This window comes from Pseudaminobacter salicylatoxidans (genome assembly GCF_003148475.1).
GTDB classification, from domain to species: Bacteria; Pseudomonadota; Alphaproteobacteria; order Rhizobiales; family Rhizobiaceae; genus Pseudaminobacter; species Pseudaminobacter salicylatoxidans.
In genome coordinates, this window is the sequence record NZ_QGGG01000002.1 from 127,903 (window position 1) to 473,048 (window position 345,146).

General features: G+C 62.1%; 318 protein-coding genes, 6 tRNA genes, 1 pseudogene and 1 CRISPR repeat array (1 of these 326 running past the window's edge). Of the genes and pseudogenes, 140 read left to right on the forward strand and 185 right to left on the reverse strand.

The window, feature by feature from the left end; genetic code table 11:
- Positions 1-285 carry the 5' portion of a DedA family protein gene (locus C7441_RS03255; RefSeq protein ID WP_019171132.1) on the reverse strand. It extends 246 nt beyond the left edge of the window, so 285 of the gene's 531 nt are visible here — the first part of the coding sequence; it begins with the start codon at positions 283-285; its stop codon lies off the left edge, out of view.
- 193 nt (positions 286-478) lie between these two features.
- On the opposite strand from C7441_RS03255, the gene C7441_RS03260 reads away from it, so the two are divergent.
- The 4 genes from C7441_RS03260 (at position 479) to C7441_RS03275 (ending at position 5,561) form a co-directional block, all read left to right on the forward strand.
- Positions 479-1,225, forward strand: a complete 747-nt coding sequence (locus C7441_RS03260; RefSeq protein WP_109611693.1) for a cytochrome c biogenesis CcdA family protein — start codon at positions 479-481, stop codon at positions 1,223-1,225.
- A gap of 152 nt (positions 1,226-1,377) precedes the next feature.
- A complete protein-coding gene (gene glmU / locus C7441_RS03265; protein ID WP_109611694.1) occupies positions 1,378-2,727 on the forward strand; it encodes a bifunctional UDP-N-acetylglucosamine diphosphorylase/glucosamine-1-phosphate N-acetyltransferase GlmU in 1,350 nt (449 codons plus the stop codon).
- Positions 2,728-2,893: 166 nt separating this feature from the next.
- Positions 2,894-4,717, forward strand: coding sequence for a glutamine--fructose-6-phosphate transaminase (isomerizing) (gene glmS, locus C7441_RS03270; RefSeq protein ID WP_109611695.1), 1,824 nt, complete (start codon positions 2,894-2,896; stop codon positions 4,715-4,717).
- Between the two features lie 82 nt (positions 4,718-4,799).
- Positions 4,800-5,561 carry a DUF502 domain-containing protein gene (locus tag C7441_RS03275; protein ID WP_109611696.1) on the forward strand — a complete coding sequence of 254 codons (762 nt, stop codon included), beginning with the start codon at positions 4,800-4,802 and terminating at the stop codon, positions 5,559-5,561.
- Here the strand turns inward: C7441_RS03275 and recG are convergent.
- The gene (gene recG / locus C7441_RS03280) at positions 5,513-7,621 is read right to left on the reverse strand and encodes an ATP-dependent DNA helicase RecG (RefSeq protein WP_109611697.1); all 2,109 of its coding nucleotides are present in this window, start codon (positions 7,619-7,621) and stop codon (positions 5,513-5,515) included. The genes C7441_RS03275 and recG overlap by 49 nt on opposite strands.
- Before the next feature lie 93 nt (positions 7,622-7,714).
- Between recG and C7441_RS03285 the strand changes: the two genes are divergently transcribed.
- Together C7441_RS03285 and mfd are read left to right on the forward strand one after the other, a co-directional pair.
- On the forward strand, positions 7,715-8,008 hold the full coding sequence (locus C7441_RS03285; protein ID WP_026060177.1) for an FAD assembly factor SdhE: 294 nt from the start codon (positions 7,715-7,717) through the stop codon (positions 8,006-8,008).
- Positions 8,005-11,505, forward strand: coding sequence for a transcription-repair coupling factor (mfd, locus tag C7441_RS03290; protein ID WP_109611698.1), 3,501 nt, complete (start codon positions 8,005-8,007; stop codon positions 11,503-11,505). Before C7441_RS03285 ends, mfd begins: the two co-directional genes overlap by 4 nt.
- Before the next feature lie 61 nt (positions 11,506-11,566).
- Here the strand turns inward: mfd and C7441_RS03295 are convergent, their stop codons facing one another.
- Together C7441_RS03295 and C7441_RS03300 are read right to left on the reverse strand one after the other, a co-directional pair.
- Positions 11,567-12,250, reverse strand: coding sequence for a DsbA family oxidoreductase (locus C7441_RS03295; RefSeq protein WP_109611699.1), 684 nt, complete (start codon positions 12,248-12,250; stop codon positions 11,567-11,569).
- Positions 12,251-12,269: 19 nt separating this feature from the next.
- The gene (locus tag C7441_RS03300) at positions 12,270-14,090 is read right to left on the reverse strand and encodes an extracellular solute-binding protein (protein WP_109611700.1); all 1,821 of its coding nucleotides are present in this window, start codon (positions 14,088-14,090) and stop codon (positions 12,270-12,272) included.
- A gap of 236 nt (positions 14,091-14,326) precedes the next feature.
- Here C7441_RS03300 and C7441_RS03305 point away from each other — a divergent pair, with 236 nt between their 5' ends.
- The gene (locus C7441_RS03305) at positions 14,327-14,947 is read left to right on the forward strand and encodes an invasion associated locus B family protein (RefSeq protein ID WP_019171124.1); all 621 of its coding nucleotides are present in this window, start codon (positions 14,327-14,329) and stop codon (positions 14,945-14,947) included.
- Between the two features lie 68 nt (positions 14,948-15,015).
- Here the strand turns inward: C7441_RS03305 and hspQ are convergent, their stop codons facing one another.
- On the reverse strand, positions 15,016-15,339 hold the full coding sequence (gene hspQ / locus C7441_RS03310; RefSeq protein ID WP_019171123.1) for a heat shock protein HspQ: 324 nt from the start codon (positions 15,337-15,339) through the stop codon (positions 15,016-15,018).
- Positions 15,340-15,538: 199 nt separating this feature from the next.
- On the opposite strand from hspQ, the gene C7441_RS03315 reads away from it, so the two are divergent.
- On the forward strand, positions 15,539-16,501 hold the full coding sequence (locus tag C7441_RS03315) for an AEC family transporter (protein WP_109611701.1): 963 nt from the start codon (positions 15,539-15,541) through the stop codon (positions 16,499-16,501).
- A gap of 4 nt (positions 16,502-16,505) precedes the next feature.
- Here C7441_RS03315 and C7441_RS03320 read toward each other — a convergent pair whose 3' ends face one another.
- Positions 16,506-17,732 (reverse strand): UbiH/UbiF family hydroxylase, encoded by a 1,227-nt coding sequence (locus tag C7441_RS03320; protein ID WP_109611702.1) that lies wholly within the window; start codon positions 17,730-17,732, stop codon positions 16,506-16,508.
- A 496-nt stretch (positions 17,733-18,228) separates the two neighbouring features.
- Here C7441_RS03320 and pcsA point away from each other — a divergent pair, with 496 nt between their 5' ends.
- The 6 genes from pcsA to C7441_RS03350 all read left to right on the forward strand — a co-directional run bounded on the left by pcsA (position 18,229) and on the right by C7441_RS03350 (position 24,748).
- Positions 18,229-18,966, forward strand: coding sequence for a phosphatidylcholine synthase (gene pcsA / locus C7441_RS03325; RefSeq protein WP_244916051.1), 738 nt, complete (start codon positions 18,229-18,231; stop codon positions 18,964-18,966).
- A gap of 3 nt (positions 18,967-18,969) precedes the next feature.
- Positions 18,970-19,947 (forward strand): quinone oxidoreductase family protein, encoded by a 978-nt coding sequence (locus C7441_RS03330; protein WP_109611704.1) that lies wholly within the window; start codon positions 18,970-18,972, stop codon positions 19,945-19,947.
- 100 nt (positions 19,948-20,047) lie between these two features.
- On the forward strand, positions 20,048-21,619 hold the full coding sequence (locus C7441_RS03335) for an ABC transporter ATP-binding protein (RefSeq protein ID WP_109611705.1): 1,572 nt from the start codon (positions 20,048-20,050) through the stop codon (positions 21,617-21,619).
- Positions 21,619-22,719, forward strand: coding sequence for an ABC transporter permease (locus tag C7441_RS03340; protein WP_019171115.1), 1,101 nt, complete (start codon positions 21,619-21,621; stop codon positions 22,717-22,719). The genes C7441_RS03335 and C7441_RS03340 overlap by 1 nt, the downstream gene beginning before the upstream one ends.
- Positions 22,706-23,626, forward strand: a complete 921-nt coding sequence (locus tag C7441_RS03345) for an ABC transporter permease (protein ID WP_210205604.1) — start codon at positions 22,706-22,708, stop codon at positions 23,624-23,626. Before C7441_RS03340 ends, C7441_RS03345 begins: the two co-directional genes overlap by 14 nt.
- A 51-nt stretch (positions 23,627-23,677) precedes the next feature.
- Entirely contained in the window at positions 23,678-24,748 is a 1,071-nt protein-coding gene (locus C7441_RS03350; RefSeq protein WP_019171113.1) for a BMP family ABC transporter substrate-binding protein, read from the forward strand.
- A 206-nt stretch (positions 24,749-24,954) separates the two neighbouring features.
- Here C7441_RS03350 and rimO read toward each other — a convergent pair whose 3' ends face one another.
- Positions 24,955-26,268 carry a 30S ribosomal protein S12 methylthiotransferase RimO gene (gene rimO / locus C7441_RS03355; RefSeq protein ID WP_109611707.1) on the reverse strand — a complete coding sequence of 438 codons (1,314 nt, stop codon included), beginning with the start codon at positions 26,266-26,268 and terminating at the stop codon, positions 24,955-24,957.
- 137 nt (positions 26,269-26,405) lie between these two features.
- Positions 26,406-27,089 (reverse strand): TerC family protein, encoded by a 684-nt coding sequence (locus C7441_RS03360; protein ID WP_109611907.1) that lies wholly within the window; start codon positions 27,087-27,089, stop codon positions 26,406-26,408.
- Between the two features lie 267 nt (positions 27,090-27,356).
- Here C7441_RS03360 and C7441_RS03365 point away from each other — a divergent pair.
- Both C7441_RS03365 and C7441_RS03370 read left to right on the forward strand, forming a co-directional pair.
- Positions 27,357-27,446: transfer RNA gene (locus tag C7441_RS03365), tRNA-Ser, on the forward strand.
- A 123-nt stretch (positions 27,447-27,569) separates the two neighbouring features.
- On the forward strand, positions 27,570-28,589 hold the full coding sequence (locus C7441_RS03370) for a helix-turn-helix domain-containing protein (RefSeq protein ID WP_109611708.1): 1,020 nt from the start codon (positions 27,570-27,572) through the stop codon (positions 28,587-28,589).
- 147 nt (positions 28,590-28,736) lie between these two features.
- Here the strand turns inward: C7441_RS03370 and C7441_RS23940 are convergent, their stop codons facing one another.
- Positions 28,737-28,889, reverse strand: a complete 153-nt coding sequence (locus C7441_RS23940; RefSeq protein ID WP_019171110.1) for a hypothetical protein — start codon at positions 28,887-28,889, stop codon at positions 28,737-28,739.
- A gap of 330 nt (positions 28,890-29,219) precedes the next feature.
- Here C7441_RS23940 and C7441_RS03375 point away from each other — a divergent pair, with 330 nt between their 5' ends.
- The 8 genes from C7441_RS03375 to C7441_RS03410 all read left to right on the forward strand — a co-directional run bounded on the left by C7441_RS03375 (position 29,220) and on the right by C7441_RS03410 (position 37,229).
- Positions 29,220-30,419 (forward strand): septal ring lytic transglycosylase RlpA family protein, encoded by a 1,200-nt coding sequence (locus C7441_RS03375; protein ID WP_109611709.1) that lies wholly within the window; start codon positions 29,220-29,222, stop codon positions 30,417-30,419.
- Between the two features lie 97 nt (positions 30,420-30,516).
- A complete protein-coding gene (locus C7441_RS03380; protein ID WP_109611710.1) occupies positions 30,517-31,680 on the forward strand; it encodes a D-alanyl-D-alanine carboxypeptidase family protein in 1,164 nt (387 codons plus the stop codon).
- 81 nt (positions 31,681-31,761) lie between these two features.
- Positions 31,762-32,430 (forward strand): dTMP kinase, encoded by a 669-nt coding sequence (gene tmk / locus C7441_RS03385; protein ID WP_019171106.1) that lies wholly within the window; start codon positions 31,762-31,764, stop codon positions 32,428-32,430.
- Positions 32,427-33,482, forward strand: coding sequence for a DNA polymerase III subunit delta' (locus tag C7441_RS03390; protein WP_109611711.1), 1,056 nt, complete (start codon positions 32,427-32,429; stop codon positions 33,480-33,482). Before tmk ends, C7441_RS03390 begins: the two co-directional genes overlap by 4 nt.
- Before the next feature lie 86 nt (positions 33,483-33,568).
- Positions 33,569-35,119, forward strand: coding sequence for a methionine--tRNA ligase (gene metG / locus C7441_RS03395; protein ID WP_109611908.1), 1,551 nt, complete (start codon positions 33,569-33,571; stop codon positions 35,117-35,119).
- A 6-nt stretch (positions 35,120-35,125) separates the two neighbouring features.
- Positions 35,126-35,920: a TatD family hydrolase gene (locus tag C7441_RS03400; RefSeq protein WP_109611712.1), complete on the forward strand. Its 795-nt coding sequence runs from the start codon at positions 35,126-35,128 to the stop codon at positions 35,918-35,920.
- A gap of 3 nt (positions 35,921-35,923) precedes the next feature.
- Positions 35,924-36,739, forward strand: a complete 816-nt coding sequence (locus C7441_RS03405) for an MBL fold metallo-hydrolase (RefSeq protein WP_109611713.1) — start codon at positions 35,924-35,926, stop codon at positions 36,737-36,739.
- 19 nt (positions 36,740-36,758) lie between these two features.
- Complete coding sequence (locus tag C7441_RS03410; protein ID WP_109611714.1) at positions 36,759-37,229, forward strand: YbaK/EbsC family protein; 471 nt, start codon at positions 36,759-36,761, stop codon at positions 37,227-37,229.
- A gap of 181 nt (positions 37,230-37,410) precedes the next feature.
- On the opposite strand, the gene C7441_RS03415 is transcribed toward C7441_RS03410, so the two are convergent.
- Complete coding sequence (locus C7441_RS03415; protein WP_170124999.1) at positions 37,411-38,277, reverse strand: helix-turn-helix domain-containing protein; 867 nt, start codon at positions 38,275-38,277, stop codon at positions 37,411-37,413.
- Between the two features lie 119 nt (positions 38,278-38,396).
- Between C7441_RS03415 and C7441_RS03420 the strand changes: the two genes are divergently transcribed.
- Entirely contained in the window at positions 38,397-39,341 is a 945-nt protein-coding gene (locus C7441_RS03420; protein WP_109611715.1) for a phytanoyl-CoA dioxygenase family protein, read from the forward strand.
- A gap of 44 nt (positions 39,342-39,385) precedes the next feature.
- Here C7441_RS03420 and C7441_RS03425 read toward each other — a convergent pair whose 3' ends face one another.
- The 5 genes from C7441_RS03425 to C7441_RS03445 all read right to left on the reverse strand — a co-directional run bounded on the left by C7441_RS03425 (position 39,386) and on the right by C7441_RS03445 (position 44,424).
- On the reverse strand, positions 39,386-40,075 hold the full coding sequence (locus C7441_RS03425) for a D-lyxose/D-mannose family sugar isomerase (RefSeq protein WP_109611716.1): 690 nt from the start codon (positions 40,073-40,075) through the stop codon (positions 39,386-39,388).
- A 29-nt stretch (positions 40,076-40,104) separates the two neighbouring features.
- Positions 40,105-41,220, reverse strand: coding sequence for an ABC transporter ATP-binding protein (locus C7441_RS03430; protein WP_109611717.1), 1,116 nt, complete (start codon positions 41,218-41,220; stop codon positions 40,105-40,107).
- 60 nt (positions 41,221-41,280) lie between these two features.
- Positions 41,281-42,162, reverse strand: coding sequence for a carbohydrate ABC transporter permease (locus C7441_RS03435; protein ID WP_109611718.1), 882 nt, complete (start codon positions 42,160-42,162; stop codon positions 41,281-41,283).
- A complete protein-coding gene (locus C7441_RS03440) occupies positions 42,162-43,040 on the reverse strand; it encodes a carbohydrate ABC transporter permease (protein ID WP_109611719.1) in 879 nt (292 codons plus the stop codon). Before C7441_RS03440 ends, C7441_RS03435 begins: the two co-directional genes overlap by 1 nt.
- 130 nt (positions 43,041-43,170) lie before the next feature.
- A complete protein-coding gene (locus tag C7441_RS03445; RefSeq protein WP_109611720.1) occupies positions 43,171-44,424 on the reverse strand; it encodes an ABC transporter substrate-binding protein in 1,254 nt (417 codons plus the stop codon).
- Positions 44,425-44,664: 240 nt separating this feature from the next.
- Between C7441_RS03445 and C7441_RS03450 the strand changes: the two genes are divergently transcribed.
- Positions 44,665-45,714 carry a LacI family transcriptional regulator gene (locus tag C7441_RS03450; RefSeq protein WP_109611910.1) on the forward strand — a complete coding sequence of 350 codons (1,050 nt, stop codon included), beginning with the start codon at positions 44,665-44,667 and terminating at the stop codon, positions 45,712-45,714.
- Positions 45,715-45,817: 103 nt separating this feature from the next.
- Positions 45,818-46,642: a nucleoside triphosphate pyrophosphohydrolase gene (gene mazG, locus C7441_RS03455; protein WP_109611721.1), complete on the forward strand. Its 825-nt coding sequence runs from the start codon at positions 45,818-45,820 to the stop codon at positions 46,640-46,642.
- A gap of 1 nt (position 46,643) precedes the next feature.
- On the opposite strand, the gene hflX is transcribed toward mazG, so the two are convergent.
- From hflX to dusB, 8 genes are all read right to left on the reverse strand, one after another.
- Positions 46,644-48,038, reverse strand: a complete 1,395-nt coding sequence (gene hflX, locus C7441_RS03460) for a GTPase HflX (protein ID WP_109611722.1) — start codon at positions 48,036-48,038, stop codon at positions 46,644-46,646.
- On the reverse strand, positions 48,039-48,287 hold the full coding sequence (gene hfq, locus C7441_RS03465; protein ID WP_019173463.1) for an RNA chaperone Hfq: 249 nt from the start codon (positions 48,285-48,287) through the stop codon (positions 48,039-48,041). It abuts the gene before it with no gap.
- A gap of 277 nt (positions 48,288-48,564) precedes the next feature.
- Positions 48,565-49,941, reverse strand: a complete 1,377-nt coding sequence (trkA, locus tag C7441_RS03470; protein WP_019173462.1) for a Trk system potassium transporter TrkA — start codon at positions 49,939-49,941, stop codon at positions 48,565-48,567.
- Between the two features lie 35 nt (positions 49,942-49,976).
- Positions 49,977-51,338: a nitrogen assimilation response regulator NtrX gene (gene ntrX, locus C7441_RS03475; RefSeq protein ID WP_019173461.1), complete on the reverse strand. Its 1,362-nt coding sequence runs from the start codon at positions 51,336-51,338 to the stop codon at positions 49,977-49,979.
- Complete coding sequence (locus C7441_RS03480) at positions 51,328-53,616, reverse strand: sensor histidine kinase NtrY-like (RefSeq protein WP_109611723.1); 2,289 nt, start codon at positions 53,614-53,616, stop codon at positions 51,328-51,330. Before C7441_RS03480 ends, ntrX begins: the two co-directional genes overlap by 11 nt.
- Before the next feature lie 117 nt (positions 53,617-53,733).
- A complete protein-coding gene (gene ntrC, locus C7441_RS03485) occupies positions 53,734-55,191 on the reverse strand; it encodes a nitrogen regulation protein NR(I) (RefSeq protein WP_109611724.1) in 1,458 nt (485 codons plus the stop codon).
- Positions 55,188-56,330 (reverse strand): two-component system sensor histidine kinase NtrB, encoded by a 1,143-nt coding sequence (locus C7441_RS03490; protein ID WP_170125000.1) that lies wholly within the window; start codon positions 56,328-56,330, stop codon positions 55,188-55,190. The genes ntrC and C7441_RS03490 overlap by 4 nt, the downstream gene beginning before the upstream one ends.
- Positions 56,327-57,337 carry a tRNA dihydrouridine synthase DusB gene (dusB, locus tag C7441_RS03495; RefSeq protein WP_109611725.1) on the reverse strand — a complete coding sequence of 337 codons (1,011 nt, stop codon included), beginning with the start codon at positions 57,335-57,337 and terminating at the stop codon, positions 56,327-56,329. The genes C7441_RS03490 and dusB overlap by 4 nt, the downstream gene beginning before the upstream one ends.
- 138 nt (positions 57,338-57,475) lie before the next feature.
- On the opposite strand from dusB, the gene C7441_RS03500 reads away from it, so the two are divergent.
- Complete coding sequence (locus C7441_RS03500) at positions 57,476-58,699, forward strand: bifunctional 2-C-methyl-D-erythritol 4-phosphate cytidylyltransferase/2-C-methyl-D-erythritol 2,4-cyclodiphosphate synthase (protein ID WP_109611726.1); 1,224 nt, start codon at positions 57,476-57,478, stop codon at positions 58,697-58,699.
- A complete protein-coding gene (locus C7441_RS03505) occupies positions 58,696-59,193 on the forward strand; it encodes a CinA family protein (RefSeq protein WP_109611727.1) in 498 nt (165 codons plus the stop codon). Before C7441_RS03500 ends, C7441_RS03505 begins: the two co-directional genes overlap by 4 nt.
- Here the strand turns inward: C7441_RS03505 and C7441_RS03510 are convergent.
- The 12 genes from C7441_RS03510 to C7441_RS03565 form a co-directional block, all read right to left on the reverse strand.
- Positions 59,181-59,642, reverse strand: coding sequence for a type II toxin-antitoxin system RatA family toxin (locus C7441_RS03510; RefSeq protein ID WP_109611728.1), 462 nt, complete (start codon positions 59,640-59,642; stop codon positions 59,181-59,183). The two genes, C7441_RS03505 and C7441_RS03510, sit on opposite strands and share 13 nt — an antisense overlap.
- Complete coding sequence (gene lipA / locus C7441_RS03515) at positions 59,642-60,619, reverse strand: lipoyl synthase (RefSeq protein ID WP_109611729.1); 978 nt, start codon at positions 60,617-60,619, stop codon at positions 59,642-59,644. The genes C7441_RS03510 and lipA overlap by 1 nt, the downstream gene beginning before the upstream one ends.
- Before the next feature lie 8 nt (positions 60,620-60,627).
- Entirely contained in the window at positions 60,628-60,912 is a 285-nt protein-coding gene (locus C7441_RS03520) for a GlsB/YeaQ/YmgE family stress response membrane protein (RefSeq protein WP_019173453.1), read from the reverse strand.
- Positions 60,913-60,991: 79 nt separating this feature from the next.
- The gene (gene lpdA / locus C7441_RS03525) at positions 60,992-62,437 is read right to left on the reverse strand and encodes a dihydrolipoyl dehydrogenase (protein WP_109611730.1); all 1,446 of its coding nucleotides are present in this window, start codon (positions 62,435-62,437) and stop codon (positions 60,992-60,994) included.
- Positions 62,438-62,452: 15 nt separating this feature from the next.
- Entirely contained in the window at positions 62,453-63,091 is a 639-nt protein-coding gene (locus C7441_RS03530; RefSeq protein WP_109611731.1) for an SGNH/GDSL hydrolase family protein, read from the reverse strand.
- Between the two features lie 9 nt (positions 63,092-63,100).
- A complete protein-coding gene (locus C7441_RS03535; RefSeq protein WP_109611732.1) occupies positions 63,101-64,441 on the reverse strand; it encodes a pyruvate dehydrogenase complex dihydrolipoamide acetyltransferase in 1,341 nt (446 codons plus the stop codon).
- A 14-nt stretch (positions 64,442-64,455) separates the two neighbouring features.
- Positions 64,456-65,859 (reverse strand): pyruvate dehydrogenase complex E1 component subunit beta, encoded by a 1,404-nt coding sequence (locus tag C7441_RS03540; protein ID WP_109611733.1) that lies wholly within the window; start codon positions 65,857-65,859, stop codon positions 64,456-64,458.
- 15 nt (positions 65,860-65,874) lie between these two features.
- Positions 65,875-66,918 (reverse strand): pyruvate dehydrogenase (acetyl-transferring) E1 component subunit alpha, encoded by a 1,044-nt coding sequence (gene pdhA / locus C7441_RS03545; RefSeq protein ID WP_026060656.1) that lies wholly within the window; start codon positions 66,916-66,918, stop codon positions 65,875-65,877.
- Between the two features lie 172 nt (positions 66,919-67,090).
- Positions 67,091-67,417, reverse strand: coding sequence for an FtsB family cell division protein (locus C7441_RS03550; RefSeq protein WP_019173447.1), 327 nt, complete (start codon positions 67,415-67,417; stop codon positions 67,091-67,093).
- Between the two features lie 173 nt (positions 67,418-67,590).
- Positions 67,591-68,865: a phosphopyruvate hydratase gene (eno, locus tag C7441_RS03555; RefSeq protein WP_109611734.1), complete on the reverse strand. Its 1,275-nt coding sequence runs from the start codon at positions 68,863-68,865 to the stop codon at positions 67,591-67,593.
- Between the two features lie 95 nt (positions 68,866-68,960).
- The gene (kdsA, locus tag C7441_RS03560; RefSeq protein WP_109611735.1) at positions 68,961-69,797 is read right to left on the reverse strand and encodes a 3-deoxy-8-phosphooctulonate synthase; all 837 of its coding nucleotides are present in this window, start codon (positions 69,795-69,797) and stop codon (positions 68,961-68,963) included.
- Positions 69,794-70,678, reverse strand: a complete 885-nt coding sequence (locus C7441_RS03565; protein WP_109611736.1) for a VOC family protein — start codon at positions 70,676-70,678, stop codon at positions 69,794-69,796. The genes kdsA and C7441_RS03565 overlap by 4 nt, the downstream gene beginning before the upstream one ends.
- A 203-nt stretch (positions 70,679-70,881) precedes the next feature.
- On the opposite strand from C7441_RS03565, the gene lexA reads away from it, so the two are divergent.
- Positions 70,882-71,601, forward strand: coding sequence for a transcriptional repressor LexA (gene lexA, locus C7441_RS03570; protein ID WP_109611737.1), 720 nt, complete (start codon positions 70,882-70,884; stop codon positions 71,599-71,601).
- Positions 71,602-71,634: 33 nt separating this feature from the next.
- On the opposite strand, the gene C7441_RS03575 is transcribed toward lexA, so the two are convergent.
- Positions 71,635-73,899 (reverse strand): ComEC/Rec2 family competence protein, encoded by a 2,265-nt coding sequence (locus C7441_RS03575; RefSeq protein ID WP_244916052.1) that lies wholly within the window; start codon positions 73,897-73,899, stop codon positions 71,635-71,637.
- A 345-nt stretch (positions 73,900-74,244) separates the two neighbouring features.
- Between C7441_RS03575 and gltX (C7441_RS03580) the strand changes: the two genes are divergently transcribed.
- The gene (gene gltX / locus C7441_RS03580) at positions 74,245-75,666 is read left to right on the forward strand and encodes a glutamate--tRNA ligase (protein WP_109611912.1); all 1,422 of its coding nucleotides are present in this window, start codon (positions 74,245-74,247) and stop codon (positions 75,664-75,666) included.
- A gap of 182 nt (positions 75,667-75,848) precedes the next feature.
- Positions 75,849-77,138, forward strand: a complete 1,290-nt coding sequence (gene gltA / locus C7441_RS03585; protein ID WP_019173441.1) for a citrate synthase — start codon at positions 75,849-75,851, stop codon at positions 77,136-77,138.
- 54 nt (positions 77,139-77,192) lie between these two features.
- Here gltA and lpxB read toward each other — a convergent pair whose 3' ends face one another.
- The 14 genes and pseudogenes from lpxB to C7441_RS03655 form a co-directional block, all read right to left on the reverse strand.
- Complete coding sequence (gene lpxB, locus C7441_RS03590) at positions 77,193-78,371, reverse strand: lipid-A-disaccharide synthase (protein ID WP_109611739.1); 1,179 nt, start codon at positions 78,369-78,371, stop codon at positions 77,193-77,195.
- Positions 78,368-79,270: an LpxI family protein gene (locus tag C7441_RS03595; RefSeq protein WP_109611740.1), complete on the reverse strand. Its 903-nt coding sequence runs from the start codon at positions 79,268-79,270 to the stop codon at positions 78,368-78,370. The genes lpxB and C7441_RS03595 overlap by 4 nt, the downstream gene beginning before the upstream one ends.
- Positions 79,245-80,078 carry an acyl-ACP--UDP-N-acetylglucosamine O-acyltransferase gene (gene lpxA / locus C7441_RS03600; RefSeq protein WP_109611741.1) on the reverse strand — a complete coding sequence of 278 codons (834 nt, stop codon included), beginning with the start codon at positions 80,076-80,078 and terminating at the stop codon, positions 79,245-79,247. The genes C7441_RS03595 and lpxA overlap by 26 nt, the downstream gene beginning before the upstream one ends.
- A gap of 13 nt (positions 80,079-80,091) precedes the next feature.
- Entirely contained in the window at positions 80,092-80,559 is a 468-nt protein-coding gene (fabZ, locus tag C7441_RS03605) for a 3-hydroxyacyl-ACP dehydratase FabZ (protein ID WP_019173437.1), read from the reverse strand.
- A 6-nt stretch (positions 80,560-80,565) separates the two neighbouring features.
- The gene (gene lpxD, locus C7441_RS03610) at positions 80,566-81,609 is read right to left on the reverse strand and encodes a UDP-3-O-(3-hydroxymyristoyl)glucosamine N-acyltransferase (RefSeq protein ID WP_026060655.1); all 1,044 of its coding nucleotides are present in this window, start codon (positions 81,607-81,609) and stop codon (positions 80,566-80,568) included.
- Between the two features lie 51 nt (positions 81,610-81,660).
- Positions 81,661-84,072, reverse strand: a complete 2,412-nt coding sequence (bamA, locus tag C7441_RS03615; protein ID WP_109611742.1) for an outer membrane protein assembly factor BamA — start codon at positions 84,070-84,072, stop codon at positions 81,661-81,663.
- A gap of 218 nt (positions 84,073-84,290) precedes the next feature.
- Entirely contained in the window at positions 84,291-85,430 is a 1,140-nt protein-coding gene (gene rseP, locus C7441_RS03620; RefSeq protein WP_170125011.1) for an RIP metalloprotease RseP, read from the reverse strand.
- Between the two features lie 97 nt (positions 85,431-85,527).
- Positions 85,528-86,343, reverse strand: a complete 816-nt coding sequence (locus C7441_RS03625; RefSeq protein ID WP_170125012.1) for a phosphatidate cytidylyltransferase — start codon at positions 86,341-86,343, stop codon at positions 85,528-85,530.
- Between the two features lie 5 nt (positions 86,344-86,348).
- A pseudogene (locus C7441_RS03630) lies at positions 86,349-87,107 on the reverse strand (isoprenyl transferase); the annotation flags it as partial.
- Between the two features lies 1 nt (position 87,108).
- Positions 87,109-87,669, reverse strand: a complete 561-nt coding sequence (frr, locus tag C7441_RS03635) for a ribosome recycling factor (protein ID WP_019173430.1) — start codon at positions 87,667-87,669, stop codon at positions 87,109-87,111.
- 46 nt (positions 87,670-87,715) lie between these two features.
- Positions 87,716-88,438, reverse strand: coding sequence for a UMP kinase (gene pyrH, locus C7441_RS03640; protein WP_109611746.1), 723 nt, complete (start codon positions 88,436-88,438; stop codon positions 87,716-87,718).
- 147 nt (positions 88,439-88,585) lie between these two features.
- Complete coding sequence (gene tsf / locus C7441_RS03645; protein WP_109611747.1) at positions 88,586-89,509, reverse strand: translation elongation factor Ts; 924 nt, start codon at positions 89,507-89,509, stop codon at positions 88,586-88,588.
- Positions 89,510-89,635: 126 nt separating this feature from the next.
- Entirely contained in the window at positions 89,636-90,418 is a 783-nt protein-coding gene (rpsB, locus tag C7441_RS03650) for a 30S ribosomal protein S2 (RefSeq protein WP_109611748.1), read from the reverse strand.
- Positions 90,419-90,579: 161 nt separating this feature from the next.
- Positions 90,580-91,410: a cell envelope integrity EipB family protein gene (locus tag C7441_RS03655; RefSeq protein WP_019173428.1), complete on the reverse strand. Its 831-nt coding sequence runs from the start codon at positions 91,408-91,410 to the stop codon at positions 90,580-90,582.
- Between the two features lie 136 nt (positions 91,411-91,546).
- Here C7441_RS03655 and C7441_RS03660 point away from each other — a divergent pair, with 136 nt between their 5' ends.
- From C7441_RS03660 to C7441_RS03670, 3 genes are read left to right on the forward strand one after another with little or no spacing between them, the layout of a single operon-like run.
- On the forward strand, positions 91,547-92,011 hold the full coding sequence (locus C7441_RS03660) for a RidA family protein (RefSeq protein WP_019173427.1): 465 nt from the start codon (positions 91,547-91,549) through the stop codon (positions 92,009-92,011).
- Between the two features lie 10 nt (positions 92,012-92,021).
- Positions 92,022-92,747, forward strand: a complete 726-nt coding sequence (locus C7441_RS03665) for a glycerophosphodiester phosphodiesterase (RefSeq protein ID WP_109611749.1) — start codon at positions 92,022-92,024, stop codon at positions 92,745-92,747.
- A gap of 52 nt (positions 92,748-92,799) precedes the next feature.
- The gene (locus C7441_RS03670) at positions 92,800-94,023 is read left to right on the forward strand and encodes a GNAT family N-acetyltransferase (RefSeq protein WP_109611750.1); all 1,224 of its coding nucleotides are present in this window, start codon (positions 92,800-92,802) and stop codon (positions 94,021-94,023) included.
- Between the two features lie 4 nt (positions 94,024-94,027).
- Here C7441_RS03670 and C7441_RS03675 read toward each other — a convergent pair whose 3' ends face one another.
- On the reverse strand, positions 94,028-94,363 hold the full coding sequence (locus C7441_RS03675; RefSeq protein ID WP_019173426.1) for a DMT family transporter: 336 nt from the start codon (positions 94,361-94,363) through the stop codon (positions 94,028-94,030).
- A 78-nt stretch (positions 94,364-94,441) separates the two neighbouring features.
- On the opposite strand from C7441_RS03675, the gene C7441_RS03680 reads away from it, so the two are divergent.
- Positions 94,442-94,867, forward strand: a complete 426-nt coding sequence (locus C7441_RS03680) for an HIT family protein (protein ID WP_019173425.1) — start codon at positions 94,442-94,444, stop codon at positions 94,865-94,867.
- 101 nt (positions 94,868-94,968) lie between these two features.
- Here the strand turns inward: C7441_RS03680 and clpA are convergent, their stop codons facing one another.
- The 3 genes from clpA to C7441_RS03695 form a co-directional block, all read right to left on the reverse strand.
- Positions 94,969-97,434 (reverse strand): ATP-dependent Clp protease ATP-binding subunit ClpA, encoded by a 2,466-nt coding sequence (gene clpA / locus C7441_RS03685; RefSeq protein WP_109611751.1) that lies wholly within the window; start codon positions 97,432-97,434, stop codon positions 94,969-94,971.
- 8 nt (positions 97,435-97,442) lie between these two features.
- Entirely contained in the window at positions 97,443-97,772 is a 330-nt protein-coding gene (gene clpS, locus C7441_RS03690; RefSeq protein WP_109611913.1) for an ATP-dependent Clp protease adapter ClpS, read from the reverse strand.
- A 269-nt stretch (positions 97,773-98,041) separates the two neighbouring features.
- Complete coding sequence (locus tag C7441_RS03695; RefSeq protein ID WP_109611752.1) at positions 98,042-98,371, reverse strand: phasin family protein; 330 nt, start codon at positions 98,369-98,371, stop codon at positions 98,042-98,044.
- Positions 98,372-98,634: 263 nt separating this feature from the next.
- On the opposite strand from C7441_RS03695, the gene C7441_RS03700 reads away from it, so the two are divergent.
- Positions 98,635-100,041 carry a D-alanyl-D-alanine carboxypeptidase gene (locus C7441_RS03700; protein ID WP_425326554.1) on the forward strand — a complete coding sequence of 469 codons (1,407 nt, stop codon included), beginning with the start codon at positions 98,635-98,637 and terminating at the stop codon, positions 100,039-100,041.
- Positions 100,042-100,088: 47 nt separating this feature from the next.
- On the opposite strand, the gene C7441_RS03705 is transcribed toward C7441_RS03700, so the two are convergent.
- From C7441_RS03705 to C7441_RS24475, 5 genes are all read right to left on the reverse strand, one after another.
- On the reverse strand, positions 100,089-100,784 hold the full coding sequence (locus tag C7441_RS03705; protein WP_019173419.1) for a DnaJ domain-containing protein: 696 nt from the start codon (positions 100,782-100,784) through the stop codon (positions 100,089-100,091).
- Positions 100,781-101,518 carry a hypothetical protein gene (locus C7441_RS03710; RefSeq protein ID WP_109611915.1) on the reverse strand — a complete coding sequence of 246 codons (738 nt, stop codon included), beginning with the start codon at positions 101,516-101,518 and terminating at the stop codon, positions 100,781-100,783. Before C7441_RS03710 ends, C7441_RS03705 begins: the two co-directional genes overlap by 4 nt.
- 60 nt (positions 101,519-101,578) lie before the next feature.
- Positions 101,579-102,016, reverse strand: coding sequence for a DUF1489 family protein (locus tag C7441_RS03715; protein ID WP_109611753.1), 438 nt, complete (start codon positions 102,014-102,016; stop codon positions 101,579-101,581).
- Between the two features lie 69 nt (positions 102,017-102,085).
- Entirely contained in the window at positions 102,086-103,486 is a 1,401-nt protein-coding gene (locus tag C7441_RS03720) for an L-serine ammonia-lyase (RefSeq protein WP_109611754.1), read from the reverse strand.
- A gap of 188 nt (positions 103,487-103,674) precedes the next feature.
- Positions 103,675-103,803 (reverse strand): hypothetical protein, encoded by a 129-nt coding sequence (locus C7441_RS24475; RefSeq protein WP_019173415.1) that lies wholly within the window; start codon positions 103,801-103,803, stop codon positions 103,675-103,677.
- On the opposite strand from C7441_RS24475, the gene C7441_RS23710 reads away from it, so the two are divergent.
- Together C7441_RS23710 and C7441_RS03725 are read left to right on the forward strand one after the other, a co-directional pair.
- The gene (locus tag C7441_RS23710; RefSeq protein ID WP_146201427.1) at positions 103,802-104,074 is read left to right on the forward strand and encodes a hypothetical protein; all 273 of its coding nucleotides are present in this window, start codon (positions 103,802-103,804) and stop codon (positions 104,072-104,074) included. The genes C7441_RS24475 and C7441_RS23710 overlap by 2 nt on opposite strands.
- Before the next feature lie 23 nt (positions 104,075-104,097).
- Positions 104,098-104,841, forward strand: coding sequence for a DUF599 domain-containing protein (locus C7441_RS03725; protein ID WP_109611916.1), 744 nt, complete (start codon positions 104,098-104,100; stop codon positions 104,839-104,841).
- On the opposite strand, the gene C7441_RS03730 is transcribed toward C7441_RS03725, so the two are convergent.
- From C7441_RS03730 to C7441_RS03745, 4 genes are all read right to left on the reverse strand, one after another.
- Positions 104,793-105,587 (reverse strand): YdcF family protein, encoded by a 795-nt coding sequence (locus C7441_RS03730; RefSeq protein WP_109611755.1) that lies wholly within the window; start codon positions 105,585-105,587, stop codon positions 104,793-104,795. The genes C7441_RS03725 and C7441_RS03730 overlap by 49 nt on opposite strands.
- Positions 105,588-105,619: 32 nt before the next feature.
- On the reverse strand, positions 105,620-107,101 hold the full coding sequence (gene gatA / locus C7441_RS03735) for an Asp-tRNA(Asn)/Glu-tRNA(Gln) amidotransferase subunit GatA (RefSeq protein WP_109611756.1): 1,482 nt from the start codon (positions 107,099-107,101) through the stop codon (positions 105,620-105,622).
- Positions 107,102-107,218: 117 nt separating this feature from the next.
- The gene (gene gatC / locus C7441_RS03740; RefSeq protein ID WP_019173411.1) at positions 107,219-107,506 is read right to left on the reverse strand and encodes an Asp-tRNA(Asn)/Glu-tRNA(Gln) amidotransferase subunit GatC; all 288 of its coding nucleotides are present in this window, start codon (positions 107,504-107,506) and stop codon (positions 107,219-107,221) included.
- Positions 107,507-107,607: 101 nt separating this feature from the next.
- A complete protein-coding gene (locus C7441_RS03745) occupies positions 107,608-108,312 on the reverse strand; it encodes a metal-dependent hydrolase (RefSeq protein WP_109611757.1) in 705 nt (234 codons plus the stop codon).
- Positions 108,313-108,390: 78 nt separating this feature from the next.
- Here C7441_RS03745 and ruvX point away from each other — a divergent pair, with 78 nt between their 5' ends.
- A complete protein-coding gene (ruvX, locus tag C7441_RS03750) occupies positions 108,391-108,876 on the forward strand; it encodes a Holliday junction resolvase RuvX (RefSeq protein ID WP_019173410.1) in 486 nt (161 codons plus the stop codon).
- Here the strand turns inward: ruvX and C7441_RS03755 are convergent.
- Entirely contained in the window at positions 108,843-109,154 is a 312-nt protein-coding gene (locus C7441_RS03755; RefSeq protein ID WP_109611917.1) for a DUF6105 family protein, read from the reverse strand. The two genes, ruvX and C7441_RS03755, sit on opposite strands and share 34 nt — an antisense overlap.
- Before the next feature lie 265 nt (positions 109,155-109,419).
- Here C7441_RS03755 and C7441_RS03760 point away from each other — a divergent pair, with 265 nt between their 5' ends.
- Entirely contained in the window at positions 109,420-110,355 is a 936-nt protein-coding gene (locus tag C7441_RS03760) for an AEC family transporter (RefSeq protein ID WP_109611758.1), read from the forward strand.
- Here the strand turns inward: C7441_RS03760 and C7441_RS03765 are convergent.
- Entirely contained in the window at positions 110,340-111,965 is a 1,626-nt protein-coding gene (locus C7441_RS03765; protein ID WP_109611759.1) for an acyl-CoA dehydrogenase family protein, read from the reverse strand. The genes C7441_RS03760 and C7441_RS03765 overlap by 16 nt on opposite strands.
- Before the next feature lie 168 nt (positions 111,966-112,133).
- Between C7441_RS03765 and C7441_RS03770 the strand changes: the two genes are divergently transcribed.
- The 10 genes from C7441_RS03770 to rpmG all read left to right on the forward strand — a co-directional run bounded on the left by C7441_RS03770 (position 112,134) and on the right by rpmG (position 124,273).
- Positions 112,134-113,099: an aspartate carbamoyltransferase catalytic subunit gene (locus C7441_RS03770; protein WP_109611760.1), complete on the forward strand. Its 966-nt coding sequence runs from the start codon at positions 112,134-112,136 to the stop codon at positions 113,097-113,099.
- Positions 113,096-114,382 (forward strand): dihydroorotase, encoded by a 1,287-nt coding sequence (locus tag C7441_RS03775; protein WP_109611761.1) that lies wholly within the window; start codon positions 113,096-113,098, stop codon positions 114,380-114,382. Before C7441_RS03770 ends, C7441_RS03775 begins: the two co-directional genes overlap by 4 nt.
- A 34-nt stretch (positions 114,383-114,416) precedes the next feature.
- On the forward strand, positions 114,417-115,028 hold the full coding sequence (gene plsY / locus C7441_RS03780) for a glycerol-3-phosphate 1-O-acyltransferase PlsY (protein ID WP_170125002.1): 612 nt from the start codon (positions 114,417-114,419) through the stop codon (positions 115,026-115,028).
- A complete protein-coding gene (gene dprA / locus C7441_RS03785; protein WP_109611763.1) occupies positions 115,025-116,158 on the forward strand; it encodes a DNA-processing protein DprA in 1,134 nt (377 codons plus the stop codon). Before plsY ends, dprA begins: the two co-directional genes overlap by 4 nt.
- 443 nt (positions 116,159-116,601) lie before the next feature.
- The gene (topA, locus tag C7441_RS03795; RefSeq protein ID WP_109611765.1) at positions 116,602-119,223 is read left to right on the forward strand and encodes a type I DNA topoisomerase; all 2,622 of its coding nucleotides are present in this window, start codon (positions 116,602-116,604) and stop codon (positions 119,221-119,223) included.
- A 6-nt stretch (positions 119,224-119,229) separates the two neighbouring features.
- Positions 119,230-121,551, forward strand: a complete 2,322-nt coding sequence (rnr, locus tag C7441_RS03800) for a ribonuclease R (protein ID WP_109611766.1) — start codon at positions 119,230-119,232, stop codon at positions 121,549-121,551.
- Positions 121,551-121,985 (forward strand): DUF983 domain-containing protein, encoded by a 435-nt coding sequence (locus tag C7441_RS03805; protein WP_019173402.1) that lies wholly within the window; start codon positions 121,551-121,553, stop codon positions 121,983-121,985. The genes rnr and C7441_RS03805 overlap by 1 nt, the downstream gene beginning before the upstream one ends.
- 72 nt (positions 121,986-122,057) lie before the next feature.
- Complete coding sequence (locus C7441_RS03810; RefSeq protein WP_019173401.1) at positions 122,058-122,798, forward strand: NUDIX hydrolase; 741 nt, start codon at positions 122,058-122,060, stop codon at positions 122,796-122,798.
- Between the two features lie 60 nt (positions 122,799-122,858).
- Positions 122,859-124,004 (forward strand): MFS transporter, encoded by a 1,146-nt coding sequence (locus tag C7441_RS03815; RefSeq protein WP_109611767.1) that lies wholly within the window; start codon positions 122,859-122,861, stop codon positions 124,002-124,004.
- A 101-nt stretch (positions 124,005-124,105) separates the two neighbouring features.
- Entirely contained in the window at positions 124,106-124,273 is a 168-nt protein-coding gene (rpmG, locus tag C7441_RS03820; RefSeq protein ID WP_019173400.1) for a 50S ribosomal protein L33, read from the forward strand.
- A 286-nt stretch (positions 124,274-124,559) separates the two neighbouring features.
- Here rpmG and thrS read toward each other — a convergent pair whose 3' ends face one another.
- From thrS to yidD, 3 genes are all read right to left on the reverse strand, one after another.
- Entirely contained in the window at positions 124,560-126,536 is a 1,977-nt protein-coding gene (thrS, locus tag C7441_RS03825) for a threonine--tRNA ligase (RefSeq protein ID WP_109611768.1), read from the reverse strand.
- A gap of 161 nt (positions 126,537-126,697) precedes the next feature.
- Positions 126,698-127,894 carry a serine hydrolase gene (locus C7441_RS03830; RefSeq protein ID WP_342353263.1) on the reverse strand — a complete coding sequence of 399 codons (1,197 nt, stop codon included), beginning with the start codon at positions 127,892-127,894 and terminating at the stop codon, positions 126,698-126,700.
- A gap of 171 nt (positions 127,895-128,065) precedes the next feature.
- Positions 128,066-128,431, reverse strand: a complete 366-nt coding sequence (gene yidD, locus C7441_RS03835) for a membrane protein insertion efficiency factor YidD (protein WP_109611769.1) — start codon at positions 128,429-128,431, stop codon at positions 128,066-128,068.
- A gap of 280 nt (positions 128,432-128,711) precedes the next feature.
- On the opposite strand from yidD, the gene C7441_RS03840 reads away from it, so the two are divergent.
- On the forward strand, positions 128,712-129,743 hold the full coding sequence (locus C7441_RS03840; protein WP_109611770.1) for an LLM class flavin-dependent oxidoreductase: 1,032 nt from the start codon (positions 128,712-128,714) through the stop codon (positions 129,741-129,743).
- 45 nt (positions 129,744-129,788) lie between these two features.
- On the opposite strand, the gene C7441_RS03845 is transcribed toward C7441_RS03840, so the two are convergent.
- Positions 129,789-130,229 carry an iron-sulfur cluster assembly scaffold protein gene (locus tag C7441_RS03845; RefSeq protein WP_109611771.1) on the reverse strand — a complete coding sequence of 147 codons (441 nt, stop codon included), beginning with the start codon at positions 130,227-130,229 and terminating at the stop codon, positions 129,789-129,791.
- A 229-nt stretch (positions 130,230-130,458) separates the two neighbouring features.
- Here C7441_RS03845 and folE point away from each other — a divergent pair, with 229 nt between their 5' ends.
- From folE to C7441_RS03860, 3 genes are all read left to right on the forward strand, one after another.
- Positions 130,459-131,094 carry a GTP cyclohydrolase I FolE gene (gene folE, locus C7441_RS03850; RefSeq protein WP_109611772.1) on the forward strand — a complete coding sequence of 212 codons (636 nt, stop codon included), beginning with the start codon at positions 130,459-130,461 and terminating at the stop codon, positions 131,092-131,094.
- Between the two features lie 46 nt (positions 131,095-131,140).
- Positions 131,141-131,599 carry a phosphoribosyl-AMP cyclohydrolase gene (gene hisI / locus C7441_RS03855; RefSeq protein ID WP_109611773.1) on the forward strand — a complete coding sequence of 153 codons (459 nt, stop codon included), beginning with the start codon at positions 131,141-131,143 and terminating at the stop codon, positions 131,597-131,599.
- A gap of 81 nt (positions 131,600-131,680) precedes the next feature.
- A complete protein-coding gene (locus C7441_RS03860; RefSeq protein WP_026060644.1) occupies positions 131,681-132,649 on the forward strand; it encodes a patatin-like phospholipase family protein in 969 nt (322 codons plus the stop codon).
- Between the two features lie 121 nt (positions 132,650-132,770).
- Here the strand turns inward: C7441_RS03860 and recJ are convergent, their stop codons facing one another.
- The 5 genes from recJ to C7441_RS03885 form a co-directional block, all read right to left on the reverse strand.
- Positions 132,771-134,561 (reverse strand): single-stranded-DNA-specific exonuclease RecJ, encoded by a 1,791-nt coding sequence (gene recJ / locus C7441_RS03865; protein WP_109611774.1) that lies wholly within the window; start codon positions 134,559-134,561, stop codon positions 132,771-132,773.
- Between the two features lie 97 nt (positions 134,562-134,658).
- Complete coding sequence (gene glpX / locus C7441_RS03870) at positions 134,659-135,639, reverse strand: class II fructose-bisphosphatase (RefSeq protein ID WP_109611775.1); 981 nt, start codon at positions 135,637-135,639, stop codon at positions 134,659-134,661.
- A 265-nt stretch (positions 135,640-135,904) separates the two neighbouring features.
- Positions 135,905-137,218, reverse strand: coding sequence for a homoserine dehydrogenase (locus C7441_RS03875; protein ID WP_109611776.1), 1,314 nt, complete (start codon positions 137,216-137,218; stop codon positions 135,905-135,907).
- Positions 137,219-137,260: 42 nt separating this feature from the next.
- Positions 137,261-138,478 carry an LL-diaminopimelate aminotransferase gene (locus tag C7441_RS03880; protein WP_109611777.1) on the reverse strand — a complete coding sequence of 406 codons (1,218 nt, stop codon included), beginning with the start codon at positions 138,476-138,478 and terminating at the stop codon, positions 137,261-137,263.
- Between the two features lie 63 nt (positions 138,479-138,541).
- Entirely contained in the window at positions 138,542-138,916 is a 375-nt protein-coding gene (locus C7441_RS03885) for a hypothetical protein (protein WP_109611778.1), read from the reverse strand.
- 105 nt (positions 138,917-139,021) lie between these two features.
- On the opposite strand from C7441_RS03885, the gene C7441_RS03890 reads away from it, so the two are divergent.
- The 7 genes from C7441_RS03890 to C7441_RS03920 all read left to right on the forward strand — a co-directional run bounded on the left by C7441_RS03890 (position 139,022) and on the right by C7441_RS03920 (position 146,593).
- On the forward strand, positions 139,022-140,872 hold the full coding sequence (locus C7441_RS03890; protein WP_109611779.1) for a PHA/PHB synthase family protein: 1,851 nt from the start codon (positions 139,022-139,024) through the stop codon (positions 140,870-140,872).
- Positions 140,873-141,330: 458 nt separating this feature from the next.
- Positions 141,331-142,422, forward strand: coding sequence for a YcbK family protein (locus C7441_RS03895; RefSeq protein WP_483407026.1), 1,092 nt, complete (start codon positions 141,331-141,333; stop codon positions 142,420-142,422).
- 424 nt (positions 142,423-142,846) lie between these two features.
- A tRNA-Glu gene (locus C7441_RS03900) sits at positions 142,847-142,921 on the forward strand.
- Between the two features lie 247 nt (positions 142,922-143,168).
- Positions 143,169-143,459 carry a hypothetical protein gene (locus C7441_RS03905; RefSeq protein ID WP_019173386.1) on the forward strand — a complete coding sequence of 97 codons (291 nt, stop codon included), beginning with the start codon at positions 143,169-143,171 and terminating at the stop codon, positions 143,457-143,459.
- Between the two features lie 394 nt (positions 143,460-143,853).
- Positions 143,854-145,110 carry a cytochrome P450 gene (locus C7441_RS03910; RefSeq protein ID WP_109611780.1) on the forward strand — a complete coding sequence of 419 codons (1,257 nt, stop codon included), beginning with the start codon at positions 143,854-143,856 and terminating at the stop codon, positions 145,108-145,110.
- Positions 145,111-145,184: 74 nt separating this feature from the next.
- Positions 145,185-145,817 (forward strand): type B chloramphenicol O-acetyltransferase, encoded by a 633-nt coding sequence (gene catB / locus C7441_RS03915; protein WP_019173384.1) that lies wholly within the window; start codon positions 145,185-145,187, stop codon positions 145,815-145,817.
- 119 nt (positions 145,818-145,936) lie between these two features.
- Positions 145,937-146,593, forward strand: a complete 657-nt coding sequence (locus C7441_RS03920) for a CatB-related O-acetyltransferase (RefSeq protein WP_019173383.1) — start codon at positions 145,937-145,939, stop codon at positions 146,591-146,593.
- Between the two features lie 4 nt (positions 146,594-146,597).
- On the opposite strand, the gene C7441_RS03925 is transcribed toward C7441_RS03920, so the two are convergent.
- The 5 genes from C7441_RS03925 to C7441_RS03945 all read right to left on the reverse strand — a co-directional run bounded on the left by C7441_RS03925 (position 146,598) and on the right by C7441_RS03945 (position 150,218).
- Positions 146,598-146,957: a cupin domain-containing protein gene (locus tag C7441_RS03925; protein ID WP_109611781.1), complete on the reverse strand. Its 360-nt coding sequence runs from the start codon at positions 146,955-146,957 to the stop codon at positions 146,598-146,600.
- 53 nt (positions 146,958-147,010) lie between these two features.
- Positions 147,011-148,294, reverse strand: a complete 1,284-nt coding sequence (locus tag C7441_RS03930) for an O-acetylhomoserine aminocarboxypropyltransferase (protein ID WP_109611920.1) — start codon at positions 148,292-148,294, stop codon at positions 147,011-147,013.
- A gap of 148 nt (positions 148,295-148,442) precedes the next feature.
- Complete coding sequence (locus tag C7441_RS03935) at positions 148,443-148,964, reverse strand: CoA-binding protein (RefSeq protein ID WP_109611782.1); 522 nt, start codon at positions 148,962-148,964, stop codon at positions 148,443-148,445.
- A complete protein-coding gene (locus tag C7441_RS03940; protein ID WP_109611783.1) occupies positions 148,961-149,395 on the reverse strand; it encodes a VOC family protein in 435 nt (144 codons plus the stop codon). The genes C7441_RS03935 and C7441_RS03940 overlap by 4 nt, the downstream gene beginning before the upstream one ends.
- A gap of 4 nt (positions 149,396-149,399) precedes the next feature.
- Positions 149,400-150,218: an enoyl-CoA hydratase gene (locus tag C7441_RS03945; protein WP_109611784.1), complete on the reverse strand. Its 819-nt coding sequence runs from the start codon at positions 150,216-150,218 to the stop codon at positions 149,400-149,402.
- Between the two features lie 164 nt (positions 150,219-150,382).
- Here C7441_RS03945 and C7441_RS03950 point away from each other — a divergent pair, with 164 nt between their 5' ends.
- From C7441_RS03950 to C7441_RS03980, 6 genes are all read left to right on the forward strand, one after another.
- Positions 150,383-150,829 carry a PaaI family thioesterase gene (locus C7441_RS03950; protein ID WP_019173377.1) on the forward strand — a complete coding sequence of 149 codons (447 nt, stop codon included), beginning with the start codon at positions 150,383-150,385 and terminating at the stop codon, positions 150,827-150,829.
- Positions 150,830-151,063: 234 nt separating this feature from the next.
- A complete protein-coding gene (gene rplM, locus C7441_RS03960; RefSeq protein ID WP_019173376.1) occupies positions 151,064-151,528 on the forward strand; it encodes a 50S ribosomal protein L13 in 465 nt (154 codons plus the stop codon).
- 2 nt (positions 151,529-151,530) lie between these two features.
- A complete protein-coding gene (rpsI, locus tag C7441_RS03965; protein WP_019173375.1) occupies positions 151,531-152,007 on the forward strand; it encodes a 30S ribosomal protein S9 in 477 nt (158 codons plus the stop codon).
- A 199-nt stretch (positions 152,008-152,206) separates the two neighbouring features.
- Positions 152,207-153,163: an agmatinase gene (gene speB / locus C7441_RS03970; protein ID WP_109611786.1), complete on the forward strand. Its 957-nt coding sequence runs from the start codon at positions 152,207-152,209 to the stop codon at positions 153,161-153,163.
- Positions 153,164-153,244: 81 nt separating this feature from the next.
- The gene (gene argC / locus C7441_RS03975; protein WP_109611787.1) at positions 153,245-154,177 is read left to right on the forward strand and encodes an N-acetyl-gamma-glutamyl-phosphate reductase; all 933 of its coding nucleotides are present in this window, start codon (positions 153,245-153,247) and stop codon (positions 154,175-154,177) included.
- Positions 154,174-155,016: an aminoglycoside phosphotransferase family protein gene (locus tag C7441_RS03980; RefSeq protein ID WP_109611788.1), complete on the forward strand. Its 843-nt coding sequence runs from the start codon at positions 154,174-154,176 to the stop codon at positions 155,014-155,016. The genes argC and C7441_RS03980 overlap by 4 nt, the downstream gene beginning before the upstream one ends.
- Before the next feature lie 3 nt (positions 155,017-155,019).
- Here C7441_RS03980 and C7441_RS03985 read toward each other — a convergent pair whose 3' ends face one another.
- On the reverse strand, positions 155,020-156,114 hold the full coding sequence (locus C7441_RS03985; RefSeq protein WP_109611789.1) for a COX15/CtaA family protein: 1,095 nt from the start codon (positions 156,112-156,114) through the stop codon (positions 155,020-155,022).
- A 150-nt stretch (positions 156,115-156,264) separates the two neighbouring features.
- Between C7441_RS03985 and C7441_RS03990 the strand changes: the two genes are divergently transcribed.
- Positions 156,265-156,483: a DUF2842 domain-containing protein gene (locus tag C7441_RS03990; protein ID WP_019173372.1), complete on the forward strand. Its 219-nt coding sequence runs from the start codon at positions 156,265-156,267 to the stop codon at positions 156,481-156,483.
- 6 nt (positions 156,484-156,489) lie between these two features.
- On the opposite strand, the gene C7441_RS03995 is transcribed toward C7441_RS03990, so the two are convergent.
- Complete coding sequence (locus C7441_RS03995; protein WP_109611790.1) at positions 156,490-157,542, reverse strand: polysaccharide deacetylase family protein; 1,053 nt, start codon at positions 157,540-157,542, stop codon at positions 156,490-156,492.
- 86 nt (positions 157,543-157,628) lie between these two features.
- Between C7441_RS03995 and C7441_RS04000 the strand changes: the two genes are divergently transcribed.
- The gene (locus C7441_RS04000; protein WP_109611791.1) at positions 157,629-158,837 is read left to right on the forward strand and encodes a GNAT family N-acetyltransferase; all 1,209 of its coding nucleotides are present in this window, start codon (positions 157,629-157,631) and stop codon (positions 158,835-158,837) included.
- A 4-nt stretch (positions 158,838-158,841) separates the two neighbouring features.
- Here the strand turns inward: C7441_RS04000 and C7441_RS04005 are convergent, their stop codons facing one another.
- The gene (locus C7441_RS04005) at positions 158,842-161,025 is read right to left on the reverse strand and encodes a GumC family protein (RefSeq protein WP_109611792.1); all 2,184 of its coding nucleotides are present in this window, start codon (positions 161,023-161,025) and stop codon (positions 158,842-158,844) included.
- A 223-nt stretch (positions 161,026-161,248) separates the two neighbouring features.
- On the opposite strand from C7441_RS04005, the gene C7441_RS04010 reads away from it, so the two are divergent.
- The 4 genes from C7441_RS04010 to C7441_RS04025 all read left to right on the forward strand — a co-directional run bounded on the left by C7441_RS04010 (position 161,249) and on the right by C7441_RS04025 (position 165,946).
- Positions 161,249-161,812 carry a polysaccharide biosynthesis/export family protein gene (locus C7441_RS04010; RefSeq protein ID WP_109611793.1) on the forward strand — a complete coding sequence of 188 codons (564 nt, stop codon included), beginning with the start codon at positions 161,249-161,251 and terminating at the stop codon, positions 161,810-161,812.
- A gap of 110 nt (positions 161,813-161,922) precedes the next feature.
- Positions 161,923-163,107, forward strand: coding sequence for a glycosyltransferase family 4 protein (locus C7441_RS04015; RefSeq protein ID WP_109611794.1), 1,185 nt, complete (start codon positions 161,923-161,925; stop codon positions 163,105-163,107).
- A 44-nt stretch (positions 163,108-163,151) separates the two neighbouring features.
- A complete protein-coding gene (locus C7441_RS04020) occupies positions 163,152-164,693 on the forward strand; it encodes an undecaprenyl-phosphate glucose phosphotransferase (protein ID WP_109611795.1) in 1,542 nt (513 codons plus the stop codon).
- Positions 164,690-165,946, forward strand: a complete 1,257-nt coding sequence (locus tag C7441_RS04025; protein ID WP_109611796.1) for an O-antigen ligase family protein — start codon at positions 164,690-164,692, stop codon at positions 165,944-165,946. Before C7441_RS04020 ends, C7441_RS04025 begins: the two co-directional genes overlap by 4 nt.
- 24 nt (positions 165,947-165,970) lie before the next feature.
- Here the strand turns inward: C7441_RS04025 and C7441_RS04030 are convergent.
- Together C7441_RS04030 and C7441_RS04035 are read right to left on the reverse strand one after the other, a co-directional pair.
- Positions 165,971-166,047: transfer RNA gene (locus tag C7441_RS04030), tRNA-Pro, on the reverse strand.
- A 153-nt stretch (positions 166,048-166,200) separates the two neighbouring features.
- Positions 166,201-166,650, reverse strand: a complete 450-nt coding sequence (locus C7441_RS04035; protein ID WP_019173365.1) for a YidB family protein — start codon at positions 166,648-166,650, stop codon at positions 166,201-166,203.
- 139 nt (positions 166,651-166,789) lie between these two features.
- Here C7441_RS04035 and C7441_RS04040 point away from each other — a divergent pair, with 139 nt between their 5' ends.
- The gene (locus C7441_RS04040) at positions 166,790-167,047 is read left to right on the forward strand and encodes a GlsB/YeaQ/YmgE family stress response membrane protein (protein ID WP_026060640.1); all 258 of its coding nucleotides are present in this window, start codon (positions 166,790-166,792) and stop codon (positions 167,045-167,047) included.
- Positions 167,048-167,175: 128 nt separating this feature from the next.
- Here C7441_RS04040 and C7441_RS04045 read toward each other — a convergent pair whose 3' ends face one another.
- From C7441_RS04045 to C7441_RS04060, 4 genes are all read right to left on the reverse strand, one after another.
- On the reverse strand, positions 167,176-167,667 hold the full coding sequence (locus tag C7441_RS04045; RefSeq protein WP_019173363.1) for an Lrp/AsnC family transcriptional regulator: 492 nt from the start codon (positions 167,665-167,667) through the stop codon (positions 167,176-167,178).
- Between the two features lie 109 nt (positions 167,668-167,776).
- A complete protein-coding gene (locus tag C7441_RS04050; RefSeq protein ID WP_019173362.1) occupies positions 167,777-168,397 on the reverse strand; it encodes a uracil-DNA glycosylase family protein in 621 nt (206 codons plus the stop codon).
- 4 nt (positions 168,398-168,401) lie between these two features.
- The gene (locus tag C7441_RS04055; RefSeq protein WP_109611797.1) at positions 168,402-169,013 is read right to left on the reverse strand and encodes a glutathione S-transferase; all 612 of its coding nucleotides are present in this window, start codon (positions 169,011-169,013) and stop codon (positions 168,402-168,404) included.
- 28 nt (positions 169,014-169,041) lie between these two features.
- The gene (locus C7441_RS04060; RefSeq protein ID WP_244916054.1) at positions 169,042-169,557 is read right to left on the reverse strand and encodes a thermonuclease family protein; all 516 of its coding nucleotides are present in this window, start codon (positions 169,555-169,557) and stop codon (positions 169,042-169,044) included.
- 182 nt (positions 169,558-169,739) lie between these two features.
- Here C7441_RS04060 and C7441_RS04065 point away from each other — a divergent pair, with 182 nt between their 5' ends.
- Positions 169,740-171,266, forward strand: coding sequence for a sensor histidine kinase (locus tag C7441_RS04065; protein WP_109611799.1), 1,527 nt, complete (start codon positions 169,740-169,742; stop codon positions 171,264-171,266).
- A 10-nt stretch (positions 171,267-171,276) separates the two neighbouring features.
- On the opposite strand, the gene C7441_RS04070 is transcribed toward C7441_RS04065, so the two are convergent.
- Positions 171,277-172,266: a nicotinate-nucleotide--dimethylbenzimidazole phosphoribosyltransferase gene (locus tag C7441_RS04070; RefSeq protein WP_109611800.1), complete on the reverse strand. Its 990-nt coding sequence runs from the start codon at positions 172,264-172,266 to the stop codon at positions 171,277-171,279.
- A 149-nt stretch (positions 172,267-172,415) separates the two neighbouring features.
- On the opposite strand from C7441_RS04070, the gene C7441_RS04075 reads away from it, so the two are divergent.
- Complete coding sequence (locus tag C7441_RS04075) at positions 172,416-172,646, forward strand: DUF1289 domain-containing protein (RefSeq protein ID WP_019173357.1); 231 nt, start codon at positions 172,416-172,418, stop codon at positions 172,644-172,646.
- Positions 172,647-172,651: 5 nt separating this feature from the next.
- Positions 172,652-173,359, forward strand: coding sequence for a retropepsin-like aspartic protease family protein (locus C7441_RS04080; protein WP_109611921.1), 708 nt, complete (start codon positions 172,652-172,654; stop codon positions 173,357-173,359).
- A 13-nt stretch (positions 173,360-173,372) separates the two neighbouring features.
- Here the strand turns inward: C7441_RS04080 and C7441_RS04085 are convergent, their stop codons facing one another.
- The 4 genes from C7441_RS04085 to dusA all read right to left on the reverse strand — a co-directional run bounded on the left by C7441_RS04085 (position 173,373) and on the right by dusA (position 175,835).
- Positions 173,373-173,981: an ATP-dependent Clp protease proteolytic subunit gene (locus C7441_RS04085; RefSeq protein WP_109611801.1), complete on the reverse strand. Its 609-nt coding sequence runs from the start codon at positions 173,979-173,981 to the stop codon at positions 173,373-173,375.
- 14 nt (positions 173,982-173,995) lie between these two features.
- On the reverse strand, positions 173,996-174,418 hold the full coding sequence (locus C7441_RS04090; protein WP_109611802.1) for an SRPBCC family protein: 423 nt from the start codon (positions 174,416-174,418) through the stop codon (positions 173,996-173,998).
- The gene (locus C7441_RS04095; protein ID WP_425326560.1) at positions 174,415-174,729 is read right to left on the reverse strand and encodes an ArsR/SmtB family transcription factor; all 315 of its coding nucleotides are present in this window, start codon (positions 174,727-174,729) and stop codon (positions 174,415-174,417) included. Before C7441_RS04095 ends, C7441_RS04090 begins: the two co-directional genes overlap by 4 nt.
- 113 nt (positions 174,730-174,842) lie before the next feature.
- On the reverse strand, positions 174,843-175,835 hold the full coding sequence (dusA, locus tag C7441_RS04100) for a tRNA dihydrouridine(20/20a) synthase DusA (RefSeq protein ID WP_425326555.1): 993 nt from the start codon (positions 175,833-175,835) through the stop codon (positions 174,843-174,845).
- A 409-nt stretch (positions 175,836-176,244) separates the two neighbouring features.
- Here dusA and C7441_RS04105 point away from each other — a divergent pair, with 409 nt between their 5' ends.
- Positions 176,245-176,529 carry a DUF982 domain-containing protein gene (locus C7441_RS04105; RefSeq protein WP_109611805.1) on the forward strand — a complete coding sequence of 95 codons (285 nt, stop codon included), beginning with the start codon at positions 176,245-176,247 and terminating at the stop codon, positions 176,527-176,529.
- Positions 176,530-176,885: 356 nt separating this feature from the next.
- On the opposite strand, the gene C7441_RS04110 is transcribed toward C7441_RS04105, so the two are convergent.
- The 5 genes from C7441_RS04110 to C7441_RS04130 form a co-directional block, all read right to left on the reverse strand.
- Positions 176,886-177,389 (reverse strand): DedA family protein, encoded by a 504-nt coding sequence (locus C7441_RS04110; protein WP_109611922.1) that lies wholly within the window; start codon positions 177,387-177,389, stop codon positions 176,886-176,888.
- A 48-nt stretch (positions 177,390-177,437) separates the two neighbouring features.
- Complete coding sequence (locus C7441_RS04115) at positions 177,438-177,767, reverse strand: hypothetical protein (RefSeq protein WP_019173348.1); 330 nt, start codon at positions 177,765-177,767, stop codon at positions 177,438-177,440.
- 274 nt (positions 177,768-178,041) lie between these two features.
- Positions 178,042-178,845, reverse strand: a complete 804-nt coding sequence (locus C7441_RS04120) for an FAD binding domain-containing protein (protein WP_109611806.1) — start codon at positions 178,843-178,845, stop codon at positions 178,042-178,044.
- Positions 178,846-178,857: 12 nt separating this feature from the next.
- Positions 178,858-181,209, reverse strand: a complete 2,352-nt coding sequence (locus C7441_RS04125) for a xanthine dehydrogenase family protein molybdopterin-binding subunit (RefSeq protein WP_109611807.1) — start codon at positions 181,207-181,209, stop codon at positions 178,858-178,860.
- Between the two features lie 110 nt (positions 181,210-181,319).
- Positions 181,320-181,829, reverse strand: coding sequence for a (2Fe-2S)-binding protein (locus tag C7441_RS04130; RefSeq protein ID WP_109611923.1), 510 nt, complete (start codon positions 181,827-181,829; stop codon positions 181,320-181,322).
- Positions 181,830-182,030: 201 nt separating this feature from the next.
- On the opposite strand from C7441_RS04130, the gene C7441_RS04135 reads away from it, so the two are divergent.
- Together C7441_RS04135 and C7441_RS04140 are read left to right on the forward strand one after the other, a co-directional pair.
- Positions 182,031-183,269 carry an FIST N-terminal domain-containing protein gene (locus C7441_RS04135; protein WP_244916056.1) on the forward strand — a complete coding sequence of 413 codons (1,239 nt, stop codon included), beginning with the start codon at positions 182,031-182,033 and terminating at the stop codon, positions 183,267-183,269.
- 13 nt (positions 183,270-183,282) lie between these two features.
- On the forward strand, positions 183,283-184,623 hold the full coding sequence (locus C7441_RS04140; RefSeq protein WP_109611809.1) for an ATP-binding response regulator: 1,341 nt from the start codon (positions 183,283-183,285) through the stop codon (positions 184,621-184,623).
- A 2-nt stretch (positions 184,624-184,625) separates the two neighbouring features.
- Positions 184,626-186,376: a CRISPR direct-repeat array (repeat unit 36 nt; unit sequence GTTGCGGCTGGACCGCGTTTTCTGAACTGCTAAGCT).
- Positions 186,377-186,486: 110 nt separating this feature from the next.
- Here the strand turns inward: C7441_RS04140 and C7441_RS04145 are convergent.
- Complete coding sequence (locus tag C7441_RS04145) at positions 186,487-187,170, reverse strand: response regulator (RefSeq protein ID WP_019173342.1); 684 nt, start codon at positions 187,168-187,170, stop codon at positions 186,487-186,489.
- 202 nt (positions 187,171-187,372) lie between these two features.
- On the opposite strand from C7441_RS04145, the gene maiA reads away from it, so the two are divergent.
- Positions 187,373-188,023: a maleylacetoacetate isomerase gene (gene maiA / locus C7441_RS04150; RefSeq protein ID WP_109611810.1), complete on the forward strand. Its 651-nt coding sequence runs from the start codon at positions 187,373-187,375 to the stop codon at positions 188,021-188,023.
- A 6-nt stretch (positions 188,024-188,029) separates the two neighbouring features.
- On the opposite strand, the gene C7441_RS04155 is transcribed toward maiA, so the two are convergent.
- The 3 genes from C7441_RS04155 to C7441_RS04165 all read right to left on the reverse strand — a co-directional run bounded on the left by C7441_RS04155 (position 188,030) and on the right by C7441_RS04165 (position 190,681).
- Positions 188,030-188,518 (reverse strand): MaoC family dehydratase, encoded by a 489-nt coding sequence (locus C7441_RS04155; RefSeq protein WP_425326556.1) that lies wholly within the window; start codon positions 188,516-188,518, stop codon positions 188,030-188,032.
- Positions 188,519-188,700: 182 nt separating this feature from the next.
- Complete coding sequence (locus C7441_RS04160) at positions 188,701-189,987, reverse strand: DUF445 domain-containing protein (RefSeq protein WP_109611811.1); 1,287 nt, start codon at positions 189,985-189,987, stop codon at positions 188,701-188,703.
- Positions 189,988-190,084: 97 nt separating this feature from the next.
- Positions 190,085-190,681 carry a GNAT family N-acetyltransferase gene (locus C7441_RS04165; protein WP_109611812.1) on the reverse strand — a complete coding sequence of 199 codons (597 nt, stop codon included), beginning with the start codon at positions 190,679-190,681 and terminating at the stop codon, positions 190,085-190,087.
- Between the two features lie 337 nt (positions 190,682-191,018).
- Between C7441_RS04165 and rirA the strand changes: the two genes are divergently transcribed.
- Entirely contained in the window at positions 191,019-191,483 is a 465-nt protein-coding gene (gene rirA / locus C7441_RS04170; protein WP_019173337.1) for an iron-responsive transcriptional regulator RirA, read from the forward strand.
- An 84-nt stretch (positions 191,484-191,567) separates the two neighbouring features.
- Here the strand turns inward: rirA and C7441_RS04175 are convergent, their stop codons facing one another.
- The 5 genes from C7441_RS04175 to hemP are packed head-to-tail and all read right to left on the reverse strand — an operon-like array spanning position 191,568 to position 195,686.
- A complete protein-coding gene (locus tag C7441_RS04175) occupies positions 191,568-192,359 on the reverse strand; it encodes a heme ABC transporter ATP-binding protein (RefSeq protein ID WP_109611813.1) in 792 nt (263 codons plus the stop codon).
- 14 nt (positions 192,360-192,373) lie between these two features.
- Entirely contained in the window at positions 192,374-193,477 is a 1,104-nt protein-coding gene (locus C7441_RS04180) for a FecCD family ABC transporter permease (protein ID WP_109611814.1), read from the reverse strand.
- A 7-nt stretch (positions 193,478-193,484) separates the two neighbouring features.
- Positions 193,485-194,387 (reverse strand): heme/hemin ABC transporter substrate-binding protein, encoded by a 903-nt coding sequence (locus C7441_RS04185; protein WP_109611815.1) that lies wholly within the window; start codon positions 194,385-194,387, stop codon positions 193,485-193,487.
- Positions 194,388-194,397: 10 nt separating this feature from the next.
- Entirely contained in the window at positions 194,398-195,450 is a 1,053-nt protein-coding gene (locus C7441_RS04190; protein ID WP_109611816.1) for a hemin-degrading factor, read from the reverse strand.
- A 26-nt stretch (positions 195,451-195,476) separates the two neighbouring features.
- Positions 195,477-195,686 (reverse strand): hemin uptake protein HemP, encoded by a 210-nt coding sequence (gene hemP, locus C7441_RS04195; RefSeq protein ID WP_109611817.1) that lies wholly within the window; start codon positions 195,684-195,686, stop codon positions 195,477-195,479.
- A gap of 230 nt (positions 195,687-195,916) precedes the next feature.
- Here hemP and C7441_RS04200 point away from each other — a divergent pair, with 230 nt between their 5' ends.
- The 3 genes from C7441_RS04200 (at position 195,917) to hmuQ (ending at position 199,107) form a co-directional block, all read left to right on the forward strand.
- The gene (locus tag C7441_RS04200) at positions 195,917-198,154 is read left to right on the forward strand and encodes a TonB-dependent hemoglobin/transferrin/lactoferrin family receptor (RefSeq protein ID WP_342353264.1); all 2,238 of its coding nucleotides are present in this window, start codon (positions 195,917-195,919) and stop codon (positions 198,152-198,154) included.
- 3 nt (positions 198,155-198,157) lie between these two features.
- A complete protein-coding gene (locus C7441_RS04205; protein ID WP_019173330.1) occupies positions 198,158-198,604 on the forward strand; it encodes a hypothetical protein in 447 nt (148 codons plus the stop codon).
- 188 nt (positions 198,605-198,792) lie between these two features.
- Positions 198,793-199,107, forward strand: a complete 315-nt coding sequence (hmuQ, locus tag C7441_RS04210; protein WP_019173329.1) for a heme-degrading protein HmuQ — start codon at positions 198,793-198,795, stop codon at positions 199,105-199,107.
- Positions 199,108-199,150: 43 nt separating this feature from the next.
- Here hmuQ and C7441_RS04215 read toward each other — a convergent pair whose 3' ends face one another.
- The 4 genes from C7441_RS04215 to C7441_RS04230 all read right to left on the reverse strand — a co-directional run bounded on the left by C7441_RS04215 (position 199,151) and on the right by C7441_RS04230 (position 202,502).
- Positions 199,151-200,053, reverse strand: a complete 903-nt coding sequence (locus tag C7441_RS04215; RefSeq protein WP_109611819.1) for a DMT family transporter — start codon at positions 200,051-200,053, stop codon at positions 199,151-199,153.
- Positions 200,054-200,246: 193 nt separating this feature from the next.
- Entirely contained in the window at positions 200,247-200,789 is a 543-nt protein-coding gene (fae, locus tag C7441_RS04220; RefSeq protein WP_109611820.1) for a formaldehyde-activating enzyme, read from the reverse strand.
- 84 nt (positions 200,790-200,873) lie between these two features.
- Positions 200,874-201,926, reverse strand: a complete 1,053-nt coding sequence (locus C7441_RS04225) for an aldo/keto reductase (protein ID WP_109611925.1) — start codon at positions 201,924-201,926, stop codon at positions 200,874-200,876.
- A gap of 87 nt (positions 201,927-202,013) precedes the next feature.
- Positions 202,014-202,502, reverse strand: coding sequence for a hypothetical protein (locus C7441_RS04230; protein ID WP_109611821.1), 489 nt, complete (start codon positions 202,500-202,502; stop codon positions 202,014-202,016).
- Positions 202,503-202,694: 192 nt separating this feature from the next.
- On the opposite strand from C7441_RS04230, the gene C7441_RS04235 reads away from it, so the two are divergent.
- The gene (locus C7441_RS04235; protein ID WP_109611822.1) at positions 202,695-203,744 is read left to right on the forward strand and encodes a DUF1176 domain-containing protein; all 1,050 of its coding nucleotides are present in this window, start codon (positions 202,695-202,697) and stop codon (positions 203,742-203,744) included.
- Between the two features lie 16 nt (positions 203,745-203,760).
- On the opposite strand, the gene C7441_RS04240 is transcribed toward C7441_RS04235, so the two are convergent.
- From C7441_RS04240 to C7441_RS04270, 7 genes are read right to left on the reverse strand one after another with little or no spacing between them, the layout of a single operon-like run.
- On the reverse strand, positions 203,761-204,657 hold the full coding sequence (locus C7441_RS04240; protein ID WP_109611823.1) for an alpha/beta hydrolase: 897 nt from the start codon (positions 204,655-204,657) through the stop codon (positions 203,761-203,763).
- A gap of 19 nt (positions 204,658-204,676) precedes the next feature.
- Positions 204,677-206,290, reverse strand: coding sequence for an NTP transferase domain-containing protein (locus C7441_RS04245; RefSeq protein WP_109611824.1), 1,614 nt, complete (start codon positions 206,288-206,290; stop codon positions 204,677-204,679).
- Positions 206,287-206,997, reverse strand: a complete 711-nt coding sequence (locus C7441_RS04250) for an XdhC family protein (protein ID WP_109611825.1) — start codon at positions 206,995-206,997, stop codon at positions 206,287-206,289. Before C7441_RS04250 ends, C7441_RS04245 begins: the two co-directional genes overlap by 4 nt.
- Positions 206,998-207,002: 5 nt before the next feature.
- Positions 207,003-207,341, reverse strand: coding sequence for an XdhC family protein (locus C7441_RS04255; protein ID WP_109611826.1), 339 nt, complete (start codon positions 207,339-207,341; stop codon positions 207,003-207,005).
- 32 nt (positions 207,342-207,373) lie between these two features.
- Positions 207,374-208,630, reverse strand: coding sequence for a vWA domain-containing protein (locus C7441_RS04260; protein ID WP_109611827.1), 1,257 nt, complete (start codon positions 208,628-208,630; stop codon positions 207,374-207,376).
- A gap of 14 nt (positions 208,631-208,644) precedes the next feature.
- Positions 208,645-209,571, reverse strand: a complete 927-nt coding sequence (locus C7441_RS04265) for an AAA family ATPase (RefSeq protein WP_109611828.1) — start codon at positions 209,569-209,571, stop codon at positions 208,645-208,647.
- A 16-nt stretch (positions 209,572-209,587) separates the two neighbouring features.
- Positions 209,588-210,088 (reverse strand): flavin reductase, encoded by a 501-nt coding sequence (locus C7441_RS04270; protein WP_109611829.1) that lies wholly within the window; start codon positions 210,086-210,088, stop codon positions 209,588-209,590.
- Between the two features lie 186 nt (positions 210,089-210,274).
- Between C7441_RS04270 and C7441_RS04275 the strand changes: the two genes are divergently transcribed.
- From C7441_RS04275 to C7441_RS04285, 3 genes are read left to right on the forward strand one after another with little or no spacing between them, the layout of a single operon-like run.
- Positions 210,275-211,345, forward strand: coding sequence for a branched-chain amino acid ABC transporter substrate-binding protein (locus tag C7441_RS04275; protein ID WP_170125004.1), 1,071 nt, complete (start codon positions 210,275-210,277; stop codon positions 211,343-211,345).
- The gene (locus tag C7441_RS04280) at positions 211,342-212,355 is read left to right on the forward strand and encodes a P1 family peptidase (RefSeq protein ID WP_109611830.1); all 1,014 of its coding nucleotides are present in this window, start codon (positions 211,342-211,344) and stop codon (positions 212,353-212,355) included. The genes C7441_RS04275 and C7441_RS04280 overlap by 4 nt, the downstream gene beginning before the upstream one ends.
- Before the next feature lie 59 nt (positions 212,356-212,414).
- Positions 212,415-213,143 (forward strand): DUF2259 domain-containing protein, encoded by a 729-nt coding sequence (locus C7441_RS04285; protein WP_109611831.1) that lies wholly within the window; start codon positions 212,415-212,417, stop codon positions 213,141-213,143.
- Between the two features lie 80 nt (positions 213,144-213,223).
- Here the strand turns inward: C7441_RS04285 and C7441_RS04290 are convergent, their stop codons facing one another.
- On the reverse strand, positions 213,224-213,457 hold the full coding sequence (locus C7441_RS04290) for a DUF2171 domain-containing protein (protein ID WP_019173313.1): 234 nt from the start codon (positions 213,455-213,457) through the stop codon (positions 213,224-213,226).
- A gap of 204 nt (positions 213,458-213,661) precedes the next feature.
- On the opposite strand from C7441_RS04290, the gene purB reads away from it, so the two are divergent.
- Positions 213,662-214,969, forward strand: a complete 1,308-nt coding sequence (gene purB / locus C7441_RS04295) for an adenylosuccinate lyase (protein ID WP_109611832.1) — start codon at positions 213,662-213,664, stop codon at positions 214,967-214,969.
- 94 nt (positions 214,970-215,063) lie between these two features.
- On the opposite strand, the gene C7441_RS04300 is transcribed toward purB, so the two are convergent.
- Positions 215,064-215,957, reverse strand: a complete 894-nt coding sequence (locus C7441_RS04300) for a VOC family protein (RefSeq protein ID WP_425326557.1) — start codon at positions 215,955-215,957, stop codon at positions 215,064-215,066.
- Positions 215,958-216,146: 189 nt separating this feature from the next.
- Here C7441_RS04300 and C7441_RS04305 point away from each other — a divergent pair, with 189 nt between their 5' ends.
- Positions 216,147-216,701 carry an RBBP9/YdeN family alpha/beta hydrolase gene (locus C7441_RS04305; RefSeq protein ID WP_109611833.1) on the forward strand — a complete coding sequence of 185 codons (555 nt, stop codon included), beginning with the start codon at positions 216,147-216,149 and terminating at the stop codon, positions 216,699-216,701.
- A 4-nt stretch (positions 216,702-216,705) separates the two neighbouring features.
- On the opposite strand, the gene C7441_RS04310 is transcribed toward C7441_RS04305, so the two are convergent.
- Positions 216,706-217,515, reverse strand: coding sequence for an HpcH/HpaI aldolase family protein (locus C7441_RS04310; protein WP_109611928.1), 810 nt, complete (start codon positions 217,513-217,515; stop codon positions 216,706-216,708).
- A gap of 106 nt (positions 217,516-217,621) precedes the next feature.
- Positions 217,622-217,942: a DUF1476 domain-containing protein gene (locus C7441_RS04315; protein WP_109611834.1), complete on the reverse strand. Its 321-nt coding sequence runs from the start codon at positions 217,940-217,942 to the stop codon at positions 217,622-217,624.
- Positions 217,943-218,212: 270 nt separating this feature from the next.
- Here C7441_RS04315 and purC point away from each other — a divergent pair, with 270 nt between their 5' ends.
- From purC to C7441_RS04350, 7 genes are all read left to right on the forward strand, one after another.
- On the forward strand, positions 218,213-218,980 hold the full coding sequence (gene purC / locus C7441_RS04320) for a phosphoribosylaminoimidazolesuccinocarboxamide synthase (protein ID WP_019173308.1): 768 nt from the start codon (positions 218,213-218,215) through the stop codon (positions 218,978-218,980).
- A 68-nt stretch (positions 218,981-219,048) separates the two neighbouring features.
- Positions 219,049-219,291 (forward strand): phosphoribosylformylglycinamidine synthase subunit PurS, encoded by a 243-nt coding sequence (gene purS / locus C7441_RS04325; protein WP_019173307.1) that lies wholly within the window; start codon positions 219,049-219,051, stop codon positions 219,289-219,291.
- Positions 219,292-219,310: 19 nt separating this feature from the next.
- Positions 219,311-219,565: a hypothetical protein gene (locus tag C7441_RS04330; protein WP_109611835.1), complete on the forward strand. Its 255-nt coding sequence runs from the start codon at positions 219,311-219,313 to the stop codon at positions 219,563-219,565.
- Complete coding sequence (gene purQ, locus C7441_RS04335; RefSeq protein ID WP_019173305.1) at positions 219,562-220,248, forward strand: phosphoribosylformylglycinamidine synthase subunit PurQ; 687 nt, start codon at positions 219,562-219,564, stop codon at positions 220,246-220,248. Before C7441_RS04330 ends, purQ begins: the two co-directional genes overlap by 4 nt.
- A gap of 61 nt (positions 220,249-220,309) precedes the next feature.
- Positions 220,310-220,720, forward strand: a complete 411-nt coding sequence (locus tag C7441_RS04340) for a hypothetical protein (RefSeq protein ID WP_109611836.1) — start codon at positions 220,310-220,312, stop codon at positions 220,718-220,720.
- 88 nt (positions 220,721-220,808) lie between these two features.
- A complete protein-coding gene (gene purL, locus C7441_RS04345) occupies positions 220,809-223,025 on the forward strand; it encodes a phosphoribosylformylglycinamidine synthase subunit PurL (protein ID WP_109611837.1) in 2,217 nt (738 codons plus the stop codon).
- A gap of 12 nt (positions 223,026-223,037) precedes the next feature.
- Positions 223,038-223,271, forward strand: coding sequence for a BolA/IbaG family iron-sulfur metabolism protein (locus C7441_RS04350; RefSeq protein ID WP_019173089.1), 234 nt, complete (start codon positions 223,038-223,040; stop codon positions 223,269-223,271).
- A 41-nt stretch (positions 223,272-223,312) separates the two neighbouring features.
- Here C7441_RS04350 and C7441_RS04355 read toward each other — a convergent pair whose 3' ends face one another.
- The gene (locus C7441_RS04355; RefSeq protein ID WP_244916057.1) at positions 223,313-224,101 is read right to left on the reverse strand and encodes a phosphodiester glycosidase family protein; all 789 of its coding nucleotides are present in this window, start codon (positions 224,099-224,101) and stop codon (positions 223,313-223,315) included.
- A 186-nt stretch (positions 224,102-224,287) separates the two neighbouring features.
- Between C7441_RS04355 and grxD the strand changes: the two genes are divergently transcribed.
- Positions 224,288-224,620, forward strand: coding sequence for a Grx4 family monothiol glutaredoxin (grxD, locus tag C7441_RS04360; RefSeq protein WP_019173091.1), 333 nt, complete (start codon positions 224,288-224,290; stop codon positions 224,618-224,620).
- A gap of 139 nt (positions 224,621-224,759) precedes the next feature.
- Positions 224,760-225,962, forward strand: a complete 1,203-nt coding sequence (locus C7441_RS04365) for a multidrug effflux MFS transporter (protein WP_109611929.1) — start codon at positions 224,760-224,762, stop codon at positions 225,960-225,962.
- Positions 225,963-225,993: 31 nt separating this feature from the next.
- Here the strand turns inward: C7441_RS04365 and ttcA are convergent, their stop codons facing one another.
- The 5 genes from ttcA to C7441_RS04390 all read right to left on the reverse strand — a co-directional run bounded on the left by ttcA (position 225,994) and on the right by C7441_RS04390 (position 229,744).
- Complete coding sequence (gene ttcA, locus C7441_RS04370; RefSeq protein ID WP_109611839.1) at positions 225,994-226,842, reverse strand: tRNA 2-thiocytidine(32) synthetase TtcA; 849 nt, start codon at positions 226,840-226,842, stop codon at positions 225,994-225,996.
- A gap of 120 nt (positions 226,843-226,962) precedes the next feature.
- Positions 226,963-227,580 (reverse strand): 30S ribosomal protein S4, encoded by a 618-nt coding sequence (gene rpsD / locus C7441_RS04375; RefSeq protein ID WP_019173093.1) that lies wholly within the window; start codon positions 227,578-227,580, stop codon positions 226,963-226,965.
- 259 nt (positions 227,581-227,839) lie between these two features.
- Complete coding sequence (locus tag C7441_RS04380; protein WP_026060582.1) at positions 227,840-228,028, reverse strand: DUF3008 family protein; 189 nt, start codon at positions 228,026-228,028, stop codon at positions 227,840-227,842.
- Between the two features lie 69 nt (positions 228,029-228,097).
- A complete protein-coding gene (gene murI, locus C7441_RS04385; RefSeq protein WP_109611840.1) occupies positions 228,098-228,886 on the reverse strand; it encodes a glutamate racemase in 789 nt (262 codons plus the stop codon).
- A 21-nt stretch (positions 228,887-228,907) separates the two neighbouring features.
- Complete coding sequence (locus tag C7441_RS04390; protein WP_109611841.1) at positions 228,908-229,744, reverse strand: RNA methyltransferase; 837 nt, start codon at positions 229,742-229,744, stop codon at positions 228,908-228,910.
- A gap of 183 nt (positions 229,745-229,927) precedes the next feature.
- Between C7441_RS04390 and C7441_RS04395 the strand changes: the two genes are divergently transcribed.
- Positions 229,928-231,142 (forward strand): NADP-dependent isocitrate dehydrogenase, encoded by a 1,215-nt coding sequence (locus C7441_RS04395; RefSeq protein WP_109611842.1) that lies wholly within the window; start codon positions 229,928-229,930, stop codon positions 231,140-231,142.
- Between the two features lie 106 nt (positions 231,143-231,248).
- On the opposite strand, the gene alaS is transcribed toward C7441_RS04395, so the two are convergent.
- Together alaS and recA are read right to left on the reverse strand one after the other, a co-directional pair.
- Complete coding sequence (alaS, locus tag C7441_RS04400; protein WP_109611930.1) at positions 231,249-233,912, reverse strand: alanine--tRNA ligase; 2,664 nt, start codon at positions 233,910-233,912, stop codon at positions 231,249-231,251.
- A gap of 183 nt (positions 233,913-234,095) precedes the next feature.
- Entirely contained in the window at positions 234,096-235,178 is a 1,083-nt protein-coding gene (gene recA / locus C7441_RS04405; protein WP_026060584.1) for a recombinase RecA, read from the reverse strand.
- A gap of 283 nt (positions 235,179-235,461) precedes the next feature.
- On the opposite strand from recA, the gene C7441_RS04410 reads away from it, so the two are divergent.
- Both C7441_RS04410 and C7441_RS04415 read left to right on the forward strand, forming a co-directional pair.
- The gene (locus tag C7441_RS04410) at positions 235,462-236,427 is read left to right on the forward strand and encodes a carbohydrate kinase family protein (RefSeq protein ID WP_109611931.1); all 966 of its coding nucleotides are present in this window, start codon (positions 235,462-235,464) and stop codon (positions 236,425-236,427) included.
- A complete protein-coding gene (locus C7441_RS04415) occupies positions 236,424-237,341 on the forward strand; it encodes a pseudouridine-5'-phosphate glycosidase (RefSeq protein ID WP_109611843.1) in 918 nt (305 codons plus the stop codon). Before C7441_RS04410 ends, C7441_RS04415 begins: the two co-directional genes overlap by 4 nt.
- Before the next feature lie 61 nt (positions 237,342-237,402).
- Here the strand turns inward: C7441_RS04415 and C7441_RS04420 are convergent, their stop codons facing one another.
- A complete protein-coding gene (locus tag C7441_RS04420; protein ID WP_109611844.1) occupies positions 237,403-237,726 on the reverse strand; it encodes a TfoX/Sxy family protein in 324 nt (107 codons plus the stop codon).
- Positions 237,727-237,836: 110 nt separating this feature from the next.
- On the opposite strand from C7441_RS04420, the gene C7441_RS04425 reads away from it, so the two are divergent.
- The gene (locus tag C7441_RS04425) at positions 237,837-238,334 is read left to right on the forward strand and encodes a GFA family protein (RefSeq protein ID WP_019173101.1); all 498 of its coding nucleotides are present in this window, start codon (positions 237,837-237,839) and stop codon (positions 238,332-238,334) included.
- A 15-nt stretch (positions 238,335-238,349) separates the two neighbouring features.
- Here the strand turns inward: C7441_RS04425 and sufA are convergent, their stop codons facing one another.
- The 7 genes from sufA to C7441_RS04460 all read right to left on the reverse strand — a co-directional run bounded on the left by sufA (position 238,350) and on the right by C7441_RS04460 (position 245,413).
- The gene (gene sufA, locus C7441_RS04430; RefSeq protein ID WP_019173102.1) at positions 238,350-238,736 is read right to left on the reverse strand and encodes a Fe-S cluster assembly scaffold SufA; all 387 of its coding nucleotides are present in this window, start codon (positions 238,734-238,736) and stop codon (positions 238,350-238,352) included.
- A 110-nt stretch (positions 238,737-238,846) separates the two neighbouring features.
- Positions 238,847-239,245, reverse strand: coding sequence for an SUF system Fe-S cluster assembly protein (locus tag C7441_RS04435; protein WP_109611845.1), 399 nt, complete (start codon positions 239,243-239,245; stop codon positions 238,847-238,849).
- A gap of 5 nt (positions 239,246-239,250) precedes the next feature.
- Entirely contained in the window at positions 239,251-240,495 is a 1,245-nt protein-coding gene (locus C7441_RS04440) for a cysteine desulfurase (protein ID WP_109611846.1), read from the reverse strand.
- 3 nt (positions 240,496-240,498) lie between these two features.
- Positions 240,499-241,770: a Fe-S cluster assembly protein SufD gene (gene sufD / locus C7441_RS04445; RefSeq protein ID WP_109611847.1), complete on the reverse strand. Its 1,272-nt coding sequence runs from the start codon at positions 241,768-241,770 to the stop codon at positions 240,499-240,501.
- 9 nt (positions 241,771-241,779) lie between these two features.
- Positions 241,780-242,535, reverse strand: coding sequence for a Fe-S cluster assembly ATPase SufC (gene sufC, locus C7441_RS04450; RefSeq protein WP_019173106.1), 756 nt, complete (start codon positions 242,533-242,535; stop codon positions 241,780-241,782).
- Between the two features lie 30 nt (positions 242,536-242,565).
- Entirely contained in the window at positions 242,566-244,077 is a 1,512-nt protein-coding gene (sufB, locus tag C7441_RS04455; RefSeq protein WP_109611848.1) for a Fe-S cluster assembly protein SufB, read from the reverse strand.
- A 172-nt stretch (positions 244,078-244,249) separates the two neighbouring features.
- The gene (locus C7441_RS04460; RefSeq protein ID WP_109611849.1) at positions 244,250-245,413 is read right to left on the reverse strand and encodes a cysteine desulfurase family protein; all 1,164 of its coding nucleotides are present in this window, start codon (positions 245,411-245,413) and stop codon (positions 244,250-244,252) included.
- A gap of 230 nt (positions 245,414-245,643) precedes the next feature.
- Between C7441_RS04460 and C7441_RS04465 the strand changes: the two genes are divergently transcribed.
- The 3 genes from C7441_RS04465 to tyrS all read left to right on the forward strand — a co-directional run bounded on the left by C7441_RS04465 (position 245,644) and on the right by tyrS (position 248,428).
- Positions 245,644-246,318 carry an alpha/beta hydrolase gene (locus C7441_RS04465; protein ID WP_019173110.1) on the forward strand — a complete coding sequence of 225 codons (675 nt, stop codon included), beginning with the start codon at positions 245,644-245,646 and terminating at the stop codon, positions 246,316-246,318.
- Between the two features lie 20 nt (positions 246,319-246,338).
- Positions 246,339-246,995: an FMN-binding negative transcriptional regulator gene (locus tag C7441_RS04470; protein ID WP_109611850.1), complete on the forward strand. Its 657-nt coding sequence runs from the start codon at positions 246,339-246,341 to the stop codon at positions 246,993-246,995.
- Positions 246,996-247,174: 179 nt separating this feature from the next.
- Positions 247,175-248,428, forward strand: coding sequence for a tyrosine--tRNA ligase (gene tyrS, locus C7441_RS04475; protein ID WP_109611851.1), 1,254 nt, complete (start codon positions 247,175-247,177; stop codon positions 248,426-248,428).
- A gap of 174 nt (positions 248,429-248,602) precedes the next feature.
- On the opposite strand, the gene C7441_RS04480 is transcribed toward tyrS, so the two are convergent.
- Positions 248,603-251,896, reverse strand: a complete 3,294-nt coding sequence (locus C7441_RS04480) for a YhdP family protein (RefSeq protein ID WP_483407025.1) — start codon at positions 251,894-251,896, stop codon at positions 248,603-248,605.
- Between the two features lie 210 nt (positions 251,897-252,106).
- Between C7441_RS04480 and C7441_RS04485 the strand changes: the two genes are divergently transcribed.
- On the forward strand, positions 252,107-252,574 hold the full coding sequence (locus tag C7441_RS04485) for a peroxiredoxin (RefSeq protein ID WP_109611852.1): 468 nt from the start codon (positions 252,107-252,109) through the stop codon (positions 252,572-252,574).
- A gap of 165 nt (positions 252,575-252,739) precedes the next feature.
- Positions 252,740-254,017, forward strand: a complete 1,278-nt coding sequence (locus tag C7441_RS04490) for a peptidoglycan DD-metalloendopeptidase family protein (protein WP_170125006.1) — start codon at positions 252,740-252,742, stop codon at positions 254,015-254,017.
- Between the two features lie 18 nt (positions 254,018-254,035).
- Here C7441_RS04490 and C7441_RS04495 read toward each other — a convergent pair whose 3' ends face one another.
- Positions 254,036-254,890, reverse strand: coding sequence for a D-amino-acid transaminase (locus tag C7441_RS04495; RefSeq protein ID WP_109611854.1), 855 nt, complete (start codon positions 254,888-254,890; stop codon positions 254,036-254,038).
- A gap of 354 nt (positions 254,891-255,244) precedes the next feature.
- A tRNA-Asp gene (locus C7441_RS04500) sits at positions 255,245-255,321 on the reverse strand.
- Positions 255,322-255,544: 223 nt separating this feature from the next.
- Between C7441_RS04500 and C7441_RS04505 the strand changes: the two genes are divergently transcribed.
- Positions 255,545-255,620, forward strand: a tRNA-Val gene (locus C7441_RS04505).
- 278 nt (positions 255,621-255,898) lie between these two features.
- On the forward strand, positions 255,899-256,165 hold the full coding sequence (locus C7441_RS04510; protein ID WP_109611855.1) for a glycine zipper domain-containing protein: 267 nt from the start codon (positions 255,899-255,901) through the stop codon (positions 256,163-256,165).
- A gap of 101 nt (positions 256,166-256,266) precedes the next feature.
- On the opposite strand, the gene C7441_RS04515 is transcribed toward C7441_RS04510, so the two are convergent.
- The 3 genes from C7441_RS04515 to clpX form a co-directional block, all read right to left on the reverse strand.
- Positions 256,267-256,539, reverse strand: a complete 273-nt coding sequence (locus C7441_RS04515; RefSeq protein WP_019173118.1) for an HU family DNA-binding protein — start codon at positions 256,537-256,539, stop codon at positions 256,267-256,269.
- A 188-nt stretch (positions 256,540-256,727) separates the two neighbouring features.
- Positions 256,728-259,142, reverse strand: a complete 2,415-nt coding sequence (gene lon / locus C7441_RS04520) for an endopeptidase La (RefSeq protein ID WP_109611856.1) — start codon at positions 259,140-259,142, stop codon at positions 256,728-256,730.
- Positions 259,143-259,433: 291 nt separating this feature from the next.
- Positions 259,434-260,705 (reverse strand): ATP-dependent Clp protease ATP-binding subunit ClpX, encoded by a 1,272-nt coding sequence (gene clpX, locus C7441_RS04525; protein WP_019173120.1) that lies wholly within the window; start codon positions 260,703-260,705, stop codon positions 259,434-259,436.
- On the opposite strand from clpX, the gene C7441_RS23945 reads away from it, so the two are divergent.
- Positions 260,689-260,904 (forward strand): hypothetical protein, encoded by a 216-nt coding sequence (locus C7441_RS23945; RefSeq protein WP_170125007.1) that lies wholly within the window; start codon positions 260,689-260,691, stop codon positions 260,902-260,904. The genes clpX and C7441_RS23945 overlap by 17 nt on opposite strands.
- 93 nt (positions 260,905-260,997) lie before the next feature.
- Here the strand turns inward: C7441_RS23945 and C7441_RS04530 are convergent, their stop codons facing one another.
- Together C7441_RS04530 and cckA are read right to left on the reverse strand one after the other, a co-directional pair.
- The gene (locus C7441_RS04530) at positions 260,998-261,639 is read right to left on the reverse strand and encodes an ATP-dependent Clp protease proteolytic subunit (protein WP_026060588.1); all 642 of its coding nucleotides are present in this window, start codon (positions 261,637-261,639) and stop codon (positions 260,998-261,000) included.
- 150 nt (positions 261,640-261,789) lie between these two features.
- Entirely contained in the window at positions 261,790-264,387 is a 2,598-nt protein-coding gene (gene cckA, locus C7441_RS04535; RefSeq protein WP_019173122.1) for a cell cycle histidine kinase CckA, read from the reverse strand.
- Positions 264,388-264,616: 229 nt separating this feature from the next.
- On the opposite strand from cckA, the gene C7441_RS04540 reads away from it, so the two are divergent.
- On the forward strand, positions 264,617-265,459 hold the full coding sequence (locus tag C7441_RS04540) for a flagellar biosynthetic protein FliO (RefSeq protein ID WP_109611857.1): 843 nt from the start codon (positions 264,617-264,619) through the stop codon (positions 265,457-265,459).
- Between the two features lie 150 nt (positions 265,460-265,609).
- On the opposite strand, the gene dksA is transcribed toward C7441_RS04540, so the two are convergent.
- A complete protein-coding gene (gene dksA, locus C7441_RS04545; RefSeq protein ID WP_019173124.1) occupies positions 265,610-266,026 on the reverse strand; it encodes an RNA polymerase-binding protein DksA in 417 nt (138 codons plus the stop codon).
- Positions 266,027-266,288: 262 nt separating this feature from the next.
- On the opposite strand from dksA, the gene C7441_RS04550 reads away from it, so the two are divergent.
- From C7441_RS04550 to C7441_RS04565, 4 genes are all read left to right on the forward strand, one after another.
- Positions 266,289-266,795 carry a SixA phosphatase family protein gene (locus tag C7441_RS04550; RefSeq protein ID WP_019173125.1) on the forward strand — a complete coding sequence of 169 codons (507 nt, stop codon included), beginning with the start codon at positions 266,289-266,291 and terminating at the stop codon, positions 266,793-266,795.
- An 84-nt stretch (positions 266,796-266,879) separates the two neighbouring features.
- Positions 266,880-268,358 carry a YcjX family GTP-binding protein gene (locus C7441_RS04555; protein ID WP_210205605.1) on the forward strand — a complete coding sequence of 493 codons (1,479 nt, stop codon included), beginning with the start codon at positions 266,880-266,882 and terminating at the stop codon, positions 268,356-268,358.
- Entirely contained in the window at positions 268,355-269,437 is a 1,083-nt protein-coding gene (locus C7441_RS04560; protein WP_109611859.1) for a YcjF family protein, read from the forward strand. Before C7441_RS04555 ends, C7441_RS04560 begins: the two co-directional genes overlap by 4 nt.
- Before the next feature lie 141 nt (positions 269,438-269,578).
- Positions 269,579-270,097: a hypothetical protein gene (locus C7441_RS04565; protein WP_425326561.1), complete on the forward strand. Its 519-nt coding sequence runs from the start codon at positions 269,579-269,581 to the stop codon at positions 270,095-270,097.
- Between the two features lie 46 nt (positions 270,098-270,143).
- On the opposite strand, the gene C7441_RS04570 is transcribed toward C7441_RS04565, so the two are convergent.
- Positions 270,144-270,536, reverse strand: a complete 393-nt coding sequence (locus C7441_RS04570) for a hypothetical protein (RefSeq protein WP_244916058.1) — start codon at positions 270,534-270,536, stop codon at positions 270,144-270,146.
- A 138-nt stretch (positions 270,537-270,674) separates the two neighbouring features.
- Here C7441_RS04570 and C7441_RS04575 point away from each other — a divergent pair, with 138 nt between their 5' ends.
- A complete protein-coding gene (locus C7441_RS04575) occupies positions 270,675-272,540 on the forward strand; it encodes a monovalent cation:proton antiporter-2 (CPA2) family protein (RefSeq protein ID WP_109611934.1) in 1,866 nt (621 codons plus the stop codon).
- Positions 272,537-273,085, forward strand: a complete 549-nt coding sequence (locus tag C7441_RS04580; RefSeq protein WP_109611861.1) for a DUF924 family protein — start codon at positions 272,537-272,539, stop codon at positions 273,083-273,085. Before C7441_RS04575 ends, C7441_RS04580 begins: the two co-directional genes overlap by 4 nt.
- A gap of 149 nt (positions 273,086-273,234) precedes the next feature.
- Here the strand turns inward: C7441_RS04580 and folK are convergent, their stop codons facing one another.
- Positions 273,235-273,750 carry a 2-amino-4-hydroxy-6-hydroxymethyldihydropteridine diphosphokinase gene (folK, locus tag C7441_RS04585; protein ID WP_019173132.1) on the reverse strand — a complete coding sequence of 172 codons (516 nt, stop codon included), beginning with the start codon at positions 273,748-273,750 and terminating at the stop codon, positions 273,235-273,237.
- Between the two features lie 37 nt (positions 273,751-273,787).
- Complete coding sequence (folP, locus tag C7441_RS04590) at positions 273,788-274,630, reverse strand: dihydropteroate synthase (protein WP_109611935.1); 843 nt, start codon at positions 274,628-274,630, stop codon at positions 273,788-273,790.
- A gap of 127 nt (positions 274,631-274,757) precedes the next feature.
- On the opposite strand from folP, the gene C7441_RS04595 reads away from it, so the two are divergent.
- A complete protein-coding gene (locus C7441_RS04595; protein WP_109611863.1) occupies positions 274,758-275,372 on the forward strand; it encodes a DUF922 domain-containing Zn-dependent protease in 615 nt (204 codons plus the stop codon).
- Between the two features lie 13 nt (positions 275,373-275,385).
- Here C7441_RS04595 and C7441_RS04600 read toward each other — a convergent pair whose 3' ends face one another.
- The 3 genes from C7441_RS04600 to C7441_RS04610 all read right to left on the reverse strand — a co-directional run bounded on the left by C7441_RS04600 (position 275,386) and on the right by C7441_RS04610 (position 277,294).
- Complete coding sequence (locus C7441_RS04600; protein ID WP_109611864.1) at positions 275,386-276,411, reverse strand: NAD(P)/FAD-dependent oxidoreductase; 1,026 nt, start codon at positions 276,409-276,411, stop codon at positions 275,386-275,388.
- Positions 276,412-276,489: 78 nt separating this feature from the next.
- Positions 276,490-276,810 (reverse strand): 2Fe-2S iron-sulfur cluster-binding protein, encoded by a 321-nt coding sequence (locus C7441_RS04605; protein WP_019173136.1) that lies wholly within the window; start codon positions 276,808-276,810, stop codon positions 276,490-276,492.
- A gap of 109 nt (positions 276,811-276,919) precedes the next feature.
- Positions 276,920-277,294: an Hpt domain-containing protein gene (locus C7441_RS04610; RefSeq protein WP_170125015.1), complete on the reverse strand. Its 375-nt coding sequence runs from the start codon at positions 277,292-277,294 to the stop codon at positions 276,920-276,922.
- A gap of 278 nt (positions 277,295-277,572) precedes the next feature.
- On the opposite strand from C7441_RS04610, the gene C7441_RS04615 reads away from it, so the two are divergent.
- Positions 277,573-283,983, forward strand: a complete 6,411-nt coding sequence (locus tag C7441_RS04615; protein WP_109611866.1) for a kinesin — start codon at positions 277,573-277,575, stop codon at positions 283,981-283,983.
- A gap of 163 nt (positions 283,984-284,146) precedes the next feature.
- On the opposite strand, the gene C7441_RS04620 is transcribed toward C7441_RS04615, so the two are convergent.
- The 4 genes from C7441_RS04620 to C7441_RS04635 all read right to left on the reverse strand — a co-directional run bounded on the left by C7441_RS04620 (position 284,147) and on the right by C7441_RS04635 (position 288,222).
- Positions 284,147-284,725 (reverse strand): ABC-type transport auxiliary lipoprotein family protein, encoded by a 579-nt coding sequence (locus C7441_RS04620; RefSeq protein ID WP_019173138.1) that lies wholly within the window; start codon positions 284,723-284,725, stop codon positions 284,147-284,149.
- A gap of 104 nt (positions 284,726-284,829) precedes the next feature.
- Positions 284,830-286,203, reverse strand: coding sequence for an MlaD family protein (locus tag C7441_RS04625; RefSeq protein ID WP_109611867.1), 1,374 nt, complete (start codon positions 286,201-286,203; stop codon positions 284,830-284,832).
- Positions 286,204-286,217: 14 nt separating this feature from the next.
- Positions 286,218-287,039 carry an ABC transporter ATP-binding protein gene (locus C7441_RS04630; protein WP_019173140.1) on the reverse strand — a complete coding sequence of 274 codons (822 nt, stop codon included), beginning with the start codon at positions 287,037-287,039 and terminating at the stop codon, positions 286,218-286,220.
- A gap of 7 nt (positions 287,040-287,046) precedes the next feature.
- Positions 287,047-288,222, reverse strand: a complete 1,176-nt coding sequence (locus C7441_RS04635) for an ABC transporter permease (RefSeq protein WP_109611868.1) — start codon at positions 288,220-288,222, stop codon at positions 287,047-287,049.
- Between the two features lie 78 nt (positions 288,223-288,300).
- Between C7441_RS04635 and dgcA the strand changes: the two genes are divergently transcribed.
- Entirely contained in the window at positions 288,301-289,284 is a 984-nt protein-coding gene (gene dgcA / locus C7441_RS04640; protein ID WP_109611869.1) for an N-acetyl-D-Glu racemase DgcA, read from the forward strand.
- Here the strand turns inward: dgcA and C7441_RS04645 are convergent.
- A complete protein-coding gene (locus tag C7441_RS04645) occupies positions 289,255-290,472 on the reverse strand; it encodes an MFS transporter (protein WP_109611936.1) in 1,218 nt (405 codons plus the stop codon). The genes dgcA and C7441_RS04645 overlap by 30 nt on opposite strands.
- A 346-nt stretch (positions 290,473-290,818) precedes the next feature.
- Here C7441_RS04645 and C7441_RS04650 point away from each other — a divergent pair, with 346 nt between their 5' ends.
- The 3 genes from C7441_RS04650 to C7441_RS04660 all read left to right on the forward strand — a co-directional run bounded on the left by C7441_RS04650 (position 290,819) and on the right by C7441_RS04660 (position 295,025).
- A complete protein-coding gene (locus C7441_RS04650; protein ID WP_109611870.1) occupies positions 290,819-291,598 on the forward strand; it encodes an SDR family oxidoreductase in 780 nt (259 codons plus the stop codon).
- A 167-nt stretch (positions 291,599-291,765) separates the two neighbouring features.
- Positions 291,766-294,093, forward strand: a complete 2,328-nt coding sequence (locus C7441_RS04655) for an NADP-dependent malic enzyme (protein ID WP_109611871.1) — start codon at positions 291,766-291,768, stop codon at positions 294,091-294,093.
- 119 nt (positions 294,094-294,212) lie between these two features.
- Positions 294,213-295,025 carry a hypothetical protein gene (locus tag C7441_RS04660; RefSeq protein WP_109611872.1) on the forward strand — a complete coding sequence of 271 codons (813 nt, stop codon included), beginning with the start codon at positions 294,213-294,215 and terminating at the stop codon, positions 295,023-295,025.
- On the opposite strand, the gene gltX (C7441_RS04665) is transcribed toward C7441_RS04660, so the two are convergent.
- From gltX (C7441_RS04665) to C7441_RS04700, 8 genes are all read right to left on the reverse strand, one after another.
- Positions 294,943-296,316, reverse strand: coding sequence for a glutamate--tRNA ligase (gene gltX / locus C7441_RS04665; protein WP_109611873.1), 1,374 nt, complete (start codon positions 296,314-296,316; stop codon positions 294,943-294,945). The genes C7441_RS04660 and gltX (C7441_RS04665) overlap by 83 nt on opposite strands.
- Positions 296,317-296,396: 80 nt before the next feature.
- Positions 296,397-298,199 carry an ABC transporter ATP-binding protein gene (locus tag C7441_RS04670; protein ID WP_109611874.1) on the reverse strand — a complete coding sequence of 601 codons (1,803 nt, stop codon included), beginning with the start codon at positions 298,197-298,199 and terminating at the stop codon, positions 296,397-296,399.
- Between the two features lie 476 nt (positions 298,200-298,675).
- Positions 298,676-299,089 (reverse strand): GNAT family N-acetyltransferase, encoded by a 414-nt coding sequence (locus tag C7441_RS04675; protein ID WP_019173149.1) that lies wholly within the window; start codon positions 299,087-299,089, stop codon positions 298,676-298,678.
- 27 nt (positions 299,090-299,116) lie between these two features.
- Complete coding sequence (locus C7441_RS04680; RefSeq protein ID WP_425326558.1) at positions 299,117-300,802, reverse strand: NAD+ synthase; 1,686 nt, start codon at positions 300,800-300,802, stop codon at positions 299,117-299,119.
- A 54-nt stretch (positions 300,803-300,856) separates the two neighbouring features.
- Positions 300,857-301,570 carry a DNA-3-methyladenine glycosylase I gene (locus C7441_RS04685; protein ID WP_109611938.1) on the reverse strand — a complete coding sequence of 238 codons (714 nt, stop codon included), beginning with the start codon at positions 301,568-301,570 and terminating at the stop codon, positions 300,857-300,859.
- Positions 301,571-301,648: 78 nt separating this feature from the next.
- Positions 301,649-302,008, reverse strand: a complete 360-nt coding sequence (locus C7441_RS04690; protein WP_109611875.1) for a diacylglycerol kinase — start codon at positions 302,006-302,008, stop codon at positions 301,649-301,651.
- Between the two features lie 156 nt (positions 302,009-302,164).
- Positions 302,165-302,962, reverse strand: coding sequence for a DODA-type extradiol aromatic ring-opening family dioxygenase (locus C7441_RS04695; protein ID WP_109611876.1), 798 nt, complete (start codon positions 302,960-302,962; stop codon positions 302,165-302,167).
- 104 nt (positions 302,963-303,066) lie between these two features.
- Positions 303,067-303,486: a GFA family protein gene (locus C7441_RS04700; protein ID WP_026060598.1), complete on the reverse strand. Its 420-nt coding sequence runs from the start codon at positions 303,484-303,486 to the stop codon at positions 303,067-303,069.
- A 324-nt stretch (positions 303,487-303,810) separates the two neighbouring features.
- Here C7441_RS04700 and C7441_RS04705 point away from each other — a divergent pair, with 324 nt between their 5' ends.
- Positions 303,811-304,881, forward strand: a complete 1,071-nt coding sequence (locus C7441_RS04705; RefSeq protein ID WP_109611877.1) for a GGDEF domain-containing protein — start codon at positions 303,811-303,813, stop codon at positions 304,879-304,881.
- An 86-nt stretch (positions 304,882-304,967) separates the two neighbouring features.
- Here C7441_RS04705 and C7441_RS04710 read toward each other — a convergent pair whose 3' ends face one another.
- The 4 genes from C7441_RS04710 to rpiA form a co-directional block, all read right to left on the reverse strand.
- Positions 304,968-306,341: a class II 3-deoxy-7-phosphoheptulonate synthase gene (locus C7441_RS04710; RefSeq protein ID WP_109611878.1), complete on the reverse strand. Its 1,374-nt coding sequence runs from the start codon at positions 306,339-306,341 to the stop codon at positions 304,968-304,970.
- A 137-nt stretch (positions 306,342-306,478) separates the two neighbouring features.
- Positions 306,479-307,870 (reverse strand): glutathione-disulfide reductase, encoded by a 1,392-nt coding sequence (gor, locus tag C7441_RS04715; RefSeq protein WP_109611879.1) that lies wholly within the window; start codon positions 307,868-307,870, stop codon positions 306,479-306,481.
- Positions 307,871-308,129: 259 nt separating this feature from the next.
- Entirely contained in the window at positions 308,130-308,687 is a 558-nt protein-coding gene (locus tag C7441_RS04720) for a DUF2059 domain-containing protein (RefSeq protein ID WP_019173158.1), read from the reverse strand.
- Between the two features lie 18 nt (positions 308,688-308,705).
- Complete coding sequence (rpiA, locus tag C7441_RS04725) at positions 308,706-309,404, reverse strand: ribose-5-phosphate isomerase RpiA (RefSeq protein WP_026060599.1); 699 nt, start codon at positions 309,402-309,404, stop codon at positions 308,706-308,708.
- 158 nt (positions 309,405-309,562) lie between these two features.
- Between rpiA and C7441_RS04730 the strand changes: the two genes are divergently transcribed.
- The 3 genes from C7441_RS04730 (at position 309,563) to C7441_RS04740 (ending at position 310,809) form a co-directional block, all read left to right on the forward strand.
- A complete protein-coding gene (locus C7441_RS04730) occupies positions 309,563-310,246 on the forward strand; it encodes an HAD family hydrolase (protein WP_109611880.1) in 684 nt (227 codons plus the stop codon).
- 66 nt (positions 310,247-310,312) lie between these two features.
- Positions 310,313-310,387, forward strand: a tRNA-Val gene (locus C7441_RS04735).
- Positions 310,388-310,527: 140 nt separating this feature from the next.
- Positions 310,528-310,809 carry a DUF2218 domain-containing protein gene (locus tag C7441_RS04740; protein ID WP_109611881.1) on the forward strand — a complete coding sequence of 94 codons (282 nt, stop codon included), beginning with the start codon at positions 310,528-310,530 and terminating at the stop codon, positions 310,807-310,809.
- Between the two features lie 43 nt (positions 310,810-310,852).
- Here C7441_RS04740 and C7441_RS04745 read toward each other — a convergent pair whose 3' ends face one another.
- Complete coding sequence (locus tag C7441_RS04745) at positions 310,853-312,775, reverse strand: L,D-transpeptidase family protein (protein WP_109611882.1); 1,923 nt, start codon at positions 312,773-312,775, stop codon at positions 310,853-310,855.
- Positions 312,776-313,116: 341 nt separating this feature from the next.
- Here C7441_RS04745 and C7441_RS04750 point away from each other — a divergent pair, with 341 nt between their 5' ends.
- Positions 313,117-313,569 (forward strand): MarR family winged helix-turn-helix transcriptional regulator, encoded by a 453-nt coding sequence (locus C7441_RS04750; protein WP_109611883.1) that lies wholly within the window; start codon positions 313,117-313,119, stop codon positions 313,567-313,569.
- 6 nt (positions 313,570-313,575) lie between these two features.
- Here the strand turns inward: C7441_RS04750 and C7441_RS04755 are convergent, their stop codons facing one another.
- Positions 313,576-314,187, reverse strand: a complete 612-nt coding sequence (locus tag C7441_RS04755; RefSeq protein ID WP_109611884.1) for a pyridoxamine 5'-phosphate oxidase family protein — start codon at positions 314,185-314,187, stop codon at positions 313,576-313,578.
- Positions 314,188-314,245: 58 nt separating this feature from the next.
- A complete protein-coding gene (locus C7441_RS04760) occupies positions 314,246-314,596 on the reverse strand; it encodes a gamma-butyrobetaine hydroxylase family protein (RefSeq protein WP_026060600.1) in 351 nt (116 codons plus the stop codon).
- Positions 314,597-314,803: 207 nt separating this feature from the next.
- On the opposite strand from C7441_RS04760, the gene moaA reads away from it, so the two are divergent.
- Positions 314,804-315,799 carry a GTP 3',8-cyclase MoaA gene (gene moaA / locus C7441_RS04765; RefSeq protein WP_109611885.1) on the forward strand — a complete coding sequence of 332 codons (996 nt, stop codon included), beginning with the start codon at positions 314,804-314,806 and terminating at the stop codon, positions 315,797-315,799.
- Positions 315,800-315,897: 98 nt separating this feature from the next.
- Here the strand turns inward: moaA and C7441_RS04770 are convergent, their stop codons facing one another.
- The 4 genes from C7441_RS04770 to C7441_RS04785 form a co-directional block, all read right to left on the reverse strand.
- Positions 315,898-316,662 (reverse strand): heme ABC transporter permease, encoded by a 765-nt coding sequence (locus C7441_RS04770; RefSeq protein WP_109611886.1) that lies wholly within the window; start codon positions 316,660-316,662, stop codon positions 315,898-315,900.
- A 72-nt stretch (positions 316,663-316,734) separates the two neighbouring features.
- On the reverse strand, positions 316,735-318,510 hold the full coding sequence (locus C7441_RS04775; RefSeq protein ID WP_026060602.1) for a glucan ABC transporter ATP-binding protein/ permease: 1,776 nt from the start codon (positions 318,508-318,510) through the stop codon (positions 316,735-316,737).
- Positions 318,511-318,755: 245 nt separating this feature from the next.
- Positions 318,756-327,308: a glycoside hydrolase family 94 protein gene (locus C7441_RS04780; protein WP_109611887.1), complete on the reverse strand. Its 8,553-nt coding sequence runs from the start codon at positions 327,306-327,308 to the stop codon at positions 318,756-318,758.
- A gap of 400 nt (positions 327,309-327,708) precedes the next feature.
- Positions 327,709-328,053 (reverse strand): RidA family protein, encoded by a 345-nt coding sequence (locus C7441_RS04785; protein WP_019173630.1) that lies wholly within the window; start codon positions 328,051-328,053, stop codon positions 327,709-327,711.
- 221 nt (positions 328,054-328,274) lie between these two features.
- On the opposite strand from C7441_RS04785, the gene aztA reads away from it, so the two are divergent.
- From aztA to C7441_RS04815, 6 genes are all read left to right on the forward strand, one after another.
- Positions 328,275-329,114 (forward strand): zinc ABC transporter ATP-binding protein AztA, encoded by an 840-nt coding sequence (aztA, locus tag C7441_RS04790; RefSeq protein WP_019173631.1) that lies wholly within the window; start codon positions 328,275-328,277, stop codon positions 329,112-329,114.
- A 9-nt stretch (positions 329,115-329,123) separates the two neighbouring features.
- Positions 329,124-329,990 carry a zinc ABC transporter permease AztB gene (aztB, locus tag C7441_RS04795; RefSeq protein ID WP_019173632.1) on the forward strand — a complete coding sequence of 289 codons (867 nt, stop codon included), beginning with the start codon at positions 329,124-329,126 and terminating at the stop codon, positions 329,988-329,990.
- A 25-nt stretch (positions 329,991-330,015) separates the two neighbouring features.
- Positions 330,016-330,951, forward strand: coding sequence for a zinc ABC transporter substrate-binding protein AztC (aztC, locus tag C7441_RS04800; RefSeq protein ID WP_109611888.1), 936 nt, complete (start codon positions 330,016-330,018; stop codon positions 330,949-330,951).
- Positions 330,952-331,142: 191 nt separating this feature from the next.
- A complete protein-coding gene (gene aztD, locus C7441_RS04805; protein WP_109611889.1) occupies positions 331,143-332,342 on the forward strand; it encodes a zinc metallochaperone AztD in 1,200 nt (399 codons plus the stop codon).
- A 175-nt stretch (positions 332,343-332,517) separates the two neighbouring features.
- Positions 332,518-334,590 carry a 3-hydroxyacyl-CoA dehydrogenase NAD-binding domain-containing protein gene (locus tag C7441_RS04810; RefSeq protein ID WP_109611890.1) on the forward strand — a complete coding sequence of 691 codons (2,073 nt, stop codon included), beginning with the start codon at positions 332,518-332,520 and terminating at the stop codon, positions 334,588-334,590.
- 213 nt (positions 334,591-334,803) lie between these two features.
- Entirely contained in the window at positions 334,804-335,145 is a 342-nt protein-coding gene (locus C7441_RS04815) for a protein tyrosine phosphatase family protein (protein WP_109611891.1), read from the forward strand.
- Between the two features lie 19 nt (positions 335,146-335,164).
- Here C7441_RS04815 and C7441_RS04820 read toward each other — a convergent pair whose 3' ends face one another.
- The gene (locus tag C7441_RS04820) at positions 335,165-335,632 is read right to left on the reverse strand and encodes an Lrp/AsnC family transcriptional regulator (protein WP_019173637.1); all 468 of its coding nucleotides are present in this window, start codon (positions 335,630-335,632) and stop codon (positions 335,165-335,167) included.
- Positions 335,633-335,768: 136 nt separating this feature from the next.
- Between C7441_RS04820 and hppD the strand changes: the two genes are divergently transcribed.
- Entirely contained in the window at positions 335,769-336,881 is a 1,113-nt protein-coding gene (gene hppD, locus C7441_RS04825; protein ID WP_109611892.1) for a 4-hydroxyphenylpyruvate dioxygenase, read from the forward strand.
- Between the two features lie 49 nt (positions 336,882-336,930).
- Here hppD and C7441_RS04830 read toward each other — a convergent pair whose 3' ends face one another.
- The 6 genes from C7441_RS04830 to C7441_RS04855 all read right to left on the reverse strand — a co-directional run bounded on the left by C7441_RS04830 (position 336,931) and on the right by C7441_RS04855 (position 343,296).
- Complete coding sequence (locus C7441_RS04830) at positions 336,931-337,467, reverse strand: DinB family protein (RefSeq protein WP_109611893.1); 537 nt, start codon at positions 337,465-337,467, stop codon at positions 336,931-336,933.
- Between the two features lie 15 nt (positions 337,468-337,482).
- Positions 337,483-338,499: a fumarylacetoacetate hydrolase family protein gene (locus tag C7441_RS04835; RefSeq protein WP_109611894.1), complete on the reverse strand. Its 1,017-nt coding sequence runs from the start codon at positions 338,497-338,499 to the stop codon at positions 337,483-337,485.
- Positions 338,500-338,510: 11 nt separating this feature from the next.
- Positions 338,511-339,380, reverse strand: a complete 870-nt coding sequence (locus C7441_RS04840) for an MBL fold metallo-hydrolase (protein WP_109611895.1) — start codon at positions 339,378-339,380, stop codon at positions 338,511-338,513.
- Positions 339,377-340,690, reverse strand: a complete 1,314-nt coding sequence (gene hmgA, locus C7441_RS04845) for a homogentisate 1,2-dioxygenase (protein WP_109611896.1) — start codon at positions 340,688-340,690, stop codon at positions 339,377-339,379. Before hmgA ends, C7441_RS04840 begins: the two co-directional genes overlap by 4 nt.
- Before the next feature lie 68 nt (positions 340,691-340,758).
- Positions 340,759-341,793, reverse strand: coding sequence for an L-threonine 3-dehydrogenase (gene tdh / locus C7441_RS04850; RefSeq protein WP_019173643.1), 1,035 nt, complete (start codon positions 341,791-341,793; stop codon positions 340,759-340,761).
- Positions 341,794-342,111: 318 nt separating this feature from the next.
- Positions 342,112-343,296: a glycine C-acetyltransferase gene (locus C7441_RS04855; protein ID WP_109611897.1), complete on the reverse strand. Its 1,185-nt coding sequence runs from the start codon at positions 343,294-343,296 to the stop codon at positions 342,112-342,114.
- A gap of 171 nt (positions 343,297-343,467) precedes the next feature.
- Between C7441_RS04855 and C7441_RS04860 the strand changes: the two genes are divergently transcribed.
- On the forward strand, positions 343,468-344,451 hold the full coding sequence (locus C7441_RS04860; RefSeq protein WP_109611898.1) for an isopenicillin N synthase family dioxygenase: 984 nt from the start codon (positions 343,468-343,470) through the stop codon (positions 344,449-344,451).
- 65 nt (positions 344,452-344,516) lie between these two features.
- Here C7441_RS04860 and C7441_RS04865 read toward each other — a convergent pair.
- Positions 344,517-345,146, reverse strand: a 630-nt coding sequence (locus C7441_RS04865; protein ID WP_280523556.1) for an acyl-CoA dehydrogenase family protein, incomplete at its 5' end; no start/stop codon positions are given.

Below are 345,146 nucleotides of genomic sequence, written 5' to 3' on the forward strand. Positions count from 1 at the left end.
CGTCGCCGAGTCCTTGAAATGAAAGCCGAAAAGATAGGACACCCAGTCGCCGACGATGGCGCCGAAGGCCGCTCCGAGCCATATCGGCCAGAATTCGATCTCGCTGGCACCGATCAGCGCGCCGATGCCGACAAGTATGCCCCATGCCGGCAGGATCAAAGATACCAGCGCCACGGACTCGGCGAATGCAAGAGCGAACACGATATATGGCGCCCACCCGGCATTATTCCGGGTAAACCCAATGATATTGTCGGCATATGCCTCAAGCTGGATGAAGGCGTCCATGAAATCCCTTTAACCGCTTGGGAAAGTCGCGTCGAGGCGAGCGCGTGTCCGTCGGCTGACGGCGACCTGTGTTTCAGGCTCGCGCCTTGAAGGATCCGGCGGTAGCGACAATCCGCCAACGTCTTCGTGATTGGAGCCTGTGGGGCTTGCTGGCTATAAGCTGCGTCAAGAACGACAAGCAGGATTTTCGGGCATGGCATTGGATGTTGGCTACCTTAGTGCGGTCGGGGCTGGGGCGTTGTCGTTCCTGTCGCCTTGCGTGCTGCCGCTGGTGCCTCCGTATCTGTGCTACATGGCCGGCGTCTCGGTCGAGGATTTCCGGGCGGATAGCAGCGCTGCCGTCAAGTCGGGCACGCGCAAGGTGCTGCTTCTGACCTCGCTCGCCTTCGTCCTCGGTTTTTCTACCGTTTTCGTCGCGCTTGGCGCGGGCGCCTCCACCATCGGCCGGTTGCTTCGGGTGTGGCAGGAGCCGCTGGCCATGGCGGCGGGCGTGCTCATCATCCTGATGGGACTCAACTTTCTCGGTGTCATCCGCATCCCGCTTCTGTCGCGCGAGGCGCGTTTCCAGGCGCAGGGCAAGCCTGCCAACATGCTTGCGGCCTATGCAATGGGCCTGGCCTTCGCCTTCGGCTGGACACCCTGCATCGGGCCTGTCCTGGGACCGATCCTGACGCTGGCCGGTGGGCGCGAAACGGTGGGCGAGGGGGCCCTGCTTCTGGCCGCCTATTCGCTGGGGTTGGGCATACCCTTCCTGCTGGCCGCGCTGTTCTCCAATGGGTTCATGCGTTTTCTCGGTCGTTTCCGCATGCATCTCGGACGTGTGGAAAAGGTGATTGGAGGTTTGCTGGTGGTGGCCGGCGTTCTCTTCCTTACCGGCGGCGTGCAGACAGCCTCTTACTGGCTGCTCGAAACCTTCCCGATACTCGGCAGGCTGGGTTGAGCAGGCCGTAAAACCAATCGTTACGGCGGGATTCTGCTTCATGACAGCGCTGTCGCAGAGCGTGATGGGGTTCGTATGGCAAAACCTCTTCGCATTCCGTGGCGTGGTGCTCTAGAACTGAGCCCGAATCGTCTTCTTTACCGGAAACCGTCATGACCGCACGATCCTGCCTGTCGATCATCCTTGCCGCCGGCGAAGGCACGCGCATGAAAAGCGCGCTGCCCAAGGTGCTGCACAAGATTGCCGGTCTGCCGATGGTGGCCCATGTGGTGCGCGCGGCACAAAGCGCCGGCAGCGGCGACCTGGCCATGGTGATCGGTTATGGCGCGGAACAGATGCGCGAGGCGGTTCCGGCCTTTGTGCCCGAAGCTGAAATCTTCGTGCAGGAGGAGCGGCTCGGCACCGCACACGCCGTGCTTTCAGCGCGGTCCGCCATCGCACGCGGTTACGACGATGTGCTGGTGATGTTCGGCGATACGCCGCTGATCGACCCCGCTGCGCTGGCGGATGCACGTGCACGTCTGGCCGCTGGCGCCGATGTGGTCGTTCTCGGCTTCCGCACGGAAAACCCGGCCGGTTACGGTCGCCTCGTCGAGAAGGACGGTGCGCTGGTCGCGATCCGCGAGGACAAGGACTGCACCGAAGAAGAACGCAGGATCACCTTCTGCAACAGCGGCCTGATGGCGATTGCCGGCGCCCGCGCGCTGTCGCTGCTCGATGCGGTGGGCAACGACAATGCCAAGGGCGAATATTATCTGACCGATATCGTTGAGATCGGCGGGGCCAGGGGCCTGAAAATCGTCGCCGCCGAAGCGAGTTTCGAAAACGCGCTGGGCATCAACAACCGCGCCGAACTCGCGGGGGCGGAAGCCATCTGGCAAAAGCGCAAGCGCCAGGAGATCATGCTTTCGGGCGTTACCATGATCGCGCCGGAAACCGTGTTCTTCTCCTACGATACAGAGGTCGATCCCGACGTGTTCATCGAGCCGAATGTCTATTTCGGTCCCGGAGTGAGCGTGGAAGGCGGCGCGACGATCCGTGCCTTCAGCCATATCGAGGGGGCCACCATCGGCCCGCGCGCCGAAGTGGGGCCATTCGCGCGGTTGCGACCGGGCGCCGATCTCGGGGAGAAGGCCAAGGTGGGCAATTTCTGCGAAGTGAAGAAGGCAACGGTCGAGGCGGGCGCCAAGATCAACCACCTGACCTATATCGGCGATGCCCGCGTCGGGGCCGGTGCGAATATCGGCGCGGGCACTATCACCTGCAACTATGACGGCTATTCGAAATTCTTCACCGACATCGGTGCGGGCGCTTTCATCGGTTCGAATTCGGCGCTGGTGGCCCCTCTCACCATAGGCGAGCGCGCATATGTCGCCTCGGGCAGCATCATCACGGAGAACGTGCCGGACGATTCTCTGGCCTTTGGCCGCGCACGTCAGAAGACCCTGCCGGAACGCGCGAAGCTGCTGCGCCAACGCCGTGCAGACGCAGCGAAAAAGTAACTTCGTAATTCCAGGCTTGCCGGCCGTGCCGAAAGCACAATCGGTATCGTCGATGCCGGTTTGGGCTGATATGAAGCGATACGGAATGTGACTTTCTCATATCGGCTGCAATCTCTAGATAGCCGATGGGGTAAATCTGGTTTTGGGAATCGGGGGATAGCCGATCATGTGCGGAATTGTTGCAATCGTTGGTCAGACAGCCGTCGCGCCGTTGATCGTCGATGCGCTGAAGAGGCTCGAATATCGCGGCTACGATTCCGCAGGCGTGGCCACTGTTGCGCAGGGAAAGCTCGCGCGCAGACGCGCCGAAGGCAAGCTCGTCAATCTTGAAAGCCGCCTTCAGGCCGAGCCGCTCGACGGCAATATCGGCATCGGTCACACCCGCTGGGCCACTCACGGCGTGCCCAACGAAACCAACGCGCACCCGCATTTCTCCAATGACGTTGCCGTGGTCCACAACGGCATCATCGAGAATTTCGCAGAGCTGCGCACCGAACTTGCCGCCGACGGCTACGAGTTCACCTCGCAGACCGACACCGAAGTGGTGGCACACCTTGTCTCGCGCGAGCTGGCGCGCGGTGCCGGCCCCGTCGCGGCCGCCCATGAAGCTTTGAAGCGGCTGGAGGGTGCGTTTGCACTTGCCATCATGTTCCGGGGCGACGAGGACCTGATCGTCGGCGCGCGCAACGGTCCGCCGCTGGCTGTTGGGCATGGGGAGGGCGAGATGTTCCTCGGCTCCGACGCCATCGCGCTTGCACCCTTCACCAACTCGATCACCTATCTGGAGGATGGCGACTGGGCGGTCGTACGCCGCGGCTCCTTCGAGATTTTCGACATCGAGGGCAAACCTGTTGCGCGCAAGCGCCAGCAGTCGCTCGGCACCAGCTTCATGGTCGACAAGGGCAACCGCCGGCATTTCATGGAAAAGGAAATCCATGAGCAGCCGGAAGTCATTTCCCACACGCTCGCACACTATGTGGACTTTACGGCCAGCACTTCGAGGCCGCTCGACCTACCTTTCGATTTTGCCAGGATTGATCGCTTGGCGCTGTCGGCTTGCGGTACGGCCTATCTCAGTGGTCTGGTCGGAAAATACTGGTTCGAGCGCATTGCCCGGCTGCCGGTGGACATCGATATCGCCTCCGAATTCCGCTATCGCGAAATGCCGATCTCGCAGAACAGCGCGGCGTTGTTCATTTCGCAATCGGGCGAGACCGCCGATACGCTGGCCTCGCTGCGCTACTGCCGCAAGGCAGGCGTGCCGATCGGAGCCATCGTCAATGTCCGCGAATCCACCATCGCCCGCGAGTCGGACGTCGTGCTGCCTACGCTTGCCGGCCCTGAGATCGGCGTGGCTTCGACCAAGGCCTTTACCTGCCAGCTTTCGGTCCTTGCTTCGCTTGCGGTGCGCGCCGGCGTGGCGCGCGGAACGATCTCGCCCGATGAGGAGAAGGCTCTGGTGCGTGCCCTTTCCGAAGCGCCGCGCTATGCCAACCAGGTGCTGAAGCTGGAAGAGCAGATCGAGAAGGTTTCGCGCGAACTGTCGCACTACCGCCACGTGCTCTATCTCGGTCGCGACACCAACTTCCCGCTCGCCATGGAAGGCGCGCTGAAGCTCAAGGAAATTTCCTATATCCATGCCGAAGGTTATGCGGCGGGCGAACTGAAGCATGGGCCGATCGCGCTGATCGACGAGAACATGCCGGTGATCGTGATCGCCCCGCACGACCGCATTTTCGAGAAAACCGTCTCGAACATGCAGGAAGTGGCCGCACGCGGCGGCAAGATCATCCTGATCACCGACCGGAAGGGCGCAGAGCAGGCTACCGTCGATACGATGGAGACGATCGTGCTGCCGGATGTTCCGGAGATCATTACGCCCATCGTCTACGCGCTGCCCATCCAGATGCTGGCCTATTTCACGGCCGTATTCATGGGCACCGACGTGGACCAGCCGCGCAACCTGGCCAAGTCGGTCACGGTGGAATAAATCACGCCGTCGAACTTCGCGGTTTAAAAGGTCATAATGCTTCTCTAATGTTGCGCTGCAAACAGCGCGCGGCGGGTGAGGCATGTCGGATCTTTTCAAAATCTCGGCGATGACACGGCTGAGGAATTATTTCCTCACCGGTTTCATCGTCTGCGCGCCTCTGGCCATCACCGCTTATATTGCCTGGTCGTTCATCGGCTGGGTCGATTCGTGGGTGAAGCCTTACATTCCCGCGACCTACAATCCCGACAACTACCTGTCGGTGAGGGTTCCGGGGTTCGGGCTGATCGTGGCGCTGGTGCTGATCACGCTGATCGGCTTCCTCACCGCCAACATCATCGGCCGCAGCATTATCTCGATAGGCGAGCGCGTGCTGGACCGCATGCCGCTGGTGCGCGGCATCTACCGCGCGCTCAAGCAGATTTTCGAAACGGTCCTCTCCAACAAGAACGAGATGTTCCGCACGGTTGGTCTTGTGGAATATCCGCGCAAGGGCGTCTGGTCGCTCGTTTTCGTGGCCGGCGAAAAACGCACGGAAATCAACGAAAAGCTCGATGAGGATGATGAAGACCCGCTGATGGCGGTCTTCATGCCCTGTACGCCGAACCCGACCACCGGCTTCCTGATGTATGTGCGCAAGTCGGAGATCGTCGTGCTCGACATGAGCATCGAGGACGGCGCCAAGCTCATCGTCTCCGCCGGTCTGGTGGCGCCCGAGATAAAATCGAAGATCAAAAGCGGTAAAATTGCTCCGGCCATCGAAACGATCGGCAACCCGACCATCGCTGAGGCCGGTCAACCGGCACGCAGCAAGCGCACGGCCTCGTCGCGCCCGAACAGGTAAAGCAGAACGCGGATTGCATCGCCACGCGGACCCTTCAGCTCCGGATCGCGGGTCAGCAGCAGTCGCGCATCGTCACGAGCGACCTCAAGGAGGTCGGCATGCGCGTCGATGCGCGCGACCTGAAAGCCGGGCGTGCCGGATTGCCGGGTGCCCAGAAGCTCGCCTTCGCCACGCAATTTCAGGTCCTCCTCGGCGATGCGGAAGCCGTCTTCGGTCTCGCGCATGACGGCAAGCCGGCGCTTTGCCGTTTCGCCGAGGGGATCCTTGTAGAGCAGAACGCAGCTCGAAGCCTTGGACCCGCGCCCGACACGCCCGCGCAATTGGTGAAGCTGCGCCAGCCCGAAACGCTCCGCATGTTCGATGACGATGATCGTCGCGTCCGGCACATCGACACCCACCTCGATGACGGTGGTGGCGACGAGGATGCGCGTTTCCCCATCCTTGAAGGCGCGCATGGCTTCATCCTTTTCCGCGCCCTTCATGCGGCCATGGACGAGGCCGATCCGGTCATCGAAAACAGGTTTCAGCGAAGCGAAACGTTCCTCCGCCGACATCAGTTCGACTTCCTCGGATTCCTCGACCAGAGGACAGATCCAGTAGACTTTCTGCCCGCTGGCCACGGCATCGCGCATGCGCCCGACCAGTTCGTCCAGCCGGTCGAAGGGCAGGCTGATCGTGCGGATCGGCTGCCGCCCGGCCGGCTTTTCGGTCAGCCGCGAGACGTCCATGTCGCCGAATGCCGTGAGCACCAGGGTGCGGGGAATGGGGGTTGCGGTCATCACCAGCATGTCGGGTGCATTGCCCTTCGCCGTGATGGCCAATCGCTGATGCACGCCAAAGCGGTGCTGCTCGTCGATCACGGCAAGCGCCAAATCCCTGAACCGCACCGTTTCCTGGAAGAGCGCGTGGGTGCCGACGACGATGTCGATCCCGCCGTTCTCCAGCCCAGCCAGGATGTCGGCCCGTTCGCGGCCTTTTTCGCGGCCGGTGAGCACCGCAATCCGCAGGCCGACCTGTTCCGCCAGCAGAGCAATGGACGCAAAATGCTGGCGGGCAAGGATTTCGGTCGGCGCCATAAGCGCCGCCTGGCCGCCGGCCTCGACCGCGCGCGCCATGGCCAGCAGAGCCACGACGGTCTTGCCTGAGCCGACATCGCCCTGCAACAAACGCGACATGCGCTCCGGCTTCTGCAAATCGGCGTCGATCTCGGCCAGCGCCTGTGTCTGCGAGCCGGTCAGGTCATAGGGCAGGGCGCGCTTGAGCGCGGCGATCAGCTTGCCGTCGCCGGTAAGCGGCCTGCCGGAGAGCTTGCGCACCGTTGCGCGCACCAGCGCCAGCGCAATTTGCCCGGCCAGGAACTCGTCATAGGCGAGCCTGCGCCATGCGGAACTGTCGGGCGATATATCGAGCGGATCGGCCGGATTGTGGATGCGGCTCAGCGCATCCTGAAAGGATGGAAATGCCTGGCGGCGCAGCACATCGGCGTCCTGCCATTCAGGCATTGCCGGCACGCGTTCCAACGCCTGCGAGATGGCGCGGCGCAGCGTCTTCGGTGACAGCCCGGCAGTAAGCGGATAGACCGGCTCCAGAAGCGGCAGGCTCTCCGCCTCGTCCGCGCGGGTGATGTGGTCCGGATGCACCATGCTGGGGCGGCCGTTGAACCATTCCATGCGGCCGCTGACGATGACCTTCTCACCGACCGGCAAGGAACGCTCCAGCCATGCGGCGTTGGCGTGAAAGAAGGTCAGCGCGATCTCGCCGGTATCGTCGAAGGCGTAGACGCGATAGGGAACGGACCTGTTGCCGCGCGGCGGCGGCTGGTGCCGATCGACCGTAACCTCGAGCGTCACGATGGCACCTCCCGGTGCCTGCGCGATCTCGGGACGATTGCGCCGGTCGATCACGGAATTCGGCAACGTGAAGATGAGATCGCCCGCCCGTGCAGGCCGGTCGCCAAGATCGGCAGGCACGACACGCGCGATCAATTCGGCAATCTTCGGCCCCACGCCGGCAAGCGAGGTGATGGGTACGAACAGCGGATCAAGCAGGGAAGGGCGCATGGCTGTCAGCTTATGCACCCCGCGACCATACGCAAGGCTGACAGGCCGCGTCATCCACGCTATATGCGCCGCAAAACAATCGGGATGCACAATATGACGGGCACGACGCGATCGAGCGAAGGACTGGACACGCGACGGCGCAAGCTGCTGTTCCGCTCCTGGCACCGTGGCATCCGCGAGATGGACCTGATTCTGGGCACTTTCGCGGACGCTCTGATCCACGACCTGACCGATGCGGAACTCGACGAATATGAACATCTGCTGGAGGTGCAGGACGCCGATCTCCTGGCATGGTTCACCGGCGATCGCCCAGTTCCTGATGCACACGACACCGCAATCTACCGCAAGATACTGGCACAGCGTCAGTCGATGAGCTTCAACATATGAGCCTTATCAGGAAAATCGGCCTGCCCAAGAACGGCACCGGCCAATTCATCGTGGACGGCGTGGCCGATGGCTACGAGGCTTTCGCGCTGGTGACGGCCGCGCTCGAAACCGCACCTGACGGCCCTCTCATCTTTGTCGCGCGTGACGGCCAGCGCCTGCCGGCCATCATCGACGCGCTCGCCTTTGCCGCGCCCGACCTGCCGGTGCTGGAGTTTCCGGCATGGGACTGCCTTCCCTATGACCGTGTTTCACCCGGTGCCGACGCCGCGGCCCGCCGCCTCGATGCGATGGCGGCCATGGCTTCGCTCGCCAGGCAGCCGCACCGCGCCGTCATCCTCACCACGGCAAACGCGCTGCTGCAGCGCATGCCGCCTGCCTCGGCCATCGAAGCACAGACATTTCATGCCCGGCCGGGCAACCAGATCGACATGAACGCGCTGATCTCGCGGCTGGAGAATTCCGGCTTCGACCGCGTCGCGACCGTACGCGAGGTGGGCGAATTCGCGGTGCGCGGCGGCATTCTCGACCTGTTCGCGCCCGGCGCGGACGAGGCGCTGCGGCTCGACTTCTTCGGCGACACGCTGGAATCGATCCGCGCTTTCGATGTCGCCACCCAGCGCACCACCGGCCAGCGCAACGCCCTGACGATGCAGGCCATGAGCGAGGTGGCGCTGAGCCCGGAAGCCATCAGCCGCTTCCGCCGCAAATATATCGAAGAGTTCGGAGCACCTTCGCGCGACGATGGGCTTTACGCGGCCGTCACGGAAGGGCGCCGCTTTGCCGGCATGGAGCACTGGCTGCCCTTCTACTACGAACGGCTGGAAACGATCTTCGATTATCTGCCCGACACGCCAGTCATATTCGACCATCTGGCGCGTGAAGCACTGGGCGAACGCCACACGCTGATCCTCGACTATTACGAAGCGCGCCGCCATCCGGCCACGTCCGGCGCGCTGAAGGAGGCGGTGCCTTACAAGCCGGTCCCGCCGGCTGAGATGTATCTTTCGCCGGACGATGTAGCGGCCGCCGTCGCCGACCGCATGGCGGTGGAATTCACGCCCTTCGACACGCCCGACACCAGCGGCCGCAAGCTGCTGCACGCCGGTTCCAGGCCCGCGCGCGGCTTCGAGCTGGAGCGGGCAGATCCGAACATCAACGTGTTCGAGGAGGTCGTGAAATATATTGGCGATTTGCGTGCAGCCAAGCGGCGCGTGGTGATTGCCGGCTGGACGGAAGGCTCGCTCGACCGCCTGACGCAGATTCTGACCGAGCATCATCTTGGCAATCTCAAGTCCGTGGCGACGCTGGCCGAGGTGGAGAAGCTCGGCGTCGGGCAGGCGGGCCTCGCCGTGCTCCCGCTGGAAGCCGGTTTCGAGACCGACGATCTCGTGGTCGTCGCCGAACAGGACATTCTGGGCGACCGCCTCGTGCGACGCTCCAAGAAGCGCAAGCGCGCTTCCGATTTCATCGCCGAAGCCGCGGCACTTTCCGCCGGCGACATCGTTGTCCATGCCGATCACGGCATCGGCCGTTTCGTGGGCCTGCGCACCATCGAGGCGGCCGGCGCGCCGCATGACTGCCTCGAAATCCATTATGCCGGCGATGACCGCCTGTTCCTGCCGGTCGAAAACATCGAGCTTTTGTCGCGCTACGGCTCCGACTCGGCCGAAGCCACGCTCGACAAGCTCGGCGGCGGGGCTTGGCAGGCGCGGAAGGCCAAGCTGAAGCGCCGCCTGCTCGACATGGCAGGCCAACTCATCAAGCTGGCAGCCGAGCGCCAGATGCGCAGCGCCCCCATCGTCAGCCCGCCGGATGGTGTTTATGGCGAGTTCGCAGCCCGTTTTCCCTATGAAGAAACGGATGACCAGCAGCGCGCCATCGATTCCGTCATGGACGATCTTTCGGCCGGAAAGCCGATGGATCGTCTTGTCTGCGGGGACGTTGGTTTCGGCAAGACCGAGGTAGCCTTGCGCGCCGCTTTCCTTGCGGCGATGGAGGGCTTTCAGGTGGCGGTCGTGGTGCCCACCACGCTGCTTGCCCGCCAGCATTTCAAGACCTTCGCGCAACGCTTCGCAGGACTGCCGGTGGTGGTGCGTCAGGCCTCGCGCATGGTCGGCCCAAAGGAACTCGCCGAAACCAAGAAGGCGATCGCCGAAGGCACGGTGGACATCGTGGTCGGCACCCATGCATTGCTGGGCTCCTCCATCACCTTCAAGAACCTTGGTCTGCTCATCATCGACGAGGAGCAGCATTTTGGCGTGAAGCACAAGGAGCGGCTGAAGGAGCTGAAGTCGGACGTACACGTGCTGACGCTCTCGGCGACGCCCATCCCTCGCACGCTGCAACTTGCGCTTACCGGCGTGCGCGAGCTTTCGCTCATCGCCACGCCGCCGGTCGATCGCATGACCGTACGCACCTTCATTTCGCCCTTCGATCCGCTGGTTATCCGCGAGACGCTTCTGCGCGAACGCTATCGCGGCGGCCAGAGTTTCTATGTCGTGCCGCGCATTTCCGACCTCGCGGACATACGGCAGTTCCTCGAAGAATCCGTGCCGGAGTTGAAGATAGCTACTGCCCACGGCCAGATGCCGGCGGGTGAGCTGGACGACATCATGAACGCCTTCTATGACGGCCAGTACGATGTGCTGCTGTCGACGACCATCGTCGAATCCGGTCTCGACATCCCGACCGCCAACACCATGATCGTGCATCGCGCCGATATGTTCGGTCTGGCGCAGCTCTACCAACTGCGCGGCCGCGTGGGGCGCTCCAAGCTGCGCGCCTATGCGCTGTTCACGCTGCCGGCCAACAAGAAGCTCACCGACACCGCCGACCGGCGGCTGAAGGTGATGCAGTCGCTCGACACGCTGGGCGCGGGCTTCCAGCTTGCCAGCCACGACCTCGATATTCGCGGCGCCGGCAACCTGCTTGGCGAGGAACAGTCGGGTCATATCAAGGAAGTCGGCTTCGAGCTCTATCAGCAAATGCTGGAGGAGGCGGTAGCCGAGATCAAGGGCGATGGCGAAGCGCTGGATGGCGGCTGGTCACCGCAGATCACCATCGGCACGGCGGTGATGATCCCGGAAGGCTATGTGCCGGATCTGCAACTCAGGCTCGCGCTCTATCGCCGACTGGCCGATCTGGATTCACCGGAGGAGATCGACGCCTTCGCCGCAGAACTCATCGACCGCTTCGGGCCGCTGCCGGAAGAGGTCCAGCACCTGCTCAAGATCGTCTTCATCAAGGCTCTCTGCCGCAAGGCCAATGTGGAAAAGCTCGACGCGGGGCCGAAGGGCGTGGTCATCCATTTCCGCAAGCGCGAATTTTCAAATCCGGCGGGGCTGGTGAAATTCATTGGCGAGCAGGGCTCCCTGGCCAAGATCAGGGCCGATCATTCGGTGGTGTTCATGCGCGACTGGCCGAGCGCCGAAAAGCGCCTCGCCGGCTCGGCCGTGGTGATGACTCAACTCGCACGGCTGGTCGAAAAGGCAGCTTGAGGGCAGGGGCTTCCCGCCTTGGAAACCCCATGTCCCCACTTTGTGGGAGGCAGGAGCCTCTCTATCGAGCCGTCTCCAGTTCGCCACGCGCCTTGGCGGCGGCAATCTGCCGGATGGCATCGGCCAGAGTGTCGGTGTCCTGTGCGCCCATCACGGCATATTTGCTCTCGAACAGGAAGCAGGGAACACCGGTGATGCCCATGCGCGAGGCGGTTGCGGCTTCGTCCAGCACCTCATCGCGGTCGGCGTCTGTGGCAAGCATCGCCTCCACCACCGGCGCATCGATGCCGGCCTCGCGCGCCGCCTCGATCAGCACCGCATGGTCGCCGATGTTTTTGCCTTCTTCGAAATAGAGCTGGAACAGACGGCGGGCGAGACGTCCCTGTACTTGCGCGCCATTGGCGGCAGCCCAGCGCAGGACGCGGTGGGCGTCCAGCGTGTTGGGTGAAACGGTGATGGCGTCGAAGTCGAAATCGATGCCTTCGGCCGCCCCCAAAGATTCGATGCGCGCATGGATTTCGTGCAGCTTCTCCACACTGCCGAACTTCGACAGCATATATTCCTTCCGGTCCCTGCCTTCCAACGGAATGGTCGGATCGAGCTGGAAGGGCCGCCAGTGTATTTCCACGTCCACCTCGGGCACCGCCGCGATCGCCCGATCGAGCCGCTTTTGCCCGATGAAGCACCACGGGCAAACTACATCGGACACCACGTCGATGTGGAGGGTTTGCACGGCCGTATCCATCGGAAATCCTTCCTGCCGGTCAGTCCGGCTTGTGCCACCAGGTAGGGAGTTGATACCCGAATATAGGTGTCTTGTCCGGGTGGGCGAGGTAATTCCAGTAGGAAACATACTGCCGGTTGTCATATTGCATGGGCACGATATAGGCGCCGGAGATGAGCAGCCGGTCGAGCGCACGCACGGCGGCGACGTAGGATTCCTTGTCCCGGGCGTTCAGCATCGCCTCGATCATGGCGTCGATAGCGGGGTCTGACGCGCCGGCGAGATTGAAGGAACCTTCGATATTGGCCGATTCCGACCCCCAGCGGAAGGTCAGCTCTATGCCCGGAGACAGCGTGCCGAGAAAGCCGGTGCTGCCGATCAATGCCTCGAAGTCGAAGCGCTGCTTGCGCATCTGTATCTGATCGGCTTCCAGCGCGCGGATGGTGACGGTGATGCCGAGTTTCGCAAGTGTGCGCTGGTAAAGTGCGGCAAGGCGCTCCTCGCTCTGCGACGCGGTCAGGATCTCGAAGCCGAAAGGCTGCCCCCGCGGGTCGAGCATCTTGCCGCTCTCGATCCGGTAGCCGGCCTTGTTGAACAGGTCGAGCGCGGCTTTCAGCGGTGCGCGGTCATGGCCTGAACCGTCAGTTTCGGCCGGTTTGTAGGTGCCGTCCATCACTTCCGGCATCACCTTGCCGGGAAAGGGTGCGAGCAGGTCGCGTTCCTTTGCGCTGGCGGGGCGGCCAAGCGCGGATAGCTCGGAGTTCTGCCAGTAGCTGGCGGTCCGCTTGAACTGGCCGTTGAACAGGTTCTTGTTGGCCCATTCGAAGTCATAGAGCATTGCCAGCGCCCGGCGCACGCGCACGTCCGAGAATTTTGGCAAGCGTGTGTTGAACAGGAAGCCGCTGACCACCGGCGGCAGGCCGCTTTCGAAAATTTCGTTCTTGACCTTGCCTTCGCGTACCGCCGGAAAATCGAGATTGCGCTCGCGCTTGACCGGATCGGCCTCCTCATAGACCGCGCACAGCCCTTTCTTGAACGCCTCGAACTGGGAATTGGCGTTGAGGAAATATTCGATCGTGATGCGATCGAAATTGTCGAAGCCGCGTTTGGAGGGCAGGTCCTTCGCCCAATAGTCCTTGTTGCGCTCGAAAACGATGCGCTGGCCCGGCACCACTTGCGCCACGCGATAGGGACCGCTGCCGATCAAAGGTTTCAGCGTGGTCTGATCGAAGGTTTCCTTATCGAAGCCATGCTTGGGGATGATCGGCGTCATCGCGATGATGAGCGGAAACTCCCGATCCGCAAGCTCGTTGAAGGTGAAGCGCACGCTGTGCTCGCCGGTTTTTTCGAGTCCGGCGATCTTCTTCATGCGATCGCTGTAAGGGGGCCGGCCTTTCTCCGTGTAGACGTCATAGGTGAACAACACGTCGTCGGCCGTGACAGGTTCGCCATCCGACCATTTCGCGTTGGGGTTGAGGTGGAATTCCGCCACGCGGCGGTCGGGCGTGATGTCGATTGATTCGGCGAGCAGGCCGTAAAGCGAAAATGGTTCGTCAGCACTGCGCTGCATCAGCGGTTCGAACACCAGATTGCCGTAGATGGTGTCGATCATCCCACGCGCGGTGGTGCGCAAGCTCTTGATGATGAACGGATTGAGGTTGTCGAAGCTGCCGACCACGCAATAGGTGACGCTGCCGCCCTTGGGAGCATCGGGATTTGCATAAGGGAAATTGCGAAATCCGTCCCGGAGCGCCGGTTCGCCCTGCATGGAGATCGCATGTTCGGGTTGCGCGTTCGCTGCGCCCACACCGCCCGACAGGATGGCCGCCCCCGTGCAGAGCGAAAGAAATATGCGGCGCATCAACAGCGCTCCTGACTTAACCATTTCATTTGATTCGACATTGATTCTAACATGACGGCACTATTGTGAGCTTGCTGGGGATGCATACTCATAATCAGCGCAAACGGGGCTGGATTCATGACGCAGAGCGGTGTAACACGCCGGCGAAAGTCATGCTGTTGCCTCAATTACCCAACAGGTAGCGGGGCGATGGTGCCGCAAGCCGGTCCCGGAATCATTTGAGAGGATTGAGATAGATGACGAGCTTGAAAACCGACACTGCCCGTCTTTCGGTCATGGCCGCAGGCGTGGTCGGCATGCTCGCCGCTGGTCTTGCGCCGGCTGCAGCGCAGCAACTTCCGCAGGGCTGGTTCAAGGCTTGCTCGAAGCAGGAAGACGTGGACATCTGCAATGTGCAGAACATCGCCACGGCAGCTTCCGGCCAGCTCGTTACCGGTATCAGCCTGATCGAACTCAAGGGCAAGATCAATCGCAAGGTCTTCCAGGTCACGGTGCCGAGCGGTCGCCTCGTGCCTCCCGGCATCGGTCTCCAGATCGACGGCGGCAAGGCCCAGAAGCTCGACTATGTGATCTGCTTCCCGGATCGTTGCGTTGCCGAAGCTCCGATGACCGATCAGCTCGTCTCGTCCTTCAAGAAGGGCTCGGAACTGACGCTGACCTCCGTCAACTTCCAGAACCAGCAAAACCCGGTCAAGGTTTCGCTGCAGGGTTTCACCGGCGCGTTTGACGGCCCGGCGCTGCAGCAGTCGGATCTGGAAGACCGCCAGAAGAAGCTGCAGGAGTTCGTGACCAAGAACAACGAGGACTTCGCCAAGAAGCTCAAGGAAGAGCAGGACAAGGCGAAGGCGGCGAACTGATCTCAGCGCCGATCTCATGAAAAAAGCGGGGTTCAGCCCCGCTTTTTATTTGCCTGCCTGCGGCGAAATCAGTGCCGCGCATGGTGCTTGAGCGCATAATCGCCATCAGCCGTGGTGTCGAACATTTCGCGCAGCTGCGGATGGCGTATCGGCTCGCCGGACTGGTCCGCGACCAGATTCTGTTCCGAGACATAGGCGATATATTCCGTCTCGTCGTTTTCGGCGAGCAGATGGTAAAAAGGCTGATCCCTGCGCGGCCGCACTTCGGGAGGGATGGCATCGTACCATTCCTCGGTATTGTTGAACTCCGGATCGACATCGAACACGACGCCTCTGAAAGGGAACAGGCGGTGACGTACCACCTGGCCGATTGCAAATTTCGCCGTCTTCATCTCAGTCACGTCTGCAAATCCTGCCCTGCCGCCAAAATCCAAGACTTCTCATGGTCTTGACCGGATGTTTGACGATCTGGAAGTCCCATACATAACGGCTATTTGGCGCAGTACGCTCTACAATTCAATCCCATCTCGCTTGACGCTTTCGGCGGCAACGCGTTAGCCCATGCCGCAATCTCGAAGTGCGGAAACCTCAATGTCGGATGTGTTCGGACTGGTCATGCCCTTTTTCGGGCTGATCCTCGTGGGCTGTATCGTCGCCCGCTTATATCGCCAGCCGCTGGAAGCGCTTGGCTGGATGAACACATTCATCGTCTATGTCGCCCTGCCGGCGCTGTTCTTTCAGCTTCTGGCCAGGACACCGGTGGAGAAACTCACGGAGTGGAGCTACATTTTCGGCTCCGTTTTTTCCACCTACGTCGTGTTTTCGCTGATGTTCGCCGGCTCTCTGCTGGCTGAGCGCGGCGCTATCGCCGAAGCGACGATCAAGGGACTGGCGGCCTCCTACGGCAATATCGGCTATATGGGCCCCGGATTGGCGCTGCTTGCCTTCGGCGAAGAAGCTGCCGTTCCGGTGGCTTTGATCTTCTGCTTTGAAAATATCGTCCACTTCGCGGTGGCGCCGATGATGATGGCGCTTTCGGGAGGCGAAAAAAGACCACCGCTGCAGCTTGCGTTCGGGGTTTTGAAGAAAATAGTCCTGCACCCGTTCATCATTGCCACTGCAGCCGGGGTGGCGGCGGCTTACGTCCAGCTCCGGCCACCGGTGCCGCTGGAGCGCTTGCTGGATTATCTGGCGCAGGCGGCGGCACCTTGCGCGCTGTTTGCCATGGGAGTGACGCTGGCATTGCGACCGTTGAGGCGGATGCCCAGGGAGATGGCGCCTTTGGCAGCCCTCAAGCTCGTGGTGCATCCGCTGCTTTGCTATTTCGTGCTGAGCTGGGTCGGGAATTTTTCCGACGTCTGGCTTTTTTCGGCCGTCCTGCTTGCTGCATTGCCCACCGCCACAAATGTCTTCGTGATTGCCCAGCAATATCACGTCTGGGTGGAGAGAGCCTCGGCAAGCATCCTCGTCACGACATGCCTTTCCGTGGGCACGGTGACGGGGTTGCTCTATATGATCAAATCCGGAATCTTGCCGGCAGACCTGTTTCCCTGAACAATCAATAGGTTCTTGCGCGGGGCTCAAGTCCTGCGCGGAGTGTGGCGCCGAGTGCGGCGAGCCCGCTGCCCGGCTTCAATCCTTCACGCATGAACAAGGCACGCAGGGGTGCGAAGCCGCCGAGAACGCTGAGTCCGGCGCTGCGTAGAATCTGAGCAGGCAACAGGTTCGACAGCAAGGATTGATTGAGCAGCCCGACCGCGCCCGTGCGGGCGAGGATATCCGGCCGGCGGCTCCTGTCATAGGCAGCCAGTGCGCATGCGCTGCCGGGATCGGAGCGATGCTGCGAGGCGATCTCCACCAGTTGCTGAATGTCGCGCACGCCCAGATTGAGTCCCTGCGCGCCAATTGGCGGGAAGACGTGAGCGGCCTCGCCCACGAGCGCGATGCGGTCCTTTGCAAAGCGGCGCGGCAAGGTGGCTGAAAGCGGATAGATTTGACGCCCCGGCTCCACGGTAACGCGGCCGAGCATCGACTGCATGCGTTCTTCGGCGCGTCGCGACAGCGCCGCGTCGTCCAGCGTCATCAATTCATCTGCGGTTTCCGGCCGGACGACCCATACGAGGCTGGAGCGGTCCCCCGGCAAAGGCACCTGCGTGAACGGCCCCGTTTCAGTGTGAAACTCTGTCGAAATGGAGCCGTGCGGCCGAGTGTGCGTGAAATTAAGCACCAGCGCCGACTGCGGATAGGGGTGCGTGTAGGTGGAAATGCCCGCGGCTTCCCGCGCGGGCGACAAGCGGCCGTCCGCGGCGATGGCAAGCGACGCCGACAGGGATTTGCCGTCGGGCAGGATGGCGCGCACGCGATCCGTTGACGGTTCCCATCGCTCCACGAAGGTTTCATGCCAGTCGATCCCCGGATGACCCGCCACGGCCCGCCAAAGAACGGCATTGAGGTGACGGTTGGGGATATTCAGCCCGAAGAAAGGCTCGCCGATCTCGCTGGCGTGGAATGTGACGACCGGACTGCGGATCAGCCTCCGGGTCGCATCCACGATGCGCATGCTGCGCAGTGCCGCAGCCTCGGATTCGAGCTCTCCCAGAATGCCGAGCGACTCCAAGAAATGGAGGGCAGGGGCCATCAATGCGGTGGTCCGGCGATCCGCGTCGTTGACGCCCGGACCTATGAGATGCACGGAAAACCCCGCATGTGCCGCCGCCAGCGCGGCGGTAAGCCCGGCAGGACCGGTTCCCGCAACTATGACATCGACAGTTCCAGCAGGCTCCATGGCAAACCCTCATCAGCAATCCAGCAGGCCGGGCGCGAAGCCAGGCACCTGAATCTTCATATAGGTCCGGGCCCTGCGGTTGATCAACGCGGCTTTTGCGCCCATTGCGGCCGGACTGACGCCGCCGCCGCCCATGCCCTGGCATCATGAATTTGTTCTGGATGACCAGTCCGCGCTGTTTACGCCGGGCGAAAAACAGGGAACAAAGCATTTTTCAACGTGGGTTGCCGATGCGATACCGCTTGTATGGATGCTTGGGCGTCTAGTAAGTTCAACCTGACCAGGGAAGAGGGACATTCCATGGCCGATGAGGGTAGGGCAGCAAGCAGGGATTTCACAACCGTCCATCGATCGACGATGACGAACCCCTTAGCGGCTTCCGGATCGCGCCGGAAATGGTGACAGCACGATCCGGCATGAGCAGGTCCGCCTGCGGCCGGCGCCGGAAATTCGCAGGCCGCTCGGCTAAAATCTGCAAACTGGACTGGCGAGGCCCGTGATACCCAAGCCCGTGAAACGCAAGAAAGTAACCTGGCCGCAAGCGAAGGCCTTTTCGGTCCATTTGCTGACCGCGTCCGGCTCCTTCCTCGCCTTCCTGTCACTCGTGGCGGCAAGCGAGCAGCGCTGGACGGCGATGTTCTGGTGGCTGGGGCTGGCGCTCTTTGTCGATGGCATCGACGGTCCGATCGCGCGCAAGCTCGAGGTCAAGGACGTGCTGCCGACATGGTCGGGCGAGTTGCTCGACAACATCATCGACTACGTCACCTACGTGCTGATACCGGCCTTCGCGCTCTACCAGCGCGGTTTCATGGGCGATGGCCTGTCGTTCCTGTCGGCGGCGCTCATCGTCGTTTCCAGCGCGATCTACTACGCTGACACCGGCATGAAGACGAAGGAGAACTTCTTCAAGGGGTTCCCGGTGGTGTGGAACATGATCGTGTTCACGCTGTTCGTCATACAACCGGGCGAACTCGTTTCCTTTGCTGTTGTCGTGATTGCGGCGATCATGACCTTCGTGCCGATGAGCTTCCTGCATCCGGTGCGTGTGAAGCGGTTGCGAGAGATAAACCTGTCCGTTTTCCTCGCATGGTGCGCCTTTGGAGCGATTGCGCTCGTACAGGCGATGGAAGCCCACGAATTGGTGAAGATCGGCATCGCCGTGACCGGCGTCTACCTCTTCTTCATCGGCGGCGTCATGCAAATCTTCCCCAATCTCGGCGCCAGAAAGGTTTGAGTCGTGTCAAAAGCCGTTCGCGTCCACACCCATGGCGGCCCTGAAGTCCTGACCTACGAGGATGTCGATCCCGGTCGACCGGGCGAAGGGCAGGTGCTGGTGCGTCACACCGCGATCGGCCTGAATTTCCTCGATACCTATTATCGTAGCGGCCTTTACCCCGCGCCGAACGGCCTGCCGATCGTGCCCGGCGGCGAAGCGGCCGGCGTGGTGCTCGAAACCGGGGCAGGCGTCGACTGGCTGCGGGAGGGGGACCGCGTCGCCTACGTGACGCCTTTCGGCGCTTACTGCCAGGAACGCGTGGTGGCAGCCGACAGGTTGGTCCGGATTCCCGCAAGCGTGAGCGATGAGCAGGCAGCGGCCATGATGCTGAAAGGCATGACCGCTGAATATCTGTTGCGCCGAACCTTCGAGGTGAAGCCCGGCCACACCGTCCTCTATCATGCCGCAGCGGGCGGGGTCGGCCTCATTCTGGGGCAATGGGCCAGACATCTGGGCGCGACCGTCATCGGCACGGCGGGTTCGGCGGAGAAGATTGCGTTGGCGACGGCGCATGGATTCGACCACGTCATCAACTATCGCCAGCAGGATTTCGTCGAGCGGGTCCGCGAAATCACTGGCGGCAAGCTGTGCGATGTCGTCTACGATTCGGTCGGCAAGGACACCTTCCCCGGTTCTCTCGATTGCCTGCGTCCGCGCGGCATGTTTGTGAGCTTTGGCCAGTCGTCGGGCCCGATCCCGCCATTCAACATGGCGCTTCTGTCGCAGAAGGGCTCGCTCTACGCTACGCGGCCGACCCTGTTCACCTATACGAGCAGGCGTGAAGACCTCGAAGCCTCGGCAAACGCGCTTTTCGACGTGGTTTCCAGAAGCGTCGTCACGGTCCAGATCAACCAGCGTTATCCCCTCGGCGAGGTCGCGCAGGCCCATCGCGATCTGGAAGGGCGCAAAACCACCGGAACGACCATTCTTATCCCCTGAAATTCTTGAAGCTCTTTCAAGCTGAAGCATGGTTTTGCGTTGTCAGAACGATATGCTTACGATAGTGGCGGGAACATAAAAACGCAGCAATGGGAAATCCGTGGCGACTCCTCCTGAGACGTCCGACGCCAACCTCCTCGAGGTTCGCGGGCTGACGAAAATCTTTGGCACGCTGAAGGCCTGCGACCATATCGACTTGACAATCGGTAAGGGAGAGATTCACGCGCTGCTCGGTGAGAACGGCGCGGGTAAATCCACGCTCGTTAAGATGCTGTTCGGCACGCTGGAGCCGAATGCCGGTGAAATCCTCTGGAACGGACAGCCGGTGCGGATTTCCAATCCGCACATTGCCCGCAAGCTGGGCATCGGCATGGTCTTCCAGCATTTTTCGCTCTTCGATGCACTGAGCGCAGCGGAAAACATTGCCCTTTCGCTGGACGACAAGACGCCGATCTCAACGATTGCGGCCAAGGCCAAGGCGTTGTCCTACTCCTACGGGCTGCCGCTCGATCCGCATTCGCTGGTCGGCGACCTGTCCGTGGGCGAGCGCCAGCGCATCGAGATCATCCGCTGCCTGCTGCAGGCGCCCGAGCTCATCATTCTCGACGAGCCCACGGCGGTTCTGACGCCGCAGGAAGCCGACAAGCTGTTCGAAACATTGGAACGGCTGCGGGCGGAGGGCAAGTCGATCCTCTACATTTCGCACCGGCTGGAAGAGGTTAAACGCATCTGCGACCGCGCCACCGTGCTGCGTCACGGCAAGGTCGTCGATCATTGCGATCCGCGCCAGGAAACCGCGGCATCGCTTGCGCGCATGATGGTCGGCAGCGAGGTGCAGGCCGTGGTTCGTCCGCCGGTCGAAGACGCGAACAACCAGGCGGCGCTGCTTGAGGTGCGTAAGCTGTCGCGGGCGCCTGCAACACCGTTCTCGATCCCGCTGCGCGACATCAGCCTGGATGTCAGGGCCGGCGAGATCATCGGCATTGCTGGCGTTGCCGGAAACGGGCAGGGTGAGTTTTTCGAGGCTGTTTCAGGCGAGGTCCAGCAGGCCGATGCCGGTTCGGTGCGCATTCGCGGCAAGGACGCAGGTCGCCTGTCCATCACCGGAAGGCGTCTCCTGGGCGCGGCTTTCGTGCCCGAAGAGCGGCTGGGTCATGGCGCGGCACCGCGCATGACATTGTCGGAAAACATGCTGCTGTCGCGGCATGCCACCGACAGGAAGGCATTTCTTGGTGTCGCGGGGGTGGTGCGCAAGCACGCCATATCGACGGCATCGCAACGCGTGATCGAGGAGATGGACGTTCGCAAGAGCGCACCCGATCCTGAGGCTGCCTCCCTTTCAGGCGGCAACCTGCAAAAATTCATCGTCGGGCGAGAGCTCGACCGGCGGCCGGCGGTCATGGTCATCAACCAGCCGACCTGGGGCGTGGATGCCGGTGCTGCAGCCCATATCCGTCAGGCCCTGATCGAGCTTGCCCGTAGCGGTTCCGCCGTCCTCGTCATCAGCCAGGACCTGGACGAACTGTTCGAAATTTCGGATGCGATAGCAGTCATGCACAATGGCATGCTGTCCCGGCCGATTCCGATCGCCGAGGCCACGCTGGAGAAGATCGGCCTGCTCATGGGCGGCGCCGAACCAGGCCATGTCGAACATTCCAGGGAGCCGGCCTGATGCGCATCGAACTCGTCAAGAGGCCGCAACGCTCGGCGCTTTTCAGCGCCTTGTCGCCGTTCATCGCGCTGGCGTTGACCCTCGTTGCAGGTGCGATCATGTTTTCGCTGCTGGGCAAGAATCCGCTCGATGCCTTGTATTATTACTTCATCGATCCGCTGCGCGAGGTCTGGTCGCTGCACGAACTGGCGGTGAAGGCCGCGCCGCTCATCCTCATCGCGATCGGGCTTTCGGTCTGCTTTCTGTCCAACAACTGGAATATCGGCGCCGAAGGCCAGTTCATCATGGGCGCTGTGGCGGGCTCGATCCTGCCGGTGATGTATCCCGATTTCCAGTCATGGGTCGTCCTGCCGCTGATGCTGATCATGGGCATGGCCGGCGGTGCGGCTTATGCGGCCGTGCCGGCATTGCTGAAGACGCGCTTCAACACCAATGAAATCCTGACCAGCCTCATGCTGGTCTATGTGGCGCAACTGTTCCTCGACTGGATGGTGCGCGGCCCCTGGCGCAACCCGCAGGGCATGAATTTCCCGGAAACGCGGAACTTCCATGAATATGCGATCCTGCCGGAAATCTGGGCGTCGTCGGGCAGGGCGCATTGGGGATTTATCTTCGCGCTCGTGGCAGCGGTGGCGGTGTGGTTCATGCTGTCGAAGACCCTGCGCGGTTACGAGGTCAAGGTGCTCGGGCAGAGCCCCAGGGCAGGGCGCTTCGCGGGCTTCTCCTCCGCGAAGATGGTGTTCTTCGCCTTCGTCGTTTCAGGCGCGCTTGCCGGGCTTGCCGGTATCTCCGAAGTCTCCGGCGCGATTGGCCAGTTGCGGCCGACAATCTCTCCCGGCTACGGCTTCACGGCGATCATCGTTGCCTTCCTCGGTCGGCTCAATCCACTCGGCATCGTCGCAGCCGGTCTGGTTCTGGCGCTCTCCTATCTCGGCGGTGAGGCGGCACAGATTTCCATCGGCGTCTCCGACAAGGTCGCGCGTGCCTTCCAGGGTCTGCTGCTGTTTTTCGTGCTCGGCGCCGACACGCTGATCCACTACCGCATTCGTTTTGTCGCGACCGGCTCGCGCAAGCTGGAGGCATCCCATGGGAATGCTTGAAGCCATTCTCATCACGATCGCCACGGCCGCGACACCGCTGCTGATCGCCGCAATCGGCGAACTGGTGGTCGAGCGCTCTGGCGTTCTCAACCTTGGCGTAGAGGGCATGATGGTGATGGGGGCCGTGACCGGCTTCGGTGTCGCGCTCATCAGCGGTTCGCCCTGGCTCGGTTTCCTTGCCGCGATATTGGTGGGTGCGCTGTTTTCGCTGCTTTTCGCATTCCTGACGCTGACGCTGGTGACCAATCAGGTCGCGACCGGCCTTGCGCTCACCCTGCTCGGCCTCGGTGTTTCGGGCATGCTCGGCGAGAGCTTCGTCGGCCTCCCCGGTGTGAAGCTCGGCAGCATCTACATTCCGGTGCTGACGGACCTGCCGCTGGTCGGCAAGTTCCTGTTCGGGCAGGATCCGATCTTCTACCTCTCGCTGCTGCTCACCGGGAGCGTTGGTTATTTTCTCTTCCGCACACGCGCGGGCCTTACGCTTCGTTCCGTCGGCGACAACCATGCTTCCGCCCACGCCCTCGGCATCAACGTCATTCTCATCCGCTATCTGGCGGTGATGTTCGGTGGTGCATGTGCGGGATTGGCCGGTGGCTATCTTTCCATCGTCTACACCCCGCAGTGGGTCGAGAACATGACGGCGGGCCGCGGTTGGATCGCGTTGGCGCTGGTTGTGTTCGCGTCCTGGCGGCCGTGGCGGGTCCTGGCTGGAGCTTATCTGTTCGGCGCCGTCACCATCGGCCAGCTCCACGCGCAGGCACTGGGCATAGGCGTGCCGTCGCAATTGCTTTCGTCGCTTCCCTATCTGGCGACAGTTGTCGTTCTTGTACTAATCTCGGGCAACCGGCGACTGACAATGGTAAACACACCGGCTTCACTGGGGCGGCCGTTTGTGCCAGATCGCTAAAACAAAAGACGGGATAAGGGCCCCCGGGCAACCATTGAGAGGATCAACTCCATGAAAAAAACCATTCTGTCGTTTGCCACGGCAGCCGCAGTGATGGCGTTCGGCACGCTGGCCGCCGAAGCCAAGGTCAAGGCCTGCTGGATCTATGTCGGCCCCATCGGCGACTTCGGCTACTCGTACCAGCACCACCAGGGCCTGCTGGAAGTGCAGAAGGAACTCGGCGATCAGGTCGAAACGGCCTATCTCGAAAGCGTTCCGGAAGGTGCCGACGCCGAGCGCGCCCTGGAGCGCTTCGCACGTTCGGGCTGCAACATCATCTTCGCGACCTCCTTCGGCTTCATGGATGCGACGAACAAGGTTGCCGGACGCTTCCCCGACGTGAAGTTCGAGCACGCTACCGGCTACAAGCGTGAGCACCCGAACGTCGCGACCTACAATTCGAAGTTCCATGAAGGGCGCTACGTGCAGGGCGTGATCGCTGCCAAGGTGTCGAAGACCGGCGTTGCCGGCTACATCGCCTCCTTCCCGATCCCGGAAGTCGTGCTGGGCATCAATGCTTTCATGCTTGGCGCGCAGTCGGTGAATCCGGACTTCAAGGTCAAGGTCGTGTGGGCCAACACCTGGTATGACGCCGGCAAGGAAGCCGACGCCGCCAAGGCGCTGATCGACCAGGGCGTCGACGTCATCACCCAGCACACCGATTCCACCGCGCCGATGCAGGTTGCCACCGAGCGCGGCGTGAAGGCCTTCGGCCAGGCCACCGACATGATCAAGTTCGGCCCGGAAACCCAGCTCACCGCAATCGTCGATGATTGGGGTCCGTACTACGTCAAGCGCGTCAAGGCCGTGATCGACGGCACCTGGCAGCAGCATGACGTCTGGGACGGCATGAAGGAAGGCAACGTCGTGATGGCGCCGTTCACCAACATGCCCGACGACGCCAAGAAGGCTGCCGAGGAAATCACCGCCAAGATCACGTCGGGCGAGTTCAACCCCTACACCGGCCCGATCTTCAAGCAGGACGGCAGCGAGTGGCTGAAGCCCGGCGAAGTGGCCGACAACGGCACGCTGCTCGGCCTCAACTTCTACGTCAAGGGCGTGGACGACAAGCTGCCGCAGTAAGCGCCGGCACGATTCCGAACAGGAAAGGGCGCCGCGAAGGCGCCCTTTTTCATGCCCGGATTGGCCCGGATTGGCCCGGATTGGAATGAGATGAGGGGTAGAGCATTTTTGCAGCCGGACGGAATCGTCTGGCGTCGCATACATGCGGCCAGGAAACCAAGCTGGGGCAGCGACGCGTTCGTCAGAACGTCCGCTGTTTCCGCGTCTTAGACCGCTATGCCGTAGAGGTCGTAAGCGTCGGTCTGCTCAATCTTGACGGTGACGATGTCGCCGGTACGCAGCGGGCGGCGCGACTGGATATGCACCGAGCCGTCGATTTCCGGTGCGTCATATTTCGTGCGACCCTTCGCCGACAGGCCATTGGCCTCGTCGACGATCACCTGCAGGCGCTTGCCGACCTTCTTCTGCTGCTGCGCGGCCGAAATCTTCTGCTGGCGCTGCATGAAGCGGTGCCAGCGCGCCTCCTTGATCTCCTCCGGCACCTGCTCCAGACCGAGGTCGTTGGAGCGCGCGCCACCGACCGGCTCGTATTTGAAGCAGCCCGCGCGGTCGATCTTCGCTTCGTCCAGCCAATCGAGAAGCATTTCGAAATCTTCCTCCGTCTCGCCGGGGAATCCGACGATGAAGGTTGAGCGGATGGCAAGGTCAGGACAGATCTCGCGCCAGCCGCGGATACGGTCGAGCGTCTTTTCGCCATGGGCGGGCCGGCGCATGTTCTTCAGCACCTGCGGCGAGGCGTGCTGGAAGGGGATGTCGAGATAGGGAAGTATCTTGCCTTCCGCCATCAAGGGGATCACATCGGCAACGTGCGGGTAGGGGTAGACATAATGCATGCGCACCCACACGCCGAGTTCGCCGAGCTCCTGCGCCAGATCGAGGAATTTGGCGCGCACCTCGCGTTCCTGGAACAGGCTGGTCTGGTACTTGATGTCCACGCCATAGGCGCTGGTATCCTGGGAAATGACAAGGATTTCCTTCACGCCGGCCTTGGCGAGTTTTTCCGCCTCGCGCAGCACGTCGCCCGCCGGGCGCGAGACGAGATCGCCGCGCAGGGCAGGGATGATGCAGAAGGTGCAGCGGTTGTTGCAGCCTTCGGAAATCTTGAGATAGGCATAGTGGCGCGGCGTGAGCTTGACGCCCTGCGGCGGCAGCAGATCGACAAACGGGTCATGCGCGGGCGGCGCCGCTTCATGCACGGCAGCCATGACGCTTTCATAGGCTTGCGGGCCGGTGATGGCGAGCACGTTGGGATGCTTTTCGCGGATCAGTTCCGGCGTCGCGCCCATACAGCCGGTTACGATGACCTTGCCGTTTTCCTTCATCGCTGTGCCGATGGCGTCCAGCGACTCGTCCCGGGCCGAATCCAGAAAGCCGCAAGTATTGACGACGACCAGATCTGCACCGTCATGCTTGCGGGCGATCTCATAGCCTTCGGCGCGGAGACGCGTGATGATCCGTTCGGAATCGACAAGGGCTTTCGGGCAGCCAAGGCTGACAAAACTGACGCGGGGCGCGGACATACTCAGGTTCCAAATTGAAATCGCCGGCGTCGTGCCGGCGATTGGTCTACCGATATTCGGCGATGGTTTCGCAGACTAATCCGAAACCGGTGCGGCGAATATCACAACTCCCACGTCCTTGAAAAGGCGCTGCAACACTATCTGTATGCAGCCGCTTCCCCGCCGAACCAGGGCTCCAGAAAGCCGAACTGCTCGGGAAACTCGGATACCGCGCCATCCAGCAGCATGTTGATTGCCACATAAAGGATGATGAGCAGGCCGACATAGGCGATCCAGCGGTGACGGTGGAGCAAACGTGCGATGAAGGAGGCCGCAAACCCCATCAAGGCGATGGAGAGGGCAAGTCCGATGATCAGGACGGTGGGGTGATCCATCGAGGCGCCCGCCACCGCCAGGACATTGTCCAGGGACATGGAAACGTCGGCAATCACGATTTGGGTGGCCGCCTGCATCAGCGTCTTGCGCGGTGCAGCGCCGTTCCGTTTCACATTTCCATCGGAAAGAATTTCCGTGGCTTCCTCTTCCTCGGCCTGGGTGACGCGCAGTTCGCGCCACATCTTCCAGCATACCCACAGCAGCAGCAGCCCGCCCGCTATGAGCAGCATGGGGCCGATTGCGAGAAGCCATTGCGTGATAAGGGCGAAGATGATGCGCAGCACGGTAGCCGCGCCGATGCCGATAAGGATTGCTTTCTTGCGTTGATCCGCCGGCAGGCCGGCTGCGGCAAGGCCGATAACGATTGCATTGTCTCCGGCCAGAACCAGATCGATGGCCACGACCTGAAGCAACGCTGCAAGACCTGCGGCTGTGAAAATTTCCATTGGCGGGTTGTCCCTGTTTTCCGGCTCTCCCTTGCGCAGGGCGTAACGCGCAATCTTGCCAAGCGTCAACTCTCAATGGCGATCGTGATCACAGCCGAACGTGTTTCGCGACCGGCGCGTTCCGCACATGACAATCGTCATGCTGTTGCTGCTGGCGAGTTGACGTGACAATCGCGCAGACGCTAGAAGCACGAAGCACCGCCTCGAGCATCTGCACGCGATTACCCGGAAAATCCCGGGAGGCCGCGACAGGAGTTCAACGTCCCCGGAGGGATGGCCGAGCGGTTTAAGGCACCGGTCTTGAAAACCGGCGTGGCAGCGATGTCACCGTGGGTTCGAATCCCACTCCCTCCGCCATCTTCTCAATTTAACGCTAGCTCATTCGCTGCTGTCGTCACCAACCTTCGAACATAAGATCCTTGCAGACAGGAGATTAGTATGCGCATAAATGCGCATACTAATCTCAATAGGGAGGCTTGAATGGCGATCAATCGACTAAAATATTTCCGGGTCACGAATGCCGAGACACAGACCCAAACAGCTACGGCGGTCGGCGTAACGCAACCAACGTATCAACGCTGGGAGACGGGAAAGACCGAGGTCCCCAAAAGTCATCTTGCCAAGTTAGCAAAGCATTTCAAGACCACCGAATTGGAATTGCTTGGTCGCCACCCGCCGAAAGAGGCGGCGTTCTATGACGATAAAGCTCTGCTGGATTTGCAATATTACGGTGAGTGTGCGGTGCATTTCGTCGGCGGAGGTGAGCCTTTAGTGCTTTCGATTTCAGAGGCAGCGCACGCCCAAGCATATCGTGAGTTGCAAAGCGATAAGCGATTCATCGTTATCAAGGACTTGGGCAACCGTACAGTGGCGATCCGACGCACGGCGATTTCCGAGTTTTATTTTTCCAGTGAAGCTTATGATACCTATGGGCCGGATCATAATGACTACAAACTGGCAACGCTCATCCAGATGCCTGACGCCCGCGACTGGGTCATCGTAGAGGCCATTCGAGATGAGGAGGCTGCCGGAGGCAACTACACGTCGCGTTTCGCTAAGGACGATGTTGAGCGCATCCGACGCCAGATCATGATTACGGACGAGCAGTTCGGTGAGTTGGTCGCCAACGGTTTCATTAAACCCGAGGACCTCGCAGTTGAAAGGGCCGCAAGGTCGGCGGAAACTGATGAAATTTTAGCCCTTACTCACACAGTAACGATCCAGCTCTCGACCGGCAGGCGGCGTGAAATCGCCCATCTCGACTGCAACCTTTTCGAATGTATCGAGCCTCTTATTGATATCCACCATCCTTATAGCGATGCCGACGAACCGAACATGATCCGGTTACCGTATGAGGGGTATCATCGCACCGCGTTCTTCAACCCGAATATGCTGGATTATATTTCGTTCCCGACCCACAAAATCGAAGAGGATGAAGTCGAGAGCTATGACGACGGGCTGATGGAGGGCGATAAAGCCAATAGTACCGATTCCATGTGACTAAGCCATTAAGGTCCAGGAGGGGGAAGGGACTCAATATGGAGGGAGGCTCGAGGACTAAGGGGAAGATATAGGGCACATCGCTATTGCGCTCCCTCCGCCATGTCCCGACCAATTCTCTGACGCCTTCCGCCCTGCCGTTTTGATTTATGGCTCCTCCGGCTCGCAGGGGTCTTGTCCCTTGAAGTCGCGAGACATGCAGCCGTATTTGTCGAACATCTTGCCGGTCGTGCTGACGGCCTTGCCCATTCCGCATCCGCCGAGCATCAGTAGCGCAAGAAAGAGTAGGGCCAGCCGCATTACGTATTCCGCCTGTTTCAGTTCGATGCGGATCGCAAGCTAGCGGAAAGAGATGGTGAGATCACGTCCCAATCATCGTTGCGGATTGAAGAACAAGGGCGGCAGCCGCCCGGCGGCAAACCGGTACGTTGGTCGGGACGCGCCCGTTAAAATAGAACAAATAAAGAACGAAGTACTTTTCCGCCTTTTTCTTGTCACAATCGGTTAACGCGGCGATAATCAATTCCCTTCTAAAAGGAGGTTTGGGGCGGAATGCGCGCGAATACTTCGAGCCGCATTCCAGGTTTGTATTGCGTAGCTTTTAGCCATCACCATGGGGACAATCCAGAAATGCTGATCCTGGCGCGCCGGCATGTTCGCGGCGCCTCCACCGTCGCGGTGTTTGCGTTGTCCATCGCCTTTCTGGCAGCCTGTGCCGCACCAACGCCAAAGGCGGGGAAGAAGCGGTCCAAGGAATATTTCGCGGAATCGGAATATGGCGTGAAGGCCAGCCCGCGCGTAAGCAACAAGCGCTCCAACCTGCCACGAGGCGGCGGCCGCGACCAACTCGGCCGCCCGTACAAGGTGCGCGGCAAGATGTATTACCCCAAGGAGCAGAAGGATTATGAGGTCGTTGGCCAGGCGTCCTGGTATGGCGATGCATTTCATGGTCGTTTGACCGCAAACGGCGAAATCTACGATCAGACGCACCTGACGGCGGCGCACCCGACCATGCCGCTGCCCAGTTATGCGCGTGTAACCAACGTCGAAACCGGCAGTTCGGTGATCGTGCGCGTCAACGATCGTGGTCCCTATTCGAATGGGCGGGTGATCGACCTGTCCAGACGCGCCGCCGAAATGCTGGACTACATGCATGGCGGCACCGCCAATGTGAAGGTCGAATATGTGGGTCGCGCGCCCCTGGATGGCCAGGACGACCAGTATCTTCTGGCATCCTACCGGCCCGGCAACCGCGCGCCCGATCCTTCCGACGGACTGCCCACAGGCGTGATGATCGCCATGAACGGCCCGATGCCGAGCGCGCGGCCGACACCCGCCTTCCCGTCGGCCGCTTCCGATGTCGTGCCCGTGCAAGCGCCTTTCGGCGAGGCGGTGGCATTCAACACCATCGTCCTGCCGGAGTTCGGCCCCATCGTACCGCCGCGGCCCGAAACCGTTCCGTTCCAATTGGCGAGCATGTCATATGCGGACGAGCGCGTGAGCAGCGCGGCAGACGCATTTGCCGCGATCGATCGCAGCCCTATGTCTGCCGCCGATATTGCGCTCTCCTGGAAACGTCTCAACCCGAATGCCGGTCCGGCCGAGCCTGCGACGGCCTATATTGCAGCAGGCACGTTCGAGACCGCCGCCAAAGCCGACAGCGTTGGGCGTTCGCTTGCCGATCTCGGGCGTGTTTCGCTGGAAAAGTCGGCCGTCGGCGGCGCGACGCTCTACACCGTGAACCTCTATCCCGACGGGCACGCCTCGCTCGACGACATGCTGCAGCATGCCTGGGCCGCCGGGGCACCGGATGCCATGACGGTGCGTTGATCCAGGGCATTCGTTGCAGGGCAAGCGACTTGATCCACCGGCGGTAAGCCTATTTTATTGAAGGGCAGGCAACCAACGAACCAACGGGCTGGGTCGCATGAAATTTCTTCGGCTGTCATCCTTCCTCGCGCTGGCGATAGCTGTCGCGCTGACAATGGCTGCGCCTGCTCAGGCTCAATTGTTCGAAACCAAGGCCAAGGAAGCCTTCATGATCGATGCCGATACCGGCTCGATTCTGTTTTCCAAGAATGCGGACGACCTTATTCCGCCGGCCTCCCTGGCCAAACTGATGACGATGGAAGTCATCTTCAACGCGATCAAGGCGGGGCGTTATACGCTCGACGACACGTTTGCCGTCAGCGAGAACGCATGGCGAAACGGCGGGGCGAAGTCGGGCGGCTCCACCATGTTCGCCGCTCTGAAATCGACCATCCGGCTGGAAGACCTCATTCAGGGCATTGCGGTGCAGTCGGCCAATGACGGCTGTATCATCGTTGCGGAAGGGATAGCCGGAACGGAAGAGAATTTCGCGCAATTGATGACGGAACGTGCACGCGAACTGGGACTTGCGAAGTCCGTTTTCAAGAATTCCACCGGGTTGCCGGCCGACGGTCAGGTCGTCACGGCGCGCGAACTGGTGGAGCTTTCGATGCATCTCTGGCGCGATTATCCGGAATTTTACAAATATTTCGCCGAAAAAGAGTTTACCTGGAACAAGATAACGCAGCGCAACCGCAATCCCTTGCTGGCCATGGACATCGGGGCCGATGGCCTGAAGACCGGTTACACTGAAGATTCAGGTTATGCGCTGGTGGGATCGGTCAGTCGCGACGGCCGCCGCATCTTCGCCGCGCTCAGCGGCCTGACGAGCGACCGCGAGCGTTCGGAGGAAGCACGCAAGCTGCTTGATTGGGGTATGCGCTCCTTCAGGAAGACGGAGCTGTTTGCCGATGGTGACGTGGTCGCGGATGCCGGCGTCTATGGCGGAGCAAAATCCACAGTGCCGCTGAAGGCTAGGGGACCCGTCTCCATCCTTGTGCCGATCACCAATCGCGATCGCCTCACGGCACGCGTCGTCTATGACGGTCCCATCATGGCGCCAGTGGAAGAGGGCACCCAGATCGGCACGCTGCGCGTCATGATCGGCGACACGCTGAGCCAGGAAACACCGCTCTATGCAGCCGCGAGCATTGGCAAGGGCACACTCCACCAGCGCGCGCTCGATGCGGTTGGCGAACTGCTCGTCGGCTGGATGCGTTGATTTCGTAAAAGTGGACGTTTCAGACAGCGCGGCTTATGACACTCCTGCCGGCACACCCGCCGGAAACGAGGAAAACTGGATTTGACGCGCGGGCTTTTCATTACGTTCGAAGGCGGCGAGGGCGCCGGGAAATCGACGCAGATCAAGCGTCTGGCCACCCGGCTGCGCGTAAAGGGCTACGGGCTTACCGTCACCCGCGAGCCCGGAGGCTCGGCCGGAGCGGAAGCGGTGCGGCACGTCATTCTTTCTGGAGCTGCCGAACCGTTCGGACCCAGGATGGAGGCGCTGCTGTTCGCAGCCGCGCGCTCGGATCATATCGAGCAGGTGATACGCCCGGCGATCGAGCGAGGCGACATCGTGCTGTGCGACCGCTTCGTGGATTCCTGGCGTGTTTACCAGGGCGGGGCAGGGATCGATCCCGCGTTCATGGGCGCGGTCGAACGCGTCTCGGTCAACGGCCTGATGCCCGACCTTACCCTGATTTTCGACATCGACCCGGCAGAAGGGCTGCACAGGGCAACCGCGCGCCGCGGCAATGACGTGGCTGATCGCTTCGAAAAGGAGACCCTCGCGATCCATCGGCAAAGGCGTGAAGCGTTTCTGGAGATCGCGCGCCGGGAACCCGAGCGGTGCGTGGTCATCGATGCGGCACAGGACGCGGTTACGGTCGAGAACGCGGTTACGGAGGCGGTTTTCACCGCAGTCGAGGAGCGCTTCGTAACCCCGCGAAACGAGGCGCAGGAGGCATGATGTTTGAACGCATGGCGCCGGAGCAGCACGATACGCTGGACGGCGTGCCGGAGCCTTCCGAAAATCCGCATCTGTTCGGTCATGCCGATATCGCGGATCTGATTGCCGCCGCCTACCGGACCGGCAAGCTGCCGCACGCCCTGCTCCTTGCGGGCCCGCAGGGGATCGGCAAGGCGACGCTGGCGTTTCACCTGGCCTATCACCTGCTCAGGAATCCAACGCCCGCGCAGGCACCTGAAAAACTCGCCACGCCAGATCCTTCATCCTCCCTGTTCCGGCAGATCGCCATGGGCGCGCATCCCGCGATCCTGCATCTGACCCGGCCGCAGAACGACAAGACCAAAACATTCAAGACCGTGCTGACCGTGGACGAGGTTCGCAAGGTCAATCGGTTTCTGTCGATGACATCGCACGACGGCGGCTATCGGGTTGTGATCGTCGATCCGGCGGACGACATGAACACCAATGCCGCCAATGCGTTACTGAAGAATCTTGAGGAACCGCCTGCAAAAACGCTCTTCGTCCTCATCACCCATTCGCCGGGCGCGCTTTTGCCAACGATCCGCTCTCGCTGCCAGACGATCCGGCTGTCGCCGCTCGATCAGGACGATCTCATGCAGGCCCTTGCGTACGCGGAGTCTTCGCCGCCGGACAATGGGGAGGCGCGCCACGCATTGGCGGCGCGGGCAGGGGGCAGCGCGCGCAATGCCATCATCCTCACGCAATATGGCGGGCTGGAGATCGCCGAGGCGCTTGACGGGATTCTGGCCGCTTCACGCCTGGACGTTGCCGGCGCCTACAAGCTGGCCGACGCCGTCGCGGGCAAGGACCGGTCGATCCAGTTCGACATTTTCAACCGCCGCGCTCTCGAACTTCTGTCCGACATGGCAAGTGCGGCGGCGCGGGCCTCGCAGCTTGAACATGCGAAAAGACTGTCGGACACTTGGCAGGACGCCTCGAAAGCTATATTCGAGACGGAAACCTATAATCTGGATCGCAAGCAACACGTTCTGACGATGATCGACCGCCTCCATGCCGTAATGCGAATGTGATGCTCCCCATCCGGGATGGCAAAGGCCGTCCCGATGCGTTATCTGACGCGACATCCTTCCATTTCGACATTTTTGACGGCGCTTCCATGTCACGCGAAAAATTCTACATCACCACCGCCATTGCCTACCCGAACGGCAAGCCGCATATCGGTCACGCCTATGAGCTGATCGCGACCGATGCGCTGGCGCGCTTTCAGCGTCTCGACGGCAAGGACGTGTTCTTCCTGACCGGAACCGACGAGCACGGCATCAAGATGCTGCAGACCGCGCGTAAGGAAGGCATCGCAGTGCGCGACCTGGCCGACCGTAATGCGGCGGAATTCCAGCGCATGGCCGAAGCGCTGAACGCTTCCAACGACGATTTCATCCGCACCTCCCAGCCACATCACTACGAATCCTCGCAGGCGATCTGGAAGGCGATGGCTGCAAAGGGTGACATCTACAAGGGCGGTTACGCCGGCTGGTATTCGGTGCGCGACGAAGCCTATTACGGCGAGGAAGAAACCGAAGTTCGCGTCGACGGCGTGCGCTACGGACCGCAGGGCACCCCTGTCGAATGGGTGGAAGAGGAGAGCTATTTCTTCCGGCTTTCCGACTATCAGGACCGTCTGCTTGCCTTTTACGAGCAGCATCCCAATTTCGTGGGACCGTCCGAGCGCCGCAATGAGGTGGTCAGCTTCGTCAGGTCCGGCCTCAAGGACCTGTCGATTTCCCGTACTACCTTCGATTGGGGCATTCCCGTTCCCGACGACGAAAAGCATGTGATGTATGTGTGGGTTGATGCCTTGACCAACTACATCACCGCCGCCGGCTACCCGGACACCGGTTCCCCACGCTGGCACTATTGGCCGGCGGACGTGCATGTCATCGGCAAGGACATTACCCGGTTCCACGCCATCTACTGGCCGGCCTTCCTGATGTCGGCCGGCATCGAACTGCCCAAGCGCGTGTTCAGCCACGGCTTCGTGTTCAACCGCGGCGAGAAGATGTCGAAGTCGGTCGGCAATGTCATCGATCCGTTCGCGCTGGTTTCGCATTACGGGCTTGATCAGGTTCGCTATTTCCTGCTGCGCGAAGTGCCGTTCGGCCAGGACGGCAACTACAGCCACGAGGCAATCGTCAACCGCACCAATGCCGACCTCGCCAACGATCTGGGCAATCTTGCCCAGCGCTCGCTGTCGATGATCGCGAAGAATGTGGGCGGCGTGGTTCCGGCGCGGGGCGAATTTGCCGACGCCGACAGGGCCATTCTGGACCAGGCCAGCGCAGCGCTCGCGACCGCGCGCAAGGCGATGTCGGAACAGGCGATCCATCAGGCGCTGGCTGCGATCTTCGCGGTGGTGGCCGAGGCAAACCGGTATTTCGCGGGACAGGAGCCCTGGGCGCTGAAGAAGACCGATCCGGCGCGCATGGAGACTGTGCTCTACACCACGGCCGAAACGGTGCGTCGCGTGGCGTTGCTGTGCCAGCCCTACATCCCGCAGTCGGCAGCCAAGCTGCTCGACCTGCTAGCGGTGCCCGAAGACGCGCGCGGATTCGACCGGGTGGCAGATGAGCACGCGCTTGTGCCGGGTGCCGCTCTGCCTGCGCCGGAGCCTGTCTTTCCGCGCTATGTCGAACCGGCGCCGGCGGCGTGAGGCGACATGCTGGTCGATAGCCACTGCCATCTCGATTTCCCGGACTTCGCCGAGGAGCGCGCCGACATCGTCGCGCGCGCCCTCGCTGCCGGGGTCGAGCGCATGGTCACCATCTCGACGCGGGTGAAGCAGTTTCCGACCATTCTGGAGATCGCGGAAACCTACGATCCCGTCTACTGCTCCGTCGGCACGCATCCGCACAATGCCGGCGAGGAAGGCGACGTCACTGCCGACCAACTGGTAAAGCTGGCCGAACACCCCAAGGTAGTGGCTATCGGCGAGGCCGGCCTCGACTATTTCTATGACAAGGCACCTCGGGATGCGCAGGCGCGGAGTTTTCGCGCCCATATCGATGCCGCGCGGCGCACCGGACTGCCGCTGGTGATCCATTCGCGCGACGCCGACGACGACATGGCCGCCATTCTGGAAGAAGAAAGCGGGAAGGGGGCCTTTCCCTTCATCCTGCACTGTTTCTCTTCGGGCCGCGCCCTCGCGGAAGCGGGTGTAAAGCTTGGCGGTTACGTTTCGTTTTCAGGCATTCTCACGTTCAAGAAGTCCGAGGAACTGCGCGAAATCGCGGCCGATCTGCCGCTCGACCGCCTTCTTGTGGAGACCGATTCACCCTACCTCGCACCGGTGCCGTTTCGAGGCAAGCGCAACGAACCGGCCTATGTCGCGCATACGGCAAAGGTGCTCGCCGAGACGCTGGGAATGAGCGGCGACGAGATTGCCCGGATCACCACCGACAATTTCTTCCGGCTGTTCAAGAAAATGCCACGCCCAACGCCACAAGGTAGCTGAGGCATGCCGGACCTGCTTCGCCTGACAATTCTCGGCTGCGGCTCCTCTCCGGGCACGCCAAGGATTACCGGCGATTGGGGCAATTGCGACCCGTCCAATCCGAAGAATCGGCGCATGCGCGCCGCGGCCATGGTGGAGCGTGTTTCCGCCAACGGCATCACGCGCGTGGTGATCGACACCGGACCGGATTTTCGCGACCAGATGTTGATGGCGGGCGTGAAGCGGATCGATGCCGTGCTCTACACGCATCCGCATGCCGACCACATCCACGGCATCGATGACCTGCGCGGCTATGTGCTGGAGCAGAAGCAACTCGTGGACATCCATGCTGACCAGCCGACGCTGGACCGGCTCCATGAGGCGTTCGGATATTGCTTCAAGACGCCGGTGGGCAGTTCCTATCCGCCGATCCTGCGCGCTCACGAGATCGAGCATTCAGACCCCGTGATCATAGAAGGAGAGGGGGGTGCCCTCACCTTCACGCCACTGCCGCAGATCCATGGCGACATCATTTCACTCGGCTTTCGTGTCGGGCCGCTCGCCTATTGCTCGGACGTCTCCCACTTCCCGCCGGCCACGGCCGAACTCATGCAGGACCTGGAATTTCTGGTGGTCGACGCCTTGCAATATCGGCCGCATCCAAGCCACCTTTCGCTTGGCGAAGCGCTGGAATGGATCGAGCAGCTGAAGCCCAAGCGCGCGGTGCTGACGCATATGCATGTGCCGCTGGACTATGCGACCGTCGCGGCCGAAACGCCGGACCATGTGGAGCCGGCATGGGATGGAATGGTTCTGGAAATTCCTTTGGAAACAATGTGAAATAGAAGGAAGCTTACACATGGCCGGAAGTATCGATCGCGTCACCGAAGCCGCTGCGGCAGCCGGGTTGGAGATCGAGATACGCCGCATGGGAGCTTCGACCCGAACCGCAGGGGAAGCTGCGGAACAATGCGGATGCACGGCGGCCCAGATCGTGAAATCGCTGATTTTCCAGGGCGAACACAGCGGAAAGCTCTATCTGTTCCTGGTTTCCGGACCCAACCAGCTCGATCTCGGTAAGGCCGGAGCGTTGGTGTCGGAGACGCTGAAGCGAGCCGACCCGCGCCACATCCGTGACGAAACCGGCTTTGCCATAGGCGGCGTTTCGCCGATCGGCCATCTGATCGAAATCCCGGCATTCGCGGATCAGACCTTGCTGGCCTTCGGCACGGTCTGGGCGGCAGCCGGCGCGCATGACGCCGTGTTCGCGGCCGAACCAAAGGCTTTGCTTGCGGCCGCGCAAGCCAGGGTGGCCGACCTCGCGGCCTGACCGGTGCCAATCATGGACTTGGCTTCAGGATCGGTGTAGTCGCCCCCATTCTATCGCATAAGTTCCATAATCTATCTTATGCGACTTTTTGATGCCGATGAAGAGGCTCCACCTCAAGCCCTGCTGGCAACGAAATCCATGAGACCGCCATGCGCGTCCGACAGACTTTCAACAGACTCGCTCAGCGCGCCTTCGGAAAGCTCTGACGATAACGGCGCGGCGTCATACCCTTCAGCGTCAGGAACTGGCGATTGAAGTTCGCGAGCGACGTGTAGCCCACGGCCTCGGCAATGTGTGCGATCGGCCGTGAACTGGCCGAAAGCATGGCGCAGGCCTCGCCGATCTTCAGGCGCATGATGTAGTCCGTTACCGAAAGCTGCGTATGGCGGCGGAACAGTCGATGCAGCCCGGACGGGCTGAGCGCCGCGACATCGGCAAGTTCGGCCAGAGACAAGCCCGAGGCATAATTCAGATGGATATGATCGAGTACGCGGTCGATGCGCGTGCGATCGCTGCCATCGGCCACCGGGACGCTTCTGGGGCTCGCAAGCGGTTCGGCGACGCTATCCTGTGCCAGTGCATTCAGCACTCGCATCAGGCTCACGAGTCGTTCGTCCGCCGGTTGCGTGAACAGGTCCTCTATGATCGGCCGAACATACTCGGCATGTTGTTTGGAGAACCTGAGTCCGGTGGATGCGCGTTCCACCATTGCCGATACGGGACGAAGCTCCACGAAGGTTTCGGCCATGCCGCGCACCCATTCGGGCAGAAACCACATGACGAGCGCCACATGCGGCCTTTCCGGATCGATCTTCTCTGTCGAGTTCCAGCTATGCGGCAGGTTCGGGCCGATCAGCACCAGATCGCCGTCGTCATAGCTGCCTATGTGATCGCCGATGAAGCGCTGCCCGCGCGAATTCAGCGTCAGCGTCAACTCCAGTTCGGGATGATGATGCCACTGGAACGGAATCTCGTCGTCGAGCCTGCGGTTGAGCATGGCCCAGGACGTGCCCGGTTGCGGCTGCAATTTCTCCAGAAAGGGTTTCATTCTGAATTTACCACCCAGAAAACGCCAGAACAGTATCAGAACCGGCTTTGCCAGTACAACTTCCCTGCCCTGCTCGAACTAGGATTCTCCCATCGCATTTCGTTTGAGCGGAGGAACCCATGGCACACGCTACCGACCTGAAGAAGGACGCCCACCCGACGTCGAGGAATGTCACGGTGCAACTCAAGGACATCAGGAAGAAGCTGCCGCTCCGTGTGCTCAGCGAAGACGATTGGCGGCACTGGATCACCAGGGGTTATGTGATCGTGCGCAACGCCGTGCCGCAGGAGAATGTCCAGCGGCTTATCGATCTTCTCTGGGAGTTCGATGAAAAGGACCCCAACGACCCGTCCACATGGTATGCCCCGCAGCGCCGGGACCATATGATGAAGGAGCTGAACGGCGCCGGCATGGTGGAAATCTACAATCACCAATATCTGTGGGATAATCGGCAGGTGCAGCGCGTCTACGACGCCTTTGTCGACATCTGGGACCGTGAAGATCTCTGGGTCGCGATCGATCGCGCCAATCTCAATCCGCCGAAGAAAGCGCCGGGCAACCCCAACGGGTTCATCCATTGGGACAGCGACACCTCGCTACGCCCTCTCCCCATCGGCGTTCAGGGCGTGCTTTCGCTGGTCAGGCAGGATGGCGACATAGGCGGCTTCCAGTGCATTCCCGAGCTGTTCGAGAATTTCGATGAATGGGTGAAAACCCAGCCCGCCGATCGCGATCCGCATCACCCCGATCTGAGCGGCCTGACGGTCACCAACATCGAGATGGAGCCGGGCGATCTCATGATCTTCAACACGCTTCTGGCCCATGGCGTGCGGCCGAACCACTCGAAGGATCGCGTGCGCATGGCGCAGTATATTTCGATGTTCCCTGCCGACGAGGACGATCTCGAAGAGCGCGAGGCGCGTATCCATTCATGGCGTGAGCGCGAGGCGCCGAAACGCGCCGCCTTTCCCGGCGATCCGCGCGACTGGGAAAAGAAGAATGCAAGAACGGCCGAACTGAATCCGCTCGGCCGCAAGCTGCTGGGGCTCGATAGCTGGCAATGAACTGAAAAAAGCAGGCTTGCTCCACGCAAGTCCGGCTGCGCTGGTCAGGCCTTGCCGTGGATGAAGCGGTCATAGTCCGAGACGAGGAGGTGGAGCGGCGCTTCATCCTCCTCGATCTGCGAAAAACGGCCGATCGGCTCGGCAAAGATGTTGTCGGTCAGGTCGTCATTCACGGTCGAAACCTCACCGATCAGCACGTCGCCCCCCTCGCCCCAGAACGCGTGCCAGACACCCGGCATCAACGTCACGCTCTCGCCGGGATCGAGCTTCAGCAAGCCGCCGGCGGGAAGCCTGCGGATGACGCCGTCGGTCGGCACGACAACCTCGCGATGGTGGTCGATCCCGCCCTCCTCGTCAGGCATGAACAACTCCAGCACCAGCTTGCCGCCGCCCCGATTGATGATGTCCTCCGCCTTCACGACGTGGCGATGCATCGGCGAAAGCTGGTTCTTGCGGGAAATCATGATCTTTTCGGCATAGAGCATGCCGCCGCCGCGCGAGAGGTCTTCGGCGCGGCCGTTGCGCACCGTGAAGAGAAACAGGCCAAGCTGGTCATATTTGCCCAGGCCGTAGTCGGTGATGTCCCAGCCGAGCCGTGCGTCCAAAATGCCGGCCGGCTGCCGATTCTTTAGCTCCTCCGGTGACCAATAGGCGAAGGGCGGCATCACATAGCCGAAGGAACGGATGAACGCGTCTCCCTCACGGATGATTTCGTTGACGCGGGAACGCTTCATGGCAGGGTCCTTATTGATTCCTTGGCGGCTCAGGCGATCCGCAGGCCGCTGGCCGGATCGAAAAAGACGGCCTTGTCGAGATTGAAGGCCAGTTTTGCGCGCTTGCCGGCGGCGACGTTGGCGTCGGCGCGCAGGCGGGCGGTCACATGCTTCTGGCCAAGGCGCGTGACAGCGAAAGTGTCGGAACCCGCGGGTTCAACCACTTCGATCAGACATTCGCTTTCGACGATGTCCCTGGCGTTGCGGTCGGCTCCGTCGCGATCCGTCAGCGCCTCCGGCCGAATGCCGAAGATCACTTCCTTGCCGTCATGCGCGGACAGGCCCGAAGGCGCATTCGGCACACCGAGAACGAGCGGCTCCTGATCCTCCCGATGCGTGGAGATCGTCACGCCCGAGCCATTCTGCGAAATCTTGACCGGAATGAGGTTCATGGCCGGTGAGCCCATGAAGTCGGCCACGAAGAGATTGGCGGGGTTGTTGTAGATTTCGGCAGGCGTGCCGGATTGCTGCAGCACGCCATCCTTCAGCACCGCGATCTTGGTGGCCAGGGTCATCGCCTCGATCTGGTCATGCGTGACATAGACGATGGTCGTGCCCATGCGCTGGTGCAGGCGCTTGATCTCTGTGCGCATGTCGACGCGCAGCTTGGCATCGAGGTTGGACAGCGGCTCGTCGAACAGGAAGACCTGCGGCTTGCGCACCAGCGCCCGGCCAATGGCGACGCGCTGCCGCTGGCCGCCGGAGAGCTGGCTCGGCTTGCGGTCGAGCAGATGGCCGATCTGCAGCATCTCGGCGACCGACGCGATCGCCTGCGCGCGCTCGGGCTTCGGCACGCCACGGATTTCCATGCCGAAGCCGATATTTCCGGCCACTGTCATGTTCGGATAGAGCGCATAGGACTGGAACACCATCGCAATATCGCGCTGCGAGGGATGCAGCCCGTCGATCACCCTGCCCCCGATGCTGATCGAGCCGCCGGTGATCGTCTCCAGGCCGGCAATGGAATTGAGCAGCGTGGATTTGCCGCATCCGGACGGTCCGACGAGCACAAGGAAACCGCCCTCCTCCACGTCGAGGTCTATGCCCTTCAACACCTTCACATTGCCGAAGGCTTTTTCGAGGTTGCGGATCTGCAGAAACGACATGCGATCTATCTCTTCAATCTCAGCATCGGTTTTTCCGAAAACCGGGTTTGGTCCGATGCCCTAGCCTTTCACCGCGCCGGCCATGAGCCCGCGCACGAAATAGCGACCCGACACGATGTAGACCACCAGTGTCGGCAGCGCCGCCAGGATCGCCCCAGCGAAATGGACATTGTATTCCTTCACTCCGCTCGACGACGAAACGAGGTTGTTCAGCGCCACCGTCATCGGCTGGGACTTGAAGTCGCCGAACGAGACGCCAAACAGGAAGTCGTTCCAGATATTGGTGAACTGCCAGATCACCGTCACAACGATGATCGGGCCGGAGGACGGCAGCAGGATGCGCCAGAATATCTGGAAGAAGCTGGCGCCATCGATTTGCGCGGCCTTCACCAATTCGGTCGGGAACGCCGCATAGTAGTTGCGGAAGAACAGCGTGGTGAAGCCGAGGCCATAGGCGACGTGGATCAGGATCAGCCCTCGCGTGGTGCCGGCAAGGCCCAGCATGCCCAGCACGCGCGCGGCAGGGATGAGCGCGATCTGGAACGGGATGAAGCAGGCCAGAAGCATCATGCCGAAGACGACGTTGTCTCCGCGAAAGCGCCACTTGGTCAGCACAAACCCATTCAACGCGCCGAGCAGCGTCGAAATCGCGACGGCGGGCACAGCCATCAGGATCGAGTTGACGAAGTAGGGTTTGAGGCCCGTCGCCTGCACGCCCACCTGAGCGGTCGACCAGGCGGTGAACCACGGCTCGAGTGTGAATTGCCTCGGCAGGGCGAGCATGTTGCCCTCGCGGATTTCGGCAAGCGGTTTCACCGAGTTCACCAGCATCACGTAGAGCGGCAGCAGATAGTAGATCGCAAACAGGATCAGCACGATATAGATCAGCCCGCGTACGAGCCGGTTCACCTGCGTTGCATTGTCGGAGGACGGCAGGCTCATTAGCGCGGCCCTCCCCGCAGTTCCGAATAGAGATACGGGATGATGATTGAGAAGATCATGATGAGCATGATCACTGCCGAGGAGGCGCCGATGCCCATCTGGTTGCGGGTGAAGGTATAGGAATACATGAAAGTTGCGGGCAGTTCGGTCGCCTGCCCCGGCCCGCCGCCGGTCAACGCCACCACGAGGTCGTAAGACTTGATGGCGAGATGCGCCAGCACCACGAAGGCCGACAGGAACACCGGCCGCATCAGCGGGATGATGATGCGGCGATAGATGGTCATGGTCGAGGCGCCGTCGATCTGCGCCGCCTTGATGATCTCGTTGTCCACACCGCGCAGGCCCGCCAGAAACATCGCCATGACAAAGCCCGACGACTGCCAGACGGCGGCCATGACCACCGTGTAGATCGCCAGGTTTCGATCCTTGATCCAGGTGAAGGAAAAGCTCTCCCAGCCCCACAGATGCATGGTGTTCTCAAGCCCTATTCCGGGATCGAGGAACCATTTCCATGCCGTGCCGGTGACGATGAAGGACAGCGCCATCGGGTAGAGATAGATCGGCCGCAGAAAACCTTCCGCCCTGATCTTCTGGTCGAGCAGGATGGCAACAAGCAGCCCGAACACTGAACAGATGACTATGTAGAGGATACCGAAAATGGCGAGGTTGGTCAGCGCACGCCACCAGTGCGGCAGTTTCCACAGCTTCACATAGTTCTCGAAGCCGACCAGTCCGTAGGACGGCAGCATCTTGGAATCCGTCACCGACAGATAGCCGGTATAGAGGATGAAGGCGTAGACGAAGAGCAGGATCATCGCGAAGCTCGGCGCGAGCACGAGCTTCGGCACGATCGACTGCAACTGGTTGCGTGTAAGCATGGTCCGTCACTCTGCAACCGTGGGCGCGGCGACGCCGGATTGCCTTGGAAAAACAGGAGCATCCGGACGGTCGCTCATGATGCCCGAAAGGTTGCCGGCGGCGCCCTTTGCTACCGCCGGCAGGTTAGCCTCACTGCGCGGCGGCAACCGCGGCGGCGAGTTCGGCCGGTGCCTCGTCGGTCGACAGGTCGCCGTTGAAGTGGCGCGTGATCACGTCATACATCGCGTTCTTGATGGATGCCGGCACGGCATGGCCATGCGCCATGGAACCGAACAGCGTGCCCTTCTCGTTGGCTTCGGCGAGATCCTTGATGCCCTTCTTGCCGCAATCGTCGAAATCGGTGTCCGGAACGTCCGTGCGGGCCGGAACCGAGCCCTTCACCACGTTGAAGGCCGACTGGAACTTCGGGTCCTCGATGGCCGAGGCCATCAGAAGTTGCGCTTTCTGCTTGTCCTCGCCGACCTTGAACATCATGAACTGGTCGGAGTTGAAGGTGACGGCGCCCTGCGTGCCGGGGAAGCGGATGCAGACGAAGTCCGTGCCCGGCTTCTGGCCGGCCTTGAGGAACTCGCCCTTGGCCCAGTCGCCCATCATCTGCGCGCCGGCCTTACCTTCGATGACCATGGCCGAAGCGAGGTTCCAGTCGCGGCCGGAGAAGTTGTCGTCGACGTAGGAGCGCAGCTTCTCCATGCGGCTGAAAGCTTCCTTCATCTTGTCGCCGCTGAGCGCCGCCGGATCGAGATCGATCATGGATTCCTTGTAGAAATCCGTGCCAAGCGACAGCACCACGGCGTCGAACAGGGTCGCGTCCTGCCAGGGCTGGCCGCCATGGGCGAGCGGCGTGATGCCGTTTGCCTTCATCTTGTCGAGCATGGCGACGAATTCATCCCAGTTCTGGGGTTCCTTGCCGCCGGCCGCGTCCATCGCCTTCTTGTTGATCCACACCCAGTTGGTGGAGTGGACGTTCACAGGTGCCGCGATCCACTTGCCATCGAATTTCGAGAAATTCTGCAGCGCGGTCGGGATCACCTTGTCCCAGCCTTCCGCATTGGCGACTTCGCCGAGATCGCCGACGACGCCCTGCTTGGCCCAGTCGGTGATGTCGAAGCCCAGCGCCTGCACCGCGGTAGGTGGATTACCGGCGGTGACGCGGGCGCGCAACGCCGTCATGGCCTGCTCGCCGCCACCACCGGCCACCGGCATGTCGGACCAGGTGACGCCCTTCGATTCAAGATCCTTTTTCAGCACGTCCAGTGCTGCGGCCTCACCGCCCGACGTCCACCAGTGCAACACCTCCACATTATCGGCGGCCCGGGCTGCCCCGGATGCAAAGGCGATAAGCGCCACGCTTGCGGCAAGCTTCGTGATTGTACGCAGTGACATGAAATCCTCCCAGATTGCATGGCGGCGATTGCGCCAGCTTTCAATTTATAACGATATAAATCAGGCAGGTGTCAAGCCATCTGCCGACGGACCAACCCAAACAGCCACAACCCGTTGAAAGACATCGCTTTAACTGAAATGAAGCGAATGTGGAGACGGCTATTGAACTTCACACGGCCAGATTTATAACGTTATAAATGCGCGGGATTCAGGCCGCGCTGTAGCTGCATGAGGCAATTGGTGGACGGAAACGACAGAAATGGCAGGCGCGAGACCGGCGACGAAACCGCGGCCAAGCCGACGCTGCGCACCATAGCCGAGATCACCGGGCTGGCTGTAACCACGGTTTCGCGCGCCTTGGGCGGAGCGCCGCAGATCGCGCTGGAGACCCGACGCAAGGTGCGACAGGTAGCCGAAGAAATCGGCTACCTGCCCGACCGCGCCGCGCAGAGACTGAGGACCGGACGAACGAATGTGGTCACGCTCGTGCTGGACCCGCATGAGGAGATATTGGGCTTCAGCACCTCGCTGATCCGCGGATTGACGGAGGCGTTGCGAGATACGTCATATCATCTTGTTATCACACCGCATTTTGCCAATGTCCCGAGCCTCGACCCTGTGCGTCACATCATGCGCAACAAGATGGCTGACGGCATCGTGTTCTCGCGAACCGAACCGTTCGACGAGCGGGTGAAACTGCTCATCGAGCATGATTTTCCGTTCATCTGCCATGGGCGAACGGAACTTGGCACACCCCATGCCTATGTCGATTTCGACAATTTCACCTTCGCCTATCAAGCGACGAAAAGGTTGATCGCCAGGGGAGCGAAGCGATTGGCAATCATCCTGCCGCCCCGACGTTTCACTTTTTTCCAGCACGTTCAATACGGCTTCATGAGCGCGGTGCGCGAAAGCGGCGTCGCGTTCGAGATCATCGAGGACGTGGACCTCGACAGCCCCGCGACCCAAATTCAAGCAAGCGTCTTCGCGCGCATGGGAGAGCCGAGCGCGCCTGACGGTTATGTCTGCGGCGGCGAGGTTTCCGCACTCGCGATCATGGCAGCGATCAGCGACCGCGGGCTAAGGCCGGGCGTGGATATCGGCATCGTCGCAAAGCAGACCTCAGGGCTTTTCAATCTGGTTCGTCCGCAGGTCGATACGATCTATGAGGATATCGCCGACGCTGGCCTGAACATGGGGCGCATGCTTCTCGCAGCGATTGGCGGACGAGATCCTGCGGACCTGCACATGCTGCAGGCACCGCAACTCAATTTCGTTGCGCCCGACTGATGCATGGGCTTTAACGGCGCGAATGGTCGGCGGATTGTGGACGACACCAAAACCTCGCAAGCCGTCAGTGTTTCTTACAGCATCTTCGGGTTAGCCTCAGTTCATGCAACCTTCCAAAGACATTTCGCGCCTCATCCAGATCATGGCCGCGCTGCGCGATCCCGCCAGCGGCTGCCCGTGGGACATAGAGCAGAATTTCGATTCGATCGTGCCTTATACGATCGAGGAAGCCTATGAGGTTGCCGATGCGATCTTGCGCGGCGATTTCGACGATCTGCGCCAGGAACTGGGCGACCTTCTATTGCAGGTCGTCTATCACGCGCAGATGGCCAAAGAGATCGGCGAGTTCGACTTCGGTGACGTGGTGGAGGCCGTAACCACCAAGATGATCCGCCGACATCCGCATGTATTCGGCGACGAGCAGGCGCGTGGCGCCGGCATGGCCAAGGGCATGTGGGAGGCGATCAAGGCCGAGGAAAAATCGGAGAAGCGCAGCGCCCGACTGGCACGCGGGCTCGATCCGGAGGACCACGGCAGCGGTTTCCTCGACGGCGTCCCGATCGCATTCCCTGCTCTCACCCGCGCCCTGAAACTGCAGGAAAAGGCGGCGCGCGTCGGCTTCGACTGGAAGGACGCCGGCCCGATCCTGGACAAGATCGAAGAAGAAATCGGCGAATTGCGCGAAGCGATGAGCAAGGGCGAGCGCGCGGCAGTCCAAGACGAGTTCGGCGACGTACTGTTTGCGCTGGTCAATTTTGGCCGGCACCTTGATCTCGACTCGGAAGCCGCCTTGACCGGCACGAACGAAAAGTTCCGCAGTCGCTTCCACCACGTCGAACGCGCGCTCAGGGAAAGCGGACGCAGCCTTGAGGAAGCGAGCCTCGATCAAATGGAAGAACTCTGGCAGCAGGCCAAGAAGGCCGAATAGCTCAGTCGCCGCTCTTGCGGCGCAGCCTTGTGGCGATCTCGTCGCATGTGGCGGCCGTCGCGGTTATTGAAAGGGTGACGCTGCCGTCCTCATTGTCCGACCGGCTCGTCACGTCGCCATTGCGATAGAGCCAGTCGATCTGACCGAACTGGTCGGGCGTCAGCTTCACGGTGATCGACCTGAGTTCGCCGGAAAGGCGTTCCTCGACCAGCGCGGTCAAGACCTCAATGCCCTCTCCGGTGACGGCGGAAACCGCAATCGGGGCGGACTTTTCACCCGCGCTCTCGTCCAGCAAACGTTCGCGGCTGGCTTCGTCGAGGCGATCGATCTTGTTCCAGACCTCCACGATCCGCTTGTCATCGGAAGGATCGACGCCAAGGTCCGTCAGGATACGCTCCACGTCTTCCGCCTGCGCGGCCGTATCAGGGTCCGAAATGTCACGCAGATGGATGATCAGATCCGCCTCCACCACCTCTTCCAGCGTGGCGCGGAAAGCGGCGATGAGATGCGTGGGCAGGTCGGAAATGAAGCCCACGGTATCGGACAGGATGATCGGCGTGCCGTGTGGCAGGCGCACCCGGCGGAGCGTCGGGTCGAGCGTCGCAAACAGCATGTTTTCAGCCAGCACCCCTGCCCCGGTCAGCCGGTTGAAAAGCGTTGACTTGCCGGCATTGGTATAGCCAACGATTGCGACGACGGGGAACGGCACCTTGCGCCGCTTTGCGCGATGCAGGTCGCGGGTGCGGCGTACCGTCTCCAGTTCGCGCTTCAGCTTGACGATCTTTTCCTGAAGCGCGCGCCGGTCCGCCTCGATCTGGGTTTCACCGGGACCACCGAGGAAACCCGCACCGCCGCGCTGGCGCTCCAGGTGGGTCCAGCTTCGCACCAGCCGGCCCTTCTGGTAGTTCAGATGCGCCAGATCGACCTGCAGCGTACCTTCCTTGGTACGCGCCCTTCGGCCAAAGATTTCAAGGATCAGCCCGGTACGATCCAACACCTTGGCGTTGGTTGCCTTTTCCAGGTTGCGCTGCTGGACGGGTGTCAGCGGATGGTCGACTATGACCAGTTCCGCATGCATATCCTTGACGGTTTCGGCGAGTTCGTCAACCTTGCCGCTCCCCAGCAACGTCGCCGGACGCGGATCGTTGACCACGACGATCGAGGTGCTGACGGGATCGAGATCGATCGCCCGCGTCAGCCCTACCGCCTCTTCCAGGCGCGCTTCGGACGACCGCGTCAGGCGCGGTCTATTCGAATCGTCCTCGCCGCGCGGCTGGCGTGTAAGCACCGGCACCACGACAACCGCAGTCGTCGGCTCCTCGTCGGGCCGACGATCTTCACCGGCTTGCCGCGATGAACGTCCGCCGTTCTTGCCCGCGTTCCTGTCCTGAGCCAATCAGGCGCCCTGGTTGTTTTCCTCGCCATCGAACATCTGAACCGGCTGGCTCGGCATGATCGTGGAGATGGCGTGCTTGTAGACAAGCTGGGAATGGCCGTCGCGACGCAGCAACACACAGAAATTGTCAAATGAAGTAACAACGCCAGTCAGTTTGACGCCGTTGATCAGAAAGATCGTCAGTGGGTTCTTGCTTTTACGAACCGAATTCAGGAAGAGATCCTGAAGATTTTGCGTACGTTCCGCCATTTTTCTTATCTTTCACCGACCCTCGTTGGCTCTGCTTGGCAACTGCGCCAAATTTGCTAGCGCATGTCAACCGCACAAATCCACTGTCTTGCCGCCGCACGACAAGCAGAACGAGTTGTTTACTAGCAGTTTCCATCCATGCGGTTATCAGGACAGGGTTTTTTCCGCAACGCCAAAAAGTCCGGCTGCGACAAAAGCATGAGCATGCGAGGCCAGAAACAGAACATAGCGTGCTGAAAATACGACAATTTCAGCTTTGCCAGCCGGGTTGGACCAATCAAAAGAACTCCAGGCTGACACGAAACATCTGTTCGACATGGCGCACGGCATCGGCCAACGCAAATATGACCACCCGATCCTTGGGTTTGATTCTTGATGCGCCGTTCGGCTGGATCACCTGCCCTTCGCGATAGATCGCGCCGATGCGCATGCCATCGGGCAGGTCCAGATCGCGCAGCGGCGCACCGACGAGCGGCGAGGTTTCCAGCGCTTCCGCCTCGATGATTTCGGCAGCGCCGCGCTGAACGCTATGGACGGCACGGATGCGCCCCCGGCGCACATGCTGCAGCACGCGCGAGATGGTGACCGATCCCGGATTCACATAGGCATCGATGTCGAGCGATTTGGTGAGATCCTGATAGGTCGGATTGTTGATCAGCGCCAGATTGGCCTTGCAGCCCAGCCGCTTGGCCATGACGCTGGACAGGATGTTGACCTGATCGTTGTTGGTGAGCGCAACCATCAGGTCGGCGTCCTGGATGTCCGCCTGGGCGAGCAGTTTCTGGTCCAGTGCGCTGCCATGCAGAACGACGGTGCGCCGCAACTGGTCCGCAACGGCGACGGCCCGTTCGCGCACGGTTTCGATGATCTTGGCCTTTGTCCGGCTCTGGCGCTGCTCGATCGTCTTTGCCACATAGAGGCCGACATTGCCGCCACCGGCAATCACGATGCGAGTCGCCTGTTCTTCTTCGTGGCCGAACAGTCCGAGCGTGCGCTGCACCTGTTCACGCGTCGTTACGACATAGGCCACGTCGCCAGGTTCGAGCTGATCACCGGAATGCGGAATGAAAAGCGTATCGCCGCGCGTAATGCCTACCACAGTCGACGGCAGGTCGGGAAACAGCTCCGAAAGCTGGGCGAGTGGCGTATGGACGACCGGACAGTCCTCGAGGCATTCGATGGCGACCATCGCGATCTTGTCTTCCGCGAAGCGCACCACATCGCTGGCGCCCGGCAGGGCGATGCGTCGCAGCACCATTTCGCCCACCTCCAACTCCGGGGAGATGATGACATCGATGGGAAGATGCTCGCGTGCGAACAGGTCCTGATAATGCGGCTGCAGATAAGACTGGGCTCGAATGCGCGCGATCTTCATCGGCACGTCGAACAGCGCGTGCGCGACCTCGCAGGCGACGATATTGACCTCGTCGTGAAGCGTGACCGCGATGATCATGTCGGCATTCTGCGCGCCGGCCGCCTCCAGCACCTCGGGATGCGATCCGTGGCCGACAAAGCCGCGCACATCCAGCGTATCACGCACGCCCTGAATCAACTCGGCCGACGTGTCGATGATGGAAACGTCGTTCTTTTCAGCGGCGAGACGTTCGGCAATGCCGAACCCCACCTGCCCCGCACCACAGATGATAACGCGCATCTACACTACCGACCGCTTATACGCGTGCAACAATCTCAAACTCCGAGGGACTTCAGTTTCCGGTGCAATGCCGACCGCTCCATACCAATGAATTCCGCCGTGCGCGAGATGTTGCCGCCAAATCGGTTGATCTGCGCAATGAGATATTCCTTCTCGAACATCTCCCGCGCCTCACGCAGCGGCAGCGCCATGATGTGCTGATCCGACTGGCTGGGCGTGCGCGGCATCACATCCCCGATCTCGGAAGGCAGCATATCGGCCGTGATCGGCGTGTCGACGCCATCGCCATGCGCAAGGATCATCAGGCGCTCGATATTGTTGCGAAGCTGGCGCACATTGCCCGGCCAGTTATGCGCCTGCAACACCGCCATCGCGTCGTCGGCGATGCGTCGCGGCTTGATGCCTGCCTGCCGTCCAACCTGCTTCATGAAGCCATCGACCAGATAGGGGATGTCTTCGCGCCGCTCCGCCAATCCGGGCACCGGCACGGGCACGACCGCGAGACGGTGATACAGGTCCTCACGGAATCGACCCTCGGCGATCATCGCTTCCAGATTCTGCGCGGTGGAGGAGATGATGCGCACGTCCACCTTGACGCGCTTGGTGCCCCCTACCCGTTCGAACTGCTGATCGACCAGAACGCGCAGGATCTTGCTTTGCGTCTCGCGCGGCATGTCGGCGACCTCGTCGAGATAAAGGATGCCGCGATGGGCCTCCTCCAACGCGCCGACCTTGCGCTCTCCACCATTGGACTCCGTGCCGAACAGCTCGATCTCCATGCGTTCGGGCGTGATGGAGGCCGCGTTCACCGAGACGAATGGCCCGCTTTTGCGGGCGGAAAGCGCATGGATGGCGCGCGCAACCTGCTCCTTTCCGGAGCCCGACGGGCCTGTAATCATGATGCGGCTGTTGGTCGGCGCCACACGTTCCACGGTCTGGCGCAAATGCGTCATGGCCGAAGACATGCCGATCAGGTCGAAGGTTTCGCCGCTGCGCATCTTCAGCTCCGAAACCTCCCGCTTGAGCTTGGAAGTTTCCAGCGCGCGCTCGGCAACCAGGATCAGGCGATCCGCCTTGAACGGCTTTTCGATGAAGTCATAGGCCCCGCGCCGGATTGCCGAAACCGCCGTTTCGATGTTGCCGTGACCGGAAATCATCACCACCGGCAAGCCGGGGTGGATGGTCTTGATCTCGTCGAGCAGGGCAAGGCCATCGAGCCGCGACCCCTGCAGCCAGATGTCCAGGAACACCAGCCTGGGAACCCGATCCGCGATGGCCGCCAGCGCGCTGTCGGCATCGTGGGCCGTGCGGGTTTCATGTCCTTCGTCACTCAGAATACCGGCGACGAGCTCTCGGATATCTTCTTCGTCATCGACGATGAGAATGTCAGACGCCATTACCGACCTTTACCGTTTTCTGTTCGCTTTCAATGCTTTCGCGCTCTTGCGGCGAGGCGGGAGCCTCGGCTGCGGCAGGAAGCAAAATGCTGATCATGGCCCCCCGTCCCCCATGGAAACCGGGCGGTGCATCATGAAGTTCCAGGCGGCCGCCATGGTCTTCCACGATCTTTTTGACGATCGCGAGGCCAAGCCCGGTGCCTTTTTCACGTGTGGTCATGTAAGGCTCGAGCAGCCGCTGCCTGTTCTCGCGCGGCAGGCCCTTGCCATTGTCCATCACGTCGACCCGGATCATCGCGCCTTCCCGGCGCGCCGTGATCCGGATGGCTCCCGCCTCGCCGTTCTCGCGCTCGGCGGCATCGATCGCCTCGGAGGCGTTCTTGATGATGTTGCCGAAAGCCTGTGACAGGAGGCGGTTGTCGAATGTACCCTTGAGCGGTTCGTTACCGAAATCCCGCTCGAAGGCGATATCGTGCCTGCTGACCTCTACCAGGAACGAAGCTTCGCGCAACGGTTCGCGCAGATCGATGCTCTTCATTTCCGGTTTGGGCATGCGGGCGAATGCCGAGAATTCATCGACCATGCGGCCGATATCCTCGACCTGCCGGATAATCGTATCCGTGCACTGGTCAAAGACCTCGCGGTCCTCAGTGATGACCTTGCCGTAACGCCGGCGGATACGCTCGGCCGAAAGCTGGATCGGGGTAAGCGGGTTCTTGATCTCATGCGCGATGCGCCGGGCCACGTCCGCCCAGGCCGAGGACCGCTGTGCCTGCATCAGATCGGTGATGTCGTCGATGGTCACGACGTAGGATTTTTCGTCGGTTTCGCCATCGCCTCCCTCGACCGTGACCTGCACATTGAAGGTGCGCTCCGCACCGGTACGATAAAAAGTCACCTGCTCGCGATGAACGCGCCGTTTCGAACTGCGTGCGATTTCGAAGACGCGGCCGACATGCGGCAGCAGCGTTGAAAGATTCTGGCCGACTGAATCGGCCGAAATCGCCAGCATGCTCTCGGCGGAACGGTTGACGATCGTGATGGTGCCGAACGGATCGACGCCGATGACGCCGGCGGTGACGCCCTCTAGCACCGCTTCGGAGAAGCGCCGCCGCTCGTCCACAAGGTCCTTGGCCGTAAGTATCTCGTCGCGTTGCGACTTCAATTGCAGCAACATCTTGTTGAACGTGTCGCCCAGCGAGGCGACGTCGCCATCCGATTGCCTGACCGGGACCGACACTTCGAGATTGCCGGTCGCGACCTCGTCGGCGGCACCGATCAGTTGCCGGATCGGCCGCACGAGACGATCCGCCACGGCGATGCCCGTCCAGATCGCCGAAAGGATAACGATCAGGGTCAGCGAAAGATATGGTAGCGCGATCGCCACCTGCGAGGTGCGGCGGTTGGCTTCCAGTCCGCGATATTCGTCGGCATTCGCGCGCACGATCTCGCGCGCCTTGATGACCTCGGGATCGACGAGGCGCATGGTGTAGAGATAGAGCCCATCGAGTTCACGCAGCTTGACGATGGCGCCCACAATGTTGCGCGTGCGCGGCTCTATCAACACCACCTTTCCCCCGGCAGCATCCGCCGCGGCCCCGGCAGGCGGTTCGGGCATGGCGAAATCCGACGGAGTCTGCGCGGTCATGACGAAAGAGCCGTCCGCATTGATGAGCGCGGCATGGGCCAGTGCGCGTCCGACCGCCTGCTGGCTCATGAAACTGCGAAAACCGGTTCTGTCGAGGTGATAGAGGCTGCGGGCATTATCCAGGTCATAGGCCATGGACAGCGTCGTGCCCTGAAGGTTGCGCGCGTTTTCCTGCACATAAGCGTCGGCGATCGACAGCGAGTAGTTGACGATGGTCTTGGTCCTGATCTCGAACCAGCGATCCAGCCCCACATTCAGCGTGATCGAGGCGATGACGGCAACCGCGATCGCGGGGATCGCGGCAACCAGCGCGAACATGGTGACGATGCGCACATGCAGCCGCGACGCTGCCTTGCCGATCCTTCGCGCAGTCAGGATGCGATGTCCCTCGCGCACGATGAGCGCGATGAGGAACAGGATGAAGGCGGCGTTGAAGCCGATGATGATCAGCGTCGTGGTTTCATTGGGCGTAAGCGGCGTCGCGCCGACGAGAACAGCGAAGGAGATGCCAGCCGTGAGCAACGCGCCCACAACGGCGATGATGCCCGGCAAGGCAAGCAGCCGCCGGCCCTCGGCGCGTGAATACGCCGGAAAGATCGCCCGCCTGGAATTGCTCGTCTGATTCGCCATTCAACCCTGCACTGGACCACGAATGTGTTGAACCTATGCAACGCATTGTGGCGATTATGCAACAAAAGTGGCGACGGGGAAAATCTTTGCGGTGGATAGCCGCGGTCCGTGAATCGTTCAGTTCTGCCTGGAACCTCTGTAGACGTTCACGCCAAGCTCGCGGATTTTCTTGCGCAGCGTATTGCGGTTGAGCCCCAGCAACTCCGCCGCCTTGATCTGATTGCCGCGCGTCGCAGTCATGGATGCAAGAACCAGCGGGAATTCCACTTCCTCGAGAATGCGCTGGTAGAGGCCCGGTGGCGGCAAATCGCCCGCAAATGACGCGAAATAGCGCTGCAGGTAAATCTCGACCGCTTGACCGATCGAAAGATTATCCGGAACAAGAGCGCCATTTTCAGGCGCGGGTTCCCGGCTGGTGTGCAACTCGGATTCTATGATCTCGGTCGAAATCTCATCCTGCGGATAGAGCGCTGCCAGGCGCCTCACCAGATTTTCAAGCTCGCGCACATTGCCAGGCCACGGATATCGCTTCATGAGTTCGAGACCGCCGGTGGATATGCGCTTGGTCTGCAAGCCCTCCGCCTCGCCCTGCTTGAAGAAATGGCGGACGAGATCGGGCACGTCCTCCGCGCGCTCGCGCAACGGCGGCAGCCGAAGCGGCACCACGTTCAGGCGATAGAACAAATCCTCACGGAACAGGCCTTGCCCGATGGCCGCGCGCAGATCCTTGTTCGTGGCGGCGACGATGCGCACATCCGTCTTGATCGGCGTTCGGCCGCCAACCGTCGTGTACTCGCCCTGCTGGAGAACGCGCAGCAGGCGGGTCTGCGCTTCCATGGGCATATCGCCGATCTCGTCGAGGAACAGGGTTCCGCCCTCGGCCTGCTCGAAGCGACCGCTGGAACGGCTCTGCGCCCCTGTGAAAGCGCCCTTCTCATGGCCGAAAAGTTCGGATTCGATCAGATCGCGCGGAATGGCCGCCATGTTGATCGCCACGAACGGACCGTTGCGGCGGCGGCCATATTCATGCAGCGCGCGTGCGACCAGTTCCTTGCCCGTGCCCGACTCGCCCGAGATCATCACCGTCAGGTCGGTCTGCATCATGCGCGCCAACATCCGGTAGATGTCCTGCATGGCGGCCGAGCGCCCGATCAACGGCATCGCCTCGGGCTGATCGTCATGACGCGCATCGAGGTTCGGCCGCTTCGGTTCCGACAACGCCCGATTGACGATATTGAGCAGTTCGGTGAGGTCGAAGGGTTTCGGCAGATATTCGTAGGCGCCGGTCTCGGAGGCGCGGATGGCGGTCATGAAGGTGTTTTGCGCACTCATGACGATGACCGGCAGCTCCGGCCGGGCCTTCTTGATGCGCGGCAGCATGTCGAAGGCGTTCTCGTCCGGCATCACCACGTCGGTGATCACCAGATCGCCCTCGCCCGCCGCCACCCAGCGCCACAGCGTCGCGGCATTGGAGGTGACGCGCACCTCGTGTCCCGAGCGCGAGAGCGCCTGATTGAGCACGGTGCGGATCGCCGCGTCGTCATCTGCCACCAGAATATTGCCGCGAACGGTCATGCCTTGCTTCCTTCGCTCTGCCCTTCGGCAACCAACGCCGTGTCTTTCCAGGCGGGCATCAGGACGCGGAACGTGGTTCCGCGCGGAGAGGAATCGCATTCGATCACACCGCCGTGCTCGCCAACGATCTTGGCCACCAGCGCAAGGCCAAGGCCCGAACCATTGGTCTTGGTGGTGATGAACGGATCAAAGAGGATCGGCAGAATGTCCTCGGACACGCCCGAGCCGTTGTCATGGACGCAAAACTCCAGCGGCAGCGACACGCGATCCTGCGAGCCCGGAACGGAAACGCGCATGCCCGGACTGAACGCGGTCGCCAGCGTGATCTCGCCATCCGCGCGTGAACCGATCGCCTCGGCGGCATTCTTCACCAGGTTGAGGAAGACCTGTATGAGTTGGTCGCGGTTGGCGAAGACCGGAGGAAGTGATGGATCGTAATCCTCCAATATGTTGATCCTGCTTGCAAACCCGTTCTTCGCGATGGCCTTCACGTGATCGAGAACGACATGGATGTTGACCGGATAACGCTCGATCGGCCGTTCGTCCGAAAAGACTTCCATGCGATCCACGAGCGAGACGATGCGGTCCGTTTCGTCGGTGATAAGGCGGGTCAGCGCGCGATCCTCGTCCGAGACGGCGGTTTCCAGAAGCTGGGCCGCGCCGCGGATGCCGGAAAGCGGGTTCTTGATCTCATGCGCCAGCATGGCGGCAAGCCCGGTCACCGAACGCGCCGCGCCGCGATGCGTCATCTGCCGGTCGATCTTGTCGGCCATGGAGCGCTCCTGGAACATCACCACGACGGAACCAGGTAGCTCCGGAACCGGCGCGACATAGATGTCGACGACCTTCTCCAACCCAAGCCGCGGCGATGAAATGTCGACGCGGTATTCATTCACCGGCGCAAGCCGTTCGCGAACCTGCTCGATCAGCGACAGGATAGGGCTGCCGAAGGGCACGAAACGCTCCAGCGTCGTGCGCGCCAGCGTTGCGGCGCTGGAGCGGAAAAAGTCCTCCGCGTCGGCATTGGCATAGGTGATGCGGTCGTCAGGCCCGACCATGACAACTGGCCGCCGGATCGTGTTCAACACGATCTGCGCGGCATCTGGCGCGGCGAGCGTCGAGGCATTATTCATGCTCATGCGGCTTCCCTCGCCTCGATGCCGGACGCCGCAAAAGCCTCCCGCAAGCCTCGGATCACCGCCGCCGGATCGAGCGAGGTCATCACCGTCTTGCGCAGTTCAGGAGATGTCCCGGCCGCATGGCGATCGAGATACCAGCCCAGATGCTTGCGCGCCTGCCTGAGCCCGCTTTCGACGCCGTAGAGCGACAGCATGTCCTCGTAATGGGCAGTCACATAGTCAGCCAGTTCCGTGGATGTGTTCGGGATGGTGGCAGCGACACCGGTGGCGATAGCTCCGGCGATCCAAGGCGCACCATAGCTTGCGCGGCCCACCATCACGGCATCCGCACCGGATTGCTCAAGGATTTCCGTTGCATCCGCGAGGCTGCTCACGTCGCCATTGGCGACGACCGGAATGGAGACCGCCGCCTTGACGCGGGCTATCGCGCGCCAGTCGGCCTTGCCCTGATAGAACTGGCAGCGCGTGCGGCCATGCACGGTCACCATCTTCACGCCGACCGCCTCGGCGCGGCGCGCCAGTTCGGGCGCGTTGAGGCAATCGTCGTCCCAGCCCAGCCGCATCTTCACTGTAACAGGAACATCTACCGCGCTGATGACGGCTTCGATCAAGGAAACCGCATGGTCGAGATTGCGCATCAGCGCCGAGCCGGAATAGCCGCCCGTCACCTTCTTGGCGGGACAGCCCATATTGATATCGATGATATCGGCGCCCTCGTCAGCCGCGATGCGTGCGGCCTCCGCCATGTGGAAGGCTTCCCGTCCCGCCAGTTGCACCACGTGGACAGGCAGGCCCGAATGGCGAATGCGACGTCCGGACTCCGAATGGCCCTTGGCCAGTTCGCCGCTCGCCACCATCTCGGAAACCACCAGCCCGGCACCGTGATCATAGGCGCGCTTGCGGAAGGCATCGTCCGTGATACCCGACATCGGAGCCAGAAAGACCCGGTTGCGGATTGTCACGCCGCCGATCTCAAGCGGTTTTGCGTGAGCCGTGGATTCTGGCATGCACGAATTCCAAGCAATTTCACTGGCTGCTTATTCAGTAGCCAAATTTGATTTATTGTGCAATGCGAAAGCGGCATGACAGGCTTGCGCAAGGGAAAACTCTCGCCTTTGGCGAAGGTTGCGACTAAGCCTCTGCGCATGGAAAAGAGCAGATCTGAATCATCGGGAAAACTGCCTGCGGCGGCGGTGATCGTGGCGGCCGGGCGCGGCGAGCGCGCAGGCCAGGTTGACGGACCCAAGCAATACCGGAAGGTTGCCGGGCGCGCGGTTCTTGCCCACACGGTCGAGACCTTCTTGCGGCATCGGGATATCGGAACCGTCGCGGTGGTTATCCATGCCGACGACGATGCACTGCTGAAACAAGCGCTTGGCTCGCTTGTCGAGCGTGTCACGGTGGTGCATGGCGGTGCCACGCGCCAGGAGTCGACCCGTTTGGGACTGCTTGCCCTGCAGGAAGAAAACCCCGGCGCCGTGCTGATCCATGATGGAGTCCGCCCCTTTGCCGATGCGGAACTGATCGACAGGGTTATTGCATCGATCGATGAAAATCACGGCGCCCTGCCCGCCTTGCCCGTTTCCGACACGCTGAAGCGTGAGGCGACGGATGGCACGATCTCGGCAACCGTGCCGCGCGCCGGCTTGCACGCGGCACAAACGCCACAGGGCTTTCCCTATGCGCCGATCCTCGCCGCCCACCAGGCAGCACACCGGCAGGGACACGGCGACTTTACCGACGATGCGGCGATTGCCGAATGGGCCGAGATGCCGGTGCGGATCGTGGCGGGCTCGCCGGACAATGTGAAACTTACCTGGGCAAGGGATATAGCCATGGCCGACCAGCGCCTGTCACCGTCTATCAACGCATTTCCAGATGTGCGCACCGGCAATGGCTATGACGTGCATAGCTTCGAGGCGGGCGATCATGTGACCCTGTGCGGCGTTGCCATTCCCCACACGAAGAAGCTTTCCGGCCATTCGGACGCCGATGTATGCCTGCATGCGCTGACCGATGCGCTGCTTGCAACCTGCGGAGCCGGCGACATCGGCACGCATTTCCCACCCTCCGATCCGCAATGGAAGGGGGCCGCCTCGCGCATATTCGTGGAATATGCGGTGAAGCTGGTGCGCTCGAAAGGCGGCCGCATTGCCAATGCGGACGTCACCCTGATCTGCGAAGCGCCGCGCATCGGCCCGCACCGCGAGGCGATGACGGCCGAATTGTCGGACATGCTTGGCATTGACGCCGGCCGCGTCTCGGTCAAGGCTACGACAAACGAGCGGCTCGGCTTTGTCGGGCGCGAGGAAGGCATTGCGGCAATCGTCACCGCAAGCGTGGTCTATCCGGGAGAGTTGCCTGAATGAGCGACGGCCTGCGTGAACTGGCTATTGATTTCCTCGAGGCGTGCACGCGTCACGGCATCATGGCTGCCACGGCCGAATCCTGCACCGGGGGCATGATCATCGCCGCCCTGACCGATATTCCCGGTTCGTCCTCGGCTGTCGATCGTGGCTTCATCACCTATTCCAACGAAGCCAAGATGGAGATGCTCGGCGTGTCAGAGGCGACACTTGCCGCCCACGGCGCGGTCTCTCGTGAAACCGCGCTGGAAATGGCCTCGGGCGCAATCGCCAATTCCCGCGCCAGCATTGCGCTCGCAGTTACCGGAATTGCCGGACCGGAAGGCGGGACCAGCGAAAAGCCTATCGGACTTGTCTGGTTCGGGCTGGCCCTGCGCGGCCAGCCGGCCGTCGCGGAAAAATGGGTTTTTCCCAACAATGGGCGGCACTTCATTCGCCGCGAAACCGTGCGGCATGCACTGAAAATCGGGCTCGCCGCAATCTCTCAGACGGTCTGAGCCGGCCCATAAACCTGAACCGCGCGTTTTTCGAAGGCTTCCACGAACATGCGGAAGGCGCGGTCGAACATCGCCCCCATCAACGCGCCGAGTACGCGGCTCTTGAATTCGTACTCGATGAAGAAATGGATGTCGGTGGCACCGTCGTCGCGCGCGTCGAAGCGCCAGATATTCGTCAGATATTTGAACGGCCCGTCGAGATATTTCACGTCAATCGTGGTCTCGTCCGGCTTCAGATGCACCTGGCTGGTGAAGGTCTCGCGGATGGCCTTGTAGCCGACCGTCATGTCGGCCACGAGCACGGTGCGACCATCGCGTTCCTTGCGCGAACGAACTGTAAGCGCTTCGCACAAGGGCAGGAATTGCGGATAGTCCTCGACATTTGCGACAAGCGCAAACATCTGTTCCGGGGCATGGGCGACCCGGCGTATGGTCTCGAATTTCGGCATCAGGCGGAAGCTTTGCCCGACTTTCGAAGCTGCTCCTCGCGCGCGGCCCTGAGCTTGGCGAAGTCATCGCCGGCGTGGTGCGACGAGCGCGTCAGCGGGCTGGATGCAACAAGCAGGAAGCCCTTGGTCATGCCGACCGTCTCGTAGGACTTGAATTCCTCCGGCGTGACGAACTTCTTCACGGCATGGTGCTTCCTGGTCGGCTGCAGATATTGGCCGATGGTCATGAAATCGACGTCGGCGCTGCGCAGGTCGTCCATAAGTTGCAGAACCTCGTTCCGCTCCTCGCCGAGACCAACCATGATGCCCGACTTCGTGAAGATCGACGGATCGAGTTCCTTCACCCGCTGCAGCAGGCGGATGGAATGGAAGTAACGCGCGCCCGGCCGCACCGTGAGATAGTTCGACGGCACGGTTTCGAGATTGTGATTGAAGACGTCGGGTCTTGCCGCGACCACGATCTCCAGCGCTCCGTCCTTGCGCAGGAAGTCAGGCGTCAGGATTTCGATTGTGGTGGCCGGGTTCAGCGCACGGATGGCCCGGATCGTGTTGGCGAAATGCTGCGCGCCGCCGTCGTCCAGATCGTCGCGGTCCACCGAGGTGATGACGACATGGGTGAGCCCCATCCTGGCCACCGCCTTGGCCACGCTTTCCGGCTCGCTCACATCAAGCGGCAGCGGTCGGCCGGTCGCCACGTTGCAGAAGGCACAGGCGCGCGTGCAGATCTCACCCATGATCATGAAGGTGGCGTGTTTCTTTTCCCAGCACTCGCCGATGTTGGGACAGCCGGCCTCTTCGCACACGGTCACCAGATTGTGCGAGCGCACGATCTCGCGCGTTTCGGCATAGCCCTTGGAAACCGGCGCCTTGACGCGAATCCAGTCGGGCTTGCGCAGCACCTCCTGATCCGGGCGATGCGCCTTTTCAGGATGCCGCACGCGAGGTGCATTGGAAACGAGATCGACTACAGTAACCATGTCCGTTCCTAGCGCGACCGTGCCGATTGTGCACGCCCGAATATCCAGAGAATGATGATTGCGCCTGCAATGGCGACCAGAAGGTTGCCGAAGAAACCGTGAAAACGGAGATCAAGCAAGCCCGCCAACGTGCCGCCGACAAAGGATCCCGCGATGCCGACAAGAATGTTGGTCAGAAAACCGTGATCACGGTTCATCGTCTTTTCGGCGACATAGCCCGCCAGAAAACCGATGACCAGCATGCCGAAAAAGCCGACACCCGGCATGCTCATGATTCCGTAGCCTTGATCCATCGTCGCCTCCGGCGATCCCGTTCATCAGCCCATATAAGCCAGCCGGCGCGGAAACAACAGCCCGCGCCGGCATTGCCCGTCATGCGTTCAGCGCGCGGCCATAAGCGTCGAGAACGCTTTCCTTCATCATCTCCGACAGCGTCGGATGCGGGAAGACCGAATGCATCAGCTCTTCCTCGGTGGTTTCGAGGTTCATCGCAACCACGAAGCCTTCGATCAGTTCGGTGACTTCGGCGCCGATCATATGCGCGCCGAGAAGCTGGCCGGTCTTCTTGTCGAAAATCGTCTTGATGAAACCCTGGTCCTCGCCGAGCGCGATGGCCTTGCCGTTTGCGCCGAACTGGAAGCGGCCGACGCGGATGTCGTAACCGGCTTCCCTGGCCTTGGCCTCGGTGAGCCCGACCGAAGCAACCTGTGGGTTGCAATAGGTGCACCCGGGGATTTTCAGCTTGTCGAGCGCGTGAACGCCCGGAAGATTGGCGATCTTCTCGATGCAGATAACGCCCTCATGTTCGGCCTTGTGGGCCAGCATGGGCGGGCCGGCGACGTCGCCGATGGCATAGAGGCCGGGAACATTGGTGCGGCCATAGCCATCGATGACGACGCAGCCGCGATCCGTCTTCACGCCGAGCGCCTCAAGGCCGAGATTTTCGATATTGCCCTGCACACCGACGGCCGAAATCATGCGGTCGGCGGTGATTTTCTCAACCTTGCCGTCCTTCATTTCGACATGGGCGGTAATGGAGTTCGCGCCCTTCTCGACCTTGGTCACCTTGGCTTCCAGCAGGATCTTCATGCCCTGCTTCTCGAATTGCTTTTTGGCGAAGGCCGAGACTTCGGCATCCTCGACCGGCATTACGGCGGGCATGACCTCGACCACGGTCACGTCCACGCCGAGCGTGCGGTAGAAGCTGGCAAACTCGATGCCGATGGCGCCCGAGCCCATGACGAGCAGCGACTTGGGCTTTTCTAGCGGCACCATGGCCTCGAAATAGGTCCAGATCAGCTTGCCGTCCGGCTCAATGCCGGGCAACGCGCGGGGGCGTGCGCCGGTGGCCAGGATGATGTGCTTGGCCGTATATGTGCCCTCGCCCTTGACGCTCTTGGGCAGCGGGTGCTGCGGCTCCATGGGCTTCTTCGAGGTTTTCGAGACGACGATCTCGCCTGGCTTGGAAAGCCTGGCCTCCCCCCAGATCACATCGACCTTGTTCTTCTTCATCAGGAAGCCGACACCGCCGTTCAGGCGCCCCGAAACGCCGCGCGAGCGATCGACAATGGCCTTGAGATCGGGGCTCACCGAACCCTCGATCTTCACGCCATATCTGTCGGCATGTTCGGCATAATGGAGGATTTCGGCCGAACGCAGCAGCGCCTTGGTGGGAATGCAACCCCAGTTCAGGCAGATGCCGCCCAGATGCTCGCGCTCGACGATCGCCGTCTTGAAGCCAAGCTGCGCCGAGCGCACGGCCGTGACATAACCGCCGGGACCCGAGCCGATGATGATGACGTCGTAATTTTCGGCCACAATCTTCTCCTGAAATCAGAGCGCGAGCATGACCCGCGCCAAGGGCGCGAGCGCTTCGCCAATTTTGCGCGTATTTTCCGCGTCGAGATGGACACCATCGAGCGGCGTTGTGACTGCAACCGAGCCGGCATCGAAGAAACCGCAACCGGTTTCGTCCGCCAACCCGGCATAAAGTTCCGCCAGCTTCTGCGAACCCTTGTCACCGCCCGCGAACATTTCCGCGAACTCGATGTTCCGGGTGCGCGTAAGCTGCGGCGGCGAGACGAGCAAAATCTCCGGCGCGGCAGCGTCGAGCGGATAGGCATGGCCGCGCACGATCTTCAACAGGCGCGCCATGCCTTGCCTGGCCGCGAATGGGTTGCCGTGGACCCATGGCTTCATGTCGTTGGAGCCGAGCAGGATGATTACCAGATCGAGCGGCGAGTGCGTGCCGAGCAAGGTCGGCAGCACGCGCGCGCCATTGCGATCTTCCCCCGCCGTGTGATCGTCGAAGGCGGTCGTGCGACCATTGAGGCCGTCAGCGATGACGCGAACGCCATCGCTGAGTTCCGCTTGCAACACGCTCGGCCACCTGTCCTCCAGCGCATGGCGCGAAGGACCCTCGGCGTTGTAGCCCCAGGTCAGCGAGTCGCCGTAGCAGAGGACGGTCTTCAAGCGCCGCTCCTAGACCAGCATGCCCATCGGGTTTTCGATGTAGCGCTTGAAGGCCGCCAGAAGCTCGGCTCCGAGCGCGCCGTCAACTGCGCGATGGTCAGTCGACAGCGTGACGGACATCACGTTGCCTATTCTGATCTCGCCATTCTTCACCACGGCCCGCTCCTCACCGGCTCCCACCGCCAGAATGGTCGCATGTGGAGGATTGATGACGGCGGCAAAGTCCTTGATGCCGAACATACCGAGGTTCGATACCGCCGTGGTGCCGCCCTGATATTCTTCCGGCTTGAGCTTGCGTTCACGCGCACGCGCGGCGAGGTCCTTCATCTCGTTGGAGATGGTGGAGAGGCTCTTTTCGTCGGCCTTGCGCACGATCGGGGTGATGAGGCCGCCCGGAATGGAGACGGCAACGCCCACATCCGAGTGCTTGTGCTGCACCATGGCGCTTTCGGTCCATGATACATTGGCGGTCGGCACGTCGCGCAAGGCAAGCGCCATCGCCTTGATGATCATGTCGTTGACCGACAGCTTGTAGGCCGGCACGTCGCCTTTGTCCGTCTTGCGGGTCGGCGCGGCCGCGTTGAGCTGCGTGCGCAGCGCCAGCAATGCGTCGATCTCGCAATCCAGCGTCAGGTAGAAATGCGGGATGGTGGACTTGGCCTCGACCAGGCGGCGGGCGATGGTCTTGCGCATCCCGTCATGCGGGATGAGCTCGTAGGAGCCTTCCTCGAACAGTTTCAACACCTGCTCGTCGGACATGGCCTTCGGCGCCGGCGCCGTGGCTGCTGGCGCGACAGACGGCGCTGCCTTTGCGCCGCCGCCTGCGATTGCCGTTTCCACATCCGCCTTCACCACGCGGCCACGAGGACCAGTGCCCTTAATGGCGGCAATATCGACGCCGGCATCCTTGGCAATGCGCCGCGCCAGCGGTGAGGCGAACATGCGTCCTTCCTGAGAGGCCGGCTTCCCATTCGCCACGACGGCCCGCGCAACTTGGGCGACCGGCGCAGGCTGCGGCTTGGCTTCCTCGACCTTTGCCGGGGCGGGCGCTGCGACCTCTGCCTTCGGCGCGTCGCCGCCAGCCTTGGCAGCCGCGCCGGCATCTTCGCCCTCGCCCGCCAGAATGGCGATCACGGCGTTGACCTTGACGCCCTCCGTACCGGCCGGGACGACCAGTTTGGCGACCGTGCCTTCATCGACGGCTTCGACTTCCATCGTTGCCTTGTCGGTCTCGATCTCGGCGATCACGTCACCGGGCGAAACCTGGTCGCCTTCCTTGACCAGCCACTTGGCGAGGTTGCCCTCTTCCATCGTGGGCGAAAGGGCGGGCATTGTTATGTTGATCGGCATATGCGCGCCCTCCCTCAGCCGCGATAGGTGACGGCTTTGACGGCCTCGACCACCTCGTCAACGCTCGGCAATGCGAGCTTCTCGAGATTGGCGGCGTAAGGCATCGGCACGTCCTTGCCGGCGATGGTGATGACCGGCGCATCCAGATGATCGAAAGCGCGCTGCGAAACCTGATTGGCGATATGGTCGCCGATCGAATTCTGCGGAAAGCCCTCTTCTACGACCACCAGCCGGTTGGTCTTCTTCACCGATTCAATGATCGTGTCGTAATCGAGTGGACGGATGGTGCGCAGGTCGATGATCTCGGCGTCGATGCCCATCTCGCGCAACTCGGCCTCGGCCTTCAGCACATAGGTCATGCCGATGCCGAAGGACACGATGGTGACGTCCTTGCCCTGCTTGTGGATACGCGCCTTACCGATCGGCAGCACGAAATCATCCAGCTTCGGCACATCGAAGGAATGGCTGTAGAGGATTTCGTTCTCGAGGAAGATCACCGGGTTGGGATCGCGGATCGCGGCCTTGAGCAGACCCTTGGCGTCGGCTGCCGTGTAAGGCATCACGACCTTGAGGCCGGGAATATGGCTGTACCAGGCCGCGTAGCACTGCGAATGCTGGGCGGCGACGCGGGCGGCCGCGCCGTTGGGGCCGCGGAACACGATCGGCGCACCCATCTGGCCGCCGGACATATACAGCGTCTTGGCGGCCGAATTGACGATCTGGTCGATCGCCTGCATGGCGAAGTTGAACGTCATGAATTCGACGATCGGCTTCAGCCCGGCCATCGCCGCGCCGACGCCGACGCCGGCAAAGCCGTGCTCGGTAATTGGCGTATCGACCACGCGGCGGGCGCCGAACTCCTGCAACAAGCCCTGCGTGATCTTGTAGGCGCCCTGATATTCGGCGACTTCCTCGCCCATGACGAAGACGTCCTCGTCGCGGCGCATCTCTTCGGCCATCGCGTCGCGCAGCGCCTCGCGAACCGTCATGGAGACCATTTCGGTACCGGCCGGAATGTCGGGATCGGCAGCGACTTCGACCTTGGGTGCGGCGGGAACCGCTGCGCCTTTGCCGGCCCCATCGACCTGGGCCGACGCAGGCGCCGGAATTTCGGGCTCATTCTTAGCTGCCGACGAGGCAGCGGGAGCCGCCTTGGCCACGTCTTCGGCGCTTTCGCCTTCTCCCAGCAGCACGGCGATCGGCGTGTTTACCTTGACGCCTTCGCTGCCGGCGGGAATCAGGATCTTTCCAAGCGTACCTTCGTCTACGGCTTCGACTTCCATGGTCGCCTTGTCGGTTTCGATTTCAGCGATCACGTCGCCGGGCGCGACCTTGTCACCTTCATTCTTGAGCCATTTGGCAAGGTTGCCCTCTTCCATGGTCGGCGAGAGCGCGGGCATGAGAATTTCGATCGGCATGTCTCTGCCCTCCCCTTACAGCAAGATGTCGGTGTAGAGCTCGGATACATCCGGCTCGGGATCGGTCTGCGCGAACTCCGCGGAATCGGCGACGATGTCGCGCACTTCCCTGTCGATGGCCTTGAGATCGTCCTCGCTCGCCCACTTCTTGTCCAGCAGACGCGCCTTCACCTGCTCGATCGGGTCGTGCTCGGAGCGCATCTTCTGCACTTCCTCCTTCGACCGGTACTTGGCCGGGTCGGACATCGAGTGGCCGCGATAGCGGTAGGTCAGCATCTCGAGGATGATCGGGCCCTTGCCCGAGCGGCACCATTCGGTGGCAAGGTCTCCGGCTGCCTTCACCGCGCGCACATCCATGCCATCGATCTGAATGCCCGGAATCTTGAACGATGACCCGCGCTGCGAAAAATCGGTCTCGGCCGACGAGCGCGTGACGGAGGTGCCCATGGCGTAGCGGTTGTTCTCGATGATGTAGATCACCGGCAGCTTCCACAGCGAGGCCATGTTGAAGCTTTCGTAGACCTGGCCCTGGTTGGCGGCACCATCGCCGAAATAGGTCAGGGTGACATTGTCGTTCCCGCGGTAGCGATTGGCGAATGCCAGGCCGGTGCCAAGCGACACCTGCGCGCCGACGATGCCGTGGCCACCATAGAAATTCTTCTCCTTGGAGAACATGTGCATGGAGCCGCCCTTGCCCTTGGAGTAGCCTCCACGGCGCCCGGTCAGCTCGGCCATCACACCACGCGGCGACATGTCCATCGCAAGCATATGACCATGATCACGATAGGCGGTGATCATCTGGTCACCTTCACGCAGCGACATCTGCATACCGGTGACGACGGCCTCCTGGCCGATATAGAGGTGACAGAAGCCACCGATGAACCCCATGCCGTAGAGCTGACCGGCCTTCTCTTCGAAGCGCCGAATCAACAGCATGTCGCGGTAGGCCTTGAGATCCTGGTCCTTGGTGAATTCCGCGGGCTTGGGCGCCATTGGCGCTGAACTGGGTTTACCGTCCGCTCTGGATTTCGCGGACGCCTTCCTGGCGGCAGAAGCCATGCAACACTCCCTGACAATGTCTCTTTCCGGACATTGGAAGGAGCGCACGCCCCTTCCGATTGAGAGTGAAGCTATCACGCTACGCAGCCTTTCGCCATGCGGAAAATGCATGGCAGGCATGCAGCTAAATGCCTGCAATCATTGATAATATTTACGATTAACCGGGCTCTGGTTAATTCGTCCAATCCGACGAGCGGATGATCGTAACCTCATCCGAATGAGACAGATTCAGCGCCTTGCGGGCCTGCTCGTCCAGCATATCCTTTTCCAAAGTACCGTCATGCAGAAGCTGAACACGCCGCTCAAGCTCGACGCGCTGCGATCTTATCGTATCAAGCTGCGCCTGCAAATCCGCCGCGCGCGCCTGAAGCTGGTACTTGGAATAGATGCCAAGCTCGCCGTGATAGGCATGGAAACCGAAATAGGAGAGAACCAGAATGGCAAGGCTCGGCACGATGAACCGGCCGGTGTTTCTCTCTCGATGCTGACGTGTCCACATGGCGCATTTCCCTTATAGGGATTGTTTTGCGCCATCATGCTTAATGTCCGGTTACGAGCGCTGGAATTCAGCAAACCGGAAAGCGCGATGCGTAAGCCTGCGCAAAGAAAACGCGGGCAGGTTTCCCCGCCCGCGTTTCAGATTTCGCCCTCAGATGATGAGTCGGCCTGCCGTCAGCCTTTCAGGATCGAGCGGCCGGCGTAACGCGCCTGCTTGCCCAGCTCTTCCTCGATGCGGATGAGTTGGTTGTACTTGGCGGTGCGGTCGGAGCGCGCCAGCGAGCCGGTCTTGATCTGCCCGCAATTGGTGGCGACAGCCAGATCGGCGATGGTGGAATCTTCCGTCTCGCCCGAACGATGGGACATGACGGCGGTGTAGGCTGCCTTGTGCGCGGTCTCGACCGCGTCAAGCGTCTCGGTCAGCGTGCCGATCTGGTTGACCTTGACCAGGATCGAATTGGCAACGCCCATGCGGATGCCGTCGCGCAGGCGCGCCGAATTGGTGACGAAGAGATCGTCGCCGACGAGCTGCGCCTTGCTGCCAACGAGGTCGGTCAGGATCTTCCAGCCATCCCAATCGTCCTCTGCCATGCCGTCCTCGATGGAAACGATCGGATAATCGGCCACCAGTTTGGCCAGATACCTGGCCTGGGTCTTGGGATCGCGGGTCTTCTTCTCGCCTTCATAGACGTAGGAACCGTCCTTGAAGAATTCGGTCGCGGCGCAATCCAACGCAATCGCAACATCCTCGCCGGGCTTGTAACCGGCCTTCTCGATCGACTGCATGACGAAGTCGAGCGCGGCCTGCGCGCTCTTCAGGTTCGGCGCGAAACCGCCCTCGTCGCCGACATTGGTGTTGTGCCCGGCATCCTTCAAACCCTTCTTCAGGGTGTGGAAGATTTCCGAACCCCAGCGAACCGCATCGCGCAGCGAGGGCGCGCCAAGCGGCATGATCATGAATTCCTGGAAATCGATCGGGTTGTCGGCATGGGCCCCGCCATTGATGATGTTCATCATCGGCACGGGCAGCACGCGGGCGTTGACGCCGCCCACATAACGATAGAGCGGCAGGTTGGAAGCCACTGCCGCAGCCTTGGCGACAGCAAGCGAAACGCCGAGGGTGGCATTGGCACCCAGCCGGCTCTTGTTGGCGGTGCCATCGAGGTCGATCATCGTCTGATCGATCTCGATCTGATGCTCCGCTTCCATGCCGCCGAGCGCCTCGAAAATCTCGCCATTGACCGCCTCGACCGCGCGCTCGACGCCCTTGCCCAGATAGCGCGGGCCGCCGTCGCGCAGTTCGACCGCTTCATGCGCGCCGGTGGAGGCGCCGGACGGAACCGCCGCGCGACCCATCGAGCCGTCTTCCAGAACCACGTCCACTTCCACGGTCGGATTGCCGCGGCTGTCGAGAATTTCGCGGCCGATGATTTCGATGATGGCGGTCATTGCAGTGTCCCTCGGATGACGGAAAAAGATCGTGCCCTCTTAGCGAAAGGCGATGAAAACGCAATGCGGAACGCTTGGCCGGCGGCAGCGCCGGCTCAACCCGACTTGGCGACGCGGTCGAGCGCGATCAGCTTTTCCAGAAGCGCAGGCATATCCTTCAGCGGCACCATGTTGGGGCCGTCCGACGACGTCGAATTGTCGGGATCCTCATGCGTTTCAATGAAGACGCCGGCTACCCCGACCGCAACCGCGGCGGATGCCAGGGTCTTCACGAAACGCCGCTCGCCACCCGACGAACCGCCCTGCCCGCCCGGCTGCTGCACCGAATGGGTTGCGTCGAAAATCACCGGCGCGCCCATGTCCGCCATGATCGGCAATGCGCGCATATCCGACACCAGCGTGTTGTAGCCGAAGGAGGCGCCGCGTTCGGTGACCAGCACATTTGCGTTGCCGGAGCCCGTGACCTTGCCGATCACATTTTTCATGTCCCAGGGAGCAAGAAACTGTCCCTTCTTCACGTTGACGATCTTGCCGGTCTTCGCCGCGGCCACAAGCAGGTCCGTCTGCCTGCTCATGAAAGCCGGGATTTGCAGCACATCGACCACTTCGCCGACGATCGCGCACTGCTCTTCGGTGTGGACATCGGTCAGAACCGGAATGCCGAATTCCTTGCGCAGATCGGCAAAGACAGGCAGCGCCGCCTCCAGGCCTGCACCTCGTGTCGCGCCCAGCGAGGTGCGGTTCGCCTTGTCGAAGCTCGACTTGTAGACAAGCCCGATGCCCAGCCTTGTCGTCAGCTCCTTCAGCGCGCCCGCCATATCGAAAGCGTGCTGGCGCGACTCGAGCTGGCAAGGGCCGGCGATCAGCGCCAGCGGCGCCCTGTTGTCGAAAACGACATTGCCGACAGTAACTGTCGAGTTCGGCGTGGTCATGAAAACTCCTCGAAAGCGAAAAATGCGCCCTGGCCCGGTGCGGGCGGCACAATCAGGCGTTGGCCGTGGCGGTGATAGTGGATGCCGGTGGCGGCAAGATGACGTTGAGCCTGCGTAAGATCGCGAAGGCCGAATATGACAGCGGCAAGCCGGAGAGCACCGCTCGCGGGAATATCCGGCCCGAATTCATTTGCGAAGGCATCCGGGCCGAGCAAGTCTATATTGGCATTGGGTAATTTTATCCGGATCTTGCTGCCGAAAACTTCCGACGGGGCATTCGTGACTGCCTCGAAGAAGCGCGCATGGCCGGCTGGGTCTGCCGCACTGGCCACCACAGCAGCAATGCGTTGCGCGCCATTGGAATGCGCCTGCAGGGCCGAACGGTCAACCTGCGGGACATTGGCGCGCTCGCAGGTGAAGAAAAACGCCTCCGGTTCGTCTGCCTCTGCTGCAAAAGCGAGCCGAAACGAGGCTTCATCCGCCTTGCCTGAAGCGTCAACAAACGGCCGCGAGAAATCCAGCCTGTCACCCGCAGAAATGCCCGCGCGAACAAAGGCTGCATGATCGTCATCGGCATTTTTCGTGGCGAAGACCGCTGCGGAAAAGCCTTCCTGCCCGTTGCGGGCCCGGAATTGCCTGTCACGCGCCACAAAGGCGTTTCCGGCCTTTACGGCCGCGTCCATCCTGTCGCGATCTCCGGCCGCCAGCGATTCCAAAAAGGTGTCGTCAGAAAAATAGACGCAGACATTCTCGGTTCCGAACGGATGGATGCCCGTGGGGGCCACCGTGAAGCCGAGTGCAGCAAGCCTCTCGCGCGCACCGCCAAGGCTGGCCGTGGGCATGACGAGATGATCGAGAGGACGTTGCGTAGCTGTGTTCATCTGCCCGCCATGTGCACCAAATTTCGTGCAGGTACAAGCGTGGGGCACTCTCTTGCCTGACCCGCCCCGGCCCGCGTCAACCGGCCGAAACTGCTTTCGTCTCCCTCAACAAATTCATTAATATTTAAACGGTTGCGGAACACAACTGGAACAGATAGTGTTTGTTCTGGGTTTGTTTTGGGGCCGATTCTGAGGGGCTGGCGATGCTGACGCGCAAACAACATGAATTGCTTCTCTTCATCCACGAGCGGTTGAAGGAAACCGGTATTCCCCCATCATTCGATGAGATGAAGGAAGCGCTGGACCTTGCCTCAAAATCCGGCATCCATCGCCTGATCACCGCACTGGAAGAGCGCGGTTTCATCCGCAGGTTGCCGAACCGCGCGCGCGCGCTGGAAGTACTGCGCCTGCCCGATTCGATCGCGCCCGGCCTTGCTCCGCAACGCGCCAGATTCTCGCCAAGCGTCATTGAAGGCAGCCTTGGGCGGCGCGCGCCCGAACCCGCCCGAGCTCCCATGGCCGGCAATGACGATGCAGCCAGTGCCGTCTCCATACCGGTCATGGGCCGCATCGCCGCAGGCGTGCCGATCGATGCAATACAGCACAGGACGCACTCCATCTCTGTGCCACCGGAAATGATCATGGGCGGTGAGCATTATGCGCTTGAGGTGAAGGGCGATTCGATGATCGAGGCCGGCATTTTCGATGGCGATACGGTCATCATCCGCAATGCCAACACCGCCAATCCGGGCGAGATCGTGGTGGCGCTGGTGGATGACGAGGAAGCAACGCTGAAGCGTTTCCGGCGCAAGGGTGCGTCCATTGCGCTCGAAGCGGCCAATCCCGCCTATGAGACCCGTATCTTTGGCCCGGACCGGGTCAAGGTTCAAGGCAGACTGGTCGGCCTTATCCGTCGCTACTAAGTGCCGGTTATCCCCCGGTTGCCGGCCGGCGCTTCAGTCGCCGGTCATATGTTTGGTAGTCGCTTGTTGCGATCTGGGTGTCCGGTATCGTGTTTGAACGTTCTTTTTAGCGAGCGACGGTTTTTGCTTGTAAGGCGGCTTGCCGCGCGCTTCGCGTGAAAACTGACGCTGCATATGCCAGGGCCGATAAGGCTCGCTCAGTGCGAAACGAATCTCGGCTTTTTGACCTTCCGGCGAAAGGTAGATTGCGGCACTTCCGAATTTCGCCAGTTCGCGTTTCGTGACGATCAGGGGCGGATCGGCCGCACAGACATTTTTGACCGTGGCATCGTCGACCACGATAAGGCTGGCATAGTCGCAGGCTTGGCGCGCGATGTTCCTGTTCATCGCATGAACAATGATCGCCCCGGAACCGTGCTCGGCAATGCATAGCCCGTCATGGCAATCGAAGCCGCCCGCGGAAGGTGTGCGGTTCCCCGCCTTCATGCTGTCTATCGGCCCAACGATTTTCTCCGTCCGCAGTGCACGCTTCCAGTCTTCGATTGTGAAGGTGTTCGGCCGCGGTCTGTTCACGGCCAGTTCTTCCCCACCGATGGCGACACCGACCAGCCTGCCATCTTCGGAGACAAGAACGTCGGGAGTGCGCACATCTGTGAGCGTGATGAGGCCGGCAAGGGCGAAGGGCACCGCCAGAATCCGCAACCATGTCGTCGTCATGGTGGCAACGACCAGCGCAATCGTAAGCAGGATAAGCGACTGCAATGAGATGAGACCGATGCCGTCGATCGGCGAACGTTCCGAAATCCACTGGGACACGGCGATCATGATGGTCAGGCCCTTGCCCATCACATAGAAGAACGGCGCATCGAGCCCCAGCGGCATGGCGAGCGAGCCCAGAACGCCGAAAGGCATCACAAGAAGGGAGACGCTCGGCATCACGGCGAGGTTCGCGATCAGGCTGAGCGGGGAAACACGCTGGAAGTGGTAGGCGCCGAAGGCAGTCGTCGCGAGGCCGGCGACCAGCGAGGTCATCAACAGCGCGCCGATCGCGCCGAGCCCCTTGTGCAGTATCGCCAAGGGCAGGGATCGGGTGCCTGCAGGCGGCGCGCGCTTGCGGGCGTGGCGACGCTGCGACCACATCGCATAGGCCGCGACCAGCGCAGCAGTCGCCGCAAACGACATCTGGAAGCTCGGCCCGACAACCTCATGCGGCGAGATCACGATAATGACGAGCGCCGAAATCGCCAGATTGCGCGTCGTCAGCGCGCCACGGTCGAACAGCAAGGCGGTCAGCATGATGGCCAGCATGAGAAAGCTTCGCTGCGCAGCCACCTCTCCCCCCGAAATGAAAAGATAGCCGGCAATCGCCAGCAAGGCCGCACCGGCTGCATATTTCTTGACCGGGTGACGGGAGGCAAACCCCGGAAACAGCGCAAGCATCACGCGCAACAGGCTCATCACGGTTCCAGCGACCAGCGCCATGTGCAGTCCTGAAATGGAGATGATGTGATAGATGCCGGTGCGCCGCATCGCTTCATTGATGTCTTCGGGAATTCCGGCGCGGATGCCCACCACAAGGGCAGCCGCGATTTCCCCTTCGGGTCCGCCGATATGCACTCGTATCCGGTCGGCGATAGCGTTGCGGAGGTTTTCCACGCCGTTGAAGAATTTCGTATTTGCCGACAGCGCCTCCGCTCCGGCCGATAATGTCGGCCCGGTCAGGAAGAAGCCGCTTGCGCCGATGCCATCGAAATAGCTCCTGAACGAAAAATCATAGCTTTCGGGTCGGACCGGCCCCGATGGCGGCATCAACCGCACCGCGCCCTCGATCTGGGACCCCACCATGAGCGCGGGCGGGATTTTCCGCGCCGAGACGCGTACGCGCTCTGGTGCGTAGCGCAGTTTGGGTTTCGCAGTCGCCACCACGTCGATCGTCAGCCGCACACGCCCATTGGCCATATGGTCGATTTCAACGACACGCCCGGTCAGTCTCGTGGAAATCTCGCCGCCGAGCATGGCAGTGCCCGCGCGCCAGGTCTCCACCTTGGCCACCAGCCCCCCAAGCAGGCACACCAACACGGCCGTTGCCATTAAGCGTGTCATCTGATGCCGCGCCGGCACCAGCCGCAGAAGCAGAGCTATCACCAGGGTTCCGCCAATCATCGGCTGGAAGGCCGGCTCATATGGAAATCCGTAATAAAGGACAGCGCCGAGACCGAGGAAGACCGGAACGAACAGGAAGGGCGTGCCGCGATCCAGTTCGAGCGCCAGCGCGGCTGTCACGGCGCGAGAAAACATGCGGCAGGCTCGGGCCATTTTTGGCAGAAGCACGCCGGCAATGATGTGAGGACGAAAAACCGACGGCGGACTGCGCGGGATTGCGTCGGGAACCGGCAGCGACTCAGGTCGGGCAGGCACGAGAGCGGCTTCGGGCGCGAAAAGCTCCCGCTCACTTACCTCGCCCGACGCCTGATCGCGCGTCATGCAAGCCCCCCTTTTTCGAGCCGGGTCGTCTCCCCAACCTCCGTCAGCGACAGGCCCAGCCCCTTGCGCCCTAGACGCTCTATGCTACATGAACGCTACCGAATTTCCATGCGCCGCCGCTTTGACAGCGCGAACCCGTTTCTTCCACCTGGAACCACCATGTCCGACAAAGTCGTAACCCGTTTCGCCCCCTCACCCACCGGTTTCCTGCACATTGGCGGCGCCCGCACCGCGCTGTTCAACTGGCTCTACGCCCGCCACACCGGCGGCGCGATGTTGCTGCGCATCGAGGACACCGACCGCGAGCGCTCGACGGAAGCCGCAACGGCCGCGATCCTCGACGGTCTCCGCTGGCTTGGCCTTACCTGGGAGGGCGAGCCAGTTTCGCAGTTCGAGCGTGCGCCGCGTCATCGCGAGGTCGCCGAGGAACTGGTGCGGATGGGCAAGGCCTATTATTGCTATGCCACGCCTGAGGAACTGAACGAGATGCGTGAGAAGGCGCGCGCCGAAGGCCGCCCGCCGCGCTACGATGGCCGCTGGCGTGACCGCGATGCGTCCGAGGCTCCGGCCGGCGTCAAGCCGGCCATCCGCATCAAGGCCCCGACCGAAGGTGAAACCGTGGTTCGCGACAGCGTGCAGGGCGAAGTCCGTTTTCCTAACAAGGATCTGGACGACTTCATCATCCTGCGCTCCGACGGCAATCCTACCTATATGCATGCCGTGGTGGTGGACGATCACGACATGGGCGTCACCCACATCATTCGCGGCGACGACCATCTGACCAACGCCGCGCGCCAGACCGTCATTTATAACGCGATGGGCTGGAACGTGCCGCAGATGGCGCATATTCCGCTGATCCATGGCGCCGACGGCGCCAAGCTCTCCAAGCGGCATGGTGCGCTCGGCGTCGAGGCCTATCGCGCCATGGGCTACCTGCCGGAGGCACTGCTCAACTATCTGGCGCGCTTGGGCTGGAGCCATGGCGACGATGAGGTGATGTCGGTCGAGGACATGATCCGCTGGTTCGACATCGTCGATGTCAACAAGGGCGCATCACGCTTCGACTTCCAGAAGCTGGAAGCGTTGAACGGCCTGTATATGCGCAAGATGGACGATGCCGAACTGTTCGACATCTTCATCGCCACCCTGCCCCATCTGGAAAACGGCGCCCCGATAATTGCCGGGCTGAACGAGAACACGAAAGCCCAGCTTCTTGCCGCGTTGCCGGGCCTCAAGGAGCGCGCCAAGACGTTGATCGAGCTTGCCGATGGTGCGGCCTTCCTGTTCGCCCGGCGCCCGCTGTCGCTCGACGAAAAGGCGGCATCGCTGGTCGGTGAAAAACCCCACACCGTGCTTTCGGGCGCATTCGATGCCCTCAAGAATGTGAATGATTGGTCGGCGGCCTCGACCGAAGCCGCAATCCGCGAATTTGCAATCCGCAGCGAGGTCAAGCTGGGGGCCGTGGCGCAGCCGCTGCGCGCGGCTTTGACGGGGCGCAGCACCTCGCCCGGTGTGTTCGACGTGCTCGCCGTTCTCGGTCGCGAAGAAAGCCTCGCGCGCATTTCCGATCAAATCGATTAACCTGTCGCGGCCCTCTCGATTGGCATTGCAACAAGCCTGCTGCGGTGCAACATAAGCCGATTGCAGAACTTGGCAGGCACCGGGAAATGCGTTAGCAAAAACCCGCATTTCGAATGCCGGATTTCTGGCATTGAAGCGTGGGGCCCGCCGTTTCGTGGGACAGAAAACAAAGGAAATTTGCAATGACCGATTCTACAGCCAAGCTGGAATTTGCTGGTAAAACCCACGAATTCAAAGTGCGAAGTGGCTCGGTCGGACCAGATGTCATCGACATCGGAGCGCTCTACAAGGACACGGGTGCTTTCACCTACGATCCTGGCTTCACCTCGACCGCAAGCTGTGAATCGGAGATCACCTATATCGACGGCGACGCTGGCGTTCTGCTTCATCGCGGCTATCCGATTGACCAGCTCGCCGAGCATGGCGACTTCCTGGAAGTCTGCTACCTGCTGCTCTATGGCGAGCTGCCGACCAAGGCGCAGAAGGAAGATTTCGACCAACGCGTCACGCGCCACACCATGGTGCACGAGCAGCTGCCGCGCTTCTTCTCCGGCTTCCGCCGCGACGCACACCCCATGGCGGTGATGTGCGGCGTCGTCGGCGCGCTCTCGGCCTTCTATCACGACTCGACCGACATTTCCGATCCGCATCAGCGCATGGTCGCTTCGATCCGCCTGATCGCCAAGATGCCGACCATCGCGGCGATGGCGTATAAATATTATATCGGCCAGCCGTTCGTGTACCCCAAGAACGAGTTGAACTTCGCCGCGAATTTCCTGCATATGTGCTTTGCGGTGCCGTGCGAAGACTACAAGGTCAATCCGGTTCTGGCGCGCGCCATGGAGCGCATCTTCATCCTGCACGCCGACCACGAGCAGAATGCCTCGACCTCGACCGTGCGTCTGGCCGGTTCGTCGGGCGCCAACCCGTTCGCCTGCATCGCCGCAGGCATCGCCTGCCTGTGGGGTCCCGCGCATGGCGGCGCCAATGAAGCTGCGCTGAACATGCTGGCTGAAATCGGCACTGTCGATCGCATCCCCGAATTCATCGCCCGCGCCAAGGACAAGAACGATCCGTTCCGCCTGATGGGCTTTGGCCACCGGGTCTACAAGAACTACGATCCGCGCGCCAAGATCATGCAGAAGACCACGCATGAGGTGCTGGGCGAACTCGGCATCAAGGACGATCCGCTGCTCGACGTTGCGATGGAACTGGAGAAGATCGCTCTTACCGACGAGTATTTCATCGAGAAGAAGCTCTATCCGAACATCGACTTCTATTCCGGCATCACCCTGAAGGCGCTGGGATTCCCAACCGCCATGTTCACCGTGCTGTTCGCCGTTGCGCGCACAGTCGGCTGGATCGCGCAGTGGAAGGAAATGATCGAGGATCCGCATCAGAAGATCGGCCGCCCGCGCCAGCTTTACACCGGCTATGCGGAACGCGACTACGTGCCGATCGCCAAGCGCTGATCGGAATTGCCTTCAACGAAAAAGCGCCCTTCGCGGGCGCTTTTTTTATGATGGTTATCTGGTCGAGGCTTTTTCCATTTCGGCAAGCACCGCCTCGGCGGCGATTTCGCCAGATGGCTGCGTGGTTGCCATGCGGCGCGCGACCTCCCCGAACCCTTCCCGCTGCCAGCCGCGATAATCGGTATCGGCAAACAGAGCCTCGATATGGCGCGCGAGGTTTTGCGGCCGTACATAGCGGTCATAGAATTCCGGGACGATCGGCCGGTCCGCGATCAGGTTCGGCAGCAGGGCCGACCAGACCGTCACCATTCCCTGCGCCATTCGCGCGATGGAATCGAGCTTGTAGCATGACACCATCGGCACGCGCGACAGCGCCAGTTCGAGCGACACCGTGCCGGATGCGATCAGGGCGGCATCCGCTTCGCCAAAAGCTTGCCACTTGCGGGCTGGCTCCAGTATGATCTCCGGCTTCTGGTCCCAACCGGCAATGCCTGCTTCTACGAGTTCGGCGATGTGCGGGACGGTCGGCAAAAGCAGCCGCAGGGCGTGGCCGCGCGCACGCAGGGCGGCAACCGTCTGTCCGAACGGCTCCAGCAACCGCCGGACCTCTCCCCGACGCGAACCCGGCAGCAGCAGCAGTGTCTTTTCACGGGCATCGGACAAATCGCGCGGCTGCGACTGAACAGCGGCCGCGGACAGGACGCCTGGATCCTGCGCCAGCCTGTGACCGACATAGGTGCCCGTGGGGCCACCCAGTCTTTCCAACTCCGCCGCCTCGAATGGCAGGATGCACAGCACCCTGTCGACATGCGGCCGCATGGCCTTCGCGCGGCTGGGCCGCCATGCCCAGACGCTGGGACAGACATAATGAACGATCGGGATGTCCGGGTTCAGCTTGCGCACCTTCGCCGTCACGCGCAGGGCGAAATCCGGACTATCGATGGTGACGAGGCAGTCGGGTTTTGCATCGGCAATGGCCCGCGCCGTTTCGCCAATTCGCCGGATCAGCCGCGGCAGATCCCGCACGATCGCGCTGATGCCCATCAGTGCGATTTCAGAACCGTCGAAAAGCGGGTTCAGCCCCAGCGCCTGCAAATGGCGACCGCCGACACCGACAAGCTCAACGTCGCGGCCCGTCTTGTGCCGCAAGGCACGAACCAGATCAGCACCCAGAAGGTCGCCGGATTCCTCTCCCGCCACGATTGCGATCTTCAGCGGCCTGGTCCCCGTCATTCATGCGTCCCGGCTGGCAGGCCGATCACGAAAATCCCGAGTTCGTCGGCGCGCTCGATCATCGGGCCGAAATCCAGGACCAGCGAACTGCCCGCTTCCACGCCAATCCCGGCAAGACCGGCTGCATAAGCGCCATCAATGGTCTTTGGCCCTATGGTCGGCAGATCCGTGCGCTTTTCCTGCCCCGGCTTGGAGCATTTCACCAGAACCCCTCTCCTCTTGCCTGCGAGGCGGCCATGGTCACGCATGTCGGCTACGCGCGCAAGCAGGCAATCGGTTCCTTCAATGCCCTCCAGCGCGATGACCCGGCCGCCTATCGAGACCGCACCTTGCCCGATATCCAGCCTGCCGATGGCAAGTGCCGCCTCCAGGGCGGCATCCAGATCACGTCGATCGCTTTTCAGCGGCGCGGTGCGGGTCATCAGCCCTTCCGGTGCAAGAATGTCCGGCACAACCTCATGCGCGCCGACCACCCTGAACCCGTAGTCTTCCAGCCCGCGCACCAGAACGCGCAGGAGCCCGTCATCACCGCGCGCGAGGGCGGATATGGCTTTCGGCAATATACGCAAAAGCGTGAAGCTCGGCCGGATGGCGCGCCAGTTTGGCCTGCGATCGACCCCGCCCGCCAACACGATATGCGTTACCTTGTGCCGGCGCATGACCGGCACGAGATCGGCGAAATTCTCCAGCGCCAGCACTTCGTGCTCGCAGGACGTGAGTACCGAATCGCGGTCGGCCTCATCTTCGATCAGCGCCACGAAAGGTGTGTGGCCAGCGGCCAGCAGCCGCTCCGCCACATTGATCGGCAGCTTTCCGCTTCCCGCCACGATGCCCACCCGGTCGCCGGGTGTGAGTTGGATCGGCAGTTTCTGGTCAGCCCTGGTCGTCGGCGTCGTCATCGACGGCACCTTTCAACGGGGGAACGGTATACAGACGCTTGCCGCGGTCCCTGATGAAATCGACCATCTCCATGGCGATGGGGGAGCCGGCAAACTCGCTCTGGGCGATTTCGATATTCTCGCTCACCGGGCGACTGCGGTCGAACAGCGTCTTGTATGCGCGACGAAGGATCAGCATGTCGCTTCTCGTCATGCCCGAGCGACGCAGGCCCACGACATTGAGGCCCCGCAGCTTGGCGCGGTTGCCCATCGCGAGCGTGAAAGGCAGCACATCGCCGATGACCATCGAGCCGCCGGCCAGAAAAGCGCCGCGGCCGACACGCACGAACTGATGCACCCCGGTCAGGCCACCGATGCCGACATTGTCGCCAAGCTCTACATGCCCGGCAAGCATGGCGCCGGCAGCCATCGTTATATTGTTGCCGAGCACGCAATCGTGGCCCACATGGGTGTAGGTCAGAAAGGTGCAGTTGCTGCCGATGGTCGTGGCGCCACGGGCATTGTCGGTGCCGACATGCATCGTGACATATTCACGGATCGTGCAGTTGTCGCCGATGGTCAGCGTGGTGCGGCCGCCCTTGTGGGCGTTGTTCTGCGGCGGTCCGCCCAGCGCAGCCTGCGGATGGATGCTGCAGCCCGAACCTATCGTGGTAGCGCCTGAAATAGCGACATGACTGACGAGACGCGTACCGTCGCCAATGCTTACCTCAGGCCCGACATGACAGAACGGCCCGACATGAACATTGGCGCCGAGCTGCGCTCCGTCTTCGACAACGGCGGACGGATGAATGAAAGTCTCTGTTTGCATAAAGTCTCGCTGATCAGGGCGTGGGCGGCGACATCATCGCCGAAATTTCGGCTTCCGCTGCCTTTGCGCCGTCAACCAGCGCTTCGCAAGCGAAACGCCAGATATTGCCCCGTTTTTTCAGCTTTTTCACATGGATGTGAAGTTGGTCGCCCGGAACGACAGGCCGCCTGAACTTGGCGTTATCGATCGTCATGAAATAGACGAGCGACGGCTTGTCGGTGGTCTGGCTCTTGATGCAGATGGCCCCCGCCGTTTGCGCCATGGCCTCGACGATGAGAACGCCCGGCATCACCGGCTGCTCGGGGAAATGCCCCTGGAAATGCGGCTCGTTGAAGGTGACGTTCTTGATACCGATTGCGGAATTGTCGGCATCGATGTCGATGATGCGATCGACCAGAAGCAGCGGATAACGATGCGGCAACAGCTTCAGCAGGCCGAGAATATCGATGGCTTCAAGCGTGGATGTGGCGGTGTCGGCCATACAGGATCACCCCTTCTTGGGCTTCGATGAAAGTTTGCGGATAGCGGCAACATCGCGCATGAATTCCATCATCGGCCGTGCAGGCAGACCCGCCCAGACTTCGCCGGCCGGAACGTCGTTCATGAAGCCGCTGGCCGCAGCCAGCCGGGCGCCGCTGCCGATGGTCAGGTGGTCGGCAAGGCCGACGCGGCCACCCATCATCACATAGTCGCCGATCGTGACGGAGCCCGAGATGCCGCATTGCCCCGCAATAACGCAGCCGCGCCCGATACGCACATTGTGCGCGATCTGGACAAGATTATCGATCTTGCTGCTTTCACCGATAATGGTATCGGCCATGGCGCCGCGATCCACGGTGGTGTTGGCGCCGATCTCGACGTTATCCTGGATGACCACGCGCCCGATCTGCGGGATGCGCTCGGGGCCGGTCGCGCCTGCGACAAAGCCAAATCCTTCACGCCCCACACTGGCGCCACTGTGGATGACCACCCTGTTTCCGATCAGGGCGCACTGCACATTGACATTGGGGCCGATGAAACAATCACGACCGATCTGGGTCGAAACCCCGACAACAGCGTTCGGCGCAATGATCGTACCGCTGCCGATGGCTACATTGGCGCCGATGACAGCGCCGGGCTCGACGATGACGTTGGCTTCCAGCTTTGCCGTGGGGTGAACATAAGCGGCCGGCGAGACGCCGGTTTCTCCGGTGATCGGCTGCGGCCTGGACGCCGTCGGAAACATGAGCCGCGCGACCTGCGCAAACGCCGCCTGCGGCTTCTGTGTGACCAGAATGGCAATCCCGGCAGGAACCAGACTTGTTATGTCGGGCGTGCACAGGACCGCCGCCGCGCGCAATCCATCGAGCAAACCGGCATTGCGCCTGCCCTCAACGAAGACAAGCGAATCGGAAGTGCCGTCTCTGGCCGGCGCGATAGTTGCCACACTCGCCTGCTCATGGCGCGAGTCGAGCAACTCCGCACCGGTGAGGTTCGCGATCTCAAGGGCCGTATAGCGGCGCGACGGCTCGAAGAACACCGGGTCGGACATGTACACCTTTTCCTTCCGGGCCGACACGGCCCGGAAGTTCCCGCTTCTATATCAGAAGCGGGTCGAAATGCCGAAGTTGAAATTCTGGACGACGTCGCCGTCCTTCTTGACGACCGGCACCGCGTAATCGATGCGGAGCGGGCCGAACGGAGACGCCCAGATCAGGCCGGCGCCAACGGAGGCACGCCATTCCATATCGGTGCCCGCGACGGTGAGGCCGGAAACCGGAGCGATCTTGTTTCCGTAAAGCGTAGCTGCGTCCGCAAACACCGCGCCGCGAAGACCGAAGCTCTCGGGAATGACCGGCAGCGGGAACTGCGCTTCAAGCGAGGCGTTGAAGTAGGTCGTGCCGCCCAGATGGTCGCCCGTATCCAAGTCATAAGGGCCGAACCCACCCCATTCGAAGCCACGGATCATGCGATCCGTACCTTGGAAGTGATCGAAGATGCGCAGGTTCTTTTCCGAACCATAGCCCTGAACATGGCCACCCCCGACAGTCGCCAGACCGACGATGTCATACTCTTCCGACAGCGTATGATAATAGTTGCCGCGACCGGTAACCTTCACGAACTTCGCGTCACCGCCCACACCAGCGACTTCCGTCGTCATCGTGGCGTAGATGCCCGAATGCGGGTTCTTCATGTCGTCGATCGTGTTGTACAGGATCGTTCCCGACACGGAGGACTTGGTCCACGGGCTTTCGTTCACGCCCTCGATGATACCCTGCGAGACGTCACATACAGGGATGGTAGAGCCTGGATTGTCGGGATCGGGCTTCTGATCAATCTGACCATCGCCATTCGCATCACAGCCGTCGCGGAATTTATACTTCTCCTGCGTGTAGTTATACGCCAGCTGCGTGGACAGCGCCTCGGTGATCGGCAGGCCAAACCTGACCGTGCCGCCGTTCAGCTCGCTCTCATATTTGTCGAAGGTGCGGGTCTGGCGATAGATATCGAAACCAGCCGCGATGCGACGACCCAGGAAGTATGGCTCCGTGAAGGAGAGCGAGAAGTCACGCGAACGCTTGCCGCCACCGGCCGAGAAGCGGATATACTGGCCGCGACCCAGGAAGTTGCGCTCGGTGATCGAGCCTTCGACAGACGGACCCGGCGTTTCACCGCCGGACGTGTAGCCCGCGCCGATCGAGAACTCACCCGTCGACTTTTCAACGACATCTACGACCAGAACGACCTGATCGGGTTCGCTACCCGGAGCGGTCGCAATCTGGACGCTCTCAAAGAAACCAAGGTTCTCGAGGCGCTTCTTCGCACGCTGGATCAGAACCTGATTGAAGGCATCGCCTTCGCTGACGTCGAACTCGCGACGAATGACGTAGTCGCGCGTGCGGTCGTTGCCGCGAATCTCGATGCGCTCGACATAGGCTTTGGCACCCTGGTCCACCGTATAGACCACGGAAATCGTGTGATTCTCGAAATTGCGGTCGCCACGCGGCGTAACCTGCGCAAAGGCATAGCCCTTACCCGCAACCTCTTCAGTCAGCGCAATGATCGAATCCTCGACATTCTTGGCGCTATAGACCGCACCCGGCTTGGTCTTGAGCTGGGATTGAAGTTCGGCCGTATTGACGTCCGGGATCGAGCTTTCCACCGAAACGTCGCCGAAGGTGTAGCGATCGCCCTCTTCGAGGGTGATGGTGACGGTGTAGGTGTTCGACGCCTCATCGAGTTCGCCGGAAGCGGAGATGATGCGGAAATCGGCATAGCCGCGGTTGTAGTAGAAGCGGCGCAGCGCTTCCTCATCCGCCCGCAGGCGCTGTTCGTCGTAAACGTCATCGCGCATCAGGAACGACAGGATCGTCGACTTCTTGGTTGAGATCACATCGGCCAGGCGACGCGAGCTGAACGCATTGTTGCCGACGAAATTGATCGCCGCGATCTTCGTACGCTCACCTTCATTGACCTCGAACACGACGTTGACGCGATTCTCGCCGAGATCCATCACACGCGCATTGACGTTGGCGTCGTTGCGGCCGATCCGGCGATAGGCTTCGCGAATCGCCTCGGCATCGGCTTCCATCGTGGCGTTGGAGAAGGTGCCGCGCGGCTTCAGCTGAACCATGCCGGAAAGCTGCGCGTCCTTGATCTTCTTGTTGCCCTGGAACAGGACCTGATTGACCACCTGCAGCTCGGAAACCTGCACGACCAGCGCCGATCCGGCCTGATTGATGCGCACATCCGAGAAAAGACCGGTGGCGAACAGGCGCTTCACCGCCTCGTCGATGTCGGCGTTGGAGAACGCTTTCCCCGGCTTGATGGCAACATAGTCGCGAATCGTCTGCGCATCGACGCGCTGGTTGCCACGCACCTGGATGCTGCTGACCACCGCAGCCGACGCGGCCGAAACGCTGGCGAACTGGACGGCCACAGCGCCCGGAACAACCAGTGATGCGGACAAGGCCGCCGCAGACACGGCGCTTAGGAAATTCGATGCTGCCTTCATCGGGCTATTGAACCTTTTCTCGTAGTCCCCACGGCGAGAAAACCGGGCGTGCGGCCAAATTTTCTCTACCGTATTAACCGGATTTTCCCTACACGCAAGGCTTCTGGTTAATTTGCATTTACTTCGCAGACACACGTGGCTTTCGCGTCACGCATATTGCCGCTGATGGTAAACGCCCCCTCAATAAGCCTCAGTACAGAGCAAATTTCTTCATAATTTCAGCACCCGAACAGGTCGTTCCAGAACACGAACCCCATGAAGCCCAATACGACCAGCATGCCGATTCGATAGAACGCTTCCATTGCCCGTTCGGATAACGGTCGCCGAATAACTGCCTCTATCCCATAGAAAAGCAAATGGCCACCGTCCAGTGGCGGAATGGGCAACAGGTTGAGAAATCCAATGCCCACCGAAAGCATCGCCACCAGTTGCACCAGCCATTCGAAACCGAGCTTGGCTGCCTTGCCCGCCATGTCGGCGATCTTGACGGGGCCTCCAAGCTGGCATTTGTCCTCGCGGCCGACGACGAAGCGCTTGAAGAACTGCCCCGTGCGCAGGATGATATTGCCGGTTTCGCGCACAGCTTCCGCAACCGCGCCGGCCGGCCCGTAGTGCACGACATGCGGCTGGCCGAGCTGTTCGTCATTGACCACGCCGATCACGCCAATCTTGATCTTGTTTCCGAGCGGGTCGGTCTGCTCCATCGCTTCGGGCGTCGCGGTCAGCGTCAGGTCCTTGCCATCGCGTTGAATGACGAAGGTGAGCTTGTCGCCGGCACGGCCCGAAACCAGTTGCTGGACATCCGAAAACGTCTCGACCTTTTCGCCATTGACGCTGACGAACCGGTCGCCCGGCTGGAAACCGGCCACCGCGGCCGGGCTGTCGGCACGCACCTCGGCCACCATAGGCTCGGACACGAAGCGGCCATAGACGGAAAACATCACCGCAAAGACTGCGATGGTCAGCAGGAAATTGAACAAGGGGCCGGCGAACACGGTCGCCGCGCGCTTCCACAATGCCTGGGTATGGAACGCAACCTTGCGCTCCTCCGCGGTAAGCTTTGCCGTCTCGGCTGGATCCGGTGTGCTGGTGGCATTCATGTCGCCAACGAACTTGACGTAGCCCCCAAGCGGGATCGCCGAAAGCTTCCAGCGCGTGCCGTGACGGTCATTAAAGCCGATGAGTTCCGGGCCGAAACCGATCGAGAACGCCTTCACGCCGATGCCGCACCAGCGGCCGACAAGATAATGCCCCATCTCGTGGACGAACACGACAACGGTCAGAACGAACAGGAACGGAATGATGGTGCCCACGAGCAGACTATCCGTGCCGAATATCGCAGGAAGTATCTGACCCAAGCTCATTCCCTCTCATATATTTTCGGCGATCCGCGCCAGTTTGGCATCAAAACCGGCAAATCCAAGGAGAAACGCCGTCTGCCTCCCGGTCGCCGTTCTAGAAGCTGAACAGTCCCGCCGCGGGATTGTCGGCCCCGCCGAAAAGCGCACCGATCACATACAGCGCCAGAGCGGCCACCACCAGTCCGTCCACCCGGTCCATGACACCGCCGTGCCCGGGAATCAGATGACTGGAATCCTTTACCCCATGCCGACGCTTGACCCAGGATTCAAAGAGGTCTCCCGCCTGCGACACAATCGACAGGAAAAGTGCGACAGGCACGATTTCGGCAAGCCCCGCAGCGCCCGACCAGGCAGCAACAGTACCGCCGGCGATCACGCCCCCCAGCGTTCCGCCGATTGCACCGCTCCATGTCTTTCCGGGAGAAATCGCTGGGGCCAGCTTCGGCCCACCGACCGCGCGGCCGACGAAATAAGCCAGAATGTCGGTCGCCCACACCGTCGCGAACAGAAACAGGATCGCAATCAGCCCGGCGGCGTCGGTGCCGCGCAGCAGCGCGAGCGAAATACCCGAAAGCCCGGCATAGATGACGCCGAGGGTGGTCCAGGTACCCTGCCCCCGGATCAGGCCTGTTACAGCCGAGATCACAACGACAGCGGCAAAAACCGCCCAGAGAACGCCGGCGGCCACGCCAGCCACCATTACCAGCATGGCCATGACGAGCAGGATGGTCGACAGCCACTGATAGGCGCCGTTGGAAACGGTGCGCGACATGGCGCACCATTCATAGAACATCGCAAGCGCGATGACGGCGGCCAGCAGGCGGAACGGCAAGCCGCCCAGCCAGGTCAAGGCAAGCATGACGACTGCAAGGACAATCGCCGAAATGACCCGCAACTGCAGATTGCTCAAGCCGCTCAAGACGCGACGCCCCGTGCAGCCAGCCCACCGAATCGCCGTTCGCGGGCGGCGAATTGGCCGATGGCCTCCGCAAGGTGATCCTGAGTAAAGTCAGGCCAGTAACAGGGCAGGAAAACCAGTTCGCTGTAGGCTGCCTGCCAAAGCAGGAAATTCGACAATCGTATTTCGCCGCTGGTGCGGATGACCAGATCCGGATCGGGAATGTCGGAGGTGTCGAGTGTCGTGGCAAATGCCTCGATATCGATCTCATCGGGAGAGATATTTCCGGCGACAGCCTGTTGCGCCAGCTTGCGCGCGGAGCGCACGATCTCGTCGCGCCCGCCATAATTGAAGGCGATGACCAGATTGATCGCGCTATTTCCCGCCGTCAGCGTTTCGGCTTCCTCAAGCAGTGCCGCTATGTCGGACTGAAGGTTGTCGCGGTCGCCGATGACCCGCACGCGCACGCCGTTCTGATGCAATTCGGCCAGATCGCGCCGAATGAACAGTTTCAGCAGCCCCATCAGGTCACTGACCTCGGATTTCGGCCGCGACCAGTTCTCGGAGGAGAAGGCATAGACCGTCAGCCAGCGGATGCCTTGATCAGCGGCGGCACGCACCGTCTTGCGCAGGGCTTCCACGCCGGCCTTGTGGCCTGCCAGACGAGGCAGGCCACGCGCTTTCGCCCAGCGGCCGTTCCCGTCCATTATGATCGCGACATGCGCGGGGGCTGTCATCATCCTCGCCTTCGAGTTGCCCGAACGAACCGGACGAGCCTCAAACCTGCATGATCTCCGCTTCCTTTCCGGAAAGCAGGCTGTCGATCGTGCTGATGGTGTCGTCCGTAAGCTTCTGCACCTTGTCGGACTGTACCCGCGACTCGTCTTCGCTGATGTCGCCGTCCTTCTGGGCTTTCTTAAGGTGGTCCATGCCGTCGCGACGTACATGGCGCGCGGCCACGCGGGCATTTTCCGCATAGGTGTGGGCGATCTTGACCAGTTCCTTGCGACGCTGCTCATTGAGTTCCGGAAGCGGAATGCGCAGGGTCATGCCGTCCACGATCGGATTGAAGCCGAGATTGGACTCGCGGATCGCGCGATCGACGGCGGCGACCATCGACTTGTCCCATACGTTGACGGAAATCATGCGCGGCTCCGGAACGGAAATCGTCGCGACCTGGGAGATGGGCATGGCCGAGCCATATGCCTGGACCTGAATCGGGTCGAGAAGGTTGCTGGACGCGCGACCGGTCCTCAGCGAAGCCAGGTCATGCTTGAAGGCATTGATCGCGCCTTCCATGCGCCGCTGAATGTCGTTGAAATCTGTACCGTTGCTCATCTTTTTGTTCTCCTTGACCTCAGGTCTTCAGGCCAGCCGTTACGGTTTACGTGTCGGAAACGACCGTACAGCGGCCGCCGCCCCTGAGAATCTCACCAAAACCGCCCTGTTCATGTATCGAATAGACGATTATCGGAATGTTGTTTTCACGCGCAAGCGCAATTGCTGCCGTATCCATGATCGAGAGGCCCTTGGCGATGACCTCAGCATGGGTGATATGCTCGAAACGGGTCGCCGTGGAGTCCTTCTTCGGATCGGCCGAATAGACGCCATCCACCTGCGTGCCCTTGAACAGCGCATCGGCGCCGATTTCGGCCGCACGCAGGGCGGCTGCCGAATCGGTGGTGAAGAAGGGATTGCCGGTGCCGCCGGCGAAGATCACGACCTTGCCCTCGTTCATATAGGCGGTTGCCTGACGCTGGGAAAAGCTTTCGCAAAGCTCCGGCATGGCGATGGCCGACAGCACCACCGCGTCGACGCCGAGCTTGACCAGCGAGGTGCGCAGCGCCAGCGAATTGATGACGGTGGCCAGCATGCCCATGTGATCGCCGGTAACACGATCCCCACCCTTCGAGGCCACGGCCACGCCGCGGAAAATGTTGCCGCCGCCGATGACTACGCCCACTTCCACGCCCAGCGCCCTCGCCTCGGCGATGTCGGACGCTATGCGATCCACCACCGACACGTCGATGCCGAAATGCTGGTCGCCCATCAGCGCCTCGCCCGACGCTTTCAACACAACACGCCGGTACAAGGGTTTGGCCGTCATATGATCCTCTTTATGGATATGTTTTTCAGCGCATCCGCGGCGCGGCGTCAAATCGCCCGCGCAAGTTGCCCCGACGCGCAGTTGCGCATACACGAAGGGCACCGCGTTGTCACGCGATGCCCTGTTCATTCATGAGGATGAAGAGGCTTACTTCTTCACAGTCGCCGCAACTTCGGCAGCGAAATCGCTCTCTTCCTTCTCGATGCCTTCGCCGAGGGCAAAGCGCACGAAGCCGGTGAGCTTGGCAGGGGCACCGATTTCCTTCTCGGCTTCCTTCAGCGCAGCCTCGACCGTCAGGTCAGGGTTCAGCACGAAGTTCTGCTTGAGAAGGACGACCTCCTCGTAGAACTTGCGCATGCGACCCTCGATCATCTTCTCGATGACGTTCTCCGGCTTGCCGGATTCGCGAGCCTGCTCGGAGAAGATCGCCTTCTCGCGCGCCACGACCGCCGGATCGATCTCCTCGGCCGTCAGCGCGAGCGGGCTGATTGCCGCGACATGCATGGCTACCTGGCGTGCGAAATTGTGGGCCGCATCGGCATTGCCGGTGGTCTCGATGGCGACCAGAACGCCCAGCTTGCCGAGATTGTCGGCAACGGCATTGTGCACATAGGTCGCAACCGCGCCGGACGAAACAGAAAGCTTCGCCGAGCGGCGGAAGCCCAGGTTCTCGCCGATGGTGCCGACGGCGTCCTTGATGGTTTCGGTGACCGACTTGTCCGAACCCGGATAGGCAGCCTCGGCGACAGCGGAGGTCTCGCCATTGCCGGCAAGCGCGACGGCTGCGACGTTGCGGACGATCTCCTGGAAGGCCTCGTTGCGGGCAACGAAATCGGTCTCGGAGTTGACCTCAACGACAACGGCCGACTTGGCTTCGCCGGCAACGCCGATCAGACCCTCGGCGGCGGTGCGGCCAGCCTTCTTGTCGGCCTTGGCAATGCCCTTGGCGCGCAGCCAGTCGACGGCGGCGTCCATGTCGCCATTGGTCTCCGCCAGCGCAGCCTTGCAATCCATCATGCCCGCGCCGGTCATGTCGCGGAGCTGTTTAACCTGTGCAGCTGAAATGCTCATTCTCTTGCCTCTTCTTTAGAAACGCGTGGGCGCACCACCGATCTTTCGATGATGCGCCTGACGCCAGCGCGACAAAGCGCGCCAAATCCGGGAAAATCGGGAGCCGGGATGCGGCTCCCGGCGCCATTACGCCTCGGGCGAGGTGCCTTCCGATGCCTCACCGAGAGCCGGCTCGGACGGGGCTTCGGCCGAAGCGCCGATGTCTACACCCAGCGCGCCCTGCTGGCGGGCAATGCCGTCGATGGCGGCGCGGGCGACCAGGTCGCAGTAGAGCTGGATGGCGCGGGCGGCGTCATCGTTGCCCGGGATCGGGAAGTCGACCTTGTCCGGATCGCAGTTGGAGTCGACGATGGCGACGACCGGGATGCCGAGGCGCTTGGCCTCGAGGATGGCGATCGCTTCCTTGTTGGTGTCGATCACGAACATCAGGTCGGGCGTCGAGCCCATGTCCTTGATACCGCCGAGGGCCTTGTCCAGCTTCTCGCGCTCACGCTCGAGGTTCAGGCGCTCCTTCTTGGTGAAGCCCTGGGCTTCGCCGGCGAGCAGTTCGTCGAGCTTGCGCAGGCGCTGGATCGAGTTCGAAATCGTCTTCCAGTTGGTCAGCATGCCGCCGAGCCAGCGGGAATTGACGTAGTACTGGGCCGAGCGCTGGGCGGCGTCAGCGACGATGTCCGAGGCCTGGCGCTTGGTTCCGACGAACAGCACGCGGCCGCCGCGGGCAACGGTGTCGGAAACCTGCTTGAGCGCCTGGGCGAGCAGCGGATACGTCTGCGACAGATCGATGATGTGGATGTTGTTGCGGGCGCCATAGATGTAAGGCGCCATCTTCGGGTTCCAGCGGTGGGTCTGGTGGCCGAAGTGAACACCAGCTTCCAGAAGCTGGCGCATGCTGAAATCAGGCAGTGCCATTCCTATTTTCCTTTCCGGTTAGCCTCCACGGACGTCCGGCATCTCGGATGATCCTCGATGCCACCGGAGGTTTCGGCCGGATTTCTCCCGGCAGACACCAAAGTCCGTGTGTGGAATGTGCGCGCATATAGCGGGCGAACCGCCGAATTGCAAGCGCGGGTCTACTTATCGCATTTCTGCTGCGCGGCTTGATCGAACAGCGAGAGATCGACAAGCTTGCCGGTCATGGAAAAATCGCCATAGTCCATGACCAGATCCCGCGTCAGGCCGTTTTCATGCAGCTTGAAGCTGATGCGATATTCCGGCAGTCCCTCGCCGTCACCCTTGCTCTCGTCGAAATAGGCGATGTCGACGGGCCAGTATTTGTCCTTGGCGAGGCTCTTGAGGGCCGGCAGTTCGGGATCGCTCTTGCCCGCTTCCGCCTTCTTGCCGACCACGACGGTGGTGGTCATGACCTTATCGGCATCCTCGGAACCGTCGAACAGACTGGTTTCGTAGAACGTCTCGCCGCTCCTGGCCTTGTCGATGAGCTCGACCAGATGCTGTGTCGGGAACTGCGAGGGTCCCAGTTCCAGCGTGTTCTTTTCCGGCTTTTCGATATCGACCTTGAGCCCATCCTTCTCGCGCGTGGCCGTGCCCTTCACCTCGCGTTCGAGATTCTGGTCGACGAAGGACTTGGTAACGAAATTGAAGGTCTTGCCTTCCGCGTCCTCGAAGGTCGTGGTCTGCTGGTCCGTCAGGCGCGTGTTGTCGCCGGTGTCGATCTGGGTGACAAAGCGGAACTTGACCGTATAACCCTCGCAGGCCGAACCGTTGAACTCATAGACCATGCGGCCGGCAAGTCCGGTAATGCCCGACTTGTCGGAAGCCTTGTCGAGGATCAGGTCGTAGACCGCGCGATGGGAGGCCAGCGGGGCCCCCGCGAAAGCCGGTACGGCGCTGAAAACGGACGACGAAAGAAGGGCAAGCAAGGCAAGGCGCGATGCGCGCATGAAGACGCTCCGGTGGCGCGACCGTGATTGGCCGCTGAACTGACAGGCACTTTAAAAAAAGTCGTGGCGGAAGCGAGGCAAAAATAGCAGTTTGCGCCCGACAACCGATTTCCATCACCAGAAATAAGGAAAGACGATGAGCGAAACAATTGAAAACCGGCTCGGCAAACTCGGCGTGACCCTGCCGGTCGCAGCCGCCCCCGCGGCCAACTACGTGCCCTACGCACAGAGCGGCAATCTCGTCTTCACCGCCGGTCAGTTGCCGCTGAAGGACGGCAAGCTCGTCGCCTCCGGCCTGCTGGGCCGCGACCTCGACACCGCGACCGGTCAGGAAGCCGCCAAATATTGCGCGGTGAACGTGCTGGCGCAGGTCAAGGCCGCGCTGGGCGACCTGGAGAGAATCAAGCGGCTGGTGAAGATCACCGTTTTCGTCGCCTCCTCGCCCGATTTCACCGAGCAGCATCTCGTCGCCAATGGCGCTTCCGATTTCCTGGTCGCGGCGCTCGGCGATGCCGGCAAGCATGCCCGTTCGGCCGTGGGCGTGGCGGTCCTGCCGCTCAATGCAGCGGTCGAGGTCGAAGCCATCGTCGAGTTTGCGTAAAGGCCGCATCATGACCGACCTTTCCTGGCTGGCGGCGCGGCCGATTGCGCATCGTGGCTATCACGACGTCAACAAGACAGTGTGGGAAAACACGCTGTCGGCCTTCGATCGGGCTATCGAAAGAGGCTACTCGATCGAGTGTGACGTGCATTTGTCATCCGATGGCATTCCGGTCGTCTTCCATGATGACGACCTGAAGCGTCTCACCGGCACGGAAGGGTATATCTGGCAGCGCACGGCAACCGAAATGGCGGCCGTGCGTATCGGCGGCACGGCCGACCATGCTCCCACCCTGCAGGAAACGCTGGGTCACGTGGCCGGTCGCGTGCCGCTGGTGATCGAACTGAAGGGTATTCCCGGCAAGGATGACGGGCTGGTGGAAAAGGTATGCACGCTGCTGCGCAACTATCGCGGGAAGGCCGCCATCATGTCCTTCGACCACTGGCTGATACGGCAATTCCCCGCCCATGCGGGCAACATTCCGACCGGACTGACCGCATATGGCACCAAGGACCACGAACTGGAGGCGCATTTCTCCATGCTGGCGCATGGCATTTCCTTCACCTCCTACAGCGTCTCCGACCTGCCAAACCATTTTGTCGGTTTCGTGCGCGAGAAGCTCAACATGCCGGTCATTACCTGGACCGTGCGCGACCAGACGGCGGTGGACCGGACTTTTGCCCATGCCGACCAGATGACCTTCGAAGGCTTCGAGCCGGCGCCAGCGGTTGCGTGATTGTGTTGCGCTGCCCTCTTGCACCCGCAACCGGGCAACGTATCTAAAGCCGATGGACACGAGACGCGACGGCACCGACACCCGAGCGGACGGCGACTTCGCCATCCGCGTCGTCGACAGCATGGGCGCATTCACCCGCGCCGAATGGGAGAGCCTGGCGGGAACTTCGCGAAACAATATCGGAATTCCATATAACCCATTCGTTTCATTTGATTTTCTGAATATACTCGAAGAGTCTGGTTGCGCGGTTCGCCGCTCAGGCTGGCTCGGTCAGCATCTGCGTCTCGAAGCACCGGACGGCACCTTGCTCGGCGCGGTTCCCTGTTATCTGAAATCCCACAGCCAGGGCGAATATGTGTTCGACCATGGTTGGGCCGATGCCTTCGAGCGCGCGGGCGGACGTTACTATCCGAAGCTGCAGGCTTCGGTGCCCTTCACCCCGGCGACAGGCCCACGCCTGCTGGCGCACAGGGACGCCGAACCGCAATCGATCAGGGCAGCGCTTGCCGCCGGACTGAAGCTGGCAACCGACAAGCTCGGCGTTTCATCCGCCCATGTCACCTTCGCCACGCAAGCCGACATGGCAGCGCTCAAGGGAGCGGGTTTTCTGGAACGCACGGACCAGCAATTCCACTTCTTCAACGAAGATTTTTCCAGCTACGACGATTTTCTCGCCACGCTCGCTTCACGCAAGCGCAAGGCGCTGAAGAAGGAGCGCCGCGAGGCGCTGGCGCACGGCATCGAGATCGACTGGCTGACGGGCAGCGATCTCACCGAACGCGTCTGGGACGATTTCTTCGCCTTCTACATGGATACCGGCAGCCGCAAATGGGGGCGCCCTTATCTCAACCGAACATTCTTCTCGCTGATCGGCGAACGGATGCGCGACGATATATTGCTGGTCATGGCCCGCCGTGATGGTCGCCATATCGCCGGCGCCATCAACTTCATCGGCTCGGAAACGCTCTACGGGCGCAACTGGGGCTGCCTCGAGGATCACCCATTCCTGCATTTCGAGGTCTGCTACCATCAAGCCATCGATTTCGCGATTGCCAATAAACTCAAAGTGGTAGAGGCGGGAGCTCAAGGCGAGCACAAGCTGGCGCGCGGCTATCGGCCCGTCACCACGCACTCGGCCCACTATATCGCCCATCCTGGCCTGAGAAACGCGGTAGCCGACTATCTCGAACGCGAACGCGACGAGGTGGAGCGGATCGGCGAGTATCTCGACGAGCACGGCCCGTTTCGCAAGAACCTGCGCGAGTCCGATTCCTGAGTGGTCAGTGCATCAATGTCTTTGAGAAGAGATTGATGATGCCCACGCCGACCACGATGAAGCCCATGCCGATCATCGCAGGCAGGTCGAGTGCCTGACGCAGCCAGGTCCAGCCGATAACCGTCACCAGAACGATGCCCGCCCCGCTCCAGATGGCATAGACAACGCCAACCGGCAGATTACGCAATGTCAGCGACAGGAAGAAGAAGGCCAGCGCATAGCCTATAACCGACACCAACGATGGTCCGAGACGGGTGAAACCATTCGTCTCCTTCAGCGCCGTCGTCGCAATGACCTCGAAAACGATTGCGACGATCAGATATGCGTAGTTCCAAAACATACCTAGCCTTGCCCCATTGATTGCGGGAAACCGCCGAACCGAATATGACGCGAACACCCGGATAAGGAGAGGCACGCCATGACATATGACGATACCAACGTGTTCGCGAAAATTCTGCGCGGCGAACTGCCCGCGCATAAGGTCTATGAGGACGAGACCGCAATCGCCTTCATGGACCTGATGCCGCAAAGCACGGGACATACGCTGGTTGTGCCCAAGACGCCATCCCGCAATCTTCTCGACGCCGATCCCGCGAGCCTTGGCCCCCTGATGGCCGTGGTGCAGAAGATCGCCCGAGCCGCAAAGCAGGCTTTCGAGGCCGACGGCGTGACCGTCTCACAGTTCAACGAGATTGCAGCCGGACAGACCGTCTTTCACCTGCATGTCCATATTCTGCCGCGCTTCGAAGGCGTACCGCTGAAACCTCACACGGGCCACATGGAAAAGCCGGAAATTCTGGCCGAACACGCCGAAAAGCTGCGCGCCGTGCTGGGCAAGGCGTAAAAAAACACTCCGTACCGTCACCGGCGCGAAGCATGTTCGAACGAATTCAGCACACGACATGAGGCCGGCGCGTGGACATCGCCCACGCGCCCGACGCGAAATCAGCCCTTTCGCGGAAGCTGCGGCACCAGGCTGCGCTTGGCGCCATCCTTGCCCTTGGGGCTGGATTTCGGCTTCTGCGCGGTGGTTTTCTTTGCAGCAGCTTTCTTTGCCGCCGGCTTCTTGGCAACCGGCTTACCCGGGTTTTCCTTCCTGGGCTTGACCGGAACCTCGTCGGCGATGGTGTCGAGCTTGAGGCCGGTTTCGCCGTCCTCCCCGGTCTCGACCGTCACGCGCACCGTGCCGCCCTTTTTCAGCTTGCCGAACAGCACCTCCTCGGCCAGCGGCTTCTTGATGTATTCCTGGATCACGCGGCCAAGCGGACGCGCGCCCATGCGCTCGTCATAGCCCTTGTCGGCCAGCCAGGCGATGGCCTCGGGCGACAGGTCGAAGGTCACGCCACGCTCGGAAAGCTGGGCTTCGAGTTGCATGACGAACTTCTGCACGACCTGATGCACCACCGGCACCGGCAGCGAGCCGAACGGGATGATGGCATCGAGACGGTTGCGGAACTCCGGCGAGAACAGACGGTTGATCGCATCCATATCGTCGCCTTCGCGCTTCGACGAACCGAAACCGATGGCCGGCTTGGCAAGATCGGCCGCGCCCGCATTGGTGGTCATGATCAGGATGACATTTCGGAAATCGATCTGCTTGCCGTTGTGATCGGTGAGCTTGCCGTGGTCCATCACCTGCAACAGGATGTTGAACAGGTCCGGATGCGCCTTCTCGACCTCGTCCAGCAGCAGCACGCAGTGCGGATGCTGGTCGACGCCGTCGGTCAGCAGGCCGCCCTGATCGAAGCCGACATAGCCGGGAGGCGCGCCGATCAACCGCGAAACGGTGTGGCGCTCCATATATTCCGACATATCGAAGCGGATCAGTTCCACGCCGAGCGATGCGGCAAGCTGCCTTGCCACTTCGGTCTTGCCGACGCCGGTCGGACCCGAGAACAGGTAGGAACCGATCGGCTTTTCCGGTTCACGCAGGCCCGCGCGCGCCAGCTTGATGGCTGAGGCAAGCGCGGTGATGGCCGTATCCTGGCCATAGACCACGCGGCGCAGTTCGGTTTCGAGATTGGCCAACACCTGCTCGTCGTCGGCCGAAACCGTCTTGGGCGGGATGCGCGCCATGGTGGCGACGGTCGCCTCGATCTCGCGAATACCGATGGTCTTCTTGCGCTTGCCTTCGGGCAGCAGCATCTGGGATGCGCCCGTCTCGTCGATCACGTCGATCGCCTTGTCGGGCAGCTTGCGGTCGCTGATGTAGCGCGCAGACAGTTCCACGGCCGCCTTGATGGCGTCGTTGGTGTATTTCACCCGGTGGAACTGCTCGTAATATGGCCGCAGGCCCTTCATGATCTCGATGGCGTCGTCAACGGTCGGCTCGTTCACGTCGATCTTCTGGAAGCGCCGCACCAGCGCGCGGTCCTTCTCGAAGAACTGGCGGAACTCCTTGTAGGTGGTCGAGCCGATGCAGCGAATTGCGCCTGAAGACAATGCGGGCTTCAGGAGGTTCGATGCATCCATCGCCCCGCCAGAAGTCGCGCCAGCGCCGATCACCGTATGGATCTCGTCGATGAACAGCACCGCGCCCGGATATTCTTCCAGTTCCTTGACGACCTGCTTCAGCCGCTCCTCGAAGTCGCCGCGATAGCGCGTACCGGCCAGCAGCGTGCCCATGTCAAGCGCGAAGATGGTGGCGTCGGCCAGAACGTCCGGCACGTCACCCTCGACGATGCGCTTGGCCAGGCCCTCGGCGATCGCCGTCTTGCCGACGCCGGGATCGCCGACATAGAGCGGGTTGTTCTTGGAGCGGCGGCACAGCACCTGGATGGTGCGGTTGATTTCCGAAGCGCGCCCGATCAGTGGGTCGATCTTGCCGGCGCGCGCCTTCTTGTTGAGATCGATGCAGTAGGCGCTCAGCGCATCCTGCTGCTTCTTCTTGCCGCTATCCTCCGAGGCGTCACCCGCCGATCCCGACTGGTCGTCCTCGGCGCCGCGTGGCGTACGGGACTCGCTGGCTCCGGGTCGCTTGGCGATGCCGTGGCTGATGTAGTTGACCGCGTCGTAGCGGGTCATCTGCTGTTCCTGCAGGAAGTAGGCGGCATGGCTCTCGCGCTCGGCGAAGATCGCCACGAGCACATTGGCCCCCGACACCTCGTCACGGCCGGATGACTGCACATGGATGACGGCGCGCTGGATCACGCGCTGGAATCCGGCGGTCGGCTTGGAATCCTCGTCGTAACCAGTGACCAGATTGTCCAGTTCGGTATCGATATAGGTGAGTACGGTATGTTTGAGTTCGTCGAGATCGACATTGCAGGCGCGCATGACTGCGGCCGCCTCCGCATCGTCGATCAGGGCGAGCAGGAGGTGTTCGAGCGTCGCATATTCGTGATGACGCTCATTGGCGAATGTAAGCGCCTGATGAAGCGCTTTTTCGAGGCCCTGGGAGAAAGCCGGCATTCAAAACCTCATTTCTTCTCCATCACGCATTGCAGCGGATGTTGATTTTGACGGGCAAAATCCATGACCTGGGACACCTTCGTCTCGGCCACTTCAAATGTGTAGACACCACACTCGCCGACGCCATGATTGTGGACATGCAACATGATACGCGTGGCAGTTTCGCGATCCTTCTGGAAAAATCGTTCCAAAATATGGATCACGAACTCCATAGGCGTGTAATCGTCGTTGAGGATCAGAACCCGATACAGGCTTGGCTTCTTGGTTTTGGGCTTTGTACGGGTGATGACTGCGGTGCCCCTCCCCGGAGCGTTGCCGCCATCCTGGCCGTTTTGCATTCGCGCCATTCTCGTGTTCACGGCGCCCCTGACCTTCGCCACCAGTTTCATGCCTTTCTCGGGTTCCTCGCCCGAAGCTCCAATGTAGGTACTCATTTATGGATTTTAAGCTCTTCTTTCCTGCTGACAATATGGTTGCTCGACCGAACCGTGTCGAGATTTGTCATTCTTGATCAGCAAACATTTCGGAACAGAAAAAACCCGGCTGCGCATTCGGCAGCCGGGTCTTGCGGAACGCGACGCGTTCCGATCGGTAAAGCTCTGAAAGATCAGCGCGCCTTGGCGACCGCTGCCTCGAACGGCTTGTACGCTTCCTTCGCGAGGTCGGCGTAAAGTTCGCTCAGCCTGGTCGCTTCGGCAACGAAGCTCTCATAGGCCTGCCTGGCATAGTCGGTCTGGATTTCCACGGCCTCCTCCAGCGAGCCCGAAGAAAGAACCTTCTCGAAGGTGGTGGAACCGGCCTCGAGCGACTTCTTCGTATAATCGGTGGTTTCGACGGCGATGGCCTGGGCGCTCTTGGAGATGGCCGCGAAGCTCTTCAGGCCATTGTCCACGAATTCCTTGCCGAATTTGCTGACTTCATCAAACGACTGCATCATTGCGCATTCCCTTTCGACTTGTCGTTGGCGGTTGGCGCATTTTTGTGCGTTGCAGTCAATTTATTGTGCAATGCACAAAAGTCAATGACTTTCGCTGAAACCGAAGCGCGGGCCCAAAACTAAATTCATTCTAAATTCCGGCCGAAAAGATGAACGAAGCGGTTACCATAAACGGATTGGTAACGCAGTCGCCCTTAGGGTGCACCGGTGTGAGGCAGGGACCTTTGCCGCCTCGGTGCAACAAAAATCCAAAGGGTGTAACAGTGCGTCAAGCGTTTGCCGGCAATGGCCTGAAGCAGACTTCATTCGCAAAATCTGCAATCGCCGTCATTCTCGCCCTGGCCATGAGCATGGTTGCGGCTGGCCAGGCAGCGGCGGCACCTAAGCGGTCCAGCTCCAAATATGCGGCCATCGTGATCGATGCCAGCACCGGCAAGACGCTGTTTTCCGCCAATTCGGAATCGCGTCGCTTTCCGGCATCTCTGACCAAGATGATGACACTCTACCTCACCTTCGAGGCGCTCTCGCGCGGCAAGATCACCAAGGAAACGCGCGTACCCTTCTCCGCGCACGCCTCGGCACAGCCGCCGACGAAAATCGGCGTGAAGGCGGGCAATTCCATCACGGTGGAAACTGCGATCTACGCCCTTGTCACAAAGTCGGCCAATGATGCCGCCACCGCGCTGGGCGAACTGCTTGCGGGCTCCGAGGAGCAATTCGCGCGCATGATGACGGCCAAGGCACGGAGCCTCGGCATGTCGGGCACGGTGTTCCGTAACGCCAACGGCCTGCCCAACAGCGGACAGTTCACCACCGCACGCGACATGGCCACGCTTGGCCTGGCGCTGCGCGAACACTATCCGCAATATTACGGCTATTTCTCCACCCGTTCCTTCACCTATGGCCGCCAGCGCATGCCCAACCACAACAGGCTGCTCGGCCGCGTAAAAGGCATGGACGGCATCAAGACCGGCTATACGAACGCATCCGGATTCAATCTGGTTTCGTCGGTGATCGACGGCAACCGTCGTATCGTGGCCGTCGTCATGGGCGGCGCAAGCGCAGCCAGCCGCGACAACCACATGGTCGAGTTGATCAAGAAGTATCTTCCGAAGGCATCGACGCGTGGCAAGCAGGCCCCGCTGGTTGCAAGCGCCACCAGCTCGCCGATCGGCGCCATCGCCAAGGTGCTGCTGCCCAAGCACGACGCCCCGACCCCGGACGTGCGTCCTGATGCCGATGTTGTGGTGGCCACCGATGACACGGCAGCACCGGCAAGGACGCCGGAAGCCGCCCCCGCCCCGGTTCTGCAGGCTTATGCCGATCCCTCGCCCGCAGCCACCATCCCGGCACCGCGTCCGGAAGCCCCTGTCGTTGCCGCCGCCCAGCAGATCGATCCGGTCAGCACGTCTTCTGTCGCAAGTTCCGGCTGGGTCGTGCAGATCGCCTCTTCGCCAAGCCGTGGCGAGGCAGAGGCGTTCCTCGAGAAAGTCGGCAAGGAAGCTTCGGGAATTCTCGCCAGGGCCTCCGGCTTCACCCAGCCCTTCCAGAAGGGCGGCGTGACCTATCACCGCGCGCGCTTTGGCGGCTTCGAATCGAAGGTGGCCGCCTGGGATGCCTGCGCGGCACTGAAGAAGAAGAAAATCTCCTGCTATGCCGTCCAGAACTGAGGCGATCAGGCAGGACAACGCTCCGGTTTGTTGCGTGTCGAAGGAGACTAGTCGTGATTGGTGAGCAAAACGTCCTTGGCTTCGTTGATCCGCGCCGCCAGGAAAGACGTGCCTCCGAGATCGGGGTGCAGGCGCTGCATCAGGCGGCGGTGCGCCTTGCGGATATCCGCCGCGGTGGCCCCCGCTTCAAGACCAAGGATCTTGTAGGCCTCCTCCTTAGTCATGGCGCCAGAAGCTGGCGAAGCACGATGCCGCTCGCCACGATCCGCATCCGCGTTTTCGCGCCAGACGGGAAACCGGCCATCAAGATAAGCCTCTAGAAGCTGGCAGCTTTCGGGGTCGCCATAGAGATCATCGTGAAGCTCCAGAAGATCGGACAGCGACATCGTACCCAACGATCGCTGCTCATGCCTGCCGGCGAGCACCACTCCCTCCAGCTTGCCGGTATCGTGGTCGAGTTCCATTTCCAGCGCTGCCGTACGCACCGTTGATCGCTTACCGGGCCGAGGACGGGAATCCCGGCGCATCGAGGCCGCTGAATACCAGGCGACCGCCGCCGAAATCAGCATGCCGCCCAGCCCCATGCGGCCGGCAACCAGCAGCCCCGCCCCGACGATACCGACAATGATCGGTCCGGTGATGGTCGCTGCCCGCGCAAGGCTGGCCGCATCGCTGCGCACGAACACTGTCGTGACCAGAGCCACGACAGCCAGGATCAGCAGAATACCGAGCAGAACGGTCATCGCCTTCCGCCACCTCGCAAATGCTCAATCATCAGGCGATCTTCCGCACGGCCGCGCGCCTCGAGCGCCTTGATGCCGCCGGCGGCGAACACCGCGACGGCCGACAGAAGTTTCGCCAGCGTTGCAGCCGCATCGCGATCGAACCGAAACCACGCTCCTTTCGACAGTCGCGCCATTTCCTTGAAGGCAAGTTCGGCGTGAGAATCGGTGCCCTCCTGAAACGCAAAGACAGGAACGCCATGCAGGCCGAGATTTCCGGCTTTCACCGCCAGCGCATCGACATCCTCTTCCATGGCGTCGCCGATATAGACGAGAGCGGCGATTTTCCCGCGCGCGGTTTCCTTCAAGGCATGGGAAAGCACCTTGCCGATCTGGGTCTGACCGCCCTGACATCGAATTGAGGTCATCAGCCGCTTCAACGAACCCGTATCGCTGACGAATTTTGAGGCCCGGCATTCCTCGAGGCCCCGGAAATAGACAAGCTGCACGTCCAGCGTTCCCACATTTCCCACGGCATCGAACATTTCGGCCTGCAACGCGCAGGCCAGATCCCATGTCGGTTGCCTGCTCATCGTCGCATCGAGCGCCAGAATTAGCCTGCCCGAGCCCGATCTGATTTCGGCAAGCGCTTTCGCGTCACGCAGGAAGTTGCCGATTTCCTGCGTGCTGGAACGCGGCCCTGCGGGAACCGACGGTGATGACGTGACCGGAGCGGGCGCCTTCTTCTCGTTCATGCCAGGAAAGATGTAGCGCTCCGTGCCGCGTTGCAAGCCCGGGAACGCTCTGCCCCCGCCTCAAAGCAGGCCGAGGTCCGCAAGCTCCTGCCTGAGCTTGGCAGGCATTTCGGCAAGACCCGCGCGGCCGGCCCCGAGATCGGCCGGCGCGTCTTCCGCCTTCAGGTAACGCCAGCCCTGGAATGCGCGACGAGGCTGCCAGTCTGTGCGAATGACCTTCGGGTCCAGCACCAGCTTGCAGCGCGAAATCCCCTGTTCATCAACGAAAGGCCGGATTTCCAGAAGCTGTTGGCGGCATTGCACATTGCCCTTGATGACCCAATAGAGTGAGCCGCCGTCAAGAAGCTCGGCACCGCGCGTCGGGGTCATGCGCGTCGTATGATACTGCTCGACCGGTTCGCCAGCACGCCGACGCTCATCGAGGCGAAAGGAAATCCATTCCTCCAGGTCTTCGACGCTGTCGCAGCCGACGCATAGCTTGATCAGATTGAGGGCCATTGCCGTGGTTTACCCCCGGCGCTCGCCACCGGCAAGCCGGTTGTCCACAGGAGCGCGCAGCACGCCGGCTCAGCACTCCACGACATTGACGGCGAGGCCGCCAAGGCTGGTCTCCTTGTAGCGCTCGTTCATGTCCATCCCGGTCTGGCGCATGGTTTCGATGGCGGCATCGAGCGGCACGAAATGCTTGCCGTCCCCCTTGATCGCCAGCGAGGCGGCCGTCACCGCCTTGACCGCTCCCAGCGCATTGCGCTCAATGCAGGGCACCTGTACCAGCCCGCCGACCGGATCGCAGGTCATACCCAGATGATGTTCAAGGGCGATCTCGGCCGCGTTTTCCACCTGTTCCGGCGTACCGCCCATGACGGCACACAGCCCGGCCGCGGCCATTGCCGAGGCCGATCCCACCTCGCCCTGGCAGCCAACCTCGGCGCCGGAGATCGAGGCATTGGTCTTGATGATGCCTCCGACCGCCGCCGCCGTCAGCAGGAAGTCGCGAATGCTGCCCTGATCCGCTTCCGGGTGGAAATGCAGCCAGTAGCGCAGCACGGCCGGCACCACGCCAGCAGCGCCGTTGGTAGGCGCCGTGACCACGCGTCCGCCCGCGGCGTTCTCCTCATTGACGGCCATGGCGTAGATCGACAGCCAGTCATTGGCGAGCAGCGGATTGGGACGGTTCTGCCGCCATTCCTCCTGCAGCTTCTCATGAAGCTGGCGGGCGCGGCGGCGCACCTTGAGGCCGCCGGGCATGATGCCCTCTTGCGAAAGCCCCCGGTCGATACAGCCCTTCATCGTCTCCCAGATCCGGTCGAGGCCTGCGTCCAACTCGTCGCGCGAGACGTGCTTCTCTTCGTTGACGCGCTTCATCTCGGCAATGGAAAGGCCGCTTTCGGCCGCCATGGAAAGCATTTCAACGGCGTTGCGGAACGGGTAAGGCACGGGCGTTCCGGTGGCCGGTTCGCTACGGGTCTTGAGGCGCTGCAGCTCTTCCTCGGAAACGACAAAGCCGCCGCCGATCGAATAATAGATGCGCTTCAGAAGCAGATGGTCGTCGGCGTCATAGGCATAGAACGCCATGCCGTTGGCGTGGCCGAGCAGCGGCGTCTTCTTGTCGAGCACGAGATCGGCCGAAGGATCGAAGCGATAGGACGGGTGGCCGGGAGGCGCAACCCGCTTTTCCGCCGCGATCCGATCGATGATCGCGTCGGACTGGTCGGGATCGACCGTCGTGGGAATCAAACCTGCCAGCCCCAGAATCACTGCGCGATCAGTTCCGTGGCCGACGCCCGTATAGGCAAGCGAGCCGTGCAGGCTCACCGCGACGCGGTCCACCTTCGCATTGGCCGGGCGCGGCCAATCGCTGCCCAGAAGCTCATCCAGGAAGCGCGCCGCCGCAGTCATCGGCCCCATTGTGTGCGAACTCGACGGCCCGATGCCGATCTTGAAAAGGTCGAATACTGACAGGAACACGGACAGGCGATCTCCAGAGACAGAATGCGAGGCTGACCTCAATATATGAATGATTGTGCGCTTTTGTCATGTAAAGCTTCGCGCTTCCCGACTTCGGTTGCTTTGCCTACGACATGCGCGAACCGCATAAACAAAAGAGACGCGGGAAGACCCGCGCCTCTTTCGAATTCAGCCGTGAACCTTGCGGATCATCCTGCGGCGATGACAGCGACCTTGTCTGCACCGCTCACAAGCCAGGCCAGAAGAATGATTCCGGCAACGCCAATCACTGCCTTGGCCGTCAGGCCCCAGCAGGACTTCTGAACGTGTTCGTCCATGATGTGCTTTTCTAATCCTTACAACCTGCGCGGCGGCTTGCTGCCGTTCTTTCTCGTCCGCGAATGCGCTGGATACGCCTTTGGCAGATCTTTCGCAACGGCAAAAGAAGGCCAAAGCATGGCAGCACCTGCATGGCAGCTATGCAGGTATCTTGTCGATTTCAATCAAATCAAAGACTTATTGTTGAAAGCCGGTAAAGGAATTGGAAAGCTGTGTGTCGGGATTGTGCCCGGCAACAACGCCGCGCCGCCGCGCTTGCCGGAAGGATAAGAGCGCGTGATATGCTGCTTTTCATGCTCGATTCCCTGCGCCTGACAATCGCCGATCTATCCGCCCTGGGCTTCTTTCTGGTGGCCTGGATAGTGCACAGCATGGCTGTCAGAGGTCGCTGGATACGCCGGGTATCGCTGACCACCGCGATGAACGTACAGCGCGAGGCCTGGATGCGCACGATGGCGCAGCGGGATCTGCGCATGATCGACACCAGCATCATGGTCGGCCTGCAGCAAGGGACCGCGTTTTTCGCCTCCAGTTCGCTGATCGCGGTCGGCGGGTGCTTTGCCCTGCTGGGCGCATCCGATCACGTGCTGACCGTGCTGGGGGACCTGCCGCTGTCAGGCCCGCCATCGCGCCCGCTATTCGAGATCAAGGTGCTGGGCCTCATCACGATCCTCGTCTTCGCCTTCTTCAAATTCGGCTGGTCCTACCGGCTGTTCAACTATTGCTCGATCCTCATCGGCGCAGTTCCGATGTTGCGAGAGGGGCTCCATAGCCCCGAGATGGAGGCAGCGGTGCATCGGGCCACGCGCATGAACGTGCTGGCCGGAAGGCACTTCAATGCCGGCCTGCAGGCAATATTCTTCTCGCTTGGCTATCTCGGATGGTTCGTTAACCCGAGCGTATTCGTGGCCACCACCATCATCCTGCTTGCGGTGCTGGTGCGGCGGCAATTCTTCTCTGCCGCGCGCATGGCCGTTCTGGAAACCGCTCAGGCTGGTCCGGGGAACGGGGAAGCGATCTTGCCGGAAAGCCAGTAGGCCACAAGCCCTATCCACTCGCGAATGCCCATCGTGGCGTTGTTCAGCGAATCCGCCGGATTGTCGCGGAAAAACCCGAATCCCTCGCGACCGGAAGTCCTATAGTCCACCGGCCACGGCAGGACCGCAAAATCCGCCTTGCGAAACAGCGCCATGGAACGCGGCATGTGGAAGGCCGAGGTGACGAGCAGCCACGTCTCGCCGGATTCCGGCGAGATCATCCGCCTAGTGAAAAGGGCGTTTTCAAAGGTGTTGCGCGATTCCGTCTCCAACACCAACCGGCTCCGGTCCACGCCAAGGGCGATCAAAAGACGCTCGGCCGTCACGGCATCGCTTTCACCATCGAGGATGAGTGAGCCGACGCCCCCGGAGATGACGACTTTGGCGTCGGGAAAACGACGGGCGAGGATCGCGGTCTCCACGAAGCGATCGCCCGCCCGGTTCAACTCATAGCCGCCACGGGCAAGGTTGATGGCGCCTTCGAGGCCTCCGCCCAGCACGACAATCCCGTCTACCTTCGTCAGTGCCTCCGGGCGTTGAAAGCGCTCTTCGAGCGGGTTGAGCAGCAACGCGCCAAACGAGGTCCACGCCGCGATCCCAAGGATGAGTAAACTGCCGAGGCAGCCTGTCAGCGCCAGACGCCGCCACCCGGCGAACAATGCCGCCACGCCGACCAGAAGCAGGATGATCGACAGGTTCAGGGGCTGGATGAAGAACCAGAAGACCTTGGAGGCGACAAAAAACATCCGCTACGTCACCGGATGGCGCGGAAAGCCGTTTACCACCACTTTTCCGGCTGGAAGCGGCCGGCGGCCTGCTCGATGACATGGGCCGTCTGGAACAGCGTTTCCTCATCGAAGGGGCGGCCGATAAGCTGGAGCCCGAGCGGCAGGCCGTTGGCATCCAGCCCGGCCGGAACGGCGATGCCCGGCAAACCGGCCATGTTCACCGTCACCGTGAAGACGTCGTTGAGATACATCTTCACCGGGTCGTTCGCCATATCCTCATCGGCAACGCCGAAGGCTGCGGACGGGGTGGCCGGCGTCAGGATGACGTCGATGCCGGCGGCGAACACGTCCTCGAAATCCTTCTTGATCAGCGTGCGCACCTTCTGCGCCTGCAGATAATAGGCATCGTAGTATCCGGCCGACAGCACATAGGTGCCGATCATGATGCGGCGCTTGACCTCGCGGCCGAAGCCGGCGGCGCGGGTGTTCTCGTACATCTCGATGATGTCCTTGCCCGGCACCCGCAGGCCGTAGCGGACGCCATCGTAGCGCGCGAGGTTGGACGAGGCTTCCGCCGGCGCGACGATGTAGTAGGCCGGCAGGGCGTATTTCGTATGCGGCAGCGAAATGTCGACGATCTCGGCACCGGCTTCCTTCAGCCAGGCAATACCCTTCTGCCACAGCGCCTCGATGTCTGCCGGCATGCCTTCGACGCGGTATTCCTTCGGAATGCCAATCTTCATGCCTTTCACGGAGCGGCCGATGGCAGCCTCATAGTCCGGCACCGGCAGGTCGACGGAGGTGGTGTCCCTGGCGTCGACCGAAGCCATGGACTTCAACATGATTGCGGCATCGCGCACGTCGCGCGAGATCGGTCCGGCCTGGTCGAGCGAGGAGGCGAAGGCCACCGTGCCCCAGCGCGAGACACGGCCATAGGTCGGCTTGATGCCGACCGTTCCGGTGAAGGCGGCCGGCTGGCGGATCGAGCCGCCTGTATCGGTCGCGGTGGCGCCGGCGCATAGCCAGGCCGAAACCGCAGCCGCCGAACCGCCGGAGGAGCCGCCGGGCACGAGCTGCTTGTTGGAGCCGCCCGCGCGCCAGGGGTTGATCACCGCGCCGTAGTAAGACGTCTCGTTGGAGGAGCCCATGGCGAACTCATCCATGTTGAGCTTGCCCAGCATGACAGCTCCGTCGGCCCACAGATTGGCGGTGACGGTCGATTCATAGCACGGCTCGAAGCCATCCAGCACGTGGCTGCAAGCCTGCGTGTGGACGCCTTCGGTGGCGAACAGGTCCTTGATGCCGAGCGGAATGCCTTCCAGCGCACCGCCCTCGCCTTTCACGAGTTTTTCGTCCGAGACCTTCGCCATGTCACGCGCCTTGTCGTGCGTGACGGCGATATAGGCGTTGAGGGAGCCATTGGCCGCGTCGATCGCGCCGAGATAGGCGTCGGTGAGTTCCGTCGCCTTGATCTCCCTGGCGCGAAGCTTCGTGCGGGCCTCGGAAATGGTCAGTCTGGTCAGGTCGCTCATCGTCATTCAGCCTGCAAATTCTTCTCGTAAATACCGATCTTTCCGATTCCGGAGCCGGGCTTCATCGGGCGAAACCGGCCCGCTTGCGCGCACCGGCCGCGATCCTCATGGCCCGCGCTATTCCACAACCTTCGGAACGAGGAAGAAATTCTCTTCCGTCGCCGGGGCATTGGCGACGATATCGGCCGCCTTGCTGCCATCGGTGACCAGATCTTCGCGCTTCTTCATCGCCATTGGCGTCACCGAGGTCATCGGCTCGACGCCGGAAACATCGACTTCGTTCAATTGCTCGACGAAGCCCAGAATGGCATTCAGTTCACCCGTCATACGCTCCGCATCCTCGTCGGTGACGGCGATGCGGGCAAGATGCGCGACGCGCTTTACGGTGGCTCTATCTACGGACATCGAAAAACTCTCCGGAAAACCGGGCTGACAATCGTGCTCGGGCTATAGCGGCGCCCGGCGCCATGCGCAACATTGATGTCCGCACGGAACCGGAACTGCGGCTAAATCTCTTTCGTCTCACCCACGGCAGGCACCACGACATCGACGCCGGAGCCTTCCATGCCCGCGACAAATTTTTCCGGCGTCTGGTCGAGCAGCGGGAATGTCTTGTAGTGGCAGGGGATGACGGTCTCGAAGTTGAAGTAGCGCCGGCAGGCGAGTGCCGCCACCGCCCCGCCCATGGTGAAGCGGTCGCCAACCGGCACGATGCCAATCTGCGGCTGATGCAACTCGTTGATCAGGGCCATGTCGGAGAAGATGTCCGTGTCGCCCATGTGATAGAGTGTGCGATCTTCCGGGAAATGCAGCACCAGCCCGGCAGGATTGCCCAGATAGGTGTTGCTGCCGTCATCATTTCCGTAGGAAGAGGAATGCAGCGCATTGACGAAGGTGGTGGTGAAGCCGCCGCAATCGACCGTGCCGCCATGATTGCCCGGATTGATCTTGTCGCCGCCCACGCCCTGCCCCACGAGATACATGCAGATCTCGAAATTGGCGACGAGTTGCGCCCCGGTCTTGCGCAGGATCGCGACGGCATCGCCGATATGGTCGTTATGGCCGTGGGTCAGCAGCACGTGGGTGACACCCTCGGCGGGACCTTCCCAACCCTTGTCCCACAGCGGGTTCTGGATGAAGGGGTCGATGAGTATCTTCGCCTTGCCCGTCTCGATGCGGAATGCCGATTGCCCGTACCAGGTGATTTTCATCGCTGCCGATTCCTCGATTTTGTTTCATTCAAAGGATAGAAGGCAACCATGCCAAGTCAAAAGGAAAGCCGCGCACCCTTGAACATCGTCGCGATCGAAGATTTGCCGCCGCGGCTTTCCGGCGGCAAGACGTTGGCCGGGCTCGACCTCGGCGACAAGACCATCGGCGTCGCCGTTTCGGATCGCAGCCTGTCTTTTGCCCACCCGCGCCCGGTCATCATCCGGAAAAAATTCACGCTCGACGCGGCAAGCCTGCTCGATCTGCTCGGCCAGGAAAACACGGGCGCCGTGGTGATCGGCCTGCCGGTCAACATGGACGGCAGCGAAGGTCCGCGCGCGCAGGCGTCGCGCGCCTTCGTGCGCAACATCGCGAGACTGACCGACCTGCCCTTCGCCTTCTGGGACGAGCGGCTATCGACGGTGGCTGCCGAGCGCAACCTGATCGAAATGGACATGTCGCGGGCCAAGCGCAAGACGAAGATCGATTCGGCCGCGGCCGCCTTCATCCTTCAGGGCGTGCTCGACCGGCTTCACGCGCTTGGCGGAGACGCGGGCTCGGTATAGCGGCGCCTGCGTGCGCCGATCCATGCGCCGATCTGCCTGCGGCGACGGAAGGCGAAGATCCCCGCCAGAATGAGCGAATCGAAAACGCAAGCCTTGGCGATCAGCATCGGAATGGTCGCCGGATCGATGCCCAGCATTTCACCGTAGAGCTGGAAGACGAGGTCGTGCAGCCGCCGCGACAGCATCACATAACCGAAATTGATGTCGTAGAAGGACAGGCCGAACCAGCCCCAGAAGAGCGCGAGCGGCGTGGCCCAGAGCGTCAGCACATAGCGCATCAGCATCTCCTTCGGAGCGGCATTGCGGCGCGCCGAATCGGCATCTGGCGCGCAGGCGGCGCACCTTCATCGCAAGTCCCCATCGTGTCGAAACGCTTCAGCATGGTTCTTCCGGCCGTTCGGTTCCGACACTGAGCCTTGCCGGCCCGAGCCGCAACGGAAACCATTTGTTAAGGTTAACAACGAAACCAGGCGCACTGTCTTTGAAAACAAATAGGCTCTATAGGCGGAATTCCACGTCCGGGATTTCCAGCGCTCACCGCCCATGCTCGCAGCCTTCGAAAGCATCCTGCCTATCTTCCTCCTGATCCTGAGCGGCAATCTGCTACGCAGGCTGCCGCTGATCGACCGGGGCGCGTGGCTGGGACTGGAGCAGATCGGCTATTGGTTCCTCTACCCGGCGCTTCTGTTCGTCACCATCTACAATGCCGACTTCACCGGGTTGGAACTCGACGCCATGATGCTGGCGCTGGCCGTCGCGCTGATCGCGATGGTGGCGATCACCTGCGGGACGTGGCCGCTGCTGAACCGAGCGGGGCTGGCGCGGCGAAGCGAATTCTCCTCGATCTTTCAAACCGCGGTGCGCTGGAACAGTTTTATGGCGCTGGCAATCGCGCAAAAGATATTCCCGCCGGCCGGAATGGCTGTCGTGGCGCTGGTGATGGCAGTCATCATCATACCGATCAATCTGGTTACCGTGGTTCTTGTGACCCGCTTTGCCGACCGCAGCACCAACTGGCGCAGGATTGGCCGCGATCTGGCGATCAATCCGATGATTCTTGGCTCGCTGGCAGCGATCCTGTTCCGCTGCCTGCCGTTCCAGCTCTACGGGCCGCTCAACCAGACGCTCGGACTGGTCGGCAACGCCGCGCTCGGCATGGGTCTGCTGGCCATCGGCGCGGGCTTGCGCGTCGGCGACCTTTGGCAGCCGCGTTTCGCGCTCGTCCTGCCTGTCATCCTCAAGCTGGTGCTGTTTCCGACGCTGCTCATCGGTGCGGCTATCGCCTTCGGCGTCACCGGCATCGAGCTTTCCTATCTGGCGCTGTGCGCAGCCGTGCCCACCGCCATGAACGGCTATCTGCTTGCACGCCAGCTCGGCGGCGATGCCGAACTCTACGCCGCCGTCACCACTGTCCAGACAGCCGTGTCGTTCCTGACCATACCTGCCGTTCTGTCGGTCGTGGCTCAGATCGTCGGGTAGAGCGTGTCGATGATCATGCGGGCATCATGGCGTGCATCGAGCATGCCATAGGTGCCGCGCCACTGACCTGCCAGCCGCGTCTCGATGAAGGCATCGGCTATGCGCCCTGCCCCCATGCGCTTCAGTTCTGCGGCAGCGGCCGAAAGCGCCAGTTGCTCGGTGAGTATGCGCGCGGAGCCCTCATCGGAAGATGCGACCTGCAAGGCGGCACGCAGTACGCTCGTCGTGCCGGGGCCACCCGCCCCGAGATCCTGCTCTAGGCCGGCAAGGACTTCGTCGAACAGGCCGGGTGCGCGGCCGAGAACGCGCAGCACGTCGAGCGCCATGACATTGCCCGAACCTTCCCAGATCGCATTGACGGGAGCCTCGCGGTAGTACCGCGCCAGCGCCGTTTCCTCGACATAGCCATTGCCGCCAAGGCACTCCATGGCCTCGTAAAGCAGTGCGGGCGCGATCTTGCTGACCCAGTATTTGACCACCGGCGTCATGACGCGGGCAAACGCCGCCTCTCCGCGACTGGTGGCAGCCTCGTCGAAGGAACGCGCCAGCCGGAACGACAGCGCGGTGGCCCCTGCGACATCCAGCGCCATATCGGCCAGAACCCGCTGCATCAGCGGCTGGTCCACGAGATAGCCACCGAACACCTGCCGATAGCGCGTGTGGTTGACTGCTTCGGCCAGCCCGGCGCGCATGATGCCCGAAGAGGCGATGGCGCAGTCGAGTCGCGTCAGCGTCACCATATCCATGATGGTCTTGACGCCCTGCCCCGGCTCCCCGACCATCTCGCCGATGGAGCTGACGAATTCCACCTCGGATGAGGCATTGGAGCGGTTGCCGAGCTTGTCCTTGAGGCGCTGGAAACGGAAGCCGTTACCAGTGCCGTCGCCGAGGATGCGCGGCACCAGAAAACACGAGAGCCCTTCACGCGCCTGCGCCAGCACCAGGAAGGCATCCGACATCGGCGCCGACATGAACCATTTGTGCCCGGTGAGGCGATAGAAGCCGCCGCCGGCGCGCTCGGCGCGCGTGGTGTTGGCGCGCACATCGGTGCCGCCCTGCTTTTCCGTCATGCCCATGCCGAGCGTCAGGCCGGTCTTTTCCACCGGCGGCTTCTGGCTCTGGTCGTATTTGCGCGCGGTGACGCGCGGCGCCCATTCGCGAAACAGCTTTGGGCTCGCCATCAGCGCCGCCAGCGAGGCGCTGGTCATGGTGATGGGGCACAGATGACCGGTTTCCAGTTGCGCGGTCAGATAAAAGCGGGCGGCACGCGCCTGATGGCGGCGTCCGCTCTCCTGCGCGCCATTCTCCCAGATCGAGGAATGCAGGCCACTGGCGATCGAGCGGCGCAACAGCGCATGATAGGCCGGATGATACTCGATGAGATCGAGCCGCCTGCCCTGCCGGTCGTGCGTGCGTAGTTTCGGCGTTTCGGTATTGGCCAGGCGGGCCAGATCCTGCGCCTCGGCACTGAGCACGAATCGGCCGATGCCATCCAGGTCCTTGCGCACCGGATCGGAAAAATCCTCGGCAAGCTGCACCAGCAGGGGGTCGCCCCGCCAGGCATTGCCGCCGGTCAAAGGCGGAGATTGGTTCGTTACCTCGTCGCTCACGCGAAATCCCTGGATTTTTCTTCGGCGCTTGATGCGAATCCGAAGGCGGCCAAACGCTTTATACTCCCGGCGATCCTTACCACACGATGAAAATCCCCCGAAATAAGCGGGCCGGCCGCTTCCGGCGCTTGCGGCCATCCGGCTGCGGGCCTATAGGACGGCTTTAAGATGACCGATGTTTCAGCCCTGCCGCTTTACCCCCACCGCCACTTGCTTGGCATACGCGACCTTTCCCCCATCGACGTAGAATTGCTTCTCGACCGCGCCGATGCCGCAGTGGCGGTTTCGCGCCAGAGCGAGAAGAAAAAGACGACATTGCGGGGACGGACACAGATCAACCTCTTCTACGAGGCCTCCACCCGCACGCAGTCTTCGTTCGAGCTTGCCGGCAAGCGGCTGGGAGCGGACGTCATGAACATGTCGGTCGCGAGCTCATCGGTGAAGAAGGGCGAAACGCTCATCGACACGGCGATGACGCTGAACGCCATGCATCCCGACATCCTCATCATCCGTCACGCCTCGGCGGGTGCGGCAGCCCTTCTGGCGCAGAAAGTCGGATGCTCCGTGGTCAATGCCGGCGATGGCGCGCATGAACATCCCACGCAGGCGCTGCTCGATGCGCTGACCATTCGACGCGAGAAAGGCAGGCTCGCCGGGCTGACCGTGGCGATCTGCGGCGACATCCTGCATTCCCGTGTTGCGCGCTCCAACATCCTGCTGCTCAACGCCATGGGCGCGCGGGTGCGTGCGGTAGCGCCTTCGACGCTGCTGCCGTCGGGCATCGCGCAGATGGGCGTGGAAGTCTTCCCGACCATGGCGGAAGGTCTGAAGGACGCCGACGTGGTGATGATGCTGCGCCTCCAGCGCGAACGCATGGAAGGCTCCTTCGTGCCCTCGATACGCGAGTATTTCCGCTATTTCGGCCTCGATGCCGAAAAGCTGAAGGCGGCGAAGCCCAACGCGCTGGTGATGCATCCCGGCCCGATGAATCGGGGCGTCGAGATCGCCTCAGAGATCGCGGATGGCCCGCAAAGCGTCATCCAGGAGCAGGTGGAGATGGGGGTGGCCGTGCGCATGGCCGTGATGGAGGCGCTGCTCGATCCGCGCCGTAACCAGGACGGAGGCCGGGCATGAGCGTCACCATCTTCCAGCAGGCCCGCATCGTCGATCCGTCGCGCGGCCTCGATGAGATCGGCAGCGTCATCGTCGACGGCAAAACCATTGTTGCGGCCGGTGCCGACGTACTCAACCAGGGCGCGCCGGAGGGTGCCGGGATTATCGACTGCGCCGGCAAGACCATCATTCCGGGACTGGTGGACAGCCGCGTCTTCATCGGCGAGCCGGGCGCCGAGCACCGCGAAACCATCGCATCCGCAAGCCAGGCGGCCGCCGCTGGCGGCGTCACGTCCATCGTCATGATGCCAGACACCAACCCGGTAATCGACGATGTCGCGCTGGTGGAATTCGTGCTGCGCACGGCGCGCGATACCGCAATCGTCAACGTATTCCCGGCCGCCGCCGTCACCAAGGGCCTGGAAGGCCGCGAGATGACCGAATTCGGCCTGCTGCGCGAGGCAGGCGCGGTCGCCTTCACCGATGGCCGCCACACCATCGCGAACGCGCTCACCATGCGCCGGGCGCTGACCTACGCGCGCGATTTCGGCGCCGTGGTCGCGCAGGAAACGCAAGACCCGCACCTGGCCGGATCGGGCGTGATGAACGAGGGACTTTATGCGAGCTGGCTCGGCCTTTCGGGCATCCCGCGCGAGGCCGAGGCGATCCCACTGGAACGCGACCTCATGCTGGCGCGGCTGACGCGCGGCCGCTACCACGCCGCCAAGATTTCCACCGGGCTATCGGCCGCCGCAGTCGCCCGCGCCAAGGCGGAAAATGCCAATGTCACGGCGGGCGTGTCGATCAACCACCTGTCGCTCAACGAAAACGACGTCGGCGAATACCGCACCTTCTTCAAGCTGTCGCCGCCGCTCCGCACCGAGGACGATCGTCAGGCGATGATTGCGGCGCTGCGCGACGGCACCATCGACATCGTCGTCTCCTCGCATGACCCGCAGGACGTCGACACCAAGCGCCTGCCCTTCTCCGACGCCGCCGATGGAGCTATCGGACTGGAGACATTGCTGGCTGTCGCGCTGCGGCTGCACCACAATGGCGAAATCCCGCTTCTGCGCCTGATCGAAGTGCTTTCGACCGCGCCGGCAAGACTGTTCGGTCTGCCCGGCGGCACTTTGAAGCCGGGTGCGAACGCCGACCTTGCCGTGGTCGATCTCGGCGAGCCCTGGATCGTTCAGGAGCAAACCATACGATCGCGTTCGAAAAACACCTGTTTCGAAGGCGCGCGCCTGCAAGGCAGGGTCTTGCAAACGATGGTTGCGGGCCGCACAGTGTTCGCGGCGTAGGCGGGGATCGGCAAACGGCCCCAGGGGGAACTGGATGACTTCGATGGCGTGGCAGCTTCCGCTGCCTATCCTCTTTGCGGCTTTGATTTTCGGCTATCTGCTCGGCTCCATCCCGTTCGGCTTGCTGATCACGCGCGCGGCCGGGCTGGGCGACGTGCGCAGTATCGGCTCGGGCAATATCGGCGCGACCAATGTGCTGCGTACCGGCAATAGGAAACTCGCGGCTCTCACCCTCCTGCTCGATGCCCTGAAGGGCACGGCCGCCGTGCTGCTGGCACGCCTCTATGCACCGGAAACCGCGCTGCTGGCCGGCTTCGGCGCGTTCCTCGGGCATCTTTTCCCGATCTGGCTCGGCTTCAAGGGAGGCAAGGGCGTGGCCACCTACCTTGGCGTGCTGATCGGCCTTGCCTGGCAGGGCGCGTTGGTGTTCGCCGTCGTCTGGCTGCTGATCGCCTATCTCACGCGCTATTCGTCACTGGCCGCACTGATTGCGGCGATTGGCGTGCCTGTCGCGCTTTACGTCCTCGGCCTTCGCGACATCGCCATCCTGTTTGCGATCATGAGCGTGATCGTCTTCATCAAGCATCACGCAAATATCTCCCGGCTGCTGGCCGGAACCGAATCGCGCATCGGAGCCAAGGGATGAACCTGACCGCCGGTCCCCGCCTCAGTGACCGGCAGCGTTTGAACTGGCTGCGGCTCATCCGCACCCCGAATGTCGGGCCTGCCAGTTTCCGCGATCTCGTCAATCGCTTCGGCTCTGCCGAAACCGCCATCGAGATGCTGCCGGAACTGATGATCTCCGGAGGCGCCAGACGCATTGCGCGGATTCCTTCCATGGCCGAAGCGAAAGCCGAAATGGAGGAAGCGCGCAGGCACGGTGCGCGTTTCGTCTGTATCGGCGAGCCGGATTACCCGCCGCTGTTGCGGCGCATGGACAATCCGCCGCCGCTGCTTGCAATGAAGGGGACCGGCGACGTGTTCGCCCTGCCCGCTGTGGCAATCGTCGGCGCCCGAAACGCGTCTCTCGCCGGCATCAAGATGGCGCGCATGCTTGCCGCTGAACTGGGCCGCGACGGTCATTGCGTTGTTTCGGGCCTCGCTCGCGGCATCGACACAGCCGCCCATCAGGGTAGCTTCGCCACGGGCACCGTCGGCGTGTTGGCCAGCGGTCTCGACCGGCCTTATCCGCCCGAGAATATCGGCTTGATTGACGAAATCACCGCGAATGGCGGCGCGATCGTCTCGGAAATGCCGTTCGGCTGGGAACCACGCGCCCAGGACTTTCCCCGTCGCAACCGCATCGTCGCGGGAATGACCCTCGGCCTGGTTGTGGTGGAAGCCGCCAAACGCTCTGGCTCGCTCATCAGCGCCCGTCTGGCCGGCGAGATGGGCAGGCTGGTGTTCGCCGTTCCGGGTTCTCCGCTCGACCCACGTGCGGCCGGCGCCAATGGGCTGCTGAAGGACGGGGCGATCCTCGTCACCGAAGCCGGCGACATCAGTGCCGCGCTTGCGCCGCTCACCGGCATGCCGCTTCCCCTTCCACCGGCATTTCAGGAACCACCGGATTTTTCGACCACGGCCCCACCCGGAGACGACGACCGGTATCTGGTGCTGGAAGCGCTCGGACCGGTTCCCGTCGGGATCGACGACATCATTCGCCACACCGGGCTTCATCCGGCTCAGGTTTTCATGATTCTGCTGGAACTCGATCTTGCCGGCCGGCTGGAGCGTCATTCAGGAGGCGCGGTGTCGCTTGTTCTCCTGGACACGTGACGGTCGCTCGCCGCGAATGATATCGCTTGCTTCGACATAGGCCATCTCGATGAGGTAAGGTAGCATGTCGCATCGCTCGGACTCGGCCATCGTCCGCAACTGCCCGAGCATGGATTGCATATAGTCGAGTGTATCGGTCCGTCTCGTTGTAAAGGACTGCCGCATCGGTACCTCCCTGTGTCCGGCGACATACCGGTAGACGAAAAATGTGGAACGCTGACTTTTACAACCCCTGATAAGTCAAACTATATGTAATAAACCTTAAATTGCAATCCGACTTAGGTAGTCGCGGAAAAGCTGCGTCTTACGACGCAAGGTCCGTTTTTGGCCGCGGCCCCTTGACCGAATGGAAAAGGGCAGCCATGTGACGAGCCAGTTGAAAGATTTATCCGTTGCGCGCCCCCGCTTTGTCTGGGTGCCGATCTTTGGAAACAAGAACTCACATGGACGTTGTCGTCGTCGAATCTCCGGCCAAGGCCAAAACGATCAACAAGTATCTCGGGCGGAACTACAAGGTTCTGGCTTCCTACGGCCATGTGCGCGACCTGCCGGCCAAGGACGGCTCGGTCAAGCCGGACGATGATTTCTCGATGTCCTGGGAAGTCGATGGCCCCTCATCCAAGCGGCTCACCGAAATCGCCAAGGCGGTGAAGGATGCCGACGGCCTGATCCTCGCCACCGACCCTGATCGCGAGGGGGAGGCCATTTCCTGGCACGTACTGGAAGTGCTGCGGCAGAAGCGCGCGCTGAAGGACAAGCCGGTCAAGCGCGTGGTCTTCAACGCCATCACCAAGCAGTCCGTGCTCGACGCCATGGCCAATCCGCGCGAGATCGACGCGCCGCTGGTGGACGCCTATCTGGCCCGCCGCGCGCTCGACTATCTCGTCGGCTTCACGCTCTCGCCGGTTCTGTGGCGCAAGCTGCCGGGCGCACGTTCGGCCGGCCGTGTCCAGTCGGTGGCGCTGCGTCTGGTCAGCGACCGCGAGGCCGAGATCGAGCGCTTCGTGCGCGAGGAATACTGGCAGATCGCCGCCCTTCTCGACACGCCGCGCGCCGACAGGTTCGAGGCGCGGCTGACAGCCTTCGAGGGCAAGAAGCTGCAGAAGCTCGACATTTCCTCGCAGGCGCAGGCCGAAGACATCAAGGCCATGCTGGAAGGCGCTGCGTTCAAGGCGCTTTCGGTGGAGGCCAAGCCGACCAAGCGCAATCCGGCGCCTCCCTTCACCACCTCCACACTGCAGCAGGCCGCCTCCTCGCGCCTCGGCTTTTCCGCCGTGCGCACCATGCAGATCGCCCAGCGCCTGTATGAGGGCATGGACATCGGCGGCGAGACCGCCGGCCTCATCACCTATATGCGAACCGACGGCGTGCAGATGGCGCCAGAGGCGATTACCGGCGCGCGCTCCGCAATCGCTAAGGAATTTGGCGAAAAATACCTGCCGGAAAAGCCGCGCTATTATTCGGTGAAGGCCAAGAACGCCCAGGAGGCCCACGAAGCCATCCGCCCGACCGATTTTTCGCGCACGCCTGCGGCGATGCGTCCCTATCTCGATGCCGACCAGGCACGCCTCTACGAGATGATCTGGAAGCGCGCCATCGCCAGCCAGATGCAGCCGGCCGAGATCGAGCGCACCACAGTCGAGATCGAGGCGATCAACGGCTTACGTAGCGCCGGCCTGCGCGCGGTGGGCTCCGTCATCCGCTTCGACGGCTTCATCGCCGCCTATACCGAGCAGAAGGACGAGGATTCACAGGACGAGGACGACAAGCGCCTGCCTGAAATCCGGGCAGACGAAGCGCTGGCGCGCGACAAGATCCTCGCTACCCAGCACTCGACCGAGCCGCCGCCGCGCTACTCGGAAGCCTCGCTCATCAAGAAGATGGAAGAGCTGGGCATCGGCCGTCCCTCCACTTACACGGCGATCCTGAAGACGCTGGAGGACCGCGACTACGTCACCATCGATAAGCGGCGCCTCATTCCGCAATCGAAGGGGCGGCTTTTGTCGGCCTTCCTCGAAAGCTTCTTCGAGAAATATGTCGAGTACGACTTCACCGCCGACCTTGAAGAGAAGCTCGATGAGATTTCCGACGGCAAGCTTGCCTGGAAGGACGTATTGCGCGACTTCTGGAAGGATTTTTCGGCGTCCGTCGACGACATCAAGGAACTGCGCGTCACCGACGTGCTCGATGCGCTCAACGAGGTTCTGGCGCCGCTCGTCTTCCCCGAACGCGAGGACGGTTCGAACCCGCGTATCTGCCCCAAATGCGGTTCCGGCAATCTGTCGCTGAAGCTCGGCAAATACGGCGCCTTCGTCGGTTGCTCGAACTATCCCGAATGCGGCTACACCCGCCAGCTCGGTGATGCCGCAAACGGCAATGGCGAGAATGGCGCCGGGCTGGAAGACGGTACGAAATCGCTCGGCAAGGACCCTTATACCAGCGAGGAGATCACGCTGCGCAGCGGCCGCTTCGGCCCCTATCTCCAGCGCGGCGAAGGCAAGGAAGCCAAGCGCTCGAGCCTGCCCAAGGGCTGGACGCCAGCCAGCATCGACCATGAGAAGGCGGTGGCGCTGCTTTCCCTGCCGCGCGATGTCGGCAAGCATCCGGAATCCGGCAAGATGATCTCGGCCGGACTCGGCCGCTACGGCCCGTTCGTGCTGCATGACGGCACCTATGCCAACCTTGAAAGCATCGAGGATGTATTCTCGATCGGCCTGAACCGCGCGGTCTCGCTGCTGGCGGAAAAGCAGTCCAAGGGCAGAGGTCGCAATGGTGGTACGCCGGCGGCGCTGAAGGAACTCGGCGAGCACCCGGACGGCGGCGCGATTACGGTGCGCGACGGCCGCTACGGCCCCTATGTCAATCACGGCAAGATCAACGCAACCCTGCCCAAGGGCAAGGACCCGGCCAGCGTCACGCTGGAAGAGGCGCTGGTTCTGATCGCTGAGAAGGAAGCCAAGGGCGGCGGCAAGAAACCTGCACGCGCCAAGGCCTCGTCGGCCAAAAAGCCGGCAGCCAAGAAGGCAACGGGCAAGAAGACCACGGCAAGGAAAAAAGAGGAATAAACTCCTTTGGCCAAAAAACCCTCCGGGCGAAAAGACGCCGGCAAGGATGCCGGCGCGCCCAAGGCCGCACGCCCCGGAGCCAGGTCGCGCGACTTCCTCCCGACGCGCGACGACATCTTGCGCTACATCACGGAAAATCCCGACAAGAGCGGCAAACGCGATCTTGCCAAGGCTTTCTCCATCAAGGGCGAAAACCGTGTCTGGCTAAAGGACATGCTGGCCCAGCTTCAGGACGAGGGCGTGCTGGAGAAGGATCGCAAGCGGCTCATTCGTCCTGGTGCCCTGCCCCCTGTCACCGTGCTCGACATTTTCGCGCGCGACCAGGATGGCAGCCTGCTGGCGCGGGCTTCCGACCAGCCGGAAGATGCATTGCCTATCGTCGTGTCGGTCAAGGTGTCGCGCAATGGTCCCACGCCCGGCATTGGCGACCGCGTGCTTGCCAAGACCTTTGCGACCCACGCCGAGACCGGGCCGGCCTATACCGCGCGCGTGATGAAGATATTCGAGAAGCGCAACGATGCGGTTCTCGGCGTCTTCCGCATCCTGCAGGACGGTACGTTCCGCATCGAACCCGTGGAGCGACGCCAGCCCGAACTGGTTGTGGAACAGGAATTCCGCAACGGCGCGGAAAATGGCGACCTGGTGGAAGTCCTCCCCCAGCGCGCGCCGCGTTACGGCCTGCCGCGCGCCAAGGTGCTCAATGTGGTCGGCTCGCTGGCCAGCGAAAAAGCGGTCTCCATGATCGCCATCCATGCGCATGACATTCCGCATGTCTTCCCTGCTGAAGTGATTGCCGACGCCGACGCGATCAAGCCTGCCACGATGGCCCATCGCGAGGATTGGCGCGACGTGCCACTGGTGACCATCGATCCGGCCGACGCCAAGGACTATGACGATGCGGTGTTTGCCGAACCCGACACCGACGAGCGCAACCCTGGCGGCATCGTCGCCATCGTGGCCATCGCCGACGTTGCGGCCTATGTGCGCTCGGGATCCGCGCTGGATCGCGAGGCGCTGAAGCGCGGCAACTCGGTCTATTTCCCCGATCGCGTCGTGCCGATGCTGCCCGAACGTATCTCCAACGACCTCTGTTCCCTGCGCGGCGGGGAGGACCGGCCCGCATTGGCCGTACGCATGACCTTCTCGGCCGACGGTCGAAAGATCCGGCACTCCTTCCACCGCATCATGATGCGCTCGGCCGCGCGTCTGGCCTACAGCCAGGCGCAGGCAGCCATCGACGGAGCGCCCGACGATGTTACGCGACCGATCCTCGACACGATCCTGAAGCCGCTCTGGGCGGGCTATGAGGTGCTGAAGCGTGGTCGCGACTCGCGCCAACCGCTGGAGCTCGACCTGCCGGAGCGCAAGATCCTGCTGAAGCCGGACGGCACGGTCGATCGCGTGATCGTGCCCGACAGGCTCGATGCGCACAAACTCATCGAGGAATTCATGATCCAGGCCAACGTCTCGGCCGCAGAGACGCTGGAAGCCAAGAAACAGGGCCTCGTCTACCGCACGCATGACGCGCCCTCGCTGGCCAAGCAGGAAGGCCTGCGCGAATTTCTGGCCACGCTCGGGCTTTCGCTGGCGCGCGGCGCGCAGATGAAGCCGTCGCAGTTCAACCAGATTCTCAGCCGCGTGAAGGGTGCGGAACATGAAGCGCTGGTCAACGAGGTGGTGCTGCGCACGCAGAGCCAGGCGATCTACTCGCCTGAAAATCTTGGCCATTTCGGCCTCAACCTGCGGCGCTATGCGCATTTCACCTCGCCGATCCGCCGCTATGCCGACCTGATCGTCCACCGCGCGCTGATCGGCGCGTTGAAGCTCGGGCCGGACGGCATCACGCGCGCCGAGGAAGAGCGGCTGGAAGATATTTCCGAACTGATTTCCGCCACCGAGCGCCGCGCCATGGCCGCCGAGCGCGATACGGTGGACCGGCTGATCGCCGGCTATCTCGCGGGCCGCCTCAACGACACTTTCGATGCGCGCGTTTCCGGTGTCACCAAGGCGGGGCTTTTTGTCCAATTGCCGCAGTTCGGCGCTGATGGTTTTATTCCGGTGTCATCCTTGGATGGCGATTACTATATCTATGACGAGACTGCCCGAGCGCTTTTTGGAGACCGTACAGGTAAAGGCTATCAGCTTGCAGATCGCGTCGAGGTGCGCCTCGTTGAAGTCGCACCCCTCGCAGGCGCCATGCGCTTCGAAATGCTGACGGACCCGAAACCCCTGCCCGGTTCCAAACGGTCGTTCCACAAAGCAAAAGCACAGAGGTCGCGGGTCCGCGCATCACAGCCGCGCGCATCGTCCCGCAACAGGAGACACTGATGGAAACACAGGTTTTTGGTGGCGACCAGCACGTCAAACGTCCGGCACGTCCACTTTGGACGGCGATGAAACGCGGCTTCATGGGTCGCTGCCCGCATTGCGGCGAAGGGAAACTGTTCGCTTCCTTCCTGAAGCCTGTTCACCATTGCGAACACTGCGGCGAGGAAATGTTCCATCACCGCGCCGATGACCTGCCGGCCTATCTGGTCGTGGTGGTGGTGGGCCACGTCATCGTGGGTGCGTTCATGGGTGTGGAAGCAACGAGCACGCTTTCCACCTGGCAGCATCTGGCGATCTGGGTGCCATTGACGATCATCATGGCGCTTGCCTTGCTGCGGCCGACCAAGGGCGCCGTGGTGGGGCTGCAATGGGCACTTTATATGCATGGCTTCGGCGGCGAAACCGAAGAGGTCGAGGCTCTTCCGGAAACATAAATCTCCGCTGGCGCAACATTCGGTTCGTTGGAACAATTCCGTCCGGCGCCAGATTGCCTTAAAGGAATTTACATGGACGGACTGACTAAAACGCAAGTGGACAAGGCTGATAGTCGCGATTTTGCGCTCGGCCCCGGACCCAAGCGGCCACGCGATGCCGCCACCCTCATCCTTCTCGACCGCAGGGGTGACGATTTTCTGGTGCTGATGGGCAGGCGCCATGCCAGCCATGCCTTCATGCCCGGCAAGTTCGTGTTCCCCGGCGGCCGCACCGACCCCGGCGACGGACGCGTGAAGGTGGCCGATTCGCTGGAGCCGCAGGAAGAGGCGAAGATGCTCGCCACGCTGGCGCGCCGCAGCCCGACCCGAGCCCGCGCCATCGCCCTTTGCGCCATCCGCGAGACATATGAGGAAGCAGGCCTGCTCATCGGCCGCAAGGCGCCCTTCACCACGTCCGGCGACGATTGGCAGGGTTTTGTGGAGCATGGCGTCGTGCCCTCGCTACGGCCCCTGCGCCTGATCGCTCGCGCCATTACGCCGCCCGGCCGGGTGCGCCGCTTCGACACGCGCTTCCTCGCGGCCTGGCGCAGCGATGTGGCCGTGGAATTGCCGGGAGGCGGACCCACAAACGAACTTCAGGAGCTTGTCTGGCTGCCGGTGCAGGAGGCTCAGCAGGCCGATATTCCCGCTATTACCAAGACGATACTGAACGAACTTCAAGAACGACTCGCGATCGACCCCGAGCTTCGACCGGGCGCGCAGGTGCCCTTCTATCGAATGGTACGCAACAGCTTCATCCGCGACGTTTTCTGACAATTTCAGGCCCACCGGCAGATGACAGGCACCCTTGATACGCCAGCCACGGAAATCCCCATGCGCTGGCTGTCCATTTCGGCGGCCATCGCTTCCATCAGTGTCGTAGGCATCGCCATCGGGCTGGGCATGCCACTGCTCAGCATCATTCTCGAAACGCGCGGCTATTCCGCCTCGATGATCGGTCTCAATACCGCGATAGCCGGCATTGCCTCGATTGCGGCCGCACCTTTGGCCACGCCGCTGGCGGTGCGATTCGGCGTGGTTTGGACCATGCTCTGCATGATCATGATCGGGGCGCTGGCCTTCGTGGGGTTTTATTTCGCGCCGGCCTTCTGGCTGTGGTTTCCGCTGCGCGTGATGCTTCACCTGGCCCTGACGGTGCTCTTCATCCTCTCCGAATTCTGGATCAGCACCTCGGCCCCGCCGCAGCGCCGCGGACTGGTATTGGGTATCTATGCCACCGTGCTCTCGCTTGGATTCGCTGCCGGGCCGTGGCTATTCTCTCAGATGGGAAGCTCCGGTTTCCTGCCATTCGGCACGGTGTTCATGCTCGTGGTGATCGCGGCCATACCGGTTGCGGCCGCCTACCGCGAAAGCCCCACGATCATCCCCGAGGGCGGTTCGAGCGGCTTCATCCGCTATATCTGGCTGGTTCCGACCGCGACGGCGGCGGTGCTCGTGTTCGGAGCGGTGGAAACCGGGGGCTTTGCGCTGTTTCCCGTGTTCGGCAACCGGATCGGTTATTCCGAAGGGGATGCCGCGTTGCTGCTGACCATGATCGGGCTCGGCAATGTCATCATGCAGATTCCGCTCGGCATGATCTCGGACCGCATCCGGGACCGCCGGCACCTGCTGCTGCTTTGCGCGGCAGTCGGCCTTGGCGGCATGATCCTCCTGCCCCACGTCCAGTCCAACTGGAACGTGATGGCGGGCTTACTGTTCCTGTGGGGCGGCGTGGTCGCCGCACTTTACACCGTCGGGCTGGCGCATCTGGGCTCGCGCCTTTCCGGCCACGAACTGGCCAACGCCAATGCCGCGTTCGTGCTGTGTTACGGATTCGGCATGATCCTCGGCCCGCAAGCGATTGGCATCGGCATGGATACGCTCGGCACCGACGGCTTCGCCTGGTCGATCGGGCTGTTTTTTGCCGCCTATATCGTTCTCGCCGGCAGCCGGCTCGTGCTCGGCAACCGTTCCTCTTGACTTTCAGCACATGTTCTTTATGTGTCGCGACAAGTTTTCCGCATCCGGGCTTTCAGCCGTGGTCAAGCGGCCCGAACACCTCAAATAGACGGACGAACATCATGGCCAAAGCCGCAAACATCAAGATCAAGCTTCTTTCGACCGCCGATACGGGCTTCTTTTATGTGACGAGCAAGAACAGCCGCACGAAGACCGAAAAGCTGTCGTTCCGCAAGTACGACCCGGTCGCCAAGAAGCACGTCGAATTCAAGGAAACGAAGATCAAGTAATCTTCCTTCCGTTTCGAGAACGCAGAACGCCGCCCTTTCGGGCGGCGTTTTGGTTGCTGACAAACCCCTGGCGTTAGCCGGGGGTTTTTGATTCACTGGGTCATGTTGAAGCGCCCCGCCCCTCGAACAGATGCCCCTTGAGATGGTGGGGTTTGGGGGGCTGATTCCCAAGGATCATCTTCTGCGCAAAACCAAAGCCTCTCAGCCGCATACGAAAAAACCCCGCCGAAATCGACGGGGTTTGTCAGCACTCTGAGACGGGGCCTTGGTGCCCCGCCTTTCTTTATCAGGCCGCTTGCAGTGCGCGGCGCAGATCAGGCGCGATTGCCTCATCCGCCAACGTCTGGACGGCCTCGCCAAGCGTCAGCGACTGCTGGTCACGCGAACCGAGCCGGCGGATATTGACGGTTTCTTCCTCAGCTTCGCGCTTGCCGCAGACGAGAATGACCGGAACCTTGGCCAGCGAATGTTCGCGAACCTTGTAGTTGATCTTCTCGTTGCGCAGATCGGCTTCGGCCGACAGACCGGCAGCCTTCAAGCGAGCGACGACCTTGCGGGCATAGTCGTCGGCGTCCGAAGTGATCGTCGCCACCACCACCTGCAGAGGTGCAAACCACAGCGGAAAATGGCCCGCGAAGTTCTCCATCAGGATACCGAGGAAGCGCTCCATCGAGCCGCAAACGGCACGGTGGATCATCACGGGTTGCTTCTTTTCCGAATCCGCACCGATGTAGAAGGCGCCAAAACGCTCTGGCAGGTTGAAGTCCACCTGCGTGGTGCCGCACTGCCATTCGCGACCGATAGCATCCTTCAGCGTGTATTCGAACTTCGGCCCGTAGAAAGCGCCCTCGCCCGGCAGAATTCCGGTCTTGATGTTGTTCGATTTCTGCTGGATCTGCTCCAGCACCTTCATCATCACGCTTTCGGCACGATCCCAAAGATCATCGGAACCGACGCGCTTGTCAGGCCGGGTGGACAACTTGATGGTGATCTCATCGAAGCCAAAATCCTTGTAGACCGACAGGATCAGATCGTTGATGCGTAGGCATTCGGCCGCCATCTGCTCGTCGGTACAGAAGACGTGCGCATCGTCCTGCGTAAAGCCGCGCACGCGCATCAACCCGTGCAGGGCGCCCGATGGCTCGTAGCGATGCACATTGCCGAATTCGGCGAGCTTTATCGGTAGATCACGGTAAGACTTCAGACCGTGCTTGAAGATCTGAACGTGCCCGGGGCAGTTCATGGGCTTCAGCGCAAAAACGCGATCGTCTTCGGTGTCGTCGCCCGCGACAGTCACCTTGAACATGTTGTCGCGATACCAGCCCCAGTGGCCCGAGGTCTCCCAAAGCGACTTGTCCAGAACCTGCGGCGCATTGACTTCCTGATAGCCATGTTCATCGAGGCGTCGGCGCATATAGTTCACCAGCGTCTGGAACATCTTCCAGCCCTTGGCGTGCCAGAACACGACACCTGGCCCTTCTTCCTGGAAATGGAACAGGTCCATCTCGCGTCCGAGGCGGCGGTGGTCGCGCTTTTCGGCCTCTTCCAGCATGTGGAGATACTGGTCGAGTTGAGCCTGGTCGGGCCAGGCGGTGCCGTAGATGCGCGTCAGCATCGGGTTGTTGGCATCGCCGCGCCAATAGGCGCCGGCCACCTTCATCAGCTTGAAGGCGTTGCCGATCTGGCCGGTGGAAGCCATATGCGGGCCACGGCAGAGGTCGAACCATTCGCCCTGCGAATAGATCCGGAGGTCCTGATCTTCCGGAATCGCGTCGATCAGTTCGACCTTGTAGGATTCGCCCTTGTCGCGGAACACCTGCTTGGCCTTCTCACGCGACCACACTTCCTTGGTGAAGGGTTTGTTGCGGGCGATGATCTCGCGCATCTTCTTCTCGATCACCGGAAGGTCGTCCGTCGTGAAAGGTTCGTTGCGCGCAAAGTCGTAATAGAAACCGTTCTCGATCACCGGACCGATGGTGACCTGGGTGCCCGGCCAAAGCTCCTGCACGGCCTCGGCCAGCACGTGGGCGGCATCGTGGCGGATAAGCTCCAGCGCGCGCGGGTCTTCACGGGTGATGATTTCGACCGCGCCGGATTTGCCGAGCGGGTCGGACAGATCGCGAACTTGACCGTCGATGCTGTAGGCAACCGCCTTCTTGGCGAGCGACTTGGAAATCGATTCGGCCAGACCGGAACCGGTCATCGCCGCTTCATATTCGCGGACGGAGCCATCAGGGAATGTAAGGGAAACGGAATTCAGCAAAACTCTTCTCCATATCCAGTCCCGCAAACGAGCGCGGGTGGTGTCATCATTGCCGGCTCTTGGAGCCAACACCGTCTGATAGGATTTGTAACGACCCTAGTAAAGGTAGCGTTTGGGCATCGGCAACGTTGAGGCTCTTTGAGCGCTCTCGATTCGACCGCTCAGGGATGAATGGCGAAGCAGTCGAATTTCTGGTGCTTCAGCACAGTGCAAGCTCTTCCGGCAGATCTTAAATCGCTAAAGCCGTCGAAACGGACGCGAAAAAGCGTGGCGTTGCCTTTCTTCGTCGGCTCGATCTGTCCCGCGGCGTCGCTGTTGATCGCGCGGACAAACTTTCCGGCTTTTCCAAGCAACTTCTGCGCCGTCGCATGGCTCGGCACCGCCGCAATCTGGATTTGCCAGCCGGATGGCTCAAGCGCCGCCAATCCTCCATCGCCCTGCTCTATGAGCGATTCATCGATGAGATCGGCCACATGGAGAGAGTTATCCGGCCTCCATGTGGGGACAGGCACATTCCTCGCCATCAAACGGCCACCCGCGCCCTGCGTGGAAAAACGTGTCAGCAGCGCCTCCATGCGGTCATCGCGCTTGCGCGCGGTCTTTCCACCGAGAACGACACCAATGAGGTGATGGTTGTTTCGTGCGTATGAGCTCACGATGTTGTAATCAGCGGCACTGGTAAATCCGGTCTTGATGCCGTCTACCCCATCGTGCCGATACATGAGGTTATTGTGACCCCTGAGCAGTTTGCCGCGAAAAACAAAGGATCGTTTGGAAAACAAGGCATACTCGACCGGGAAATCCCTTTGCAGCGCCAGACCGAGCAGCGCCATGTCGCGAGCGGTCGTTGATTGCTTCTTGCCGTCGGTCAATCCCGATGGGTTTGTGAAGACCGTATCTCGAAGGCCGAGCCGTTTCGCGCGCTGTGTCATCAGCCGCGCGAAGTCGGATTCCGACCCCGATATATGCTCGCCAATGGCCGCCGCAGCATCATTTGCTGAGATTACGATCATGCCGTTGACCGCCTCGCGCACGCTGATCGTGTTGCGCGGTTTGACCCAGAGTTTCATCGGTATTTTGATCGACGCGTTACGAGAAACGACAACCCGGTCATCCCATTTAAGCCGTCCTGCCTTGATCGCCTCGAATGTCAGGTAAAGCGTCATCATCTTGGCAAGCGACGCTGGCGGATGAATCCGCCCCGCCTTTTCTTCCCCAAGAAAGCGCCCGCTATTCGCGTCGAGAACCGCCCACGACACATCTGCAAATGCCGTATTCACGCCCATCAACATCATGCTGGAAGCAATCGAGATGAGACAAAATTTGCGAAGGCACCGCCCCACACCATGAACCAGCATAAAAGCTCCTTGAAACGAAACTCTCGTCGGCAGAAGAAATATCCTTCAGAAATATATCTGCCGGCGAACCACTTTGGCGGCCCACTATGATGTCGCCCCACTAACGAGATGTGAATGATTTCTTAAGAGTTCCGCACAGAGCGGGAGGGTCTCTGTTCGAGCCGTTCTGCCTTATGGATCGCGATGTTTGCCGATGTGCCAGTAGCGCCATGGCGTGTACCAGCGGTATCGCTTTTCAAGCCTATCCGGCACCCGGTCGATGCCATGCGTGCCCCAGGGGCCGCAACGCATCACCCGAAAAAGTCCCATCCAGCCGCCGGCCCAGAAACCATGCCGGGCAATCGCCTCGTAGGCATATTCCGAACAGGTCGGCATGTGACGACAGGAATTGCCGACGAAACCGGACAATGTGAGCTGATAAAGCCGCACCAGCGCCGTGCCGAGAACCCGACCCGGCGTCTTGCGCCAGGGGCCGGACCAGTTGCGGCCCTGTGCAGCCGGCCGGGCCCAATGTCGATGCGGATGTTCCAGGCTCAATGCTCCGGTTCCGAAAACCAATCCTTTCCGTAAATGTCGCTTCCGCACCGCGATTGCAACAACGCGCGGACGCCCGACGCTGGGCATTTGGGCGAACACTGGCGCATCGTCGTCAACCGCAGGTGAACAGTTCGTGCTCAGCGTGGCGAATGTGAAGCACCGGCAAAGCGGCTTATCTGATATGGCGAATTGATCGCCTCCGCCGTCGCCGGCGATTGGAGGCGGTTGCGAAAACGCCACCTGCCGGCCATCCTTCCGGCACTCACGACAGAGGAACATCATGTCGGACAAGATAGAATTCGGACTCGACACGTTCGGCGACGTGACGACAGGTGCCGACGGCCAGCCGTTGCCGCAGGCGCAGGTTATTCGCAATGTGGTGGACGAGGCCGTTCTGGCCGATCAGCTCGGCATCGATTTTATCGGCGTCGGCGAACACCATCGCAACGACTTCGCGGTCTCTACGCCGGAAACCGTTCTGGCGGCAATTGCCGCGCGCACCGAACGCATTCATCTCGGCTCTTCCGTGACGGTATTGAGCTCGGACGACCCGATTCGTGTGTTCCAGCGCTTCTCCACCGTGGATGCGCTGTCGAACGGACGCGCCGAAGTGATCCTCGGTCGCGGCTCGTTCACCGAATCCTTCCCGCTGTTCGGCTACCGGCTGAACGACTACGAGACACTTTTCTCCGAAAAGCTCGACCTGTTCGCGGCATTGGCGAAAGGCGGTCCGGTCACATGGCAAGGGTCGATCCGTCCCCCGCTCAACGAGCAGAACGTTTACCCACCGACCGAATCCGGAACGCTCAAAACCTGGATCGGTGTCGGCGGCAGCCCCGAATCCGTAATCCGCGCAGCGCGTTACGACCTACCATTGATGCTTGCCATCATCGGCGGCGATCCAAAGCGCTTCCGACCCTTCGTGGATCTCTACCATCGCGCACTCGACCAACTCGGCCAGGATACAAAATCGATAGGCGTGCACTCGCCCGGCTATGTCGCCGACACCGACGAGCAGGCACGCGAGGAACTATGGCCGAACTACAAGAAGATGCACGACCGCATCGGCGCCGAGCGCGGCTGGCCGCCGACCTCGCGCGCGACATTCGATTCGGAAGCCGATATGGGCTCGCTCTATGTCGGTTCGCCTGAAACGGTTGCCCGCAAGATCGCGTCAACGGTCAAGGCCCTCGGCATTTCGCGCTTCCAGATGAAATATTCGAACGGTCCGCTGCCGCATGAGAAGATGATGCGCTCCATCGAACTCTACGGCACAAAGGTACTGCCGATGGTGCGTGACCTCCTCGCCTGACCCGCGAATCGAAAACGCCGGCTCCAGTCGAGCCGGCGTTTTCTTCTATGCCACTTCGTGCTTTTTCTCGATCTGGCCGATGCAATCCACCACCGCGTCGAAGGTCAGCATCGTCGAGGCGTGGCGTGCCTTGTAGTCACGCACCGGTTCCAGATATTTCAGGTCGGCGAAGCGCCCATTGGGCGGCGGTCCGTTTTCCTTCAGCATCTTCAGCATGGTTTCACGTACCTGGCGCAACTCATCCGCGGTCGCGCCAACCACATTGGCGGCCATGATCGAGGACGAGGCCTGACCCAACGCGCATGCCTTGACGTCATGGGCGAAATCGATGACCACGCCGTGCTCCATCTTGAGATCGACCGTCACGGTCGAGCCGCAGAGCTTGGAGTGCGCGGTCGCGGTGGCATCGGGATGCTCAAGCCGGCCTATATGTGCAATATTTCCGGCGAAACCGAGAATTTTCGCATTGTAGACGTCATCGATCATGATTTTTCCAACCGCCGCCGTTTCTAAAACAGACTGTGCTGTTTCGGCACCTTTCATTCGCATTCCAAGCACTTATATAATGCTTGAGTTCCGGCAACGGCAAGGCAGCCGCCTTCCCCGCCGGAAGTTCCTCACGCCGCTTTCGGGCCGGAATCTCCGACATCCCGCAAAAGGCTGTGGTCCGTTCAACTCGTCCCTCCTTTGAGTGGGACTACGGGAGACACCTTTCATGGACGCCGTACTCAAGAAACCGATGCCCAAATCCGACTATCTGGACAAGCCGTCTACCAATCGGCCAGACCAGGCGGAAGTCGAATCCGCAGTGCGCACATTGCTGCGCTGGACGGGCGACGATCCGGATCGCGAAGGTTTGATCGACACGCCCAAGCGCGTTGCCAAAGCATTCCTCGAAATGTTCAATGGGTACGACATGTGCCCTGCCGAGGAGCTTGGCCGCACCTTTGAGGAAGTCGCCGGATATGACGACCTCGTGCTGGTGCGTGACATCCAGTTCCACTCGCATTGCGAGCATCACATGGTGCCGATCATCGGCACCGCCCATGTCGGCTATTTGCCGGAGGGCAAGGTCGTGGGTCTTTCAAAGATCGCCCGTGTGGTCGACATCTTCGCCCACCGCCTGCAGACGCAGGAAGCCATGACCGCGCAGATCGCCAACGTCATCCAGGACGTGCTCAATCCACGCGGCGTCGCCGTCATGATCGAGGCCGAGCATATGTGCATGGCAATGCGCGGCATCCGCAAGCAGGGCTCCACGACACTGACCTCGACCTTCACCGGCGTCTTCAAGGACAGCCCTGAGGAGCAGCTTCGCTTCCTCACCATGGTGCGGCACGGCAACAAATGAGCCGGCACGCTGAAATTGCCGGCTTCGCAGAAAAGAGGAGCCGGCAATGACCGCGCCCGAATTCGAAAAAGCCCCGAACGACAAGAAAGCGCTGGAGGATGGCACGGCCTTCACGCCGCGCTTCGATGCAAATGGCCTCGTCACCGCCGTCGTCACCGACGCGGGGGACGGCATACTGCTGATGGTCGCGCATATGAATGCCCAGGCGCTGGCGCTGACAATAGAAACCGGCATCGCGCATTACTGGTCACGCTCGCGCAACGCGCTGTGGAAAAAGGGGGAAACCTCGGGCAATTTCCAGCACGTCGTGGAGATGCGCACTGACTGCGATCAGGATGCCGTGTGGTTGCGCGTAAATGTATTGGGCCACGATGCAACCTGTCACACCGGCAGGCGTTCCTGCTTCTACCGGAAAGTGGAAAGGAGGGATGGCATCGTCACTTTGACCGGCGACGGTTCCGCGCCGCTTTTCGACGCGAAAAAGACATATCTCGACGCCACATAACAAGTCTCAGGCGTCAAAAACGGATTCATTCTTTCGATACGTCCTGCATCTATCCTCGACGCAGGACATGGGGAGATTGCGATGCTCGAATGGGCGTCATTGCGCAACAGACCTGATGTACGGGAAGTAGAGCGCCCCGCCACTCCCGATGCATTGCCCGATCCCAAATCCGCACGAAAATCCGGAATCGCACTGGCACTCGGCGGAGGCGCCGCGCGCGGCTGGGCCCATATCGGCGTCTTGCGGGCGCTGGAAGAGGCCGGTGTCGAGATCGACATGATCGCCGGCACCTCGATTGGCGCGCTGGTTGGCGGCTGCTATCTCGCCGGCAAGCTGGATGAACTGGAGGATTTCGCCCGCAGCCTCACCAAGCGGCGCATTTTCGGCCTGCTCGATTTCCGTCTCGGCGGCAGCGGCCTGCTCGGCGGCATGAAGCTGACTGCGCGGATGCAGGAGCATCTTTCCGGCCTGCGATTCGAAGACCTGCCCAAGCCCTTCGTCTGCGTAGCCGCCGAAATCCGCACCGGACATGAGATCTGGCTGTCGAGCGGTTCGCTGATCACGGCGATGCGCGCATCTTATGCGCTGCCCGGCGTGTTCGAACCGGTCGTAGCCAACAAGCGGGTGCTTGTGGACGGCGCTCTGGTCAATCCGGTTCCCGTTTCGGTGTGCCGCGCCTATGAGCAACGGCTGGTGGTGGCGGTGAACCTGCATTACGACCTGTTCGGCCGCGCCGCTGTCATCAAGCACAGCGCCGGCGAGCTTCTCGTCGAGAGCGACGTGCCCGCAGGTCATCATCCTCTCGGCGCGTTTTCGCGCGACAGCAGGCTGGGCATCACCGGCGTGATGGTCGAAGCCTTCAACATCATTCAGGATCGCATTTCACGCGCACGGCTTGCTGGTGATCCGCCGGACCTTTCGCTGCAACCGAAGCTCGGTCATATCGGCCTGTCGGAATTCCATCGCGCCGACGAAGCCATCCGGCTCGGCTATGAGGCGACACAGGCGCAGCTGGCTGAACTGAACCGCTTGCAGACCGTTCTTGCTTAGAGCAGCGGACGGTTCTGACGAACGCGGTTCCGCTGCCCCAGCTTGGCCGCATTTATGCGACGCCAGACGATTCCGTCTGGCTGCAAAATGCTCCAGCCGTTTTCACCGCATGATCATTCGATCAGGGCGCCGGCGCCGCGTCGATGATGCGGAATTGCACGCTCCTGTTGCCGTTCCAGTAATTGGATGACAGCGAACCGGCGACATGCACCGCACCACCCCGGCTCTTGAACAGGAAATCACCGAGTGCGGTATCCGCCGCCCGGAAGGCGATCGCCTGGATGCGGCCGCCGCCATCGGAGCGCAGATCGACACGTATATGTGACGTTCCGACCAGCCGCGCATCGAGGAGCCGGTGGCGCGGCAGCACGAAAACCGGAGCGACATGGCCGGCCCCGAACGGTCCGGCGCGCTCCAGCGTATCCAGCAGGTTGGTCGTGGCGCCATCGGCGGCAAGAGCGGCGTCGATCGGCAGGCTCTCTTCGCTTTGCAGGCGAAACACATCGGCGGCCGCCCGTTCCTCGAAAAAGGCGCGCAATGCGCCGAGCTTATCTCGCTCGACGGTGATGCCCGCCGCCATGGCGTGGCCGCCGCCCTTGACGATCAGCCCCTTGTCATGCGCCTCGCGCACCAGCCTGCCGAGATCGAAGCCCGGCACTGAACGGCCCGAGCCGGTGCCGACGCCGTTTCCATTGAAGGCAATGGCGAAGGCCGGACGCCGTGCATGTTCCTTCAGCCGCGAGGCGAGCAGGCCGACGATGCCGGGATGCCAGTCCGGGCTGGCGGTGACGATCACCGCAGGCCCCTGCCCGCCCAGCGTTTCGGCATCGGCCTCGGCGCGTGCCTCGGCGAGCATCTCCTGCTCCATAGCCTGCCGTTCCTGGTTCAGCCGGTCGAGCGTCTCGGCGATCTTGCCGGCCTCCACGGGATCGTCGGTCGCAAGCAGCCGGCTGCCGAGTGCGGCATCGCCGATGCGTCCGCCAGCATTGATGCGCGGGCCGATGAGGAAAGCGAGATGGAAAGCGTTGATCGGCTCGCCGATGCGCGAGACACGCGCCAGCGCCGCCAGCCCCGCGTTGCGCTGCTGGCGAATGGCGATCAACCCTTTGACCACAAAAGCACGGTTCACACCGGTCAGCGGGACCACGTCGCACACTGTCGCCAGCGCCACCAGATCGAGCATCGACAAAAGATCGACCGGTGGCTGGGCCGGGCGCTCCTTGCGCAAAAGCTTTGCGGTCTGCACCAGGGTCAGAAAAACGACGCCTGCGGCGCAAAGATGCCCCTGCCCCGACAGATCGTCCTCCCGATTGGGATTGACCACGGCAATGGCCGCCTCCGGCAGCGCCCCGCCGACCTGGTGGTGGTCGAGCACGACGACATCCGCACCCGCTTCACGCGCCGCCGCGATTGCGGCCGCACTGTTGGTCCCGCAATCAACCGTCACGATCAGACGCGCTCCGCGCGCCACCAGTTCGCGCATGGCATCCGGGTTCGGCCCATAGCCTTCGAAAATGCGATCCGGAATGTAGATTTCGGACTCGACGCCGTAATGGACCAGAAAGCGTTTCAGCAGCGCCGAGGACGCCGCCCCATCGACGTCATAATCGCCGAAAATAGCCACGCGCTCGCGGCGCAGGATGGCCGCAACGATACGCCCGGCAGCCTTCTCCATGTCGGTCAGCGTTTCCGGATTCGGCAAGAGATCCCGGATGGTCGGATCGAGAAAGCGCTCGGCGTCTTCCGCCCCCACACCGCGCCCGGCCAGCACGCGCGCGACGATATCCGGCACGCCATGCCCCTGCGCGATGGCGAGCGCGGTCATCTCCTGCCGTTCGTTCAGCCGATGCTCCCACGCGAGTCCGGTGGCCGAGCGCTTCACGTCCAGAAAAAAACGTTTCTCGGCCGTCATGCGCCGTTCAATCCCTCATCCATGAGTGCAGGATAAGGGATCGCCCGGCAAAGCCAAACAGGCTGCGGCATGGAAGACGTGGACAGTACAACGCGAATTACTGGAATTTCTCCAGATCCTGGTGCCGCGCCTTGATGGAACGCACGGTGCGCGACGAGGAGCGCAGCACGATCGTGTCGGTGGTGATCGAGCTGGAGCCGAACTTCACGCCCGACAGCATGTTGCCGTCGGTCACGCCGGTTGCGGCGAACAGCACGTCGCCGCGCGCCATTTCCTCGATGCGATAGACCTTGTTGGGGTCGGAAATGCCCATCTTGGCCGCGCGTGCAACCTTTTCGGGCGAGTCGAGCATCAGCCGGCCCTGCATCTGGCCGCCGATGCAGCGCAACGCAGCCGCAGCCAGCACACCTTCGGGTGCACCGCCCGTACCCATATAGATGTCGATGCCGGTTTCTTCCGGGTCGGTCGTGTGGATGACGCCAGCCACGTCACCGTCGCCGATCAGGCGGATGGCAGCACCGGTGCTGCGCACGGCCTCGATAAGCCTGGCGTGGCGCGGGCGGTCGAGAATACAGGCGGTGATCTCGCTCACCGGTACGCCCTTGGCCTTGGCCAGGTTATGGATATTCTCGACAGGCGAGGCATCGATATCGATGACGCCATCGGTATAGCCCGGACCGACCGCGATCTTGTCCATATAGACGTCCGGCGCAAACAGCAGGCTGCCCTTCTCGGCAATGGCGATGACGGCCAGCGCGTTGGGCAGATTCTTGGCGCAAATGGTGGTGCCTTCCAGCGGGTCGAGTGCGATATCGACCTCCGGTCCCTCACCCGCTCCGACCTCTTCGCCGATGTAGAGCATCGGCGCTTCGTCGCGTTCGCCTTCGCCGATCACCACCGTGCCCTTGATGGCAAGGCGGTTGAGTTCGGCGCGCATGGCATCGACTGCGACCTGATCGGCCGCCTTCTCGTCGCCGCGCCCGCGCAGGCGTGCGGCAGCGACGGCGGCGCGTTCGGTCACGCGCACGAGTTCCATGGTCAGGATACGGTCGAGGCCGGCTGCGTCATTCTTCGCCATAATTGAACATTCCCATGAAATCTGGTGGTTACGCCGCCCTTGGACGGCTCCTGCGAACCCTTGTGTCAAAGTGAGATGACAACAGCAAGACCCGCCGGTCGCACTTGTTGCAACCGGCCGAAACCTCAATCGATTAAGGTGTGGGAAGTGTTGCCGGGCGTTGCTCCAAACGCTGGCAGGCGCGGAGTGGCGCTGAAACGAAAAGCGGCGCGAACCGGCTTGGGTTCGCGCCACTGCGGATCGAAAAATCCTGTCTGGAAGCTGCTTACCCAGCCCGCTCGATGCGGATGACCTGCGGCTTGTCGATCAGGTGGCCGTCCTTGGTCACGCCTTCCACGGCCTTGCGCACTGCCGCTTCGGTCGTTTCATGGGTGACGAGGATGACGGTCTTGCTGCCGTCGCCCTCGGCATTGACGCCATGCTGAACGATCGATTCCAATGAAATCTCGTTGTCGGCCATCCGCTTGGCGACAGCGGCGAAAACGCCGACGCGGTCATGCACGGTAAGGCGAATGAAATAGCCCCCGGCATGACTGCGCATCTGCGCCTTCTTGTAGGGCTTCAGCTCCCTAGCCGGACGCCCGAACACCGGGCCGTGCTGGAAGCCCGGACGGCTCTTGGCGATGTCGGCAATGTCGCCGACAACGGCCGAAGCGGTGGCATTGCCGCCGGCGCCGGGGCCTGAAAGCAGAAGTTCGCCCAGAATGTCGGTCTCGACGGCCACGGCGTTGGTTACGCCATGCACCTGCGCGATCACGGACGAAGTCGGCACCATGGTCGGATGCACACGCTGCTCGATGCCCGTTTCAGTCTGCAAGGCGACGCCCAGCAGCTTGATGCGGTAGCCGAGTTCGCCCGCGGCGCGGATATCGGCCTGACTGATATTGCTGATGCCTTCCATATAGATGTTGTCGGCCGAAATCTTGCAACCGAAGGCAAGGCTGGTCAGGATCGACAGCTTGTGGGCCGTGTCATGGCCCTCGATGTCGAAGGTGGGGTCGGCTTCCGCGTAGCCCAGGTGCTGGGCATCCCTCAGGCAGTCATCGAACGACAAGCCCTCGGCTTCCATGCGGGTCAGGATGTAGTTGCAGGTGCCGTTGAGAATACCGAAAACGCGCGAGACATTATTGCCGGCCATGGCCTCGCGCATGGTCTTGATGATCGGGATACCACCGGCAACCGCTGCCTCGTAATTGAGCAGGACGCCCCTGCTCTCGGCGATTTCGGCAAGCGCCACACCGTGTTTGGACAGCAGTGCCTTGTTGGCGGTGACGACATGCCGGCCAGCCTCGAGCGCGGCTTTTACGCTCGCCAGCGCAGGTCCATCATCACCGCCGATCAGCTCGATGAAAACATCGATGTCGGCCGTCCTGGCCAGTTCGACCGGATCGTCGAACCACTGCGCGGCGGAGAGATCGACGCCCCGGTCGCGATTGCGGTCGCGCGCGGACGCTGCGGCAACGGTTATGGGCCGGCCGCACTGGCGGGTAAGCTCCGTCGCCTTCTCGGTCAGTACCCGCGCCACGGAGGCGCCGACTGTGCCGAGGCCGGCAATTCCAACACGCAAAGCTTCGGCCATGTCCCGCTACGCCCTCAAATCAATGTTTTCGTGAAAAGTCGTTCAGCGCCGCGCCGCCAGGGTCACGACATTGTCCGGCGACACGGCCTCGGAGGCGAGGAACCGCTTGATGTTGCGTGCTGCCTGCCGGATGCGATGCTCATTCTCGACCAATGCGATGCGCACGAAGTCGTCGCCATATTCGCCGAAGCCGATGCCGGGCGCGACGGCCAGGTCGGCCTTTTCGATCAGCAGTTTCGAGAACTCCAGCGAGCCGAGCTTCCGGAAAGGTTCGGGGATCGGGGCCCAGGCAAACATCGTCGCCGCCGGGGCCGGAACGTTCCAGCCGGCGCGGCCAAAGGCGTCCACCATCACGTCGCGGCGCTTGTGGTAGATGTCGCGCACTTCAGCAATATCCGAACCGTCGCCGTTGAGTGCTGCGGTCGCCGCCACCTGAATCGGCGTGAAGGCGCCGTAGTCGAGATAAGACTTCACCCGCGTCAGCGCAGCGATCAGCCGCTCATTGCCGACCGCAAACCCCATGCGCCAGCCGGGCATGGAGAAGGTCTTCGACATCGAGGTGAATTCGACCGCGACGTCCATGGCTCCCGGCACTTCCAGCACGGACGGCGGCGGATTGTCGTCGAAATAGATTTCCGAATAGGCGAGATCGGAAAGGATGATGATTTCGTGCTTCTTCGCGAAGGCGACCACATCCTTGTAGAAGTCGAGTGAGGCGACGAGCGCCGTCGGGTTCGACGGATAGTTGAGGATGAGCGCCAGCGGCTTGGGGATGGAATGGCGCATGCCCCGCTCCAGCGCGGGGATGAAATTGTCGTCCGGCTCGGCCGGCAGCGAGCGGATGACGCCGCCCGACATGATGAAGCCGAAGGCATGGATCGGATAGGTCGGGTTCGGGCACAGGATCACATCACCCGGTGCGGTGATGGCCTGCGCCATGTTGGCGAAGCCTTCCTTGGAGCCTAGCGTGGCAACGATTTGCGTGTCCGGATTGAGCTTCACGCCGAAGCGGCGCGCATAATAATTGGCCTGGGCGCGTCGCAGGCCGGGAATGCCGCGCGAGGACGAATAGCGATGCGTGCGCGGATCGCGCACCACTTCACACAGCTTGTCCACGATCGCCTTGGGCGTCGGCAGGTCGGGATTGCCCATGCCCAGATCGACAATGTCGGCGCCCCTGGCGCGGGCGGCGGCCTTCAGCCGATTTACCTGTTCGAAGACATAGGGCGGAAGGCGACGAACCTTGTGAAACTCTTCCATCTCAGTTCCAGCGATTGGGATCAGAGCCGCGATATATACCCATCCCGCAGCGCGGTCGAGGCATCATTTCCCTTCGATTTCCGAGAGGGTCTTCTGGGCGTGCGTCGCGGCAAGCTTCTTCAGCAATTCCTCGTCGCTCGGCACCGCTCCGCCTTCCGCCTCCTGCGAGGACTGCGCCGTCTTCAGTTCGGAAAGCTTTTCAGCCTTCTCCGCATCGCTGATCTGGCTGGCCGCCGACTGGGGCGGAATGTTGAGATTGGGAAAGGTTCCGGTGTTGCGGGCTTGCCCCGAAGAAAGCCCCGAGGGGCTGGAGGTGTCCACGATCTGTGTGTCGGTGCTGGTGCAGGCCGAAAGCTGGAACAGAGCCATTGCCACGGCCACGCCCGCGAGCGCCGACCGCACTGGGGAAAAAATGTCTCCGCCGGCAAGCTTCGTCATATTAATTCCTCTAAGGCTCTACTACACGACATTGATCTTGTTGGACCCGTTCCGACGTCTCATTATGTGTCTTATAGTAACGCCTGAGGAGGACAAGCGCGAACCATGTCGAAGGCAGCCGATTCGGGCAAGACAGATACCGAACAGACCTCCTCTGTCGAGCAGTATCTCGTCAAGGATCCGGAACGCTTCGCGCTCAATCTTGCCCGCATGGTCGAACAGGCCGGCAAGGCCGCTTCCGCGTGGGTGGAACCGCGCGAGAGGGGCGAGATACGCGACAGCGTTTCCGAGCCCATGGCCGACATGGTCAAGACGTTCTCCAAGCTCACCGAATACTGGTTGTCCGATCCCTCCCGGGCGCTGGAAGCCCAGACGCGACTGCTCTCAGCATATATGAACGTTTGGGCGAATGCGATCCAGCGCATGAGAACCGGCGAAGAAACCGCGCCGCCCCCGCTCTCGCCCGCCCCGGTGGAGCCCGAGAAGGGCGACAAGCGTTTCCAGGATCCCGAATGGGGCCGCAACGCCTTCTTCGATTTCCTGAAGCAAACCTATCTGGTCACCACCCGCTGGGCGAACGACCTGGTGGAGCAGGCCGAAGGGCTGGACGAGCACACGCGCCACAAGGCGAGCTTTTACGTCAAGCAGGTCTCCAACGCGATCTCGCCGTCGAATTTCATCCTCACCAACCCGGAACTGTTCCGCGAAACCGTCGCAAGCAACGGCGAAAATCTGGTGCGCGGCATGAAGATGCTCGCCGAGGACATTCAGGCAGGTCACGGCGACCTCAAGCTGCGTCAGGCGGATTCGTCGCAATTCGAAGTCGGTCGCAACATGGCAACGACGCCCGGCAAGGTGGTCGGCCGCAGCGATGTGGCCGAAATCATCCAGTACAGCCCCGCAACCGAAACCGTGCTGAAGCGGCCGCTGCTGATCTGCCCGCCCTGGATCAACAAGTTCTACATCCTCGACCTCAACCCGCAGAAATCCTTCATCCGCTGGGCAGTCGAGCAGGGCCACACGGTATTCGTCATCTCATGGATCAATCCCGATGAGCGGCACGGCTTGAAGGATTGGGAAGCCTATATCCGCGAGGGCCTGCAATATGGGCTCGACACGGTGCAGACCGCGACGGGCGAACGCGAGGTCAATGTCATCGGCTATTGCGTCGGCGGAACGCTGCTGGCGGCGGCTCTGGCGCTGCTGGCGCAGGAGGGCGACGACCGGATCAGGTCGGCCACCTTCTTCACCACACAGGTAGATTTTACTTTCGCCGGAGATCTCAAGGTCTTCGTTGACGAGGACCAGATTGCCGCACTCGAGCGCGCCATGCGCGGCAAGGGCTATTTGGAAGGCAACAAGATGGCCACCGCCTTCAACATGTTACGTTCCGGCGACCTGATCTGGCCTTATGTCGTGAACAATTATATGCGCGGCAAGGATCCCCTGCCCTTCGATCTGCTTTACTGGAATTCCGATTCCACGCGGATGACCGCCGCCAATCATTCCTTCTATCTGCGCAACTGTTATCTGCAGAACAATCTGTCGCAAGGGCGCATGGAATTGGCCGGCAGAACGGTCTCGCTGCACGACATAATGATTCCCGTCTACAACCTTGCTGCTCGCGAAGACCATATCGCACCGGCTCTTTCGGTGTTCCTTGGCTGCAAATATTTCGGCGGGCCGGTGGAGTTCGTGATGGCCGGGTCCGGTCATATCGCCGGCGTGGTGAACCCGCCCGCCCAAAACAAATACCAGTACTGGACCGGTGGCGAACCGACCGGCGATTTCACCGAATGGACCGCAAAAGCCGCGGAAAATATGGGCTCCTGGTGGCCGCACTGGCAAAACTGGATAACCCGGCAGGACGATACGCGGGTTGCGGCGCGAAAACCGGGCGAGCGCACGCCGATTCTCGACGATGCGCCAGGCACCTATGTCAGGGTGCGCGTGTAACACATTGTAATGTGCGGTGAATTGACCTTCACGCCAAACCGGGCGAAATGGTGGCGCGGCAACATGCTCTTGCCTTATTTGCGCCCTGGCACGGTTTTTGATCCGGGGCACGACAAATTCGTCAGGTTCTGATTCCGGCTGCGGAAACATAATCGATCGATTGATCCATTACCGCGGCCAGTGCAGATCGGCGCCGAAACGACAGGAAGGGGACGGGCTTGACAGCAGCAGGCATTCGCTTTGCAAAACGGGGGAGTCATGCCGTTCTGGCCGCCCTTGTCTCTGCGCTGCTCGCTTCCTGCACGTCCACCAGCGATCCGAACCTGGATTTCAATCTTCCCGCATACAACGCCTCGGCCAGCCAGCCGAATGTTGAAACCGCCGCGGCGCAAACCGATTCCGCGACGATGACCATCACCCAGAACGCCGAGGCCGGCAGCCCGGCTGTCGCCACGGTGATGGACGAGAACGATCGCGAACTGCCGGTGGCCGTCGCCTACCTGCCCACGTCCCGTCCTGCCGCGGGCGGAACGATTTCGCTGCAACAGGCGGTGGAAGCCGAAGCAGAGGCGGAACGTCTTGCAGCCGTCCCTGCACCAGCGGAAAAGCAGCAGGTGGAGGCTAAAACGGAAACCGTGGCGCAGGCGCCACTGCCTTCGGCACGTCCTGGCGAGAAGCCCGAGACCGCCGCGGCAAAGCCCGCCGCCGCACAGGCACCGCAAACGGCACAGGCGGAAACCTCCGCTGAAGGGGGTGATGCGGGCTCCGTGACCGCCGCGAACGAAACGGCAAAGACCGAAACCCCGAAGAAGAAGAGTTTCTTCGCGTCGCTGTTCGGTTCTTCGTCCTCCGCATCCTCAGCGACGTCCTCTTCCGATCGCGGCGCGCCTTCCCCGGCCGCCAAGCCGTTTGTCGCGACGAACGCCGCCGCCAAACCACTGATCGACACCAAAACATCCGCGACGCCGAAGCCTGATGCCAAACCGATCATCCAACTCGCTTCGGCCAACTCGCCGGCCAAACCGCTTGCGCTTGCTTCGGCCGGTGGCATGAGCGACCTGCCCGGTGTTCGGCAGAGCGAACTTTTTGAGATCAAACGCAAATCCGGCATCGATGACGACAGCGACGTCGATCTTCATGAGGAAGAGGACGGCGGTCCGATTCAAGTTGCCTCGGCCGCCGGTATGGCGCGACTGGCGCCCAACGGCTTGTTGCGACAAACCGAAAATGTAGACGTCGCCTGCCTGAAACCCTCACTGGTTCGGGTGCTCAAGAGCATCGAGCAGCATTATGGCAGCAAGATCGTCGTGACGTCGGGCTTTCGCGACCCGTCTCGCAATCGCCGTGCCCGCGGCGCCAAGAACTCGCTGCATATGTATTGTGCGGCTGCAGACGTACAGGTTCCCGGCGTAAGCAAGTGGGAACTGGCCAATTTTGTGCGCTCCATGCCCGGACGTGGCGGTGTCGGCACCTATTGCCATACCAACTCGGTGCATGTGGATGTAGGCCCCGAACGCGACTGGAACTGGCGCTGCAGCCGTCGCCGTTAGAGCACGATCCCGAACCGAAGGATCGGGTCGGTAAAAGCGGGAACCGATAAAAGGTCAGGCCCAAACGACTGGAGAGAGTCGGACACGACTCGAAAAACGTGATCAGCCTGGTGGCGTGATCGGCAGCATCACCTTTTCCGCAGGAACGTCGCAAGGCCACCCTGCCACGATTCGAAATTCGCGGACGTCGACAATATCGAATCGTTTCAAGCTGATCGCAGGGTTTCCGGTCGCGTAACGGCCCCTTCATGATGGTGCAGAATCAGATTCAGCGCGCATATTTTCCCATCCTCCCTGGTTCCTCGGCATCATTTCGACCCTATCAACAGGTTCCGTCGCTCGTTTACGAAAAAAGTTTGAAAAGACGCCGAAGACGGCTTGCCGACCACCAATTGCCTGACTATAAGGCCCTCATCTTCACCGCGCGCCCATCGTCTAGCGGTTAGGACGCCGCCCTTTCACGGCGGAAACAGGGGTTCGATTCCCCTTGGGCGTACCACATTTTCCTTGATATTGTTACGGGTTACAGCTTACGCAGACCGATGCGGAAGATACCGCTGCGGTACTTGGCCACCGGATCCATTTGCAGCCTGTACCAGGAAATCTGCGTGTAGCAGGCTTGCCGCATCGGAGCGAATAACGCGCGTTTCCGACGACAGCCCGTTCGGATTCTCGGCGTACCCGGTTGCAATGAGCCGTGTTTTGCGTGAGTATCTAGGTACTCAGATGTACGTGGGCTTCCACGAGTGAAGCAGTTCATCCGGCCTGAGCAATTGCAGAACGACGTGACGTCGTTTCTTTGCATGGGGGCAGGTATGTGGATCGCGTTGACCGATTTTGACGGCAAAGAAATCTATCTCAATACCACTCATCTTGTTTCGATTAGAGAACACGGCCGTGGAGCTATCGTTACCCACACGGTGGGCCAGACGGTGGTGAGCGAAAGCCCGCAGGCCATCCGCAAGGTGCTCGGGCTTACGCAGACAACGGCATTCTCGTCTGCTCTACATCGTTTCGGGATAGAAGGGCGCGCCTGACTATCAGGCAGCTTCCAGATCGTTCGCGTAGCCGCATATGAGCGGCTTGCGCGAACGCTTGGATTGAATCCGGGATCGCATGATCCCTGCCGCTGAAAGGTGACAGGGTACAGACATTCGCACCCGGCTTCGCAAGCCAGCGGATTGCGATATGGCCGTCGCGATAGCGCAGCTACGCGGCGACCTCCATCGCAACTGCTGATACACTGGGTCACACAGGGCATGGTTGGCGAACCGCCTTCCCCTGCCACCAGCGCCGGTTGACGCCACCGATCTTCATCTTGTTTAGACCGCAACCGCAGCACTGCATTGCCGGCTGGATCAAATGAAAGATGTTGGCGCGACAGGATAGGCACTGGAACAGGCTTGGCGAGCCGGGCTAAAGAGGGCTGCCATGACAAATATCGATGCCGCCCTCGCCTATCTCGACTACGACCCCTCATCGCGCCGTCTCCGGCTCGACCCGCATGAGCCGCGTTTCGTGCAGAACCCGTATGAGGCCTATGCGTGGCTGCACACCAATGCGCGCAGCTTCTTCTGGGAGGATTTCGGTTTCTGGTGCCTGGCGGGATATGACGATGTCAACCGCCTGCTGCGTGACCGCCGCTTCGGCCGTGAAAAGCCGGAAGGCGCTCCCGACGACCAGGGCTATACCGGCGACCGTTCGCATCTGACGGCCTTCGACGCGATCGAGGCCAATTCAATGCTGGAGCTGGAGCCGCCTGTCCACACGCGCCTGCGCACGCTGGTCAACCGCGCCTTCGTCTCGCGGCAGGTCGAACGGCTGCGTCCGCGTGTCGAAGCACTTGCCAACGAGCTGGTCGACAGGTTCGAAGCTGATGGCGGGACCGACCTGCTACCGAACTTCGCCGCTCCGCTACCGATCACCATCATCGCCGAGATGCTCGGCGTGCCGGTGGAGATGGGGCCGCAATTGCTGAGCTGGTCGCACGACATGGTCGCCATGTATATGCACGGCCGCACGCGAGAACTGGAAGACAGGGCCAACGCTTCGTCCCAGGCATTTTCCGACTTCCTGCGCTCCTATGTGGCCCAGCGGCGCAAGAACCCCGGTGACGATCTGCTGAGCCTGCTGATCTCGGCGCAGGAAGACGGACAGAAGCTGAGCGAGGATGAGCTGGTTTCCTCGGCGATCCTCCTGCTCAATGCCGGCCATGAGGCAACCGTGCACCAGACCGGCAATGCGGTTCGCACCATCCTCAAGCAGGGCGGAGACCCGCGTCGCTTCTTCACTTCGCCCGAAGCCACGGCCGCGACGGTGGAGGAATGCCTGCGTTACGACGCGCCGCTGCATATGTTCACCCGCTATGCTTATGGCGATCTTGAGGCTGCCGAAGGCGTCGCGTTGAAATCGGGCCAGCAGGTTGGCTTGCTGCTGGGGTGCGCCAATCGCGATCCGGCCGCCTTTGCGGCGCCGCACACGTTCCAGCCCGGTCGCGACGACCAGAAGAACGTCTCTTTCGGTGCCGGGATCCACTTCTGCATCGGCGCGCCGCTGGCGCGGCTGGAACTGCAGAGTTCGCTCAAGGTGCTGTTCGACAGGCTGCCACAGATCGCGCTCGCCGAAGAACCGCTCTATCGCGACACCTATCACTTCCACGGACTGGAACGGCTGAACGTCAAATTCTGACGAAGCCCTGCCGGTCCGCGGGCAATTCTTTCAGGCGCGTCGCCAATCGGCGCGCCTCGAACGGGCAGGCAAAAATGACCAACTATTTCGAAAGCCCATTTCGGGGCAAACTGCTTTCAGAGCAGGTGACGAACCCCAACATCATCGTTGGCCGCTACAGCTATTATTCCGGCTATTATCATGGCCATTCGTTCGACGACTGCGCCCGCTATCTGATGCCGGACCGCGACGATGTGGACAAGCTCATCATCGGCAGCTTCTGTTCCATCGGCACCGGGGCGGCTTTCATGATGGCCGGCAATCAGGGCCATCGCAACGACTGGATCTCAACCTTTCCGTTCTTCTTCATGCCGGAAGAGCCCGCCTTCGCCGATGCGATGAACGCCTATCAGCCGGCCGGCGACACGGTCGTTGGCAATGACGTGTGGATCGGCGCGGAAGCAATGATCATGCCGGGCATCCGCATCGGGCACGGCGCGATGATCGGCAGCCGTGCGCTGGTGACCAGGGACGTCGAGCCCTACACCGTCGTCGGCGGCAATCCAGCCCGGCCGATCCGCAAGCGCTTTCCCGAGGAAGACATCGCCATGCTGCTTGAAATGGCGTGGTGGGACTGGCCGATAGAACAGATCAAGGCTGCAATGCCGCTTCTTTGCAGCGGCGACATCAAGGCCCTGAACACGTTCTGGAAGGAAAAGCGGTCTTAACGCGGCCAGGCTACCACCCCGCCTGGAACGAGATGACCTCTCCCTGATACGTGCATGCCCCCGAAACTCTGCAACTTTCGGGGGCATGCTCCAAATTCGGAAAACCCAAAGCGCACGTCATGATCGAGCCCCACCAAGCCACGAAACACTGGTCGAAGGTAGAGTATCTGCACGAAACCGTCAGGAACCCGAACATCCACGTCCGCGGCACGCACAGTTACTACAGCAATGCCTGGTCTGGTTCGTTCGAGGAAAGCGTGGTCCGGTACCTCTACGGCGATGACTACAGTTTGAAAGCCTGGGAACCAGCCTGGCCGATCGATCAGCTTCACATAGGCGACTATGTCTGCATAGGCGCAGAAGCTGTGATCCTGCTGGGCGGCAACCACACCCACCGCACGGATTGGTTCAGCCTCTACCCTTTCCCGGAATTCATCCTCGAATCCTATGCCGGGAAAGGTGACACTATTATTGGCGATGGTGCCTGGATCGGCATGCGTGCGATGATCTTGCCCGGTGTCGCCATCGGCGAGGGTGCGATTGTCGCGTCAGGGGCCATCGTAACAAAGAACGTGACGCCTTACTCCGTCGTTGCGGGAAATCCGGCGGTGCCTGTAAAATTGCGCTTCCCTGCAACGACCGTAGAGAAGCTGCTTGCCCTCAAGGTCTATGATTGGCCGTCCTCAAAATTCGAGGCGCTGAAGCCGCTGCTTTGCGCGAGCGACATCGAGGCCCTGGAGCTTGCGTCCAGCCGATATGACGAGGGAAACGCCTGACCGGTCAAGCCCTGATCACATAATCCTTGCGCGTGGTCTTGATCACTTCCCAGCTACCCTTGAAGCCGGGGCGAATGACGAAACGGTCGCCGGCCTGCACCGTGCGCGCCTCCCCGCCATCCTCGGTAACGACCGAAACCCCGGAAAGAATGTGACAATACTCCCATTCGTCATATTCGATCCGCCATTTGCCGGGTGTAGATTCCCACACGCCGGCATAGAGCCCGCCTTCAGCCTCCTCGACGTTCCAGGTGCGGAATTGCGGATTGCCTGAGATCACCCGCCCCTCGGCTGGCGCTCCAATCTCCGGCTCGATGCCGGAAATATCGACGCTCTGAAATTTCTCGCTCACCAAATCCCCCATGCATTTGCAAGGCCGACCGAAAACTGCCGGGCGGCCACGCATTGTCGTGGCTATCAAGCCTTGGCCAGTGCTTGTTCCAGATCGGCGATGATGTCGGCGACGTCCTCGATACCGACCGACAGACGCACCACGTCCGGGCCGGCACCGGCCGCAGTCTTCTGCTCGTCGGAGAGCTGGCGGTGCGTGGTCGAGGCCGGGTGGATCACCAGCGACTTGGTATCGCCGATATTGGCCAGATGCGAGAACAACTCCAGCGATTCCACCAGTTTCACGCCGGCATCGTAGCCACCCTTCAGGCCGAAGGTGAAGACAGCGCCTGCGCCGAGCGGCGAATATTTCTGCTGCAGTTCGTGGTTCTTGTCGCCCGGCAGCCCCGGATAGGAAACCCACGCTACCTTGTCGTGCCCGGACAGCCATTCGGCCACCTTCAGCGCATTGTCGCTGTGGCGCTGCATGCGCAGCGGCAGCGTCTCCAGTCCGGTCAGGATCAGGAACGCGTTGAAGGGCGAGATAGCCGGACCGAAGTCGCGCAGGCCCAGCACGCGGGTGGCGATGGCGAAAGCGAAATTGCCGAAAGTCTCGTGCAGCACGATGCCGCCATATTCCGGGCGTGGCTGCGACAGCATCGGGTAGTTGCCCGACTTCGACCAGTCGAACGTGCCGCCATCGACAATGATGCCACCCATGGAATTGCCGTGACCGCCGATGAACTTGGTCATCGAATGGAGAACGACGTCGGCTCCATGCTCGATCGGCCGCAGCAGGTAGGGGCTGGCCATGGTGTTGTCGACGATCAGCGGCAGACCGTGCTTGCGGGCGATAGCCGCAATGCCCTCGATGTCCACGAACACGCCGCCGGGATTGGCCAGGCTCTCGATGAAGATGCCGCGTGTCTTGTCGTCGACCTGGTTCTCGAAAGTCGAAAGGTCGTCCGGATCGGCCCAGCGCACCTCCCAACCGAAATTCTTGAAGGCATGACCGAACTGATTGATCGAACCGCCGTAAAGCTTTCTGGACGCGATGAAATTCTCGCCGGGCTGCATGATGGTGTGGAACACCAGAAGCTGCGCGGCATGGCCCGAAGCGGTCGCAAGCGCGGCCGTGCCGCCCTCAAGTGCCGCCACGCGCTCCTCAAGCACCGCCTGCGTGGGGTTCATGATGCGCGTATAGATGTTGCCGAACGCCTTCAAACCGAACAGCGAAGCAGCGTGATCGACGTCATCGAACACATAGGCGGTGGTCTGGTAAATTGGCGTAGCGCGTGCGCCGGTAGCCGGGTCGGGCTTTGCGCCGGCGTGAACGGCAAGCGTGTTGAAACCTGGAGTGCGTTGGGACATCGTTTCCTCCGAAAAGCCCTGACTGGAAATTCTTGCCATTCTTGGCCGAGCCTCACCGGGAATGCAAAGAACAAAATGCTCCGGCACATGCAAACAGCAAGCCACCACCTGCTCATGCAGTACGGTTTGCGAAACTATTTTTCAAAATCTATTTCTGACGAACACCGAAGCTCTGGAAGCCGGAGCGCATGATCGGCTTCTTCGACGAAAGTACGCCGGAATTGACACCATTCCAGCCGATCTCGCCGGCAAGGCGTGCATATTCGATCTTCGGGCAGCGGTTCATCACGACCTTGATGCCGGCGGACTCGGCGCGCACTGCGGCTTCGTCATGCCGGACGGTGAGTTGCATCCACACCACTTTCGGCAGCGGCTCCAGCGCCAGCACCTCGTCCATGATGGCAGGCACGGCATCGGAGGTGCGGAAAATGTCCACCATGTCGATGGCGACGGGGATATCGGCCAGCCTTGCATAGGTCATCTGGCCAAGAATCTCCTTGCCGGCCTGTCCGGGATTGACCGGGATGACCGAAAACCCCTTTGCAAGCAGGTATTTCATGACCAAAAAGCTCGGCCTCACCTCATTGGCGGAGGCTCCGACCACGGCAATGGACTTCACCGAGTTCAATATGCCGGCAATGTAGGAATTTTCGTACGGGTCGTGGTTCATTCTGGAAGCGAAATTCTGCCGTCCGCACCGAGCGGGAAATCCGGGTTGTGGGCAACCTCCCAGAGATTGCCTTCCGTGTCGGCGAAATAGCCCTGCATACCGCCCCAAAAGGCGCGCGTCGCGGGCTTTACGATGCGTCCACCAGCTTTCTGAGCCACCTTGAGGATTTGCCCGACTTCAGCTTCGGAGCGCGTATTATAGGCAAGCGCGACCGATGGCGTACAATCGGCGGGAGGCGGCCGATTGTCGTTGCCTATGTCCGCGGCCAGTTCGTTGCGCGGCCACAGGGCAAGGATCATCCCACCCATCTGGAAAAAGGCGACGCCTTCCGTGATCTTCTCGTTTCGCTTGAGCCCCATGGCTTCATAGAAGCGAACCGCGCGCTGCAGATCGTCCACGGCCAGCGTGATAATGGAGATGCGTGGTTCCACGCGCCTATTCCCCCTTCCACTCCGGATGGCGTTTTTCGATGAACGCGCCGATTCCCTCCTCGGCGTCGCGCGCCATCATGTTTTCCACCATCACGCGCGATGCATATTCATACGCCTCGGTCAGCCCCATCTCGGCCTGCTCATAAAACGCTTCCTTGCCGATCTTGAGCGTCAAAGGTGATTTTGAAGCAATGGTTTGTGCATATTTGTTCACCACTTGCGCGAGATATTCGCGCGGCACGACGCGATTGACCAATCCGAATTCGCGCGCAGTCGGGGCGTCGATGGTTTCGCCAGTCAGCAGCATTTCCATGGCCTGCTTGCGCGAAACGTTGCGCGACAGCGCCACCATGGGGGTCGAGCAGAACAGCCCGATATTGACGCCGGGCGTGCAGAAGGCCGCCTCGCCCGACGCTATCGCGAGATCGCAACTCGCGACGAGCTGGCAGCCCGCGGCGGTCGCCAGCCCGTCCACCTCGGCGATCACCGGCTTGGGATGACGCACGATCGTCTGCATCAGATGCGCACAAGCCGCCATGGTCTGCTCGAAAAACGCCCTGCCCCGGTCGGCATCGGCGCGATGCGCGGTCATTTCCTTGAGATCATGGCCGGCGCAGAACACCTTGCCGCTGGCCGCCAGGACGATCACACGCACGTCCCTGTCGTCGCGGGCGCGCCCGAATTCCGATTCCAGTGCAGCCATCACCGCAAGCGACAGCGCATTCGCCGGCGGCTTGGAAAGCGTGATTCGCAATATGCCGTCCTGGAAACTGGTGGTTACCGGCCCCTCCGGCGCGTGCTTTATGGCGACGACTTCAGCCAATGATCTTCTCCGATTATTCAGTTCAGTGGAAAAACTACCACGCATCGGATTGAAGAACAGGGGGCAAACGGCTTTTATGGCGCGCAACATGCGCAAGTTTGCGTGCCACTGCCCACCACCCGTCGGTCCGGGCAGCCTTTCCGATCCGCCGACAGGAAGAATGCATGCCGATCCAGCCTAACCTTGCCCCACAGATGACCGCAGCCGAAGTCAATGACCTGCTCCGTTCGGTTTATCCGCAACTCAACGACGAATTCGCCTCCTATGAGGCTATCGATGTCTTTGCCGGCGGCTGCACCGTGCGCCTGAATGCACTGGACCGGCATTTGCGTCCCGGCGGGACCGTTTCCGGTCCCTCGCTGTTCACGTTGGCCGATATCGGTGGCTATGTCTGTGCGCTGACCCACGCCGGCCCGGACGCGCTTTCGGTCACCACCAACCTCAACATCAACTTCGTGCGCAAGGCCGAGGCGGGACCGATACTCGGGCATTGCCGCATCCTGAAGATGGGGAAGAAGCTGATGGTCTTCGATGTCGACATCGTCGCTGGCCGCGACCATCACACCATCGCCCACGCCACCGGCACCTATTCGATACCGCCCAAACGATAAGATCCGGAAACGGTAAAATAATACCACAAGCACAACATGCTGTTTTAAATGGGTTATTTGGAGTGCTCCTCCCATCGCCTAGCTTGACCGGCCAACTCTTCCCGCCTATAAGCCACACCTGACCAGCGGCTTTTCCGGGCCGCGGTTTTGTATTTGGCGGGCAGCACTTGCTTCCTGCTAAGCCAAGCAACAAGAAACGCCTTCTCCGGAAGGTCCCGAACGAAAGTTGGATCCATGAAAACCTTTTCGCAGAAGCCTGCGGACGTGGTGAAGAAGTGGGTGCTGATCGACGCCGAAGGTCTCGTCGTCGGCCGTCTCGCATCCATCGTCGCCAACCGCCTGCGCGGCAAGCACAAGCCCACCTTCACGCCCCATGTCGACGATGGCGACAACGTCATCATCATCAACGCGGAGAAGGTCGTGCTGACCGGCAAGAAGTACACCGACAAGATGTACTACTGGCACACCGGCCACCCCGGCGGCATCAAGGAGCGCACCGCTCGCCAGCTCATCGAAGGCCGCTTCCCGGAGCGTCTGCTTGAGAAGGCCGTGGAGCGCATGATCCCGCGTGGCCCGCTCGGCCGTCGCCAGATGAAGAATCTGCGCGTCTATGCCGGCTCCGAACATCCGCATGTCGCCCAGCAGCCCGAAGTCCTCGACGTCGGCGCGCTGAATGCCAAGAACAAGAAGGCTTCGTAATCATGGCTGAGCTCAACTCGCTCGCAGATCTCGGCACCGTTGCCACCGCAGCGGAGCCGGCCGCCCCGGTCCACGTCCAGAAGCTGGACAAGCAGGGCCGCGCCTACGCCACCGGCAAGCGCAAGGACGCTATTGCCCGCGTCTGGGTCAAGCCCGGCACCGGCAAGATCATCGTCAACGACAAGGAATTCGGGGCTTACTTCGCTCGTCCGGTTCTTCAGATGATCCTGAAGCAGCCGATCGTCGCGACCAACCGCGAAGGCCAGTTCGACATCGTCGCCACCGTTGTCGGCGGCGGTCTCTCCGGCCAGGCCGGTGCGGTCCGTCACGGCATCTCCAAGGCGCTGACCTATTATGAGCCGGCGCTGCGCGGCGTGCTCAAGAAAGGTGGCTTCCTGACCCGCGACAGCCGTACCGTCGAGCGTAAGAAGTACGGCCGGGCCAAGGCTCGCCGTTCGTTCCAGTTCTCGAAGCGCTAAGCCGCTCGACACTGCATCGACTACAGCATTCAAAGGTCGCCTCCGGGCGGCCTTTTTCGTATCCGCGAGAGGCGACCCGTCGCGCGCGGCATCCCGCAATGATATAGAGCCGGATCAAAGCTGCTTTCTCGAACCGGAGCGCGCAAATTCCGCGCCTCTTCACCACCTGCCGCCATCAGACACGCCTTAGGAAATCGCGATGCCTGCAAAATCGATCGACCATGCTTTCACTGCCAGCCGGAATACGGGGCGCTCGGCCGATCCGACCTATGCCGGGGCGCTTTCCTTCATGCGCCGGCGCTACACCAAGAATGTGAAGGGTGCCGATGTTGTCGTCTGGGGCATCCCCTTCGACGCCGCCGTCACCAACCGGCCGGGCGCGCGCTTCGGCCCGCAGGCCATCCGCCGCGCCTCGGCGATATTCGATTGCGATCCGCAATATCCGTTCCATCTCGACCTGTTCGACAATCTCGGCATGATCGACTACGGCGATTGCCTGCTGGACAGCGGCAACCACCAGAAGACCCCCGGCACTATCGAGCGCGAGGCAGCCAAAATCCTGAAAGCGGGCGCTTTCCTGCTGTCGCTGGGTGGCGACCATTTCGTCACCTGGCCGCTTCTGAAGGCGCATGCCGCCATTCACGGCCCGCTGGCCCTGGTGCAGTTCGACGCGCACCAGGACACCTGGGATGACGATGGCAAGCGAATCGACCACGGCTCCTTCGTGGCGCGCGCTGTGCGCGAGGGCATCATCGACCCCGATCGCTCGATCCAGATCGGCATCCGCACCCATGCGCCGGACGATTTCGGCATCAAGATCATCTACGGCCATGAGGTCGAGGAAATGCGCGCCTCCGACATTGCCTATGCGATTGCCGAGCGCACCGGCAGCAAGAAGACTTATGTGACCTTCGATATCGACTGTCTCGACCCTGCCTACGCGCCCGGCACGGGCACGCCGGTGGCGGGCGGCCCCTCCTCGGCCAAGATATTGTCGGTGCTGCGCCAGATGACACAGATCGACATTGTGGGCGCGGATGTCGTAGAGGTTGCACCGGCTTATGACCATGCCGATATTACGGCAATCGCCGGTGCTACCGTCGCGATGCACTATGTCGGATTGATCGCCGAACGGAAGGCGCGTGAAAGCGCCTGAGGCGAAGCCACCACAGCTGGCACCTGATTGCGGTTGGAGCCAATCAGGTCGCCGAAACGCTCTTTGTATGGACGACAGGACATGAAACCGAAAATCTTCATCGATGGCGAACACGGCACGACGGGCCTGCAGATCAGGGCGCTGCTCGCGGATCGCGGCGACCTGGAGATCATCTCGGTTCCTGCCGAACGACGCAAGGAAACCGCCGCGCGCGCCGAGTTCCTGAACAAGGCCGATGTCGCCATCCTCTGTCTGCCGGACGATGCGGCACGCGAAAGCGTCTCGCTCATCGAGAACGGCACCACACGCGTGATCGATGCATCCACCGCGCATCGCGTGGCCGAGGGCTGGACCTACGGCTTTCCCGAGATGGACAAGGCGCAGATGCTGGCAATTAAGACGGCGAAGCGTGTGGCCAACCCCGGCTGCTGGCCGCAAGGCCCCATCGCAACGCTGCGCCCGCTGGTGGCCGCCGGACTGATACCGGCCGATTTCCCGATCACGATCAACGGCATCTCCGGCTATTCTGGCGGCGGCCGGCAGATGATCGAGGATTATGAAGCGCAGGGCGAGAACGCGCCGGAATTCCTGCCTTACGGCCTCATGCTCAGGCACAAGCATGTCCCCGAACTGCGCGCCTATGCGAAGCTCGCGCACGATCCGATCATGCAGCCGGCCGTCGGCAATTTCGCGCAAGGCATGATCACGGTGGTGCCCTTGCAACTCGGTGCACTGCCCAAGGTGCCGACCGGCGCGGAACTGCATGCGGCAATCGCCGACCATTATGCCGGCCTGAATGGCGGCGTGGTCGAGGTCGCGCCGCTGGTCGACTTCGAGCGCAGCGCCGATATCCAGCCGGAAATCTACAACGGCACCAACAAGATGAAGCTCTATGTCAGTGCCAACGATGCCCGCGCCCAGGCGCTGCTGATCGCCGTCTATGACAATCTCGGCAAGGGGGCTTCCGGCGCCGCCGTGCAGAATCTGGACCTGATGCTCGGCCTTGGCCGATGAATGATGCACCGGCCTTCCCGGATCATTGGAAGGTCGGCGACCCCATCCTTGTGGCGGAAACCTTTTCGAGCCGCATCTGGAAGGTATGGCGGACTGACGGAACCCCCGCCATCGTCAAGGACCTCAAACCCTTCGACGATATCGAAGATGAGTTGCGCGGCGCGCACTACCTGGCGTGGCGTGCAGGCGAAGGTGCTGTCAGGCTGCTCGGCATCGACGGCACACGCATGCTGATTGAATATGCCGGCAAGCGGCATCTGGTCGATGATCTCAAAGAACATGGCGACGATACCGCCACCGAAATCGCCGCCGAGGTGACGGAGCGGCTTTTTTCATCCTCGGAGACCCCTGTCCCACCCGATTTGCAGCCACTGCGCGAGCGCTTCGCCAGCCTTTTCGACAAGGCCCGCGCGGATCGAAATGCCGGGATCCAAAGTCTCTATGTCGAGGCCGCCACGCGTGCGGAACGGCTGTTGAACAATCCGCGCAGCATTCGCCCGCTGCATGGCGATCTGCATCATGAAAACATCATGCAGGGCGAACGCGGCTGGCTGGTGATCGACCCGAAGGGCGTATGCGGCGATCCGGCTTTCGATGCCGCCAACATGCTTTACAATCCGCTCGACAGGGACGATCTCTGCCTCGATCCCCAGCGCATTGCGCATATGGCCGAGGTTTTCGCGAAAACCCTGAAGCAGGACCCGGCCGCCATCCTCGATCACGCCTTCGCCTATGGCTGCCTTTCGGCTGCATGGCATGCCGGCGACAACAATGCGAAAGACGAAGAGCGAGAGCTTGCGGTAGCCGCCGCGATATACGGCGTGCGCGCGCAAAGCTGAGTATCAGTTCCTGACGATCACTTCGGTCGGAAGCGGATAGGCGCCCTTGGTGGCGCGCCAGTGCGCGGTGGCAAAGATCAGCACGAACACGGCAAAGCCCTGATGCAGCAGCGCCCAATGCATATGCGCCTGCGTTAGCAGGGTCGCCACGCCGATACCTGCCTGCACCAGAACCAGACCGACCAGAACCCAGGCGCGGCGCGCATGGGTGGTGCCCGGCAGGGTCTGACGGGTCGCCAACGCATGCCAGATCGCCACCACCAGAACCGTGTAGGCGAACATGCGGTGGATGAACTGCACGGTCTTGGGGTTCTCGAACAGGTTGCGCCATGCCGGATCGATGACGAACAGGTCGCCCGGAATGATCGCGCCGTCCATCAGCGGCCATGTATTGTAGGTCAGGCCGGCATGCAGGCCCGCCACCAGCGCGCCGAGATAGATTTGCACCAGAACCAGAAACACCATGATGCCCGCAAAGCGTTGCACCGCGCGGCTGGCCGCGGCTTCCGTATAGGTCGCCAGCCCGCGCGCTATGTAGGCGACCGCTATGAGGATGACGCAAGCGAATGTGAGGTGCACCGCCAACCGGTACTGGCTGACGGAGACGCGCTCGGTAAGCCCCGAGGCCACCATCCACCAGCCCACGGCACCTTGCAGGCCACCCAGCACCAGAAGGCCGGCGAGGCGCGGCTTCAATCCGCGTTCCAGCCTTCCCGACAGCCAGAAGAAGACGAGCGGAATGGCGACAAGGAAGCCGACACCACGCGCCAGCAGACGATGAGCCCACTCCCACCAGAAGATGCCCTTGAACTCGTCCAGGGTCATATCCTTGTTGATCTGCTCGTACTGGGGAATCTGCTGGTATTTCTCGAACTCTTCCTGCCATTCGGTATGGTTGAGCGGAGGAATGACGCCATGGATCGGCTTCCATTCCGTGATCGACAGGCCCGAACCGGTCATGCGCGTGGCGCCGCCCACCATGATCAGCGCAAACAGCACCACCAGCACTACATAGAGCCAGTTGCGCACAAGTTTGCGGTTGTGCAATTCCCTGTCGCGAATGGCCAGTGGCGCATCCGGACTGATTATAGCGGTCATGGCAATCGTTCCCGACGTGTTCGAACCGCGGGATTGGTGGACCATTGGCGCGCCAGATACAAGGCTTTCGCCCGCGCGACACGCCGTCGCGCCGCGGTTTGCCTTGCGCGCGAGGCCGATTAAGCCTAGGACGACGCCGAAGGAAACGCCATGCCCATTCGCCTCAAAAAGCTCATCGGAACGGTTCTGCTGATCCTGTTGGTGATCGTCTACGCGCTGGTTGCGACCACTGTGGCCGTGGCGCGCCTCGGCGAATCCGGACCGGTGGTGCACCTGCTGTTCTTCCTGCTCACAGGCATCCTGTGGATACTGCCGGCCATGGCCATCATCAAGTGGCTGATCATCGAGCGCAAACCGAAGAACGGCTGAGCGCCTTCAGACCGTCACCAGCATCTTGCCGCGATTGGCCAGCGGCGTGGTGATGCCCGACAGCATGGTGCGCACATAGCCGATCTGCTGGTAGCGGCCATTGAGCGAAATACGTGGCAGCGCGTGAAGATGTCCTGCATGTTCAGGGCGCAGCACGCCATGGCGGGTCGTGACCGCTGAAATATAACCCGCCTCCTTCGCAAGCTTCACTTCTCTGGGCCCGACAGCGCGCGGATAACCGTAGGGATAAGCCATGTGGCGCGGGCGTACACCCAGCCTCTCCTCTATGATACGGCCTGCCTGCACGATCTCGCGGCCGGCGGTTTCCTCGTTCAACCTTCTCAGATGGTAGTGATGAACCGTATGCGCGCCGATTGTCACCAGCGGATGCGCTGCGGCCCTGGTGATCTCGTCCCAGTTCATCAACGTATCGCGATTGGGGGCGTATGGATCGACCCCGTTGGCCTGCGCCAGATTAATCAGGGCGGCATTGCAGCCTTCCTCCGGTATTGTCGCCGTCAGATGGTGCTCCAGCCACGCGCTTGCCCGCTGCCGCGCCCGCGGCGTCGAACAATCGAGCCTAATCGGGCCGCTCGCGGTCTCGACAACAACCCAGTCTCGCGCATTGACGATGTCTTCCACCACCTCCCACCACAGTGCGACCGAACCATCGGTCAGGCCGGGCGCGACATAGATGGTGATGGGCGCGTCGTGCTTCTCCAGTATGGGCAAGGCTTCGGTGAGGTTGTCCCGATAGGCGTCGTCGGCAGTGATCGTGGCGAACCGCCCCTGCCCCTGCCCGGTTCGTGCCAGCGCCTCGTCCAGCGTGACGAACGCATAGCCCTGCGTCTTCATGTCCGCGATCAGAGCATCGAGAAAAGCCGGCGCGATGCTGAGGTGACGGTTCATGCCGTCCGGCTTTTGCGGGCAGGCGGTGACGCGATGCAGCATCAGGATGGCACCGATGCCGCCCAGCAACGGCTGTGCCAGCCGGGCAAAGCCGGCATATCCGGCTCCTTTCAGCACCAGGCGGCGCAACATATCGTTGCTGTCGAACATTGATTCACCTTTTTCCCCTAGGCTTTGGCCAAGGGTTGCAGATCGCCATTGCCGAGAACACAGCAATAATCGCGAAGGATTGAGGTATGGTTGACGCCGAAGCGTCATTGGAAATACAGGAAGATCATCCTCCCGACGCCGTGAGCGCGGTGCGGTCCGTTGCCATCGATATTCTGCCGGCCAACGCCGATGCACTGGAACGCTACGAGCGGGCCTGTACCGAAGCGATATTCGCACCCGCGCAGAGTGCAATCTGGGTGCGCAACTGGATTTCCCACACGCATCCCGATGCGCTGATCGCATTCATGTCACGCGGCTCCGACATTGTTTTCGCGCTGGCGCTCGAGGTGGCGAAGTCGGGTCCGTTCCGCGTCGCCCGTCTCGTGGGTGGGAGCCATGCCAACGGCAATTTCGCTCCTTCCGTCCTGCCGCTATCCGTTTCACCGAGCCGGCAGGATATCGCGCGGCTCGTGCAATCGATCCGCGCGGCCCGGCCGGATATCGATATGCTGCTGCTGCAGCGGCTTGCGCCCGATCTCGACGGCAACCCCAATCCGCTGCTTGCACTGCCTCATGCGCCCAGCCCCAATATCGCCTTGGCGACAGATCTTCGGGGCGGTTTCGATGCCACCCTGGAGCGCATCGCAGCCCGTCGCAAACGCAAGCGGCACCGCTATCAGGCCCGGAAATTCGAGGCGGCGGGAGGTTTTCGCCGCATTGTCGCGGCGACCGAGGCCGAAACCCGCCGCCTGTTCGACGCCTTTCTGGAAATGAAGGAGCTGCGTTTCCGCAAGGCCGGGATGGCAAACGTCTTCGCCGACCCGGAACTCCGCGTGTTCTTCCATGCCCTGTTCGCCGAATCGTTGAAAAGCGCCCCTCCTCCCTTCTCGTTGGAAGCGCTGGAGGTCGCCGGCACGTTGCGCGCAATTACCGGGACCAGCCGCTGCGGCAAGCGCATGATCTGTGAATTCGGCGCCATCAGCGACGACGAACTCGCCAGCATGAGCCCGGGCGAATTCCTCTCCTTCAGGAATATCGAGGAAGCCGCGGCACAAGAATTCGATCTTTACGATTTCAGTGTCGGCGACGAGCCCTACAAACGGCTCTGGTGCAACATCGAAATCCGGCAGGTGGATGTCATCATGCCCCTGTCCGTCAAAGGGCATGCACTGGCAACCGTGCTACGCCTCTATGGCCGCTTGAAAACATGGGCCAAGGCCAATCCCACGATCTGGCGGCTGGCCAAGAAATTGCGCAAGCGCGCGGCCGGACACCCCGCTCCGGCCAACGATTGAGGGCCTATGCGACGCTGCGGCCAGGCACCGGCCTGGTCGGCAGGTCGGAGCCGATTGGCGTCACCAGGATAACGTCATGATAGCCACCGGCGCGCAGGTTTTCGGCAGCCGCAACCACCTCGTCTTCGGGCTCGAGAAGGCTTAAAAGCACCTCTGTCGCTTCCCCGACCAACCTGCGAATGTCGTCCGCGTCGCTCGGGCCGCATTCCACCACCACGATGTCATAGGCCCTGGCAAGCGATTCCAGGATGATAGGCAGACGGTCCGCAGCCCGCATGGCGCGAGCAGGATCAGCCGTCCCGACCGGCATGATGTGGCATTCCGAATAGTAATCCGTATGGATAACGTCGGTGAACTGCGCCTGCGCTGTCAGCAGATTGGTGATGCCTGGGTAGCGGGAACTGTCCAGCATCGGCTTCGACGCGGCACCGGACGCCGTGAGATCCATTAGCAGAACGCGCAGTCCGGAATCCGCGACCGCGCGCGCCACAAGCACGGCCGTGGCGGCGGCCTCGTCGCCCTCCGGCGAGACAAAGATCGCGCGGCTGGCGCCGCTGGCAATGAGCTTTTCGGCCGCATGCTCGACGCCGATCTCTCCCAATGTCTGGACCGGAACCTTTCCCGCTGGCGCGACCAGAGAAAGCGGCACGACCTCGACGGTCGGTTCCGTCTCAGTCCCGGAACCCCCGGTACCGGGTTCAGACATCATATCCGCCATATCGTCGTCTTGAGCCGTCTGCGCTGCCAAGGGCATTGCCACTTGAACTACCGGCTCGAACCGCGCGCCCGGCGCCGGGCGCATAGCGCGACCGGAAAACAGTTCGCGCAGCAGTGTGCCCACCGCCATCAACAGCAGCGAAGCCACGAACGCCGCGCCGACGATCGGTACCATTTTCGGGAAATAGGGCTCCGAGGGCACCACCGCGCGTGAGAAAACGCGCGCATCGGGGGGCAGATAGTTGCGGTCTTGCCGGGAAGCCGCCTCGCGGTAGCGCGTCATGTAGGTTTCCAGAAGCTGCCGCTGCGCGGCTGCCTCACGCTCCAACGCGCGCAACTCCACCTCCTGCTCACCGGCCCGCGCCGATTCGGCCTTGAGGCGATTGAGTTCAGCGGTGATCTGCGTTTCACGCAATTGCGCGGTCTTGGCCTGTGTTTCGACGCTGCGCAGGACGTTTTGCGCCTCGCGCCGAATCTGCACGTCCAAATCGGCAAGTTGCGAATTCAACGCCCTGATACGGGGATGATTGCCCAGCAAGGTCGTCGAAAGATCGGCAATATCGGCCTTGAGTTGCACCTGCCGCTCACGCAACCGCTGGATCAGTGGCGAGGAAAGGACTTCCGGCAACGCATCGATGGAACCGCCCTGCTGGAGCACCTTCCTCATGCTCTCGGCAGTCGCTTCGGACGAAGCACGCCCGGCGCGCACGCGCGACAGTTCGGAGGAAAGCTCCGCAAGCTGCTGCGTGGCAAGCACGGCATTGTTCTGGCCGATCAGCAGATCGGATTGCGAACGGAAATCGGCCACGCGGGCCTCGGCGTCCTTCACGCGCTTGTCCAGGTCGGCGATTTCTGGCTCCAGCCAGTCGGTCGCGTCCAAATTCGAAGCAAGCTTGGCTTCGCGGCTGGCAGCCAGATAAGTGTCAGCCATGGCGTTCGGCACCGCCGCCGCCAGTTTCGGGTCGGTCGAGGAAAACTCGATGACGATGACGCGCGACCGGTCGACGCGATAGACATTGAGCTTCTCGCGGAACGCCTTCAATACCCGCTCCTCGGCGGGGATCTCGCTCGGATCGGCCTTCAATCCGGTCATGACCAGAAAGCGTGAGATAGTGGACATTTCTGCGGAAGGGTCAAATTCCGGCAGCTTCGCCAGATCGAGCTGGCTGGCGACCTTCTTCAATATATCGGTCGACCCAATGACCTCGACCTGGCTGGCCACCCCCTCCTCGTCGAGAATCGGTCGATCGGAATCGGCCGGCGCGGGCCGCGTAAAGATGGATTCGCGCGTTTCGATCAGCAGCCGGGTTTCGGCGCGATAATGGCGCTCCGCCATCGATGCGAACATGAAGGCAAGGGCCGCAACCACAAGCGCAACAACAAGAATGCGCAGCCAGTTCCTCGCAAGCGAGGCAAACAGCTTGCCGAGATCGACATCTAGATCGCCGGCAGTTGATCGAACATCTGACATGCATCCTGCTCCCAGCCTTGGACAGCAGGCACAGTAAACACTTATGGTAACCCTGCGGTTAAGAGCGCACGGGCGGGTTGCTTTTCAGTAGCAGCCCCCCTCCGGCCACGAATCCCCCCACGCCACGCGCGCTTTACCAGGAATTAACCCTAACAGATAGATAAATCCGCCAACCATTCCGCCGGAACCATCCGGTGGATCAACCCAAGGTAGCCGCCCGGTCATGCGAAGCCCCCGTCCCCTCGTTCAGGCACTTCTTGCAGCCGTCCTGCTGGCGGGCTGTTCCAGCTACCGTCCGGCGCCGGCCGCTTTCCATGAAGTCCTCAATGAGCCCTACCGGCTCGGCGCCGGCGACCGCATCCGCGTGACGGTCTTCGAGCAGGAAGGCCTGACCAACGTCTACAGCATCGACCAGTCCGGCTATATCGCCTTCCCACTTATCGGTCCGGTGCCGGCGCGCGGCCACACCGCCCAGCAGATCGAATCGACCATCGCCGCCAAGTTGCGCAAGGGCTATCTGCGCAGCCCGGACGTCTCCGTCGAGGTGGATCGCTATCGCCCCATCTTCGTCATGGGTGAAGTCGGCGCGGCCGGACAATATTCCTACGTTCCCGGCCTCACGGCCCAGAAAGCCATCGCAATTGCGGGAGGCTTCACGCCCCGCGCCAATCAGGCCGATATAGATGTGACCCGCGATATTAACGGTAAGGTCATGACCGGCAGGGTATTGACGAGCGATCCGCTGCTTCCGGGAGATACGGTCTACGTGCGGGAGCGGTTGTTCTAAAAAATCATTTCCGAAACTGGGGGCGGATTTCGGAAGACCATGAAAAAGCGTGACAGGGCAGAAATTCCACAGCGAACGGCGACTGTGCCGATCATGCGGGCTCGTCGGCCGTGACCAAGAGACTGCGGATCGTTCATTGTTTTCGCTCTCCGGTCGGCGGAATCTTCCGCCACGTACGCGATCTCGCCGAAGCGCAGGCCAGCGCCGGACACTCGGTCGGGATTGTGTGCGATTCCACCACCGGTGGGGAATATGAGGAGCGCCTGTTCGCCGGCATGGCCAGCACGCTTGATCTCGGCGTCTGGCGCACGCCCATGCAGCGCCATGTCGGGCTTGGCGACACCGCAGCGGCCCTGCGCGCCTTCGGCATCATCAGGAAATTGCAACCGGATATATTGCATGGGCACGGCGCCAAGGGCGGCGTTTATGCCCGCTTGTTCGGTTCACTGTTGCGGGTATCAGGGTCTCGCGTAGCCCGCCTTTATTCACCGCATGGCGGCAGCCTGCATTACGATGAAACAACCACCACCGGCCGCGTTTTCTTCCGCATCGAACGGCTTCTGGAACGAATAACCGACCACATCCTGTTCGTGTCCGAATATGAGCGACGCACTTTCCGTCGCAAGATCGGCGATCCCACGGTTACCAACAGCCTGGTCTATAACGGCCTGCGCGAAACCGAATTCCAGCCGGTGTTCCACGCCGGCGGTGCCGCCGACTTCCTCTATATCGGCATGATGCGCGACCTGAAGGGGCCGGACCTTTTCATCGACGCGCTCGCCCGCGCCGAACAGCAGCTCGGCCGCACGACCACCGCCGTGATGGTGGGATCGGGCGACGACCTGCCACGCTATCGCGCGCAGGTGGAACGCCTGGGCCTTTCGGCGCGGGTGTGCTTTCTCGATCCAATGCCGGCGCGAAAAGCCTTTTCATTGGCACACTTTATAGTCGTTCCCTCACGTGCGGAGGCAATGCCCTATATCGTGCTCGAAGCGCTCGCCGCGGGCATGCCCATGGTCGCCACGGCGGTCGGAGGCATACCGGAAATATTCGGGGAAGGGTCGCCTGCACTGACCTTGCCGGATTCGGATGAGCTCGCCCGCAAGATGGCTGGCGCGCTTGCCGATCCCGAAGCCTATCGTGCCACGATGCCCGGCGCGGCCAGTTTGCGGGCGCGCTTCGGCGCCGACGTCATGGCCGGGAAGATCGAGAATATCTACTACAGCGCCCTGGGTTACACTCAGCCCGAAACGCCGGATGCTGCAAATCGAGCCATCGGCTCAAGGGTTTCTTAGCGCCTTGGCGATATTGATCCAGCGTAAGCTTACGGATCACGATCATGGAAGATACAGACCCGGCAAGGCGCTTTTCAGCGCAAGCCGTTCGCAAATTCGATAACGGCGCGGACGGTGGCAGCAGCCAGCCGACGCAGCTCAACAAGATCGCGCAGCAGGTTGCCGCGCAATATCGCCGCGATACGATGTCGCCGGTGATGGTCAGCGGCGTCATGCGCCTGATCGAATTCGTCCTGTTTTCCCTTTCGGGCCTTACGCTGCTTGCCGTCCTTGTCGGCTTCGGCCCGCATCTGTTCTGGCAATACACGCTCGCCATCGCCGGAACCTCGCTGTTGACGGTTCTCCTGTACGAGCTTGGCGACCTCTATCAGGTCCCCGCCCTGCTCAAGCCGCTTTCCAATTCGGCGCGGCTGCTGTTTCTCTGGGCCGGCGCATTCGCGCTGCTGGCGGTCGCCGGCTTCTTCCTCAAGATTTCGAGCGATTTTTCGCGCCTCATGTTCGGCACATGGTTTTCACTGGGCTTTGTGCTGGTCTTTACCTTGCGCCTTGTTACGGCGCAGCTCATCCGGCGCTGGGCGCGTAACGGCGCCATGGAACGCCGCGCCGTCATCGTCGGCGGCGGACAAGCAGCGGAAACGCTGATCCGCGCGCTCGAGCAACAGCCCTACAATGACATCCGCATCTGCGGCATCTTCGATGACCGCGACGACCGCCGCTCGCCACCCATCGTCGCCGGCTATCCCAAGCTGGGCAATATCAGCGAACTGATCGAATTCGCGCGCATCGCGCGTATCGACATGCTCATCGTTTCCCTGCCGGTAAGTGCGGAAAAACGAGTACTTTCGCTGTTGAAAAAGCTCTGGGTCCTTCCCGTGGACATTCGCCTGTCGGCCCATTCCACCCAGTTGCAGTTCCGGCCGCGCTCCTACTCCTATATCGGCTCCGTGCCGATGCTCGACATATTCGACAGGCCGATCAACGATTGGGATTCGGTCGCCAAACGCGCTTTCGACATCGTCTTCAGCCTGATCGGTATCATCGTCTTTTCACCGATCATGCTGGCGACCGCCATTGCCATAAAGCTCGACAGCAAAGGTCCGGTCCTGTTCAAACAGAAGCGGCACGGCTTCAACAACGAGGTTATCGAGGTCTACAAATTCCGGTCCATGTATGCCGACCAGTCGGACCCGACGGCAAAAAAGACGGTGACGAAAAACGACCCGCGCGTCACCCGCGTCGGACGCTTCATCCGCAAGACCTCCATCGACGAACTGCCCCAGTTCTTCAATTCGCTGCTTGGCAACCTGTCGCTCGTCGGACCTCGCCCGCACGCGATAGCGGCACAGTCGCACAACATGCTCTACAATGAAGTGGTGGACGGTTATTTCGCGCGCCATCGCGTAAAGCCCGGCGTTACCGGATGGGCGCAGATCAACGGCTGGCGCGGCGAGATGGATACCGACGAAAAAATCCGCAAGCGCACCGAATACGATCTCGATTATATCGAGAACTGGTCGCTGTGGTTTGACCTCAGGATACTGTTCCTGACGCCGATCCGCCTTCTCAACACGGAAAACGCCTATTGAACGCGCTGGCGCAGGAACTGCCGCGCGCGGCGGTGGAAGCCAGGCTGGTGGTGCTGATTTCCTCTGCCGCCGTAGGCCTGGGCGTCCTGCTTTCCGGTTTCGTCCTCAGGGAACCGGCCCCTTACGAACTTTATATGGCCGGGCTGATCGGGGTATGGGTGCTGTTCGGGCTGCGCATCTCGCGGGCCGTGGCACCTTTGCTCGTGCTTCTGGTGACGTTCAACATCGGCGGCATGATTTCCATGAGCCAGATGTCGAACCTGATGAACACGCCGCTCTATCTGGCGGTATCGCTGTTTCTGGCCTTTACGGCGGTGTTCTTCGCCTGCGTCACCGAAATGCGGCCGCAGCTTTACGGCATTATCTTCCAGGCCTGGGTGATTGCGGCCGTCTGTACGTCGATACTTGGCATGCTGGGATATTTTCACGCCGTTCCGGGCGCCGAGATGTTCACCAGATATGAGCGCGCGGCGGGCGCGTTCCAGGACCCCAATGTTTTCGGACCGTTTCTGGCGCTACCCGGCATCTGGCTGCTCTACCGTGTGCTGACGGGCAGCCCGCTGAAGATGCTGCTTTACGCGGTTCCCCTGCTGATCATCGTTGGCGGTATCTTCCTGTCCTTTTCGCGCGGCGCATGGGGCCTGTTCGGCGCCTCGGCGATCTTGCTGACGGCAGTTCTGTTCCTGCAAAGCACGAGCGGCATGTTCCGGCTGCGTATCGTGGTGATGAGCATCGCCGCCTTCCTGTTCCTTGCCCTGGCGTTTCTGATCGCCCTGCAAATCCCGGCTGTGGCGGATTTGTTCACGGTGCGTGCGCAACTGGTGCAGGAATATGACGGCGCCCGGCTGGGTCGATTCGCCCGCTACGGCATCGGCTTTGCCCTGGCGCTCGAAAAGCCGTTCGGGATCGGCCCGCTCGTGTTCGGCCAGATATATGGCGAAGACACCCACAATATCTGGCTGAAAACGCTGATGGACTATGGCTGGCTGGGTTTCGTCTCCTACCTGACGCTGATCTTGTGGACGCTCGCGGCCGGTTTTCGCATCCTGTTCCGAACCCGGCCGTGGCAGCCCTATCTGCTGTGCGCCTATGTGGTGCTCATCGGTCATATCGCGCTGGGCAGCGTGATCGATACCGACCACTGGCGGCATTTCTATCTGCTGCTCGGGCTGATCTGGGGCGCAATCGGGTTGGAATATCGCCATCAGCACGGGCTGCGCGCGCGCAGCGCGTCCCGTTTTCCCGGCTTCTGACTGACGGCAATCTCAAGGGAAAAATGGTCGGAGTGGCGGGATTCGAACCCACGACCCCTTGACCCCCAGTCAAGTGCGCTACCGGGCTGCGCTACACTCCGAACCGGGTGCTGTCTATCTGCTAATGCCTTCGCGGGTCAACCGAAATTCGCGCACTTTGCGAAAACATGCGTGAATTTCGAGACAACCCGCCGGCAGCGCCGTATTCCGGCGCCGCCGGGACACGCTTTCCATGTCCGGTCACGGAGATCCGCTCAGCGCTGGCTGCCCAGCAGCGAAGCGATCTGGTCGTTGCGAGGCACGTTGCCCCCCGGCGTCAGCTTGTCGACTATGCCGGGCAGCGCCACCGAAAGCTGGCGCAACAACTCGTCTTCGCTCATGCCGGCGCGTTCGGCGATTGCCTTGATCGTCTGCGGGCCGATGGCCTTGCCCAGATCGTCAGCGGCGATCGGCTCGTTCTGGCCTGTGCCTACCCACGAATCGGCAGCATTGCCGTGTCCCGCTTCCTTGAGCTTGTCCAACAGTCCGCCGAGGCCGCCGAGCAAACCGCCATCGTCCGGCTGCGGAGTGGTTCCAGCCTGTTGATCGGGTTGCGGTTGGCTGCTTCCGCCGCCCAGCATCTTGCCGACCAACAGCGCGCCGAGCGCGATCATGAGGGGTTTGGCGATGTTACCGCCTGGCACCGCGTCGTCAAAAAGTCCCATACGGACCTCCCAATTCGGAACTGCCCCCGCCTCTTGATTGTGGTGCGAGGCTACGCATTTTCAAGCCCGCCAACGCACAGTTGTATTTCCCCATCTCCTGTGGAACTCTTTCGTTGCAGTGACAAAGGAGAACATCGAGATGTCAATTATCGGTTGGATCATCCTTGGACTTGTCGCAGGCTTCATCGCCAGCAAAATCGTCAACAGCAGCGGTCAGGGCATGCTGATGGACATCGTCCTCGGCATCGTGGGCGCCATTGTGGGCGGCGTAATATTCAACTTCTTCGGCGCGGCGGGGGTAACGGGCTTCAATATTTACAGCCTCATTGTCTCCGTCATCGGAGCCATAGTCGTTCTGTGGCTCTATCACGCTCTTGCGGGTAGACGCGGGGCCTGATCCTGTCCGCCCGGACGCCGGGCATGGAGGGGAATTTTCGCGACGGGCCCCCGTCGCGGGAACGCAAGTCAGAGCATAGTGGCGAAAATATCCGGCCCTGCCAGCATGTGGCAGGGCCGGATAAGCGATCAGGCGGCGTTGGAATTCGATTCCTTGTCCAGCACCATGTAGTCGAGCGGCAACTCGGTCGTGTATTTGATCTGCTCCATGGCGAAGGACGACGACACGTCGCGGATTTCGATCTTGGCGATCAACCGCTTGTAGAAGGCGTCGTAAGCGGCGATGTCGGGCACCACCACGCGCAGCAGATAGTCCACGTCACCGCTCATGCGGTAGAACTCGATGACCTCGGGAAAATCCTGGATCACTTCCGAGAACCGTCGCAGCCATTCATGGCTGTGCGAATTGGTGCGGATCGCCACGAAGACCGTAACGCGCGTGTTAATCTTTCCCGGATCGAGGATGGCCACGCGCCGCTTGATGACGCCCTCTTCCTCCAGCTTCTGGATGCGGCGCCAGCAAGGTGTGGTCGAAAGGCCCACCTTCTTTGCGATGTCGGCCACTGCGAGGGTCGCGTCCTCCTGAAGAAGACGAAGAATTTTGCGATCGAGGCGGTCCATGGGGGCTCCGTGGAGAAAAATATTCTCCTATAATCACCTCAAGAACCCCCTTGCGCAAGAAAGGAATTCTCCGGCGCATGGCGAATGGCGCAACGGCATTGCGCCGAAATCAAGCTATGCGGTCGCGGATTTCCGATTTCAGCACCGGCAGCAATTCGGCTTCGAACCAGGGATTCTTTTTCAGCCAGGCCGTGTTGCGCCATGAAGGATGCGGCAGCGGAATGGTGCGCGGCTGGGCCGGGCGATCGAAAATGGCGCGCCAGTTGCGTACCGTCTCGCCAAGCGAAGCACCGCATGCCTCGCGCAGATGCCATTGTTGCGCGTAGAGCCCGATGGTCAGCACAAGGTCGATCTGCGGCATGAGCTCAATCAGCGGCTGACGCCACAGCGGTGCGCATTCGCGTCGCGGAGGCAGGTCGCCGCCCTTGGCATCCTGCCCCGGAAAGCAGAAACCCATTGGCACGATGGCGAACTTGGCCGCATCGTAGAATTCTTCGCGCGACACTCCAAGCCAATCGCGCAGCCTGTCGCCCGAGGCGTCATTGAAGGGAATGCCGGTGGCATGCACCTTGGTGCCCGGCGCCTGCCCCGCAATCAGGATGCGCGCCGTTGCGGACGACACCACCACGGGGCGGGGTTCATGCGGCATGGGGCGACCGCGCGGCGCTTCCACACACACGCGGCACGCGCGGATGCGTGTGGTCAGGCATTCGAGCTCGGTTGCCGTCATGATGTCATGCAGAAGCGCTCGGCCGGCTCGAAAGCGCCTCGTGCCAGCGCAGTACATTGGTCAGCTCCGGCGGCACCTGGATGCGCGCGGGCTTCATGAAGTCGAGGGCGCACAGGCCGGTGATGTCGGCGATGGAATAATCGTCACCGGCCGCGAATTCGCGATCTGCAAGCTCACGGTCGAGGATGGCCAGAAATTCGAGCACCTTGGGTTTGTTGGCTTCCCCCCAAGCCGGAATCTGCGGCACCTCCCACTCCTTCATCGCCGGATGGATGTGGCGGAAAGCCTGCGCCACGCCGAAGAAGAGGTTCTGCTCGATCCGCCGCTGCCACATCTCCACCATGGCCCTGTCGAGCGCACCGCGCCCGAACAAGGCCGGCTCAGGATGCAATTCCTCGAAATAACGGCAGATGGCGACGGTCTCGGTCAGGATTATGCCGTCGTCCAGTTCCAGCACGGGCAGGCGCTGTAGCGGGTTGCGCGAGGTCATCGGCTCGCCGCGATGCTCCATGCCGGCCATATCCACCGGCACCAGCGGCACTTCGATGCCCTTTTCCACGAGAAACACACGCACCCGGCGCGGGTTGGGCGCGCGCCCGCCATCGTACAACTTCACATCGCTCTCCCTTGTCGTTCGGATCGCACTATAGCGCGACGCCGGAAAAATCGAACAAATTCCATAGCCAGTCGAGGAAGCCTGCCGGGGCGGGCTCGTCCCGTATATTCCGGCTGGCGCGCCAGTCGCGCGGGCGCTCGAAAGTGCCGGCCCAAATGCCTGCTTGCCGCGCCTTGGCGGTGCGCTGCGCATCACCGTAGTCGCCATACGCCACCGCCCAGCCCTGCTCGACCATAGCCCGGTTGAGATCGAGCGTGCCGATCTTGCAGATGGCGAGAAGCCGGTCGTAGCGATCTCTTTTTCCGCCCTCGCAGGCGACCACCCTGCCCGCGATCAACTTCACCAGCGCCTCGCGCGCCTGCCGTCCGCAGCGATAGCTGCCGTCATCGGCCATGCAGGTCTGATTGTATTCAGGCGCGTCTATGCCCAGCAGACGGATACGCTGACCGTTCAGCGTGATCGTGTCGCCGTCATTTACGATCACCGATCCCGCTTCACGACGAACAGCGGCGCGGTCGACGCGACCGACCACCAATGCAAGCATGCCGAGAATTGCGACAGCGAGGCAAAGATCAAAAATGCCGCGCGGTCGGCGGCGCGACGCGCCGGAACGCTTTCGATACAAGCGGTAACGCCGCATTTGGCTCATATGGCGAACAAACTCTTAATCATTGCGACGTAGCTTGCAGCCACGAACTGGTTTCTCGCATAAATTGAATGTCGCCCATGGCGTTGCTTCGCTCGGACATTGCCGACAAGTTCATTGTGGATCGCACCAAGCGACACCGCAACAGCGATGTCGCGCGCGCCGTGCGCAAGACGCGAGACCGCCTCGCGCAGCGTCCCGGCACGCTGGCCTTCGATCGCGAACTGCTGCGCCTGCACGCTCATGCCATGACCGGCAGCGCCACCGCAATTCCACTGCTGGTGCTTGTCATCGCGATAGCCGGCCTGCTTGCCGGCATGCGCGGCGAAATCCTGCTTTGGGCGATCCTGACCACGACCTGCTATGCCGGGCTTGCCTTGATCGCGCACCGGGTAAGCAGGATGGAAATCGCCGCGCTCGACGCGCCGTCCATCAAGCGCGGGTTCCTGCTGGGGCACTTTCTCGCAGGCCTCGGCTGGGCCTACTTCGCGTCCATCGGCTGCGGTGACTGTCAAATCGACCAGTTTCCCATCATCAAGGCCATCGTTCTCTTGCTGGCGATGGCGGCAACCGCGCTCATTACCTCGTCGCTGCGCGGCGTTCTCATAGTCACCTTCACGCTGCCGGTGCTGGTTTACGGCTTCACGGTCGGAGGTTCGCTGGAGCCGGTCGACATTGCCATGGCCGCCCTGCTGACGTTGTCGCTGGTCTTTTTCGCCTATGTCGCAGGACGGCTCAACCGCTCCTCGCTGATGCTGCTTTCGTTCCGCTCCGAGAAGGACGGGTTGATCGCGGAACTGGAGACGGCAAAATCCATGTCGGACGAAGCCCGCCGCCGCGCCGAGGAAGCCAATCTGGCGAAATCACGGTTCCTTGCTTCGATGAGCCATGAACTGCGCACACCGCTAAACGCCATTCTCGGCTTTTCGGAGGTCATGACGAACGAGGTTCTGGGACCGATGCAGAACCAGACCTATCGCGACTATGCCCGCGACGTCCATGATTCGGGCCAGCATCTGCTCGACCTCATCAACGAAATCCTCGACCTGTCGCGCATCGAGGCTGGTCGCTACCAGCTCAATGAAGAGCCGGTGAACCTGCTCTATATCGTGGAAGAATGCTGCCATTTGATGGAGCTGAAGGCCCATAACAAGGACCTGCGCATCGTGCAGCAATTCGAGCCGGAGCTGCCGCGCCTTTATGCCGACGAGCGCGCCGTGCGCCAGATCACCCTCAACCTGCTGTCCAATGCGGTGAAATTCACCTCGACCGGCGGCGAAATTCTGGTGCGCGTCGGCTGGACGGCCGGCGGCGGCCAATATGTTTCGGTGAAGGACAACGGTCCAGGCATCCCGGCCGAGGAGATACCGGTGGTGCTTTCGGCCTTCGGTCAGGGCTCCATCGCCATCAAGAGCGCCGAACAGGGAACAGGGCTCGGCCTGCCGATCGTGCAGGGCCTGATCGCCATGCATGGCGGCGAGTTCCAGCTTCACTCCAGGTTGCGAGAGGGCACGGAGGCAATCGCTATTTTCCCGCTGTCGCGCGTCATGGAAGTGTTGCCCGCGCTGCCGACCAGAGCGGTCGCTGCTGGCGGGCGCCGTCGCTAGGCCTCGAAGGTTAGCGAAGCGCCGCCGCCATCCCCGAACTGCACAGGGCCGCGGCTTTCGCAAGCCCGGCCGCAAGGGCCGCCCCCGCGCCTTCGCCATGCGCCATGCCGAGATCGAGCAGAGGCGTCATGCCGAGCAGTTCAACGGCGCGACGATAGCCCGGCTCTGGCGAGAGTTGCGCAATAACGCAGTGGTCGAGTGCGCGCGGGTTCATCGCCTTCAGCACGGATGCAGCGGCAATTGCGGCAAAGCCATCAAGGATGACCGGTATTTTTTCCATGCGCGCAGCGACTATGGCGCCGGCAATGGCCGCGAATTCGCGCCCGCCAACCCGGCGCAGCACCTCCAGCGGGTCCCGCAGATGGCCGGCATGAAAAGACAGTGCGGCATCGACCACTCGCGCTTTCTGCGCGACCATCGCCGCATCCGCGCCGCAGCCCTGCCCCACCCAGCCTGTGCCCCCGCCGCCATATATGGCCGCCAGGATCGTCGCGGCAACGGTGGTGTTGCCGACGCCGAGATCGCCGATGCACAGAAGATCGGTGCCCGAAATCGCCTCCATGCCGAACGCCATCGTGGCCGCGCAACCGCGCTCGTCGAGCGCGGCGTCCTGCGTGATGTCCTCGGTGGGCAGATGCAGCGCAAGGTCGAACACCTTCAGGCCGACATCATAGGCAAGGCAGATCTGGTTGATCGCGGCGCCGCCCGCAGCGGTGAGTTCCACCGCGCGCGCCGTCGCCTCCATCGGTTGCGGCGAGATGCCGTGCCGCGCCACGCCGTGATTGCCGGCGAAGATCGCCACCAATGGCCGGTTGACGGCCGGAGGGCGTCCACTCCAGACGGCAAGCCACGCAGCCAGATCTTCGAGACGGCCAAGCGAGCCATGCGGTTTCTCGGCCTTCGCAAACTGCGCGCGCACGCCTTCGCCCGCCGCTTCGTCTCCAGCCGGCAGATGGCTCATGAGATTGCGAATATCATCGAAAGGCAGTGCGCTGGTCATGTCGTCAAAGTCCGGGGAATGGTCGTTGGCAGGGGCATAACCGCGATGGCGGCGTGGCACAATGGGCTAACTTGCAAGACAGACATTCTCATGGGACTTGCATCGAAATCGCGCCTGTCCCATCTGGAGAGAACCAACGGGAACGCTCCATGACGGCCATCGAATCGCCCTGCATCCTCGTCTGCTCGATCGACATGAAGACCGGCTACTGCTTCGGCTGCGGGCGCACCCGCGAGGAAATTTCCGGCTGGATCGGCATGACGCCCGAACACAGGCGCGAAATCATGGCCGAATTGCCGGCACGGCTTGAAACGGTGGAGCGGCGGCCTCGCCGCGAAACCCGGCGCGCACGCATGGCGCGCGAACGCGGGATGGCATGAACCGGATGGCAGGGCGTTGGATCTGGATCGTTCTTGCGGTTCTCGGCATCGGCTTCGTGTTGCTGGTGCTCAACGATATGAGCGGCGACCCCACCGGCATTTCGAGCGACCAGCTCAGCCGTGTTCTCTATCTCGGTATTTTCGGCGCGGTGATCGGCGCCGGCATTCTCAACGCCCGGCATCGTTTCAGCGATGTGTTGCGCAATCTGGGCCTCTGGCTGCTCGTGGCGCTGGTTCTGGTCGCCGGCTACCAGTATCGCTATGAGCTGCAGGATATTGCCAGCCGCGTCACCGCCGGCCTGATACCCGGCAGCCCCCTTTCGATAACCGACGCCGACGGCCGCACCACCGTGTCGCTCGACAAGCTGCCCAACGGCCATTTCGAAGCGCGCATCATGGTGGACGGCACGCCCGTGCGCGCCATGGTGGACACCGGCGCGACGACCACGGTGCTGTCGGCCGGGGACGCCGAACGCGCTGGCTTCGATGTCTCGACGCTCAACTTCACCATCCCCGTCTCGACCGCCAACGGCAACGCCAATGCCGCGCGCGTGGTGGCGCAGGAGATTTCGCTGGGCGCCATAACCCGCCGTAACATGCCGATTCTGGTCGCCGCACCCGGAATGCTGGGGCAAAGCCTGCTCGGCATGAATTTCATCGGCTCGCTGTCGGGTTTCGATATTCGCGGCGACCGGATGATTCTGCGGGATTGATCTCCCGTGGCATTCAGGCTGCCGTCAATTCCCGCCGCTCATAGATATGATCGACGATGCCCCAGGCGAGCGCCTCTTCCGCCGTCATGAAATAATCCCGGTCCAGCGTGCGCTCGACCTCGTCGAGGCTTCGTCCGCAATGCCTGGCATAGAGAGCATAGAGGCGCTTCTTGAGCCTGACGATGTCTTCGGCATGACGCTGGATGTCCGAAGCCTGCCCCTGGAATCCTCCGGAAGGTTGGTGAAGAACGATCGAAACATTGGGCAGCGCGATGCGCCGGCCGGCCGTGCCGGCCATGAGCAGAAAGGAGCCCATCGAGCCCGCGGTCCCCATGCACACGGTGGATACCGGGCATGTGATGTATTGCATCGTGTCGTATATCGCCAACCCGCTGCTGACCACCCCGCCCGGTGAGTTGATGTAGAGGGAGATCTCCTTTTTCGGATTGTCCGATTCCAGCGACAGAAGCTGCGCGCAAACAAGCGCCGACACACTGTCATCGATCGGGCCGTTGATGAAGATGATCCGCTCTCGCAACAGTCGCGAGAAGATATCGAAGGCGCGTTCGCCGCGGCTCGATTGTTCGATGACCATCGGCACCAGATTGCTCGTTCCGCTCATTTTCCCTCTCCCGCTCATGCCGCCATTTTCATCGTAGGGGTAACATTTGAATTGCAGGCCATGAGGCGTTGCCCCACGGCTTTCCTCACCAGCACCCGCGCCTCATGCACGATGCGCAGACGCGTGCCGCCGTCCGCCGTCGGCAGCACACGAAAGGAAACGGTAGTCTCCAGTCCGTCGCGGGCCGTGCCCTTGTCACGCCAGGAATAGCGGATCAGCCGTTGCGGCTCGATCTCGAGGACTTCGCATTCGACGCTGCCACCCTCGCCCGGCGCGCCATCAAGGGAAAACCGCGCCCCTTCTTCCGGTCGGATGTCGTTGGGCAGCAGCCACGCGGCGAGCAATTCCGGTACGGTCAGCGCGCGCCAGACTTTTTCGGGAGCGTCCGGCACTGTGCATTCGACAGTGATTTCGTCCTGCTGCGAGCGCTCGTTCATTGTTCCATCTCCTTCAGCACGGTTTTCAGGCGCTCCACACGTTCCGGCCAGAAATCGCGATAGCGCTGCATCCAGTTGGCCAGAGGCGCCAAACCTTCCGGCGTGATCCGATAGAACACGTTCCGCCCCTCACGCCGCTCGCTCACCAGCCCGGCCTTTCGCAAGGCAGCCAGATGCTGAGAAACCGCAGGCTGCGAAACATCGAACCCGGCCTTGAGGTCGCCCACGCTCATCTCACCGGCCGCCAGCCGTTCGAACACGGCCCGGCGGGTAGGGTCAGCAAGCGCGCGGAAAATTCTCTCTGTATCCATCATGCAGATAGATAAGCCAACACTTATCGATTCGACAAGAGAATTCCCATCTCAACGCAAAACGCCCGGATCGGACGACCGCGGGCGCAAATCTCAAACCTCTTCTCGGATTTTCAGGCGGCCTGCCCGGCACGCTCCAGTTCGACGGCGGCGAAGGCCTTGTGCAGAATTTCCGGTCCAGCTCCCACCCGTGTCGCATCGGTGGAAAGTATCTGGCGGAAACGACGCGCACCGGGTTGGCCGTGGAACAATCCGACCATATGGCGCGTGACATGGGCGAGCCTGCCGCCCTGCTCGATATGGCGCGCCGCATAGGCGGCCATGGTGTCGATCAATCCTTCGAAATCGATTTCGCGCGCGGGTTCACCATAAAGCGCCGCATCGGCCCCGGCCAGAATGCCCGGCGTATGATAGGCGGCGCGGCCGAGCATCACACCATTGACCTGGCCAAGATGCATCATTGACTCATCCAGTGTCTGAATTCCGCCGTTTATCCCAATGAATTGGCTCGGATTTCTCTCTTTCAGCCGATAAACCCGCCCATAGTCCAGCGGAGGAATATCGCGGTTTTCCTTGGGGCTCAGCCCGTCCAGCCAGGCCTTTCGCGCATGCACCCACAACGCATCGACGCCAGCGGCGAAAACCCGATCCGCAAGCGCATCCAATGCGACTTCCGGGTCCTGCTGATCGACACCGATGCGACACTTGACGGTGACCGGGATTTTCACAGCCAGCTTCATCGCAGTCACGCATTCGGCCACCAGTTCGGGCGTTTTCATGAGGCACGCACCGAAGGTGCCGGACTGCACGCGATCCGACGGACAGCCGACATTGAGGTTGATCTCGTCATAGCCGAACCCCTCGCCGATGCGGGCCGCTTCGGCGAGTTTCTGCGGATCGGAGCCGCCAAGCTGCAGCGCGACCGGATGTTCTTCCGGCGAAAAGCCAAGCAGCCGCTCCCGCGCGCCGTGGATCACCGCATCCGCCACGACCATTTCGGTATAAAGCAGCGCCTTGCGCGTAAGCTGGCGATGGAGGAACCGGCAGTGACGGTCCGTCCAGTCCATCATGGGCGCAATTGAGAGCTTATGATCCTGATATTCCATAATCTTTATAAAACCAACATGCTGGCTGCCAGCACTTGCACGTGAGGGTCAGCACCTGGCACGTGCTCCCGAACTCAAGATCGTTCAAGGTGGACCCTATACTATGTGACACCGTTGCGACCAAGTCCCGCACCGGCGTGATCGTTCGTCATGTTGACGCGGCCTCGACCTTCCGTCGAACCACGCGGCGGCGCGGGGCGGGTCCGCATGCGCAGGCAGCGCCGTTAGGCTGGACGGTAACAAGAAACGCGGAAGCCTGCGGACTGCCTAAGCTTCCGCCGCTCTTGAACGCCGCTGCCGTGATCGACCTCTCACAAAACTGCACGTCAAGGTCTTCATTTGTGACCGAACCGATCCCCGTATCGCCTCTTTTAGACGCTGGAAAGGGTGTTCACGAGAGGAATATCAGATGAAGCACGTCAAGTTCGATCAACCCATTTCGGTTTTTATCGGCTTCGGATCTTCACGGGAGATCGAGAGCATCATCGATGCCTACGACATTCTCATTGAATGGCACGGCATTCGTGATCTGGACCACTCTGGCGCTATCGAAGTTTGCCGCAAGGCACTCCATGGCGAGAGGACCGGCAAAGATGCCCGCGAGGCATTTCAGTGGTTTGCGTTCAACAAGGGAATCCTCGCCGAGGATGCATATAGCCATGCTGCTCAAGCTCTCCGCAGCAACGCCGCCTGACTGACGGCGGGCTGGCGAAAGGGACGTTCCGGTTACGGCGCGACACAACGATTGTGTTGCGCCGCAATACTTACGTCCAGTAATGTCACGGCCGGGGGGATGAACTGGCGAGGCGCGGCTTGCTGAAGAAAGTCCAACCACGATTTGAATGCATCGAAAACCTCGATGGCACCTGGAAGGTTTGGGACAACCTTTGCAACTGGCCAGCGTCTCTGGGCAGTCAATTCTTGATCAATCGTCCGAAATCGCGCGCCGAAACGGCCTGCGACATCCTCAACCGGATCTACACGCGAGATATGCAATACGAGCCGGGTCGCAGCGGAGAATAGCTGACCGGCAAAGGGTCACACCGACAGCTAGAAACGCAGGATCGTCCGGAAACTATCCACCGCCAGATAGGGCCCAAGCCCCCACACCAGCACCCATGCGACCGCGCCGATGGCGTTGGCCACCAGAAAATGCGGCCAGGGCATAGCGACGCTACCGGCAATCAAGCCATTGAGCTGGCGCAGGATGGCGACGAAGCGGGCGCCCATGACAATCCACATGCCCTTTCTTCGAAACAGCCGTTCAAGCTCGCCAAGCCGCTCTGGCGTCAACTTTACATAGCCGCCATAGCGCAACAGCAGCGGCCGTCCCCCAAAATGGCCGATGGCGTAGCCGGTGCTGTCGCCAAGCACCGCGCCTGCAAAAGCCGCCAGCAGGGCATGGACGAGATTGACATCGCCATGCGCGGCAATGGCCGAAACCGCCACCAGAAGGCTTTCGCCGGGCAGCGGCGCGCCGAGAGATTCAAAATAGATGATGACGAAGACCGCGAAGGCGCCATAGGCCGCGACATAGGGTTCGATCAGCGCGATACCGTCATGCATCCAGTGCATTGCGCTCACCTCCTCCGGGGCCTGCCGTCAATCCACGACAGGCTCGCCGCAGGGTTCGTAGAGAAGATTGATCCACCAGGAGCGGTTCACCAGCCCCTTCTGCCCCATGCGCTCGGAAAGCGTGTCGACGCCGACGCACCATTCGACCAAGCGCGGCGACAGGCCAAATTCCTCGGCCAGATAGGACGATGCCTCATCGATGCCTTCCGCGCAGTCGGCGGTTTTGCACAGATTGGCCTGTGTGGCGATATCAAGCAACGCTTCCTGGCCGACCGAAGCGACGCGATACCAAAGCACGAAGGCGGCCCCCACAAGCAGAGCCAGAATACCGGCCGCGATCTTTACGTAAATCTTCACTCGACCCTGCCTGTCCAGAAATGCCTTGCGGCTGAAAACTCGGCCAAGACTTAGAGCATGTTGCAGCCAGGTGGAATCACTTGATGTCGCACGCAACAAAATCAACCAGATAGATCATGATATCGTCCGAAAATCGCTTCACACTTTTCGGCATTATGATCTAGCCATTGGGCAGGGTTGAGTCAAAAGATGGGCAGTTCGCCCGCAGGCAATTCACGCAGACGGCAAAGGGGCCGACAAGCGGCCCCTTCCCCTCGCAGAAAAGTCCGGCCGCTCAACTCCGCGCGTTTGCGGCCGTCACCGCACGCCGGGCCATGACCAGCACCAGATTGGCGCGGTATTCGGCCGAAGCATGGATGTCGCTCATCAGATTGTCCGATGACACAGTCACGCCGTCGAGTGCGGAAGCGTCGAATTTCTTCGTCAGCGCCGCTTCGAGTTGCTTGGCCCGAAACACGCCGTCATCGCCCGCGCCGGTCACCGCGACACGCACACCTTCCTTGCCCTTGGCCACGAAGACGCCGGCAATGGCATAGCGCGAAGCGGGATTGCGGAACTTCTGATAGGCTGCCTTGGCCGGTGCGGTGAAGGCTACGGCGGTAACGATCTCGCCATCCTTCAAAGCTGTCTCGAACAGGCCCTTGAAGAACTTGTCCGCTGCGATCTGCCGCTTGTTGGTGACCACGACCGCATCGAGCGCCAGCAACGCGGACGGATAGTCGGCTGCCGGATCGTTATTGGCGATCGAACCGCCGATGGTGCCGCGGTAGCGCACCGCCGGGTCGCCGATCATGCCGGCAAGTTCGGTGATGGCGGGACAGACCTTCTTCAGCTTCTCGTCGTTGGCAACTTCGTAATGCGTCGTCCCCGCCGCAATCACCACGGACTTGCCGGAGACCTTGACGCCCTTGAGTTCGGCGATGTGGCCGAGGTCGACGAGGTCGGAAGGCGCCGCCAGCCGGGTCTTCATCGCCGGGATCAGCGTCATGCCGCCCGACAGGAATTTCGCGTCACCTGTCTTCGCAAGCTTTGCCGCATCGGCGAGCGAGGAAGCGCGATGGTAGTTGACCGAATACATGATCGTTCCTCCTCAGTGTTTCGCCGCCGAATGGATCGCCGCCCACACCTTTTGGGGTGTTGCCGGCATCGTCAGGTTTTCCGTGCCGATGGCGTCGGTGATGGCATTGATGACGGCGGGTGGCGAACCGATGGCGCCCGCCTCGCCGCAGCCCTTCATGCCAAGCGGATTGGAAGGCGACGGCGTGCTCGAGGTCGAAACCTTGAACGACGGCAGGTCGTCGGCGCGCGGCATTGTGTAGTCCATGAAGCTCGCGGTCAGAAGCTGGCCGCTGCCATCGTAATGCGCGCCCTCCAGCAGCGCCTGGCCGATGCCTTGCGCCAGACCGCCATGCACCTGGCCCTCGACGATCATCGGATTGATGATGTTGCCGAAATCATCCGCCGCCACGAACTGTACGACATCCGTGACCCCGGTGTCAGGATCGATCTCGACCTCGCAGATGTAGCAGCCTGCCGGGAAGGTGAAGTTGGCCGGGTCGTAAAAGGCGGTTTCCTTCAGCCCCGGCTCCATGCCCGCCGGCAGGTTGTGGGCGGTGTAAGCCGCCAGCGCCATCTGGAACCACGGCACATTCTTGTCGGTGCCGGCAACCTTCAGCGCCCCGTTCTCGATCACGATGTCGGCCTCGTCGGCCTCCATCAGATGCGCCGCGATCTTCTTGGCCTTGGCCTCCACCTTGTCGAGCGCCTTGACGATGGCGCTCATGCCGACGGCACCGGAGCGCGATCCGTAGGTGCCCATGCCCATCTGCACCTTGTCGGTGTCGCCATGGACGATGGAGATGGAATCGAGCGGCACGCCGAGGCGCCCCGCGACAAGCTGGGCGAAGGTGGTCTCGTGGCCCTGGCCATGGCTGTGTGAACCTGTCAGCACCTCGATGGTGCCGACCGCATTGACGCGCACCTCGGCCGATTCCCAAAGGCCCACGCCGGCGCCGAGCGAGCCGACGGCGGCCGAAGGCGCGATGCCGCAGGCTTCGATGTAACAGGAAAAGCCGATGCCCCGCAGCTTGCCCCGCTTTGCGGCCTCTGCCTTGCGCTTGGCAAAGCCGGCATAGTCGGCCGCCTTCATGGCCGCATCGAGGGAGGCCGCGAAGTCGCCCGCGTCATAGTTCATGATCACCGGCGTCTGGTGCGGAAAGGAGGTGATGAAGTTCTTGCGCCGCAGTTCGGCCGGTGAAACGCCGAACTGGCGCGCGGACACTTCCATCATGCGCTCCACCAGGAAGGCGGCCTCGGGACGCCCTGCCCCGCGATAGGCATCGACCGGCGCGGTATTGGTGTAGATTGCCTTCACATTTCCATGGATGGCCGGAATGTCGTACTGGCCCGACAGAAGCGTTGCATACAGATAGGTCGGCGTCGCCGATGAGAACAGCGACATGTAGGCGCCCAGATTGGCCATGGTCTCGACCTTGAAGCCGAGAATCTTGTGGTTCTGGTCGAAGGCCATCTCCGCATGGGTGACATGGTCGCGCCCATGCGCATCGCACAGGAAGCTTTCGGTGCGATCCGCCACCCATTTGACCGGAACGCCGGTCCGCTTCGAGGCCCATAGGCAGACAATCTCTTCGGGATAGATGTAGATCTTGGAGCCGAAGCCGCCGCCCACATCCGGCGCGATCACGCGCAGCTTGTTCTCCGGCGCGACATTGTAGAACGCGCTCATCACCAGGCGGGCGACATGCGGGTTCTGCGAGGTCGTCCAGCAAGTGTAGTGGTCTTCCGCCTTGTCGTAGTGGCCAAGCGCCGCGCGTGGCTCCATCGCGTTGGGAACGAGACGGTTGTTGATGACATCCATCTTGACCACATGGGCGGCGTTCCTGAAGGCAGCCTCGGTTTCCTTGACGTTGCCGATCTCCCAATCGAAGATCAGATTGCCTTCCGCCTCGGGGTGTATCTGCGGCGCGCCCTTGCGCACAGCCTCGGTCACGTCGGCGACCGACTTCAATTCCTTGTAGGTGATCTCGACGGCCTCGGCGGCGTCGCGCGCCTGCCCCTTGGTCTCCGCCACCACGATGACGACCGCGTCCCCGACATAGCGCACCTTGTCGACCGCCAGCGGCGACCATGCACCCATCTTCATCGGCGTGCCGTCCCTGGAATGGATCATCCAGCCGCAGATGAGATTGCCGATGCCGTCGGCTTTCAGCTCCTTGCCGGTCAGCACCGCGATGACGCCCGGCATGGCCTGCGCCGCCTTGACGTCGATCTTCCTGATCTGCGCATGCGCATGGGGGCTGCGCACGAAAGCTGCATGCTTCATGCCCGGCACCGCCATGTCGTCGACATAACGGCCCGCGCCGGTGATGAATCTCTTGTCTTCCTTGCGCGTCACCCGCGCCCCGATACCTTCAATGCCCATCAAAGTTCTCCTCCGGAACCCTAAAGCGAAGAGCGAAATATGAATAACGCCGGCTGCAAACCGATCCCTTTCGGATCGTCAGCGAGCCTTGTCGCCTGCGCCAGCCTGCCTCATGCCGCCTTCTTTGCCCTGGAAGCGGCCTTGCTCTTGCCCTTGGCCATCGTTTTTGAAGCCGCCAGCACCGCCTTGACGATGTTGTGGTAGCCCGTGCAGCGGCAGATATTGCCTTCCAGCTCGGCGCGCACGGTTGCCTCGTCCAGCCCTTCGGGATGGCGATTGATGATGTCCACCGAGGCCATGATCATGCCCGGCGTGCAGAAGCCGCATTGCAGGCCGTGGTGCTCGCGAAACGCCGCCTGCACAGGGTGCAGGTCCGCGCCGTCCGCCAGGCCCTCGATGGTGACGACGGTCGAGCCGGACGCCTGTGCGGCCAGCATGGTGCAGGATTTCACGGCCTTGCCATCCACATGCACGACGCAAGCGCCGCACTGCGACGTGTCGCAACCGACATGAGTGCCTGTCAGTCCCAGATGCTCGCGCAGGAAATGGACCAGCAACGTGCGGTCTTCGGCCACGCCACTCACGCGCCGGCCGTTCACAACCAACGATACTTCCGACATGAAACCTCCCTCGGTGCCCTCGCCGGCCCCGCCTGCCTGGCAACGGACGGCGCATGTCTCGCGTCGCAAGACGCCATAAAAGTATATTCCGAATTCCACACAAAGCGGGAGAATGCAGAGCGGCCCAAACGCCGTATATTGTACTTTCGGATACGCACCGCTCAGGCAGCCCATTGCCAAATGCAACTTTCGCAGACAACAATGGCTGCGGCGGCGCGCTCTCGACAGAGACGGACGGCGTCGACGGCGGGGTTGGGAGGAACTACGCTGGTCTGTGCACGGACACGCTATGCTTGCGGCCTGACGGCCCTGACCTGCGCTCGGCCCGGCGCGGACAGCCTTGCCCGTGAAATCGCTGCGGAAGCCGCCGCCATCGACGCGGAATTCGCACTCATCTTCTTTTCGCAATCGCTGATGAGCGCGCGGACGCTCTCGCTGGCATTGAAGCGCCACGCGCCGCATCTGCCCCATGCGGGCTGTTCGACCGCCGGCGAGATTACGCCCGATGGCCTCCAGGACGGCCATGTCGTGGCGATGCTGTTCCCGCGTGGCTGCTTCACGGCGCAGAGCGTGATGATCCGTAACCTCTCTTCCATCGGCATGGATGGGATAACTCAGGAAATCGCCGGTCTGCGGCGCACCCTCCATATGCGCACCGATGGCTTGCCGCGGTCGCGCAATGTCTTCGCGCTGTGCCTGATCGACGGTCTCTCCTATGCGGAAGAAGCGGTCACATCCGCGCTGCACTGGAGTCTCGACGACATACCGCTGATCGGCGGATCGGCCGGCGACGACCTGAAATTCGAAACCACGACGCTTATTTCGAACGGCGACGTCGATAGCGACTGCGCCGTCGTCATCCTGATCGCCACCAACATTCCCTTCCACGTCTTCAAGACGGAAAACTTCGTGCCGACCGGCAGTAAGCTGGTGGTAACGGCCTCGGACCCGGAGCGGCGCATCGTGCACGAATTCAACGCCGGGAGCGCGGCCGAGGAATTCGCCGCCGCGGTCGGCATCGTCAATGGAGCCATGACGCCGCTCAGCTTCGCCTCGCACCCGGTGGTGGTGAAAGTGGGCGGGGAATATTACTGCCGCTCGATCCAGAAGATGAATGACGACGGCTCGCTTTCCTTCTATTGCGCCATCGATGACGGGGTCGTACTCTCGATTGCGGAACCGACCGGCATGGTGGAATCGACTCGCTCGGCGTTGAAGGCCGTGGGCGAGGAACTCGGCGGCATCGATCTGGTTCTGGGCTTCGACTGCGTGCTGCGCCGGCTGGATGCCCGCAACCGTCAGGTGTTCCGCGACATTTCCGAGCTTTATCGGGCCAACCGCGTGATCGGGTTTGGAACCTATGGCGAGCAATATCGTTCCATGCACCTGAACCAGACCTTCACCGGCATCGCTTTTGGCCAGCGACATGCCGCGGAATGACAGCCAGCCCCAAATGTCCATCCGCGATATCGAAGACATCGAGAAACTGAAAAAGATCAACCAGGCGTTGATCTCGCGCGTCGAGCGCTCGATGGATCAGCAGCGCAATGCATTCTCGCTCTTCCAGACCGCGATCAATCTGGAAAACCGGGTGCGCACCCGCACCGAGGAACTGCGCTCCATCCTGCGACGGCTGGAACAGTCGAACATCGATCTGGTCGCGGCCAAGGAGAATGCCGAGCGCGCCAATCTTTCCAAGACGCGCTTTCTCGCCGCCGCCAGCCACGACATCCTGCAGCCGCTGAACGCCGCGCATCTTTCGGTTTCGGCGCTTTCCGAGGTGCAAACCTGCGACGAGGGCCGCAAGCTCGTGCGGCAGGTGGAACGCTCCCTCGAAACGATGGAAGACCTGCTGCGCACGCTGCTCGACATCTCCAAGCTCGACGCCGGCGTCGTGGAGCCCGAAATATCGGACGTTGCGCTCGAACCCCTGTTCATCTCGCTGAGATCGGATTTCCGGCCGCTCGCGGCACAAAAAGGCCTGAAACTGAAATTCCGCCCCTGCAACGTGGTGGTTCGTTCGGACCGGACCATGCTGCGCCGCATCCTTCAGAACATAATTTCCAATGCCATCCGTTACACACGCAGCGGCGGCGTTCTGGTCGGGGTGCGCCACCGCGCAGGCAAGATCAGGATCGAGGTGGCCGATACGGGGTGCGGCATCCCCGAAGAGCAGCGCGAGGCCATCTTCGAGGAATTCCACCGCGCACCGCAGGCAACGGAAGCCGACCTGGCGGGCGGCGGGCTGGGTCTCGGCCTCTCCATAGTGCGCCGCATGACCGAGACGCTGGGCCACCCTATCGCCCTTTCATCGAGGGTGGGTCGCGGTACGGTGTTCCACCTCGAGCTTCTGCCGACCGAAACGGTGTCGATCGAGCCGCGCCCGACAAGCATGGGGCCGGAATTGCCACGCGGCTACGGCCTGTTCGGAACGAGGGTGCTTCTGGTCGAAGACGACCCGGAAGTCCGTCAGGCCATGACCGCGCTTCTGGAGCGCTGGCAATGCTCGGTGCGTGCGGCCGCTTCGACGGCCGAAACCTTGCGTGCGCTCGGCGACACCGCCTGGGTGCCCGACATCGTGATTGCCGACCAGCATTTGCAAGGAGGCGATCACGGCAGCGTCACCATCTCGGAAGTCCGTTCCCATCTGCGACGCGACGTCCCCGCCCTGATCGTCACCGCCGACATGACCGACGAGGTCGCCCGAATTGCACAGAAGATTGGCGTGGAACTGATGCGCAAACCGCTAAAGCCCGCGGAACTGCGCGCATTGCTGGCACATCTGCTCGCCTGAACGTTGCGGCTGGACCGCGTTTTCTGAACTGCTAAGCTGGTTCTCCTCGACGAACTCCAGACCATAGCGTTGCGGCTGGACCGCGTTTTCTGAACTGCTAAGCTCGGGGTCATGCGCCAGATGAGACAGGTTTAGTTGCGGCTGGACCGCGTTTTCTGAACTGCTAAGCTGCAAGGCAAATCGGTTCGTTCGCTGGTTTTGTTGCGGCTGGACCGCGTTTTCTGAACTGCTAAGCTATCCTAGGTGACACTGGTGTCACTTCGGCTGTTGCGGCTGGACCGCGTTTTCTGAACTGCAAGCTGACACGAAGGAGACGGGCTCGACAGTTGCAGTTGCGGCTGGACCGCGTTTTCTGAACTGCTAAGCTTCGGTCGAGTTCATCAAGGCCGAAATCTCGTTGCGGCTGGACCGCGTTTTCTGAACTGCTAAGCTCAATCATCCCGGCGCGTGCAGCCACCGATCGTTGCGGCTGGACCGCGTTTTCTGAACTGCTAAGCTTGACGCGCGTGCAGCCCTCGCCGGAAATGCGTTGCGGCTGGACCGCGTTTTCTGAACTGCTAAGCTAGCCGCCGAAGTTGCCCGCCGCCTTCTGCTGTTGCGGCTGGACCGCGTTTTCTGAACTGCTAAGCTCGGTGGTTACCACGGCATTCGCAGCCCAGAGTTGCGGCTGGACCGCGTTTTCTGAACTGCTAAGCTCTCACCCAGCGGCAGGTAAAGGCGCTGTGTGGTTGCGGCTGGACCGCGTTTTCTGAACTGCTAAGCTCATCACCGCCGTTGAGGATGGACAGGAGGCGTTGCGGCTGGACCGCGTTTTCTGAACTGCTAAGCTGTTCTGGCTTGTCGTCGCGATCTGTGCGGTGTTGCGGCTGGACCGCGTTTTCTGAACTGCTAAGCTAGGTCGGCAGACTGCACGCCGAAGAAGGCAGTTGCGGCTGGACCGCGTTTTCTGAACTGCTAAGCTACGGAGAAGCCAAGAGCCATCGCGAAGCCAGTTGCGGCTGGACCGCGTTTTCTGAACTGCTAAGCTAACCACGTTGCGATATTCGAGATAATCATCGTTGCGGCTGGACCGCGTTTTCTGAACTGCTAAGCTGGGTGTGTTTGGATGCCCCTCGCAAAACTCGTTGCGGCTGGACCGCGTTTTCTGAACTGCTAAGCTATTGCAGGAAGGCATTGCCGACCTGCTGGCGTTGCGGCTGGACCGCGTTTTCTGAACTGCTAAGCTCCCTCCCAAAAGCAACCGCCAGCACGGTCAGTTGCGGCTGGACCGCGTTTTCTGAACTGCTAAGCTCTTGCCGATGATGCACCGTCACGGCTGGACGTTGCGGCTGGACCGCGTTTTCTGAACTGCTAAGCTGAATGTCATCACCGATACTGACTCAATTGGGTTGCGGCTGGACCGCGTTTTCTGAACTGCTAAGCTAAATCCGCGCAATTAAGTGAGGAAGGATAAGTTGCGGCTGGACCGCGTTTTCTGAACTGCTAAGCTCGCCGATCGCTTCCATCTGCAGCGCCGTGAGTTGCGGCTGGACCGCGTTTTCTGAACTGCTAAGCTGGCGCTGATGGTCAAGCGGCTGGTCGGCATGTTGCGGCTGGACCGCGTTTTCTGAACTGCTAAGCTCGCTTTCGCACACACTACCGTCGGAGCGTAGTTGCGGCTGGACCGCGTTTTCTGAACTGCTAAGCTACTGTAGACAGTCGATACGTGTTGCGCATGGTTGCGGCTGGACCGCGTTTTCTGAACTGCTAAGCTAGTTGGATGTCGATCTTCCTGATCTCAAAGGGAAAATCGGCATCCGCAGCGCTGCAAAAATGGTCTTTGAAAACGAATCGTGGTGCATTCATTGCGGTTTTTCCAAAGCCCTAAAATCCCGATTGCTCACGGAACATATCCGGATTGTCGAGCTTGGCGACCTCGATCACGGCCTGCGTGCGGCTGTAGACATTGAGCTTGCGCAGGATTTCGGAAACATGGGCCTTCACCGTCGTCTCGCCGACCTGCAGTTCGAAGGCGATCTGCTTGTTGAGCAGACCCTGCCGCAACATCTGCAGCACGCGTAGCTGCTGCGGCGTCAATGTCGCGAGCCGGCGCACCATTTCCGCGCGGTCGGCGCTTTCAGCGTCAAGCGTCGCGGGCTTGTAGGTCTCGGGCACGTAGATCGCGCCATCCATCACGGTACGAATCGCTTGCGCCAGGTCGCTCTTGCGCACAGATTTCGGGATAAACCCCGCCGCACCGTAGGAAAGCGCCTCCGAAATCACCTTGGGTTCCTCATGGCCGGACACCACCACGACCGGCAGCCGGGGGTGATGGGTGCGAAGCTGCAGCAATCCATCAAAGCCGTGCACATCGGGCATGCTCAGGTCCAGCAGCGCCAGTTCGAAGGGTTTCGGCCCCGCCAGTATTTCCAGCGCTTCGGCGATCGAGCGGGCCTCGACTGTATCGACGTCCGGATAGGCCATGCGTACTGCACTGTGCAGCGCCTCTCGAAACAGCGGGTGATCGTCGACGATGAGAAAGCGGGCTTTGTCGTTGGCAGCGCTCATGGCCAACACTCCGTCATGCAACCGCAGGAATCAAGGCATGCCGGACACATCTCCGCAGGGATGATGAACTGTTCATGGCCTCAATTCGCTCCGCCCGCTCCAAGGGTAGTCGAGCGTGATGCAACCGCTTATTGGCAAATAGTATGGTGCGCCTGTATGGACCTCCCATCGCAGAAGCACCAGACGACATGGAGACAGGCTGATGGGCGAAATCGTCCTGCACAATTACTTTCGTTCCTCGACATCCTACCGCGTGCGAATCGCGCTGGAAATGAAGCGGCTGAACTATACCTATGTCGCGCACCATCTGCGCCATGGCGGACAGCGCGAACCCGGCTATCTCTCCGTCAACCCGCAAGGCCTGGTGCCGGCGCTGGTGTGGGAGGACGGCACGATGATCGCCCAGTCGCTCGCGATCGTCGAATTCCTCGACGAGGTGGCGCCCGAGCCGCCGCTGCTGCCCGCTGATCCGCTCGGTCGGGCGCGGGTGCGCATGCTGGCCCAGATGGTCGCCTGCGACATTCACCCGGTGAACAATCTGCGCATTCTCAACATGCTGCGCACGCGCTTCGGCGCTGACGACGCGGCGGTCGCGGAATGGTTCCGCCATTGGGTGGGCGAGACGTTCGCGCCAATGGAAAAGATGCTGGCCGAAAGTCCGCAAACCGGCCGCTTCTGCCATGGCGACACACCCGGCCTGGCCGACATATGCCTTGTCGCGCAGGTCGCCAACAACGGCCGCTTCGGGGTGGACATGACGCCCTACCCGACCATTTCGCGGATCGCGGCGAACTGCATGGAACTCCCGGCTTTCATCAAGGCCGCGCCCAGGAACCAGCCGGATGCCGAATGAGCCGTATCAGGCCTGCACCGGCTTCTTGCGCCGCTCGTAAAGCATGATGAGCGTTTCGGCGATCAGGGCGGGCTTTTCCTCGCCCTCGATCTCGACCTCGTTATAGGCCTTCAGCAGGTACTGGCCCGGACCGCGATCCTCCACCGCCGTCAGCCGCGCGCGAAGGCGGATACGCGAGCCGACCCGCACCGGCGCGACGAAGCGCACCCGGTCCAACCCGTAGTTGAAGGCGGCCTGCGTGTTTTCGGGGATCACGCCGATTTCCTGCCCCAATGCACCGATGATCGACAGCGTCAGATAGCCGTGGGCGATCGTGTTGCGGAACGGGCTATGCCGGCGGGCACGCTCGGCATCGACATGAATCCATTGATGATCCCCCGTACAGTCGGCAAACTGGTCGATGCGGCTCTGGTCAACCGTAACCCATTTGGAAACGCCCAGTTCCTGTCCGATCATGTCCTTCAGTTCGGCGAAGGTCGGGGCTGGTCTGGACATCGGCATCTCCACGCATTTCGCCGCCATACCGACCCTAAGGACACCGGCGGCCGGCCCGGCAATTCCTCCCGCCGGGCCGTTCCTGTCGAGGATCGGACCTAGCAGCTTCCCGCACTGCGCAAAAGATATTTGTCCGGGCCTTCCGCATTTTGAATGCGATGCCAGCGGGCTGTTGCCCGCAATCAACGGTCCAGAAAGAGGAGCTCGCCGACATAAAGGACGAGCCCTGCCATGCCCCCGATCAACATGCCGTTGAAGCGGATATATTGCAGGTCCCGCCCGATATTGATCTCCATCAGATGCGTAAGCTGACCGAGGTCCCAACGCTTGACCTGATCGGCGATGAATCCCGACACGCCGCTCTTCTGGCTTTCCACGAAAGAGGACAGCGCCACGACGAAGCCTTCGTTCATGTCGGCACGGATCGCCTCGTCGCGGGCAAGGTTGCGCCCCACTTCCACGAACATGCCAGTGAGATGCTCGCGTATCTTCGAATCGGGAGCGGCCGCATCCTGCTCGATCAGCCGCCTCAGGCTCTCCCACACATCGCCCGTCAGAGATTTCAGTTCCGGCCGGGCCAGGAAATCGCGTTTCATCGCCTCGGCCCGCCGCGCATAAGCCTTCGAAGTGCGCAAGTCCTCTATGAATTTATGAACGAAGCGGTCGAATTCGTGCCGCAGCGGATGCTCGGGATCGGCGCGCATTTCCTCCAGCAGGCCGCTGGCGGAAGCGACGATCTTTTTCAACAGGTAGGCATCGGCGCGAAACAGGTTGAAAAGCGACGGCAGTTCGTTGCGGATTTTCTCGCGCATGGCCGCCAGCGCGTCCTCATCCGCCAGAAAGCCGCCGATCACGCGCGTGAGCTGATCGAAAAGCTTCTGGTGCCGCCTGTCTTCGGTGAAGGCCGACAAGAGCTCTGCCGCCAGCGGCGCAATCTGCACCCTGTCGAGCTGCGCCAGCATGCGCTCCGCCACGAAATCGCGCAGGCCCGAGCGGTCGATTGCCGCAAGTGTCTGCGGGACCAGCCGCGCGACGAAGCGCGACAGGCCTTCGGCCCGATGCGGATCGGAGAGCCAGTCGGCCACCAGCGCCGCGAAATCGACCTCCTGCAGCTTTTCACGCACCGGTGCGGGCGCGAGGAAATTGATCTCGATGAAGCGGCCCAGATTGTCGGCGATACGGTTCTGGTTGGCGGGTATGATCGCGGTATGGGGAATGGGTAAGCCCAGTGGTCGCTTGAACAGGGCAACAACGGCATACCAGTCGGCGAGCCCGCCTATGGTTGCCGCCTCCGCGAAAGCCGCGACAAAGCCCAGCCATGGATAGCGTGGCTGAAGCAGTCGAGAAACCGCAAACAGAGCGACGCAAAGACAAAGCGCGCCTGTGGCGATCAGCTTTGTGCGGCGAAGCGCTGCGAGCTTGGCCGCGTCGCCGCGCGATCCGGCGGCTGTCGGGTCATTCGATGGCATGGGCAATCCCGGTGGCGAATGCGGGCTACACTACCATCCACCGACAGGTGCGCCACCCTCTGTCTTGGGAGAGCGAAAGCGCCCTGCGCCGTTCTGCTCAGGAATGCAGGAAAGCCACGGTAGGTGGCAGCGCCGCAAGGCCGGCGCCGCCACGCCTAGCTGCCACAAAAGGGCCAGTACCTGCCTTCGCAAATGCGGGTGCGGGCGGATCGAGTTCGATCACACCGACCGTTTCTCCCGCCTGAAAAGAGAGTGCTGCGTTGAACTTGCGCGCCAACGCCTTCATCGCCTCGTTCTGCGGGTGCGTGGTGACCAGCAAGCGCGTGTATCCCAACCAGCGCGCATTGGCGATCAGCCGTTCGAAAAGACGGCCGCCAAGGCTGCGATGCTGAAGCTCACGTTCGACGCTGAAGGCGATCTCGCCGGTTGGCTCGGCAATTTCGGGACGCTCATGCAGTTCGGCTGCGCCAAGCACCTTGTTGCCCTCGACATAACCGATGACGGTGGTGCCCAGCGCAAAGCAACGCTCCGCATAACCGGTTATGAAAGCGTCGTCGGCGAAGCCGTTGAAACGGTCGCGCCGGCTTTCTGTATCGAGCCGAAGCAGGTGATCGCGAAAGCGCGGCAGGTCCGAGGGCCTGAGCTGACGTATATGGCCCGTGAGCGGGGCGATTTGAGATGCATTTCCATGCATGTCGTACTCCTCGAGGGCTCCTCCCGCGAGTCTACGACTCTGACGCCGTGTATATTGTGCACTGCAACACGGATTGCAAGGCAGGCTGACGCAACCTTGCTATGCCAAAACCTGCTGGCTGACGTTCAGAAAGGACGCCCCGCGACGCCGCGGAAAAACTTGACGTAAATCTGAAAGTATTGTCTATAAAGTCTGGAATTATTCCAAACTGTACGCCATATTCAATGGTGGACGCCATCGATCCCGCCGGATCGATTTCAAAGGAAATGTCTGCTCTGACTGGAGCCTGCGCAGTGCCTCTTGCGCGTCCCGGCCAGCATTTCGCGAAGGAACGACCATGCGGCTTACGCGCCAGACCAACTATGCGATACGCATTCTGATGTATTGCGCAACCAACAACGACCGGCTTAGCCGGATTCCCGAAATCGCACAGGCCTACACGGTATCGGAACTCTTCCTCTTCAAGATCCTGCAGCCGCTGGTGGAGGCTGGATTCGTTGAAACGGTGCGCGGCCGCCACGGTGGTGTCAGGCTGGGCAAGGCGGCTGACAAGATCACCCTCTTCGACGTGGTGCGCGTGACGGAAGAGAATTTCGCCATGGCCGAGTGCTTCGAGAATGACGCGACCGAATGTCCGCTGGTCGATAGCTGCGGGCTCAATGCGGCCTTGCGCGAAGCCCTGAACGCCTTCTTCACCGTGCTTGCCAAGCATACGATCGACGACCTGGTGAAGGCGCGGCCGAACATGCGCACGCTGCTTGGCATCGACGAGTTGCAGGAGCGCCGCGCTCCGGCGGCATAAGGCAGGCAGCCGGTTATCTTCAAAAGCAGGAGGCCGCGCCCCGCAAGGCGCGGCCTCCTGCTTTTGCGTCCGGTAAAAGCCGATCTACAGGGAGACCGATTGCGGCAGTACGAAAGGCACATTGCCAGCCGGCAATGCACCGACCTTGAGGTCGCATTCGAACACTCTGGAAATCAGTTCGTCCGTCATCACATCCTGCGGAGTTCCGGCTGCCGCCAGTCGCCCCCGGTGCATGACACAAATGCGGTCTGCATGCATGGCCGTCAGATTGAGATCATGCAGGATCGCAACCACGCCACCGCCGCCGCGCGCGAAGTCGCGGGCAATCTCCATGATTATGAGTTGGTGCTTGATGTCGAGGCTGGAGACCGGTTCGTCGAGGAACAGATAGCGCGGCTTGCCATTCAGCACCGGCGTCCAGACCTGGCACAGCACGCGGGCCAGCTGCACGCGCTGCTGTTCGCCACCCGAAAGCTCCTGGTAATAGCGGCCGGCAAAGCCGTCGAGATCGACGCGTGCAAGTGCCCTTTGGGGCAGATTGCGCTCCTCTCCCGGCTGCGCGCCGGAACGGCCGCTCATCAGGCCGAGCTTGACCACCTCGTGCACGGTGAAGGGAAAGGACAACGCGGTCGCCTGCGGCAGTACGGCCCGCATCGACGCGGTTTCCCAGGGCTTCAGCCCGGCCATGTCGCGATTGTTGATGACGATTCGGCCGGTATAAGGCAGATCGCCCGACAGCGCCTTGAGGAAAGTGGTCTTGCCGGAGCCGTTCGGCCCGACAATGGCTGCCACCTCGCCCGGACGCACGTCGAAATCAACATCGGAGATGATGCGCCTGGTGCCGATGGAGACGGAGATGCCGCGAGCTTCGATCATGGATGGCAGGCTCCTCACAGGTCGAGGATGCCGCGCTTGCGCAGCAGTATCCACAGGAAGAACGGTCCGCCGACAGCGGCGGTGATGATGCCGATCGGCAGTTCCGCCGGCGCAACGATGGTGCGGCTGACAGCATCGGCCAGAAGCAGCATGGACGCGCCCAGCAGCGCCGATGCCGGCAGCAGGTAACGATTGTCCGGACCGATCAACAGGCGCAGGAGATGCGGCACCACGATGCCGACGAAGCCTATGCCGCCGCTGACCGCGACAGACGCCCCGGTCGCCGCCGCCACCGAGACGATGGCGACATTCTTGAAGCGTTGGACGGAAATGCCGAGATGATGCGCCGCCGCCTCCCCCAGCGCCAGCGCATTCAGTCCGCGCGCGAGAAACGGCGACACGATCAGCGCGAGCACGATGATCGGGCCGGCCGATGCGATCTTGGTCCAGGTGGCGCCGGCAAGGGAGCCGAGGCCCCAGAATGTCAGGTCGCGCAATTGCCGGTCATCGGCCAGATAGACCATGATGCCCGAAAAGGCACCCGCCATGGCGCCGAGTGCGATACCGGCCAGAAGCATGGTGGCGATGGAGGTCTGGCCTCGCCGCGTCGCGACGCGATAAAGGATGAGCGTGGTCGCCAGCCCACCGAAAAAAGCAGCCAGCGGCAAGGTGTAGATGCCGAACAGCGCAAGCACCGGTCCCAGAAAGGTGCCGCCCAGAACGATCACCACGATAGCGCCGAGCCCTGCCCCGGCAGACACGCCGACCAGGCCGGGGTCGGCCAGCGGATTGCGGAACAGGCCCTGCATGACCGCGCCCGATACGGCGAGCGCCGCGCCGATCAGCACGCCGAGCACAACGCGCGGCAGACGTATGTCATAGACGATGATGCGATCCCGTGCCGAAAGCGCCGAGCCATCGGACAAGGATGGGAACAGCCAGTCACGCACGACCGCGAAAGCCGACGCATCGGACGCCCCCGAAGCCAGGCTGAAAAGCATCGTCAGAACGAGCAACGCCGTCAGCAGGGCGATTGCAAGCTTCGCGCGCCCGGAGCGGTCGCCCATGGACGCGCGTTTGTCCACCGTGCCGAGCCTGCCGGCAACACCATCGACCATTGTTCGATCAGCCTTTGATCTGGTCGCCATAAAGGGCGGCGGCAAGATCGCGGATGGCGGCTGCCGTGCGCGGACCGAAGCCGAGCAGATAGCTCCCGTCCATGCGGACCAGGTTCTTCGTTGCGGCTGCCGGCGTCGAGGCCAGGGCCGGATTGGAGAATACTTCATCGGCGTTTGCCAGATGATCCTCGCCGCCGCGATCCATCATCAGGATAATATCGGGCTTTGCGGTCAGGGCCGCCTCGTCGGAAAGCTGTTTGTAACCGTTGACGCCCTCCATGGCGTTCACCCCGCCGGCAAGCCTGATGATGCCATTGGCGCCGGTGTTCTCACCCGCCGCGAGGATCTTGCCGCCCTCCATGCTGAGGATGAACAGAACGCGCTTGCGCTCCGCCACATTGGCCGTCAACGCTTCGGCCGCCTTGAGATCGGCATCCACCGACCTTGCCAACGCGTCTGCCTTCTCGTCCGCGCCGAGGGCGTGGCCGACCACCTCGATCTTCTTCAGGATGCCCTCATGGTCGAAGCTTTCCGGCACTTCGATGAAAGTGATGCTTGCCTTCTTCAGTACGTCCACCGCTTCCTTCGGGCCGGCGCCGGCCAACGCCAGAATGCCGCTCGGATTCACCGAAAGCACACCTTCCGGCGACAGGGCGCGCATATAGCCGACGTCCGGCAGTTTCAGCGCCGCTTCCGGATAGGTGCCGGTGGAATCGCGGGCAACGAGCTTGCTTTCCTCGCCGAGCGCATAGACGATCTCGGTCACCGAGCCGCCGATAGCCACCACGCGCGATGCGTCCGGTAACACGGCAACGCCTTCCTCGGCTTGCCCGGCCGCGAACGAGCCAAGAAGCGCGACGACGCCAAGAATGGCGGCGCGCGCTCCCGTTGCGGGGCTGAATATGGACATCGAATTCACCTCATGCAGCTGCTGGGATGCGCGGCAGGTTTTCGGCGATGAAACGCCATTCCTCGCGCTCGTCCTGGCCTTCCTTGCGCTTGCCGAAGAACTGGATGATCAGCTCGCCCGTCGCATCATAGGCTTCCAGCGAGGTGACATGGCCGTCCTTGGTCGGCTTGCGCACCACCCACAGTTCACGCACATGGTCCGTCCGCAGATGCAGGTGGAAAGTCTCGTCGAATATGTTGATCCACGGCCCCATCGGCTTGACGTTCTGGATCGGGCCGGAGTGGATCTGGATACAGCCGTGGTTGCCCACGAAGCACATGATCGGCGTCTGCCCCTCCACTGCATGGTGGAGCATTGCGGTCAGTGCGTCATTGTCGATCTGCCACGCATAATCCTGCCCGACCATATGCAGCGCCTGCAGCCGGTCGAGCTTCAGCGTGCGCAGCATGCCGAAGAACTGATGCGTATCGGTGAGCTTGCTCCAGCGGTCGCGCAAATCCTCCGCGCTTGCGCCGCCCTCGAGAGCCGGCTTTCTGGCAACATTGCTGTCATCGATATCGATCGACTGGCTCTGGTCGGCGGCGGTCAGACGCTCCACCAGATTCTGGTAGGCATAGAGGTTCGATCCAGCGCGCAGATGCACCTTGTGCACGGCATTGCCCGCCTTGTCGAAGAACTGCAGGCTGCGGCGGATTTCGTCGCCGTCGCGCTTTTCCACGGCAAAGCCATGCGCCCAGAGTTTCGGGAAGATGCGCAGGTCGATATTCTCGCCCAGCGCCATCGCGGCATGTTCGCCGGTGACGACCTTGTCATAGACGCCGATCTTTTCATGAACCGCGCTTTCATTGCGGGTCAGCGCCATCACCTCGCCGACGGCTTCCAACCCGTTCAGCAAATCGTTCACGCGCGGATCGAGACGTACGACGCTGTCGCCGATATAGGCGGCCACCAGTTCGGCTTCGGAGACGCCGAGTTGGGCGGCAAGATCGCGCTCGCGCATCTTGGGATTGTCGGCTCTCGCCAGACGTATTTCGTGCGGCGCGGGCTTTACGCGAGCATCCATTGGAATTGACCCCCTGCTACGGAATTTTACTTGTTGAGAATGAGCTTGCCCTGACGGGTGATTTTCAGGCGATAGAGCGACCCGCGATGATCGATGCCGATCTCATGCTCGCTTCCGAACAGGGCTGCGCTGGAAACGGTCCGCAATGACAGAAGCGTGTGCTCAGGTTGCGTGGCCGCCTCGACGGCGTTCCTATTGCTGCGGTGATGGAAAGCGTCGTGATTGTGGCTGTTCATGGTCGTTTGACCCCTTGTTTGCCGGTGCCTTGCATTGTCCGACTTCGCAATCGCGTGCCTCGTTTCAGCAGTTGCGAAATCAATCTTGACTCGATCAATCATGTTTACTAGTCAGTGCAATACCGGAGTAATCGAGTCAAGATTTAAAACGCTCCGCGCAAACGAATTTTCGCCAGCCATGCCCTCTTCGGGCCAGCCCGCAGCAACAATGACACTGGAGAATTACGGGTATGGGGCAGATGGCTCGGAAGGCGGGGGCTTCGTCGGGCAATGACGGAGCGGAGAAATTCAGGCGACGCGCGAGATATTCGTCAGTCCTGATGACGGGCGCGGCAACGCTGGCCCTCGGCATGGCGACGGCAGCGGCGCAGGAAGCTGCGACCAATCAGGAAAACACCGAGCAGGCCGAGCAGAAGAAGGACGACACCATCACCGTTCTCGACAAGATCACGGTGGTCAGTCGCACCAGCGAATCCGCGATCGACACAATGGCATCGGTCAGCCATGTCGATCAGGAGCAGTTGGAACGGCGCATGGCGACCACGGCCAACGGCGTATTCTTCGGCGTTCCGGGAATTACCATGCAATCCGATGCCCGGCGTGCGGCCTCAAGCGTCAATATCCGCGGCCTGCAGGATTTCGGCCGCGTGCAGGTGATCGTGGATGGCGCGCGACAGGATTTCAGCCGGTCGGGCCACGGTACGGGTTCGACATTCTGGATCGATCCGGAACTCATCCAGTCGGCAGACGTCATCCGCGGCCCGGTCGCCAATACCTATGGTTCCGGTGCGATCGGCGGCGTCGTCTTCTTCGACACGAAGGACGCGGAAGATTTCCTGCGACCAGGCGAAACCTGGGCCGGCTCGGTAACCGGACAGTATGAAACCAATGGCAGAGGCTGGACCACCAGCGCCACCGGCGCATATCGCATCGGCGAGAATGCCGGCGTGCTCGGCAACATCGTCTATCGCGATTACGGAGAGTACAAGGACGGCGACGGCGACAGGGTCGCCGGCAGTTCGTTCGACATTCTGAGCGGCATGCTCAAGGCCAGTGTGCGCCCTACCGAAAACAGCGAGCTGAAGCTCGGTTGGGTCGGCGCCAGCGACAGCTGGAACGAGGTGAGTGGCGGCTCCCCCGTCTCGGACCTCGATCTGAAGCAGAACACGTTCACCGCACGCTACAACGTCACCGACGAGAACCTGAGCTGGCTCGATCTTCACATCAATGCCGCTCACAACAAGACCAATCTGGACCGGACCTATATCAGGACGTTGGTGGGCGGTCAGTTTGATCCGCAGACCGGCTATCCGACAGTGATCCCGGCCGGATCGCAGACCACCTACGATCTGGGCACCACCAGTTTCGACATCTGGAACACCTCGCGCTTCGACACCGGCGCATTGGGCCACGAACTCACCTACGGTGGCGACTGGGTCAGCGACGACATGGTGACCCGCGATCCCAGCGGCAGCATGGATACCTACACGCCTTCGGGCAAGCGTCGCGTCAGCGGTGCCTATGTGCAGGACAAGATCAGCTGGGAATGGCTCGAGGTTGTCGCCGGCCTGCGATATGACAGCTACAAACTCGAAAGTGAGGCTGCCAGCAACTCCGGCGATCGCCTGTCGCCGCGTATCACCATCGGCGTATCGCCATTCCAGACTGCGGCGCTGGAAGGACTGCAATTCTACGGTACCTATGCCGAGGGCTACCGCTCGCCTTCGATCACCGAAACGCTGATGAACGGCATGCACCCCAGCGGGGCGACATTCCCATTCCTGCCCAATCCCAACCTCAGGCCGGAAACCGGCAAGACCTGGGAGTTCGGCGTGAACTATCGCGTCGACGGCATGATCCGTCCCGACGACGCGCTGCGTGTCAAGGCGGCCTATTTCAACAACGATATCGACGATTATATCGGCCAGACCACGATTTCGGCATTTACCGATACGACCGGTCTTTGCCCGGTACGCTGGGATCTCCTGATGAATCCCGCCGTCAGCTATGCGCCGATCTGCTCGCAATATCAGAACTTTGCCAATGCCAGGATCAAGGGCTTCGAATTCGAGGGCGTCTACGATGCGGCCTGGGGCTTCCTTGGCCTGTCGGCTTCCATCATCGACGGCCACACCGTATCCTATGCCGGTGTCCGCGAAGACCTCACCACGATCCCGTCGTCGCAGGTCACGGGTCAGGTGGGCTTCAAATTCCTGGAAGAAAGGCTGCTGATTGGCGGCGAGGTTCAGTACAACGGCGCGCCCAAGGGCAACAAGACCGCCAGGGATTTCACCCTCGTCAACGCCTTCGCCACCTACAAGGCGAGCGAGAACTTCAACGTGAACTTCCGCGTCGACAACATCTTCGACGTGAAATACGCCAACCCGCTCAACGCCACGACGACCACGCCGATCTACGAGCCCGGCGTTTCATTCAAGCTCGCGGCCACGATGCGCTTCGGAGGGTAACCCATGTTTCAGGCGACAACGTTCATCCGCGTCATGACCTCCGCTGTGGTGTTGTCGCTTGTTACCGCAGGGCTGGCGCATGCGCAGGAGTCCCCTGCCGCGCCTGCCCTCACCCTCGAACTCAACGGCGCCGAGCCATCGGACAAGGGCTGCCGGCTGACCTTTGTGGTCAACAACACGCTCGGCGGCGAGCTTTCCCGCGCAGCCTTCGAGATTGCCCTTTTCGACGATGCCGGCGCGGTCGACCGCCTCACTGTGCTCGATTTCAAGGAGTTGCCGGCCGGCAAGACGAAAGTGAGCCGGTTCGACCTGCCGAAAACCGACTGTACGAAGATCAGCCGCGTGCTGATCAACACCGCCACGCATTGCACGGGCGCAGGCATCGCACCCGATGCCTGCCTGCGCTCTCTGAAACCCCAAACCCGCACCGACATCAAATTCGGGCTATAGCCCGTGCCGACGGGATTGGGAGGAGAGTTCCACGAAAAGGCGCGGTACGGCGCCCGCTCACACCGTTCTGCGTCAAGGCCGGGCATCCCCTGCCCGGCCTTTGTCTCAGGTCCGGCTTGAATGCCGGCACAAGCTGTGGACACTGGCCATCGAGGCCCGACCCCATCCGAAAGAAAGGAGATCGACCAATGTTTATCGCGATGAACCGCTTCAAGGTGCAGAAGGGCTCTGAGGAAGCTTTCGAGGACGTCTGGAAGAACCGCGATTCCAGCCTCGCCGAAATGAAAGGCTTCCGGCAGTTCCACCTTCTGCGCGGTCCGGTCAACGAGGAGGAAGGCTACACGCTGTTTGCCTCGCACACCGTCTGGGCAAGCCAGGAGGATTTCGTCGCCTGGACGAAGTCGGAGAATTTCCGCAACGCGCACAAGAACGCCGGCTCCAACAAGCCGCTCTATGCCGGTCATCCGCAGTTCGAGGGCTTTTCGGTCGTCGAGGGCGCCTGAACCCCGCCGGCGTCTCCGACGAAACGATACGATGCGCGCGGGGTTAACCCCTGCGCGCCACCAATATTCCGATCAACACGATGATACCGCCGACCGCCTGCATCGCGCCGATCTGCTCGCCCAGCACCACCCAGGCCAGGATTGCCGCGATCACCGGCTGGATCAGCAGCGTCAGCGACGAAAAGGCGGGCGGCAGCCAGGCCAGCGCATAGATGATAAGCCCCTGCCCGCTTGCGTGGGTCATCCAGGCGAGCCCGAGCAGGATCGCCCAGGCAAACAGCGTTTGCGGAAAGAACCCGGTCTCGAAGAACAGCGCCAGCGGCAGGATGAAGACACCGGCCGAAGCCGTCGTCCACAGCATGGTGGTAAGGGTGGAGAAGCGGCTGCGCAGCCGCGACAGCGACAGCATGTACCCGGCGTAGAACATGGCCGCGATGATGGCGAGGCCATCGCCGCGCGTATCGCCTCCGCCCAGCGCGCCGAACCCGCCTTTCAGGATCATCACGCCGGCAAGCGACAGCGCCAACCCGACAAGGAACACGGTGCTGATGCGCGTGCGAAACAGGAGCCAGCCGCCCAGGGTCACGAAAATCGGCGCCATATTGGCGAGCAGCGTGGCATTGGCCACCGAAGTCATATGCAGCGATATATGCCAGGCCACGAGGTCGCCTGCCAGCATGAAGCCGGGCACCGCCAGTTCCAGGCGATCCCTCATGGTGATGGGGCGTTCGCGCGCCTCTTCGCGGCCGGAAGTCGCGCCCGACCAGATCAGCAGCGGCACCATGGCCAGCGCCACGCGCCAGAAAGCGGTCGTCAGCAACCCCACCTCGGAGAGACGCACGAAGATGGGCGAGCAGCCGATCATGATGGCGCCCGCCACCAGCGCGACCAAGGCAAAGCGCTGCGACGCGGCAGTCGTGCTGGGTGAGGTGACGATAGTGGTCATTGGTACTTCCGACAAAAATCAGAGCCGCTCGCCCGGCTGAGGCTTCATATGCCGGCAGCGCGAAGATGCGCACAGCCACGAAAGCCAAACCGAGGGGCCAGCGCCTGTTTTCCAAAAACAAGAAGACGCCGCTCGCGCGGCGCCTCCCTATGATTTTTCTCTCCCGATGCGTGCTTGCGCACGCAGCCGTGCTTTATTCGTAATCGATTACGTCTTCAAGCGCGTAGTGCTTGACCGTCTTGCGGTTGGCGATCAGTTCGTCCACCGTCGGCTGCCCGGTCATGGCGCGCGCAATCGCCAGCTTGGTCGCCTCGTAGTTGGTGCGGTAGAGGTCCTTCTTGTCGAGGTTCTCGTCCTCGGCGCAGCGCGGATCGAGCCAGACCATGATGATCATGCACAACTCGTCGGCCTGGTCCTTGGGCAGAACGCCTTCAGCGAGGCAATCGACGATGGCGTCGCCGATCGCGGCCTGCACGACGCCGCCGAACAACTCGGCATAGGCCATGTTCTTGATTGTGACCTTGGTGGTCATCATCGTCGCCGGACGCACGGCCTGATTGAGATCACGCACCACGAACATGCGCGTATGGCCCTTGGTCTGCCCCATCATGGAGGCGAACGCCTGCCCTACCGGGCCGCGAACCGAGCCGATCAGCACTTCCGGCATGGCATCGGTGGCCTGCCCGTCGACTGCCAGGACAGTCGCTTCACCGGTGCGGAACCAGATATCAGTCATATTGAAAATCCTCTCCTGAAACCCGCGGCGACCTTAGCCGCTTTGCACCGCTGGTCCAGTTGCCAAAACGACCCACCATGCCGGTTACGGACAGGGATTGCCCACGCGCTGGTGGATGTCGTCGACCGCCGTCTGCATTTCTTCCGTCCATGTCACCTCGGTCGAATCGAGCGCCATTTCGAGCTGCGGCAACGAAGTGGCGCCGATGATGTTGGACGTCACGAACCAGCGGTGCGAAACGAAGGCATTGGCAAACAGCGCCGGCTCCATGCCGAAGCTGCGCGCGAGTTCGTTATAGGCAAGCAAGGCCTCGGCCGCATAAGGCTTTTCATAGCGCTGGCCGCGATTGAACAATGTGCTGCGCGCGCCCTCGGGCCGTGCGCCATGGTCGTATTTTCCAGTCAGATAGCCTTGCGCAAGCGGCGAATAGGCAAGCAGCGAAACCTCCTCGCGATCGCAGACCTCGGTCAGGTTGACCTCGAAGGTGCGGTTGACGAGGTTGTAGGCGTTCTGGATGGAAGCCACGCGCGGGCCAACGCCGCGCTCGGCTTCGGCAATGAAGCGCATCACACCCCAGGAGCTTTCGTTGGACAGGCCCAGATGCCTGATCTTGCCGGCCTTCACCAGTTCATCGAAAACGCCGAGCGTCTCGGCGATCGGCGTCTCGTCCGCCACGCGCTCCGCACGCGCGTTGCCGACACGGCTCGGATTCGCACCCCACTCGATCGGACGGTCGGGAAAATGGATCTGGTAGAGGTCGATACAGTCGGTCTGCAACCGCGCCAGCGACTTGTCGATGGCGTCGAGAATGTCGGCGCGCACCAGCTTGGACGGGCGTCCGCCCCGGAACCATTCATTGGCGGTGCGGCCAACCACCTTGGACGCCAGAATCACGCGGTCGCGATTTCCCCGGGCCTTCATCCAATTGCCGATATAGGTTTCGGTGCGCCCCTGCGTCTCCGCCTTGGGCGGGATCGGGTACAACTCCGCCGTATCGAGAAAATTGACGCCGCGTTCGAAAGCGTAGTCCATCTGGGCATGGCCTTCGGCTTCCGTGTTCTGCTGGCCCCATGTCATCGTGCCGAGGCAGATTTGGGAAACGAATAGATCAGTGCGGCCGAGGCGGCGCTTCTGCATGACAATCTCCGGAAGCTGGCGTGCGCGAATGCGCGCAAAGGATGCGGCCATGCATAACCGATGATTTCCCGATGCTCCAGATAAAGATCAGCGCTTGGCGGCCTTAGCCGCGCGCCGCTTGGCGTCGTCGATCAGCATGTTGGCCACCTGCATACGCACCATGGCGCGCTGACGCAGATGCGGCGCAACGCGGTCGGGATGGTTGTGGAAAGCGAAGTTGCGCCGCAGCTTGCTGAAATCGGCGCTGGCCCTGGCGGTGGCCAGATCGAGTTCGCGCGCGATGGCTTCGGGGTCGATCGGCAGCAGTTCCTCCGCCGTTTCCGCTCGCTCGGAAGCCAAGGCGTCGAGACTGGCGAGCAACGCGGCAAACCCGGCTTCGAAAGTCTCGCTGGCCTCGCGATATTCGGCTGCCGCGACATCGCTCGCAACCTTGATGCGACCGGAATAGAGTTCGTCGGCAACGGACAGGTAGTCAAAGGGAACAGAAGGTTTTGGCGAGGTTTCTTCATGCGTCTTCTTCGCGACGAAAAGATCGTCGAGCAAGGAAGCGAAATCCGGATCGGCGTTGGTCCCCAAGACAGTCTCCTGCGCCGTCAGTTCCCGATCGGCTTTCAGGCCGACACTAGGCCGGCGCTCGTTAAAAATCGCTTGGCGACAAGACAAGAAATTTAGCTGAGTTTGGTTCTGTTATGCCCTCCGCGCAACACGTCGACCGTCACGACAGCGCCGCAATCCACCGGAGATATTGTGCACACGGAGAATCGCTCGATGAAACGACTTCTGCTTGCAGTTACCGCCTCGACCCTCGCCTGCGGCGCGGCACAGGCCGCCGCCGAACCGCCCTATGTGGACGATCGCTCGGATGCGGGCGCGCTGATACGTTCCTTCTACAGCGCGATCAACCGGCACGAATACGCGCGCGCCTGGAGCTATTTCGGTGAGAGCAAGCCGACCGAAGATTTCAAGCAGTTCATGGACGGCTTCAAGGATACAGAGGAAGTCCGTGCCAATATTGGCGAACCGGGCTCGGAAGGGGCTGCCGGAAGCGTTTACTACAGCGTCCCTGTGGCCATCCTCGCGCGTCAGAAAGACGGCAGCCAGAAGGTTTTTGCCGGTTGCTACACCGTGCGCCTTGCAAACCCGGAAATTCAGGCCGAACCGCCCTTTGTCGGCATGCATATCGAAAAAGGCGACTTGAAGCCGAGCGACAAGCCGCTCGACCAGGCCCTGCCCGCAAGCTGTGGCGACGGACCTCCCCCGCCGCCTCGCGATGCGGCGATGGAACAGGCCAAGGCGGCCTTCAGGGCAACCCATGCCGCCCAATGCAGCTCCCTGGCCGCTGATCAGCCGGATGATGCCATCAAACCTGAAGACTACACGATCACTTATCACGACAGCCAGAGCGGCGCGGACGGGCCCGAGCGCACGGCACGCCTCATCCGCTTCTTCTGCACCGCCGGCGCCTACAACCAAATCCACGCCTATTATCTGGCCGACGATGCACGCGGCTTGCGCGAATTGCATTTCGCAACGCCCGAGCTCGACATCCATTATGAGGGCAACAATCCCGAGGGCAAGGTCGAAGCCGTCAATGTCATCGGCTTCCGCGACGAGAACGCGCTGATCAACTCGTCCTACGATCCCGACGCCCATACCATCACCTCGAACGGCAAATGGCGGGCCAAAGGGGATGCCTCGTCCAACGGCATCTGGCTGTTCCGCAACGGCGATTTCAGCCTTGTGCAATATGATGTGGACGCATCTTACGACGGTGTGGTCAATCCCGAGACGGTGCTCGACTACAACACCGCTCCGTGATCCTCGAGGCGGAAGGTCAGTGCCTGAGCGACAGCATCCAGTTCAACACGCCGCGCCAGTCCGTCATGCGGATCGGCGTGCCGTGCGTGCCGCTCTCGAAGCGCACGAAGCGCGTCGGATAGCCCGGCGATCTGGCTGAGATCGCACGAAAAAAGGCTTCCTGCCTGTCCACCGGAAACACCGTGTCGCGGCTGCCTTGCCCGAAAAACACAGGCACCTTGCGCTTGAAAGCCGCGCTGTTGAAAAAGCTCTCGTCCCATAGCGAGCCGAGCAGCAGCAGGCCGGAAAGCTTTGGCGCGACCGTCTTGTCGGCGGCAAGCTTCCAGCACAGCGCCCCGCCCATCGAGCCGCAGGCGACGAAGACCGCAGCGCCCGGCGACCGTTCGGCATAATGCGCAATCAGCGCCGCGATCTGCGCGGCTCCCTTGTCGCCGAAATCGGGAAAGTCGGGCGAGAGATAGAGACCGCCATTTTCGGCCATCAGGTTCTTCACCCGGTTGAAATTTCCACCGAAGGTGAAATCGTCCACGCCCTGTCTTCGGCTGCCTCCCTGCCCGTGCAGGTAGATGACGATCAGTTTTGCACCCTGCTGCGCACCGACCGCGAAGTGGCGGACATCGCCAGCGTCGGTCTTCAGCACAAGGTCCTTCTGCACGCCGCGCACGCCGGTCGAGACATATTTGCCGCGCACGCGCCGCTCGGGGACTTCATCGCGTGCATTGATGTCGCGCATCTCGCGATAATCGACAACCGTGTAAGCACCGCCATCGCCGGTTGAGAGCACCCCCGGATAAGCGAAAAGATCATCCTTGAAAGGAGCGAGTGTCAGCCGATCAGCCAAAGCCAGCGAAGGCAATATCAGCGCCAGAACTCCCGCCGCAACGGCGCTGCGCCACCGAACCGGAAATGTCATGCGTCCTGATTCCCCCTGCTCAGCCTTCCTGCAGCACGCCGCCGGCGTTCTCCAACGCCTCGCGCGTATCGACATCGAGGGCAGCGCCCGCGCCGATCTCCACATCGACGATCCTTACACCCTCCGCTTCGACGATATGCCGCGCGCCGGTATCGCCCTGCAGGCTCGCCACGGCCGGAAAAACGGACCGCGGCAGGATAACCGGATTGCCGCGCTGGCCATCATAGGTGGCGCGCACCACCGATTTCCCGCCGCTGACACGGAAGGCTTCGACCATCCGCTCCAGATCATTCGTGGTGATGCCCGGCATATCGCCCAGCACGATCAGCGCGCCGTCGATCTCGGCCGGCAGTGCGGCAATGCCGGCCTTGAGCGACGAGGCAAGCCCGGTCGCGAAATCCGGATTGCGCACGATCCGCACCCGCAGCCCCGCCAGCGCGGCCTCCACGCGCTCGGCCTGATGACCCGTAACCACCACGGTCGGGGCCACATGGCTGGCAATCGCCCGTTCGGCGGCGCGGCGGATCAGAGGCTGGTCGCCGAACAGCGCCATCAGCTTGTTGGGGCCGCCCATGCGACTGGAGCGCCCGGCGGCGAGCACCACCGCCGCAACCTGCACGGGGACCGGCTTTTCGCGCACTTCGCGCGGCTGCGGCCGCGTGGGGATTTCCATCAGCAGACCGCCCACGCCCATGCCGGCAATGTCCATCGACGACACCGGCAGGCCGGCGATAACGCGGTCCAGCACCCAGTCGAAACTGTTTTCCTTCGGGCTGCGGGCGCAGCCCGGCGCGCCGATCACCGGCTTGCCGTCTATGTCGCCGATCACCAGCAGATTGCCGGGATCGACAGGCATGCCGGCACGGATGACCTTGCCACCCGCCTGTGCAATCGCCGCCGGAATGACGTCCTCGAAATCGCACATGGCCGAGGCGCCGAAAACCACCACCATGTCATTGTCGCGGATCAGCGCGCCCACCGCCTCGGCAACGGGCGCGGTTTCATGCGGCGTGCGGCGCTCCTCCGTGATCTCGCTTTGCGAGCGGGCGAAGCGCTCGCGCGTCGTCTCGGTCGTCTTGTTGAGAACGCTCTCCTTGATCCCCGGCAGGACGGTCTGCACGACGCCGATCCGCAAGGCCCGGAAGGGCTCGACGGCGAAAGCCTCGCGCCCCGTACAGAGCGTCACCACCTTGTCGACCAGATCGCCGGCAACCGCGAAGGGGATGATCTTCACGGTCGCAACCATCTGCCCCTGCTGCACCTCGGCAAAATCCGCCACGGTAGCGAGCGTGATCGCCGGATCGACGGCATTCATCGCGTCCACCAGCGCCTTGTCGACGGTGAACACGCCAGCCTCCCTTGCATGGAGGTTGACGCGGCCGGTCGCCGCCGGCTTCACCTCGATATTGCGGATGGTAAGCGCCTTGGCGATGCGCGCCGCGGCCGGGTCCTCGCCCAGATCGCCCGGTTCGAGGCGCGCCACCACCAGTTCACCGATGCCGGCTTCCTTCAGGAAAACAATGTCTTCCGCCTCCAGCAGATACGCCTTGCGAAACCGCTTGCCGCCGGCCATCAGCGAATGCGCAAGCACCGCGCCCTCGGCCTGGTCGATGGGAACCGTCCCGAATTTCACGCTGCCTGCCCCTTCGGTTGTCTTGCTGCATCGCGCGAGCGGAAGGTGCGAATGACCTGCGCCAGCACCGCCACGGCGATCTCAGCGGGGCTTGCCGCGCCGATATCGAGCCCGATCGGAGCATGAATCCGGTCGATCTCCTCAGCGGCGAGCCCCATTCCCATCAAACGCTCCACGCGCCTTGCATGGGTTTTGCGGCTGCCCAGCGCGCCGACATAGAAGCAGCCGGCGTCGAGCGCTGCCTTGAGCGCGAGATCGTCGATCTTGGGATCGTGCGTCAGCGCCGCCAGCCCCGTATAGGTGTCGAGGGGATGCTGTTTGAGCACGTCTTGCGGCCACTCCGGATAAAGCGTCACGCCGGGGAAACGCTCCTGCGTGGCAAAAGCGGTGCGCGGATCGATAATTTCCAGCGGAAAACCGGCAATCCCTGCCATCGGCGCCAGCGCCTGGCTGATATGCACCGCGCCTATCACCATCAGCCGGGGCTGCGGCAGATGCACGTTGAGGAAGAAGCTGCGGCCTTCCGCCTCCACGACGCGCGACGATCCCGTCCTGAACGCCTCGGCAATCGCAGTTCCCAGATCGCCGGCAACCGCATCGCCCTCGCGCACGAGACGATCGCGGCCGTCGTCCAGGTCGGTAACGAGGATTGCCGCTCGGCGGGCGACGCGTTCGGCGTTGAGCTTCTTGAGATTGAGCGGATCCATGGCGCTTACCCCAGCCGCTCGACATAGACGCGAATACGCCCACCGCAGGAAAGCCCGACACGCCAGGCCGTCTCGTCGGCCACGCCGAATTCCAGCATGCGCGGCCTGCCGCTCTCGATCACGTCGGCGGCTTCGGCAATCACCGCCCCTTCGACGCACCCGCCCGAAACCGATCCCTGGAAATTGCCTTCGGCATCGATGACAAGATGGCTGCCAGCCGGGCGAGGCGCGGACCCCCATGTCTCCACGACGGTTGCGAGCGCGACATCGCGGCCGCTTTTCATCCACTCCTCCGCGATCAGCAGCGGATCGCGGCTGGCGTCCAGATGTGCAGCGTTTTCCATGACGATTCCTCCATCGCACAGAGACTATATGATCATGCCGCCGCAGCCTTGCCACTTTCAAGCCAGCGGCGCGGGTCGACATCCACAGACGTTCGCCGGTCCAGCGACGCGCACAGATCGGCGAGCGCGTCAAGATTATGGACCGCCCGGAACTCATCGACATGCGGCAGCATGGCCTTTACCCCCCGCGCCCGCGCCTCGAACCCGTCGAAACGCAGCAGGGGGTTCAGCCAGATCAGCCGCCGGCAAGAGCGCCTGAGCCGCGCCATCTCCTCCGAAAGCCCCGCCACGTCGTCGCGCTCCAGCCCGTCAGTGATCAGAAGCACGACCGCGCCCTGCCCCAGCACCCGCCGCGACCACAGCCGGTTGAATTCATGCAGCGCATCGCCAATGCGCGTGCCGCCGGACCAGTCCTGCACCGTGGCCGAGCAGTCGGCCAACGCCGCGTCAGGGTCGCGGTGGCGCATCTGCCGTGTCAGATTGGTCAGCCGCGTGCCGAAAACGAAAGTGTGCACGTGCCGCCGCTTTTCGGTCAGCGCATGCAGGAAATGCAGGAAAATGCGCGTGTACTGGCTCATCGAGCCGGAAATATCGGCCAGAACCACGATGGGTGGGCTGATTTCGCGAGTTGACCGGAATTTCGGCAGGATAAGCTGGCCACCGGTGCGGGAGGCCGAGCGAATCATCGCACGCGGATCGATGCGCCCGCGCGTATCGGGACGAAAACGGCGTGTGCGCACGGTATCGAAAGGCAGTTGCAGTTCGGCAATCGCGCGCTTGGCGTCGGCGATCTCGTCGGCGCTCATCTGCGCGAAGTCCTTGCCGTGCAGCACCTCCTTGCCCGAAACGGTGAAGCGCGCGTCGATCTCGACTTCCGGCACCTCACGCGCCGGCTGGTTTTTCTCATGCCCCTCGAACATCGCCTGCGCCACGCGGCTTTCGGCAGCACGCAGCTTCTGCTTTTCGCGGTTATCGGGCGCGACCGGCGAGAACATGGCGATCATCTTCTCGATCAATTCGCGCGACTTCCAGAACAGGCGGAAAGCCTCGTCGAAGGTTGCGTGATCCTCGTGGCGGGTCACCAGAACCGCATGAAGCGTCCAGTAAAAATCCTCGCGCGAGCCGATGCCGGCCGCCAGCACCGCCTCGATCGCATCCTTCACCGAAGCGGGGCCGACGCGCATGCCTGCCTTGCGCAACGCGCGGGCAAAATAGACGATGTTGTCGGCAATGCGTCCATCGGGGTGGGCAACCGATTCCGGAAGGTTTTGGGAGGCGCCTGCGGTCATACCACCATCACCACCTACTCCGCAGCCGACAGCTCCGCCTTCACTTCCTTGAGAAGACGGCGGCCCTCGCCCTGCTGGATACGCGCTATGTCGTCCTGGTATTTCAGGAGAACGCCGATCGTATCGGACACAGTTTCGGGATCGAGCGCGACCTTGTCGAGTTCGGTCAACGCGCTTGCCCAGTCGATGGTCTCGGCCACGCCCGGCGCCTTGAACAGATCGACCTCGCGCAGCTTCTGGATGAAGCCGACCACCTCGGCCGACAGCCGGCTGTTGGCGTGCGGCACCTTGCGACGCACGATTTCCAGCTCGCGCCCGGCGTCCGGATAATCGACCCAGTGATAGAGGCAGCGCCGCTTCAACGCATCATGGATTTCGCGCGTGCGATTGGAGGTGATGATGACGATCGGCGGCTCTTCCGCCTTGATCGTGCCGAGTTCGGGCACAGTCACCTGGAAGTCCGACAGGATTTCGAGCAGGAATGCCTCGAACGCCTCGTCGGTACGGTCGAGTTCGTCGATCAGGAAGATGGGAGCCGCGTCTGCCTTGCCGGTCAGCGCGTCCAGCACTGGGCGGCGGATCAGGTATTTCTCGGAGAAGACGTTGCGCTCCATGTCGCGCCGGTCGACCTCCCCGACCGCTTCCTCCATACGGATTTCGATCATCTGGGCGGCGTAGTTCCACTCATAGACGGCGGAGGAAACGTCGAGCCCTTCATAGCATTGCAGGCGGATCAGCCGGCGGCCGAGCCCGCTTGCCAGCACCTTGGCGATTTCCGTCTTGCCCACGCCCGCCTCCCCTTCGAGGAACAGCGGGCGCTGCATGCGCAGGCTCAGGAACAGAACCGTGGCCAGCGCGCGGTCAGCGACATAGTCGGCCCCTGTCAGCATCTCCATCGTTTCGTCGATGGAGCCGGGTACCGGTCGCGCCGCTTCGGTCATTGCGTCTCCATGGGCCTCATCGGCCAAGTACGTGGTAGCCGCGATCATGATAGATCAGCGGCTTGAAGTTATCGGCCACCCGCAAGCCTGTCACCCTGCCAAAAAGGACACGATGGGTGGCTAGATCCTTGGTGTCCATCAGCTCGCAGTCGAACACCGCAAGCGCGTCGGCAAGGACCGGCGCGCCGCTGGCAAGCGTCTCCCAGCGGCCGAGCGCAAAGCGCTCTTCAGGCGGCAGGCGGGTTATGCCCGAGAAGGCGGCCGCCAGTTCCTGATGATGCGCAGCAAGCGTGTTGAGCGCGAAATTGCTGTTCTTGAGAAACAGGTCGTTGTTCGGGTTCTGGCGATTGAGACACACCAGGATCATCGGCGGGGTGTCGGACACCGAGCAGGCCGCAATCACGGTCGCGCCACGTCTTCCGGCCGCGCCGTCGGTCGTCACGACATGCACGGCACCGGCGAAATGAGCCATCGCGTCGCGATAGGCCTGCGGCTCGACATCGTATTTCTTCAGCACAAGAGAGAATCCCGAATTTGGTCCGTTGCCCGGTATATATGCGTGCCAAACCGCCCTCACAAGCGAGGCGGTTTGGGCCAGTCGCGATACCGCCCCAATTAGCGTGTTGCGGAAAGCGCAGCCAGCCTTTACCTCTGGGCCCCGAATAACGCCGGCTGTCGGCGCGGTTGGAGACACGCGGAAAGCATGCGAATTGCAGGTTCGGTCATCGGCGTTCTGGGCGGCCTGTTGCTGGCCGGCATCGCCTGTGCCGAACCGTTGCGGCTCGGCATCTCTGCCCCGCTCAGCGGCTCCTCCGCCATCCTCGGCGCGCAGATGCGCAGCGGCGCCGAAGCCGCGGCCGAAGACGGCTCGGTCGCGCTTGAAATCGGTGACGACGCCTGCACGGCCGAAGGTGGCGCCAGGGTTGCAAGGCAATTCGTCGAAGCCCGCGTACGGATCGTGACCGGCTTTCTCTGTGGCGAATCCATCGAAGCGGCCATGCCGATCCTGAAAGAGGCCGGTATTCCCGTCATCACCATCGGTGTGCGCACCGACAGCCTGACCGACCGCCGCGAAAAGACCGGCTGGCCGGTGTTCCGTCTCGGCCCCCGCGCCGACGGCGAACATGAGGCGACGGCACGTCTGCTCACAAGACTCTGGCGCGAGGCTCTTTTCGCAATCGTCGATGACGGCACGATCTACGGTCGCGAACTGGCCGAAAGCTTTCGCAATGCCGCCGAACAGGATGGATTGAAGCCTGTCTTCAACGATACGTTCCGGCCCCAGCTCGACAACCAGATCGGCCTCGTCGGCCGTTTGCGCAAGGCAGGCGCCACGCATGTCTTTGTCGGCGGCGACCGTGACGACATCGCCATCATGGCGCGCGACGCGCACAAGATCGGAGCTGACATGGTGTTCGCCGGCGGCGAGGCCCTGCGCGCCGCTGCCGGACCCGTGCCGCTGGCGGCAGGCACGCTGAAGATCGCCCTGCCCGAATGGCAGGAAGTCGCGCGCCCTGCCGTGGTCAGCGAGTTCAAGGCAAAAGGCATCGTCCCGGAAGGCTATGTCCTGCCAGCCTATGCTGCGGTGGAGGTGGCGCGCAGGACATTTGCCGATGCGGGGCCATCCGGCGACCTGAAAAAAACGCTCACCGAACATGATTTCCAGACCGCGATCGGGCCTGTAAGGTTCGACGACAAAGGTGATCTGTCCGAAAACCCCTACCGCGTCTTCCGCTATGACGGGACACGCTTCACGCCGGTGGACGTGCAATGAGCTTCAAGGCAGGCCCTCGCAATCTCATCACCGATGTCGCCGGGCTTCGGGTCGGCAATTCGGCCGACGCCAAGCTGAAATCGGGCGTCTCCGTAGTGCTCTGCGACGAACCTGCCGTGGCCGGCGTGCAGGTGCTGGGCGGCGCGCCCGGCACGCGCGAAACGGACCTCCTGGAGCCGCACAATTCGGTCGAAGCCATCAATGCCGTGGTGCTGTCGGGCGGCTCGGCCTTCGGGCTCGATGCCGCCTCCGGCGTACAGGCGGCGCTGCGCGAGCGCGGCATCGGCTTCGCGGTGGCCGATCAGCGCATTCCCATCGTTCCCGGCGCCATTCTGTTCGACCTCATCAATGGCGGCGACAAGAACTGGGGCCGCTATCCGCCTTACCGCGAACTCGGCTACGAGGCCGTTCAGAACGCGGCCACCGGGTTCGGGATCGGCACCGCTGGCGCCGGCACGGGCGCGCTGGTGGCCGGGCTCAAGGGCGGCCTCGGCTCAGCCTCGACCGCGCTGGAAAGCGGCATCACCATCGGCGCGCTGGTGGCGGCAAACCCGGTCGGTGCGGTCACGGTCGGCGGCGGCCGGCATTTCTGGGCAGCCCCCTTCGAGATCGGCGACGAGTTCGGCGGGCTTGGCCTGCCCTCGCCCTTGCCCCCGAATAGCACCGACATCGAACTGAAATTCCGCCGGCGGCCGGTCGCCGGCGCCAACACCACGATTGCCGTGATCGCCACCGATGCTGTTCTGACCAAACCTGCTGCCAAGCGTCTGGCGATTGCCGCCCATGACGGCTTTGCCCGCGCGATCTGGCCCACCCATACGCCGATGGACGGGGATCTCGTCTTTGCGCTCGCCACCGGAAAGAGCGGCATTGCGCCTGACCCCGACAGCATCACCGACCTTTACGCCGCCGCCGGCGCCACAATGGCACGCGCCATCGCGCGGGCCGTATATTCCGCAACGGCAGCCTCGGGCGACCTCATGCCGGTGTGGTCATCGTTGAAGGATTGAGCTGCCGTCACCACGGATCGGGCCCAGGCTCGCAGTCAATGCAGGAGGGAATCCACGCCATGCGTTTCATCAAGCAGATTGGCCTTGCCTTCGCCACCCTGATTGCGGCCGCGTCATCGGCCTGCGCCGGCGATGCCGCGACCCTGAATATCCTCGGCTTCAGCCATGATGGCGGCATCTTCGCCTTCGAGGAATACGGCATTCAGGACGGCTCCGGCTTTCCCTATGCCAACCGTTTCTACATCGACACGGCGACCGACAAATTCCTGCCCGGCACACCGGTCCGGGTGCGCATCGATGACGAAAATGCCGCCCTTTCCACCGTCCGCGACAAGGCCCGCGACCAGGGCGAGAAAATTGTGAAACAATCCGAACTTGAAGGGAATCGCGGCTACACCGCAGGCTTCCGCCCAGTCACGCAACTGAATGGCGACCCTTACCGGATGGCGGTGAACCCGCGCCCCGTTTTTCCGGCGATAGATGACGAACTGGAATTCCGCCTCGTGGAGTTTCCGCAGGAAGGGCCGGAGGTTTGCCAGGCGCTTGGCGAGACCATGGGGTTCCGGTTGCTGCGCATCGGCACCCGCGACGGCGCGCAGACCCGGCTCCTGCATGAAGATGAAACCCTCCCGCAAAGCCGCAACTGCCCGATTGGCTATCGCATCGGCGGTATTCAGACCTTTTATGGCCAGGGTGCACAGCCGGTCTATGCTGTGCTGATCGCCGTTCGCAGCATTGGCTTCGAAGGACCCGACCATCGCTGGATGGCCGTGACCGGCAAGCTGTAAGCGTTACCCGCCAGAACATGCGGCAAAAACAATCGGATACCCCATGATGTGATCTGAAAGACGCTTCACGCCTTTCGGCATCATGCTCCAGGCGGACTGGAGTCTTCCTCCTCCTCGAAGCTGACGGCGACATCGGAATTGGCCGACAGGCGCACCCTGTCGCCCTCCACCTCGGCCACGAGGATAAGCGGGATATAGTGATGGTGATGGCGGTGCGACCCCTGCCCGCTGTCCCGCTTGGTGAGCTTGATGCGGTCCCCGGTCACGGCATCGACAGTGCCGACATGCACGCCGTCGGCGCCGATCACCTCCATATCCTCACGTATCTGCCTGATGGTTTCTTCGTGCAATTGATCAGCAGCGGTCACGGACGTTCCTCCCTTCTGGAAATACACGCCGATAACGCCGCGAGACCGGTTTTGGATGCATATTCCCCCGGCTTGGCGGTCTGCCGCATTGAGGAATGGGGCATGGTCTGTTAGGACGCGGCCAACCCAACGCTTAACGGACAGCTCGACATGATCCCTCGCTATTCGCGCCCGGAAATGGTGGCCATCTGGTCGCCGGAAACCAAATTCCGCATCTGGTTCGAGATCGAGGCCTATGCCTGCGACGCGCTGGCCGAGATCGGCGTCATCCCGAAGGAAGCGGCAAAGACGATCTGGGAAAAGGGCGGCGCGGCCAAATTCGACGTCGCACGCATCGACGAGATCGAGGCCGTCACCAAGCATGACGTGATCGCCTTCCTGACCCACCTGGCCGAGTTCATCGGTCCCGACGCCCGCTTCGTCCATCAGGGCATGACCTCGTCGGACGTGCTCGACACCACACTCAACATCCAGCTCGTGCGTGCGGCCGACCTGCTCTTGGCCGATATGGACCGCGTGCTGGCCGCGCTGAAGACGCGCGCCTTCGAGCACAAGGACACGATCCGCATCGGCCGCAGCCACGGCATCCATGCCGAACCGACCACGATGGGCCTCACCTTCGCCCGCTTCCATGCCGAAATGGCGCGCGGCCGCGCACGTCTGGTCGCCGCGCGCGCCGAAATCGCCACCGGCGCCATTTCCGGCGCGGTCGGCACCTTCGCCAACATCGATCCGTCCGTCGAGGAATATGTCTGCGAAAAGCTGGGTCTCGCACCCGAGCCGGTTTCCACGCAGGTCATCCCGCGCGACCGCCACGCCATGTTCTTCGCCACGCTGGGCGTGATCGCCTCGTCGATGGAGAACATCGCCATCGAAATCCGTCACATGCAGCGCACCGAGGTGCTGGAGGCGGAAGAATTCTTCTCGCCCGGCCAGAAGGGTTCCTCGGCCATGCCGCACAAGCGCAACCCGGTGCTGACCGAAAACCTCACCGGCCTTGCCCGCCTCGTGCGCATGTCTGTCACGCCGGCGATGGAAAACGTGGCGCTCTGGCATGAGCGCGACATCAGCCATTCGAGCGTCGAGCGCGCCATTGGCCCCGACACCACGATCACGCTCGACTTCGCGCTGAACCGGCTTGCCGGCGTCATCGAGAAGCTGGTGATCTATCCCGACAACATGCTGAAGAACCTGAACAAGTTCCGGGGGCTGGTGCATTCGCAGCGCGTGCTTTTGGCACTGACGCAAGCCGGCGTGAGCCGCGAAGACGCCTACCGCCTCGTTCAGCGCAACGCCATGAGAGTCTGGGAAGAAGGCAAGGATTTCCTTGAGGAGCTTTTGGCCGACCCGGAAGTTCGCGCCGCGCTTTCGGAAGAACAGATCCGCGAAAAGTTCGACCTCGGCTACCACACCAAGCATGTCGACACGATCTTCAGGCGGGTGTTCGGCGAAAGCTGAGGGAACCAAACGGTCGCGGCAACGTTCTTGCCGCATGACCTCCCGGACTGGAAAAGGCCCGCTCCCTGGCGGGCCTTTTTCTTTGCGGGTGCTGTCAAGCCACGTCCGGCACGGTCCGGATCACCGTACCCCACGGGTCTTCACGGATTTCGCTCGCCTTCGCGCTCGCCGAGCGCATCTCCACCCAGTTCAGCCCTGTACGGCCCGCGTCGCGCTTTCCGGCATTCGAGCTTTGCCATGAATTGGCGCCTATATGGTGGTGATAACCGCCCGAAGACAGGAACACCGCCTGCGCCCCATATTCAGCCACCGTATCGAAGCCGAACTCCCGGCCCCACCACGCCTCGGCTTCCTTCGGGTCGCCGACACGCAGATGCACATGGCCGATGATGCTGTTTTCCGGCGCGCCGTTCCATTCGGTATCACCGGCCGATGCGACGATATCGGGAATATTCAACCCGATCGTCGCCATTTCCACATGCGGGCCGTTCCATTTCCAGTCTTCATGCGGTCGGTCTGTATAGATTTCGATGCCATTGCCTTCCGGATCGGTCAGATAAAGCGCCTCACTCACCAGATGGTCGGATGCGCCATCGACGGGAATGCGTCGGTCGATGGCATGCTTTATCCAGCGGCCCAGATCGGCGCGCTCGGGCAGCAGGAACGCGGTGTGGAACAGCCCGGCGCTGCGCGGATCATCCGGCTTTGCCGCCGCATCCGCCTCGATGTCGAGCAACGGCCGGTTTGCCGCACCCAGCGTGATGACCGTTCCGTCCCGCGACAATTCGTCGAGCCCCACCACCGTGCGATAATAGGCAGCGAGCGTATCGGCATCCCTTGCCTTCAGGCCGACGCGGGAAACGCTGATCGGCGTGGTGGCCGCAAATGGCAGTGTGTTCATGTCTGGCTCCGTATGGCCCGGTCGCGCCGCCGCCCCGAAAGCGAGCAAGGCGGCGCTACCCACCAGTTTGCGTCGTGTCAGATCCAATTTTTCGCTCCGGCCAACACGGCTGTTTCGTTCGCCTTTAGATCAGCACAATCGGTCGTTCACACAAGATAGCAGTTGGCGAACACGGCGTTCAGCAAACCGAGACAGCTCGCCCTACATCGTCAGGTCACGCCGGTTTGTCTATTTGCAAGGTTGCACCGCGGCCGGCTCGCCGCTACATGCGCGCCCATGAAGGTCAAAGACGCAGATATCCTCATCGTTCCCGGCTACACCAATTCCGGCCCGGACCATTGGCAGAGCCGCTGGGAAGCAAAACTGTCAACGGCGCGACGGGTGCAGCAGGCGGAATGGTCGAAGCCCGTGCGCGAAGACTGGGTGGAAACCGTCGCGCAGGCGGTGAACGAGGCCGAAAGGCCTGTCGTCATCGTGGCGCATTCGCTCGGCGTGCCGGCGGTCGTCCACGCCGTACCGCTGTTCAGGAAGCCGGTTGCGGGAGCTTTTCTCGTCGCACCACCCGATGTCGCCAATCCGGCGATCCGGCCGAAACATCTCATGACCTTCGGCCCCTATCCGCGCGACCCGCTGCCTTTCCCTTCAATGGTCGTATCGAGCAGCAACGATCCGTTCTGCTCGGAAGAAATCGTGGCCGATATAGCAGCGGCGTGGGGCGCACACCTGATCCATGCCGGCGATGCCGGCCACATCAATGCCGAATCCGGATTCGGACCGTGGCCCGAAGGCTCCATGGCCTTCGCCAACTTCCTGACACGCCTGCCCGGCTGACCGGTCAGTAACCCGCAGCGCCCGTGGTCTTTCGCGCTGCGGGAGTGCCCAGGCTTTCATGCGCGGCTTTAAGCAGGCTGTCGGCGCCCAGCGCGATATAGCGATGCTCAGTGCCCAGCGCCAGGAAGCGGTAGCCCATCTCCACGAACCGGCCGCACATGGCCGCGTCGACAACATACATGCCGGCGTGCTTGCCGGCCTCCTTCGCACGCGCGGCAATGCGCGCCAGCGTTTCCATCATGTCCTCAAGCGTGGAATCCACCGTCCCGCCCTCGGTCCAGGCGATGGAGAAATCGGCCGGGCCGACAAAGATGCCGTCGATGCCAGGCGTTTCCAGAATGCCGTCCAGCGCATTCAGCGCCGCCCGCGTCTCGATCATCGCGAAGGACACGGTCCTGGCGTTGCTTTCATGCAGCCATGCGACCGAATCCGTATTGCCATGCCGGGGGGCAGCGAAGGTCGGTCCCCAGGAACGCTCGCCCACCGGAGGATATTTCATCGCGGCCGCAAAGCCTCGCGCGTCCTCCTCGGAGTTGATCATGGGAGCGATCACGGCTTCCGCGCCGAAGTCGAGCGCGCGGCTGGCCATGTCGAAACGGCCGACGGGAATGCGCACGACCGGGTGCCGGCCCGCCCGCAACACCGGAAGAACGCTGCGCAGCACGCTGTCCTCATGATGGCCGCCATGCTGCATGTCCAGCACGACGGCGTCGAACCCCTGCGCCGCCACGATTTCGACGGTCAGCGCGTCAGGAACACTGGACCACGCGGTGATCAGCGTTTCACCATTGTTGAGGCGGGAAGCGAAAGTCATGACGGGCTCCTGCGGATTGTGCCACAATCTGGCCCGGAACCGGTTTCAAGGCAAAGAAAAACCGCCCGGCAAGCAGGCGGTTCGTTGGTCCAGCCGAAGGCTGCGTTTACAGGGCCTTGACCTGCTCGATCGCCGTTGCCAGCAATTCATCCATCTGGCGGCGGATCTGATGGTCCGACTGCTGGATGCCGGCCTCATCGAAATCCTTGCGGATCTTGCGGAAAACATCGTGATCGCCGGCTTCCTCGATATCGGCGATGACGACCTCCTTGGCATAGGCCTCGGCGTCCTCACCGCTCTTGCCGAGCTTCTCGGCCGCCCACAGGCCAAGCATCCTGTTGCGCCGCGCCACTGCCTTGAACCGCTGTTCCTCGTCGAGCGCAAACTTCTTCTCGAAGGTTTCCTCGCGGTCTTTCATGCTCGTCATACGCAGTTCCTCCGGTACGATGCCGATTCGTGATAGTGTATATGGGTTTGTAGAACAGAAAACGAAAGCTGTTTGCGGGTCAATATGGGCAGGACTTTGCTGCGGTGCGGCAATTCGCTTGGGAAAGCGGCGGATCACGCATATTTGTCGATTGAGGAAACGCCGCTTTTGGGATAGAGACCCCGTTGAAACCCACTGGCTCCGCGCTTTCCACCGCGAGAAGCAGGGAGCGGTTAGGTGCCGTTGCCCTTGAATTCAGAGAACAATGAGATGAAAAACCGCCGCCGCATCTACGAAGGCAAGGCCAAGATCCTTTATGAAGGACCTGAGCCGGGTACGCTGATCCAGTTCTTCAAGGACGACGCCACCGCCTTCAACAAGAAGAAGCACGACATCGTCGACGGCAAGGGCGTGCTCAACAACCGCATTTCCGAGCACATCTTCACCCATCTGAACCGGATGGGCATCCCGACCCACTTCATCCGCCGCCTCAACATGCGCGAGCAGCTGATCAAGGAAGTCGAGATCATTCCGCTTGAGGTCGTGGTGCGCAACATTGCCGCCGGTTCGCTGGCCAAGCGCCTCGGCATCGAGGAAGGCACCGTGCTGCCGCGCTCGATCATCGAATTCTATTACAAGGCCGACGCGCTCGACGACCCGATGGTGTCGGAAGAGCACATCACCGCCTTTGGCTGGGCGAGCCCGCAGGAGATCGACGACATCATGGCGCTTGCCATCCGCGTCAACGACTTCCTCTCCGGCCTGTTCCTCGGCGTCGGCATCCAGCTCGTCGATTTCAAGATCGAATGCGGCCGCCTGTTCGAGGGTGACATGATGCGCATCGTCGTCGCCGACGAGATTTCGCCCGACAGCTGCCGTCTGTGGGACGTCAACACCCAGGACAAGCTCGACAAGGACCGCTTCCGCCGCGACATGGGCGGACTGGTCGAGGCCTACCAGGAAGTTGCCCGCCGGCTCGGCATCATGAATGAGAACGAGCCGCCGCGGCCGACCGGCCCGGTCCTCGTCAAGCACTGAACCTAACCTCGGGCGCGACCAAGTCGCGCCCGAACAACTTCCAGTCGACTTTCCGGAGTGAAATACCCGTGATCAAGGCCCGCGTAACCGTTACCCTCAAGAACGGCGTGCTCGACCCGCAAGGCAAGGCAATCGAGCATGCGCTCGACGGCCTCGGCTTCGAAGGCGTGGGACAGGTGCGCCAGGGCAAGGTTTTCGACATCGAGATCGAAGGCGCCGACAAGGCCAAGGCCGAAGCCGACCTCAAGGCCATGTGCGACAAGCTTCTGGCGAACACGGTCATCGAGAACTATAGTGTGTCCATAACCTGAGGTTGAACCGGAGGCGGTTGTGGCTGAAATTTCAAGCGACCTGCTCTACGAGGCGCTGAAGAAAATTCAATCCCGCCTCGACGGACTTGAGCACGGTGTCCGCGAAGTCAAGCACGAGCTGATAGCCATTCGCGGCCACATGCTTTCAATGCAGAGCGACGTTCACAACATTTACACGAAGCTCGACAGGCATGACGAAAGCCTCGACCGCATAGAGCGCCACCTCGAACTGCGCGAACTTGCCGAAACGCAAAGGCCCTACGAACCAAAATGAAATCTGCTGTCGTCGTCCTCCCCGGCCTCAACCGCGATCGCGACATGATCGCGGCGCTGACCAAGATTTCGGGCAAAGCGCCCGTCACCATCTGGCAGACCGACACCGAGATCCCCGATGTCGACCTGATCGTCATCCCCGGCGGCTTTTCCTATGGCGATTATCTGCGCTGCGGCGCCATTGCCGCCCGCATGCCTGTGATGCGCGCGGTGGCTGAAAAGGCCGCAAAGGGCGTTTCGGTCATCGGCGTCTGCAACGGTTTCCAGATCCTGGTCGAAGCCGGCCTGCTGCCCGGCGCGCTGATGCGCAACAGTTCACTGAAATTCGTCTGCCGCGAAGTAAAGCTGCAGGTTGCCAACGCCAACACGGCGTTCACACACCGCTATCAGCCGGGGCAGATCATCCGCTGCCCGGTCGCGCACCATGACGGCAACTATTTCGCCGACGCCGGGACGCTGGCGCGCATCGAGGGCGAGGGCCAGGTCGTGTTCCGCTATGCCGAAGGCACCAATCCCAACGGGTCGATCAACGACATCGCCGGCATCGTCAACGCCAGGGGCAATGTGCTGGGCCTGATGCCGCATCCCGAAAACCTGATCGAGCCGGCGCATGGCGGCACCGATGGGCGCGGGCTGTTCGAAAGCGTGCTCGGCAGCGCCCAACGGGAACTGGTCGACGCCTGACCTGATCCAGCCACCAACTCGACAGACCGCAATCCTTGATCCGAAAGGCGAAACGCGCGGCATGAAGAAGCTTTGCAAGGTTACAGCGGCAATCTCCTGCCTTCTTGCGCTGGCTGCCTGCCAGGCGGGGTCGAAATCGTCGGAAGGGGGCGGCGGCTCGGGCAAGAGCGCGGCGTTGCGGGCCATGGAACCGGTGGCGATCGCCGCGCACAAATGCTGGTTCGCCAGCAAGGATCCGGCCTTCAAATCCTATCGCATGGCAAACGAGCTGAACGCTTTCGGCGGCACCCCCCGTTTCCTGCTGGTGCCGGTCCGCGATTATGGCGGCCTGCCGCTGCTGGTCGTGCAGGCGCGCGGCTCCAGCCGCATCGAGCATTTCGGTCCGCTGACGTCGCAGCCTCTGGGCGCGCGCATCGAGGCCGATCTGGCGCGCTGGGCAAGCGGCAACGGCTCCTGTTTTGCGACCGCCTGACGATACACGGGACGCAGGTTGCCCCGAACCAAACCCTGCAACCCAATCTGAATCCCGCTTTTGAACTGACCGGAAAAGGCCCGATCCCATGACCATTTCCAACACCGTGAAGATCACGGACGAGTTGATCGCATCGCACGGGCTCAAGCCCGACGAATACCAGCGCATCCTCGAGCTTGTCGGGCGCGAGCCGACCTTCACCGAGCTCGGCATTTTCTCGGCCATGTGGAACGAGCACTGCTCGTACAAATCCTCGAAGAAATGGCTGCGCACCCTGCCGACCAAGGGCGACGTGGTCATCCAGGGTCCGGGTGAGAACGCCGGCGTGGTCGACATCGGTGACGGCGATTGCGTGGTCTTCAAGATGGAGAGCCACAACCACCCCTCCTATATCGAGCCCTATCAGGGCGCCGCAACCGGCGTCGGCGGCATATTGCGCGACGTCTTTACGATGGGCGCCCGCCCTGTGGCTGCCATGAACGCGCTGCGCTTCGGCGCGCCTGACCATCCCAAGACCAGACACCTCGTGGCCGGCGTCGTCGCCGGCGTCGGCGGCTACGGTAACTCCTTCGGCGTGCCGACCGTCGGCGGCGAGGTCAATTTCGACGCCCGCTACAACGGCAACATTCTGGTCAATGCCTTTGCCGCCGGCCTTGCAAAGACCGACGGCATCTTCCTTTCCAAGGCCGAAGGCGTCGGCCTGCCGGTCGTTTATCTCGGCGCCAAGACCGGTCGCGACGGCGTCGGCGGCGCCACCATGGCGTCTGCCGAATTCGGCGACGACATCGAGGAAAAGCGCCCCACCGTGCAGGTGGGCGACCCCTTCACCGAAAAGTGCCTTCTGGAAGCCTGTCTTGAACTGATGGCCTCCGGTGCTGTCATCGCCATCCAGGACATGGGCGCGGCCGGCCTCACCTGCTCGGCCGTCGAAATGGGCGCCAAGGGCGATCTCGGCATCGAACTCGATCTCGATCAGGTGCCGGTGCGCGAAGAGCGCATGACCGCCTATGAGATGATGCTCTCCGAGAGCCAGGAGCGCATGCTGATGGTATTGCGCCCCGAAAAGGAGCAAGAGGCCGAGGCGATCTTCCGCAAATGGGGGCTCGACTTCGCCATCGTCGGCAAGACAACCGACGACCTGCGCTTCCGCGTGCTGCATCAGGGCGAGGAAGTCGCCAACCTGCCGATCAAGGAACTCGGTGATGAGGCGCCCGAATATGACCGCCCGTGGGTCGAGCCGGGCAAGCCCGAGCCGCTGGCAAAGGACGATATTCCCGACGCCGACGTGGCCGATGCGCTCCTGAAGCTCCTCGACAGCCCCAATCTTTCCAGCCGCCGCTGGGTCTGGGAACAGTACGACACGCTGATTCAGGGCAACTCGCTGCAGATTCCGGGCGGCGATGCCGGCGTGGTGCGCGTGGAAGGTCATGCCACCAAGGCCCTCGCCTTCTCATCAGACGTGACGCCCCGCTATTGCGAGGCCGATCCGTATGAGGGCGGCAAGCAGGCCGTGGCCGAGTGCTGGCGCAACCTGACCGCGACCGGCGCCGAGCCGCTCGCCGCCACCGACAACCTGAACTTCGGCAATCCCGAGCGCCCTGAAATCATGGGGCAGTTCGTCAAGGCCGTCACCGGCATCGGCGATGCCTGCCGCGCGCTCGGCTTCCCGATCGTCTCCGGCAACGTCTCGCTCTACAACGAGACCAACGGTCAGGGCATCCTGCCCACGCCCACCATCGGCGGCGTCGGCCTTATCCGCGACTGGTCGAAAATGGCGCGCATCGGCTTTGCGGCGCAAGGCGAAGCGATCCTGCTCGTCGGCGCGCCGGCATCCTGGGGCACGCATCTGGCGCAGTCGGTCTATATGCGCGACCTCCACGGCCGCACCGATGGTCCGCCGCCGCCGGTCGATCTGGAACATGAGAAGAAAGTAGGCGATTTCGTCCGCGCGCTGGTTGCCGACGGCATCGCGACCGCCGTGCATGACCTTTCCGATGGCGGCCTGGCTGTCGGCCTTGCAGAAATGGCGATGGCGTCCGGCATCGGCGCAACCGTCAATCAATTGAAGGACTTGTCTCCCATTCCTGCCTTCTTCGGTGAAGATCAGGGGCGCTATCTGGTGACGATCCCGCGCGACCGCGTCGACTGGTTCTTCGAGGAGCGCAACAAGGATACGGGTATCTTCGCCCCCTGGATCGGCACCACCGGCGGCACCGAATTGAAACTCGGCGAAGCCCGTGCGATACCTGTGTCAGAAATGACCGACGCCCATGAATCGTGGTTCCCGCGCTTCATGGACAGCTAACAGGAAAATCTCATGGCAATGGACGCACACGACATCGAAAGGCTGATCAAGGAAGGCATCCCCGATGCCAAGGTGACCATTCGTGACCTTGCCGGAGATGGCGACCACTATGCCGCCGAGGTCGTCGCCGAAAGCTTTCGCGGCAAGAGCCGCGTCCAGCAGCATCAGATGGTCTATGACGCGTTGAAGGGCAATATGGGCGGCGTTCTGCACGCCCTTGCCCTCCAGACCAGCGCGCCGGACTGAAACCTTTCGCGGCCGGACGGCATCGATCCGGCCGCGATCCACTATTCCTTTTCAAACACCGCAAGGATCGGCCCGACCGGATGGGCTCCGCCCACGATCATCTCCCTGCCGTTCGACATTGCGGAAATGGCCCCGTCGAAATAGAGCGCGTTCGGACAGGCCAGCGCATCGCGAAACAGGCGGCCGAAGCTTCCGAAACTTACAGGCTTGCGCGAAATCGCCAGCATCAGCGTATGCGGATCACGAATGCCGATGCCGTTGCGGATGTAGCGGGAAGATCCGTTTTCCTCAAAACGCTTGTGCAGTTCCCCATCGATCACCAGCATGGGGCCTGATTGCGTCGCAAACGCCACCGTGGGTGAGGCCACCGCATAGACCGACGATTCGATAATCGCGACCGTTCCTGCCTTCGCGATGCTGAACACCCCGTTTGGCTTCATGAAGAAATTGCCCTTTCCATCCGCCAGAGTGATCGGGCTCACCTGAACGCCCTGCTCCACCAGCAGGCCAACGGGGGACAAATCTTCGTGATACATGCCCGCGTTCATCGACAGGAGCGGCCGACGGCCCTGCCCCACCATTGCGGCGTCGAAGGCTTTGAGCGAGCCGAAAGCCTTGCTGCCCCCATCGGCGTGAAACAATTCCAGCGCATATTCGCGTGTATCGATCTCGCAGATGACATAGCCCACACCTTCGAAATCCTGATCCCGGCAGAACTGCGGAAGGGTCGCGGCGGCGCGCTGCGGCTTCGGCTCGGGCCGTGGTTTCAGCCACCAGATGGCCGCGAAAGCCGCAGCACCCAGCGCGAGGATGAAGACCCCCAAAGCCACTCCCCGTTTCACGATCAAATGCACGGCAATCCCTTTTCAGCCTTGTTCATCGCACGCGAAGGGACCCTTTTATCAGGTCTCCTGCCACGCTTCGTCAGGGGCGACCTTGTGTCCCCCGGCTATTGGGGTTATTTGATGGATCAACTATTACAGCCCTGCGCATGCGGGGGATGAAAGGCAAATCTGATGAGCGGTATCAAGGATTTCATCGACAACGAGGTCAAGAACAACGACGTCGTTCTGTTCATGAAGGGCACGCCCGGCTTTCCGCAATGCGGTTTCTCCGGCCAGGTCGTCCAGATTCTGGATTATGTGGGTGTCGATTACAAAGGCATCGACGTGCTGACCTCGATGGAACTGCGTCAGGGCATCAAGGATTACTCCAACTGGCCGACCATTCCGCAGCTCTATGTCAAGGGCGAGTTCGTCGGCGGCTGCGATATCATACGTGAAATGTTCCAGGCCGGCGAATTGCAGGCCCTTTTCGAAGGCAAGGGCGTGGCCACTCGGGCCGCCTGACCGACCGCTGCTTATAGTCCGTTCCGGCATCGCTCGGGACTTTTGAAAGGCGCCGGCCGTTCCGGCGCCTTTATTGCCGTTTCGAGGGAAAAAAAGCATGGACGCATCGACCACAGTGCACGAACCGCGCCTGCAGGGCATGGGAAAGGTCGAATTCATCGCCATGATGGCGACGCTGATGGCATTGAATGCGCTTGCCATCGACATGATGCTGCCCGGCCTGCAGGAAATCGGCGCCAGCCTCGGTGTCGAAAATGAGAACCATCGGCAGTATGTGATTTCCGCCTATCTGCTGGGCTTTGCCTTTGCCCAGCTCGCCTACGGCCCGCTCGCGGACCGTTTCGGCCGCCGTCCGCCATTGCTTCTGGGCATGGCAATCTATGTGCTGGCGGCGGGTGCGGCGATGTTCGTGCCCACATTCGGCACGTTGCTGGCACTGCGCTTCGTACACGGCATCGGCTCGGCCGCCACGCGCGTCATCACGGTGTCGATCATCCGCGACGTGTTCGGCGGCCGCAAAATGGCGGAGGTGATGTCGCTGGTGATGATGGTGTTCATGATCGTCCCGGTGGTTGCCCCCGGCGTCGGACAGGTCGTCATGATCTTCGGCGAATGGCATCTGATCTTCGGCTTCATGGCCGCAATCGCCATACTCGCGTCGCTCTGGATCTGGTTTCGCCTGCCCGAAACGCTCGATTCCGCGGATGTGCGCCCGTTCACGCCCGCGGTCATCATCCGCGGATTCGGCATCGTGCTGAGCAATCGCGTGGCCTTCTGCTATACGCTCGCCGCCTCTATCGTGTTCGGATCGCTGTTCGGCTTCATCAACTCCGCCCAGCAGATCTATGTCGGCATCTATGGCCTCGGCGCGATGTTCCCTGTCGTGTTCGCGGGCGTTGCCATGTTCATGGCGCTGTCGTCCTTCCTGAACTCGCGTCTCGTCGGCCGCTTCGGCATGCGCCGGCTGTCGCATGGCGCGCTCATCGGCTTCATCCTGGTGAGCTTCGTCTGGTTCGTGCTGTCGCTGATGCTCGGCTATCTGCCGCTGTCTCTCTATCTGCTGCTGTTCACGCTCGCCATGTTCCAGTTCGGCCTCATCGGCTCGAACTTCAACGCGCTCGCCATGGAGCCGCTCGGCCATGTGGCCGGCACCGCCTCCTCCGTGCTCGGCTTCATGGGAACGGCTGGCGGCGGCCTCATCGGCGCGCTGATCGGTCAGGCCTTCGACGGCACCACGACGCCGCTCGCCGCCGGCTATTTCATGGTGTCGGTGGTCGGGCTGGTCTTCGTGCTGATCGCGGAGAAGGGGCGGCTGTTCCAGCCGCATCACAAACCGGTATGAGAAAAGCGGGCGGCCAATGGCCGCCCGTTCCTTATGAGGCCAGAAGGCCCGCGAAATCGAACAGGTTGCGATCCAGCAAATGGCTCGGCCGCACATTGGTCAGCGCGCGGATCATCGTATCCTTGCGGCCGGGCATGCGCCGCTCGATGTCGTCGAGCATGGTTTTCATGGCATTGCGCTGAAGGCCTTCCTGGCTGCCGCAGAGATCGCAGGGAATGATGGGGAAGCGCATTGCATCGGCGAATTTCACCATGTCGGATTCCGCGCAATAGCTCAGCGGACGCAGCACCAGCATATCGCCCTCGTCATTGAGCAGCTTGGGCGGCATGGCGGCAAGCCGGCCGCCATGGAACAGGTTCATGAAGAAGGTTTCCAGAATGTCCTCGCGGTGGTGGCCGAGCACCAGCGCCGAGCACCCCTCCTCGCGGGCGATGCGATAGAGATGGCCGCGCCGCAGACGCGAGCAGAGCGAGCAATAGGTCTTGCCCTCGTCGATCTTGTCGGTGACGATCGAATAGGTGTCCTGATACTCGATGCGGTGCGCAATGCCGTTGCGGTTCAGGAAATCCGGCAGAATGTGCTTGGGAAAATTCGGCTGACCCTGATCGAGATTGCAGGCCAGCAGGTCCACCGGCAGGAAACCGCGCCATTTGAGGTCGAGCAGCAGCGCCAGCAGGCCGTAGGAATCCTTGCCGCCCGAGAGCGCCACCAGCCAGCGTTCGCCTGGCTTCACCATGGAAAAGTCATCCAGCGCCTGCCGCGTCTGGCGCAGCAGCCGCTTGCGCAGCTTGTTGAACTCCACGCCCGGCGGCGTATCGCGAAACATCGGATGGCAGGCATCGCCTTCCAGATCGGCGATCGTTTCCGGCATCATGTTCATGGCGCGTATTCCTGCTTCGGTTTCTTCGCCCGAATTAAAACAACACCGAACGCAGGGCAACGGGCAAAGAAAAAGGCCGCCTCGAAGGCGGCCTTTTCCGAAATGATGCTCGCGGACAGATTAGCGCGAGTAGAATTCGACGACCAGGTTCGGTTCCATCTGAACGGCGAACGGCACGTCGGCCAGCGCCGGAACGCGCTGGAAGGTGGCGACCATCTTGTTGTGGTCGACTTCGATGTAGTCTGGCACATCGCGCTCGGCCAGGCCAACGGCTTCCAGAACCATTACCATCTGCTTCGACTTCTCGCGCACCTCGATCACGTCGCCGACCTTGCAGCGATACGAGCCGATGTTGACGCGGCGGCCGTTGACGTTGACGTGGCCGTGGTTGACGAACTGACGGGCAGCGAAGATCGTCGGCACGAACTTGGCACGGTAGACGATGGCGTCCAGGCGCGACTCGAGCAGGCCGATCAGGTTGTCCGGGGTGTCGCCCTTGCGGCGCGCAGCCTCGTCATAGGTCTTGCGGAACTGCTTTTCCGAAATATCGCCGTAGTGGCCCTTCAGCTTCTGCTTGGCGCGCAGCTGCAGACCGAAGTCCGAAAGCTTGCCCTTGCGGCGCTGGCCATGCTGGCCGGGACCGTATTCGCGCTTGTTGACCGGGGACTTCGGACGGCCCCAGATGTTTTCGCCAAGACGGCGGTCGATCTTGTATTTTGCGGATTCGCGCTTGCTCATCGCATTCCCTTTCAAACAAATATGCCCGGAGCCTCGTGCTACGAGCGAAGGAAACGCGCCCTCCTCTGGCCTCCTTTTTCGAGACCTGACAGGATTTCCCGCGCAAAGCTGGCGGAAAAACCCACGGGACACGTAAAGCCACACATCTCTGCGCGGCTGCCGGGTGGATAAGCGGCCAAAGCTGGAAAGTCAACGTCTTTTTGGTCGTTTCCGGCCTCGGCGGCGTTCGTCACCGGCAATAAGGCGGCGGATTGCGCGCTCAGTGCTTGGTCTTGTGTTCGGGCAGGCCCTTGCGCCTGGTTTCGGCGAACTCCTCGAGCTGCTTTTCGCTCATCGACTCATACATTTCCTTCGATGCGCCCTTCAGCTCGCTGACCTTGATCTCGCCACGCTTGGCGGCAAGGGCAGCGCCTGCGGCCATCTGCTGGGCTTTCGATGTAGCGGGCATGGTTTTTCTCCTTCATCCGCGTGTAGGGGAAAACCCGCAGCCTGCCGGCTTGTTCCGGTAAAACCGCTTTCAAGCGACCGTCAGCCCAAAACCCTGCATCAGTCGCCGGGTCAGGAAATCGGCGCCGCCAGAGGTGAAGATCGCCACATCCGCCTCATGCCCGGGCTCGGCCACGCATGCCGCCGGAACAAGCGACAGCGCCCGCCGCGCAATGGCTTCGGCCGGGTCCAGCCAGTCCACCGGCCAGGGCGCCAGCCGGCGGAACACATTGGCAAGGAAGGGGTAGTGCGTGCAGGCCAGCACCACAATGTCGGTGCGTTTTCCTTCCTGCTCGATGAAGCAGGGTGAGATTTCGGCCAGCACCGCCTCGTCGTCCAGCGGCCTGCCGCGAATATAGGCTTCGGCCATGCGCGCGAGGTTCTGGCTGCCGACGAGGCGGACATGGCATTCATTGGCGAAGGACTGGATGAGATCGCGCGTATAGGCGCGCTTGACCGTGCCGGGCGTTGCCAGCACCGACACCAGCCCCGAGCGCGTGCGCTCGGCCGCAGGCTTGATCGCCGGCACGGTGCCGACGAAGGGCGTATCGGGAAAGGCCGCGCGCAGATCGGAGAGCACCAGTGTCGAGGCCGTATTGCAGGGAATAACCGCAATCTGCGGTCGGTGCTCTTCGAGCAGCCGGGCAAACAGTTCGACGATGCGCACCCGCAGCGCCTCTTCCTCCCAATCGCCATAGGGAAAGCCGGCATCGTCGGCCACATAGACGAAACGGCGGTCGGGCATCAGCACACGCGCCTCGCGCAGCACGGTGAGCCCGCCAATGCCGGAATCGAACATCAGCACCGGCCGGTCGGTCATCTCGTCAGCGCCCCTCGCCTGTCACGTGTCGTCTGCGTCCCCATGCGTATCACGATCTGCTTTCGCTTTCCTTTCCGGGTAGCCGGCGCCGCGCGGCGTCTTGGGCGAGAAATAATCGAGCGAGGAAATGACGCCCCGCAACAGCTTGATCTCCTCCTGCGTGAAGGCAGGCCGGGTCAGCACAGCGCGCAGATTGTCGAGCATCTTCGGCTTTTTCGCGGCCGGGCGGAAATAGCCGCGCGCATCGAGCGCGGCTTCCAGATGGCCGATCATGCCGTTCAGGTGCTCCTTGCTAGCGGGCATCAGCTCTGGCCCGGCAAAAGGCGTCTGCTCGGCCTCGAAGCCCGTTTTCATCCACTCATAGGACATCAGCAGTACGGCCTGCGCGATATTGAGCGAGGCAAAGGCCGGATTGACCGGGAAGGTCACGATCTCGTCGGCGAGCGCGACCTCCTCGTTCGAGAGGCCAAAGCGCTCGCGCCCGAACAATATGCCGGTGCGCTCGCCCGCAGCATGACGCGCGCGCAGCGTCCGGTTCGCCGCCTCCGGGCCGCGCACCGGCTTGAAGCCGTCGCGCTCGCGCGCCGTGGTCGCGTAGAGGAAGTTGAGGTCGGCCACCGCGTCTTCCAGCGTGTCGAACACCACCACGCCATCGATGACGTGGTCGGCCTTGCTGGCGGCGGCTCGCGCCTTCTCGCTCGGCCAGCCGTCGCGCGGATTGACCAGGCGCAATTCCGAAAGTCCGAAATTGGCCATGGCGCGCGCCACCATGCCGATATTTTCGCCGAGCTGGGGCTCGACCAGTATGATCGCCGGTCCTTCGGCGATCAGTTGCTTCTCGCGATCCGTGCCTGCCATTTTTCCTGTCTGAGCTGGTTGAAGGCGCCCTGTCTGGCACAAGTCGCAGCGAAACGAAACTGCCCGTTCGCCTGCTGCGTTGGTAGCGTTTGCGCCGCACACACCGCTTTGCTATAGGGGCGCTGGCTCCCTTTGCAAAACCTTTGGAACAATTACGTTCCGCTCTCAGAACGAGGCATTTCCATGACAAAAATCAAGGTGGACAATCCTGTCGTCGAACTCGACGGCGACGAGATGACCCGCATCATCTGGCAGTTCATCAAGGAAAAGCTGATCCACCCCTACCTGGATATCGACCTGAAATACTATGACCTCAGCGTCGAGAACCGCGATGCCACCGACGACCAGGTCACGATCGACGCAGCCAACGCGATCAAGCAGTATGGCGTCGGCGTCAAATGTGCCACCATCACCCCCGATGAGGGCCGCGTCGAGGAATTCGGCCTCAAGAAGATGTGGAAATCGCCCAACGGCACCATCCGCAACATTCTGGGCGGCGTGATCTTCCGCGAACCCATCATCTGCAAGAACGTGCCGCGTCTGGTGCCGGGCTGGACCAAGCCCATCATCGTCGGCCGTCATGCCTTCGGCGACCAGTACCGCGCCACCGATTTCAAGTTCCCCGGCAAGGGCAAGCTGACCATCAGGTTCGTCGGCGAGGACGGCCAGGTGATCGAACACGAAGTGTTCGACGCGCCGGGTTCGGGCGTGGCCATGGCCATGTACAATCTCGACGATTCGATCCGTGATTTCGCCCGCGCCTCGCTGAACTACGGCCTGCTGCGCGGCTATCCGGTCTACCTGTCGACCAAGAACACCATCCTGAAGGCCTATGACGGCCGCTTCAAGGATCTGTTCCAGGAAGTCTACGAGCAGGAGTTCGAGGCCCAGTTCAAGGAAAAGAAGATCTGGTACGAACACCGCCTGATCGACGACATGGTCGCCTCCAGCCTGAAGTGGTCGGGCGGCTATGTCTGGGCCTGCAAGAACTACGACGGCGACGTGCAGTCCGACACCGTTGCACAGGGTTTTGGCTCGCTCGGCCTGATGACCTCGGTGCTGATGACGCCGGATGGCAAGACCGTCGAGGCGGAGGCCGCGCACGGCACCGTTACCCGCCACTACCGCCAGCACCAGAAGGGCGAGGAAACCTCGACCAACTCCATCGCCTCGATCTTCGCCTGGACGCGTGGCCTCGCTCACCGCGCCAAGCTCGACAACAATGCCGAGCTGAAGAAGTTCGCCGACACGCTGGAGCATGTCTGCGTGCAGACCGTGGAAGCCGGCTTCATGACCAAGGACCTGTCGCTGCTGATCGGCCCTGACCAGCCCTGGCTCTCGACCACCGGTTTCCTCGACAAGATCGACGAGAACCTGCGCATCGCAATGTCCGCATAAGCGTGACAGCCTGAACGAAAAAAAGCCCCGGAGCGATCCGGGGCTTTTTTTATCCGCATTTACAAGGCTCGAAGCACCTGGCCCGGAGCCGAAGGATTGGCCGCGCCTACCGGAGCGCGGTCTTCACGGCATCGATTGCGGCCTGGGCCCTGGTCGCGTCGGGACCACCGGCCTGCGCCATGTCGGGCCGGCCGCCACCGCCCTGCCCGCCGAGCGCGGCGGAAGCGACGCGCACCAGATCGACGGCGCTGAAGCGCGGGGTGAGATCGTCGGTGACGCCGACGACCACGCTGGCCTTGCCGTCGTCGGCCGCGCCGACGAACACCACGATGCCCGAGCCGAGCGACTTCTTGCCCTCGTCGGCCAGCGGCTTGAGGTCCCTGGGCGACACGCCGGAAACCACGCGGCCCATGAAGCCGACGCCGGCCACCGTCTCGTTTCCGGCAGCAGCGCCATTGCCGGCCGAACCGCCGCCCAACGCCAGCTTCTTTCGGGCGTCGGTCAATTCGCGCTCGAGCTTGCGACGCTCCTCGACCAGCGCCTCGACGCGCGACAGCGCATCGGCCGGAGATACTTTGAGCGCGGACGCGATCGCCTTCAGGCGGCGGTCCTGCTCGTCGAGGTGACGGCGCGCTGCCTCGCCGGTCAGCGCCTCGATGCGGCGCACGCCCGACGCCACCGCGCCTTCCGACACCAGACGCACCAGGCCGATGTCGCCCGTGGCGCCGACATGGGTGCCGCCGCACAGTTCAGTCGAATAAGACTTGCCGGCCTTGTCGCCATGCAGGCCCGTGCCCATCGACACGACGCGCACCTCGTCGCCATATTTTTCGCCGAACAGCGCCATCGCGCCCTCGGCAATGGCATCGTCCACCGCCATCAGCCGGGTGACGACCGGGCTGTTCTGCGTCACGATCTCGTTGGCCATGGTCTCGACGCGCTCAAGTTCCTCGGCCGAAATCGGCTTGGGATGCGAGAAGTCGAAACGCAGGCGCTCCGGCGCAACAAGCGACCCCTTCTGCGCGACATGCGTACCCAGAACCTCGCGCAGCGCCTCATGGACGAGGTGCGTAGCCGAATGGTTGGAACGCAGCCTGGTCCGACGCTCATGGTCGACCTTCATTTCCACGGCCGCGCCGGTGTTGACGCTGCCCTTGACCACCTTGCCGGAGTGGACGAGCAGGCCGTCACCTTTTTTCTGCGTATCGGTGATCTCGATGGCAAAGTCCTCGCCGGTCATGGTGCCGGTATCGCCGACCTGGCCGCCGGACTCGCCATAGAACGGCGTCTGATTGACCACGATATCGACCATGTCGCCGGCCTGAACGGCGTCGATCTGCTCGCCCCCCTTGACCAGCGCGGCCACCACTCCTTCGGCCTGCTCGGTTTCGTAGCCGAGGAATTCGGTCGCGCCGACCTTGTCCTTGACTGAGAACCAGACCGCTTCGGTCGCCGCCTCACCCGAACCCGTCCAGTTGGCGCGCGCTTCAGCCTTCTGCCGCTCCATCGCCGCATTGAAGCCGTCGGTATCGACGGAAATACCACGCTGGCGCAGCGCATCCTGCGTCAGATCGAGCGGGAAGCCGTAGGTGTCATAGAGCTTGAAGGCGGTCTCGCCGTCGAGACGGTCGCCGGTGCCAAGCGTATCGGTCGCGTCCGACAGCAGGTTGAGGCCGCGCGCCAGCGTCTTGCGGAAACGGGTCTCCTCAAGCTTCAGCGTCTCGGTGATCAGCGGCTGGCCGCGCACCAGTTCGGGATAGGCCTGCCCCATCTCGCGCACCAGCGCCGGCACCAGCCGCCACATCAGCGGCTCCGACGCGCCGAGAAGCTGCGCATGGCGCATGGCGCGGCGCATGATACGGCGCAGCACATAGCCGCGGCCTTCGTTCGACGGCAGCACACCATCGGCGATCAGGAAGCTCGACGCGCGCAGATGGTCGGCAATCACGCGGTGGCTGGCGCGGTTCTTGCCCTCGGCCTTGACGCCGGTCGCCTCTTCCGAAGCGCGGATCAGCGCCTGGAACAGATCGATGTCGTAGTTGTCGTGCTTGCCCTGCAGCACGGCGGCGATGCGCTCCAACCCCATGCCGGTATCGATCGACGGGCGCGGCAGCGCGACGCGTTCGTCCTTCGTCAACTGCTCGAACTGCATGAAGACGAGGTTCCAGATCTCGATGAAGCGGTCGCCATCTTCGTCGGGGCTGCCGGGAGGGCCACCGGGGATGCCTTCACCATGGTCGTAGAAAATCTCCGAGCACGGCCCGCAGGGGCCGGTATCGCCCATCGCCCAGAAATTGTCGCTGGTGGCGATGCGGATGATCTTCTGATCGGGCAGGCCGGCGATCTTCTTCCAGAAACCGGCCGCCTCGTCATCGGTGTGATAGACGGTAACCAGCAGCTTTTCGCGATCGATACCGAATTCCCTGGTGATCAGGTTCCAGGCAAACTCTATGGCGTTCTCCTTGAAATAATCGCCGAAGGAGAAATTGCCGAGCATCTCGAAGAAGGTGTGGTGGCGCGCGGTGTAGCCGACATTATCAAGGTCGTTGTGCTTGCCCCCGGCGCGCACGCATTTCTGCGCGGTCGCGGCGCGCGAATAATTGCGCGTCTCGAGCCCGGTGAACACGTTCTTGAACTGCACCATGCCTGCATTGACGAACATGAGGGTCGGATCGTTGCGCGGCACGAGCGGGCTCGACGGCACCGCCTCATGGCCATTCTTGCGGAAATAGTCGAGAAAGGTCGACCGGATTTCGTTTACGCCGCTCATGTAACTGCCTTTGCGAGAAATTCCGCCATGCCGCAGGCGGAAAATGAACATGGCCTTTTAGCCCCGGCATTCTACGCTGTCCAGAATGCCGGAAGCCGTCGATTTCCAGACGCCCGCACAATGAAAACAGGCCGCCGGAACAATTACCGACGGCCTGCCGAATTTCAGAACCTGCAAATAGGGTCAGGCTTCACCAGCCTCGTCGAAATCGTCTTCCCTGCCCTCATCGAGCATCTTTTCGGCAATCAGGCCGGCATTCTGGCGCAGCGCCATCTCGATCTCGCGCGCCGTGTCGGGATTGTCGCGCAGGAACGTCTTGGCGTTCTCACGCCCCTGGCCGAGCCGCTGCGAATTGTAGGAGAACCACGCGCCCGACTTCTCGACCACGCCGGCCTTGACGCCCAGGTCGATCAGTTCACCGGTCTTGGACACGCCCTCGCCATACATGATGTCGAACTCCACCTGCTTGAAGGGCGGTGCAAGCTTGTTCTTCACGACCTTCACGCGGGTCTGGTTGCCGACGACCTCGTCGCGGTCCTTGACCGAGCCGATGCGGCGGATGTCGAGGCGCACCGAGGCGTAGAATTTCAGCGCATTGCCACCCGTGGTCGTCTCGGGCGAGCCGAACATCACGCCGATCTTCATGCGGATCTGGTTGATGAAGATGACCATGGTGTTGGAGCGCGAAATGGTCGCGGTGAGCTTGCGCAGCGCCTGGCTCATCAGGCGGGCTTGCAGGCCGGGCAGCGAATCGCCCATCTCGCCCTCGATTTCGGCGCGCGGCGTCAACGCGGCGACCGAGTCGACCACCAGCACGTCGATGGCGCCCGAGCGCACCAGTGTGTCGCAGATTTCCAGCGCCTGCTCGCCCGTGTCGGGCTGCGAGATCAGCAGGTTTTCCAGATCGACGCCCAGCTTGCGGGCATAGACGGGGTCGAGCGCATGTTCGGCGTCCACGAAGGCGCAAATGCCGCCCTTCTTCTGCGCTTCCGCCACGGTGTGCAGCGCCAGCGTGGTCTTGCCCGAGCTTTCCGGGCCGTAAATCTCGATGATGCGGCCACGCGGCAGGCCACCGACGCCGAGCGCGATGTCGAGCCCGAGCGAGCCGGTCGGAACCGTTTCGATCTCTACGATCTTCTCATTCGCGCCGAGGCGCATGATCGAGCCCTTGCCGAAAGCGCGCTCGATTTGCGACAGCGCAGCATCCAGAGCTTTTGATTTGTCCACCGAATTGTCCTCAACAAGCCGCAACGAATTCTGAGCCATGATACATTACCCCTTGGGCGTCAATGAAGGCTGGAAGTTCCCCCTTCTTTATATTGCTTGTACCTCTTTTGTTCTCTTTTTGCAATAGGACTTAACATATTGAAGAAAAATGGAATTCCAAATTTGTTCCATTTTTGTACGCGACAATTGCCTTTTGCGTTCACGCAGTTGTGCGCGTGTGCGGCGACCCTGGCTCGCGAAATGTGCGATTCGCCGGAACGCATTGCCCGGCGCGCGGCAAGGCCATAATGTCCGCGACGGTTCGTTTGGACAGGACACAGGCATGAAATCTCCCGGAATTCTGGCGTTCGGCGGCGCGCATGTGGATCGGCGCGGCCAGGTCAGCGGCGTCTATGTTCCCGGCGCATCGAACCCCGGCACCATGCGCGAGGATGTCGGCGGCGGCGTCTTCAATGCGCTGCGCAACACCGTGCGCCGTGGCGCGAAAGCCTCCCTGATGTCGGTGCGCGGCGGCGATGCGGCCGGCGACATGGTGGCGCGCGCCATCGCCGAGGAAGGCATCACCGACCTTTCGGCGGTGTTTCTCGACCGCACCACGCCGAGCTACACGGCAATCCTCGATCGCGACGGGGACGTCATCACCGGCTTTGCCGACATGACGCTCTATGAGATGGCGTTTCCCAGGCAGATGCGCCGCGCGAAAATCCGCGAGGCGGTTGCCGGCGCGGAAGCGATATTGTGCGACTGCAACCTGCCTGCCGATGCCCTGCGCGACCTGATCGACCTTGTCTCGGGCAAGCCGGTCTTTGTCATCGCTGTCTCGCCGGCCAAAGTGGTGCGCCTGAACGGCCTGTTCCCCGGCCTCGCCTGCCTGTTCATGAACCGCCGCGAAATCCGCGCGCTGGCCGAAACCGACGACACCGACATTGCGACCGCTATTCAGGTGCTGCGCCGGCGCGGCCTCGCGCGGGGTGTCGTCACCGCCGGCGAAAGCTCGGTCATCGGCTTCGACGGCGACGAGCTGTTTTCCATCACGCCGCCAGCGGCGCGCAAGGTGGTGGACGTGACCGGCGCGGGCGATGCGCTGGCCGGGGCCGCCACGGTTGCCATGCTGCGCGGCCTGCCGCTGCGCGAGGCGTTGCGCGAAGGCGTTGCAGCCGCCGTGTTGGCAGTGGAAAGCGACAAATCCGTGCCGGATTTGTCGGCGAAGGAATTTGCCGCAGTGCTGTCCCTTGTGCCGGAGGCCAGGGAACTGCATGAAGGCGCCCAAACCGGAGACATCACATGACGCCAGAAACCGCCCGTCCCTTCATCGACATCCACGCGCCGGTCGCCGAGGCGCTCGCTTCCGGCAAGCCGGTGGTGGCGCTGGAAAGCACCATCATCACCCACGGCATGCCCTATCCGCAAAACAGCGAAATGGCCGCCAATGTGGAAAAGATCATCCGCAACGAAGGCGCGGTTCCGGCCACCATCGCCGTCATCGACGGCCGGTTGAAGATCGGCCTTTCCGATGCCGAGCGCGAGGCATTGGCCAAGACCACCGGCACCATGAAGCTTTCGCGCGCCGACCTCGCCTTTGCCGTGGCGCAGGGCCGCACCGGCGGCACCACCGTTGCGGGTACGATGATCGCGGCACATCTGGCCGGCATCCGCGTCTTCGCCACCGGCGGCATTGGCGGCGTCCACAAGGGCGCGGAAAAGAGCTTTGATATCTCCGCCGATCTCGACGAACTCGCCCACACGCCGGTGGTCGTTGTCTCGGCCGGGGCCAAGGCCATTCTCGACATCGAGAAGACGCTGGAAGTGCTGGAAACGCGCGGCGTGCCGGTCGTCGCCTTCGGTTCGGACGTCGTGCCCGCCTTCTGGTCGCGCGTCTCGCCTTATGCCGCCCCGCTTCGCCTCGATGCGGCCGACGACATTGCCGATTTCTTCCGCACGCGCCAGGCGCTTGGGTTCGGTGGCGGCATGCTGGTGGCTAACCCGGTGCCGGCAGCCGACGAAATCCCGGTCGAGACCATGGCCGGCTATATCGCCGCCGCGCAGCGCGATGCCGAAGCGCAGGGCATTTCGGGCAAGGAGGTCACGCCCTTCCTGCTCGCCCGCATCCTCGAACTGACCGACGGCGCGAGCCTCAAGACCAACATCGCGCTCGTGGAAAACAACGCGCGCCTCGCCGCCAAGATCGCCAAGGCGCTTTAAGACGCGATCGCAACCTGCTGCCCGGCTTTGAAAAAGCCGGGCAGCAGGCCACGAAATTCCGCTATTTTTCTCCGCGCAGGCCGGCCTCATAGGCCTTGCGAGCCCAGATCGTCATTTCATCAGGGTCATCGATGGCGCTTTCCGGAACCGTCCAATAGGGCATCGCCACCTCCTTGCCGTGGCGTGATCCGACATAGGTCCATTGCGTACACCCGGCCGCCGCGAAATCGGGGGCGCTTTCGGCATCGGCCTTGAGCATCAACTCGCCACGGATCTCGATGGCGAAGATGATGCCGTTGAAATAGATGCCCTTGCCGCCGAACAGCCGGCGCACGCTGATGGGGCCGAGACCGGCGAAGAGATCGGCAATATCGGCTTCCGTCATCGCGCTTTATCCATTTGCTTGAGCATGACCCTTCCAAGGATGGCCCCGGACTTTCCAGGATCATGCTCTAAATCCTTGCAAGGCCAACCGTTGCGAAGAGGAAAGCACCGATGCCGATGTTGCTCAAGGGATCATGCAGTTGTGGAGCCGTTCATTTCGAGGTGCGGAGCCACACGCCCGTGCCCTACCAGTATTGCTACTGCTCGATATGCCGAAAGCAGCAGGGCGGCGGAGGCTATACGATCAACCTCGCGGGGATTTCACAAACGCTGAAAGTGACGGGCGAAAAGCATCTCGGCCTTTATCGCGCGACCATTTGCGACGAGGAACGGCCGACACCGGAAGTTTCCAGTGGCGAGCGCCGCTTCTGCCGCGAATGCGGCGCAGCACTTTGGCTCCACGATCCGACCTGGCCGGAACTGGTGCATCCCTTCGCCTCGGCTATTGACAGCGAACTGCCCAAGGCGCCGCAGCGCGTCCACCTGATGCTGAAATACAAGGCGTCCTGGGTGGAGCCGGACATCAGGCCGGGGGACCTGACCTTCGACCTCTACCCGCACGAATCGATTGCCGACTGGCACAAGCGCCTGCGGCTATGGGTGGAATGAGGCCATGGAAAGCGCTCAGGCCGCGTCGGTGGCGCGGGCTTCGGCAAGCTGTTTCAGGTCGGCGGGCTTCAGTTCGACCGATTCACCGCAGCCGCAGGCCGAACTCTGGTTCGGATTGGTGAAAGTGAAGCCGGTACGCAGCGTCGTCACCTCGAAATCCATCTCGGTGCCGAGCAGGAAAAGGGCTGCTTCCGGCGCGACATAGACATGCGCGCCATCGCGCTCGATATGGTCGTCCCCCGGGTTAGGCTCGGTCACGAGGTCGATCGTGTATTCCATGCCCGCGCAGCCGCCCTTCTTGATGCCCAGGCGAATGCCCCTGGCATTGTCGCGCGAGGCAACGATCTCATTGACGCGGGCGGCGGCCCGCTCGGTCATGTTGATGACGGCAAAGCGTCCCATATTTCAGTCTCCATGCCGGGCGGGTTCAAGGCCCGCCGGATCGATATGCTCAGGATGGCGAAGAAACCGGTTTCGTTCAAGCCCCATGCCTGATGGCGCGCCACGTCCGGTCAGTACCAGCCGACCGCGATCTGCGCTTCCTCCGACATGCGGTCCGGCGTCCACGGCGGATCGAAGACCATGCTGACCTCGACATCCGAAACGCCTTCCACCGCGCCGACGGCGTTCTGCACCCAGCCGGGCATCTCGCCGGCCACCGGGCAACCGGGCGCGGTCAGCGTCATGTCGATCTTCACCGAGCGGTCGTCCTCGATGTCGATCTTGTAGATGAGGCCGAGTTCGTAGATGTCGGCGGGGATTTCCGGATCGTAAACGGTCTTCAGCGCCGAAATGATGTCGTCGGTCAGCCGCACAAGCTCTTCCGCGGGAATCGCGGAAACCTGTGCTGCGTTGCCGTCCTGCCCGTCGGCCGGGCTCGTTTCGATTGCTGCTGCGCTTGCGTCTTCCATCGCGGTCACCCGAAGAATTTGCGCGCTTTTTCAAGCGCCTCGGCCAATGCATCCACTTCGGCCATGGTATTGTACATACCGAACGATGCCCTGCATGTGGAGGTTACGCCGAAGCGTTTCAACAGCGGCTGCGCGCAATGCGTGCCGGCCCGCACGGCAACGCCCTGACGATCGATCACCATCGAAACGTCGTGCGCATGGATGCCCTCAAGCTCGAACGACACGATTGCGCCCTTGCCCGGCGCATCACCGATGATGCGCAGCGAATTGATGGCGCGCAGGCGCTCATGCGCATAGGTCTTGAGATCGGCTTCATGCGCGGCAATCGCCTCACGGCCGATCTTTTCCACATATTCCAGCGACGCGCCGAGCCCGATTGCCTGCACGATGGGCGGCGTGCCGGCCTCGAAGCGGTGCGGAGGCTCGTTGTAGGTGACGAAATCTTCCGTCACCTCCTCGATCATCTCGCCGCCGCCCTGGAAGGGGCGCATGCGCTCCAGCATCTCGCGCTTGCCGTAAAGCGCGCCGATGCCGCTCGGCCCATAGACCTTGTGGCCGGTGAGAACATAGAAATCGCAATCGAGGTCGCGCACGTCCACCGGCAGGTGAACCGCGCCCTGGCTGCCATCCACCAGCACCGGAATGCCGCGCGCATGGGCGATCTTCACGATCTCCTTGATCGGCGTGACGGTGCCCAGCACGTTCGACATATGCGTGATGGCGACCAGCTTCGTGCGGTCTGTCAGGCGCTTTTCGAATTCCTCGATCTGGAAGGCGCCCTGATCGTCCACCGGCACCCAGACCAGCTTCGCGCCCTGACGCTCGCGAATGAAATGCCAGGGCACGATGTTGGAGTGATGCTCCATGATCGACAGCACGATCTCGTCGCCCTCGCCGATATTGGGCATGCCGAAACCGTAGGCGACCGTGTTGATCGCCTCGGTCGCCGAGCGGGTGAAGACGATCTCGTCAACGCTGCCCGCATTCAGGAAACGCCGAACGGTTTCGCGCGCCTTCTCATAGGCGTCGGTCGCGGCGTTGGAGAGGAAGTGCAGGCCGCGATGCACATTGGCGTATTCGTTGGCATAGGCATGGTTCACCGCATCCAGCATGGCCTGCGGCTTCTGGGCCGAAGCGCCATTGTCGAGGTAAACCAGGGGTTTGCCGTAAACCTCTCGCGAAAGGATGGGAAAGTCGCGGCGGATCGCCTCGACGTCATAACCCTCAACGATTTTCGCCGGTGCGTTCATGGCTCACCCGTGTGTCTGGAACCAGTTGTCGAGCAGCACTTCCAGTGCATCGACCACGGGCTCGTCTTCCAGTTCCTCGATGACCTCGGCCAGGAATGCCTTGACCAGGAGGCCGCGCGCCGTCTTCTCGTCGATGCCGCGCGCCATCAGGTAGAAGAGATGGTTGCGGTTGATCTCGGTGACGGTGGCGCCATGGCCGCACTGCACGTCGTCGGCGAAGATTTCCAGTTCCGGCTTGGTCGAGAACTCGCCGTCATCGGACAGAAGCAGCGTGTTGCATGCCATGCGCGCATCGGTCTTCTGCGCATATTGCGCGACATTGATGCGGCCCTGGAAAACGCCATGCGCGTTGCCGGTCACGACATTGCGGATCACTTCCGTCGAGCTGGTATTGGGCACGGAATGGTCGAGCACCATGGTTACGTCGGTGTGGCTGTCGGCGGCCAGCAGGTTGACCCCGCGCAGCGTGAAGACCGCCCCTTCGCCCTTGGTATTGACGAGGATCTCCTCGCGGACCAGCTTGCCGCCGGCGTTCATGATGAACAGCGTCAGCTTCGCGTCCTTGCCGATCTCGGCCTTGAACTGGGAAAGTTGCGTCATGCTTTCGGGCTGATCCTGAACGATCACCCACAGCACTTCCGCACCCTCGTCGAGCGTGAGCTGGCTGACCGAGCTGACGAAGGCGTTCTCGCCGTCGCCGGTCTGGCGTTCCACCAGTGTCGCCTTGGCGCCGGTGCCGACCCGCACGGGAAAACGCACATGCGCCTGGCCGCCGCCCTGCACATTCTGCAGTTCCAGCGGCGCTGCAAGCTGCGTTCCGGCGGCGATGTCGACGAAATAGCCATCGACCACGAAGGCGACGTTCACCGCGCCGATCGCATCGTCGGCGCGATCCAGATCGAGCGCGGGCGCAAAGCTGCCGTCGATAAGCTTGTCGGCAAGCGACTGGACGGTGACGCCCTCGATCGAGGGCAGCTTCTTCACCGAGGCGCCGTTGAGCATCGGCAATACCGCCGAGCCCTCGAACACAGGTGCGACGGCCCTGGGCCGCGCGGTTTCGTCATAAGCGGGAACCGATGACAGCAGGCGGCGCAGGTCGGTGTAGTGCCACGCCTCGACGCGCTTGGTGGGCAGGCCCACCTTCAGCGCCTCGATGGCATTGTCGCGCTTGACCATCACGTCGCCATCGCCCGGCAGCAGCGAAAGCCGCTCGCCGAACGCATCGATCAGAGCCGTTTCGGCCGCCGTGCGCTGGGGAGTTGCGTGTATGTTCATCACTGTCACCTATGCGGCCTCTTCGATGATCCCGGCATAGCCGTTTTCTTCCAGCTCATAGGCGAGCGACTTGTCGCCCGACTTGATGACCTGGCCCTTGTAGAGCACGTGCACGGCATCCGGCACGATATAATCGAGCAGGCGCTGGTAGTGGGTGATGACCACGATGGAGCGATCCGGCGAACGGAGCTGGTTGACGCCATCGGCCACGATCTTCAGCGCGTCGATGTCGAGGCCGGAATCGGTCTCGTCCAGCACGCACAGCTTCGGCTCCAGGAGCTTCATCTGCAGGATTTCGGCGCGCTTCTTCTCGCCGCCCGAAAAGCCGACATTGAGCGGGCGCTTCAGCATGCCCATGTCCATGTCGAGTTCGCCGGCGGCCTGCTTCACGCGTTTCAGCAGATCCGGGATCGACAGCGGGTCCTCGCCGCGCGCCTTGCGCTGGGCGTTCATCGCCACCTTCAGAAACTCCATGGTCGCCACGCCCGGTATCTCCATCGGATACTGGAACGCAAGGAACACACCGGTGGCGGCACGCTCGGCCGGGTCCATTTCGAGGATCGACTCGCCATTGTAGAGAATCTCGCCCTCGGTCACCTCATAGTCCGGGCGGCCGGCCAGCACATAGGACAGCGTCGACTTGCCCGAGCCGTTCGGGCCCATGATGGCGGCAACTTCGCCGTCTTTAACCGTCAGGTTCAGCCCACGGATGATCTCGACGCCGCTTTCGGCAACACGGGCATGCAGGTTCTTGATTTCAAGCATTTTTTCTTCTTCCTGAATTCCAAAATCCGGTCAGCCGACCGATCCTTCGAGGCTGATGCCGATGAGCTTCTGCGCCTCCACGGCGAACTCCATCGGCAGCTCCTGGATGACTTCCTTCACGAAGCCGTTGACGATAAGCGCAATCGCTTCTTCCTCGGGAATGCCGCGCTGCATGACGTAGAACTTCTGGTCCTCGGAAATCTTCGAGGTGGTCGCCTCATGCTCGAATTGTGCGGTCGAGTTCTTCGCTTCCATGTAGGGCACGGTGTGCGCGCCGCACTGGTCGCCGATCAGGAGCGAGTCGCAATTGGTGAAGTTGCGCGCGTTCTCGGCCTTGCGGTGGGCCGAAACCTGTCCGCGATAGGTGTTCTGCGAGAAGCCCGCCGCGATGCCCTTGGAGATGATCCGGCTCTTGGTGTTCTTGCCCAGATGGATCATCTTGGTGCCGGAATCGACCTGCTGGTAGCCGTTCGAAACCGCGATCGAGTAGAACTCGCCCTGGCTGTCGTCGCCGCGCAGGATGCAGCTCGGATACTTCCAGGTGATTGCCGAACCCGTCTCCACCTGCGTCCAGGAGATTTTCGAGCGCGCGCCACGGCAATCGCCACGCTTGGTGACGAAGTTGTAGATGCCGCCCTTGCCCTGGGAATCGCCCGGATACCAGTTCTGCACCGTCGAATATTTGATCTCGGCATCGTCCAGCGCGATCAGTTCGACCACGGCCGCGTGAAGCTGGTTCTCGTCGCGCTGGGGAGCAGTACAGCCCTCCAGATAGGAGACGTAAGCCCCCTCTTCCGCGATGATCAGCGTGCGCTCGAACTGGCCGGTGTTGCGCTCGTTGATGCGGAAATAGGTCGACAGCTCCATCGGGCAGCGAACGCCCTTGGGCACGTAGACGAAGGAACCGTCGGTGAACACCGCCGAATTCAGCGTCGCGTAGAAATTGTCCGTCGTGGGAACAACCGTGCCGAGATACTTCTTCACCAGTTCCGGATGCTCGCGAATGGCTTCCGAAATCGAGCAGAAGATGACGCCGGCCTTGGCCAGCTCTTCCTTGAAAGTGGTGACGACCGACACCGAGTCGAACACGGCATCCACCGCCACGCGGCCGGACTTGTAGACGTTGTCGCCGATCTCGTCGAACTCGCCCGGCTTCTGCACGCCGGCAAGGATCTCCTGCTCGCGCAGCGGAATGCCGAGCTTCTCATAGGTCCTGAGCAGTTCGGGATCGACCTCGTCCAGCGACTTCGGTCCCGACTGGTTCTTCGGTGCCGCGTAGTAATGAATGTCCTGAAAATCGATCTTCGGATATTCGACGCGCGCCCAGGTCGGCTCCTCGAGCGTCAGCCAGCGGCGGAATGCGCCAAGGCGCCATTCCAGCATCCACTCGGGCTCGTTCTTCTTTTCGGAAATGAAACGGATGATGTCTTCATTCAGGCCCTTGGGAGCCTTTTCCGTCTCAATCTCGGTCTCGAAACCGTATTTATACTGGTCCACATCGATCTTGCGGACCTGCTCGATCGTTTCCTGCACTGCAGGCATCAGCGTTCTCCATCCACGCCGGAGTCAAGGTCCGGCAGTTTTCAAACTATGGCACCGCAGCGCGGCGTAAGTTCCATATAGTGTATCCGGCCGGGAAATTCATCCGCTGAAAGCGCCGCAGGCGCCCCGAGATACACCGACTTCTTGGTCCGACGACCAAATTGCCTGCCGCCTATGCGGCTTGCGGCTTTCCGGCACGCCGCGCCAGCAAACTGGACAGCGCCGCCGTGAATTGTTGAACCTCGGCCCGCGTGGTCGCGAGGCCGACCGAAACGCGCAGCGCGCCTTCCGGATTTTCATGTCCCATGGCCTTCAGCACGTGGCTGGGGCCGACCTTGCCCGAAGAGCAGGCCGAACCTGCCGACAGCGCAACGCCGGCGAGGTCGAAAGCGATCTGCGCGGTTTCCGACTTGATGCCGGGGATTGCGAAGAAAGTCGTATTTGCAAGGCGCGCGGCCTGCCGCCCGAAGATTTCCGCATCCGGTGCGCGCGAGAGAACGGAAGCCTCGATCTCGTCACGCAGGTCACAGATCTCGTTCACGCCAGCGAGCGCTTCCAACGCCTGTGCCGCAGCTGCGCCAAAACCGGCAATCGCGGCAAGGTTTTCAGTACCGGCCCTGAAGCCCTTTTCCTGGCCGCCGCCGACGACCAACGGCTTCGGCATCATCAGGTCCGAACACGCAACGAAAGCGCCCGCACCCTGGGGGCCGCCGATCTTGTGTGAAGACAGGATCAGGAAATCGATATAACCGGCCGAAATATCGAGCGGAATCCGGCCAGCGGCCTGAACCGCATCGGCCACGAGCACGCCACCGGCTTCCTTGACGATCCTGCCGATCTCTTCGAGCGGCTGGACAACGCCGGTTTCGTTGTTGGCCGCATGGATAGCCACCAGCGGCAGGCCCTCGGCCTTGTCATGCGCGGCAAGCATCGCGGCAAGCGCCTCAAGATCGAGGATGCCGTCCGCGTTCACGCCGACATGCGCGGTGCGCTCTGCCCCGAAACGGCCGCCATTCAGCAGGCAAGGATGATCGGCGGCACTGACATAGACCTTGCCCATGCGCAGGCGCGCACGCCCCATCTGCCACTCCGGCGTCAGCAGCGTGGTCGCCGCTTCCGTCGCGCCCGAGGTGAAGACGACATGTTCGGCCTGGCCATTGACCAGCGCAGCGACGTTACGGCGGGCATCTTCGATGATGCGGCGCGCCGCCCGCCCCTCGCTGTGGACGGACGAGGCATTGGCCGCAGAATCCAGCGCCGCAAGCATCGCCGCACGCGCCAATGGCAGCAGCGGAGCGCTCGCATTATAATCCAGATAGGCGCGGGTGGCGGCCATACGTGCTCGATCGATCCTTTAAGTCAACATTCGGGCGGCTCGAACGTTATTTCCTTGAAATTACAAGGCCAGACGTCCTATCTACCCGCTTTGCCAAAGCGGTGGTGACCCACCGACTTTTGAACAATTCTAAACTAGCTTGTAAGAACACGCATATCGCGCGTCAAGACCAGCGGCGAGAATTGTTTCGATTGGCAGTCAAGTTTTGCGCGAGTCAAGTGGAGTCATTCATGCCTGAGGTCATTTTCGCCGGTCCGGCGGGTCGTCTGGAAGGCCGCTACCAGCCGTCGAAAGAGAAGAACGCGCCGATCGCGATCATCCTGCATCCGCACCCCCAGTTCGGCGGAACGATGAACAACAAGATCGTCTACGACCTCTTTTATATGTTCCAGAAGCGGGATTTCACCACCCTGCGCTTCAATTTCCGCGGCATCGGCCGCAGCCAGGGCGAATTCGATCACGGCACCGGTGAACTGTCGGACGCCGCGGCCGCCCTCGACTGGATCCAGGCGCTGCATCCCGATTCGAAATCCTGCTGGGTAGCCGGCTATTCCTTCGGCGCCTGGATCGGCATGCAGCTCCTGATGCGTCGCCCGGAGATCGAAGGTTTTATCTCGGTCGCGCCGCAGCCCAACACCTACGACTTCTCGTTCCTGGCGCCCTGCCCGTCTTCCGGCCTCATCATCCATGGCGACGCCGACAAGGTGGCCCCGCCCAAGGACGTGCAGGGTCTGGTCGACAAGCTGCACACCCAGAAGGGCATCACCATCACCCAGAAGACCATTCCGGGCGCCAACCACTTCTTTGCCAATCACAGCGAAGTTCTGATCGAGGAATGCGCCGACTATCTCGACCGGCGTCTCGCCGGCGAGCTGGCCGACCCGCGCCCGAAGCGCCTCAGATAATCTGACAAAGGAACGCAGCCATGTACCAGCCGCCTCATTTCGTGGAAACCCGGCTGGACGTGCTGCATGCGCTGATCCGCGCGCACCCGCTCGGCCTGCTCATTTCCAACGGCACGGAAGATGGCATCACGGCCAATCCCGTGCCGTTTTTACTGGATGCCGGGTCCGCGCCTCACGGCAGGCTGCGGGCGCATATGGCCAAGGCCAACGGCCAGTGGCGGCAGATCGCTGAAAACCCGGATGCGCCGGTTCTTGTCGTCTTCCAGGGCGTTGACACCTATGTCACGCCCTCCTGGTACGAGACCAAGCGGGAGACCGGCAAGGTGGTGCCGACCTGGAACTACGCCATGGTGCAGGTGCGCGGCCGGGCGCGGGTGATCGACGACGCCAGTTGGCTCGCTGGTCAGGTGTCCGAACTGACCACCGCCCACGAAGCGGACCGGGCGGAACCATGGGCCGTGACGGATGCACCCGAGACATTTGTCCGGTCGCAGCTCAAGGGCATCATCGGCCTCGAAATCGAGATCGCCGAAATCTCCGGCAAGTGGAAGGTCAGCCAGAATCGCCCTGTCGCCGACCGTTCCGGCGTCGCCGGCGGGCTCGATACCGAGCCCTCGCCCCAGGCGGAAGAGATGGCCAGGCTGGTGCGCTCCTATGGCGGGCTTCAAAACGGGTAATCCGACGCGAATTTTACCCAAAACGCGATCCGGATCGTACAAATCAGCGGCCGATCAGCGCGTCGATTGAGTCATTTTGCCTGCCGTTCTTGTGATTCTGCGCCGCCGGGTGCTAAACGGCAGCAGTCAAATTTGCCGCGCCGTATGAGAGGCCCGGTTTCTCTCGGGAAAAGAAAGATATGTCCGCCTTTAAATCCGACTTCCTGCGCATCCTTTCCGAGCGCGGCTTCGTCCACCAGATGTCCGACGAATCCGGCCTCGACAAGCTTTTCGCGACGGAAACGGTTTCGGCCTATATCGGCTTCGACCCGACTGCGCCCAGCCTGCATGCGGGCGGCCTCATCCAGATCATGATGCTTTACTGGATGCAGCAGACCGGGCACCGGCCGATCGCCCTGATGGGCGGCGGCACCGGCATGGTCGGCGACCCGTCCTTCAAGGACGAGGCCCGCAAGCTGATGACCACCGACACGATCCAGTCGAACATCGACAGCATCAAGAAGGTCTTCTCCAACTACCTGACCTTCGGCGAAGGCCCGTGCGATGCGCTGATGGTCAACAATGCCGACTGGCTGCGGCCGCTCAATTACCTCGAATTCCTGCGCGATGTAGGCCAGCACTTCTCGGTCAACCGCATGCTGAGCTTCGATTCGGTGAAGCTGCGCCTCGACCGCGAGCACTCGCTGTCCTTCCTCGAATTCAACTACATGATCCTGCAGGCCTACGACTTCGTGGAACTCAGCAAGCGCTACGGCGTGCGCCTCCAGATGGGCGGCTCGGACCAGTGGGGCAACATCGTCAACGGCATCGACCTCGGCCATCGCATGAACACGCCGCAGCTCTATGCGCTGACCTCGCCGCTGCTCACCACCGCGTCGGGCGCGAAGATGGGCAAGTCGCTGAATGGCGCCGTGTGGCTCAACGCCGACATGCTCTCGGCCTATGATTTCTGGCAATACTGGCGCAACACCGAAGACGCCGATGTCGAGCGCTTCCTGAAACTCTACACCGCCCTGCCCCTCGATGAGGTCGCCCGTCTGGGCAAGCTCGGCGGCTCGGAGATCAACGACGCCAAGAAGGTGCTGGCCACCGAGGTGACGGCGATGCTGCACGGCCGCGAAGCCGCCGAGCAGGCCGCCGAAACCGCCCGCAAGACCTTCGAGGAAGGCGCTTTCGCCGACACGCTGCCGACCGTCGAGATCGCACAGGACGAGTTGCAGGCAGGCATCGGCCTGCTGGCGCTGTTCGTCACCGCCGGTCTTGCAGGCTCCAACGGCGAGGCCCGCCGCCATGTGCAAGGTGGTGCCGTGCGCCTCAACGATACGCCCGTGTCGGACGAGCGCCGCATGGTCACCACAGCCGACCTGACCGCCGATGGCGTGCTAAAACTCTCGCTTGGCAAGAAGAAGCACATTCTGGTCCGGCCGGCCTGACCGGAACCGGGATCGCGAAGCACAGGAGCCCGCCGACGCATTGCGCCGGCGGGCTTTTCATTTGCGGCGGATTTCTCCGGCGCGATCCAAGGGTGAGGATATGGCTACCCGATCAAAAGCAGTCCATATGCGATAAATCTGGCCGATCCTCGCCCGCGCCGCGAGCGGGCAGTCCTACTGAAACTCGAAAATCGAGCGGAAAATGCCCGGCGCTATCACCGACAACGGGTTGATCTCCAGATTGGGCGACTTCGAGTTGCCATGAAGCTTGTAGGTCACGCCGATCAGGCCACGGTCGCGACCATTGCCGAGAATGGCCCCGACGATGGGGATTTCCCCGAAAATGCGGTTCAGCCCATAGGCGGGCATGAAGGTGCCGGTCATGGCCATATTGCCGTTCTGATCGTAGAGCGTGCCCTGGAACGTCGTGCCGATCAACGGTCCGCGCAGCACGCCATTGCCGATCTTCAGGTAGCCCGGCCCCTTCTCGATCTGCGCCGAGCCACGCTCGAACTGGACGCGCGACGTGTCGATGTCGCTCTTGACCGCCTGGTTCAGGCTGCGCCGATCGCCCGGTGGGGTGGTCGATACGATCGAGGCGAGCTTCGGCTCGTTGACGACCCAGAAATTGCTGGCGTCGACGCGGCCGCGCATGGGGCCGCCGCCATTGTCCGACAAGGACAGACGAATCGAACCGCCCTGCATATGGTCATAGATATTGAGGAAACGCAGGATCGCGCCCGCATCGGCGGATTGCATCTGGAGCGTATGCTGCCCGCCCTCGGTTGAATTGCGCACCGTGACCGCGCTGCCGGAGCCGGTATTGGCCGTCAGCTTCATGCCGTCTATCCGCGCGGCGGCGCCGTTGTAGCTCATGGCGACGTTGGAAAGCCGCTCGCCGCCGAAACCGGTGATCCTGTCGACATCGAGCGAGAGCGACACGGGAACGCTCGACGACGGCTTGTCGTCGCCTGCGCTGGCGGTGAACTGCTTGATGAGCGCGCGCGCATCCAGCGAGCTGCCGGTGACATTGATCGAATACCCCTTGCCCATGCGCTTCACGGACACGGCGACATTGTCGTCGCGATTGAGCCGGACGGTATCGAAACGAGCCGCGGAAAAATTGCCGTCCGCCAATGTCAACGAACCGGCGATGGCAAAGGGCTTTCCTTCCAGCCGGAAATCGGAAAGCCTCGAAACACCCTCCGACTTGTCGAGCGTGAAGCTCAGCCTGGCTGGAATTCCCGGCCCCTTCGACCAGCCGATCCAGGGCAGGTCGAGACGGAGCGCGGTCAGATCCGCCGTGACGTCCTGCCGCTGCGCGTCCCCGGCCATTTGCAGGTCGAGCCGCAGCGTGCCTTTCATCAGGCCTGCAAGGCCCGGTGCCTGCGCCTCGCGCGTCTTGTCATCGAGCACGAGCGTCACGTTGCGCTCCCGCTTCGGCCCGTTCTTACCCAGCGGCTCGACCAGGGCGACTTCCGCCGGGATGCCGTTGAGCTTGGCCTTGGCGTCGATGACCGCCCTGTCCGGCTCGATGGTGATGCTTCCGGTGGCGTCGCTGATCTTCTGGTCGTCCAGCGGCTTGGCGAGAGACAGCCCCTCATAGTCCAGCACCACGCGCCAATCGAGCTGGTCGGTGGCCATTCCCTTTTGCAGCGGAATATCGGCCGTGACATGCCCGCTCACGCTGCCGCTGAAATCGTCCGGCTTCATCTTGAGGAAGCGCATCGCGTCGATGGGCTCGTATGAGGCCAATTCGGTAATCGCGTCAGCATCTCCGGCAACGTCCATATCCAGCTCACCGATAAGCGGCGGGCGGTTGGCATGGGCAATGCGCATGGTGCCATTGCGCGCGTCCACGGTCCTGCCGCTCGGCAGATAGACCGTTCCCGAGCGCAGCGAGACGTCGACATCGTTGCCCTTGAATTCCACCATGCCGATCGCGTCGCGAACGGGAGGAATCACCCCGGCAGTGTCGAAACGCGTATCTTCCACCTCGAAACGGCCGGACACTTCATCGGCGCTCAGCGACACGCCATTTCCCAGCCGATCCGGCGGCACCTGGAAGTGGACCAGCCCATCCACAACCCGGCCGCCGAAGAGATGGTCCATAACCCAGTGGCGCGCGCCCTTGGCGGAAAACCACGGCCACAATTGCTTGACATGCGACACCTGCATGTCATGCACCTGAAGGTCGAGCGCGATGCCCGGCACCCTGCTGCCGGAAAAGTCGAAGGATGCGCTTCCCAGCGCCTCTCCCGGACCGCTTTTGACAGCTATCTGGTCCGCGACCAGCAACATCTTGTCGGCATCGAAAGTGCCGCTGATGCGCGCCAGGAAATCCAGTGCCGGTTCCGGCGAATCCGTCGGCGCGACCCGCGTTCTGGTGCTGACGAGTTCATAGCGATAGAGCGGAACAGCGTCCTTGCCCGCCACCGCCGGACGAGGGCCGACGGCCCCGTTGAACTCCAGGTCGCTGCGGCCGGTGGTTATGCGCAGCCGATCGATCTCCAGCTTGTCGGAACCGGCCGCCAGCGTGGCATTCAGCTCCACGTCCCCCTCGAAGGTGCCGTCCTTGTCGAGATCCACGACCAGATCGCCGAGCGTCACTGCCGCAGTCAGCCGGTCGGGGTCCGATCCGATGCCCTCGTGACCGGCAATGGCAAGCTTGAGCGAACCGAGCGAATTTGCGTTCCCATCGGGATCAGCCGGTGTCGGCGGCGTCACTACGACCGGGGCGTCCGCGTTGATCTCCAGCCTTTTGATACGCCCCGAGACCGTGTCTCGCGCCGAGGTCCCCGTGAGCGCGACGCTCCGGCCGTCGATGTCCACCTCCCCCGAAAAGCTCATCTCGCCGGGCGCGCCGGCCGTCAGCCGCGCGTGTTCCACCAGGATCGTGCGCACATGGCCGTCTTCCGGCAAGGCGAACTTCACATTCTGCAGCTCGATCTGGCCTGTGGAGCCTGCCTCAAGCGCATCGAAAGCCCTGTGAACCTCGGCAAAGACGACCTGGGCCAGCTTGTCGGGGTCGATCAGCCCCCGCTCGTTCCTGAGAGCCTGCGTCCAGTCGCTGCGGTCGGAAAGAGGCATGGAGGACGCAGTCACCACCGCGTCGGAAATCTTCACGCTGCCCAGCCGGATGTTCCCGCCCATAAGCGGCAGGAACCGCAGGCCGAAACGGACCATGCCCGCTTCGACGACGGGCGCGCCGCCCTTCGCCTTCACGCTTACATCGCGAACCTCGAGCGCGACGAGCCGGGAAGCGTCGATCGACAGGCCTGCCGGCCCCATCGAGGCATCCACATCCATGCCCGCGAACGCCCGGATAGCCTTTTCCGCTTCCGTGCGCAGCGGAGCCGTGCCGATACCCGAGAGCCCGACGAAATAGAGCAGCGCGATGAACAGACAGAACGCGGCGAGCGTGCAGGCGACCGATCCGGCCGCGATCTTCGTGACGCGAGCGCGCAAGCGGCGGCGACCCTTGCGCAAATCCGGGCTTGCCGCGGAAGGAAAGGTCCCCAGATCCGCTATTTCATGACGGCGGAAACGGATCTTTTCGTGTTTTGGTACCGTGTGCTCCAAACGGAAATCCCGCCGCAACGCCTCAGTCGTGGACGAATCCGTGCACAACATTATATGTCTGAGGCTTCGCGCGTAACCTGAAACAAGGGCATTGATATGGCCGAACTGGAAGCCGGGCAAAAAGCTCCCGATTTCGACCTCCCCCGCGATGGCGGCGGCGCCTTGAAGCTTGCCGATCTCAGCGGGAAAAAGGTCGTCCTCTATTTCTATCCGAAGGACGACACCAGCGGCTGCACGGCCGAAGCAATCGATTTCTCGGCGCTGAAGCCGGAATTCGAAAAGGCCGGGGCTGCCATCATCGGCATCTCGCCGGACAGCGTTAAGAGCCACGACAAGTTCAAGTCCAAGCACAACCTTTCGGTGGAACTCGTCGCCGACGAGGAACGCAAGACCCTCGAAGCCTATGGCGTATGGGTCGAAAAGAGCATGTACGGCCGCAAATATATGGGTGTGGAGCGCTCCACCTTCCTGATCGGGCCGGACGGCAGGATCGCCAGAATCTGGCGCAAGGTGAAGGTGCCGGGCCATGCCCGGCAGGTTCTGGAAGCGGTTCAGGCACTGTGACCGCGCCGCGCCGGGTCATCCGGCGGCAGCCTTCCGTTTCACCACCAAGGCCCGCTCCGGCGGGCCTTTTTCATTGCCTGTCCGGTCAATTCCGGCGAAGCCAAAGCCTTTGTTAACCCTAACAATGTGTAATCGCGACGGTCGTTGCTTGGCGGGGAATCGATCGTGGAAAAATCTGGTCAACCGACTGTCTTCGGCACGCGCGTCGAACCACATACGGTCATCATCGCGCGCGGCAACGACGTCAGGCATTTCACCGTGCGTCCCTGGATAGCTGCGGCCCTCGGCTCCGCCCTCTCCGCGCTGGCGGTGGGCTATCTGCTTGCCACATCCTATCTGGTACTGCGCGACGACCTCATCGGCGCCCAGACGGCACGCCAGGCGCGATTGCAGCAGGCCTATGAGGATCGCATCTCGGCCCTGCGCGCGCAGGTGGACCGCATAACCAGCCGCCAGCTTCTCGACCAGCAACTCGTCGACACCAAGGTCAGCGAGCTTCTGAAACGACAGGCGCAGCTTACCAGCCGTCACGGGCGGCTGGAACCGCTGCTCGAGCGCGCCGACACGCTGGAGGATACTCCCTCTCCCGCCCAGCCCGACGCCAGGCCTGAAATCCGGGCCGGGCTGAATGACGGCTTGCCTGCTCAGGTTCTGGCTTTTGCCGGTGCCACCCCTGCCGTGGAGCGCTTGAACGAAATCTGGCCGCTGCACATGCGCGGCACCGAAACCCCGTCCGCGGCCGACAAGGCGGACAGGCTCTTTGCGACCATCGGCAAGTCGCTGCAGAAGATCGAGGGCGAACAACTGGCGCGTATCGATTCGCTGACCGAGAGCGCCTACCAGACCGCCGACGCCATCGCGCAGGCCTTCGAGGCCGCCGACCTGCCCTCTATGGATGACGATTTCGGGAAAAGCGACATTGGCGGCCCGCTGATCGCCCTCGACAACCCGTCGCAATTCGACGCGAAGATGCGCGAGCTCGACGACAGCCTCGACCGCCTCGACAAGATGAAAAACACGGCCCGGCGGCTGCCGATCGCAAACCCAGCACCCGGGCGTTCGGTGTCGAGCACCTTCGGCGTGCGGCGCGATCCGCTGATCGGCACGCCGGCGCTGCATTCGGGCATGGATTTTCGCGCACCTCAGGGCTCGCCCGCACGCGTGACGGCGCCAGGAACCGTCGTCAGGGCAGGCTGGAACGGCGGCTATGGGCGCATGGTCGAGATCGACCATGGAAACGGCTTTTCCACGCGCTACGGCCATTTGAGCCGCATAGATGTGAAGGAAGGCCAGAAGGTGAGCCGCGGCGACGCCATCGGCCAGGTCGGAAGCACGGGCCGCTCCACCGGCCCGCATCTGCACTATGAGGTGCGCTACAAGGGCGAAGCGCTCAACCCGCTGCGCTTCCTCAAGCTCGGCAAGCAGGTCGGCCAGTATCTCTGATACCCGGCCAGACCGGCCTCAGATCGCAGCCTTGAGGCTTTCCTCGATATAGACCTGCCGCAGACGCCTCGCCACAGGGCCGGGCTGGCCGTCTCCCAGCGCCTTGCCGTCGATTTCGACCACAGGACTGACAAAGCCGGTCGCGGAGCTGGAGAAGGCCTCCCTGGCCGCAAGCGCCTCCTCCACGGAAAATGCGCGTTCCTCCACCTTCATCTGCAATTCGCGCGCGCACCGCAGAACGGCAGCGCGGGTAATGCCCGGCAATATGTCATGCGACAGGTCGCGCGTGACGATGGTGCCGTCCGCCGTGACGATATAGGTGTTGTTCGAGGTGCCCTCTGTCACCATGCCGTCCTGAACCAGCCAGGCATCGTCCGCGCCCTTGCCCTGCGCGATCATCTTGGCCATCGACGGATAGAGCAGCTGAACCGTCTTGATGTCCCTCCTGCCCCAGCGCAGATCCTCCACCGTCACCACGCGCACGCCGGTCTTCGCCTGGGCGCTGTCGATGATGGAGCGGGTCTGCGTGAACATAACGAGGGTCGGCGTCGCCGAGGCTGGAAAGGTGAAGTCGCGATCGGCCGCGCCCCGCGTGATCTGCATGTAGATCATGCCCTCGACGAGCGCATTCTTCTCGATCATCGCGCGATGGATCGCCAGCAGCTCGCCTTCATCGCACGGCATGGCCATCTGCAATTCCGAAAGCGACCGGTGCAGGCGGCGCATATGGCCGTCAAAATCCACCAGTTTGCCGTTGAGCACGGCCGTGACTTCGTAAACGCCATCGGCAAACAGGAACCCCCGGTCGAAAACGGAAACCTTCGCTTCCTGTTCGGGGACGTACTCGCCGTTCACATAGACAATGCGTTCCATCGAATCGCTCGCTTTCCCAAAGAAAGGCGCAAGCTAGAGCCGTTCAGAGCGGGTTGGAAGTTCCGCCGCAGGCAATTCGACCCGAATCGATTCGAAAAAGGAAAGCCCGTCGATCCGTTGTCGGACGACGGGCCTGTTGCCTGGGCGGATTGCCGCCACGGTACTCAAAACGCGACCGTAGACACCGCCATCATCCCGATGCGCGGTCAACAAGGCGTTAATGCGTCCTTGAAAAGAACGGAATGCAAATCTCTGCAATTACTTCGAGATGAAGCGGACAGCGCCGCCTCAGAAATCCGACGAGCCGAAGTTGAAACTTCCGAGGAAGAAAAGGCTTCAAGCCTTTGAAAAGAATGGCGCGAGTGACGGGGCTCGAACCCGCGACCTCCGGCGTGACAGGCCGGCACTCTAACCGACTGAGCTACACCCGCGCTTCCGACTTGGCCACCGCTTGGTGTGTGGCCCGCGTCGATGGGTGGGGGATTAAGGCGTTCGGCATGGAGTGTCAAGCGGCCTGAAGCGTCATTCTTGCATTCTGACGAATGTTTTTTCCCAAGCCTGTGGATTGTTCCTGTCCGGCACGGTTGCCCGGCCATTTTCGCGAATTTTTCTTGCGGTTGGAAAACGAACCGCTTAAACGTCGCGCTCGCGTAAGGGCGATTAGCTCAGTTGGTAGAGCGCTTCGTTTACACCGAAGATGTCGGCGGTTCGAGCCCGTCATCGCCCACCACGCAAATCATCGATTTTTCCGCACGCTAAGTTGCGTGTACGAACCGCGCCTCAGCTTCACCGGGCCCACCGAGCAGTCAGCGTTCGCCAGATCGCGCCTGCCGCTCCTGCAGCCTTGCACGCCACCTCAAAGCACCCTCGGGATCGCCAGAGTGGCTTGAGCGCGTGCCTTGCCCGTCACGCCCGCCGACACCAGCAGCGCCCTCACGTGCGATCTACGGAACAAATTCCCCTCCCGAAGTGTTGATGCAGGTTGATTGTTTTTGAGGGAGCACAAAAATGCGGAACGTCCTATTTGCCCTGGCCGCAACTGCGGCGCTCGCCGCCTGTACCCCCACGGAGCAAGGTGCCTTTATCGGCGGTGCAACGGGTGCGGCCGTAGGCGGCGCGGTGTCCGGCGATGTCGGCGGTGCGCTTATCGGTGGCGCCATCGGTGCGACCGCGGGCGCGCTCATCGGGCGAGCCAGCGAACCGGGCCGCTGCTACTTCCGGGATCGTCATGGTCGCCGCTACGTAGCCCGCTGCCCGCGCGGCTATCGCTGGTGATTCGAGCGGCCTGCGGCACAGCATCCGCTTCGACCCCATGTTCCAAAAGAAAAGCCGGGAGGAAACCCACCCGGCTTTTCGAAGTCCGAATACAGGACTGCTCAGTTGACGGCGTCCTTGAGGCCCTTGCCGGCCGTGAACTTCGGGACCGTGCGAGCGGGAATCTGCACTTCCGCACCCGTCTGCGGGTTGCGGCCCGTCGAAGCGGCGCGTTTTGACACGGTGAAATTTCCGAAGCCGACCAGACGAACATCGCCGCCCTTCTTCAATTCGCCGGTGATCACGGAGAACACCGCTTCAACGGCGGACTGCGCATCGCTCTTGGAGAGCTTGGCGGCTTCAGCGACAGCAGACACCAATTCGTTCTTGTTCATAAAAATTTCCTTCCATGAGAAAACCGGGACAAAAGACTCAACCGGCAGGGATCGGACTTTAGAAAGAACCGACGCCGCAACCAAGCTGGAAAAACCCTGTACCCCTTGGTTTTCCGCGGTTTTCAACGAAAAAGCCGGGCGCGAGGCCCGGCTTTTTGTATTCCTGCCACAATTTATCCTTGCGGCCCTCAGTGCGCGAGCGTCTTGCCCGCATCGTCGGACGCTTCCGACTTGGCAGCCGGAGCCTCCACGGGCTCGACCCATTCGATCGGCTCAGGCATCCGCACCAGCGCGTGGCGAAGCACTTCGCCAACGCGGCTGACCGGGATGATCTCCAGGCCGCTCTTCACATTGTCCGGAATCTCCGCCAGATCCTTGGCGTTCTCTTCCGGAATCAGCACCTTCTTGATGCCGCCGCGAAGAGCTGCAAGCAGCTTTTCCTTCAGGCCGCCGATCGGCAGCACCCTGCCCCGCAGCGTGATCTCGCCCGTCATCGCCACATCGGCCCGCACCGGAATGCCGGTCAGCACCGAGACGATTGCCGTGGCCATCGCCGTACCGGCCGACGGACCATCCTTGGGCGTCGCGCCTTCCGGCACGTGCACGTGGATGTCGCGCTTGTCGAACAGAGGCGGCTCGATGCCGAAATCGATGGCCCGGCTGCGGACATAAGAGGCCGCGGCGGAGATCGATTCCTTCATCACCTCGCGCAGATTGCCGGTGACCGTCATCTTGCCCTTGCCGGGCATCATGACGCCTTCGATCGTCAACAGCTCGCCGCCGACCTCCGTCCAGGCCAACCCGGTTACGACACCGACCTGGTCGTCGGCTTCCACCTGGCCGAAGCGGAACCGCGGCACGCCGAGATAGTCCGCAAGGTTGTCGGGCGTGATCTTGACCGACTTCTTCTTGGTCCGGATGATCTCGGTCACCGCCTTGCGCCCGAGCTTCATCAGCTCGCGCTCAAGGTTACGAACGCCTGCTTCACGCGTGTAGGTCTGGATGACCCCGCGCAGGGCGTCGTCGCTCACCGAAAACTCCTTCGGCTGCAGCGCATGGTCGCGAACGACCTTGGGCATCAGGTGCCGCTTGGCGATCTCGACCTTCTCGTCTTCCGTGTAGCCGGCGATACGGATGATCTCCATGCGGTCCATCAGCGGCGCAGGGATGTTCAGCGTATTGGCCGTCGTCACGAACATGACGTTGGACAGATCGTACTCGACCTCCAGGTAGTGATCCATGAAGGAGGAGTTCTGTTCCGGATCAAGCACTTCGAGCAGCGCCGAGGACGGATCACCACGGAAGTCCTGGCCCATCTTGTCGATCTCGTCGAGCAGGAAGAGCGGATTGGACTTCTTGGCCTTCTTCATCGACTGGATGACCTTGCCGGGCATCGAGCCGATATAGGTGCGCCGGTGTCCACGAATCTCGGCCTCGTCGCGCACGCCGCCCAGCGCCATGCGCACGAACTCGCGTCCGGTCGCCTTGGCAATGGACTTGCCGAGCGAGGTCTTGCCGACGCCGGGAGGTCCCACGAGGCACAGGATCGGGCCCTTCAGCTTCTTCTGCCGGCTCTGCACAGCCAGATATTCGACGATGCGGTCCTTGACCTTGTCGAGGCCGTAATGGTCGTGATCCAGCACTTCCTGCGCGACATGCAGGTCGTTGCGAACCTTGGAGGTCTTGCCCCACGGGATTGACAGCAGCCAGTCGAGATAGTTGCGCACGACGGTGGATTCGGCCGACATGGGCGACATCGAACGCAGCTTCTTCAACTCGGCATCCGCCTTTTCGCGGGCCTCCTTGGAAAGCTTGGTCTTCTTGATGCGCGCCTCGAGCTCGGCGGCCTCGTCGCGGCCGTCCTCGCCCTCGCCGAGTTCCTTCTGGATCGCCTTCATCTGCTCGTTGAGGTAGTACTCGCGCTGCGTCTTCTCCATCTGGCGCTTGACGCGCGAGCGGATACGCTTTTCCACCTGCAACACCGAGATTTCGGCTTCCATGAAGCCCATGGCCTTTTCGAGCCGCTCGCGCACCGAAAGGGTGCCGAGCATTTCCTGCTTCTCGGGAATCTTGATCGCGAGATGCGAAGCGACCGTGTCGGCGAGCTTGGAATAGTCGTCGATCTGGCTGGCCGCACCGACCACTTCGGGCGAAATCTTCTTGTTCAGCTTCACATAGTTTTCGAAGTCGGCGACCACGGAACGGGCAAGCGCCTCGATCTCGATCTCCTCCTCCTCCGGCTCGATGAGCACGGTGGCGGCGGCTTCATGGAAGTCCGTACGCTCGGTGAAACCGGTGATTTTGGCGCGCTCGGCGCCTTCGACCAGAACCTTCACAGTGCCATCCGGCAGCTTCAGAAGCTGCAGGACATTGGCGAGCGTGCCGACATCGTAGATGGCGTCCGGCTCCGGATCGTCGTCGGCAGCGTTCATCTGGGTCGCAAGCAGGATCTGCTTTTCCGCGCCCATGACCTCTTCCAGCGCCTTGATCGACTTTTCACGCCCGACGAAGAGCGGCACGATCATGTGCGGGAACACAACGATGTCGCGCAGCGGGAGCACTGCGAAGACGTTGTCGCCGGAAGACCTGGTTACTTTGGCCATTGTCCAACCTTTCTTATCGCAGTCGCATTCTAGCCAACCGCGATTCTCATATTAACGGCCGTGCACCGTCCCGCCTACCTCTGTTTCACCAGAAGCTCTTCAGCACGGAATACAGCCACGGCCTTCACGCTGTTAGGTGGATGCCCGGCAAACAAAGATCAAGGGCGGAGCACAAATCAGTGTTTGCCGGGTGCGTTCGCCCAGAACCTGCCGGTCGTAAAAACAGCAGCTTACGACAGACAAACGGCGCCTTGCGGCGCCGTTCGACAGGTCGGGAAGGCAGCGCCGAGATCAGGCGCTGACATTGCCCTTCTTTTCCTTCTGCTCCGAATAGATGTAGAGCGGCCGGGCGCTGCCGGTCACCACTTCCTCGGAGATGACGACTTCCTGCACGCCTTCCAGCGCCGGAAGTTCGAACATGGTGTCGAGCAGGATCGCTTCCATGATCGAGCGCAGGCCCCGCGCGCCGGTCTTGCGCTCGATGGCGCGCTTGGCGATTGCCGACAGCGCGTTCTCGTGGAAGGTGAGTTCCACATTCTCCATCTCGAACAGCCGCTGATACTGCTTGACCAGCGCGTTCTTCGGCTCCGACAGGATCTGCACCAGCGCCGGCTCGTCCAGGTCCTCCAGCGTAGCCAGAACCGGCAGACGCCCGACGAATTCGGGAATGAGGCCGAACTTCAACAGGTCTTCCGGCTCCACCTGGCGGAAGAGTTCGCCGGTGCGGCGCTCTTCCGGAGAGGCGACGGTCGCGCCGAAGCCGATCGAAGTCTTGCGGCCGCGGTCGGAGATGATCTTGTCGAGGCCCGCGAAGGCGCCGCCGCAGATGAACAGGATGTTGGCCGTGTCCACCTGCAGGAATTCCTGCTGCGGGTGCTTGCGGCCGCCCTGCGGCGGCACGGAAGCGACCGTGCCCTCCATGATCTTCAGCAGCGCCTGCTGCACGCCTTCGCCCGACACATCACGGGTGATCGACGGATTGTCCGACTTGCGGCTGATCTTGTCGATTTCGTCGATGTAGACGATGCCGCGCTGGGCACGCTCGACATTGTAGTCGGCCGACTGCAGCAGCTTCAGGATGATGTTCTCGACATCCTCGCCGACATAGCCCGCCTCGGTGAGCGTGGTGGCGTCCGCCATCGTGAACGGCACGTCGATGATGCGCGCCAGCGTTTGCGCCAGCAGCGTCTTGCCGCAGCCGGTGGGGCCGATCAGCAGGATGTTCGACTTCGCCAGTTCGACATCGTTGTTCTTCGAAGCGTGCGCGAGCCGCTTGTAGTGGTTGTGGACCGCCACCGACAGAACGCGCTTCGCATAGGGCTGGCCGATCACATAATCGTCCAGAACCTGGAGGATTTCCTGCGGCGTGGGCACGCCCTCGCGCGACTTCACCATCGAGGTCTTGTTCTCCTCGCGGATGATGTCCATGCACAGTTCGACGCACTCGTCGCAGATGAAAACGGTAGGACCGGCGATCAGCTTGCGCACTTCGTGCTGGCTCTTGCCGCAGAACGAGCAATAGAGCGTATTCTTGGAGTCGCCGCCGTTGCTGACCTTGCTCATGTTATCCAAGTCCTTTCAGTGCTGCCCGGCCGGTATTCTGGCTGAACCCAAACTTATTGTTGGCGGCAAGCGCCGCCGTGCCAACGCCCTGCATCCGAACCGTTCTCCGTCGTTCAACGGCTGGAGGAACGATGCAGCCACCGGCGGTGCCCCTTGTCCGGAAGCTAAGCCGCCGAAGCTCAACATAGATTTAACGTAGGCCGCTGCCCCCGTCGAGGAAACAGTTAATTGTGACAGAATTGCCGCAAGCGGTGTCAAAACTGCGTCAATCTCTCGCCGGGGGATCGAATCATTACTTCGACGGTGCGGGCTCTGGCGCTTCCACCGCTTCGCGGGAGCTGATCACCTTGTCGATCAGGCCGAAAGCCTGTGCCTCGTCGGCCGTCATGAAGTGGTCGCGATCAAGCGTGCGCTCGATCGTGTCATAGTCCTTGCCGGTGTGCTTGACATACACTTCATTGAGGCGGCGCTTCAGCTTGATGATGTCCTGGGCGTGGCGCTCGATGTCGGAGGCCTGGCCCTGGAAACCGCCCGAAGGCTGATGCACCATGATGCGCGCGTTGGGCGTCGCAAAGCGCATGTCCTTGTGGCCGGCGCACAAAAGCAGTGAGCCCATGGACGCGGCCTGCCCGATGCAGAGCGTCGAAACCGCCGGCTTGATGAACTGCATGGTGTCGTAGATCGCCATGCCGCTGGTCACCACGCCGCCCGGCGAGTTGATATAGAGCGAGATTTCCTTCTTCGGGTTCTCCGCTTCAAGGAACAGGAGCTGCGCGCAGACCAGCGTCGCCATGCCGTCCTCGACCGGGCCGGTGATGAAGATGATGCGCTCCTTGAGAAGCCGCGAGAAAATGTCGTAGGCGCGCTCGCCGCGATTGGTCTGTTCCACGACCATCGGCACGAGGTTCATTGCGGTCTCTATGGGGTCTCTCATCAAAGCGTCCCTTTGTCAGGATGGGTTCCGGCGACAAGCCGGGCGGAATCATGGAAAGATAGGTTCTTTCGATAAATAGGATGCCGACTCACCATTGCGCAAGGCCAAGCTCGGCATGCATGGACCTCGGCAAAGATGGGCTCGGGACCGTTATTTCTCCAGCACTTCCTTCACCACCGTCGCAAGCTGTTTCAGCGAAAACGGCTTCGGCAGGAAGCCGAACTGCGCATCTGCGGGCAGGTTCTTGGCAAATGCGTCCTCGGCATAGCCGGACACGAAGATGAACTTGATGTCGGGCTGGCGCTTGCGCAATTCGCCCAGCAGCGTCGGCCCGTCCATTTCCGGCATCACCACGTCGGACACCACAATGTCGATCTTGCCTTCGAGCTCGTCGAAGACCTCCAGCGCCTCAACGCCGGACGAAGCCTCATGCACGGTGTAGCCGCGTGAGGTGAGCGCGCGCATGCCGCCCATGCGCACGGCGTCCTCGTCCTCGACCAGCAGCACGGTGGCCGAGCCGGAAAGATCGCGCGAGGCTTCCGCGACCTTGATCGGCTGAGCGCCGTTGGCCTCGGCCGTCGCGGGCTGCATCGCCCCGGCTTCGGCCAGGACGCGAACTTCCGCGGCATGGCGCGGCAGGAAAATGCGGAATACGGTGCCTTTGCCGACCTCGGAATCGCAGAAGATGAAGCCGCCCGTCTGCTTGACGATGCCGTAGACCATGGACAGGCCGAGCCCGGTGCCCTTGCCCACTTCCTTGGTGGTGAAGAACGGCTCAAACACCTTCTTCAGCACGTCTGGCGGAATGCCCGTGCCGCTGTCCTGCACCTCGACCACCACATAGTCGCCGGCCACGAGTTCGCGATAGGCATAGGCCGCGCATTCCTCGGTGGAGACGTTCTTGGTGCGGATGGTCAGCTCGCCGCCCTCGGGCATGGCGTCGCGGGCATTGACCGTCAGGTTCACGATCACCTGCTCGAACTGGCCGACATCGGCCTTCACCGGCCACAGGTCGCGGCCGTGATCCACCTTCAGCTTGACGGGATTGCCGACGAGACGCTGCAGCAGCATGCGCAGGTCGGCCAGCACATCCGTCAGGTTCAGGACCTCCGGGCGCATCGTCTGCTTGCGCGAGAAGGCCAGCAGCTGCCGCACCAGCGAGGCGGCGCGGTTGGCGTTCTGCTTGATGTTCATGATGTCCGGGAAGGACGGGTCGGACGGCCGGTGATTGGTCAGGAGCAGATCCGACGACATGATGATGGCGGTAAGCACATTGTTGAAGTCATGCGCGATGCCGCCCGCCAACTGGCCGACAGCCTGCATCTTCTGGCTCTGGGCCATCTGGCCTTCCAGCGCCTTCTGCTCGGTCGTTTCGACGGCATAGACGATGGCCGCCTCCTCCGCGCCCTCGCCGGCGGCGCCATCCGCCACGGCATTGACGTAAACGCGCAGGTGCCGCTCTTCATTGTCAGGCAGCACCGTCTCGATCGGCGCGATGTCGGCCTGCCGTTGCCGCGCCCTCTCCAGAGCGGTCGCCAGCGCCGGGCGGTCGCGTTCATGGATGACGGTTTCGAGCCGCACCCGCCGATCCACCGCATCGCGGTCTACCACCGAAGAAAACAGCGACAGGAACGGCGCATTGGTGCGCAGCAGCCGTCCCTCCTGATCGACGCCTGCGATGGCCATCGGCGTGGAATTGAAGAAGCGCGTGAAGCGAACCTCGGAAGCCCGCAATTCCGCAGACGCATCCTCGCCCTGCGTCCGGTTGAGAACGATGGTGCGGCTCGGCCCGCTCGCACCTTCCCGGCTTGCCGATACGCGATGCATGAAACGAACCGGCAGCGCCTCGCCCGTCACTGTCGCAAGGTCCAGATCGATGATGGCGTTGCGGGTCGTGCCCGGATCGGCCCGCACCGATTGCACCAGCGCCATGCCATCCCCGGCGATGATCTCGCGCAGGGTGGTGGCGCCGGGCGTGAAGCTGGCAAGATCGATGCCCAGCCACTCCGCCAGCGTGGCGTTGAGATAGGTGATGCGGCCTTCCTGGTCGGCCGAGAAGAAGCCGGCCGGGGCGTGATCCAGATGGTCGATCGCCTTTTGCAGATCGAGGAAGAAGCGCTCCTGCTCCGCCCGTTCGGCGGAAATATCGGCCAATTGCCAGGCCATCAGCGGCTGGCGCTGACCCGGCGCGTTGAAAGCGCGGCCGCGCACCCGGTACCAGCGGGCACCGGGCTCGGCGCCGGGCCGGATGGCCTGGGAAAGACGAAACTCGCCGTCACCCGCCTGCCCGTCGCGCAGGCCCGAGGCGATGCGGTAGATGGTGGGGGCGGCCTCCGGAATGTCGGACAGAAGCCCTTCCACGGTCTTGACGTCGGTCGCGGTGGTAGCGCCCGTCATGTCGGCATAGGCGCGGTTGGCGTAGATGACCCTGCCCTTGGTGTCGGTGACGATAAGGCCCTGCGCCATGGAATCGACAAAGGCCTTGGACAGTTCGTCGGTGGTCGAGCGCGGCGCGATCTGGACGAAGCCGATTGCCGTGGCAAAGAGGTAGCCCACGCCGATCATGGCGAGCACACCCAGCAGACCGAGCAGGAACGGATCGCCCAGCCTTTCGCGGAACAGGCCGAAGACGATTGCCGCCACCGTCAGCACCAGGATGAAGATGACAAGCCGCGTTATCGCACCGGGGCGGGTGCTCTGGTCGACGATCGGTACGGGATAAAAATCGCCGCGCGTTTCCTTGGCCATAGGTTTCTGCCCAATTTCCCCGGTTCTGCGGTATTCTCGCAAGCGGAACGGTTGAATCACATTCTGTCAGACCCGGATAGGCTTAGCTTGAAAAAGCGCCGGGAAAAACCGGGCGCGGCAAGGCATTGCAAATTCCGCGGTTCATTGACGCGTGAGTGCAACTTGCAGACAGATCGGTCAACGGTTTAGTGTCGCGCGCGAAAACAAAACGAGCCGGGGGAAGCGGACGATGGAATGGTTGGATAACGTTGCAGGTCCGGGATACACGTCGGCGCTCTTGTGGACGTTCGCCGCGCTCATACTGCTTGTCATCGTCCTGATCATCATCAAGCTTTTCCGCAGCCTCACCTTCGGCACCTTCGTTGCCGGCGGACGCAACCGCAAGACGCGGCTGGCCGTGATGGATGCAACCGCCGTGGACAGCCAAAGGCGGCTGGTTCTGGTGCGCCGCGACGACGTCGAGCACCTGTTGCTGATCGGCGGCTCGGCCGACATCGTGGTCGAGCGCGACATCCGCATGGTGCAGCGCCGCCCGGCCCTGACCGGCGACGCCAACAATCATGAACAGGCGCCACGTCCGCGCGCCCTGGAACCCCAGCCGGCACCCCGTCCCGCGCCGCAGCCGCGCGCGCCGGAACAGCCGGCACCCGCACCAAGATCCGCGCCTGTCGCAACGCCTCAGCCTGCTTATCCGGTTCAGCCGACCCAACCGGTCCCGGCCCCGCTACCGCCGGTGGCCTCTCCGCAGCCGGCGCCCGTTGCGCAACGTCCTGCCCCGGCACCCGCGCCACGGCCGGAACCGGCACTGCCACTGGCCGCCGCAGCGCCGGCCGTGGCCCCGGCACGTCAGGAACCGGCATACCAGGAGCCGACGATTTCCGAGCCGCAGCCCGCAGCCGCGCCGATCCCTTCCGTCCAGACGCCTTCGCGTGACGATTTCGACGAATCCCTCATCAAGGAACTCGAGAGCACCTTCGAGGAAACCGTAAAGCAGGCCGAGGCTGCACCCGAAGTTTCGCTTGACGACGAAATGGCCAAGCTGCTGGGCGAACTTTCCAACCAGAAACGGTGAGAACGCAAATCGGTCGCGCCTACTTTCCCTGAATCTTGCGGCCATGCGGAACGCATGCCACGGTCAGTTGTCGCCGCGAGTTGTCGGAGAACATGAAAAAGGCGGCCGAAGCCGCCTTTTATCTATTTATGATCATCAAACCGACAGTTCTCAGTCGTCCCGATAGACCTTTTCACGTCGTTCGTGGCGCTCCTGCGCCTCGATCGACAAGGTAGCAATCGGCCTGGCGTCCAGACGTTTCAGCGAAATCGGCTCGCCCGTTTCCTCGCAGAAGCCGTAGGTGCCTTCATCCAGGCGCTGCAGTGCGGCATCGATCTTGGAAATCAGCTTGCGCTGCCTGTCGCGCGCCCTCAATTCGATGGCACGGTCGGTTTCCGATGATGCCCGATCCGCAAGGTCGGGATGATTGGCATTTTCCTGCTGAAGAATTTCGAGCGTCTCGCGCGCTTCGCGTAAAATGTCGCTCTTCCAGGTGATGAGCTTCTGACGGAAGTAGGCTCTCTGCCGCTCGTTCATGAACGGTTCGTCTTCCGTGGGAACGTAAGCGGCATCAACGAGTTCGTTCATTCGACTCACCCCATTACCCGTTTTTGGCGCCTATATATTCATTGCCCCATGGGTACACAAGCGCAATCAGCAGAGTGCTCACACAAATGTCAGCACACGTTCTGGATGATACCTGCAGCGCTGCTTCCGAAACCTTGCGCCGATGCTGCAAAGGCCAGCGGTATTAAGGAAAAAAGACAGCGATCGCCTTGTTGCGCTGTCAACGGCCACCCGCTAGACCCATGGGGACCAATCGACAAAATGAAATCAATCGAGGGGCGTCATGGTCAGCCGGCTTTTCCTTCTTCGGCACGCCAAAGCCGCATGGGCGTCGCCCGGCATGCGCGATTTCGACCGCCCGCTCGACGCATCGGGGTTAGTCGATGCGGAGGCGACGGGCATAGCCATGCGCGCGCAGGGCTATGTGCCCGAACTTACCCTCTGCTCGAATGCCGTGCGCGCCCGCCAGACATTGGAAGGCATAGCCAGCAATGCCGACACCGGCCGCGTTCTCTTTTTCGATGACCTCTATCGCGAGGACGCCACCGGCTATCTTTCGATCATCCGCAAATCTGGCAATGTCGGCAGCCTGCTCGTCATCGGGCACAATCCGATGCTGGAGGACCTCGCCATGGCGCTCGCGCCATCGGGCGAACACTGCGCACAAACCGCCCTCCATGCGGGCTTCCCGACCTCCGGCCTTGCCGTCCTGCGCTTCGAAGGCAGGCTTTCGGACGCAACACCCGGAACCGGCTATCTGGAAGCCGTGCTGACGCCCCCTTCCCTCTGACGCCGGCTTGCACGCGGCCAAGCCATTTCAAAACCCGGACGCATAGCCTATATGCGGCAATATTGCCGGAGCGGGGAGCAGCGTTTGGCGTCTCTGACCACCTTCACCGACGAAGCGCGGATCGCGCTGGATACGGTTTCGAGCCGGGCGAGCGATCTTCTCTCGCCATCGCTGCGGCTGGGCGTGACCGGCCTTTCGCGGGCCGGCAAGACCGTCTTCATCTCCGCCTTCGTACACAATCTGATCCATGGCGGGCGGCTGCCGCTGTTCGAGGCGCAGAAATCGGGCCGCATCGCCCGCGCCTTCCTCGAAGAACAACCCGACGACGCCGTTCCGCGCTTCCAGTACGAGGATCACATCCACGCGCTGGTCGATGAGCGCATCTGGCCCGACTCCACCCGCGCGATTTCCGAGCTACGGCTCACCATCGAATATGAATCCGCATCCGGCTGGAACCGCATGTTCTCACGCGGCCGCCTTTCGGTGGATATTGTCGATTATCCCGGCGAATGGCTGCTCGACCTGCCGCTTCTGGGCAAGTCCTATCGCGAATTCTCGCACGACGCCTTCGAGCTGGCCGAACTGCCTGTGCGCGCCGATCTTTCGGAAGCATGGCGCAAGCTGTCGGGCGAAATCGCCGCGGATGCCGACGCCGACGAAATGGTGGCGCGCAAGTTGTTCGAGGGCTTCGCCGCCTATCTGAAGGCTGCCAAGCTGGACGAGCGCGCGCTGTCCACCCTGCCGCCGGGGCGCTTTCTGATGCCGGGCGATCTTGACGGATCGCCGGCGCTGACCTTCGCCCCGCTGCCGAACCTCGGCGACGGCAAGGCCCGCCCCGGTTCGCTGCACGCGATGATGGAGCGGCGTTACGAGGCCTACAAAACCCATGTGATCAAGCCCTTCTTTCGCGAGCACATCGCCAGGCTGGATCGCCAGATCGTGCTGATCGACGCCATGCAGGCGCTGAATTCGGGCGCAGCCGCAATGCTCGATCTGGAACGTGCGCTCACCGAAATCCTCGCCTGCTTCCGTCCCGGTCGCGGCAGTTTCCTCACCGATCTCTTCACCCGCAGGATCGACCGCATCCTCGTGGCTGCCACCAAGGCCGATCACCTCCACCACGAAAGCCATGACCGCTTGCAGGCAATCGTGCGCCGGCTGACGCAGCGTGCCGCCGGGCGCGCCAACCTCACCGGCGCGGATGTCGATGTCGTAGCCATGGCCGCCGTGCGCGCCACCCGCGAGGGCACGGTCAAGCAAGGCCGCGAAACACTGCCCGTCATCATCGGCACGCCGCTGAAAGGCGAGACGATCGGCGGCGAGATCTTCGACGGAAAAACGGAAACAGCCATATTTCCCGGTGACTTGCCGGCAAAAGTGGATTCTGTCTTTGAAGCCGGCGACGCAAAAAACCATCGCCAGGATCAGGACGACCCGGCCATCCGCATCGTGCGGTTCCGTCCGCCCCGGCTGGAACGGACGGCCGAAGGCGTCACCCTTTCCCTGCCGCATATCCGGCTCGACCGCGCATTGCAGTTCCTGATCGGAGATCGCCTGGCATGACCCGCAAGCCCGCCGCGTTCCGCCTGGATCCAGAGGCGCCTCAGGAACCGGACAAGCAGCCCACCGAACAGCGCGACGCCGTGAAGGCAGCACGCAAGCCACGCGCCATCAAGACAGATGTCGCAATCGTCACTCCGGCCGAAATCGACGTGTTCGACGAGCCAGACATCGTCGCCAGCGAACCGCCACCGGCGACGGCCCCGCGTAAGCGATCAAGGCTCGGCGCGATCTTCCTCGGAGCGCTCGGCATACTGGTTTCGCTCACCCTCTGCCTGTGGACCGACCGGCTGATCCGCGATCTTTTCGAGCGGGCCGAATGGCTGGGCTGGTTCGCCGCCAGCGTGGCGGTGATCGCGGCGGTCGCGCTGGTGCTGATCGTGATGCGCGAGATGCTGGCGCTGATGCGCCTCGCCTCCGTCGAAAAGCTGCGGAACCGCGCGCTCGACGCAATCGCCCGCAACGACCCGAATACCGCCCGCGCCGTCGCCAATGAGCTTGCCGCGCTCGTCGCGGACAAAGCCGACACCGCGGCCGGGCGCCGGATGCTCGCCGATCTGCGTGACGATGTCATCGACGGCGCCGACCTGGTCAAACTCGCCGAAACCGAGGTACTGGCGCCGCTGGATGCGCGCGCCAAGGTGCTTATCCTCGACGCGGCCAAGCGCGTGTCACTCGCCACCGCCGTCAGCCCGCGCGCGCTGGTCGACATTGCCTATGTGGTCTTCGAGGCCGGACGCCTGATCCGCCGGCTTTCTGAGCTTTATGGCGGCAGGCCGGGCACACTCGGTTTCTTCCGCCTCGCGCGCAGCGTGCTGGCGCATCTGGCAGTGACGGGTTCGATCGCGGCGGGTGACAGTTTCGTCCAGCAGATCGTCGGCCACGGGCTGGCGGCACGGCTTTCCGCCAAGCTTGGCGAGGGCGTGGTCAACGGCATGATGACCGCCAGAATCGGCATCGCCGCGATGGACACCGTTCGCCCCCTGCCCTTTACCGCGCTGAAACGTCCGGGGATAGGCGATTTCCTCGCGGCGCTGAGTTCGTTTGCGGCGCGCAGGCAAGCCGAAAAGCCCGAGAATTGAGATCGCCAGCGGCCAAATTCCGGCCCAGGTGACGAAGCATTAACCAATCTTGTTCATGGTTCGAGCATCGTAAACGTGTTCCCAATTTGTGCCGGGTGTTCCCTGATGAAACGCGCATTCCTGCTTACCATGCTGCCAGCCATGGCGCTTGCCACCACCGGCGCCAGCATGGCCGACACGGTCCGCGGGTCGGAGCGGGACAAGAAGTTCTTCCAGAGCGTGGAAGGCGAATGGGTCGGCCCCGGCGAAATCGTCGCCGGCAAGTACAAGGGCACGAAGTTCAACTGCAATTTCACCGGCACCACGCCGGCGAGCAAGGTCGGCATGACGCTGGACGGCGGCTGCCGCGTCGGCGTGTTCACGCAGAAGATGTCGGCAACCGTCGAACAGACCAGCGCCAGAACCTACAAGGGCGTGTTCCTGGATGGCGCGGCCGGAAAAGGCCTCGACATCGTTTCCGGCAATGTGGTGGACGCCCGCAAGGTGGTCTTTACTCTCAACCGCAACCAACTCAAGGGCGTGATGCAGGCCCGCATGGCGGACGGCAACTCCATGAACGTGACGGTGTCGGTGCGCGTCGACGACCAGCTCGTTCCCGTCATCGGCGTGAGCCTGAAGCGGGTGGACGACACCGCGGTAGGTACCATCGCGCGCAAGTAACGGCGCGAGCGCCGAAGATCGTGACGGCGGCCATCCGCGATGGCGCTCAGTTCCCCATTGACTCGATCAGATCGTCATAGGCCTTGCAGGCATCCTGCAAGGTCGTCGCGCGCTGGTAGCGTGTGGTGATGTCTTGCACCTTCCTGGTGAGGTCCGCCGCCCTGGAGGGATCTTTTTCCAACGCCTCCCGCAATGCAGTCGTCAATTCCTGCGTCTTTTCGGCTAGCATTTCGCTGGTGCAATCGGGCTCACGCGAACAGGCCGAGACGACCACCGCCAACACGCCGGCGGCGATGAAAGAAAATGTCTTCATCAATCCGTTCTCCTTGAAAATCGCAGCAATATAGTTCCGCCACTCTTCCCAAGCCCGTCCCTGCCAGCCTTTCTCCTGATTATCGCCGTTGTGCGACAATTTCCATGACGTTTTGGCCAAACGCATGAAAACAGTTCACTTTCCGTCGTTGATCACCCGCTGAAGAAAAGGCAGGCGCGGTCTTTTCGTCACGCTTGCGAGCACTTATCCTGCCCTTTCGCGGTGACGTTGGCGCGCCGCTCCATCATGATCAGGACAGGACGCATGGCCGTAGAGACTTCCGGCAGTGAGCTTCCTCAAGTCGTGGCGCTGCTAGCGGCCGGCGTCATTGCCGTGCCGATCTTCCGGCGGCTCGGCCTTGGCTCCATCCTCGGCTATCTGGCCGCCGGCCTTGCCATCGGTCCGTTCGGGCTCGGCATTTTCTACGATCCGGGCGCCATTTTGCATGTGGCCGAGCTCGGTGTGGTGATGTTCCTGTTCATCATCGGCCTCGAAATGCAGCCTTCCCGCCTCTGGGGCATGCGCCGCCAGATTTTCGGCCTCGGCGTGGCGCAGGTCGGGGTATGCGCCGTTCTGCTCACAGGCGTCGGCTTCCTGACCGGTTTTTCGGCAGCACAATCCTTCGTGGCCGGCGCGGGCTTTGTCCTGACCTCCACGGCGATCGTCATGCAGATACTGGAGGAACGCGGCGAACTCTCCACGCCCGGCGGCCAGCGCATGGTTTCGATCCTGCTTCTGGAGGACCTGTCCATCGTCCCGCTGCTGGCGCTGGTGGCATTTCTCGCCCCGGCCGCGCATGAAGACCTGGGCTGGATGCACCGCCTGACATCCATCGGCATCGGCCTTTCGGCAATTGTCGGCCTCGTCGTGGCCGGACGCTATCTGCTCAACCCCCTCTTTCGCATCCTGGCGGATTCGCATGCACGCGAGGTGATGACTGCCGCCGCCCTGCTGGTGGTGCTGGGCTCCGCGCTTGCGATGGAGGTGAGCGGCCTTTCGATGGCCATGGGAGCATTTCTGGCCGGCGTGCTGCTGTCGGAATCGACCTTCCGGCACCAGCTCGAAGCCGACATCGAACCGTTTCGCGGCGTTCTCCTGGGGCTTTTCTTCCTGGCGGTTGGCATGTCGCTGGACTTGCGCATCGTCGCCGCCAACTGGCAGATGATCGCTTTCTATGTCGTCGCCTACATGCTGGTGAAGGCAATCGGCATCTATCTCGTTGCCCGTGGCCTCGGAAACAGCCACCCGATGGCGCTGGAGCGTGCGGTGGTGATGGCACAGGGCGGCGAATTCGCTTTCGTCCTCTACTCGTCCGCGATGACGGTCGGCATCATCGACGGCGAAGCCAACGCCATCCTGACCGCGATCATCATCCTGTCCATGGTGCTGACGCCGCTGGCGATGGCGGCGCTGCGCCTGCTTACCTCAGAGCCGGAACAAAGCCTCGACGGCGTGGATGTGGCCGAAGACCTCAGCGGCAGCGTGCTCATCATCGGCTTCGGCCGCTTCGGCCAGATCGCCAGCCAGCCGCTTCTGCTGCGCGGCATCGACGTCACCATCATCGACAACGATGTCGAGATGATCCAGGCGGCCGCAAGTTTCGGCTTCAAGGTCTATTACGGCGACGGCACCCGGCTGGATATTTTGCACACCGCAGGCGCCGGCCGCGCCCGTGCGGTGCTGATCTGCGTCGACAAGGGCGAAACCGCCGTCAGGATCGCGGAGCAGATGCGTGCGGAGTTTGCGCTTATCCCGGTGCTGGCGCGGGCCTATGACCGCGGCATCGCCATGGACCTGATCCAGAGCGGCGTCGAATACCAGATCCGCGAAACCTTCGAATCGGCGCTGGTGTTCGGTCAGGCGACCCTGGAACATCTCGGCGTCGATCAGGACGAGGCGGCCGACATCATCGAGGATGTGCGCCAGCGCGATGCCGCCCGCCTCGACGCCCAGCTTGCCGGTGGGCTGCAGGCCGGGCGTGGCTTCATGAAGGGCAACATGCCGCCCAGGGGCAATGCGCCGGTGCCCGCGCCGCTGACGCCGCCCCGGCGTCCCGGCCGTGCTATGGACGAGGAAACGGCAAGCGTGCTCGGGCACTCTGCGGAAACTGAAGGAGAACAAGACGGATGAAGACGACCATGGAAAAACATGCCGATGTGGTGGAGTTCTGGAGCAATGCCGGACCGGACCGCTGGTTCACCAGGGATGCCGCCTTCGACAGCACCTTCCATGACAGCTTCCGCGACCTTCACTTCGCCGCCGCGCGGCGCGAACTCGATCATTGGGCCGACCACGCCGACGGCGCGCTGGCGCTGATCATCCTGCTCGACCAGTTTCCGCGAAACTGCTTCCGGGGCACCGCCCATATGTTCGCCACCGATCCGCTCGCCCGCTATATCGCGGACAAGGCGATCGAGGCCGGCCATGACGACAGGGTCGATCCCGAATTGCGGGTCTTCATGTACCTGCCCTTCGAACATTCGGAAAGCATCGCCGACCAGTATCGCTCGGTGGAACTGGCGCAGAAGCTGGACGAATCCTACATGCCATATGCGCTGGAGCATCGTGACATCATCCAGCGCTTCGGCCGCTTCCCGCATCGCAATCCTGCGCTCGGACGCGAAACCACGCCCGAGGAACAGGCATATCTGGATTCAGGCGGCTTCGCCGGCTGATCTGCAATGCCCTGAAACCCGGAGCCCGTTAGCGGATTGGGAAGGCCAGAGCATTTTACAGCCAGACGGAATCGCCTGGCGTCGCACAAATGCTGCTAAGAATACCGGGCTGGGACAACGGAATCGCGTTCGTCAGAACGCCCGCTGTTCTAGCCCTTCCACCAGTCGCGGCCGGACGGCAGGCGCTCTATTCCGGCCTTGTCGACGTGATCGACACGCTCCGATGCCCGCGTCCCGCCCAGCGAGAAATCAGGTGCGATCTCGAGGAGAGGCACCAGCACGAATGCCCGCTCGAACATGCGCGGATGCGGGACTTCGAGCCCATGTTCATGGATTTCATGATCGCCGAAGGCCAGAATGTCGATGTCGATCAGACGCGGTCCCCAGCGTTCCTGCCGCACGCGCTTGAGACGCTGCTCGACGTCCAGGCACAGATCCAGCAATGCACGCGGCGAATGCGTGGTCTGGATTTCGGCCGCGACATTGAGGAAATCGGGCTGGTCCAGCTTGCCCCAGGGCGGCGTGCGATGAAGCGAGGAGACCGCTATGACCTCCGTCCGCAGATCGGCATCGAGCATCCTCAGCGCCTCGCCCATCGCCTTTGCGGGCTCGCCGAGATTGCCGCCGAGGCTCAGATAAACGCGCTCTTTCTTCGAATTGGACAAGCGCCACCTCGACTTTCTGCAGGAATGTTTCCGACGCTCAGGCCGGCCGGGCGGGAGTGCGCGCAAGAATAGCATCGGCCATGGCCAGCGCGTCTGCGTTGATTGCGACATTGTGGACGCGGAAAATCGCCGCCCCCTTCAGTCGCAGCGCCACGCTGGTGGCGGCGGTCGCCACGTCGCGCTCATCGAAGTCGCGTCCCGAGACATGGCCGATCACGCGCTTGCGCGAGGTGCCGACGAGCAGCGGGAAGCCCAGAGGGTGCAATTCCTCCAGCCGCGCCATCAGCGTCAGGTCCTCGTCGGCATCCTTGGCGAAACCGAAGCCGGGATCGAGCAGGATCTGCTCGTCACGCACGCCGGCTTGCCGCGCTATGCGCAGCGATTCCTGAAGAAATGCGAACTGGTCGGCGATCACGTCGGGCTTCTTCTCGCGCTCGCGGCCGGTATGCATGATGACGAGCCCCGCCCCGGTATCCACCGCCAGCCGGGCAATTCCCGGTTCGCGCTGCAAACCCCAGACATCGTTGACGATATGCGCGCCCGCTTCGACGGCCAGCCGCGCGGTTTCCTCGCGATAGGTATCGACGGAGATGAGAATGTCATCCATCCGCGCCAGCGCCGTGATGACCGGCAACACCCTGGCCTGTTCTTCCGCCGGCGATACGGGCGTGGCGCCGGGCCGGGTCGATTCGCCACCGACATCGATGATGGCCGCACCATCTGCCGCCATGCGTCTCGCCTGCTCTATGGCGCGCTCCGGGTCCACGAACTTGCCGCCATCCGAAAAACTGTCTGGCGTGACGTTCAATATGCCCATGATCAGCGCTTTCGCGCCGATATCCAGATGGCGTCCATGCGCCAGTTGCCATCGTGTCGTCATCGTCGCCTGCTCTTGGATAGGAAGCGAGGCCACGAAAAATCAACGCATTCCCTCAAGAATGCGATGAGCGGCGGCTTCCGTTGCGTACAGAACGGCCGTAAAGCAAGGTATCTCAAGAGGCAATATCATGAAGCGTGCCGTGCTGACTGCCGCAACCATCGCCTGCATGGCAATGCCGGCCGGAGCCGCAAGCGTTTCGAAGAGCTACAGCTATTTTTCCATCCACGGCAACACGCTCGACGATATCGAGGAACAGCTCTCGCAGCGCGGCCCGCATGTGAATACGTCGGGCAGCCGTCATCCCGGTGCCACGCGCATGCAGTTCACCACCAAGCTTGCCTATGCGCAGGGCGAAGGCTTTTGCCGGATCGTCGACGCCAGGACCACGGTGAGCGCCAAGCTGATCCTTCCCAGATGGCGCAAGCCGCGCAAGGCCGACCCCGACGTCAAGCTGATCTGGGACACGCTGTCGGCCGACATCAAGCGCCATGAGGAAAGCCACGTGGTCATTGCCAAGAATTACGCGGCCGAACTGGAAAAATCGCTGAAGGCGATGGGCAAGCAGAAGAACTGCCAGATCGCCGCCACCAAGGCCAAGGAGATCACCGCCAAGGTGCTCGCCCGCCATGACCGGGCACAAGCGGATTTCGACCGCGTCGAAGGCAAGAATTTCGAAAGCCGCATCCTGCGCCTGCTGAAGTACCGTCTTGAACAGATGAAGGCCGGGCGCATAAGGGGCTGAACCGGCGCACGTCTCAATCCGGCACACCCAGCTTCTTGTGAAGGCTGGTGGAAGATGTCGTGTACTGGAACACGATCCGTTCTCCCGGACTGACGATCCGCTTGGCCGCCTGCGCCATCAGCGCGGCCTCGTGGAAACCCGACAGGATGAGTTTCAGCTTGCCCGGATAGGTATTGATATCGCCGATGGCGAAGATGCCGGACGTCGAGGTTTGAAACTTCTCTGTATCGACCGGAATGCGGTCTTCGTGGAGGCTGAGCCCCCAGTCGGCAACGGGTCCGAGTTTCATGGTAAGCCCGAAAAACGGCAGCAGCCGCGTGCAGGCAACCCTGGTTTCTCCGTCCGCCTCCCTGATCGTCACGGTTGAAAGCTGGCCATCCTCTCCGTCCAGCTTCGTGACCTGGCCGATGCGGAAGTCGATGTCGCCGCTTTCCCACAAAGCCCGCATCCGGTTGACGCTGTCAGGTGCGGCGCGGAATTCGGGACGCCGGTGCACGAGCGTCACCCGCCGGGCGACAGGCTGAAGGTTCAGCGTCCAGTCGAGTGCCGAGTCGCCGCCGCCGACAATGACGAGGTCATGCCCACGCAAGGCTTCCATCCGCTTGATCGAATAGAGGACGCTCTTTCCCTCGAATGCTTCGATACCGGGGATCGGCGGCCGCTTGGGCTGGAATGAACCGCCGCCGGCGGCAATCACGACCACCCTGGCGTTTACCGTCTGGCCGTCGTCCAGACCAACGCGAAATCCCTCATGCTCAATCCGTTCGAGGCTCGTGACCATCCGGCCGAAACTGAAAACGGGCTTGAACGGCGCGATCTGCTGCATGAGCTGGTCGACCAGCCCTTGCGCCGTGATGACCGGCCAGCCCGGAATGTCGTAGATCGGTTTTTCGGGATAGAGTTCGGCGCATTGCCCGCCTGGCCGGTCGAGAATGTCGACGAGGTGACAGGTCATGTCGAGCAGGCCGAGCTCGAACACGGCAAACAGGCCCACCGGCCCCGCGCCGATGATCAGGACATCCGTTTTGCTGCCTTCCATCTACACGCTCGCGGACGCGTTGATCGGCGTTTCCTTGCACGGGAAATCCGAACGCGCCCCGCGATGGAAAGCGAACGTCTATCCCTGGCGTTCCGGCACCCGCACCACGAGGCCGTTCAGTTCGTCGCGCACCTTGATCTGGCACGACAGGCGCGAATTGGGCCTCACTTCGTAGGCGAAGTCCAGCATATCCTCTTCCATCGCCTCCGGTTCACCGACGATATCGGTCCACTCCTCGTCCACATAGACGTGGCAGGTGGCGCAGGCGCAGGCACCGCCGCATTCCGCCTCGATGCCGGGGACGGCATTGCGGATCGCGTTTTCCATGACGGTGGAGCCGTTCTCGGCTTCCACGTCGAAACGGGTGCCGTCGAAGGCGATGATAGAAATTTTGGTCATTACAGTTCCTGAAACGAGTATGCAGCCGAGATAATCACTCCGGCGAGCAAGTCAACTGCCGCGCAAATGCGTCCCTCAGTGACGCAAACGCTATTTCAATCCGAAATTTTCAACGATTGATCGCCGCGATGAAGTCGCGGGCTTCCTCGATGAGACGGGCAAGCCGTTGCACGACGCGTGCGTCCTGCGGGCTCTGTTCGATCTCGCCGGCGCAATCGGCTATGGCGAAGGCCCCCACCCCGCGCGCGGAACCCTTCAGGCCATGCGCCAGACGCAGCCGCTCGTCGTTGCCTGCGTGGGCGATCTGGTCGCGCACCTGAAGCGCATGATGCACGAACAGCGACAGCACTTCCTGCTCAAGCGCCCGGTCGCCCATCGTCTGCTTGCCCAGATGAATGAGATCGATCGGCCGTGACGTGGCCCGATCGCAGTTTTCGCCCCCCGGCATCGAAAATGCGACACCATTGGATTCCTCTGCGCCCATCTTCACCTTCATCCGTGATTGCCTCTTCCGGCGAGAGACCGTGCCTCAATCATGTGGATAACGGGTTAATCGAAAAATCCGCCAAACTGCCCGCAAATCCGCCAGAATCACCGGCGCATTAACCACATGTTTAAACTTTTACGCATCGTTCGGGATTCAAGTTTCCTTTACCCGCCTGTGCCAGTACGATACGTAAAGTCCATAATAAGCCTCGCTCGCGAGCATTTTAAGGCCGGGATTTTGTCGGCCTCGCGGCACTAGTACAGGGTAACGGCGAAATGGCGAAAAAAAGCTCGGTAACGCAGAATCTCGACCTCGATGTTGCGAAGGAGCTTGAGGAAGCACTCGATTTCGACCTCGCGGCAGGCGCCGACGAACTCGACATAGCAGCCTCCATGGAAGACCTGGAGGCGCAGATTTCCCAGGCGGCCGACGAGCTTGCCCGCGAGAGCCGGGCCGAGAAGATGGCCCAGAATGCGACACCTGCCCCCGCGGCCAGGCCGGCAAGCCAGCCCGCGCCGGCTGCCACCGATCTGCGCCCTGTCGAAACGAGCCCGGCCCGCCCCAACGGCCTTTCGCCCGCAAACGACGACCAGCAGCGCGACTATCGCACGATGCTGAACGGCATCAACCGCCGCTCGTCCGGCGGCATCTATTGGATGATCGCGGTTCTGTCCCTCCTTTGGGTCGGCGGCGGCTTTCTTCTGGCCAATGTGCTGTTCACGCCGCCGCTGCTCGAAATCCGTTCCATCCAGCAGGTGCTGGCACAGCCCTATCTGATCCTCCTCGGCGTCGCCACGATCGTGCCCATCATCCTGTTCTGGGCCTTTGCGGCGATGATCCGCCGCGCACAGGAGATGCGTCTTGCCGCGCAGTCGATGACCGAAGTCGCCTTCCGTCTCGCCGAACCTGAAAACCTCGCCCAGGACCGCATCATGACGGTCGGCCAGGCTGTTCGCCGCGAGGTCGCCGCCATGGGCGAAGGCATCGAGCGCACGCTTGCCCGCGCCGTCGAACTGGAGACGCTGGTTCACACCGAGGTCAACCAGATCGAACGTTCCTATTCCGAGAACGAGTCGCGCATCCGCTCACTCGTGGACGGGTTGGGCGTCGAGCGTGAAGCCGTCGTCACCCACGCCGAGCGCGTGCGCGCTTCCATTGCAGGCGCGCATGAAACGCTGCGCGACGAGCTGGATTCGGCCGGAGACGTCATCCGCCAGAACATCCTCAACGCATCGACCAAGCTGTCGATGACCATCACCGATTCCGGCGATTCGCTGATCGACCGCATCAACGAAAGCGGCTCGTCCATCTTCGATTCGATCGACCAGCGCCTCGACGCGATGGGCGACCGTATCACCACGTCGGGCGAGGCCTTCGCCAGCCTGCTCGACACCCGCATCGCCAAGCTGACCCAGAGCACGGACGACATGACTCGCTCGCTGTCCGAGCTTCTGGACGATCGCACGGCCGGCATGGTTTCCCTGCTGGGTGGCGCTGCACGCAACCTGAACACGGAATTCGAAACCAATCTCAAGGCCATCGAAAACACGCTTGCGGAGCGTGGCCAGGCTCTCATCAGCGAGTTCCAGACCCGCGCCGAGGCGCTCGACACCGGCACGCAGAAGCTCAACGCCGCGCTGGAGGCCCGCGCCCGCCAGATCAACGAAACGCTGGTCGAGCGCGCCCGCGAAATCGCCACCACCTTCACCGACGGCAACCAGAACCTGTCGACCATGATCGAGGAAGGCCGCGCCAGGATCGGCGCGCAGATGGCCGACATGGTCATGTCCACCTCCTCCATGCTGGAGGCCCGCGCCAGCGACTTCGCCGGCCGCCTGGAATCGGCACGCAACCTCGTTTCCAATGCCTTCGACGCCGATCTGCAGAAGCTGGAAGAAGCGCGCCGCGACATCGACGACACCGTGAGCGCCCATGCGAGCAGGTTTGCCGAGACCGGCGAGCGCATCACCTCGACGCTGCAGGCCGATCTCGCCAGGTTCGAGGAAAGCCGCGCCGGCATCGACGAAGCTGTCAGCCTGCAGGTGCTGAAGCTGGCCGAAGGCCGCACCATGATCTCTCAGGCGCTGGACGAGGATCTGCGCAAGATCAACGAGTCGCGCGCCACCATCGACGCTTCGCTCGGCGAACATCTGGAGCGCCTGGCCGAAAGCCGCGCCGGCCTTGCCCGCGCGCTGACGGAAGACTCGCACAAGCTGACCGAAACTCGCGCAAACATTGACGAAATGGTCACGGGCCATATTGGCAAGCTGAGCGAAGGCCGCAACATCCTGTCGCGCGCCATGGAATCCGATCTGGGCAAGCTCTCCGAAGCCCGTACGCAGATTGACGAGCTTGTCGCCGGTCAGGTGTCGAAGCTCGCGGAAGGCCGCGACGTGCTTTCCCGCGCCCTCGAAGCCGACCTTGGAAAGATCGACGAGGGCCGCGCCGGCATCGACCGCCTGATCGACGGGCAGCTCGAGAAGCTCGACGAAGGCCGCGCGCGCCTGACCCGCGCTCTCGAGGACGATCTGAACAAGCTTGCCGAGAGCCGATCCAGCATCGATGGCCTTGTGGCCGGGCAAGTCGAGAAGCTGGCCGAAGGCCGCGACATCCTCAAGCGCGCGCTGGAAGCCGACCTCGACAAGCTGGCCGAAAGCCGCTCCAGCATCGACGGCCTCGTCGCCGGTCAGGTCGAGAAGCTGGCCGAGGGCCGCGACATCCTGCGCCGCGCGCTGGAAGCCGATCTGAACAAGCTGGCCGAAAGCCGCTCCAGCATCGACGGTCTCGTGGCCGGCCAGGTCGAGAAGCTGGCCGAAGGTCGCGACATCCTGCGCCGCGCCCTCGAGCAGGATCTCGCCACCATCGACGACATGGTCAAGCGCCACGCCGACCAGCTCGACGAAAAGCGTCGTATGCTGACCAGTTCGCTTGAATCCGACCTGGCAAGGCTGGCCGAAAGCCACTCCTCCATCGAGGGTGTGGTTTCGACCCAGCTCGAACGCCTCACGCATGGCCGCGACGTGCTCACCCGCGCGCTGGAAGCCGACATTTCCAACATCGAGGGGCTGATCGCCGCGCAGGCCGACAAGCTGGTCGAAGGCCGCAAGCTGCTGTCGCAGGCGCTGGAAGCCGACGTCGCAAGCCTCGACAATCTCGTCGCCGGTCAGGCCGAGAAGGTTGGCGAAAGCCGCAATGTGCTGACGCAGGCGCTGGAAGCCGACATCGCCAGCATCGAAGGGCTGATCGCCAGCCAGACGCGCCGCCTGGAGGAAGGCCGCGCCATGCTGGCCCGCACGCTTGAGGAAGACCTGCAAAAGCTCTCGGAAAGCCGCTCCGGCATCGACGGGCTGGTGGCCGGTCAGGTCGAGAAGCTGGCCGAAGGCCGCGACATCCTGCGCCGCGCGCTGGAGTCCGACCTGCACAAGCTCGCCGGCGCGCGCGCCGAAATCGACGGGCTCGTCACCGCGCAGGTGGAGAAGATCGCCGAAGGCCGCAACGTGCTGTCGCAGGCGCTGGAAGCCGACATGGCCCGGATCGCCGAAGGCCGCTCAGGCGTGGACGAGATCATCGCAGCCCATATCGGTCGCCTCTCCGACGGCCGCGATATGCTGACCCAGGCGCTGGACAACGATCTCACCCGCCTTGCCGAAACGCGTCGCGAGATCGACGAGGCCGTCACCACGCATATCCAGCTCATCGCCGACAAGCGCATCGACATTTCCGACGCGCTGGCCTCCGACGTCGAGAAGATCGAGGAAGCTTTCCGTCGCCAGACCGGCGTCATCGAAGAGCGCACCAGCACGATGGAGCGCGCCCTCACCCTCGGCGTCGACAATGTCCGACAGGTGCTGGAAGGCAGCGCCATTTCGGTTGCCGGCGCGCTGCGTGAAAAGGTCCTGGAAGTCACCGCCCTCCTCAATGAGGAAGCCGGCAAGTCCTTCACGGACGCCGACCGCCAGATCGCGGCCCGCGCCGAACAGACCGCCGCCGCCCTGCTCGCCCGCGCCAACGACATCACCCGCGCCTTCGAGGAAGCGGACGGCCGCATGGCTGCGCGCGCGGAGGAAACGTCCGGCGCATTGCTCGCCCGCGCCGGCGACATCACCCGCGCCTTCGAGGAAGCGGATGGCCGCCTCGCCGCCCGCGCCGAGGAAACGGCGGGTGCGCTGATGGCCCGGACCGGCGACATCGCCCGCGCCTTCGAAGAGGCGGACAATCGCCTGGCCGCGCGTACACAGGAAGCCTCGGGCGCGCTCATCCAGCAGGCCGAGGAAGCGGTTGGAACGATCGCGGCCAAGGCCGGCGACATCGTGCGCACCTTCGACGATGCCGATCAGAAGCTTGTGGCCCGCGCGGTGGAAACCGCCAACTCGCTGGCCGCCCGCGCCGGCGACATCCTCGCCAATTTCGAGAGCGCCGACCAGAAGCTGAGCCAGCGCATCGGCGAATCCGCCGAGGCCCTGGCCGCCCGCGCCGCCGAACTCGGCCGCATCTTCGACGCCGCGGACCAGCAGTTCATCTCGCGCATCAACGATGGGGCGACCACGCTCGGTGCCCGCGCCGTCGAGATCGTCCGCAACTTCGAGGAGGCCGACGAGCGGCTGGCGTCCCGCGTCACCGAGACGGCGGAAGCCCTCACCGTGCGCGCTTCCGAGATCGGCCAGATCTTCGAAACCGCGGACCAGCGCATCGCTGCTCGCATCAGCGACGGTTCCTCGCTCATCGGCTCGCACATCTCCGGCATCGCCAATGTGCTGTCCGAAACCGAGAGCCGCGTGGTGGCCCGCGCCCAGCAGACCGCGGAGGAACTGGAAAATCGCACCAAGGCGATCGAGACGACGCTTTCCAACGCCGACCAGCGCTTTGCCTCCGGCATCGAGGCCGTGGCCGCGCGTGTGGACGAGCATGTTGCGCGCGCCGAAAATCGCCTCGCTTCCAGCGCCGAGACCGTCGGGCAGAAGCTCACCGAGCAGGTCTCGCAGGCCGAAGCCCAGCTCGTTGCGCGCGCCGACACCATCGCGGAGACCTTCACGGCTGTCGGCCAGCATATCGGCCACAGCACCAACGAAGCTGCCCGCACCATCGGCGCGAACACGCGCGAGCTGAACCAGATGCTCGCCGAGCGCTCGGCCGAAATCTCGAAGATCCTCGACGAGAACGCGCGGCCGCTGGTGGATCGTTTCGCCGAGACCGGCGACGACCTGCAACGCGGTCTGGAACAGGCGACCCAGCGCGCCACCGAGCGTCTGCGCACGGAAAATGCCGCACTGGTCAACGCCCTCGCCAACCGCACGGCCGAAACCCTGTCGGCGGTGGAAGGCGCGCGCACCAACCTCGCCGAGAACGTCAGCGACCTGATCGGCAAGCTCTCCCTGTCGAGCGCACAGCTCAACGACCTGATCGAGAAGGCCGCCGGCAATCTCGCCAATGTCGATGAGCGCCTTGTCGGCAGCACGCAGGCCTTCGCCGCCACGACCGAGAAGGCTGCGCAGACCTTCGCAAGTTCGGCGCGACTGGTGGATTCCAACGCCACCCGCCTTACCGAACTGTCTTCCAACACGCTCAAGGAAGTGGCATCCATCGCGACCCGCTTCGACGAGCACAGCCGCCTGCTTTCCAGCGCGTCCGAGCTGCTGGGTTCCGCACAGAACAACCTCGAGCACACGCTCGAGCGCCAGTCCTCGCTGGAGGATCTGGCCGTTGGGCTGGTCAAGAAGTCGGAAGACCTCGAACGCGTCATGAAGTCCTTCGAGAACCTTGTCGGCAAGGCGCTCGAAAAGGCGGAAGACCGCACGCTCGCCTCTACCGACAAGATCCGCAGCGCGATCTCCGAGGTCGTGGATTCGGCCACCAAGCGTTTCGCCGATGCGACCGAGGAGATGCGCCGCACGGCAAGCTCCATCAAGAGCGAACTCGACCAGACGCGCGCTGAGTTGAAGAAGGGCGTGCTCGACATGCCCGAGGAAGCCAAGCAGTCCACCACGGCCATGCGTCGCGCCGTGACCGAGCAGATCAACGCGCTCAAGGAGCTTTCGGACATCGTCGCGAAGTCCGGCCGCACGGTTGACGTTTCCACGCGTCAGCCCGAGCCGCGCCGCCCGGCGCCTGCACCGGCTCCCGCAGCGCCGCGCGCGCCGGCTTCCGATGCGCCGCTGCGCGGCACGCTGGAAATGGAACGCGCCCCGGCACCGGTTCCCGCACGCCCGCAGCAAGGCAATGCCGCGCCGCGTTCGGGAGGATGGGTGCGCGACCTGCTTACCGGCGCGTCGCGTGATGACGCCGCGCGCCCGGCATCCGTCGCGGAAGCCCCTCGCCCCGTGACCAGCCAGCGCTCACCGGCCCATGTGGTGGAATCGCTGAATTCGCTGTCGGTCGACATCGCCCGCGCGATTGACCACGAGGCGTCGATCGAGCTGTGGAACCGCTATCGCCGCGGCGAGCGCGACGTCTTCACCCGCCGCCTCTACACGCTCAAGGGCCAGCAGACCTTCGACGAAATCCGCCGCAAATATCAGGCGGATGGCGAGTTCCGTGCCGCCGTCGATCGCTACTGCGAAGACTTCGAAAAACTGCTCAAGGACGTCTCGCGCAACGATGCCGACAACGTCATGACGCAGACCTATCTCTCGTCCGACACCGGCAAGGTCTACACCATGCTTGCCCACGCAAGCGGCCGGCTTCGGTAGGAGAGATACAAGAGAGAACTGAAAAGGCGGGAAATTTTCCCGCCTTTTTCGTTGGTTGTTCTTGGGCGACCCGGAAGTCCTTCCGTCTGAAAGAAAGACGCGCGAAACCGCACGCGCGGACCACGCCTGCCGAGCGACGAAATCAACGGCTTTGGGTGAAACTTCAGATGCTGGTATCGGTCCAGGCGACGATCTGCAGCGCCGCATCACCAAATGCACGGTCGAGCGCGCGCATATAGGCATCATTGCCGCTGCCGCTTACCCGTGCGCTGGCGGTGAAGCTGCGCGAGGCGCGCACTTCGCCGTTGCGGTCGTTCAGCAGCCGCACGAACAGCTCGATCTCGGCATTGCTGGAACCGTCGACATGCACCTGGAAGCTGCGCAGTTCCACGATGACCTGATAGTCGATCGCCAGCCCCTCGCCCGGCAGGCCGACACCGGCGAAAGCGCCGGAATGCTGGAACGTCTCGGCAAGCCGCGCCTGGACGATACGCGGCAGGCGGTCCGCCCACTGCGCGCCCTTCAGATATTCAATCACGCCGGAGGTGCGCTTGATGACGACGTTCTGCCCGTCCAGCGCCTTGAGCGCCGACGGCTCGGCTATGAGTATCTGCATGCGCTTGCGCGCATGTTTTTCCGGGCTGGAGGGCGCTGTCAGTTCATAGGTGTCGAGCGGAGCCGGGCCACCGCCCGGCAGCAACGCGCAGCCCGAAAGCGCCAGCGCAACCGCTCCCCCCGCCATGAATTGCACTGCCTTCACCGCAAGTCCCGTCCCCAAGATGTCCCTCCGGCTTCTGCCGGTGCCTGTTGTCGGCCTGCCCTTCTTCGAATGGGCGGCCGTCGGTGTCAACGTCGCGCGCGTCCGTCATACTGGCGCACTGTACCCTCTCCACCGGTAATGATGCGCTGCGGATTCCGCTCCAGATCGGTAATGGCCTGCTCGATGCGATTGATCGAGCGACGACCGTCGCGCACGAACGATTCGACGTCACGCAAGCCTGAACCCGAAAACTGCTGCAGTCCACCCAGAATGGCGCTCAGATGCTGGTTCAGCGTATCGGCAACCTGCTTGAAGGATTTCAGCGTCGATGAAGCTTCGGCCATGACGCCTTCCGTCTGGCCGGAACCGAGCAGCTTGTCGACCTTGAGCAGAATGCCGTCCACCCGCACCGATGCCGCATTCAGGCGATGAGCCAGCTCGGTCGCGTCGGACACCATCTTGTCGATGTCGTTGGCCCGATCGCCGAACGTCTCTGTGACCTTGGCGATGTCGGCTGCGGCGCGATTTGCATTGCGGCTCGCGTTCTCGAAATTGTCGAGCGTCGTGCGCACGGTGTCGGGCTTCACGCTCTCGAGAATGCCGTCAACCTTGGCAAGCGTGTCGGTGCCCTGCTGCGCGAAGCTGTTGACGGAGCTTACGGTCTTCTCCACCCCGGTGATGATCTCGTCCAGTTGCTTGCTGTTCTCGCTGAGTTCCTGCGTGAACTTCTGCACATTGGTGACGATCTGCGCGACCTTTTCCCTGTCCACCGAGCGCAGCAGGTCTTCGGCCGCATTGAGCGTTCCTTCCAGCTTGCCAGAAACGCCGGCGAGCTCCTGTGACAGCTTGCTGACATTGTCGAGGAAACGATCCACGCCCTCGGCATTGCGTCCGAGCGCTTCGGAAAACTTCTCGACATTGGTCACCGTTTGCGTCAGCGGCCCGCGCACGTCGCCGGCGAAACCTTCGACCTGATTGAGGACGTGATCCGCCCTCTTGAAAATGTCCTGCGCGGTTTGCAGCAGATTGGTGACGGCGGATGGATTGGCGGTGATCTCCGCAATCTTGCCCTGCGCTTCCGCCTCGTCGAGCAGGTTCGGCTCGCGCGGATCGGCTCCCTTGAGCTCGATATTGGCCTGGCCCGTCAGGTTCGCCAGCCCGATATCGGCCTGCGTGGATTTGGTGATCGGCGTCAGCCTGTCGATCTCTGTATCGGCGATCGCCACGGTCGGGTTTTGGACGTCGATGAAAACCCGACGCACATCGCCCACCTTGACGCCATTGAACATGACGATGCTGCCACGCGTCAGGCCGGAAGCCGAGCCGGGGATACGCACGCGCAACATGGCCGTCTCGCCCCTCTCCCCGATCGCCGCCGTCCAGTAGACGAAGGCAAAGGCGGCAAGAATTGCAACGACCGTGAAAATTCCGACGATGACGTAATTGGCTCTGGTTTCCATAAGCGGCTTTGGTTCTATCCCCTTGCAGTCAAATCGAGCTGTCGTGCGCGCTTACCACGAAAGTAAGACTTCACCCACGGTTCCTCGCTGGCAAGCATGTCTTCGATGGTGCCTTCCACCAATACCTTTTTCTTGCCGAGAACGGCAATTCGGTCACACACGGCAAACAGGCTGTCGAGATCGTGCGTGACCATGTAGACGGTGAGCCCCATCGTATCGCGCAGCTTGGAGACGAGTTCGTCGAACTCGGCAGCGCCGATGGGGTCGAGGCCCGAAGTGGGTTCGTCGAGGAAGACGATGTCCGGATCGAGCGACAGAGCGCGCGCCAGCGCGGCGCGCTTGATCATGCCGCCCGAAAGCTCCGAGGGGAATTTCTGGGCGGCGTCGCGCGGCAGGCCGACAAGCTCGATCTTGAGCAGCGCCAGTTCGTCCATCAGCCGCTTGGGCAGATCGAGATATTCGCGCATCGGCACCTGGACATTCTCCAGAACCGTCAGGGCCGAAAACAGCGCGCCATGCTGGAACAGCACGCCCAGACGCATGTCCAGCCGCATCCGCTCCAGCTCGCTGGCCTTGTCCACATCGACACCGAAGATGCGGATCGTGCCGGAGCGCCTCCTGGTCAGGCCGAGAATCGCACGCAACAGGACCGACTTGCCCGCGCCCGATGCCCCCACGAAACCGAGGATTTCACCGCGCCGGATGTCCAGCGACAGATTGTCGAGCACGACATTGTCGCCGAAGGCGACAGTAACGTTGTGCGCCGACAGGACAATGTCGTCGTCGCCTCGCTGAACCGCTCCGCTCGTCGCCTGTGTTGCCTGCTGCCCGGTCATCCGCACCTCAGAAACCGATGGAGGCGAAGAAGATGGCGAATGCGCCATCCAGCACGATGACGATGAAGATCGACTTCACCACGGACGCGGTGACATGCTCGCCCAGCGATTCGGCGCTGCCGCCGACCTTCAACCCTTCGACCGAGGCGATGATGCCAATGATCATCGCCATGAACGGCGCCTTGATCAGCCCGGTCAAAACCGTTCCGACATCGATGCCGACCCGCAGCCGGTCGATGAATGCCGCCGGGGTGATGCCGGAATAAAACCACGAAATGACAATGGCGCCGCCCAACGCCGCGAAATCGGCGATGATGGTAAGGCAGGGCAAGGCGATCACCAGCGCTACCAGCCGCGGAAACACCAGGACGCCGACCGGATTGAGGCCGATGACCTTCAGCGCATCGACCTCCTCGCGCATGCGCATGGAGCCGATTTCGGCGGTGATGGCGCTTCCCGAGCGGCCGGCGACCATGATCGCGGTCATCAGCACGCCCAGTTCGCGCAGCACCAGGATGCCGACCAGATCGACCACGAAAATCTCGGCGCCGAAATAGCGGAGCTGGAATGCGCCCTGCTGCGCCACGATCGCGCCCACGATGGTGGACATCAGCAACACGACCGGCACCGCGCCGACGCCCATCTTGTCGATCTGATTGAAGATGGCCGCGATGTTGACGGCGTGGCCGCGCCCGAGCTTCATCTGCGCGCCGCGGATGGTGGACCCCAATATGTTCATGGCCGCGAGGAAATCGTCGCGCATGGAATAAACCCCGCGCCCGACCGTCTCGAAGAAGGCGATGAGGAAATTCGGCTCCTGCCGCGCGGGAACGGGCTCGCCGCGCTGCGTCGCCTCGTGCACTGCGTCCAGAAGGATCGCCGCCTCTTGGCTCTGCCCCTCAAGCGTGAGGCCGGAGCCCTGCGCCGCGCGCGCGGTGACGAGCCTTTCGACCAGCCAGGCGCCGGCCGTGTCGATCTTCTCGACCTGCGACAGGTCGAGGGTCAGGGGAGCCTCACCGTGCTCCGCCTCCAGCTTGCGCATGTCCGCGTCGACGGAGGCAACGGTCCTTGTCGTCCATTCTCCGGTCAGCGCATAATCGGCCGCGCCGCCCCGCTCCAGCGCAACCACGCGCGGCGGGTTCTCTTTGGCGCTGACCGCCTTCGTGTCGGCATTGATCACCATGGTCGCCTGTCTTATCCCGTCAGGGTGAGTCTGTCACTTTCGTCCGGCGGATGCTTTGAAACGCAAAGGAAGAAAAACATGCCGCGTGTCCTTTCGGTCAGTGCAGAACGTTTTCCGATAGCCGGAACCTTTACGATCTCGCGGGGCTCCAAAACCGAGGCGGAGGTCATCACCTGCACCATCACCGATGGCACCGTCAGCGGTCGCGGCGAATGCGTGCCTTACAAGCGCTACGGCGAAACGATGGAAGCCGTGCAAGCCGCCATCGAAGCCATCGCCCCCAGAATCGCCTCCGGCATCGACCGCAAATCCCTGCTGCAAGCGATGCCCGCCGGGGCCGCGCGCAATGCGGTGGACTGCGCCCTGTGGGACCTGGAAGCCAAAATGTCGGGAACACCGGCATGGCACCATGTTTCCACCATGCCGCCCAGGCCGCTGGAAACGGCCTATACGCTTTCACTCGGTACGCCAGAAGCCATGGCGGCGCAGGCGCGCGACAATGCCGGCCGCCCGCTGCTCAAGGTCAAGATCGGTGGCGACAACGACGTCGCCCGCATTCGCGCCGTGACCGCCGCCGCGCCCGGAAGCCGGTTGATCCTCGATGCCAATGAGGGTTGGACCGAGGACAATGTCGAGGAAAACATGGCGATCGCCGCCGAACTCGGCGTGGCGCTGATCGAGCAGCCGCTGCCGGCCGGCAAGGACGCGATCCTGGCCAGCATCCGCCATGCGGTGCCGATCTGCGCGGACGAGAGCGTCCATGTTGCGGATGATCTCGATTCGCTTCTCGGCCTTTACGACGCCGTCAACATCAAGCTGGACAAGAGCGGCGGCCTGACTGCCGCCCTGCTGCTGCACGACAGGGCGCAGCAACTGGGCTTCTCGATCATGGTCGGCTGCATGGTCGGCACATCGCTGGCGATGGCGCCGGCCGTGCTTCTGGCGCAGGACGCCGAATTCGTGGACCTTGATGGGCCGCTTCTGCTGGCGCGCGACCGCTCGCCGGGTCTCGTCTACGAAGGCTCGCTCGTGTCACCGCCCCAGCCGGCGCTTTGGGGCTGATCTCGCCGCAAGCAGTATGAAGCCAAGACCGATGGCTGCCACCCCGGCCATGACGAAGAAGCCGTCAACGCCGAGGCGGTCGTAGAGCGCGCCGGAAAACAGCGTCACCGCCGCCATCGCAAAGCCGTTCGCAAAATAGGCGATGCCCTGGGCTGCGCCCATGCGTTCCTCCACCACCGTCTCGCCGATCATCTTCTGCAAGCCGATCAGAATGAGTCCGGTGGAAAAGGCGTGAAGGGTCTGCACCGCAAAGAAGCCGATAACGCCCAGACCGGCCGGCCATATCAGCGGATAGAGCAGCCATCGGGCCATTGCCGCCACCCCGGCCATGACCAACAGGGTGGACGTGCGGATATGGCTGAAGACGCGGGTGAAGATCATGAACATCCCCACTTCCGCCACCACCGCCCACGCCCACAGAAGACCGACCAGCGTTTCGCTCAGCTCGATGGACTTCCAGTAGATGGAGACGAAGCCGTAAAGAAAGCCGTGGCTTGCAATGATGATGCCCGCACCGATGACGAAGAACAGGAAATAGGCGTTGAGCAGTTTTGGTGCGGCTTCCTGTATGTCGGTCGCGGAAAGCGGCGAAGCCTTGCGCGGTTGTCCCAGGCGCGGCGCGAAAAAGGAAAGAACCAGGGCGACCGCCAGCCCCACGGAAATCATCGTCGGCACGGTGGTCGCGCCATATGCGGCAATGATTGCGCCGCCGATGAAGTTCGCCACCAGAAACGAGATCGACCCCCAGATGCGCATCCTGGCGTAGACCGAGCCGAAGCGGCGTACGCCCGACAGCGCCAGCGAATCGGTCAGCGGCGTCTGCGGTGTCCAGAACACGGCCAAAACCAGCGAAACGCCCAGAACCACCGTGTAGGTCGGCTGCAGGAAATAGCCGAGGGAAAGCAGCAGCGCGGTCGCGATCATCAGCACCAGAATGTTCGACCGGTCCTTCGCGCGGTCGGCCATGGCCGTGATGAAGGGCGTGGTGACGACGCGCAGGAACATCGGCGCCGAAAGTATGATGGCGATCTCTTCCGCCGCGAACCCCTTCGCTTCCAGCCACAGCGGAAAATACGGCAGATGGATACCCAGAGACACGAAGATCGTCAGGAAAATGAGCGAAATGCGCAGTTCGAACTGTCTCGGCTTGACAAGTTGCTCGGGCGAAAGCGTCTGCAAGGGCGGCATGGAAGCATGGGTCCGGCGCACGACTCGATGTGAAGCTCCGGCCGTGACGTCGAACTGCTTAACATGGGCCGCGCATTCGGAGAATGGCGCATGCCAGGCAGCATCCCCCTCGCCGGCCATTCGCATCGGGCCACAGCCGCGCGGACATCGGGCCAGTTTTCAGCCAGCGCCCTGGAAATCGCGCTCATGGGCTTATGAAGGGCAGGATTGGCTCTGAATGCGTCGAAAATGCTCGACATTGCCTTGCACTTTTCTCCCGTTCAGGACCTAAATCCGACTCGGCCACCCAAACCCTGATCGTCCACGCGAACCAGGCTGCGGGCTTTCATTTCCGGAGGAACAGACCATGGATCTCGGCATTCGAGGCAAGACTGCAATTGTGTGCGCATCCAGCCGCGGGCTGGGCAAGGGCTGCGCGATGGCGCTGGCCGAGGCGGGTTGCGATCTGGTGGTCAACGGCCGCGACGCGCAAAAGCTGGCCGAGACAGCGCGCGAGCTGCGCGAGCGGTTCGGCGTCAAGGTCATCGAAGTGGTGGGCAATGTGGCCGATCCGGCCGTGCAAAAGGAGTTGCTGGCGGCAGCACCCGCGCCCGACATTCTGGTCAACAACAATGGCGGACCGCCGCCGCGCCGCCTTGCCGAACTCGACCGCGAGAAGATTCTCGACGGTGTCACCAACAACATGATCACGCCGATCGAACTCGTTCAGGCGGTGATAGGCGGCATGGCCGAGCGCGGCTTCGGCCGCATCGTCAACATCACCTCGCTGTCGGTATATGTCCCCATTCCGGGCCTCGATGTCTCGTCTGGCGCACGCGCCGGGTTGACGTCCTTCCTGGCCGGCGTGGCGCGCACGGTGGCCGACCGCAACGTCACCATCAACAACCTGCTGCCGGGCAAGCTGGATACGGACCGCCTGCGCACCACGCAGGGCGTGAGGGGCAAGGAGACGCCGGAAGAAGAAGCCGCGCGCAAGGCCAAGCTGTCGGTGGACATCCCGGCCAGGCGGCTCGGAACACCGGAGGAATTCGGTCAGATCTGTGCCTTCCTGTGCTCGGTTCACGCCGGCTATCTGACGGGCCAGAACATCCCGGTCGACGGCGGACTTTATGTGAGCGCCTTCTGAGGCGATCACACATCTGACTCAATTGAAGAGATAGTGAGGCCAAGCAATTGGAATCACGATTCTTTATCGCTCACCCGCCTTTCGATCGCATAACGATCTCGAAATGGCGGGATCGCGTGTTAAAACACGTTTGTGAACGACCAAAAATGGCGGGTTAAGCGGCTGATATGGACACCGAAAAAGACAATGCTGCGCGCTCCGATCTCAACGAGGCGGCGCTGTTCTTCCACAAATATCCGGTAGCGGGAAAACTGGAAATCCAGGCGACCAAGCCGCTGGGCAATCAGCGCGATCTCGCACTGGCCTATTCCCCCGGCGTCGCCGCTCCCTGCCTTGCCATTCAGGAGGAACCGGCGACGGCGGCCGACTATACGGCCCGCGCAAATCTGGTGGGCGTGATTTCCAACGGCACGGCGGTTCTGGGCCTGGGCGATATCGGCCCGCTGGCCTCCAAGCCGGTGATGGAAGGCAAGGCCGTCCTGTTCAAGAAATTTGCTGGCATCGACGTCTTCGACATAGAGATCGACGCGCCCGAAGTCGACCAGATGGTGGAAACCATCTCGGCCCTTGAGCCCACCTTCGGCGGCATCAACCTTGAAGACATCAAGGCCCCCGAATGTTTCGAGGTGGAAGACCGCCTCAAGCAAAGGATGAACATTCCCGTCTTCCATGACGACCAGCACGGCACCGCCATCATCGTTGCCGCGGCGATCCTCAATGGGCTGGCGTTGGCCGACAAGAACATCGAGGAGGTCAAGATCGTCACCTCCGGCGCGGGCGCGGCAGCCCTTGCCTGCCTCAACCTGCTTGTCTCGCTGGGCGCCAGTGTGGAGAACATCTGGGTCACCGACCGCTACGGCGTCGCCCACAAGGGCCGCACCGAGGAAATGGACCGCTGGAAGGACCCTTACGTCAAGGACACCAACGCGCGCACGCTGGAGGATGTCATCGAGGGTACCGATGTCTTCCTCGGCCTGTCGGCGGCAGGGGTGCTGAAGCCGGAACTGCTCAAGCTCATGGCGGAAAAACCTCTGATCCTGGCGCTGGCAAACCCGGTGCCGGAAATCATGCCGGAGGTGGCGCGCGCAGCCCGCCCCGACGCCATGATCTGCACCGGCCGTTCGGATTTCCCCAACCAGGTCAACAACGTCCTGTGCTTCCCCTACATCTTCCGTGGCGCGCTGGATTGCGGCGCCAGCGCCATAAATGAGGAAATGAAGCTGGCCGCCGTGCGCGCCATCGCCGCACTTGCGCGCGAGGAGCCCTCGGACGTGGCGGCAAAAGCCTATTCGGGCGAGACGCCGACCTTCGGGCCGGACTTCCTGATCCCCTCGCCTTTCGACCCGCGCCTGATCCTGCGAATTGCGCCAGCGGTGGCCAAGGCCGCATGCGACAGCGGCGTCGCCACGCGGCCGATCGAGGATTTTCCGGCCTATCTGGATCGGCTCAACCGCTTCGTCTTCCGCTCCGGCCTCGTCATGAAACCGGTCTTCTCCGCGGCCAAGGCATCGGGCGCCAAGCGCGTCATCTATGCCGATGGCGAGGACGAGCGCGTGCTGCGCGCCGCGCAGGTGGTGCTGGAAGAAGGCATCGCCCAGCCGATCCTGATCGGTCGCCCGAGCGTGGTGGACGTTCGCCTGCGCCGCTACGGCCTGCGCATCCGTCCCGGCAAGGATTTCGAACTCATCAACCCGGAAGACGACCCGCGCTATCGCGACTATGTCGAACTGCTGATCGAACTTGGCGGCCGGCGCGGCATCACGCAGGAAGCCGCACGCACCATGGTGCGCACCGACAGCACGGTGATCGCCGGCCTTGCGATGCGCCGCGACGAAGCCGACGCCATGATCTGCGGCCTCGAGGGGCGCTTTGCCCGCCATTTGCGCAACGTATCGCTCATCATCGGCACGCGCGAGGGGGTACGCGACCGGGATTTCTCCGCACTTTCCATGCTGATTTCCAGCCGTGGCGTCACCTTCTACACCGACACCTATGTGACGCTCGATCCGAGCGCGGAGGAAATCGCCGAAATGACGATCCTCGCGGCCGAGGAAATCCGCCGGTTCGGCATCGAGCCCAAGGCCGCGCTGCTGTCCTATTCCAACTTCGGTTCGCGTGACGCAACGAGCGCCATAAAGATGCGGGAGGCAGCCGACATCCTGAAGAGGATCGCGCCCGACCTGCAAAGCGACGGCGAAATGCACGCGGATTCGGCACTGTCGGAACATCTGCGCCAGCGCGTCTATCCGCATTCCACGCTGAAGGGCGAAGCCAACCTGCTGGTCTTCCCCAATCTCGACGCGGCCAATATCACGCTCAACACGGTCAAGCAGATGACCGATGCGCTGCATGTAGGGCCGATCCTGCTCGGCACGGCGCAGCCCGCGCATATCCTCACGCCATCCGTCACCTCGCGCGGCGTGGTCAACATGACCGCCCTCGCGGTCGTCGAGGCCGGGCAGAGGGCACAGGCAACCCTTACCAAGCCGGCCTGACCGGCTTCCACAGGCTGTTGCGAAGTGTAAAGCGGCGGTTAACCCGCCGCTGCTAGATCGAGGGTAAGGCTGGACGACACCGTCCGGCCTGCGAAGGCAACAGAAGCTCGGGGTTATACATGACGGCCGAATCGGGCGGGTTCGTGCGCGCAATTGCAATTTTCGCGCTGGCATCGGCGGCAGGCGTGGCTGCGCCATCCGCCTTCGCGGGCACGCAGCTTTGCAACCAGCTTGAAGCGCGTCTGGCATCCGCCAGCAAACCCTTGCCTCGCAATACCGCGAAATACGACGCCGCCATTGCAAAGCAGCGCGAGCAGATCGTGCGTGTGCGCAATCGCTCCCAGATTGCGGGTTGCGGTCTGGCCGATGTCAATCGCGGCATCGAGGATTGCGGGCGGCTCAATGCCAATCTTGCCAATATGGAGCGCAATCTCGGCGTGCTGCAACGCAAGCGCGACGGGCTTGTTACCGCGCGGCGTGCCGCCTCGCCCGATCAGATTCTTGCGGAACTCGCTGCCAATGGCTGCCGTGAACCAGCACAGCAGCAGTTGAATGCGGCCGATGACAGCATCCCCGCCGTCCAATCGACCGAAGACATCACGACCGCCGACGTCGAGCAGGACACCGCAGCGGTTTCGAAAACGATGGCGGACACGCCAGCGCAGAGCCTGGAGACGATCGCCGGCAATCCGCCCGCGCCGGAAGCGCCGCTCATGGAAGCGGACCCTACCAAATCCTCATCCATTGTCCGGCCGGAAACCGTCGCGGCGCCTGTCAAATCGGAAAGCGCCACGCAAGCCAATGCTTCCGAGCAGTTGCCCGAACATGATCTGGACCCGAACCGCCGCGTCAGGGTCGTCGGGCCAACGTTCCTTCCCGACCCAGAAGAGGCAATAGATCTGCGAGCTCCGGGCCGGAAGAGAGCCCAGTAAGCGCCAGGCGCAGCGGCATGAACAGCGGCTTGCCCTTGCGGCCGGTCGCTTCCTTCACGGCTTGCGTCCAGGATTTCCAGGTCGTCCCGTCCCACGGCTCCTCAGGCAGCAGGTCAAGAGCCTGACCCACGAAGTCGGCATCCTCGCCTGAAAGCTCGGCCGGCTGCTCCGGCCCCTGCCGCACGACCCGCCACCAGCCTGCCGCATCCGACAGCCGATCGAGATTGCCCCGCACCGCCAGCCAGAACGGCTCGGCTTTTTCGCCTGAAATGCCGAGCGCGGACAAGCGGTCCTGCGCCTCGCTGAACGGCATGTTGTGCAGCAGCGTGCGGTTCAGCACCAGCAATTCGTCGGGGTCGAACTTGGACGCTGATTTCGACGTCGTCGTGGGATCGAAGCGGGCTGCGAGTTCCGACATGGCCGGCACGGCGGCAACGCTTTCAGAGGTGCCGATCAGCACCGCCAATGACGCGACCGACATCGGCTCGATGCCGGATTCGCGCAGGCCCGAGATCGAAAGCGCGCCGGTGCGCTTGGAAAGCCCCTCGCCGTCGCCGGTCGTCAGCATGTTGTGATGACCGAATGCCGGCGGCTCGGCGCCCAGAGCCTTGAACAGCGCAATCTGCACGCCGGTATTCGTAACGTGATCGTCGCCGCGGATGATATGGGTGATCCCCATCTCGATGTCGTCCACCACCGAAGGCAGCGTGTAGAGATAGGTGCCGTCCTCGCGCACCAGAACCGGATCGGACAGCGAAGCAAGGTCTACGGTCTCGTTGCCGCGCACGATGTCATTCCAATGAACTTCCGTGCGCTCCGTTTCGAACGGGTCGTCCTTGAAATTGGGCAGCAGGAAACGCCAATGCGGCCGGCGGCCCTCCGCTTCGAATGCCGCCTTCTCTTCGTCCGTCAGCTTCAGCGCCTCGCGGCCATAGACCGGCGGCAGCTTTCGCGACAAGCGGATCTTGCGGCGCAATTCCAGCTCTTCGGCCGTCTCGTAGCAGGCATAGAGCAGGCCCGCGGCCTTCAGCTTCTCCACCGCTGCATCATAGACCTCAAAGCGGCGCGATTGATATTCGGTCGCGTCCGGGAAGATGCCCAGCCAGTGCAGGTCATAGAGGATCGCATCGGCATATTCCTGCTTCGAGCGCGCCAGATCGGTGTCGTCGAAGCGTTGCACGAAGCGGCCGCCATTCTTCATGGCAAACAGCCAGTTGAACAGCGCGGTGCGCGCATTGCCGATATGGATGCGGCCGGTGGGCGAAGGGGCGAAGCGAACGGTAACGGTCATGCGCACGGGTTAATGGATGCATATGGCCTTGGCAAGGCAAGCAAGGCGTGCGGGCCGCGCAAAGGCACGGCCCGCACAGATCATACGAGGCCCTTGGTCAGTTCCAGAGCCTGCCGCTCGAAAAGACGGCGGTAGATGCCGTCCGTCAGGCGGATCAGCGCGGCGTGGTCGCCCTCCTCCACGATGCGGCCCCGGTCGAACACGAGCAACCGGTCCAGCGCCCGCACCGTCGAAAGCCGGTGCGCGATGACCAGCGTGGTGCGACCCACCATCAACCTCTCCATCGCCTGCTGAATCAGCACTTCCGATTCCGAATCGAGGCTCGAGGTCGCCTCATCGAGGATCAGGATCGGCGCATCGGCCAGGAAGGCGCGCGCGATCGCCACGCGCTGGCGCTCGCCGCCCGACAGTTTCACGCCGCGCTCGCCCACCAGCGTGCCGTAGCCCTTGGGCAAACGGGTGATGAAATCGTGCGCGCTGGCAAGCTGCGCCGCCCGCTCGATTTCCGCCTGCGTGGCGCCCGGCCGGGCATAGGCGATGTTCTCGGCCAGCGAGCGATGGAACAGGATCGGCTCCTGCTGCACGATGGCGATCTGCGCGCGCAGCGAGGCCTGCTCCATCTGGGCGATGTCCTGCCCGTCGATGAGGATGCGCCCGCCGCTGACATCGTAAAGCCGCTGGATGAGCTTGACGAAAGTCGTCTTGCCCGAACCCGAATGGCCGACCAGTCCCACCCGCTCACCGGCTTTGATCGTGACCGAGAAGTCGCGATAGAGCGGCGAATGGTGGTTACCATAGTGGAACGTCACCTTGTCGAACTCGATCCTGCCGTCGGTGATCAGGATCGGCTCAGCATAGGGCTTGTCCTCGATGCCGAGCGGCTGGCCATGAATATCGACCAGTTCCTCCATATCGTTGACCGAGCGTTGCAGGTTGCGCACATGCATGCCCACGTCACGCAGATAACCCTGCAGGACGAAGAACGAGGTCAGTACGAAGGCGATGTCACCCGCACTCGCCTGCCCGCGCGCCCACAAAAGCAGCGCAAAGCCGATCACCGCTGCGCGCAGCACGAGCAATGTCGCTCCCTGCACCGTGCCGTTGATCGTCCCGCGTGACCAGGTGCGGTCGGTGCGGTGCTGCCACTTGCCCAGCACCCTGGCCAGGCGGCCATCTTCGCGATGCTCGGCGCCGAACGCCTTGACCACGGAGTTGCAACTCACCGCATCCGCCAACGCGCCGCCAAGCTTCGTGTCCCACCGGTTCGCAAGGCTGGCCGCCGGCGCGACATAGCCTAGCGACAGCGCGACCGTGACCGCAATGTAGACGAGCGAGCCGATCGCGATGATCAGCCCCATCATCGGCCAGTACCAGCCCAGAAGCAGCGTCGAGCCCACCAGCATGACCAGCGACGGCAGAAGCGCGATCAGGATCGTGTCGTTCAGGAGGTCAAGCGCCCACATACCGCGCGTCACCTTGCGCACGGTTGAGCCGGCGAAGGAGTTGGCGTGCCAGTCCGTCGAGAAACGCTGGATGCGGAAGAACGCATCCCCCGCAATGTCCGACATCATCCTGAGCGTGAGCTTCACCACTCCCATGAAGGTGAAATAGCGCATCACGATTGCGCCCAGTGCCAGCGCCAGCAGCATGAAGAACGCCGACAAGGCGGCATTCCACGCCACGGCATCGCTGGCAGCGCCGCTTGCCACGGCATCCACCAGCCGGCCCGAATAGAGCGGCGTCAGAACATCCGCCAGCGTCGAAAGCAACACCGCCACCATGATGACGGTGATGCGGACGGGCTGGAGCCGCCAGTGGTGGGCCGTGAAGCCCAGCACGCTGCGGAAGGCGTTGCCACGCCAATCAATACGAAAACGAGCCATGATATTATTCGGGCGCAACAAACCGCCCGACCTCGAAAAAATCAGCTATTGGAAACACCGCGAAGGGCGATATTCGCCCGAATTCGATGTTGGTGCGAATGAAATGACCACCGGCCGGAACGCATCCGGGCGGAGACCGAGGTTGAAGGAAGCCTGAACCGAAACGCGCGCCACCGACATCTGTGTCGATTGGCTGAACGCCCGGAAGCTAGGCTTCGGAACCTCGCATAACGATGTCAAATCCTGTCATTCGGACCTCCCAAAAGGGAAACGCGGGAAAGTGCTTATAGGCGAATCGAATTTGTTCGCCAAGCGTACAACCAGGAAAAACCGCACTGGCTCAAGCAGTGCAGCATATCTGCAACAAACCGGCTAGAGCAGAGGGCGTTCTGACGAACGCGCCTCCGCTGCTCCCGCTTTGTTTCCCTGGCCGCATTCGTGCAACGTCGGACGTTTCCGTCCGACCGCAAAATGCTCTATGCCGCCGGCGTGCGCGACAGGCGCATATACTGCCCGTCCATGCCGCGGACGAAGCCGAGCTTCTCATAGACGCCGTGCGCATCCGACGTGGAAAGACCCCAGTGCAGGATGCCGCCAAGCTCGGGATGCTCAATGAAGGCCTTGACCAGCCTACGCCCCAGCCCTTGCCCGCGATGCTCCGGCCAGACGATGATGTCGCACAGATAGCCGAAATAGGTCCGGTCGGTAACGGCGCGCGCGAAGGCGACCTGTCGTCCGTCCAGATAGGCGGCGGCGCACAGCGAATTGTCGAAGGCCTGCTCGTGGCCCGCATCGGTGCGGTGCCTGCCCCAATAGGCCGCCTTCAGAATATCGGAAGTGGCGCGGAAATCGATCCGCGCGCGATCGAAGCTGATTTCATAATCCGCCATGGCAGCCTCCCGGCGACCTTTGGAAAACTAGTTGCGATCCCTGAATCTGTTCGTGATCGGATAGCGACGATCGCGTCCAAAGTTCTTTTTGGTGATCTTCACGCCCGGCGCGGCCTGCCGGCGCTTGTATTCGGCAATGTAGAGCAGATGCTCGACCCGGTGCACCAGATCGCGGTCATGGCCGCGCTTGACGATATCGTCCACGCCCATCTCGTTCTCGACCAGACATTCCAGAATGTCGTCCAGCGCCGGATAGGGCGGCAGTGAATCCTGGTCGGTCTGGTTCTCGCGCAGTTCCGCCGAGGGCGCCTTGTCGATGATGTTTTGCGCGATCACCTCACCGGAAGGCCCCAACGCGCCCGGCGGCACCGTGCCATTGCGCCAGCGGGCCAGCGCATAGACCTGCATCTTGTAGAGGTCCTTGATCGGATTGAAGCCGCCATTCATGTCGCCATAAAGCGTGGCGTAGCCCACCGACATTTCCGACTTGTTGCCGGTGGTGACGACCATCGAGCCGAATTTGTTGGAGATCGCCATAAGGATCGTGCCGCGCGCACGGCTTTGAAGGTTCTCTTCGGTGATGCCTTCCTGCGTGCCCTCGAAAATCTGCGTCAGCGCGTGCATGAATCCTTCGACGGGTTCATGGATCGGCACGATGTCATAGCGGCACCCCAGCGCGCGGGCGCAATCCTCGGCGTCCTTCAGCGATTCACCGGACGTGTAGCGGTAAGGCATCATCACCGCATGCACCCGCTCCTCGCCGAGCGCATCGACGGCCAGCGCCGCGCAAATGGCCGAATCGACCCCCCCCGACATGCCGAGCACGACATTCCTGAAGCCGTTCTTGTTCACGTAGTCACGTAGCCCCAGCATGCAGGCGCGATAGTCGGCCTCTTCCCGCTCGGGAATTTTCGACATCGGGCCGTCGACGCACTCCCAGCCATCGTCGCCCCGTCTCCATGTGGTGACGGCGACGGCTTCCTCGAACTGGCTCATCTGGAAAGCCAGCGTCTTTTCGGCCGAAATGGCGAAGGAAGCGCCGTCAAACACAAGCTCGTCCTGCCCACCGAGCTGGTTGGCATAGATCAGCGGCAGGCCGGTCTCGATGACCTGCTTGATGACCACCTGATGCCGCACATCGACCTTGCCGCGATAATAGGGCGAGCCGTTCGGCACCAGCAGAATTTCCGCACCCGATTCGGCCAGCGTCTCGCAGACGCCGAGATCACCCCAGATGTCCTCGCAGATCGGAACGCCCAGCCTGACGCCACGATAATTGATCGGTCCCGGCATGTCGGGGCCGGACTGGAACACGCGCTTTTCATCGAACTCGCCATAGTTCGGCAGGTCGAGCTTGTAGCGCTCGGCGATGATATTGCCCCCATCGGCGATGATGACCGAATTGTGCGTGCCGCTGTTGCGCGTGAGCGGCGTGCCAATGATGACGCCCGGTCCGCCGTCAGCCGTTTCGGCCGCGAATTCCTGCACCGCGCGCTCGCAGGCGGCCACGAATGCCGGCTTCAGCACCAGGTCCTCCGGCGGATAGCCGGCGATGAAAAGCTCGGTGAAAAGGACGATGTCCGCCCCCTGCCGGGCCGCATCCGCCCTCGCCTCCCGCGCCTTGGCGAGATTGCCGGCTATGTCGCCGACAGTCGGGTTAAGCTGGGCTACGGCAATGCGCAGAGTATCGCGGGCAACAGGCTTCGTGATCATGGCAAGCGGTGTAGCGCGGCAGCACGCAACCGGCAATGCCGTTCGATTGCGCCACTACTCGCCCATATATTCGCGGATCGCCTCCGGCGCATGGTTCTCGCCGATCGACATCGCCAGAATGCGCGAAATGTGCTTGCGCGGCAGGCCGGTCTGCGCGGCCCAGGCATTCACCTGATCCTGGATACGCTGCAGGTCGCGCTTCGAGGTCGGGTTCTCGGAAATCTCCAGCCCCGCGTCGCGCAGCGCCGCGCCCATGTCCTGCGAGACGATGAACGTGTCCCACTCCAGCCAGCGCAGGAAATACTGCCCGGTATTGCCGCCCAGCCGGCTGCCGTGCCTGGCAAGATAAGCCATCAAACCGACCTGGTCGTCGGCCGGCCATTCGGCCAAAAACCTGCCGAAACCGCCATGCTCCTTCGACAGGCGCTCGACGAAGGCCGCGTTGTCCCGCACCGAACGGATTTTCTGCGGATTGCGCACGATGCGCTTGTCGGAAGCCAGTTCGTGCCAGAAGTCGTCTGGCTGGAAGAGAAGCCGCTTGGGCTCGAAGTTGAGAAAAGCCTCCTCGAAACCCGGCCACTTCTGCTCGATCACCCGCCATACGAAGCCCGCGGCGAAGACGCGCTCGGCCATGGTGGACAGAATGCGGTCATCGGAGATCTTTGCCACCGCGGCATTGTCGGGAGCCGGCCCCAGCAGGCTGGCGAGCACGTCCGTGCCGCCCTTGCGCGTGGCGGCCCTGGCACGGATTTTCTCGAAATCGAGCATTGCCTCCTCCGTCGAAACGACGCGCATCCTAGCAGTTTCAGACTGGACGGAAATATGTCTGGGCAGTCGGAGCGCCGGTCAGGCGGATGCTCCTGCCAGCCGCTCGAACAGGGCAAATCCCCAAATGCCGAGGGTAATGATGATCGCAATCAGCACCGCGAGCGACCCGCAATCCTTGGCAAGCTGGATGTCGATGTGGAACTCGCGCGAGATCGCGTTGCAAGTGGCCTCGATGCCGGTGTTCAGCACTTCGACCATGATCAGCATGAGAATCGCGCCGATCAGCAGCGCATAGACGGCCCAGTTCGTGGCAATGAACCAGCCCACGGGAATGGCGACCAGCAACAGGATCACCTCCTGCTGGAACGCGGTTTCGCTGCGGATCAGCCGACCGAACGCCCTGACCGAGTTGAGGAAGGCATTGATCAGTCTTTCCATGCCGAAATATCCTTGCCGAATCACCGCAAGGTTTATCTAGAGCATTTTGCAGCCGGACGGAATCGTCCGGCGTCGTACAAATGCGGCTAAGAAACCCTGCGGCTGGAGCAGCGGAAACGCGTTCGTCAGAACGCCTGCAGCCCCAGCCAGCTTCCATCAGCGGAACAGGTAGGAATCGTTGGCGAAGAAGCCGTTATCGACAGAATTATGCACCCGTTCCGCCTTAGGCTGTTCGCCGGCGGCACCATAGGCGAAGAAGATCGGCATCAGGTGCTCGTCCGTCGGATGGTTATCCGCCGGGAACGGCGCACTGTTCTTCCAGTCGAGCAAGGCCCGCAGATCGCTGGCGGCGAACCTCTCGGCAAACCAGTCCGTAAACGCCGTCACCTTTCCCGCAAGCGCCGGATCGACTTCGGCGCCCTGCCGCAGGACGGAAAAATAGGCCCTGAGATTGTGCGTGACATGGCCCGAACCGACCAGCAGGACGCCCTCCTCGCGCAACGGCGCAAGCGCACGGCCAAGCGCATAGTGCCAGCACGCGTCGCGCGCCGGGTCGATCGAAACCTGCACTATGGGAATATCCGCTTCCGGGAAGGCCAGCTTCATCGGCGTCCAGGTGCCATGGTCATATCCGCGCTTGCCCAGACGCGAAGGCGACAGCCCTGCTTTCTCAAGCAGTTCCAGCACCCTTTCGGCCAGTGCGGGCTCACCCGGCGCGGAATAGACCATTTCATAGAGTTCCGGCGCAAAACCACGGAAATCATAGATCATTTCCGGCTTCGGGTCGGTCACCACGGTCACACCATGGGTCTCGAAATGGGCAGACACGATAACGATGGCCTTCGGCCGGGGCACAAGGCTCGAAACCGTTTCGAGATAGTGGCGCGCAGGGGTGTCGCTGATGACGATGCTGGGTCCGCCGTGGGAAATGAACAAAGTCGGCATAGTGGCCATGGCTATTCTCCTTGACCACAATATATGACGCGTCGCCCCGCTCAGGCAGTCCGCGACCGTGCGACGAACCGTTCAACAACCGGCGACGCTGCAGGGATCGCCGTTCACTCGTCCGCAACCTTTATGTCCCGTGTCGAGCGGACGAATTGAGGCAATCCGTCGTCGATCTCGTAATAGTCGCCCTTGTCGGCAACGAAGATGTGGCTCTGTCCCTGCAATCCAGACGGCGTATCGAAGGCTCCAGCCATGACCGAGATCGTATCCAGATCGTCATGCTTCCAGAAAAGCGCCGATCCGCAAACACGGCAGAAACCACGCTGCGCGGTTTCGGAACCTCTGTACCAGGTAATGTTTTCCGCGCCCTCGATGCCGATATCGGCTTCCGCCACGTTGGTTGCCGCATAGAAATGGCCGCTCTGCTTGCGGCATTGCGAACAGTGGCAGTAAACGACGCCGCGCAGTCGCCCCTTCGCTGTAAAGCGCACCGCTCCGCAACCGCAGGAGCCCGTCCGTGAGTTACCCATCCGTGCCTTCCCGACTTGTAGTGACAATCGATAGCAGATCTTCGTGCAAACATATTCATATAATGTTTTATCGATGTCTTTATTGAAAGATATTCACTTAGGAGGCAATGACCTTGCGGAACGCGTAGTCTTTCCGAAAATTTCACTTGCCTCGACATTTAAAGAAAGTTTATCTCGGCACGCTTAACATAGGCGCGGGAAAGGTCGGGGGGCCATCTCTGTGCCATTGCGGGAAATGCTCCCCGATACACGTCAGGGCCTCACAGGCCGGAATATCGGCACAGGAACCCGATTTTCAGGTTCCTGCGGGAAAATGGAGCACGAATGCAGGCTGCAGTCGCCCCAGGCGAACCCGGCGACGACCTCGCAACCACCGTGGCAATGACCATGCGCCAGATGGGCGTGGTGGGTTTGCCGCGCAATTATGAGATATTCTATGAGGCTCTGTCGGGATCGAATCCGAGGCTGAGCCTTGAGGTCATCGAACTCGGCAACCGCCCGACACAGGAACAACTCGATCAGCTCGGCCGCAAATATTTCGCTCAGAATCACAATCAGAGCATTGTGGAGCAGGCGCGCAACGTTATCGCCCAGGAGCTTGAGGACATAGCGTCCCTGCTGCGCAGCGAGCGCACTCATCTCGAACGCTACGGCCAGATACTTGACCAGACCTCCGGCGGACTGAACAGCCGGGAGCAGATCAGCCGGGAGCTTCTGCAAAAAGTGGCCAACGCCATGTCGATGGCCACGCGCTCCACCATCGACCATGGCCAGCAGGTTGCCGAGACGCTGCACGAGAAGTCGGCGGAGCTCGAAAGCGTCAAGAGCAAGCTTGAGGAATACAAGCGGCTGGCCGACACCGATCCCCTCACCCTCCTGTGGAACCGGCGCGCCTTCGACAAGGAAATCGCCGGCATCTACAACAGCGAAAAGGGCATTCTGTTCAAGGCGCTGATCCTCGCCGACATCGATCGCTTCAAGGCGATCAACGACCGCTACGGCCATCCGGTCGGCGACAGGATATTGAAGACGATTGCCGACATCTTCCGCACGAGCGTCAGCGAAAGCATGTTTGTGGCCCGCACCGGCGGCGAGGAATTCGCGCTGATCGTGGATGGCATCAGCGAGCAATCGACCCACGAGATCGCCAATCACATCCGCCTGCTGATTGAACAGACCCGCTTCGGAAGCAGTCAGGCCGGCGCGGAGTATGGGCCGGTCACGGTGTCGATGGGGATCTGCATGGCCGCGGAAGGCGAATCCGCCGACGACCTCTACGCCAAGGCCGACCGCGCGCTTTACCGCTCGAAACTCGATGGCCGCAACCGCGTGACCTGCCACTCGGAACTTACCGCACGCGGCGGAAAGAGCTGGATGCTGTACCGCAAGGAGTAATCCTTTCGGTATCGCTCCCTCAGTTTCCTGAGTTCATACGAAAAAGGCGCCGGAACCGGCGCCTTTTTGTTGGATTTTCAAGAGCTTCAGGCGCTCACGGCCTGCTTGTCGTTGCGGTTGACGCCCTTCTTGAGCAGTTCCGAAACCAGGAAGGCCAGCTCGATCGCCTGATCGGCGTTGAGACGCGGGTCGCAATGCGTGTGGTAGCGGTCCTGTAACTCCTCGTCGCGGATGGCGCGTGCGCCGCCCGTGCATTCGGTTACGTTCTTGCCGGTCATCTCGACATGAATGCCACCGGCATGCGTACCTTCCGCCGCATGGACGTCGAAGAACGCCTGCACTTCGCGCAGGATGCGGTCGAAAGGACGCGTCTTGTAGCCGGCAGCCGTGATCGTGTTGCCATGCATCGGATCGCACGACCAGACCACATTGCGGCCCTCCTGCTTCACGGCACGCACCAGCCTGGGCAGGTGCTCACCGACCTTGTCGGCGCCGAAGCGCGCGATCAGGGTTAGCCGGCCCGGCTCGTTTTCCGGGTTCAGCAGGTCGATCAGTTGCAGCAGGCCGTCGGGCGTCAGCGACGGACCGCACTTAAGCCCAAGCGGGTTCTTGATGCCGCGGCAATACTCGATATGCGCATGATCGGGCTGGCGGGTACGGTCGCCGATCCAGATCATATGGCCGGAGGTGGCGTACCAGTCGCCCGAGGTAGAATCGACGCGGGTCAGCGCCTCCTCGTAGCCGAGCAGCAGCGCCTCGTGGCTGGTGTAGAAATCGGTCTCGCGCAGCGCGAAATTGTTTTCCGAGGTAATGCCCACCGCACGCATGAAGTTCATGGTTTCGGTGATCTGGTTGGCAAGCGCCTCGTAGCGTTCGCCTTGCGGGCTGTCGGAGACGAAACCCAGCATCCAGCGGTGCACGTTTTCCAGGCTGGCATAGCCGCCCTGGGCGAACGCCCGCAGCAGGTTCAGCGTTGCGGCCGACTGGCGATAGGCCATTTCCTGCCGTGCCGGATCGGGCAGGCGTGATTTCTCGTCGAAATCGATGCCGTTGATGATGTCGCCACGGTAGCTCGGCAGTGTCACGCCGTCGCGGGTTTCGGTGTCGGCCGAACGCGGCTTGGCGAACTGGCCGGCGATGCGGCCCACCTTCACCACCGGCTGCGCGCCGGCATAGGTCAACACCACCGACATCTGCAGGAAGACGCGGAAGAAGTCGCGGATATTGTCTGCGCCGTGCTCGGCGAAGCTTTCCGCACAATCGCCGCCCTGCAGCAGGAAGGCTTCTCCCGCTGCCACCTGGGCGAGCTGCTTCTTCAGCTTGCGCGCCTCACCTGCAAAAACCAGGGGCGGAAAGGATGCAAGACGGGCCTCGGTTTCAAACAGCGCGGACTGATCCGGAAAAGCCGGAACCTGCTGAATGGGCATGTTGCGCCAGGACTTCGGAGACCATTTCGTCATTGTTGCACCCAATACTTCCGTAGAAGGCAGAAAACTGCCCGTTAAATTCCCGCGATTTCGGGATAGGCCCCTATACAGGAAGCCGAATACCTATTCTACCCGGAATTCAGGTCGAAAGCGAACGACTTCCCATGCGCCTATTCGACCCGCCGGCCGTTTTTGACCAGGTAGGTCGGCTTGTACATGGTCACCAGTTCTTCGGCGGCCGTGGGGTGAACCGCCATGGTGCGGTCGAAATCGTCCTTGGTCAGACCAGCCTTCAGCGGAATGCCGAGAAGCTGCGCCATCTCGCCCGCGTCCGGCCCCAGAATATGCGCGCCGAGGACGCGGCGCGAATCGCCATCGACCACCAGCTTCATCAGCATTTTCTCTTGCCGCCCCGACAGGGTGTGACGCATCGGACGGAAGGCGGCCCGGTAGATTTCCAGATTGGCGAAACGCTTGGCCGCATCATCTTCCGACAACCCCACCGTGCCGATCTCGGGCTGCGAGAACACGGCGGTCGCGATGCAATCGTGATCCGGCCTGGTCGGGTTGTCCTTGAACGCCGTCTCAACGAAGCACATGGCCTCGTGGATCGCCACCGGCGTCAACTGCACGCGGTTGGTCACATCCCCGATTGCCCAGATGTTGTCGACATTGGTGCGCGAATAATCGTCGACGATGATCTCGCCGGACTTGCCCATTTCCACCCCGGCATTTTCAAGGCCGAGATTTTCCGTGTTCGGAATACGTCCGATCGCCAGCATTACCTGATCGACCGTCAACACCTCGCCGCCGGTGACATGCGCATCGAGGCGGCCGTCAGCGCGCTTCTCGACCTTCTCGAAGACCGAGTGCAGGAGAATGCGGATGCCCTTCTGCTCCATGGTCTCATGCAGCATGCGCCGCAGATCCATGTCGAAACGGCCGAGGATTTCCTTGCCGCGATAGATCAGCGTCGTCTCGACGCCGAGGCCGTGGAAGATGTTGGCGAACTCCACCGCAATATAGCCGCCGCCGGAAATCACGATGGATTTCGGCAATTCCGGCAGGTCGAAGGCTTGGTCGGAGAAGATGCAATGCTCATGCCCCGACAGGGCAGCGTGCGGGTTCGGGCGCCCGCCCGTGGCAATCAGTATATGATTGGCCGTGACGGTGCGGTTTTCCGCCTCGATGCGAACGGTATGCTTGTCCACCAGCGTCGCGCGGGACTGGATGATCTCGCCATTCGCGCCGGCGATACCCTTCTGATACAGGCCTTCCAGCCGCGTGATTTCCCGTTCCTTGTTCTCCACCAGCTTGCGCCAGTCGAAGCTCGCTTCCGGCACGGTCCAGCCATAGCCGGCCGCATCCTCGAACTGCTCGGGAAACTGGGATGCATAGACGTAGAGCTTCTTCGGCACGCAACCGCGGATCACACAGGTGCCGCCGAAGCGGAATTCCTCGGCGACAGCCACGCGCTTGCCCATCGAGGCCGCCACGCGCCCGGCGCGCACACCGCCCGAGCCACCGCCAATGACGAAAAGATCATAGTCGTATGCAGTCATGTTTCCTTCTCCGTTGGCGTCGACGGCAGGCTGTTAGAGCAAGTTGCAGCCAACTGGAATCTCTTGGCGTCGCATACATGCGCAAAACCAGCCAGATAGACCATGATGCCATCCGGAAGCCGCTTCACGCTTCCCGGCATCATGATCTAGAGGCTTTCGGCCTTACCCGGAAGGGTGAAAGGTGCAAAGCCCGACCTTCAAAAGAAAAGCCCGGCACGCCGGGCTTCCTGAACTCATATGGTCATTCGCTGGCCGCAGATCAATTGGCCGGCGCGGCCTCCGGCTTGATGGGCTGCTGCGGGATCAGGCCCTTTTCCTTCAGCACGACTTCCAGCGCGCTTGCAGCCTGCTCGGCCAGATCGCGGGCAATGCCGCGCTGCCAGATGTCGGCGGCCTTGGCCACTTCGCGCGTCACGATCGGGCCGTCCTGAAGCAGCTTCTTGCCGGTCGCCGAGTTGTAGAAGGTCGCGATTGCGGTGAGGTCTTCGGCCGAGAACACCCGCGCATAGGCAAGCGCGGCTTCTTTCTCCAGATCTGCACGGCGGCCTGCGAGCTTCAGCGCGGTGCCATCAACCGTCGACGTGATGATCTCCTGAAGGTCAGGGTTCTTCTGGATCATCTGTTCCTTCAGGGCTGCAGCCGCCTGCGGCAGGATGCCGTCGTAGAAGTCCGTGGCCTTGATGGCGGCGACAGCCTCGCGAGCGGCCTTCAGATGCGCATCGGAAATATCCTCGGCAAAGGCCGGAAGGGCAGAGACGAGAACAGCCGAGGCCACCAGAGCGGCGGAGAAGCGACGGACGCGGTTGACCAAGATCATAATGGATAGAACTCCTGTTTATCGGGCCGCATGGACCGTTCTGACACCGTTGGCGCTGGCTATGATGGCAGCTTGCGCCAACCCAAGGAACAGACCGTGCTCGACAACCCCCGGAACGGCGAAAAGACCATTTGATAGCGCTCTTGGATCGGGAATGCGGCCAAAAGATGCATCGAGAATGAAATGTCCACCGTCTGTAACAAACGGCGTGCCGTTCGTCATCCGCAATGTCAGCGGCCCCGAAAGATTGAGCTCGCGGGCCACCGCCGCAATCGCCAGTTCGGTCGCCTTGAGGCCGAACCGGTTGACCTCGATGGGCAGCGGAAACTTGCCGAGCGTCTCGACCATCTTCGACTCGTCGGCGATCACGATCATCTGCCGCGATGCCGCCGCGACGATCTTTTCGCGCAGCAGCGCGCCGCCGCCGCCCTTGATCAGGGAAAGATGCCGGTCGATTTCGTCGGCACCGTCGATGGTGAGGTCGAGTTCGGGCGTTTCATCGAGCGTTGACAGCGGCACCCCAAGTTCCCGGCACAGCGCTGCCGTGCGCTCGGAGGTCGGCACGCCGATGATTTTCATCCCGGCCGCCACCTTTTCGGCAAGCAACCGGACGAATTCTTCCGCCGTCGACCCCGTGCCGATCCCCAGGCGCGCGCCGTCCCGCACATGGCCCAGCGCCACGCGGGCGGCCTCGATCTTCAAAGCTCGTGCATCCATGGGATTTACCGTCACCCTCCTGTTCGGTGGCGCTCCTATCATTTTTGCGGCGTCCGGCAAAGGTTTTCTGCCCGGCTGGCATCATCACCAAAGCTTGCACCGCAAGGGCGCGCGGGCTATTCGCTCGGCGGTTGCTTTGACACGCATGAGGAGACGCCATGAGCCGCCCGATCATCGTATTCGATCTCGATGGTACTTTGATCGATACCGCTCCCGATCTTCTCGACAGCCTCAACCACAGTCTCGCCGCCGGTGGAGTGCCCCGCACGGATGCAAGCGGCTTTCGCGGTTTTGTCGGCCATGGCGGCCGCGTGATGATCGAGCGCGCATATGCGGCTCATCAAAAGGCGCTTCCCAGCGATGAGCATGAGCGGCTCTACGGCTTGTTTCTCGATCATTATGGCGAGAACATTCCCGGCCGCTCCCGCCCCTACCCCGGTGTGCTCGATGCGCTCGACCGCTTCGCCGATGCCGGCTTCCTGCTGGCGGTCTGCACCAACAAGACCGAAACCTTCTCGCGCAGGCTGCTGGATGCGCTCGATCTCAGCGGGCGCTTTGCCGCGATCTGCGGTCAGGACACATTCGCCTTCCGCAAGCCCGACCCGCGCCACCTTCTGGAAACCATCGGCGTTGCCGGCGGCGATCCAGCCAGCGCGGTAATGGTCGGCGATTCGCAAACCGACATCGACACCGCCAAGGCAGCGGGCATCCCCGTGGTGGCCGTCGATTTCGGCTATACCGACCGGCATGTGCGCGAGTTCGAACCGTCGAAAGTCATTTCCCATTATGACGAATTGACCATCGATCTTGCCGAAACGCTCATTATGGCAATCGGAGCGTAATCGGTCCCTTGACTTCGACCCCGGTCGTCTCCTATATCGCCGCACGCTTCGCCTTCGGGCGGCGGCGGGCGATTAGCTCAGCGGGAGAGCACACCCTTCACACGGGTGGGGTCACTGGTTCAATCCCAGTATCGCCCACCATCCTCCTTTGCCACGCATGACGAAAACAAGCCTTTTGCTTGGCATATTCGTCACACGCAGCCTTTCCGAAAAATCGAAATCGGTATCAAGTCGGCTCATGACGAAACCGACCTGTCGGCATCCGCATTCAGGAGAATCACATGGCAAGAAGCAAGGCCGTCGTCGAAACCAAGAACGCCAGCCGCTATCTGCAGCAGCTCTGCAAGCATTGGAGTCACAAATTCACCGTCGACTTCACGCCGACGGAAGGCCGTATCGATTTCGGTGACGGCAGGGTGGTGGAACTGCAGGCGAACGAAGCATCGCTTTCCGTCGAGGTCGATTCTCCCGACCTGCAGCGTCTGGAACAGGTCGTGGCCGACCATATCGTGCGCTTCGCATTCCGCGAGGAGCTGACCTTCGTCTGGACGCCCGCCGGGTGAGTGGGCCGTGCGGGCAAGGGACTTGCCCGCACAACTGTAAGTCTTACAGCGCCTGCGCGGTTTCGGCCGCCTTTGGCGCACGCGCGGCCTCGACCTTGTCGATGGCCAGCTTCAGATGCGTGTCACGGTCATAGACATCGTTGAAATACTCGACCTTGCCGCTTGCATCGGGCCATGCGGTAAAGTAGGCCACATAGACCGGAATCTTGCGGCTCACCCGCTCCGACGAATGCCCCGCCTTCAGCTTCCTGGCGACATGGTCGAGATTCGTGTCGAGCACGGCGGCAGCCATGCCGCGCGGATCCTTCAGGCGGACGCAGCCATGGCTGAACGCGCGCGAATCCCGATTGAACAGGCCTTTCTGCGGTGTGTCGTGCATGTAGATCGCATGCTTGTTGGGGAAGAGGATTTTCAGCTCTCCCAATGCATTCGCTTCGCTCGGGATCTGGCGGATGCTGAAAGGAACCTTGCCGCCATACTGCCCCCAATTGATCGACGAGGACGGGATGCGCTTGCCCTTCGAATTGATCACCTCATAGCCGGAGCGGTCGAGATAACCCGGATCGCTGCGCAGGCGCGGCAGCATCTCGTTGACGATGATCGACTGTGGCACGCCCCAATAGGGATTGTAGTCGACCTGCTCGATCTCATCGTAAAAGAAGCTGGTCTGGTTGGCGGGCCGTCCGATGATGACGCGCATCTTCAGCTTTTCCTGATCGCCGTCGATATAGCTGGCCGTAAAGGCCGGCTGGTTGATGAATACGCGCGGACTGCCGAGGTCGGAAGGCAGCCAGCGCATTTCCTCCAGCGCCAGGATTACCTTCTGGATGCGGTCGGCCTTTGACGTCCCGGCAAGCTTGCTCACCGTATGCGGCCCGACGACGCCATCCGGTTTGAGGCCGAGTTTCTTCTGCACCGCCTCGACAAGCGGCACGAGTTCCTTGTCATAGTCTTCGCTGTTGTCGAGCCTCGCCAGAACCTCGCTGTATTTGTCGTCGATCAACTCGCTATGGTCGCGCTGGATGAGCTTGAGCAGCTTCGGCAGCTCGGGGCTGGTTCCGCCCGGCTTCAGCAACAGCTTGGGATCGACGACGATCTCGTTTTCGGCGCTGGCTTCCAGCGATTCCAATTCTGCCCGCAACGCCCGGAACTCGGCGTTTTGCGGGTGGCGCGATTCCAGATAGGCGCGCGTGTCGCCGCTTTCGGCCAGGGCCTTCAGCGTACCGACGAGATCGAGCGGCTTGGCGGGAAAATCGTGATAGCCGGAAATCCGGTTCGGATCGACCCGGCCGTTCTGCGCGTCACGCACATAACGCAACACCCGCGCCGACAGCGTCATCTCGAAGCGGATGAGATCGCGCTGGCGCGCGGCCATGTCATCCATTGAGAACCCCGCCGACGGTACGTCAACCGTATATTCGGCGGCATCGAGGCCATAGCTCTCCGCCTCCCCCAGCACCCGCACGGCATCCTGCGCGCGGCCGTTTGCGGTCGCGCCCGAAACCCAGATGAAATCAGGATTGGCCGAATAGTAGTCGGTCAGGGCCTTGGCGATGTCTTTCTCGGCAAAGAGGTCGAAATCCTGCAGACCCGAGAGAGCTTCTCGAAATGCGTTGTTTTCCAAAGACGGCTCAAGCGAAACCGTCTTGCCGGCAGATTCGAGCGCCGTGAAATCGACCTGCGCGAGCGGATCGGCTTTGTAGGTGTAATAGACCGGCCCGGTGATCTTCTCGATCGGCTTTGCCGCTACCGCATTGTTCCTGTGGCGTGGCGCGGACGAAGCGTTCGGCCGTACCATCCTGTCCGCTCTCGGCGGCGGTGGAAATTCGCCGCGCGACATGCGTTCCACCCGCCCTCCGCCGAACAGCACATCGAACAGGCTCTGTGCGGATGCCTGCTGTGCCGCCCCTGCCAGGACGAGAGCCAGCGCTGCCGGCGCGATTGCGATGTGCTTTTTGAAGGTCATTGATCACCCGTTCCGGTCGTCAATTCCGGTCAGTTTCCTATGATAACGCCGCGCAAGGAAACTGGTTCGCTCATGGCGGATGTTTGACGCGACCCTGTCGATTCACACCGATTTGGTTAAGGCTTTGTTTAATTTATCGCCTGTGTTGCCCAGCCGCTTCACAACAATGTGAGACGAAGGCGCAAGCCTTGCCCGACGAAAAGCACCGGGACCTTGTGAACAATCGCACGGCAGGGCCGGATGTCGCGCACTACCGCAGCGTCACCGGATGACCTTCATTCCAATTGATGCCATATTGAAGGTACCATTAGCGGTTCAACCGTGAACATGACATTTCGGGCATGAGCAGCAAGCAAGAGCTACCCTGGGACAACCCGCGCTTTCACAATTGGGTCGCGGTCGCGCGCGCCTGCCATTCGATGGAACGCGCGCTTGCATCCGCGCTGGCTCCGCTGGAGCTGAAGCCGGCACAGCTCGACGTGCTGATGAACCTCTACCGGCATCCGGGCATGTCGCAGCACGACCTTGCGCGCAAGCTGCTGGTGGGGCGCTCCAACATCACCATGCTGCTGCCGCAACTGGAAAGCCGCGATCTCCTGCGCCGCGAGGGCGACTGCAAGGACAAGCGCATCCTGCGGCTGTCGCTGACAGCGGCAGGTGAAGCACTGCTGATGGAAGCCCTGAAAGTCCATATGAGCCTGATCGAGAAGGTGATGGGCCATTCCACCCCAGCCGAATGCAACATGATCGGCGATCACATGCGCCGCGTGACCGACGTGCTCAAGCCGGAATAGCCGGCCTCACCACATGCTCGCCCTGGCACGTTGCGGCCATTCGCGATCGTAAGCCTCGCCATCGATCCGCGCCTTGCTCGTCACTGCCAGTATCTGGCCGGGCGTCGGCAGGGATTTCGGATCCGCATGCTTGTCCGGATTCCACAGATCGGAGCGATGGATCGCGCGTGCGCATTGGAAATAAACGGCATCGACCGCAACAACGGTCACTGAGCGGGCCGGTTTGCCTTCAACCGCAAAGGATGCGCACAGGTCGGCATCCGTGGTGATATGGGCGCATCCGTTGACACGCAGCGTCGTGCCCGAGCCCGGCACGAGGAAAAGAAGCCCTACCCGACCGTCGCGGATGATGTTCTTCAGCGAATCGGCTCGGTTGTTGCCACGCCTGTCCGGCATCATCAGCGTCCGCTCGTCATGAATGCGCACGAAGCCGGCAAGGTCGCCGCGTGGCGAGCAGTCCAGCCCCTCCGGTCCGCAGGTGGCCAGCGTCACGAAGGGCGACGCTTCGATGAAGGCGGCGTACTCGGGAATGAGGTGATCGAGTTCCTTCGCCAGCGAGGTTTCGCCGGGAGTGCCGTACAGGGCTTCAAGTTCCTCGACAGTCTTGATGACGGACATGCTTGCAGCCTCCGGTTTCACCTAGCCTATTTCGTTCCGATGACGGCGCCATGACGGATCAGCCGCGCGACAGTCCCTTTTGCTCGAGTTCGGCCAGATATGCGCTCCAGCGCGCCCCCTTTTCGTGGCCGAGATCGTGCAGATAATCCCAGGTGAATATGCCGGTATCGTGCAGATCGTCGAAAGTGATGCGCACGGCATAGTTTCCGATCGGCTCGATCTTGAGAATCGCGACATTGCGCTTGCCCGGCACCGTCACGCGCTGGTCAGGCGAATGCCCCTGGACCTCAGCCGATGGCGAAAGCACCCGCAGCATCTCGGCCGGCAGTTCGAACGGCGCATGGTCCGGAAAAGTCACCGTGAGCGTCCTGCGATCCTTCGATACCCTCAATTCCTTCGGCGCCGTCATCATTCCATCCCCTGAAAAATTCTCGCCATCTTCCTACGCCGGTCAGCCGGCCGGGAAAAGCGCATTTCCTTGCTGTATCAAAGCCGACATTGCGGCGTCGGCCCCGACAATGCTACCAAGAGCGTTATAGCCTATCTTGAATGACGCTGGCGATCATACGACATTACTCGATATCTGCCGGCAGTAAGTGGGAGGAAGCGCGTCCACATGAATATGATCGATCCTTTCGGGCGCACGATCACCTATCTGCGCGTGTCGGTCACGGACCGCTGCGACTTCCGCTGCACCTATTGCATGGCGGAAGACATGACTTTCCTGCCCAAGAAGGACCTTCTCTCCCTGGAGGAACTCGACCGGCTTTGCACCGTCTTCATCGAAAAGGGCGTGCGCAAGCTGCGTCTCACCGGCGGCGAACCGCTGGTGCGCAAGAACATCATGCATCTGGTGCGCCAGCTTTCGCGCCACCTCGACAGCGGCGAACTCGAGGAACTGACGCTGACGACCAATGGCTCCCAGCTTGGCCGCCATGCCCAGGAGCTCGCCGAATGCGGGGTCAAGCGTATCAACGTTTCGCTCGATACGCTTGATCCGGCGAAGTTTCATGCCGTTACGCGCTGGGGTCACATCGAAAAGGTTCTCGCCGGCATCGACGCCGCGCAGGCCGCCGGGATCAAGGTCAAGATCAACGCCGTGGCGCTGAAGGGCTTCAACGACATGGAACTGCCCGACATGCTGCGCTGGGCGCATGGCCGCGGCATGGACATGACCGTCATCGAAACCATGCCGATGGGCGAGATCGACGAGGACCGGACCGAACAGTATCTGCCGCTGTCGCTGCTGCGGGCCGACCTCGAACGGCAGTTCACCTTCACCGACATTCCCTACAAGACCGGCGGACCGGCGCGCTATGTCGAAGTTGCCGAAACCGGCGGCAGGCTTGGCTTCATCACCCCGATGACGCATAATTTCTGCGAAAGCTGCAACCGCGTGCGCCTCACCTGCACCGGCACGCTTTATATGTGTCTCGGCCAGGAGGACGCCGCCGATCTGCGCGCGCCGTTGCGCGCCTCGGAAGGCAACGAACTGGTTTCCAATGCGATCGACGAGGCCATCGGCCGCAAGCCCAAGGGGCACGACTTCGTTATCGACCGCCGCACCAATCGCCCGTCCGTATCGCGCCACATGAGCGTCACCGGCGGGTGACAGCCGCGCCGTACATCAATCTGAAGAGAGAACGAGGAACGCCCGGACAATTTGCCGGGCGTTTTCCATTGTCTCGAAGTGTCCGGAATGCCTCCCGGTCAATCCGCCTTGCGGTCGGCGCGACGCGCCGCAATGTAGCGCATTGCCGTCACGCGGCGGCGCATGATCTCGGTGCGCATCGCCATCAGGTGCAGCGTGAAGAAAAGCACGGTGAAGCCCACCGCCATGATCATCAGCGGCCACAGCATGCTGGCGTCGATGGTCGGCCCGCCCAGCCGGAACACGGAAGCCGGCTGATGCAGCGTGTTCCACCAATCGACCGAGAACTTGATGATCGGGATATTGATGAAGCCGACAAGCGTGATCACCGCGGCGGCACGTGCCGAGCGCGACGGATCGTCGAGCGCGCGGGTAAGTGCGATAATGCCGAGATACATGAGAAACAGCACGAACACCGAGGTCAGCCGCGCATCCCACACCCACCAGGTGCCCCACATGGGCTTGCCCCAAATGGAGCCGGTGATCAACGCCAGCACGGTGAACGCCGCACCGATCGGGGCCGCCGCCTTCAGCGAAACGTCGGCCAGCGGATGGCGCCAGACGAGCGTGCCGAGCGCCGACATCGCCATCACCGAATAGCACATCATCGAAATCCACGCGAAAGGCACGTGGATATACATGATGCGCACGGTGCTGCCCTGCTGGTAGTCCTCAGGCGCGGCAAAACTCAGATAGAGGCCGGCTGCCAATAGCAGCGCGGCAATGGCGGCAAGCCATGGCACCAGCCTGTCGGCCAGCGCCATGAACCGTGTCGGATTTGCCAGGTCGATCCAGCGGCCGGGCCGCGCGCTCAATTCACTCATGAGGGCTATCTAACGCGATCGACACGCCCCTGCAATGAGGGAGGTCGCCGCAGACGCCCTCCCCGGATGTTTTCAGGCAGCTTCAGGCTGCGCGGAAACATGCGCGAGCGCGCGCACATCCTCGTCGGTCAGCAGACCGCCGGCACGCAGCAGGGCCGCGAAGCGGCCATTGGTGGCCGAGAGTTCGGCGAAACCGCCCATTTCGACGATGCGGCCGCTATCCATGAAGATAACCAGGTCGGCATCGCGCACCGTTGTGAGGCGATGGGCGATGATGAAGGTCGTCCTGCCCTGCCGCACGCGGTCGATGGCTTCCTTGACGCGCGTTTCGGTCTCGACGTCCAGCGCGCTGGTCGCCTCGTCGAGCACGAGAATCGGTGCATCCTTGAGAATGGCGCGGGCAATCGCGATGCGCTGGCGCTCGCCGCCGGAAAGCTGGCCGCCGCGCTCGCCGACGCTGGTGTCGTAGCCTTCGCTCTTGGCCAGGATGAAATCCTGTGCCGCCGCGGCTTCGGCCGCCGCATGAACATCGGCGTAGCTGGCGGTTTCACGGCCGATGCGGATGTTCTCCTCGATCGAGCGGTTGAACAGCCCGGCATCCTGGAAGACGGTGGCGATAGCCTGGCGCAGCGAACGCTTCGTGACGGTGGCCGTGTCGATGCCGTCGATGAGGATACGGCCCTGCTGCGGTGAATGGACACGCTGCAGAAGATTGATCAGCGTAGTCTTGCCCGCGCCGGTCGGGCCGACGATGGCCACCGTCTGGCCGGTGCGGATTTCGAAGGAGATGTCGCGCACGCCCTGACCTGAATTGGGGAACTCGAAGCCGACATTATCGAAGCGGATGTGGCCGGTGACGTTCTCCAGTTCGCGCAGGCCTGCAGGCTCCTTGCGATCGGCCACCGAATCCTCAAGCTGGTAGAAGGCTTCGAGCTTGGCGCGCGACTCGAATATCTGGTTCACGAAGTTGGAAATCTGGTCGAGGCGGCTGATCATCAGCGAAGCGAAGCCGGTAAAGGCAACTATGTCGCCGATGCGCAGTTCGCCGCGTGACACCAGCAATGCACCTACCATCAGCACGATCATCATCGAGATGGTGGAGGACAGGCGCTGTAGCGCGCTGGCCAGCGCCCACCAGTCCAGAACCGGATACTGGGCCTGCAGCAGTTCGCGCACATGGTTGCGCAGGCGCTGCGTCTCCAGCCCGATGCGGTTATAGCTCTGCAGCACTGAAACGTTGTTCACCGTATCGGTGACGTGGGAGAATACCTCCTGATAGTGCTTCTCCACGTTGGACTGGCCGTCCTTGGTCTTGTGCATGACGATGCGGCTGATGATGAGATAGGAAACGCCCAGCCCCGCCAGCACGAGCGACATGCGCAGATCCAGCGAGATTGCGGTGGGCACCAGCAGCGCCAGCGCCACGAGCGTGGTCAGGTGCTGGCGCATGAATTCCAGCCACAGGGTGAACAGCGCCTCGACCGCGCGCAGCATGGTGTGCAGCGCGCTGGAGGTGCCGCGTTCCTGATGCCAGGACAGCGGCATGGTGATGACCTGCTCGAAGGTTTCGCACAGCACCGTCGCGCGGCGTGCATGCGCCAGGCGGTCGGCGCCGCGAGCGACCAGCACGAAAGCAACGATGTTGAAGGCACCAAGCGCCGCCCAAAGTACCAGCGTCTGGAACACGTCCTGCTTTTCCGAAATGGCGTCGATCACGCGCCCGAACAGGATGGGCTCGACGATGGTCACCATCGCCAGCACGATGTTCGCGGTGCAGATGAAAAATACGCGCTTCTTCTCGGTAGCCAGATACCGAAGCGCCCGAAAATAGACTTCCAGCAAAGACACGAAACTCACCTCGTGAGAACTAAAGCCGTGCAGCAAGCCTCATCGAACCCGACGCTGCCCGCGACATCGCAAGACAATGCCCACATACAGTCTTGGTTCCGCTTTTTCGAAACAACATCGAGAAACGCCCCGTAATCTCACGTGATCACGTAACGGATTGAGATTTAAAGAAAAATGTCAGCCATACGGCAAAATAATGGCGCCCCGATCCGGATTGATCGGGGCGTGCAAAAATAGCTTCCCGGCTAAGCCGGAACATGGACCACGACGTCGTGTTCGCCCTTCGGCCCGAGCTCGAAAAAGCCACCCGAAGCGCGTTTGCCGTCGACCTCGATGGTGAGCTTCTTCACGGCCTCCCCGCGCACGACCCGGATGCGGTAAACGGCACCCTCCAGTCTGAGCGTTGCGCCGTAGCCCCGCCAGGCGGTGGGCAGGACGGGATTGACGACGATGCGGGTATCTTCCCGCCTGATTCCCAAAATCCCCTCCACGGCAGCTCTATGGAGCCATCCGGCCGACCCGGTGTACCAGGTCCAGCCGCCGCGGCCGCCCTTGTCGCCCTGCGAATAGATGTCCGCGGCGACGACATAAGGCTCGACGCGATAATGCTCCGCTGCCTGCTCATCCAGCGCGTGATTGACCGGATTGAGCATGTTGAAGCAACGGTAGGCGTCATCGGCTCGCCCCATTTCAGCCAAGGCAATGACAAACCAGGTGGCCGCATGGGTGTACTGGCCGCCATTTTCGCGCACCCCCGGCGGATAACTTTTTATGTAGCCGGGGTCCTTGTTTGTGTTCGAAAAGGGCGGCGTGAACAGCCTGATGATGTGTAGATCCTCATCGACCAGGAACTTCATGGCTGAATCCATTGCGGTCCTGGAACGTGCCGGATCGGCATCGCCCGAAAGCACGCTCCACGACTGGGCAATGGAGTCGATCTTGCACTCCTCCGATTCCTGCGAGCCGAGCGGCGTGCCGTCATCATAGCTGCCGCGCCGATACCAGGCACCGTCCCACGCAGCGTTTTCCAGGGCACGCTTGAGCTTGCGGGCATGCTTCTCCCATTTGTCGGCACGTTTGTCGTCGCCTTGCGCGCGTGCGACCGCGCCGAACTCGCCAAGCGTCTTCAGCAGGAACCAGCCGAGCCAGACGCTCTCGCCCTTGCCGCCCTCGCCCACACGGTTCATGCCGTCGTTCCAGTCGCCGCCGAGAATAAGCGGCAAGCCGCTCGCGCCGGTACGCGCAATGGCAAGGTCGAGCGCGCGCGCGCAGTGTTCGTAAAGCGTCGCCGTTTTCTTCGATATTTCAGGCGTATAGAAAGCGTCGTGCTCACCTTCCTTGAGGGCTTCGCCTTCGATGAAAGGTATCTTTTCCTCAAGGATGGATGTGTCTCCGGTCACCTTCACATAGGAAGCGGTGCCGAACGCAAGCCACACGACATCGTCGGAGATGATCGTGCGCACGCCCGCGCCGGTGCGCGGCAGCCACCAGTGCTGCACGTCGCCTTCGGGGAATTGCCGATGTCCGGCATTGACGATCTGGTCCCTTGCAAGCTGCGGATCGTGCAGCATCAGCGACAGCGTGTCCTGCAGCTGATCACGGAAGCCGAACGCGCCGCTGGCCTGATAGAAGGCCGAGCGTGCACGCAGGCGGCAGGCAAGGCTCTGATAGGGCAGCCAGTAATTGACCAGCGCATCGAATGCCTTGTCCGGCGTTTCCACCAGCATCGTGCCGAGGAAATCCGTCCAGTAGCGTTCGTTCTCGGTCAGCCTCTCATCAAAGTCGCGTGCGCGATGGCGTACCACGAGATCTTTCACTTCTTCGTCGGAGTCGACATCGCCAAGCAGGAAGAGCATGGAAGCTTCTTCGCCCGGCGCCACCTCGATGTCCCGTGCGATTGCGGCGCATGGGTCCAGTCCCGCCTCGATCCGACCCGACAGGTCGAGCCCGCGCATCACCACATGCGGGGCCTCGATCGTCCCGCCCCTGCCAATGAATTCGCCGCGATCGGCGGTCACGGACTGGGCCTGCCCATCGCTCGCCAGGAAGGCGATGCGATCGCCGAAGTCCAGGCTGTAGCTGTTGGTGGCCAACAGCGCGCCCGTCTGCGCATCCTGCGAGGAAACGACATTGGAAGCTGATCTGGACCTGTTGTTGCCCAACACCCATTCGGCATAGGCATAGACCCGCAGCCGCGCCGGCACGGTGCCGGCATTGCGGATGCGTAGCCGGGAAATCTTCACCGAATCAACCGGATCAACCAGTTGCGTGACCTCGGCCGTCAATTGTCCACGATCTACCGTGAAGGTGCTGACGCCCTGGCTGTGCCGGGCCTCGTAGCTGATCGAAGGATCGCGGGCGACGGCGGCGAACGGCGAAAACGCCTTTCCGTCGGTATGGTCGTAGATATAGATCGCCTCGCCCGGCCGGTTGCTCACCGGATCGTTCGTCCACGGCGTCAACTGGAAGTCGCGGCTGTTGCGGCTCCAGGTGAAGGATGCGCCTTCCGCCGAGGTGTGGAAGCCGAAATTCGCGTTGGCGATCACGTTGATCCACGGATGCGGCGTGACGCGGTCGCCCGTCAGGCGCACGACATAGTCGCGTCCGCCCCGGTCGAAGCCGCCAAAACCGTTCCACGAGGCCAACCCCTTTCCGCTCGGCGCTGAAACCGTCACCGCGCGCGCGGACGGCAGCGGCGTATGATGCATTTCGGCGGTCAGCTCGCTGAGCATCAGCGATTCGGCCGCAAATGCCGCGTCGCGTGCCTGAAGCGCGGCGATCTCGGCACGTTCGATCTGGTCGAAGATGGTGCCGTTGCGGGTGTGCAGGGCGATCCGCGCCGCCGAAAGCAGCGTCCTGTAGGACATCTCGTCCATCAGATCGCGGCGCACGGCAAAGATATGCTGGCGGGGCCCGAGTTCCTTGCCGCGCAGGCGGCTGTTCTCGGCCAGCGACTCGATCGCCTGCTGCAGGTCCTGCACATAGGAGGCGGCCTGCTCGTTGATCACGACAAGATCGGCCAGAAGCCCTCTCGAGCGCATATATTCCTGGAAGCGCAGCGCTTGTGCGACGATTTCCAGATCAGCCACGTCGCTGATGCGGATCGCAAAGATCGGATAATCGCCGGAGATCGCCATGGGCCACAGCGCCGACTGCCGGCCAAGCCCTGCCGCCACCGTCTCGGCCGGCACGCGCAGCGCCGGATCCGGATAGAGCAGATAGCGCGCCAGCTTCTGCACATTGGCGGCGTCCGAAAGGCTCAGGCCCAGATGGCGCGTCTGTACCTGCGAGCGCGTCCAGGCCAGCATGGCCTGGCGCTGGTAGCTCTCGGGGTGGTCGAGCCGCCCGCGCACTTCGTCGATTTCGTCGCGATTGGCGCCCACGACCGTCCAGAAAGTCAGCGAAACCTTCTTGTTGGCCGGCACGCGCACGCGGCAGCGCAGCGCCATGATCGGGTCGAGCACGAAGCCCGAATTGCCGCCGAGCTGAGCGCCCGGATCGAAGGCCGCGGCATGGGTGATGTTGCGCCCGCGTCCGATGAAGGCGCGGCGGTCGGTTTCTGCCTCCGTGTCGCGTGTCTGCCCGCTGGCATCACTGACGAAATGCACTACCGCGATGTCGGGTTCGTTGGCCGCACGCTTGCGCCGGCTGGCAAAGATCGCCCGATTGCCGGCCGCGATTTCCGTCTCGACGAACATCTTGGAGAAGGCTGGATGCGCGGCATCGGCCAGTTCCGGCGCAAGCACCAGTTCGGCATAGGAGGTGATCTCGATATGCCGGTCCATGGCCCCGTCATTGGCGATGGTTATGCGACGGCCTTCGCCATTGCCTTCCGACACCACGATGCACTCCACCTCCGAGCGCAACGTGCCGACGGTTTTCACGAAGCTCGCCTTGTCGTCGCAGAACAGCGTCTGGGCGTGCTCGTTGGAAGCACGCTTCGGCTCGGTGGTGGCGGACCACCATTCGCCCGTATCGGTATCGCGCAGGAAGAGATAGGTGCCGTAGCGGTCTTCCGTCGGGTCGGCCTCCCATCGGGTGACGGCAAGATCGTTCCAGCGGCTGTAGCCGGAGCCTGTCGCCGTGACCATCACCGAATAGCGGCCGTTGGACAAGAGGTTGGTGGCGCGCAGCGCCCGTGCCGGCTCCACCACCGAGCGCGTCTCGGGATTGTCGTCCACGACCTCCACCTTTGGCCGCTCGTCCGCCTCGGTGCGGACGGTGGCGATCGGAATGTCGCGCGGCGCCTTTTCCTGCAGCAGCAGTTCGGCCGCCTCGATGACTGGATCGCTGTGGAAGCGATCGCGCATGCGGCCCTCGAAGATCGCATTGGCCACGGCCGCGATCGACATTCCCTGATGGTGGGCCATGTAGTTGTAGACGACAGCATGATTGGTGCCCTCGGGAACACGTTGCGGCGTGAAGTCCACCGCGTCGTGATAGCCGTAGCGGCCAAGCCCGCCGATCCGGCGCAGCCTCATCAGGTTCTGCACCGCCTCATGCGGCATGAATTGCGCGGCAAGCGCCGTCGCATAGGGTGCGATCACGGTGTTCTGCGCCAGACCGCGCTTCAGGCCCAACCCCGGTACGCCGAAATTGGTGTACTGATAGGTCATTTCGCGGTCGCGCGCGTTGAAGGCGGCTTCGGAGATGCCCCAGGGAATGCGCTTCGAGCGGCCATACTGGATCTGACGCCGGATGATCAGCTTGTTCGTCTGGTTGAGCAGGCCGCCCTGCGGCTCCTTCATCACCAGCGGCGGCATCAGATACTCGAACATCGAGCCCGACCAGGACAACAGCGCGCCCTTGAAGCCGATCTCGACGATTGGCCGGCCCAGCCGGAACCAATGGTCGGTCGGAATATCGCCCTTGGCGATGGCGAACAGGCTGGTCAGCCGCGCTTCCGAGGCCAAAAGGTCGTAGCAGCTTTCATCCAGCTGATGTTCTTCCACGCGGTAACCGATGGAGAGCAGCTTGCGCTCTCGCCGCAGCAGGAAGGAAAAGTCCATCTCGAAGGCGAAGCGGCGCGTTCGTTCCTGAAGGTTCTTCAGCTTTGCCCGCAGCACCTCGATCGACTTCTCGTCGCTGTGCGCGTCATGGACATGCGCCTCGCACACCGCTTCCAGCTTGGCGGCCCATTCGGTCAGCACCTCGCTGCGATGCGACCGCACCTCGGTGTTGATCGCGCTGGCGAGCTTGCGGATTTCGCCCGACAGCACCGCCAGATTGATGGTGCGGATCGACGCCATCTCCGGCTGTTCCTTGATCGCGGCCACCGCCCGGCTCATGCCGTCGATGCGGTCGCGCAGGCGCTGGCGCAGCGGTCGAAGCTGGCGGCGATCGTCGGGCAAATCGTCGAGATTTTCATCGAGGACGGCGACCGCATCCAGAAGACCGTCGAAATCGCCCTGCAGGTGCACCGATGGCGCTTCCGCCCATTCGGCGCAGGCCGCCGCGACCGCGATGAGATGGCCGGCAAGATTGCCGCTATCGACCGCCGAAACGTAGAGCGGCGAAAGTGGCCGCAGCGTATTGGTCTCGTACCAGTTGTAGAGATGACCGCGATAGCGCCCCATCTTCTCGATGGTCGTCATCGTCTGGTCTATGCGCTCGGCAGCTTCGGCAAGGCTGATCCAGCCGAAGTCACGCGCCGACACCACCGACAGCAGATAGACGCCGATATTGGTGGGCGACGTGCGGTGGGCCACCACCGGGCGCGGCGTTTCCTGGAAATTGTCCGGCGGCAGCCAGTTGTCTTCCTCCGTCACGAAGGCTTCGAAATAGGCCCACGTGCGGCGGGCGGTGATGCGCAACCGGTGTATGTCCTGCGGCGAGATGCGCAGCCTGTCTTCCGTCTCGGCCGAACGGCTGATCAGCCAGGCGAATGCCGGCGAGCCTGCCCAGAAGATGGCAAAGAAGAAGGCGACGAAACTGCCCGTGGAATCGGCCGCAACCGGAATGGCAAGCCCGATGATGGCAATGACCACCGCGCCGCGCATGATGCGGTAGTAGGAATAGAGGTCGTTGCCGCCCGTCTTGTGCGCCTGTGAAGCGGTGCGCCATTCCAGCATATTCTGGCGGCTGACGAAAAACCTGTAGAGGGTGCGCAGCAGCGCATCCCCCATCATCCAGGCCAGATGCGCCATGAGCACCACGCGTACCGCCACCATCGCCGTGCCGAATGCGACATCCCGAAACAGCGCGCTGAAATGGCCGCGCGGCGTGGCATCCCCGCTCTTGGGCAGGATCGAATTGACCACGTCGAAGGTCGGAGCCATGAAAATGACCAGGATCAGCAGCGCCTGCCACTGGGCTGCCTGTGTGAAGGGCAGCAGCGTCCATCCCGCAACGGCCGAAGCGACCCAGAAAATGGGTACCAGCGAGCGTCGCAGATTGTCGAACATCTTCCAGCGCGACAGGGCCGGTACACCCGATCCAAGCTGGAAAATGAAGTTCAGAAGCTGCCAGTCGCCCCTTGCCCAGCGGTGATGGCGCGAGGCGTCGACCGAATAGCGGGTGGGGTAGTCCTCCACCACTTCCACATCGGTGACGAGTCCGGCGCGCGACAGCGCGCCTTCCAGCAGGTCGTGGCTGAGAACGGCGTTTTCGGGGATACGCCCCTTCAGCGCCGCTTCCATGGCATCGACATGATAGAGACCCTTGCCTGTGAAGGTGCCCTCCCCGAAAACGTCCTGATAGACGTCGGAAACGGCGAAGACATATGGATCGAGACCGCGATTGGAGGAAAAGACGCGCTGGAAGAAGGAGGCTTCGTCGCCGGTGGTCAGCGATGCGGTCACGCGCGGCTGCAGAATGGCGTAGCCTGCGGTCACACGCCGTTGCGCCGCGTCGAATTGCGGCCGGTTAAGCGGATGGCACAGCTTGCCGACCAGCCGCTTCACCGCATCGCGGGTCATGCGCGTATCGGCATCGAGCGTCATGACGTGGACGATCTTTTCCGGCAGCGGCGCATCCGGCGGCAGGAAGGTGGTGTCGGCGTCTCCGCGCAGCAGCAGGTTCAACTCATGCAGCTTGCCGCGCTTGCGCTCCCAGCCCATCCAGCACTTTTGCGAGGCGTTATAGAGACGACGGCGGTGCAGCAGATGAAAGAGCGGCGCGCCCCTGGCCGGATAACGCTTGTTGAGCTTGGCGATCTCCTCGCGCGCATAGGCCAGGATTTCCATGTCGCCGGGGCTCTGCTCGGCCGAGCTGTCCGGCCAGTCCGACAACAGCGCATAGTAGATTTCGCCATGCATATTGGCGAGATGGTGGACTTCGAGCTGGCGGACGTTCTCCTCGACATCGTCGCGCGAGCCGATCAGCGAAGGCACCACCACCAGCGTGCGCGCCTCCACCGGAACGCCTTCCTTGTATTCATAGCCGATGAGACGCGTCGGCTTGAGGAACAGCAGCACGATCGTATTGAAAAAGGCCATCGCGCCTTCGCTGGCGGGAAGCGAGAACAGCACAAGCATCAGCACGATCGACGAACTCGCCATGCCAAGGCTGGCCAGGGCATGCCCCGCGAGCGCCAGAAGCAGCGCGGTAAGCGCGAAAACCGGAACGGCCATGCCGAGCCAGCCCGTGCGCCGGAAGGCCCGTTTGAACCACATGGTGAACGGCGGGCGGTAGCCAATTTCGCGTTCCAGATGCTGTCGCTTGGGACCGACGAGGAGGAAGCCGATGTCGTTTCCGGGGCTGATGCCATCGGCTCCCTCCCCGGCTTCCACCAACTCGATGGCGCGGTTGGCGACCTCGAACTCGGTGTGTCCGGAACGCCGCGCCAGATCCTCGATGGCCGCGCGATACTGGTCGCGCGACTGGAAATCCAGATCGGCGAAATTGGTGCGCTGGCGCAGCAGAGAATCGACCGGGCTGACCGACTCGAACCAGAGCGTCCAGTCGACATCATTGAGCAGCCGCAATCCCCGGATGATGTTGCCGGTGGTGACGTTGCCGCTCGAAAGCGTCTGGTGCTCGCTGAGGATGATTTCCTCTGCGTCCGATCCCGATTTCTCGAGCTGGTCCTCCAGCCAAACCAGCGCGCGGCCGGCATTTTGCGACCCGTCGCGCAGGCGATAGAGGAGCTGGGTGGCGAACGTGGTGTCGCGCGCATGCGTGGTGTAGTGGGAAAGAATGGCCCGGCGCGCCTCGCCGTCGCCGGCGGCCAGCACCCTGTCGGCAACGTCGTTGGCGACCTGGCGCATGTCATGGGTGCGGTTCACCCGCACAGCCAGTCGGCGCAGATTCTCGATCAGCACGAAGCGAAGAAGCGAAGGCAGCGCCCACAGTTCGCCGATACGCATCGGCTCGACGCTTTGATAGCCGTCGATGAGCGCTTTGAACATGTCGGCCGACACCATGCTGTCGGAATGGGCGACATAGACCCATGCCAGCGCCAGCGTGCGCGGCAGTTCAACGCCATTCGCCAACTTTATGGTCGGCAGTTCGGCATAGAAGCGGCGCGGCAGGTCGCGCTTGATCTGGAAGATGGTTTCTTCGACGAGATAGTTGTTGTCGAGCAGCCACTGGGCGGCCGGCGTTATCGTTTCGCCGCGGGCCTGCGCCGAGTTGGTCGCGCGATAGACCTCCAGGATCTTGTCGGCGTCCTCGCGGATCCTCGCCTGAAAATCGAAGGCTTCGATGTCATAGCAGTCTTCAAGCTCGCGGCGCGCGAGTGCCGCGCCTAGCGCAAACAGCTTCTCTTCCGGAAGGAAGTTCGACCGGATCGGGTGCTCCAGAGTTTCGGGAAACTTTGCTGCCTTCTCCAGAGAGGCCGGATCGGTCTGAACATTCATCAATATCAATTCCGCTCAACAACAAACAGGCCGCGCCAGGGACGAGCCACTACACGGCAGAACAGTTCGGATGACGATTGGTTGCATGGCACCGTCGTCCAAACCGCTTTTTCCCCCTGGGACAGGAGAAAGGTGGAAATGTGTCGGACATTTCCCTGTCAAAAAGTCATTTGAATCAATGAGAAGACGAAAAGCGCCAATTCGGGCTTTTTCGTGTTTGACAGCCCGTTTTCAGCCACATTTACGTTACGCTCCGACACAATATGTCAGAAGCTTTTCGGGGCGCACGGCGGTCGCGCATCAGGGGGCACTCAGGGGAGAAAGGGGCTGTTCTTCGGGAGGCATGGTCATGCCGCCGACACGCGGCGACACGACAAGGCAACTCGGCTCCGGATGGGGCTCAGACTGCTGCGGTGATGATGATCTCGACCTTGTAGTCCGGCGTGGCCAGCTTGGCTTCGCCGGTGGCGCGCGCGGGCGTATGGCCCTGCGGCACCCATGCATCCCAAACGGCGTTCATTTCGCCAAAAGTATCCATATCGGCAAGCCAGATGATCGCCTGCAGGATCTTGGTCTTGTCCGAACCGGCCTTGGCGAGCAGTGCATCGATCTCGGCGAGAACGGCCGTGGTCTGCTCGGTAACGGAGGCGCCGGGCGCGCCGACCTGGCCGGCCAGATAGATCGTATTGTTGTGGATGACGATGTCGCTCATACGGCGGCCGACATCGATGCGGCGGATGGTCATGGCTGGCTTCCTTCCTGTTGGTCGTTGCCCCGTCTTCATAGATTTCGCCCATGCGCCCGGCAAGGCCGCGCGGACGAATCCCCGACATCTCCCCATCCATTATGATCCGTCGCCGGATGTGCGCCGATTTGCGTGAAATTCGCGTCCACCCTCGTTGACTAATGTAATAACATCACATATCCAGTCACCAGGATCACAAGAACCGTGCTGCAAGAGCCCCGATGACCGACGCCTGCCTGACATTCCGTGACCTGACGCTGGGCTACAACAGCCATCCTGCCGTGCATCATCTCAACGGCTCGGTAAAGGCTGGATCGCTGACCGCGGTGGTGGGCGCCAATGGTTCCGGGAAATCCACGCTCATGAAAGGGATCGTGGGCGTGCTCAAGCCGATGGCTGGCTCTTGCTCCAACGTGCGCAACGCCCGCATCGCCTATCTGCCGCAGCAATCCGAACTCGACCGCACCTTCCCCGCCCGCGTCGTCGACCTGGTGTCTCTCGGGCTTTGGCCCCGGCGCGGCCTCCTGGGACGCTATAGCCAGCAGGATCGCGACGAGGTTTCCAGGGCGTTGATGGCGGTCGGCCTCAAGGGTTTCGAGAAACGGCCCATCGACACACTGTCTGGCGGCCAGTTGCAACGCGCGCTGTTCGCCCGCGTTCTCGTGCAGGATGCGGAACTGATCCTGCTTGACGAACCTTTCAATGCCGTGGACGCCAAGACGATCGGCGACCTCGTCCAGCTCATCAAGCGCTGGCATGGCGAAAGCCGCACCGTCATGGTGGTGGTGCACGATCTGGACCTCGTGCGCGAGCACTTTCCCGAAACGCTGCTGCTGGCGCGCAACCCCATCGCCTGGGGCGCGACGAAGGAAACGCTGCGGCCGGAAAACCTGCTGCGCGCACGTCGCTTCGACGAAGCCTGGCACGAGAACGCCCCCTGGTGCGAACCAGACCACGGTCATACGGACGGACATGCCCATGCGCATGACGGCCATCATCACCATGAGCATGGCGAGACCCATGACTTTCCCGATCACGAATCCGGCCCCCGGGCAGCCTGAGTCCGAGCCATGTATGATTTCCTGATCGCCCCATTTCTCGAATTCGGCTTCATGCAGCGCGCGCTTGGCGGCTCGCTGATGCTGTCGCTGGGTGCCTGCCCGGTCGGCGTGTTCCTGATGCTGCGGCGCATGAGCCTGACCGGCGACGCCATGGCGCACGCCATCCTGCCGGGCGCGGCCGTCGGATTCCTGTTCTTCGGTCTTCAGATCGTGCCCATGACCATCGGCGGGCTGATTGCCGGGGTCATCGTCGCGATGGGCGCGGGCGCGGTCTCACGCTTTACAGTGCAGAAGGAGGACGCCTCCATGGCCGCCTTCTATCTGATCTCGCTGGCGCTCGGCGTGCTGATGGTTTCGCTGCGCGGGTCGAGCGTGGATCTCATGCATGTGCTGTTCGGCACTGTGCTGGCGCTCAACAACGAGGCTTTGGGTCTCATCGCAGCAATCTCGGTCATCACCTTGATAACGCTTGTGATCTTTTGGCGCGCCATCGTTGCCGAATGCCTCGATCCGCTGTTCCTGCGCTCGGTCAGCGGACTGGGCATGCCAGTGCATTTCATCTTTCTGGGACTGGTGGTGCTCAATCTGGTCGGCGGCTTCCAGGCGCTCGGAACCCTCCTTTCGGTCGGCCTGATGATGCTGCCTGCCGCGGCCGCGCGCTTCTGGAGCACCCGCGTCGAGCCGATGTGCGTTCTGGCCGTTCTGATCGGCTTCGGCTCCTGCATTGCGGGGCTGCTGCTGTCCTATCACGCCGCCCTGCCCTCCGGCCCGGCCATCATCCTCTCGGCCGGCTTCGTCTATCTTGTCTCGACCGTGTTCGGCACGCGTGGCGTCATCAACATGCGCATGCGCCGCCACCATCACAGAACCGCCTGATCCAACCAGAAGGAGCCCCTTTCCGATGCTGAAGTCTTTTCGACGCGCCGCGCTCGCAACTGTTATAACATTAACATCATTCGGGACGGCTTCCGCCTATGCCGAGCCGCTGAAAGTTGTCGCGAGCTTCTCCATCATCGGTGATTTTGCGCAGAATGTCGGCGGCGACCGTATCGCACTGACCACGCTGGTCGGCCCGGACGGCGACGCCCATGTCTATGAACCCAAGCCAGCCGACGCGATGGCCATGAGCAAGGCCGATATAGTGCTTGTCAACGGCCTGCATTTCGAGGGGTTCCTGCAGCGTCTGGTCGAAGCGAGCGCAACCAAGGCTTCCGTCGTGGAGCTGACCAAGGGCGTCGAGCCGATCGCGATGAAGGAAGAGCATGCGCATGAAGAAGGCGAAAGCCACGGGCACCATCATCATGGCGACACCGACCCGCACGCCTTCCAGTCCATTGCCAATGCCAAAATCTACGTGAAGAACATCGCGGACGCCTTCTGCGCCGCTGACGCGCAGGGCTGCGACAGCTACGAGGCCAATGCCGAGGCCTACACGCGGAAGCTCGCGGAGGCCGAAACCGAGGTAAAAGCAGCAGTTGCCTCCATTCCCCAGGACAAGCGCGTCATCATCACGTCGCATGACGCTTTCGGCTATTTCGAGCATGCCTATGGCCTCACCTTTCTCGCGCCGGAAGGTATCTCGACCGAAGCCGAAGCCTCGGCAGCCGATGTCGCCGCACTGATCCGGCAGGTGAAAGAAGACAAGGCCTCGGCCATCTTTGTGGAAAACATCACCAATGCCCGGCTGATCGAGCAGATTGCAGCGGAAACCGACCTGAAAGTCGGCGGAACGCTCTATTCCGACGCCCTGTCGTCCAATGATGGTCCCGCATCGACCTATATCGATATGATGCGCAACAACATTGCCACCATCAAGGGTGCGATCATGGGAAGCTGAAGTCGCTTCCGCTTCCAAAGCGTCGAACGAGCAGCTGAAAACCCCGCTTTCGACGCCGCGAAACTTCGGAGTGTTCCCGTGCTCGACGGAACACTCCCCTCAGACCGATGAAAATCCGGCTTGCAGGCGGGATGCGTTCCCGCCTTTTTCGAAGCCATACTTGTAATGTTATTACATAATAAAGGAAAACCATGACTTCCTTCTTCAATAAGGCCTCGGCCGCCGCACTGCTCCTCGGCTTCATGCCCACCGCGACCCTGGCCGACGAACAGACGGCCTGGCGATTGTTCATCGCCGACCACGGCCAGCCGGCCGTTCATGTCATCGACGCAGTGAGCGGTACGGAACTGGTAAGCTTTGCCACCAGGGCCCCAGCAACTCTTTACCGCAGCGGCAGCGGCAGGACCGTTTTTGCCGTGCAGCGGGACGGCAATGTGGTGCAGGCGATCTCCAGCGGCATTTCGACCAGCGATCACGGCGACCATGGCGACCTCAAGGTCGAGGAGACCAAGTTGCTTGATATGGCTGTTGCCGGCACCAGGCCCGTCCACTTCGTGGATCATGGCGGCAACATCGCCTTGTTCTTCGATGGCGAAGGCATAGCCCGCATCATTCCGGAAAGTGAGGTGCTGGCAGGGTCGCCATCGGTCCGTGAGATCAGGACGGGCGCTCCCCATCACGGCGTCGCCATTACATTCGGCGACCATGTGCTGGTGACGGAGCCAAACAAGGAAAAGCCGGACGAGCTACCGGTGGGCATCCGCGTGCTCGATGCGCAGGGCACGCCGGCAGGCGGTCTGCACGCCTGTCCGGACCTTCATGGCGAGGCGGCGTCCGGCAACATCGTCGCCATCGCCTGCGCCAAGGGACTGTTGATCGCGCAAGCCGGTGACAAGGGACCATCGATCGGGTTCCTGCCCTATTCGGACGAGTTGCCCGAGGGCAAAGTGACCACGCTGCTCGGCGGCAAGGGGCTGCAATATTTCCTTGGCAATTACGGCCCAAGCGCGATCGTGCTGATCGACCCGACGGCTGACGATGCCTTCCGCCGCATCGAACTGCCCACGCGACGCGTGCATTTCGCCGTCGATCCGGTGCGGCCGAAATTCGCATATGTCTTCACCGAGGACGGCAGGCTGCATCAGCTCGATGTGATTTCGGGCAAGATCACCAGATCGCTGGCGCTCACCGAGCCCTACAGCATGGATGGTCACTGGAGCGACCCGCGCCCGCGCGTGGCGGTTGCGGGCGATGCGATCTTCGTCACCGATCCGCTGAAGAGCACACTGCACATGATCGATGCCGCCAGCTTCGAGAAGACCCGCGACATCGCCATTGCAGGCAAGCCCTTCAACATCGTCGCAGTCGGCGGTTCCGGCGAGGCGCACTGACGCAAGCCGCCTGAGCCACATCGCATCAGCCAAGCCTCCCAAGGCGGTTGACCCGACCTCCCCTCTTCACATACTCAGGCGCATGTCCTGAAGGGAGGTCGGGCATCTACTGGCAACGGCCTCTCTCCCGACCAGCCAGCTACAGGCGCCGAGGCGCCAACAGGGAGTTTTTCGCATGACCGAGGCCGTGACCATCGCACGCGACGGCGAGATCGCCATCGTTACCATCGACAATCCGCCCGTGAACGCGATGAGTTTTCACGTGCGCGAGCCGCTGATGGCCGCCCTCACCGCCCTGCGCGACGACGCGTCCGTTGCCGGCATCGTACTGGCCTGCGCGGGCCGCACCTTCGTCGCCGGCGCCGACATCACCGAATTCGGCAAGCCGATGCAGAAGCCGGAACTGCGCGATCTGATCGCCGCACTCGAAACGCTCGGCAAGCCGGCGGTCGCCGCCATCCACGGCACGGCGCTCGGTGGCGGGCTGGAGCTGGCGCTGGGCTGTCATTTCCGCGTGGCCGAGGCGAGCGCGAAACTGGGCTTGCCGGAAGTCAAGCTCGGCATCCTGCCCGGCGGCGGCGGCACAGTCCGCCTGCCGCGCCTCGTCGGCCCGCTCAAGGCGCTCGACATGATCGTCTCCGGCACTCCGATCAGCGCCAAGGACGCACTTGCCAATGGCCTCGTGGATGCGCTGGTGGACGGCGATCTCGTCGCCAAGGCCGCCGCGTTCGCGCGCGAGCAGGTCAAGTCCGGCAAACAACCGGTTGCCGTGCGCGACCGCAACGAACTGGTCGAAAGCGCCGATCTCGCCGCCGTCGATGCGCGCGCGACAGAACTCGCCAGGAAAGCACGCGGGCTGGAGGCCCCCATCGCCTGCGCTGAAGCCGTCCGCAACGCACTTACCCTGCCTTTCGACGAGGCGTTGACCAGAGAGCGCGAAGTCTTCGCCAAGCTGGTCGCCGGCGACCAGTCGAAGGCGCAGCGCCACCTGTTCTTTGCCGAGCGCGAGGCGGCCAAGGTGCCGGGCGTCGGCAAGGACGTGAAGCCACGCGAAATTGCCCGCGTCGGCATCATCGGCGCTGGCACCATGGGCGGCGGCATCGCAATGGCCTTCGTCAATGGCGGTATTCCAGTCACCCTGCTGGAAATGAATCGCGAAGCGCTTGACCGTGGCCTGGCCACCATCGAAAAGAACTACGCGATTTCCGTCTCGCGCGGTTCGCTGACGGAAGAGGCCAAGGCCGGGCGCATGGCCGCCTTCACCCCCTCCACGGACTATGCCGACCTTGCCGATTGCGACCTCATCATCGAGGCCGTGTTCGAGGAAATGTCGGTGAAGAAGGACGTATTCGGCAAGATCGAGGCTGTGGCCAAGCCCGGCGCGATCCTCGCCACCAACACGTCCTATCTTGATGTCAATGAGATTGCCGCCTCGACCGGCCGGCCGCAGGATTTCCTGGGCCTCCACTTCTTCTCGCCGGCCAATGTGATGAAGCTGCTTGAAATCGTGCGCGGCGCAAAGACCGCCCCCGACGTGCTGGCAACGGCGCTTGCCGTGGGCAAGAAGATCGGCAAGGTGCCGGTCGTCGTCGGCGTCTGCCACGGTTTCGTCGGCAACCGCATGCTCGGCGCGCGCGGCGCGGAAACCGAACCGCTGCTGCTGGAAGGCGCAACGCCGCAACAGGTCGACAATGTGTTCACCGATTTCGGCTGGCCTATGGGTCCGTTCCAGATGTGGGACCTCGCGGGCCTCGACATCGGCTGGCGCAACCGCAAGGCGCAGGGCAAGACGGCAGTCATCGCCGACACGCTGTGTGAGCGGGGGCATTTCGGCCAGAAAACCGGACGCGGCGTCTATCTCTACGAAAGCGGATCGCGCACGCCGACACCCGACCCTGAGGTCGCGGCCCTGATCGAGGAGAAGGCGAAACAACTCGGCATCGACCGTCGCGAGATTTCGTCCCAGGAGATCATCGAGCGCACATTCTACCCGCTGATCAACGAAGGTGCGAAGATCCTCGAGGAAGGCATCGCTGCGCGCGCATCCGACATCGATATAGTCTGGGTCAACGGCTACGGCTTCCCCATCGGCAAGGGCGGCCCGATGTTCTGGGCAAGCCTCGAAGGCTACGGCAAGATCGTTGAGCGGCTCGATTATTGGTATGCCCGTACCGGCAAGGACATCTTCAAGCCGGCCGAACTGCTGCGCAAGGCCGCCGAAACCGGCAAGCTGGCGGAAGCCGCCTGAGCGCCGGAACGGCAGCGGCAACAAAATCCTGCTTGCGAGGCGCGTGACGCCTCGCGAAACCTTGCGGCCCGCACTATGTTTGCCGCAATCGGCCAGAGCGAGAGGGCTTCCCGTTGAATCGCCATCTCGTTCTAAGATTTTGTTTTCGAGCATGTTGCTCCCGAAGTCGCCATTTTTTCGGGAGCCATGCCCCAAGCGCCTGCGAGGAGCACTATGGAATACCGACAGATTTCCGACGATTATTCGGTCTCGGGACAGATCACCACCGAAGATGTCGCCACCATCAAGGCCGCAGGTTTCAAGGGCGTCATCTGCAACCGTCCCGACAATGAGCAACCGGGTCAGCCCTCGGCCGCAGAAATTAGACAGGTCGTGGAGGCTGCCGGTCTCGGTTTCCGTCATGTGCCCATGGTCAGCGGACAGCCGGTCACCATGGAGGATGCGGAGGCCATGGCAACGGCTCTGGACGAACTCGAAGGTCCGGTCTTCGCCTATTGCCGCTCCGGCGCCCGCTCGACCAACCTGTTCCTGGCTGCCCAGCAGATCAGGAGCTGAGCCTTCCCACTCCCTGCCGCTATAGCGGCAGGGCCTGCGTCTCTTTCAGCGTCTGCAACACGATCGCCGTTTTCACATGCTGCACGGCTTCGTGCGGCAGAAGCACGCCATTGACGAAGTCGGCCAGCGACTTCAGGTCTGGCGTCACCACCTTCAGGATATAGTCCATCTCGCCGGTCAGGGCGTGCGCCTCCTGCACTTCCGGCAGGCGCGCAAGCAGATCGGCGAAGCGCTGCGCATTGTCGCGATTATGCGTCGCCAGCGTCACCGAGATGACGTTGACCAGCGGAAATCCCAGACGGTCCCGGTCGAGCACGGCGCGGTAGCCACGAATAAAACCGTCATCCTCCAGCCTCTGACGCCGCCGCGAACATTGCGACGGCGACAGGTTCACGCGCTCCGACAAATCGTTGTTGGTGAGCCGGCCATCGGCCTGAAGCAGTGACAGTATCTTGCGATCAAACTGATCAAGACGCGCATCAACCATAGTCAAGCTCACTTTCCTACACGGTCCATGCGCATTCCGAGCATTTTCGGCATTCGAACGCAAGCACCGTGCACCTTCGGAAGCGTATTATACCGCATGTAGAAAATCGCGGCCTCCGGCCGCAGGAGGAGATACTATGGGACCCTTCCCTCACGACGCGCCGCCCGCCACCATCAGCGATACGAACCCCGCCGGCACGGACGGCTTCGAGTTTGTCGAATTCGCCCATATGGAGCCGGAAAAGCTCTCCGAACTGTTCACGCGCATGGGCTATGTGCCGGTCGCCAAACACCGGACGAAAAACATCACCGTCTGGCGCCAGGGCGACATCAACTATGTGCTGAACGCCGAGCCCGGCTCGCACGGCATGAAGTTCGTGGAAAAGCACGGACCTTGCGCGCCTTCCATGGCCTGGCGTGTGGTCGATGCCAGACACGCCTTCGACCATGCCGTTTCCAAGGGCGCCACCCCCTATGACGGTGACGACAAGACGCTGGACGTTCCGGCTATTGTCGGCATCGGCGGCTCGCTGATCTATTTCGTGGAAAAATACGGCGACAAGGGTTCGGCCTATGATACCGAGTTCGACTGGCTGGGCGCGCGTGACCCCAAGCCGGAAGGCGTCGGCTTCTATTTCCTCGACCACCTGACGCACAATGTCTATCGTGGCAACATGGACAAGTGGTGGGACTTTTATCGCGACCTGTTCGGCTTCACCCAGATCCACTATTTCGACATCGACGGCCGCATCACCGGGCTGGTCAGCCGCGCCATAACCTCACCCTGCGGCAAGATCCGCATTCCGCTGAACGAGTCGAAGGACGACACCAGCCAGATCGCCGAATATCTGCGCAAATATAATGGCGAAGGCATCCAGCACATCGCAGTCGGCACGGACGCGATCTACGACGCCACCGACAGGCTTGCCGATAACGGGCTGAAGTTCATGCCCGGCCCACCGGACACCTACTACGAAATGTCGCGCAAGCGCGTGCATGGCCACGACGAGCCGATCGAGCGCATGAAAACGCACGGCATCCTGATCGACGGTGAAGGCGTGGTGAACGGCGGCATGACCAAGATCCTGCTGCAGATATTCTCCAAGACCGTAATCGGCCCGATCTTCTTCGAATTCATCCAGCGCAAGGGCGACGAAGGGTTCGGCGAAGGTAACTTCCGCGCACTCTTCGAATCCATCGAGGAAGACCAGATCCGCCGCGGCGTGATCAAGATCCAGGCGGCGGAGTAACCTGTCTCAATCAGCCGGATCGGCAACCGTCGATCCGGCTTTTCTGGCGTCAGAGCTCCAGTCGCTCCACTTCGTCCTTCCTGAAGCGCAGATCGTAGTCGAGGAAGAACTCATCGAGTTGCGGCGGCGCGACGGACGTGCCGGCAAGCATTGCATGCACCTGTCCGCGGTGATGGATCTGGTGCAGGAAGAGGTGCGACAGAAGATCGCCGATCCTTTCGGGAATGATGCCCGCCTCGCCGCGATCCGTCGGCACATGGCGGTCGAGATCGTCGGGTTCGAGTTCATCGCAGAAATCGATCAGCCTGCCGTCCAGCTCTGCCTGCATGGCCGCGAGCTTCGCCGGGTCTTCACAGGGGAAAAATCGGTCGAACAGCCTGCGCCCCTCGCCGCCCTCCACCAGCATGTCGAAATAGAACAGGTCGACTTCGTAGATGTGGTTCAGCGTTTCGCTGATCGAGGGGAAGAAGCTTACCCGCTGCGCCTCGAACTCGCCGGGCTGGAGCGCCAGCACCGCGCGATAGAGCCGGTCGTTCGACCAACGATTGTTGCGCGCCATCTGACGATTGTGCGTCAGCACGTCCATGCGCCCGACTCTCGTTTAGTTTTCGTACTTCAAGACGGTCTGCTCGATAGCCCCAAAGATCGAGTGGTGCCCGGTCTGATCCTTCATCTCGATGCGCACCGTGTCGCCGAAATGTAGGAATGGCGTCTTCGGCGCCCCACTTTCAAGCGTTTCGATGGTGCGCAACTCAGCGATGCAGGAATAGCCGACCCCGCCCTCGTCTACCGGCTTTCCGGGACCACCGTCGAGCTTGTTGGACACCGTACCGGAGCCGATGATGGTGCCGGCCACCAGCGGCCGCGTCCTGGCGGCATGAGCGACCAGCTGCGGAAAATCGAATGTCATGTCAACACCGGCATTGGCCCGGCCGAAGGGCTTGCCGTTGAGGTCGACATTGAGCGGCAGATGAACCTTGCCGCCATCCCAGGCATCGCCAAGCTCGTCCGGTGTCACCGCCACCGGCGAAAAGGCCGAAGACGGCTTGGACTGGAAGAAGCCGAAGCCCTTTGCAAGTTCGGCCGGGATCAGGCCGCGCAGCGAAACATCGTTGACCAGCATGACGAGGCGGATGGCGTCGCGCGCTTCATCCTCGCTTGCGCCCATCGGCACGTCGCCGACGATGACAGCGACCTCGGCCTCCATGTCGGCGCCATAGGTCTCGTCGGCAAGCGGGATCGGGTCGCGAGGCCCCAGGAAGGCATCGGAGCCGCCCTGATACATCAGCGGGTCGGTCCAGAAGCTCTCCGGCATGGCGGCACCGCGCGCCTTGCGCACCAGTTCCACATGATTGACATAGGCCGAGCCATCCGCCCACTGATAGGCGCGCGGCAGCGGTGAATGCGCGTTGTGCTCGTGGAAACGTTCCGAGGGCACTGCACCATGCTCCAGTGATTCCGCCAATGTCGCCAGATGCGGCGCAATGCGTTGCCAATCGTCCAGCGCAGCCTGCAATGTCGGCACCAGGAAGGATACGTCGGTGCAACGCGTCAGGTCGGTCGACACCACCACAAGCTTTCCGTCACGCGAGCCGTTCTTGAGCGTCGCCAGTTTCATGCAGTCCTCCCTTATGCGGCCACAGCGTCCGCGAATTCCACAACAAGCCCGTCGCGCGCAATCGTCAAGGCACCCGCCCAGCTTTCGCGCACCGCTTCGACCCAATCCGCCTCGCCGATTGCAGGGTCGTCCGCCGGAATGAGATGATGCAGCACCAGATGACGCACCCCTGCTTGCCTGGCGATACGCCCGGCCTGCTGCGCAAAGCTATGGCTGGCAAGCAGATGCTCCTTCAGCCGCGCGCCGTTGCCCGTGCGCGCCACAAGACGATCGACACCGGCCTCCAGCATGGCTTCATGAACCAGAATGTCCGCGCTGCGTGCAAAATCCGCCAATGGCGGAAAATACGCAGTATCCGACGAGAACACGACGCTGCGCCCACCATGCTCGAAGCGCAGCGCGAAGCAATTGGTGACAGGCGGATGGTCGACCCGCAGGGCCGACACGCGCAGGCCCTCTTCTTCACAGAGGAGACCTTCGGAAAATTCCCTGACCTTCACCAGTTCGCGAATATCCGGCCGCCCTTCGTCCACGATACGGATATCGATGTCGAACTTCATCGACCGGAGAAAGCCGTCCCAATAATCCTGCGTTCCGGCCGGCCCGAACACCTGCACAGGCGTGGCAAGGCCTGCCGTCCAGGCCGTGTGTATCAGCCCCCCGAGTTCCAGCACATGATCGGAATGGAGGTGCGTGATGAAGACGAGATCGAGCGCCTTCAGGTTCACGCCGGCATCCGTCAGGCCGCGCGTGACGCCCAGCCCGCCATCCACCACGATGACGCGGCCGCCAAGCTCCAGCAGCGAAGATGTCGGCCACGGCCCACCCGGCCGGATCGCCGGCCCGCCCTTGCTGCCAAGGGTGACAAGCCGGCCGCTCAAGACCAGTCGCCTTCCGGTGTGCCGTTGAAACGCTTCTTCAGGTCACGCCAGCAATCGATATAGTCCCGCTGCAGATTTGGGCTTTCGGCGGCGTAGCGGGTCAGCATCTGGGGAAACCGCGTCTCGAACATGAAGGCGAGCGTGTGGTCGAGCTTCACCGGCGTCAGTTCCGCATGCGATGCCTTCTCGTAGCCGGAGCTGTCAGGCCCGTGCGCCAGCATCATATTGTGCAGGCTGATGCCGCCGGGCACAAATCCCTCCGCCTTCGCGTCATACTGGCCGTGAACCAGGCCCATGAACTCGCTCATGATGTTCCGGTGATACCATGGCGGACGGAACGTGTCTTCCGCCACCAGCCAGCGCGGCGGAAAAATAACGAAATCGATATTCGCCGTCCCTTCCTCGCCGCTCGGAGATGTCAGGACCGAATAGATCGACGGATCGGGATGATCGAACAGGATCGCACCGACGGGGGAAAATGAAGCAAGATCATATTTATAGGGAGCATAGTTGCCATGCCAGGCGACCACGTCCAGCGGCGAGTGGTCGATGTGGGTGACATAGAACCTGCCGCACCATTTCACGACCAGCCTGCAAGGTTTCTCCTTCTCTTCGAACCAGGCGACGGGCGTCTTGAAATCTCGCTGATTGGCGAGGCAGTTCGCACCGATGGGTCCTCTGTTCGGTAGTGTGAATTTGGCGCCGTAGTTCTCGCAGACATAGCCGCGCACCGGCCCGTCGATCGGTACGACCTTGAAGATCACCCCGCGCGGCAGCACGCAAATCTCGCCCGGCTTTATCTCGATGACGCCCATTTCGGTGATGAAACGCAAGCCCCCCACTTGCGGCACCACAAGCAACTCGCCGTCCGCGTTGAAAAAATGATCGTCCACCATGTCGGTGTTGGCGACATAGACATGGGCGGCCATCCCGCTCTGACCGAGGGCGTCGCCCGCGGTCGTCATGGTGCGGATGCCGGACAGGAAATCGGTCGGCTCCTGCGGCACCGAGGCCGGATTCCAGCGATACTGGCCGATTGCCATTTCATGATCATTGAGGTTCGGCGCGGTCTTCCACAGCGGAAAATCGGCAGGCCTGAAGCGGCCAGTGTGCTTCACGCTCGGCCGGATGCGATAGAGCCAGGATCGCTCGTTAGCGCCACGCGGCGCCGTGAAGGGCGAACCGGAAAGCTGCTCGGCATAGAGACCGTAGGCGGGGCGCTGAGGCGAGTTTCGTCCTTGCGGCAAGGCGCCGGGCAAGCTTTCGGTTTCAAAGTCATTGCCGAAGCCCGGCATATAGGAATAGGCCATGGCATTCCTCCATGGTTTGGTCTTGCAGCAGAATTTAATGCTGCAAGAACAGCCAGCAATGCTTTGGCCTACCAGTCCATTACCACCTTGCCGGAATTGCCGCTGCGCATCGCATCGAAGCCCTGCTGGAAATCATCGATGCCGATGCGGTGCGTGATCAGCCCCGAGACGTCGAGCGGCCCCTGTACGAGCGCGATCATCTTGTACCAGGTTTCGAACATCTCGCGGCCGTAAATACCCTTCAGATGCAGCATCTTGAAGATGACCTTGTTCCAGTCGATCTCGAAGCCGGTCGGCGCGATGCCGAGGATGGCGATCTTGCCGCCATTGTTCATCGTGTCGATCATGTCGCGGAACGCGACCGCCGAACCTGACATTTCGAGACCCACGTCGAACCCTTCGGTCATGCCCTCCTGGCGCATGACGTCGCGAAGCTGTTCCTTCCGTGCATCGATCACGTGATGCACGCCCAGCTTGCGGGCAAGGTCGAGCCGTATGGGATTGATGTCGGTGATGACGACTTTGCGCGCGCCCACGCATTGCGCCACCAGCGCGCCCATGATGCCGATAGGGCCGGCACCAGTCACCAGCACGTCCTCGCCCACCAGATCGAAGGAAAGCGCCGTGTGCACGGCGTTGCCGAGCGGATCGAAGATCGCCGCGATTTCATCGGGAATATCGTCGGGGATCGGCACCACATTGTGCTGCGGCAGCACGACATATTCCGCGAAAGAGCCCGGCCGGTTGACGCCGACGCCCAGCGTGTTGCGACACAGATGCCCGCGCCCGGCGCGGCAGTTGCGGCAATGACCGCAGACGATGTGCCCTTCGCCGGACACGCGCTGGCCTAGATGATAGTCTTTCACGCCAGCGCCGAAGTCGGCCACCTCGCCGACGAACTCATGACCTGTAACCATCGGCACCGGCACGGTTTTCTGCGCCCACTGGTCCCAATTGTAGATATGCACGTCCGTGCCGCAGATCGCCGACTTGCGCACCTTGATGAGCACGTCGTTCGGGCCGATCTCCGGCACCGGCACCTCTTCCATCCAGATACCGGGCTCGGCCTTTGCCTTCACCAGCGCACGCATCATGTTGGTCATTTGAGGCCTCAATCAATTTCCGTATAGTCATTGATTGAAGGAGTAAGAGGGGTCGAACCTCTTCTTCGCCGGCAGTTCGGCCATAATCAGTCGGCCGCCTTAGAAACCGTGCGCGTGCATCCCTACACTAACCCCCCATTCTCTTATGCTCATTTCAAACAGATACGCACTGGTTCAGAAAACGCGGTTTCCAGCCACAACCGAGAAACCTCGAAACGACCCGGAAAACCGGACCTTCAGGAGCAATTATGAGCATTTCCTGACATTTTCGATGTCACCATAAAGTATATATTCTGTCAATTCCCCGAGAAACCTCATTTATATTATTCTCAACTCCTTCCCAACCACGCCAAACGCAGCAACCGCTCGATCTATGTCCTCGGTCGAATGCGCGGCCGACATTTGCGTGCGGATGCGTGCCTGCCCCTTCGGCACCACAGGGAACGAGAAGCCGATGACGTAGATGCCGTGGCCGAGCAGCTTTTGCGCCATTTCCTGCGCGAGCGCCGCATCGCCCAGCATCACCGGAATTATCGGATGATCGGCGCCGGCGAGCGTGAAGCCAAGCTTCGACATGCCGGCGCGGAATTGCGCGGAATTGGCATAGAGCTTTTCACGCAGCGCCTCACCACTTTCGATCAGTTCCAGCACTTTCAGCGAAGCGCCCGCAATCGCCGGCGCCAGCGTGTTGGAGAACAGATAGGGCCGCGAGCGCTGACGCAACCAATCCACCACCTGCCGCTTGCCCGAGGTGTACCCGCCCGAAGCACCGCCCAGCGCCTTGCCGAGCGTGCCGGTGAGAATGTCCACCCTACCCTCGACGCCGCTATATTCGGGCGTACCGCGCCCATGCTTGCCGACGAAACCCACCGCGTGGCTGTCGTCCACCATCACCATCGCGTCGTATTTCTCGGCGAGATCGCAGATGCCCGGCAGGTTGGCGATGATGCCGTCCATCGAAAATACGCCGTCGGTGGCAATCAGCCTGAAGCGGCAATCGCGCGCCTCCTTCAGCCGTGCTTCGAGATCGGCCATGTCGTTGTTGGCATAGCGGAAACGCTTCGCCTTGGAGAGCCGCACGCCGTCAATGATCGAGGCGTGGTTCAGCGCATCCGAGATGACGGCGTCTTCCTCGGAAAGCAGCGTCTCGAACAGGCCCGCATTGGCGTCGAAGCAGGACGAGTAGAGGATCGTGTCCTCCATGCCGAGGAAGGTGGAAAGCTTCGCCTCCAGTTCCTTGTGCTCCTCCTGTGTGCCGCAGATGAAACGCACCGAGGCCATGCCGTAGCCATAGCGATCGAGCGCTACCTTGGCGGCATCGCGTAGCGCCATGCTGTCGGCCAGCCCGAGATAATTGTTGGCGCAGAAATTCAGGAGCTTTTGCCCGCCGACCTTGATCTGCGCCGACTGCGGTGAGCTGATGACGCGCTCGGATTTGTAGAGCCCGGCCGATTTGAGTCCGGCAATCTCCGTTTCAAGGTGGGAAAGGAATGCTGCGCTCATGGCTGATTGCCCCGCTTCACATCACCCGACTGTGCCGGGAAGGACGTTGAAAAGCTACCGGAAATTCACTCCGAAACCGCTCCAACTTTCTGGGATATCCGGCTGCAATGGCTGGATCGCCGGGCAGCCCATGACTAGGATCGCCCCGACTTTTGCAAATGGGAGTATCCAATGGCTGGAGAACAGTTTCCAGTATTCGACCTTGGGAAATTCGAACAGGCAGACGCGGCAGAACGCGAAAGGCTGGGTGCCGAGGTAGACGCGATCTGCCGCTCCACCGGCTTCCTTGCGATCGCCAACCACGGCGTGCCGCAGGCCGTGATCGATGGCGTATGGAACAAGGCGCACGACTTCTTCGACCTGGCCCCCGAGGAAAAGCAGAGGGCACGCGCGCCCTACAAGGGCTACCCCTATGGCTATCTCGGGCCCGAACTGGAAGCCCTGGCGAAGTCGCGCGACGTGGATAGCCCACCCGACCTCAAGGAAAGTTTCAACGGCGGCCCGCTCTTCACACCGGCCTGGCTGACGGACAAGGACGCGCTGGCCTTCTGCTATGCGCCGACCATCTGGCCGCAGGGGCCGGAAGGTTTTGTCTATGCCTGGAAGGCTTATTATGCGGCGATGGAAGATCTGGCCGCGCGCATCATGCGGCTGTTCGCGGTGGCGCTGAAGCTGCCGGAAGACTATTTCGAGCGCTTCATCGACGCGCCGATCAGTGCGCTGCGCGCCCTCAACTATCCCGAGCAGACCGTGCCGCCCAAGCCCGGCCAGCTGCGCGCCGGCGCGCATACCGACTATGGCAGCCTGACCATCCTGCTACCGCAGGAAGGCTCGAAGGGGCTGGAACTCATCACGCCGGACGGCAACTGGACGCCGGTACCGCCGGTGCCGGGCGCCTTCGTCATCAATATTGGCGACCTGATGGCGCTGTGGACGAACGACCGCTGGGTCTCGACTATGCACCGCGTGGTGAACCCCTCGCCCGAAGACGGCGGCATGGACCGTCGCCAGTCGCTGGCCTTCTTCCACCAGCCAAACTGGGACGCCGAGATCGTCTGCCTCGAACAGTGCCTTGCACCGGGCGAAGAGCCGAAATACCAGCCGGTGCGCTCGGGTCCCTATCTTATGGGCAAGTTCCAGTCGACGACCAGGTAACGCCTCAAAATGGGTCGGGCCGCACGAGGCGGCCCGAATTCCTGTCCGTTACGAGGCTTTGTGCCTTAGAAGAACGCCTGGATACCGGTCTGGGCGCGGCCGAGGATGAGGGCGTGCACGTCGTGCGTGCCCTCATAGGTGTTGACCGTCTCCAGGTTCTGCGCGTGGCGCATGACGTGGTAGCCGATCTGGATGCCGTTGCCGCCATGCATGTCGCGCGCCTGCCGGGCAATGTCGAGCGCCTTGCCGCAATTGTTGCGCTTGACGATGGAGATCATCTCCGGCGCCATCTTGTGCTCGTCCATCAGCCGGCCAACGCGCAACGAGCCCTGCAAGCCCAGCGCAATCTCGGTCTGCATGTCGGCGAGCTTCTTCTGGTAGAGCTGCGTGGCGGCCAGCGGCTTGCCGAACTGCTTGCGGTCGAGGCCGTATTGCCGGGCCCGGTGCCAGCAATCCTCGGCCGCCCCCAGCACACCCCAGGAAATGCCGTAGCGGGCGCGGTTCAAGCAGCCGAACGGCCCCTTCAGCCCCGATACATTCGGCAGCAGCGCGTCCTCGCCGAGCTCGACATTGTCCATGACGATCTCGCCGGTGATCGAAGCCCGGAGCGACAGCTTGCCCTCGATCTTCGGCGCCGACAGCCCCGGCATGCCCTTGTCGAGCACGAAGCCGCGGATGACGTCCTTGCCGTCCTC

What these genes read in the sequence shown, in the direction of transcription:
- lpxA (WP_109611741.1), bottom strand. Translation starts at nt 80,078, where the DNA reads ATGCAAACAGAGACTTTCATTCATCCGTCCGCCGTTGTCGAAGACGGA.
- grxD (WP_019173091.1), top strand. Translation starts at nt 224,288, where the DNA reads ATGAGCGGTATCAAGGATTTCATCGACAACGAGGTCAAGAACAACGAC.
- purB (WP_109611832.1), top strand. Translation starts at nt 213,662, where the DNA reads ATGATCCCTCGCTATTCGCGCCCGGAAATGGTGGCCATCTGGTCGCCG.
- C7441_RS03575 (WP_244916052.1), bottom strand. Translation starts at nt 73,899, where the DNA reads ATGTTTTCTCGCGCCGTGACAGCCGCGCTGGCGCTCGAACTGGATCGC.
- sufA (WP_019173102.1), bottom strand. Translation starts at nt 238,736, where the DNA reads ATGGGACGCTTTGCCGTCATCAACATGACCGAGCGGGCCGCCGCCCGC.
- C7441_RS03695 (WP_109611752.1), bottom strand. Translation starts at nt 98,371, where the DNA reads ATGATGCAGTCGTTTGATGAAGTCAGCAAATTCGGCAAGGAATTCGTG.
- C7441_RS04695 (WP_109611876.1), bottom strand. Translation starts at nt 302,962, where the DNA reads ATGGCCACTATGCCGACTTTGTTCATTTCCCACGGCGGACCCAGCATC.
- C7441_RS03410 (WP_109611714.1), top strand. Translation starts at nt 36,759, where the DNA reads ATGGCCGGAAGTATCGATCGCGTCACCGAAGCCGCTGCGGCAGCCGGG.
- C7441_RS04155 (WP_425326556.1), bottom strand. Translation starts at nt 188,518, where the DNA reads ATGTCCAGACCAGCCCCGACCTTCGCCGAACTGAAGGACATGATCGGA.
- C7441_RS03295 (WP_109611699.1), bottom strand. Translation starts at nt 12,250, where the DNA reads ATGGATACGGCCGTGCAAACCCTCCACATCGACGTGGTGTCCGATGTA.
- clpS (WP_109611913.1), bottom strand. Translation starts at nt 97,772, where the DNA reads ATGCAAAACGGCCAGGATGGCGGCAACGCTCCGGGGAGGGGCACCGCA.
- C7441_RS03660 (WP_019173427.1), top strand. Translation starts at nt 91,547, where the DNA reads ATGAGCGAAACAATTGAAAACCGGCTCGGCAAACTCGGCGTGACCCTG.
- C7441_RS03480 (WP_109611723.1), bottom strand. Translation starts at nt 53,616, where the DNA reads ATGGCGAATCAGACGAGCAATTCCAGGCGGGCGATCTTTCCGGCGTAT.
- C7441_RS03390 (WP_109611711.1), top strand. Translation starts at nt 32,427, where the DNA reads ATGATGTTTGAACGCATGGCGCCGGAGCAGCACGATACGCTGGACGGC.
- C7441_RS04740 (WP_109611881.1), top strand. Translation starts at nt 310,528, where the DNA reads ATGGCAAGAAGCAAGGCCGTCGTCGAAACCAAGAACGCCAGCCGCTAT.
- C7441_RS04575 (WP_109611934.1), top strand. Translation starts at nt 270,675, where the DNA reads ATGGCCGTAGAGACTTCCGGCAGTGAGCTTCCTCAAGTCGTGGCGCTG.
- C7441_RS04140 (WP_109611809.1), top strand. Translation starts at nt 183,283, where the DNA reads ATGTCCATCCGCGATATCGAAGACATCGAGAAACTGAAAAAGATCAAC.
- C7441_RS04350 (WP_019173089.1), top strand. Translation starts at nt 223,038, where the DNA reads ATGGCAATGGACGCACACGACATCGAAAGGCTGATCAAGGAAGGCATC.
- hemP (WP_109611817.1), bottom strand. Translation starts at nt 195,686, where the DNA reads ATGAACAGCCACAATCACGACGCTTTCCATCACCGCAGCAATAGGAAC.
- topA (WP_109611765.1), top strand. Translation starts at nt 116,602, where the DNA reads ATGGACGTTGTCGTCGTCGAATCTCCGGCCAAGGCCAAAACGATCAAC.
- C7441_RS03920 (WP_019173383.1), top strand. Translation starts at nt 145,937, where the DNA reads ATGATCGAGCCCCACCAAGCCACGAAACACTGGTCGAAGGTAGAGTAT.
- maiA (WP_109611810.1), top strand. Translation starts at nt 187,373, where the DNA reads ATGGGCGAAATCGTCCTGCACAATTACTTTCGTTCCTCGACATCCTAC.
- C7441_RS04745 (WP_109611882.1), bottom strand. Translation starts at nt 312,775, where the DNA reads ATGACCTTCAAAAAGCACATCGCAATCGCGCCGGCAGCGCTGGCTCTC.
- hmuQ (WP_019173329.1), top strand. Translation starts at nt 198,793, where the DNA reads ATGTTTATCGCGATGAACCGCTTCAAGGTGCAGAAGGGCTCTGAGGAA.
- C7441_RS04005 (WP_109611792.1), bottom strand. Translation starts at nt 161,025, where the DNA reads ATGTCAGATGTTCGATCAACTGCCGGCGATCTAGATGTCGATCTCGGC.
- recJ (WP_109611774.1), bottom strand. Translation starts at nt 134,561, where the DNA reads ATGACGGCCGAGAAACGTTTTTTTCTGGACGTGAAGCGCTCGGCCACC.
- gltX (WP_109611873.1), bottom strand. Translation starts at nt 296,316, where the DNA reads ATGACCGTTACCGTTCGCTTCGCCCCTTCGCCCACCGGCCGCATCCAT.
- C7441_RS04530 (WP_026060588.1), bottom strand. Translation starts at nt 261,639, where the DNA reads ATGAGAGACCCCATAGAGACCGCAATGAACCTCGTGCCGATGGTCGTG.
- C7441_RS04160 (WP_109611811.1), bottom strand. Translation starts at nt 189,987, where the DNA reads ATGCCATCGAATGACCCGACAGCCGCCGGATCGCGCGGCGACGCGGCC.
- C7441_RS04685 (WP_109611938.1), bottom strand. Translation starts at nt 301,570, where the DNA reads ATGCTCGATTTCGAGAAAATCCGTGCCAGGGCCGCCACGCGCAAGGGC.
- gltA (WP_019173441.1), top strand. Translation starts at nt 75,849, where the DNA reads ATGACCGATTCTACAGCCAAGCTGGAATTTGCTGGTAAAACCCACGAA.
- glmU (WP_109611694.1), top strand. Translation starts at nt 1,378, where the DNA reads ATGACCGCACGATCCTGCCTGTCGATCATCCTTGCCGCCGGCGAAGGC.
- C7441_RS04625 (WP_109611867.1), bottom strand. Translation starts at nt 286,203, where the DNA reads ATGGAAACCAGAGCCAATTACGTCATCGTCGGAATTTTCACGGTCGTT.
- C7441_RS04650 (WP_109611870.1), top strand. Translation starts at nt 290,819, where the DNA reads ATGGATCTCGGCATTCGAGGCAAGACTGCAATTGTGTGCGCATCCAGC.
- C7441_RS04235 (WP_109611822.1), top strand. Translation starts at nt 202,695, where the DNA reads ATGAAACGACTTCTGCTTGCAGTTACCGCCTCGACCCTCGCCTGCGGC.
- C7441_RS04090 (WP_109611802.1), bottom strand. Translation starts at nt 174,418, where the DNA reads ATGAACGAGCGCTCGCAGCAGGACGAAATCACTGTCGAATGCACAGTG.
- C7441_RS04630 (WP_019173140.1), bottom strand. Translation starts at nt 287,039, where the DNA reads ATGACCGGGCAGCAGGCAACACAGGCGACGAGCGGAGCGGTTCAGCGA.
- C7441_RS03810 (WP_019173401.1), top strand. Translation starts at nt 122,058, where the DNA reads ATGGACGGACTGACTAAAACGCAAGTGGACAAGGCTGATAGTCGCGAT.
- dksA (WP_019173124.1), bottom strand. Translation starts at nt 266,026, where the DNA reads ATGAACGAACTCGTTGATGCCGCTTACGTTCCCACGGAAGACGAACCG.
- ttcA (WP_109611839.1), bottom strand. Translation starts at nt 226,842, where the DNA reads ATGAACATGATGCCGGAAACGATCGCCGATCTGGAAGGCGATGCCTGC.
- C7441_RS03710 (WP_109611915.1), bottom strand. Translation starts at nt 101,518, where the DNA reads ATGAACGAGAAGAAGGCGCCCGCTCCGGTCACGTCATCACCGTCGGTT.
- fabZ (WP_019173437.1), bottom strand. Translation starts at nt 80,559, where the DNA reads ATGGCCGACACCGCCACATCCACGCTTGAAGCCATCGATATTCTCGGC.
- C7441_RS04265 (WP_109611828.1), bottom strand. Translation starts at nt 209,571, where the DNA reads ATGACCGAAGCGGCGCGACCGGTACCCGGCTCCATCGACGAAACGATG.
- C7441_RS04200 (WP_342353264.1), top strand. Translation starts at nt 195,917, where the DNA reads ATGGGGCAGATGGCTCGGAAGGCGGGGGCTTCGTCGGGCAATGACGGA.
- aztC (WP_109611888.1), top strand. Translation starts at nt 330,016, where the DNA reads ATGCTGAAGTCTTTTCGACGCGCCGCGCTCGCAACTGTTATAACATTA.
- C7441_RS04770 (WP_109611886.1), bottom strand. Translation starts at nt 316,662, where the DNA reads ATGAGTGAATTGAGCGCGCGGCCCGGCCGCTGGATCGACCTGGCAAAT.
- C7441_RS04305 (WP_109611833.1), top strand. Translation starts at nt 216,147, where the DNA reads ATGAAGGTCAAAGACGCAGATATCCTCATCGTTCCCGGCTACACCAAT.
- alaS (WP_109611930.1), bottom strand. Translation starts at nt 233,912, where the DNA reads ATGAGCGGCGTAAACGAAATCCGGTCGACCTTTCTCGACTATTTCCGC.
- C7441_RS04185 (WP_109611815.1), bottom strand. Translation starts at nt 194,387, where the DNA reads ATGTCCATATTCAGCCCCGCAACGGGAGCGCGCGCCGCCATTCTTGGC.
- C7441_RS04285 (WP_109611831.1), top strand. Translation starts at nt 212,415, where the DNA reads ATGCGTTTCATCAAGCAGATTGGCCTTGCCTTCGCCACCCTGATTGCG.
- C7441_RS03320 (WP_109611702.1), bottom strand. Translation starts at nt 17,732, where the DNA reads ATGGAGCCTGCTGGAACTGTCGATGTCATAGTTGCGGGAACCGGTCCT.
- C7441_RS04120 (WP_109611806.1), bottom strand. Translation starts at nt 178,845, where the DNA reads ATGTATTCGGTCAACTACCATCGCGCTTCCTCGCTCGCCGATGCGGCA.
- C7441_RS03805 (WP_019173402.1), top strand. Translation starts at nt 121,551, where the DNA reads ATGGAAACACAGGTTTTTGGTGGCGACCAGCACGTCAAACGTCCGGCA.
- pdhA (WP_026060656.1), bottom strand. Translation starts at nt 66,918, where the DNA reads ATGGCTTCTGCCGCCAGGAAGGCGTCCGCGAAATCCAGAGCGGACGGT.
- C7441_RS03595 (WP_109611740.1), bottom strand. Translation starts at nt 79,270, where the DNA reads ATGACGACGCCGACGACCAGGGCTGACCAGAAACTGCCGATCCAACTC.
- kdsA (WP_109611735.1), bottom strand. Translation starts at nt 69,797, where the DNA reads ATGACCACGCCGAACTCGACAGTTACTGTCGGCAATGTCGTTTTCGAC.
- C7441_RS03425 (WP_109611716.1), bottom strand. Translation starts at nt 40,075, where the DNA reads ATGAAGCGTTCCCGCGTCAACGAAATCATCCGTGAGGGAGACGCGTTC.
- C7441_RS04070 (WP_109611800.1), bottom strand. Translation starts at nt 172,266, where the DNA reads ATGACCAGCGCACTGCCTTTCGATGATATTCGCAATCTCATGAGCCAT.
- C7441_RS03445 (WP_109611720.1), bottom strand. Translation starts at nt 44,424, where the DNA reads ATGTCACTGCGTACAATCACGAAGCTTGCCGCAAGCGTGGCGCTTATC.
- C7441_RS04205 (WP_019173330.1), top strand. Translation starts at nt 198,158, where the DNA reads ATGTTTCAGGCGACAACGTTCATCCGCGTCATGACCTCCGCTGTGGTG.
- C7441_RS04810 (WP_109611890.1), top strand. Translation starts at nt 332,518, where the DNA reads ATGACCGAGGCCGTGACCATCGCACGCGACGGCGAGATCGCCATCGTT.
- C7441_RS04705 (WP_109611877.1), top strand. Translation starts at nt 303,811, where the DNA reads ATGCAGGCTGCAGTCGCCCCAGGCGAACCCGGCGACGACCTCGCAACC.
- sufD (WP_109611847.1), bottom strand. Translation starts at nt 241,770, where the DNA reads ATGAACATACACGCAACTCCCCAGCGCACGGCGGCCGAAACGGCTCTG.
- clpA (WP_109611751.1), bottom strand. Translation starts at nt 97,434, where the DNA reads ATGCCGGCTTTCTCCCAGGGCCTCGAAAAAGCGCTTCATCAGGCGCTT.
- C7441_RS04065 (WP_109611799.1), top strand. Translation starts at nt 169,740, where the DNA reads ATGGCGTTGCTTCGCTCGGACATTGCCGACAAGTTCATTGTGGATCGC.
- lexA (WP_109611737.1), top strand. Translation starts at nt 70,882, where the DNA reads ATGCTGACGCGCAAACAACATGAATTGCTTCTCTTCATCCACGAGCGG.
- C7441_RS04340 (WP_109611836.1), top strand. Translation starts at nt 220,310, where the DNA reads ATGAAGAAGCTTTGCAAGGTTACAGCGGCAATCTCCTGCCTTCTTGCG.
- C7441_RS04820 (WP_019173637.1), bottom strand. Translation starts at nt 335,632, where the DNA reads ATGGTTGATGCGCGTCTTGATCAGTTTGATCGCAAGATACTGTCACTG.
- C7441_RS03845 (WP_109611771.1), bottom strand. Translation starts at nt 130,229, where the DNA reads ATGATCGATGACGTCTACAATGCGAAAATTCTCGGTTTCGCCGGAAAT.
- C7441_RS04700 (WP_026060598.1), bottom strand. Translation starts at nt 303,486, where the DNA reads ATGGGTAACTCACGGACGGGCTCCTGCGGTTGCGGAGCGGTGCGCTTT.
- C7441_RS03925 (WP_109611781.1), bottom strand. Translation starts at nt 146,957, where the DNA reads ATGGGGGATTTGGTGAGCGAGAAATTTCAGAGCGTCGATATTTCCGGC.
- C7441_RS03510 (WP_109611728.1), bottom strand. Translation starts at nt 59,642, where the DNA reads ATGCCGAAATTCGAGACCATACGCCGGGTCGCCCATGCCCCGGAACAG.
- dusA (WP_425326555.1), bottom strand. Translation starts at nt 175,835, where the DNA reads ATGGAATATCAGGATCATAAGCTCTCAATTGCGCCCATGATGGACTGG.
- C7441_RS03760 (WP_109611758.1), top strand. Translation starts at nt 109,420, where the DNA reads ATGCTCGCAGCCTTCGAAAGCATCCTGCCTATCTTCCTCCTGATCCTG.
- C7441_RS04075 (WP_019173357.1), top strand. Translation starts at nt 172,416, where the DNA reads ATGACGGCCATCGAATCGCCCTGCATCCTCGTCTGCTCGATCGACATG.
- C7441_RS04750 (WP_109611883.1), top strand. Translation starts at nt 313,117, where the DNA reads ATGAGCAGCAAGCAAGAGCTACCCTGGGACAACCCGCGCTTTCACAAT.
- C7441_RS04290 (WP_019173313.1), bottom strand. Translation starts at nt 213,457, where the DNA reads ATGGAGGTGATCGGCGCCGACGGCGTGCATGTCGGCACTGTCGATGCC.
- C7441_RS04615 (WP_109611866.1), top strand. Translation starts at nt 277,573, where the DNA reads ATGGCGAAAAAAAGCTCGGTAACGCAGAATCTCGACCTCGATGTTGCG.
- C7441_RS04315 (WP_109611834.1), bottom strand. Translation starts at nt 217,942, where the DNA reads ATGACGAGCATGAAAGACCGCGAGGAAACCTTCGAGAAGAAGTTTGCG.
- C7441_RS03770 (WP_109611760.1), top strand. Translation starts at nt 112,134, where the DNA reads ATGACCGATGTTTCAGCCCTGCCGCTTTACCCCCACCGCCACTTGCTT.
- dusB (WP_109611725.1), bottom strand. Translation starts at nt 57,337, where the DNA reads ATGCCAGAATCCACGGCTCACGCAAAACCGCTTGAGATCGGCGGCGTG.
- C7441_RS03880 (WP_109611777.1), bottom strand. Translation starts at nt 138,478, where the DNA reads ATGGAAGAGTTTCACAAGGTTCGTCGCCTTCCGCCCTATGTCTTCGAA.
- C7441_RS03370 (WP_109611708.1), top strand. Translation starts at nt 27,570, where the DNA reads ATGGCGATCAATCGACTAAAATATTTCCGGGTCACGAATGCCGAGACA.
- C7441_RS04560 (WP_109611859.1), top strand. Translation starts at nt 268,355, where the DNA reads ATGACCCGCAAGCCCGCCGCGTTCCGCCTGGATCCAGAGGCGCCTCAG.
- purQ (WP_019173305.1), top strand. Translation starts at nt 219,562, where the DNA reads ATGAAATCTGCTGTCGTCGTCCTCCCCGGCCTCAACCGCGATCGCGAC.
- rplM (WP_019173376.1), top strand. Translation starts at nt 151,064, where the DNA reads ATGAAAACCTTTTCGCAGAAGCCTGCGGACGTGGTGAAGAAGTGGGTG.
- C7441_RS04550 (WP_019173125.1), top strand. Translation starts at nt 266,289, where the DNA reads ATGGTCAGCCGGCTTTTCCTTCTTCGGCACGCCAAAGCCGCATGGGCG.
- C7441_RS03830 (WP_342353263.1), bottom strand. Translation starts at nt 127,894, where the DNA reads ATGCTGGTTCATGGTGTGGGGCGGTGCCTTCGCAAATTTTGTCTCATC.
- dprA (WP_109611763.1), top strand. Translation starts at nt 115,025, where the DNA reads ATGAACCTGACCGCCGGTCCCCGCCTCAGTGACCGGCAGCGTTTGAAC.
- C7441_RS04605 (WP_019173136.1), bottom strand. Translation starts at nt 276,810, where the DNA reads ATGACCAAAATTTCTATCATCGCCTTCGACGGCACCCGTTTCGACGTG.
- moaA (WP_109611885.1), top strand. Translation starts at nt 314,804, where the DNA reads ATGAATATGATCGATCCTTTCGGGCGCACGATCACCTATCTGCGCGTG.
- C7441_RS03895 (WP_483407026.1), top strand. Translation starts at nt 141,331, where the DNA reads ATGGACGAGAACGATCGCGAACTGCCGGTGGCCGTCGCCTACCTGCCC.
- tdh (WP_019173643.1), bottom strand. Translation starts at nt 341,793, where the DNA reads ATGACCAACATGATGCGTGCGCTGGTGAAGGCAAAGGCCGAGCCCGGT.
- C7441_RS04460 (WP_109611849.1), bottom strand. Translation starts at nt 245,413, where the DNA reads ATGGCCGCCACCCGCGCCTATCTGGATTATAATGCGAGCGCTCCGCTG.
- C7441_RS03505 (WP_109611727.1), top strand. Translation starts at nt 58,696, where the DNA reads ATGAGCGACGGCCTGCGTGAACTGGCTATTGATTTCCTCGAGGCGTGC.
- hmgA (WP_109611896.1), bottom strand. Translation starts at nt 340,690, where the DNA reads ATGGCCTATTCCTATATGCCGGGCTTCGGCAATGACTTTGAAACCGAA.
- C7441_RS03910 (WP_109611780.1), top strand. Translation starts at nt 143,854, where the DNA reads ATGACAAATATCGATGCCGCCCTCGCCTATCTCGACTACGACCCCTCA.
- C7441_RS03430 (WP_109611717.1), bottom strand. Translation starts at nt 41,220, where the DNA reads ATGTCGTTTCTGCAGATCCGCAACCTCGAAAAAGCCTTCGGCAATGTG.
- C7441_RS03995 (WP_109611790.1), bottom strand. Translation starts at nt 157,542, where the DNA reads ATGTTCGACAGCAACGATATGTTGCGCCGCCTGGTGCTGAAAGGAGCC.
- C7441_RS04240 (WP_109611823.1), bottom strand. Translation starts at nt 204,657, where the DNA reads ATGACATTTCCGGTTCGGTGGCGCAGCGCCGTTGCGGCGGGAGTTCTG.
- C7441_RS04600 (WP_109611864.1), bottom strand. Translation starts at nt 276,411, where the DNA reads ATGGAAGGCAGCAAAACGGATGTCCTGATCATCGGCGCGGGGCCGGTG.
- C7441_RS03935 (WP_109611782.1), bottom strand. Translation starts at nt 148,964, where the DNA reads ATGAACCACGACCCGTACGAAAATTCCTACATTGCCGGCATATTGAAC.
- catB (WP_019173384.1), top strand. Translation starts at nt 145,185, where the DNA reads ATGACCAACTATTTCGAAAGCCCATTTCGGGGCAAACTGCTTTCAGAG.
- clpX (WP_019173120.1), bottom strand. Translation starts at nt 260,705, where the DNA reads ATGAGCAAGGTCAGCAACGGCGGCGACTCCAAGAATACGCTCTATTGC.
- C7441_RS03540 (WP_109611733.1), bottom strand. Translation starts at nt 65,859, where the DNA reads ATGCCGATCGAAATTCTCATGCCCGCGCTCTCGCCGACCATGGAAGAG.
- C7441_RS04095 (WP_425326560.1), bottom strand. Translation starts at nt 174,729, where the DNA reads ATGGATACAGAGAGAATTTTCCGCGCGCTTGCTGACCCTACCCGCCGG.
- C7441_RS04415 (WP_109611843.1), top strand. Translation starts at nt 236,424, where the DNA reads ATGACGCCAGAAACCGCCCGTCCCTTCATCGACATCCACGCGCCGGTC.
- C7441_RS03860 (WP_026060644.1), top strand. Translation starts at nt 131,681, where the DNA reads ATGCTCGAATGGGCGTCATTGCGCAACAGACCTGATGTACGGGAAGTA.
- pyrH (WP_109611746.1), bottom strand. Translation starts at nt 88,438, where the DNA reads ATGACGGCCAAACCCTTGTACCGGCGTGTTGTGTTGAAAGCGTCGGGC.
- aztD (WP_109611889.1), top strand. Translation starts at nt 331,143, where the DNA reads ATGACTTCCTTCTTCAATAAGGCCTCGGCCGCCGCACTGCTCCTCGGC.
- C7441_RS04565 (WP_425326561.1), top strand. Translation starts at nt 269,579, where the DNA reads ATGGCGCTTGCCACCACCGGCGCCAGCATGGCCGACACGGTCCGCGGG.
- murI (WP_109611840.1), bottom strand. Translation starts at nt 228,886, where the DNA reads ATGACCGACCGGCCGGTGCTGATGTTCGATTCCGGCATTGGCGGGCTC.
- argC (WP_109611787.1), top strand. Translation starts at nt 153,245, where the DNA reads ATGAAACCGAAAATCTTCATCGATGGCGAACACGGCACGACGGGCCTG.
- C7441_RS04710 (WP_109611878.1), bottom strand. Translation starts at nt 306,341, where the DNA reads ATGACGAAATGGTCTCCGAAGTCCTGGCGCAACATGCCCATTCAGCAG.
- C7441_RS03420 (WP_109611715.1), top strand. Translation starts at nt 38,397, where the DNA reads ATGGCACACGCTACCGACCTGAAGAAGGACGCCCACCCGACGTCGAGG.
- C7441_RS03380 (WP_109611710.1), top strand. Translation starts at nt 30,517, where the DNA reads ATGAAATTTCTTCGGCTGTCATCCTTCCTCGCGCTGGCGATAGCTGTC.
- C7441_RS04570 (WP_244916058.1), bottom strand. Translation starts at nt 270,536, where the DNA reads ATGCGTTTGGCCAAAACGTCATGGAAATTGTCGCACAACGGCGATAAT.
- C7441_RS04215 (WP_109611819.1), bottom strand. Translation starts at nt 200,053, where the DNA reads ATGACCACTATCGTCACCTCACCCAGCACGACTGCCGCGTCGCAGCGC.
- aztA (WP_019173631.1), top strand. Translation starts at nt 328,275, where the DNA reads ATGACCGACGCCTGCCTGACATTCCGTGACCTGACGCTGGGCTACAAC.
- recG (WP_109611697.1), bottom strand. Translation starts at nt 7,621, where the DNA reads ATGCGCCCTTCCCTGCTTGATCCGCTGTTCGTACCCATCACCTCGCTT.
- C7441_RS04130 (WP_109611923.1), bottom strand. Translation starts at nt 181,829, where the DNA reads ATGTCGGAAGTATCGTTGGTTGTGAACGGCCGGCGCGTGAGTGGCGTG.
- C7441_RS04390 (WP_109611841.1), bottom strand. Translation starts at nt 229,744, where the DNA reads ATGGCAGGCACGGATCGCGAGAAGCAACTGATCGCCGAAGGACCGGCG.
- C7441_RS04165 (WP_109611812.1), bottom strand. Translation starts at nt 190,681, where the DNA reads ATGCATGGAAATGCATCTCAAATCGCCCCGCTCACGGGCCATATACGT.
- lpxD (WP_026060655.1), bottom strand. Translation starts at nt 81,609, where the DNA reads ATGTCCGACCCGGTGTTCTTCGAGCCGTCGCGCCGCTATACGGCCCTT.
- C7441_RS04620 (WP_019173138.1), bottom strand. Translation starts at nt 284,725, where the DNA reads ATGGCGGGGGGAGCGGTTGCGCTGGCGCTTTCGGGCTGCGCGTTGCTG.
- C7441_RS03500 (WP_109611726.1), top strand. Translation starts at nt 57,476, where the DNA reads ATGGAAAAGAGCAGATCTGAATCATCGGGAAAACTGCCTGCGGCGGCG.
- C7441_RS04310 (WP_109611928.1), bottom strand. Translation starts at nt 217,515, where the DNA reads ATGACTTTCGCTTCCCGCCTCAACAATGGTGAAACGCTGATCACCGCG.
- recA (WP_026060584.1), bottom strand. Translation starts at nt 235,178, where the DNA reads ATGGCTCAGAATTCGTTGCGGCTTGTTGAGGACAATTCGGTGGACAAA.
- C7441_RS04610 (WP_170125015.1), bottom strand. Translation starts at nt 277,294, where the DNA reads ATGGGCGCAGAGGAATCCAATGGTGTCGCATTTTCGATGCCGGGGGGC.
- C7441_RS04485 (WP_109611852.1), top strand. Translation starts at nt 252,107, where the DNA reads ATGGCCGAACTGGAAGCCGGGCAAAAAGCTCCCGATTTCGACCTCCCC.
- C7441_RS04180 (WP_109611814.1), bottom strand. Translation starts at nt 193,477, where the DNA reads ATGGTCGATGGTGTTGCCGGCAGGCTCGGCACGGTGGACAAACGCGCG.
- C7441_RS04020 (WP_109611795.1), top strand. Translation starts at nt 163,152, where the DNA reads ATGGAAGATACAGACCCGGCAAGGCGCTTTTCAGCGCAAGCCGTTCGC.
- hisI (WP_109611773.1), top strand. Translation starts at nt 131,141, where the DNA reads ATGACCGCGCCCGAATTCGAAAAAGCCCCGAACGACAAGAAAGCGCTG.
- purL (WP_109611837.1), top strand. Translation starts at nt 220,809, where the DNA reads ATGACCATTTCCAACACCGTGAAGATCACGGACGAGTTGATCGCATCG.
- gltX (WP_109611912.1), top strand. Translation starts at nt 74,245, where the DNA reads ATGTCCGACAAAGTCGTAACCCGTTTCGCCCCCTCACCCACCGGTTTC.
- C7441_RS23940 (WP_019171110.1), bottom strand. Translation starts at nt 28,889, where the DNA reads ATGCGGCTGGCCCTACTCTTTCTTGCGCTACTGATGCTCGGCGGATGC.
- C7441_RS03285 (WP_026060177.1), top strand. Translation starts at nt 7,715, where the DNA reads ATGACGGGCACGACGCGATCGAGCGAAGGACTGGACACGCGACGGCGC.
- rpmG (WP_019173400.1), top strand. Translation starts at nt 124,106, where the DNA reads ATGGCCAAAGCCGCAAACATCAAGATCAAGCTTCTTTCGACCGCCGAT.
- C7441_RS04125 (WP_109611807.1), bottom strand. Translation starts at nt 181,209, where the DNA reads ATGGGCATTGAAGGTATCGGGGCGCGGGTGACGCGCAAGGAAGACAAG.
- mazG (WP_109611721.1), top strand. Translation starts at nt 45,818, where the DNA reads ATGCAACCTTCCAAAGACATTTCGCGCCTCATCCAGATCATGGCCGCG.
- C7441_RS03400 (WP_109611712.1), top strand. Translation starts at nt 35,126, where the DNA reads ATGCTGGTCGATAGCCACTGCCATCTCGATTTCCCGGACTTCGCCGAG.
- C7441_RS04730 (WP_109611880.1), top strand. Translation starts at nt 309,563, where the DNA reads ATGAGCCGCCCGATCATCGTATTCGATCTCGATGGTACTTTGATCGAT.
- rirA (WP_019173337.1), top strand. Translation starts at nt 191,019, where the DNA reads ATGCGGCTTACGCGCCAGACCAACTATGCGATACGCATTCTGATGTAT.
- C7441_RS04655 (WP_109611871.1), top strand. Translation starts at nt 291,766, where the DNA reads ATGGACACCGAAAAAGACAATGCTGCGCGCTCCGATCTCAACGAGGCG.
- C7441_RS03755 (WP_109611917.1), bottom strand. Translation starts at nt 109,154, where the DNA reads ATGCGCTATGTGCTGACGCTCTGGGCCACGCCGCTCGCGCTCTTCTGG.
- glpX (WP_109611775.1), bottom strand. Translation starts at nt 135,639, where the DNA reads ATGGCGAAGAATGACGCAGCCGGCCTCGACCGTATCCTGACCATGGAA.
- C7441_RS04860 (WP_109611898.1), top strand. Translation starts at nt 343,468, where the DNA reads ATGGCTGGAGAACAGTTTCCAGTATTCGACCTTGGGAAATTCGAACAG.
- lon (WP_109611856.1), bottom strand. Translation starts at nt 259,142, where the DNA reads ATGGCCAAAGTAACCAGGTCTTCCGGCGACAACGTCTTCGCAGTGCTC.
- hppD (WP_109611892.1), top strand. Translation starts at nt 335,769, where the DNA reads ATGGGACCCTTCCCTCACGACGCGCCGCCCGCCACCATCAGCGATACG.
- C7441_RS04010 (WP_109611793.1), top strand. Translation starts at nt 161,249, where the DNA reads ATGCGAAGCCCCCGTCCCCTCGTTCAGGCACTTCTTGCAGCCGTCCTG.
- C7441_RS04255 (WP_109611826.1), bottom strand. Translation starts at nt 207,341, where the DNA reads ATGGAAAACGCTGCACATCTGGACGCCAGCCGCGATCCGCTGCTGATC.
- C7441_RS03990 (WP_019173372.1), top strand. Translation starts at nt 156,265, where the DNA reads ATGCCCATTCGCCTCAAAAAGCTCATCGGAACGGTTCTGCTGATCCTG.
- C7441_RS04410 (WP_109611931.1), top strand. Translation starts at nt 235,462, where the DNA reads ATGAAATCTCCCGGAATTCTGGCGTTCGGCGGCGCGCATGTGGATCGG.
- frr (WP_019173430.1), bottom strand. Translation starts at nt 87,669, where the DNA reads ATGAGCAACGGTACAGATTTCAACGACATTCAGCGGCGCATGGAAGGC.
- C7441_RS04815 (WP_109611891.1), top strand. Translation starts at nt 334,804, where the DNA reads ATGGAATACCGACAGATTTCCGACGATTATTCGGTCTCGGGACAGATC.
- C7441_RS04660 (WP_109611872.1), top strand. Translation starts at nt 294,213, where the DNA reads ATGACGGCCGAATCGGGCGGGTTCGTGCGCGCAATTGCAATTTTCGCG.
- C7441_RS03745 (WP_109611757.1), bottom strand. Translation starts at nt 108,312, where the DNA reads ATGAAAATCACCTGGTACGGGCAATCGGCATTCCGCATCGAGACGGGC.
- C7441_RS04720 (WP_019173158.1), bottom strand. Translation starts at nt 308,687, where the DNA reads ATGATCTTGGTCAACCGCGTCCGTCGCTTCTCCGCCGCTCTGGTGGCC.
- C7441_RS03490 (WP_170125000.1), bottom strand. Translation starts at nt 56,330, where the DNA reads ATGAGCATGAATAATGCCTCGACGCTCGCCGCGCCAGATGCCGCGCAG.
- gatA (WP_109611756.1), bottom strand. Translation starts at nt 107,101, where the DNA reads ATGAGCGACCTGACCAGACTGACCATTTCCGAGGCCCGCACGAAGCTT.
- C7441_RS03890 (WP_109611779.1), top strand. Translation starts at nt 139,022, where the DNA reads ATGTCGAAGGCAGCCGATTCGGGCAAGACAGATACCGAACAGACCTCC.
- C7441_RS04780 (WP_109611887.1), bottom strand. Translation starts at nt 327,308, where the DNA reads ATGAATGTTCAGACCGATCCGGCCTCTCTGGAGAAGGCAGCAAAGTTT.
- C7441_RS03565 (WP_109611736.1), bottom strand. Translation starts at nt 70,678, where the DNA reads ATGAACACAGCTACGCAACGTCCTCTCGATCATCTCGTCATGCCCACG.
- C7441_RS03550 (WP_019173447.1), bottom strand. Translation starts at nt 67,417, where the DNA reads ATGTGGACACGTCAGCATCGAGAGAGAAACACCGGCCGGTTCATCGTG.
- glmS (WP_109611695.1), top strand. Translation starts at nt 2,894, where the DNA reads ATGTGCGGAATTGTTGCAATCGTTGGTCAGACAGCCGTCGCGCCGTTG.
- C7441_RS03670 (WP_109611750.1), top strand. Translation starts at nt 92,800, where the DNA reads ATGGACACGAGACGCGACGGCACCGACACCCGAGCGGACGGCGACTTC.
- C7441_RS04280 (WP_109611830.1), top strand. Translation starts at nt 211,342, where the DNA reads ATGAGCTTCAAGGCAGGCCCTCGCAATCTCATCACCGATGTCGCCGGG.
- ntrX (WP_019173461.1), bottom strand. Translation starts at nt 51,338, where the DNA reads ATGGCGTCTGACATTCTCATCGTCGATGACGAAGAAGATATCCGAGAG.
- C7441_RS04260 (WP_109611827.1), bottom strand. Translation starts at nt 208,630, where the DNA reads ATGACCGCAGGCGCCTCCCAAAACCTTCCGGAATCGGTTGCCCACCCC.
- C7441_RS04680 (WP_425326558.1), bottom strand. Translation starts at nt 300,802, where the DNA reads ATGATCACGAAGCCTGTTGCCCGCGATACTCTGCGCATTGCCGTAGCC.
- C7441_RS04035 (WP_019173365.1), bottom strand. Translation starts at nt 166,650, where the DNA reads ATGGGACTTTTTGACGACGCGGTGCCAGGCGGTAACATCGCCAAACCC.
- lipA (WP_109611729.1), bottom strand. Translation starts at nt 60,619, where the DNA reads ATGGTTACTGTAGTCGATCTCGTTTCCAATGCACCTCGCGTGCGGCAT.
- C7441_RS04830 (WP_109611893.1), bottom strand. Translation starts at nt 337,467, where the DNA reads ATGGACGTGCTGACGCACAATCGTCAGATGGCGCGCAACAATCGTTGG.
- C7441_RS03435 (WP_109611718.1), bottom strand. Translation starts at nt 42,162, where the DNA reads ATGAGCCTGCCGTCCTCCGACAATGCAACGCAGGTGAACCGGCTCGTA.
- tyrS (WP_109611851.1), top strand. Translation starts at nt 247,175, where the DNA reads ATGTCCGCCTTTAAATCCGACTTCCTGCGCATCCTTTCCGAGCGCGGC.
- C7441_RS03275 (WP_109611696.1), top strand. Translation starts at nt 4,800, where the DNA reads ATGTCGGATCTTTTCAAAATCTCGGCGATGACACGGCTGAGGAATTAT.
- C7441_RS04465 (WP_019173110.1), top strand. Translation starts at nt 245,644, where the DNA reads ATGCCTGAGGTCATTTTCGCCGGTCCGGCGGGTCGTCTGGAAGGCCGC.
- C7441_RS03260 (WP_109611693.1), top strand. Translation starts at nt 479, where the DNA reads ATGGCATTGGATGTTGGCTACCTTAGTGCGGTCGGGGCTGGGGCGTTG.
- dgcA (WP_109611869.1), top strand. Translation starts at nt 288,301, where the DNA reads ATGCCGCGTGTCCTTTCGGTCAGTGCAGAACGTTTTCCGATAGCCGGA.
- C7441_RS04105 (WP_109611805.1), top strand. Translation starts at nt 176,245, where the DNA reads ATGAAGCACGTCAAGTTCGATCAACCCATTTCGGTTTTTATCGGCTTC.
- C7441_RS03300 (WP_109611700.1), bottom strand. Translation starts at nt 14,090, where the DNA reads ATGCGCCGCATATTTCTTTCGCTCTGCACGGGGGCGGCCATCCTGTCG.
- rpsD (WP_019173093.1), bottom strand. Translation starts at nt 227,580, where the DNA reads ATGAGCAAGCGCGAATCCGCAAAATACAAGATCGACCGCCGTCTTGGC.
- C7441_RS04470 (WP_109611850.1), top strand. Translation starts at nt 246,339, where the DNA reads ATGTACCAGCCGCCTCATTTCGTGGAAACCCGGCTGGACGTGCTGCAT.
- C7441_RS04540 (WP_109611857.1), top strand. Translation starts at nt 264,617, where the DNA reads ATGGAATGGTTGGATAACGTTGCAGGTCCGGGATACACGTCGGCGCTC.
- C7441_RS03730 (WP_109611755.1), bottom strand. Translation starts at nt 105,587, where the DNA reads ATGTTTTTTGTCGCCTCCAAGGTCTTCTGGTTCTTCATCCAGCCCCTG.
- C7441_RS04080 (WP_109611921.1), top strand. Translation starts at nt 172,652, where the DNA reads ATGGCAGGGCGTTGGATCTGGATCGTTCTTGCGGTTCTCGGCATCGGC.
- C7441_RS04060 (WP_244916054.1), bottom strand. Translation starts at nt 169,557, where the DNA reads ATGCTTGCATTGGTGGTCGGTCGCGTCGACCGCGCCGCTGTTCGTCGT.
- trkA (WP_019173462.1), bottom strand. Translation starts at nt 49,941, where the DNA reads ATGCGCGTTATCATCTGTGGTGCGGGGCAGGTGGGGTTCGGCATTGCC.
- C7441_RS03725 (WP_109611916.1), top strand. Translation starts at nt 104,098, where the DNA reads ATGCTCGATTCCCTGCGCCTGACAATCGCCGATCTATCCGCCCTGGGC.
- C7441_RS04085 (WP_109611801.1), bottom strand. Translation starts at nt 173,981, where the DNA reads ATGAGCGGAACGAGCAATCTGGTGCCGATGGTCATCGAACAATCGAGC.
- rpsI (WP_019173375.1), top strand. Translation starts at nt 151,531, where the DNA reads ATGGCTGAGCTCAACTCGCTCGCAGATCTCGGCACCGTTGCCACCGCA.
- C7441_RS03360 (WP_109611907.1), bottom strand. Translation starts at nt 27,089, where the DNA reads ATGGAAATTTTCACAGCCGCAGGTCTTGCAGCGTTGCTTCAGGTCGTG.
- fae (WP_109611820.1), bottom strand. Translation starts at nt 200,789, where the DNA reads ATGACTGATATCTGGTTCCGCACCGGTGAAGCGACTGTCCTGGCAGTC.
- C7441_RS04785 (WP_019173630.1), bottom strand. Translation starts at nt 328,053, where the DNA reads ATGACCATCCGCCGCATCGATGTCGGCCGCCGTATGAGCGACATCGTC.
- C7441_RS04755 (WP_109611884.1), bottom strand. Translation starts at nt 314,187, where the DNA reads ATGTCCGTCATCAAGACTGTCGAGGAACTTGAAGCCCTGTACGGCACT.
- C7441_RS03340 (WP_019171115.1), top strand. Translation starts at nt 21,619, where the DNA reads ATGCGCATCGAACTCGTCAAGAGGCCGCAACGCTCGGCGCTTTTCAGC.
- bamA (WP_109611742.1), bottom strand. Translation starts at nt 84,072, where the DNA reads ATGAAGGCAGCATCGAATTTCCTAAGCGCCGTGTCTGCGGCGGCCTTG.
- C7441_RS03775 (WP_109611761.1), top strand. Translation starts at nt 113,096, where the DNA reads ATGAGCGTCACCATCTTCCAGCAGGCCCGCATCGTCGATCCGTCGCGC.
- C7441_RS04135 (WP_244916056.1), top strand. Translation starts at nt 182,031, where the DNA reads ATGGCTGCGGCGGCGCGCTCTCGACAGAGACGGACGGCGTCGACGGCG.
- rimO (WP_109611707.1), bottom strand. Translation starts at nt 26,268, where the DNA reads ATGTCCGCGCCCCGCGTCAGTTTTGTCAGCCTTGGCTGCCCGAAAGCC.
- C7441_RS04595 (WP_109611863.1), top strand. Translation starts at nt 274,758, where the DNA reads ATGAAGCGTGCCGTGCTGACTGCCGCAACCATCGCCTGCATGGCAATG.
- C7441_RS04425 (WP_019173101.1), top strand. Translation starts at nt 237,837, where the DNA reads ATGCCGATGTTGCTCAAGGGATCATGCAGTTGTGGAGCCGTTCATTTC.
- plsY (WP_170125002.1), top strand. Translation starts at nt 114,417, where the DNA reads ATGACTTCGATGGCGTGGCAGCTTCCGCTGCCTATCCTCTTTGCGGCT.
- tsf (WP_109611747.1), bottom strand. Translation starts at nt 89,509, where the DNA reads ATGAGCATTTCAGCTGCACAGGTTAAACAGCTCCGCGACATGACCGGC.
- C7441_RS04435 (WP_109611845.1), bottom strand. Translation starts at nt 239,245, where the DNA reads ATGGAAGACGCAAGCGCAGCAGCAATCGAAACGAGCCCGGCCGACGGG.
- C7441_RS04760 (WP_026060600.1), bottom strand. Translation starts at nt 314,596, where the DNA reads ATGACGGCGCCGAAGGAATTGAGGGTATCGAAGGATCGCAGGACGCTC.
- C7441_RS04855 (WP_109611897.1), bottom strand. Translation starts at nt 343,296, where the DNA reads ATGAGCGCAGCATTCCTTTCCCACCTTGAAACGGAGATTGCCGGACTC.
- C7441_RS03405 (WP_109611713.1), top strand. Translation starts at nt 35,924, where the DNA reads ATGCCGGACCTGCTTCGCCTGACAATTCTCGGCTGCGGCTCCTCTCCG.
- C7441_RS04395 (WP_109611842.1), top strand. Translation starts at nt 229,928, where the DNA reads ATGACAAAAATCAAGGTGGACAATCCTGTCGTCGAACTCGACGGCGAC.
- ntrC (WP_109611724.1), bottom strand. Translation starts at nt 55,191, where the DNA reads ATGACCGTTCGCGGCAATATTCTGGTGGCAGATGACGACGCGGCGATC.
- rpiA (WP_026060599.1), bottom strand. Translation starts at nt 309,404, where the DNA reads ATGGATGCACGAGCTTTGAAGATCGAGGCCGCCCGCGTGGCGCTGGGC.
- C7441_RS03655 (WP_019173428.1), bottom strand. Translation starts at nt 91,410, where the DNA reads ATGCGCGCATCGCGCCTTGCCTTGCTTGCCCTTCTTTCGTCGTCCGTT.
- C7441_RS03980 (WP_109611788.1), top strand. Translation starts at nt 154,174, where the DNA reads ATGAATGATGCACCGGCCTTCCCGGATCATTGGAAGGTCGGCGACCCC.
- C7441_RS04690 (WP_109611875.1), bottom strand. Translation starts at nt 302,008, where the DNA reads ATGGAAAGACTGATCAATGCCTTCCTCAACTCGGTCAGGGCGTTCGGT.
- C7441_RS04495 (WP_109611854.1), bottom strand. Translation starts at nt 254,890, where the DNA reads ATGGAACGCATTGTCTATGTGAACGGCGAGTACGTCCCCGAACAGGAA.
- mfd (WP_109611698.1), top strand. Translation starts at nt 8,005, where the DNA reads ATGAGCCTTATCAGGAAAATCGGCCTGCCCAAGAACGGCACCGGCCAA.
- eno (WP_109611734.1), bottom strand. Translation starts at nt 68,865, where the DNA reads ATGACCGCCATCATCGAAATCATCGGCCGCGAAATTCTCGACAGCCGC.
- C7441_RS03665 (WP_109611749.1), top strand. Translation starts at nt 92,022, where the DNA reads ATGACCGACCTTTCCTGGCTGGCGGCGCGGCCGATTGCGCATCGTGGC.
- C7441_RS04050 (WP_019173362.1), bottom strand. Translation starts at nt 168,397, where the DNA reads ATGACGGCAACCGAGCTCGAATGCCTGACCACACGCATCCGCGCGTGC.
- C7441_RS03345 (WP_210205604.1), top strand. Translation starts at nt 22,706, where the DNA reads ATGGGAATGCTTGAAGCCATTCTCATCACGATCGCCACGGCCGCGACA.
- C7441_RS03350 (WP_019171113.1), top strand. Translation starts at nt 23,678, where the DNA reads ATGAAAAAAACCATTCTGTCGTTTGCCACGGCAGCCGCAGTGATGGCG.
- C7441_RS03875 (WP_109611776.1), bottom strand. Translation starts at nt 137,218, where the DNA reads ATGGCCGAAGCTTTGCGTGTTGGAATTGCCGGCCTCGGCACAGTCGGC.
- sufC (WP_019173106.1), bottom strand. Translation starts at nt 242,535, where the DNA reads ATGCTTGAAATCAAGAACCTGCATGCCCGTGTTGCCGAAAGCGGCGTC.
- C7441_RS03885 (WP_109611778.1), bottom strand. Translation starts at nt 138,916, where the DNA reads ATGACGAAGCTTGCCGGCGGAGACATTTTTTCCCCAGTGCGGTCGGCG.
- C7441_RS04175 (WP_109611813.1), bottom strand. Translation starts at nt 192,359, where the DNA reads ATGATCGAAGCTCGCGGCATCTCCGTCTCCATCGGCACCAGGCGCATC.
- folE (WP_109611772.1), top strand. Translation starts at nt 130,459, where the DNA reads ATGGACGCCGTACTCAAGAAACCGATGCCCAAATCCGACTATCTGGAC.
- C7441_RS03950 (WP_019173377.1), top strand. Translation starts at nt 150,383, where the DNA reads ATGCCGATCCAGCCTAACCTTGCCCCACAGATGACCGCAGCCGAAGTC.
- C7441_RS04275 (WP_170125004.1), top strand. Translation starts at nt 210,275, where the DNA reads ATGCGAATTGCAGGTTCGGTCATCGGCGTTCTGGGCGGCCTGTTGCTG.
- gatC (WP_019173411.1), bottom strand. Translation starts at nt 107,506, where the DNA reads ATGTCCGTAGATAGAGCCACCGTAAAGCGCGTCGCGCATCTTGCCCGC.
- sufB (WP_109611848.1), bottom strand. Translation starts at nt 244,077, where the DNA reads ATGCCTGCAGTGCAGGAAACGATCGAGCAGGTCCGCAAGATCGATGTG.
- C7441_RS03315 (WP_109611701.1), top strand. Translation starts at nt 15,539, where the DNA reads ATGTCGGATGTGTTCGGACTGGTCATGCCCTTTTTCGGGCTGATCCTC.
- C7441_RS03520 (WP_019173453.1), bottom strand. Translation starts at nt 60,912, where the DNA reads ATGGATCAAGGCTACGGAATCATGAGCATGCCGGGTGTCGGCTTTTTC.
- C7441_RS04365 (WP_109611929.1), top strand. Translation starts at nt 224,760, where the DNA reads ATGGGAAAGGTCGAATTCATCGCCATGATGGCGACGCTGATGGCATTG.
- C7441_RS04635 (WP_109611868.1), bottom strand. Translation starts at nt 288,222, where the DNA reads ATGGTGATCAATGCCGACACGAAGGCGGTCAGCGCCAAAGAGAACCCG.
- metG (WP_109611908.1), top strand. Translation starts at nt 33,569, where the DNA reads ATGTCACGCGAAAAATTCTACATCACCACCGCCATTGCCTACCCGAAC.
- C7441_RS04250 (WP_109611825.1), bottom strand. Translation starts at nt 206,997, where the DNA reads ATGGATCCGCTCAATCTCAAGAAGCTCAACGCCGAACGCGTCGCCCGC.
- C7441_RS04645 (WP_109611936.1), bottom strand. Translation starts at nt 290,472, where the DNA reads ATGCCGCCCTTGCAGACGCTTTCGCCCGAGCAACTTGTCAAGCCGAGA.
- C7441_RS04440 (WP_109611846.1), bottom strand. Translation starts at nt 240,495, where the DNA reads ATGAACGCACCGGCGAAAATCGTTGAGGGTTATGACGTCGAGGCGATC.
- C7441_RS03985 (WP_109611789.1), bottom strand. Translation starts at nt 156,114, where the DNA reads ATGACCGCTATAATCAGTCCGGATGCGCCACTGGCCATTCGCGACAGG.
- gor (WP_109611879.1), bottom strand. Translation starts at nt 307,870, where the DNA reads ATGACTGCATACGACTATGATCTTTTCGTCATTGGCGGTGGCTCGGGC.
- C7441_RS04670 (WP_109611874.1), bottom strand. Translation starts at nt 298,199, where the DNA reads ATGGCTCGTTTTCGTATTGATTGGCGTGGCAACGCCTTCCGCAGCGTG.
- C7441_RS03840 (WP_109611770.1), top strand. Translation starts at nt 128,712, where the DNA reads ATGTCGGACAAGATAGAATTCGGACTCGACACGTTCGGCGACGTGACG.
- hspQ (WP_019171123.1), bottom strand. Translation starts at nt 15,339, where the DNA reads ATGAAGACGGCGAAATTTGCAATCGGCCAGGTGGTACGTCACCGCCTG.
- C7441_RS04190 (WP_109611816.1), bottom strand. Translation starts at nt 195,450, where the DNA reads ATGGATGCTCGCGTAAAGCCCGCGCCGCACGAAATACGTCTGGCGAGA.
- C7441_RS03680 (WP_019173425.1), top strand. Translation starts at nt 94,442, where the DNA reads ATGACATATGACGATACCAACGTGTTCGCGAAAATTCTGCGCGGCGAA.
- C7441_RS04835 (WP_109611894.1), bottom strand. Translation starts at nt 338,499, where the DNA reads ATGAAACTGGCGACGCTCAAGAACGGCTCGCGTGACGGAAAGCTTGTG.
- C7441_RS04040 (WP_026060640.1), top strand. Translation starts at nt 166,790, where the DNA reads ATGTCAATTATCGGTTGGATCATCCTTGGACTTGTCGCAGGCTTCATC.
- C7441_RS04580 (WP_109611861.1), top strand. Translation starts at nt 272,537, where the DNA reads ATGAAGACGACCATGGAAAAACATGCCGATGTGGTGGAGTTCTGGAGC.
- C7441_RS04510 (WP_109611855.1), top strand. Translation starts at nt 255,899, where the DNA reads ATGCGGAACGTCCTATTTGCCCTGGCCGCAACTGCGGCGCTCGCCGCC.
- C7441_RS03375 (WP_109611709.1), top strand. Translation starts at nt 29,220, where the DNA reads ATGCTGATCCTGGCGCGCCGGCATGTTCGCGGCGCCTCCACCGTCGCG.
- aztB (WP_019173632.1), top strand. Translation starts at nt 329,124, where the DNA reads ATGTATGATTTCCTGATCGCCCCATTTCTCGAATTCGGCTTCATGCAG.
- C7441_RS04675 (WP_019173149.1), bottom strand. Translation starts at nt 299,089, where the DNA reads ATGGCGGATTATGAAATCAGCTTCGATCGCGCGCGGATCGATTTCCGC.
- hfq (WP_019173463.1), bottom strand. Translation starts at nt 48,287, where the DNA reads ATGGCGGAACGTACGCAAAATCTTCAGGATCTCTTCCTGAATTCGGTT.
- C7441_RS03440 (WP_109611719.1), bottom strand. Translation starts at nt 43,040, where the DNA reads ATGCTTACACGCAACCAGTTGCAGTCGATCGTGCCGAAGCTCGTGCTC.
- C7441_RS04515 (WP_019173118.1), bottom strand. Translation starts at nt 256,539, where the DNA reads ATGAACAAGAACGAATTGGTGTCTGCTGTCGCTGAAGCCGCCAAGCTC.
- cckA (WP_019173122.1), bottom strand. Translation starts at nt 264,387, where the DNA reads ATGGCCAAGGAAACGCGCGGCGATTTTTATCCCGTACCGATCGTCGAC.
- C7441_RS04420 (WP_109611844.1), bottom strand. Translation starts at nt 237,726, where the DNA reads ATGACGGAAGCCGATATTGCCGATCTCTTCGCCGGTCTCGGCCCCATC.
- C7441_RS03305 (WP_019171124.1), top strand. Translation starts at nt 14,327, where the DNA reads ATGACGAGCTTGAAAACCGACACTGCCCGTCTTTCGGTCATGGCCGCA.
- C7441_RS03535 (WP_109611732.1), bottom strand. Translation starts at nt 64,441, where the DNA reads ATGCCGATCAACATAACAATGCCCGCCCTTTCGCCCACGATGGAAGAG.
- C7441_RS03705 (WP_019173419.1), bottom strand. Translation starts at nt 100,784, where the DNA reads ATGACCGTTCTGCTCGGTATTCTGCTGATCCTGGCTGTCGTGGCTCTG.
- C7441_RS04045 (WP_019173363.1), bottom strand. Translation starts at nt 167,667, where the DNA reads ATGGACCGCCTCGATCGCAAAATTCTTCGTCTTCTTCAGGAGGACGCG.
- C7441_RS03930 (WP_109611920.1), bottom strand. Translation starts at nt 148,294, where the DNA reads ATGTCCCAACGCACTCCAGGTTTCAACACGCTTGCCGTTCACGCCGGC.
- speB (WP_109611786.1), top strand. Translation starts at nt 152,207, where the DNA reads ATGCCTGCAAAATCGATCGACCATGCTTTCACTGCCAGCCGGAATACG.
- rpsB (WP_109611748.1), bottom strand. Translation starts at nt 90,418, where the DNA reads ATGGCACTGCCTGATTTCAGCATGCGCCAGCTTCTGGAAGCTGGTGTT.
- folP (WP_109611935.1), bottom strand. Translation starts at nt 274,630, where the DNA reads ATGACGACACGATGGCAACTGGCGCATGGACGCCATCTGGATATCGGC.
- C7441_RS04380 (WP_026060582.1), bottom strand. Translation starts at nt 228,028, where the DNA reads ATGCCCGCTACATCGAAAGCCCAGCAGATGGCCGCAGGCGCTGCCCTT.
- C7441_RS03715 (WP_109611753.1), bottom strand. Translation starts at nt 102,016, where the DNA reads ATGGCCCTCAATCTGATCAAGCTATGCGTCGGCTGCGACAGCGTCGAA.
- lpxB (WP_109611739.1), bottom strand. Translation starts at nt 78,371, where the DNA reads ATGACGGGGACCAGGCCGCTGAAGATCGCAATCGTGGCGGGAGAGGAA.
- C7441_RS03675 (WP_019173426.1), bottom strand. Translation starts at nt 94,363, where the DNA reads ATGTTTTGGAACTACGCATATCTGATCGTCGCAATCGTTTTCGAGGTC.
- C7441_RS24475 (WP_019173415.1), bottom strand. Translation starts at nt 103,803, where the DNA reads ATGGACGAACACGTTCAGAAGTCCTGCTGGGGCCTGACGGCCAAGGCA.
- C7441_RS04145 (WP_019173342.1), bottom strand. Translation starts at nt 187,170, where the DNA reads ATGAGCGCTGCCAACGACAAAGCCCGCTTTCTCATCGTCGACGATCAC.
- C7441_RS23710 (WP_146201427.1), top strand. Translation starts at nt 103,802, where the DNA reads ATGATGTGCTTTTCTAATCCTTACAACCTGCGCGGCGGCTTGCTGCCG.
- purC (WP_019173308.1), top strand. Translation starts at nt 218,213, where the DNA reads ATGAAAAACCGCCGCCGCATCTACGAAGGCAAGGCCAAGATCCTTTAT.
- C7441_RS04000 (WP_109611791.1), top strand. Translation starts at nt 157,629, where the DNA reads ATGGTTGACGCCGAAGCGTCATTGGAAATACAGGAAGATCATCCTCCC.
- C7441_RS04225 (WP_109611925.1), bottom strand. Translation starts at nt 201,926, where the DNA reads ATGCAGAAGCGCCGCCTCGGCCGCACTGATCTATTCGTTTCCCAAATC.
- C7441_RS03815 (WP_109611767.1), top strand. Translation starts at nt 122,859, where the DNA reads ATGCGCTGGCTGTCCATTTCGGCGGCCATCGCTTCCATCAGTGTCGTA.
- C7441_RS03415 (WP_170124999.1), bottom strand. Translation starts at nt 38,277, where the DNA reads ATGAAACCCTTTCTGGAGAAATTGCAGCCGCAACCGGGCACGTCCTGG.